Origin of the sequence: Sinorhizobium meliloti (assembly GCF_017876815.1) — a bacterium.
Lineage (GTDB): Bacteria > Pseudomonadota > Alphaproteobacteria > Rhizobiales > Rhizobiaceae > Sinorhizobium > Sinorhizobium meliloti.
On the sequence record NZ_JAGIOS010000002.1, the window covers coordinates 908,266 to 1,358,841 of the forward strand.

Here is a 450,576-nt window from a genome sequence, read left to right on the forward strand (position 1 = left end):
TTTGCCTATCTGAACTCCGAGACGACCCGCATGCGCATCGATGCGCAGATCCCGCCGCTCGATGATGTCCGCATCCGCAAGGCGCTCAACATGGCTATCGACTGGGACGGCATGGGCGAAGCGCTGTTCGGCAAGGACGTCCTGCGGGCCTCGCAAATGGTCGTTCCGGGCGTGCGCGGCCACAATCCCGATATCAAGCCATGGACCTACAATCCCGAAGAGGCGATGAAGCTGGTCGAGAAAGCCAAGGCCGCAGGCGCTCCGGTCGACAAGGAGATCGTGCTGATCGGGCGCAACGGCTTCTTCCCGAACTCGGCCGAAAGCCTCGAAGCGATGCGATCCATGTGGCAGGAGATCGGGCTCAACGTCTCGATACGCCAGCTCGAAGCGGCCGACTGGGTGCGCTATCTCGACAAGCCCTTCCCGGAGGGACGCGGGCCGACGCTTTTCCAGCAGCAGCACGACAACAATACGGGCGACGCCGGGTTTACCGCTCCGGTCATGTATCTGAGCGAGGGACAATATTCGACGATCGCCGATCCCGACCTCGACGTCGTGTTGAAGAAAGCCATGGCCGCGACCGGCGACGAGCGTGAAAAGCTGTTTCAGGAGGTCTTCGCGAAGGTGCACGACGAAATCGTCGCAGACGTGCCGATGTACCACATGATCGGCTATGTCCGCGTCGGCTCGCGCCTCGACTGGAAGCCGGATCTCAAGACGAACAGCGAGATCGCGCTCTCCGAGATCCATTTCAAGGACTGACGAACCCGACCTGCCGCCGCGGCGTGTCTCACGTCGCGGCGCCCTCCTTGATTACGGTGGAAAGGAAACGCCGTGTTCGCTTTCATTCTCAGACGCGCCGGCCAGAGCCTGATCGCGGTGATCGGACTTCTGGTGCTCGTCTTCTTCCTCTCGAGGCTTACCGGCGATCCGGCCTATCTCTATCTGCCGCTCGATTCTTCCGAAGCGCAGCGTCAGGCCTTCTCGGAGACGCACGGCTTCAACGATCCTCTTGTCGTGCAATTCGGCCGTTACCTTGTCGATCTCGCCCGATTCGATTTCGGGGACGCGCTGAGCCGCAACCGGCCGGCCATGGAAGTCGCGCTCGAGGCCTTTCCGCAAACGCTGAAGCTCGCCGTGATCGCGATCGTTCTTTCTCTCTGTTTCGCCGTCGTCGTCGGGTCGCTTGCCGCGGCACGCCCGAACAGCCTGTTCGACAAGATCGCGAGCACCGCGTCGCTTGCGGGCGCCAGCGCCCCGGATTTCTGGGTTGCGATCGTGGCGATCCTTGTCTTCTCCGTCGGACTGGGCCTGCTTCCGACCTCCGGGACGGGAACGGCGCTGCATTGGATCATGCCGATCTTCGTTCTGACCCTCAGACCCTTCGGCCTGCTGGTCCAGGTCGTTCGCGGCACGATGATGGGTGCGCTTGCCTCGCCCTATGTGAAGACGGCGCGGGCCAAGGGCGTGAACCGGTCCCGGATCGTCTTCCGCCACGCCCTGCGCAACTCGCTGCTCCCGGTCATCACCGTCGCCGGCGACCTTGCCGCCAGCCTCGTCAACGGCGCCGTCGTCGTGGAAACCATCTTCGGCTGGCCGGGGATCGGCAAGCTCATGATCGACGCGATCGTGCGGCGCGACTTCGCGCTCATCCAGGCGACGGTGCTGGTGACGGCGATTGCCATTTTCGTTCTGAACATCGCGATAGACCTCGTCTATGCGCGGCTCGATCCACGCATAAGGTTTGAAACGAGATGAGCGCGACGGCCATGACGACTTCCGCCGATACCCCCGAGACGAAAGTCTCGCGTTTTCAGATACTGCGCCTCATCAGCCGGGACTGGCTGGCGCTCGCCGCGGTGATCTTCCTGCTGCTCGTGGTCGCATGCGCCGTCTTCGGTCCGTGGCTGATGGGCGACCTCATCGACAAACCCAATTTCCGCGCCCGAAACATGGCGCCGTTCAGCCTGTCCCAGGGTTGGACTTACGTGCTCGGCGCCGACACGCTCGGCCGCAGCCTGCTCGCGCGGCTCGTGGTGGGTGCGCAGAACACGATCGGCATCGCGTTCTTTGCGGTGTTCTGCTCGGTCGTGATCGGCGGCATGCTCGGCTTGATTGCCGGCTATTCGCGAGGCGCCGCCGGCACGATGATCATGCGCGGTGCTGACATCGTGATGAGCTTTCCTTCGCTGCTTTTGGCGCTGATCGTCCTCTTCAGCCTTGGCCCTTCCGTCACCAATCTCATACTGGTGCTCGCGATCACCCGCGTGCCGATCTATCTGCGCACAACGCGTGCGGAAGTGCTCGAGGTGAGAGAGCGGATGTTCGTCAGCGCCGCCGTCGCGCTCGGCGCCAACCACACGCGCATCCTTTTCCGTCACATCGCGCCGATCGTGCTGCCGACGCTGGTCACGATCGGCGCCATCGACTTCGCAACCGTTGTTCTTGCCGAGTCGTCGCTGAGCTTCCTCGGCCTCGGCATACAGGCGCCTGAGTTCACCTGGGGCGCCATGGTCGCCACCGGCCGCGGCTATCTCTCGACCGCCTGGTGGATCGCCTTCTGGCCCGGACTCGCGATCCTCTTGACCACGCTTTCGCTCAATATCCTGTCGAGCTGGTGGCGCACCTATGCCGATCCGCAGCAGCGCTGGCGGATCGAACTCGCCCGCTCCAAGAAGGGCATTCCGGAGAAACGCAAATGACCGGCCCACACCTCCTCGAGGTCAAGGATCTGACCGTGGATTTCCTGTCGCTCGGCGGTGCCTTCCGTGCGACGAGCGGGCTCAGCTTTCATGTCGACGCCGGCGAGACGCTCGTGATCCTGGGCGAGTCCGGCTCCGGCAAGTCGGTCAGCGCCAGTGCGATCATGGGGCTCATCGACACGCCTCCGGGCGATATCTGCGCCGGGTCGGTCGCCTATCGCGGACGCGATCTCTCCTCGCTTTCCGAGGGGGAGCGGCGGGACCTCAACGGCCGCAGGATCGCGATGATCTTCCAGGACCCGCTGTCGCATCTGAACCCCGTCTATACGATCGGCTGGCAGCTGGAGGAGGTCTTCACTGTCCACGGAGTGGCGAGCGGTGCCGAGGCTCGGCAGAGGGCGATCGAGATATTGGGGCGCGTGGGCATCCCGGAGCCGGAGAAGCGCATCGATCAGTATCCGCACCAGTTTTCCGGCGGCCAGCGCCAGCGCATCATGATCGGCATGGCGATCGCGCTCAGGCCGGAAATCCTGATTGCCGACGAGCCGACGACGGCGCTCGACGTGAGCGTGCAAGCGCAGATCCTCGAGCTTTTGAAGAAGCTGCAGGCCGAAGACGGCCTTGCCATCATCATGATCACCCATGACCTCGAGGTGGCCGCGAACATGGCCGACCGGGTGATCGTCATGAAGTCCGGCCGCATCGTGGAGGAGGGCGAAGCCCGCGCCGTCTTCGAAAATCCCGCCCACAGCTATACGCGGACGTTGATCAACGCCCTCCCGCATGCCGATGATAGAGCGCCGCCGAGGCCGGCGAGGCCGGCCGGGAAACCGATCCTGGAAGTGAAGAACATCGACAAGTTCTATACGCTCTCGTCCGGGTTTTTTGCGAAGCCGGCGCGATTGCATGCGGTCAAGAACCTGAGCTTCGACGTCGCAGCCGGCGAGACGATCGGGATCGTTGGCGAGAGCGGCTCCGGCAAGTCGACCGTCGCACGCGTGCTTCTGGGCCTGAACGAGGCTTCCGGCGGCGAGGCGCTGTTTCACGGACGCGACGTCCTGAAGATGGACCGCAAGCAACTGCTGGCCTTCCGCCGGAAGGTGCAGATGGTGTTTCAGGACCCCTATAGTTCGATGAACCCGCGCATGACGGTGTTCGACATCGTCTCGGAGCCGTGGCGCATCCACAAGGACATTCTGGAGAAGACGCGCTGGCGCGACCGTGTCACCGAATTGCTGGGGCTCGTCGGCCTGAACCCCGAGCACGCCAAACGCTATCCGCACCAGTTCTCAGGGGGCCAGCGGCAGCGCATCGCCATTGCCCGGGCGCTTGCCTGCGATCCGGAGCTCGTCGTCTGCGACGAGGCCGTCTCGGCGCTCGACGTCTCGGTGCAGGTGCAGGTCATCGACCTTCTGGCGGAATTGCGTGACCGGCTGGGCCTCGCCTACATCTTCATAACCCATGATCTGCCGATCGTTCGTCACTTTGCCGATCGCATCATCGTCATGAAGAGCGGCGAGATCGTCGAGCATGCGACGACGGAAGAGATCTTCCGCAATCCGCAACATGCCTATACGCGCCAGCTCATCAATGCGACTCCGAAGCCGAAGTGGCAGACAGCCGCCGACGCGGCATGAAGAAGATCGCCCTGCCTGCGGTGGTCGCAGGAGCCCTGTTGATGGGGGCAAATTCCCTGGTCGCGGCGATGGACGGCGTCATCGTGCGCTTCGTGGCCGGGGAGGTCCACCCGATCGGCATCGTCTTCTTCCGTAACCTTGCCAGCCTGATCGCGCTCTATCTGCTGCTGTGCCGCCGCGGCTTTCCGCTCGGCTTCGCGCAATCCAGCGGTCGGGCGATGCATTTCTCCGTCCATGCGATCAGGGCCGTCATCAAGCTTCTTGCGCTCGTCGCGGCCTTCATTGCCGTCACCGAGATACCTTTGGCCTCCGCGACCGCGATCGCCTTCACCATGCCTCTCTTCGTCGCGCTCGGGTCGGTACTTTTCCTCGGTGAGCGGTTCTCGGCCGCCCGGGTCTTCGGCCTCGTTGCCGGCTTCGCCGGTATTCTGATCGTCGTCAGGCCGGGCGGCGCAACCTTCCAGTCAGGCGCGGCCTGGGCGCTGGCGTCAGCGGTCGGCCTCGCCATCGTCGCGCTGTTGATGAAGGTTTCGGCCGAACGTGAGGACCCGCTCAGCATCGCCTGGCTTAACCTGCTCGTGACGGTCCCCGTGGCTTTCGTCATGGCTCTGCCTTTCTGGCAGACGCCTTCGCTGTTCAGCCTCGCGCTGATGACGCTGCAGGGCATCGGCGGCCTTTTCGCCCAGCTATCCTTCGCGAGGGCAATGAAGCTCGCCGACGCTTCGCTGCTGGTTATCGTGGATTTCATCCGGCTGCCGATCGCCCTCATCCTTGGCCTCGTGCTCTTCGGCGAGCCGATCCGGCTGGAGGTCGTGATCGGCGGAGCGATCATCCTCGGGGCGATCGCGTTGCTCTTTCACCGCGAGGGGAGGAGGCGAGGATAGGGGCGGGTCCGCGAGCGCGCAACGCAAGGAACGAATGCCCCTCCCCAACCCCTCCCCACAGGCCCCCACAGGTGGGAGGGGCTAACCGGCCGTGGCCTCGTCGCCTCTCTGACCGTCGCGACAGTCTCAAGGTTCTGGGGAATGGCAATCGGGTGCAACGGGCGCCAGAGCCCCTCCCACCTGTGGGGAGGGGTTGGGGAGGGGTTTTTGCGAACGATCACGCGCTTCGGCTCTCGAAATGTTCCACCAATGCGGCAACCATGCTGTCGCCCATCTGTTGCCGCGTCTCGCGCGTACCGCTGCCCATGTGCGGCGACAGGACGACGCGCGGATCGGTGCGGAGCGCTTCCGGGACGAAAGGCTCCTTCTCGAAGACGTCGAGGGCCGCGCCGGCGATCCCGTTTCCGGCCAGCGCCGTGATGAGCGCCTGTTCGTCGACGATCGTGCCGCGCGAGACGTTCACCAGATAGCCTTCCGGGCCAAGGCTCGCGAGCACGGCGGCATTGACGAGGCCGATCGTCTCGGGACTCGCAGGACAGGTGACGATCAGGAGATCGGCCCAGGCCGCGAGCGCCTCGATGCCGTCGAAATACGGAAGGTCGACAGGCTTGCGTCTCGGGCCGTAATAGGCGGTCGGCGCTCCCATCACGCTCAGCCGGACGGCGACCGCCGAGCCGATATGTCCAAGCCCGACGATCCCCGTCTTCATCGATCTCAGCGAGCGGCCGAGCGGGAAGGCGCTCCCGCCCCACTTGCCCTCGCGCACGAAATCGTGGCCGCGCATGAGGCCGCGCGTGGCCGAAATGCTCAGTGCAAGCGCAAGATCGGCGACATCCTCGGCAAGGATCTTCGACGTGTTGCGGACGACGACGTCACGGGCATGCGCGGTCTCGACATCGATGCCGTCGAGACCGGCGCTGTAGCTGGAGATGATCTCCAGCGCCGGCAGGCGGTCGAGCATGGCCGCATCGATATGGGCGTGCCTGACGGCGATGCCACGAATACGCGCTCCGTACTCGGAAAGAAACGGCCCGATCGCCGAGGCATCCTTCGGCAGCCGGACGGTATTGAAGGTTTCCTTCAGTTCCAGATCGGTCTTTTCCGGCAGTTCGGCGGCCTGAAGGATGGTTATGTCCCGGAGCATCGTCATGCCTAGCGTCCCTTGGTCCGGCGCCAGGCTGCGAATTCCGTCTTCGTCTCATCCTTGGTGGCGGGATAGAGGCCGATGATGGAGCGTCCCTTCAGGACTTCCTCGGTGACGAAGTCTTCGAAGGCCGTCATCTCGACGGCTTCGGCGGCGATCTCGTCGGCAAGATGCGCGGGCACGACGACCACGCCTTCGCGATCCCCGACGACGACGTCTCCCGGCCAGACGGCGACGTCGCCGCAGCCGATCGGAACGTTGATGTCGAGCGCCTGGTGCAGCGTCAGGTTCGTCGGCGCGGAAGGACGGCTGTGATAGGCGGGGATGTCGAGCTCCCCGATTTCCGGGCTGTCCCGGAAACCGCCGTCGGTGACGACGCCGGCGACGCCGCGCACCATCAGCCGCGAAACCAGGATCGAACCCGCGGAAGCCGCCCGCGGATCCTTCCGGCTATCCATCACCATGACGAAACCGGGTGGGCACTTCTCCACGGCCGCGCGCTGCGGGTGTTCGGGATTTTGAAAGGCGGAAAGCTGGTTCAGGTCTTCTCGCGCCGGGATGTATCGAAGGGTAAAGGCCTGGCCGACCATGTTCTTCGCTTTCGGCGCGACCGGACGAACGTCCTGGATGAACTGGTTGCGAAGGCCGCGCTTGAAGAGGGCGGTGCACAAGGTGGCGCAGCTTACGCCTTCGAATTTCCTGCGTGTCTCGTCGGACAGAACATAGGTGGTCATGTTTCCTCCCTGGGAAGTTCGTGAAATCAGAAAATGTCGGGCTCGCCCACGGCTGTTCCGAAGGCGGTTTCGAGAAAGTCGAAGTCGCAGCCTTCATTGGCCTGCTTGATGTGCTTCGAGAACATCCAGCCATAGCCTCGTTCGTATTTGTCGGCGGGGCGCGTCCATGCGGCCCGCCGCATCGCCAATATCTCCTCGTCGACCAGCATGTCGATCGTCCGGTTCGGCACGTCGACGCGGATGATGTCTCCGGTCCTGACGAGCGAAAGGGGCCCGCCGACATGGGACTCCGGCGCCACGTGCAGAATGCAGGCGCCGTAGCTCGTCCCGCTCATGCGGGCGTCGGAGATGCGCAGCATATCGCGATAGCCCTGCTTCAGGATCTTTTTCGGGATCGGCAGCATACCCCATTCCGGCATGCCGGGCCCGCCCTTGGGCCCCGCATTTCTGAGGATGAGCACGTGGTCGGGCGTGACGTCGAGATCCTCGTCGTCGATGGCGGCCTTCATCTCCGGATAGCTGTCGAAGACGAGCGCCGGCCCCTCATGGACCCGCAGCCGCTCCTCGCAGGCGGACGGCTTCACGACGCAGCCATCCGGCGCCAGATTGCCCTTGAGGACGGCCAGCGAGCCTTCATGATAGATCGGGTTGGAAAGCGGCCGGATGACGTCGGAATTGTGCACCTCCGCCCCTTCGAGCGTCGCCCCCAACGGAAATCCGCTCACCGTCATCGCGTCGAGATGCAACAGCTCCTTCATCTCCGCCATCAGCGCGCGCAGGCCGCCGGCATAATAGAAATCCTCCATGAGGTACTGCTTGCCGGAAGGCCTGATATTGGCGATGACGGGCGTCGTGCGGCTGATCCCGTCGAGATCTTCGAGCGTCAGCGGCACCCCGGCCCGTCGCGCCATGGCGATGAGATGCACCACGGCATTGGTCGAACAGCCGGTCGCCATTGCTACGGCACTCGCATTTGCGACCGACTTCTCGGTGATGATCTTCTCAGGTCCCAGCTTCTCGTGAACCATCTCGACGATCCGCCTGCCGCATCGCGTGCTCATACGGATGTGGTTGGCGTCGGCTGCGGGGATCGAGCTGGCGCCGGGAAGCGTCAAACCGAGCGACTCGGCGATCGCCGTCATCGTGCTTGCCGTTCCGAAGGTCATGCAATGGCCGTAGGAGCGGGCGATCCCCTCCTCCACGCCGATCCATTGCTCATCCGTTATCGTTCCCGCGCGGCGCTCGTCCCAATACTTCCATGCATCCGAGCCGGAGCCGAGATGCTCGCCCTTGTAGTGCCCGCGCAGCATCGGGCCGGCCGGCAGGAAGATCATCGGGAGGCCGGCGCTGATCGCACCCATGACGAGGGCAGGCGTGGTCTTGTCGCACCCGCCCATCAGTACGGCCCCGTCGATCGGGTGGCCGCGCAGCAATTCCTCCGCCTCCATGGCCAGGAAGTTTCGATAGAGCATCGTCGTCGGCTTGAGCGAGCTTTCCGAGAGCGACTGCACCGGCAGTTCGACGGGAAACCCGCCGGCCTGCAGCACGCCGCGTTTCACGTCGTCGATCCGGTGCTTGAAATGAGCGTGGCACGGATTGAGATCCGACCATGTGTTCAGGATGGCGATGATCGGCTTCTCGCCCCAGTCCTTGGCGTCGTAGCCCATCTGCATCAGGCGGGAGCGGTGACCGGAAGAGCGCAGGTCATCGGGGGCAAACCACCGTGCGCTACGAAGTGTGGATGTCATTGGCTTGGATATTCCCGACAGGTGGATCTTCCACGCGGGTGTAGCATGGCGGGAAACGGGGCGCAATACACTAATGCATTAGTGTAGATCTGGCGGGCCGGGAGCAGCCTCCAGTGCTCCGGCCACGTTCTAACTCAATGCGTCGTCAGCACCTTCACTCCGCCCCTCCGCTCCAGGACGTCGACCACGACCTGGGATCTCGACCGTCTCAGGGCGATGTCGACCATGCCCGAACCGACCCGCAGCCGTTTCAGCACGACCTCGTCCAGGAAGGGCGGGAGCGTCGGCTCGTTCAGGGTGACATGCATCCTGCCGGCATCGAAGCCGAGTCCGATCATCGACTGGAGCAGATAGAGGGGGGCAGCCGCCGCCCAGGCCTGCGGGACGCAGGAAACCGGATAGAAGGTCGGACCGCGGGCGCGCTGGCGCGCGAAGCCGCAAAATAGCTCCGGCAGACGTCTGAGGTCGGTGTAGGTGGAGGCCGCGAACAGCCCTTCGAAGATGCTCGCCGCCTCGGCTTGAAAGCCGTAGCGCACGAAGCCTGCCGCGATCAGCGCATTGTCGTGCGGCCAGACGGAGCCGTTATGGTAGCTCATCGGATTGTAACGCGCCTCCGAGGCGGCGATCGTGCGCACGCCCCAGCCGCAGAAGGAGGATTGCGCCATCAGCGTCGACACTACCCTGCCGGCGCGCTCCGGCAGGGCGATGCCGGTGAAGAGCGCATGGCCTGCATTGGAGGAGCGGACGCGGCAGGGGTTCTTTTCCCCGTCGAGGGCCAGCGAATAGGTTCCAAGCTCATCGTCGAAAAAGGCCGTGTCGAACCGGATGCGCAGCTCTTCGGCCCGTCGTTCGAGCCTCAGCGCATCCTCGACATGGCCGAGCTTGCGCGACAGCCGCGCGGCCGCCTGCCAGGCGCCGAAGACATAGGCCTGTACCTCGGCGGTCGCGATCGGCCCCGAGGCCAGATTGCCCCCGGCATGGAAGATCGAATCGTGGCTGTCCTTCCAGCACTGGTTCACCAGGCCCTTTGCGGTGCGGCTTCCATATTCGACGAAGCCGTCGCCGTCGCGGTCGCCGAAACGGTCGATCCAGTCAAGCGCCGCCACCACGTTCGGCCAGAGGTTCCGCACGGTATCGAGATCGCCGGTGCGATCGAGATAGGCGCCGGCAAGCATGATGAAGAGAGGGGTCGAGTCGATGCTGCCGTAATAGCGCCGGAAGGGCACCTCGCCGAGTTCCGCCATTTCGCCGTAGCGCATCTCATGCAGGATCTTGCCCGGCTCCGCATCGGCGGCGGGGTCGAAATCGGTCGCCTGATTGGCGGCAAGATGCCTGAGCACGCCTTTCGCGATTTCCGGGTCCAGCCACAGTGTTTCGAGTGCGGTGATGAGCGCGTCGCGGCCGAAGACGGTGCTGAACCAGGGGATGCCGGCGTAAGGGTAGGGACCTTCGGGTGTCTCCGTAAGCAGCATGTAGAGGTCGGTGACGCTGCGCCTCACCGCCTCGTTGAACACGGCGTTGGAGGTCACGACCGCGGCGGCGCGCGAGGCGGAATAGCGCAACGCCCTCCTGGCATCGCGCAACGCCAGAAAGAAGGTGAAGGCCGGAGGGTGCGGATTGTCTTCGAGACTGTTGCAGGCGATTTCGATGAAGATCGATTGCGCCTGATGCGGTGCGAGTTCGACGACAAAGCTCGCCTCCCGTCCGGTGAGCCTCTGCGGCTCCGGATCGAAGCGGAGCGTCGTGCTGCGGGTCTGGCCGTCGAGGCCGTCATAGGCCAGGACGACCCGGGCGTTGCCGACCAGCGCGCTGTGATGGGTGCCGCGGCGTCGCCTGGGGGTGCCACGCACCTCGAAAAGGTCGGCGAAGTCGGCGGCGAAGGACAATTCGACCTGCAGCCTTCTCGGCACTTCATCGAAGTTTCGCAGGACCAGGCGTTCGTAGCAGGCCTCCTGCCAGAGGAACCGGGTACGCCGCACGTGAATGAGGTCATGCTTCAAGACCTCGCCACCGGGATCGAGCACGAGAGCCGGGTTGGTGAGATCGCAGTCGAGCGTGGCATTGTCGTCCCTGAGCGTGGAACTCAGCAACAGCGACCGGGCGCCGTTCAATGTCAGCACGAACTCCGACAGATGGCGGGTGTCGCGGTGGAAGATCCCCTCCGGATTGGAAGGAGAGGAAAACGCATCGCCGTTGTGGTCGAACACTGCGAAGGTATCGCCGTGTTTCAGCGATCTGGAGCTTCGCTCGTAACGCGAGACCGCTGCGGGTCCCAGGTCGTCCGCAGATGTCACGTCGGGGGCGGCTTCGGCCGGCCCCCCGGAGAGATTGGTTCCCATCGGATCGGTCTCCGTTGCATCGGAGCAGGGTGAGGGTGGTGCGTGCCGTGTTCCGCCCGCATCCCGCTCTCGCTCCTCGAGTAGATCACGATGCGTTCAGGTCGATCAGAACTCATCCGTGATCCGGTATCAGGCGACCCTGGCAGAGCCGGGGCCGGCACCGCTTTCGTTCGCCGCATGGATCGGCATGACCCTTTGGGCGCCGCCTGCCAGGGCGCGATAGAGATCCAGATAGTCATCTGCCATGCGTCGGGCGGTGAAGCGTCTGTCGAAGGTCGCCCGGACCGTGTGGCGATCGAGCCGGTCGAGATCGTGGACCGCCTTCACGGCCTCCTCCATGCTGTCGACGATAAAGCCCGACACGGCGTGGTCGATCACCTCCGGCACCGCGCCGCAGCGGAAGGCGACCACCGGCGTGCCGCAGGCCATCGCCTCGATCATCACCAGCCCGAATGGTTCGGGCCAATCGATCGGGAAGAGGAGGGCGCGTGCATTTCCGAGGAATTCGCCCTTCTGACATTCGTCGATTTCGCCGATGAATTCGACATTCGGATAGCGTCGGACAAGCGGCTCGATCTCGTTCAGCCAGTAGGCCTCGTCCGCTTTGTCGACCTTGGCGGCGATTTTCAGCGGCATGCCGACCCGGGCAGCGATTTCGATCGCGCGGTCGGGCCGCTTTTCGGGCGAGATGCGGCCTAGGAAGGCGAGATAATCGCCCCTCGGCTGGCCGGTGAAGGGAAGGACGTCAGGAGCCAGACCATGATGGACCGTCGCGACCCAATTGACCGGCGGCATCGGTTTTCGCTGGTCGTCGGAGATCGAAATCAGGGGAACATCCGGGAATGCGGCGTAGAAGGGCTGGAGGTCGGGCAGATCGAGGCGGCCGTGCAGCGTCGTCACCGTCTTTCCTGCGAGGCTGCGAACGAGGGGAAAATGCAGGAGATCGATGTGGAAGTGCAGGACGTCGAAGCCGTTGGCCTGCCGGCGCACTTCCTCCAGCATCAGCATGTGATAGGGGATAGGATCCTGAACCGCAGGGTTCAATCTCAGCGCCATATCCGAGCAGGGGATGAGCTTTGCCGAGGTCATCGAGTCGCCGCTCGCGAAGAGCGTGACCTCATGGCCCTGTCGGACGAGCTCTTCCGTCAGGTGGTGAACGACGCGCTCGGTTCCGCCGTAGAGCTTCGGCGGGACACGTTCGAACAGCGGTGCGATCTGGGCTATCTTCATGAACGACGCTCCTTTGGATCGGGATGTCAGAAGCGTTGTGGGCCTCCATTGTGAACCTCCGGGGGCCGGACGACATCTATGATCTAGTCGATGCGCCGTGCTCTTCAAGAGCAACGGCGAACCGACGCGACCGGATGATCACGGATCTGTTCTTTATGGAGGTGGGGGCTCAGGCCGCTCTTGCCGCCTCCACGAAAGCCGCGATCTTGTCGATATCCTTGCGAAAGCCGCCTCCGGGAAGCGGCTGGTTCGTGTGGGTGAGGGAATCGTCCGCCCAGGGGCGGACGGCTTCGATGGCCGCCTGAACGTTTTCCGGCTTGAATATGCTCTTCCTCAACGGTCAGGCCGCTGAACGGCACCTGGCAGATCGGCGCATCGGCGGACGCGCCGGAAGGCTTCGACCTCGGTTATTTCGCCTTCCCGCCTGAGAGGATGCGTTGCGGGCAGCCAAATAGCTACGGTCCTATGTGAAGAGCGGGCCGGCCAGCGATCTCATGCGGCAGCTACCACCTCGATCTCGACCAACCATTCCGGGACAAGGGTTTCGGCCACGATCGCAGTTGTCGGGATACGACGATTGCCCAAAGCCGCAATGCGGACATTCTGGTTCGCCTCGGCATAAGAGGCATCGCGCAAGTAGCTCGTCAACCGCACAATATTGTCGGTCGTCATGTTTGCTTCGGCGAGGATGCGCCGGATATTGGACCAGATCAGCAATAGCTGTTCTTCCAGGCTGTCTGGAGCCTTCCCTTCGGGATCAAGCCCCAGTGCCACTGACAAACAGAAACCGTGCCGCGCCGCTCACCTCCATCGCATGCACATAGTCGTCGGTAGCTGGATAGATGCCGTTGCGCGGGTTCCGTGGAATCATCTGCATTCGGAGTGTCCTTTCGTCTGAGTCGGCAAGCATCAAGCCTCGGCGGGCGCATCGGCTAACGCCCGACAAAGGGTCGCACGATGCACACCCAAGAGCCGAGCGACCTCGGCCACCGGCTTTTCCTCGTCTTTGATGAGCTTCCGGGCGTTTTCGATCTGCGCGGCGGACAGGGCAGGGGAGGGACCGAACCGCACGCCTCGCGCCTTCGCCGGGATCCGGCCGGCGCTGGTGCGCTCTACGATCAAGGACCGCTCGAAATCCGCGATCCCGGCGAACGCGGTCGACACCATGTGGCTACGCGCTGCCACGCTTCGAGGCTGTCGAACGCCATGAGGCTCATACCAGCTCGCCAGGGTGTTTCCCCCATGACGACGCTGGCGACACGCGGCACGGCTAGGATTCGTCGTCGTCATGCTCGATCTCCGTCAAATCCCCGTCCCGCAAAGGTGCTTCGTAGTCTTGGCCGCCGTAATAGACGCCGATGATATTCACGGTGCCGTCCGCTACCTCAAACAGAATCGTCACACGCCGGCGAAACCCAAGCGTTCGCAAGCCTGGCCGAAGATCGTCGCGGCGCGTGCCTCGGTGCGGAAAGGTTTGCAGCTTCCCGCAATAGTCCACGATGGAATCGACATAGCGCGCCGCCACGGCGGGCGACGCTGCCCCGGAAATATGGCGAGCTGGTCGCGAGCCTCCGGGGTGAAATGAACGGTGTGCGTCACGCCGGGTCAGATCGCTTACGCTTGCTGGCAAGATGCTGGCGTACCTGGTCAACGCTGAGCGCCCGGCTCGGGTTGGCCTTTAGCTTGTCGTAGGCGGCAACGCCTTCCGTGCGCAGCCAGCTTTCAAGGGCCTTGTCGCGCGCCTGCAAGGCGCGCAGCCCGTCGCGGATAACCTCGCTCTCGCTGGCATACTCGCCCGACGAAACCTTCGTCTTGACCATCTGTGCCATTTCATTCGGCAACGTGACGCTGAATTGTTGCGTGCTGCGCATGGGAATCTCCCGTTTCGGATCGTGCTAAGTAGGATTGAACACTACCACATATAGACCGATCGGGAAACGCAGCAAACGGTCGGAGCGATCCTGCCTACATGATTGCACGCAAGCATGATGGCTTGGCAACTATTCCCCGCCCTCACGAACGACCGGGAAATTGTATTTGCGAAAAGCAGGTTCAGCGCCTTGGCCACAAGCCGCTCCTGCGGAATCCGCTAACCCTTGTCGTCGCGCGTTCGAAAGCTGACTTCTTCCAGCGTTTCCCAATAGGCGGGCGGCAATTGGTGGGTTTTGGCTGTCTCGCCAGCCCGTATAACGGAATGTAGGTGCCGGCCGGCAGCGGGCTGGCAGCAGGCCGCTTCGGCTCTACCGGCGTGTCGGAAGCGGCCGGAGCTGCTGGCGCGGCCGCCGGCTGTTCGGCCGTCTTGATGGCGGTGTCGAGAATGCGCTTACGGAAGAAACGAAGGTGCTCTATGTCGAGGCGATCGCCGGAGTTGGCGCATGCGCGCAGCATCGTGGTGATCTGCGAATACCTTAGCGTCGCCGGCGGTCTGCCGCCCGCGTGATTTCGGGGTCGACGTCGTCGTCGAGATCGCGACCACGTTCATCGGCGGACAGAATGATGCCGTGGGCGGAGTCATCACCCTCAATCCGACATCCTGCCGCCGGACTGTCTCGAAGACGGGGAAGTGCCCTAAATCACGAGAGCTTGCGGCTCGCTCCCATGAGAAACTCCTTCATTTTCGCGGCCGCCGGCGAGAGCATCGGTTGGCGGTATTGCAGAATGGAGATGTTGCGGCTGATGACCGGATCGACCAGCTCGACGATCCGGACGTCCACATTGGTCGTGAGCTGGCGGGAGTTTTCCGGAAGGATCGCGATACCCAGGCCCTCCGCCACCATGCTGATCGCCGTCGTCGAGAAACGCACCTCGTATCTCGTCTTGACCTCTACACCGGAGGCGATCAGCGCGCGGTCGACGAGCCCGCGCAGGGGATTGTCCTTTGCCAGTCCGATCAGGCCCTCGCCTGCAAGGCTTGCCCAGCTCACCTGCCGCGCCTTTGCGAATCTGTGGTCGGAGCGGCAAATCAAAGTGAGCTGGTCCCGCATCAGCACGCTGGCCTGGATCTCCGGATCGTCGGCAGAAACGGTGCCGATGCCGAGGTCCGCCTCGTTCCGCTTCAATGCGGAGCGGATCTCCTCCTCCGGCATGTCCCGCACCTGCACCGATATGTCGGGATAGCGCTTGACGAAGCGCGCGATGACCGGCGGCAGCAAGGTCGCAGCAAGCACGATTGCCGCCGCGATCGTGACCCGGCCGCGCTGCAGGCTCGCCAGTTCGTGCACATTCGCAACCGCTATCTCGAGGTCCGACATGACCTTGCGGGCCTGCGGCAAAAATTCCGCTCCGGCCGTCGTCAGGCTGACCATGCGTGTGTGCCGGTCGAACAGCCGATGCTTGAGGGCAACCTCCAGATCCTTGATCAGGATGCTGATCGCCGACTGCGTAAGTCCGAGGTGATCGGCTGCCAGATGGAAACGCCCGAGTTCGGCCACGGCAATGAAGGCCTGCAACTGGCGAAGTGTCACATTCATCGGTACTTCTCTGTCTCGCGCCAGGCAGCAGCGCTGCCTGTTCCCGTTCCGCTTGAGCCAAGTTCCCCTTTTTCGGGCGCAAAAACAATGGATGTACCCGCGATCGCCTTAGACCGGTTCCTCAAGCTGCCGATAGCGGAGATTTGCCGGCCATCAGCAGCCCGATCTCTTCCAGACGGCTGCGGTCGGGCGGAATCTCGCCGACGAGGCGGCCTTCATACATGACGAGGATGCGGTCGGAGAGCGTGAACAATTCCTCGAGCTCCGTGGATATCAGCAGAATGGCCTTGCCGGCGCTGCGCTGCTCGAGAATCTTGTGCATCACCAGCTCGGTCGCTCCGATGTCGATACCGCGCGTAAGCTGATTGATCAGCAGGAAATCGAACCGGCGGTCCAACTCGCGCCCGACGACGAGCTTCTGCTGATTGCCGCCCGACAAATTCCGGATGCGGTCGCCCGGTCCCGACGCCTTGACCTTGAAGCGGCGCATGAGATCACGGGTCTGCCTCGTGATCTCGTTCAGGTCGAGCAATCCACGAGACGAGAAGGGAGGCTTATCGAACCGCTGAAGGATCACATTCTCCGTCAGTGGCAGCGGCAGCACGATGCCCATCCTGTGGCGGTCCTCGGGGATATGCGCCATAGGCAATTGATTGATCTCGTAGGACGACAGGCCCGCCAGCTGGGTCCCGTCGAGCGTGACGCTGCCGGAGGCAACCGGAAGAAGCCCCGTCAGGGCCAGCGCCAGCTCGCTCTGGCCATTGCCGGAGACGCCTGCGATCCCGACTATTTCATTGGCCCTGACCTCGAAAGATACGTCTCGCAGCGCCGGAAGCCCGGCTTCGCCGTCGCAGCTGAGATGCTCGACCGACAGCACGACACGGCCGGGCTCGAGAGGTGCCCGCGGCAAATCCATCAGAACGTCTCTGCCGACCATCATGCGCGCCAGCTCGCGCGCGGTCGTCTCGGACGTTTTCACCGTACGGACGACCTTGGCATCGCGCATGACGCTGACGCGATCACTGACGCGCATCACCTCGTCCAGTTTGTGCGAAATGAAGATGACCGTCTTTCCGTCTGCGACGAGTTGGCGAAGCAGATGCAGGAGACGGTCGGTTTCCTGAGGCGTCAGGACCGCGGTCGGCTCGTCCAGGATCAGCAGTTCGATGCCGTGGTAGAGCACCTTCAAGATCTCGACCCGCTGCCGTTCGCCAACCGACAGGCTGGAGACGAGCGCGTCGGGCGCGACGTCGAGACCGTAGCGGTCGCTGAGCTCCAGAATGCGCGCATGTACCGCCCTCATGTCGCGGATCATGCTGAAGGGCGAGCCCTGTCCTAGCACGTAGTTTTCCGCGACCGTGAGGTTGGGGACCAGCATGAAGTGCTGGTGGACCATGCCGATCCGATGTTTGATGGCTTCGCGGGGGGAGCCTAGCTTGAGTGGCCGTCCCTTGAAGACGATCTGCCCTTCATTGGGCGAGAGAACACCGCAAAGAATGCTCATCAGAACGGTCTTGCCGGCGCCGTTTTCGCCAAGCAGCGCGTGAATCTCGTTCTCCTCGACGTCGAGGGTCACGCCTGCGCTGACGATGAGCGGTCCGAATCGTTTATGGATTCCATCCATCAAAAGCAGTTGTTTGCCCGCCATTTCTCCCCCTCAGCTTTTCTTGTAGGCGACGCCGAGCATGCTCGGTGTGTCGACCCGGTTTCGGACAAGTATCAGCGCCGCGATCGTCATGACGTAGGGCAGAGCCTGGAAGAGCTGATAAGGGAGGAAGAGCACCGGCTGCGCCTGCAATTGCAGCTGCAGCGCATAGAACACCCCGAAGAGCAGCGAGACGATGAAGGCGCCGATGGGCGACCATCTCGCAAAGACGACCACGGCAAGGGCGATGAAGCCGCGGCCCGAGGAAATGCCTTCGACGAACTGGTTGGAGTGGGCGAGCGTCAGGAAGGCGCCGCCGAGCGCCGCGAGCGCCGAGCAGATAAGCACCGCGCCGTAGCGGTAGAGCGCCACGCTGCGGCCCGAAACGTCGACAGCCTTGGGATGCTCGCCGACGGCGCGAAGCGTCAGTCCGAACGACGTCCTGTAGAGCACGAAGACGGCAAGCGCGGCCACCGGTAGCGTGCTGTAGACAAAGGCGTTCTGCCGGAAGAACGCTTCGCCGAAGAACGGCAGATCGCTCAGCCACGGCAGATCGACAGGCTTGGCGATTTCGATGCCCTTGCCGGCCGAGGAAAAATAGGCGCGGAACAGAAAGGCCGTCAGGCCGAGGCCGAGCAGGTTGATGGCGGCGCCCACCACGATCTGGTCCGCCTTGATCGTGATGGTGAAGAACGCAAACAACAGGCCGACGAGAACACCTGCCGCGACCGCCGCGGCGACACCGACCAGGATGCTTCCGCTGGTGAAGGCGGCGGCGAAACCCGCAAAGGCACCCGCAAGCATCACGCCTTCGAGGCCGATATTGAGGACACCGGCGCGCTCGGAAAACACTTCGCCGATCGATGCGAACATCAGCGGCGCTGCCAGCCGCCATGAGGCTGCAATGGTCGCGGCGAGAAAGCTCAGGCTAGCTACATCTTCCATGGGTCCACCTATTCGGAAGGGCGCATCGACGGGATCCGCAACACGGCAAATCCCACGACCGAGAGAATGACGATGCCCTGAATCACGAGCACGAGAACCTGAGGCACCTGTGCCGTGATCTGCATGAGCTCGGAGCCGCTTCGCAGAATTGCAAACAAGAGGCCGGAGAAGACCGCTCCGATCGGATTGTTGTTTGCGAGAAGAGCGACCGCGATGCCTTCGAAGCCATAGCCCGGAGAGATCGACTGAAAGAGCCGCCGGGTGACGCCGGCGATCTCGAAGGCCCCTGCGAGCCCGGCCATGCTGCCGCTCAGGCAGATCGACAGCATGATGTTCCTGGGAACGCTGATCCCGGCATAGCGCGCGGCGTCCGGGCTGATGCCGACCACCCTCAGCGCATAGCCCCGGGTGCTGCGGAACAGAAAGATGTACATCACGACGGCCAGCGCCAGGGCGACGAGGATGCCGATATGGAGGCGGGTCGGCGGCAGGATGCGCGGCATCCATGCCTCCTGGACCAGCCGGGCCGACTGCGGATAGGCCGCAGCCGCATCCCGCAGCGGGCCGGTCACGAGATAGCTCGTCATGATAATGGCGATGTAATTCAGCATGATCGTCGTCACGATCTCGCTGGCCCGGAAATAGACCTTCAGAAGTCCGGCGATCGCCGCCCATGCCGCACCTGCAAGAGCGCCTGCAATCATGACCAGCGGGACGTAGATCCACGCGGTCAACCCGTCGAAGGAAACGCCGACGGCGGTTGCGGCGATGGCGCCGGCATAGAATTGCCCCTCGGCGCCGATGTTCCAGATGCTGCAGCGGAAGGCGACGCAAAGGCCGACGCCGATCAGGATCAGCGGCGTTGCTTTCAGGAGAATTTCGGCGATCGAGCGGGTGTCCTGGAAGACGCCAAGCACCATCACATCGATCACGGCGCGTGCTTCGTAACCGTTGAAGGCAAGGAGCGCCGCGCCGCATGCGAGAGCCAGAACAACAGCGGCGGCCGGCTGGATAATCGTGCGTAAAGGACCGAGCAGGCCTCGCCAAAGGGCGCCATAGGCCTGGGGGACGACCGCCAGCGGCTGTCCACTTTCACTGTTTGCCATGAGTTTGCTGCCTTCGGATTAGGAAAAGCCTGAAGCTTTCCATCGAACAATCGATCGAAGCGGTTATCGTGGCAGAATGGGGCACACGCCGAACGGCGCCGGTCCGGCCCAACCTATCGGGCAGTGCCCCATCCTTCTCGCGCCTGCGGTCGTTATTTCTGCCGGGTCTTGATTTCTCCGGCGGCGATCTTGCCCTTCACCTCATCGACGTATTTGCGCACGTCCTCCGTCACGGGATTTGCAGCCTGATCATTGTAGGTGAACTTCATGACGTCGGCATCTTTCAGGCCGAACTCGACATTGGTCGTCGGCTTTTTGCCGTTCCTGATGTCTCCGACGATGCGGATGACGCCCCGGGCATAGTCGGCGACGTAAAGCCCGAGGATGTTCTTGGGAGCGACCGAGGTGTAGTCGCTGAAGATGCTGAAGGTCTTGACGTCGGCACCGGATTCCGCGGCGGCCTGGAAACCGCCCACCGTCGCCCCTGAAGCATTCGGCAGCACGAAGTCGGCCCCTTGCGAGATCAGGCTGAGGCTCGCCTCCTTGGTCGCGGTCGCATCGGTGAAGTTGCCGATATAGACCTCGCTGACGGGGAAGTCCGGCGCGACGCTTCGCACACCGTTGGTGAAGCCCTCGAAGGCCTCCTTGATCGGCGGGATCTCCATCCCTCCGACGAGACCCGCCTTCTTGCCCGTCTTGGCCGCGATCACGCCCATCAGGTAGAAGGGCTGGCTCGTATCCGTGTTGAGGCCGATGACATTTCCCTCGAATATATAGCTCGAGGAAATGAGAAAGACCGTATCGGGATATTCCGGCGCGACCTCGAGAGCGGCATCCTGAAACTCGAAGCCGTGCCCGAGAATGACGTTGTAGCCCTGGCTGGCGAAGTCACGGAAGGCTTTCTCGAAGGATGCCGGGTTCTGCTGCAGCTCGACATAGCTGACCTCGGCACCAAGTTCCGCCTCCACGCCCTTGAGTGCGTTGAAGCCTATCCTGTTCCATCCTTCTTCCGAAACACTGCCGGGAACCAGCAGTCCCATCTTGAACGGTGAGCCCTCGGCGAAAGCCGGCCCCGCGGCAATGAGCGCGGCCATTGCAACCGCCGACCCCAAACAGCCTCTTCTGGTAATCATCATGATGCTCCTCCCTTCCTCTCCTCATCATGCCCGTCCGACGGCTTGCTGCCGTTCAGGGGACATCTTCCAATGCGCGTATGGCCTCCACGGCAGGCGATGCGGGTGCTGCGACCGGCCGGCCTTTCGCGAGCACCTGGATGCAGTCGGGACCCCCGCCGACGAGAGCGCTGACATCCTCGCAATCGGTGACGACAAGGTCCGCCCAGGTGCCCTCGCGGATGCCGTAGTCGGTCAGATTCATCATGCGTGCCGGTATTGCGGTGATCATGTCATAGGCGGTGGCGAGCTCGTCGCCCCGCAGATGCCCGGCAAGCAGCGTCCAGCGCGCGATCTCGAGCATGTCGCCCGAGCCGGTCGGCACGAACGGGTCCTGGATATTGTCGGATGCGGTCGCGATGGCCACCCCCGCGCGGATCAGTTCGGCGACACGCGTCAGACCGCGGGGCGGCAACATGTCGTGGCTGCGGCCTTGCAGGTAGAGATTGGCCGCAGGCAGTGTCACGACCGCGATGTCGAGATCGATCATCTGGTCGCGTATGCGCTCGAATTCCTTCCTCGGCAGCGCGCTCAGGACGGATGCGTGACCGAGGACGGTGCGCCCCTGCAGGCCAAATCTCCGGACCCGCTCGAACACGGCGTCGAAAAGCGGCCGTTCGGGGTTCAGGTGTTCGTCGAGATGCAGATCGATGGGTCGGCCATGCCGCTCGGCCGCGGCGAAGAGGATGTCGAGATACCGCATCGGGTCCTCGGCGACCGCCGGGGTGCCCCCGACCGCGTCGGCCTGTTCGACCGCGGCATCGATGTTCTTCTCCAGCCATTCGATATCCTGATTGGGATGCGGCGTCATGAAAGCGACGAGCTGCAGCGTCAGCCGGTCCGCCCATTCGGATCTCAGCCGGGCCAAGGCGTTGATGCCGTTGAAGCCGGCATCCTTGTCGACATTGATGTGGCTGCGTATCGCCGTGGTGCCGCGGGCAAGGCAGCGTTCCATTGTCCGCGCCGCACGTCGCGTCACGTCGTCTTCCGGCGCCTGGCGGGCATATCTGGCGAATGCCTCCCGCGCTCCCTGCAAGGTTCCCGAGGGATTGGGCGTGAATTTGAGGACACCTGTCTTGTCCAGATGCTGGTGGACGTCGACGAAGCCCGGCGAGACGAGCGCGCCGCGGAGATCGACGCCGATCACATCCGGGCCCACTTCCAGGCGATGGCCGATGCTGGCGATGCGCCCGTCTTCCCCGACGAGGATATCGCGTTCATCGGCTGCCGCGGCTTCGCCGGCAATCCGGCAGCCACGCAGGAGAAGTGCACGGCGGGCGCCGCCATGACGGGTTCCGAGAACCGTATGCATCGAGTGACTCCATTCCATTCCGTCTGACCCGTTCCGTCTGGGTCATTCCATCTGGATGGAGACTAAGAAGCGACGATTATTGAGGCAATTTCATAATAGATATATATTGTTTCGGTTTTCTCATGAATGTTCCCACGGCACCGCATCCGTCAGTGCAGTGCACGATATCAAAAGGAACGATATAATATATTATCACGCGTCAGTGTTTTTATCCGCCAAGAAAATCGTATTATCGGCTACCAAGCATGTGTTTTTGCGGAGATTCGATCCGCAGAAATTCCGGAAGTGATTTCATTTCAGCAAATTTGTGTATGGTGACGCGCCAGGAACCGCGACCAAGTCATGCAATTATCAAAGAGAATACTTTTAAGGCATACATTTACGCGTTTAGCGGCGCGATAATACATAACGTTGACATCCAGGCACTCAAGTATAGATTGTTGACAATCTAATCTGGAGTGTTTCGGATGGCCGCGTCGCCCTTTTTCAGGAGTGCAAGATACCGTCCCCCTGCCGGGGCCGCGATGAGCGGGCCGGAGGCCGAGCAACGTGTCGTCCAGGTCATCGTCGAGGCGATAATGCATCATCGGGTGGCCCCCGGCGCCAGACTGATCGAGCGCGAGCTGGCGATCGCCTCCGGCGCCAGCAGGTCGGCCATACGCAACGGGCTCATGCGGCTGGCGCATGCGGGGCTGGTGGAACTCAGCCCCAACAAGGGAGCGTCCATCGCCATGTGTTCGCCCGACGAAGCGCGGCAGATATTCGACGCGCGCATCGTGATCGAGACGGCGACGGTCGAGAAGCTCGCCGGCACGATCGGCGAGACGGAGCGTGCGCGCCTGCGGTCGTTCGTGGAGGACGAACGCAACGCCTATGAAGAGGGCCGCATGGAAGAAGCCCGGCATCTGTCCCGGCGGTTCCATCTGCTTCTGGCGGAAATGGCCGGCAACGACGTGCTGACGGGGGTGATACGCGATCTCATCAACCGCCAGCCGCTGCTCTCCTGGTCGAGGCCGGATACCGAGCCGCGATTCTGCGGCAATCACGCGCATTCCGAGATCGTCGAAGCGATAGCGAGCGGAGACGGCGAAAGGGCCGCCCGCCTCAATATGGAGCACCTTCGGGCCTTGGAACGTGAACTGGTGGCCGATCGCGCCGCGGCCATGCAGGCGTTTCGCTCCGTTCAGGCCAACGCCGCGTCCGGCGAAAGCGCACAACGGGAGGATGGTGACGCCGGTATCGATTGAATCAAGTGCGGAACGCGGCGGCGTACCGCTGTTTTTGGGAGGAGGAATGCATGAAACCGTTCGAATATTACGAGCCGGCGAGCCTGGCGGAGGCCAGCGATCTCATGAGGCGGCTCGGCAAGGATGCCAGCATCATCGCGGGCGGCACCGATCTGCTCGTCGAGATGAAGGAGGAGCTTCGCAGCCTCCTTCATCTCGTCAACATCAAGAAGATCCCGAACCTGAGGGATTTTACCTATGATCCGGCCGCCGGGCTTCGCTTTGGCGCGCTGGTGACGGTCCGGGAGATAGAGACCTCGCCGCACGTCATCGGCAACTATCCGAACCTCGCCAAGGCGGTAAGCCTCCTCGGCTCGGTACAGGTGCGCAACCGGGCAACCATTGTCGGCAACATCTGTCGCGCCTCCCCCTCGGCCGACACGATCCCGCCCCTGATCGCCGACGGCGCCAGCCTGTCCGTCTATAATGGAGGCACCGAGCGGACCATTCTGCTCGAGGACTTCTTCACCGGTCCCGGCCGGACGGTTCTTTCGCCCGGAGATATCGTAACCGGCATATCCCTGCCGGCGCCCCGCCCGACGAGCGGCCGCGCCTACATCAAGCACGGCCGCCGCAAGGCGATGGAACTTGCGACCGTCGGCGTTGCCGTCAGCATCGAGCATGTCGCCGGACAATGTTCGGACATCCGCATCGCGCTCGGCGCCGTGGCGCCGACCGTGATCCGCGCCCGCAGGACCGAGGACCTTATCAGGGGACGCAGGATCGACGCGGCACTGCTGGCCGAAGCTGCGGAAAGCGCAATGCAGGAAGCCACTCCCATCGGCAATGTGCGGGCAAGTGCGGCCTACCGCCGCGACATGGTCGGCGTGCTGACGCGCCGGGCAATCGGTTACGCCATGGGAGGTGCCCAATGAACCGGCTCGTTTCGATGGCGGTCAATGGCGAGGCCCGTGAACTCGCGGTCGTTCCCAACCGCACGCTGCTCGATGCGCTACGCAACGAAGGCAGTCTCACCGGAACCAAGAAAGGCTGCGACGTCGGCGACTGCGGTGCCTGCACGGTCATCATGGACGGAAGGCCGGTCAATGCCTGTCTGGTGCTCGCCATCGAGGCCGAAGGTGCGACGATCGAGACCATCGAAGGCCTGCAGCCGGCCTATGACAAGCCGCACCTCCTGCAACAGAAATTCATGGAGCACGGCGGTGCGCAGTGCGGCTTCTGCACGCCGGGCATCATCATGATGGCCAAGGCGCTGCTCGACGAAAACCCGGACCCGAGCGAGGACGAAATCCGCTTCGCTCTGGCCGGCAATATCTGCCGCTGCACCGGCTACACCAAGATCATCGACGCTGTTCGGGCCACGGCCGAGGAACTGAGAAAGGCGGGGACGCTATGAACACATATGAAAGGATCGATAGAGACCTGTCCGACCGGGACTTCACCGTCGTGGGCAAGAGCGTCAAGCGTTCCGATACTCTGGAGAAGGTCACGGGGACGGCCAGATATGCAGGCGACGTCGCCTTGCCCGGCATGCTCCACGCCAAGATGAAGCGCAGCAACATCGCGCATGCGCGCATCAGGAGCATCGACACGAGCAAGGCGCTGGCGCTCAAGGGCGTCAAGGCGGTGCTGACGCACGAGAACGTGCCGCGCGTTTTGCATGCGGGCTCACCGCATCCGCGCTCGGCATCCGTTACCAAGGATCAGTACATCCTGGATGACAGGGTGCGATATTGGGGCGAGGGCGTCGCCGCAGTCGCTGCCGTCAGCGAGGAAATCGCTGAGCGCGCGGTCGCGCTCATCGAGGTCGAGTACGAGCCCTTGCCCGGCCTCTTCACCATCGAAGCCGCATCGGTGCCCGGCGCTCCGCCGATCCATGAGAATGGTCTCGACCGGAACCAGGTGTTGCCGCCGGTCTTCGTCACCCGCGGCGACGTCGACAGGGGTTTCGCCGAAGCGGATCTGATCCTCGAGCGCGAATACGATCTCGGCCGCCCGACACCGGCCTATATGGAGCCCAATGTCTGTGTCAGCCAGTGGGACGGCAACGGCAAGCTCACCATGTGGACCTCGACCCAGAGCGCATTCATGGTCCGCGGCACGCTTGCCGAAGTGCTCGGCGTGCCGCTGAACAAGGTACGCGTTATCGTCGATCACATGGGCGGCGGCTTCGGCGCGAAGCAGGATCTGTTTCAGAACGAGTTCCTCTGCGCCCTGCTCGCGCGACAGACGGGGCGTCCGGTCAAGATGGAGTTCAGCCGCAAGGAAACGTTCCTCGGCGGCCGCTCGCGACACCCCGGCAAGATATGGCTGAAGCAGGGCTTCACCAAAGACGGCCGGATCGTCGCACGCGAAGCCAGGGTCACCTTCAACTCCGGCGCCTACGGCTCGCACGGTCCAGGCGTCACCAATGTCGGCACCGCAGCGCTGACCTCGCTCTACCGTTGCGAGAATGTCCGGCTGGAAGGCCGCTGCATCTATACCAATTCGCCGATCGCCGGCGCCTTTCGCGGCTATGGTGTGGTTCAGACCTACTATGCGCTCGACCTCATGATGGACGAGGCGGCCGAGAAGCTCGGCTTCGACCCGGCCGAGTTCAAGTTGATGAACGCGGTGCGCGACGGCGACATCGCACCCTCCGGGCATCCGATCGTCGGACACGGCCTCGGGGATTGCATCCGCCGCGTCATGGAGGAGACAAACTGGCACGAATTGCGCAGGCGGGAGAAGCCGGAAACCGTCAAGCGCCGCGGGATCGGGATCGGCTGCGAAATGCACGGATCCAGTGCCTATCCGGGCATCAAGGAACAGGGCAACGCAATCGTGAAGATGAACGAGGACGGAACGGTGACACTGATCACCGGCACCGCCGGCCTCGGCACCGGCGCGCATACAGCGCTTTCGCAGATCGTCGCCGAGGAACTCGGCGTGCCCTTCGAAGCCGTCTCGGTCGTTCAAGGGGACACCGATATCGTCCCCTGGGATATCGGTGCCTTCGCCAGCCACACGACCTATCTCGGCGGACGGGCGGCTCAGCTCGCGGCCGCCGACGTGCGCAGACAAGTGCTCGAACACGCCGCGCCCATGCTCAAGACCGAGCCCGAGAATCTCGCGATCCGGGACGGTTTCGTGGTCGTCACCAACGGCTCCAACCGCAGCATCCGGGTTTCCGAGGCCGTCGGGCCGCAACGGGGGATGCCGGCGGTGCAACTAGTCGGCGTAGGCACCTACATGCCGACGAAGTCCTACTCCTTCGCCGCCCATTTCGCCGAAGTCGAGGTGGACACCGAGACCGGCGAGGTGGCCGTTCTCGAGGTCGTTCCGGTACATGAGATCGGCAGGGTCATCCATCCGATCGCCGCGGCCGGACAGATCGAGGGTGGCATTCAGCAGGGCATCGGCCACACCCTCAGCGAGGATTACGTCATCGACCTTACCGACGGACGTTCCCTCAATCCGAGCTTCGTCGATTACAAGATGCCCCTGTCGATGGACATGCCGTCCATCCGCACCATCATCCTCGAGACGGCACCGGATCCCGGCGGTCCCTACGGTGCCAAGGGCGTCGGCGAGGATCCGATCATCGCGATCGGGCCCGCCATCGCCAACGCCATCTACGACGCCATCGGCGTCCGCTTCCACCACTACCCGATAACGCCCGAGCAGGTGTTGAACGCTCTCAAGTCCAAAGCCAACGAAACGAGGCAGTGATGCAGACCAACCATCTTCAGGACAGCAAAATTCCCGTGACCATCCTGACCGGCTTCCTCGGCGCCGGAAAGACAACGCTTCTCAACCACATATTGACGGAACGGCACGGTCACCGCATCGCGGTGATCGAGAACGAGTTCGGCGAGGTGGATGTGGACTCGGATCTCGTGCTCGCCTCCGAGGAAGAAATCTACCAGATGAAGAACGGCTGCATCTGCTGCTTCGTCGATGTGCGCAACGACCTGATCGAGGTTCTGCAGAAGCTGCTTGCCCGAAAGGACAAGTTCGACCACATCCTTGTCGAGACCAGCGGGCTTGCCGATCCGACCCCCGTCGCGACGGCTTTCTTCATCGATGACGAAATCGGCAAGCACGTAACGCTGGACGGCATCGTAACGCTGGTCGATGCCAAGCACATAGGCCAGCATATCGACGATCCCGTGCTCGATGGGCGCGACAACCAGGCTGTCGACCAGATCGTCGCCGCCGACCGCATCATCATCAACAAGATCGACCTCGTGTCGGAATTAGAGATCGCTCCGCTCGAGCGCGGCATGCGCAAGCTCAACCAGACGGCCGAAATCGTACGCTCGAGCTACGGCAGGGTGGATCTGTCGAGCATTCTCGGCATTTCCGGCTTCGCGCCGTCCTACGTGGCCGAGCGCGCCAAGCTGCTCGACCTCGATCATCATCACCACCACGATCATCACCACCATGACCATCACCTGCATGACGCGACGGTCAGCTCGGAATCCTTCGTCTTCGACCGGCCTTTCGACCAGGGCCGCCTGACGGACTACCTCTCGGGCCTGCTTCGGGAGGAAGGCGACGACATCTTCCGAACCAAAGGCATCATGGCGATTGCCGGCGATCCTCGTTTCTTCGTGCTCCAGGCGGTGCACAAGCTGATGGACTTCCGTCCGGACCATGTCTGGGGGAAGGACATGCCTTATACGAAGCTGGTCTTCATCGGTCGCAACCTCGACCGGGCGGCGCTGGAAAGAGGACTGGAGCGTTGCCTCGCCTCGGCGGGCGATACGGACAATTGATCCGGGGGAATGACGAGAACCCGCCGAGGCTGGGAGGCTTCGGCGGATTTGTCGTGTTTGAGCGGGATTAGCGAATCCCAGTGGACGCAGCCGGATCGAAAAAGGCGAGGAGCACCCCCTTTTGATGGACCTTGCATAAAACCGCACCGCCCCCGGCCTGGCCGGGGGCGGTGCATGTTGTGCATTCACTTCCGGCTGCGCCTAGCCGGGATGCCGCATGGCGCCCTCACCGAGCAAATCCGGCTGCACCTCCTCGCGCGGAGGAACGCCGTTGAAGAGCAGGTTGAGCAGCACCGCCGAGAAGGTTCCGACGAGAACGCCGCTGTGGAAGAACCGGTCGATGAACTCCGGCAACTGGGCGAAGATCTTGTCGGCGACCACCGGGATCATCGCGAGGCCGACGCTGACGGCGACGATGTAGAGGTTGCGGCGGTTGTCCACGAAGTTGACGCGGGCGAGGATCTTGACCCCCGTCGCCGAGACCATGCCGAACATCACGATCGCGGCGCCCCCGACGACATAGCTCGGTATCGACGCGGTAATGAATGCGATCTTCGGCAGGCAGCCCAGAAGGATCAGCACCACGCCGCCCGCGGCAACCGCCCAGCGGCTCATCACACCGGTGATCTGGAGCAGGCCCACATTCTGGGCATATGTGGTGTATGTGAAGGTGTTGAAGATTCCGCCGATAATGTTCCCGAGGCCATCCGTGCGCAGCCCGCGCGCCAGGTCGGCTTCGCTGATCGTGCGGCCTGCCATGTCGCCGACGGCCAGGATCTGACCGGTCGCTTCGATCATCATGACGATCATGACCGTGCAGAGCGCAACCGTCGCCCACAGGTCGAATATCGGCATGCCGAAGGCGAACGGCGTCACCACCGTGACCCAGCTAGCATCGGCGACCCCCTGGAAATCCACCTTTCCGAAAGCGACGGCGATCGCAAATCCGATCCCTATGCCGAACAGAACGGCGAGGTTTGCGAGAAATCCCTTGAGAAAGCGGGTCATCAGGAGAATGGAGACCAGCACGATCGCAGCGACCGCAAGAGCGAAGGGCTCACCGTAGGCCGGATTGGGAATGAGCCCGTCGGGGCCTTTTATCATGGGCTGTCCGCCCGCCGCCCAGTTTACTCCGACCCGCATCAGCGACAAGCCGATGACCAGCATCACCGTTCCGGTCACCACCGCCGGGAAGAAGCGAACCCAGCGGCTGAAATAGGGGGCGGCCAGAAGTGTGAACACGCCGGATGCGATCACCGCACCAAGGACGCCGGGCATTCCGAGGTCCGGATCCGTGCCCGTGGCGATGATCGGGGGAACCGCGGTAAAGCCGATGCCCATCATGATCGGCAGGCGCGCGCCGACGTTCCAGACGCCGAGACACTGGATGAGGGTGACGATACCGCAGCAGAAAAGATCCGCGCTGATCAGCATGGCGATCTGATCCTTGGAGAGATTCAGCGCGCTGCCGATGATCAGGGGAACCGCGATGGCACCGGCATACATCACCAGGACATGCTGCAGGCCGAGCGCCGCCAGTTTCGGCGCGGGAAACATTGCTTCGATAGCATCACACTTCGAGTCCGTATTCATTTCGCTCCTCCCATTGTTTTTCCAAGAGCCTTCCGCCGAACCCCGACCCTCCTCCGGCCGATGAACGGGCGGTATTCCTCACCTCATCTTCACCTCGACATCTTCACGTCGAGTGTCAGGGACGGCAGCGCGCCGCCCGCTCCATCGATGTGCGAGCCCGGTATCGATATCGAACAGATCGAGGACGCGGGCCACGGTATGATTGACCATCTCGTCCAGCGTCTGCGGACGGGCATAGAAGGCCGGGACGGGGGGACAGATGATCGCCCCCGCCTCCGTCGCCTGGGCCATCGAACGAATATGGCCGATATGCAATGGCGTCTCGCGCAGCATGAGAACCAGCCGGCGGCGTTCCTTCAGTGTTACATCCGCCGCCCGGGACAGTAAGCCGGAGGTTACACCGGTCGCGATTTCCGACAGGGTCTTGATCGAGCAGGGTGCAACGATCATCCCGAGCGTGCGGAAAGAACCGCTGGAGCACGAAGCGCCGATGTCCTTGTTGGAATGGACGCAGGCGGCGAGGGCTTCGACGTCGGCGACCTTGAAGTCCGTTTCCATCGCCAGCGTGATCTGGGCGGCACGGCTCATCACCAGATGCGTCTCGATGTCCAGATCGCGCAGGATCTCCAGGAGCCGGATGCCGTATATCACGCCGGAGGCGCCGCTGATGCCGACGATGATCCGCTTTCTCTGTTCCCGGTCCGCCTTCATCGCTCTCACCTCCAAGCGCCGCTATTCAGTCTAAGGACGGCCGAATTTCGCGAGAATCGCCGAAGCGCGGTCGAAGGCGGCCTCGTCGATCCTGGCGAGCACGCCGTGAAAATCAGGCCCGCGGGTCGCGTCGAGGCCCATGCGGGACGTCGTACCGATACCGGATGCCGAAGGATCGAGCGCGTTGCCGGGCAGCCCTTCGATGATGACGACATCCTTGTGCGGCTGGAAATGGGCGGACATGGCCCAAAGCACGTCGGAGTCCCGCGTGATGTCGACGTCGGCATCGACCGCGATGACCGTCTTCAGATAGGCGTCCCAGCCGAGCAGCCCGAGCATGATCTGGCGGGCCTCGCCGGGCCTCGTCTGGTTGAGGGCGACATAGGCATGAAAATGCGTGCCGGATGCCGGATAGTGCACCGCCGTCACGCTCGGGAAGCGTTGCTTCAGCTTTTCCACCATCTCCGCCTCACGCGGAATACGGCCGAGATTGAGGTGTTCGGACGAGTTGCCGCCGGCAACGCTGACCAGGATTGCGTCCTTGCGGCGCAGGAAGGTCTCGACGCGAAACAGATTGTTCGTCGACCGGTCGGACGAGTAGCCGGTGAACTCTCCGAAGGGCCCCTCGGCAACCTGCGCTTCGGGCTCGATCACCCCTTCCAGGACGATTTCGGCATAGGCCGGAACCCGGATGCCGTATTTCGGCGTCCGTACCACCTCGAGCGGCTCGCCGATGAGGCCGCCGGCGACGTCGCGCTCGTCTTCACCGAACGCCAGGCGCGCCGAGGCTGCGATCATGAAGAGGGGATGTGCGCCGATGACCATGGCGACCTTCAGTTTCTCGCCGCGGTCCTTGGCCATGTTGAGCAGCCGCCACAGATGTCCGCGCGAATGCAGGCTCGTCGCCAGCTCGTTCTTCGAATGGATCATCGCGCGGTGATAGCTGAGATTGCCGGCGCCGGTTTCGGGATGCTCGGCGATGATTATGCCGCTGGTGATGTATTTCGCCCGGTCGGTCGCGAAGTGCTTCAGCATCGGCAGGGTGCCGAGGTCGATGTCGTGCTCCTCCACGCATTCGGTGACCGGCCCGCCATCGACCAGCCGCGGCGGCAGGGCTTGCCGCGAGCGTGCCTGATAGGCTTCGTGCAGCCGGTCCTGGGAGGTCCCGAACATCCGGGCGATCCGCTCGCGCGATCCGAAGGTGTTGGCAATCACTTCGCCGCCGACGCCTTCGACGTTGCGGAAATGCAGGAGCGGCGCCCGGCCTTGCTGGTTGAGCTTCCAGATGAACGCCGACGCGTCCTGATCGTCCGTGATACAGTCTTCGATGGTGAGTACGTCTTCGGGATACGCCTTCTGGTATTCCCGGAGAAAGTAGCGGACGTCCTGGCTGCCGAACTCCATAATACTGCCCTTCGCGGTGTCGTTTACTTCACATGAGCGGGCAGCGGCCTTGGAGGGAGCCGCTGCCCTGGAGCGGGATGAGGAAAATGCGGGCGATGTTCCGCCCGAATCCCGCTCTGACTTTTGGATCGCCAGGGCCGATCAGGCGGGAGTAGGCTGGCGCTCCTCACGTCTCAGACCCGCATAGGTATCGGTCAGGCGCGCCTGAGCTTCCTCGAGATTGCGTGGCGGAGGGGTCGGGTCGATGCCGACGAGCTTGGCGATGTTGTTGCCGAGATAGCCCTCGAGATCTTCCTCGGAAAGGCCGAGGCCGTGGGGCGGTTCGTGGCACAGAACCTCGAGCTCTCGCAGCCACATGCCGGGCTCGTTCGGCGGCGAGTCCGTACCGAAGACGATCTTGTGTTTCGGCAGCTCTTTCGCGAATTCGACGATGCGGGATTGGAAGCACCAACCGGACTCGCAGTAGACGTTGGGTGTGTCCATCGCCATCCAGAAGGACTCGAACGAGTAGTTGCCCCCGGTCTGGATCCCGAAATGCCCGATGATGAAATTGACCATCGGGAACTCGCGAATGATCGGATAGAACATCGTCGGAATGGTGTAAGGCCCATCACCGGTGTGGATGAGCACGACGACGCCGAGTTCCGCGCACTTCTTCATCGCCGGGCGCAGCCAGTCGAGGGCCCGGTCGGGCCGGTAACCATGCATGTTGGCATGCAGCTTCAGCATCTTGAAGCCGTATTCCTTGACATGGAATTCGAGCTCGGCCGCGCCGTTTTCCGGCCCCCAGCGGGGATTGTAGTTGAAGTTGCCGATGAAGCGGTCCGGGTATTTCTGGCAAAGTTCGGCGATATACGCCATGTAATCGCGGATGCCTTCGCGGCCCATGCGGTTGCCGTCGCGATAGCCTGTATTGCCGGGCGGCGGCTGGATGAAGCCCATGTCGATCCGGCGAGGCTTGCCGTTGATCATATAGGGTCCGTCCATCAGCTTCAGCATGCGCTCGCCGTTGAAGGGCGTGCCGGTGTGGCGCCATGCCTCGTCGACCAGATTGGTCGGGTGGAGGTGGGTATCGATGATCATGCTATTTCTCCGATTTCATGAAACGCGCGTGCGGAAGGCTCATGCCGGCTGAAGGCTGGCATGGGTGCCGTTGAGGCGCGCCTGCGCCTCCTCCACGCTGCGTGGCGGCGGCGTCGGATCGAGACCGATCATCCGGGCGATGTTGTTGCCGAGGTAGTCCTCGAGCGTATCCTCGTCGAGGTTCAGCCCCTGGGGCGGCTCGTGGCACAGCACCTCGAGAAGGCGCAGCCACATACCCGGCTCGTTCGGGGGCGTGTCGGTGCCGAACAGGATCTTGTGCTTGGGCAGTTCCTTGGCGAATTCGACGATGCGCGACTGCAGGCACCAGCCGGATTCGACATAGATGTTCGGCGCATCCATCGCCATCTGGAACGGCTCGAAGACATAGACGCCGCCCGTCTGCACGCCGAAATGGCCGAGGACGAAATTGACCGACGGAAACTCTCGGATGATCGGATAGAATTCGGTCGGGATGCTGTACGGTCCGTCGCCGGTATGCACCTTCACGATGAGGCCGAGGTCGGCGCATTTCCGCATCGCGGGCCGCAGCCAGTCGAGCGCCCGGTCGGGACGGTAGGCATGCATGTTCGCCTGAAGCTGCACCATCTTGAAGCCGTATTCCTTGGCGTGGTGCTCGATTTCTTCGGCGCCGTTCTGCGTGCCGTAGCGGGGATTGTAGACGAAGCAGCCGAGGAAGCGGTCCGGATATTTCTGAACGAGCTCGACGGTGTAGGACATGTAGTCCCGGATCGCCGCCTTGCCGGTGAGATCGCCGTAACCGTCGGTGTAAATGGTGTTGCCCTGCGGGGGCTGGATGAAAGCTTTGTCGATGCGGCGCGGCTTCCCGTTCACATAATAAGGGCCGTCCATCATCTTGAGGAGGCGCTCACCTGTAAAAGGCTCGCCATCGTGCCGCCAGGCCAGATCCACAATCTTGGTCGGGTAGCAGCTAATGTCGATAATCATCAGTCTCTCCAGAGTTGCCGTCAATCCAATTCACGGATTGTCCATGAGCGAAGCGCCCCGGAGTTCGACGTCAACTTTGCTGAAGGCGAGGTCAGAAAGATCCGTCGGGCTGCGGTCTGCGCGATCGCATGTCAGCAATTCCCGACCGGATGTTGTATCGTGAGATACTAACGCGGCTGACCGCTTCTACTGACGTGGAGAATATTAAGACAGCTTAGAGGGAATGAAAAGTACATTTCATCAAACTGATCAATTAATAAATAATTCGAAAGAATTCATTCTGTGAGCGGTTGCTCAGCGGAGTACAGGCATTGGACGACACCGCAAAAGAAAACGCAGAGTTTCCCGCTGCAGCCGGAATCCTCCTCGGCCTCGGTCTCGGGGGCTTCTTCGACGGCATCGTTCTGCATCAGGTGCTGCAGTGGCATCACATGCTGAGCAGCGCAGGCTTTCCACCGGACAGCCTGGAAAACCTGAGACTGAATACGTTCTTTGACGGCCTCTTCCATATGGGCACATACGTTTTCGTCGTGCTGGGCCTGATCGTTCTGTGGCGCAGGGGGCGGCGGAGACCCCTGCTTTGGTCGGCAAAGCTTATTGCCGGTACCTTCCTCATCGGGTTTGGCGGCTTCAACCTGATCGAGGGCACCGTCAACCACCAGATTCTCGGCCTGCATCATGTCAACGAGACCGTGCCGCGCGATCAGTGGGTCTACTGGGACACAGGCTTTCTTCTCTGGGGAGCCTTGATGCTGATTGCCGGGTGGGTCCTGTACCGGTCCGGTAAACGAGACCTTTCGAGATGAACGGGGTGGGGAACCGCTCTCACAGCAGCCGGTGCCGCACCAGAATTTCCCGGATTTTTGCGTCCTGCTCCTCGCTCGGAAGCAGTGCCGGCTGGCGGGAGGCGCCGACGGAGGGATCCTGCAGGTAGAGCGAGCGCTTGACGAGGGCCGGCGGGAAGCCGAGGGCGTAAAGCTCGGTGCGGAAGGCGGTGTAGATTGCCTGCTGGCGTTCCGCCTCCGCAATGTTCCCGCTGTTGAACGCGCTGAGAATGCCGGCGAGCACCTCCGGCATGGCGTTGCCGAGGCCGGAAATGCAGCCGGCCGCACCGTTCTGCAGCGACCAGAGAACCAGATGGTCGGGGCCGGAATAGACTTCGAAGCCCGGCACGTCGCGCGCTACCTGCAGATAGGCGTCGAGAGTATCCTGCGCACCGCCGGAATCCTTGATCCCGGCGATATTGCCGTGCGCGGAAAGCTTCAACGCCGTCTCCGGCTCGATATGGTTCTGGGTGCGGGAGGGAATGTCATAGAGATAGACGGGGGTCTCCACGGCATCGGCGACCGTCGAGAAGTGCCGGATCAGGCCGTCCTGCGTACAGGCGATGAAGAAGGGGGTGATGACGGCAATGCCGCTGACGCCGATGCGGTCGAAGGCGCGCGCGAGCTGCAGCGTCTCGAAGGTCGCGGGCATGCCGGCATTGACGATGACATCGACGCGGCCGCCGACCTCGTCGACCACTTCCTCGGTGAGGCGGATCTTCTCCTCGTGCGTGAGCGCGGTGAAGTCGCCATTGGTGCCGGCGCACATGATATTGTTGCCGGCGGCGACCTGCCGGCGTACCTGGGCGCGGGTCGCCTCGTAATTGATGGTCTCGTCCTCGTTGAAGCAGGTGACGAGGGCGACGAAGGCTTTCTTGGACATCAGTGACTCCGCTTTGGGATAAGAATGTCGGCTGCCTCGGCCGGTACCGATGCGAGGTGGCCGGCCTTTGCATCCGGATCGGGACTGAGGCTGGCGGCGAGAAGGGCGCGGGTATAGGCCTGCCGCGGCGTATCGAAGACCTCGCGGACGGTGCCGAGCTCGACGACCTCTCCCTGCTGCATGACCATGACGTAATCGGCGAAATCGCGAACGACCGGCAGGTCATGGGCGATGAAGATGAAGGCGATCCCCATCTCGCGGCGCAGCCTGTCGAGAAGCTCGATCACCTGCGCCTGGACGGAGACGTCGAGCGCGGAAACGGCCTCGTCGCAGATGATCAGGTGCGGCTCGAGCGCAAGCGCCCGGGCAATGGCGATGCGCTGCCGCTGGCCGCCGGAAAACTGGTGCGGATAGCGGCTCATGTGCTCGGCCGAAAGACCGACCTGCACCAGGAGCTCCGCGACGCGTTCACGCCACTTTGCCTTGGGCAGGATGTCCGGATGGATGACCCATGCCTCGGAGATCAGCTGGTAGACCGTCATGCGCGGGTTGAGCGACTGGGTCGGGTCCTGGAACACCATCTGGAGGTCGCGCCTGAGCTTGTAGAGCTCTGCCGGCGAAAGCGTGAACAGGTCGCGGCCCTTCCAGAGCGCCGTGCCGCCATCCGGCTCGTCGAGACGCAAAAGGGCACGGGCAAGCGTCGATTTGCCGGAGCCGCTCTCTCCGACGACAGCCATGGTCTCGCCGGGCATCAGATCGAAGGAGATGCCCTTCAGCGCTTCGAAGGAGCCGTAGGTCTTGCGCACGTCGCGCACGCTGAGCAGGGGTTCGGCGCGCGCGCCCGGTTCGTGCATCGCGCCCTTGCCCGGGGCGGCGGCGATGAGCTTCTGCGTATAGGGATGCTGCGGGTTCTTGTAGATCTCGCGCACGGTTCCCGCTTCGACGATGGCGCCCTTTTCCATCACGACGACCCGGTCGGCGATCTCGGAGACGACGCCGAGATCGTGGGTGATGATCAGCACCGCCATGCCCGTTTCGCGCTGCAGCTCCTTCAGAAGCTTCAGCACTTCGGCCTGCACGGTCACGTCGAGCGCGGTGGTCGGTTCGTCGGCGATCAGGAGGTCCGGCCGGAGCGCCAGCGCCATGGCGATCATGACGCGCTGGCGCTGACCGCCGGAGAATTCGTGCGGATATTTGCGCATTGCCCGCTCGGGCTCGGGGATTCCGACGCGGCGAAGGAGCCGCAGCGCCTCTTCGCGCGCCTTGCTGCCGGCGAGCCCGTGAGTTGTCATGGCTTCGGAGATCTGCCAGCCGACGCTGTAGACCGGATTGAGATGGCTGAGCGGATCCTGAAAGATCATGGCGACCCGGCGGCCGTTGACCTCGCGCCGTTCCTCGGCAGGCATCGTCAGCAGGTCCCTGCCGTCGAGCAGGATTTCGCCGGCGCTGATGCGGCCCGGCGGCATGTCGATGAGGTTCATGATCGCCGAGGAGGAGACGGACTTGCCGGAACCGCTTTCGCCGAGGATCGCCAGCGTCTCGCCCTTGTCGAGGTGATAGGAGATCGACTTCACGGCATGGACCACGCCGGCCGCGGTGTGGAACTCGACGGAGAGGTTACGGACCTCGAGCAGATGTTCAGCCATTTTTGCCGCCCTTCATTTCGAGACGCCAGCGCTGTACCGGATCGAGCGCGATCCGCATCCAGTTGGACAGCAGGTTGAGCGACATGGTGGTGAGAATGATGGCAAGGCCGGGCCAGAAGGAGAGCCACCAGGCATTGGTGAGATATTGCCGGCCCTGCGAGATCATCAGGCCCCAGGTGATTTCCGGCGGCTGGATGCCGATGCCGAGGAAGGACAGCGCGCTCTCCGCCAGCATGACATAGGCGAAATCAAGCGTGGCGAGCGTCGTCAGCGTCGGCAGCACGACCGGCAGGATGTGGCGGAACAGGATTCGCTTGCTGGAGGCGCCCATGACCCGGGCAGCCTGCACGAACATGCGCTCGCGGATCTCGAGCACTTCGGCGCGCGTGGTGCGCAGATAGACCGGAATGCGGGTGATGGCGAGCACCAGCATGAGGTTGAGGATCGAGGAGCCGAGCACATAGAGTACGATCACCGCGATCAGCAGAGACGGGAAGGACATGATCACGTCGGCGAGACGCATGATGATCTGGCTCATGCGTGGCGAGGAAAAGCCGGCGATGAGGCCGAGAACCGTGCCAATCACCGAGGAGAGGATCACGGCGCCGGCGGCGACCATCAGGGTGTTCTGAGCGGCCACGATGATGCGGGCGAAAAGCGGACGGCCGAGCGCGTCGGCCCCCATCCACCAGACCCAGGTGCGGGTCCAGTCGAATGGCGGCAGGTTGCGGCCGCGCAGGTTCTGCTTCGTCGCGAGGTCGCCCAGCCAGGCCGGACCGATGATGGCTATGGTGAGAATGACGAGAAGGAAGATCGCCGCGCAGAGCGCGAACTTGTCCGCCAGCAGCATGCGCATCATGCGGACCGGGAAGGACGGCTCTGCGGCGATGACATTGTCGGTGGTTGCCAGGCTCATGGTCGTTGCCTCCTCAGTGCCGGATGCGCGGATCGAGCAGCGCATAGGCGAGGTCGATGAGCACGTTCATGAGGAAGATCGCAATGGCCGTGACGAGAATCGCCGCCAGCACCACGTTGAAATCGCGTTGCAGGATGGAATCGATCATGAGCTTGCCGACGCCGGGAAAGCCGAAGATCGTCTCGACCACGACCGCACCGTTCAGCAGGCTCGCCGCCTGGTCGCCGACCACGGTGATGACGGGCAGCATCGCATTGCGCAGCGCGTGGATGAAGATGATCGGCCCGGACTTCACGCCCTTGGCCCGCGCGGTCTTCACATAGGCCGAGGAAAGCGCGCTGACCATGGAACCGCGAACCACCTGGACGATGATGCCGAAGGGGCGGACGAAGAGAACCGCGATCGGCAGGATCCAGTGCACGACCGATCCGGTGCCGGATGTCGGCAGGATCGCGAAGTTGATCGAGAAGATGACGATGGCGACGATCGCCAGCCAGAAATCCGGGACGGACGCACCGATGAGCGAAACCATCGAGGACAGCCGGTCGAAGAAGCCGCCGGAGCGGAAGGCGCCCAGCGAGCCGACAACGATCGCCGCTCCCGTGACGAGCGTCATCGTGATGACGGCAAGCCAGAGTGTCCAGGTGAAGGCTTCGAGGACGACATCGAGTGCAGGGCGGGCCTTGCGCAGGGATTCGCCGAGGTCGCCGGTGACGACATCGCCCACATAGCGGGCGAACTGCACGAGGATCGGATCGTTCAGTCCGTGCAGCTCGCGGAACTGCTCCTTCATCTCGGCGGAGGCTTCGACGGGCAGAAACAGGGCCGCCGGGTCGCCGGTCATCCGGGACAGGAAGAATACCATGACGATCAGGCCGATGAGCGAGATCAGGCTTGCGAGCGCACGTTGGCGGATGAATCTGAGCATGGCAGCCCTCGATTTTGCATGAGGCGGCGGGGGTCCCGCCGCCGGAAGGTCTTCATTTCGAATGGCCGCTCGTCCGCGGTTCAGATCATTTGATCTTGATCTCGGAGAGCTGCAGCATGGAATTCGTCGCCATCGTGGGCTTGAAGTCCAATCGCTCGGACACCCGCGAGAAACCGACCATGTGGAACAGCAGCACGTCTGCCACCACCTCGTCATGGACGTAGGCGATGACCTCGGACCAGAGCTTGGCGCGTTCGTCTCCGACGGCAGCCGAGGCACGGGCGATCAGGTCGTCGACCTTCGGATCGGAGAAGCCCGACTGCGTGCCTTCGGAGTCGTATTTGAAGAACATCGAGAAGGAGGGATCACCCTTCGAGTTGTCGTGCATCGCGGCAACCAGCTGGGGACCGCGCCCTTCCTTGAAGGGCTTCGAGTAATAGACTTCGTGCTCGGCGACTTCTACGAATTTGAGCTCGACCTTGAGTCCGACCTCCTGCAACTGTGCCTGGATGGCCTCCATGATCTCGGTCACGTTGGGGAAGTTCGCGGTGCGCGCGATGATGGTGATCGGCGTGTCTACCTTGACGCCATCGGCCTTGGCCTCCTCGATGAGCTTCTTGGCCTGCTCGGGATCGTAGGGGAAGACCTTCACGTCGGGGTTCCAGCCGAGCGTCGGCGGCGGAACGATCGCGGTGGCGAGGACGGCACTGTCGGGCACCAGCGTACCGAGGAAGGCTTCGCGGTCGATCGCAAGGTTCAGAGCGCGACGGATGCGGACGTCGTTCAACGGCTCGATATTGTGATCGATGCGCAGATAGACGGTCTCGCTGTCGAGATAGGAGAAGTCGGTGGCCGGATTCGTCGCTTCGGTCTGCGAGATGGACGGCGACAGATCGGCTTCGCCCGTCTGGACCATGGCGGCGCGGACCGCAGGATCGGCGCGGAACAGATAGGTCGCCTCGGTGACCTCGGGCTTTTCGCCCCAGTAGTCGTCCCGGGCGGAAAGCACGATCTGCTGTCCGGGCGTCCAGTCGGTCAGCTTGTAGGGCCCGGTGCCGACGGGCTCGCGCACGAACTCCATCGACGTCTCTTCCGGCACGATGGTCAGCAACGACAGGAGCAGCGGCAGGATCGGCTGAACCGGATCGACCGTGAAATCTACGGTCGTGTCGTCGACGACGTCGATCTTAATGTTCATGCCGCCGAAATAGCGGCGCGACTCGCAGGCATTCTTGTCGCTCATCACGCGGTCGAAGCTGTACTTGACGTCCTTGGCGTTGAAGTCCGTGCCGTCGGAGAACTTCACGCCCTTGCGCAGATTGAAGCGCCAGCTGCCATCCTCCTTCTGCTTCCAGCTTTCCGCCAGACGAGGCATCAGGCCCTTGCCCTCGCGAACGTCGAGCTCGGTCAGAGTCTCGCTGACGTTTTGCATGATGATGCGGCCGATATTCGAGCGCGTGGCCATGCAGGGTTCGAGCAGGTCCGCCTCCTCCGGCAGAACGATCTTGACCGGCCCGGATGCCGCGAAGGCCGGGGCGAGCGCGGAGCCCAGCATCAGGGCTCCCATAATCAGTGTTCTTTTCATTTGCATTCTCCTCCCTCTAGGATCTCGTGTGTGGCGCGGCGACCTTCGTGCGCCTCGCTCCATGCAGGTATTAGCGGCAATCAGCCTCCTCGCCGCTAAGCGCTCTTCTGCCGCCGAATTGTCCAGACCATCCGATTTCTCAGCAAGTTTGTCAAATTGTTTTCGCCGATATTCTGGGATGAAAAATTTTGATCTCGAAACTAAGTAACAAAAACAATATGTTGGTAGCACATACGCCCGGACTTGAACGCGCTGCAGACAAATAGAAAACTTGACAACTTTCGAAATTCCGCGATTGTCCAATGCATGAGGAGGCTTTCATGACGCCTGACGAAATCGCAAACGCAATGACCGGCAAGCTCCGGGAGGCCGGGGGAGGGCGATTGGAATCGCTCCTGCCCTCGCCCATGGTGCAGAACCACGCAGCCTTTCTGCACAGGCTCGAGGACGGAAGTCTCGTCTGTGCCTGGTTCGGTGGGACGCTCGAGGGAAAATCCGACATTTCGATCTTCGCGTCGGTGCTCGCGCCAGGCGCCGCGCAATGGGGCGAGCCGCAGCGGCTGAGCTTCGATGCCGAGCACTCAGAGCAGAACCCGGTGCTGTTCACGGCGCCCGACGGGCGGCTCTGGCTTTTCCACACGTCGCAGCCTTCGGGCAACCAGGACGAATGCCGCATCCGTATGGCCGCAATCGAGAGGGATGCCGCTGATCCGACGAGGCTTGCCGCTTCCGAGGGGCGCTATCTCGACCTGCCGCGCGGCTGCTTTATCCGCGCGCCGCTGGTCATCAGAGATGACGGGGCCTGGCTTCTGCCGATCTTTCGCTGCATCCAGCGCCCCGGCCAGAAGTGGAACGGCAGCCACGACAATGCGGCCGTCGGCGTCTCGATCGATGGCGGCCGAAGCTGGCAGCTCGCCGATCTCGACGGCTCGATCGGTTGCGTGCACATGAGCCCGGTGCGCGTCGGCGACACCGGCTACGCCGCTTTCTTCCGCCGCCGCCAAGCGGACCAGGTCTATCGCGTCGAGAGCGTCGACGGCGGGCGGACGTGGAGCCTGCCGGCGCCGACCGACGTGCCGAACAACAATTCCTCCATCGCGGTCGTCAGGCTCAGGGAAGGCCGGCTGGCGATGATCTGCAATCCGGTGAATGCGGCCCTTTGGGCCGACCGGCGCGCATCGCTTTACGACGAGCTCGGAGACGACGACGGCCGGCCCGATGCCGATCCTTCAGGCGGCTGCGTGCCGATCTGGGGCGTGCCGCGGGCGCCGGTGAGCGTCTGCCTGTCGGCCGACGACGGCCGGACCTTCCCCGATCGTATCGCGATCGAGGGCGGACCGGGGACCTGCCTTTCCAACAATTCGACCGATGGACACAACAAGGAGATGTCTTATCCGTGGCTCCTGGAAGGGGACGACGGCAGCCTGCACGTCGCCTACACCTACCATCGGCGGGCAATCAAATATGTCCGTCTGCCGCCCGGGTGGGCCGACGAGGGGAGAAACTGATGAGCAAGATTATCGGCATCACCATGGGCGATCCCTGTGGCGTCGGACCGGAGATCACGGTCCGATCGCTTGCTGAGATGTCGGCTGCTGACCGGGAGGCGACCCGTATCTACGGCAACCTCGCGACGCTCGAGGCTGCAAGGGAGGCGCTTGGTCTCTCGGTCGATCTTCAGCCCTATGTCGTCGACCTTACGGTCGAGGGCGCGCCGCTCCCCTGGGGTAGCCTTTCGGCAGTGGCAGGCGACGCAGCCTTCCGGTTCATCGAGCGCGCGGTACGCGATGCCGAGGCCGGCAACATCGGCTGCATCGTCACGGCGCCGATCAACAAGGAAGCACTCAATATGGCAGGCCACCATTACGACGGCCATACCGGCATGCTGCGCAGCCTGACCGGATCGAGCGCCGCCTATATGCTGCTTGCCTCCGAGCGCCTCAAGGTCATTCACGTCTCGACCCATGTGTCGCTCAAGGAGGCGATCGGCCGCGCCACCACCGAGCGGGTCCTTGCCACGATCCGCGCCGGCAACGCGCACCTGAAGCGCATCGGCTACGAGCACCCGCGCATCGCGGTCGCCGGCATCAACCCGCATTGCGGCGAGAACGGCCTGTTCGGCACGGAAGACGATGATCAGATCGGGCCTGCGGTGGCGGCCGCGCGTGAAGAAGGCATCGACGTGCAGGGGCCGATCTCTGCCGATACCGTGTTCCATCGCGCCTATTCGGGAGGCTTCGATCTGGTCGTCGCGCAATATCACGACCAGGGTCATATCCCGATCAAGCTGGTCGCCTTCGATACGGCGGTCAACGTATCCGTAGATCTTCCGATCGACCGCACCTCCGTCGATCACGGGACTGCCTTCGATATTGCCGGAAAGGGTATCGCCAATCACGGCAACCTGAATTCCGCGATCGCCTATGCGCGCAAGCTCGTGGCCGGTCAGGCAAGCAGAAAGGCAGCGTCATGATTACGATCCATCAGCCGCGCCGGCTCGTCGTCGGCGCCGGAAGCCGCGGCGAAGTCGGCGCGTGGGCCGGTCAGGCCGGCTCCACCCTGGTCATTGCGACGCCGGTCACGTCCGGCTTTGCCGACAGCCTGAAGCTCTCGGGCAAGGTCACCTTATTCGACGCCATCCCCGGCGAACCGGATATCACGACGCTCGAGGCGGCGCTTGAAGCCGCGCGGAACGCTCGCCCGGATCTGATCGTCGGTCTTGGCGGCGGCTCGGTGATGGATGTAGCCAAGCTGGTCGCGGTACTCTGGGACTCCGGGCAATCGCTCGCCGATGTCGCCGGACCCAATCGCGTGGCCGGCCGCAACACGCGCCTTGCGCAGGTCGCGACGACCGCCGGCACGGGTTCTGAGGCCGGGATCCGTTCGCTGATCACCGACCCGAGCAAGGGCAGCAAGATCGCGGTCGAAAGCCCGCACATGATCGCCGACCTCGCCGTGCTCGATCCGGAACTCACCTACAGCGTGCCGCCTGCGGTCACCGCGGCGACCGGCGTGGATGCCATGGCCCATTGCGTCGAGGCCTTCACCAACCGCAAAGCCCATACGATGATCGACGGCTTCGCCCGCATGGGGTTCAACCTCGTCGGCAAATATCTCGCCCGTGCCGTGCGCGACGGCGAAGATACCGAGGCGCGCGAGGGCATGATGCTGGCTTCCTATTACGGCGGCATATGCCTCGGCCCCGTCAACACGGCGGCCGGGCACGCCATCTCCTATCCGCTCGGCACGCTCTTGCATCTGCCGCACGGTCTCGCCAATGCGATCATCTTTCCGCATGTGCTCGCCTTCAACCAGCCGTCCGCTGCGGCAAAGACGGCGGAAGTCGCGGATGCCCTCGGGCTCGGGCAGGGTCTCTCGCAACGTGATCTGCTGTCGGCCGCGAAAGATTTCTGTGCCGGCCTCGGCATAGAGATGTCTCTGGCCGCCAATGGCGCGACGGCGGCCGACCTGCCGCGCTTTGCCGCGGATGCGCATGCGATCCGGCGGCTGATGGACAACAATCCGGTCGACATGAGCGAGGCCGATGTGCTGGAGATCTACCGGGCAGCGTTCTAAGGCCTGTTGAGATACGGGATACCCGCCGCGGCTTGTTGATCTCCTCATCCCTGTGTTCGTCACAGGGATCCAGCCAGACCAAGTCGGGGCGGGGTCCTGCCTCTACTGCGAGGCCAGGAACAGGCGGTCGCGCGATCCGGTAAGGTGCTTCAGCATCAGCATCCGGGCCTCTTCGGCACTGCCGGCGGCGATGGCATCGGCAATCGCCTCGTGCTCGGCGAAAACCCTGGAGAGGCCGCTTGCCTCGCGCTTCACCGAGATGCCATGGAACTTCATGCCCACGGCGATGTGCTCCTTCAACGCCTCCATGGCAGTCGAGAAGTAGCTGTTCTGGGCCGCACGGGCGATCGCAAGATGGAACTGGAAGTCGGCATCCTCCCGGTGGGACTGCCGGTTGGTGGCGTCGCGCAGCAGTTCGAGTGCCCGGCGGATCGATGCGAGGCTCGTCTCGTCGTGCCGGAGGGCTGCCGCGGCTGCGGCTGCGGGTTCCAGCGTCAGGCGGAATTCATAGCAGTTCAGGAGATCGGCGACGTTTTCCAGTTGACCGAAGCCGAGCGGCTCGCGAAGGCCCACGGCTCTCACGAAACTGCCCGCGCCACGCCGGGAATAGATGAGCCCCTGGTCCCGGAGGCGCTTCAGCGCCTCCCGGACGATCGGCCGGGATACCTCGAACTCCGTCGCCAGCTCATGCTCCGTCGGCAGACGCTCGTCCGGCTTGTAGGCGCCGGACTTGATCGCGCGGTGCATCCTTTCGAACACGATGTCGGGCAGGCCCTTGCGGGGGGTCCCTTCCTGCAGTCCCATCGTCTATCTCGCCTCCCCCATTATCTGCCTTGCGATGTCGCTCAACGTGTCCGGCCCGCCGAAGCCGCCGGACTTGGTGATGATATAGCGGCCATCGGCAAAGGCCAGCGCGATCCCGGGCACGCATTCGCCGAAAAGGCGGAATCGGGAAACGCCCATCCTCTCCAGCACTGCCTCGGCTGTCGCACCACCTGTAAGAAGCAGGGTCGCGGCCCCGCCGGTGAACGCCGGAACGACGCTGTCGGCCAGGTTGGCGGAGACTTCGGCCGGGCCGAGCGGCGTTTCGCCCTCGATCGCCTGAATGATGGTCACCGTCCCGGTTGCGGGGGCGCTGGGCTGCTGCACCCTGCCTCCGGCCGCCGGGACATATTCGGTGGAATGGTTTTCCCGCAGCACGTCGACCTGCTCGACCGTGATCGGGTCGCGCGATCCGACGACGATCAGTATAGGTTGCCGGGGCAGCGGTATCGGCGGCAGCGTTTCCCTATCGGTCATCCGATGGGCAAGTGCATCGGCAAGCCCTCTAGCGCCGATCATGAGGTCGCAGCCGGCCGTCTCGGCGCTTGCCAAGGCGGCGAGCATGTCTTTGCGAGACATGGTGTCGGGGATCAATGTCCGTTCCGCATGTCTGCCGAGCCTTTCGGCGACCGGGATCGGCGCGTCCACGCCAAACCCCCGGACATGACCAGCGACCACGATGCGGCCGAAATCGGGGATAGCCGGCGCGACGAGCGCGCGGGCAAAAGGGGTGGCGTCGAGTTCAGCTTCGATATTGCCCTTCAGCCGCGAGTCGACCTTCTTGAAAATCCGCGCATTTTCCGGGACGTGCTTCAGAACGTCGGATGTCGCCTTGCGCGCCTCATCCGCGGAAACCTCGCGGGATTTCACGTTGACGACGAGAATGTCCGGTCCGTCCGCCAGTGCAGCATCCATGGAGTCCAGCGCGAGAGCGACTTCCGTGCGAAGGCCGTGGCCCGCAAACGGGGCGGCTGAATCAAGAGCACCCGTCAGATCATCGGCGAGAATCACAAGCATGGGGAGACGCTGCAAATCCGATTGTTGTTATCTTACGTGCTGAATTTTCTACATGTATTGCAAGGATTTGCAAATTTAAATTTACAAATGTGCAGGGAAAAGGCTTCGTGCACATCCGGACGGAATGCCGTCACGCGGCTGGCGCATTCACGCGTTGACGGCTATATTAGCCCGTGCGTAAACTTCATCCGAAACGGGAGAAGTCATGGAGCCGGTGACGCTCGTACTGACCGTATGCCTTGCGACGGCACCAGAAAAGTGCCGGGAGGAACCGCTGCAGTTTCAGGACCTGAGGTCGTTGAATCAATGCATGTTCCAGTCTGCGGTGTACATCGCCGAATGGTCCGAGCAGCATCCGGCGCTTCGCGTCAAGAAGTGGCGATGCAGGGTTGCGGATGCGAGCCGCCCCGTCTGAGTTCCTGGGCACGCCCGGAACGAGGCGCTTGAATCTCGTAGGCGTATCGCCGACAGTGTAGTGTCGCAAAATCTCGGAATTGCCCGGGGTGGAAAACTGTGCGACAACGATTCGCGTCGTGCTGGGGAGAGTACGACGGCCTGGGAGAGAGATATTCTCGGTGAACTCGGAGTGGCTTTGAGTCGCTCTGTTGGCTTGGAAGTATCTCGGGAGGAGAGCCATGCCGCGGACAGCCTTGCCCGTTCATTCGCTTTCGATAAAGTCGGCCCTGGTGATCGATGATCATCCGCTCTATTGCGATGCTCTGGCCGCGACGATGGAAAGCACCTTCAATACGCGCCGGATCAGAACGGCGACGTCGTTGAGCGAAGCGTTGCAGCAGCTCAGGATGCGCTTCTCGCCCGATCTGATCATGCTGGATCTGAACCTGCCCGATGCGTCCGGGTTAAGCGGTTTTCTGAAAATCAAGGAAAAGATGCCCGATATTCCGGTCATCGTGATCTCCGCCTTCACGTCGAAGGACGTGGTTCAGTCGGTCATCGCCGCCGGTGCCGCGGGGTTCATCCCCAAGGATATCGACCGTCATAATTTCCAGGAAGCGATGCAGGATATCTGGAACGGCAAGACCTATGTGCCGCCGGGCTACGCGGTACCGGCGCGCGCGACGGCCACGGACCAGTCGGTGGAGACGATCTCGCGCAAGATCGCCCATCTGTCGCAGCAGCAGACCCGCATTCTGAGCCTGATCTGCGAAGGCATGCCGAACAAGCTGATCGCCTACGAGATGCAGCTGGCCGAGGCGACCGTCAAGGCGCATATCACAGCGCTTCTGCGCCGGCTGGGCGTCCACAATCGCACCCAGGCGGCGATGCTGGTACGCGAAGTATCGATCCGCCACAGCCTGCAGTGAGGTGTGCCCGGCCTGCCGGGATGGGAGTTGGAGGGTGACGGTGCATGACGGCTGTCGACGATCTTGACCGCAAACCCGCCGAGGCGGTGCGGCTCGCGACATCACGCGCCGACGATGCGTTCACTGCCCTCGCTGAAATCAGACGGCAGCTCGCCACGGCGAGGCCGAGCTTCATCTTTCTGTTCGTGCCGAACCGGCTGCAGCCGGACGACCTTGCCGCGGCGCTCAGAAAGTCGCTGCCGAATACGGTCGTCTTCGGCTGCACGACAGCCGGCCAGATCACGCCGCGCGGCTATGAAAACGATACTCTGCTGGCGGTCGCCTTCCAGCGGCATCATTTTCGGGTGGCCTCGATTCTGTTCCAACCGATTTCCCCGGTCTCGATCGCCGACGTCGTTTCGCAGACGGAGCGGCTCGCCACGCAGTTCCGCGTGACGCCGGGCCGGAAGCGGCTGGCGCTGATCTTTGCCGACGGACTGTCCAAGCAGGAGGATATTCTGGTTGCGGCCCTGGAGGCGGGGCTGAAGGACATTCCCGTTTTTGGCGGTTCGGCCGGCGACGGGCTGCGGTTCCAGCGCACCCAGGTGCTTCGAAACGGTGAATTCCACAGCAATGCCGCGCTCCTCCTGCTGCTCGAAACCGATCTGGAGTTCAGCGGTCTCGGCTTCGACCATTTTCAGCCCACCGACAAGCGCATGGTGGTTACCCGCGCTGTCCCGGAGGAACGGCTGGTCCTGGAGATCAACGGCTCGCCGGCGGCGGAGGAATATGCCCGGCTGGTCAAGGTGCCGGTCGGCGAATTGTCGCCGATGGTCTTCGCCGAGAATCCGGTGCTGGTACGCAACGGCAATCTCTATCACGTGCGGGCGATCCAGCAGATTCAAGGCGAGCACGGGCTCACCTTCCTGTCGGCGATCGACGATGGCCTGCTGTTGCGCCTCGGCCGCGGCAAGGAGATCATTCGCACGCTCGAGACGGGGCTGGCGGTCAGCGGCCATGACGGTGAGGCCCCGGATTTCATCCTCGGTTTCGATTGCTATCTACGCAAGCTCGAGATCGAGCGCAAGGGTCTGGACAGCGAGGTTTCCGAGCAGTTGCGGCAGCGCCGCGTCGTCGGCTTCAACACCTATGGAGAACAGCATCTCGGCGTGCACGTGAACCAGACCTTTGTCGGCGTCGCCTTTTTCCGGCCGAAGGCGGGCGCGCCGCTATGATCGATCCGAACGAGCCCTACGAACTTCAGATCGCCAAGCAGGCAAGGATCATCGAGGCGCTGGTCAACCGGGCCGAGCGCGGCCACGAAGTCGGTGGCTCCGCCTATTCGCTCTTCGAATCCGCCATCGCCCTTCAGGCGGAGGTCTGGGAAAAGACCAAGGATCTCGAAAAGGCCCTCGATACGCTCGACCGGGCCTCGAGCGAGCTCGAGGTCGCCTACCAGGCGCAGGAGCGGATACAGAGAAACCTCGCCGATGCCATGGTGGCGATGGAGGACGGTTTCGCACTCTTTTCCGAAGAGCGACTGCAGGCCTGCAATGCCCAGTTCCGCAATTTGCTGCCCGATGTGGAGCCGCTGATCAAGCCCGGCCTCGGTTTCGACGACTATCTCGCGGCGGTCAACGCAAGCAAGTATCTGAACCGGGAGGAGAATGGCTTGGCGGCCCGGCCTCACCCGGTGGCGAGGGAGCAGGGATCCGGCCAGCGCTTTTCGTCCTTCGTGATGGTGCTGCGGAACGATCGCTGGTTTCAGATTTCCTACCGGCAGACCAGTTCCGGCAACATCACGGTCCTGCAGACCGAAATCACCGACATCGTGCGGGAGAACCGGCGCGAGAAGAACCGCCTGATCGACCAGCAGTCCCATCTGCTGCAGGCGGCCTTCGATCACATGTCGCTCGGCATCTGCACGTTTTCGTCAGGCGGCGAGTTGCTGGTTCGCAACGAGCGCTTCGGTGAGCTTCTCGGCGTGCCGCTTTCGCTTCTGAAAAAGGGAAGTCCCTTCCAGCGCATCGTAGAACATGTCGAGCGCCACGAGATTCTCGACCGCGAAGGGCGCCGGTCCCGGGTCGCCGGCTGGTTCAAGGCGGTGCGCCGCGGCGAGGCGGTGCAGGAGCGCTTCCGCCGGCGCGACGGAATGAGCCTCGACATCCGTATCCATTCCCTGCCCGATGACGGTTTCATCGTCTCGATCATGGACGTGACGGCAGAGACGCAGGCCTCGGCGCTTCTGGAGCAGCGGGTGCAGGAGCGCACGGCCGAATTGACCGAGGCCAATCGCCTGCTGCAGATACACGCCGACGAGCAGACCAAGATCGAGGCGGCGCTTCGGCACGCCAAGGAGGCTGCCGAGGCAGCCCACACATCCAAGACCCGCTTTCTGGCGGCGGCCAGTCATGATCTCCTTCAGCCGATCAACGCCGCGAAACTCTATCTGTCGATGCTGACGGACAAGGTGGGGCAGCCGGGCACGGAGGAAGTGGTCAGGCGCCTGAAGCGATCCTTCACCTCGATCGAATCGCTCCTGCAGGCGCTTCTCGACATTTCGCGCCTCGACAGTTCGGGAGCCGAGTTCAACGTCACCTCGTTCAATCTCGGGAACCTGCTGCAGGGCGTGGCCGAGGATCTGGCGCCCTTGGCGACGGAAAGGGGGATCGACCTTCGGATCGTGCCTTCCTCACGATGGGTCAGCAGCGATCAGCGCTACCTGATGCGCTGCGTCCAGAACCTTGTCGTGAACGCCATTCAATATACGGAGCGCGGTCGTGTGCTGGTCGGTTGCCGGCTGACGGGCGATGCCGTGCGGATAGAGGTATGGGATACCGGCGTCGGAATATCCGAGGAAGACCGGACACGAATATTCAAGGAGTTCACCCGGGCAAGTGGCGCGGCGAAAGGCCCGGGCATGGGACTTGGCCTGTCGATCGTCGAGCGGGCATGCCGGCATCTCGATCACCCCATCCGGCTGGCATCGCAGCCGGGCCGGGGCTCCGTCTTCTCGATCGAAGTGCCGCTGGCCGCGCCCGGCCATGCCAGCGTCAGCGAGGACCCGAGGATGGAGGCGATGCTCGACGGCAGCCTCGATCTGATCGTGATGATCGTCGAGAACGATGCCGACGAGCTGCACGCGATGACGCAGGTTCTGGAAAGCTGGGGAGCCAGCGTTCTGGCAGCGGACTCGACTGCGGATGCGGCGGCGCTGATGCAGGAAATCGGCACGGCCCCCGACATCTTGCTGGTCGATTATCAGCTGGATGATGAGGACAACGGCATAGAAACCATCCATACGCTGCGCGCGCTCGCAGGAGCCGAAATACCGGCGATCATCATTTCCGCCAACCGACAGCGGCAATTCCTGCAGCTCTGTAACGAAATGTCCTTCGCCGTGCTCACCAAGCCTGTGCAGCTGGTGCGGCTCAGGGCACTGATCGACTGGAAGACCCGGGCCTGCGTGGCGTGAGACAAACACAGACAAAGGTCTCCGATGACATTGCCGGGGCCGCTGCTAGGCTCGAAGCCGGTAAACGGAGCCTCGGAACGGGCCGCAATCGGACGGTGGATCTGCGATGCGTATTTTTCTCCTGATCGCTCTATTCCTGCTGGGGCCGGGGCACGGACCCGTGGCTGCTGCGGAGACCTACGAGCTCCTCTTCCATTCGGCGGCGTTGAAAGGGCTGGACGCGGCGAAGCACGGTTCCGAAGCGGAGCAGAGCTCGCTCGTCTACGACAAGGTCGTGTCGGGCGCCGATGCAGGGCAGAGAGCGGGCAGCTTCACGGTCGGTCTCAAGGTTGACGACAATGTCGCGATGACGCTCTACCAGGGCAGCCAGTCCCGGGGGCTCGGCAACTATCCAACCTCGGTCGGCAATCCGCTCATCATGTATTTTCTCGAAAGCGTGCTTTCCGATCTTGCGGCACAATCCGGCGGCAGTCCCTTCTACATGCGCAACCGCGTCAAGGAAGCCCTGCTGCGAGATGCGCAGATCGAGCCGGTATCGCTGCGCTATCACGACCGTGAAATCGCCGCGCGCGAGGTGACGATCCGGCCTTTCGAACACGACAAGGCGCGCGCGCAAATGGGGCGGATCTCGCAATTGTCGCTCGCCGTCACCGTGTCGGAAGAGATTCCCGGCTGGTACTATTCGCTGGTGGCCACCGTTCCTTCGGCGTCGGGCGGGGCCGAGGCCGGCTATTCCCACGCGATCACCTTGAAAGAAGCTGCGGAGGGCCGGCCATGATGCGCGCCGCCCTGGCAGCGCTCGCAATCGCGATGGCGGCAATCCCCGCAAGCGGGCAGAGCATGTCCGAGCGCCTCAACGATTACCCCACCGAGGCCCGGGCCGACTATGTGTTCGGCTGCATGGCCGCCAACGGCCAGAGTCGGGAAGTATTGGGCAAATGCGCCTGCTCGATCGATGTGATCGCTTCCATCCTGCCCTATGACAAATATGTCCAGGCTGAAACGGTGCTGTCTCTCCAGCAGGGGAGCGGCGAGCAGCTGGCCATGTTCAAGTCGGCGGTCGTGCCACGCACCATGGTCGCGGATATGAGACGCGCCCAGGCCGAGGCGGAGATGCTGTGTTTTTAAAAGCACTTCCAGGAAAAGTGTGTAGCGGTTCTTCGTCGGGAAGTGCGTGGCCTCAGGCTGATTCAGCTATCATTCAGGCGGGCGGCGTCTTCGGCAGGACGCGGTCGAAGACATTGCCGTCCGTGTCGACCGCATGGACCGTGAAGTCCGGGGCACCATTGTCGGTATAGCTGAAGCGGAACACGGGATTTTCACTGATCGATATCCCGCCGTCGAGCGCGAACAGAAGCTCGTCTCCCTGCTTCACGACCAATTCGGTGATGAATTTCGCACTGACGAAGAGCTGAGTGATCTGGTCCCGCTGGAGACCGGAATAGTTCGGATGGCGGATCATGATCTGCGCCTCGCGGCGGGCTTTTTGTACTTCGCCCTTGCCATCGAAGAGCTTCAGCCGCATCTCTCCCATGTCCTTCAGCGCCGCGACCGGGTCCTTTGTGGCGGGCGCCGAGCAGCCGCCGGATGCCTTGACGAAGCGGCCATTCATGAAAATGCCCCGCGGCGTTTCGGCGATCGCTCGGATGTTCGAATATTGGTTGACGCGCACGCGGGTTTCGAATTTCAGCGGTGCCATTGCGGGGCCGAAGCGGATTTCGGCGGCCACCGGCGCCGGGTTCTCGTCGATCACCAGCTTGAGGGATTCGATCGGGTCCGCCGCCGCGTCCGTCTGCTCGATCGTGACCGGCACCGTCGCGGCGTCGTTGGCGCGGTAGGGCGCGGTGACGGAGAACAGGGCGGAGCCGTCGAGAATGGCCGCCTCGCCGACGACGTCGCCCTTCAAATCGCGCCAGGTCGTGCCGTCTGCTAGCGGGTTGTTCGGCTTCTCCGGCTCGGCAAGTGCGAGGCTTGCCGTCAGCGTGACGGGAATAAGCGCGAGAATGAGCTTCATGGTTCAAAGCCCCCTTTTTGGACAGGCTGCGAGTATCTTATAGCATAGAACGAGATGCCCGGGAGCAGAAGCGAGCCTTTCGGATATGTTGTCTGGCGCGACCGGCGGCCGCAATCTTGTAGATCGCCGAGTTCGTGTATCGCCCACTTTTTCGAAAATGCCGGGGGCTCGAGGTGTTCGAAGCATTCGTGACGATGTGCATCCTTGCTGCAGCCGTTCCTGACGCGCCGCCGAGCGAGATGTGCCGGGCGGCATTGCTGCCCGGCTTTGCGGCGGAGACGAAAGCGGGGTGCGAGCATGCGTTGCACTCCGTCATACGCAAGCCGGACGACTGGACCGAGAAGCCGCCATTTTGTGCCCCGAGGCCGAAGTCGGCTCTTTCCTTCAGCGAAGCGGCCCCAGGGGTCTTCCTGCATCGCGGCCGGGTGGCGGAGCCGGATGCGGAAAACGGCGGCGACGTGTCCAACTTCGGCTTCGTCGTAGGGTCGCGCAGCATCGCCGTGATCGATTCCGGCGGCGCGCGCAAACTCGGAGAAGAGATCTATCTGGCGATCCGCGAACGAAGTCGCCTGCCGATCAGCCATCTGGTCCTGACGCATATGCATCCGGACCACGTCTTCGGCGCCGAGCCGCTCCGCGAGGCAGGCGCGGCAGTGCTCGGCCAGGCGAATTTACCGCGTGCGCTCTCCGACCGCGCCGAAGACTATCGCGCAAGCTACGCCCGTCGGATCGGCGAGGCGGCCTTCCTGGGCAGCCGCATAGTCGCGCCGGATCGGACGATAGCGCAGCAGGAGGCGATCGACCTCGGCGGCAGGGTGCTGGAGCTGCGCGCCTGGCCAACGGCGCACACCTCTACCGACCTCACTGTCTTCGACCGGACGTCCGGTATCCTTTTCGCCGGCGATCTTCTGTTCGACAGGCACACGCCGGCCCTCGACGGTTCGCTGCGCGGCTGGCTCGCCGTTCTTTCCGAAATGAAGGACCTCGGCGCGCCGAAGGTCGTGCCGGGCCATGGAGGGCCGCTGCTCGACTGGCCGCAGGCCGCCGCGCCGCTCGAACGCTACCTCCGTGTTCTGGAGTCCGACACGAAGAAAGCGCTCGACGAGGGCCTGGCGCTCGGGGAAGCAAACGAGGTCATCGGTCAAAGCGAATCGGGCCGATGGCGCCTGTTCGATCTCTTGAACCCGCAAAACGCCACGGCAGCCTATACGGAGATGGAATGGGATCCTTAGAGCCACTCCCGCGAAAGTGTGACGGTTTCCCGTGCGGGAAGTGCGTAGTTTCAAAGCGCTAGCGGGGTGACAAATGCGGAATTGATCCTCTCGGGAGGCACGATGCGCAGATCCGATGCGTTCAGGCGTCAATCAGGCACATGCTTCAGCAGCATCTGTGCGATGGCATAGGCGCGTTTTTCCAGAAGCACCGGCGTTTCGCAGACATAGGTGAGCGCCTGCGAGCGATCGCGATAAATGCGCTCGTCCCAGTCGATCTGTTCCTCCAGCTTGTCGATACGGTCGAAATCGGGGCTTTTCTCCCGCGAGAGCTTCGCCATCTCGACGCGCGCGCCTTCGATGCGCGACGAGAGCGCGATCTGGCTGCGGGAATAGCGGGCTATCCCGGCGATCAGCCGCTGTCGGGTCTCGGCGATATTGTCGAACACGCCGTAGAAAATGTTGCCGAGAAGTTGACCGTCGGCCTGCTTGTTCCGCTCCACGAAAGCCCTGACATGCGCGTCGGCCTCTTCCAGGCTGACCCGGCGAAGCGACAATGCTTCCACGAGATCGGTTGCTTCGGGCGAAAGAGGCGTGCGGGTCACCGGCGCGGGCCACATCAGGCTCGCCGACAGGTTCTCGACCTTGCGCTGGATACAGGGCCAGTCGGGATCGGAAAAATCCATTGCTCCTGCGATGCCGGGGGCTTGCGTCAGGCAAAGCGCCAGCCCTAGCGCCAGATTGAGCGGCAAACCGCGCATCCGGCGAAGCGCATGACAGGCGACTCTCATCCTTGATGTCTCCGTGTTCTCACCGGTGTCAGTATAGGGTGACCGGGGGAGAAGCCAAAGGTCGCGTTTTACACACTAAGGTCGCAATTGTCTTTGTGCTTTGGCCCGTCTGTAATCTGTGCACACGGCCTCACAAGGCCGCTTACATAAAGTAGTACCGGAGGCATCCATGCGCACTCGCGCTGCTCTGGCCGTTCAGGCCGGAAAACCCCTTGTCGTGACCGAAGTCGAGCTCGAAGGCCCGCGGGCCGGCGAGGTGCTGGTCGAGGTGAAGGCGACCGGCATCTGCCATACCGACGATTTCACGCTGTCGGGGGCCGATCCGGAGGGGCTGTTCCCGGCGATCCTCGGTCATGAGGGCGCCGGCATCGTCGTCGATGTCGGCCCCGGCGTCACCTCGGTGAAGAAGGGCGACCACGTCATCCCGCTCTATACGCCGGAATGCCGCTCCTGCCCCTCCTGCCTCAGCCGCAAGACCAATCTGTGCACCGCCATCCGCGCCACCCAGGGGCAAGGGCTGATGCCGGACGGCAGCTCGCGGTTCTCGATCAACGGCGACAAGATCCACCATTATATGGGCTGCTCGACCTTTTCGAACTTCACCGTGCTGCCGGAGATCGCGCTCGCCAAGGTCAATCCGGACGCCCCCTTCGACAAGATCTGCTATATCGGCTGCGGCGTCACCACCGGCATCGGCGCGGTGATCAACACCGCCAAGGTCGAGATCGGCGCCACCGCCATCGTCTTCGGTCTCGGCGGCATCGGCCTCAACGTCATCCAGGGGCTTCGCCTTGCCGGCGCCGACATGATCATCGGCGTCGACCTCAACAACGACAAGAAGCCCTGGGGCGAAAAGTTCGGCATGACCCACTTCGTCAATCCGAAGGAGGTTGGCGACGACATCGTCCCCTATCTCGTCAACCTGACGAAGCGCGGTGCCGACCAGATCGGCGGCGCCGACTACACCTTCGACTGCACCGGCAACACCAAGGTCATGCGCCAGGCGCTCGAAGCCTCGCATCGCGGCTGGGGCAAGTCGGTGATCATCGGCGTCGCCGGCGCCGGCCAGGAGATTTCGACCAGGCCGTTCCAGCTCGTCACCGGCCGCACCTGGATGGGCACCGCGTTTGGCGGCGCGCGCGGCCGCACCGATGTGCCGAAGATCGTCGACTGGTACATGGAGGGCAAGATCGAGATCGATCCGATGATCACCCACACCATGCCGCTCGAGGACATCAACAAGGGTTTCGAGCTCATGCATTCCGGCGAGAGCATTCGAAGCGTGGTCCTCTATTGAGCGCGAAGATGGAACTCGTAACGCAAAGCCAATGTTTCGGCGGAACCCAGTCGGTCTACCGCCACGCCTCCGAGGTTTGCGGCGTCGAGATGACATTCGGCCTCTACATGCCGCCACAGGCGCGGACGCGTTCGGTACCGCTCCTGTGGTATCTCTCGGGCCTGACATGCACGCATGAGAACGCGATGATCAAGGCGGGCCTGCAGCGGCACGCGGCCGAGCAGGGGCTGGCGCTGGTTTTCCCCGACACCTCGCCGCGCGGCGAGGGCGTGGCCGACGACGAGGCCTATGATCTCGGTCAGGGTGCGGGCTTCTATGTCAATGCGACGCAGAAGCCCTGGTCGCCGCACTATCGCATGTATGATTACATCGTCACCGAATTGCCCGCCCTTCTGCAGGAGCAGTTGCCGCTCAACGGCGTCAACGGCATTACCGGGCACTCGATGGGCGGCCACGGCGCGCTGACGATCGCCTTCCGCAATCCGGAATTGTTCCGCTCCGTTTCGGCCTTCGCGCCGATCGTGAATCCGACCCGGTCCGACTGGGGGCGTAAGCAGTTCTCGGCCTATCTCGGCGACGACGAGGCCGACTGGGGCAGCTATGACGCCTGCCTGCTTCTCGGCGAGCTCGGCTGGCATGGCGATATCCTGATCGATCAGGGCGCGGCGGACCAGTTTCTGGACGAGCTGCAGCCTGAGGCTATGGCCCGCTTGCTGGCGGAGCGGCGGCAGGCCGGCGTGGTCCGGCTGCAGGCGGGTTACGATCACAGCTATTATTTCGTGGCGAGCTTCGGCGAGGACCACGTGCGCTGGCATGCAGAGCGGCTGAATGCCGCGTAAGGGAGAGGAAAGAATGGCTTTTAGACTTGGTACCCTGTTGACCGCTTTCGTCCTGTTCGGTGGAACTCTTGGCGCTGCTGCGCCGGCTCTTGCCCTGGATCCCTCGGTCGGAGATCCCGGGGCAGGCGAGAAAGTCTTCCGCAAGTGTCAGGCCTGTCACGCCGTCGGTCCGGATGCCAAATCGAAGACCGGACCCTTGCTGAACGGGATAATCGGCCGGTCGGCCGGCAAAGCCGAAGGCTACGCCTACTCGCCGGCGATGAGCAAGGCGGCCGAGGCAGGACTTACCTGGACGCCGGAGAAGATCGCTGAGTTTCTGACGAGTCCGAAGGGCTTCCTACCCGGCACCAAGATGACCTTTGCGGGTCTGCGCAAGGATCAGGAGCGCGCCGATATAATCGCGTATCTGGCAACCTTTCCCTGATCGAAGAGGAGGAGGCGAAAACAAGGACAGAAGCAAGGTACCCCTGTAGCAGACGGAGCTTTCTCCAGCGGCAGGGGCAGAGTCGCAAGCCGATACCGGGAGATGAGGAGACCGCGAGGTTTTCCCGGAGCGAGCGGGTTCAACGGCCCTATCGGCAGCACCCAAGAGGAGGATGAAATGAAACGACTTCTTACAATGCTTGCCATTATGTCGATAGGCGGCGGTGCACAGGTCGCTTTCGCCAACGATGAGTTGCAGAAGCTCATCGATGACCCCAATCAATGGGCCATCCAGACCGGCGATTATGCCAACCTGCGCTACTCCAAGCTCGACCAGATCAACAAGGACAACGTAGGCAAACTTCAGGTTGCCTGGACCTTCTCGACCGGCGTTCTGCGTGGTCACGAAGGTTCGCCGCTCGTCATCGGCGACCTGATGTACGTCCATACGCCGTTCCCGAACACGGTCTACGCGCTGGATCTCAGCAAGGATGGCCAGATCGTCTGGAAATACGAGCCGAAGCAGGATCCGAACGTGATCCCGGTGATGTGTTGCGACACCGTTAATCGCGGCGTGGCCTATGCGGATAACAAGATCTTCCTGCATCAGGCCGATACGACGGTCGTGGCACTCGACGCCAAGACCGGCAAGGTCATCTGGAGCGTCAAGAACGGCGATGCTACCAAGGGCGAGACGAATACCGCCACCGTCATGCCGGTGAAGGATAAGATTCTCGTCGGCATATCCGGCGGCGAGTTCGGCGTCCGCGGTCACGTGACGGCCTATTCGATGGCAGACGGGAAGGTCCTGTGGCGTGGTTACTCCATGGGGCCGGACAGCGATACGCTGATCGATCCTGAAAAGACTACCCATCTGGGCAAGCCGGTCGGCAAGGACTCCGGCCTCACCACCTGGGAAGGCGATCAGTGGAAGATCGGCGGCGGCACGACCTGGGGCTGGTACTCCTACGATCCGGAAGAAAATCTGGTATATTACGGAACCGGTAACCCTTCGACCTGGAACCCGACCCAGCGGCCGGGCGACAATCGGTGGTCGATGACCATCTTCGCGCGTGATGTCGATACCGGCATGGCCAAATGGCTCTATCAGATGACGCCCCATGACGAATGGGACTATGACGGCGTCAACGAGATGATCCTGACCGAACAGCAGATCGACGGTAAGGACCGCAAGCTGCTGACCCACTTCGACCGGAACGGCTTCGGCTATACGATGGACCGCGTCACTGGCGAGCTGCTCGTGGCCGAGAAATACGATCCCACGGTCAACTGGGCGACTGAAGTGGTCATGGACCCGAAGTCCGACAAATACGGTCGGCCTCAGGTCGTGGCACAGTATTCGACCGAGCAAAACGGCGAAGACACCAACACCACCGGCGTCTGCCCGGCGGCACTCGGCACCAAGGACCAGCAGCCTGCGGCCTATTCGCCTAAGACCGAGCTGTTCTATGTGCCCACCAACCACGTCTGCATGGACTACGAGCCTTTCCGGGTAAGCTACACCGCCGGCCAACCCTATGTCGGGGCCACGCTTTCGATGTACCCGCCGAAGGACAGCCACGGCGGCATGGGCAATTTCATTGCCTGGGACAACAAGGAAGGCAAGATCAAGTGGTCTCTGCCGGAGCCTTTCTCGGTCTGGTCCGGCGCTCTGGCGACAGCCGGCGATGTGGTCTTCTACGGAACGCTCGAGGGCTATCTCAAGGCGGTCGACGCGGCAACCGGCAAGGAGCTCTATCGCTTCAAGACGCCTTCCGGGGTGATCGGCAACGTGATGACCTATGCCCGTGAAGGCAAGCAGTACGTGGCGGTGCTCTCCGGTGTCGGCGGCTGGGCCGGTATCGGTCTGGCAGCGGGCCTGACCAACCCGACTGAAGGTCTGGGAGCCGTCGGCGGCTACTCGGCCCTCAGCAACTACACCGCACTCGGCGGCACGCTCACCGTGTTCAAGCTGCCGGAGTAAGGGGCAAACTTCGCCCGGGAGTTGGCGCGGGCTCATAAAGCCCGCGCCAACTCATACCAGCCCCCAAAAGGACGCAAGATGACCAGATCAAGACCAGCCGTACCGATGATCCTCGCCTTTTTGACGTTTATGGCGAGCGCCGCAGGCGCAGAAGATGCGCCAAAGGACAACATCACCGCTGTGCGCGACGAAAACGGGCGCTACTACACCGCCGACGACGTTCCCACTTTCAAGATCGCCGAGGACGGCACGGTCGACTGGCTCACCTATTCGGGCTTTCGCCGCTACCACTCGGAATGTCACGTCTGTCATGGCCCGGAGGGCGAGGGGTCGAGCTATGCGCCGGCCTTGAAGACCTCCGCGATCAACATGGACTACTACGATTTCGTCGATGTCGTCACGAACGGGCGCAAGAAGGTGAACGCTGCCGAGAACTCGGTGATGCCTGCCTTCGGCGAGAACGTCAACGTGATGTGTTATCTCGACGACATCTACGTCTATCTGAAAGCGCGCGGAGCCGATGCGCTGCCGCGGGGACGTCCGGCCAAGAAGGAAGCGAAATCCGATGCGATCAAGGAAGCTGAAACGGCTTGTCTCGGTCACGAGTAGCCTCCTGGCAGCCGCCGGCGCTCTCATGGCGGCCGCCGGCTCTCAGCAGGCGGCGGCCCAGACATCGGATCTTGTTTCGAAGACGGCGTTTCGAGTCTGTGCCGATCCGGCCAATCTGCCGATGTCGGATCGTTCGGGTAAGGGCTACGAGAACAGGATCGCCGAACTGATGGCATCCAAGCTCGGTTTGCCGGTGGAGTACACCTGGTTTCCGATGGCGACGGGCTTCGTGCGCAAGACCCTGCAGGCCAATGCCTGCGACGTGGTCATCGGTTTTGCCCAGGGCGATGAGCTGGTCCTGAACACCAACCATTACTATACATCGTCCTATGTGCTGATCGTTGCCTCGGAAGGTCCCCTGGGCGGTGTCACGACGCTTGCCGACCCTCTTCTCAAGGACAAGCGGATCGGCATCGTTGCGGGAACGCCGCCGGCGACGCATATGGCGAGAAACGGACTGCTGCCCAAGGCCAAAGGCTATCATTTGATGGTCGACCGGCGCTACGAGGATCCGGCCGACGACATGCTCGCTGACCTGGAATCCGGCGCCCTCGACGCAGCCATCCTCTGGGGGCCGATCGGCGGTCCGCTCGTCAAGGGAAGCCACCCGAAGCTGAAGGCGACCCCGCTTCTGTCGGAGACCACGCCGCCAAAGCTCTTCTACCGCATCACGATGGGCGTGCGGCAAGGCGAGAAGGTCTGGGAGCGCAAGCTCAATTCTCTCATTCGTCGAAATCAGTCCGAGATCAACGCGATCCTCGCCGATGCCGGCGTGCCGCTCCTGAACGACATGGGAACCGGCCCGCTCGAGGCGCAGCAATGACCCGCCTGCGGCTCCATTCGCTGGTCCTGCTCCTGCTTGCCGCCTTCCCGGCGGCGGCGGCCGAGGAGCCTGCCGGCTACCGCGAGAGCGAGTACCGCGCCGAGGTGCCGGCGACGCTTTCCGGTGCGACGGTCGTGTCGACCGAAGCTGCCCATGCATTGTGGAAGACCGGTCAGGTCGCTTTCATCGACGTCCTGCCGCGGCCGCCGAAGCCGACCAATCTCCCGGAGGGGACGGTCTGGAACGAAAAGCCGCGCCTGTCCATTCCATCTGCCCTATGGCTGCCGAATGTCGGCTATGGCCAGCTGGCCGACGCCATGCACGCCTATTTTCGCGCCGGCCTGGAAAAGGCGACCGGTGGCGACAAGGACCGGCCGGTGCTTTTCTTTTGCCTCGACGGCTGCTGGATGTCCTGGAACGCCGGAAAGCGAGCTCTGGAGTATGGCTACACACGTGTCTTCTGGTATCCGCAGGGCACCGATGGCTGGACGGCCGCCGGCTACCCCACGGAGCGCATCGACCCGGAGCCCGGCGGCCGGTGAAATGAGGGGACGTGTCGGAGGCTGCAATCTCTCCGCTTCCGTGGCGCGGGAAGAGTTCTTTCAGCCCAAGGACTTGGTCTGGCTGGATCCCTGTGACGAGCACAGGCATGAGGAGATCAAACAAGCCGCGGCGGGGATCCCGAACCTCAAAAGGCCTTGATCGGGAATCCTTCAGGATTTGAAGAAGTGGTTTTTCAGGATGTAGCGGATGCCGCGCAGCCAGCTGTCGTCGGTGTTCGAGCGGATGTCGACGGCAAGGCCGCGCAGCATCTCGCCGGAGTCCACGTCGCGCAGTACGAGCTCCACCGATAGGATAAGGTTGGAGATCTTCCGCACTTCGCCGACCAACACGTAGTCGGCGCCAAGCCGCTCGCCCATAGTCAGGTCGCAGCCGTTGCAGTCGGCAGGATTGACCGTGCCGGCGAGTTCGGCCGCCACTGGCTCGTTCGTGAGAATGACGAAGCCTTCCTGAACGAAGCGGTCGCGCGCGGCGCCTTCCATGAGCTCGAGCCGCGCGGTCTCGTCGGCGCGCACTCCGTTATAGGCGCCCTCCGTCGACAGATCGATGAAGGTCATGCCGAGGAATGCTACCTTGGCGCCCGGCGTGAGCGGCTTGTCCAGCGCGGCGCGCGCGAGCGCCGGCAACAGTGCCAGGACAAGGATGGAGACAAGGACTGTCAGGATGTGCCGCATGAAATTCAGCCTAGCACACGCATGTCGCTAAACTACGCTCCTTAAGTATCGGTTTTGCGACCCATACTGCGCTGTTAGTCTCCATTTCCGAGGGAGTGTCAGGAGGATTGGGAGGTCGTTCCGGCAATGCCTAACCTAAAGCTTTTGCTTGCCGTTTTCTGGGCGACGGTGCTGCTCACGTCTCCCTTGCCGGCGGCGGAGGTGAAGACGGCTGTGCTGCGGATCGATCGTGTCGTCGGTCCGCCGATCTCGCGGCTCGATGCGCCGCCCGCCGACCTGGGCTTTGCCGGCGCCATGCTGGGCAACGAGGACAACCGGACCACCGGCGCTTTCACCGGCATGGACTACACCGTGAAAACGCAGGCGGTTGCGCCGGAAGAGGCAGTGGCGGCGCTCGATGGGCTGAAGGCGGAAGGCATCGGGCTCATCGCGGTGATCGCCGAAGGCGACATACTGAAGGCGCTCTCCGACAAGGCCGGACCGGAAGTTCTGCTTTTCAATGCGGGCGCTCGCGACGACGGGCTGCGCGATGCCGACTGCCGGGCCAATGTGCTGCACGTCTCGCCGAGCCGTTCGATGCTCAGCGACAGCATCGTTCAGTTTCTCATGTGGAAGAAATGGCAGCGTATCCTGCTGATCCACGGCTCTCATCCCGAAGACAAGCTGCTTGCCGACAGCTATCGCAAATCGGCCGCCAAGTTCGGCGCTGAGATCGTCGAGGAGCGGGAGTTCGTCGACACCGGCGGCAGCCGGCGCACGGATACCGGTCATGTCATGGTGCAAAAGCAAATTCCCGTCTTCACCCAGGAGGCCGAGGAATACGACGTCATCGTCGCGGCCGACGAGGCGGGCGTTTTCGCGCCCTATCTGCCCTATCACAGCTGGGACCCGAGGCCGGTTGCCGGCTCTGCGGGCCTGCGTCCGGTCTCCTGGCATCCTGCTCACGAGGCCTGGGGTGCGACCCAGTTCCAGCGCCGCTTCGAAAAACTCACCGGCCGCTACATGCGCGAGGAAGATTACCAGGCATGGCTTGCGATGCGGGTGATCGGGGAGGCGGTGACGCGGTCCGGCAAGGCCGATCCCGGAACCGTGCGGGCCTACGCCCTTTCCAAGGATTTCGAACTGGCTGCGTTCAAGGGCCAGAAATTGACCTTCCGCACCTGGAACGGGCAGTTGCGGCAGCCGGTTCTTTTGACCGAGGGCCGGGTGACCGTTTCCGTATCGCCGCAGGACGGCTACCTGCACCAGCATTCGCCGCTCGACACGCTGGGTATCGATGCGCCCGAGACAGCCTGTCACGCATTTGGAGGATAAGATGCTCAGACCCGCACTGGCGATTGTGTCTGCCGTTCTGCTGTCTGCCGGTTCGGCCGAGGCCAACAAAGTCTTCGTGAGCAACGAGCGCGGCAACAACATAACCGTGCTCGACAGTGAAAGCTGGGAAGTGATCGCCACGTTTCCGGCCGGAAACAGGCCGCGCGGCATCACCATCAGTCCGGACGGCAAGGAACTCTACGTCTGCGCGTCGGATGACGACACTGTTCGGGTTTTCGATCCCGAGACCTATAAGGAACTGCACACGTTGCCGTCAGGCCCGGATCCGGAGCTTTTCGCCCTCGATCCTTCGGGCAATCCGCTCTACATCGCCAATGAGGACGACAATCTCGTGACCGTCGTGGACGTCAAGACGCGCCAGGTACTGGCCGAGGTGCCCGTCGGGGTCGAGCCGGAAGGCGTCGCGGTCAGCCCGGATGCAAAGACGATCATCAATACGTCCGAAACCACCAATATGGCACATTTCATCGACGCCTCGACCTACAAAATCGTGCACAACGTGCTGGTGGACCAGCGGCCGCGCTATGCGGAATTCACGGCAGACGGCAAGAAGCTCTACGTCAGCGCCGAGATCGGCGGCACGGTTTCGGTGATCGACGTGTCGGCGGCCGAGCCGAAAATCACCAAGAAGATCACTTTCGAAGTGCCGGGCGTTCTGCCGGAATGGCTGCAGCCGGTCGGCGTCAAGGCCACCAAGGACGGCTCGCGCATCTTCGTGGCGCTTGGACCCGCAAACCGCGTCGCAATAATCGACGGGAAGACCGACGAGGTGCTCGATTACCTCCTTGTCGGACAGCGGGTCTGGCAGATGGCATTCACGCCGGGCGAGGAATTCCTGATCACCACCAACGGCAATTCCAATGATGTCAGCATCATCGACGTGAAGGCGGAAAAGGTGATCCGCTCGGTTCAGGTGGGCGAGCAGCCCTGGGGGGTCGTGGTCGCGCCGGATTGAACGGTGCAATTTGCAAATATCAACGGGGAGGAGTTCATCGTGCATAAATCGGTTCTTGCGGCGCTCGCCGCGCTCTCTCTGGCGAGCCCGGCCGTTGCCGCGCCGCTTTGCAGCGACCTCGGCTTTGCCGGCCTGCTTGCCAAATGCAACCGCGGCGAGCCGATCGAGATCACGCTCGCGTCCGGAAAGCCGCTCGGCAAGGGTGCCATTACGCTTCAGTCCGGCGCATACTACGAAATGCAGATCACGGCGGACGGATCGGCGGAGCTGGCGATTACCGGTGCGCCGTTCTTTCGTGCGATCTGGATGAACGAGATCGTTGTCAACGGCATAGAAGTTCGCCCAATGGCGATCGACAGTCTGGAATTCGACGAGGCCGGGACGGCAACCCTGTCCTTCATCGCCGTCAAGCCGGGCAGCTATGAGGTGAAGATTCCGGAAACCTCCGGCGACAGCCAGAAAGTATCGATTTCCATACAGTGAAACGGTCGCCCGAGAAGTCCGCGGGACAGGAGCGGCGGTTCCGGGGAGGAAGAAATGAAGACTTTGAGACTGATCGTGGCCGCTTGCCTGTTCGCATTCGGACCGGCAGCGGCCGCAGCCGAGGAGCTGCCGCAATTGCGGGCGGCCATGCTGGCATCGGGAACCGTCACCTGGGAAATATCCACCATCAAGACTCATGAATTCGACCGCAAGAACGGTTTTGAGCTGACGGTCCAGGACTATGCGGACAACGGCGCGACGCGCGTCGCCTTCGAGGGCGGCGAGGCCGACACCATGGTGGCCGACTGGATTTGGGTGGCCAACCAGCGTGCCTCCGGCAAGGACTATGTTTTCATCCCCTATTCGCGGGCAGTCGGCGGCCTGATGGTCAAGGACGACAGCGGCATCAAGGCGCTGCCGGATCTTGCCGGCAAGAAGATCGGCATTGCCGGAGGTCCGCTCGACAAGAGCTGGCTGATCCTGCGCGCCTATGCCAGGCAGCAGCATGACATGGACCTTGCAGCCGAAACCGAGCAGGTGTTCGGCGCTCCGCCTTTGATCTTCAAGTCGGCGCTTTCGGGCGAGACGGCGGGTACGATCAATTTCTGGCACTTTCTCGCGAAGATGAGGGCCAAGGGCATGCATGAACTGGTCTCCGTCTCGGATGCTGCGGCGGCGCTCAAGCTCGATCCCGATACGCCGCTCCTCGGTTACGTGTTGAAGGGCGAATATGCCGCGACCCATCCGGAAATCGTGAAGGGGCTTTACAAGGCCTCGCGCGCGGCCAAGGATCTGCTGAGCGAGAACGACGAGGTGTGGGAGGAATTGCGGGACAAGATGAATGCGGCCGACGACGCTGAATTCATTGCCCTGCGCGACGGCTATCGCGCCGGCATTCCGAGCGGCAAGCCGATCGACGAGGCGGCCGCCGACCGGTTTCTGCGGCTGATGGCGGAACTTGGTGGAGAAGAGCTCGTCGGCAAGGCGACAAGCCTGCCCAGTGGATTGTTCCTGCACCTTGAATAAGACGCTGCAACATCCTGCCTTGGTGCGCGCATTGTCGCTGGGGCTGCTGTTGCTCTTGTGGATAGCGGCCGCCGGCTTCACGGACGACGCGTCGGTCCTGCCGCAGCCCTGGGCGCTCTGGGAACCCTTCGTGCAAGCGGCCAGTTCCGGCGCCTTGCCCTATCACCTGGGAATGACGCTCTGGCGCGTGATCTGCGCATTCGTGCCGGCCATGGTGATCGGCGTGGCGGTCGGCTTTCTGATGGGACGCGTTGCCGCGGTCGATCGATGGCTCGACCCATGGCTCGTCGTGTTTCTGAACCTGCCGGCACTCGTGCTCATCGTGTTGTGCTACATCTGGATCGGCCTCAACGAGACGGCCGCCATTACCGCGGTGGTGCTCAACAAGATCCCGAATGTCGCAACGCTTCTGCGCGAGGGCGCGAGGGCGCTCGACCCGGACCTCGACTCCATGGCGGCGGTTTACCGCATGCGTCCGCTGGCGCGGCTGCGACACGTGATCATGCCGCAGCTTGCGCCCTTCATTGCCGCTGCCGCCCGGTCCGGCATCGCGGTGATATGGAAGATCGTGCTGGTGGTCGAGTTTCTCGGCCGCTCCAGCGGGATCGGATTCCAGATCCATTTCTATTTCCAGCTTTTCAACGTCGCCATGGTGCTTGTCTATGCGCTTTCCTTCATCGGCGTGATGCTGCTGGTGGAGGCTTTCTTCCTGCAGCCGGCCGAACGCCGGGTGCGGCGCTGGAGGACGGCGTGATCAGGATCGATGTCAGACGAAAGGCATTCGGCGAAGAGGAGGTCCTGCGCGACATCCGCTTCGAGATGGAGATCGGCGAGACGGTCGCCATTCTCGGTCCGTCGGGCGTCGGCAAGTCGACGCTGCTTCGTCTCGTCGCCGGCATCGACACCGCTTTCGAGGGCGAGATCACCCGGCCGGAAAACATTGCCATGGTTTTCCAGGAGCCTGTCCTTCTGCCGTGGAGAAGCGTCATCGAGAACCTGACATTGGTGCATCCGCAACTCGGGTCGCAAGCTGCACTCTCAGCGCTGGAGCGGACCGGCATTGCCGACAGGGCCGGGCTCTTTCCCGGCCAGCTGTCGCTCGGCCAGCAGCGGCGGCTGGCGCTGGCGCGGGCCTTTGCCGGCCGGCCGGAGCTTCTCGTCCTGGACGAACCCTATGTGTCGCTCGATCCTGCGATGGCCGAGGACATGCTGGCCCTGACCGAGGCGCTGATCGCGGAAACGGCCCCTGCCGTCATTCTCGTGACCCATTCGGAGGCCGAGGCGCGGCGGCTCGCCCGGCGCTGCCTCCGCCTTGCCGGGAAACCGGCGACGATTATAGAAGAGTTTGCGGCGGCGCCGGGAAGGGCATCATGATCGGGCTCGAGATCAGCCATGTCAGCTACAGCTACGGAAAGTCCCGGGCGCTGGACGATGTCAGCTTCTCCGTCAGGACCGGCCGCTTCTGCGCACTGCTCGGGCCGAACGGCGCCGGCAAATCGACGCTCTTCGCTCTTCTGACGCGGCTGCTCGCGACAAGGGCCGGCACGATCGGCGTGGCCGGCTTCGACATTGCGCGCGAGCCGCGTGCGGCGCTCGCACGCATCGGGGTGGTGTTCCAGCAGCCTACCCTCGATCTCGACATGTCGGTGCGCCGCAACCTGCGCTATTTCGCCGGACTTCATGGCTTGTCGGGGCGGCAGGCCGCTGTGGCGATCGAAGCGGCGCTGACGCAGCTCGGCATGGCCGAGCGGGCCGACGAGCAGGTGCGTGCGCTCAACGGCGGTCACCGGCGGCGCATGGAGATCGCGCGGGCCTTGATCCACAAGCCGCAGATATTGCTGCTCGACGAGCCGACGGTCGGACTGGACGCCGCCTCCCGGCAGGCGATCACCGACCATGTGCATCTGCTTGCCGAGAGCGGGCTTGCGGTCCTCTGGGCGACGCATCTGGTCGACGAGATCCGGCCGGAGGACCAGGTAGTCGTTCTGCATCGCGGCAAGGTGCTGAGCGACGGTACCGCCGCGGAACTCGCGGGCGGGCAGGGGCTCGCCAAGGCGTTCCTGTCGATGACGGCCGAGGGCCGGGAGGTTCCGGCATGAAGGCATGGCTGGTCGCGCTTTCCGCAATCGTCACCCGCGAAAATCTGCGCTTCGTCCGCCAGCGCGGGCGGTTTCTGGCGGCACTCGTGCGCCCGCTCGTTTGGCTGATCGTCTTTGCCGCCGGCTTCCGCGCGGCGCTCGGCGTGTCGATCATCCCGCCCTACCAGACCTATATTACATATGAAGTCTATATCCTTCCGGGGCTCTGCGGCATGATCCAGCTCTTCAACGGCATGCAATCGTCGCTGGCGCTGGTCTATGACCAGGAGATGGGATCCATGCGTCTCCTGCTGACCTCGCCCCTGCCGCGCTGGTGGCTGCTGTTCTCGAAGCTTCTCGCCGGTGTGATAGTCTCCATCCTGCAGGTGGCAGTGTTCCTGGCCATCGCTGCGCTGACCGGCATCACCGTGCCGCCCGTCGGCTATGTCGCGGTGCTGCCCGCCCTGGTCATCAGCGGATTGATGCTCGGGGCCTTCGGCCTGCTGATATCCTCGACCGTCCGGCAACTCGAGAACTTCGCCGGCGTCATGAACTTCGTGATCTTTCCGATGTTCTTCCTTTCCTCGGCACTTTATCCGCTGTGGAAGATGGCCGAGAGTTCGCCGCTTCTGCGCGACATCTGTGCTCTCAATCCGTTTACCTACGCGGTGGAACTGATACGTTTCGCGCTTTACGGCGAACTCAACCTGACGGCTCTCGCCTGGGTCGGCGCGTGCTTCGTCCTGTTCATGCTCGCTGCCCTTTGGGGCTATAATCCAGCCCGCGCCATGCTCCGGTCGAAAGGCTGAGCCCTGCCCTTATTCGGATGTTCGGCGCCGAAAACCGACACTTTCCGCTATATTGCCGCGAGCCGCATTTGCACTGATCCTGCTTGTGAACGAAGGACGTTCAAAGCCGAGGAGGAACCAATGCTCAAGCTACATCCGTCCATCGACAACGGCTTCCCGCCTGCCAGTCCGGGCTTTGCCGGCGGTACGCTGAAATGCAAATGCGCCTCAAATCCGGTGACCGTGCGGATCGGCTCGCAGACGGCGCACAACCACGCCTGCGGCTGCACCAAGTGCTGGAAACCCGAGGGTGCCATCTTCGCGCAGATCGCCGTCGTCGGCCGCGACAACGTGAACGTCACCTCAGGTGCGGAAAAACTGCAGGTCGTCGATCCGAGCGCGACGATCCAGCGTTACGCCTGCCGCGATTGCGGCACGCACATGTATGGCAGGATCGAAAACACCAAGCATCCCTTCTACGGCCTCGACTTCGTCCATACCGAACTCAGCGACGAAACGGGCTGGTCGCCGCCCGAATTCGCAGCCTTCGTTTCTTCGATCATCGAAAGCGGTGTGAACCCGGAGAGCATGCCGGAGATACGCGCAAGGCTGACCGAGCTCGGCCTGCAGCCCTATGATTGTCTGTCTCCGCCGCTGATGGACGCGATCGCCACGCATATCGCCAAACAGACCGGCGCCCTGCCGGCCTGACCCTTTGCACATTGGGGACACCGCGCCACCAGCCGACCGTCTCCTCCCTCGGACCCCGCCCGTCGCCTCTTGTTGGAGAGGCATTTCGACGGGCGGGGGCTGAGGCGTTTTTCTCGACGGGCCCCAGCCTGTGCGCTCGTCTGCCTTGGTATCCTTACATCCTCATTCCTGTGCTTTTCACAGGAATCCAGCCAGACCAAGTCCTTGGGTTGAAAAGACATTCCCGCGCCGCAGACGCGGCGCCGATGGATCCCTGTGACAAGCACAGGGATGAGGTAGAAGGAGGGAGCCTTTGCTCGGCTGTCGTGCATGGTGGCGTATCAGAAGACGCGTGGCGAGATCGTGAACGTCCATCAAACCTGAAAAGCCGAAATCTTCCATTTGATGGTACAGCCTATGGAAGGCTGCTGCTCGGCCGGTCCCTTGCCGAACAGCGCGACCATGACCATGGCCTCGTAGAGATCGCGTCTGAGATCGGCAGGACCGATCTCCTTGCGCGAGGCGTCCAGCCGTCCGCGATATTGCAGCTTCATGTCCTTGTTGAAGCCGAAGAAATCGGGCGTGCAGACGGCGCGGTAGGCCTTGGCGACGGATTGGCCCTCGTCGTGGAGATAAGGAAAGGGCAGGGCATTTTGCGAAGCGAAGCGCTTCATGTTTTCGAACGAGTCCTGCGGGTAATTGCCGGCGTCGTTGGAGTTAACAGCCACGAAGCCGATTCCATGAGCCCTGAGGTCGATCGCGTCCCGAACGATCCGGGCGATGACCGCTTTCACATAGGGGCAGTGATTGCAGATAAAGGCAACGACCAGCCCTTTCGGGCCGGCCTGGCTGAATATGGAGTGGGTGAAGCCATCGACGCCCGGAAGCCTGGCGTCGAACGCGGGCCAGCCGAAATCACAAAGGGGTGGTGTAGCGGCCATGGCTCACGCTGCCTTCCTGATCGCGCCGTCGGAGGCGGCGCGGATAGCCGCGATGTTCCTGGCGTAGTGCTCCTCGCTACCGCCCTTGAAGACCGCCGAGCCGGCAACCAGCACATCGGCCCCGGCCGCGGCAACGAGCGGCGCGGTCTCCGGCGTCACGCCGCCGTCGATTTCTATGTGGATCGGACGGCCGCCGATCATCGACCTCACCCGCCGCACCTTGTCGACCACGGCCGGGATGAAATCCTGGCCGCCGAAGCCCGGATTGACCGTCATCAGGAGGACGAGGTCCAGCCGGTCCAGCACATATTCGATGACGCTCTCCGGCGTCGAGGGGTTGAGCGATACGCCCGCCTTGCAGCCGACGTCGCGGATGGCCTGCAGCGAGCGATCGAGATGCGTGGTCGCCTCCGCATGCACGGTGATGATGTCGCAGCCGGCACAGGCGAAGGCGCCGAGGTAGGGCGTGGGTGGTTCGATCATCAGATGGCAATCGAACACCTTGTCCGTGCGGTCCCGCAACGCCTTAATGACCGGGGGGCCGAAGGTGATGTTGGGCACGAAGTGGCCGTCCATCACGTCGAGATGTATCCAGTCCGCACCGGCCCGGCACACGGCCTCGACCTCTTCGCCGAGCCGCGAGAAATCGGCCGACAGAACCGAAGGCGCAATGATGGTCTTCTCATTCATGGCGATGTCTCCGTATGACTGGGTTCGACCGTGGCGAACACGCGGCTCGCGGCAATGTCCCGCGCCGTGATGGTCGACAGTTGTTCGGCATCGACCGGTCCGGCGCTTTCCTCGAACAGGCGGTTCGCCTGCCGCAGCCGGGCCCGGTCGAGCGCGTTTCGGATGGAGCGCGCATTGGCGAAATGCGGCTGGCGCCGGCGGCGCGCGATGTAGTCGCTCATCACCGCAGACGCCTTGCTGTCGAAGCGGTACCCCTGCCGGCTGAGCATGCTCTCGGCGATCGACAGAAGCTCCCCGTTATCATAGTCGGGGAAGTCTATGTGGTGGGCGATGCGCGATCGGAAGCCGGGATTGCTCTCGAAAAACCGGTCCATGCGGTCGGCGTAGCCGGCGAGAATCACGACCAGGTCGTCGCGATTGTTCTCCATCACCTGCAGCAGGATCTCGATTGCCTCCTGGCCGTAATCGCGTTCGTTGTCGGGACGGTAGAGGTAGTAGGCCTCGTCGATGAAGAGCACGCCCCCCATCGCCTTCTTCAGGATCTCCTTGGTCTTGGGTGCGGTGTGGCCGATATATTGCCCGACCAGATCGTCGCGCGTCACCGACACCAGATGGCCCTTGCGGATATAGCCGAGCCTGTGCAGCAGGTTGGCCATGCGCAGCGCCACCGTCGTCTTGCCGGTGCCGGGGTTGCCGGTGAAGCTCATATGCAGCGACGGCGGCTCATGGCTGAGGCCCATTGCACGGCGGGCCCGCTCGACGAGAAGCAGCGCCGCCGTCTCGCGGATACGCTGCTTCACGGGTTTCAAGCCCACGAGTTCCCGGTCCAGTTCGTCGAGGATTTCGGCGACGCCGGAGGCTTGGTATTCCTCAGCGAGGTCGACCGAGGTCGGCAGGCTTTCGGTGTTCGATGGAGCATCCGGCATCAGCATTGTCGCTCCTCCTATCGCTGCGTTTCCCACATATAATGCTGGCTGCGGCCGTTGCTCTCCGTCCGGGTCATCCTGAGGCTCGGCTCGTTTTCGGGACGGTTGACTATGAACGACATCGTCACCGTCTCCAGGCCGCGGCTGGAATCGAAGGCGTTGAGGCGGATATAGTCCTGCGGATGGGCCTTGCGGCAATCCTCCACCTCCATCATCACGCCTTTGGCGTCCTTGAGGTCGAACATCGGGTTGCCCCACATTTCCCAATAGGTGTTTCTAGGATGAGGGTCGTCGGTATACTCGACGCCGATAGCCCAACCCTTTCCAAGGCAATATTCCACCTGCGCCGTGATCTGCTCGTCGGTCAGGTCGGGCAGGAACGAGAAGCATCCCTGGGTGATACGCATGTCGTCTCTCCTTCTCTTCTTGTCCGTCAGGTTCGGGTCTGTCAGGCCGCGGTAACGCTCGGCACGAAATCCGACGTATCGGTCGGGGTGTAGTTGAAGCTGATATTGCCCCAGATATCGAGGGCCGCTTCCAGCGGTTTGCACCACTTCGCCGCCGCCCGCAGGATCTCGGGACCTTCGTGGGCGATGTCGCGGCCCTCGTTGCGGGCAAGCACCATGGCTTCCAGGGCGACGCGATTGGCGGTGGCCCCTGCCTGGATGCCCATCGGATGCCCGATCGTGCCGCCGCCGAACTGCAGTACGACATCGTCGCCGAAAAGATCGAGCAGCTGGTGCATCTGACCGGCATGGATGCCGCCCGAGGCGACGGGCATGACCTTCTTGAGGTCCGCCCAGTCCTGCTCGAAGAACAGACCGCGCGGAAGGTCGACCTCGTTCTTCATTTCGCGGCAGACATTGTAGTAGCCCTGCACCGTCGGCGGGTCGCCCTCGAGCTTGCCTACGGCCGTGCCCGCATGCAGGTGGTCGACGCCGGCGAGCCGCAGCCATTTGGCGATCACGCGGAAGGAGATGCCGTGGTTCTTCTGCCGCGTATAGGTGCCGTGACCGGCCCGGTGCATGTGCAGGATCATGTCGTTCTGCCGGCACCATTCCGATATTGACTGGATAGCAGTCCAACCGACGATGAGATCGACCATGACGATGACCGAGCCGAGTTCCTTGGCGAATTCGGCGCGCCGGTACATTTCCTCCATCGTGCCGGCAGTGATGTTGAGGTAGTGCCCCTTCACCTCGCCGGTGACGGCGGAAGCGTGATTGACGGCCTCCATGCAGTAGAGGTAGCGGTCGCGCCAATGCATGAAGGGCTGCGAATTGATGTTCTCGTCGTCCTTCATGAAGTCGAGACCGCCCTTCAGCCCCTCATAGACGACGCGGCCATAGTTCTTGCCAGACAAGCCGAGCTTCGGCTTGGTCGTGGCACCCAGCAGCGGCTTGCCGAACTTGTCGAGCCGTTCGCGCTCGACGACGATGCCGGTCGGCGGACCCCTGAAGGTCTTCACGTAGGCGACGGGCAGGCGCATATCCTCGAGCCTTGCCGCCTTCAGCGGCTTGAACGAGAAGACGTTGCCGATGATCGATGCCGTCAGGTTCGCGATCGACCCTTCCTCGAAGAGGATGAGGTCGTAGGCGACATAGCAGAAGTACTGCCCCGGCGTTCCCGGCACCGGATCCACCCGGTAGGCCTTGGCGCGGTATTGATCGCAGGCCGTCAGGCGATCGGTCCAGACGACCGTCCATGTGGCCGTCGAGCTTTCGCCGGCAACGGCGGCGGCCGCTTCGATCGGATCGACGCCGTCCTGCGGCGTGATCCGGAAGAGCGCGATCAGGTCGGTGTCCTTCGGCTCGTAGTCTCCGTTCCAGTAGCCCATCTGGGCGTATTTCAGCACGCCTGCCTTGTAACGTTCGCGGCCCTTGATCTCTGTCTTTGCGTCGGCGTTCATAGTATGGGGTCCTTTCCTCTGAATGGATGCGGTCAGGCGGCTTCCGACCGCGCAGACTGGGGTTTCAGGGAGCCGCTTGCGTAGCGGCGGGCCATCTCCGGCATCGGCACGACCTTGATGCGGGATGCGTTTCCGGCGGTGCCGAAGGCCTCGAAACGGGCCTTGCAGACCGCCGACATGGCGTCCATGGCGGGTTTCAGGAATTTGCGCGGGTCGAATTCGCTGCGGCTCGTGTCGGCGACGCGGCGAAAGGCAGCGGCCGCGGCAAGGCGCAGGTCGGTGTCGATATTGACCTTGCGCACGCCGAAGCGGATGCCACGTACGATCTCCTCGACGGGGACGCCGTAGGTCTCGCGCATCTGGCCGCCATGGGCGTTGAAGACGTCCTGCCATTCCTGCGGCACGGAGGAGGAGCCGTGCATCACGATATGAGTGTCCGGCAGCCGCTCATGGATCTTCTCGATCACGTCCATGGCGAGGACTTCGCCGGTCGGCTTGCGGGTAAACTTGTATGCCCCGTGCGAGGTGCCGATGGCGACGGCCAGTGCATCGACGCCGGTCTCGGCGACGAAGCGGGCGGCTTCGTCCGGATCGGTAAGCAGTTGCGAACGGTCGAGCGCGCCTTCGAAGCCGTGGCCGTCCTCGGCCTCGCCGTGGCCGGTCTCGAGCGATCCGAGGCAGCCGAGCTCGCCTTCGACCGAGGCGCCGACCATGTGCGCGAGGCGGCTTACCTCTGCCGTGATCGAGACGTTATAGTCGTAATCGGCAGGGGTCTTGGCATCCTCCTTCAGCGAGCCGTCCATCATGACCGAGGTGAATCCGTGCTGGATCGCCGTGAGGCAGGTCGCGACATTGTTGCCGTGATCCTGGTGGATGCAGAGCGGAATGTCCGGATACATCTCTTCCAGAGCTTCCATCATCTTGGCGAGCATGACGTCGTTTGCGTAGGAGCGGGCGCCACGCGAGACCTGGAGGATCACGGGAGCATCTGAGGCTCGCGCCGCCTCCATGATCGCAAGCCCCTGTTCCATGTTGTTGATGTTGAATGCCGGCACGCCATAGCTGCGTTCGGCGGCGTGATCGAGCAATTGGCGAAGCGTGATGCGGGCCATTGTCATGCCTCCTCGGATGATCTGACGATGTGGGCGACCGGTTTGCCGGTCCGGGCACCTATGGGCGGCGTTTCCGGGCATGCCCGGCGGAGAAGCTCCAGGGCTTCTGCGACGACATGGTCGGCGGTAATGCCGAAATGGCGGTAGAGGTCTCCGGCCGGTGCCGAGGCACCGAAGCCTGTCATCCCGACGAAAGCACTGTCGGGGCCCATCCAACGGTCCCAGCCGAGGCGGCCCGCCGCCTCGATGGCGATGCGCGGTGCATCTCCGAGGACCTGCCTTTGATAGGCCGCGTCCTGAGCCTCGAACTTCTCCCAGCACGGCATGGAGACCACCGCCGCTGCTATGCGTTCTTCGGCCTGCAGGCGCTCCGCTGCGGCAACGGCGATCTCGACTTCGGATCCCGTGGCGAGAAGCGTGATATCCCGGTCGCCGCGCGCCTCCATCAGGACATAGGCCCCGAGCGCCGACAGGTTCTCGTTCCCGTCCGTCCGGCGCAGCATCGGCAGGGCCTGCCGCGAAAGGGCGAGGACGCTCGGCGTGTTCTTCTCGCCAATCGCGATCTCCCAGCATTCCGCCGTCTCGATGATGTCGGCCGGCCGGAAGACGTTGAGGTTGGGCGTGGCGCGCAGCATGGCCAGATGCTCGACCGGCTGGTGCGTCGGTCCGTCTTCGCCGAGCCCGATGGAATCATGGGTCAGCACATAGATGACCGGCAGGCCCATCAGGGCCGAAAGGCGCATCGCACCGCGGGCATAGTCGGAAAAGACCAGGAAAGTGCCCCCATAGGGGATGAAGCCGCCATGGAGCGCGATGCCGTTCATGGCGGCCGCCATGCCGTGCTCGCGGATGCCGTAATGCAGGTAGCGGCCCTTGAAATTACCCGGCGAGATGGGCTGGGTCTGCGAGGTCAGCGTCAGGTTCGAACCGGTCAGGTCGGCCGAGCCGCCGATGGTCAAAGCGGTGGCGCCGTTGATGACCTCCAGAGCCATCTGCGAGGCCTGACGCGTCGCGACCTTCGTAGCCCTTGTGCGATGCGCGCCCCGGAATCTTGCAAGCAGATCGCCGACCTCGCCGTCGAGCTGCCGCTCTACGGTCTGCTCGTAGCGCTTTTTCGAGCGCGAAGCGTCAAGGCGGATTTCCCACGCCTCGCGGGCCGTGCGGCCCCGCGTCGCCACCTTTTCCCAGGCGGCCTTGATCTCGGGCGGAACGAAGAAGGGCGGATGCGGCCAGCCGAGTTTTTCGCGTGTGGCAGCGATCTCCTTTTCGCCGAGCGCCGCGCCGTGGGTCTTGTGCGAGCCCTCCATGCTGGCGGCACCCTTGCCGATACGGGTGCGGCAGGCGATCAGCGACGGCTTTCGGGTCCGGCGCGCCCGTTCGATCGCTTTTTCCACCGCGTCGGGGTCGTGGCCGTCGACTGCTTGCGCGTCCCAGCCGGCGGCGCGGAAACGCGCAAGCTGGTTCATCGAGGTGGAGAGATCGGTCGAGCCGTCGATCGATATCCGGTTGTCGTCCCACAGCACGACGAGCTTGCGCAATTTCAAATGTCCGGCAAGGTCGATCGCCTCGTGGCTGATCCCCTCCTGCAGGCAGCCGTCTCCGGCTACCACGTAAGTGAAGTGGTTGCAGAGCGCACTGCCGAAGCGGGCGGCCATCATCTGTTCGGCGATCGCCATGCCGACAGCGGTCGAGATCCCCTGGCCGAGCGGGCCGGTGGTGGTCTCGATACCGAGGGCATGGCCATATTCGGGGTGGCCGGCCGTTTTCGAGCCAAGCTGGCGAAAGGATGAAAGCTCGGCCATCGGCATATCGGCGAAGCCGATGAGGTGATGGAGCGAATAGAGCAGCATCGAGCCATGGCCGGCCGAAAGCACAAAACGGTCGCGGTCCGGCCAGTCGGGGTGTGACGGATCGATCCTGATGAAGCGGTTGAAGAGGACCGTCACCGCGTCGGCCATGCCCATCGGCATGCCGGGGTGACCGGAATTGGCCTTCTCGACGGCATCCATGGAAAGAAACCGGATGGCATCGGCCATGCTGCGCTCCGAGGCGGCGGCGCGCGGTCCGATCTGCTGCGAAACATTCATGATGTCCTCCTCACGACATGCGGTGCTTGCGCTCGAGCAGCTTGTGGATGAGCGGGGTGAAGATCAGCTGCATGGCGAGATCGAGCTTGTCGCCCGGCACCACGATGGAATTGGCGCGCGACATGTAGCTGTTGTGCAGCATCGACAGCAGGTAGGGGAAATCGATGCTTTGTGGCTTGGCGAAGCGGATGACCAGGATGGATTCGGCCGGCGTCGGTATCCAGCGGGCGATAAAGGGATTGGATGTGTCGACGATCGGTACGCGCTGAAAATTGATGTCCGTCAGGGAGAATTGCGGGCAGATATAGTTCACGTAGTCGGGCATGCGCCGCAGGATGGTGTCGGTCACGGCCTCGGTGGAGTAGCCGCGGGTCGCCTTGTCGCGATGGATCTTCTGGATCCATTCGAGATTGATCACGGGCACGACGCCGATCTTCAGGTCGCAATGCTGGGCGAGATTGACCGTGTCGGTGACGGCGCAGCCATGCAGCCCCTCGTAGAAGAGGAGATCACTGTCGCGGAATTCTTCCCAGTCGGTGAACGTGCCGGGGTCCGAACCGAATTTCGCGGCCTCGGCCTCGTCGTGCACGTAGTGACGGGTGCGGCCGACCCCGCGCCGGCCATATTCGGCGAAGACGCTTTCAAGGATTTCCAGTTCGTTCGCCTCGGCGGAGAAATGCGTGAAGTCGACGCCTCGGGCTTTCTCCTCCGCTATCTTGCTGCGCATGGTTTCCCGGTCGAAGCGATGAAAGGCATCGCCTTCGATGAAGGACGCCGAAATGTTCTCGCGCTTGAATATCTTCTCGAAGGTGTCCTTGACGGTCGTGGTTCCGGCGCCGGACGAACCCGTGATGGAGATGATGGGGAATTTGGCCGACATATTTTTCTCCTCAGGCCCGGAACAGACCGCGCTTGCCGAAGAGCGGAGCGCGTTCGCCAATCATGTTCGGGTCGACGTGATAGCGGGTGATGCGCGCCACCTCGCGGCGCGAACCGAAAACCAGAGGCACGCGCTGGTGCAGATTTTCCGGAACGAGATCGAGAATGCGGTCGATGGACGTGGTGGCCGCGCCGCCGGCATTCTCGATGATGAAGGCGATCGGGTTGGCCTCGTAGACGAGCCGCAGCCGGCCCTGGCTATATCCCTTCCGGCCGTCGGCGGGATAGAGAAAGATCCCGCCGCGGATGAGGATGCGATAGGTTTCCGCGACGAGCGAGGCGATCCAGCGCATGTTGAAATCCCGCTCGCGCGGGCCCTCGGAGCCTGCCAGGCAGTCGTCGACATAGAGCCGGATCGCTTCTTCCCAGTGCCGGTAGTTCGACATGTTGATGGCGAATTCGTGCGAGCGCTCCGGGATGATGGCCGACTTGTAGGCCTCGACGAAACATCCGAGCCTGCTGGAGAAGATGAAGATCTCCGTCCCCTTGCCGAGCGACAGGACCAGAGCGGTCTGCGGTCCGTAGATAAAGAAGCCCGCCGCCAGTTGCCGGTTTCCAGGTTGCAGGAAGGACTGGGAGGGGTCCACGTCCGGCCCCTTGGCGGCGGGAAGCACCGAGAAGATCGTGCCGATGGAAACGTTGTTATCGATGTTCGAAGAGCCGTCGAGCGGGTCGATGGCAACTGCGAGGCGCGCCGACGGGTCGAGCAGAACCGGATTTTCCAGTTCTTCCGAGGCGTAGCATGCGACGGGGGCGCCTTGCAGACACGTCAGGAATTGGTCGTCGCACAGGATGTCGAGATCCTTCTGCAGATCGCCATCCGTGTTGCTGCCGCCGTGGGTGCCGTTGAAAGCGGTGCCGAGCGCTCCCTGGTTGACGAGCTTGCGGATGTCAAGGGCGGCCTTCGCCAGCCTCTGGATCACGGCGGCGACGTCCCCTGAAAGGTCGTCGCCGCGGGCCGTGCATGAAGCGAGGTAAGCTTCGAGAGTCGCGCCTGACATGATGTCTCCTCCACACGCTGTCGAGGGAAGGATGGCGCAAAAGGGGAGTTTGTAAAATTTATTCATTTGACTTCATAAGTTAGATTTCCTTACTTTGGCGCATGCGCAATGTGACCTTTCGCCAGCTCCGCACCGTCGAAGCCGTTTGCCGGTTGGGGAAGATCAACCTTGCCGCCGAAGCCTTGGGACTGACCGGACCGGCGCTCACCCTGCAGATCCAGCATCTGGAACGGGACGCCGGCATTGCGCTCTTCGACCGCACGCGCGGCGGCATGGTGCCCACGGCCTACGGCCTCGCCTTTCTCGAGGCTGCGCGGGCGATCGAGGACAGCCTTACCGCCCTCGAGGATTCGATCGACGCCATCAAGGGCCTCAGAACCGGGCGGTTGCGCCTCGGGGTCGTGTCGACCGGCAAATATTTCGCGCCGCAGCTGATTGCTGCCTTTCGCGATCAGGTCCCCGCCGTGGAGATAAATCTCTTCATCGGCAACCGTGCCGAAATCATCGCCAAACTGCGGGACCACGAGATCGACATCGCTCTGATGGGGCGGCCGCCGCGCGATTTCGAGGTGAGGGCGCAGGTGTTCGGCGATCATCCTCTGGTCTTCATCGCCCCGGCCGGTCACCCGCTCGCAGGCGTGCTGGAGATTTCACGGGAGCGGATCGCGCAGGAACAGTTCCTGGTGCGCGAAAAAGGATCGGGAACCCGGATATCGCTCGAAATCTTCCTGAGCGACACACCGCACGAGCTCGAGGAGCTTGGCACAGAGATCGCTTCGAACGAGACGATCAAGCAGGCCGTCATTGCCGGTCTCGGTATCGCCTTCATCTCGGCGCATACGATAGAACAGGAGGTAAAGCTCGGCAGGCTCGTGATCCTCGATGTGATCGACACGCCGATCCGCCGGCAGTGGTTCACCGTGTCGCGCCTGGACCGTGTCGCCACCCCGGCTATGCAGGCTTTCGAGCGGTTCGTGCTGGCATCCGGCGCGCGCTATCTGCCTGTGGTCAGCAAGCCTTATCCGGCCAACGCATTTGGCTAGATGCGAGCTTCATGCGGGCGGAAAGCGGCGTCGACCGACACCTAGGTCGTAATTGTGGGGCACCACATCGCTTGCTACCATGCGCCCAAGAGGAGATTTTACGATGCCTAAAGCCCGGCCACGGCGCCGCCGGGCTCTGCCGGAGCAGCGAACTGCCGCTCCGGCGCCTTGACCCGGGCAGGACTGCTACAGGTCCTGCCTGGTTTCATGCCCGCCCCGACCGCAAGGGCGCCTGCCGGAACGGGAGCGAGCACAACGACCCCACGGGCGAATGGAGGAAGTATGGCCTGGCATAAACCGAAATTCATCGAAGTCAGCTGCGCTATGGAAATCACCCGCTATGCTCCTGCGGACGGGGATGAACCGATCCTCTTCTGAAGGCCAGCTTGACGAGGATCGGTAAGGCATCAGGTATCCCGGTGAACAAAACGTCCGATCTTCGCATCATCGTCTTGGGGGCCGCCGCCGGCGGCGGTCTCCCGCAATGGAATTGCGGCTGTCGCAACTGCGCGATGGCGCGCGATCCGGCCTCCGGCCTCAGACCGCAAACCCAGTCGTCGCTTGCGGTGAGCCTCGACGGCGAGAGCTGGACCGTCTTCAACGCCTCCCCGGACATCCGCCAGCAGGTTCAAGACAATTGCCCGCTTCAGCCACGCCGGCTGCGCCACAGCCCCATCGAGAGTGTGGTGCTGACGAATGGCGACATCGACCATCTGGCAGGGCTTCTCGTTTTGCGGGAGAAGCAGGCATTCACCCTATTTTCGACCGGCGCAGTCGGCCGGATCGTCTCCGACAATCCGGTCTTCCAGGTCCTCGATCCGGAACTGGTGTCAAGAAAGACCATCGAAATCGATGAGGCTTTCTCTCCGCTGTCGGGCCTCGATGCACGGCTCTTCGCCGTTCCGGGCAAGGTGCCCCTCTTTCTCGAGGACGGCGAGCCCGATCTGGGCATCGAGGGCGAGCACACGGTCGGGCTCGAACTGGAGGCCGCCGGCAGGCGGGTCTATTATGTTCCTGGCTGCGCCATGATGACGGATAGCCTCGCCGCGCGCCTGCGCGATGCCGATGCTGTCTTCTTCGACGGCACGCTCTTTTCCGATGACGAGATGATCCTGACCGGGACCGGCCGCAAGACAGGCCGTCGCATGGGCCACATGCCGATCGACGGGGAAGGTGGCAGCCTCGACGCGCTCGATCTCTTGAACATTCGCAGAAAGATCTATGTCCATATCAACAACACCAACCCGATCTGGCGGGCCGGCAGCGAGCGAGAGCGCGTCGAGGCCCGCGGTTTCGAGATCGGCTATGACGGCATGGAGGTCCGGCTGTGACGACGGCAACTGACAGACAAGCTTTCCATGCCCGCCTGCTGGAGATCGGCAAGGAGCGCTACCATGACAAGCATCCGTTTCATGCGATGCTCCATGGCGGCGGTTGCACGACGACGCAGGTCCGCGCCTGGGTGATCAACCGCTATTATTACCAGAGCCGCATCCCCATGAAGGATGCGGCCTTTCTGTCGCGTTGCGACGACCCGGATATGCGCCGGGCCTGGCGCTCCCGCATCGAAGATCACGACGGCGGCGTCGAGGAGGGCGGCGGCATCCGGCGCTGGCTGCGTCTCGCCGAGGCCGTGGGACTAGATCCAGCCTATGTCGGCTCCGCAAGGGGCGTACTGCCGTCGACCCGGTTTGCCGTGGACGCCTATGTTTCCTTTGTGCGTGAGAAGCCGCTGCTCGAGGCGGTGGCCTCCTCGCTGACGGAGCTTTTTGCGCCGAAGATCCACTCGGAGCGCATTGCCGGGCTGCTGGAGCACTACGCCTTCGCCGATGACGCCGCACTCGCCTATTTCCGCCAGAGGCTGGCGGAGGCGCCCCGGGATGTCGAGTTCGGCCTCGCCTATGTCCTTGACCATGCCGACACGCGGGAAAAGCAGGACGCGGCCGCTCAGGCACTCACCTTCAAGACGGATGTTCTCTGGGCCCAGCTCGATGCACTTTATTCGGCCTATGTCACGCCGGGGCGCATTCCGCCGGGGGCCTGGGACGGCCGGGAGGGGGTGATCCGCGAGCCGAGAGCGCGGGAGGCCGCGGAATGACGGCCGACGCGCCCGTGATTTCAGGATCGAGCGTCGTCAAGCTGGCACGAGGGGTCCGGCTGCATGAGGATCCGGTCCGCGGCCAGACAGTGCTGCTGGCTCCGGAGCGCGCCATGGCCGTGGACGACATCGCCGTCGCCATCGTTCAGGCTCTCGATGGCGAACGGAACCTCGACCGGATCGCCGCCGACTTTGCCGAGAAGTTCGACGCCCCCGTCGAAGAGATCGCCGAGGATGTCAGGACTTTCGTCCAGGAGCTCTCCGTCCGCCGCATGCTGGAGATCGTCCAATGAGCGACACTATCGCCCGGCCAGCCGAAACTGCCCGCACCTTGCCGCGCATTCTTCCGCCGATGGCCATGCTGGCGGAACTGACGCATCGCTGCCCGCTCGCCTGCCCCTATTGCTCCAATCCGATCGCCCTGACGCAAGCCAAGGAAGAACTATCGACAGAGGAGTGGACAGGCGTCTTCGCGCAAGCCGCCGATCTCGGCGTCCTGCATCTGCACCTGTCCGGCGGGGAGCCTGCCGCGCGTCGGGACCTTGTCGAAGTGACGCAGGCGGCGAGTTCGCTCGGCCTTTACACCAACCTGATCACCTCCGGCGTGGGACTGACGGAGGCGAGGATGAACAGCCTCGCCGATGCCGGACTCGACCATATCCAACTTTCCATCCAGGGCGTTTCTCCCGAAAGCGCCGATCGGATCGGCGGGTACAAAGGCGGTTATGAACGGAAAATGGCGGTTGCAGGCTGGGCGGCCGATGCCGCTATACCGCTGACGCTGAACGCCGTCTGCCACAGGCAGAACATGGGCGAGATCGATGAGATGATTGAGCTGGCTATCCGGCTGAAGGCGCGCCGCATCGAAGTCGCCACCGTGCAGTTTCACGGTTGGGCCGAGCGCAACAAAGAGGTTCTCATGCCGACCCGCGAGCAGGTCGAATGCGCTACGCGAAGCGTCGCCGAAGCACGCGAGAAATATCAGGGCATATTGGTGATCGACTATGTGCCCGCCGATTATTATTCGAAGTATCCGAAGGCCTGCATGGGCGGCTGGGGCCGCGTCGGCTTGAACATCACGCCGTCCGGGCGGGTGCTTCCATGCCATGCCGCCGAAACCATTCCGAGCCTCTCTTTCGAGAACGTGCGCGAAAACTCGCTTTCCAGCATCTGGTACGAGAGCAATGCGTTCAATGCCTATCGCGGCGAGGACTGGATGCCGGAGCTCTGTCGGAGCTGCGAGCGCAAGAAGGTGGATTTCGGCGGCTGCCGCTGCCAGGCGATGGCGCTTGCCGGCGACGCGAGCGCAACGGACCCGGTTTGCATCCGGTCTCCGCTTCGCGATCGCCTGACGCTCGAAGTGGAACAGCTTTCGGCACCGTCGGTCGTGCCGATGAATTATCGCGGCCGGGCATAACCGTTAACGGTGTCGGCACGCTTCACCGGTTGGAAACGGTGAAGCGTGGCGGGCAGATTTTGCCGGCTTCAGGATCGGGCCGTCTCGTCGCGCTGCCGGCGGAATTGCACTGTCGGGAGGCCACCCCAGCCCCAGTTATCGAGCTCGACTTCCTCGATAACCACATAGGTGGATTCGAGCGGCTTGTTCAGGACATCAAGGAGCACTTCGCTGACGCCCTTGATGATCGCGGCCTTCTCCTCTGCGGTGACCGAGTTGCGGCCGGGTGCGCTTCCCTCGCGGGTAACCTGTACGGTGACGATAGGCATGACAGTCTCCTTTGCGGCTTTGGTTCGTGTTTCGTCGCGGGGCCGATATGCCGTTTACCAGCGTCCGGCGTTCTGACCGCCGTCGACATGGAGGATCTCGCCCGTGATGAATCCCGCATGTTCGAGGTAGAGGACGGCATCCACGACGTCGCGAATTTCGCCCATCCGGCCGACCGGGTGCAGGCCGGCGAGCGTCGAATGGGTCTCAGCCGGATGCATCGGGGTCTTGATTACCCCGGGGGAAACCGCGTTGACGCGAACGCCGCTTCTGGAAAACTCCATCGCCAGCGACCGGGTCACCGCGTTCAGGCCACCCTTGGTGAGCGACGCGAGCGCTGAGGGCATGCCCACCATCGGCTGATCGACGAGGCTGGTGGTGATGCTGACAATATGACCCGAACCCTGCTTCAGCATTTCCGCCGCGGCTCGCTGGGTGATGTGGAAGAAGCCGGCGACGTTCACCCCGAGATTGTGGTCGTAATCCTCCTGGGTCATCTCGACGAACGGCTTGGCGAGGAAAACGCCGGCATTGTTCACCAGAGAGTCGATGCGGCCGAAGCGCTCGATTCCCTCGCGCACGATCCGGTCGGCGGTCTCCGGTTTGCTGATGTCGCCGGCGACGGTATGGATATCCGGGTCGGCGCTCGGCTTGATGGACCGGGAGGTCGCGACGACGCGGTAGTTCCGGTCACGATAGGCGCGAACCAGTCCGGCGCCGATGCCTTGGGAGGCGCCGGTGATGACGACGACTTTCTGTTGGTTACGCATGATGTGATCCTTTCTCGATTGCAGCGGCCGCTTCCTGCGTCCGCCCTCCGCCCTCGGCGTTGGTGCAATCGAAATTAGATCGATGCGTCTCTTGGGAGAATTGCCGCCATTTGATCGACACTCAACCGAATATCGGCACAATCAGGTAAGCGTGCCAGCCTCCGCTGCCATGCGCGCAAATTCGGAGCGCAGACGCGGCGCCGCAAAGTCGACAAATGCGCGGACCTTGGGGACCGACATGCGGCCCTGCGGTGCGATGAGATGCGCCGGCAGGGGCGGATGCTCGGCATCGGCGAGCACGATTTCGAGGCGCCCGTCTCTTACATATTCCGCGACGTGATAGGAATAAAGCCGCGTCAGGCCGCGCCCGGCAGCCGCCGACGCGGCGGCGGCGCGCACGCTGTTGACTATGCACCTCGGCGTAAACTGGATCGTTCTGGGGATGGAAGAGCCCTTCGCCGGTGTGAAGCTCCAGGCCTCCAGACCGAAATTGGTGAAGGCCAGGATTTGGTGCTTGGCGAGATCGGCCGGTTCTCCGATGCGGGGGTGATTGGCGAGGTAGCGAGGCGAGGCGACTACGACGCGCCGCACATCGCCGCCGAGCCGGGTGGAGATGAGCGATGAATCCGCCAGTTGACCGATGCGCAGCGCAATGTCGACGCCTTCGTCCACCAGGTTGACGAAGCGATCGAGGAGAAGAAGGCGGACCGAAACGGTCGGGTAGAGATCGAGGAAATCATCCAGGATGGGGCGAAGTATCTCCTCCCCCAGGATTGGTGGCGAGGAAATCGTCAACATCCCGCGAGGGGCGGAGCGTTCCCCTCCTGCGAGCATGTCCGCTTCCTCGAGATCGGTCAGTACCCGTCGGCAGGCGGCCGCATAGCGTTGGCCTGCTTCGCTCAGTTTGAGGGTGCGGGTCGTCCGATGCAGAAGCTCGACGCCCACATGCGCTTCCAGGAAGCTCAAGGCGCGGCTCACCGCCGTCGGCGAGCGCTTCAGGCGGCGGGCCGCCCCGGCGAGGCTGCCCTCGTCGATCGCCGCGACGAAAACTTTCATTGCATCGATGCGGTCCATATTCTGCCGATCTCCGGGACAGTGACTGCTGTAGAGCGAGTATTCACCCCAAAACGGCAATACGCAATGATGGCAAAGCTGTACTGGCCGGCCATCCTGCGGGAGCCTCGCCAATATACGGTCACGGCTCGAGAATAGGCTGCGTATCCGCGCGATCCTGCGTTTGGAAACGCCTCAACGAAGGAGAATGACCATGAAGATCCTGATGGTTCTGACTTCGCATGACCGGCTCGGCAACACGGGCAAGCCGACCGGCTTCTGGCTGGAGGAGTTTGCTGCGCCCTATTACGTGTTCAAGGACGCCGGGGCAGAAGTCACGCTCGCTTCGCCCAAGGGCGGCCAGCCGCCGATCGATCCCAAGAGCGACGAGCCAGCCAGCCAGACTGCAGCGATGGGGCGGTTCAAGGACGACCCCGCCGCCAGGAAAGCATTGGCAAATACTTTGAAGCTAGGTGAAGTCAAACAGGAGGACTACGACGCGGTGTTCTATCCGGGCGGACACGGTCCGATGTGGGACCTCGTCAATGACAGGAATTCCATCGCCCTTATCGAAGGCTTCTACGACGCGGGCAAGCCGGTCGCCGCCGTCTGCCATGGCCCGGCTGTCCTGACGCAGGTCACTCATCTCGGCGAGCCCATCGTCAAGGGAAGGCGCGTCACGGGCTTCACCAATTCCGAAGAGGAGGCCGTTCAACTGACCGATGTCGTGCCCTTCCTGGTCGAAGACGAACTGAAGCGCCTCGGCGGGCGCTACGAGAAGGCCGAGGATTGGGCCGACTTCACGGTTGTGGACGGCAGGCTGGTCACCGGCCAGAACCCGTCTTCGTCCACTTCCGCCGCCAGCGAACTGCTGAAGCTTCTGCAGTAGTCTTCCTCGTCGGGTGGCATGACGCTGCAGAAGGCCCGTGCGGCCTTCTGCAATTCGATACAGATCCCCTTGTTACGAGACACAATCGGGATACCTCGCTCTGGTCCCATGCTCCGCGTGTCAAGCGCGACCGCCGCCGCAAGAGGCGCAGGTCCAATGCAGAGGGACGAAAATGATCCTTTTCACAATAGCTTATCTCGCAGGTGCGCTGACAATCCTCAGCCCCTGCATCCTCCCGGTCTTGCCTTTCGTGTTTTCGCGGGCCGGCCAGCCCTTCGCCAGGAGCGTTCTTCCGATGCTCATCGGCATGGTTCTCACATTCGCGGGCGTGGCCACACTCGCCGCGCTTGGTGGTGACTGGGCGGTACAGGCGAATGTGGCCGGGCGGTATGCGGCGATCGCAGTGCTGGCCGGTTTCGGCGTGACCCTGCTTTCGACGCGGGCCGCGGCCCTGTTCACTCGTCCGGCCGTCGCACTCGGCAGCCGGCTCTCACAAAAAATGGCCGGTCAGCCGCCGAGCGTCGGAGCGTCGCTCCTTCTCGGTGTTGCAACCGGACTTCTTTGGGCGCCCTGCGCGGGCCCAATTCTGGGCCTGGTGCTGACCGGCGCCGCCCTGCACGGTGCCAATGTCGAGACCACGCTTCTGCTGGCGGCTTATGCTGCCGGTGCGGCGACTTCGCTGGCCTTGGCCGTTCTTGCCGGAGGGAGAGTGTTTGCGGCGATGAAGCGCTCACTCGGCCTTGGCGAGCGGCTCCGGCAGGGCCTCGGCATTGCCGTGCTTGCAGGCGTTGCCGCAATCGCGCTCGGGCTCGATACGGGGCAGCTTGCGCGCCTCTCCTATGCAAGCACCGCGGCCATCGAGCAGTCGCTCCTCGACGGTGTGCGGGGCGACTCCGTCGAGGACAGGGCGTCAACTGCCGTCGGCGGCGAGGGACCGGCCTACCGCAGCGACTTGCCGGTGGAAGGCATGTTCCCGCCGCTGGACGGCGCCGTCGAGTGGGTCAACTCGAAGCCTTTGAGCGTGGAACAGCTGCGCGGCAAGGTCGTTCTCGTCGATTTCTGGACCTACTCCTGCATCAACTGCATCCGTACGATCCCCTATGTCCGCGCCTGGGCCGAGAAGTATCGGGACCAGGGGCTGGTGGTGATCGGCGTGCATGCGCCTGAATTCGCCTTCGAAAAGCGCATCGCCAACGTCAGGAGCGCAGTGACGGATTTCGATATCCGCTATCCCGTTGCGATCGACAACGATTTCGCGATCTGGCGCGCCTTCGGCAACAGCTACTGGCCCGCGCACTATTTCATCGATGCAGAAGGACGGATCAGACACCATCACTTCGGCGAGGGCGATTATGCGCGGTCGGAGCGCGTCATACAGGAGCTGCTGGCGGAAGCGGCGGGGAGCCGCCGCGGCGACAATGGTTTCGTGCAGCCGGATGCGACGGGTGCCGAAGCCGCGCCCGATCTCGCCAATCTCCAGTCCGGCGAGGATTATGTCGGCTACATGCGTGCTTCGAACTTCGTGTCGCCGGAGCGTGTCGCAGCCGATGCGGCGCACGAGTATACCGCCGGCGAGCCTCGGCTCAATCAATGGAGCCTCGCCGGCAACTGGACGGTTGGTGCAGAGCAGGCGACACTCAATCGCGCCGGGGGCGCAATCACCTACAGGTTCAGCGCGCGCGATCTGCACCTTGTCCTCGGCCCTGGGGAAAACGGCAGGAGGGTGCGCTTTCAGGTGAAGGTCGACGGTGCTGCACCGGGCCCGGATCACGGTTCGGACATTGATTCCGACGGCTATGGAACGGTGGGAGAGACGCGCCTCTATCAGCTCGTACGGCAGTCGGGGGAGGTGCGGGAACGAACGTTCGAGATCCGCTTTCTCGAACCCGGCGTCGAAGCATTCGTTTTTACGTTCGGATGAAGAAGAGGAGAGTTCATGCACATTCCTGTAACCGGCTTTACCTCGTGGTACTGGCACCTGCGCCTGGGATACGGATCCACGCGAACCGTCGAGATTGCCGCCCTCTTCGCCGCCCCAGCACCTCCAGCGGCATCCGCGCGGCGTTGACGGCGACATTCCGTCCATGCTGTACTCTATGTCCTAGATTGACGGATTTACGTCATTTGAGACATTGCGGTTTCACCCTACTATCGAGGCTCAAACCAACCGATTGGAGCCTCACATGACCCAGCATTCAAAAGGCACCGCGCTCGTTACCGGCGCTTCCTCCGGCATCGGTGCGATCTATGCCGATCGCTTGGCGCGCCGGGGATATGATCTGATCCTCGTCGCCCGAAACCAGACCCGCCTCGATGAACTGGCCAGGCGTCTTACCGACGACACCGGGCGCTCCGTCGAAGTCGTGGCAGCGGACCTTCGCAAGAGGACCGACGCCGCACGCATCGAGAAGGTGCTACGCACCGATGCCAGCATCACCATGCTGGTCAACAATGCCGGCGTCGGTGCAACCGGGCCATTGCTCGCCTCGGATGTCGACAAAATGGAGGAGATGATCGCGCTCAACGTCAACGCGCTGACGCGGCTGACCTATGCCGCCGTGCCTGGCTTCGTAGCACGCGGCTCGGGTGCGATCATAAATATTGCTTCGATCGTCGGGATCGCGCCGGAAGTGCTGAACGGCGTGTACAGAGGAAGCAAAGCGTTCGTCCTCGCCTTCACGCTGTCGCTTCAAAAGGAGCTTGAAGGCAGGAACATCCGCATACAGGCCGTTCTCCCTGGCGCGACGGCCACCGACTTCTGGGGAATTGCCGGCACACCTGTCGAGCATTTGCCGAACGAGATCGTCATGCCCGCCGAGGATATGGTCGACGCCGCGCTCGTGGGCTTCGATCTCGGTGAACCGATCACCATTCCATCGCTTCCCGACGCTGCCGATTGGGAGGCCTATGAAGCGGCGCGCCAGAAGCTCGTCCCGAACCTCTCTCTCAGTGTTCCCGCCGCGCGGTATCGGGCTGCGGCTGCATAGCGCTGCCCATACTGTGGCGGGTCGAGAAGTCCGTGTAGCGGTTTATCTCCTGCGCGAATATCGTGCGCAGGAGAATTCCAGCAAGGAAGTCGCCCATGCATAGAATCGGCTTTGTCGTTTTCCCGCGATTCCAGCTCATGGGTTTTGCGGCAGTAACCGCCTTCGAGATGGCGAACCTCGCCCTTGGCGAGACGGTCTACGAGATAGAACTGCTTTCCGAAGCCGGCGGCGAGGTCAAGTCGTCCGCCGGCTTCGGTGTCCTTACGAAGACTTTCGATCATACCGCTTACGACACTGTGATGTTCGGCGCCGGCGTGCAGATCGAGCCGATGACACCAGGTCTGGTGGAGTTCGCGCGTCGTTCCTTCGAGACCGCAAGGCGGGTGGCGGCGCCGTGCACCGGCGCCTTCGTCCTTGCCGAATCCGGACTACTGGACGGACGTCGGGCGACGACGCATTGGGCCTTTGCGCGCCAGCTGCAGGATCGCTTCCCGGCCGTTAAAGTCGAGGAAGACCGGATCTTCATCGTCGACGGAAGCGTGTGGACATCGGCCGGAATGACGGCGAGCATCGATCTCGCACTCGCGATGATCGAGAAGGACTACGGCCAGGGCGTCGCTCGCTCGGTCGCCCGCAAGCTGGTCGTCTATCACCGGCGTGCCGGCGGCCAATCGCAGTTCTCGGCATTGCTCGAGTTGGAACCGAAGTCCGACCGTATCCAAAGGTCGATCGATTACGCCAAGGCGAACCTCCGGCGGGGGTTGTCGGTGGAGGAACTGGCCGATGCGGCGGGCCTGAGCGCCCGCCAATTCAGCCGTGCCTTCCGCGCCGAAACAGGGCAGTCGCCTGCCAAGGCGGTGGAGACTCTCCGAGTCGAGGCGGCTCGGCTGATGATGGAGCAGGGCCGGCACTCGATGGACGTGATTGCGGAGGAAACCGGTTTCGCCATTGCCGATCGCATGCGCCGGGCCTTTCTCCGCACGCTCGGGCAGCCGCCTCAGACGATCCGCCGGAACGCCCGCGAGAGCGCGTCGGTGCCGTGAGGTCTGGCGCGAGTGAATTGTAGCCTACTGTATCGGCGCCCGTGAACTGTACACGGGCTTTCAATTGCAGTCGGGCGGGCTCACAATCGAGATACATGACCATCGCATTCCGCAGCTGTGGTTCACACAGGAGAAGTTCGATGACAGGGGAATTCAATCTGCGGCGGCGGCGGTTCATGGGAGTGGCGGCATTGACCGTCGCTGCGGCGCATTTCGGCGTCGGACGCGCCGCCCTCGCAAAATCAACGAGTGACGCTCGCATTCCGGCGACAACGCCGGGGACAAATACATCTTTCGCTGCGATAAAGCAGATTGACGCGGGGGTCCTCAACATAGGGTATGCGGAGGCGGGCGCGAGCGATGCGCCTGTGGTCATCCTGCTGCATGGCTGGCCCTATGACATCCACACCTATGTCGATGTGGCGCCCCTGCTCGCGAAGGCGGGCTACCGGGTCGTCGTTCCTTATCTGCGCGGCTACGGCACGACGCGTTTTCTCTCCCCCGATACACCGCGCAACGGCCAGCAGGCGGCGATCGCCGCCGATATCGTCGCCCTGATGGATGCGCTCGGCATCGAGAAGGCCGTCATCGCCGGCTGCGATTGGGGCGCGCGAACCGCCAATATCATCGCCGCACTCTGGCCGGAGCGCTGCAAGGCGTTGGTTTCGGTGAGCGGCTATCTGATCGGCAGCCGTGAAACCAATAAAAAGCCTTTGCCGCCGAAGGCGGAGCTTGCCTGGTGGTACCAGTTCTACTTCGCCACGGAACGCGGGCGCGCGGGCTATGAACAGTACCGGAAGGACTTCGCCAAACTCATCTGGCAGCTCGCATCGCCGAAATGGAATTTTGACGACGCCACCTTCGATCGAAGCGCTGCGGCCTTGGACAACCCGGATCATGTCGATATCACCGTCAACAATTACCGCTGGCGGATCAGCCTTGCCGACGGCGAGAGCAAATATGACGGGCTGGAAAACAGGCTTGCCGAACTGCCGGTGATCGGTGTTCCGACGATCACATTGGAGGGCGATGCCAACGGCGCTCCGCATCCGGAGCCAGCGGCCTATGCGAAGAAGTTCTCCGGCAAGTACGAGCACCGGCTGATCTCGGGCGGCATCGGTCACAACCTGCCGCAGGAAGCCCCACAAGCCTTTGCCCAGGCGGTCGTCGACGTCGATCGCCTCTGATCGCCTTCGCCTGCGGAGCAATGTCTTCGTATCGAACTGTATCCGCAGGCGGTCCGTGAGGCTTGGCTTACAATTTCAGCCCCTTGCGAAACATCCCGTACACGTGCGGGGCGGCATATGTCTCTCGACAGTCGGACGAGGCATGAAGCTTCCGTCCCGCATCGTCAACGGAGAAGGCACATGGCGCCTTGCGCCTCCCAAACAAGAGGAGAATGACATGACCACCGCAATCAACAGCGAAAGAGCCCGGCCGGTCGATATGAAGCTCGAAGTTATCGTCGTGCCCGTGTCGGATGTCGACCGCGCAAAGGAATTCTACGCGAGCCTCGGCTGGAGGCTCGACGCCGACTTTGCCGGTGCCGACGGCTACCGCGTGATACAATTTACCCCGCCCGGATCCGGTGCCTCGGTCATCTTCGGAAGGCATGTGACCGATGCGGAGCCCGGTTCTGCGCAGGGACTGTACCTCATCGTCTCCGACATCGAGGCCGCCCGCGAGGAGTTGCGCGGTCGCGGCGTCGACATCAGCGAGGTATTCCATGCGGGCGACGTGAATGCCGGCAGCGACGAGCCCTATCTGTTCGGGACGCATCGTGCCGGCGGCCGTGATCCCGAGCGCCGCAGCTATCGTTCCTACGCATCGTTCCGCGATCCGGACGGCAATGGCTGGCTGTTCCAGGAGGTCACCGCGCGATTGCCCGGGCGCGTCGACCCGGACGGAACGGCGTTCAGTTCGGCTGCCGATCTCGCAGCCGCGTTCCGCCGCGCCGAAGCGGCCCACGGCGAGTACGAGAAGCAGCTCGGACACAGGGACGAGGACTGGTCCATCTGGTACGCCGATTACATTGTCCGGGAGCAGACCGGCGAGGCGCAGCCAGCCTGAGACACTGCAGGCTGAAACGATGGTGCATAGCGGGGCGGCCGAGACCGCCCCGTTCGTTTTGCTAAGCCGCCGGTCTTGCGGATCCGGCCGGGGTCGATAGTTCCTCAGGCAGTACTCCGAGCACTTCCAGGTAAAGTGTGTAACGGGTTTCCGTCCGCAGGTGCGTCGTTTCAAAGGGCTAGAGAGTTCCACTGTTTCATTGAAACAGTGGAACTCTCTAGGGAGAGCTCCGCCGCAAGGCCGCCACCGTCGCGGTTGCGCAAGGTCAGGGAGCCGCCGATGACCGTCGCGAGCTGCTGGGCGATTGCGAGGCCGAGCCCGGTCCCGCCCGTATCCCGGCTGCGTGATTGCTCCAGGCGGAAGAAGGGCTGCAGAACCGCTTCGAGCTGGTCTTCCGGAATGCCGGGACCGCGATCGAGGACCTTTATGGTCACGGTGCCCTCGGGGCGGCGCTGAACCTCGATCTCGGCGCTGCCGCCGAATTTCAGCGCATTGTCGATCAGGTTGGTGAGAATCCGTCTCAAGGCGTGCGGCCGGGTCACGATTGCGCCGTCACCCAATTCGGCGACCGTGACGGCCTTGCCGGTGTCCTGATAATCATACGCCAAACTCTCGATGAACGAGGCGAGATCTATGCGAGAAGCCTTTTCGTCCTTGCCGTGGGCGCTGCGCGCATAGGCAACGCCCTCCTTGACGAGACGTTCGACCTCGTCGAGGTCCGTGATCAGCTTGTCTCTTTCGATGGACGCTTCGGCCATTTCCGCGCGGAGTTTCATCCGGGTGATCGGTGTTTGCAGGTCATGCGAGATCGCGGCCAGTATCTGCACGCGCTCCTCCAGATACTGCGCGATGCGATCCCGCATCGCGTTGAATGCCGTCGCCGCATAGGCGACTTCCCTCGGTCCGGTCTCGCTGAGGCGCGGCGTCCTGCTGTTCGGATCGAGCGTGTCGGCGGCCTTCGCCAGATCGGCGAGCGGGCGGGTGGCCTGGCGCACGGCAAACCAGCTGCACAGGACCAGAAGGGAAAGCTGAGCGACGAGGACGTAAGGCAGCCAGTCGGCAACCGGCATGACGCCCCTTGGCGTGATGTCTATCGTCAGCGGCTCGCCATCACTCAAGCGAAGGTGGGCCTGAAGACGGCGGACGCCGCCGGGAATGGATTCGACCTCGATCGGGTATTTCGCGCCGATTGCAGCCCGGACCTTGTCGGCGACCTCGACGTCGGCCTCATTGAGCACGCGACTGCCCGGAAGGCCCCGCCCCAGGACGAAGCGGTAGGACCCGCGCTCGAGCCGGCCCAGCCAGGCGGCGCGTTCGGTCGCGGGGAGCCGGTCGAGAATGGCGATCGACGTCGCGACGTCGGTTTCGAGCGTATTGAACATCACCGATCTGGCGGCGATGTAGCGTTCCGAAAACAGCGCCGCAAACGACATGGCGTGGGCGATCGTCAGGCCGGCGAGAAGGATAACGAAAAGCCGCGCCCTGAGTGTGCGCGGCCATAGGTGAATACCATGGAGAATCGACCGCGCCGCCATCAGCGGGGCTCCATGATCTCGACCGGCACCGAGAAAACATAGCCTTCGCTGCGGACGGTCTTGATATAGGTCGGTTCCCGAGCATCGTCGCCGAGGCGCTGGCGTACCCGGCTGACCAGGAGATCGATCGATCGGTCGAAGAGCTCGGCCTCGCGCCCCTGTGTGAGGTTGAGGAGCTGATCGCGGTTGAGGACGCGCTGCGGGTGGTCGACGAAGACGCGCAGCAGCCGGTATTCGGCGCCGCTGAGTGCAATCGCAGTACCATCCGCATCGATGAGATGCCTTGCCGTCGTGTCCAGCTTCCATTGGCCGAAACGCAACAGCTGACCTGCCTCCGAGACCTGCAGGTTCGCTGGCAGCATCCGCGCGCGCCGCAGGACCGCCTTGATGCGGGCGAGCAGTTCGCGCGCCGAGAAGGGTTTGGCGATATAGTCGTCGGCGCCCATTTCCAGCCCGATGATGCGGTCCATCTCGTCCGAGCGGGCGGTCAGCATGACGATGGGCGTCGCCTTGTGTCTGCCGACGCGCAGCTCGCGGCTCAAGACGAGGCCGTCGTCGCCCGGCATCATCAGATCGAGGATGATCAGATCGACTGTATTTGCCTCGAGGAAGGTCCGCATCTGCCGCCCGTCGGCAACGGCGGTCACCCGCAGACCGTTCTTCTTCAGGTAAGCGGACACAAGCTCGCGGATTTCCCGATCGTCATCGACGATCAGGATGTGATCGATGTGCTCCATGGCAAGACACCCCTTTGACCGCCATTTCTTATCAGAACGAGAATGCCGTGACAGCAGTATTCATCGGCTCGTGCCTGTGGCAATGCAGCGGTCAACGCAAGGACCGGAAAGCGGCACGCAGCTCGGCGCTGAAGAGATCCGGCTCTTCCCAGGCGGCGAAATGTCCGCCTCTGTCCACGCGGTTATAGTAGATGAGATTGCGGTACGCCCGCGCCGCCCAGCTCTTCGGCGGCCTGTAGACCTCGCCGGGGAAAACCGTCACTGCCGCCGGGATCACGATCTCGGCCAGCTTGTTGCCGACTGCATTGTTCTCCCAGTAGATCCGCCCGCTCGAGGTCGCCGTGTTCGTCAGCCAATAAAGCGTGATGTTGTCCAGAATCTCGTCGCGGCTCAATACGCGTTCCGGTTCGCCGCGGGTGAACACCCAGTCCGCGAGCTTGTCATAGAACCATGCAGCCAACCCGGCGGGCGAGTCGGCAAGACCATAGCCGACTGTTTGCGGACGCGTTCCCATGATCGCCGCATATCCGAAGCCCGTCTTGAGAAAGGCTCTGGCCTCGTCGAACACCGCCCGTTCCTCCGCGGTCAAATTCGCAGGTGCAGGATCTCCGCTTCTCAGCGCTTTGGCAATTTCCGGCGGAATGGTAGTTGAGCGCTCGACCCTGTTCACATGGATGCCGAGCAGGCCCGATGGAGCCTGGCGGCCCATCGCGTCAGAAATGATGGCACCCCAGTCTCCGCCCTGCGATACGTAGCGCGTATAGCCGAGACGCTTCATCAGGACGTCCCAGGCGCGCGCGACCCGCTCCGGGTTCCAGCCGGTGCCTTTCGGCTTTTCGGAAAAGCCGAAGCCGGGGAGGGACGGAAGCACGAGATGGAAGGCGTCGCCCGCGGTCCCTCCATGTGCCGTCGGATCGGTCAGCGGGCCGACGACCTTCAGCAACTCGAAGATCGAACCCGGCCAGCCGTGGGTCATGATGAGAGGCAATGCGTTCGCATGAGGCGAGCGGACGTGGATGAAGTGAATGTCCAGACCGTCGATATCTGTCAGGAACTGCGGCAAGGCATTGAGTTTTGCTTCGGCCTTACGCCAATCATAGGCCGTCTCCCAGTAGTCCAGCAGTGCCTGAAGCTTCGCAAGCTGCACGCCCTGGGACCGGTCTTCGACCGTTTCCGGGTCGGGCCAGCGTGTCGCGGCCAGCCGGCGGCGCAGACCGGCGAGTTCTGCCGCCGGAACGTCCACTCGAAACGGGCGGATGTCGCCATCCTTGAATGGCACCGCGGTGCCCGCTTGGGCGACTGCCGCCGAAGGGCGAAACGTCGCGAGGGCCGCCACCGTGGCTCCGTTCAGGAGCAGAGACCGGCGGGAGAGCACGGAGCCGCCGTTTGTTGTCGCGCCGCTTTCTCGGAGGTTCTCAGCATCCATGACGGACGCTCACTTGACCGGAACGACGAGCGGGGAGCCTTTTTCGACGATATATGTCGCGAGCTCCGATGCCTTGCCGTTGCCGACGTTTTTCGCGAGATGAGCCGCCCCGGCCGGAATGAACAAGGCGTCGCCGGCATGAAGCGTGACCGGCGCTCTCCCCTCGAGCTGATATTCCAGCGAGCCTTCGAGCACATAGGCCACCTCTTCGCCCGGATGGGAGTGCTTGATGGAGACTGCACCGGGATCGAAGTCGACGCGCACCTGGACTGTTTCTCGGCCCGGCTGGCCGAGATCGTGTTGCAACAGGTCGGTGCGGTGAAGTCCCGCTTGTTGAGCCTTAGCCGCTTGCAACGCCAACCCACTTCCAACGACCAGCAGCGCGGCCGCCAAGATCCGAGACGTTTTCATAGAGGTCATCCTTTCCCGCATTGGCCGAGGCCCGTCCTCGATGCCAGTGCGGCTATTTGAATGACTGCGTGTATTGACGATGTGTCGGCCGGGCGGGACTTTTGTAACGGCATGTGTCAGCGGCGAAGGCGCCAGCCGAGCAATTGCGGAGGAACGGCCTTCGCGCAGCGACGCCGACGATGGTCGCGCTATTCGCCGGCCCCGCCCGCATCAAATCCGATCGAGGCTGCGCCACGGCGCCTGGCGGTCCAGGATGGTCGATCCGGGGCACCAGATCGACGAGCGGTTCCATGGGCTCGCTTGCTGGCGCCACAGCGGACCGAACCACAGAAGCACGAGCGCCGTTCCCAGCGGGAGGGCCGGGATAGCGATGAACAATGCCGTTTGCATAAGCTTTGTCGGTCACGCGAGTGACCGCTCCTATCGGCCGTCGTGCGGCCTCTCGATTCTTACAACCGGATGGCCCCAAGAAAGTTCCTTGCAGTAGGTCGCGATCAAGGAAAGGCTGCAGTCGCTCAGCGGCGACATCCCCCATATTAAGGCCCGAGACCTCGCATCTGCGGCAATGGGAAATACCATTGGCGAGGACGCCGAGCTGCAGAGCGGAGACCGGGTGCCGCAATTCGTTAAATGAGGGTTGGTGGGCGAGCCGGTATTTCTCGTGCTGTGCGGAACGATTCACTCAGGCCGCAGGTTAGGTGGCCTTCGGAGGTATCCCCGATGAGAACCCTCAACGCCACCCTCGCCGCGATAGTGTTGTGCCTCGCGCCTTTCTTGGCCGTGTCCGCTCGGGGCGAGCCCTTGCAGCCCCAGGAATTCGCGCGGAGAATGTCGATGTCGAACCTCTTCGAGATGGAGGCGGCAAAACTCGCGCGGCAACGCGGCAAAGGGCGCGAGGTACTGGAATTCGCCGAGCGGATGCTTGCGGATCACGCGCGAGCCGGCAAGGAACTGACAGAAGCCGCACGAAAGGATGGCGTGGAATTTTCCCAGTCGCTCGACAAGGCCGGCGAGGAGAAGCTTGCCGCGCTGCGGGCGCTCAGCGGTGCCGCCTTCGACCCGGCCTACCTGTCCTCCCAGGTTACTGCGCATGAAGATGCTCTGGAGCTTCTCAAGAATTACGCGGAGCAAGGGGAGGCCGGCGCGCTGAAAGCCTTTGCCGAGTCCACTTATCCGACGGTCAGAACCCATTTGCTCCAGGTTCAGTCCATGACATCCCAGTGAGCGTTCCCGAGGGGTTCGAGGTGGGCCTGCCAGGTGGGCCTGCCATCGACCCGAACACCCGTCAGTTATGTCCCCGGGCTAAACACTCGTCACAGGGATCCAGCCAGACCAAGTCCTTGGCTGAAAGAACTCTTCCCGCGCCGCAGACGCGGCGCTGCTGGATCTCTGTGACAAGCACAGAGATGAGGAGGAGAGATTGCAGTCATCCGACACGTTCCTGGGCCGTGCAGGCGGTACACACTTTTCCTGCAAGAGCCATTTTCCCCGGATGCCTGCCTCTCAGGCGATGTTGCGGTCGGTGTTGCCGGCATTCCAGCCGGGTGATCCTCCCGATGGGCGGATGCGAAGGTTGTTCTGGACATGCTTCACGCCGGAGACGGCTTCGGCGCAGTCCTCGGCGCGGCGTTTGGCCCATTTGGAATCGACCAAACCGCTCAGCTGGACTTCGCCATTGGTGACCGAGACCGCGATATCGGAGGCGTCGAGCATTCCTTCGTCGCTGAGGCGATCGCTCACGTCTTCCTGGATGCGGGCGTCCGAACGGGTGTAGCCCTTGGGACCTTTGCCGCGATGCTGATCCAGCTCGCGTCTGCGCTCGGCGTCCTCGTCGCCCAACCAGGACGCGACTTCGTCGCTGGCGCGTTCGAGAAAGCCGCGCTCCCCGTAGCCCCTGCCGCGATCGGGATACCCCTCGCCATAGTCATCGTCGCGGTAATAGCCTCCACCGCCGAAGTAACCTGGGCCGTATGCGCGTTCCCGTTCCCAGCTGTCATCGTGCCCGCGATATGTGCCGGAACGGCCCGGCTCGGCGCCGGCAAAATACTCCGGGCTCCCGTAATCCGTAAGCCGCGGACCGGCAGTCAGGGCGCGGCGCCTCTCGTCCTCGTAGGATCTGCCGCGCCGGCGCCGGTCCGACTCGGGATAGCTCTCGTAGACGTCGCGGCTCCAGCTCCTGTTCCTGGCCATGATCTCCTCCTTGGCTTGGTTCGTCGACGTCGGTCAAACCCGCGAGCGGTCACTCGGTTCCGGCGCAATGAGAGCTCCGGCGCAGGCCGGGGCATGTCGCGGAAGCAGGACCGTCCGGAACCTTCGGCGGCCGACACGGTTGGCTGCATTTGAGGAGATACGACGATGTTGACAAACTATTTCTGGCTTTTTGTCACCGGCGGTGGCGCCTTCATACTCGGCGCTGCGGTCGCCTATGCCATCTTGAAGCAGAGGCCGCTCTCGCGTGCCGAAAAGCAGGCGCAGAAGCAGAAGGTCGAGGAACTTTACGAGCAGTCGCCGGAGAACCGGCCCCGCTGATCGCCGGGCGGCGAGACGACTGCCACGGGAGGCTTCCTGAACGAGCGAAGCACGCGAGGAAAGGGCCTGCGGCGCTTTGCAGGGAACAAGGTTCTAAATGGCTCGTTTGATTGCGTAGACGATAACGATCCCCGTTATGCATGGGAGGAGCCGACAATGACCAATGACACAAGCGGCCGAGGGTCCGGCGATCCCTTGGGCAGGCCTTTGACGGCCGCGCAAGGCATCGAGCGCGTAAGCGGCGTGCAAGCTGGTGACACGGGCGGACAGGGCGAGGCGGGTGACCGCAGCCTTGAGAACGCCGTGCGTGAAGACGTGAACGAGTTCAAAGAGTTCGCCAGTGAACACACGGAGCAGGCAAAGGCGGCGGTCGGCCGCGCCGTGGAGGATGAGAAGAACGTCGCTGCACGGCAGTTGAGCGGTGTTGCTGCGGCACTCGAGAAGGTCGGAAACGAGCTAGAACAATCGGATCAACGGGCCATCGGCCGCTATGCAAAGCAGATCGGCACGTCGCTCCAGGGCTTCGCGCGCAAGGCCGAGGGCCGCAATCTTGGTGAGATCGCCGGAATGGTCGAAGATTTCGGCAGAAAGCAGCCACTCGCCTTCCTCGGCATGGCGGCAATCGCAGGACTGGCCGCAAGTCGGTTCCTCACCGCTTCGCCTCCACGCCGGGACGGACGGGATGCTTCGGGACGGACCCGTCAATCAAGCGAGAAGGAACCCTATAATGGCTAATCATCGGGATGAGCGCCCCCTGACGGAACTGATGACCGGTCTGGTGGCGGATATATCCGGTCTTTTCCGGAAGGAAATCGACCTCGCGAAAGCCGAGGCCTCCGAGAATCTGAATCGAGCGGTCGGCAGCCTCGAGACGCTGCTCGTCGGGCTGATCTTTGCCATAGGCGCCGTAGGCGTGCTGCTCAGTGCCGTCGTCCAGGGTCTTGGCGCCTTCCTCGTGGCTCAGGGCATGACCGAAGCGAATGCCGATGCGTTGTCAGCGGCCATCGTCGGCGTGGTCGTCGCCTTGCTTGCCTGGGCGATGATTTCGCGCGGCCTCTCGGCGCTCAAGGGCAGCAGCATCCAATTCGATCGGACGGCCGCCTCCCTGCAGCGCGATGCGAACGTGGTGAAGGAGAGACTGCAATGAACGATTCCGCACACACGCACTCCGCCGCCGAACTGCAGCGCGAGATCGAGGCCGACCGCCAGCGAATTGAGGAAAAGCTCCACGAAATTCAGGAGCGCATGTCGCCGGGAGAACTGATGGACGAACTGCTCGAATATGCAAAAACGAGCGGCGGGTCCGAATATCTGAGCAATCTCGGCGTGGCGCTCAAGTCAAACCCGATCCCGGTTGCCCTGATGGGGGTGAGCCTCGCCTGGCTGATCGCCAACCCGGCCTCGCGCGCGCCGCGACAGGGGGAGGGGAATGACGGCGCGGATGACTATCCGCTTGCACCCGTAAGGGGCTCCGTCCGGCGAGTGGGTCCGGTGGAGGCGAGCTTCGGCGAGCGCTACAGTCACTTCACGGATGAAAGCGGCAGCCGCTTCCGCGCCCTTACGGACGAAGCCGGCCGGCGGGCCGGCCACTTCGTCGACCCCGCCGGAAAGGTCTATCGCGGCTTTACCGACGCGGCAGGCAAGCAGATCGAAGATATCAGGGACGAGACCGGCGCCCTGTTCGACGAGGCGTCCGGCTGGGCGTCCCGGACGTGGAGGCAGGTGAGCGCCGCGGCGGGACGGATGTCCGACTCGGTAACGGGAGCCGGCAGATCTCTCGCCGGCAGCATGCAGAATGCCGGCCGGTCGCTCGAAGAGCAGGGCGCGCATCTCAACGCGGCCATCTTGAGGCACTTCCGCGACCAGCCGCTTGTCGGCGGAGCGCTCGCCTTTGCCGTCGGTGCAGCGATAGGGGCGGCGCTGCCCCATAGCGAGGCCGAGGACGAGGCGATAGGCGAAATGGCCGAAGATGTGCGGTCCAATCTGGCGGCCAGGGCGAATGCCGGAGTGGCGCAAGCCATGGAGGCTGGGCAGGAAATCCTCGACAAGGCCGGCGATGCGGCGCTGGAAGCGCATGACGCAGCCAAGGATCGCCTGCAGCAGTCGGTCCGGGAGTAGCCCTCCCTCGCGGCCATTTCCATACGGAAATGAGTAGTTTGAAATGGCGGAGCGTTTCAGTCAAACACTGAAACGCTCCGTTGCTGCATCTTTCCTGATCAGAGCTCCCCCACCCGCGAATCTGCGCTCTTGTGGCAGCCGGCGCTTACGCCCGTCAATGCCGCAAATCGTTTTGCAAATCGTTTTGAAAAACGATTTGCAAAACGATTTATCCTCGATTATTCAATAGGCATGACAACGATTGCCAAAGTCGCCAAACGAGCGGGCGTATCTCTGACCACGGTCTCGCACGTGTTGAATCATGCAGACCGCGTTTCGGCGGAAATGCGTAGAAGGGTGGAAGTGGCGATAGCGGAGCTCGGTTACGTACCGAACCCCCAGGCACAAAGCCTGCGCACGGGGCGGACCAACCTCGTGGCGATGCTGATCCCGGATATCCGCAACCCCTTCTATCCGGAACTCGTAAAAGCGGCCCAGTCGGATCTCCAGGCGATGGGGCTGGATCTACTGATCTTCAATACCGACGTTCCCGGCGGTCACTCGCAGGAACATAGCCGGCAATATCTGAGGCACATACGAAACCGCCGGATCGACGGATTGATCGTCGGCGATTTTGCCCTGCATGACATGCACGACGCATTGATCGGCATAGACGTCCCCACCGTCTTCATCGGCGACCTGCCGAATGCAGCCGTCGACAGCGTCAAGATCGACGATTTCGGCGGCGGTTATCAGATGGGCGCCTACCTTGCGAAGAGAGGCCACAAGCGCATAGCCCATGTCACGGGCCCGTCTTTCTTTGCCGAGGCCATGGCAAGAGCGGCGGGTTTCGAACAGGGCCTGCGCGATCACGGCGTGGAGCCACTCGCCGAACTGCGGCGCGAAGGCACCTATCTTAGTCCGTCCGGCCGGGAAGCCGTGGAATGGCTGCTGGCGACCAGTGGCGATCACCTACCTTCAGTCGTCTTTTTCGGCAATTTTCTCATGGCGGCGGGGGCGATTGCCGAATTCCATGACCGCGGCGTCCGTATTCCCGACGACGTTTCGATTGCCGTTTTCGGCGACCAGCCCCAGCTCGAATATGTGCGGCCGCGGATCGCGCGTGTCGGCAACACCCCTTCGCTGCTCGCGCACCGAGCAACCGCCATGCTGCTCGAACGGTTGTCGGGCGAGTATTCAGGGTCGCCCCGCTCGGAGGTGATCCCCTGCATCCTTCACGCCTTCGATACGGCGTAGGGCGAAGCCGCCCTCCGGAGAGGAGCCGGGGGGTGTTTACCAGCAAAACGGGAGGAATTAATGAGTGACAGAGAGAAGGTTTTTCCGACACTGACCCGACGCGGCCTGCTGAAGGGCGGTGCGGCGGTCGCCGGCGGTATCGTCGGCCTCGGCGGATTTCCCTACATCAACCGCTTCGCCGTACGCGCCCAGGAAGCACCGCTGAAATTCTGGCAGTTCTACGCACCCGGCGGGCCGGTGGCGAGCCAGGTCGCATGGTTCGAGAAGACGGTCGCCGACTGGAACGACAGCCACCCGCAGAAGATCGAACTCGAGTTCATTCCGAACTCCGAATATATCAGTGGTCCGAAACTGGCGACTGCCTTCGCCTCCGGCGAGGGACCTGACATATTCATCATCTCGCCGGGCGACTTCCTGCGCTACTATAATGGCGGCGTCCTCAAGGATCTGACCCCCTTCATCGATGATAAGGCCAAGGCGGACTTTCCCGAAAGCGTCATCGCAAACCGCATGGTGGACGGCAAGATCTTCGGCATCCCGATGGAAGTCGAGCCGATGGCGATGTACTATTCGGTCAAGGCTTTCGAGGAGGCCGGCCTCAACGAGAACGATGTTCCCAAGACATGGGAGGCGCTGCTTGAGGTCGCAAAGAAGCTCACGACTCCCGAGCGCTTCGGAGTGATGTTCGAGACCCAGCCGGGATATTACCAGAACTTCACGTGGTATCCGTTCCTTTGGCAGGGCGGCGGCGAATTCCAGACGGCCGACGGCAAGAGCAGCTTCGATTCGCCGGCAACGGTGCAAGCGCTCAAATTCTGGCAGGATGCGATCAACAGTGGGGTGGCGCCCCGCCAGATCATGGGTGCGGGCGGGCACGATACCATTGCCAACCTCGCATCCGGCTATGTCGCAATGCAGAATGTCGGCATCTGGGGCATTTCACAGCTTCAGAGCAACGCCAAGGATTTCCAGTATGGCGTCTTCCGGCTGCCCACGCCGCCGAACGGCAAATATGTGACCGTCGGCGGCGGATGGGCATTCGTCGCCAATGCAAATGGCCACAACTCCGACGCGGCGGGCGAGTTCTGCGCCTGGGCCCTCGCCTCCATGGATCAGGGCTCTGTCAACCGGGTCGCCAACTGGTGCACCAAGGGCAAATCAGACATGCCGCCGCGCAACAGCGCGCTGAAGAGTGGCGGCGGGGCCTTCTCGACGGGTATGATCGGCAAATTCGCCGAGGAGATTCATCCCGGGACGCGGGCCGAGCCGCGCGTTCCGCCGGAGGTGTACAAGATCATCTCCGATGCGATCCAGCAGACGCAGCTAGGCGGCGCCGATCCGCAAGCGACGGCGACGGCCGCCTCTCAGCAGCTCGACGCGTTTCTCGCGAGCTATCAAGGCGCGCCGATCCTTTGACGGCCACACCGGCGGCCGCACCGGATGCGGCCGCCTCAGTAAGCTGGACATGATGCCATGACAACGATTGCCCAATCGGCCGCGCGGCGCAGGCACGCCGGCCGAACCCGCCTTTCCGCCAAACATCGCGAATGGATCGCGGGCTATCTCTTCGTGCTGCCGGATGCGCTGGGGCTGTTCATTTTTCTCGGCGTCCCGATGGCGCTATCCCTGGTGCTCAGCGTCTTCGAGGTCAACGGTTTCGGCGGTTACTCCTTCGTCGGCGCCAGGAATTACCTGCGCATGTGGAACGACCCGCTGTTCTGGAAGGGAGCGAGGGTCCCGCGCTCTACGCCGCCATGCTGGTCCCGCTGCTCTACGTATGCGGGCTGGGTCTTGCCCTTCTCGTGCAGCGTACCGATCGCTTCAACGCGATCATGCGCTCGATGTTCTTTGCGCCGCACATGGTCAGCCTCGTCGTCGTCGCGCTCGTCTGGCAATTCATGGTCGTCGACAAGATCGGCGTTGTCAGCAGGCTGACCGCCGCTCTCGACATCGGCGGCATCTCCCTCCTCGGCGATCCCAACTTCGCGCTGATCACCATCGTCCTAGTCAGCGTCTGGTTCCTGATGGGATTCTACATGCTGATCTTCCTGGGCGGTCTGCAGGACATTCCCCGTCAATATTACGAGGCGGCGATGATCGACGGGGCGGGTGCCATCGCCCGCTTCTGGTTCATCACGCTGCCGCTTCTCAAGCCCACGAGCTTTTTCGTGATCATGGTGTCCATGGTCGCGGCCGTCGCAGGCGCGCAGGCCTTCGACATCATCTACGTCATGACCAAGGGCGGGCCTGCGAACGCCACGTCGGTGCTGATCGTCTATATCTATCAGCAGGCTTTCGGTTTCGGCGCCTTCGGCTATGCGGCAGCCATGGCCTCCATCCTGGTCGTGGCGCTCATGATCGTGACGGCTGTTTTCTTTGCTCTGACGCGGGGAGGACGGTTCCATCATGAGCAGTAAGCGTCCCCAGCCATTTTTCTCCCGATCGCAGGTCACGCTGGTCCGTGGCCTCTGGATGGTGGTGACGGCGATCCTCGCCTTCATGACGCTCTTTCCGCTCCTCTGGATGGTATCGATCGCCTTCAAGCCGGCCGCCGAGTCGTTCTCTTCGAACCTTATCCCGCAGGCACCGACGCTCGACAACTTCATCTATGTACTGACCGGCGTTCCGTTCATCCGATACATGGTCAACAGCTTCCTCGTGTCCGCCACGGTCACGGTCGTGGCGCTGTTCTTCCACACCATGGCCGGTTATGCGCTGGCGCGGCTGAGATTTCCCGGCCGAGAGGTGATGTTTCTCTCAATCTTCTCGACGTTCCTGGTCTCGCTGCCGGTGATCATCGTGCCGCTCTTCGTCATCGTCAAAGCCATGGGCATGCTCAACTCCTACGCAGGATTGATCATCCCGGCGATCTTCAATGCCTTCGGCATCTTCCTTCTCAGGCAGTATTACCTGTCGCTGCCCAAGGAGATCGAGGAAGCCGCCCGCATCGACGGCGCGGGTTACTGGCGGATCTACTGGAGCGTCATCCTCCCGCTCAGCCGCCCAATCATGTCGGCACTGGCGATCCTGTTTTTCCTGGCCAACTGGAACTCCTTCCTGTGGCCGCTCACCATCACCTCGGACCCCGATCTCTGGGTCGTCCAACTCGGGATTGCGAATTTCAAGAGCCAGTATTCGGCGTCCTGGAACTACATGATGGCCGCTTCCACGATCGTCGCCATTCCGACCCTCATCCTCTTCGTGATCTTCCAGAGGCAGATCATGGATTCCCTCAAGACCAGCGGGCTCAAGTGAGCTGCGAGCGATTACACAGGAGCAATTCGAATGACCAATGCCGGCCTCTCGCCCCTTCGCGGTCTCGCGAAGCTGCGCAAAGCGAAAACGCGCCGCTTCTCCAGCCATGACCGCACCGGCGGCAACGACGACAGGCTGCACATCGAACCCGGCAAGACGGTGGTGATCGGTGAATACGAAGGTGCCGGCATCGTCACCCATATCTGGGCGACGCTCGCATGCGAGAGCGAGGACTTCCTGCGCAAAATCGTGCTCAGGGCCTACTGGGACGGTGAGACGGAGCCGAGCATCGAAGCGCCTGTCGGCGACTTCTTCGGCATGGGCCATGCCCGCACCGCCAATTATACAAGCCTGCCGATGCAGGCCAGCCCGGAGGATGGCAAGGCCTTCAACTGCTACTTCCCCATGCCCTTCGGCTCGCAAATGAAGTTCACCGTCACCAACGAGGCCGAACACGACGTCCTCTTCTACTACTATATCGACCTCGAGCTTCACGATGTCCTCGAGGAGGACATGGGCCGTTTCCACGCACATTACCGTCAGGCACGGCCGGCGGGTATGAGCGAAGCCGGGCTGACCAACGAACAGTTCCTTTTCGGCGGCGAGAACGTCGATGGTCGAGAGAATTACACGATCCTTGAGGCCGAAGGGCGCGGCCATTACGTCGGCGTACTCTACAGCGTATACTCGCGGCGCCGTTCCGAGGTCTGGGATTGGTATGGCGAAGGCGACGACATGATCTTCATCGATGGCGAGCAGGGACTGTCGGTACCGGATACCGTGCGCAAGCCCGATCCGCGCATCGGTCCGAAGGCGGCGTTGATCGAACCGCGGCCCGAGTCTGAACCAGGTGCCAACGACGCCTGGCCACCGACCCTGCACGGCACGGGCACGGAAGACTATTTCAACACCGCCTGGTGTCCGACCCAGGATTATAGCGCGCCCTACCACGGCATCATCGCGGCCGGCGGCCCCAACTGGACCGAACCGGTAACGCTCTACCGCTGGCACATCGAAGATCCCGCCATCTTCCACAAGGCCATTCGGGTGACGATCGAACGGGGCCATGCCAACCGCCGCGGCGACGATATCTCCTCCGTAGCCTTCTGGTACCAGGCAGAGCCGCATAAGCCCTTCGGCAAGTTCCCCGATGTTGCGGACCGGGTACCGACTTATCGCCGCCCGTTCCACAACATGGAAGCGGCAATGAAAAAGGCGAGAGGCTGAGATGGCCAGCGTTGAAATAAGGAATGTGGTCAAGCGCTTTGGTGCGCTGGAAGTCGTCCATGGTGTCTCGGCAGAGATCGCCGACGGCGAATTCGTCGCGATGGTCGGCCCGTCGGGCTGCGGCAAGTCCACCCTTCTGCGGATGATCGCGGGCCTTGAGGAAATCTCCGACGGAGCGGTCGTGATCGGAGGAGATATCGTCAATGAGGTCGCTCCGAAAGACCGCAATATTTCGATGGTCTTCCAGAACTATGCGCTCTACCCGCACATGACCGTTGCCGAGAACATGGCCTTCGCGCTTCGCTTGGCCCGCCTCCCTAAGGACGAGCAGAAGAGGAAGGTGGGCGAAGCGGCTACCATGCTCGGCCTCGACGGCCTGCTCGACCGGTATCCGGGGCAGCTCTCCGGCGGTCAGCGCCAGCGCGTCGCCATGGGGCGGGCCATCGTCCGCCGTCCTGAAGTCTTCCTGTTCGACGAACCCCTGTCAAATCTCGACGCAAAGCTCCGAGTGCAGATGCGTGCCGAGATCAAAGGTCTGCACCAGCGCCTTCGCACCACCAGCATCTACGTGACGCATGACCAGATCGAAGCCATGACGATGGCCGACCGCATTGTCGTGATGCGCGACGGCAACGTCGAGCAGATCGGGACGCCGCTGGAGATTTTCGACTATCCTCGCAATCTCTTCGTCGCGAGCTTCATCGGCAGTCCCTCGATGAACTTCATCCAAGGCGAGGTCGTTGACGGTACGTTCCGAGCGCCCGGCGGCATCACCATTCCTGCTCCCCATCTGGCCCCCAAGGGGTCGGCCGTCGCGGGAATAAGGCCGAACAAGCTGCAGATCGGCACTACCGGCCCCTTCGCCAAGGTGCTGATCGCGGAACCGACGGGCGACGAAACACACCTTTTGGTGGAGCTTGGCGGAGCGCAACTGGCCATGTTGCTTCGCGAACGCACCAGCCTCGCACCCGGTGACGAGATCGGCCTCGCCTTTGCCTCCGCTGATGTTCACTTCTTCGACGGTCAGACCACCCTGCGGCTTGGAGCGCTTCCCGGAGAAGTGCGAAACGGTTTTCCGTCCGCAAGTGCGTAGAACCAGCCGCGCGACCTCACCGCCAGTGGGCGCCGGTCAGGCCGGGCCCTGACGCTGCGGAGGAGCAGGGAACAAATACCGTGAAAGCCGGTTGAGTCGCGAAGCGGAAAGGAGCGACCATGTCCAAGCCGGCAAGCAATTCTGCGCAGGTGCGCGGCGACATCCAGCATGGAAGGACGGGTGACAAGAGGCGCGGCTTCGATCCCGCGGCGGCGCCGCTCGAGACTGACGACGAAGCAGGCGGTACGCCTCCCGGCAGTGAAGCGGTCCGAACCGCCAGGGCCGGGCAGGCGGAGGGGAGGCCGGCCGATACCTCTACCGAGTACAACGACGCGATGCGGCCGCTTGCAGCGGCGGAGACCGCCGGACCGAACAGGCAACGGCTGGGGCTGAGCCTGGCCATTGTAGCCATGGCCATCGTGATAGGCGGCTTGATCTACGCCGGCGGGCTTCTCTCGCCGTGAAAGCGGTTCTTCAAACAAGCCAATCGAAGGAGTCTCCAAATGCCTGACCGTCGACGCCCATCGAAAGATCCTCTATCGGAACTGGCCGCTCGCGAGGAAGCCATGTATTTGCGGCGCTCGTCGATGCGCTTTCTCGAATGTGCGATTCATCTCTGCGTGACGCATATGACGCTTCAGGAGGTGGCCGACCTGCTCGAGAAGGAAGCTGCGCAGCTTCGCCGCTTCGGATGAGGTCCGGCAGGGACGGGTCGTCAGCTCCTACGCGACGGTGAATTGCCCCTCTGGCCTGAAGGCCAGAGGCTCGGCTTCCCAGTCGCAGCCGTCATTCAATCCAGTCGCGCCTTGTTCCCGACATCTGCCGAACCTCCGAGGATCCTCAGGGTGGGCTCGTCCAGATACGGGCGCTCGCCGCGCCGCAGGAGATAGACTTCCCGCTCGGGATTGGCTTCGATGACGAAGCCTGCGCTTCGCAACATCGCCTCGACGCCGGCGCGGTTGGGAATGAACCAGTTGGTGGGGTCATCCGCGAAGCGGTGTTCGACGAAGAACAGCTTCGGATGGTCGGGCCGGTCGAAGATCTCCCACTCCCGGAAATCGTAATCACCCTTGAGGCTTGCAACGGAATCCGACCCGCGCTGCATGCACTGGAAGAGCATCTGGTCGCCGACGACGTGCTCGTAGAGAAGGTCGAGTGCCAGCAGCGGATGGCGTAGGTGATAGAGAACGCCCATGAAGATGACTAGGTCGAATCTCTCGCGAAGGCGTGCCGCGTCATAGACCGACATCAGCCTGTATTCGATGTCGACCCCCGCCTGCTCCGCGGCAAACTTCGCCTGCCGCAGATAGTGCGGGTCCGAGTCGATGCCGAGTACGCGTCCGGCATTGCGGCGTTTCATCTCCTGTGCGTAGAACCCCGCATTGCAGCCGATGTCGAGGACGCTCCTTCCTTCGAGGTCCTCCGGCACGACATGCCTGAAGGCCTTCCACTTCACCGCGGGATAGTCGCCGAGAAAGTGACCGGGCGCCGTCTCGATGCCCCCGATCCGCATGTTGTGGAACCAGGGACCGAGCGCCGCAATCTCTTGCGCGATGACCGTTCGGTCTTTCGTCTGTTGAACCATGATCACAGATCCTGACTGACGATGGAAAGTTGCGGCTGGCGCCGGGTGCGGCCGGACCGGCGTTCAGCGCGGCTTCCGCCAAGTGCGCTCTGGAACCAGGTGATCGTATGCGTCAGCCCGTCCTCCAGAGGAACTTTCGGCTCCCAACCGAGAAGCTTCCTGGCGCGCGCGATATCGGGACGGCGACGCTGCGGATCGTCCGCCGGCAGCGGCTCATGGACGATCGTCGAGGCCGTCTCGATCCTGGAGAGGACCAGCTCCGCCAGTTCAATGACGGTGAATTCTCCGGGATTGCCGAGGTTCACCGGTACCGCAGGGTTCTCCTTACGGTTCATCAGCCGGATCAGTCCGTCCACGAGATCGGAGACGTAGCAGAAGGAGCGCGTCTGCTCGCCACTGCCGTAAACAGTGAGCGGCTCGTTCTTCAGCGCCTGGACGATGAAGTTCGAAACGATCCGTCCGTCATTGGGGCGCATATGCGGACCGTAGGTGTTGAAGATGCGAGCGACCCGCGTGTCGACGCTTCCCGCCCTCAGACTGTCGAAGCACAGGGCTTCGGCCGCGCGTTTGCCCTCGTCGTAGCAGGCCCGCGGCCCGGTGCAATTGACGTGGCCCCAGTAGTTCTCCTGCTGCGGATGCTCCTCGGGATCGCCGTAGATCTCGCTTGTGGAGGCCTGCAGAAACGTGGCCCCGTGCCTTTCGGCGAGCCGCAGGAGATTTCCCGTCCCGGTCACGCTGGTCATCATCGTGTGGATGGGATCGGCCTGGTAGGACGGCGGCGAGGCCGGGCAGGCCAGATTGTAGATCTGGTCGACCGGTTCATCGATGTCGATTTCATCGCAGACGTCCTGTTCCACCATGGCGAAATAGGGGTTCGCCTGCAGGCCGATGAGATTGGCAGGGGAGCCGGTGAGATAGCTGTCGAGGCAGATCACCCGGTTGCCGGCGCCTAGAAGTGCTGTACAAAGGTGCGATCCGACAAAGCCGGCCCCGCCGGCAACCAGGATGATCTTTCCTCGGCTTGCTTTGTTTCTTTTAGCCATCGGCCGTTCTCCTTTCGGGTTAAACCGGAAGCCGCCGCTCGGAACGCCTGGTGGCGAGACCGGTCCTGGCGGCGACGCTTTCGATTGCCTCGACAAAGGTCCGTGCGCGCGCCGCGGAACTGTGCGCGGCGGCGACGCGTCGATAGGCGCAATCGGCAAGTGCTTTGCGTTGTTCTTCGCCGAGCCTCGTCAATGCCGTGACGACATCGGCGCTGTTCTGCGCGATGATCACGGCCTCGCCGGCCGGGAAGAAACTTTCGATCCCCTCCCACCAGTCGCTGACGAGCGGCGTGCGGCACGCGGCCGCCTCGAAGAGGCGAACGCTTGGGGACCAGCCGGCTGCCACCATGTCGGCTCGCGTGACGTTCAGGGTGAATCGCTGGCGGCTGTAGAATTCAGCATGTTTGCCGGGCGGCAGATGTTCGATGCGCTGGACGTTTGCGGGCCAGTCGATGTCATCAGGATAGCTCGGCCCGGCCACGACGAAGCGCATGTCCGGCAAGCGCCGCGCCGGCTCGATCAACAGGCGTTCGAGCGCGGGCTGCCTGTCGGGGCTGAAGGTGCCGAGATAGCCGAGGTCCCACTCCGTGGCCGCACCGGTATCGCGATAGGCGTCGAGGTCGACGGCGCAATAGAGGGGTACCGGCCGCCGCGCCGCGAACTCGTCCCGCAGCCGGTCAAGCGTTCTGCCGCCGGAGAAGGAAAAATAAATGTCGAACGCCGCAACCTGTCTTCGCGCGAGAAACTCCTCGTCGCCGCGCTCGAGCTTGGCGAGCGTCACGGGCGTGTCGATGTCGTAGAAGCACAGGCGTTTCGGTCCGAGATCCGCGACCACGTCGATGACCTCCACCCCATCAGGCACATAGGAGCCGATGACGACGGCATCCGCGCCGAAAAGCCTGTGCGCATGCTTGGAGACGAGTTCGTACGGGTCCGTGTAGAACACGAGGTCGCAGAAATCCGGCGCGGCCAGATCGCGGTTGCTCGCATACCAGGGCACGTCCCGTTCCAGGAACGTCACCTTGTGCCCGGCAGCGTCGAGCGCGCGAAGCAAAGCACGATAGGTCGTCGCATGACCGTTGCCCCACGAGGAGGACAGCGAGAGACCGAGAATGACGATGTCGAGCGGTCGCTTCATTCGGCAGCCTCCATGCGGTGCGCCCGCCGCAAGACGCGATCCACCTCCTCGGCACGATGCGCATAGGTATGCTCGGCGAGAACGCGGCGGAGCGCCCGCTCGCCGATCTCCCTGGCGCCGGCAGCCGTCAGCTTCTGCATCAGTTCGGCGACGTCCCGGCCGTCTCTGGCGACCAGCACTTCTTCTCCGGGCTTCAGGAAGAGCTCGATGCCCTCCCAGTAGTCGGTGATCAGGCAGGCGCCGGCGCCCGCGGCCTCGAAGACGCGGGTTGCCGGCGAGAAGCCGTTTTCGGCCATGCTGGCGCGTGAAATATTCAGGACGGCATTCGGCGTCGTGTTGAAGGCATTGTGGTCGGCGGTCGGGACGTGTCCGATATAGGCGACATTCGGGGACAGAGACTTGTCGTGCCACCCGGATCCGCCGAGCAGGAAACGCCGCTGCCAGAGCTTTTGCGCCGGCTCGAGGAAGAAGGCCTCCACGCGCTCCTCCCGATCTGGCAGGCGGTTGCCGAGGAAGGCGAGATCGGCGACAAAGCGCGGATCCGGCGGCACCGGATGGTGCGTCTCGGGATCGACGGCATTGTAGATCGGAACGCATTCGCGGGCACCGAGCACGCGATAGGCGTCGACCACGGGATCGCCGCCGCCATAGGTCAGCACAAGATCCAGGGAGGAAAGCGCGCGGCGAAGCGGGTGGTCGGGTGCGGCCTTGAGCTCGGCCAGAGTGGCTGGTGCATCGACATCCCAGAAGATTTTCAGCGCCGCCGAGTCTGCCGCGGCCATCACCTCGGCAAGCAGCAGCTCGTCCTCGAAGCCGACGCCGCTCGCCTTGACGACGATCTCCGCCTTGGCTGCTTCCTGCGCCACTCGCTTCAACGCCTCGACGGTCCCGTCATAGACGACGACCCTGCACCAGGAGGGCGGGTCGATATCGCGGTGCTTCTGCCGATCGTAGACATCAGGCTCGTAGAAGGTGATCTGATAACCCCGTTCGGCAAGCGCACGGAGCAGGCCGCGATAATAGGTGGCCGCGCCGTTCCAGTAGGCCGAAACGAGACTCGATCCGTAAAATGCCAGTCTCATACCTCGACCTCCTCCGAAATGATCTGTCGCGCGCCGGAGCGCGGCCTGTAGGAGGCCACGATGGCGAGCAGCTCGTCGACGCGATGGCTGCATGTGTGGCGCGCCCGGACCGTCTCCAATCCGCAGGCGGTCATCTCCGCGGCGAAGTCCGGTTCGGCGAGCAGCTGGCGCAGAAGGCGCGTCATCTCCTTGCCGTCCTTGGCAAGGCAAAAATCCTTGCCCGGCCGGAAAAGCCCTTCAGCATCGGTCCATGGCGCCGAAATCAGCGGAATGCCGCAGGCAAGCGCCTCGAAGACGCGGATTGTCGGTATTCCCGGCAGAGCCTCGACATAGGGCCGGCGCGGAATGTGCACGGTGACCCGATGCTCGGCGAAAGCCCGCGGAACGGCGGCATTGGCGAGCCAGCCGCCATAGTCGATTTTTGCGGAGCGCAAGGCCCTGAGCGCGGCCTTGGGATATCGCACGCCGCGGACGGTCGTCCTGAGCTTCAGCTTTTTCGCCGGTTCGACCAGAAAGGACATGATCTCGCTGCTGCGCTCGTCGTCGCCCCAATTGCCGATCCAGATGAGCTCGCCCCGCTTCTCCACTTCCGGCATCGGGTGGAACAGCGAGGTATCCGCAGCCTCGTGCCAGGTATGGACATGCCTTCCCCAGCCCGCCTGCAGATAGCGCTCCCGCAGCGCCTCACCGAAGGCCAGAACGAAGTCGTAACCGGAAAGGTCGAGCCGGGCGATGTCCCGCTCGGCGCTGACGGCGCGGTGATGGGTATCGTGGAAAGCGAGCGTGAAGCGGCCGCCTTTCAGGCGAATGCGGCCGAGCTCGGCGACGAGGGCGGGATCGGTCCACTCATGCACGATGACCATGTCGGCCTCGCAGGCCGCCGCTTCATGCTCGAAATCGGTTCCGTAGATCCCGACCCGCAAATCCGGGAAGGCCTTGCGGAAGGCCGCGATCGCTCCGTTACCCTGATCTACGATGAGATTGCGCCGGCTCCAGGAATCGCCGGGCTCGAGCGCTACGGCCTCGTGGCCGCGCCGGATGAGTTCGCGCATGATGCCGCGCAGAAAATGCGCATTGCCGTGGTTCCAGTCGGACACCAATGAGTGGGTGTAGAAGAGAAATCGCATCCGCTCACTCCGCTGCCGTCAATCGATCGGACCCGCTCATCACGCGCCGGTAGGCGGCGAGCACCGCGTCGCGCTGGGCCTCGACGGTGAAATCGGCCGAGCGCAGCCGCGCCCGCCGGCCAAGGTCGGCCCTGAGCTTTGCATCCTCCGTCAGCCGGTTGACGGCTTCGGCAAAGGCGGCGGGATCGCCGGGGTCGGCGAAAAGGGCGGCACCCTGCCAGAGCTCGCGATAAGTTTCGATGTCGGCGAGAACCAGTGCAGCGCCTGCGCGCGCCGCCTCCAGCGCCACCAGGCCGAAGGGTTCGTAGACCGATGGAGAGACGACGATAGCGGCCCTCGACATCAGCGTCATCGTCCGGTCGTGGCTGAGCTCGCCTTCGTGATCGGCATGCATGATCGCCAGGTGCTGCCCGTTCGGCCCTTCGCAGGCACCGGCCATCACGACCGGCCAGTCTATGTCGGCGGCCGCCCTGTCGAGCACGGCGCCATTCTTGCCTTCGTCCCACCAGCGACCGGCCGCAAAAACGAAGTTTTCCCTGGCGCTGACGAAGCATGCATTCCGGCTCGCATTATAGACGACTGCGAGATCGTGGATTTCACCGTAAGTACGCGTCAGGGCCGCGGCATGGCTTCGGCTCGGCGCGAGCACCAGGTCGGCGCGGTCGAATCCCAGCCGGTTCAATCGCTTCTGCCAGCGCCAGGCTTCCGGCAGACCGGACCCGCGCACCGCAGCGAACCAGGTGGCGACGCAGGAATGCGAGACGGTGACGACGGGGACCTCCGCCGTTATTCGCGCGGCTTGGGACGGCAGGTTGAGATGGAGGAGATCGACGGAATGCCTGAGCGCAAGTTCGGACAGGAGCTGCGGCACGCGGTCGAGCTCGCTCTCGTCTTCGACCATCCAGTCGAGCGGTGTCGAGAGCCATTCGAGCCGGCCGATGCTCTTCGCCTCGCGCCGTTGCTCCGCGGAAGGTTGAGGGCCGAGGCCGACGATCAGCGTCTCCACGCCGGAACCCCGCATGGCGGCAGCGAGATCCATAGCATAGCGCCAGACGCCGCCCACGGCATCGACCGTCATCAATACCCGCCGCGGCAGTGGGCCGGAGACGTTGTGACGGTCGTCAAATCCAGCGGCGGAAAAGGGGGGAAGGCTCACGCGGTGACCCTCCGCGGTTGGCGCCGGATCCCGCTGACCGCGCCCCGATCGTCGTGAAGCCAGGCGTAGAGGTCGCGCAAGCCCTCGCGCCAGGGCATCCCGGCCTTCCAGCCGAGCGCATCGGCGATCGCGCGCGTATCGGCGACGAAGTACAATTGGTCGCCGGCGCGCCAATCGCTTTTTGCCGTCGCGAGCTTGCGGCCGGTCAAAAGCTCGATCTCGTTCAGCACGTCGACAATGCTGACGGCATTGCCGGGTCCGCCTCCAAGATTGAAAGCGCGCCCCTTCAGGCGGTCGATCGAGTTCAGGAGCGCCCTGTAGGCCGCGACCGCATCGGTGACATGAAGAATGTCGCGGACCTGCTTGCCGTCGCCATAGATCGAAATCGGCTCGCCGGCGAGCGCGCGAATGAGGAAATGGGCGACCCAGCCCTGGTCCTCGGTGCCGAACTGCCTCGGCCCATAGACGCAGCTCATCCTGAGCACGGCGGTCGGCAAGCCAAAGGAGCGGGCATAATCTAGCACATACTGGTCGGCGACGCCCTTCGAGCAGCCGTAGGGTGTACAGAAATCGAGCGGTTGGGTCTCGCTGACGCCATGCTCGCGCGTCGCTTCGTCGGCCGGCATGTAGCGGCCCCGCATGTCCTGCATCTCGATGTGCCCGAGCGCGCCATAGACCTTGTTTGTGCTGGCGAAGATGACTGGCGCGCGGCGCCCGGCCAGGCGTGCGGCTTCGAGCACGTTGAGCGTGCCGCGGGCATTCGTCTCGAAATCGTCCGTCGGCCGCTCGAGGCTGGTGGTTACCGCCGTCTGGGCCGCAAAATGAAACACGGCCTTGGCGTCTCTGAAGGCAGCTTCGATCGCGCCGAGGTCGCGGATATCGGCGATCAAGGCCTCGACGGCGCGGCCGTGGCCGTCCACCAGCCATTCGAGGTTTCGCTCGACGCCGGGACGGCTGAGATTGTCGAGAACGATCACGTGCTCGCCGTCGCGCAGAAAGCTGTCGGCGAGATTGCAGCCGAGAAAGCCGCTGCCGCCTACAACCAGGATCGGCGCCGCCTTGCCGGAAAGAGCGGGCGCCGCCAGATGCCGGTCCGTGCCGACGGTCCGGCCGCTCATAGGACCAGCCCCCGTGCTTCCAGATGGCGTTTCATCTCGGCACCGCGGTCGATCGCGCCGGCGCTCCGGACCCATTGGGCGAAATCCGCAAGCGAATCCTCGAGCCGGTGGGCCGGTTCGAAGCCGAGAAGGTCGCGTGCCTTGGCGATATCGGCGAAGCAATTGCGGATGTCGCCGGAGCGGGCCTTGTTGATGATCTCCGGCTCGATATCGGGGACACCCATCGCTTCGGCAAGCAGCGAGGCGATGTCCGCAATGGCGTAGGCGTTGCCGCTGCCTATATTGATGACGTGGCCGGCGGCGTGCGGCTGTTCGAGCGCCAGCCGGAAGGCACGCGCCACGTCGCGGACATGCACGAAGTCGCGTTTCTGGCGGCCGTCCTCGAAGACCATCGGCGATTGCCCGTTGGCAAGCCGGGAAGCGAAGTTGGCAAGCACGCCGGTATAGGGGTTGGAAAGTGCCTGGCCGGCGCCGTAGACGTTGAATAGCCGCAGCGCCACCGCGTCCGTGCCATAGGCTTCCCCGAATATAAGGACCTGACGCTCCTGCGCATATTTGGTGAGCGCGTAGATCGAAGCGAGATCGACGGGCTTATTCTCGTCGGTGGCGATCGGCCTCAGGCGTTCGCCGTCAGGACCGGACGGGTTCCAGGCGCCGGCTTTGATCTCGGCGGGGGATCGCCGGATATGCGCACGGCGCTCGCCTGCCGTAGTCTCGTACAAGCCCTCGCCGTAAACGCTCATGGAAGAGGCGACGACGATCCGCCGGATCGGCATGCCGATCATCGCCTCGAGAAGGACGGCGGTGCCCAGGTCGTTCACGCCGACATAGCGGGAAATCTCATACATCGACTGGCCGACGCCGACTTCCGCGGCGAGATGAATGACGTGATCGACGTCCTTCAGCGCGCTTTTCACCGCGTCTGCGTCGCATATGTCGGCGCGCCGCATGTCTACTTCCGGTGGCAGCGTGACCTGCGCATCCGCATGGACCTGATCGTTCAACGCATCGAGGACGCGCAGGTCGTAGTTCCTTGAAAGAAGCTCTTCGACAACATGCCGCCCTATGAAGCCGCAGCCGCCGGTAACAAGTACTTTTGTCATAATGCACCTGATGATGACCAATCAGAGATAGAGACAAACCTCCAACAAACCTGCGTCGCAAATGTTCCTTCTTCTTTGACTTCTTCTTCTTTGATGTTCTTCTTTGATCCCCCGCGGGGCGTCGCCCGTGCCAAGGTACAAACCTCTCTTTCGCGGGAGTGTTCCACGCGAACTGCGGGCATCAGGAACAAAAGCTGCAACATCAAGTTAAGGGCGGAAGGCTCTTGAACATTGCTCAGAGCTTTCTTTGGCCGGGGCAGGGGCGGGTCCGGCGGACCTCGCGACACCCTTTTCGGGCTGCCGGACAGGTCTCCACCGAGGGAAGGAGCTGACATGAACATCAGCATATCTCAGCGGACGGACACGATGTCCGCCGCTATCGTCACCGGGCCGGGTACCGTGCGCATAGAGACGTTGCCGTTGCCGCAACCGGGTCGCGGCCAGGTGCGGATAAGGCTCGAAGGCTGCGGCGTATGCGCCTCCAATCTAGTTCCCTGGGCGGGTCCGGAATGGATGCAGTTTCCGACGGAACCCGGCGCGCTCGGACACGAGGGCTGGGGAATTATCGACGCGGTCGGCGAGGACGTGCACGGTTTCGCGCCGGGCGATCGCGTGGCGGCGCTTTCCTACCATGCCTATGCCACGCACGATATCGCCGATCAGAGCGCGATCGCGCCCTTGCCGGCGTCTCTTGCAGGTCAGCCCTTTCCCGGCGAACCGCTCGGCTGTGCCTTCAACATCTTCCGGCGCAGCGCGATCAGTCCGGGAGAGACCGTGGCGATCGTCGGCATCGGTTTTCTCGGGATTCTTCTGACCGAGCTCGCAAGCGCTGCCGGCGCGCGGGTGATAGCGATATCGCGCAGGCCGTCTTCGCTCGCCGCGGCCAAGCAGGCCGGCGCGAGCCAAGTGATTCCCATGGACGATCACTGGCGGATCATCGAAGAGGTGAAGCAACTGACCGGCGGGCGCTTCTGCGATTGCGTCATCGAGGCGGTCGGCAAGCAATGGCCGCTCGATCTTGCCGGCGAACTGACGAAGGAGCGCGGCAGGCTCGTCGTCGCAGGATATCACCAGGATGGCCCGCGGCAGGTGAACATGCAGCTCTGGAACTGGCGCGGCCTCGACGTGATCAACGCGCATGAACGCGATCCTGCCGTCTACATGCGCGGCATGAACGAGGCGATCGAAGCGACCGCAGCGGGTCGGTTCTCTCCCTCGCGGCTCTACACCCATCGGTTCCCGCTCGAAGAACTCGGCGCCGCGCTCGACATTACGCGCGACCGGCCGGAAGGTTTCATCAAAGCGCTGGTGATCTGCCATGAGTGACGCAATACAGCTTTCAACGAGCCCGAAGGCCATCATCCGCCCCCGCGTCGGCTTTCTCGGCGTTGGAAGAATCGGCTTCCACCGGATGAAGGCGGTGGTCGAAACCGGATCCGTCGAAACCGTCGCGATCTTCGATCCTTCGCCGGAAATGGCGGCGGCGGCCCGCGAGTTGACCCCCGAGGCTTCCGTCGTGAACTCACTCGAGGCACTGCTCGACCACGAGCTCGACGGCATCGTGATCGCCTCGCCGAGCGCGCTCCACGCCGCCCAATCGATCGTGGCTCTGGAGCAGGGCGTGGCGGTTTTTTGCCAAAAACCGCTCGGCCGCACGCGCGACGAGACCGCGGCGGTGGTCGAAACCGCCCGGCATGTCGACAGGCTTTTGAGCGTCGATCTCTCCTATCGCTACACCGACGGCATGCGGCAGATCCGCGACCTGATCGCGTCGGGCGAACTCGGCACCGTGTTCGCGGTGGACCTCACCTTTCACAACGCCTACGGGCCGAGCAAGCCGTGGTTCTACGACAAGGCGCTTTCCGGCGGCGGCTGCGTCATAGATCTCGGCGTGCACCTGGTCGACCTCCTCCTATGGGTCCTCGGGTTCCCGGACGTCGCTCGGGTGGAAAGCAGGCTCTTCGCCAAAGGTCTGCCCATCCGCCGCGACGGCGACGAGGTCGAGGATTACGCGGTCGCTACAGTCGAACTGGCCAACGGCGTTCTCGCCCGGATCGCATGCTCATGGCATCTGCAGGCCGGATGCGATGCGGTGATCAGCGCCGACTTCTACGGCACCGAAGGCGGCGCCAGCCTTAGAAACGTCAACGGATCGTATCTGGACTTCACGGCCGAACGCTATCGCGGCACGCAAGGCGAGGTGCTTGCGGTTCCCCCCGACGCCTGGGGTGGACGCGCGGCGGCCGGCTGGGCCGAGAGGCTGGCCGCAGGCGAGCGCTTCGATCCCGACAACGAGTATCTGGTCACGGTGGCGGATGTGCTGGACAGGATTTATGGGCGGTAGGGTGGCGTGCGGTCCGCTGCGACTCCATCCTAATCCCCGTCGATCCGGCGCCGAAGGAGCCTCGCATAGCGCGCGGCTGCGGCCTCCAGCCGGGGGACTTCCTCGGGGGCGGCCGCGGACTTTGCCGACATCCACAGTCCCAGCTGGAAAGCGAGATAGCAGATTTCCAAGAGCTCCATCAGCCCGGCATTTTGACCGCGCGACCAGCCTTCGGAGACGGCCGCACGCAGCTCCGCCCGCTCCTCCCGCGTGAGGTCGAATTCTATGCTCGCTCCCGCAATGTCCCAGCCGATGTCCTGACAGCCGATGAGGTCATGGGCACTGCTGTGGTCGAGCGCGTCGGTCTTGAGAATGTGTCGCTCTCCTTCGACCAGCCATTCCCACCGGTGAAGCCGGTTGTCCGTATCGACCGGCAGGATCGTCGAATTGTATCGCTCCGCATCGCCGAACCTGGTCTTCAACCGCGACGCTGCCGCTCTGCCCAATGCCTCTTCGGTGTTGATCATTGCCATCTCGCAAAGTTTGGCCATGGATGCCCCTTGCGCCGCTGGCGGCGGCAGGCTGCGCGCCCGGAAGGACAGATATCGGCCGAGATGCGCGATGAAGGCCGGCCGGCGGAATTCCGGCGGCGCCATCAGCCTCGCGGAAACCCATTTCTGAACCAGAAAGCCATGGCACAATCCGGCGACCGGGGGCGTGAAGCCTGCATCGGCGAGGAGGCGGGCCTTGACGAGCTTTCGCTGCCCAGCGTCGCCGAGTCCCGCAAACTTGACGAGCCACGGACCGTCGGCGGTGTGCGCCAGGAATTTCCGGCGTTCGAACCTGCCGTCCACGGGAGGCCAGCGATCGCCGGGAAGCGTCTTGCGCCATAAGCCGGCTGAGACGTCTTCGAGCGGCTTCTCGAGCGGGCCGACGAGATGGGCGATCCAATCGGCGAGGTGGCGCGCAGAGTTGGACGGCCTGATCAGGAGATCGTCGACGTCGATGACATTGCGCGGCCTCGCCGCCCAGCGCTCGCGATGACGGCCGCAGGATTGCGGTCCAAGCCCGCCCTTGTGGCCGGGGAAGAAGTGAATGCGCCTGCCGCTGACGCCGTGATCCTCCAGCCAATCCGCGACGCATCCGAACGAGCTGCCGGAAAGGCCGGGTCCTTCGTCCACGATCGCGAAATTCGCCGCCCGGTCGCGCAGCAGCCGTTCCGCAAGTTGCGGCGCGACTGCAAGCCGCCGTTGGAACGGATCGCCGATCGGCCGCAGTGTGACCGGAGGCGCGGCACCGATGGAAGCCGCGACAATCGCCGAAAGCGTGGTCCCGATGCTGCGCAGGCCGATCACCACCGTGTCGGCAGGAAGCCCGGAGCCTGCCGCGGCCTCGAGATAGCTCTCCGGGTAAAGAGCATAGAAGGCGTAGCCTTCCGGCTCGCGAATGCTGAGGGAAAGCGGTGCCTGGCTGTTCGCCAGCGACCTTGCGACACGGGCCGGCACGACCACCGGGCCGGCGAAGCCCTGGCGCCAGGACCGGGCGACGAGTCCGGCAAGGTCGAGGAGGAGGCACTCGCCCGTCTGGCGCGATGCGGAGATTTCGTCGGCTCCCATCTGCGCCAATTCCAGGTCGGCAAGCCCCTGCACCAGTTCCCCGGCCCTGAGCAGGATGGCGACGAGCTCGGTGTGGCGCTCGATGCCCGCCGGCAGGTGTTGGGCCGCCTGCAGGCGCGAGGCGATCTCTGCGCATAGCATGTCGGCGCGCTCCAGGCGCTTTGCGTCACCGTATACGAGCATGAAGTTTCGCTCACTTTCCTGTCCGCCCCTTCAACGCGCTGCGGCTGAATTCGATCCGCGATGCGCGAGAAACGGGAGAAAGAAGAAGGAACCAATCGGTTGCGCGCGGGTTTGGCAAGCATTGTAGATACTGTGCAGGAGTAGTGGTGAGATGCGATCGAACTCCATTCGGGTCGGGCTGGTCGGTGTCGGCAATTGCGCGTCCTCCCTCGTCCAAGGGCTGACATTCTATCGCGACGCGAAGGAGGACGAGCCGGTTCCGGGGCTGATGCATACCAATCTCGGCGGATATCACGTCGGCGATATCGAGGTCTCCGCGGCCTTCGACGTCGCCGCTTCGAAGGTCGGGCGCGATGTCGCCGAAGCCATCTACGCCGCTCCCAATAACACGTTCCGCTTTGCGGATGTTCCCGCCACCGGCGTAGTCGTCGAGCGCGGCAGGACGCTCGACGGCATCGGCCGCTATCTGCGCGAGGAGATCGAGGAGTCCGATGCGCCCGCCGCTGACGTTGCGGAGGTCCTGCGGCAGACCGGGACGGACGTGCTCGTCTCCTATCTTCCGGTCGGTTCCGAAGTCGCCACGCGCTGGTATGCGGAGCAGGCGCTTGCCGCCGGCTGCGGCTTCGTCAACTGCATTCCCGTTTTCATCGCCTCGGACAAGTCGTGGCAGCGCAAATTTGCCGAGCGCGGCCTGCCGCTCATCGGCGACGACATAAAGAGCCAGGTCGGCGCGACCATCGTGCACCGGTTGCTTGCCAATCTCTTTCGCGACCGGGGGGTGCGCATAGATCGGACCTATCAGCTCAATTTCGGCGGCAATACCGACTTTCTCAACATGCTCGAGCGGGAACGGCTCGAATCGAAGAAGATTTCCAAGACCCAATCGGTCGTCAGCCAGATGGATATTCCGCTCGCGGCCGGCGACATCCACGTCGGCCCGAGCGATCACGTCCCTTGGCTTGCCGACCGCAAGTTCGCCTATATTCGAGTCGAGGGCACGACATTCGGCAACGTTCCCCTCAACGTCGAAGTGAAGCTCGAAGTCTGGGACTCGCCGAATTCCGCAGGAGTCGTCATCGATGCGGTTCGCTGCGCCAAACTCGCAATCGACCGCGGCATCGCCGGTCCGCTGATCGCCCCTTCGAGCTACTTCATGAAATCGCCGCCGCAGCAGTTCACCGATGCCGAAGCGCGTAGACGCCTGGAGGAATTCATCGCCGGCGATACCGACGCACTTCTGGGGGCGGCCGAGTGACGACCACTTTCCTTCTGGTGCGCCATGCCGCCCATGACAGGGTCGGCTGCTTTCTTGCCGGGCGGACCGGCGACGTACCGCTCGGCATCGCGGGCCGCGAGCAGGCTCAGCGGCTCGCGGCCCGTCTGGCCGGCGAAGGCATAGGCTCGATCTATGCGAGCCCGCGCAAGCGCACGCAGGAAACGGCCGCGGCGATCGCCGCGGCGTCGGATGTCGCGGAGGTCGTGACCACGGAAGCGCTCGACGAGGTGGATTTCGGCGACTGGTCGGGCAAGACCTTCGACGTCCTCGATACCGACCCGCTCTGGCGGCGATGGAACGCTATGCGAAGCCTCGTGCGTGCCCCCGGCGGCGAGACGATGCTGGACGTGCAATGCCGGGCGGTGGGACTTGTCGCGGCGCTGGCGCAGCGGCACGGCCAGGAGAAGGTCGCTCTGGTCAGCCACGCGGACGTCATCAAAACCCTGGTCTGTCACATCCTCGGCCTTTCCTCCGACGCCTGGCCGCGCTTCGATATCGCGCCTGCCTCCGTCTCGGTGCTGGTGATGGGCGATTGGGGAGCGAAAATCCAGACGCTGAACGAAAACGTGTCGTAGCCGGCCGGCCCGTCCGCCGGTGCCGCAAGCGCGGGAAGCCGGCCGGCGTTTCCGGCAATTCGGAGGTACTCATGATCGAAGCCGCCATGATCTGGAACGAGCCGAACAACAAGTCGCATTGGGATCCGGAGATCGATCCGGACTGGAGCCGCTTTGCCCATATGGCAAAGCTGGCCGCGGCTGCGATCCGGGAGGTCAATCCCGGGCTCACGCGCGTGCTCGGCGGAATTTCGCCGATTGATCCGAACTTCCTCGCTCTTATGAAATCGCAAGGCGTGCTCGACCACGTCGACGCCGTTGCGGCCCATGGTTTCCCACTCGACTGGAACCTCTGGCAGATCCATGAATGGCCGCAGAAGCTTGATGAACTGAAGAGCGTCACCGAACTGCCGGTCTGGGTAAGCGAGGTCGGCGTCTCCACCTTCGGCGCCGAGGAGGTGCAGCTTTGGGGACTGAAGCGAACCGCCGAACTCCTGAAGGGCCGGGCGGATCGGATCCAATGGTACAGCCTCTACGACCTGCCGCGGGCCTGGCCCGCGACGACGCGACACCGGGAGGCCGAGGGCTCGTCCTATTACCGGCATTTCTACATGGGTCTTCTGCGCGAGGACGGCTCGCCGAAACTGGCGTTCGAGGAGTTTGCCCGCCACACGCCGGAGATCGGGCTCGTACAATGGTTCCATTTCGAGGACCCGCGCCTCGATGATGCCGTCGCCTGGATGAAGCGCCTAGGCGTCACATATCTGCGCACCGGTCTCTCCTGGGCCGACCGCTTCCGGCCGAACGCGCTCGACTGGTTCGACCGCCAGATGGAGGCACTCGAAGATTTCGACGTCACCGTCACCTTCTGCTTCACGCCCGAGCACCGGGGGCTTGCCCCGCACCACACGAGCGCGCCCCTCGTTCCGGAGGAATTCGCCGAATTCTGTGCCGAAATGACGGCGCGTTATGCGCCCGCCCCGTCGTCCTTCGAGCCCTTGCGCCCGGGCCTCGCGATGGCGTCGACGAGCCTGCCGATCGAGCCGCGTGAATAGGTCACGCCCTGGTAGAGAGCGAGCATCGCCGAAGCCCAGCGGAGATAGGCGGCCGGCATGTTCAGGGCTCTGGCAAGCCAGAAGACACGGTGGCTGTTCGCGCTGATCGCGCTACGCAGCCAGTAAACCAGCATCCGCCGTGCGGGCAAGCCGCTCCACTTCGGCGCAACGCGTTTCCTCGGCTTGATGCCGGAACGCGGCCAGGCCAGCCGGAAGGCCAGCCCCTCTCGCCTTTGCCTGAAACCGGCAGCCTGTGTCTCCACGACGAAGGCACTGTCGACCGCACTCAGTTCGAGCCTTCCCTCCTCGATCGCATCGGCCACGAGCGCCTGCAGCAAGGGTGAGCGAACGACAACCACATTCGTTCCCCGGCCGTCGGACGAATAGGGCTCGACCCAGGCGTCGCCGAAGGAAATGTCGGCGGTTTCGGCCACGACGTCGTCGCAGAAATTGCAGGCGGAATTCTGGAAGAACCCGGCTCCCCAGTCGCCGTCGACCAGATGCCACCAATCCTTGCTTCTCGTGCTTCCGTCCTTGAGCCGCAGATGGGCCGTGTACCAGTTCGCCGGTCTTGCCGTATCCTTCAGGCGGTAATCGACGCCCGCCACGGCGTTCATTTCCGTGTCCATCTGCCACGCGAAACTTTCCACGAAGCGGGTGCTCTTCATGTGTCCGCAGAAGAGGCCGAGGGTGAAGGCAAGGCGCTCCTCAAGCACCGGGTCGTTGAGGCAGAGGAGATGGATCGCTTTGATGAAGCAGGGAATCCCGACGACTGCGTAGCGGCCGGGTTGCCGCTTCATTTCGGCGATGACACGAGAGAGCTCCACCGGATAATAGCGCGACTTGGCGCCCTTGCGCAGGTCATCCGCGGTCCGCGAGACCTGATACTGGAAAAGACGTTCGCCGGCGCCTGAACAGGGAACTACATGCGCCACCGCGTCGACGAGGTTCCTCTTCAGAAGCTCCGCGGCCGTCCAACTGGCCATGCCGCCGGAACTGCCGTCCGCTCGAAAGCTGCCTTCGCTGACATGGCCGACATAGGCTGCCTCGAAGCGGCCGATCCGCGGATCGTAAAATTGCGCCGATCCGAAGCGCGCCTCGGCGATCTGGTCTTCGCTTCGGGCGTGGGGCGAAAAGGGGCACAGCTCGGCGAACCCGTCGGGGCGATGTGCAGCGGCCGGTTTTAGCTGGCCGTAGCGATCGAGACTCATCGCAGCGCTGCCGCCCGATTGCGCCATGCACGTGCCGCAACCGATGCAAAGCCCGGATTTCGCCATCTGCCCCGGCGAGAGCAAGGCGCTGGCCGAGGCGGGTGCGGGGCGCTCAGGCGAGAACATCTGTCAGATAGGTCCGTGATTGCCGGCGGAGCTCGGCGAGCCTTCGCGCGATGGCCGGGCTCGGGGCTTCTGCGAGAAGTGTCTCGTAGCCGGCTTGCGGCGTCGCCTGCGACACCACGTGCCGTTCCGCACCGGCGGTGTGTGCGAGATCGGCGATCTTGTTGGAACGATAGTCTGAAAGGACCGTGACGAATGGCTTGGCGTTGAGGAGAGAGAAAATGCAGCCGTGGAAGAAATTCGTCGCGACGGCCTCGGCACCCGCGATACAGGCGGCGAACTCGTAGGGACCGGCATCGAGCCACTGCTCGTCCGCCCATTCGTTGCGATAGCCTATGCTGACGAGAGGCAGCGAGCGCGTCGTCGCCCAATGGCGAACCGCGTGCTGAAACCAGGACGGGAACGAATGTCCGTAGACCGCTATATAGGGGCGCGAAACCAGAGTATTCGGACCGAAGGAAATCGTCTCGGGGAACTGCAGGCAAGGGTCGAGGACGAGCGTCGCCTCGCGTCCGACATCCTTTTCGATGATCGCCCTCGAATTGTCGTCGCGGACGGAAATTCCATCGAATTTCCGCAGCCTTTCAGCCCAATATGGTTCGAGGCCATTGGCCGCGGGGTGGTTTCCGAACGTCGCCGCGTAGGAAACGGTTCTCTTGGCCGAGAGGCCCTCTCCGTAGAAAAGCGAGCAACCGCCGTACCAGGGATGCCGCAAGTTCCAAACCTCGTCGCTGCCCACGACGACGATATCGCATTCTTCGGCACCATCAGGGTCGTCCAGCGCGAAGGGGGCACTCATCGGCACCGACGCCAGAGCGCTCTGAAATTTTCTGATCTTGGAAGCGTAGAGCGGAATGTCCCCGCGCGGGGTTCTCTCCGGCAGGAGCGGCTGCATAGCGCAGCGCCACTCGGCCCGGGTGACACGGGCGGAATGATGATCGAGGACAATGGGGTCGGTGCCGAGCGAACGAAGTCCGTGGACAAGAGATCGCGCCTGCCAGAACGATCCATAATTGATGCAGCGGTGGAAGGTCAAAACGCCGAGCTTCGCCAACGGCCCCTATCTCCTGATCATGGAAGCAGATCGCCGGGTCCAACCGGATTCAATCGAAGATGGTTCCTTTCGCGCCCTCATATTCGCGCGCAAGCTCCTCGATCGCCGCCGATGCCTCCTCGAACGTCCAACCGGCCGCCTCGGCCCGACGGGCGAGCGCCAGCAGATCGTCGGTCAGCTCCCCGCCCATGGCCGCCACGATGCTTTCCTGGGATGTCGCCGCCAGCTCCGAAACGGCCGGTCGCAGAGCGGCGATGCAGTCCATCTGGCGACCCGGATAGTCGGAAGCGCGTTGAGGACGGGAAATGGCTTGTGACTCCTCCATCTCGGTCTCCTTTTGCTGTCAGTCGTCAAATGACGGGCCCGGCCGATTGTTCCTGCGGCAAATCGGTGTGGTTCTAATCGCCCGATCGGACCTTCTGGTCCTCGAGCCGATTGAGGACCTCTTCGGGCGTGATCTCCTTGGTGAGTTCACGGATGTCCTCTTCACCGTCCACCTTCACGCCCAGCCGGGCGGCTATCTCACGAAGAAGCGTGAGCAGTTGCGTCGCCTCCTGCTCGGCAAGGAGCGAAATCTGCAGATTGAGGTCGGAGCGCTCGTCGTCCCTCTCGGCCATCCGGTTCTGGCTGATCAGAACGAAGGTGGAAATGAAGATCGCCTCCACCGAAGCAACCATGGCGAGGACGGCGAAGGTCGGGTCGAACACCGGTATGCCGGGAACCAGCTCGAGGTTTAGAGCGATCCAGGCGCCGAACGCCAGGACGTGCAAACCGACGAACGTCATGGAGCCTGCGAAGTTCGTGATTGCCTGGGCGACCCTGTCGTGCGCCCTCCGCCCGCGTTCGTCTTCCTCGCGCCGCTTCAGGATGGCGTTGATGTTGCGCTCGAGTCTCGGCATGGTTCGAGCGGCGGACGCTCTTTCCTCGGCGCTGTTCCTTCTCGATGCCATTCGAACACTCGCGACACATTGTGGGCCGCCTTGTTGCCGGCGGCTACCGGCAAACACGTCAGGCTCCGCAAAGTTCCGCGCGAGAAGGACGAGGCGGAAGCTCCCAGGCCAGCGGCCGGGGCCAAGGCTCATCACCCGGTACGGCCGTGCCATGGGTCGGGCCCCGGGTCGCGTCCTGCGGCGACTTCCGAAAGCCGATCGAGATAGTGGGCCCAACCTTCGGCATGGCCGGCACATTGCTCGGCATTGGGCAGGCCCGAGTGGGTCAGCCGAACCAGCGTTCCATCCGGCTGCTCGATCAGGTCGATCTCGACCAGGCTCGAGCCAGGCGGCACGACATCGCTGTCGTCCCACCCGAAGCTGTAAGCCAGGCGGTGCACCGGCACCACCTCGCGGAAGGAGCCGCGGGCGAAGCGGGCCCCGGTTACATTGACGAGATAAAGCCCCTCGGGCTTCGGCTCGACATCGGCCTCCGTTCCCATCCAGCGCAGGATCTTCTCCGGGTCGGTAAGCAGGGCGAACACTGCCGCGGGCGGTGCCGAGACATGCGTTTCGCGGCGGACGACGAGACCTTCTTGCATCGGACTCCCCTTCGGTTGCCATCGAGCGCCGGCGAGAAGGACGGCCGCGCCGGACCGGACGGAACGATCATATCCCGACGGGAGCGCCCGCGCCACTGCCCGCGGAGCCGGGGCGATTCGATCAGTACCGCGAGCCGAGATCGGTTCACACATTTCCTGCAACTGCTCTATGATCAAGGCATGGACCTGCCCGCACCCCTCGCATGGCTTCTGGACGAGGCCGGTACCTCGTCCGGCCCCGACCCGTTCCTGGCAGAGCTTGGAACCCGGCTCCTCGCCGACGGCCTTCCGCTGGCCGGCGGTGCCCTGACTCTGGCGGTGCCGCATCCGATCATCGCGCGTCGCACCTGGCTTTGGCGGGCGGAGGACGGTGCGGTCATCGAGGCGCTCGGCTTTGCCGAAGGGCCGGTCGACCACGCCGGGCGCGACTGGCTGGCAGGGTTCGGTTCGGTGCAGGAGGACGTGGTCGGCCAGACGGCAGAGAATGTGGTGCTGGGCTGGGCCGGGACGCGGCGGTTCGATCCGGCCGAGGTCGCGCGGTTGCGGCAGACCGCCCGCTTCGCAGCGGCGCCCTTGGCCGTCCTGGCCGAGCGAGCGACTCGCGCGGCGCTGCTCGAAGCCTATCTCGGCCGCCGCAGTGCTGCCCGCGTGCAGGCCGGCGCGCTGAGTCGCGGCACCGGAGAGAGCATCCGGGCGGCGCTGCTCTATGCCGACTTGCGCAACTTCACCGGCCTTTCCGAGGAACATGAGCCGGCACGCGTGATCGCGGCGCTCAACGACTGGTTCGACCGGCTTGCAGGAGCGATACACGCCTTCGGCGGCGAGGTGCTCAAATTCATCGGCGATGGCGTGCTGGCGATTTTCCCGGTCAACGATTTGCCGGCGGAGGCCTGCGACCGGGCGCTGCGCGCGGTCGTTGCCGCCCGCGCGGGCATGGCGCATCTCGAGGGTCTGCGCCATGAACAGGAACTGCCGCCGTTGCGCTTCGGCGCGGCGCTGCATCTTGGGGAGATACTGTGGGGCAATGTCGGATCGATCGATCGGCTGGACTTCACCGCCATCGGTCCGGCCGTAAACCTGGTGAGCCGGCTGGAGGGACTGTGCCGGCCGCTCGGGCGATCGGTGCTGATTTCGGGCGCGCTTGCCGCCGAGACCAGAACCCCACTGGTGCCGCTGGGCGAACACGCGCTGCGCGGCATTGCGGCGCCCTGCGCCGTCTTTACCCTGCCGGAAACCTGAAAGATTATCGGCAAAACGGCCTGAAATCCGCGAAACATGCGGAGGAGACCGTTGATCCCATCGTCGCGGAGAAGTATTTCTTTTGTCGACAAGAAGGAGACCGCATGACCAACAAGGATACGGACACCAATTCAGCTCCCGAACGCAAGCGCGGTTCCGGCGTGAAGATGGTCTATGACCTCTTGCGGGACGAAATCCTCGATCTGGTTCTGCCGCCGGGCTGTCCGATCGACGAGGTGCAGCTCGCCGAACGGTTCAAGATGTCGCGCACGCCGATCCGTGAAGCGCTGGTTCGGTTGGCGGGAGAGGGGCTGATCGCTACGCTGCCCAACAGATCGACGATGGTGTCGAATATCGATTTCCTGAACCTGCACACCTTCTTCGACGCGCTGGTGCTGATGTATCGCGTCACGACGCGCCTGGCGGCCGAACACCACCGATCGGATGATCTCGAGGTGATCCGCGCCCGCCAGGCGGAATTCGCCGCAGCGGTCCAGGCGCAGGATGCGCTGGCGATGATCGCCACCAATGCCGCCTTCCATTCGGCCATCGCCGAGGCAGGCCGAAATCCCTATTTCATAGGCCTGTTCAACAGGCTTCTCGACGAGGGGCGACGGATCCTCAGGCTCTATTATCAGTCCTATAACGACCGGCTGCCGCAGCGCTTCGTCGACGAGCACGAGGATATGATCGCCGTCATCGCCGCGCGAGACGCCGAGGCAGCCGATCGGCTGGCGCGCGCTCATGCCGAACAAATCGTCGAGCAAATTCAAAAGCTTTTTGCCCGTAATGACCGGCTCGAAATTGCTCTGTGATCTTAGGATTATTTTTGTCGACAAATAAAATACAAATGGTATTTTCATCCCGAAGCACAGACAGAGTTGCCGGCTATGGCGTCATGTCTCTGCCATCCGACAGGCCAAAAGGAGTTTGAAATGAAGGCCAAGATTTTTTCGGGCGTGATCCCAGCCCTGATGACCCCTTGCAGAAAAGACCGCACGCCCGACTTCGATGCCCTCGTCCGCAAGGGCAAGGCGTTGATTGCCGATGGCATGTCGGCAGTCGTCTATTGCGGTTCGATGGGCGACTGGCCGCTCCTGACCGACGCGCAGCGCATGGAAGGCGTGGAGCGTCTGGTAAAGGCGGGCGTCCCCGTCATCGTCGGCACCGGTGCCGTCAACACCGCCTTGGCCGCCGCGCATGCGGCGCATGCCCAGAAGGTCGGAGCACAGGGCCTGATGGTAATCCCGCGCGTCTTGTCGCGCGGTCCCTCGATCGTGGCGCAGAAGGCGCATTTCAAGGCAATACTGGCTGCCGCGCCGGATCTGCCCTCGGTGATCTACAACAGCCCCTATTACGGGTTCGCCACACGGGCCGACCTCTTCTTCGCGCTGCGTGCGGAGCATCCGAACCTCGTCGGCTTCAAAGAGTTCGGCGGCAATGCCGACATGCGCTACGCGGCCGAGCACATCACCAGCCGTGACGACGGCGTCTCGCTGATGATCGGCGTCGATACGGCCGTTTTCCACGGTTTCGTGAACTGCGGCGCGACCGGCGCCATCACGGGTATCGGCAACGTACTGCCGAAGGAAGTGATTCACCTCTGCAACCTGTCCAGGGCCGCAGCCGCCGGCGATGTCGATGCACGCCAGCGTGCGCAGGAGCTCGAGCAGGCGCTTGCCGTGCTTTCCTCCTTCGATGAAGGGCCGGACCTCGTCCTCTATTTCAAGCACATGATGGTGCTGAAGGGAGACAAGGAATACACGCTCCACTTCAACGAGACCGACGCGCTGACCGAAAGCCAGCGCGGCTATGTCGAGGCGCAGTTCAAGATCTTCAACACCTGGTATGCCGAGTGGAGCAAGCTCCCGGGCGCCGTCGAGAAGTACAAGGCCTGATCGGGCCGGAGACGGAGGAGGCTCTCCATCAGGAGGGCCTCTTCCGTTTACCGCACGGCGGCAGCGGGGCCAAGCGCCACCCACAAGAGCAGAGCTGCCAGCAGGACCCATATTGAAATGACCGCCACGAGCCCGGCCCGGCTCACCGGCCGCTCGGTGTGTTTCATTGCTGCGGCGCGCAGGTCCGCAAGGACGTCGACTGGGATGAGCTTCAGCACGACGATGATGCCGACGGGAACGATGATCAGGTCGTCGAGATAGCCGAGGACCGGGATGAAGTCGGGTATCAGGTCGATCGGCGACAATGCATAGGCCGCGACCGCGCCTGCCGCCAGCTTCGCATACCAGGGCACACGGCGGTCACGCGCCGCCAGCCACAGGACGACGACGTCTCGCCTGATGCCCCTTGCCCATCGGCGTGCCCGGTCCAGCCACTTCACGTCTGAATTCCCCGCATCCCTCCTGTGCCTTTCACAGGAGGGCGAAAGAGTGCCCGCTGGGGATCACGCCACGGCGTCGAGCCCGAGCGCAAGCAGCCGGTCGAGCTGCTCGATCTCGGCCGCGCTCAGCGTGATGCCCTCGGCCTCCGACTTCGCTCGGGCGGCAAAGCGGCGCTGCGAAGGCAGGCGGGCGCCCTGGCCGACGATCGCTTCGAACAGCAGCTCCGCCCGGTCGAAGGGGTCGCCTGGACGACCGGCGGCGAAAGCCTGCGGGGAGAAGGCGACGATGAGTTCGCCGTGGAAGGGGGCGAGCGTCGTGGTGCCTAGATAGTCGAGCACTTCGGGGCTGGTCAGGTCGCCGATCATGATGCCCGCCAGCAGCTCGATCATCGTGCCGATGGCCGAGCCCTTGTGTCCGCCGAAGGGCAGCATGGCGCCCGCGAGCGCCGCCTCCGGGTCGGTGGTCGGATTGCCTTGCGCATCGATGGCCCAGCCTTCGGGCAGCGGTTTGCCCGCCCGGCGGTGCAGCTCGATCTCGCCCCGTGCCGCCACCGATGTCGCGAAGTCGAAGACGTAGGGCGGCTTGCCCGCGCGCGGCCAGCCAAAGGCGAAGGGATTGGTGCCGAGCAACGGCTTGTTGCCGCCGGTCGGTGCGACCGTGGCATAGCTCGGGCACATGACGAGTCCGGCAAGCCCTTCTCCCGTGAGCGCCTCCGCTTCCGGCCAGAGCGCCGAAAAATGCGTGCAGTCGTTGATGGCGAGTGCGGCGATGCCGTGCTTGCGGGCACGCTCGGCAAGCACCGGCAGACCGAGTTCGAAGGCGGGATTGGCGAAACCGCCCCCGGCATTCACCTTGACGATCGCCGAGGCTTCCTGCGCGACGATTTCCGGCTCGGCGTCCGGCTTGACCTTGCCAGCCTTGACCGTGCGCAGCGCGCCCTCGATCCGGTAGATGCCGTGCGACTTGCAGGCATCGCGTTCGCCGGCAACGATCACCCGGGCGAGAGCGCCCGCCTGGACCACGTTAAGGCCGCCCTTGCGGAAGATCGCCTCGACGCGCTCCTGAAGCGCGGTGGTCGTCAGGGTGGTTGTCTCGCTCATGTCGTCTCTCTCATTCTAGGCCTGATTCAGGGGCACGCGGTTGATGTTCTGCATACATAGAGTATACAAACCCCCGGTAAGTTCAATTCGTCTGTTCGCGCAAGGTATACGGTTCCGCAACGGGCGAGGAGAGTGTATGCGAATTTCCGCCGGCAATCCCGCTTCGTTACGGGAATCGACGCGTTTTATGATCTTGTGCCGAATCGACCAGGATCATCGTGATCCAGAGAAAGGAAAGTCAGATGATTTTCACCCCCAAAGGAAAACACCTCGTCGCGGGCGAATGGCTCGATGGGGCAGGCACCTTCGCTTCGGCGCCGGCGCATGGCCCGGCGCATGATTTTGCCGTAGGCACCGTAGAGCTGGTGAACCGGGCCTGCGAGGCGGCTGAGGAAGCCTTCTGGACCTATGGCTATTCCTCGCGCAAGGAGCGCGCCGCCTTCCTGCGCGCCATCGCCGACGAGATCGAGGCCCGGGCGGAGGCGATTACCGAGATCGGCAGCCAGGAAACCGGCCTGCCCGAGGCGCGGCTCAACGGCGAACGGGGCCGCACGACCGGCCAGCTCAGGCTCTTTGCCGATCATATCGAAAAGGGTGATTATCTCGACCGGCGCGTCGATGCGGCGATGCCCGAGCGCCAGCCGGCGCCCCGTCAGGAGATACGGCTGGTCCAGCGCCCCGTCGGTCCGGTCGCCGTCTTCGGCGCCTCGAATTTCCCGCTGGCCTTTTCGACCGCCGGCGGCGATACGGCCGCGGCGCTCGCAGCCGGCTGCCCGGTCGTGGTAAAGGGTCATTCGGCGCATCCCGGCACCGGCGAGATCGTCGCCGAGGCCGTCGACGCAGCGATCCGCAAGACGGGTGTTCATCCCGGCGTATTCTCGCTGATCCAGGGCGGCAGCCGCGACGTCGGTCATGCGCTGGTGCAGCATCCCCATATCAAGGCCGTAGGCTTCACCGGTTCGCTCGCCGGCGGACGTGCCCTGTTCGATCTTTGCGCGGCGCGCCCCGAACCGATCCCGTTCTTCGGCGAACTCGGTTCGGTCAACCCGATGTTCCTGCTGCCGGAAGCGTTGAAGGCACGGGCGGAAACGCTGGGGCAGGGATGGGCCGGTTCGCTCACCATGGGCGCCGGGCAGTTCTGCACCAATCCCGGAATCGCCGTCGTCATCGAAGGTGCGGACGCCGACCGCTTCACCACCGCCGCCGTCGAGGCGCTTGCCAAGGTGGCACCGCAAACCATGCTGACGGACGGTATCGCCAAGGCCTACCGCGACGGTCAGGCGCGCTTTGCGACGCGCAACGCCGTCAAACCGCTGCTTGCGACCGAGTCGTCCGGCCGTGACGCATCGCCCAATCTCTTCGAGACGACGGGTGCCCAGTTCCTGGCCGACCATGCGCTCGGCGAAGAAGTGTTCGGCCCGCTTGGACTGGTGGTTCGGGTGGGATCGCCGGCCGAAATGGAAGAGCTCGCGCGCGGCTTCCAGGGCCAGCTGACCGCAACCATCCATATGGATGCGGGCGATCTGGAGACGGCGCGCCGTCTGCGTCCGGTGCTCGAGCGCAAGGCGGGCCGGGTGCTGGTCAACGGCTTCCCGACCGGGGTTGAAGTCGTGGATTCGATGGTGCATGGAGGCCCCTATCCAGCCTCGACCAACTTCGGCGCAACCAGCGTCGGCACCATGTCGATTCGACGTTTCCTGCGTCCCGTCGCTTACCAGAACATGCCGGAAGACCTGCTGCCCGAGGACTTCCTCGGCTGATCCAGCCTCCCGGCCGCGCAATAAAAGGGGCTTTTCCACAAGGGAAAGCCCCTTTCCATTGCGAAAAGGCGCCCTGTTATATACTTTTTGTATACTAATTGTATTTTTAAATTGATTTGTGCTCTCCGACGCGGAATAGTGCGCGCGCCGTCACACCGATCGGCCAACTCAAGGGAGAGAACAATAATGAAGACCTCGGTCCTCGCCTTCGGCCTCGTTGCCGCCACCGCTCTGACGAGCCCCGCCCATGCCGACAAGCTGGACGACATCATCGCTTCGGGAACGCTGCGCTGCGCCGTGGTGCTCGACTTCCCGCCGATGGGTTCGCGCGACGAGAACAACGAACCGATCGGCTTCGACGTGGATTACTGCAACGATCTGGCCACGGCGCTCGGCGTCACCGCGGAGATCGTGGAGACGCCGTTTCCCGAGCGCATCCCGGCGCTGATGTCCGGCCGCGTCGATGTCGGTGTCGCCTCCACCTCCGATACGCTCGAGCGTGCCAAGACCGTCGGCATGACGGTGCCTTACTTCGCCTTTGAAATGGCGGTAACCGCCAACGAGAAGTCCGGCATCAAGTCCTTCGAAGACATGAAGGGCAAGGTGGTCGGCGCCACCGCGGGCACCTATGAGGCGATCGCACTCGAAAACCAGGTCAAGGCCTGGGGCGAGGGCGAGTTCCGCCCCTATCAGACGCAGGCCGACGTTTTCCTGGCGCTGAGCCAGGGCCAGCTCGACGCCACCGTCTCTACCTCGACGGTCGCGCAGTCCAACGTCAAGGGCGGCAAGTTCCCCGGTATCTCCGTGGTCGACAAGGCGCCCTTCGACATCGACTACGTGGCCCTCTTCACTAACCGCGAGGAATACGGCTTCCTCAACTACCTCAACCTGTTCGTCAATCAGCAGGTCCGCACCGGCCGCTATGCCGAACTCTACGAGAAGTGGGTCGGTGGCGAGGCTCCGTCCCTGGCGGTGAACGGCGTTTACCGTTGATCCGAGGATCGTCTGACGGTGCGGGGCAACCCGCGCCGTCGCTGCATTCCGAGGGGTGAGACGGGAATGTTCAACTACACCTTCCACTGGAACCAGGCGCTGAGGGCGCTGCCGCAGATGCTGGACGGCGCGGTGGTCACGCTGCAGGTCGCGGTGCTGTCGATGGTCATCGGCGTCGCCTGCGCGATCGCGCTCACCGTGTTCCGCCTGTCCGGCAGCCGTATCCTTGGCGGCATCGCCACGACCTGGGTCGAGGTCGCGCGAAACACGCCGGCGCTGTTCCAGATCTACATGGCCCATTTCGGCCTCGGCAATTTCGGGATCCACCTGAGTCCCTATACGGCGCTTCTGGTCGGGATCGCCTTCAACAATGCGGGCTATCTTGCCGAGAATTTCCGCGGCGCGCTCAAGGCCATTCCGGATACGCAGGCCCGCGCTGGCCGGTCGCTCGGCATGACCTCGCTGCAGGCGTTCCGGCTGATCGTTCTGCCGCAGATGCTGCGCGTGGCCTTCCTGCCCGCGACGAACCAGATGGTCTGGGCGATCCTGATGACGTCGCTCGGCGTCACCGTCGGCATGAACACCGACCTTGCCGGCATCACGCAGGAACTGAATGCCCGCTCCTTCCGCACATTCGAATTCTTCGCGCTCGCTGCGGTGATCTACTACCTGATCGCCAAGGCGGTCACGCTTGCAGCCCGGGCCTTCGCCTGGCGCATGTTCCGCTACTGAGAGGGGTGAGAGATGTTTGATACTGCCCTCACCTGGAACGATCTCGCCTTTCTTGCGCAAGGCGCCGGAATGACGCTGGCGGTAACCGCCGTCGCCGTCACCGCCGGCACCGTTCTCGGCATCCTCTTCGGAGTGATCCGGTTCCAGATCGGACCCTATTGGTCGGCGCCGCTCACCTTGCTGCTCGACGTGTTTCGCTCGGTACCGCTCCTGATCCAGCTCGTGCTCGGCAATGCCTTCCAGTCGATCGCCAAGCTCGGCTGGGGCGCCTTCACGACCTCCGGCGTGGTGCTCTCGCTCTACACGGCGGCGTTCTGCGCGGAGATCGTGCGCGGCGGAATTTCATCGGTGCCGGTGACGACCCGCCGTGCGGCGCGCTCCCTCGGCATGACCTGGTGGCAGGACATGCGCTACATCGTGGCGCCGCTTGCCACCCGGGTTTCGCTTCCGTCGTGGATAGGCCTGACGCTCGGCGTGATGAAGGACTCCGCACTGGTGCTCTGGCTCGGCCTGGTCGAGCTCCTGCGTGCCTCGCAGATACTGGTCACGCGTCTGCAGGAGCCGCTCTTCATTCTGCTGATCTGCGGCGCCATCTACTTCCTCCTCAGCTTCCCCGTCGCCCGGCTTGGCGGGTATCTCGAAAAACGGTGGTCCCCCAATGATTGAGATCGAAAACGTCCGCAAATCCTTCAGCTCTCTGGAGGTTCTCAAGGGTATCGACCTGACCGTCGAAAAGGGGGAGGTGGTCACCATCATCGGCGGCTCCGGCTCCGGCAAGTCGACGCTGCTCACCTGCATCAACGGGCTGGAGCCGATCGACTCCGGCCGGATCGTGATCGACGGGACCGATGTCCATGCCAAGGGCACCGATCTCAACAGGCTGCGCCGAAAGGTCGGGATCGTGTTCCAGCAATGGAACGCCTTCCCGCATCTGACCGTGCTCGAAAACGTCATGCTCGCCCCGCGCAAGGTGCTTGGCCTCCCGAAGGACAAGGCCGAGGAGATCGCGGTGAAGCAGTTGACCCATGTCGGTCTCGGCGAGAAGCTCAAGGTCTATCCGAACCGCATGTCGGGCGGCCAGCAGCAGCGCATGGCGATCGCCCGGGCGCTTGCCATGTCGCCGGAATATATGCTGTTCGACGAGGTGACTTCGGCGCTCGATCCGATGCTGGTCGGCGAGGTGCTCGACACCCTCAAGATGCTGGCGGAAGAGGGAATGACGATGATCTGCGTTACCCACGAAATGACCTTTGCCCGCGACGTGTCGGATCGCGTGGCCTTCTTCCATCAGGGGATCATGGCCGAGATCGGTTCGCCCGATCAGATTTTCGCCTCGCCGCAGAACCCTGAAACGCAGAAGTTCCTGGCGAGCGTACGATAAATGGCCGCACCGGACGTCATCGTGATCGGCGCGGGGGTCGTCGGCCTCACGGCTGCAATTGCCGCCGTGGCCAGCGGCCTGTCGGTCACCGTGCTCGACCGCGAGGGGCCGGCGGCCGGCGCCTCCGCCGGCAATGCCGGGGCATTCGCCTTCACAGATATCCTTCCGCTTGCCTCGCCCGGCATCCTCAAAAAGGCGCCGAAATGGCTCCTGGATCCGCTCGGGCCGCTGACCGTGCCGCCCGCCTATGCGCTGAAGATCGCGCCATGGATGTTCCGCTTCTGGCGGGCTTGTCAGCCGGGGCGCGTGGCGCATTCGACCGCGGCCCAGACCGCGCTGATGGACCTGTCGAAAGCGGAGCTCGAGCCGTTCCTCGGTGCGACCGGCACGGCGTCCATGCTGCGCAAGGAAGGCAACCTTCAGGTCTACGAGGGAGAGGCGGAATTCAAGGCATCGCTGGCCGGCTGGAAGGCGCGCGCGGATCACGGGATCGAGTTCCGCCATCTCGATGCCGCAGGCATTGCCGAGATCCAGCCGGGCCTGGCGGCGCGCTTCACCCACGCTACCTTCACGCCCGGCTGGTACTCGATCGCCGATCCGAAGCTCTACACGCTTGCGCTTGCCGATCATTTCCGCACGATCGGCGGGGTGATCGAGCGCGCGGAGGTCACGGCGCTGAAGCCCGTCGATGGCGGGGTCGAAGTCCTGAGCGCCGACGGCAGGAGGCGGCGGGCGGCGCAGGTGGTCCTCTCGGCGGGCGCTTTCTCGCACCGGGTTGCGCGCACGCTCGGCGAAAGCATTCCGCTCGAAACCGAGCGCGGATACAATACGACGCTTCCCGCCGACGCGTTCGACCTGCGGACGCAGATCACTTTCGGCGGCCATGGCTTCGTCGTGACACGGCTGTCGACCGGTATCCGGGTCGGCGGTGCGGTCGAACTCGGCGGGCTCGATCTGCCGCCGAACTTCCGCCGCTCGGAAGCGATGCTGAAGAAGGCGCAGGCCTTCCTGCCCGGTTTGAAACCGGAAGGCGGGGTGCAGTGGATGGGCTTCCGGCCGTCGCTGCCCGACAGCCTGCCGGCCATCGGCCGCGCCCGCGCGACGCCGCGGGTGATCTTCGCCTTCGGTCACGGCCATCTCGGGCTCACCCAATCGGCGGGCACCGCAAGGATCGTCGCCGATCTCTTGACCGGCCGGACTCCGGCCATCGACATTGCACCCTTTTCGCCGCAAAGATTCTGACAGAGGTTTCGACCATGGCCACCCACACCTTCTCCTGCATCGACGGCCACACCTGCGGAAATCCCGTCCGCCTCGTTTCGGGCGGGGGCCCGCGTCTCGAAGGCGCGAACATGCTGGAAAAACGCGCGCATTTCCTGAAGGAATTCGACTGGATCCGCACCGGTCTCATGTTCGAGCCCCGCGGCCACGACATGATGTCGGGTTCGATCCTCTACCCGCCGACCCGGCCCGACTGCGACGTGGCGGTGCTCTTCATAGAGACCTCCGGCTGTCTGCCGATGTGCGGGCACGGCACCATCGGAACCATCACCATGGGCATCGAGAACGGCCTGATCACCCCGCGCGAGCCCGGCAAGCTGTCGATCGATGCTCCCGCTGGCAAGGTGGACATCACCTACCGCCAGGAGGGCCGCTTCGTTGAGGAAGTGCGCCTTACCAACGTGCCGAGCTTCCTTTATGCGGAAGGGCTGGCGGCGGAGGTCGAGGGGCTCGGCGAGATCGTGGTGGACGTCGCCTATGGCGGCAATTTCTACGCCATCGTCGAGCCGCAAAAGAACTTCCGCGACATGGCCGACCATACGGCGGGAGAACTGGTCGGCTGGAGCCCCAAGTTGAGGGCCGCGCTGAATGCCAAATACGAGTTCGTCCATCCCGAGCACCCGGAGATCCGGGGCTTGAGCCACATCCAGTGGACGGGCAAGCCGACGCAGCCGGAGGCCCATGCCCGCAACGCGGTGTTCTACGGCGAGAAGGCCATCGACCGCTCGCCCTGCGGCACCGGCACGTCGGCCCGGATCGCACAGCTTGCCGCCAAGGGCAAGCTGAAGGTCGGCGACGAATTCGTCCACGAGTCGATCATCGGATCGCTCTTCAAGGGGCGCGTCGAAGCGGCGGCGAAGGTCGCCGATCGCGACGCGATCATCCCGTCGATCGCCGGCTGGGCGCGGATGACCGGCATCAACACCATCTTCATCGATGACCGCGATCCCTTCGCCCACGGCTTCGTCGTAAGATGAGCGGCCTCGATCCTGCCCGCAGCATCCTTCAGGGGTCGGCCGAGGGCCCGGTCATAGCGACCGGGGAGGCGCTGAGTTTCTGGGGCGGGGTCGATCCCGCGACGGGCTGCGTGATCGACGTGCACCACCCGCTGCATGGCGTCCCGCTCACCGGCTCCATCCTGATGATGCCGTCGAGCCGCGGCTCCTGTACGGGCTCGGGCGTGCTGCTCGATCTGGTGCTGACCGGCCGTGGCCCTGCCGCACTCGTATTTTCCGAACCGGAAGACGTGCTGACCCTCGGTGCGCTGATCGCCTCCGAGATGTTTGGCAAGCCGCTGCCGGTGCTGCGTCTTGCGCCGGAAGCCTTCGCGGCGCTCGCCCGTGCGAAGACGGCGCGGATCGGCGACAGGGCGATTGAAGCCGAGGGGCTGACGATCCCCGTCGTTCCGCCGGCGACGGCCGCGCTCGACCTCACCGATGGCGACCGCGCCATGCTCGACGGAGCGGAAAGCGTCGCGGTTGCGCAGGCCATGCGCATCATTTCGGCCATGGCGGCGCAGCAGGGGGCATTGGGTCTCGTGGATGTGACGCAGGCTCATATCGACGGCTGCATCTATGCCAGTCCCGCGAACCTCACCTTTGCCGAGAAGATGGTGGAGATGGGCGCGAAGGTGCGGATCCCGGCGACGATGAACGCCATTTCCGTGGACCATGCCAATTGGCAGAGGCAAGGTGTGCCGCCGTCCTTCGGCGACCCTGCGGCGCGGCTCGCCGACGCCTATGTCCGCATGGGCTGCCGGCCGACCTTCACCTGTTCGCCCTATCTGCTCGACAGCGCGCCTGGAGCCGGCGAAGCCGTGGCCTGGGCGGAGTCCAATGCCGTGATCTTCGCCAACAGCGTGCTCGGTGCGCGGACGGCAAAGCACCCGGATTTCCTCGACCTTTGCATCGCGCTCACCGGACGCGCGCCGCTCTCCGGCGTCTATCTCGACGAACACCGCAAGGCACGGCGGATCATAGACGTCGAACTGCCCGCGGGCGCCGACGACGCTTTCTGGCCGTTGATCGGCTATCTCGCCGGGCGTGCGGCGCCAGATCGCATCCCGCTCATCCGCGGGCTCGCCCCGGCGGAGCCCTCGCGCGACGACTTGAAGGCGCTCTGCGCCGCCTTCGGCACCACTTCCGCCGCGCCGATGCTGCATGTGGAGGGCGTGACGCCGGAAGCCGGCGGTGCCGCGGCTGAGGACGCGGATCATGCGACCATTACCCGCGCCGAGCTGACGGCCGCTTGGTCCGCCCTGAACGAGGGTCCGGATGAAGTCGAACTCGTAGCGATCGGCAGCCCGCACGCGTCCCTTGCCGAGTGTCGGGCGCTGGCCGAGGCGCTCGGCGGCCGCAAGCGGCATCCGGATGTGGCAGTGATCGTCACGGCCGGCCATGAGGTTATTGCGGAGGCGCGCGGCGAAGGCATTCTCGCCCGGCTTCAGGAGAGCGGCGTCCAGGTGCTGCCGGACCTCTGCTGGTGTTCGATCTCCGAGCCTGTGTTCCCGACCCGTACCCGGGCGGTCATGACCAATTCCGGCAAATATGCCCATTACGGTCCCGGTCTTTCAGGCCGCACAGTACGCTTCGGCAGCCTTGCCGATTGCGTCGCCGCGGCCTTGACGGGGCGCGTCCCGCCCCAGCTGCCGGACTGGCTTTCCTGAGGCGCGGCGGACGTTCGTAACCGCGCTGGCTTTTGAAACGAGGAGTTCGCGATGCGCAGCACCAAGACCATTCATGTCATTTCAGCCCATGCCGAGGGTGAAGTGGGCGACGTGATCGTCGGCGGTGTCGCGCCTCCGCCGGGCGATACGATCTGGGAGCAGAGCCGCTGGATCGCCCGCGAACAGACCCTGCGCAACTTCGTCCTGAACGAGCCGCGCGGCGGCGTCTTCCGCCATGTCAATCTCCTGGTGCCGCCCAAGCATCCCGACGCGGATGCTGCCTTCATCATCATGGAGCCGGAAGATACGCCGCCCATGTCCGGCTCCAACTCGATCTGCGTTTCAACCGTGCTGCTCGACAGCGGCATCCTGCCGATGAAGGAGCCGGTGACGGAGATCACGCTCGAAGCGCCCGGCGGTCTCGTTCGCGTGCGCGCGGAGTGCCGTGACGGCAAGGCCGAACGCATCTTCGTCGAGAACCTGCCGAGCTTTGCCGAGCGGCTGGACGCGAAGCTGGAGGTCGAGGGGCTCGGGACACTCACAGTCGACACCGCCTATGGCGGCGACAGTTTCGTGATCGTGGATGCTGCCGCAATGGGCTTCGCCCTGAAGCCGGACGAGGCGCACGACATCGCCCGGCTCGGCGTGAGGATCACCAATGCGGCAAATGCCAAGCTCGGTTTCCATCATCCGGAAAACCCCGACTGGCGGCATTTCTCCTTCTGCCTCTTTGCCGGTCCCGTGGAGCGCACGGCGGAAGGCCTGCGGGCGGGTGCTGCAGTCGCGATCCAGCCGGGCAAGGTCGACCGTTCGCCGACCGGGACGGCACTCTCGGCACGCATGGCCGTGCTGCATGCGCGCGGCCAGATGGGGCTCTCGGACCGGCTGACGGCGGTTTCGCTGATCGGCTCCACCTTCTCCGGCCGCATCCTGGGCACCACCGAAATCGGCGGCCGGCCGGCCGTGCTGCCGGAAATCTCCGGCCGCGCCTGGATTACCGGCACCCATCAGCACATGCTCGACCCGTCGGACCCCTGGCCCGAGGGCTACCGGCTGACCGACACGTGGGGTGCGCGCTGAGTGGATTGGCGGCGGGTGGAAATCGGGCGCGTTTTGCGTCATTCGAACTATGATGAACGCATCACGACAGGAAGGAAAATCGGATGAAGGCACGTATCAAATGGGTCGAAGGCAGGACCTTCGTCGGGGAATCCGGAAGCGGCCACAAGGTCGTGCTCGGCACGGCCACCGGCCCGGATAGCCCGACACCGGGACCGAGCCCCATGGAAATGGTGCTGATCGGCACCGGCGGCTGCTCGGCTTTCGACGTCGTCCACATCCTCGAGAAGGGCCGCGAGGCGGTCGAGGATTGCGTGGTCGAGATGGATGCCGATCGGGCGGATCAGGACCCACGCGTATTCACCCGTATCCACATGCATTTCATCGTCAAGGGCCGTGGTCTGGCCGCCAAGAAGGTCGAGCGCGCGGTTGCCCTCTCCATCGAGAAATATTGCTCCGCATCCGCGATGCTCGCAAAGACGGCGACCATCACGCATGATTTCGAGGTGGTCGACACGTCGGATACGGCGGCCTGACGGGGCGCCTCCGCCCCTCATCCGCCTGCCGGCGCCTTCTCCCCGTTTCGACGCCGTTTCACGGGGAGAAGGAACAAGCGGGTCGCTCCTCGCATCTCGTCGCGCAGAATAGGTCCGGAACCTTGCCGCTTGTCCCTTCGCCCGGCTTGCTGGCAGAAGGTGCCGGCAGGCGGATGAGGGGCGTTCGAGAATTCCGCTGAGCGCCGCATGAATTCAACCGCATCAAGCGCAATGCAGCGTACAAAAATTTCCACTCCCATGTCGGCGCCTTCAGGCGCCGTTCGTCCTATTGTATGCGCGGCACAGCCGCAAACGGGAGAATGCCCTTGATTTGATCGGCAATCCTTGCGTGGACTGAAAATGAATGCCGCGCCGGATTGCCCTGAGCGGAGACACGAGAAATGATCGATGCGCATTATCGCTGGGTGATCGTTGCTGCCGGCGGCCTGCTCGGCTGCATTGCAATCGGTGCCATGTTTTCATTGCCGGTTTTCCTTGTGCCCATCTCGCGCGATACCGGATGGTCGGTGACCGGTATATCGAGTGCCATGACGGTGGGCTTCATCGCAATGGCCCTGGCAAGTATGGTCTGGGGTAGCGCTTCGGACCGCTGGGGCCCGCGCCCGGTCGTGCTGATCGGTTCCGCGCTTCTTGCGGCGAGCCTGGCGCTTTCCAGCCTCGTGACATCGCTGATCGCATTCCAGCTCGTCTTCGGGGTGGTCGTCGGGGGGGCCTGTGCGGCGATATTCGCACCGATGATGGCTTGCGTGACAGGCTGGTTCGATACGCATCGCAGCCTTGCCGTATCTCTGGTGTCGGCCGGCATGGGAATGGCACCCATGACCATGTCGCCGTTGGCCGGGTGGCTGGTTACGATCTACGACTGGCGGACATCGCTGCAGATCATAGCCGCCCTTGCCGCCGTCAAGATGATTCCGGCTGCGTTGCTGCTGCGCCGCCCGCCGGTCCTCGAAGATACAAATGCCGTCTCCGCAAGCGAAGGGCAGCCGGACATGTCCCTTGGACAGGCGCTGAGATCGCCGCAATTCGTCATATTGCTGCTGACGAACTTCTTTTGCTGCGCCACCCATTCCGGGCCGATTTTCCACACGGTGAGCTACGCCGTGAGCTGCGGGATCCCGATGATGGCCGCCGTTTCCATCTACAGCCTCGAGGGTCTGGCGGGAATGGGCGGCCGCGTCGCCTTCGGCGTCCTCGGAGACCGCTACGGCGCCAAGCGCATTCTGGTATCGGGGCTGCTGCTGCAGGCCTTCGGTGCGCTCGCCTATTTCTTCGTGCGCGATCTCGGCGCCTTCTACGCGGTGGCTGCCGTGTTCGGCTTCATCTATGCGGGCGTCATGCCGCTTTACGCCGTGATCGCCCGCGAGAATTTCCCGCTGCGCATGATGGGCACTGTCATCGGCGGCACGGCAATGGCCGGCAGCCTCGGCATGGCAATCGGCCCGGTTGCCGGGGGACTGATCTACGACGTTTTTGCCAGCTACGGCTGGCTCTATATCGGCGCCTGGGGTCTCGGCATCGGTGCTTTCCTGATCGCACTGACCTTCAAGCCCTTCCCTAGGGAACGGCCGGCACTGGCTGCCGCCCGTTCCCTAGGGAACGGCCGGCACTGGCTGCCGCCTAACGCAACCGCGAGGAAAACCGTGCCACGGTTTTCCTCGTCGCCCTTACCGAATGGGCCGATCGGCTTCAGGCCTCATTGCGTACTGGGGCGGTCAAGCTGCAGCGAAAGCTGCACGCCGCGCTTGAGGGGCGGGAGCGGTATACCGACCTGAATCCGTCCGAAGGTTTTTCTGCGCCACTCCTGTTCGCGCTCCCGCCGGCGTCTTGCCTGGGCGACGGCGGCCATGGCGCGCTCGATAACTTCCTCTGCATGGGTCATGAGAGACTCTCCAGAATGTTCATGTTATGTTCTCATTCTGATTCATGAAAGTCAAGCCTCACCGGGGGAGCACGTCGGTCCGGGGCGGGTCCTTTTCGCCGGGCGGGTTCTGCGAGTCGTCCTCGGGACCCTTGTCGGGCTGGGGCTCGTTTGGCGGCGGATCGGGAATGCCGAGTGGCGGAACCGGGTTCGGCGGAATTATTCCCGGCCCGGGGCCGGGGCCGATCGGATCGGGCGTCATTGAAGAACTCCCTCTTACCGAGGTTCCGGCGCGTCGGCGATCGGCGGTGTGTAGACGACCGTTTCGGTTTCACCTTCCAGCATGGCGCCGCCGATCGCCAGATAGGCGAAGATGGCACATATCGCGAGCAGTATGAGACCTATCGGAAATGCGGCTGTGGCGCGCCTTTCGGGCATGTTGCGATCATCATGGGTCAACATGGTGCACTCCCATACGGCTGCATGCTTCCGTATTTGGCGATTGAGGATAAGCACGCAGCACTCCAAGTGTTACAGGCACCCTTGCGCGCCGGATGAGGCGCGAGGCGCTGTCATCATGGGAGAACGAAACCGGCGTTCACCGGTTCCAAAGCCCGGCGACGGAAAGACGAGGGCGCGTCAGTCTTCCGGCATGCCCGCAGAACCGATACGGGCAAACATCTCTGCGAGCGCCGGCCCCTGGAGTAACGGAACCGACAGCGGCAGAAGCGCAGCCGTAACCGTGCGGACGAGGTCGGCGTTGGAGCCGGCGGCGGTTCCTTCCGGAAGCCAGAGATTGTTTTCGAAGCCGACGCGGACATGGCCGCCGAGGAGCGCCGCGACTGTGACGCAGGCCGCCTCGTGACGGCCGAAGGCGCAGACGCTCCAATGGGTGAAGGCGGGCATGTCCGGCGCCAGGAAAGGCAGCAGGTCACGGGGGAGGGACCTCTGGCCCGGCGTATAACGGCCGAGTACGTAAAGTACGGGAATGTCGTCGCGGGAAAGCAGACCTCGTCGCCGCATGCCGTCCAATCGCACCGCCTCCTCCGGATCGTAGAGGATGATCTGCGGCGTGACCTTCTCCCGGGCCGCCCACGACAGAAGATCCGCAAAGGCAGCCTCGTGCGTTTCGTCCGGGACCAACTCTCTGAGCGCCAGAGACACGGCCTCGGGCCGGACCGCCTTCACGACGGCGATCTGCTCGCCCGGCGAATAGATGCCCAGCGCCTCGCTGGTGATCTGAATCACCATGCGATCGCCTACGGCAGCCCGGATCGCTGCGGTCGCGGCGCGGTAGGCGTCGGCATCGAGAAGATGGCTTCCGTCCCCCTTGCGCACGTGAACGTGGATCATCGCCGCGCCGGCATCGAGGCAGTCGCGTGCGGTAAGCGCCAGTTCTTCCGGGGTCAGCGGTATGGCGGGATGGTCGGCCTTCGTCCGGCGCCCGCCATTCGGCGCGACCGCGATCGAAATCCCCTGCAAAGCATCGCCTGCGTTCATGTGGGCACCATCGAGTATGATTTTCAGAAATCATAAAGTTGCACACTGAAACATTCGTTGCAATGGTCATGAGATCGTTGTTAAATGAAGCATGGACAAGGGGCCGCTCAGCGACGCGATCATCACCGCCTTCGACGGGCTTTCGTCGCAATTGCGGACGGCGGCCCGCTATATCGTCGACCATCCCCGCGACGTCGCTCTTCTCTCCATGCGCGAGCAGGCGCGCCAGGCGGGGGTGCAGCCCGCGACGATGACCCGCCTTGCCAAGCAACTCGGTTTCGATGGTTACGATGCCATCCGCGAACGTTATGCCGAGGCGTTGCGGGAGGGTGATGCCGGATTTGCCGGAAAGGCCGGCGAGCAGGCCCGAAGCCAGAAGCTGAGGGGCGACCACGCGCTCGCAGCCGATATGTTGCGCACGATCGGGACGCAGATTTCGCGGCTCGCAGAACCGGCTGCGCTCGACCGCATCGTTGCAGCGGCCACGCGGCTTGCCCGTGCCCGGCGGGTCTACTGCCTCGGGCTGCGCTCGAGCCACGCGGTCGCCTGGCAGTTCCACTATATTCTTTCGCTGGTCGGCGAAAAATCCGTGATGCTGGACGGCATCGGCGGCACCGGCGCGGATGCCGTCGGACGTGCCACGAGCGCAGACGTGCTGCTCGTGGCCAGCGTTCTTCCCTATACACGGGCGACGATCGAAATTGCCGAATATGCTCGGGACAACGGCGTACCGGTCGTCGCGGTGACCGACAGCGAAGTGGCGCCGCTTGCGCAGATCGCCGAGGCGATCATCGTCGTGCCGACCGAAAGTCCTTCCTTCCTGCACGCCATGGCGCCCGCCTTTGCCGTCGCCGAAGTGCTCGGCGCGCTCATCGCAGGCCGGGGCGGCGAAGCGACGCTCGCGGCTCTGGAGCGCTTCGACGGGCAGCTCGCGGCGCTGAACACTCATCTCCAATCCCGCAACTCCAAGAGAGCGCCATGACCCATCTTCTCCACCGCGCCATCCACGCGAAGCTGCCGGTCGCCGTCCGCGGCGAAGGCATCAGGCTCTTCGATGCCGAGGGCAGGGCCTATATCGACGCCTCCGGGGGAGCCGCCGTCTCCTGCCTCGGTCACGCTCATCCGGATGTGCTCGCCGCGCTCCACGCGCAGCTCGACCGTATGGCCTATGCCCATACCGGCTTCTTCACCACCGAGGCGGCGGAACGGCTTGCCGACCGCCTCGTCGCCGATGCGCCCGACGGGCTCGATCACGTCTATCTGGTGAGCGGCGGATCGGAAGCGGTCGAGGCGGCGCTGAAAATGGCCCGGCAGTATTTCGTGGAGAAGGGGGAGCCGCAACGCCGCCACATCATCGCCCGGCGCCAGAGCTATCACGGCAACACGCTTGGCGCCTTGGCGGCCGGGGGCAACGAGTGGCGGCGCGCTCAATTCCGGCCGTTGCTCGTCGAAACCCACCACATCGATCCATGCTTTGCCTATCGGCTGCAGCAGGCCGGCGAGAGCGACACGGACTATGCCGCGCGTGCCGCGGGTCAGCTCGAGGCCAAGATCCTCGAATTGGGCGCCGATCAGGTGATCGCCTTCGTCGCCGAGACGGTGGTGGGCGCCACGGCCGGGGCGGTCCCGCCCGTCGCCGACTACCTGAAGCGCGTTCGGGCGATCTGCGACAAATACGGCGTGCTGCTGATCCTCGACGAGGTGATGTGCGGCATGGGCCGCACCGGGACGCTGCATGCCTGCGAACAGGACGGCGTCGTCCCGGATCTCATGACCATCGCCAAGGGGCTCGGAGGCGGCTATCAGCCGGTCGGCACGGTACTGCTGTCCTCCGCGATCTTCCAGGCCTTCTCCGAAGGGTCGGGTTCCTTCCAGCACGGCCATACCTATATGGGCCACCCGATGGCAGCGGCGGCCGGCCTTGCCGTGCAGGAAGTGATCCGCCGGGACGGGCTGCTCGAAAACGTCGTGTCGATGGGCGATTATCTCGAAAGATGCCTGGTCGAGCGGCTCGGCAATCACCACCACGTCGGCGACATTCGCGGCCGCGGCCTCTTCCGTGCCGTCGAGCTTGTCGCCGACAGGGCGACGAAGTCCCCCTTCGATCCCGGCCTGAAGCTCAATGCCCGGATCAAGAAGGAAGCCATGGCACGGGGCCTGATGGTCTATCCGATGGGCGGCACGATCGACGGGCAACGCGGCGACCACGTCCTCCTGGCGCCGCCCTTCATCCTTAACCGGGAAGATGTCGGCCAGATCGTGGAGCGCCTCGGCGATGCCGTCGATGCGGCGATTGCCTCGCTCACGAAAGCTGCGGGTTAGAGCAACGCTCAGTAACCGCATCGTGCATCAGCGCACGTCTTGCTGGTGCTGCTCTCGGGCGATGCGCTGCCGAACTTGCGGAGAGTGCCTTGTGGCCAATGCTGGCGGTCGTCTCCTCGGCAATGTGGCCAGGCAACTGAAGGCTTGATCTCACGCTTGTTTCTCGTTTCCATCCCTCACGCGGCATGCACTCAGCCCCCGACGAACCGGTTGCGGAGAGGTCGCGAGCGGGTGCCGCGAATCCCTTCGCCCCGCTTGCGGGGAGAAGGCCGCGGCAGCGGGATGAGGGGCAATCGCGTATAACAGCTTCACTCCTTCAGATGCGGTTCGCCGAGCGTGTGCATCAGGCGGTTCGCCCAGCCGAAGATCGCGATCGAATGGATCAGATCGAGGATCTCCAGGTCGTCGAGCCCGATCTCGCGCAGGTGGTAGAACTGGTAGACGCCAACATTGTCCGGGTGCGCCGTCAGATCGACGCCGAAATTGAAGAGTGCCTGCTCGAAATCCGGCAGGTCGGCGTCGAGGCCGCGCCTGTAGATTTCGTCCACCACCTCCGGCCGCTTTTCCAGCTGGATGTAGCGGTTGGCATGCACCGAGGCGCAGTAAATGCAGCGGTTGACGAAGGAAGCCGCCAGCGCGCCGATTTCGCGCCCGCCGCGCGAGAGCCCGCCTTCGCTATACATGATGTCGTTGAAGAGCGGCGTACGTTCGGCGAGCATCTCGGCTTCGTTGGCCAGAACCAGGACATAGTTCGAAACCTTGGTATTCGAGGGCGTCACTTTCAGCGCTTCGAGCTGCTCCGGCGTTGCCTCGTCGAGCTTTACGGGCTTGACATAGGGCTGCCAGTCGAGCGGCTCCAGGGTGAATTCGTGTACGGTTTCCGACATGTCAGTTGTCCCTCAGCATCTTGAGGCCGGCCACGACCAGCACCTGATAGTTCACGAAGGCGATGAGACCCGCGAGCGTTACGATATCGCGGTCGTCGAAACCGACGGAATAGAGCGCTTCGATATTCGCGCGCGTCGCTTCCTTCGGCTTGAGCGTCACCAGATCGACATGCGCAAGCATCGTTGCGAGCCGCTTGTCGCCCTCGGGCCTGAAGGCCGGATCGGCGATCGATCGGAGCTCGGGTTTCGATCCCTTCTCCTCGAGCTGCGCCTTGTAATGGGCCTGGAGCTCTGTCGCTTTCCAGAGGCCGGTGATGCGCGCCGCGAGAGCCGCCCTCATGGCGTAGGAAAAATTACCCGGCTCGGCGGGATGGAGCGCGGCGTCATGGCTGGTCTGCGTGAAATGCTTGAGCTTGGCGCGCCGCTCGCGCAATGCGAGGACGGGCGAGGACGAATCCAGCCCGAGGACGGCGTCGATCACATCGGTTTTCGGGGGAACGGTCATCGTAATCCTTCAGCTTGGGCAGGAGTTCAAATCAAGCGGTTCTGTGCGCGGGTTCCGGGGCGTCGGCGTCCGTCCACTCCGAGCCGTCGAGTTCCGGCTTTTCGTAGGCGAGCAGCGCTTCCCAGTGGTAATCGACGTCTCGGATGAAGAGCGAGGCGGCGATCCCGCGCGCAAGCCAGAGCGCGCCCTCGCTGATCGCCGGAATGTCGCCGCTCACCTTGCCGATACTGATCGAGGCGCCGTAGTTGAAGCAGTGGATGTCCTTGAGCCATGGCGCGGTGCCGGGCTCCTTCTCGGTGAAGGAGAAATCGTCATCGAGCCAGGGGAAGCGGCCGAGGCCGGCATTCTCTTCGCCGACCGGCGGCGTGTAGCGGTCGTCCCAGCAGGCGATCCTGTCCTGATAGGGCGCGAGCTCGTCGCGGCTGAGCGGATCGACCGTGAAGCCGGTTCCGAGGATGACGAAGTCGGTCCTGAAGATGCGGCCCTTCTTGGTGGTGATCACGACTTCCCCGCCTTCCTCGCGCATCGAGCCGATGGCGCAGTCGAAGTGGAAGAAGGCGTTGGGATGGCGGCTGACGCGCAGCGTCGAATTGTGCGGGGCCGGCGTCTGCTGCTTGACGGAATAGTCCATGATCCGCCAGCGCCATTCCGCGTCGATCCTGGCGAACCCGGCAGTCACCCCGTAGGAGCCGATGCCCATCAGCTTGTTGACGGTCGGCATCTCCTTGCGGCGCGCGAGCAGGCGGACCTCGCCCGCGTCGGACTCCAGCGCCTCGGCCGCATTGTCGACAGCGGATGCGCCGACGCCGATGACGACGACGCGCTTTGCCTTGAGTGCCTCGAAATCGATGTCGTCGGCGGAGTGGGCCCAGGACGTGTGGCGCTTCATGCCCTTGACGAAATCCGGAACGACCGGCTCGCCCAGGCCTTCGCGGCCGGTGGCCAGAACCAGCTTGCGCGTGACGATGGAAGACTTGCTGCCGCCGGCGATTTCCAGCTCCAGGAGGCCATCCTCGCGAGGGCGGACGCGGGTGACATGCGTGTCGTTCTCGACGGGAATGGACAGGACCTCGCGGTACCACTTCAGGTAATCCATCCACATCGGGCGGGGAATGCGGAACAGCGTTTCCCACGCCGCCTCGCCGAAGCAAGCGGTGTACCAGGCGCGGAAGGTGAGCGAGGCCATGCCCAGCGCCGGGCCCAGCAGGTTCTTCGGCGAGCGCAGGGTTTCCATGCGGGCAAAGGTGACCCAGGGACCCTCCTGCCCTTTGGGGGCACGGTCGACGATGCGCAGATTGGCGATGCCCGCCCGGGTCAGGGCAAGCCAGGCGACCATGCCGCACATGCCGCCGCCGATGATGACGACGTCGCTCACCGGCTGTCCGTCAGCCGTCGTGACCGGCTTCGACCAGTTGGCGGCCGGGTAATTGAGATAGTCCAGGTCCTGTTTGACCCTCGCATTCAGTTCCGCGAGCCGCCCATGCTGTTCATTCGTCATAATAGCGTTTGCTCCTGAAATCCGCTTTCGGGACCGCCGCTGCCGGCGGCCCCTGAAATGACCGCGCCAAATTCAGGCGCGTCAGTCGGCCAGAACGACCGCGTCGCGCTCGCGCCAGCCCACCCACACCTCGTCCCTCTCCAGGTGCGAAAGCGCTACCGGGTCGAGCTGCAAAGCCAGCTCCGCGCCATTTTCGAGTTCGATCGTGAGGGAGGTGTGCGCACCCTTGAAGACGCGCTGGACGATGCGCCCCCTCAGTGCGAACCGGTCCTTCGGCTGTTCCGCCATGCAGTAGAGCGCCTCGGGACGAAGCGCGACGGTCGCGCCGCTGCCGGCTGGCAGCTTCGTCCCGTTGAGGTCGGCGTGGATGATGCTTCCGTTCCAGTCGATGGCCGCGGTCGTTCCATCGTGGGAAAGCAGCTTGCCTTCGAGGAAGTTGCTCTGGCCGATGAAGTTGGCGACGAAGCGGCTGCGCGGGCGGGAATAGAGCTCGTTCGGGCCGCCCATCTGCTCGATCCTGCCTTTGTTCATCACCACGATGACGTCGGACATGGTCAGCGCCTCCTCCTGATCGTGGGTGACGAAGATGAAGGTCTTGCCGGTGGTCCGCTGGATGGTTTTCAGTTCGATCTGCATCTGCTGGCGCAGCTTGGCGTCGAGCGCCGAAAGGGGCTCGTCGAGCAGAAGCACGTTCGGATCGGGGGCGAGCGCGCGCATCAGCGCGACGCGCTGACGCTGGCCGCCCGAAAGCTGGTCGGGCATGCGGTCGGCGAAATCCTGGAGCTTGACGAGAGCCAGCAGTTCCATGGTCCGCTTGTGGATCGCGTCCGAAGACAGCCCTTTCAACTCCAGTCCGAAGGCGATGTTGCGGCCGACGTTGAGGTGCGGAAAGAGCGCATAGTCCTGGAAGACGATGTTGACGTTGCGTCTGTTCGGCGGCAGATGGGTGATCGGCTTGCCTTCCAGATAGATCTCCCCCGACGAGGGCTGTTCGAAGCCGCCGAGCATCCTGAGCGTCGTAGACTTGCCGCAGCCGGAGGGGCCGAGCAGCGTCACGAATTGTCCGGATTCTACGGCGAGGTCCAGGTCATCGACCGCAGGCAATCCGCCGTAATATTTGTTGACGTTTTTGAAGTGGACCACAGGCTGCATGCGTCAGTTCCTTGAACGGCGGGTGAGGTGCTCGGCGTAAACGCCGACAGCGGCTGTCACGACCAGCACGATCGTCGCCATGGCGTTGATTTCCGGCGACATGCCGCCCTGCACCTTCGCGAAGATCAGCATCGGGAGCGTGGGCTTGTAGCCGCCGAGGAAGAAGGTGCGGACGAAGTCGTCGATACTGGTGAGTACGCAGAAGATCATGCCGCCGAGGAGTGCCGGCATCAGGTACGGGATCGTGACCCTGAGGAAGGCCACGAACCGATCGGCGCCGAGATCGCGAGCCGCGTCGACCAGATTGGCCGGCATGGAGCGTAGGCGCGTGAGCACCATGATCACCACGAAGGGCACCGCATGGACTGCATGCGACAGGATGATCGCCGCCGTGCCGGTCGGGATGTCGACGGTGCGGATGAAGATCCGCATGGAGATTGCGTTGATGAGGCCCGGAACGACTGCCGGCAGGCAGGCGAGTGCGAAGATGATCGCCTTGCCCCAGATGCCTTCGGTCGAGACCAGAAGCGCAATCCAGACGCCTATGACCGTCGCCGCCGCGGTGGTCGCGAGCGCGATCCCGATCGAATAGAGCGAGGCTTCGATGAACTGCTTGTCGTTGAGCACCTGGGCATACCAGTTGAGCGTCCAGTCCGTGATCGGAAAGGCGACGAAGCTCGCATCCTTGAAGCTCATGGCCGTCATCAGCGCCAGCGGCAACAGGAGATAGACCGCAAACAGCCAGTAGGCGGCACCGAGGGCGGTTTTCGGTAGGTCGGCGAAGTATGGTCGCATCGTGGCCTCCTTACATCAGCCGGACGGAACGGCCGCCGATCACCCGCATGAACAGGCCGACGGTCGAAAGCGAAACCGCGAGCAGCAGCATGGCGAAGGCAGCACCCTCGGGCCATTTGTCGTTCGAGGAGTGGAAGAGCGTCGCGATCACTTCGGGGAAGATGACCGTATTCGGACCGCCGAGCAGGAGCGGCGCCGCGAAGACCCCGACGGAGGTGAGATATACGAGGCTGCAGCCGGAGACGATGCCGTCCTTCGACAAGGGCAGGATCACGCGGCGGAAGCGCTGGAACGGGCCGGCGCCGAGGTCGGCCGCCGCATGAATGAGCGGTGTCGGTATCTTCTCGATGGCCGAATAGAGCGGCAGCAACATGTAGAGCGCCAGCAGATAGATGACGCCGAAGCTCAGCGAGAACGACGTGTAGAGCATCGGGATCGGCCGATCGATGAAGCCGAGTTCGCGCAGCGCCACGTTGACCGCGCCGCGATTGGCGAGAAGCATGATGACCGAAAAGGTGCGGATCAGTTCTCCCGCCCAGAAGGGGATGAGCAGGAGCAGCAACGCGCGCATGCGGTTCTTCGGCTGAACGATCTTCGCAACGTAGTAGGCGACCGGATAAACGATCACCAGGGTCGAGATCGTGACGACTGCCGCGAAGATGAGGCTGCGGATGAAGGGCATGAAATAGAGCTGGTCGGAGAAGAACAGTTCGTAGTTGGCCAGCGTGTAGGGGGAGCCTCCGTCCGGTGCCTGCGGATAGTCCGCCATGAAGCTGATCCGCCCCATCTGGAAGATCGGCCCGATGTGCAGCGCCGCGATCCAGAAGAGAGGGACGCCGGCAAGCAGCGCCAGCCGGGCACGGCGGCTGTCCGCAAGGCGTCCGATGGTGTGACGATAGAGACCCGAACCGACGGCCTTGCCGATCCATCCGGCATAACGGGGCACCCGTCGAGAACCGGCGGATCGGGCTTGCATTGTGGTCGTATCTACCATTGTCGTCGTTCCAGGCTCAGGAAATGCTCTTTCTCACGGCCGGTCCCAAGGGACCGGCCGTGTCCGATGGGCCTCGGCGATCGATCAGGCGGCCTTGATCTCGGCGACTGCCTTGTCGACCATCTCGTTTTTCATGTCGCGGTTGACGGAGCTGAAGAACTGGATGCGCTCGGTCTGTTCCTGCGGCAGGGTCATTGCCGCACGCTCCTTGTCGTTCAGCACCTTGTCCACGCCGTCGAATGCGGAGGCGAAGCCCGACTGGCGGCTCATCGCAGCGCCGATTTCCGGAGACGAGAGGATAGCGTCGAGGAAGGTATAGGCCGCATCCGTATTCGGGCCATTCTTCACCACGTTGAAGGAGTAGAGGAAACCATAGGTCCCCTCCTTCGGAACCGATATTTCGATCGGATGTCCGTCCATGATCAGCTTCGCCGCGGGGCCGGACCAGCTATGGGCGACATAGATGTCCTCGTTGACGAACATCTGCTGAACCTCGGAGCCGGCGTCGTAGTATTTGCGAACCATGTCCTTGTTCTGGATCAGGTAGTCGCGCGCCTTGTTGGTTGCGGCCTGCGCCTCCTCCGGCTTGCCTTCATAGGTGACGAAGTCGCCGTCATTGCCCTGATAGCGCATGGTGATCTGGAGGAAGTCGGAAATGATGTAGGACGTCAGGCCCTTGTATTCCTGATCGAACATGATGGCCCAGCTGTCGGAGGCCTTGGTATAATCCGTGTTGCGGGCGAGGCCCTCGAAGCCCGCCAAAAGCGGCACCCCGTAGACTGAACCGTCGACGGTAAGCTGCGGCGCGCCCTTGTAAGCTGAGGCAAGCTTGTCCCAGTTCTTCAGCCTGCCGGTGTCGAGCGGCGTGAGCAGCTTGGAGCCGATGAACTGCGACAGACGATGGCCGGTGACCGTGACGATGTCCGTCGAGGGCGTCTCGCCTTCGGCGGACAGCACGTTGTACTGCTTGCCCTGGTCGTCGGTCAGGCGAATGCGCACTTCAATGCCCGTATCTTTCTGAAACTGGTCGATAAAGGACTGCGGAACGAACTTGTCATAGGTGGTGATGTTCACGACCTTGGACTGGGAAAATGCCGGGCGAATGATTGCCGGCGCTGCCAGGACGCCCGTGCCGGCGGCCAGAAATTTCAGCGTGGAGCGGCGGGTTGCGGTGAAGTCTTTCATGTCATTCTCCTCTTTTGGTTCTAAGTTTCGTTGTTATGCAGTGGACTTTCTTGGCATTTGGCAGAGCGGTTCGCGCGCTAGCGTGCGTCGGCCTGGTCTCCTCCCAAGGTCATTTCAGCGGCGCGATTGGCGTTGCGCGGGTCGTGAGCGGTAAATCCCGGGATGCAGGCGGAAGCGATCTGGATGATCGCCTGGATCAGTTCGCGTGAGCTGTCTGACAACGGACGCGCGGCGGCCGAAAAGATCGCCCACGGGAAGGGAATGTCGACGTCGAGCGGGCGAACCGCGACATTGGCCAGCTTCAAGCCGTAGGCTGTCGCAGGCTCGACGATTGCGACGCCGAGCCCCGTCGATGCGATCTGTACCGCATTGACCGAAACGCTGGTCGCGATGATCCTGGCCGGGCGGATATTCGCGGCTTCCAACGCTATGTCCACGCGGCGGCGCAGGCGGAACGGATTGGCCATCGTGATGATGTTGCGTCCGGCAAGATCGGCGATCGAAATCACTTCGCAGGCGGCAAGAGGATCATCTTCCGCCACGGCGGCAACGCAAGGTCCCTGAAACACCCCGTGCACTTCCAGTCCCGGCTGGTCGGCCGGCAGAGACGTGACGCAGAAATCTGCCGTGCGGGCCAACACCGATTGCACCGCCGCCTCTGCCGGCAGGCTGCGCAGATGGATTTTTCGCGGCAGCAGCTTTTCCGGCAACGCCGCGAGCGCCAAGGGGATGATGCCGCTGGCGAAAGCCGGGATCGCTACGATCTCGATCGGCTGGGGCTCCTTTTCCGCGATCGTCCTTGCCCGCTCCCGCAAATGGCCGATGCCGCTCAGGAACCGCTCGGCTTCCGCATGGAATGCGATCCCCTTTTCGCTCGGTGCGATCTTCGGACCGTTGCGGTCGAAGAGCGCGAAGCCGACGGAAATTTCCAGGTCCTGGATGAGGCGCGTGACCTGGGACTGGGAGCGATCGAGCAGCCGGGCGGCGGCGGTGATGCTGCCGGTGGACATCACCGCAAGAAAGGCCTCGAGTTCCCGTATCTCCATGACGATCATGCGCCCAGTGCATTATAGCTGCCTCATACTGCATAAAACGTATCTTAAGCGCCAGTGACAAAGGACAATTTTTCTTTTCGGTGCTATCCAGTGAAAAATCTGCGGTTCCCCGGCTGAATGCTTTCGCGAAGAGCGGCGTTGGGCGACCTTGCGGGCAAGGCGGCAAACACGACGCCATATGAGAAAGGAAGACAGAACCACGATGCGTATTGGTATTCTCGGCGCCGGGGCGATCGCCTTCGGCATGGCGGCTTTCCTGGCAAAAGCCGGTCATCACCCCGTTCTGTGGTCTCCTTCGGGTGCGCGCACGCGCAAACTGGCCGCGAGGGAGCCGCTGACGGCGACAGGCGCCGTCGAGTTTTCCGGCCCGGTGGCGGTTGCCCATGACGGACGCGAGGCGGTCGCCGATGTGGACGCGGTCATCGTCGCCCTGCCGGCCAATGGTCATCGCGTGGCGTTCGATGCCGCGGTGCCGCACCTGAAGTCCGGCCAGCCTGTGATCGTCAGCTCGCACAGCTCCTTCGGCGCGCTCTATCTTTCGAAGCGGCTGGCCGAACGGGGCGTTTCCCTGCCCATCATCGTCTGGGGCACGACCCTTCTGACCGGCCGCCAGCAGCCGGACGGCGCAAGCGTTTCCGTCAATACGGTCCGCCAGAAAATCGACGTCGCCACTTTGCCGAAGGCTGCCGCAGCCGAGGGGAAAGCGCTGTGCACCGAACTCTTCGGCGACCGCTTCGTCGAGCGCGACGGACTTCTGGCCATCTCGCTTTCCAACCTCAACCCGCAGAACCATTTGGGCATCGCGCTTCTCAACCTGACCCGCATGGAGAAGGGCGAGAAATGGGGACAGGGCGAGCATGTGACCCCGGCTGTCGGACAATTGATCGAAGCGCTCGACGCGGAGCGTCTGAAGATCGCCGAAAGCTTCGGTCTGTCGGTCAGAACCGTACGCGAACATTTCTCCCTATCCTTCCATGTGCCGATCGGCACGGTCTCCGACATGAACCAGCAGATGCACCTCGAAGGGCGGGGCGGTTTCGGCCCGGCGACGGCCGACAGCCGGTACATCTATGAGGACGTGCCCTTCGGTCTCGTCCCCACCAGTCTGCTTGGACGGATCGCCGGCCGGCCCGCTGTTCTGCACGAAGCCGGAACGAGCCTGTTTTCCGCTGCAATGAACCGCAACCTCGCGGCCGATAACGACCTGTTGCCGGAGCTTGCGCTCGACAGTTTCTCGCCCGCGGCCCTCAGAGAGCTTTGCGACCAGGGTTTCACGGCCTGACGGCGAGCAGGCGTGCGCCTATCTCACGATCAGAAAGGCCCCGCTGGCCAGCGCGAAGGTAAGCACGCCGAGGCGCAGGCCGCGGCCGCGAATATGGTCGTGCGTCAGCCGCGACAGAGCGCTTCCGAGGAGAACCGCCGGTGCGAGGTAGAGTGCGGCCAATAGCTGGTCCGCTCCGAGCCGTCCTGCAAAGGCGAGTATCACGAGCGACATGATTTCGCCCACGAAGAAGCACACCGCCACGGTTGCCCTGAGTATCGGCCCCTGGGCATGCTGGTAAAGGAGAGCGAGCGGCGGTCCGCCAATGCCGGTCGCCGTTTCGGTCACACCGGTGAACAATCCGACGCCGAGCGCGCTCGGGCGGCCCGGTTCGAAGGGCGGCGCGAAGAGCGCGGCGGCAGCGGCAATGACCGTGAACCAGCCGACGGCCAGGTCGAGCTGCTGGGTCGAGAGCGCGGCGAGCAGCCACACGCCGGCAAAGGTGCCAGCGAACCTGCCGAGCGTGATCCATTTCGCGCCGGACCAGTCGACCGCCGACCGTTCCCGCCAGGCGACGTGGAAGTTGAGCGGCAGCATCAAAAGAAGCAGCGTCACCGGCAGGAGATCGGGCTTCAGGATGCCGACGACGGGTGCCACGATAAGTGCGAAACCGATGCCGAGCGCACCCTGGATGAACGACGAGACGAGCGTGACGGCGCTCAGGATTGCAAAAAGGCCGAGGGTCATGCGAAATGCCCCAGCGCCCGATGCTCGGCCGATGGCTTGTGGACGCGCTGGATCGGCGCCCTTGCGATGGCATCGGCCGTGACCTCGCGCACCTCTGCAAGAAGCGCCCGTGCATCCCATCCGACGGGCCAGCCCTGCCAGAGACGGAGCTGCCCGGCGGTGAAGACCGCGTCGATCTGGTCGCGATTGCCGTAGCGCACGAGCTCCCACATGAGATCGTGGGAGGGGGTGAATTCAGGACGATCCAGGTCGACCAGAAGGAAATCGGCGGCAAGCCCCTCGCGGATCGCACCGGTCACCCCGGCGAGAGCCGCGGCGTCCGCAGCCTGAGCGGTTGCCCGCTCGACCCAGAGCCAGCCGCCGCCGCAAGAGGAGTCGCCTGTCGCAAGGCCGAAGCCGGCGCGTTGCAAGCCTTCGGCGGCATCCATCAGACGGAAGCCGTCGGCGCGCGTCCCGTCCGTTCCCAGTCCGAAGCGGATGCCGAGTGCGGCCATCTGCAGGGCGGGCGCGATGGCATTGCCCTTCCAGAGGCTCGCGACCGGATTGTAGGCGACGGCCGTGCCGCTGTCGCGCAAAAGGTTCAGCTCGTGCGGCGTCACCAGCGTCGAATGGGCGATCAACACATGCGGGCCGAGGGCGCCGAGATGGGCGAGATGCTCCAGCGGGCGGCGGCCGTTTGCGACCAGCGAGCGCTCGACGGCGACGAGGTGTTCGTTGACATGGGTCTGGAATACCGCTCCCGCCTCACGTGCCATCCGGGAAACGTCGGCCAGCATATGGTCGCTGGCCGCCTCCGGAATGGAAATGGCGAGCGAGGCATGAACGAGAGGGTCGCCCTCGAATGCGGCCAGGTGCCTGGCCGCATTTTTGAGGATCGTCGCGCGTTCGGGGACGACGGCGGCTCCGCCGAGGTCGTTGCAGATCAGGCCTATGACGCTGCGCAGGCCGGTTTGCCGCGCCGCCCGTATCAGCGCATTGATATGGCCGGCTGAACGCGTGCCCGCATCGACGGCGGCGGTAAAGCCGCCGCGCAGGCACTCGAGCGCCGCAAGCTTTGCGGAAAGATAAACCATCCGTTCGTCGAGGCTGCCTTCGAGCGGCACCCATATCCGGCGAAAGATCTCGGAAGGCTCGCCGAAGACAAGCGATTTGCCGAGCGACTGGGTCAGATGGGTGTGTGTATCGATGAAGCCAGGCATCACCAGATGATGCGGCAGCTCGATCGGTGTCAGATCCGGGTTCCGGCTGCCGACAAGCCCTGCGGCACCAATGTCCGTGAAGCGTCCGTCCCGGACCACCACCCCCATTCCGGATCGAGGCCCGTCCGGCAGGAGAACCTTGCCGGGGTGAAGCAGGAAATCACCGCTGCCGGGTAACTTGTCGCGCAATTCCGTCACTTTTGTATTCCCCTTAAATTTCGGCTTCGACGCTGGCTGCGGCCTTTTCGGCGGCGCCCGAGAGCATTCCCGCTTTGAACCGCGGAAATGCTCACCCTTTGTTTTGTCGCTATTCCGGACGAAAAACCGCTGCGCACTTTTCCTGGAATTGCTCTAGAGGCAGGTGTTGAAAAAAAGCGTTCACAATCACCGCCGTGATGGTGCCGGCGGCAAGGCCGTTCGCCAGGATCATCTGGCTCCATTGCGGAAACTGGCTGTAGACGCCCGGGACCAGGATCGGCAGTAGCCCCATGGAAAGCGCAGCTGCCAGAGTGAACATCGGGCCGTGCTCGCGCAGATCGACGCGACGCAGAAGATCGATCCCGATCACGCCGATGATCGAGAACACGATCACGGCCGTTCCACCGACGACGGGGCCGGGCAGGGCATTCGCCAAACGGCCGACCGGCGCAAACAGGGCGATGAGGACGAGGATCACGCCGGCCGTTGCGGTGACGTAGCGGGACTTGACGTTGGTTGCCCGGACGATACCCACGTTTTCACCGCTGGTGATGATAAGCGAGGTTCCGAACAGGCCGCCGACGAGCGAGGCGACGGCGTCGCCGCGGATGGTTGCGGGCACGATCGCGTGAGCGTCGCCCCGACGCCCGACGATCTCGGCCGTGGCGATGGTCTGCCCCGTCGCTTCGGCCATCGATATGATCGAAAACACGATCAGCGGAAGGGCGGCGAAAAAGTCGAACTTCGGCATTCCGAACGGAAGAAGCTGGGGCATGGCAATCACCGGTCCGTCGAAGATGCCGGAAAGGTCCATATACCCGGCTCCGATGGCGATGGCCGAACCCGCGATGAGGCCGAGCATCACCGAGATCCGCTGAAGCGTGCCCGTGAAGACTCTCGCGAAGATCACCGTCAGCGCGATCGTCGCAAGGGCAAGCCCGACATTCATCGGATCGGCGAAGCCTTCGCTCCCCTGCTTGCCGGTGATCGTGCCGCCGTAGATGCGCACGAGGTTTACCGATACGAGAAGAAGCATCGTCCCGACCACGATGGGCGGAAAATAGCGCAGCAGCCGTCGGAATACCGGCAGCGCCAGGAAGTAGAAGCCTGCCGTGAGGATCACCGCGCCGACGGCCGTCTGCACGTCGGTCTGCTGGGCGATGGCCAGAAAGATCGCGATCGGAGCGCCACCCGGCACCATGATGAACGGCAGCCGCGCGCCGAAGCCAGCCGGCCCGAAACTCTGCAGGATGGTGCCCAGTCCGCAGATCAGAAATGTCGCGCTGATCAGCGATACCGTCAGGGCGTCGGAAAACCCGAGCGCCTTGCTTACGAGAAATACGGCGGTAATCGGCGAAGCAGCCATCACCAGCACATGCTGAAGACCGAACAGAAGCAGGCTGCGCGGCGGCAGCACTTCGTCCGTCGGGTCGATAGAATCGATTTTGTTCCCGGTCATTTGATCTCCTCCACGCCAGCCTCTCTCCCGCTGGCTATGCAAATCGTTTTGCATAGCGCGTGGTAGCACATTTTTTCTCGCTAGCAAATCGATTTGTAAAAGCCGCGTCGCAATGCCATCATCCGGGCCGGTTCATGGACGGGGTGTTCGGATGACAAGATCGACGATCGTGGAATTGGCGAAGGCGGCGGGCGTATCGCCGACCACGGTTTCCCACGCCTTCAGCGGACGGCGCTATGTCGACCCCGAGACGAAAGCCAGAATCGTAGCGCTGGCCGACAAGATGGGCTACCGGGCCAATCCCCGGGCCCGCAGGCTCCGGACGGGCGGGGCGGGGATCATCGCCCTGGCATCGTCAATGCCCTTTGCGGTCGCTGCGGGCCCGGCGAGGCTGGGTTTTCTGATGGAGATCGCCGCCGCCGCGGCCGTTACGGCGCTTTCGCGGCATCTCGCCCTCTGCCTGGTGCCGCCTTTGGAGCCCGACTCCAACCTCGACGCGCTGGAAGTCGACGGCGCCATAATCGTCGAACCCATGGTCGAAGACCGCTTACTGGAATTCTTCTCTGCCCGCGGCGTACCCGTTGTCTCGATCGGACGGGCGCCGGGGAGGGAGGACATTCCGTCGGTGGATATCCAGAGCACAGCGACGGCCCGGCTGATGCTGGAGCACCTTGGCGCAAACAGCCGCCGCGTCGGCCTGATCACCGGCGAGCAGCGGCGCAATTCCTACATCGAGACCGAAGCTGCCTATGCGGCTTTCGCCGCGGAGAGAGGATATTCACCGGTTGCGTTGCGTGTCGACGAAAGCGGCGGCGAATCCGAAGCGGCCGCGGCTGCCGAAAGGCTCCTGCGAAACAATCCGGATATCGACGCGTTATGCGTGCCTGTCGACGCTTTCGCCAGGGGCGTGCTCGATGCCGCCCGGTTGCTCGACCGTCCCGTTCCGCAGGGGCTGCGACTAGCGACGCGATACGACGGGATGCGGGCAAAACTCGCGACGCCGCAATTGACGGCTGTCAACCTGCACCTGGATCAGGTCGCGGAAGCGGCGATCGACCTGCTGATCGCAGCGATGGAGGGCAAGGAGCCCCAGCCGCACGCGATCGCCCCGCCGCAACTTGTCGTGCGGGAATCCTCGGCGGCATGACTGCCGCTCATTTGCGCGCGGCCCCCGTCAGGCCGGCTTCGCTGCGATCGGCCCTTTTGCGCGCGAACTGTAAGCCGGCAATTCCCGCGGTCACAGCCAGCGCGATACCCACCGGGATGGCGCTTGACGGTTGCTCGGCTTTTCTCAGCACTGCGACGATGTCAAAGCCGACATCGAGGCCGATGCGCTTTGCATAGGAGCCGAAGTCGACATTGCTGATCATCAGACTCTCGCCCGCCGGTGTGACCGTGAGCCCGATCGATTGCAGCCGTTGAAGCGGTTCGCCGGGCTCGCCGAGCGGCACGTTGACGGTCTTGCGGACCTCGTCGCCCATCAGGTCGAAGCCCTGGACCACGAAGTTGATCCGGCTTTTCGCCGGAGCCTCCTCGACAGCTCGCAGGAATTCTGAGGCGGGCAGTTCTTCATAGGGCGGCGAGATCTGGTTGAGCCACCAATCGGGACGGAACAGCGTGAAGCAGACGAGCAGCAGCACCGCGCTCTCCCACAACCGGCTCTTTGTCACGAACCAGTTCATCGTCGCGGCCGAGAAAATGAGGATCGCAGCGAGCGATATGGCCGCCACCCAGATCGTATGCGCCCAGGTGTCGACGCCGATCAGCAGGATCGCCGGGTTGAATATGAAAACGAACGGGAGGATCGCGGTGCGCAGAGAATAGAGCGCACCCTGAAAGCCCGTGGCGATCGGGTCTTCCTTGGAAATCGCCGCCGCGGCGAAGGCAGCCAGCCCAACCGGCGGCGTGATGTCGGCCATGATTCCGAAATAGAAAACGAAGAGGTGGACTGCGATCAGCGGTATGGCGAGGCCCGCCTGCGAGCCGAGCTCGACGACGACCGGCGCCATCAGGGTGGCCACCAGGATGTAATTGGCGGTGGTCGGAATTCCCATGCCGAGCACTAGGCTGATCGCGGCGATGAGGATCAGCATCATGATGACGTTGCCGCCCGAAATGAACTCGACGAGCTCCGTCATCATCAGGCCGAGGCCCGTGAGCGTGATCGTTCCGACGACGATACCGGCGGTGGCAGTGGCGACCGCGATGCCGATCATGTTGCGGGCACCGAGCGCCAGGCCGTCGGTCAGGTCCCAGGCGGCGGCGCGGACCGAACCAGCAACATCCTCCTTCCGGAAGATCGCCATCAGCGGCTTGCGGGTGGCGACGATGGCGATGATCGTCAGCGTTGCCCAGAAGGCCGAAAGCCCGGGCGAAAGCTGCTCGACCATCAGGCACCAGAGCAGGACGACGATCGGGATGAGGAAATCCAGCCCGGTCCGCGTCACATCCCATGCCCGCGGCAGTTCCAGGATCGGCGCGTCTGGATCGTCGAGCTCCAGGTCCGGATAGCGCGACGAGTACCAGATCGTCGCGATGTAGAGCGCCACGCCGGCAATCGCGAGCAGCAGAGGCGCGCTTTCTCCGAATGCGGCCCGAATGGCGATGATTCCGTAATAGAGAAGGCAGATTGCCAGCACGCTGCCGGCAAGTCCGAGGCCCATGCGAAGCCACCGCTCGCGCATCGGAGTCGGACGCTGGGGGATCGGCTGCATGTTCAGCTTCACCGCCTCCAGATGCACCATGTAGAGAAGCGCTATGTAGGAGAAGACCGCCGGCAGCAGCGCATGCTTGACGATTTCCGAGTAGGGAATGCCGACATATTCGACCATCAGGAATGCCGCGGCTCCCATGACGGGCGGCATGATCTGGCCGTTAATCGAGGCCGAAGCCTCGATCGCGCCGGCCTTCACGCCGGAAAGCCCGGTGCGCTTCATCAGCGGAATGGTGAAGATGCCGCCCGACACGACGTTGGAGACCGACGAGCCGGAAACGACGCCGTTCAAGGCCGACGAGACGACCGCCACCTTGGCCGGGCCGCCGCGCAGATGGCCGAGCAGCGCGATGGAGATCTGCATCATCCAGTTTCCGGCACCGGCCTTCTCGAGCAGCGTTCCGAAGAGGACGAAGAGGAAAACGAAACTCGTCGACACGCCGAGCGCAATGCCGAAAACGCCCTCCGTCGTCAGCCATTGATGGTTGATGAACTTAACCAGCGAAGCGCCGCGATGCTGGATGACGTCGGGCATGTACTGGCCGGCAAAAGTGTAGAAGATGAAGACGCCGGCGACGAAGACCATCGGCAGGCCGAGCGCGCGGCGCGTGGCCTCGAGCAGGAGCAGGATGCCTGCAGTGCCGGTGACGAGATCGAGCGTCGAGGGCTGGCCGGGCCGTCCGGCAAGCTCGCCATAAAAAAGGAACAGATAGGCGCCCGCGAAGGCGCCGAGCGCCCCGAGCACCCAATCGGCGAGCGGCACCCGGTCGCGCGGCGAACTTTTCAGCGCGGGATAGGCAAGGAAGGTCAGGAACAGCGCGAAACCGAGATGGATGGCGCGAGCTTCGGTATCGTTGAGAATGCCGAAGCCGAAGACGAAGGGCAGGGGAGACGCGTACCAGAGCTGGAACAGCGACCATGCCACAGCGGTGCAGAGCAATATCTGCCCGGTCAATCCTTTGGCGTTGCGTCCGCCGGTATCCGCTTCGGCGACCAGTTGCTCGAGGTCGACATCGACCTTCCGTTCTTGAAGTTCGCTCGTGACACCCTCCCATGCCGGTATTGCCGGCGAGCCGCCTTTCGGCCCGCCGGTAGACGTCAGAATGCGAAGCTTACTTCAACCAGCCCTTTTCCTTGTAATATTTTTCCGCACCCGGATGCAGCGGTGCAGAGAGGCCGTCCTTGATCATCTTGGCGGGCTCGAGATTGGCGAAAGCCGGGTGCAGCGACTTGAACTCGTCGAAATTCTCGAAAACCGCTTTCGTCAGCGCGTAGACGCTCTCTTCCGGAACATTGGCGGAGGTGACCAGGGTCGCCAGAACGCCGAAGGTTTCCGTGTCTTCCGGATTGTTGTTGTAGAGGCCGCCCGGAATGGTCGCCTTGGCGTAATAGGGATTGTCGGCGACCAGCTTGTCGACGACTTCGCCGGTGAGCGGCACCAGCTTCGCCGCGCAGGTCGTCGTCGGATCCTGAATATTGGCGGAGGGGTGCCCCACGCCGTAGAAGAAGCCGTCGATCTTGCCGTCGCAAAGCGCCGGGCCATGCTCGTCCGCCTTGAGTTCGGATGCGAGGGAGAAGTCGGCGAGCGTCCAGCCCATTGCGCCGAGCAGGCGTTCCATGGAGGCGCGTGTTCCAGAACCCGGATTGCCGACATTGAAGCGCTTGCCCTTGAAGTCCTCGAACTTCGTCACGCCGGCATTTGGGTGCGCCAACACCGTGAACGGCTCCGGATGAATCGAGAAGACCGCCCTGAGGTCGGCATGCGCGCCGCCCTCCTTGAACGCCTCGTCGCCCTTGAAAGCGTTGTATTGCACATCGGATTGTGCCATGCCGAAGTCGAGCTCGCCCTCCTTGATCGTGTTCACGTTGAACGCCGATCCGCCGGTGGATTCGACCGAACAGCGGATGCCGTGCGACTTCCGGTCCTTGTTCAGAAGCCGGCAGATGGCGCCGCCCGCGGCATAGTAGACGCCGGTGACGCCGCCGGTGCCGATCGTCACGAATTTCTGCTGCGCCGCGGCGCCGCCCGAGAAAAACAGTGCTGCCGAAAGGGCGGCGATCTGCGCTCCGCGCAGGGTAATCCGTTCATGTTTCATCTATTTCTCCCATAATGCTTCGCGTGCCACTGAGGCCGTCCCGAGATTTATGCCTGCAGCGCCACGCGTCCAGTCGGACGCGCAAAGGTCGCAGCGGCAGTTTGTATTACACGCAGAAGGGCACGTCCGTGCATGTTACGATCGTTGCCCTTTATCAAGCAAGGGGCATACTTTGCAAATCGGTCGGTCGGAATAACCGGCGATCGGAGCGGCCGGGTGTCTCGCCACGGTGGGGCCCTTCGCGGATGCCGATTATTGGGGAACCAAGAATGGGCGCCGGATGTTTTCCTCCTTCAAACGGGAGCATCGCCATGGCGACGATACGATATGAAATTGTGGAACACGATGGGGGCTGGGCCTACAAGGTCGACGACGTCTTCTCCGAGACCTTCCCCACCCATGACGATGCACTGGCCGCAGCCGAGATCGCGGCGCGCCATCATGAGCTTCCCGGCTCTACCGAGGCCATCGAGTTCCAGGATCCCGCCGGCCGTTGGCATGAGCAGGTCGCCTCCGGCTTCGATCGCCCGCATACCAGGGTCGTCGATACGCAGGATGCACGGGACGCGGCAGAACGCCCGGACAGCCCTGAGCCTCGACGTCCTTTGCAAACCGTCCTGGTTCTTGCCGGCCTCGGGCTCGCGATCGGATATTTTCTTCGTCGACATTAAGTCCAGTTGAGCACAGAGCCTCGACATGCGCCGTCCCGACGGCGGCGGAGAGCTGCCGTTGCGCGGCGAATGCGTTCCGGGCAGCCGACGCGCTCTTGACTCTCGTGGTATAACACCTTAACAATCACACCATGAGCACACTGGCCGTTCGCAAGAAGCTTTCCGACGAAGTCCGGTTGAAACTGGAGGAGATGATCCGCGACGAGATCTATCCTCTGGGGGCGACGCTTCCTTCCGAGCGAGACCTGATGGAATTGTTCGGGGTCGGGCGGCCCTCGATCCGCGAGGCGCTTTATGCGCTGGAGCGCATGGGGCTGGTGAAGGTCAGCACGGGCGAGCGTGCCAAAGTCACGCGGCCGACGCCGGACCACTTCCTGTCTTCGCTTGCGGGCGCTGCGCGCATGCTGCTCGGCCATCCCGAGGGCGTGGCCAATTTCGAGCAGGCGCGCCTGTTCCTGGAGGAGGGATGCGCGCGCCATCTTGCTGCCCATGCGACAGCGGAGCAGATCGAAGCAATCGACGCCGCGCTGGCGCGCAATGAGGCCGCCATCGGCAAGGCTCGCGCCTTTGCTGCCACCGATGTCGCCTTCCACCGCACGCTGACCCAGATGGTCTCGAATCCCATTTTCGTCGCGGTCCACGACGCGTTCGTGGACTGGCTGATCGACCAAAGGCCTCTGCCGACCAGGCCGGAGATTTCCAACAGGGAGAGTTTCGAGGAGCACGTGGCGATCGTGGAGGCCATCCGCTCCCGCGATCCGGAGCGTGCCGGAAAGGTCATGCGCGAGCACCTGGAGAGTGCAGCGCGTAAATACAGGCAAACGAGCCCGTAGCATCGGGCCGATAATGGGAGGAGCAACAATGAAAACGGGAATGATTTCGCTCGCGCTTGCGGGGCTGCTGATGGCGTCGCAAGCCATGGCTCAAGAGGCGCGCACATTGCGCCTGGGAATGCAGGGTACGGCCGGAGACCCGCAATTCGAGGGCGTCACCGAGGCCGCGCGCATCATCAAGGAAAAATCGGGCGGCCGGCTGACGCTGGAAATCTTCCCGAATTCTCAGCTCGGTACATTCACCGAGATGATGGAGCAGGTGACGCTCGGCGAGCTCGACTTCACGCTGAACCCGTTTGGCGGGATGGACGCCTGGGTTCCCCGGGCGGTCTTGGCGAGCACCGCCTATGTCGTCGGCGACTTCGATCACCTTCAGAAGATCATCGCCTCCGACTGGGGTAAGGGGATCGTCGACGAGATGCGGACCGAGCACAAGTGGCGCATGGTCGACTCCTGGTACTTCGGGACGCGGCACACGACGGCAAAGAAACCGATCGAAAAGCCTGCCGATTTCGCGGGCATGAAGCTGCGCGTCCCGAACTCCGCGCCGCTTCTTACCTGGGCGAAGGCGATGGGCGCGAGCCCCACGCCGGTCGCATTCGCCGAGGTCTATCTTGCACTCCAGACCAATCAGGTGGACGGCCAGGAAAACCCGCTGCCCATCATCGACTCGATGAAGTTCACCGAGGTCCAGTCCCATGTCTCCCTGACTGGGCATCTGGTGCAGGACCAGGTCATCCTTATGTCGGAAGACACGTGGAATGCGCTCAAGCCCGCCGACCAGAAGGTCGTGATGGAGGCATTCGAGGCGGGCGGTGCCCTCAACGACAAGTTGGTCACCGACAAGGAAGCGAGCCTCGTCAGCGATTTTCGCGAGCGCGGCATCACCGTGGTCGAGCCCGACAAGGCGGCGTTCCAGGAAGCGATGAAGCCCGTCTATGCCGATCTCGACGCAAAATTCGGTGCCGACACGGTGAAGACGCTGCTCGATCTCCGTTAACCGCCCGCAGGCGCGGCCACAGATGGCCGCGCCCTCCATTCCGGGGAGTTCAGCAATGGCCAATCCAAGCCGCTGGCGAAGCTTTGCCCACATCGAAGAGTCACTGGCCGCGATCCTGCTGGTCTTCGCCTTCGTTGTGATCGCACTGCAGATCGTCACCCGTTTCGTCTTCCATGATCCGATGTTCTGGACAGAGGAGGCTGCGCGTTATGCCTTCGTCTGGCTGGTGGCGCTTGGCGCGGCAGAAGGCGTAACCTCACGGACGCACATCACCATGGATATCGTGCCGCGGATGCTCCCGGAGCGGGCGCAGCTCTTTCTGCGGCTCGTTCTGGATGTCCTGGTGCTCACCGCGCTGCTCGTTCTCGTTTACTACGGTTTCTTCGGGGCCATGCGCGCCCACAAGGTGATGTCGATCGCGATCGGCGTGCCGGAGTCGTGGCTTTACGGCGCCTTGCCCGTATTCGGCCTGTTGGCGGCTGTCCGGATCATGCTTGTCATGGCGCGGGATGTCCGGCTGCTTTTCGGCGCCCGCCGCCCGTCGGTCGATGCCCCTTTCGAAAGGTATCTCTAGATGGCGACGCTCTTCGGGGGATGGTTTGCCCTTCTGATCGCCGGCATGCCGGTTGGATTCACGCTGATCGTGGCTGCGCTCGCCTACATGCTCTGGCAGGGGACGGGCCTGAACTTTGCCGGCCAGCGCATGATCGCCGGCCTCAACAGCTTTCCGCTGCTTGCGGTCCCCTTTTTCATCCTCACCGCACAATTGATGAATCTCTCGGGCGTGACCGAGCGCATTTTCGACTTCGCCAAGGCGCTTGTCGGCCATATCAGGGGCGGGCTAGGCCATGTGAACATCATGGCGAGCGTGCTGTTTTCCGGCATGTCCGGCTCGGCCGTCGCCGATGCCGCCGGCCTTGGTCAGCTTGAGATAAAGGCCATGCGCGACGCCGGCTATGACGAGCAGTTTTCCGGGTCGATCACCGCCGCATCGGCCATCATAGGCCCGCTCATCCCGCCCTCCATTCCCCTCGTGGTCTACGGCGTGATCGCCAATACCTCGATCGGGGGCCTTTTTCTCGGCGGGATCGTGCCCGGCCTCCTTTGCGCGGCCTCGCTCATGATCATGGTCTACGTGATCGCCTGGCGCCGCAACTATGCGACCGCGCAGCGCGCCGGCTTTCGCCGGGTGTGGTCCACCTTCTGGCACGCGCTGCTTCCGCTCATCACGCCCTTCATCATCATCGGCGGCATCTTTGCAGGGGTGTTCTCGCCGACCGAGGCTGCCGTGGTCGCGGCCAGCTATGCGCTCTTCCTCGGTGTCGTCGTCTACCGTGAAATCACCTTCGCCAAACTTGTGACCGTACTGCGTGAGACTGTCAGCCATACGGCCGCCGTCGGCCTTCTCATCATGGGCGTGTCGCTATTCGGCTATGTGATCGCGCGGGAGCAGGTACCCCAGCACGTCGCCACGTTCTTCCTCACTTATGCGGACGATCCGCTGACATTCCTGGTCCTCGTCAATCTCATGCTGCTTGCGCTCGGGACCTTTATCGAGGCGCTGGCAATCCTGCTGCTCATCGTACCGGTGCTGGTCCCGACCGCGCTCCAATTCGGGGTGGATCCCGTCCACTTCGGTGTCATGGTCGTGTTCAACCTGATGATCGGCATTTTGACGCCGCCCATGGGTGTGGCGCTCTTCGTCGTGTCCAAGGTCGCCGACATTCCCTTCGGCGTGCTCGCACGCGGTATCCTGCCTCTTCTCATTCCGCTCATCGTCGTCCTGGTGCTGATCACCATCTTTCCGGCGCTCGTCACCTTCATCCCCGACCAGATGCTCGGAGCCGCCCGATGAACATGCAAGCCAGGCCGCCCGAAGGTGTATGGGGAGCAGTGCTCCTGCCGGTGGACCAACGAGGGGAGATCGAATGGTCCGCCTTGCAGGAGCAGCTTTCCTCTCTTCGCGAAAGCGGAGTGCACGGCATCTACACAAACGGCACTGCCGGCGAATTCCACAGCCAGACGGAGCGTGAATTCGACCGGCTGAGCCAGCTGGTCTCCGAGTTTTGCCATTCCGTCGCCCTGCCGTTCCAGATCGGCGTGTCGCATTCGAATGCGCGTGTCGCGCGCGAACGCCTGGCCCGCGTCGCCTCTCTGCGACCTGATGCCGTTCAGATCACCCTGCCGGACTGGTGGGCGCCGAGCTATGACGAGGCGGAGGTCTTCTTCGCCGGTATGGCGGCAACTGCGCCCGGCACTCCGATGATCCTCTATAACCCGCCTCATGCCAAGCGCCGGCTGAACCTTGACGAGATCGCAAGGCTAAAGGCCCGTCTCCCTATGCTCATCGGGGCCAAACTGCCGGGCGGCGACGAAGTCTGGTACGGGGAGCTTCGTCGCAAGCTGCCGGATCTCGCCGTCTTCATTCCCGGACATTTCATGGCGAGCGGCTGCCTCGGGGGCGGCCGCGGCTCCTATTCCAATGTCGCCTGCCTGAGCCCCGCCGGGGCCGTCAGGTGGTGGCATCAGCTTCGGGAGGATCCGGCAGGCGCTCTTGCCTTCGAGGCCCGCGTCGTCGGCTTCATGAACGAGCATGTCCTGCCGCTTGCTGTGCGCCATGGCCTGTCCAACGCCGCGCTCGACAAGGCGATGGCTGCAGCCGGCCGCTGGTGCCCAATCGGGCCGGGATTGCTCTGGCCCTATAGGTCCGCCCCCGGTGAAGCGGTGATCGAGCTTGGCACCGCTGCCCGCCGCCAACTGCCCGAGCTTTTTTCCACGAGCCAGTGAAAGCGATCATAAGATGAAACTCGAAGGGATCTATTCGGCCCTCCTTACTCCGTTCTCCGAAGACGAAAGCATTGACCGGCAGGCCATCGGGGCGCTCGTCGATTTCCAGGTCCGTCTCGGCATCGATGGGGTCTATGTCGGCGGCAGCTCGGGCGAAGCGATGTTGCAGTCGCTCGACGAGCGCGCGGACTACCTCTCCGACGTTGCGGCCGCCGCGTCCGGCCGCCTGACGCTGATCGCTCATGTCGGCACGATCGCGACGAGAGATGCGCTCAGGCTTTCGCAGCATGCGGCCAAATCGGGTTACCAGGCGATCTCGGCGATCCCGCCCTTCTACTACGACTTCTCCCGGCCCGAAGTCATGGCGCATTATCGGGAGCTCGCCGATGCTTCGGCCCTGCCTCTCATCGTCTATAACTTCCCCGCCCGCACCAGCGGCTTCACCTTGCCCGAACTGGTCGAGCTTCTCTCGCATCCCAACATCATCGGCATCAAGCATACGTCGAGCGACATGTTCCAGCTCGAACGCATCCGGCATGCAGTACCCGACGCCATCGTATACAACGGTTATGATGAAATGTGCCTGGCTGGTTTCGCGATGGGCGCACAGGGTGCGATAGGCACGACATATAATTTCATGGGCGATCTGTTCGTCGCGCTCAGGGACTGCGCAGCGGCCGGGCGGATCGAGGAGGCCCGGCGGCTGCAGGCCATGGCGAACCGCGTGATCCAGGTGCTGATCAAGGTCGGCGTCATGCCGGGGTCCAAGGCGCTGCTCGGCATCATGGGCCTTCCCGGAGGCCCCTCCAGACGCCCCTTCCGGAAGGTCGAAGAGGCGGATCTCGCAGCCCTTCGCGAAGCCGTGGCGCCGGTCCTCGCGTGGCGCGAGAGCACTTCCAGAAAAAGCATGTAACGGTTTTCCGTCCGGAAGTGCGCCATTTCAAGAGGTTAGAGCGTTGAGTATCTTGATGAAACACTAAAACGCTCTAACTCCGCGCGGGTACCCGACTGCAATGGAATTGTCGCCACCCAAAGGCCGCAATCATGTGCAGTGTATGAGCGACCGTTCGCGTCCTTCTTCGTAGCCATACCTCCTTACGCCAAGCACCCGGTTCCTTGTCAACGGCGAGTTGGAACGCACGCGTCGCCGCAGCATGCACTCCGCAGGCAATGCGGCGGACACGGAGTTTTGAGTGGACGGGTGGGGTTGGTCCAATAAAGATGCGCGTGAAGACTGTCGAGGCTCGTGATGGAACGTAAACTCGCAGCAATCGTCGCTGGCGACATCGTCGGCTATACCCGTCTGATGTCCGAGGATGAATCCTCGACCTATGCCGCCCTGCGGGCGACTTTCAGCGGACTGATCATACCTTCGGTCGAGAAGCACGGCGGCCGCACCTTCAAGACGACAGGGGACGGTTTTCTCGCGACGTTTCCGAGTGTCAACGAGGCGCTCGATGCCGCGATCGAAATCCAGAACGGATTTTCCGAGCAGCCCTTCGACATGCGCCTCGGCATCAACCTCGGCGACGTCATAGAAGCCGACGGCGACATGTTCGGCGACGGCGTGAACGTCGCGTCGCGGCTCGAAGCCATGGCCGAGCCGGGCGGCATTTTCGTGAGCGAGGCGGTGGTCCGCAGCGCCGACCGGAACCGCAGCAAGCTCTTCTACAGCATCGGCCGGAGGCACGCGAAGAACATTCCCGAGCCGTTCGCCGTCTACGCGGTGCGGCTCGATGCGGACGAAAAGAACCGTCGCGGCTGGCTTGGGCGGATCGCTCGTGGCCGGCGCGCGGCCTTGCCCTACGCCATCGGGGCCGCGGCACTCGTCCTCGCCGCTGCCGCAACGCAGGCGCCGGAGGTAAGAGCCGTCGGCGCCGACCTGGCCGGCAGCCTCGCGCGCCTGGCGGGCGGCGAGCTCGCCGATGCAAGGCCGACGGTTGCGGTGCTGCCCTTCGACAATATGAGCGGCGACGCCGAGCAGAGCTATTTCGCCGACGGGCTTACCGAGGATATAATCGCCAGTCTGGCGCGAAACCCCGAGCTTCAGGTGATTGCCCGCAATTCGACCTTCGCCCTGCGCGGTCAGGCAGAAGACATCCGCCTCATCGGCGAAAGGCTGGGTGCCGGCTATGTGGTCGAAGGCAGTGCCCGGCGCGCCGGGGACCAGCTTCGCGTGGTGGCGCAGCTGATCGATGCGCGCAGCGGTGCGCATCTCTGGTCGCGCAGTTACGACCGCCGGGTCGAGGACATATTTGCGGTCCAGACGGACCTCACGGCCGAAATCGTCTCGCATCTCGTTTCCTATGTGCGCGAGTCGGAAGTATCGAATGCGGCGGAACGGCCGACAGAGAACCTCCAGGCCTACGACCTCGTCCTCCAGGCCCGTGACCGCTACAAGCACGGGTCGAAAGATGCGGAGGCGCTGATCGCTGCCCGCGCGCTGCTTCATCGTGCCCTCGAGCTCGACCCCGGTTACGCCGCGGCGCGGGCGAATCTGGGGATGACCTACATCGTCGACTTCGTACAGAACCTCAGCGGCAGGGCGACGACGACCGACGCGGAAACCGGTCTCAGTGAGGCCCGCCAGGCAGTCCGCCTCGATCCAAATCTCGCTGCCGGCTACCAGGTCCTCAGCTTCGGCCTTTCGGCAACCGGCGACTATCCCGGCGCCATGCAGGCGGCACAAAGGGCCGTCGAACTCAATCCGAACGACCCGGACAGCCTGATGGCGCTGGCAAAGGCGCAGGTCCGGTTCGGCAGCTATGACGAGGCGGTGCAAAACGCCGAGCGGGCTCGCCGGCTGCATCCCATGGCGCCGGAATATTATACCTATGTCTACGGGCAGGCGCTCTATGCTGCCGGTCGTCTCGATGAGGCGGACGAGGTCTTGCGGGAATGCCTCATTCGTGCGCCGCAGGAGGCGGATTGCCTGCTGATACGGACGGCGGTTCTGAGCCAGCGGGGAGACGTTGAGGGAGCTCAGCGCACAATGGCGCGCCTGACCGAAGTGGACCCCGAATTTTCGCTCGCAAGCGAGCGCTCCATGCGCCGCTTCGGCGACTCCGCGCTGATGGAGCAATTCCTCTCCCGGCTCGCCGAAGCAAATGCCCCGGACGTAACGAGCGGTTTCCTTCACCCGCGCACGCAATCCCGGACCTAGTTGGCGGGTCTCAAGCGCAGAATCCTGCCGGATGCGGCGTCGATCAGCGCGAGCACCGAGCCATCGGAAGCCTGGAGGAGATCGCGAATCCGTGCCTCGAGCGAAAGAACTTCCTCGCCGGTCACCTTCTGGCCGTCCGTCTGCACTCTGACGATACCGCCTGCCGACAGGCCGCCGATCAGGAGGTCGCCCCGCCAGTCCGCAAACAGGTCGCCCGTATAGAACATCATTCCCGAGGGTGAGATCACGGGCGTCCAGCTATGGATGGAGCCTGCGAATTCGGGCCGGCTCGGCGGATCGGGAATTCGTTCGCCCGTATAATGTCTGCCCCAGCTCACCGCCGGCCAGCCATAGTTTTTGCCGGCCTCGGGTATGTTCAACTCGTCTCCCCCCATCGGTCCCATCTCTGCCGTCCAAAGCACGTCGGTTTCCGGATGGATGGCGGCGCTCTGCACGTTGCGTTGGCCGTAGGACCAAATCTCGTCGGCGCCCTCGCGGCCGACGAAGGGGTTGTCGTCCGGTATCGAGCCATCGGGATTGAGGCGGACGATCGTGCCGAGATGGTTGGCCGGATCCTGGGCCTCCTGCATGTCGAAGCGTTCGCCGAGCGTGATGAATAGTTTGCCGTCCGGCGCAAAGGCCAACCTCGAGCCGAAATGATTCTCGCCTGAAGCCGCCGGCTCCTGCCGGAAGATTATCTTGAAATCGGAAAGCGCGGTGGCGTCGTCGTTCAGCCGGCCACGGCCGACCGAGGTGGCCGCGCCGCCTTCGCGTTCCTCGGCAAAGGAAAGATAGACAGTCCTGTTCGTCGCGAAATCCGGATCGAGTGCAACATCGAGAAGCCCACCCTGACCCTGGGCGAAGACATCCGGGACCCCTTCGATCGGTTCGCCGACGGCTCCCTCGGCCGAAACAAGGCGCAGCCTGCCGGGACGCTCCGTCACCAGCATGTCGCCATCCGGCAGAAGGGCAGCGCCCCAGGGATGCTCGAGGCCGCCCGCGAAGACTTCGACGCTGACCGGCCCGCTTTCGGTGTCGAGCATACGCGGCGAATCCTGCGCAGTCGCGGTCTCGTGCCGCGCAACGGCCACCGCCGCCGCCAATGCCAGGAAAACAGCTGCTCGCATCATGGCCGCCTCCGTTCGTTTCACGAACCGCACTGTTCACTCGGCCCCTAATGGGGAAGCCGGGCCAAGGTTCCCGGCAGTGCTGCAGGCCGCGTTCACATGTTGCTGCCGCCGGGAGGGAACGCCTGTCACGGTCAGAACACGGCAAGATACCGCAGCAGCGACAGGATGCCGATAATGATGACGATGACCTGGACAATCTGTTTGGTGCGCCCGTCGAGGGGAAGGCGATTGACGAGATAGAGAACCAGTATGACGACGAGAAAGGTGATCAGGATGCTGATCAATACCGACATGTTATCTGCCTCGTTCGTTGAAAAGTGCTGCCTTCTATTTCAACTATGGGAGGCAAAGCAAAAGGCAAGTGGAGGGCTTTGGTGTTCGCTTAACTCTCTTCACCGAAGATTGTGGCGGGGGTCTGGATTCGAGCCGTATCCGCACCGATATTAACTCATCATCAACAAAGCCGCTTTGATTAGAGGGTCAAAGGAAATGTCGGTGCGCTTCTCGGATCTCGCCATTGACGACGACGAAATCTTGATGTTGCGACGTGTTCACGTTTATGCCTGCTCCTCCAGGGAGCTGGAGCCGGAAAGCGAACACGGTGCGGAGTTGGGCAAGATGCTGTTCCATCTTTACCGGCAGGGCGTGAGGAGTGAACTCGCGCTGATGCAGATGTTGACGGCGGGTGAGGCCCCGCCGGCGCCGGAAGCGGGTTAGAGCACTTCCCGGAAAACCGTGTAATGAAGCAGTGAGGCGCTCTAGCCCTCGCGCAGGGTTTGGGCCATGGCACGAATGATCAGGACGGCCGAGGCGGCGCCGGGATCCATGTGACCGAGCGAGCGCTCTCCGACCCGGGCCGCACGGCCTTTCGTCGCCACCATGGAACGCGTAGCGCTGGCGCCGTTCTCGGCGGCTGCGGTCACATCCGCCCAGAAGGCGGCGGTGGACTTGGCGGCTGCGACCGCCTGCGCCGCTGCGTCGGCGGCGGGAAGCCAGACATCGAGCATCGTCTTGTCGCCGCGCTGCCCTTTGCCGCGCTCGCCTATGCCGGCGGCAACCGCCTGGATGAGGAGAGAGCAAGCCTCGATGTCCAATGTGTCGCGTCCTTCCAGGGCCTGGGCCGCACGGCGGAAGGCGGTGGCGTAAAGCGGTCCTGTCGAAGCTCCGACGGCATTCAGGAAGGCGCTTGCCGCCGCGGTCATGACGCCGCTCAGCCCGGCGCTGCCTGCATCCGTCCTTGCAAGTTCGCCGGTCACGGCTGAAAAGCCGATCGCCATGGTGATCCCGTGATCGGCATCGCCGATCGCGCCGTCAAGTTCGGACAGGTGGTCTCTCTCCGCCTCGATGGCACTGGAGATCGCCTCGAACACTTCGATCAAGCGGCGCACCGCGCTTTCCGACATCATTTTCCTCCCGCGGCCTTCGGGTGGATCCGCAGCACCGGCCAGGGCTTCCGCCGATTCCAGCTGATCTCCAGGCCAGTTCTAGTTGACCTTCAGGAAGGCCGTTTCGCAAGGGTGATGAAGCAGATCGGACAGCTCCTGATCAAGATGGAGAATGGTGATCGAAGCGCCGGCCATGTCCAGTGAGGTGCAATAATGTCCGATCCAATTCGCTTCGATCAGAATGTCCTTTGCCGCCAGTCGCTGCTGGACCCGCCGGAACAGGATATAGAGTTCCATGAGGGGCGTCGCACCGAAGGAATTGACGAGAACGGCGACGCGCTCGCCGGGTGCTGTCTTCATCTCCTTGAAGATGCGGTCCATGATGCTGTCGGTAATCTCGTCCGCCGATCGGATGCGCTCGCGCGTCACCCCCGGTTCGCCGTGGATGCCCATGCCGACCTCCATGTCGTCCGGGCCGATCTCGAAATTGTGCCGGCGCGTCTGCGGCATCGATCCGGGTTCGAGCGCGACTCCCACCGTATAGGTGCGCAGGTTCGCCTTTTGCGTGACGGCTTCGCACGCTTCCAGCGACAGGCCCCGATCGCAGGCCGCGCCCGCGATCTTGAAGATGAAGAAGTTGCCGGCAACGCCGCGCCGGCCCTCGCGGTCTTCGACCGGCGAGGAGGCGACGTCGTCGGTCGTCAGGACAGTCTTTACCTTGATGCCCTTTTCTTCGGCGATTTCAGCCGCCATCTCGAAGTTCATCACGTCGCCGGCATAGTTGCCGTAGACGAAGAGCACTCCTTCGCCTCCGGACGCGGCCTCGGCGCATTGCACGATCGGATCGGGCGGCGGTGAGGAAAAGATGTTGCCGACCGCAACCGCATCGGCGAGACCCTTGCCGACATAACCGAGGAAGCACGGCTCGTGCCCCGTGCCCCCGCCGATGACTAGGCCGACTTTTCCGGGCCTGGGGCCGTTGCGCGCGACGAGCGCCCGGTGCGATCCGTTGATCGGCTGCAGGTAAATCTCATGCGCCTTGACGGCTCCATCCAGCATCTCTTCGACGACTTCGTTCGGGTTGTTGAGGAATTTCTTGACGTGGGTGCGATAGGAGCTCGGTGTCTGGACAAGCTTCGGGCGGTGCGAAAGCTTGGCGTCGAGTGCCGTGACGCCGTCGGCCCGCAAGATAGCGTGACCGGTCGCCGCGTCCGTGATGAGCACGTTGACATAGCCGCCGCGTAACGCCGCGAGCAGGGCCGGAACCTTGTCGAAGCCGCCAGCGACCGCAATGCGCGTTCCTATCTTGCGGAGCAGGTCCAGCGAGATGCCGACCGTGCGATGGTCGAGCGGGCCCGCGACCGGACGGCCGCGTTCATCGATGAAACGGCCCGCAACGACGCCGACGGCGCCGGCCGCCAGATAGTCCTGCAGCGAGACCGATTCGAAGAAACCGCTGGTATGAATGGTGGAATTCGGCCGAAGAGAGGAGATGCCGAAAAGCACCCGGTTTGCCCTCGCCAAAGTCGCGAACTGCTCCTGAACCAGAGGCTCTTCCAGAAGCATATGCAGGAGCTCGGGCGATTTGACCACCGCCGGCGCGGTGATGTTGACGCAGCGGGCCGAAATTGCACGGGCGACCGCCGAGGCACAAAGCTCCGGCGTATAGGCAAAAGAGGCCGTGGTGCCGCCGGTCGCCTGAACCACCGTCATGTCCTGAAGGGAAGCGATCCCGGCGTGTTCGCCAACAGAAAGCACGGTGCGGCCCCAGGCGACGGCGAGCGTATCGCCGGATTTCAGGAGTTTTGGAAGCGCCTGCGCCCCGGCCGCGCCGAGGCGATCGATCAATGGACGTGCATTGTCGTCGCTCGGGACCACGAGACAGTCGGTCAGGCCGAAATGCCGCTTCAATTCCTGGGCGATGGTGAGCGATGCCAGCCGCGCCGGCTCGATCGAAATGTTGACGATGCCTTTTTCGCGGGCGTCGGCGAGATAGCTGTTTACCGTCGCCCGCGACACACCCATGGCCTCGGCGATCTCGCCCTGCGTCATGCCGTCTTCGTAATAAAGCCAGCAGGCCCAGACATAGGGGTCGTCACCGTAGCGCAAGGGGATCGCGTCCGAAGCATCGATCGTACCGCTTCGATTGGCAGCGCCCTTGCGCGCAGAAGGTGTCTTGATCGTCATGCAGTCCTGTACTTCCCCTGTTTTCGGACCGCGAGGATGGAAGCAACGCCGTGCTTTTGCAATGGGGCCCGGGTGCCGCTAACCCCTTTGCACGGAATCGCGCGAAGGTGACGTCAGGCGAGCCGGGCGCGTGCCCCGTGGGACAACTCCCTGAGGATGATCGCACAGGAGGTGGCGCCGGCGTCCAACACGCCGAGCGAGCGTTCGCCGAGGCGGCTCGCCCGGCCGATCCTCGCGATGAGGTCGCGCGTCGAGTCGCGGCCGGCCTCCGCCGCCGATACAAGTGCGTCGAGCGCTTCGGCGAAGGGCCTGCCGTCGGCAGTCGCCGCATCGAAGGCGTCGACCGCAGGCACCAAGGTGTCGAGCAGCGTCTTGTCGCCCACCTTGGCGGAGCCGATCGACCGGATGCCTTCGAGCCCCGCATGAAGCATGCGGCTATAGGCGGCGGCGTCGATTGCATCAGCGCCCTCGATCTTTTGCGCGAATTCGGTGAACATCACGCCGTAGAGCGGCCCCATCGAGCCCCCGATCTCCGTCATCAGCACGGTGCCGAGCGTATCGAGCGCCTCTGCAAGCGAGGCGTCCTTGCCCTTCAGGCGTTCTGCGGCAAGGCCAAAGCCCTTGGCCATGTTCACGCCGTGATCGCCATCGCCGATCTTGCCGTCGATCTCGCTCAGATAGGCGCGGTTTTCGATGATCCGGTCGGCAAGCGTGAGGACGATGTCGCCGGCTCTTGCATTTTCAAACGTCTGCATGTCCATGTCCTCAGAGAACGGCGGTGCAGCGGACCTCGACATCGAGGAGCGCCTTGAGTTCTTCGTCGAGCGCCATGACCGTCAGCGTCGCTCCGACCATTTCGAGCGAAGTGAAGTAGTTGCCGACGAAGGTGCGGTAGATCTTGAGGCCCCGGGCGGTGATCTCGCGCTCGATCGTGTCGTTCAGGATGTAGAGTTCGTTGAGCGGCGTTGCGCCGAGGCCGGAGACGAGCACAGCCACTTCCGTGCCCTGCGGCAGGTCGTGATCGTCCAGCACGATCTTGCACATGTCGACAGCGACCTCTTCGGCGGTCTTCAGCGCTTCGACGCGCAGGCCGGGCTCACCGTGATGGCCGATACCGACTTCCATCGTGCCCGGCTCGATCCGGAAGTTTGGATGCCCGACCGCGGGGAGGGTGCAGGGGCCGAGCCCGACCCCGATCGAGCGGCAATTGTCGATCGCCTTCTGGGCAGCCGCACGGACCTCTTCGAGACTCGCGCCGGCGGCCGCCTTGGCCCCGCCGATCTTCCACATGAAGATTTCTCCGGCGACGCCGCGCCGCTTCTCGCGCTCTTCGGGCGGCGCGGAGCAGACGTCGTCATTGGCCACGACCGTCGCAACTTCGATCCCTGCCTTGGCCGCGAGCTTCACCGCCATCTTCACGTTCATGTTGTCGCCGGCATAGTTGCCGTAGAGGCAGACGACGCCCTTACCGCCGTCTGCCTCGCGCATCGCGTCGTGAAAGCTCTTGGCCGTCGGGGAGGAAAAGAGCTCGCCGACGGCGACCGCGTCCAGCATGTTGCGGCCGGTGTAGCCGATGAAGGCAGGCTCATGGCCGGAGCCGCCGCCGGTCACGACACCCACCTTGCCGGCAACCGGCGCGCCCCTTGCGACGATGACGCGCGGATTTTCGCCGAGGCGGACGATGTCGGCATGCGCCTTGACGAAACCCTTGACGGTATCCTCGACGACTTCGTCGGGATTGTTGATGAAACGCTGCATGGCAGTCCTCTTTTGTCCGTCGCTGGCGATACGGCCCAGCGCAACACTACGTTGAATCTAACATCGTCTGCCGGAGCAGACCGGGGTTTGCCGGCGCAGTTCGGGTGCCAGGCCGGCTGGAAAATATTGATCGAGAAATCCTCCCTGGCGAACAGCCGGCTCACGTCGTACTGCGAATTTCCTACATAATTCAAACATGGCTCGACAAATGTCAACATTCACGTTAGATTGCCGAAAATTCGATAAGGATGGAAGCAGATATCGTCGAGATTCCTGTTTTTTTCAAAGACTTGACGTTATCCTGCTGTCGCCGCTCCGGCGATCGGCTTGGGGCGGCGGGAAGTCGGCGGGGCGTGAGACACCCCTGAAATGCGGTGTGGGAGAGGCTGAAATGAAAAGCGTGTTTGCCGACCGGCAATTCAACTTTCTTGTGGCGACCAATGTTCTCGTGGTCGCGCTCGCCGTCGTGTTCGCCGGAGATACCTTTCTCAGCCTCTACAATTTTCAGTCGATGTCCGCTCAGGTTCCGGAGCTTGCGCTGTTGGCTCTCGGCGTGATGCTCGCCATGATCGCCGGAGGCGGCGGCATCGATCTGTCGGGCATCGCTCTCGCCAATCTTGCCGGGGTAGGTTCCTACCTGCTGGTGCGCGACTGGGTTTCAGCCGATGAAGCGCCCCTTGCTTTCTCGTGGCTGTTTGCGGCGATGGCGCTGCTGATCGGTCTCGCCGGCGGTTTGCTGAACGGTGCCTTGATTGCATTGGCCGGCCTTACGCCGATCATCGCCACGCTCGGCACGCAGCTATTTTTCACAGGTCTCGCTGTCGCTTTCACCAACGGCTCCGCGATCACCCTCGGCTACATCGAGCCCCTCGACAATTTCGGCAACACCCCGGTACTCGGTGTGCCGATGTGCTTCACGCTCTTCGTCGTCATCGCGGCCCTGATCGGCGTCGTGCTCCGCTTCACGCCTTTCGGTTTCAAACTCTACCTGATGGGCAGCAATGCCAAGGCCGCCCGTTATGCCGGCATCCCGCAGCGCCGGATGCTTCTTCTGACCTATACCGTCTGCGGAGTGCTTGCTTCGATCGCTGGAATCATCATCGCCGCCCGCACCTCCAGCGTGAAGTGGGACTATGGCAGCTCCTACGTTCTCATCGCTATTCTGATCGTCGTGATGGCGGGTGTACGGCCTGACGGTGGATATGGACGCACGGTCTGTGTCGTCCTCTCCGCGACGGCGCTTCAGATGCTGTCCAGCCTGTTCAATTTCCTCGATATCTCGAATTTCTTCCGCGACTGCGCCTGGGGACTGCTTCTGATCGTGTTCCTGGCAACGTCGCGCGTCGATCTCCGCGCATATCTTTCGCCGCGACGCTGATCCCGAGGTCCCCAAACGGCGCAATGCCCCCCGCCGTCGATTTCTGGTCGGGCAAACAACAAGTGATGAGGAGACACTCATGTCTGTCTACAAGAAGATTGCCGCCTGCACGGTCGCTTTGGGTGCGCTTTGCGCCGCCCAGCTTGCCGTCGCCCAGGACGCTCCCTCCGTCGTGATCGTCGTCAAGGTGACCGGTGAGAATTGGTTCACGCGCATGGAGGAAGGTGTCGTTGCCTATGGCAAGGACAACCCAGCTGTTTCGACGAGCCAGATCGGACCGGCCAAGGCCGACGCGGCCCAGCAGCTTCGCCTCATCGAAGACCTCGTCGCGAAGAACGTTAACGCAATCGCCGTCGTGCCGATGGACCCTTCCGCTCTCGAAGGCGTCTTCAAGCGGGCGATGAACCGCGGCATCAAGATCATCACGCACGAAGCCGACAGCCTGAAGAACACGCAGGTCGATATCGAAGCCTTCGATAACAAGGTCTTTGGCGCGCGCTTCAACGAGAAGCTCGCCGAATGCATGGGCAAATCCGGCAAGTGGACCTCATTCGTGGGATCGCTGGGCAGCCTCACGCACGTGCAGTGGGCCGGCGGGGGTGCAGAGAACGCCAAGAAATATCCGGAAATGGAACTCGTTTCGGAGAAAAACGAGTCCTTCAACGACGCCAACAAAGCCTACGAAAAGGCACGCGAAATCCTTCGCAAGTATCCCGACATCAAGGGCTTCCAGGGTGGTTCGGCCATTGACGTGATCGGGATCGGCCGCGCGGTCGAGGAAGCCGGCCTCGTCGGCAAGGTTTGCGTCGTCGGCCTCGGTCTGCCGAAGGACACGGCCAAGTATCTCGAATCGGGTGCCGTACAGAGCATCTCCTTCTGGGACCCGAAGGATGCCGGCTACGTCATGAACAAGGTTGCCCAGCTCGTGATCGAGGGCAAGGAAATCACGGACGGCATGGATCTCGGGGTGCCGGGTTACAACAAGGTATCCGTGAAGAAGGGCCCTGGCGACGGCATCATCGTTGTCGGCGAAGCCTGGGTCGACGTCGATAAGTCCAACTACAGCCAGTACCCGTTCTGATCCGCATCGAAGGATCCGCGGCTGCAGCCGCATCCGCCGGCAGGGATGGCCCTGCCGGCGAACAGACCGCAACTCCGGACCATGCCAATGCAGTCGACTATCATTGCCGAGACGAAGATGCCCTCCGCAGGGGCGCGGAGCGATACGATGCCCTTCCTGGAAGTTCGCGACCTGGAGAAGCGCTTCGGCGGCGTTCGCGCGCTCAAGGGGGTGAGCTTCACGATCGAGCGCGGCCGTACCTACCATCTGATGGGCGAGAACGGATGCGGCAAGAGCACGCTTATCAAGATCATTTCCGGCGCCCAGCCGGCAGATGGCGGTGAGCTTGCGATCAACGGCAAAAAGGTCGAGGGGCTGACGCCGATCGGCGCCCTGGCAGCCGGCATCGAGACGGTTTATCAGGACCTGTCGCTTCTTCCCAATCTGAGCGTCGAAGAGAATGTCGCGCTGACGCAGCAGCTGGTTGCCTCGAACGGGAGCCTCGCGCGGCGTCTCGACCTCAAGGGCCTGCGGGAGACGGCCGTCCGTGCATTGAAGGACGTCGGACTGCCGACGGAGCCCGCTTTTCTGTCGACCCCCGTCGAAGAACTCCCCATCGCAACGCGCCAGCTCATCGCCATTGCTCGCGCGATCGCTTCGGATGCCGGTCTGGTCATCATGGATGAGCCGACGACCGCACTGACGCGGCGCGAAGTGGACAACCTCATTCGCGTCGTACACGGCCTACACGCCAAGGGCGTGTCTGTCCTTTTCGTCACGCACAAGCTCGACGAATGCAAGGCGATCGGCGGGCAGGCGATCATCATGCGCGACGGCCTGAAGGTTGCCGAATGCGACGTCGCCACCCAGTCGAAGACCGAACTCGGCTTCTGGATGACGGGCAAGAACCTCGACGACACGCGTTATCGCGTCGATACCCATGGTGACGAGACGCTGCTCTCGGTGGAGCGGCTCGGGGGTGCCGGCTTCGACGATGTCAGCTTCACGGTTTCCAAGGGCGAGATATTCGGGATTACGGGACTTCTCGATTCCGGGCGGAACGAGCTTGCGCTTTCGCTGGCCGGCGTGGAACCGGCGCGGCGGGGCTCGGTCCTGCTCGCAGGCAGACGGGCCGATCTGTCGTCACCCGCCTCGGCGATCGAGGCCGGCATCGGCTATGTTCCGGAGGACCGTCTATCCGAAGGGCTTTTCCTTGGAAAATCCATCCGCGAGAATATCGTCATGGCGGTCCTCGACCGACTGCGGGGAGCTTTCGGCCTGCTCGACAGCCGCCGGGCGAAGGCTCTGGCACAGAAAACCGTCGACGATCTGCAGGTGGCGACTCCGGATATCGACAACCCCGTCATGTCCCTTTCAGGCGGCAACCAGCAGAGGGTCCTGATCGGCCGCTGGCTGACGATCGAGCCGAGCCTGCTCATCCTGCACGGCCCGACCGTCGGCGTCGACGTCGGATCGAAGGACACGATATTCCGCATCATTCAGCGCCTTGCAGGAGACGGCATGAGCGTCGTCATCATCAGCGACGACCTGCCCGAGCTTCTGCAGAACTGCGACCGCGTGATGGTGATGCGTAAAGGCCGGGTCGCCGATATCTTTCCGGCCGAAGGGCTCGAGGAGGACGCAATCTACAAGTCGATGATGGCCGAAGACGGCCAGGGAGTTCAATAACATGGCCGATGTCGCAGCGACCCCCGTCAGCGGGAGCGAGGAAGTGCCCGCCGCAATCCGGACCATGCGCTGGTTTATCCGCCACCCTCCGGCCGTTACCTTCCTTCTCGTCGTGATCGTCTGCATCGTCGTGGGCACGATCAATCCCGACTTCTGGCAGGTTTCGAACCTGTTCGACATGGCACGCTCCACCGTCGTGCGCGGCCTCTTTGCGCTTGGCGTTCTCGTCGTGCTGGCATCCGGCGGGCTCGACGTATCGTTCACGGCCATTGCTGCGCTGGTGATGTACGTCATCACCATGCTGGTCACGAATTATGTGCCGGATCTGTCCATCTGGCCGATCCTTGGCATCGCAGCCGCCGGCGGCGCGATCCTAGGCATTTGCAACGGCTTGCTGGTCCACGCATTGCAGGCGCCCTCACTGATCGTGACGATCGGCACGCAATACGCGATCCGCGGGTTTCTGCTGACGTTCATCGGAACGGCCCTGTTCATGAACATCCCCGAGTCCATGGACGCTTTCGGGAAGCTCGCGCTTTTCCGGTATGAGGGGGCGCATGGTGCAGTCTCGACGTTGCCCGCCTATTTCCTCGTTCTGGTCGTTGCCGCACTCGCCACCTGGTATATCCTCAAGCGGACCCTTATCGGCCGGGCTATCTATGCGGTGGGCGGAAACGCCAGCATCGCCTCGCGTCTCGGATACAACCTGCGCACCGTCCACGTGTTCGTCTTTGCCTATGCCGGTCTGCTCGCCGGGATTGCGGGTATCATGCACGTGTCGAGCAATCGGCTCGCCAACCCTTTCGATCTGGCGGGGTCGGAGCTGGACGTTATCGCTGCGGTCGTCCTCGGTGGCGCGCGCATCACCGGAGGGTCGGGTACGGTGCTCGGAACACTTCTCGGGGTATTGCTGATCACGCTCGTCAACAATGTGCTGATCCTCGTCGGCATCCCGAGCACGCTGCAACTCGCAATCATCGGGCTCTTCATTGTCGTCGCCGGTGCCATGTTCTCCATCAGGCCGAAAAGCTGAGCGCTGTCGGCTGTGAAGACGTGCTGACCGATCGTCTGTGATTCACAATGTTACCGCAGACGATCGGCGAGCCATGCCTCGACGCCACGCGCCGCACCGCGGCCCATGGCGAGGCATGCGGTGAGGAGATAGCCGCCTGTCGGCGCCTCCCAATCGAGCATTTCTCCGGCGGCGAAAAGGCCGGGGAGCGCCTTCAGCATGTAGCGGTCATCGATGGCGTCCAGGCGGATACCGCCGGCCGATGAGATCGCTTCGGCGATCGGCCGCGTTGCGAGCACCGGAACGGGCAAGGCTTTGATCTCAGCAGCGAGTTGCTCCGCAGCGGCTCTGGCCGCCTCCGGCGAGAGTTCCCGCAGCAATGCCGCCTTGACCGGGTCAAGCCCTGCACCCTTTCGCAGGCGATTGGAGAAGCTCGCCTTGCGGTCCTGCCGCGCGAGATCCCGCGCGAGCCTCCCGGCCGTGCGGCCGGGTGTGAGGTCGAGCAGGAGCGCCGCCTTGCCGTCCCGGTCCAGCCGGTCGCGCAGGCTTGCTGCATGGGCGTAGACGAGGCTGCCTTCGATGCCGTGGCGGCTCACCACGAATTCGCCGGGGACCGTACCCGCATCGGATGTTGCGGTAACGCCTTTCAGCGGTTGTCCGGCAAAACGCTCGCGGAAAATCTCGCTCCAGGCGACGTCGAAACCGCAATTGGCGGGGCGGAAATCGCTGATCGGCACGCCTCTCGCCCGCAGCAACGGCATCCAGGCGGCGTCGGAGCCGAGCCGTGGCCAGCTTGCGCCGCCAAGCGCCAGGAGAGCCGCGTCGCAACGGACGACCGTCTTCCCTTCCGGCGTATCGAATATGTAGCCGTTCTCCGCAAAGCCCGACCAGCGATGGCGGGTAAGAAGCCGGACGCCCTGGGCCTCCAGCCGGCGGAGCCAGGCGCGCAACAGCGGCGAGGCCTTCATAGCCTTAGGAAACACGCGGCCGGAAGAGCCGACGAAGGTCTCCGCGTCAAGACCGGCTGCCCAGACGCGCACGTCCCGAGGGGTAAAGGCATCGAGGCCCGGGCGCAGCCTTGCCGAAGCATCGCCGAAGCGCGTCGCGAAGTCCCGGTAGTCTTCGGAATGGGTTATGTTCAGGCCGGATTTTCCCGCGAGCAGGAATTTGCGCGCGGCTGTCGGCATAGCCTCGTAGACGGTCACCGCATGGTCCGAGCGCGACAAGACTTCCGCGGCCATCAGACCGGCGGGACCGCCGCCGATAATTGCGATTTCTTTTCTTTCCATCTGTGGACCACCCCGGAGCTCCTCAGGCTCTCTTGGCCTGCGGCGCGCCGGGGCGCAAGCAGATTGAGGCGATTTGCGGCGCCGATGTCCGCAATCCGGATGGGGAAGGCGGCGGAGACCGCGTTCCCCACCCGGGAGCGTCAGAGCGTTGCGCCGACTTTGCGAAGTTCGGCGAGAACCGGTGCCTTCGGCAGCCAGATCTTGTCGTATTCGGCGATGATCCGGCCGGCGTCGGCGACTGTGACATCCTTGATCGGAATGCCTGCGCCGGCGAACTTTTCGAGGAGGGCCGGCTCGTTGGCGACGGTTGCGTCGATCTGCTCGTCGAGCGCTGACTTGGTGAGGCGGGCGATGATCTCCCGGTCGGCCTCGGGAAGGGTCTGCCATACGCGGCCGGAGGCCAGCGCCACGCAGGGCATGAAGATGGCGTTCATCTTCAGCATGGTCTTGGAAACCTTGTCGAAGCGCTGGTTCCAGGAGAAGTCGAGGTCCGCCTCCAGACCGTCCACCTGGCCGTTCGACATGGCGTCGAAAACGGCCGGCGTCGGAATCGGCGTCGGCGCGGCGCCGAGGAGCTGGTAGAAATCGCGATAAGCGGGCGTCGTATTGATGCGCAGCTTCATGCCGTTGATGTCGTCGAGTCCGGCGATCTCCTTGGCCGAGAAGACGACGCGCATGGTGGTGATGCCCCAGGCAAGGCCGACCGTTCCGGTCTCGGCCGGAAGAACGTCGAGGAGCTTCATGGCGACCGGTTCGCGCACGAGCTTGGCGACCTTGGCGGTGGAATCGACGACCCAGGGCGCGTTGATCGCGGCAACGGCGGGAATGCGCGAGCCGAGTTCGGCGGTCATGATCCAGCCGAGATCGAGCGCGCCGCTCTGCATCTGCTGCAGCATCGCCGCCTCGTTGCCGAGCTGGCCGGCCGGAAAGACCGAGATCGACAGGCGGCCGTTCGTCTCGGCCTTGAGGGCTTCGCCCACCTTGAGTGCGGCATTGTTCCAGGGGTGTCCCGGCGGCGTGACGATGCCGAGGCGCAGGGTGCGCGTTTCCTGCGCGCGCACGAGCGATGGCGTGGCGAGCGAGAGGGCTGCGCCGGCGGCAACGCCGCCAAGGAAGGTTCTGCGGGAGAATGTCATGGAAGATCCTCTGGCTGGTTCGTTATGGTTATCGGGCGAAGAAGGTCGAGAGCGAGGGAATGAGCGACAGGAGCACGAGCATGAGGCAGGAGACGAAGAAGAACGGCAGCGTCACCAGGAACATCTTGCCGGGCTTTGCGCCGGTCACCGCGGCCGCCACGAAGAAGCAGAGCCCGACCGGCGGCGAGAGGAAGCCGAGGACGAGGTTGACGACCACGACGACGCCGAAATGGATCGGGTCGATACCGTAGACCTCGGTCGCGATCGGCAGGAGGATGGGCACCGTCATGATGAGCCCGGGCGCCCCGTCGATCACCGTGCCGATGACGAGCAGGATGACGTTGACGAGCAGCATGAAGGTGACCGGATCCGAGGCGACGGTCTGAACCCAGCCGGCAACCTGCTGCGGCACCATGCCGTAGACGAGTACCCAGGAGAAGACCGCGGCGGCCGCAACGAGGAAGAGGACCACGGCCGAATAGATGCCGGCTCTCAGCATCATTCGAGGAAGATCGGAGAATTTGAGCTCGCCGATCCAGAAGCGACCGACGAGCACCGCTGCAACGGCCCCGACTGCTGCGGCCTCCGTCGCATTGGCGAGGCCGGAGAGGATCGAGCCGACGATGACGAAGGGGATGAGAAGCGTCGGCAGCGCATCCAGCACGATACGGACGCGCTCCTGGAGCTTCATGCGCTCGCCGCGCGGATAGTTGTAGACGAAACCCATCGCCGCGATGACGAGGCAGAAGGCTACGGTCAGCAGAATTCCGGGCACGATTCCTGCGGCCAGCATATCGCTTACCGGAACCTGCGCGAGTACGCTGTAGACGACGAACATGATCGACGGAGGGATGATGGGACCGAGCATGCCCGAATAGGCGGTAAGCCCGGCGGCAAAGGTCTTGTCATAGCCCTTCTTCTCCATCTCCGGCACCATCATCTGCGCCATGACGGCAACCTGCGCCGTGGCCGAGCCGAGTATCGAGGCGACGAACATGTTGGCGAGCAGGTTGACATAGGCAAGCCCGCCGCGCATCGCGCCGACGAAAGCCATCGTCATGTCGATGATGCGCCGGGTGATGCCGCCGCCGTTCATGATCTCGCCGATTAGCACGAAGAGCGGAATGGAAATCAGCCCGTAATTGTCGACGCCGCCGAAGAGTTGCGTCGGAAAGCTCTGGAAAAGCAAGGGATTTCCGGAGGCGAAGATATAGACGATGCTGCCGAGGCAGAGGCAGACGCCGATCGGAACGCCGACGAGCATGAAGGCGAGGAAGGCGGCGGTGGTGACCATCAGTTCACTCCCTCGGCGCTCGAAAGTTCGCGCCGCTCACGCTGAGGCGACAGGCCCAGGTCTTCGACGAGATTGGCGGCGCAATGGACGGTCATGGTTACGGCGAAGAGGGGAATGACGAGGCTGATCGCCCAGATCGGCCAATTCAGCGTCTGGCTGCGCTCGGTATAGAGAAAGTTGAAGCTCTCGGCCGCGAAGGCCTTCGCGTCGAAGCCGGCGCGGATGATGCCGACGGGGTCCATCCACATCCAGCAGAATGCCGCAAGCGCCAGGGCGAACAGGAGGACGAGCAGTGTCGAGGCCGCGCGCATCCAGCGCGCCGCCGCGGGCGGCAGGTAATCCGTCAGCAGCGTCACAGCGAAGTCAAGTCTGAGACGCGTCAGCGCCGAGCCTCCGAGGAAGGCGAGCCAGACCATGGCGTATACGGCCGATTCATCGACCCAATAGAGCGGATGTCCGCTGTAGCGGGTGACGACGTTCAGGAGGATGAGCGCGAGAAGCACGCACATCAATCCGGCAACCGCGCGCTTTTCGAGGGCGAGGATGGCTTCGGAGAGAGAAACGATGGCGCGCGCATAAAGCGGCGGCGCGACTGACTGGTTCATGACTGTTCCCTGGTTTATGTATAAAGTAGATTTTATACATTCCTGGAGTCAATATCATTTTTGGCGGTATTCCTGTAGCGAGCGTCCATGGTTTCACATCTCAAACATCGCACCCTCTCCGGGGCATTAATCGAGGAAATCCGGCAGGCGATTCTCTCCGGCCGCTATCCGGCCGGCAGTCAGCTGCGCCAGGATGCGTTGGCCGAAACCTACGGTGTCAGCCGCATTCCGGTGCGCGAGGTCCTCTTTCAGCTCGAAGCCGAAGGGCTGGTCAGGATCGTGCCGCAGAAGGGGGCGATCGTCTCCGAACTGTCGCTCGCCGAGATCAACGACGTTTTCGAGCTGCGGGCGCTTCTGGAACCGCGGCTCTTCCGCAAATCTGCGCCGCTTCTCGATGGCGACGATTTCGCGCGGGTGGAGGAGGTTCAAAACCGATTCCTCAAGGCGACGGCCGCAGGGGAAATCGATTCCTACGGCCAGCTCAATGCCGAACTGCACCTGGCCCTCTACCGGCGCGCCGAGATGCCCCGGACGCAGCAGATCGTGGCGTCGCTGCTGCAGACGAGCGACCGCTACACGCGCGTCCAGCTCTCAAGCGTCGCAGCGATGACCCGAGCGATGGAAGAGCACGCCGAGCTGATCCGCCTCTGCCGCGCGGGCGTTTTCGAGGAGGCGGCCGGTTTCCTGGTCTTCCACCTCAAGGCCGTACATGAGGACCTGCTGTTCCGGTTGAAGGGACGCGAGTAGAGCCCCGACGGAGAAGGATGGTCAAGCTTCAGGCGCCGGACCGGTCGACTCGCGCAGGATAAGCTCGACCGGCCAGAGCTCGTGAATTTCCGTGGCCGGCCGTCCGGTAAGCAGTTGCAGGGTGAGGTCGGCCGAGCGCGCGCCGGCGGCGCGCAGGGACGACCGGCTCGTCGAAAGGGACGGGACCATGTTGTCGGCCGTGAGATAGGGAAAGACATCGTCATGTGCGATGACGGAGATGTCCTTTCCGACCACAAGGCCGACCGAACGCACGGCGCGATAGACGCCGAGCGCCGTCATCATCGAGCCGGCGACGAAGGCCGTCGGGCGGGGGGACTGCTCGAGGAAGGAACGGGCCGAGCGAAAACCGATCTCGTCGGTGAACTGGCCATGCGTGACGAGGCGCGGATCGAAGGGCAGCCCACGCTGTTCCAGCGCCTCGCGATAGCCCTTGTCGCGGTGGAGCGTGAAAGTGAGACCGTCGCGGCCGTTGATGAGTGCGATCCGTCTATGGCCGAGGTCTAGAAGGTGCGAGGTGGCGCGGCGGATCGCGCCTTCGTTGTCGATGTCGAGCCAGGCGTGCGGCACGTTGGTCTCGGAGCGGCCATGGACCAGAAAGGGAATGCCGAGCTTGTGGAGCAGCAGGATGCGCTCGTCGTTCGGCTTCGGTGAATGGATGATCACGGCGTCGACCCGTCCGCTCGTCGCCAGCCGGCTATAGAGCTGGAGCTCGGCTTTCATATCATGGTCGGCAACCGGGCTCACGAGAATGTCGATATCCTCGCTGTCCAGCCGTTCGGCCATGCCGCTCATGAATTCGGAGAACTGGAATTCGTTGCGACCCATAACGACGCCGATCGCGCCTGCGCGGCCCGTGACCAGGCGCACGGCGTTGATGTTCGGGCGGTAACCGAGGCGCACGGCCTCTTCGGCAACCCGCTTGCGCGTCTTCTCGCTGACCTCCGGATAGCCGCTCAGAGCACGGCTTACCGTCGTTGGAGAGAGCCCCAACTGTTTGGCGAATTCCTTGAGCTTCACTGTTCTTCCCTGCGCCCCTTCTGCGTATTGTCCTGGGATCGGCTCCGAAGCAAGTCACGCAGCAAATCGAGAAGCTGCATTCGCTCAATTTTGCGCGTCGAAGCGATGCGCAGCGCTGCAGACATTCGCGCCGGACTATACCCGGTTCGCCGGCAGTCACAATGCACGCGTTTGCGTCGCTGGCACTGCCAGGATTTGATCGAGAGGGCTATCCGGGTACGATCCAAATCGTTTTAAATTCCTGTGGATGAAGTATTCTCGCAACCAGGTTCATCGCCGGGTCAGGTTGTGGGGCCGACGCGCCGAGTTCCGACTAACATTCGGAATATACGATATAAAATCAGTAATGGCTACGGCGCTTACTTCCGGTGCAACCACGACTTGACAGCAGATTGGCCTTCTGACAGCTTCTGCTTACCCAAACCGTTTTCGAATTGCTGAGGAGCCTGCGAAACCGGGGGGAATTTTGGAGGGACCAATGAACGTGAAGCCTTTTGTAAGGACGCTGATTTCCTGCGCCGCGATCGTCGGCGCAATCGACCTTGCTGCCGCCGCCGAATTGTCTATGGCGGCCAATTCGACCGGCAAGAATCTGAGTTTTCTGCGGGACCAGATCGCCAGGTTCGAGAAGGAGACGGGTCACAAGGTCAACCTGGTGACCATGCCGGCTTCGAGCAGCGAGCAGTTCAGCCAGTATCGACTCTGGCTTGCCGCCGGGAACAAGGATGTCGATGTCTACCAGACGGACGTCATCTGGGCTCCGCAGCTCGCCGAGCAGTTCGTCGACCTGACCGAGGCGACGAAGGACGTGGTCGGCGAGCACTTCCCTTCGATCATCCAGTCGCAGACGGTCAACGGCAAGCTGGTCGCTCTGCCCTTCTACACCGACGCGCCGGCGCTTTATTACCGCAAGGACCTGCTCGACAAATACGGCAAGACGCCACCCAAGACCTGGGATGAACTGGCGGCGACGGCGAAGGAGGTTCAGGACAAGGAGCGTGCCGCCGGCAGTGCCGATATCTGGGGCTTCGTCTTTCAGGGCAATGCCTATGAGGGGCTCACCTGCAACGCGCTCGAGTGGATCAAGTCGTCCGGCGGCGGTCAGATCATCGAGCCCGACGGCACGATCTCCGTCAACAACGAAAAGGCGGCGGCGGCCGTCGAGAAAGTCAAGGAATGGATCGGCACGATCGCGCCCAAGGGCGTGCTTGCCTATCAGGAGGAGGAATCACGCGGCGTCTGGCAGACCGGCAACGCCGTTTTCATGCGTAACTGGCCCTATGCCTACGCCCTTGGCAACGGGGACGACAGCGCCGTAAAGGGCAAATTCGAAGTGGCCCCGCTTCCGGCCGCCACCGACGGCGATCAGCCGTCCTCGACACTCGGCGGATGGAACCTCGCGGTCTCGAAATATTCCGAAGAGCAGGAGGCGGCGATCGCCTTCGTCAAGTTCCTGGGCTCGGCCGAAACCCAGAAGGTGCGTGCGATCGAGCTTTCGAACCTTCCGACGATCGCGGCGCTTTACGACGATCCGGAAGTCGCGGCGGCCCAGCCGTTCATGCCGCATTGGAAGCCTATCTTCCAGAGCGCCGTGCCGCGCCCCTCGGCCGTGGCAAAGGTGAAGTACAACGAAGTGTCCTCCAAGTTCTGGAGCGCCGTGCACAACACGCTTTCGGGTAACGGAACGGCGGCGGAGAATCTCGAGCTTCTCGAAGTCGAACTGACCGAACTCAAGGGCGACGCTTGGTAAAATCGCGAGACCCGGATGGCAGCTCTGCCGTCCGGGTCAGGATCAAACGGCACGGGCGGGACCCGAGCCAACCGGTAGGCTCACGTCATGACTGATCTCTCCCTCGCGGATCGGCCGGCTGCGCTTGCGCATGGCGGCAGGATAGGCTCGGACCTGCAGGCGCAACGGGTCCGTTCGGCCTGGCTCTTTCTCGCGCCAACCTTCCTCGTCCTGGCGCTCGTCGCCGGCTGGCCGCTCATCCGAACCATCTATTTCAGTTTCACCAACGCCTCGCTGACCAATCTATCGGGCGCCGAATTCGTCGGCTTCGCCAATTATCTCTCATGGATCACCCTGAAGAGCGGGCGGACGATTTACAGGGGCCTGCTTGCGGACCCCGCCTGGTGGAATGCGGTCTGGAACACGCTCAAATTCACGGTTCTTTCGGTTAGTATCGAAACGGCGCTGGGCCTTATCGTCGCTTTGGTACTCAACGCGCAGTTTCCCGGTCGCGGACTTGTCCGTGCCGCGATCCTGATCCCCTGGGCGATCCCGACCATCGTCTCCGCGAAAATGTGGGCCTGGATGCTCAACGACCAGTTCGGCATCCTCAACGACATGCTCATCGGCCTCGGCCTGATCGGCGAGAAGATCGCCTGGACCGCCAGCCCCGACACCGCCATGATCGCCGTATTGATCGTCGACGTCTGGAAGACGACGCCCTTCATGGCGCTCCTGATCCTCGCCGGGCTGCAAATGGTGCCGGGCGATATTTACGAAGCCGCCAAAATCGACGGCGTCCATCCGGTACGTGTCTTTTGGCGGGTCACCCTGCCGCTGATCCGGCCGGCGCTGATGGTCGCGGTCATCTTCCGCATGCTCGACGCGCTGCGCATTTTCGACCTCATCTACGTTCTGACGCCCAACAACGCACAGACCAAGACGATGTCGGTCATGGCGCGCGAAAACCTTTTCGATTTCGACAAGTTCGCCTATGGCGCGGCCGCCTCCACCATGCTGTTCCTGATCATCGCGACGATCACGATCCTCTACATGTGGCTCGGTCGTCTCAACTTGAGCGGAGGAGAACGCTGATGGTCGTCGCGATCGCAAAGCGGACGGCGTTTTATGCGCTGGTTGCCGTCATCATCCTCGTCGCCGTCTTTCCCTTCTATTACGCGATCCTGACGAGCCTGAAGTCCGGCACGGCACTGTTCCGCATCGACTACTGGCCGACGGATATTTCGCTCGCCAATTATGCAGGCATCTTTTCGCACGGGACCTTCGTGCGCAATCTCGGCAATTCGCTCCTCGTCGCCACGCTCGTGGTTGCCATATCGCTGCTTCTTGCCGTAACCGCAGCCTATGCGCTTGCCCGGGTACGCTTCCGCGGTCGCGGGCTGCTTCTCCTGACGATCCTGTCGGTCTCGATGTTCCCGCAGATCGCCGTTCTTGCAGGTCTCTTCGAGCTCATCCGCTTCGTCGGGATCTTCAACACGCCGCTCGCGCTCATCTTTTCCTACATGATCTTCACGCTGCCGTTCACGGTCTGGGTGCTGACCACCTTCATGCGGGATCTGCCCATCGAGATCGAAGAGGCGGCGATCGTCGACGGCGCTTCTCCCTGGGTGGTGATCACTCGTGTCTTCATGCCGCTGATGTGGCCGGCGCTTGTGACAACCGGGCTTCTCGCCTTCATCGCGGCGTGGAACGAGTTCCTCTTCGCATTGACATTCACCTCGTCGAACACGCAGCGCACCGTGCCGGTCGCGATCGCTCTGCTTTCAGGCGGCAGCCAGTTCGAGATCCCCTGGGGCAACATCATGGCGGCATCCGTGATCGTCACCGTGCCTCTCGTGGTCCTCGTGCTCATCTTTCAGCGGCGGATCATTTCCGGTCTCACGGCCGGCGGCGTCAAAGGATAGGAGAACAAGATGGCAGAGCTTCAATTGCGCGATATCCGCAAATCCTTCGGCGCCTTCGATGTGATCAAGGGCGTCAGCATGGAAATCAAGCCGGGCGAGTTCATGGTCTTCGTCGGCCCTTCCGGCTGCGGCAAGTCGACCCTCCTGAGACTGATCGCCGGGCTCGAGGAAATCACCTCCGGAACACTTGTCTTCGACGGCCAGATCGTCAATCAGCTGACGCCTTCGCGCCGCGGCATCGCCATGGTCTTTCAGTCCTATGCGCTCTATCCGCATATGACAGTCTACGAGAACATGGCCTTCGGCATGCAGCTTGCAGGCAAGGACAAGCAGCAGTGCCGCAAGCGGGTCGAGGCGGCGGCCGAAATGCTGCAGCTCACGCCCTATCTCGAACGCCTGCCGCGCCAGCTTTCGGGCGGGCAGCGCCAGCGCGTGGCGATCGGCCGGGCGATCGTTCGCGATCCCAAGGTCTTTCTGTTCGACGAGCCGCTTTCGAACCTCGACGCGGCGCTGCGTGTGGCCACGCGCCTCGAAATCGCCAAGCTTCACCGCAGCATGCACAAGACGACGATGATTTATGTGACTCACGATCAGGTTGAGGCGATGACGCTCGCCGACAGGATATGCGTTCTGAGGGACGGTCTCGTCGAGCAGATCGGCACGCCGCTGGAGCTTTACGAGACGCCGAATTCGGTGTTCGTCGCGGGCTTCATCGGTTCGCCGAAGATGAATTTCCTTTCCGGCGCCTTCGCAGAGCCATACAAGGCGGACACGATCGGCATCCGCGCGGAACACCTGGAGATCGATGAACAGGGAGGTGAGTGGAGTGGGACCGTGATCCATTCGGAGATGCTCGGTTCCGACAGCTATATTTATCTCGACATCGGGACCGGCGAGCCGGTGATCGTCCGCGAGAGCGGCATCGCCAAGCAGCAGCCCGGGCAGACGATCAGGATCTCGCCGGCCGACGGCCAGGTTCACCGCTTCGATGCGGGTGGCCGGGCGCTCGGACGGATGCAAATGCGGGGTGCGGCCTAGAACGCAGCCACGAGATTTCGCTCGGAAGTCTCGGAAACAAGGCTGATCCGAAGGATTTCGGATCATTCCAAAGCCTCAAACGTTAGGGCAGGAAAAGGGCGGGGACCCCGCGCGGTTTTCCCGGCCCGGCCCCGCGCCCACACTTCAAGTCACGGACAGTCGGCATCCGGCAGCGGATGCCCCAAATCACGAGGAGAATGACCTTGTCTATCAATGCCATCGTGTGGGGTGAAAACATCCACGAGCAGACGAATGCGGTGGTTCGGGAGATCTACCCGGACGGCATGCACAACACGATCGCAGCCGCACTCAATTCCGACCCGGGGATCGATGCGACGACGGCGACGCTGCAGGAGCCGGAACACGGGCTGAGCGAGACACGGCTCGCCGCCGCCGACGTGCTGCTGTGGTGGGGCCACAAGGATCATGGCGCCGTCGATGACGCCATCGTAGAGCGCGTCGCCAAACGCGTTTGGGAAGGCATGGGTCTGATCGTTCTCCATTCCGGCCATTTCTCCAAGGTGTTCAAGCGGCTGATGGGCACGCCCTGCGCGCTTAAATGGCGCGAGGCGGGAGAGCGCGAACGCGTCTGGGTCGTCAATCCGCGCCACCCGATCGCCGAAGGACTCGGTGAGAACTTCGTCATCGAGAACGAGGAGATGTATGGCGAGCAATTCTCGGTGCCGGAGCCGCTCGAGACGGTATTCATCTCCTGGTTTGCCGGCGGCGAAGTCTTCCGGTCGGGCCTCACCTGGCGGCGCGGCGCGGGCAATATCTTTTACTTCCGCCCCGGGCATGAGACTTACCCGACCTATCACGACGCGACCGTACACAAGGTGCTGCGGAACGCGGTGAAATGGGCGTATAACCCGCAGGGCACCTATAAGGCCATCCACGATGCGCCGAACGTCCCGGTGGAGAAGGCGCTGGAGCCGATCGTCGAGCGCGGCCCGAGACTGCACCGAGCCGGCGAGGCCGGATATCGATGAAGGGGACCCCCATGCGTTTGCTAATTCTCGGAACCGGCGGCATGGCCAACAGCCATGCGAAAGCCTTTGCTGAGATCGAAGGCGTCGAAATGGTCGGCGCCGTCGATGTGGACCCCTCCCGTGCCAAAGCATTTGCCGTCACGCACGGCATCGAAAACACCTTCACCTCTCTCGACGAGGCGATCGCCTGGGGAGAATTCGACGCGGCCACCAACGTGACGCCCGACAAGGCGCATCACCCGACAACCTTGGCGCTCATCGCCGCCGGCAAGCATGTGCTGTGCGAAAAGCCGCTGGCCGAAAACTATGAGAAGGCCGCCGAGATGGCGGCCGCAGCCGAGCGGGCCGGCCTCGTCACCATGGTCAATCTGACCTATCGCAACGTCGCCCCGCTGCAGAAGGCGCGTGAACTCGTGGTCGCCGGTGAAATCGGACGGGTGCGGCATCTGGAGGCTTCCTATCTCCAGAGCTGGCTGGTGTCGCGTGCCTGGGGCGATTGGGCAAGCGAGTCGAAATGGCTATGGCGGCTGTCGACGAAACACGGATCGAATGGCGTGCTTGGCGACGTCGGTATCCACATTCTCGACTTCGCCGGCTACGGTGCCAACAGCTCGGTCGAGCGGGTATTCGCTCGCCTGAAAGCATTCGACAAGGCGCCCGACAACCGTATCGGCGAATACGACCTCGACGCCAATGACAGCTTCGCCATGACGGCGGAGTTCGAAAACGGCGCGATGGCCGTGATTCATGCCAGCCGCTGGGCGACAGGCCATCTCAACGAGCTGAGGCTCAGGCTGCACGGCGACAGGGGAGCCCTGGAAGTGATCCATACGCCTGATGGCTCGAGCCTGCGCGGCTGCATGGGGCCCGATGTCGAAAAGGCCGTGTGGCGCACCGTCGATGCCGGCACTGTGCCCACCAACTACCAGCGCTTCGTCGAGGCGGTGAAGGCTGGCCGCACCGTCGAGCCGGGTTTCCGCCATGCCGCGGACCTCCAGAGAGTGCTCGATCTCGCCATCGAGACGGAGCGCTCACGCCGCGAACTCGGCGTGCCCGACATCGATGCGGTGGTGCAGGAACGCGCTGTGGGGTGAAGGCCGTAGGGTCACAGGACCCCCGCGTGCCGCATTCAAACGATGCGGCGCGCTCTATTTGAATCGATCACGTTCATGACCTAGGTCGACCCGGCCTAATTCATCGCGAGCTAGAGCATTTCAATGTTTCATGGAAACACTGAAATGCTCGAACCATTTGATCCAACGCACTTCCGGATGGAAAGCCGTTACACACTTTTCCTGGAAGTGCTCTAGGCGTGCGAGTGGTGACGATAGTCCCAGACCGCCCAGGCTGCGATTGCGGCGACGAGCACGCCGAGAATGACGTGCGTCCACATCGCATTCACATTCCCCATGAAGCCGAGCAGCCAGGGAGAAACGATCAACCAAAGGCCGATTATCATATTGGCCCATTCCTCCCATTCGGCGAAGGCCGAAAGGGTTGCGACCGCAAGGGCGCCGAGCACGATGCCGGCGATCCAGGCGTTCCACGTCGGCGCGGCTTCAGCCGCAAAGCCGATGACCCAGGGAGAGAGGAACAGGCACGCTGCCAAGACCAGATTTGCCCAATCCTGGCTTCTTCTTCCTGCCATCAGAGTGTTGGGCATGAGAACCTCCACATGTGAAGTTTGGCAAAGCGTCACCACTCGCGTGCAGCTTACGTTGCAACTCCGTTCGCTTCAGATCGCACGGTTCTGTAACGCTTTGAATTGCTGCCGTAATTTTACTCGCAAACCGCGGGTGTTTCAAGGAATCCGTCAAGATTCGGAGTTTTGCCGCCCGCTACGGCTTACGGCTTCCATAGAGCATAACTAGCTCTTGCGCCTTCGTGCGTCCATTCGGATGCTGTCGAAATCAAAACGGCGGCGGAACGGCCGTCGTGTTGCCCCTAGGTCCAACTTTTCTCGCCGGATGCGTCGGCCGATAATTCTGGCGGGCTCCGAAGCGCGCGAACCCGCATGGCTTCGGACGCACAAATTTAATCGAGGAGTGAAGCATGGGCCTTCCACATGCTGAAAAGCGCAACAATGCGCAAGAATCCATCTCCATAGATCGTCGGAGCCTCCTTCTGGGAGGTACGACCCTTGCAGCGGCGGCTGCGGCGAACGGGCCCGTGGGCAGCGCGAAGGCTCAGGAGCAACCGGCGGCAGGCACCGGCAAGCCGCCGAACATCCTCGTCATCTTCGGCGACGACATCGGCATTCCGCAAAACAGCGCCTACACCATGGGCCCGATGGGTTATCGCACGCCCAACATCGATCGTATCGCCGCCGAGGGCTCGATTTTCACCGATGCCTATGGGCAGCAGAGCTGCACCGCAGGGCGCATCCTTCATTCTCGGCCAGGAACAGTTCCGCATGGGGCTGCTGACGATCGGCATGCCCGGCGACCCGCACGGCATACGGGACTGGATGCCCACCATCGCCGACGTCGTGAAGTCCAAGGGTTATGCGACCGGCCAGTTCGGCAAGAATCACCTGGGCGAGCGTGACGAGCACCTGCCGACGAACCACGGCTTCGACGAGTTCTTCGGGAACCTCTATCACCTGAATGCCGAAGAGGAGCCGGAAGGCTACTTCTATCCGAAGGACGAGGAATTCCGGAAGAACTTCGGGCCGCGCGGGAGTCATCGAATCGAGCGCGGACGGAAAGATCGAGGATACCGGAGCGCTCAACACAAAGCGCATGGAGACCGTCGACGCGAGTTCCTTGCTGCCGCGAAGGATTTCATCGAACGCCAAACGAAGGCCGACAAGCCGTTCTTCCGGCGACAAGAACTTCAAGGTCCATCTCGACGGCTACGAGCTCACAGAACTGAAGGGCGAGGCCAAGGAACCGCCCCGCGAAGCGGTCTACTATTTCGACCAGGGCGGCAATCTGAATGCGATCCGGTGGAACGACTGGAAGCTCAGCTTTGCAATCAACAGTGAAGGCAACATCGCCACGGCCACCCGCGAGACCCCGAGCTGGGCCAACATCACAAATCTGAGAATGGATCCCTATGTGCGAGGTGCGAAAGAAGGCGGAGGAGCCATGGAGTTCATTGGCCGAAACATGTGGCTCCTGGTGCCGATCCAGGGCAAGATCAAGGAGTTCTTCCAGGACTTCGACCAGTATCCCTACCAGCCTGGCAGCACTCTGAACGCCAGCGGGATCAGCTATACGTGGCTGCAACAGCAGGCCGCGCTCAAGCGGCTCGGAGAGTTGGGAGAGTTGGAAAGCCTGGCGCCGCGTTGATGCACTTCGTCAGAGCCCGCTGCTACTTCCAATAGATGGGCAATGCAAACGAGAAACGAGGATCGCATATTCCAGCCATATTGCGATCTTCGGGAAAGGCGGGGCTAAGCTCCGCCTTTCCTTTTCAGATTCCTGGCAATGTTCTATCGCTCTTCGGGCGAGGTCGCCAACAGCGAGGACTCCGGGGACCGTACGAAGCCCGTGTATCGTTCGAACTGAAACAGAACATCGTTGATGATCTGGTTGTCCGCCATTCCCATGATGTCATAGCCGCGGCTACCGTCCGAAAAGAAGGTGCGCGCCTCGTAACGGACATCTGCCACGGTTGCGTCATACGCGGTGAAGGCGGGAAGTTTGTGTTCCGACATCTGCACGCCATAGACGAAATCGCGATGGCCTTCGGCCGGAACAGTGAGGGTCAGTGCTCCCGTTTCGGCATCCCGACCGACTGAAGCCGGCCGAGACCGGCGCGTCAGTTCCCTTGCCACTGCCTCCAATGCCGGAAGAACGGAAGCCTGCAGGAATTTCTCCACCGCCCGCCTATCCGGCGTGCTCAAGGTCATCGCCAGGCGCCGCTGCCAGGGCACACCGGACGCGGGATAGGCTCTTGGACCGACCGATCCGGGTGATTGTGTGCGGGCAAGATCGGCCCGCATTCCGACGAATAGCGACCACACCAGAATGAGCATCACGAGGCTGAACGGCAGTGCCGTCGAGATCGTGGCGGATTGGAGTGCCGTCAGTCCGCCGGTGGAGAGCAGAACGGCCGCCACGATACCGCTGAGCGAACACCAGAAAATCCGCTGAAGAGCAGGTGTCGCCGTTTCTCCGCCGGATGCAATCGTGTCGATCACCAGCGAGCCGGAGTCGCTGGAGGTTACGAAGAATATGCTGACGAGCAGAACCGCGAGCGTCGAGGTTACCGCGGGCCACGGCAGATACTCGAAGAACTGGAAAAGGGCGACCGAAAGGTCCGCCTTCACGTCACGCGCCAGTTCGCCGTTGGCGATCGTCGTGTCCACGTAGATCGCCGTGTTTCCAAAAACGGTCATCCAGAGGAAAGTGAACATGGCGGGTACGAAGAGGACGGCGGTGACGAACTCTCTCACGGTACGCCCACGGGAAATGCGCGCGATGAACATGCCGACGAAGGGTGACCAGGAAATCCACCATGCCCAGTAGAACAGGGTCCAGCTGTCGATCCATGGCCGTGGCTCGTAGGCATAGATGTTGAAGGTTCGCAAAACCAGGCTATCGAGATAGAGACCGATGTTCTGGACGAAGTCGCGCATGAGCGTGCCCGTCGGCCCGACCACGAGCACGAAGAGCATCAGCAGTACTGCCAGGAACAGATTGGTCTCGCTGAGAATGCGGACACCCTTTTCGACGCCGGTGACCACCGAGACAGTCGCTATTGCCGTGACCACGGTCACGAGCAGGAGCTGGACGTAGATCGACTGGGGGACCCCCAACAGATAGTTCAGTCCGGAGTTTATCTGAAGGACGCCGAATCCGAGCGAGGTTGCGAGCCCGAACATGGTCCCGCAGATCGCGAATATATCCACGACATGTCCGATCGGCCCGTGAATGCCCTCCTTGAGGAGCGGGTAGAGGCCGGATCGGACGGTCAGGGGTAGATTGTAGCGGTAGCCGAAATAGGCGAGTGACAGCCCGACGACCGAGTATATCGCCCAGGCGTGCACCCCCCAATGGAAGAAGGTTACGCTCATTGCCTCGCGCTGGGCCGCGATGGTCAGGGGTTCGGCTTCCGGCGGCGAGGCAAAATGCGTCATCGGCTCGCCGACGGCAAAATACATGAGGCCAATGCCCATGCCGGCGGCAAACAGCATGGCGATCCAGGACAGGTACCTGAACTCGGGTTCTGAATCGTCCGGTCCGAGCTTCAACTCGCCGTAGCGGCTGAACGCCAGAAATAGCATCGAAAACAGAAAGATGGCCACCGAGAGCAGGTAGAGCCAACCGAACCCGGACAGGATCGCAGTCTGCATTCCGCTGAAAATCGATTCAGCTCTCTTTGGCGCAATCACACCTATCCCGACGAACAGAGCGATGACGGCCACCGAACCGACGAATACCGGCAAATTCACTTTGAAACGCTGCACTTGATGCAACCTCCCCACAGATTCTGCGCGCGAGAGCGGGACTAGGAAAAGGATGTGCGATCTCCCTCGAATCCCCTTCCGGCATAGTAGCACGCCTAGCCGTTGAGCCGGTGAATCGACAAGAGACGACCCGGTTTTGCATTCCTCGAGTCACGGCATGGTCGGATTGAGGGGGAGCAAGGCGGGCTCACGTCGTCCGGGCGCCTTCTCCCCTCGCGCCAACCAGATCTTTCGTGCCCTTTTCAGCCCCGGAAGGAACAGGTCTCCGCGCACCGGCCGGGAAGAAGCCTCCGCAAGGCCGTAAAGCGCCCTCTGCCGGGCGTGGTAAACCTGCTGCGTCTCGGCGTCGGTTAGGCCTGGTTGCCTGGCCGTGAGATATGGCGTTACCGGTGTGAAGACCTTCGTCGTCAATCGCAACGGCATCGTCTACGAGGCGGATCTCGGCGAGGACACCGAGAAGACTGCCGCCGCCATCCGCACGTTCAATCCGAACGACTACTGGGCGGTCGTCCAGGACTAGGAAGGGGGCATTCGAAGCAAAACGGTGCAGTACCGCGGCAACATCAGCGAATATTATGCTGCCGGCGGCCGGCTTGCCGAGCAGGTAAATGCGGACAAGACTGCCGGCCTGGTACAAGATGTCAGGGAGTGCACTGGCGTGGCGCTGCTCGGTGATGACGGCGCAGGAACTGGTTGCAGGGGAGATTGCCGATGCCTGCTTTGAACAGCGTGGTCGACCTTGAACCCGCGGCGGAGATGGTCTGGGTTCCCGGAGCGACCTTCATGATGGGGTCGAACGACCATTACCCGGAGGAAGCGCCCGTGCATCCGGTAACCGTCGACGGATTCTGGATCGATGTGACACCGGTAACGAACCGCCAGTTTCTCGAATTCGTAAATGCGACGGGGCATGTGACCTTCGCGGAAAGAAAGCCGCGCGCCGAAGACTATCCGGGCGCTCCGCCATCCAATCTGAGGGCCGGTTCGCTCGTCTTCACACCCCCGAAGCGACCGCTGCAGGGAACGGATATATCGCAGTGGTGGATATTCACGCTGGGTGCCAACTGGCGGCACCCGCTCGGGCGCAAGAGCAGCATCGGAGCGATTCTGGATCATCCGGTCGTCCATGTCGCTTACAGCGACGCAAAGGCCTATGCCGAATGGGCCGGCAAGGACCTCCCGACCGAGACCGAGTGGGAGCTGGCGGCCCGCGGCGGCCTCGATGGGGCTGAATTTTCCTGGGGCGGCGAGCTTGCGCCGGGCGGAAATCACATGGCCAATACTTGGCAGGGAAGTTTTCCGGTCGAGAATTCTATGGACGATGGTTTCGCGCGAACATCGCCGGTCAGATTCTACCCGCCGAACGGCTACGGCCTCTACGACATGATCGGCAATGTGTGGGAGTGGACCACGGATTACTGGTCCGTGCGCCACCCGGAAGCGGCCGCCAAGCCTTGCTGCATTCCGAGCAATCCCCGCAATGCCGATGCCGATGCGAGTATCGATCCGGCGGCGAGCGTGAAAGTTCCGCGCCGGGTGCTCAAGGGTGGATCGCATCTCTGCGCGCCGAACTACTGCCGGCGGTACCGCCCTGCGGCAAGGCACGCCCAGGAAATCGACACGACGACCAGCCATGTCGGTTTCCGATGTGTCAGGCGCGTTCGATAAGAGCGGGATGGATGAAGAAAGGCGTGCTAGTTTCCTCGTCCCGCTCTATCCAGAAAGGGTTACGGTTAAAGGAAACGTGCAGTAGGTTGCAGAGGGGATAGGTAGCGTTCCGGTGCGATTCGTTCGTCCTCGATTGGTCGCTTCGGGGATGGCGTCGAACGGCCGCACGCAGGCGAGCGTGGGCCGGAGTGGAGTGGGGGCGCGACGGCGTCCGAATTTTGTGAGGCGTGGTTTGAGTGACGTAAGCTCGCGCGGCGACGGGTTCCGTGTAGCCAAGGCCGGGGGATCGGCCTTATCGGCGCTTCTCGCGCTCGCTCTGTTGGCGGGTTGCGGGGGTCACCCTAAAGGCGTCATGACTCCGGTGGCTCTGGCGCAGCCGTCGAACACCTCGCAGGTCGACATGCTGGTGGCGACCACGCGCCAGCCCTCGGGCGACCCGGCGACCCTGTTTTCGGGAGAGCGCAGCCCGACGCTTTCGATGACCGATGTGGCGGTTTCGATCCCGCCGGACTCGCGCCGCGCGCCGGGCACGGTGCAGTGGCCGCGCAAGCTGCCACCCAATCCGGAAACCGATTTCGCCGTCACGCGCGTGCGCGAAATGGCATCGGAAGACGAGGCGCGCACCTGGTTCCGCGCCCATAACAAGGACGGCCATGTGCTTCTTTTCGTGCATGGCTTCAACAACCGCTATGAGGACGGCGTCTTCCGGCTGGCCCAGATTGTCCATGATTCCGGTGCGCAGGCGACACCTATGCTGTTCACCTGGCCGTCGCGTGCGCGGGTGTTCGACTATAATTACGACAAGGAGAGCACCAACTATTCGCGCACCGCGCTCGAGGATACGCTGCGCACGCTGGCAAATGCCCCGAACGTCAAGGACGTCACCATCCTTGCCCATTCTATGGGAACCTGGCTGACGATGGAGGCGCTGCGCCAGATGGGAATTCGCGACGGGAAGATCGCGCCGAAGATCGAGAACGTGATTCTCGCTTCGCCCGACATCGACCTCGACGTCTTCGCCAAGCAGTGGACCGATATGGGCGATGAACGGCCGAAATTTACGATCTTCGTCTCGCAGGACGACCGGGCGCTGGCGCTTTCGCGACTGATCTCGGGGGATGTCTCGCGGCTCGGCGCGATCGACCCCAGCGCCGAACCCTATCGCACGCAGCTAGAGACAGCCGGCATTACTGCGATCGACCTCACCAAGGTCGAGACGGATGACGGCTTGCACCACGGCAAGTTCGCTGAGAGCCCCGAGATCGTGCAACTGATCGGGCAGCGGATCATCAAGGGGCAGACGCTGACCGACTCCGAGATCACTTTGGGCGAAGGGATCACCGCCGTCGTCGCCGGCACGGCCAAGAATGTCGGCACCGTCGCGGCTGCCACGATCACCGCGCCGGTCACCATAATCGAAGGCCGCGGCACGCCGCCGAAGCAAGTCCGGCTGAACGAAACCCTCGCCAGTGACGAACGCTCTCAACGTGCAGTGCCATAGGAGCCGCAAACAAGCCTGGCTGTGCCGGCAAATATTATCGGAGGATAGCATGACGTCTTGGCTCGTTCGAAATCTGGCATTTGCCGCAAGCTGCCTGCTCGGAAGCAGCGCCTTGGCGGCGGACATATATTCGCCGATGACGCCGCAGGCGCGGGAAATCACGACGGAGAGCGGCTGGACGTTTTCCTTCGCCCCCTATTTCTGGGCCGCTGGCCTTTCGGGCGATATCGGCCAGTTCGGTCTGTCCGCCGTCGATGTGGACGCGAGTTTCAGCGACGTCTTCGACCATCTGGATTTCGCTTTGATGGCCACGGCGGAGGCACGCAACGGACCGTACAGCATCTTCGGTGACGCGATATACATCAAACTGTCGGGTCAGGGCGCGACGCCGAGGGGTTTCCTTGCGGACGATGTCGAGCTTGCGACCGAAACATTCGCGGGACTGCTTGGGGCCGGTTACGCGATTTACGATGATGGCTCCTCTCGGCTCGACATTGTCGGCGGCCTGCGCGTGTGGTCCGTCGAGAGCGAGCTCTCCATCAGCGGTGGCGCTCTCGGTACACGGTCGAGAACCGACGATGCGGCCTGGGTGGACGGGATGGCAGGTTTTCGCGGCACCTACTCGATCACTCCGGAAATCTATCTGACCGGATGGGGGCTTGTCGGGGCCGGTGGCGCGGATCTCGACTGGGACGTCGCCGCAGCGATCGGCTACCGGTTCAGCGACACGGTTTCGGCGGTCGCCGGCTACCGCGCGCTTGGCGTCGACTACAGCGATGACGGCTTTGTCTTCGACGTGGTCGAGCAGGGACCGATCCTGGGGCTGGTGGTGCGCTTCTAAACCAATATCACGGAAGGCAAGCGTCGTGAATCTTGATGCGTCACCGGTTGCGACGCATCAATCCTTCGCTGTCCTCAGGCCGTCGAGCAGGGCCCGGAAGCCTTCCACGGCCTTGTGCGAGGTTTCCTGCGGGTCGTCGGAATTGGCGATCCACAGCGCTGCGTGGCTGCTCGCGCCATTGATCAGACGGGCGGCCGCTTCAGTGTCGATATCGATGACCTCACCATCGGCCTTGAGCCGGTCCAGGCTTCCCGCCAGCGCTGCAATGCAGCCTTCGGTCATTTGCCATTGCGATATGTCCCCGAGTACGGCAGGGCCGTCACGGAACATGATGCGCTGGATCTCCGGCTCGAGTGCCATGCGGATATAGGCGACGCACTCGTCGACGAACCCTTGCCAGCGTGTCGGTGCTTCCGACGATACCTTGTTCAGGCGTGCCGTCATCTCGGCGTCGATCTCCCTGATCACTGCCTGCAGAAGCCCCTTTTTGTCGCCGAAGTGATGATAGAGCGCGCCACGGGTCAACCCGGCTTCGGCAGTGAAATCGTCCATAGACGATTCCGCAAACCCGACGGTGCCGAAGGCGCGCCGGGCGGCCGCGATCAGTTTTGCGCGGGTCTCGGCGATCATTTCGCTGCGCGGCTTGTTCATCATGTCTCCTGCTTGCATACGCCGCGTATTTTATTTGACATACGCGGCGTATGCAACTAATTAGATTCCATACGCCGCGTATGTCATTCTGCACAAGTTTTCCAAGGAGCGTCTCATGTCCAATCCATACGGAGAAATATTCAGGGCTCCAGGAGCCAAGGGCTTTTCGGCAGCCGGCTTCTTCGCACGCCTTCCGATAGCGATGGCCCCTATCGGCATCGTCGCGATGCTGTCCCAGACCCACGGCGAATACTGGCTTGCAGGTGCGGTGTCGGCGACTTTCGCTCTCACCAATGCGCTCGTTGCCCCGCAGATATCCCGTCTGGTCGATCGCGTCGGCCAGACGGCCGTGGTCGTTCCGACAACGATCATATCGGTTCTTGCGTTCCTGGTGTTGATCCTTGCAGCCAATCGGGACTGGCCGGCATGGACGCTGTTCGCCTCGGCTTTCCTCGCCGCCGCGATGCCGAGCATACCCGCCCTGGTCCGTGCCCGCTGGACCGAGATATTCCGCAACCGTCCGGAGCTGAACACCGCCTTCGCCTTCGAGTCTTCGGCAGACGAACTGGTCTATATTGCCGGCGCGTCGCTGTCGGTGGGTTTGGCGGTAGCTCTGTTTCCTGAAGCCGGCATGCTGATCAGCACGATCTTCCTTGCCCTCGGGACGGCAGCTTTTATCCTCCAGCGCTCGACGGAGCCGAAGGTGCGCCCGTTGGAGGCCGGGGTCTCGCGAGCGTCGGCGATCCGCCAACGACCGGTGCAGATTATCACGCTCGCCCTCATCTTTGTGGGCTCGATCTTCGCGACTGCGGAAGTCAGCGCCGTAGCGATCACGAAAGAGCTCGGCCAGCCGCAGGCAGCGAGCCTCGTCATCGGCGTCTATGCGGTGGGCTCGTTCCTGGTGGGCCTGGCGCTTGGGGCCCTGAACCCAACGATGCCTCTGCACAGGCAGCTTCTGATCGCCGTAAGCGTCATTGCCATCACGTCGGTGCCCCTCCTCCTCGCCGACACCGTGCCTCTCCTTGCTTTGGCGGTTTTCGTAAGCGGCATCGCCATTTCGCCGACCTTCATCACTGCTTTCGGCCTGATCGAGCGCCGCGTACCGGAGTCGATGCTTACGGAAGGTGTCACCTGGGTGATGACCGGTATCGGCATCGGCATGGCGCTCGGTGCATTCGTCTCCGGTTGGGTCGTAGACAATTTCGGTGCGCAGAACGGCTTCTGGGTATCCGTGGCGGCCGGGACAGCGACCGTTGCGACCATAGCGATGGGCCAGCGTAGCCTTGCCGGCCATAAAGGGGGGTCAGTAGCGGGAAGCATTCCGCAACCGGCCGAGTAGCGGCACCTCCGCCGACCTTCGGCGGGTCGGAACAAACAGGCGGACCGCCGGTTCATCCGTCGGCCCGTCACCACGAGAGGAGAAACCGATGGCGCGTGGATCACTCATTGCTGTAAGCGGATTATTCGCCGGTCTTGCCGCGGTGGCGGCGCTGACCGTCTCGGCCGAGCGCCGGAACGAAAGTCCCTGGCGGCCGATCAACGCGACGAGCCACTGGATACACGGCCGTCGAGCCGGTTCGCAGTCGCGTCTCGACCTCGCGCACACCGGCACCGGCTTCGTGACGCATATGCTTGCCTCACTCTGGTGGGCGCTGCCGTTCTCCGCCATGGTCGGACGAAGCGCGCGGCCTTCGCCGCAGCGGGTGATTGCCGCCGCCTTCGGCACCACCGTGCTGGCAGCCCTTGTCGACTATGGGCTGGTACCGAAGCGTCTTACGCCCGGCTGGGAACTCGCCCTGCCGAAGTCCGACCTGGCGGCGGCCTATATGGCCATGGGTATCGGCCTGGCGTTGGGCGCATCCCTGCATGGCGCAGCGGCGGCGCGCGGCCAGGAACATCCTCCGGTCTGACCGGTTAGACCGGGTGCCAGCAAGACGTCGGTATCGAAACGCGACGACACATGCGTGAGGAGATCCCCAATGAGCAGCCGACCACCGCCAATCCCTCCGGACAATCGCAGCGACAAGGGAACAGGAGAGCCTGGAACCGTGTTGGCCGAGTCGAAGAAGCCGGACGTGGCCGAGAACCCCGAGAAGAAGGGCCAGCAGGGCAACACGAAGGTCAATACGACCCATCAAGGCTACCAACAGGACAGATGAGGCAGAGCGCATGTCCACATCCAAGAAGACGCCAGCAAGCATCCGCCAGGGCGGTCCGGGAGCCTCGCACGAAAATGCAAAGGAGCCGCTGGAAATACCAAAGCCGCCAGCCGACTCCGAGCGCCGCACGCGCAGCAAGGTTTCCGGCGGCGGAGGCGAGCCTGACCGCCACCACAGTCACGACGCGAGGCGCAAGGGCGGGCATTGACCATCGCCACTGCCTCGGATGAACAATTCCTCATCGCAGGCGTTCTGCTTGACCCGCAACGGGTGGAGGAGTTCGCCATGCGACGCGGTTTGCGCCATCACCCAATGGTCGACCTGATCGTGTTCATCGCCGCCGTCGGGCTGGTTTCGGCGATCATGGTCGTGTCTCTCTTCTTCGGCTGAGCATGTCGCGACGGCAGAAGTCTGCTGCCGCTGCATGACGTCGCTGCGGAGGAGGCACTTTCCGCAGCGACGGCGGCGCCCCCGGGGAGGGGAGGAGGGAGGGACGCCGCCCGGGTCGATTCCGGCATAGCGGAGGGGACAAGAGCCGACCCGTTCTTCTGGACAAGCCGCTTTGGGTAAAGCGACGGCGCCTAACACTCTGCGCCGCGGATGGTTCCGAGAAATACATGCCAAACGGCAATTCTGTTTCTGCCCCGGTCCGCTGGGGAAGAATGCCGGCCGCCTGCAGCGCCGCGCGTCTTGTCAGACGCGCAAAGCGCTGTTTTTGCCCTTTAACCGGCCACGATTAAAGGAAACATGCAGTAGGCGGCCGGCACGCGCTCAGGCGTTGAGCGATTTCGCGAAGGGCATGACGCGGATCCGCTTGCCGAGCGCCTTGAAGGCGGCATTGGCAACCGCAGGGCCGATCGGCGGAACGCCGGGCTCGCCGATCCCCGAAGGCGGATTGGCGGAGGCGACGATATGAACCTCCACCTTCGGCATCGCATCGATCCTGAGTGGTGTGTACATGTCGAAGTTCCCCTGATCGACCTTGCCGTCGGTCAGCGTGATTTCCTCACCCAGGATGGCGCTCAGCCCGAAGCCGATACCGCCCTCGACCTGAGCGCGGACCTGATCCGGATTGATCGCGAGACCACAATCGACGGCAGCCACGACGCGCTCGACCTTGATACCGTCGCCATCGACGGAGACCTCGGCGATCTGTGCCACAACCGAACCGAAGCTCTCGGCGACGGCGACGCCCCGGAAGCGGCCTTTGGGCAACGGCTTCTGCCATTCGGCCTTCTCCGCTGCGAGCTTGAGAACGGTCGCATGGCGCGAGTCCGGCTTCAGCATCGACAGTCGGAACTCGAGCGGATCCCGTCCCGCAGCCTCGGCAACCTCGTCCAGAAAAGCTTCGGCTGCGAATGCGGTGTGTGTCGAGCCGACGGAGCGCCACCAGAGAACCGGGACGCGGACGTCGGTGGTCGTGAGGCCGACGCTCTGATTCGCAATGGCATAGGGGAGGTTGTTGGCGCCCTCCACCGAGGTCGGGTCGACCCCGTTCTGGACCATGCCGTCCCAGGCCGTTTTCGCCATGATCGACTGGCCGACGATGTGATCGCTCCAGGCGACGAGCTTCCCGGCTTCGTCGATCCCGGCCTTCAGCCGATGCACATAGGCCGGACGATACCGGCCCGCGCGGGTGTCTTCCTCCCGCGTCCACTGCACCTTGACCGGTGCACGGAAACCGAGGGCCTTCGCCACATGGACAGCCTCTACCACGACATCGCCGTCGAATACCGCACGCCGCCCGAAGCTGCCGCCGGTCTTCATGACGTTGAGCCGGACCTTTTCGACCGGCACTCCGGCAATCTCGCTGGCGAGGTTCTGGTACACGTCGGGGAGCTGGTGCCCGCCCCAGATCTCGATCGTGCCGTCGTCGTTCCTGCGCGCGACCGCGTTCAGGGGTTCCAGGGCAGCATGCGCGAGATAGGGGAACTCGAACGTCGCTTCGATGACTTTTGCCGCCGATGTGAATGCGGCGTCGGTATCCCCGTCCTTGCGCGCGAATGCGGCCGGCGTCTTGCCGGCAAGATCGCGATAGGTGGACATCAGCTCGGGCGTTCCGCGCTTTTCGGCGCCCGTCTCGTCCCACTCAACCGTGACTGCCTCGCGGCCTTTGATCGCGGCCCACATATGCTCGCCGACCACGGCGATGCCGCGGGGCGTTTCCACCACGTCGACCACGCCCTTGATCGCACGGGCGGCGGAAGCATCGAAGGACTTCGCCTTGGCGCCGAAGAGAGGCGGGTGGATCATCACCGCTGTCAGCATTCCGGGGAGCTTGACGTCGATGGTGTATTGCTCGGTTCCGTTTGCCTTGCGGGCACTGTCGAAGCGCTTCAGTTCGGCATTGCCGATAAGTTTCCAGTCTCCCGGCTCCTTGAGCTTCACGTCGGCCGGCACCGGCATGGTGGCCGCCTTGGCTGCAAACGCGCCGAAACCGCCGCTCTTGCCGGATGGATGCGAAAGAACGCCGTTCTCGACCGCGATCTCGGCCGCGTCGACGCCCCATTCCGCTGCAGCGGCAGCAACCAGCATCGCCCGGGCGGCGGCACCTGCCCTGCGATAGCGCTCCCAGGAGGTGGACATGGAGGTCGACCCTCCCGTGCCCTGCATCGTGCCGCCGAAGGCGATATTGCCGTAAGCCTTGATATTGCCGGCGGCTCCGATGACGTCGATCGCGGACCAATCCGCGTCGAGTTCCTCCGCCACCAGCGTGGCAATGCCGTTATAAGAGCCCTGGCCCATCTCGAACTGAGACGAGAGAATGGTGACCTTTCCGTCCCCGCCGATGGTCAGGTATGGGGAAAATGCGTGTGAGCCGCTCTCCGTTGCCGCCTCGCCCGCCAGTGCCGGCGACGCGGACAGGATCCGGTACCCGATTGCGACGCCGGTGCCGGCCGCAAGCGCACCGAGCAGGAATTGCCGCCGCGACGCTTCGGTCCGGGCGACGGGAAGGGTGATCGATTGCATCAGTTTCGGTATCATGTCAGGCCTCCAGACGCTTCGCGGCTTCGTGAATGCCCGCGCGGATACGATGATAGGTGGCGCACCGACAGAGATTGCCGGACATGGCGGCGTCGATGTCCGCGTCGGTTGGTTTGGGATTGTTGGCCAGAAGGTCCGTTGCGGACATGATCTGGCCGGACTGACAGTAGCCGCATTGCGGAACGTCGAGATCGGCCCAGACGGCCTGTACCGTCTCGGCAACCTTGCCCTTCAGGCCCTCGACCGTCGTCACCTCGGCGCCTTCGATGTCGCCGATGAAGGTTTGACAGGACCGAGTGGGTGAACCGTCGACATAAACCGTGCAGGCGCCGCATTGCGCCATGCCGCAGCCGAACTTCGTGCCCGTCAACCCGACAAGGTCGCGGATCGCCCAGAGAAGCGGCATATCCGCCTCGGCCTCTATCTTGTGTTCGACGCCGTTGATCTTAACAGTCACCATGGTGCTCTCCTCGCGTTTCGGCGCGTGGATGCGGGACGCCGCTGCCACATGCCGGACTGCCGATGGCGCGGATGTGGAAAGGTCTTCCGCCCACATTCCGCTCAAACTATTGGATTCGATCACGGTCATGATTCAGGGCAACCTGATCTAAGACCATGAACGAGACCTGGAGCTTAGAAGACCATTCGCCGAGCTGATAGATTCAATCCTGCCGAATTATTGCCCATTACTGCCAGGTTAACGGGATCGTGATCATCCCGCCGGGTGGGACAGCAATCAGCCTGCGGAGTTCCGCCTGGTCGAATCGTTGGAATTCAGAATCGCCCGGATGTCGCGCAGCGGCGGATGGCCGAATGCCCGGCGATACTCCCGGTTGAACTGAGTCGGGCTCTCGTAGCCGACCTGCAGCGCCGCCGTCGCCGCATCGAGCGACTTGGAAAGCATCAGTTCCCGTGCGTGATGCAGTCGCAGATGCTTCTGGAACTGCAGCGGGCTCATTGCGGTCATCGCACGGAAGTGATGGTGCAGCGTGGAGACGCCCATATTGGCGATCTCGGCGAGTTCTTCCACGCGAAGCGGTTTGGTGTAGTTTTCCTTCAACCATAGGACCGCCTTGGCGACGCGGTTGCTGTGCGTGCCCGCGAGCGCGAAGCGCCGCAGCCGCGCGCCCTGCTCGCCGGTGAGAAGCCGATAGAGGATCTCGTTCTGGATATGGCCGGCCAGGAACGGAATGTCGGCCGGCGAGCTCGCAAGCGAAATCAGCCGGAACAGGGCGTCGAAGAGCTCGCGCGTCGCGGTACCGACAGCCACACCAAGGTCGCGTTCGGGAATGTCGGTCGGGTGTATGTCGTGATCAGCAATGATGCGCCGCACTTTTTCCATGTCCAGCCGCAAGGCGGCTGCGACATAGGGCTCCCCTTCGCTCGCTGCGCAGATCTGCGCAGTTACGGGAACCCCGATGGCGGTCAGGAAGAAGCAGCCTTCATCGTATACGAGCGTCTCGTTGCCGACGCGGACATTCTTGCTGCCCTTGATGATGAAGGAGAGGCTCGGCTCGTATACGCTCGAAAAGGGGCCCGCCGGCTCGACGATGCGATAGAGCGACAGGCCTGGAACGGGATGCGCGAAGGAAAGCCCGTCCCAGGGCAATTTCGACAGCCTGTCGAGAATCTGCGCGCGCAGGGCTGCGGTCTCTTCGCGCAAGTCCTTCTGCGGGAACATGATCGTGCTCATTCTGCTCCTGCCTCTCTGTGTCCTTTTATGTAGATCGAACCCGATCACATTATCACATTATTCTGATCTCGACAGAATTGGGCAAGAGTAGCCGATCTGCGTGCTCGCGCAGAATCGGCTAATAACCGGACTCCGCTTACTCTGCCGCAAGCGGGGTCGAGTAGTGCTCCTGTTCGTCCGCATTGTCCTGCGCGGCTGCAGGCTCCGGGTCCGTTTTGCGCGATTTCGGCTCCTTGCCGAAGAAGAGCGCATAGCCGGCCGGCAGCACGAGGATCGTCAGAACGGTGGCAACCAGTATGCCGCCCATCATCGCATAGGCGAGCGGTCCCCAGAAGACGCCGCGGGAGATCGGGATCAATGCCAGCACCGCTGTGAGCGCCGTCAGTATGATCGGTCGAAAGCGGCGCACCGCCGCGCCGATGATCGCCTCGGAACGCTCCATCCCGGCCGCGATGTCCTGGTCGATCTGGTCCACCAGGATGATCGAATTGCGGATGATGATGCCGAGCAGCGCGATGACCCCCAGAATGGCGACGAAGCCGAAGGGTGCTCCGCTGATGAGCAGGGCCGCCGCCGCACCGATAATCCCGAGCGGACCGGTTGCGAGCACCAGCATCGCCTTGCCGAAATGCTGGAGTTGCACCATCAGGAGAATGACGATCACCACCAGCATGATCGGCGCCTTGGCGGCGATCGAGGCCTGGCTCTCGGCGCTGTCTTCGGCGCCGCCCTGGATCTCCACCTTGTAGCCGGGTGCAAGGCCGTCCCTCAGTCCCTTGAGCTCGTCAAAGAGCTGCATCGCCACGTCGTTCGGCTGCACGCCGTCAGGCAGCGTTCCGCGCACGGTGATCGTAGGAAGCCGGTCGCGCCGCCACTCGATACCCTGTTCCATGACGGGAACCACCTTGGCAATCTGCGAGACCGGGACGAAGCCACCGAAATCGGTGGGCACATAGACTGATTGCACGGCAGAGAGCAGGTGGCGATTGCCGCCGGGCTCCCGCGCCACGATGGAGACCGTTTCCTCGCCATCGCGGAAGCTGTCGAGCGGGACGCCGGACATTGCCGCCTGCAACATCTGGCGGATGCGCTGCGACGTGATGCCGAGGGCGCGGGCGCGGTCCTGGTCGATCACCAGCTTCATCGCCGGCACAGGTTCCAGCCAGTCGTCATGAATCGCGCCGAGCATCGGGTTTTCCTGGAATTTGGTTTTCACCTGGTCGGCGATTCGACGCACTTCCTCGCGGTCGGGTCCCATCACCCGCATCTGCACCGGCCAGCCGGTCGGTGGTCCCAGGAACAATCGGTCGACCTTGGCGCGGATCGAGGGGAAGTCCTCGGCGAGTATCATTCTCAACTTGGCGATCAGCCGCTCGCGGGCCGGCTCGTCCTTCGCCATGACGAGGAGCTGCGCGAAATTCGGATTGCGAAGCTGCTGGTCGAGCGGCAGGAAGAAGCGCGGGGCGCCTTCGCCGATATAGGTGGCGATGAAGCGCTTGTCCTCATCGTCCATCATCCGCTCCTCGAGCGCCTTCGCCTGCTTTTCGACCTCCTTGATGCTCGTTCCCTCAGGCAGCCAGAGATCGACCAGGATTTCCGGGCGCGAGGACTGCGGGAAGAAATTCTTCGGAATGAACTGGAATGCCCAAAGGCTCGTCACGAAGATGGCAAGGGTCATCAGGAGCACGACGACGCGGTGGCGCACTGCCCAGCCGACAGTCGTCCTCAGGCGGCGATAGAAGCGCGTATCGAAGACGTCGTGATGGGTGCCGGCGTGGTGGCGCTGCTTCAGGATCATGTAGCCGAGCCAGGGCGTGAAATAGACCGCCACGAACCAGGAGACCACCAGGGCGATGCCGACGACGTAGAAGAGCGAGCGGACATATTCGCCGGCGGTCGATTCCGCGAAGCCGACAGGGATGAAGCCGGCGGTGGTGATCAGAGTGCCGGTCAGCATGGGAAAAGCGGTCGAGGAATAGGCGAAGCTCGCCGCGTCAATCTTTTCCAGCCCCTCTTCGAGTTTCCGCTCCATCATCTCGACCACGATCATCGCGTCGTCGACAAGCAGGCCAAGGGCGATGATCAGCGCCCCGAGCGAGATGCGCTGGAGGTCGATGCCGAGCTCGTACATGATCGCAAAAGTGGCCGCGAGCACGAGCGGAATGGCAATCGCGATCACGAGACCGGAGCGCCAGCCGATCGACAGGAAGGAGACGATGAGGACGATGATCAGCGCTTCGATGAGCGCGTGGCTGAACTCGGTTATCGCTTCGGTCACGACCTCCGGCTGATTGGAGACCTGATCGACCGACACGCCGTAGGGGAGGGCTGACTCAAAGCGATCGTAGGTCGCCTCCACTGCCTTGCCGACGTCCGTGACGTTGAAGCCCTTTGCCATGACGACGCCGATCTGGACGCTGTCGTGGCCGTTGAATCGGAATTTCCTTGCATAGGGATCTTCCAGCCCGGAGGTAACGGTCGCGATGTCGCCAAGCCGGATGGTCCGGTCTCCCGCCCTCAGCCGCAGCTCGCGGATGTCCTCGACCTTGGTGACGTCTCCTTCGACTGAGATGCGCACCGAGCGCGTGCCGGTGTCGACAGAGCCGGCATAATCGACATTGTTCTGACCGGCGATCGCATTGCGCAGGTCGTTGAATGTCAGGCCGCGCTCTGCGAGGACCTTGGAGGAAAGGTCTATATAGATTTTCTCGGGCTGGTCCCCGAGGATCACTACCTTCTCGACGCCCGGTGTCGTCAGCAGCATGTCGCGTCCCTCGATCGCGAAGCGCTTCAGTTCCGGATAGCTGAAGCCGTCGCCGCTGATCGAATGCAGGGTGATGAAGGTGTCGCCGAACTCGTCGTTGAAATAGGGGCCGAGCACGCCTTCGGGCAGTTCGTTGGCGATGTCGCCCACCTTCTTGCGCACCTGGTAGAATGCGTCGGCGACCTCGTCTGCGTTGGTGTCGCCCTCGATCTGGACCGTGATGATGGCACTGCCGGCGCGCGTATAGGAGCGGACGAAATCGAGATGCGGCGTTTCCTGCAGCTTGCGCTCGATCTTGTTGACGACCTGGTCTTCCATTTCCTGGATGGAAGCTCCCGGCCATACGGCTTGCACCACCATGACGCGGAACGTGAATTCCGGATCCTCGCGCTGCCCCATGCGCAGGAGCCCAAGCCCACCGGTGATGATGATCAGCGCAAGCAGGAAGCGCGCGATGCTCGGATGCCCGATCGCCCAGCGCGAAAGATTGAACGGTTTCTTGTCCTCGGTGGAGGCGTGCATGGCCGTCGTCCCGTTCTATCGGTGGAGGTTAGCGGAGAATCTCGGGCTTTTCGGCCCGGGCGGACTGCTGCTCGGCGGATTGCTGTTCGCCCGCCTGCAGTCTCACCTTGAGATCCTCGGCCATGAACTGTGTGCCTGCGGCAACGACGAGGTCGCCGGCGCCGAGGCCGTCGACGACGCGCACACCGTTGTCGGCGAAATCGGCGAGCTTGATCGGGCGTGCATGGACGGTCGAGAAGTCACGATCAACGATCCAGACGATATTCTGGCCATCCTTCTTCGACAGCGCGCTCAGGGGTATCGAAACGAGCGGCGCCGAGCTTGCTGCAGCCGCCTCGACCGTCGCCGTCATGCCGAGAAGCACGCGCTCGTCGTTCGGCAGGCTGACGCGTACGGAAAAGGTGCGCGAGCGCTGGTCGGCGCTGCCGGAGACTTCGCGCACATGTCCGTCGAGCACAAGCATGTCGTTCGACCAGAAGCGCACCCCGACCGGTTTGCCGGGCTTGAATTCGGTAACATCTATTTCCGGCACTGCGATTTCGACTTCCTTCTCGCCGTCGACTGCGACAGTCACGACGGGCGTTCCGGTGCCGACGACCTGGCCGATATCGGCGTTTACGGCCGTGACGATGCCGTTCTGATCGGCCTTGAGGTCCGTATAGCTTACCTGGTTCTTCGCCTGGCTCAGCGACGAGGCCGCGGCGTCTCGCGTCGATACCGCTTGATCGTAAAGAAGCGTTGCCTGATCGAGCTGAGCCTGGGAGGAAAACGATTTGGTGAAGAGCTGTTCGGCCCGGAGTTTCGCAAGCGCCGTCGTCTGCACCTGCTTTTCGGCAGCAAGCAGGTTTGCCTCGGCGCTCGTGACCGCGAGCCGATAGTCGGTGGCGTCGATGCGGGCGAGAATGTCACCAGGCTTAACCCGGTCGCCGATATTGACGAGCCGTTCGGTTATCTTGCCGCCGACGCGGAAACCGAGGTTCATTTCCGTGCGCGCTCTAACCGAGCCGGAATAGTGAAGCTCCCGCGGCTCGCCGGCCGCGGCAATCTCCACGACCTTGACCGGGCGTATGGTCTCCTTCGTCTCGACTTTCTCCTGCGAGCAGCCGGAGAGAACGGCGCCGAGCAGGATCGCGGTGAGGAGACGGGCGACGAACGGTCGGTTGAGGGCACTTCCTGAAAACATCGCTCTTACTCTCCTTGGCCACTCTGCGGCGGCGCGGCGTTTTTGTGCATGGCTTCGCCCGAAACCCGTCCACACTTTTGGGGCAGCATGCCTTATTTTTTCAGCGCCCGGATCGCGAACTCGACCAGTTCATCGGGTGTCGCGCGGTTTTCCTTGGCAAGACACTGGGCGACGATCTGCGGATGACAAAGGGTGACGAGGCTGGCGCCGAAACATCTGGCCGCGACCGCGGGGTCCACGTCGGCGAACTCTCCGGCTTCGATCCCCTCGCGGATAATGCCTGCGAGGAGGTCGTCCAGACGGCTGATATGTTTCTCGATGACGTGCCAGTCGCGCTCGATCGCCACGACGACCATTTCATGGACCTTCTGCTCGTCGAGCATCGTCTCGACGGTGAGCTTGTGCTGCCCCAGCGCATAGCGCCTCAGCCGCTCGGAAGCACTGAGTGGCAGATGCGCGATTTCCAGCGCCTGCTGGTAGCTCGCGCCGAGCATGCGCAAGCAAAGTGTTTGGTGGATTTCCGTCTTCGACGCAAAGAAGCGATAGATGTTGGCCGGCGACATATCGAGCTCGCGCGCGATATCGGCGACGTTTGTCTTGGCATAGCCGTAATGGCGGAACAGCCGCTCGGCGGCCTCTAGAATGCGCGCCACGTTTTCCTGGCGGGCTGCGTCTATGGCGTTGTCTGCGAGATCGCTCATCCTGTCTCCTGATGATGAGTGACGAATTTTGAATTTCGTCAGTCGTAATCCGATAATCGTGACTTGTCAACCGCCGACCCTGTTTGCGGTCGCCAGCTAATCGGCGAACTGCGAGTCGGTGATATACTCATTGACTCATCATACCAGTTCCGCTATTCGGATCATCAAGATAGCTGAGGAGTTGCAAATGACATCGATTGCCCTGTTCGGCGCCGGCGGGAAGATGGGCTGCCGCCTGGCCAAGAACCTCAAAGGCTCGCGTTTCGACGTGCGCCATGTCGAAGTGAGCGAGGCGGGCAAGACGCGGCTGGCCGACGAGCTCGGGCTTCAGGCCGTTGCCGCCGATGAGGCGCTGGATGGTGCCGAGGTGGTTATTCTGGCGGTGCCGGATACGGCTATCGGCAAGGTCGCTTCCGGGATTGTGGATAGACTGAAGTCCGGCACGATGGTCATCGTCCTCGATGCGGCCGCACCCTATGCCGGTCATCTGCCGGAGCGCGGCGATCTTACCTATTTCGTCACCCATCCCTGCCATCCGCCGATCTTCAACGACGAAACGGATGCGGCAGCCAAGCGCGACTTCTTCGGCGGTGTCGCCGCCAAGCAGCACATCGTCTCCGCGCTGATGCAGGGGCCGGAAGAGGCCTATGCGCTCGGCGAGGAGATCGCCAAGATCATCTGGGCGCCGGTCATGCGCTCGCACCGGGTGACGGTCGAGCAGATTGCGCTTTTGGAGCCGGGCCTTTCGGAAACGGTCTGCGCCTCGCTGCTGGTCGTCATGCGCGAGGCCATGGAGGAATGCGTCAAGCGCGGGGTGCCGAAACAAGCAGCCCGCGACTTCCTGCTCGGCCACATGAACGTGCTCGGCGCAGTGATCTTCGAAGAGACACCCGGCGTCTTCTCCGACGCCTGCAACAAGGCCATCGAATTCGGCAAGCCGATGCTCATGCGCGAGGACTGGAAACGCGTCTTCGAGCCGCAGGAGATCGCCGACAGCATCCGCCGCATCACCTGATCGTGCGAACGGAATACCGGAGCATGTGAGGACAGCTCCGACGTTTTTCAACCTGGGAGGAAAAGCAGATGAAACTGACACGCAGAATGACCATCACCGCTTTCGCGGCGGTACTGGCGGCGAGCTCCGCCATTCCGGCCTACGCGGCCGATCTCATCGCCATTATCACGCCGTCGCACGACAATCCCTTCTTCAAGGCTGAAGCGGTGGGCGCCGAGGCCAAGGCGAAGGAGCTCGGCTACGAAACACTGGTCCTCGTGCATGACGACGATGCGAACAAGCAATCGCAGCTGATCGACACCGCGATCGGCCGCGGCGCCAAGGCGATCATTCTCGACAATGCCGGCTCTGAAGCCTCCATCGCGGCCGTCCAGAAGGCGAAGGATGCGGGCGTGCCGTCCTTCCTGATCGATCGTGAGATCAACGCGACCGGGGTCGCCGTCTCGCAGATCGTCTCCAACAACTATCAGGGCGCGCAGCTCGGCGCCGAGGAATTCGTGAAGCTGATGGGCGAATCCGGCAATTATGTCGAGCTGCTCGGCCGCGAAGCCGATCTCAATGCCGGCATCCGCTCGAAGGGCTACCACGACGTCATCGACGAATATCCGGAGATGAAGATGGTGGCGCAGCAGTCGGCGAACTGGAGCCAGACCGAGGGCTACAGCAAGATGGAGACTATCCTTCAGGCCAATCCCGACATCAAGGGCGTTATCTCCGGCAACGACACGATGGCCATGGGCGCGATCGCCGCATTGCAGGCGGCCGGCCGCAAGGACGTGATCGTCGTCGGCTTCGACGGCTCGAACGACGTTCGCGACTCCATCAAGTCCGGCGGCATCAAGGCCACCGTTCTGCAGCCGGCTTACGCTCAGGCGCAGATGGCAGTGCAACAGGCGCACGAATACATCACCACCGGCAAGGCGCCGGCGGAAGAAAAGCAGCTCATGGACTGCGTGCTGATCAACAGCGAAAACGCCGACCAGCTCGAGACCTTCGCGCTAGCCGATTGATCGGCTCCAAAGAGTTGGAGCGGGAGCGGACGAAAACCGTCCGCACCCGCTGTGCCTTTGAATCCACGCATCATGCTTTCCGAAAATCGATTTCGCTTTTCGGGCCGATGCGCTCGGCACGCGGCCGATCCGCTGCGCGCCTGTCCTGTCATGGAGTGAATTTCGATGCCGAAGTTTAAGGTCGCGGCCGCACTTGTGGTTGCGGGCGTGATGGCACTCTCGGGCTGCAAGATCATCAAGACGCCGACTGCCGAAGAGGCCGCGGAGGCTGCTTCCGGCGGCTTCAATCCCGGTCGCATGGTCGCCGAGATCTGGGACGTCAAGGTGCTTCCCTATCTCGACAGGAAGGCCGGTCCGTTCGCCGAGGTGGCGGCTCTCGCCGAGAGCGATCCTCAGGCGGCGGGTGCCAAATACGGCCACAAGGAAAAGCAGGGAAGTGCGCCCTGGACTTTTGCGGCGCGTCTTTCCGGCACCGTCGTTAAGGCCGAGACGAAGTCGCGCTCGGCCTATGTGGAGGTCGACGCCAACGGCGACGGCAAGGCGGATGCGCGCGTGCAGATTGGCCCGGCGATCCGTGGCACGGCGATCCGCGACAGCCTCGACTTCGTCAACTTCAACGAATTCAAGAACCAGATCGAATGGGCGCAGTTCGGCAAGGCCTTCAACACGCATGTCAACGGACTGGTTCTGGAAAAGCTGTCCCGCGACGGGCTTGTCGGCAAGAAACTCGACGCAGTCGGCGCCTATCCGCTGCCCGCCAAGGGTCAATTGCCGCTGTTCGTTCCGGCTCAGCTGACGGTGGGCGGATGATCATGCACCCAGCTGACGACGATGACTGCGTCCTGCGCCTCGAAGACGTGACGAAGGTCTATTCGGGTATAATTGCGGTGCGCCATGCGAACCTTTCGCTCCGGCGCGGCGCCGTGAATGTGCTCGTGGGGGAAAACGGTGCCGGCAAGTCGACCCTGATGCGGATCATCGCCGGCGTCGAGAAGCCATCACTCGGCCGCATCCTGCTCGACGGCCAGCAGGTGGAGTTCCATTCGCCGGCCGACGCGCAGCGCCACGGCATCGGAATGGTCTTCCAGGAGCTCAATCTGTTCGGCAATCTCTCGGTTGCCGAGAACATCTTCGCGACGCGGGAGCTGACCCGGGGCATTCGCGGCATCGATCATCGCGCGCAGGTCGAGAGGGCTACCGGGTTCCTCGACAGGCTCGATGCCGGGATCGATGCCGAGACGCTCGTCGAAGACCTGCCGATCGGCCAGCAGCAGCTGGTGGAGATCGCCAAGGCGATCTCGCTCGATACCCGCATCCTTATTCTGGACGAGCCGACATCGGCCCTTTCGGCGGCGGAGGTGGACGTCCTTTTCAAGGTCATCCGGGAGCTGAAGGCGCAAGGGGTGGCGATCGTCTACATTTCTCACCGGCTCGAGGAGCTGATGCGGATCGGCGACTACATCACCGTGCTCAGGGATGGACAGATCACCGGCCACGCCATGGTCAAGGACATCGATACCAAGTGGATCGTCCGGTCGATGATCGGCTCGGATGCGAAGGACTTCGCCAAATCGGTCGACCACCGCCTCGGAGAGGAGGCGTTCCGCGCCGAGGAGATCTGCCTGCCGCGCCGGACCGGCGGGCTCGCGGTCGATCATGTCTCGATCTCGGTACGTGCCGGCGAGGTGTTGGGCATCTACGGGCTGATGGGGGCCGGCCGAAGCGAATTCTTCGAATGCGTCATGGGCCAGCACCCGCATTCCTCGGGGCGGGTCTTCGTCGGCGGGACGGAGGTCGACGCCAGCGACACGTCGGGCAGGATCAGCGCAGGATTGGCGCTCATACCGGAAGATCGCCAGCGCGAGGGTCTCGTCCAGGCGCTTTCGATCGCCAGCAACCTGACGCTTGCGAGCCTCGACCGCTTCGTCCGCTTCGGCTTCCATATTGTCGGCGCGCGGGAGCAAGCCTCGATCGCGGCGGCCATCCGCGATCTTTCCATCAAGGCGCCCAACCCGGACTTCGAGGTGACCTCGATGTCCGGCGGCAACCAGCAGAAGGTCGTCATCGGCAAGGCCCTGATGACGAAACCGAAGGTGCTGCTGATGGACGAACCCAGCCGCGGAATAGATGTCGGCGCCAAGGCGGATGTCTTCCGCACCATGCGCCGGCTTGCCGGCGAGGGGCTCGCCATCCTCTTTTCCACCTCCGACCTCGAAGAGGTCATGGCGCTCTCCGACCGCATCGCCGTCATGAGCAACGGACGGCTGGTCACGGTCATCGACCGCGCGGACGCGACGGAAGAGATGATCATAAAGGCTTCGGCCGAGGGTCATAAAACGACAAGGGAACACGCCTGATGACGACGGCAACGACCACCACCAACGCAACTGACGCGACGAGCGGCTCGGTACTGCTCACCTTGATGAAGCTCAGGACGTTCATCGCCCTCTTCGCGGTTGTCGCCTTCTTCTCGATCTTCGCGCCGAACTTTCTTTCGACCGCCAATCTAATCCTGATGTCAAAGCATGTGGCGCTCAACGCCTTCCTCGCCATGGGCATGACCTTCGTGATCATCACCGGCGGCATCGACCTTTCCGTCGGTTCGATCGTCGGGCTCTGCGGCATGGTGGCCGGCGGGCTCATCCTCAACGGCATCGATCTGCAGTTCGGCTACACGGTCTATTTCAACGTCGTCGAGGTCTGCCTCATCACGCTCGCCGTCGGGATCGTCATCGGCGCGGTCAACGGGCTGCTGATTACCAAGCTCAACGTCGCACCCTTCATCGCCACGCTCGGCACGCTCTATGTCGCGCGTGGCTTTGCGCTGCTTTCATCGGGCGGCCAGACATTCCCCAACCTCGTCGGCAAGCCGGAACTCGCGACGACGGGCTTCGCCTTCCTCGGTTCGGGCCGGCTTCTCGGCCTGCCGGTTTCGATCTGGGTCCTCATCGTCGTGGCGCTCGCCGCCGCATACGTCGCCAGGTATACGCCGATCGGCCGGCACATCTTCGCCGTCGGCGGCAACGAGCGTGCCGCCCGCATGTCCGGCATCCGGGTCGACCGGGTGAAGATGTTCGTCTACATGTTCTCCGGCTTCTGCGCGGCGATCGTCGGACTGGTCATCTCGTCGGAACTGATGGCGTCGCACCCGGCGACGGGCAATTCCTTCGAACTCAATGCCATCGCCGCAGCGGTTCTCGGAGGCACGTCGATGTCCGGCGGCCGCGGGACGATCGGTGGCACCATCATCGGCGCCTTCGTCATCGGCATTCTTTCCGACGGCCTCGTGATGATGGGCATCTCGTCCTTCTGGCAGATGGTCATCAAGGGGATCGTGATCATCGTCGCCGTCGTGGTGGATCAGGCGCAACGCCGGCTGCAGCAACAGGTCACGCTGATGCAGCTTGCGAAAAAGGGGTGACGGGCATGACTGATCTCAAAGGCGCGCTGATCGGCTGCGGGTTCTTCGCAGTCAACCAGATGCATGGCTGGCGTGACGCGGAAGGGGCGCGCATCGTTGCCATCTGCGATCGCGATCCCGAGAGGCTGAAGGCCGTCGGCGACGCGTTCGGCATCCAGCGGCGCTACACCTCGGCCGAGGACCTTTTTGCCGATGGCGGCTTCGATTTCGTCGACATCGCCACGACCGTCGGAAGTCACCGGGGGCTGGTGGAGATGGCCGCACGACACGGGGTCGCGACGATCTGCCAGAAGCCGCTCGCGCCCACCATGGAGGACGCCAAGGCAATGGTCTCGGCTTGCGCGAAATCAGGCGTGGCGTTCATGGTTCACGAGAATTTCCGCTGGCAGTCGCCGATACGGGCGGTAAAGGCGGCGATCGACAGCGGCGCGATCGGCGAGGTGTTCTGGGGGCGGGTAAGCTTCCGGTCGGGCTACGACGTCTTTTCCGGCCAGCCCTATCTCGCCACGGGTAAGCGCTTCATCATCGAGGATCTCGGCATTCATGCGCTCGATGTCGCGCGCTACATCTTCGGCGATGCGACGGCGGTGACCGCGCGCACGCGCCGGATCAATCCGGCGATTGCCGGCGAAGACGTCGCAACGATGCTCCTGGACCATGACGGGGGGATCACATCGCTCGTCGACTGCAGCTACGCGACCAAGCTGCCGATCGAGCCTTTCCCCGAGACCCTCATGGAGGTGGACGGGAGCAAGGGCACCTTGCGGCTGACGCAGGGCTATCACCTTGCCGTTCACTCGAAGGGCGCTACGAAATTGACGAATGTGGAACCGCCCGCCCTTTCCTGGGCGTCGCCTCCCTGGCACAACATCCAGGAGAGCGTCGCGCTCATCCAGCAGCATTGGATCGAAGCCTTGCGTGCCGGACGCGAGCCGGATACGTCCGGCCGCGACAATCTCGAGACCTTCGCCCTGGTGGAGGCCTCCTATCTGAGCGCGGCGGAAGGACGGACCGTTTCACTCGCGGAGGTTCTCGGATGACGGTCTCCCGTGCCTTTCTCCTTTTAGGTACCGACGAGAAGGAGCCCGAGGCGCGCAGGATCGAGGCAGGCCGCTTGAGCGCCGATTTCGCGGGCGGCAATCTGCGCACGATCCGTCTTGCCGGCAAGGAGGTGCTCAGGGCCATCTCCTTTCTCGTCCGGGACCGGGATTGGGGCACCTGCGAGGCCGAAATCGGCGATCTGACGGTGGAGGAGGGCCAGACCGGGACAGTCGTTCGGTACTCCGCCAGGTTCCGGTCGCCGGACGGGGCTCTTCTCGATTGCAGCGCGACTATTGACCTGAAGCCCGACCGCCTCGTCTTCGACGCGCGTTTCACGCCGGACCGCGATTTCGAAACGGCACGCGCCGGCTTCGCAGTCCTGCATCCGATCGTCGGTGTGGCAGGGCGGCCGGTCGAGGTCGAGCATGGAGACGGCACGGTCGAACGATCGGTCTTCCCGGACCTCATCGAGCCCTGGCAGCCGTTCAAGGACATCGCGGCGATTACCCACGAAGTTTCGCCGGGCATCGAGGCCGAGTGCCGCTTCGCCGGCGACGTGTTCGAGATGGAGGACCAGCGGAACTGGACCGACGGTTCCTACAAGACCTACGTGCGCCCGCTGGAACTGCGTTGGCCCTATCTGCTGCAGGCGAGAGAGACGGTCCACCAGAGCGTGATGCTGTCGATCCGCACGTCGGGGGAGGCGCTTGCGTTGGAAGAGCGAGGGCAGGAAAATATCCGTCTCTCCCTCAGGCACAACGCAGGGAGGCTGCCTCAGATGGGCATCGGCCTGCGTCCCGACGCTGCCGCCGAGGAGCTACGCAATGCGGGGCTTCTGAAGCAGGTGGGCGCACGGCATCTCGTCTGCCATTTCGACCCGGATGCCGGTCACGGCCTGGCTGACCTTCGGCACTTCCGAGGCGTGGCCGACGCGTCGGGCTGCGCGGTGACGCTCGAATGTTTCGTTCCATGCAAGCGACCCCTCGATGAGGAACTCGGCGAGATCGCGCAGCTTGTGCGCCAGAGCGGCATCGAGCTCGCAAGCCTGGCCGTCTCTCCCTCGGTCGACCGGCAGTCGACCCCGCCCGGTAGCGTCTGGCCGGAATGCCCGCCGCTCGAAGACATCTATGCGGCCGCTCGCAAAGCGTTTCCAGGCGTACCGCTCGGCGGCGGCATGTTCAGCTATTTCACCGAGCTCAACCGTAAGCGGGTGCCCGCCGAAGGACTTTCCTACGTCACCCACTGCACCAACCCGATCGTCCATGCGGCCGACGACACGAGCGTGATGCAGACCTTCGAGGCGTTGCGGGACGTAACCCGGTCCGTGCGCGCGATCTATGGCGCGAAGCCCTATCGCATCGGTCCTTCCACGATCGCCATGCGCCAGAACCCCTATGGCAGTGCGACGAAGGACAATCCGTTCGGCAAGCGGATCGCCATGGCGGCGAGGGACCCCCGACATAACGCTCTCTTCGGCGCTGCCTGGACGCTTGCCTATGCCGCGACGGTTGCCGATGCGGAGCCCGAGCTATTGACGCTTTCGACGCTTGCCGGACCATCCGGGCTGATCGCCGGCGCCGGGGAGCCCGTCGAAGCCGGTCGGGCGAGGCCGCTGTTTCATGTTCTCAACTGGCTCGCGCAGCTGTCGGACGGGTTGCGGATCGCGGTCGAAACATCCGCGCCCGAATGCGTTGCCGGCCTTGGTGCGACGTTGAATCGAACGACCACCTTGTTGCTTGCCAATCTCACACCCGATCTGCAACGAGTGATGCTTCCCGAGGCCGGCGCGCGTAGGATCACGCTTCTCGACGAGACCTGGCTGCGCGATGGCGCGGGAGAACCGGAGGCGATAGCGCACCAAAGCGACAGTCTCGACCTGCCCGCTTATGCGGCTGCCCGCATCGACATCCTGTGATTCACGCCAGTGGAATGAAGGCTTGAGCGCGAAAGCGCGAGAGCGATGACTCCTGATGACTCCTTCCACGTGCCCTCCTGTGGTATCATCTCTGCTTGCGCTTCCTTCTGGGGGGTAAGAAAATGGAAGCTCTTGCAGCCCTGGCGCGAAACTGCATCGTCACGCTGTTGTGCGGTTGCGCGCTCTTCGCACCTTCGCTTGCTGCCGAGGAGGCCGATGATGTCGCGACCGGGACGCGGCTTGCCGAGCTGTTGCGTGCCGCTCGAAACGTCCTTTCGAATTACCAGTCGCTCATCAATGACCCGGCCCTCGGAGACAAGAAACTCGACGGTGAGCGTTTCACGGCCGAAGCGATCGCCCTTTATGGCGAGCGCACCGGCCATCCATTGATCTCGGATGATCTCGGCGATCGCGACCGCAAGCTTCTGCAGGCGCAGGTCGAGGCGATGCGGGAAGTCGTGAATGAGCAGCAGGACGACATAAACCGCCCCGGGATCGGGTTCAAAGGTTTCGTGCCGGCCATTTTCGCGCGTCTGATGAACGAGAAATTTGCCGTCAAGGCGGGCAATGAGGCGCTGGTCCGCGTTACGGCGCCGGAGGTTCTGGTGCGCAACCGCAAGTCGCTTCCCGATGCCTGGGAGGCGCGAGTCATCAACGAGGTCTTCTCGGATCCGCAGAGGCCGAAGGGTGAACTCTATACGGAAGTGACGCAGGTGAACGGCCGCCCGGCTTTCCGGATGCTGCTGCCGGAATATTACACGGAGTCCTGCCTTTCCTGTCACGGCTCGCCGAAGGGTGAAATCGACGTCACCGGCTATCCGAAGGAAGGCGGCAAGGCGGGCGATCTGGGCGGTGCCATCAGCATCGTCCTGTTCAAATGAGTGCGCTCGGGCATGAGCTCCGGTCGACAGAGGCCGCCCGGCCCGCGAAAAGGCTCGACAGCCGGATCACCGATCTGCCGATCTCTGCCCGCGTGGCCGCGCTCACAGCGGCCGGCCTGATCAGCCTTGTCCTTTCATCCCTGTTTCTCACGCAGGCGCTTTATCGCAGCGCCGAGCGCATGGCCGAAACAAGGGAGCTTTTCGACCGGGCAGCATCGGCAGCATCGGCCCATGTGGCATTCGGCGACCTCAGATACTGGTTGACCGATCTCTCCGTCAGTCTGCTGATGAACTCCCAGCGCAACGCCGATGAGGCCCGCGAACGGTTGCAGGAGCAATTGGCGGGCCTTGCAAAGCACGCGCCGGAGGCGGTGGAGGCAATTCGTACGGAAGTCGACGCCTATGTCGAAACGGCTCTGCAGGCAGCCGACAGCTACACCCAGGACAACCGCATCGTCGGTAACGCCTTGCTGGCAAAGGCGCGCACCCACAGCGGCAAGGTCGATGCGGATCTCAACAGGCTCGTGGAACAGGTAAAGGCCGAGGCGGAAGCGGCCCGCAACGAGGTTGTCGTGCAAACCGAGAAGACAGCCACGACCGCGGCCATCCTGGTGGGCGGAGTGGTGTTGATCGGTTCGCTGCTCACGCTTCTCGTCCTGCGCTCGATCGTCGGCCCGCTGCGGCGCCTCAATCGCGTCATCGGCGACCTGACGGAGGGACGTTACGACGTCGATATCCCCGAAGAGGGCGGCGATGAACTGGGAGCAATGGCAAGGACGCTTTCGCTTTTCCGGGAAAGCGCGATCGAAAAGAAAAAACTCGAAGACGAAGCGGAGCGGCAGCGCCGGACGATCGCAGCCGCGCTCGAGGTGATCTCGGATGGCTTCGTCCTCTATGATTCCGAGGACAGGATCCTGGTCGCCAACAGCAAATATTGCGAAATCTTCCCGAGCCACAAGCCGAATACGCTTCGCGGCAGGAGCTTCCGCGAAATCGTGGAGCAGAACCTGGAAATGGGTCAGGTGGATCTCGAAGGCAAGTCGCCGCAAGAGTGGGTCGACGAGCGCGTAAGGCTGCATCGGGACCCTGCCGGCCTCGTCGACGAGAAGCGGTTCGGCGACAAGTGGGTCCGCATAAGCAAACGCAAGATTCCGGACGGAGGAACGGTCGCCGTCTACACCGACATCACCGAGCTCAAGCAGCGGCAGGTCGAACTCGAGCGCGCGAAGAGCCACGCAGAGTCGGCAAACGAGGCCAAGAGCCGGTTCCTCGCCTCCATGAGCCACGAGTTGCGCACGCCCCTCAACGCGATCATCGGCTACAGCGAGATGCTGATAGAGGAGGCACGCGATCATGAAGATGAGGAGCTTGTCCCGGACCTCGACAAGATAGCGTCCGCGGGTCGCCATCTTCTTTCGCTCATCAACGACATCCTCGACCTGTCGAAGATCGAGGCGAACAAGATGGAGGTTTTCCTCGAGACCTTCAGCGTTGCCGACTTGCTCCGTGACGTAGCAGCGACAGTCGCGCCGTTGATGGCCCGGAACGGAAACGAGTTCACGCAGGATTTCGAGGCCGATCTCGGCGAGATGCATTCCGACCAGACCAAGCTGCGCCAGAACCTTTTCAACTTGCTCAGCAATGCGGCCAAGTTCACGAATGGCGGGCGGGTGACCCTGAGGGTCCGGCGGGAGCAAAGAGCGGACCGCGACTGGCTTGTGTTCCAGGTCACCGACACCGGCATAGGCATGTCACCGGAGCAGCAGGAACGGCTTTTCAATGCCTTCACCCAGGCCGATGCCTCCACCACCCGAAACTACGGCGGCACGGGCCTGGGCTTAAGCATCACGCGCAGCTTCTGCCGCATGATAGGCGGCGTCGTCACCGTCGAAAGCGAAGTCGGCAAGGGTTCCGTGTTCACCATGGAGGTGCCGGCACAGTGCGAGAGAGAGGCCGACGGATCGCCGGCCGAACCCGTGCCGCAAGTTGGGTCGGGCCGCACCGCACTCATCATCGACGATGAGCCGGCTGCCCGCGGCCTTATCGCAAAGGCGCTCGCAGAAGCGGGCCTCGCTTCGATCGAGGCGTCGAACGGACAGGAAGGATTGGCTGCCGCACGCAAGCACCGGCCAGACGCGATCATTCTCGACATCATCATGCCGCATCAGGACGGCTGGTCGGTCCTGCGCGCCCTGAAGAACGATCCCGAATTATGCACGATCCCGGTGATCTTGGCGACGATCCTGGCGGATCGCGAACTGGGTCTTTCGCTCGGCGCGGTCGAGTATCTGACGAAGCCGATCGATACCGATAAGCTGGTCCGGACGATCGAGACATTCGGGGGCGGCAAGCACGACGTTCTCGTCGTCGACGACGACCAGGCCTCCCGCGAGTTTCTCCGGCGCATTTTGGTCAAGAGAAAGTGGACAGTACACGAAGCGGGCGACGGCATCCGAGGACTGGAAATGATGAAGCGGATTCTGCCGCGTCTCGTCCTGCTCGACCTTCTGATGCCGGAAATGGATGGATTCCAGACGCTCAGCGAAATGCAGAGGATTCCGGAGCTGCAGAACATTCCGGTGGTGGTGGTCACGTCGAAGGACCTCTCCGCAAGCGAGCTGAAATGGTTGCGCGACCGGGCGGTCGCTGTCGTGAACAAGGGCGCAAACAGCCGCTCCCAGCTGGTCGCGGCACTCGAACGTCAGATCGGATCGGGCGCTTCGGTCGGCAAAGCCCTCGCGGACGGCTGAACATAGGCAGGAGGAGAGCCGCAAATGACGAAAATCCTTCTGGTGGAAGACAATGAAATGAACCGCGACATGCTTTCGCGGCGGCTGTCCCGCCGGGGCTTCGACGTGCTGATTGCTGAAAACGGAAAGGCCGGCGTCGAACTTGCCGAATCGCAAAAGCCGGACCTGATCCTCATGGATATGAGCCTGCCGGTGATGGACGGCTGGGAAGCGACACGACGGATCAAGGCCAATCCGCTGACATCCGCAATACCGGTCATCGCCCTGACGGCGCATGCAATGGCAAGCGACCGGGAGATGGCGCTTGAAGCCGGCTGCGACGATTACGACAGCAAGCCGGTCGACTTGCCCCAGCTCGTTCGCAAGATCGAGCAGCTGCTCGCGATATAGGTGGGAAGATGACCGCCGGCAACGACTTCCAGCACCAGGCGATCGCCGCTCACGTGGCCCAGAGATTGGCCGGTCCGGCGCGGGCAATCCTGGGTTTCCAGGAACTGCTGGTCGAGCAGGCGCGGGATCTCGGTTTGATCCATATAAAGGGCGATCTCGACCGGATCGGTGCTGCAGCACGGCAACTGAACGGCTTTATCGATCGCCTTCTCGAGGGCGCGGCCTGCCCTCTGGAGGAAGGAGAAGCGGAGGCTGAGGCAAGACTCCGCCACGACCTGCGCACGCCGCTCAACGCCATCATAGGCTATTCCGAAATGATCCTCGAAGAGGCAAGCGATGCGCCGGAGCATGCGCTAAAGGAAGACCTCCATGTGATACTGTCGGCGGCGGCAGAGCTCCTGACGCAGGTCGACGCCATCGCCAGTCTTTCGCGCGGGGAAACGGTCGAGATGCTTCAACCGGGGGAACGCGCCGAAATCGACGCGGCGGGGCTCGAGCGACTTCTGTTCAAGGCGCAAGAGGTTGCATGCCCGGAACAAGGGGGCAGGATCCTCGTCGTCGACGACGTGGCCAGCAATCGTGATCTTCTGTCGCGGCGGCTGCGACGCGAAGGTCACCGCGTGGTCACCGCCGAATCCGGACTGTCTGCGCTAGCCAGATTGGCCGAGGACGAGTTCGACCTCATCCTGCTGGACATTCTGATGCCGGACATGAACGGCATCGAGATGCTGTCGCGATTGAAGTCCGAGGAGCGATGGCAGCACGTCCCGGTCATCATGATATCGGGCTTGAGTGATGTCACGGCGGTAGCCCGCTGCATCGAGGCCGGCGCCGACGACTATCTGACGAAGCCTTTCAATCCGATACTTCTGCGCGCACGGATCAACTCGACGCTCGAGAAGAAGCGCTGGCTTGACCGGGAGCACCGCTACCTCCAGCAGATAAAAACGGAAAAGCTGCGGGCGGATTCCCTCATTCGCGCGATCCTGCCCGACCAGATCGTTGCACGGTTGCAGGATGGCGAAGAGATCATCGCCGACCGCTTCGACGAGGTCTCCATCCTCTTTGCGGATATCGTCGGCTTTTCGCCCATTGCAGCAAGGTTGACTGCATCCGATCTGGTCAGGCGCCTGGACAGAATGTTTAGGAGGTTCGATCTGCTGACCGAGCAGCACCGTGTCGAGAAGATCAAGACCATAGGAGACGCCTATATGGCCGCCTGCGGGATCCCGGAGCCTGCGCCGGATCATGCCGACAGGATCGTGGCTCTCGGAAAGTCCATGCTTCGATCCTTGCAGGACATGGAAGCCGGGCCTGACCGTTTTCGGGTTCGGATCGGAATCCATACGGGGCCCGTCGTAGCCGGGCTGATCGGGCGACTCCGGTTCGTCTACGACGTGTGGGGAGAAACGGTGAACATAGCGAGCAGGCTCGAATCCCAGGGGGTCGCCGACGTAATACAGATATCCGAGGCAACCAGGCGCGCGCTGCGCGGTCCGTGGACGCTCGAGCGCCGTTGCGCCCTGGAGCTGCGAGGCATCGGCGCGGTGGAGACCTATCTTGTTCGATGACGTGCCCTTGCGTCGGATCTCCTGGCGTCCCGGCTCTTCGCCGCATGGGCAGCCTTTATTCCGCCCGTTTCTTCATTCTCTGTTAAGGAATACATTCCTCTGAGGAGATGGTGCTCATGGCCCTCGGCGCATCCCAACGTTTGCATGACGGCGTTGCGGCCGTGGAAACTATGACGCGCTTTGCACTTGCGGTGCTGGCGCTTGCCTCGGGCGTCTATACCTATCTCGGCGTTCGCAGCATTCTCGACGGCTCCCCGACCTCGGTCTTCTTCGCGGCGATCATCTACTCGGCCTCGGTTTCCGTCGGCATCTACGCCTTCTGGTCCTACATGGCGCGCTTCTATCCGCATGTGACAAACCATACGGGCCGAGCCGCCATGCTGGGCGTGATGGCTTTGGGGGCGGCCATGATCATCGCCATGTCGAGCTGGCTCAATGCGGCGGCGCTCGCAGGTTCGGCCGCGCTCGAACAGCATCTTGCGGAAACGGTGGAGGATTATACCGCCGACCTGGACCAGGCGCATCAGAACGCGCTTGCGGCCCAGAGCCTGCTGCCCGATATCCAGCGCGCATCCGAACGCTTCGCCCAGCTTGCCGCCTCGGAGCGGCAATCGGGAGCGCTCACCGGCACGACGGGATCCGGAAGCGTAGTGCAGCTTCTGTCGCAAATGTCGGCACAGATGAAGGATCTGGAGAATGGCATAAACGCCTCCCGCGAACAGGTGGCGATGCTTTTCAACCAGGGACAGAAGCGGCTCGAAACGATGCGGACACTGGTCTCCGCGCCGGGTGCGGTCGCACCGCGTGCCGATCAGTTCTCCTCGGAAGTGGTGGCGCTTACGGGCGTCATAACGTCGCTCGGACAGACTTCGATCGCGCCTTCGATCCGCCGCGCCGCAGACGACCTGTCGCTCGGCTTCATCGCACCCGTGGCCGACGGCGGCGATGCCGATCTCGTCAACCGCCAGGACCGGGTGATGGAGACTGTGCGAGCCTCGGTGGCAACGCAATCCAAGGTTCTCTCCGAAGCGGCTGACGAAATACTGGCGCGTGCGCCGGTGGCGGAGCGGCGTTTCGTTCCGCTTTCATCCGCTGAGGCGGTACTGCGCTATGCGACCGATTTCATTCCCGCCTGGGCGGGCGCCATTTCCATCGACCTGCTGCCGGGCGTACTGGTCTTCATTCTGGCAGCGGTTCACAGCGCAATCCGCAAGCAGGAGGAGAAGCTGCCCTTTGCCGAGCGCATCACGGCGGCCGAGCTTCTGCAGGCCTTGGAAGTGCAGCGCGCCGTGACGGCGAACGGCGGGCAACTCGGCGATATAGTCGCTCAGGCAGAAGCGGAGGAGCCGAACAACATCACCAGCCTCGACCCGAGGACGCGTGCAAAGGATCGGACGCATGAGGATCGATGAAGCGTTCAAGGCGCTGGTCCGGATTGAGGACGGTGTGCTGATGCGCGGTGCCTTCTTCGCGATGCTGGCGGCCGCGGGTGTCTTCCTGCTGATCGACCTGCGCGAGATCTCGGCGATGAACGCCGGACTGCCCGGTTTCGATCCGATGCTCGAGGATCGGCCGGTCCTGCCTCCCGCAGTGACCGAGGCTGCGCCCGACGGCCCGCCAGTCCAACCCGGAAGCTCCGACGAAGTGCTGCGCCAGCCGATGAGGTTCGATCTCCGATCCGGCGGCGTACTGGTCGCCGAGGGCACGCTCGACCTCGGCGCCGGTTCGCGCTTCGCCGAGGAGATCGAGGCGCGCGGCGAATATGTAACGACCGTGGCTCTCAACTCGCCGGGTGGTTCGGTGGACGATGCGCTCGCGATGTCGAAACTGATCCGTGAGAAGAAGCTCAATACCAAAGTGGCATCCAAGGCGCTCTGCGCGTCTTCCTGCCCGATCGTTTTTGCCGGGGGCGTGGCGCGTGTGGCGGAAAGGGACGCGCTGATCGGCGTGCACCAGGTTTTCAGCGGCGGCGAGGAAAGGCCGACGCCGGCACAGGCCATGTCCTTCGCACAATCCACCACGGCCAGAGTCGCCCGCCATCTCGATTCGATGGGCGTCGGCCCCGGCCTCTGGATCAACGCTCTCGAAACACCGCCGGACCGGCTCTATTACCTGACTGAAAAGGAGATGGTTGATTTTCATCTGACCACGGAGCCGGTCGCTACAGCCAAGACGAAGGGCTAGGCGCAGTGGCTTTCATGCGGAGATGCGTATATTTAAAGGCCTCTCAATTTTTCATTGAAACACTGACAGCCTCACGCCTCGTACGTCTCAGTCACCCTCATCGGGTATATTGAGTAGATGACCGCACGCCTTGCAGTGGACGGCGTCGGTGTCGTGCCTCTGCAAGCCGCATTGAGGGCAGGGGAAACTGACCTTATAGGGCCTGACAACGGCCTGGGCGAGCCGTACGAACAGCGATATGCCGACGATCATCGTGATGACGGAGGTGAGCTTGCCGAGCGTGCCCGGCAGGGTGATGTCTCCGAAGCCCGTCGTGGTGATCGTAGCCACCGTGAAATAGAGTGCATCGACGAAACCTTCGCCGCCTTCCCGGTGATAGAAGAACGTCGTGTAAACAAAGCCCGTGACGACGAAGAGGAACACGAGAAAGTTCAGACAGGCACGGAAGACATCCTGCAGATGCGACCACCCCGCGCGGCGAAGACCTTCCAGCAGGAGCGGACTTTTGCCGATCGCCCAGATGCGCATCACCCTGAGGAATGCGAAGTTGAACAGCAGGTCGGGAAAGAGAAGCGTGCCGAGAATGACCACATCGATCCAGGTCATCGGCCGTCGAAGGAAACGCTCAATCGAAGGCGCGGCCAACGCTCTTGCGATGAGCTCGCAACCAATCCATGCAGCGATGATGTAGTCGATTATCAGATAGGACGGACCCGATCTCAGATAGGGGCCGAGGATGAAAAAGGCAAGGATGCTAAGGTCAATGATGGCAAGCAGCGCCTGCCAGCGCAGCGCCCACGGATCCCGCCCGCGTTCCAATCTCTGAAGCGCCAGCCTTGTCGAATTTAACTTGGAATGCGCCCGCGGCTGGTCAGTCATATCCATGGAGCTGAAATAGGGGACGCGGAATCCCGGGTCAAGGAGCCTTGGCTGTTCAGGAACGTGGCGAATTCAACGTTGCAGCCGCGGCTGTTGAGGCAGCAATCCCAAATTTCGGCGTCGGAGCGAGTGTCAGACGCCCGCAAGCTTCCTTAGGTCGGCGACTGCGCCGGGGGCGGCGGCAAGGACGATCGAGCCGCGGGTCAAACTCTCTCCCTCAGTGGGGAAGGGCAGGTACCAGCCGCCCGCTTCCTGGACGAGGCAGTAGCCGGCGAGGCAATCCCAGGCGTGCATGTAGGGTTCGTAATAGCCCACCAGACGGCCGGCGGCGACATAGGCAAGCATGAGTGCGCCGGAACCGTTGCGCATGAAGGTGCCGCCCGCCTCCAGCAGGTTCTCGACCATCCTTCCGACGAAGGCCGGCTTGACATAGTTGTTGGCGCCAAGGCCGGTCACGTGATTGCGAATGGTGCGGGAGCCGTCGAGTGCGAGCGGCTTGCCGTTGAGACGTGCGCCGAGCCCGAGCGCGGCCGCATAGAGTTCCCCGTGGCATGGGGCGGCGATGACCCCCACAACCGGTATGCCGGCATGAACGAGGGCGATGGAGACGCACCAGTTGGGCATGCCGTTGACGAATGGGCTCGTGCCGTCGATGGGATCAACCGCCCATGTGAAGCCTGAGCGGCCGGAAACGAGGCCATACTCTTCGCCGAGCACGCCATCTTCCGGGTAGGCCTCCGCGATTCGATCGCGGATGAGATTTTCGACCTCGCGGTCGGCTATGGAAACCAAGTCCTGCGGATCGCGCTTCGTTTCGATGATCAGCGTTTCGCGGCGAGCGAAAAAATCGAGCGCCATCGCGCCTGCCTCGCGCCCGATAGTTTCGGCCAATGCCAGGCGGGCTTCGAGCCCAGGGACGACGTGAGATGTCATTAGGGAATCCTTGGTTGCAAATTGCCGGGGCTAACCGTTGATGAGAGCAATGCCGCGCTCCTTGAAGGCGATTGCCACATTCGTTTGGGGCGCAAGTGCCCGCTCCACCGCCGGGTCGACCACGAAGAGCGTCCCCGTTGCCGTCTTGACCTCGTACTCGACATGGTCGCCGAGATAGGCCGTATGGGTGATCTCGCCTGAAAAACTGCCGGCAGCGGACGGCTCCAGCGTGATCGCGTTCGGGCGCACCGCGAGCTTCGCCGGTCCCGGGCGCACGCCGCGACCGCTCACGCGATGCGTCAGCCGTTCCACGCGGATCGTGGCCTCCTGACCGTCGACGTTGATCACGTCGCAGGCAACGACATTGGCTTCGCCCATGAAGTCGGCGATGAAGGCGGAGGCCGGCGTTTCGTACAGTTCGCGCGGGGCGCCCTCCTGGGCTATGTTTCCGTCCTGCATCACGATGATGCGGTCGGAGACGGCCAGGGCTTCGTCCTGATCGTGCGTGACATAGACAGCGGTGAAACCGAGCCGCTGCTGCAATTCACGGATTTCGGTCCGGACGCGGCGCCTCAGCCTTGCATCGAGATTTGAAAGCGGCTCGTCGAGGAGAAGAACCTGGGGCTCCAGCACCAGTGCACGGGCGACCGCGACGCGCTGCTGTTGCCCGCCGGAGAGCTCGGCGGGCAGGCGCTGACCCATGCCGGGCAGGCCCACGAGGGCCAGTCCTTCCTCGGCTCTTTCGCGCGCTTCCTTGCGCCTCATACCTGACGACTCCAGGCCGTAGGCCACGTTGTCGAGGGCGTTCATGTGCGGAAATAGGGCATAGGACTGGAAGACCATCGAGACGTCGCGCTCGTTCGCGGGCAGCATCGTCACGTCCTTGCCGCCGATCAGGATGCGGCCGGATGTCGGATGTTCGAGGCCGGCGAGCATCCGAAGCGTCGTCGTCTTGCCGCAGCCGGAGGGCCCGAGCAACGTGACGAGCGTGCCTGGCTCGATGGTCAGCGAAAGGTCGGGAATGGCGGTGAAGGCACCAAATTGCTTGCATATGTTCCGAAAGACGACGGAACCGGGAGCCACGACGGTCATGCGGTTTTCTCCTGGGGAAGGGGCACGGGCGCGCGGGCAACGGCCTGGACGCGGTTTTCGCGCCGAAGCCTGCGTTCGCCGACGACAAGCTGGAAGCCGGCGATGACCGCTATCATCACCACGATCAGCATGGAGGAATAGGCGATCGCCACGCCGTATTCGCCGTTCTCGACCAGCCCGACGATATAGGCCGTCGCCATGTTGTACTCGGCGCTGACCAGGAAGATGACGGCGCTGATCGAAGTGATCGCGCGCACGAAGGAATAGACGAGGGCGGCCGTGATCGCCGGCCGCAGAAGCGGCAGAATGACCTTGCGGATGGTACGGAAGCTGTCGGCCCGGAGCGTCAGAGATGCCTCGTCCAGGCTTCGGTCGAGCTGGCTCATCGCCGCCACCCCGCCGCGCACGCCGACCGGCATGTTGCGGAAGACGAAACAAGCAACGAGGATCAGCGCGCTGCCGGTGATTTCGAGCGGCGGCAGGTTGAAGGCCATGATGTAGCTGATGCCGATGACCGTCCCCGGAATGGCGAAGCTCATCATCAGGGCGAACTCGAAGAGTTCGCGGCCGGCGAACCGCTGACGGACGATCAGATAGGCTGTGAGGAGGCCGACGGCTGCCGTCAGTGGTGCCGATATGAGGGCGATCTCCATCGTCGTCCAGAAGGAGTTCCAGGCAACGCCCGTCCAGGCGATGCCGCCGTCGCGTATTTCGACGGAGAAAGCCTTGATGTAATGGGCGAGCGTCAACGAGTTGTCCAGCCCCCAGGTCCTCACGAAGCCGCCGACGAGGATCATGCCGTAAACGACGAGCGTGAAGAGCGCCCATGGGATCACCAGGGCATGGACCGCGATCGAAACCATGCGGGGCAGCGCGGCGTGGGCGCCGCTGTCGCCCTTGCCGGTGACCGTCGCAAAGTTCCTTCCCGAAAGCCAAAAGCGCTGCGCCAGAAAGGCCGTGAGCGTGAAACACAGGAGAATGATGGCGAGCACGGCGGCCCGGGAGGGGTCGTTCTGCGAGCCGACGACGGCGAAGAAGATTTCCGTCGAAAGCACGCCATGGCTGCCGCCTAGCACCAGCGGATTTCCGAAATCGGCCATGCTTTCGATGAAGCCGATGAGGAATGCATTGGCGAGACCCGGCTTCATCAGCGGCAGCGAGACGCGCCAGAAGGTGCGCCAGCGGTCTGCCCTCAGCGTCTGCGAGGCCTCCTCCATCGATGGGCTTACGCCCTCGACGACGCCGATCAGCACAAGGAAGGAGATCGGCGTAAAGGATAGGACCTGCGCAATCCAGATGCCGGTGAGGCCGTAGAGCCAGCGGCCGGGCTCGACGCCGGTCAGGGTGGACAGGGCTTCGGTGATGACGCCGGACCGACCGAAGAGCAGGGTCAGCGCCAGGCCGACCACGAAGGGAGGCGTGATGATCGGCAGCACCGTCAACAGCCTGAGGCTCCGTTTGTAACGGAAGCCTGTACGGGTCGCGACCAGTGCGAAGGCAAGGCCGAGGATGGTCGAGCCGCCGGCCGTCATCACCGCCAGCCAGAATGTCCGCCAGGCGATCCCGCAGCGCCCGACGCCGACGACGCAGTCGAGGCTCCAGATCGACGGATCGACGATATTGCGGGTGAAGCCTTCCGGATTGAAGGAGCCGTCGAAATCCTGGAAGGCGCCGACCAGCATGCTCCCGACGGGATAGAAGACGAAGACGGCGACGAGAAAGACAAGCAGCGAGATGGCCGACACGACGAAAGCGTCGCCCTTCATCACCCCGCGTTCGGCAATCCCGAAGGCGAAAATGAGGACGAAGACGAGCGCCGCGAGCACCGCTCCCGCTCCCATGGAGGGCTGGCCCTCCGCAAGCGCGCCGAACAGCGCTTCGCTGACCGTCCAGTTCCAGCCGGAAAAGCCGATGGCGAGGCCCTGAAGGGCCAGAACGACGATGCCGCCTGCGCCTGTCCAGGCAAGAAAGCTTCCTCGCCGCGCCGGATCGCCGATGAAGCGGGCAGCGGCGGCGACCATCATGGCCAGCGCCGGGAGCATCAGCCACCATTTGCCAAAGGAAGCGATCTGGACGAGACCCGGCGCGGCAACCGGTTCTTCCGGAAAGGCTGAAAGCCAGCCGAAACCGAAGAAACCGCCGTCGATCCTGTACCAGGGAAGGAGCACGAAAGCGGCAAGCCCGAGAGCCAGCGCGATATCCAGTCTGCGGTTGTGAGTTTTCATGGATAGGCTTGTCCGTGCCGCCGTGTCACGATGAATCGTTCCGAATACAAGCCAGATCGCTGCCGTTGGATAAGAGCGCGATGCGACCGGAGCAGCTCACCTCGCCGAGATTGTCGGAGTCGAGCCGGCGGTTTCCCGACGGCTCGACTCCTTTGAAAGGCGCGTTGCGCGATCAGTTCGCGGCTGCGCCGATCTCCCGGTCCCAGCGCTCCAGGAGCTCTTTGCGCTTGGCCGGATCGCCGTAAGTCTTGAAGTCGTAATCGATCAGCTTGATGTCCTCGAACTTCGGCGCCTCTTCCGGCACCTTGGCCGTCTTGTTGGAGGGAAGCTGGAACGATTTCGCCTCCTTCATACTGGACTGCACGTCGGCGGAGAGCGCCCAGTCATACCATTTCTTGGCATTGTCGAGGTTCTTTGTGCCTTTGATGATCGACATCGAGCCGATTTCGTAGCCGGTGCCTTCGCAGGGCGCCACGGACTTCACCGGGAAGCCTTCCACCGTCTGCGCGACCGCATCGTGCATGAACACGATGCCGATTGCGGTTTCCCCCCGCGCCGCGGCCTTCACCGGTGCGGAGCCGGACTTCGTGTATTGCGACACGTTTGCGTTCAGCTTCTTCAGATAGTCGAAAGCCTCGTCCTCGCCCATGATCTGAACGAGCGTTGCGAGCGCCGTATAGGCGGTGCCGGAAGAATTTGGATTGGCAATCTGAACTTCACCCTTGAAGGACGGGTCGAGCAGGTCCGCCCAGCACTTCGGCTCCTTCAGGTTCTTCTGCTTGAAGATCTCTGTGTTGTAGCCCCAGCCGAGCGCGCCGGCATAGACGCCGACCGTCCGATAGCCGGCGCTCTCGGCCTGCTTGACGGCCCATTCATGCAGCTCACCGAGCATCGGCGACTTGTATTCGAGCGTCAGTCCCTCGGAGGCGGCCTGCAGATGCGGGTCGCCGGTGCCCGCCCACCAGATGTCCGTCTTGGGGTTGCGCGCCTCGGCCCGGATCTTCGCGTAGGTTTCGCCCGAAGACAGGCGAACCATGTTGACGGAGATGTCGGTCTTCTTTTCGAAAGCGCCCTTCATCTGCTCGCAGATCACCACGTCGGCCGAGCAGATCAGATTGAGATTTCCATCGGCTCGCGCGGAAAAGGCAAAGAACGTCGCGCCCGCGGCGAGCGCTGCCGCGGCCAGTTTAACCAAACCCATCGGTTCCTCCCAGATTGTGCCGGCGCCTCCGTGCCGGACGCTTTTTGCAAGCGCGTGCAAATGCTGCACGAGGATACGGGGAGTGTCAATAAGATTGTTCGATATTGCACGATATGACTGCGTTGCACGCATTTGCAAAATAGTGCAATTCTGCGTGCAAGGTCGAGGAGAGATCGTGATGCCGCAGAAGCCGTTTGTCAGCGCCCAGGAAGTCGCAGAGCGGGCGGGAGTCTCACGTTCAGCCGTCTCCCGTACCTTTACGCCCGGCGCGAGCGTCTCGCCCGAAACACGGCGGAGGGTGGTAGAGGCGGCGGAAGCGCTCGGCTATCACGTCAACCATCTCGCGCGCGGACTGATGCGCAACGAGAGTGGCATCGTCTGCCTTATCGTATCGGAGATGAGCACGCCCTACCGTGCCAACCTGATCCGGGCGATGACGCAGCAATTGCAGAACGCCGGCAAGGTCGCCATGCTGATCAACACGGACCGCTCGGACGACAGCGTGGATCTCGCATTGCGGCAGGCGATCCGGTACCGCGCCGATGCATCGATCATCCTGTCCGGCATGCCCGACCGGTCGATTACCCAGCTCTGCCTCAAGAACGGCCAGCGCCTCGTCCTCATCAACCGCGACGACGACCAGCAGGGCCCGCTTCGCATCAATCTCGATGACGCGGAGGCGGCGGGGCGGGTGGTCACCGCTTTCGTGCGCGCCGGCTGCCGGCGTCTTGCCTTCGCGAATTCGCAAGCCGGCACCCCGAGCCTGATGGCGCGCGAACACGGCTTCGTGGCGACGGCAAGAGCAATGGGCCTCCCGGTTCTTGTCGAGCGTCACGGGCCGACAAATTACGAAAGCGGCCGCGTTCTGGCGCAGCGGCTGCTGACGCTCGGCGAGCGCCCCGATGCGGTCTTCTGTGCCACTGATCTCCTTGCCTGCGGCTTCATGGATGCCGCGCGCCACCAGTTCCGGGTCTCCATTCCCGATGTGCTCTGTGTCGCGGGTTTCGACGACATTGAACAGGCGGCCTGGTCCTCCTATGACCTGACCACTTTCGCCCAACCCGTCGATAGGATAGCCCAGGAGGCGGTGGCTTGGCTCGTCAATGAGAGGCAGGAACCGGTCGACCATTCGGTACGCTTCCAGCCTGATCTCGTTTGGCGCTCATCCATCCGGGGAGGGTAGCTACGGTTCGACTCAGCGCAGATGGTATTCGCGAGCCGATTTAATGCGAATACCCCCAATTTGTTACTGGTTATAGTAATACGTTTGTGTAATATCCCACTTGCACCGACACATCTTCTTGCATCGCTATGGCTTGTAATGGGCTGTGCTGGAGAACGTATTGCCGTGTCCGTGCTCTCTTATTGAGCTGGTGGGAACTGAATGGGGCCCTGACCGATACCGGTCGGGGCCTTTCGCTCGGGTAGGCTCGGATTTCGCCAGGCGTCGAGCTTCGAATTGCGTGCGGTGCCCCAGCCCCGGCGAGGCCAGTCGCTGAAGCGCCAGGCCTCTGACCGTCTTCCCCCGTTCGAGACGGCTGACGAAGGACTAGCACGCATAATGCTTCGGCTCCACTGACCTATCAGGGCTACCACCGGTGAATATCGGGGATATCTGAGCAATTCCAAAGAAAAGTGCGCAGCGGTTTTCCGCCCGGAGGTGTGCAGCTTCAGGGAGCTAGACGGAAGCTTCCAGAAATGCGCGCGAAAAACCCGGTTCCGTTACCTCGATCGTCCCTTCAGGGATCTTCAGCAATCTCTCGACAGCCATCCCGTAGGTGCGCATCCAGCCATCCAGCGTCCGCGCCGCGCCGTCCAGGTCCCCGGCTTCGGTCTGCTGCAGAGCCCGATGCATCGTCTTGGCGACGCCAAGCCGCAAGTACAACAGCATCGGCGCGAGGGCTTCAGGATCGGGCGCGTCGAGGCTCCCCTCCTTGTGACCGCGCCTCAGAAGTTCGGTTAGAAAGGGAAGTGTCACCGCGCTGACCGCTGCGTCGATGCGATGATAGAGGACGATGTTCTCCGGCTTGAAAAGTGCGTTGAATGTATTCTTCAACTGTGGCGCCATTTCCACTTTCAGGCGCCGCGAACCCGCGAAAAGGGCATTCAGCTGGCCGACGGCATCGAGGGAGGGATCCTCGAATACCGTTTGCAATTCCTTTAGGCTGTGGCGTGCCATGCGTGCGGCGACTGCCTCCAGCAGTGCCTCCTTCGAAACGAAGTAGTGATAGAACGCCCCCTTGGAAACATTCGCCTCCCGGATCACGTCGTTGACAGTCGTGTTTTCGTATCCCTGCTCGAAGAAGAGGCGTTCAGCGCAACCGATGAGCTCATTCGTTCTGACGTCAGGTGATTTCTTCACTCGTGGCATCGATTTGTCCTGAACCGGAGAAATACGTTCTACACGTGTTGGCAGGCTGCGCGAAGTCCTGCTCGCAATTATAGACCGACGGTCGGTCTAATGCTAACATAACAATTGATGCGGGTGAATTTCAGGAGTAGTTCGTGCGGCTGATGCAGCAGATGAGGCGCTACGCGGCAGGTATTGCGATAGCCGCCGCAGTCGGTGCGGTTGCCTTCTGGTATGCGACCCGGGCGGTGCCCGTTTCGATCGTGACGCCGAAGCGCGGCGATGCGGCGGAGATCGTCTATGCCAGCGGGGTCGTGGAGCCGCGCGTCTGGGCAAAGGTCACTTCGACAGTGCGCGAGCGGATCGTCGAGCAGTGTAACTGCGAGGGCGAACGAGTGGAAAAGGGTGCCGTGCTCGCGCGCCTGGACGATACGGAGGCGCGGGCGATTCTGAGCGAGCTGCAGGCGCGCCTGTCGCTTGCCCAGGAAGAATACCGCCGCAAGCTCGCCTTGGCAGAAAGAAACACGATAAGCGAGCAGACCGTGGACAGGGCACGCACCGACGTCGCTCAATTGGAGGCGTTGATCGCGGGACAAGAGGCGCGGCTTGCCGCCTACGTGCTGCGTGCGCCCAGTGACGGGCGGGTGCTTCGGCAAGACGGTGAGATCGGCGAGGTCGCCGAGCCTGGGACAGTTCTCTTCTGGGTCGGAGAGCCGCGACCGCTGATCGTGGAGGCCGAGGTGAACGAGGAGGACATTCCGCGGGTCGAAGTCGGCCAAAATGCCTATCTTCGGTCGGATGCCTTTCCAGAGCGCGCGCTCGAGGCGGTTGTCGACAGCATTACGCCGAAAGGCGATCCTGTTACGAAGACTTACCGCGTCCGCCTTCGCCTGCCTGAGGACACGCCGCTCAGAATCGGCATGTCGACCGACGTAAACGTGGTGGTTCGCCTGTCGCGCAATGCTCTGGTCATCCCCGCGGCAGCGGTCAGTGGGACCAGAGTCGCGGTGGTTGAAGGGGGAACGGCGAAACTGCGCGAGATCGAAACCGGCATCCGTGGCACGGACGGTGTAGAGGTCCTTTCCGGCCTTGAAGAAACCGCACGCATAATCTCGCCCTTATCCCCCGATTTTGCCGACGGGACTCGGGTGGATGTGGTGCAAACAGCGACGAATTGAACGCCATGCGCCTGATCTTCGACATCGCCTTGACGCACGTCGCCGGCCGCGGCCGCCAGACGCTCGTTGCGGTTATCGGTGTCGCTGTCGGCGTCGGCTTCTCGATCGCCATGGCGGCGCTGATGCAGGGCGGGCAGGACGATTTCGTTCGCCAGCTCGTCGACACGATGCCGCATGTCGATGTGACCGATGAGCAGCGCTCGGCGCGGCGGCAGCCGGCGGAAGACCTCTTCGAAGCCGTCGCCATATCCGGGCTGAGGCCGAGGGACGACCGGCGCGGCATCATCAATCCGACGAAAGCGGCATCCTGGCTCGAAGAATGGATGCCCGGGCGGCTGGCCGCCGTCCTGAACGTGCAGGGCGTGATCCGCTACTCCGGCCGCGAAGTCGGCGCCGTGGTGATCGGCATCGAGCCGGAGAAGGAGGTGAAGGTCTCGCCCATCGTCGAGGATTTCGAGTCCGGCAGCTTCGCCGCGCTTGCGGCCGGCGGCAACAACGTCGTCATCGGCGATACGATGGCCTCGAGGTTGGGTGCCGGTCTCGGCGACACGATTACCGCCGTGTCGTCGGAAGGCCTTGCCCGCAACTTCAAGATCGTCGGCCTGTTTCATACCGGCACCACGGCGCGCGACGAAGGCGAGGCTTATGTTCTGCTGAAGAACGCCCAGATCCTGTCCAACCGACCGAATGCAATCAACGAGATCCGCATCAAGCTCGACGATCCGAACGCCGCGCCCACCATCGCGCGCCGAGTGGAGGCCGAACTCGGCTACAAGACGGTCGCATGGCAGGAGGCGAACGAGTCCATTCTCGAAGCGCTCGTCGTGCGCAACGTCATCATGTACACGGTCGTCGCCGCGATCATGCTGGTGGCGGGTTTCGGCATTTTCAACATCGTGTCCACCATCACGCACGAGAAGGCGCGCGACATCGCCATCATGAAGTCGCTCGGCTTTTCGCAAGCCGACATGCGCCGTCTGTTCGTGATGGAGGGGCTGGCGATCGGCATCGCGGGTTCACTTCTCGGCTGGGCGCTCGGTTTTGCGATCACCTACGCGCTTTCCCGGGTGCGGTTCGAAATTGCGGCAACCGGCCAGGAAATGACCAGGCTGCCGATCGCGTGGAGCATTCTTCACTACGCCGTAGCGACAGCCTTCGCCCTGTCCTCGGCAGCGGTCGCCGGCTACCTCCCCGCCCGCCGCGCAGCACGCGTCAATCCGGTGGACATCATAAGGGGCGCGACATGAGTCCGCTGATCGAGGCTCGCGGCCTCACGCGTATATTGCATGAGACGGTTCCGGTAACGCTGGTGAAGGACATCGATCTCATCATCGAGGAAGGCGAGTTCGTGGCCGTTACCGGCCCTTCGGGGTCGGGAAAGTCGTCGCTGCTCTATCTCCTGGGGCTGCTCGACCGGCCGACGGAGGGTAGGCTGCGCGTCCGCGGCCGCGATACCGAGCCGATGAGCGAGAAGGAGCGGGCGGAGACCCGCCTCGCTACCATGGGGTTCGTCTTCCAGTTCCATTTCCTCCTGCCGGAATTTACCGCGCGCGAGAACGTCGAGATTCCCATGCGCAAGCTCGCCCGCCTCGGGCGCGACGAGATGCGGGCGCGGGCGAGGGACTTGCTGTCCTCGCTCGGCCTCGCCGATCATCTCGACAAGCGGCCGGATCAGCTCTCGGGCGGCCAGCGCCAGCGCGTGGCGGTCGCACGGGCGCTTGCCAACGATCCGCCGCTGATCCTGGCAGACGAGCCGACCGGAAGCCTCGACAGCAGGAGTTCGGAGCAGGTATTCGCAATTCTCGACGGACTTGTCCGCGAGCGCGGCAAGACGGTCGTCGCGGTGACGCACGACCTGGACATGGCTGCTCGAATGGACCGGCGAATCCACCTCGTGGACGGCGAGGTCAGCAAGGAAGAATAGATGCGCGCGTTTCGCCGAACGGCGCGGAACCGGCCGGCGGATGCTCAGCGCTGCTCGTCCATTTCGGCAAGCTTGCGCACGCGGCGCCGGAAGTCCTCGTCGGTGGAGAATTCGGCAGCGAGGTAGGCTGCAACGAGATCCCTGGCCAACCATGCGCCGACGATCTGGGCGCCGATGCACATGACGTTGACGTCGTCATGCTCCACCGACTGATGGGCGGAATGCACGTCATGGCAGACCGCTGCGCGGATACCTTTCACCTTGTTTGCCGCGATCGAGGCGCCGACGCCGGTGCCGCAGACCATCAGCCCGCGATCCGCCTTGCCCTCGATGATCGAAGAAGTGACCATCTTTGCGATGTCGGGGAAGTCTACGGGGTTCGCATCGTATGAGCCTGCGTCGTACACCTCGTGGCCGAGCGAGGTGACATGGTCGATGATCGTGGCCTTGAGGTGGAAGCCAGCATGGTCGGAACCGATGACGATACGCATATTGGTGTCTCCTGGAGAAAAGATTACTGGGCGATCAGACGGGGCAGCCACAGCGTGAAATCCTTCGCTAGGGTGAGGATGACAAGCGTGGAAACCAGCGGAATGTAGAAAGGCACAAGTGCCCGCAGCAACTGCCGGATCGAGACTTTGGCGATATCCGACACGAGGAACAGCGACAAACCCATAGGCGGCGTCAGCAGTCCGAGCATCAGGTTGAAGATCGTCACGATGCCGAGTTGAACCGGGTCGACACCGGCCATCACGAGCGGCGGGGCGATGATGGGAACGAGAAGCAGCGTTGCGGTCGTCGAGTCGAGGAACATGCCGGCGACGAAGAAGATCAGATTTGCGATGATCAGCAGCATCAGCGGGTCCTTCGACCAGCCAAGCAGCGCTGCGGCAAAGGTCTGAGGCACCTGCTCGACCGCGAGAATCCAGCCAAAAAGCGCAGCAGAGGCGACGATGATGAGGATAGCGCTGGAGCTGCGAGCCGTCAGAACCGCCGAATGCCACAGATGCGCCGGCGTCAGTTCGCGGTACAGGACGCCGCTGATGAAGATGACATAGACGGCCGTTATCGCGGCCGCCTCGGTCGGTGTGAAGGCGCCGGCCGTCATGCCGCCGACCATGAGCGCCGGAGCAAGAATGGCCGGGAGCGCCGGCACCAATGTGCCGACCAGCTCGCCTGCCGTCGGCCAGCGCTCCGCACGTGCATGGCCGTGTCGGATGGCGACGATCAGCACGGTGAGCATTAGCAGCGCGGTGCACAGCACGGCGGGCATGATGCCGGCTACGAGGAGCTGGACGATCGAGACGCTCGTGACCGAGCCGTAGACGATCAGCGGGATGGAAGGCGGGAAGATCGGCCCGAGCGTCGCGGAAGCGGCAGTTACCGCGCCGGCGAAGGATGGATCGAAGCCGCGCTTCTTCATGGCATCGATCTCTATGCGCCCCAGGCCCCCGATATCAGCCAGCGCCGCCCCGGACATTCCGGAAAAGATCAGGCTTCCGAAGACGTTGACCTGCGCCAGGCCACCCGGCATTCGCCCGACGAGCGTATAGGCGAAGCGGAAGATGCGATCGGTAATGCCGGAAAGGTTCATGAGGTTGCCGACGAAGATGAAGAGAGGCACGGCCACCAGCGGAAACGAATCCAGCGCATAGGTGATCCGCTGGGCAAGCAGCCCGAACGGCAAGCCTTCGACAAGTACGTAGAGAATTGACGGCAGCAGGATGGCGTAAACCACCGGGAAGCCAAGCATGAACAGACCGAGGAAGGCCGCAACGACCAGAAAACCCATGAAACGACCTCTCAGACTGCGACGTTCTTGTCCGCCTGCGGCGGCTTGCGCAGATGCAGAAGATGAACGAGCGCCGCACCCGCGAAACCGAAAAGCGTAGCGCCCAGAAATATCCAGAATGGGATGCCGAGGGTCGGCGTGGCGTTGGTCAGGTTCCGGGTGATATTCATGGCAGTGACCCAGCCGATGAACCCCGTGACGCCGATCGCGCAGATCGAAATCGCGACATTCACGATTGCGCGCGCCTTCCTCGACATTGCAGCCTTGAACTCGCCCATGACGATATTCTCGCCATGCCCGACCACGAGGGGATAGGCGAGGAACACCAGGCAGATGAGCAGGAAGCGCGTCAGTTCCTCCGCGCCGATGAAGGGCAGCCCGAAGACGCTGCGCATGATGACCTGAGCCGTCGGAACGATGACCAGACCCGCCATCACGGCAACCACGACAATCGTCAGGACACGTTCGGGCAGACGCATCTTCTCCCCTCCCATTCTTACTGAAAAATGCAGGCGTTGCAGGGACAAGGGACAGTGGCTTGCCCCTGCAGCTCGTCGGTTACTTCACCGCTTCGATCTGCTCGATGAGCGGTGCGAAATTCGGGAAGTCCTGCCCGATCTGGGCGCCGACCTTTTCCCTGAAGGCCGCCACGTCGAGTCCTTCGGCCTCCGTGATGACGGTCATGCCGCGGCCCTTGAGTTCCTTGACCAGATCAGCCTCGGATTCCGTCGCCATCTTCAGCGATTTCTGGGCCTCCTCGTCGAGGACTTTCGTCAAAGCCGTGCGCTGCTCTTCGCTCAATCCCTGCCAGACTTCCTCATTGATGAAGACGGCGAGCACGGCGCGCATGTGACCCGTCATCGACAGATGCGATTGCACCTCGTTGAGATTGTTGGAGGCGATCATGGTCAGTGGATTTTCCTGGCCGACCACCACGCCCGTCATCAGCGCGGTCGGGAGTTCGGCAACTTCGACCGGGGTGGGGATCGCGCCGAAGCCCTTGACCATGGAAACCCACAGTTCGAGCGGGACCGCTCGGAAAGGCTTGCCGGCAAGGTCCGCCGGTGTCTTTACCGGGAAGTTGGAGGAGATGTGGCGGTCACCCCGATAGATGCGCCCGACGATCCGCACGCCCTGTGCGATGAGCTTCTCGTTGATCGCCTGAAGGGCCGGCGACGACTGCGGGTCCGTCGCAGCGAGCGCATGGGCGCCGTCGCGATAGATGAAAGGCGCGTTGAAAACCGCGACCTCAGGCACCAATCGTGCGAGGGAAGCGAAATCATGATGGCCCATGGAGATCGAGCCCATGCGCACGCCATCCACCATTTCCGCGACCCCGCCGAGCTGGCTGGCGGGATAAACGGTGACGGTGACTTCGCCGCCGGTCGCGGCCGCAATGCCCTCCGCCGCCTGTGCCGCATAGACCGTCTGGATGTCTCCCTCTGCGCCCACATGCGCATAGCGCAGTTCGGTCGCGGAAGCGGCTCCGGCCAACAATGCGGCTCCCAGCATGGCGCCGGCCACCCGGCCATGTTTCAGAAAGTTCAGCATGCTCTCCTCCCTGGATAAAACTAGCTGTCTGCTTCTTTTTCCTCTTCCTGCGGCGCGCCCTTCCTGGTGAAGGCAGCTATGTAGCTTTTGCGCCGAAGCTCGTCGCCGATGGCGAAATGCTCGCGCAGCATCCTGTCGGCCTTGTCCGGGTCGCGCGCGAGAATGGACAGGAAGACCTCCCGATGGGCTTCCACGAGATAGTCGGTGATGCCCGGCGCGTCGCTCGTTTCGGCGCGCCTCTGGACATGGCTGCGCTTCAGAAGGTCGGATATTGAGCGGTAGACCGTGACGAGCGCGGGACTGCGGCTGGCCTCGACGATCGCCATGTGAAAGGCGAAGTCCGCAGCACCCCCGTCTTCGGCGTTGTGGAGCGTGTCCATCAGCCGGGTCAGCAGGCCGCCAATGCGTGAGAGGTCGCTATCCGTCGCGCGGATGCAGGCAAGACGGATGGCCTGGCACTCGATCGCGACACGGGCCTGCATGATGTCGTCGAGCATGTCGGGCTGCTGGGCGAGGCAGAACGTCAGGAAATCACCGAAGACGCCCACGTCGGCCTTGCGCACGAAGGCGCCCTTGCCATGGCGGATGTCGAGAAAGCCGAGATTGGCGAGCGACCGCAAAGCCTCCCTCAGCACCGGTCGCGATACGCCGAGGGCCAGGCAAAGCTCCCTCTCGCCCAACAGCCTGTCTCCCACCTTGAGCGCACCGGACAACAGCTGCTCCCGGAAGAAGGAGAGAACCTTTTCCGTTCCCGCAAGTTCGTCGGCACTGTCGGATAGCACAGGGTTCATGCAAATGGTCCCAACTGGTATTACCAGTAAGCACCACATGCGTTTGCCCGTCAAGACGCGCTGCTTGAATTATTGGAAACTTGTTGAGAATGGTCGCGCACCGAACCGGGCAGGGGCGCGGGTCACAAGAATTTCAGGTGCGGCGAGGGACCGCGCTGCAGCAGCAACGAGTGCTGCCGGCTTGGGCTATCGCTTTGAACTGCTCAATCCAGGGAGCAAACCGCAGTGGCGAGAATTTCCAGGCGGATGCCGGGTGAAAGGAGCTCCGTGACGACTGTCGCCCGCACGGGAAATGGAGGCGCGAAGAATTCGCGGTATATCTTGTTCATGCCCGGGGCATCGGCCCTGTCGATGAGATAGACCTGTATCTGCACGACAGCGGCTAGCGTGCTTCCGGCGGCTTCAAGCGCCTGTCGGAGGTTGGAGAATACCTGTCGCGCCTGGCACTCGATGTCCCCGGTGACGAGTTCGCCGGTCTCCGGGTTCTTTGCTATGTGGGCCGATCTCACGATCCGGCCCACCTTCACGGTACCGCTCAAGGGAGCGCGGGATGCAGCAATTCCGGTTTCGATTTTCTCGAACATTCGTGTTCCTCCCGCCTTGCTGAATTCGGACCGTGCGCTGCGATCAAGCACCCTCGAGCACCGCATGGGCGAGGACCTCGACGCGCAGGCCCGGGGTGATGAGCTCCTTGACGACCACGGTCGCGCGCACCGGATAGGGCTCCCTGAAGAACTCGGTATAGATCCTGTTCATGCCGGGAGCGTCGGCTCTTTCGGTGAGAAACACCTGCATTTGCACGACATTTGCGAGGGACCCGCCGGCGGCCTTGATCGCGATTTCGAGGTTCTGAAGCGTGCGGCGTGCCTGCGTCTCGATGTCGCCAAAGACCGGCTCGCCGGTGACCGGGTCCTCCGAGACGTGAACGGACCAGAAAAGACCGCCGGCGTGAACCGCTTCGCTGACCGGAACATCCGACGGATCGGCGCCGGTATCGATGACTTCAAACATGCTCTTCCTCGCTCGTTTCTGTTGTCGGATAGCTCACTGCGGGATTTGGTCGAAACGCGTGACGAACTTCGTGTTCAGATACCCGTCGAATGTCTCGGAGCCTCCCTCGCTCCCGTAGCCGCTGTCGTTGATTCCGCCGAAGGGAGTCTCCGGCAACGCCAGGCCGAAATGGTTGACGCTCACCATTCCGGCTGCAAGAGCGCGTGCGGCATTCTGTGCACGGCTGCTCGAGCCTGTGAACACATAGGACGCCAGACCGAAGGGCAGACTGTTGGCGCGCCGGATCACCTCGTCGAAATCGCCGAAGGGCGTGACGACGGCGATCGGTCCGAAGGGCTCCTCCTTCATCAGGCGCAGTTCGTCGGTGCCGGCGGCGACCACGGTTGGCGCATAGAAAAAGCCCGCGTTCCCGACGCGTTCGCCGCCGGTGACGATCTCGGCACCCTGCTCGCGCGCGTCCTGGACGAAACCTTCCATGGCAGCGACGCGTCGGCCGTGGCAGAGCGGGCCCATCTGTACGCTCTCCTGGAAACCGTTGCCGACCCTTGTCGATGCGATCTTCTCGGCAAAGCGTGCCAGGAAACGGTCGTGCCCTTTCGCCTGCACGTAAAACCGCGTCGGAGAGATGCAGACCTGGCCGGCATTACGCACCTTCTGGCCGGCAAGCGCATCGGCTGCCGCCTCGATGTCGGCGTCGTCGAAGAGGATCACCGGTGCATGCCCCCCGAGCTCCATCGTGGACCGTTTCATGTGCCTGCCTGCAAGGCTCGCGAGATGCTTCCCGACCTCGACCGAACCGGTGAAGGAGATTTTTCTGACTTCCGGCGCCGCCAGCAGCGTCTCCGACAGGTGGGCCGGGTCGCCCCAGAGGATGTTGAGACAGCCGTCCGGCAGCCCGGCCTCTTGCATCAGCCGGCCGATCGCGACCGTGGAGGAGGGGGATTCCCCCGGTCCCTTGAGGATGATGGTGCAGCCGCTCGCAAGCGCCGCCACGACCTTGCGCAGCGCCTGGCTGAAGGGGAAATTCCAAGGCGTGAAGGCGATGCAGACCCCGACCGGCTCGCGAAGGACCATCTGCTGCACGCGCGGATCGCGGGCGGGAATGACCCGCCCGTAGATGCGGCGCGCTTCCTCCGCATGCCAATCGGCATGGTCGGCGGCGAAACGGATCTCGCCGATCGCCTCGCTGAGCGGCTTGCCCTGGTCGCGCGTCATGTTACGGGCGATCTCGTCGGCATGCTTGCGCGCGAGGTCTGCGAAGCGGCGCAGGATCCGGCCCCGCTCGAGCGGCGAGCGATCCTTCCAGCTCTCGAAAGCGCGCTGCGACGAGGCCACGGCTTCGGCAATCTCGCCATCGGCCGCAAAAGGCAGCCGGGCAATCGTCTGGCCCGTCGCGGGATCCACCACCTCGGTGCTCCGCTCTGCCTCGTATATCCAGCGGCCATCGATCAGTATGCCGAGGCGCTCATAGGGGACTGCAGTGGTTTCCGGATTCATGCTCTTTCCTCAGCCGACATGTCCCTGCGCGCGTGCCCAGGCCAGCGTATCGTCAAGCGCCAGCCCCATGCGCGTCATCAGGTCGTCGACCTGCTCGTCATCGATGATCATCGCGGGGCAGAGGCTCACCATGTCGCCGAGGCCGCGTGTCAGGACGCCGCGGGCGGTCGCGAACTTGCCGGCCTGGTTTGCCACCTGCCAAGCCGGCGGGAAATTCTCCCTGGTCGCTTTATCCTTGACGAATTCGAGGCCGGCGACGAGGCCGACGCCGCGCGCTTCCCCGATCAGCGGATGCTCGCCGAGCTTACGCACGCGATCCTGGAAAGCGGGGGCGACGGAGCGTACATGGCCGACGATGTCGATCTCCTCGTAGATCGTCAGCGCTTCGAGCGCCACGGCGGCTGCAACCGGATGGCCGCCATAGGTGAAACCGTGCGAGAAAGTGCCGATCTTCCGGCTCTGGTCGACAAGTGCGTCAGCGATCTTCTCGTTGATCATTAGGGCGGAGATCGGCATGTAGGCCGCCGACAGCTGCTTGGCGCAGCTGATCATGTCCGGCTTTAACCCGTAGGTTTCTGAGCCGAACATGTTGCCTGTGCGGCCAAAACCGCAGATCACCTCGTCGGCGATGAGCAGGATATCGTATTTGCGGAGAACCGCCTGGACCTTTTCGAAATAGGTTTTCGGCGGGGTGATGACGCCGCCTGAAACCATGACGGGCTCGGCGAAAAAGGCGGCGATCGTTTCCGGACCCTCTTCGAGGATTATCGCTTCGAGATTGTTGGCCATCCGCGTGGCGAAGTCTTCCTCCGTTTCCCCGGTCTCGGCGAAGCGCCAGTAGTGCGGGCAATCGGTATGGAGAATGTTGGCGATCGGCAGATCGAAATCGCGGTGGTTGAACGGCAGGCCGGTGAGGCTCGCGGTCGCGACGGTGACGCCATGATAGGCCTTGCGGCGCGAGATGATCTTCTTCTTCTCGGGACGCCCGAGAGCGTTGTTGTAGTACCAGATGAGCTTGATCGCCGTGTCGTTCGCCTCCGACCCGGAGCCGGCGAAGAACACTTTCGACATCGGGACCGGCGCGATCGACAGGAGCTTCTCCGCAAGCCTGATGCCCGGCTCCGTCGATTTATGGGCGAAGGAATGATAGAAGGGCATCGTTTTGAGCTGACGCGTCGCGGCTTCGACGAGGCGCTGCTCGCTGAAGCCGAGACCGGCGCAGAACAGGCCTGCCAATCCCTCGATGTAGCGTTTTCCTTCGTCGTCGACGACATAGATGCCGTCGCCGCCGGTGATCACGTGCGGCCCGGTTTCCTGATGCACGGCCAGGTTCGTGTAGGGGTGGACGAGGCTCTGCTTGTCGAGAGCGTGGAGGGAATTCGGACGGTCGTTCATGTGCGGCTCCATCGGCAACCGGAGTTCGGATCAGGCGATCACGTGGACATCCTCGGCGCGCCAGGTCACGTGGCATTCGGAAATGCCTTCGAGCCTGCGCGCATCGGCGCCGGGGACCCGCATGCGGATTGGCTGCGTGCCGAGCTTTCCGATGACGAGCAGGTTGTCGCCATAGTTGATCGTGCTGTCGATCTTCAGCGGCTGGCGTCCGTCCTGTGAGGTTTCGGCGATGCGGATCATTTCAGGTCTCAGCAGCAGATCGGCCCGGCGGTTGCGGTCCGCTTGGCGGCTCCGCGCCTCGACGATCCCGACCGGCGTGTCGAACCTTCCGTTGCCCAGCGAGGAGGCCTCGATGAGGTTGCTGTCGCCGATGAAGGATGCGACGAAGCGGGTCTTCGGCGCGCGGTAGATCTCGTTCGGCGTGCCGACCTGTTCGATCCGGCCCTGATTGAAGACGGCGATCCGGTCTGACATGGTCATGGCCTCCGACTGGTCGTGGGTGACATAGACCATGGTGACGCCGAGGTCCTTGTGGATGCGCTTCAGTTCCACCTGCATGTGCTCGCGCAGCGCCTTGTCGAGGGCGCCGAGCGGCTCGTCGAGCAGAATGATGTCCGGTTCGAAGACGAGAGCACGGGCAAGCGCCACGCGCTGCTGCTGCCCGCCGGAGAGTTCGGCGGGCACGCGCCCTTCGAAACCCTGAAGCCCGACCTTGGCCAGTGCCTCGCGGCAACGGCGCTCCTTGTCTTGCTTGGCGACGCCGCGCATGCGCAGCGGAAATCCCACATTGTCGGCGACCGTCATGTGCGGGAAGAGCGCATAGTTCTGAAAGACCATGCCGATATTGCGCTTGTGCGGCGGCAGGTTGTCGATCGCGCGTTCGCCGAGGCGGATCTCGCCGCTTGTCGGGTGCTGGAAGCCGGCGATCATCATCAGCGTCGTCGTCTTGCCGGAGCCGGAGGGGCCGAGGAAGGAGACGAACTCGCCGGCCTTGATGTCGAGCGAAACGTCGTCGGCAGCCATATGCCTGCCGTCATAGGTCTTGGTGATGTTGCGAAGGGTGAGGGAACGGGCAATCATGGCTATGCTCCAAAATCAGGATGCCGCGGCGGCCGGCTCGGCTGCGCCGTTGCCGTCGGCCTGGCCCAGAGGGCGCGTGCGGCGGCGCACGAGTTGCGGCGCGAGCCAGATGCAGACGCCGGCGAGAACGAGCAGGAATAGAAAGGACGAGGCGGCGGAGATGGTCGGATCCGCCTCCTGGCGGACGGCGTTGAACATCTGGCGCGGCAAGGTCGCCTTGTCGCGGCCGGAGATGAAGAGGGCGATGACGGCCTCATCGAAGGATGCGATGAAGGCGAAGAGCCCGGCGACGGTGAAGGCCGGCCGCAGGATCGGAAAGGTGATCAGCCGGAAGGTCGCAAACGGCGAAGCTCCGAGGTTCATCGCGGCGCGCTCCACCGAGCGGTCGAAGCCCTTGAGCGCCGCGGTCAGGATCAGCGTCGACATCGGCAGGGCGATGCAGCTGTGGGCGAGAATCACGCCGAGATAGCTCTGAACCAGCCGGAGCTGCCCGAAATAGATGTAGTAGCCGAGCGCCATGACGATGGTGGGCACGATCATCGGCAGCATGATCAGAAGGTTAAAGACCGTGCGCCCGATGAACACGTGCCGCACCAGGGTGAAAGAGGCCGGAACGGCGACGAGCATCGTCACGCAGACCGTGCCGAAGCCGATCAGCAGGCTGTTGGTCAACGGCTGCGTCCAGTTCGGGTCGGAGAAGAAGTTGACGTAGTTCTGAAGCGTATAGCCGGGCGGCGGGAAGGCAAGCGACGCGGCCGAGCTGAAGGACATCGGAATGACGATGAACATCGGCGCCGCGACGAAGGCGGCGATCAGAATTGCCAGAGAACGGATCCAGACGCTCATCGGTCACCTCCTGCCCAAAGCCGGTCGAGGCCGAAGAAGCGGTTGTAGAGCGCATAGACCGCGAGCGTCAGCGCCAGAAGCACGATCGAAATCGCCGAGCCGAGGCCGAAGTCGAGGGTCTGCTCGATCTGGTCTCCTATGATGCCGGCGATCATCTGGTCGCGTGGGCTCCCGAGCAGGACGGGCATGACATAGAAGCCGAGACAGGTGATGAAGACGAGCGTGCAACCATTGACGATGCCGGGCGCGCTCAGCGGCAGATAGACGGAGACGAAGGCGCGAAACGGGTGCGCGCCGAGATTTTCCGCAGCGCGGACATAGAGCGGGTCGATCCGTTTCATCACGGCGAAGAGCGACATGGTCATGAAAGGAATAAGGGCGTGGGTCATGGCGAGGGTGGCACTGAAGGTGGTGAACAGGATCTTCGGCGTGGGGTCCCAACCGAACCAAGAGAGGAGCGCCGTCACCGGCCCCTGATTGCCGAGGATGACCATCCAGGCATAGGTGCGCACCAGATAGCTGGTCCAGAAGGAGAGCGCGACGACCGTCAGCAGGAAGGTCGCAAAGCGCTTCGAGCCGTTCGCCGCGGCATAGGCGAGCGGATAGGCGAAGAGAAGGCTCAGCAGCGTTACCAGGAGCGCCGTCTTGAACGTGTTGTAAAGGACCGAGGCGAACAGACTGGAATTCAGCAGCCGGCCGAAATTCTGCAATCCGATCACCGGCTGCGATAGGCTCATCCAGACCACGTAGCCAAGCGGAACGAGAAAGAAGAGCGCAAGGAAGATCACCGCCGGAGCCATCAGCGGCATGGGCCCTTCCACGAGGACCGGGGACGTCCGGAGTTTCATGACATTGCTCCTTTACCCTCGGATAGGGTCTCCGTCGCGGACGGCGGGTACCGGCGCAGGCATTGCCGGCACCCTATCCGATAGATTGCATTCTCCGGCCGCACTTACCGGGACCGGAGCGCGGCTTAGATGCCGACCCAGCTTTCGAAGCGGGTGGAAAGCTCGTCAAGCTGGGGCAGCAGCTTCGCCCCGTCCAGCATGACGGCCCGGGCGAGGTGCTCCGGATGGGTCGGCATTCTGGCCGCGACCTCGGCGGGAATGAAATCGAAGGATTTCGGGTTCATCGGGCCGTTCTGGTCGGCAATGCAGAACTTCGCCAGTCCCTCCGCATTCTGGCCGATATGGCTGATCAGCTTGAAGCCGTTTTCGGCACGCGGGCTGTCTTTGGCGACGATCCAGCAGGCCTTGTCGACGACGGCCTGGTCCCAGACGATCTCGATCGGATCCTTAGAAGCCTCCTTGGCGCCGAAAGCGTCGCTGTCCCAGAGCCCCGCCATGTCCACCTCGCCGTCGGTCAGAATCTGGCGCGCCTGCGGCCCTGCCGTCCACCAGACGCGGACGTGGTCCTTGATCCGGTCGAGCGAGGCGAAGGCGCGGTCGAGGTCATAGGGAAAGAGCTGGTCGGCCGGAACGCCATCGGCAAGCAGCGCGATCGCAAGGACGCGGGCGGCGTGACGCTGCAGGCTGCGGTTACCCGGAAACTTCTCGACATTGAAGAAGTCGGACCAGTTCTTGAAGCCTTCCGGGAATTTCGCGGCATTGTAGGCCATCTGTGTGGCAAAGCCATGCGTTGCCAGCCCATTTTGGTAGATGGCGCCTTCCCAAAGCTTGGAGGTGTCGACGTGACCCTCCAGCGTCTCGAGGAGGCCGGCGCCATTGGCGCGCGCGACATCGGCGACGCCGAGCGTGGTCACGTCGAATTCGTAGACGCCCGTCGTCTTCTGCGCTGCGAGCTTGGCGAAGGAAATCGGCGAGACGGTACGGATCTCTATTCCCGTATCCTTCGTGAAGGGCCCGAACAGGAACTTTTTGACGGATGCCTCCCAGTCGCCACCCCAGGTGTTGACGTAGAGGACGTTTTCCTCCGCGCTGGCGCGCCGGATGTAAGGTGAGGCCAGCATTGCGGCCCCGAAAAGCCCGGCGCCGAGAACTTTGCGCCGCGATAGCGGCGTGGCTGATGCTTTCTTGAACATTTCCATTCGTGGTTCTCCTTGATGTCGAATGGTCGTCTGTCTGCTATTCCCGTGGCCGCTCGCCTAAAGCGGCGGCTCTTCTTGTTCTTTGAATTCGGATTTTGGATCCGGTCAGTTCGGCCGGAAGACCTCCGCGTAGAGGCGGAGCCAGTTGCCCCGGAGGATCTTGTTCGCCTCCTCCTGATTGAAGCCGACGCGCAGCAGGGCCGGGGCCACGTCCTGTAGGCTTTCCGGCTTGAGCAGCCATTCCGGTTTCGCCACGGCGCCAGGCCGTTGAGGCGAGCCGGCACCGTACTGGACCGAGCGGGTCCAGCGGCCCTTGCGCATCCAGTCGTAGTCGCGCGGGGTGTGGTTGTGCGAAATGTCGGTGCCGATGCCGACATGGTCGATGCCGGCGATGTCGACGGTGCGGGCAACCATCTCACACCAGCCGTCGACGGTGGCGCAGGCAGCATCGGGCGTTATGTTGCGATAGGCGACGCAACCGATGACCCCGCCGCGCACGGCAAGGGCTTTGATCACCTTGTCGGACTTGTTACGCTTATGCGCGAAGAGCGAAGCGGCATTGGCATGGGTGATCGCAACGGGCTTTTCCGACCACTCGATGGCGTCGAGCGTGGTCCGGTCGCCGACATGGGAGAGATCGACCAGCATGCCGACGCGGTTCATTTCCCGCACGACATCGCGGCCGAAGCGGGCAAGCCCGCTGTCGTTCTCCTCGTAGCAGGAGCCGCCGAGTTCGTTCTGGTTGTTGTAGGTCAGCTGCACGACGCGCACGCCCAGTTCGGCGAAGAATTCGACGAAGGCGATGCGATCCTCGAAGAGGTTGGAATTCTGGTAGCCGAGCACGACCGCCAGCTTTCCCTCCCTTTCGGCGCGCTCGATATCGGCGGCCGTTCTGGCGATAAGGATGAGGTCCGCGTTGTCACGCTCCATGTCTCGCCAGCGGGCAAGCGAGTCGAGAGACTCCATCGTCCCTTCCCAGAAACCGAGCGTCGGCGTCACCGCGCTGTAGCCGCCCCGCCGCAGCGCCTCGAAGGACTCGCGGTTAAAATGTCCGCATTGAAGTGCATCGATGATCATCGTCGTTTCCAGCTCAGTTATTGATTACGGTCGTGCCGTGCTGTGCGGCGCCGGCGATCAGCAGTGAGAGGTCCGTCTCGTCCTCGTCCTGCCGGCCGATGACCTTGCCGTCGGCCTCGACGATGATCGGACCGGCGTGGCGGCGCGACACGTAGGAATCCGGCGCGAGCGCTTCGGCGGACCGGTGGAACAGCTGCCACCAGAGAGCCGCATCGACGGTCAGCCCGTTGCGCCGGATTCTTTCGAGAACCGTCACATCCATTCCCTTCCGGGCGGGCGAGACGACGATCTCGGCAGAGCCGGCTGTCTCGTCGATGGCGACCTCAGCTTGCAGTCGAAAACGCTGCGCAAGAGCCTCGACAACCCTCAGTTCGCCGATTTCGGTGGCGCTACGGACCTCGACCCTCCCCGAACCCTGCGTGCGCAGACGCTCCGCTGCGAGATCGAGCACCGCATCGGCGGCGATCCACGCGTGCTGCCCGCCGCAGTCGACAGTTAGGCGTTCGGCGTCCGCTGTTAGGCTCAGCGCATGCGGATTTGCCGATCGCACCGCCTCGAGGTTGTGAGCCAGGCGGCCGAAGCCGCCGAGGCCGAGCGCTGCGGAATAAAGGGCGCAATCCCTGAGCGAGGGCACGAGGCCCGCGTCGAGCCGCGTGACCTGTATCAACCGCTCGAAGACCATCCGCAGTTCGCGAAGGCTGACAGTGAGGTTCGAAGGAAGGTTGGACTGGCAGGAACTCATAGGCTCGGCTCCGAAGGGTAGAACCACAGGTCGTCGGCGCTGCCGGCGGCAATGTCTTCCGGAACAGGCGCGCCGTGGAACAGAACGCCGCGCAGGTTGCGGTCGAGGAAATCGCGGGTCTTGTCGATGCCGTGGATGCCGACATTGAGAAGGCGGGTGATATGAGCCGGGGTGAAGGCTCCGCTCATGATGTCGGCATGCGGCGAGTGGAGGCCGGTGCCGGCAAGCGCCTGCACGCGCGTGGCGATCGCCCGGTGTTGGGGATGCGCAAGCAGGAAGCGGGCCGTGCTGAGGGTCGGATCGGCGGCGGCGAGGTCGCGGTCGAGGGCAACCACGAGCCGTGGCAGGTCGAGGCCGAGATTGACGACGTTGTCGCCGACTTCCGCAGCGGGGCCGCGGCGCGGCTCCTCGGCGGACACCGATTTGTACCAGACGTATCGCATTGCGGACTCGATATCGAGGTCGAGTCCGAAAGCCCAGGCGTAGTCATTTCTCAGGATCTCGCGCAGCCGGGCGACCGGCATTTCCGGCCGGCCCGTCAGCTCTTCATCGATGACGAGGCCTTCCACGAGCTGGTCGGCCTCTTCGGCGACGAGCTCTATGAGGAGGGAATGGAGGGTTTCCATGGCTTCCGCATGGACGCGGCACTCGAGGGACGCAGCAAGCTCGGCAAAGGGCTCGCTTTCGAAACGGCTGCCGCTCTGCCAGCGGGCAAGCAAATTCGCAACGGCGTCGCGGATCACGCCGAGTTCCCGCGCCACGACATCGGAGCGCGTGACGTTCTCGTACTGCACGCGGTCCTCGGACCGGAAGGTTATCGCCTTGTCGACAAGGCTCAGCAGTTTGGCAATCTCCGAGCCCGCTTCGTCCGGTGTGAGCGCCTTGGCACGTGCGATCGCCTCCTCGCGGATGAACAGCCATCGCTCGATCAGGCGCGGGTGATTGTTGACGAAGAGCATCAGGCCAAGCGCCGAGCCGTTGCCGACCCCGAGGAAGCGGCGAAGCTCGATCGCCATCTGCGGGGCGGCAGGGGCTTCGAGCCGGACGAGATGGGCAAGGAGATCCTGGGCAAAGACGCGCATCATATAAGCGCAGAGCATCTGGGCGGCGAGCGACCAGCGCAGCGGGTGATCGCCCTCATAGGCGAGGAAGGATTTGGTCCCGAAGGTACCATTGCCGTCGAGGCCGGTATTGCGCATCAGGTAGCAGGTCTGGGCGAGCTCGGCGACGTTGGGCTGGCGGCCGGCCTGGAGCGCTGCCTTTGCGCCTTCGAAGAAGCGGCCGCTGCGGTTGGAGCGGCACCAGATCAACGTTGCGGGTGTGGCGCGGCCCTCATAGAGCTTCGGAAGCTCGGCTCGGGTCGTTTCGAAATCCCGCTCGCTCATGTCGCCTTCAACCAGAGCGCCCATCATATCCCAGGCCCGGCCGATGATGCGGCCCGTACGGCCGTGCGGCGAGGGCTCGAATGAATAGACGGGAAAGCTGAAGCGCCAGCCGCCGATGTCGATGCGGTATTCGGCGACGCCGTTGCCCTTGGCGTCGATGTCGAAGCGCTTGCATAGGATCTGCCAGCGCTGGCGAACGGCGCGGCTCATCAGCGCGCGTGAGGCGCTGATGCGTGAAGGCTGGATGGCGGCGAGCTTTTCTGGCTTCATGATGTCGGCCGGGGAACGCATCAGCCGCGCGATGCGGTGAGCCTCCGACTCCGGCGCGGGTTTCTTCAGGGCGCTCATTTCATTGTTCTCCTCGCAGGCGCGCGGCGCTTGCCGCCGCTGCTGCGACGACGATCCGGGCGCACTTGTCAGTATCGAAACCTGTGAACGGGCCGGAAAGCGCAAGCGCGCCGATGCATTCGCCCTGCGCATCGATGATCGGGGCGGCGACCGCCGATACGGTCCGTGGCCCCTCGACCTCCGAAATGGCGTAGCCGCACTTGCGCACCCCGGTGATGGTCTCGTCATCCGGCAGTTCGACGCCCTGCGCCCTCAGCCGGTCGACTATTTCCGGACGCGAGAACGATACGAGCACCCGACCGAAGGCGGTGCGATCGAGGCGGAGCTGCGTTCCGATCCGAAGGTCCGCGCGAAGGACGCCGCGCGACTCGACCCGCCGAACGATGACGGCGGATTTTCCGTCGAGAACGGCGAGCGAGGCGGTCTCACCGCTCTCCGTGACCATCTCTTCCAGGACGCCTGCAAAGCGCACGCCGAGATTGGATTGTTCGAGCGCCATGGCCGCGTGTCCGACGATGCGAAGCGTCAAACGATAGCGGCCGTCGGGCGTCTGCTCGATCCATCCGGCTTCCACCAGAGTGACGAGGCGCTGATGGGCCGCACCCCGCGCTTCGCCGAGTTGGCGCGCGATGCCGACGAGGCGCAACGGCTCCGGTGCCGCGGCGATACACTCGAACGCTGCGAGGGTCTTGAGCACCGATGATAAGGGGCGAACCGACATTTTCTCAAAAATTCCGTAAAACCTCTTGTCTTCTATTAGAAGACATCGTATGTATATGTTGGACATAGATCTGCTTTCTGTCAACATCGTTCTGCGCGAACGACGGGTATTTTTTCGCGCCGAATTGGTGCTCGCTTCATGAACAGAAAAATCGGAAGCCTTTCAGCGGCTTGAACTGTGAAGCTAGCATCGTCGCGGACGAGCCAATATCGCGCCCAGGCTCAATTGCCGGCCGCGACGCGCCAAATTTTAAGAATTGCGGGCGAGAGGCTCTCGGAGCACTTCCACTACGCGCTCAGGTTCGAGCCGAACGGTTCGGGCGTCAGCCCCGACCCGGACGCACCTCCCGGTCTCCGGGGCGGTGGTTTTCATCGGGCCCTGTCGCGACCTACTGACCGAGAGAAACGACGACGTTGCCGATGGTTTTTCCGCTTTCGACCGCCTCGTGGGCCGCGGCGATGTCGTCCAGCGCGTATGTTCCGGCGATATGATGCCTGAGAAGCCCGGATGCGAGCTGCCCTTGAAGCGCGCTGACGGTCTCGGTGCGCGCTTCCGGCGACATCTCATAGACGATGAAGAACCGCGCCGCAGCGCCGGCGAGTATCATCGGAAAGAACTCGAATGAGACTACGGGCTTACTGGAACCGTAGATCACGCAAAGACCGTCCCGCGCTATGATGCATGGCAGCATCGCGACATTCGTGGCGGCGTCCACCTCTATGACTCGGTCGACGCCGCGCCCGTGGGTAATGCCCCCTATCCGGTCGACGACCTCTTCCGTTCTGTAGTTGACCGTGTGGTCGGCTCCGAGCCTCGTGCAGATTTCGGCCTTTTCCGACGAACTGACGGTCGTGATGATACACGCCGCGCCATAAAGCCTCGCGAACTGAATGGCGTAAGCGCCGACTGCGCCCGCGCCTCCGGTCACCAGCACGGTTTTTCCGAATACGCCTCCGTCCGTGGTCACCGCGCGAAGTGCCGTCAGCGCCGGAATGCCGAGGCAGGCGCCCTCCTCGAAAGATACGTTATCGGGCAGGTGAACCGCCTGATCCTGTGGAAGGACGACATATTCGGCAGCCGTACCGTTCGAACGTCGCCAGGCGGCATTCCAGGTCCATACCCGCTCGCCGATGCGCTCGCCTGCGACGCCCGTTCCCACGGCGTCGATAATGCCTGCGCCATCACTGTGCGGGATCATTCGCGGGGCAATGAGCGGCCGTCCCGCCCGCGCCTTCACATCGGACGGATTGACGCCGGACGCATGTATGCGGACGCGGACCTCTCCTGGGCCGGGAAGCGGGTCGGGAAGCCCGCCGACCTCAAGGACATCGCGGGCGGCGCCATTCTTCTCGTACCATGCAGCTCTCATTGTCGTTGTCTCCGTAAGGCGTCGAGGATGACGAACCGGTCGCGGCCGTCACGCTTTGCCGAGTAGAGAGCCTTGTCGCAGCTGTTCAGCAGCTCCGCTCGTCGCTGCCCGTTGAGCGGGGCAAGGGCGCCGCCGATGCTGATGCGTGCAAGGACCGCCTTGCCGTCGACCTGGAAGGGTTCGCGAAAGGCCGCTACCAGCCGCTGCGAGACCGCTGCCAGGGCCGGTGCGTTGGGCGGATTTGGAATGAAAACGGCGAATTCGTCGCCGCCCATGCGGATCGCGATATCGCCTGCTCTGATGACCGAGCGAATTCGGTTGGCGGCTTCGTACAAAACCTCGTCGCCGGCGTGATGGCCAAGCTCGTCGTTGATCGCTTTGAAACCATCCATGTCGAGATAAAGAGCGCCGAAGGTCTGACCCGCGGCGATGGCGTTGTGGAGAGCCCCGTCGACGATCGACGACAGGGCCGAGCGGTTGAACAGGCCGGTCAACGGATCGGTAATGGCCGCATTCTGTAGTTGGTTATGGGCGAGCCCCATCACGAGATTTGCCTTCTGCAAGCTCAAAAGCGCACTGGCGACAGCCGCAAATCGGCGCAGGTTCTGCGCCTGCCCGTCGGAAAGATGCCTGGGCCGGACATCGAGGATGCAGAAGCTGCCGACGGGCAGGTTCTCGAGATAGACGGGCGTGCCGGCGTAAAAGCGGAAGTGCGGGCTTCCGACCACATATGGTCTCGTCTTCAGCTCACGGTCTTCCGCCAGGTCCGGGACAATGAGGAGTTCGTCTGCGAAGACGACCCGCGTGCATATGGACATCTCGCGCGAGCATTCGCCGATCCTGAAGCCCGCCTGACCGGCGATCCGCTGCCAGTCTTCGTCGATGATGTTGATGGCGGCGTAAGAAACGTCGAAGATGCCTTTGGCAAGCTCGGCCAGGGTCGCGAGTTCGGGCGTGGGAGCGCTGCCGATTGAATTGAGCGAACGGACTGCGAGCAACCTTTGACGTTCGTTCGTGGGCATTCGTACGGCTTGTCCCATTTCTATCTCCCTCGTTCGTGAAAGATGGCGATCCAGGCGACCCGTCCCTTGCCAGGGGAAAGTTCAGCGGCCTTCCGACCTATCGCAGAAAAATGTCGGCGCGCTATCCTTAAACCTTAGAGCGGGATGAGGAAAAATGTGTGCGGTTTTCCGCCCGCATCCCGCGTCTCAACTTCTTGGAATCGATCACGTTCATGCTTTCAGGTCGACCCGACCTAAGAGCATCGTGATCTAGAGTAATGCGGGGACTCTCGTTCACCCGCCGAAGTTTTGCGCAGTTCACCACCGAAACATGCAAATTTGAGGGTTGTTCAACACAGAATACCATTCAATCGTGACGAAACGCGGCGAAGCGGCTCAAGTCCGGGCGTAGCGTCGCAGAATAGTTGCGGCAGCGTATCAGCCGAACCGGCTGTCCTCAGTGAGTAATTGGACATGATCCTCAATCATCGGCTCACGCGTATTACCGTCGGCATCCTCCTCCTGGCGCTTGCAATTGCCGTCCTGCTGCCCGGATTGACTGGCTACAGCAGCCTGGATGGGACGGTAAACGCACGCCTTGCCGTCATAAATGCGCCGATCGACGGCGAGATCGAGAAACCGGCGCCTCGAATCGGAACGCCGGTGGCAGAGGGTGAAACGCTCGCGACGATCCGTAACCAGCGGGTCAACAGGGCGATCCTGGCGTCGCTGCGCACCGATCATCGAACCGCCGTCGAGCGCGTCGCGGCGCTGCGGCGGGAGCGGGATGAACTCGCGCGATTGCGGGATGATCTTGCCGGGCGGCTCGACATCTTCAGGAACGCGACCATCGCCAGCCTGGAGCGCGAGGTCCAGATCCTGCAGAAAAGGGTCGAGGTGTCGCGCGCGCAGGACGTCGTGGCAAGGGTTGACCTCGTCCGGCGGCAGGACCTGGAGTCCAAGGGGATCTTCACCCGCAAGATGGTGGAGGCGGCGCAAGCCGCCGGTGCGGCCGCCGGCGGCGAGCTCGAGATCAGCAATTTGACGGTGGAGTTGCTGCAGCAACGCCTCAACGCCGTGCGTCAGGGGATATTCCTCGTCGGCGACGGCCAGAACGACGTGCCTTACTCCCGGCAGCGCCAGGACGAGGTGATCGTTCGCATCCACGATCTCAATACGCGAATCGCGGAGAATGAGGCACGGGCAAAACAGACGGACCAGCAGATAGCCGAGGAGGAGAGGCGGGTTCTAAGTCTCGAAGCCGCGACGATCCCGTCGCCCTTCGATGGCGTCGTGTGGAGCCGTAACGTCATTAGCGGTTCCAATGTCGTTCTGAACAACGAGATGATGCGCATCCTCGATTGCCGCGAGTTGTTCGTCGATATTCTGGTCCCTGAAGTCGATTATGACGAGATCTATCCCGGCCGCGAGGCGGAGGTCCGGCTTTTCGGTCGCGGCGATGTGTTCCGGGGCCGCGTACAGGCGGTCAAGGGATCGTCCGCGGTCGTGGAAAAGGACTCGCTGGCGGCCAACGAGCCGGAGACGGAGGAGCGAAATGCCCGCATCCGCGTCACGCTCGCTCCGTCGGCACTCAACACCGATTTTGCGAATTTCTGTCAGGTTGGGCGAACGGCGCAGGTTCGTTTCTCCAAGCGCAGCCTTCACCTGGCGCAGTGGGTTCAAAGCTTGTGGTTCAGTCTCTTCTAGCGCTGGCGCCGACCTTAATCGTCATCGCCTTTTTTCTCCTCGGCCCGTTCAACTGGTCGCGCCACAGGAGCTGGTCGCGCGCCGTTACCTGCGCGTTCGTCGCTGCAATCGCGCTGCGTTACATGCTCTGGCGCTTCACAGAAACCGTGCTTCCCTATCCGAACGACGGCCCCAATTTCTATTGGGTCTGGTTCGTGTTCATCGTCGAGTTCCTCGCCTTTTCGGAGGTCGTTCTCTTCCTCATCCTGATGAGCCGCTACGTCGACCGCAGCGCCGAGGGGAATCGGCTCGAGCGGCAGTTTTTTGAGCGCGATGAACGGGAGCTCCCCACGGTCGACGTCTTCATCCCGACCTATAACGAGCCTCTCGACGTTCTCGAACGCACGATCGTCGGGGCGCTTGCGCTCGACCATCCCAAGGACAAGCTGAATGTCTATGTGCTCGACGACGGCCGGCGCGACTGGCTCAGGACCTTCTGCGAGGGGCGCGGTGCGATCCATGTGACGCGCAGCGACAACGCGCATGCCAAGGCCGGCAACATGAACAACGGTTTGCGCGTCAGTTCAGGCGATTTCATCGCCGTCTTCGATGCCGATTTCGTACCCTATCGCAGTTTCCTCCGGCGCACCTTGCCCTTCTTCATGGACGACACGATCGGCATCGTGCAGACACCGCAGCACTTCTTCAACGTCGATCCGATCCAGTCCAATCTCGGACTGGAGAACCTATGGCCCGATGAGCAGCGCCTGTTTTTCGACGAGATCGCGCCGAGCCGCGACGGCTGGGACGTGAGCTTCTGCTGCGGCTCCTGTTCGATCGCAAGGCGCAAGGCGGTAGACGCCATCGGCGGTTTTCCAACCGAGTCGATCACCGAGGATCTACTGACGACGCTGTCGATGCTCAACAGGGGGTTCAAGACGCGCTATCTCAACGAGCGGCTTTCGATGGGGCTGGCGGCCGAGAATCTCACCGGCTATTTCGTCCAGCGCGAGCGCTGGTGCCAAGGCGGTATCCAGACGCTCTACCTGCACAACGGCCCCTTGCGCGGGCCCGGCCTCTCGCTCTTTCAGCGCGTCATGTTCCTGCCGATGTCGTGGCTCGTGCAATATCTGGTCCGTTTCATCGTGCTTCTCATTCCTATCGTCTATCTGTGGTTCGGCGCCCTGCCGCTCTACTTCACGGATGTCGCCGACTACGTCTCGAACCAGGTTCCCCTGCTGGCGGCCTATTTCCTGCTGATGTTCTGGCTCACGCCGACGCGCTACCTTCCGCTGGTCTCCACCGCCGTCGGTACCTTCTCGACCTTCCGCATGCTGCCAACCGTCCTGTCGAGCCTCGTCAGGCCCTTCGGCAAGCCCTTCAAGGTGACCCCGAAGGGCAGCAGCAACGAGGCAAACGTCTTCGACGCCTATACCTTCACCTGGATCGCCGGCTTCATCGTGGTTACGGCTTTGGGACTCCTGATCAACATCGTTCCGGAGACGGCGCGGGTAGAGGGGTCGTTCTCGGCGATCGCGGCGCTTTGGTCGGGCATCAACATCGTGGTGCTGATCATCGCCTCGCTTATCTGCTTCGAGAAGCCGCGGCGCCTGCTGCAGGCGTTCAAGCTCGACGAGCCGGTGGATCTGGACGGTGTCGAAGGCCGGCTCGTGAGCCTCTCACTGGACAAGGCGGTGGTGGCGGTTTCGACGGAAACGCGGTTCAAATCGACCAAGGTGAGGCTGAACATCGAAGGCTTCGCGCCGCTCGAAGCGGATCTGAAGCAGGTGACACAGCGGCGCGGGGACATCACGCGCACCGGCGACAAGCAGCGTTACTACCTTCATCTTCACTATGACCTGCGTGGATTCGAGCGGGACAAGATGATCATCAAGCTCTACACCGGGCGCTATTCCCGGGACGTTCCCGATATCGACAAGATCGCCGTTTCCGTAAATTTGCTATTGCGCGCTTTCGGTCGCACGCGAACCGCCTGATCAGCGGTCTGCAGGTTGGGCGGGATGCCTCCGGTCTACCTGCCCTTCGGGGCATAGAGCGTGCGGGAGCGCTCGAGGTGTCTGATCATCGCCTGCTCGGCTTCGTCCGGATTGCCACTGCGGATACAATCTATGATTTCCTCGTGTTCCGTGAGGGTTACGTTCTCCCGGCCGGTCCAGATCAGCATTTCCGTATGATACTCTTTGAGCCAGCCGAGCATCGCCTCGCTGACGGCGGTGTATATCGGATTGCCGGAAATCTGCGCAATGCGGGTGTGGAACGCCATGTCCGCGGCGATGAAGGCATCGGAATCCTCGAGTGCCGCCTGCTGCCGCTTCAAGATTTCCTCCAGCGCCGCGATATCGCCGGCATCGGCTCGGCTTGCCGCCTCCCGTGCCATTCCGCGTTCGAAGAAGATGCGCGCGCTCTTCAGGTGTTCCAGCGAATCCGAGGAGGCCGCAAGCATGATCTTGGCGGCGGCATCCACCTGCCGAAGCAGCGACCGCGCCGTCGGCTGCAGCACCTTGGCACGCTCGCCATGCGAAATCTCGATCAGACCCATATTGGCAAGCGCCTGCATCGCCTCGCGAATGGCCGGGCGTCCCACCTGGAAGCGCTCCATCAGCATCCGCTCGGAAGGCATCTCGTCTCCCGGTTGCAGCTCGCCGGTTTCGATCAACGCCTTCAGCCGCGCAAATACCTCGTCGGAGAGTTTCCTGCGGATAATTGGCTCGGATTGCATGACCATGTGAACTCCAGCAGCTTGCGGCTCATTCTCTATAGGCAGGATTCTTCCGGCAGGCGAGATTTCTCTTGCCTAACTCAGATACTCATTATACCAGTTGCGCGAAAGACGCTACTGAATCCAATGTAAAGAGCGCTGCCCGTGCTACGCATCACCTACCGCATCGAGACCCCGGGAGATGTCGAATTCCTGGCGAAGAAGATCGCAAGCGACCAGTCGACCGGAACGTTCGTGCCGGTTCCGGGCGAAACCGAAGAGCTGAAGGCGCGGGTGGCCGCGCGCGTACTGGCTATCCGCCACCTCGAACCCGCCGATCGGGCCTCATGGCCGGACGAGGCGGGAAGCGCCACGCGCTTCAACCGCGCCGATGCGGAGATTGCCTTCCCGCTCGATGCGGTGGGAACGGATCTTTCCGCCTTGATGACCATTGCGATCGGCGGCGTCTATTCCATCAAGGGAATGACCGGCATCCGCATCGTGGATATGAAGCTGCCGCCGGAGTTCGCGGCTGCGCATCCGGGTCCGCAGTTCGGTGTCGTCGGCAGCCGGCGCCTGACCGGTGTCGAAGGCCGCCCGATCATCGGCACGATCGTCAAGCCGGCGCTGGGTTTGCGGCCAGAGGAAACCGCCGTACTCGTCGGCGAGCTGCTTTCCTCCGGGGTGGATTTCATCAAGGACGACGAGAAGTTGATGAGCCCGGCCTATTCGCCGCTGAGTGCGCGGATAGCAGCCATCATGCCGAGAATCCTCGACCACGAGCAGAAGACCGGCAAGAAGGTCATGTATGCCTTCGGCATATCCCATACCGATCCCGACGAGATGATGCGAAACCACGATCTGGTGGTCGCGGCCGGCGGCAATGCGGCGGTCGTCAACATCAATTCCGTCGGAATGGGCGGCGTCGCCTTCCTGCGCAAGCGCTCCGGCCTCGTGCTCCACGCCCATCGCAACGGCTGGGACATCCTCACGCGCCATGGCGGTTTGGGAATGGAGTTTTCGGTCTGGCAGCAGTTCTGGCGGCTCCTCGGGGTGGATCAGTTCCAGATCAACGGCATCCGCGTCAAATACTGGGAGCCTGACGAGAGCTTCGTGAAGTCCTTCGAGGCGGTGAGCACGCCGCTCTTTACCAAGGACGATTGTCCGCTGCCGGTCGTGGGGTCGGGCCAATGGGGCGGACAGGCGCCCGAGACCTATGCACGGACCGGGCACACGACCGATCTGCTCTATCTCTGCGGCGGCGGCATCGTCAGCCATCCGGGCGGACCCGGCGCCGGCGTCAGGGCCGTACGTCAGGCCTGGGAGGCGGCAGTCGCCGGGATCCCGCTGGCGGATTATGCCAGGGATCACCCCGAACTGGCGCAATCGCTCGAAAAATTCGCCGACGGCAAGGGCGCCTGACTTCAACGCGACCGGAGGTCCCGATGCACATTCCCCTGCTCAGCTACTACGGCGACGATCTGACCGGCTCGACCGACGTGATGGAGGCACTCTCCTCCCAGGGCGTCGAAACCGCGTTGTTTCTCAAGGTGCCCGAGCCTTCGCTCTTCGAGCGCTTCGCCCGTTGCCGCGCCTTTGGGCTCGCGGGCACCAGCCGCAGCCAGACGCCGGGCTGGATGGCGGAAAACCTTCCGCCGGCCTTTCTGTGGCTGAAGGCGCTGAAGGCGGAGATCGCCCATTACAAGGTCTGCTCGACCTTCGATTCGAGCCCCGGTGTCGGCAACATAGGCAAGGCGATCGAGATCGGACGGGATGTCTTCGGCGCCGCACCGGTACCGCTCGTCATCGGCGCACCGCAGATCCGTCGCTACACCGCCTTCGGCAATCTCTTCGCCGCCTTTCGCGGCGAAACCTATCGCATCGATCGCCATCCGGTGATGAGCAGGCATCCGGTAACCCCCATGAACGAGGCGGATATCCGCCTTCACCTTTCGCGTCAGACATCGCTCAGCGCGGCTCTTGTAGATCTCGTGCAACTCGCGTCGCCGGACGTGGACGCGTTCGCCGACAGGGCTCTCGCGGATCACCAACTCGTCCTTCTCGATGTCGCGGATGAGGGGAGCCAAGCCGTCGTCGGGCGGCAGCTCTGGCGGACGCGAACGGCCGAAGGGCAATTCGTCTGCGGCTCGTCCGGCATTGAATATGCACTCGTTCGCGAATGGCGTCGCCTTGGCCTGATCGGCGAAGCGCCGGCATTCGCGCCGCCTGGACCGGTCGACCGGATCGCGGTGGTTTCCGGCAGCGTCTCTCCGACGACGGAGCGGCAAATCCGTCATGCGATCCAGAACGGTTTCGACGGGATCGCGCTCGATGCAGTCGCACTCGCGGCGACGGATGCCGGCTCGGCACTCGAGGATGCCGTCGCGCGCGGGCTGGCCTCTCTGGAGAAGGGCCGGAGCGTTCTTCTCTACACCGCGCTCGGCCCCTCTGCCGATCGGGGCGATGCCATTCCTGTTGAGGATGGCTCGCGCCACCGGATCGGTGAACGGCTCGGATCGCTCCTGAGAGAGCTGGTGACGCGCGCCGGGCTCCGCCGCGCTGTCGTCGCCGGGGGAGATACGTCGAGCCACGCCCTTGGCCAGCTCTCTTTCGACGCGCTTACATTGCGGCTGCCGCTTCCGCAGTCGCCCGGCTCCCCCCTCTGCACCGCGCATAGCGCCGATCCCAGGGTGGACGGCATGGAGGTCGCTCTCAAGGGCGGTCAGGTCGGCCTCGACGACTATTTTTCGATGATCCGGGATGGACGGGCCTAAGGCGCTTCCGAGCAAGAGTGCGTAGCTCTGAAACCACTCTCATAGCAGCTTGTCGAGCGTTATCGGCAGATCGCGAATGCGTTTTCCAGTCGCGTGAAAGATGGCATTCGCAATTGCCGCCGCCGCGCCCGTTATGCCGATTTCACCGACCCCGTGTGCGCCGAGAGGCGTATGCTCGTCGGGAATGTCGTTGTAGATGATCTCGATATGCGGCACGTCGAGATGCACCGGGACATGATATTCGGCCAGTGACGGATTCATGATCCGCCCGCGGCGCGTGTCGAGCAGGGTTTCCTCGGCGAGAGCCATGCCGATCCCCATGACGATCCCGCCGCGAAGCTGGCTGACGGCCGTTTTCGGATTGAGGATCCGGCCGCAATCGAAGGAGCCGAGCCAGCGCGAGATCCGCACTTCGCCCGATTCATGATTGACGCGAGCTTCGCAGAATTGCGCGCCGTAGGAGGCCATGGAGTACTTCATCACCTCGAATGGCATTCCCGAAGTCTCTTCCACTTCAATGAAGTCACGGCCGGCGCGCTTCAGGATCGAGGCGTAGGTTTCGCCCCTGCTTTCCTCGCCGGACACGAAGAGCCCGCCGTCACGCGCCTCGATCTCTACGTTCGCGCCCGCCAACGGCGAGCCGTTACCCGCGAGTTTGACGAGTTCGCGATGGGCCTTTTCGACGGCCACCTGCACCGCTGCGGCAATGCTGCCGGTCTGGCTAGAGCCGCCGGCGATGATTGGCGAATCCGGCAGGTCGGAGTCTCCGTAGCGGAATGAAACCATCTCAAGTGGCAGGCCGAGACGGTCGGCTGCGTGCTGAATCTGCACCGTTGCCGTTCCCATGCCCATTTCGTTCGCCGCCGCTTGCACGACTGCACTGCCATCGGCGGAAATGCGAAGGCGAACTGCGGCGGGAAAGCGGAAGACTGGGTAATAGGCCGTCGCGACGCCTTGCCCGATCAGCCACTTTCCATCGCGCTGCGAACACGGTTCGGCCGGCCGCCCGCTCCAGCCGAACTTTTCCGCGCCGCGCCGAAAGGCCTCGACGAGATGACGGCTCGAAAATTCCGTGCCCTTCGTCGGATCTTTTTCGGGCTCGTTCAAGCGGCGAAGTTCGACCGGATCGATCTTCATCTCGTAGGCGAGTTCGTCGATGGCCGATTCCAAAGCGAAAGTGCCGATCGATTCCCCCGGCGCACGCATCCATGTGTTGGCGACGGTATCGAGATTGACGACCTTCTGACCGACGGACATTGTCCGCGAGGCGTAGAGATGCCGCGGGGTCAATGAAAATTGTTCGGGAAACTTGGCGTGGGTCGTCGTCGCGGTCACCCCGGTGTGAATGATCGCGGCGAATTTTCCATCCTCGTCGGCGCCGAGCGCAACGCGCTGTTCCGAAGGCGTGCGGCCGCCGATGAGGCGGAAAACCTCTTCGCGCGAGAGCGCCATCTTCACGGGGCGATTGGCTACTTTGGCCGCCGCCGCACAAAGCGCGGTGTGGTTCCACAAGGCGGCCTTGCCGCCGAAGCCGCCGCCGACGAAAGGCGCGATGACGCGAACGTTCTCCGCGTTGAGGCCGAATATGCCGGCGAGTGCATGCTTGCAGCCGTTTACGAATTGGGTCGAGTCGAAAACCGTCAGCCTGCCGTCTTCGTCCCAGGCGGCGATCGCCGCATGCGGCTCTATGGCGTTGTGGTTGTAGTGCGGTGTCCGATAGACGTTGTCGACCTTGAATGCCGCCGCCGCGAAAGCCTTCTCAGGGTTGCCGATCGCGAGTTCCGGATCTTCGCCCATGACGGCGGACGGCACGGTCGCTTCCGCCTTGAGATCCTCGAATGAGACGCGCGCTGTTTTCTCAACATATTCGACGCGCACGAGCGAAGCCGCATGCTCCGCCTGTTCCAGCGTTTCGGCAACGACAACCGCGACGGGCTGCCCATCCCAACTGATCTCGCCGTCCTGCAGGACAGCGAGGTCACTGGCCGCGAAGCCCTTGTCCATGTGCCTTACATCCATCAGCGGCGGCCGTTTCATCTTCGGTGCGTTTTGGGCGGTGACGGTGGCTATTACGCCTGGGCTCCTCTCGGCATCGGAGGCGTCGATCGTGGTAATCCGCCCCTTGGCGATCGTGCTGCAGACGGGAACGGCATAGGCCAGATTTTCGATCTCGAATTCCGCGGCGAAGCGCGCTTCACCTTTCACCTTCCGTTGCCCGTCGACGCGGCTGACGGGCGTGCCGAGGTAACCATGTTTGTGGAGGAGCGGGTCCGGCGCCTTGTCGGGCATGAACTGGACGACGGTTTCCATAAGCTTCTGCAGGACGCTCATCTTACCCTCCGGCCAACTCGCCCAACACGCCGACGATCGTGCGCTTCGCCAACTCGATTTTGAACTCGTTATGGGCGAGGCCTCTTGCCGGCGCGAGTTCGGCTTCCGCCGCCTGTCTGAAGCTCTCCGCGCCAGCGTTCGCTCCCGCCAGAACGCGCTCGGCTTCGGTAGCCCGCCACGGCTTGTGCGCTACGCCGCCGAGTGCCAGGCGGACGTTCCTGACCTTGCCGCTGTCGACCTCCAGAGCGGCAGCCACGCTGACCAGGGCAAAAGCATAGCTCGCGCGGTCCCGGACCTTCCTGTAGAGCGAGCGCCTGGCAAAGCCGAGCGGCGGGATCTCGATGCCGGTTATGAGTTCGCCGGGCTGCAGGTCGGTCTCCATATCGGGTGTATCCTCAGGCAAACGGTGGAACTCCTCGAAGGCAATCGTACGCGCGCCGCCGGGCCCGATGACGTTCACCTTCGCATCGAGAGCCGCCAGGGCGACGCACATATCGGACGGATGCGTGGCGATGCAGCTGTCCGAGGCTCCGAGGATCGCGTGCATGCGATTGAAGCCCCCGATCGCATCGCATCCCGCTCCCGGTGCACGCTTGTTGCAGCGCGCGGCGTGGTCGTAGAAATAGAGGCAACGCGTCCGTTGCATGAGGTTGCCCGCAACGGTCGCCATGTTGCGGATCTGGCCCGATGCCCCGAACACGATCGCCTGGGCTAGAAGCGGATAGCGGTCCCGCACCACCGGATGGCCGGCGACCGCCGTGTTCCTCACCGTAGCACCGATAACAAGGCCGCCGTCCGGCCGCTCCTCGATCCGGTCCAGGGGCAGCCCGGTCACATCGACCAGCGCGTCCGGCTGTTCGATGTTCTCGCGCATCAGATCGACGAGGTTCGTGCCGCCGCCGAGGAGCTTCGCATTCGGCGTCTTGGAGAGGAGCTTCACCGCGGCTTCCAGATCTGCTGCTCTCGCATAGGCGAAGCTCTTCATTTCGCCACCTCGCGGTCAAATGCGCTGTGGATCGCCTCGCAGATGCCGACATAAGCCCCGCAACGGCAGAGATTGCCGCTCATGCGTTCCTTGATCTCAGCGTCCGAGAACTCGATCCTGGCCGCGGCCATATCCCCGGTCACGGCGCTCGGCAAGCCGTTCTGAAACTCTTGGAACATTCCGATCGCCGAACAGATCTGCCCGGGCGTGCAATATCCGCATTGGAAACCGTCATGCTCTATGAATGCGACCTGAAGCCGGTGAAGCTCGCCGCTGGCAATGCCTTCGATCGTGGTGATCTCCCGGCCTTCGAGCTGAACCGCCAGCGACAGGCAGGACAGGACGCGCTGGCCGTCCACCAGAACCGTGCAGGCCCCGCAGGCGCCCTGGTTGCATCCCTTCTTGGGCCCGGTAAGGCTCAAATGTTCACGCAGAACGTCCAGCAGAGACGTGCGCGGGTCGATCGAAAGCGAATGGTCGACGCCGTTGATCTTCAGCAGGATCAGCGCTGAGCCGGCAGGCGGGATGGGTGCCGCCTTCGGCGTTCGGTCGGGAGATGGCATGGCGCACCCTCTCGATTTGCATCGGCCGCCGCATCTTGCGCCCGGAGCGGCGCAGGTCAGTCGCGCGCGGCGGCAGGGGTTGCCAGAACCCGGCAATCGGATGAATGTTCCGAAGATTATTCGCATGCGGCACGACCGCGGCCGGGCAGGGACAGCGATTGGCGAGATGATCTATTTCACGGGCGACACGCATTTCGGCGACCCGCGTGTGCTTCGCATCGACCGCCGTCCATTTTCCAACATGGCCGAGCATGATGCCGCCCTGATCGCCAATTGGAACGAAACCGTCTCGCCGCAGGACGAGGTCTGGCACCTTGGCGACTTCGCGGCAAAGAGAAACGGGCTTGCCGAAGATATTCTGTCCCGGCTGAACGGCCGCAAGCATCTGATCGTGGGCAACAACGATCCGAACGACACGACCGGGGCGGGCGGCTGGCACAGCGTGCAGCATTATGCGGAGCTGATGGTGGATGGGCGGCTGCTCGTCCTTTGCCATTATCCGTTCCGGACCTGGAACCAGATGGGGAAGAAGTCGATCAACCTGCACGGCCATTCCCACGGCAGGTTGAAGCCGATGCCACGGCAGTTCGATGTGGGGGTGGATGCGAGAGGCCTGCGTCCGGTCAGCCTGGTTGATATTCTCCCCCAATCCGCGCGGTAGAACATTTCTGCTTTACGCTGCGGGAACGTGCGGGCTCGATAGCTGTTCGATGTGAGGGCCTGCGTCGAATACGAGGTGCTTCAATGCAAGGAGACCTATTCGGAACCCGCCCGGCAATCTGCCTGAGGGCTTCCGCTACCAAGCGGGTATCGTTCCGCGGAAGCTCCAGGAGGCACTTCTGGAGGCACTGCCGGAACTTCCCTTCAAGCCTTTCGACTTTCACGGCTACGAGGGCAAGAGACGGGTGGTTTCATTCGGCTGGAAGTACGACTTCGACACCGAAACGGTCCGGAGGATCGATGCCATCCCCCCGCTGCTTCTGCCGCTCCGGCAACTGGCGGCCGACTTTGCCGGACTGCCGGCGGAGGGACTCCAGCAGGCACTGGTCACCGAATACGACGTCGGGGCCCCGATCGGTTGGCACAGGGACAAGGCTGTGTTCGGCGATGTCGTCGGGATATCGCTGCTCACTTCCTGCACATTCAGGCTGCGCCGAAAGCGGGCCGGCAGATGGGAGCGGACCTCGGTCATTCTCGAGCCGGGCTCGGCATATCTCCTCTCCGGCGCCGCGAGATCCGAATGGGAGCATTCCATCCCGCCCGTAGAGCGCCTGCGCTATTCGGTCACCTTCCGGGAGCTGCGTTCAGGGATTGGCGCCGGCGGCCGTGCGTGAATCTGTCGATCAGCCGGTCAACGTGCCCCAGGACGGATCCCATTCGACGTCCTCGACGAGCTCGACATAGATCGGGATCGAGCCTTCGCTGTGGCTCGCCGCCAGTCTGAAGGCCGACTCAGCCTCCATTTCTTCTCCGGGAAAGATGACGTCATCCTCGGAGGGGTCGGTGACCTTTCGCACATATCCCCGCACCGCATCGCCGGAGTGGTAGAGTTTCACGACCATGGCGCCCGGCACGGGCCTTACCGGAAGCCGCTGATAGACGGGCATCGAGACCTCCCTGGGTCGCGGCAAAGCTAATTCCGGCCATCGTTGGGCCTGGCCTTGTCGCCTTTCTTTTTCACCGTCGTCGCTATCTTGGCATCCGGCTCCTGGCCGTAATAGGTGCCCCCCAGATGGCCGCCGCCGCTCGTGTTCTCGGCCTGTTTTCGTGCGTCCTTCTGGGCCTGCTCGACATTGGTCTTGGTCATTTTCGGAACTCCTCTGATTGGCTGGCTGTGTAACCACAGGCGCGCGCATCTGTTCCGGGGTAGCGTTTACGTCGCGCAAACATCAAAGCCGCTCGGAACACATCGGCAATTGCGGCGTTTCCCGCCATCGGCGGAGATTCCCGATGCGAGCTTTGAGGGTGGCGATCGGCATCGCGGCAGTCATCCTTGTGGCTGCCGCTGCTTTCTTTTTATTCGCGTGGCGTTCGGAGATCCCCGAAGACACCACGGCCGCAGAGGCGCGCTTTGCAGCGGAGTTGGTCGCCAAGGGGGCCCAACTGGCGGCGCTCGGCAATTGCATCGCCTGCCACACCGTGCCTGGGAGACCGGCATTTGCCGGCGGCCTTGCATTGCCCACCCCCTTCGGCACGATCTACTCCACCAACATCACCCCTGATCGCGAAACAGGCATCGGCGGCTGGAGCGAGGCGGCATTCGAGCGCGCCATGAGGGAAGGTGTCGACCGGGAGGGAAGCCATCTCTATCCGGCGTTTCCCTATGAGCACTTCACGCGTGTATCGGCAGACGACAATCGCGCCCTCTACGCTTTCCTCATGACGCGTGTTGCGGTGAAAGCCGAGGCGCCGGAAAACGACCTTCCGTTTCCCCTGAAGTTCCGGCCTCTGCTTGCCGGCTGGAAGCTCCTTTTCCTCGACAGCGGCGAGCGGGAGCCGGATCCCGGCCAGAGCGATGCCTGGAACCGCGGGCGCTATCTTGCCGAGGGCCTCGGCCACTGTGGCGCGTGCCATACGCCCCGCAATCCATTCGGCGCCGAAGACCGCGACCGGCACTTCGGCGGCGGCGAAGCGGAAGGCTGGCAGGCCTATGCGATCAACACGGAGTCGAAGGCGCCGATCCCCTGGGACGAGCAGGATCTCGCCTTCTATCTTCGCAATGGCTGGCACGAATTCCACGGCGTTTCGCGCGGACCCATGGCCGAGGTGACCGGCAATCTCGCCTTCCTGCCGGACAGCGATATCGCGGCGATCGCCACCTATGTCAGATCGATCATGGGCGCCCCGACGCCGGAACGCGAGCAAAGGGCGGCGCAGTTGCGCGAGGCTTTTGAAGGGCAACGCCCGGAGCAGACGGCGGATAGCCAGCGTTCACCGGTCAGTGCGTCAGGCAGCCAGCCTGGCGAGGCGATCTATCTTGCCGCCTGCGCAAGCTGTCACGAGGGCGGGCGGCGCCAGCCCTTCGGGGGGCTGAATTTCGAACTCAGCACCGCCGTCAATGCGCCGGACCCGCAAAACATCGTCAACGTGGTGCTGTTCGGCCTTCCGCCGGCCGATGGAGAAGCGAGCGCAGTGATGCCGGCTTTCCGGCATCTGCTCAACGATCACCAGGTGGCCGATCTCCTTGCCTACATGCGCGAGCGGTTCTCTGAGGAGCCACCCTGGGCGGGGCTCGTCGAGCAGACGGCCAGAACCCGTTCCGGGACCTACAAGGTGGCAGTCCGGCCCTCTGACGGCATTGAAAGGGCGCCGCACCATGTCGGCGCCGAGGAGGATTGAAGATGATATCGCTGACGGTCAACGGCAGCCCGCATCAGATCGACGCAGACCCCACGACGCCGCTGCTTTACGTGCTGCGCGACGAGCTGGCGCTCAACGGGGCCAAATACGGCTGCGGACTTGGGCAGTGCGGCTCCTGCACCGTCGTCGTCGATGGCGAGGCGGTGCTTTCCTGCATGGTACCGATCATGCTGCTGGAAGGGCGGGAGGTCACCACCATCGAGGGCCTGGGAACGATCGACGAGCCGGGGCCGCTGCAGGAGGCGTTCATCGAGCTGCAGGCGGCGCAATGCGGCTATTGCATTCCGGGCATGATGATGAGCGCGCATGCGCTTTTGCGCCGTAACGCGCAGCCGAGCGAAGAGGAAATCCGCGAGGCGCTGGCGACCAATCTTTGTCGTTGCGGCACCCATATGCGGATTCTCGCGGCGATCCGGCGCGCCGGCGAACTGATGCAGGCCGCCTCGTTGCCTGCCACTGACCAGGGGAGGGCCGGCTGATGGGCATTCTTCAGGAAGAAATCACCCGCCGCAGCGTCATCGCAGGTGCCGGCGGGCTTGTCGTCGGTTTCTCGCTCGGCCGCTCATTTGCCCAGGAGCTTCCGCCGGCAATGCCGCCGGCTCCGCCAGTGTCCCTGCCGGGCAGCCTTGACGACGAGCGCTTCCTCGATTCATGGATCCGCATCGATCCCGACAATTCGGTCACGGTCTTCACCGGCAAGGCGGAACTCGGGCAGGGCATTCGAACGGCCCTGTTGCAGGTTGCCGCCGAGGAGCTCGAAGTCGACCCCGCGGAGATCCGGCTGATAACGGCCGACACCGGCCGAACCCCCAATGAAGGGTTCACGGCCGGCAGCCAGTCGATGCAAAACAGCGGTACCGCCATCAGGAACGCTGCAGCCCAGGTGCGGGCCCTGCTTCTCGCCGAAGCTGCCAGGCGCTTCGGCATGGCGGCGACGGAACTCAAGGCGGAAAACAAGGCGGTGCTGGCAAAAGACGGACGGCTGGCGACCTACGGCGAGCTCGTTTCCGGACAGATGCTGCACGTGGAAGCTCAACCGCAATCGGCCTTGAAGCCGCCTGGTACTTTCCGCGTGATCGGCAAAACACTGCCGCGCGTCGACATCCCGGGTAAGGTGACGGGCCAGCCGGCCTATGTTCATGATCTTCGCCTGAAAGGCATGCTGCATGCGCGCGTCGTACGCCCGCCGAGCTCCGCTGCCAGGCTTGCGGAGGTGGATGCGAGCGCCGCCGAGGCGCTGCCGGGCGTCGTCTCGGTCGTGCGCGACGGCAATTTCCTGGCGGTGGTGGCCTCGAAAGAGTTCCAGGCGGTGAACGCCATGCGGACGCTGGCGGCGGCCGCGCAGTGGCAGGAAAGCGAGACGCTCCCCGACCAGACCGACCTGCCGGCGGAACTGCAGAGGCTCGAGAGCGAGGTGGGGACGGTCGCCGAGGCCGGCATGCTTTCGTCTGATGGCAAGATATTCGAGGCGACGTTTAGATTAGCCGGCCCTATCAGATCCACGGCTCGATCGGTCCGTCCTGCGCCGTCGCGCAGATGAAGGCGGACGGGTCACTGGACGTGTGGTCGCACACGCAGGGTGTCTTTCCCGATCGGGCGGCGATCGCCGAGATGCTGGCCATGCCGGAGGACAAGGTTCACGTCATCCATATGGAAGGGTCGGGCTGTTACGGCCACAATGGAGCCGATGACGCGGCTGCGGATGCGGCCCTCATCGCCAGCAAGCTGCGGGGCAAGCCGATCCGGGTCCAGTGGATGCGGGAGCAGGAGCACAGCTGGGAGCCCTATGGTCCTGCAATGCTCATGAAGATCAGCGCCGCACTGGACGATCAGGGCAGGATCGCCAGCTGGGCCTATGACCTCTGGAGCAATACCCACTCCACCCGCCCGGGCGGCGCCGGTGCGCTCCTCGCGGCGCGCCACAAGGCCGAAGCCTTTCAGCCGAAGCCTGCCAAGCTCAATATCAGCCCGTCGGGCAACGGCGACCGAAATGCCGATCCGCTCTATGTGATCCCGAACAAGCGCGTGCTCTGGCATTTCCTGGCCGACATGCCGCTTCGCGTATCGGCGCTTCGCGCGCTTGGGGCCTATGCCAATGTCTTCGCCATCGAAAGCACGATCGATGAGCTGGCGCTGATCGCCGAAGCAGATCCGGTCGAATTCCGGCTACGCCACATGGAGGACCCGCGAGCCCGTGCCGTGATCGAGCTGGCCGCGGAGCGGTTCGGCTGGGACAAGGCGCAGATGCCCCGCAACCGCGGACGCGGCTTCGGCTTCGCCCGCTACAAGAACCTTGCCGCCTATCTGGCGGTGGCGATGGAGGTGGATGTCGAGCCCGAAACGGGCCGTGTTCATGTGATCCGCGCCGTTTCCGCCATCGACAGCGGCGAGATCGTCAACCCGGACGGTATCCGCAATCAGACCGAAGGCGGAATTTTGCAGTCGATCAGCTGGACGCTCTATGAGGCCGTGGCCTTCGACCGGACCAGGATCACCAGCACCGATTGGTCGAGCTATCCGATCCTGCGCTTCGCAAGTGTCCCGGAAAGCGTGGAGGTCCATATCGTCGAGCGTCCCGGGGAACCTTTCCTCGGCACCGGGGAAGCGGCCCAGGGCCCGGCCGCCGCAGCCGTCGCCAACGCGATCAGGGATGCGACCGGCAAGCGCCTTTACGATCTGCCTTTTACCAGGGATCGGATACGAAGCGCCGTCGGGCGCGCGTGAAGCGGCAGGTCCTCACCACGGCGAGCAGGAAAGTCACGCCCGTTCGTCACGCAGGGCGTTGACGATCTCGAGCGTCACGGGCGGTGCGTCCGGACGAGGCGACAGGAGAGGAATTCCATTACGCTCGCCGCCGCTGCGCGGCCGGCGCAGAGAACGCCTCGCCAGTTCGGAAATTACCTCGCCGACGCTCCGCTGCTGTTGGGTCGCCATTGCCTTTGCGGCGATCAGGACATCGTCGTCAATAGCCAAGGTCGTTCTCATGTTCGCCTCATCGCGCATCAATCATCACGCATCATTAAGCAAGAGGTCGGCATTCTCAAGGTGGAATAGTGAAGGATGATCCCGTCATTGACCCGCTCTTTGCCGGTCGAAATCACATTCTCCAATCGGTGGGAGAACCGCGGGGGGCTCCGATTCAAATCGGGTCAACCCGCCTTCGAGTTTACCATTCGAGTATCGGCCGCGTGATCATGAGCCAGAAGATCGCGAGGACGGCGCCGAAGGCCGGGAAGCCGAAGGCGAACCACAGGCGGAAGAGTTGATGATAACGCTTCGGCAGCGGCTCGCCGGCCTTGCTTGCCGTTTCGGCGAGCCGGCGCATTTCCATCTGCATCCACACGACCGGCAGCCAGAATGCGCCTGTGACCACGTAGAGGAGAAGCGAAAGCAGGATCCATCCTTCCGCGAGTGAATAGCCGACGTTCCATGCAAGGGCGATCCCCGTGACGGGCTGCAACACCACGGCGGTGGCGGTGAAAAGAAAATCGGCGATGACGACGATGCGGGCCACGGCCGCAACCGTTTCCGTGCGGCCGGTCCGATGCGCCAGGAGCATGAAGAATGCGATCCCGGCGCCCGTGCCGAGGAGGACGGAGGCGCCGATGATGTGCAGGAACTTCAGAACGAAGTACAGCATCAACGCTCCTCCAGGATAGCAAGGGCAGCGAGATGCAGCACCAGGATGGGCCAGATCTTCAGAAGCGGTCCAAGCGGCTCGTTCCACAATTCCGGGAGCAGGGCCGTGCCGGCGATCGCATAGAAAAGCGAGAGGCCGACCGCGCCATAAAGGCCGATGCGGCTTGTGCGGCGAACCGCGATTGCCATACCGATCAGGATGTCGGCGAGGGCTCCGGCGATGACGCTCGGCCCCGCAAGAACGCCGGCGCCTCCCCGTTCCATCAGATCAACGCCGATTTCATACCCCGATGTGAGCGAGATGACGCCCGTCGTGATCCAGAAGAGCGGGAGGACGACGAAGATGACGGGCTTGAGCAGATAGAGCTTGGCGAACCAGCGCTCCTGGACTGAAACCGGCGTTCTCGCCAGCGCGTCTGCGAGCGCCATCGGTTCTATCCCGGTTTTCTCAACCCATGCCCTGTTGTCGCCGACGGCGCCGCGCCCGATCTCTTTTTGCGCGGTGCTGCGGGTCGGCGGTCGCCAGCCCAGAGCCCCGGCGATGTCGCTGAGCTTGTAGGTGAGATTCGCGAGCGGGGTTGGCATGTTTACGACGCGAGCAGCGGGCCATCCGAACCAGCGCCTGTAGGTGCCCACCACGTCCTTGAACGACAGGGCCTCAGGTCCCGCAACCTCGAGAGTGAGCCGCGAAGGAGCATTCGGGTTGACGAACATCTCGACCGTGCGCACCACGTCCTCGAGGCGCACGACCTGAAGCAATCCGGTATTCGGCATGACCGGCAGCCAGGGCAGTGCGGCGAGGCCCCTGAAAAGCGCGCTTGCGCCGTAGGCTCCAGGGCCGAGCACGACGGAGGGGCGCAGGATGACCCAGTCGAGATCGCATGCCATTAGCGCTTCGTCGCCCTGAAGCTTGGTGCGCGAAAAGGGCGAGGGCTGGGCCCTGTCGACCCCCATTGCCGAGAAGTGGATGACGCGGCGCACGCCCGCCTGCTCGCAGGCCTTGAAGAGCGAGGCGGGACCGCGGGCATGGACTGCCGTCGTATCCTCCCCCGGACCGTCCTGGAGCGTTCCCGCGCAGTTTACTACGGCGTCGATGCCTGAGAGATGCGGCAGCCAGTCTTCAGGGCCGACGGACCGAAGGTCGAGTTCTAGGGCTTTGCCGGCCGTGTGGGAGCTTGGTGCCGAGCCGGGCCGGACCACGCGGACGATCTCGCTTCCACGGCCATGGAGCCCTGCGCACACGGCCGAGCCGATCAGGCCGGAGGCGCCGACCACAAGTACTCTCGTCATTCGTCCTCACAATCTTTCCGGACGGGCCGCCATTCGCACTCGCCCTACGTCCGACGCCAAACAACTGCGGCAAGGAAGATGTTCCTTTTGACTTGACCTCCGTTTTTTATGCGGCACTCTCCCGCTGAAAGAGTCTTAAGACCCTCTCCGCGAGGGCTCTCGACAATCGCCGGCTCTACTCTATTTGGATCGAGGCGGTGCTGGATGTGAAAAGGCGGCTATAGCACTTTGATTTGCTGCTGTTTTTGTCTTCGAATCAGTCGGGATTCAAGGAAAGACGCAGTGGAGAGGAAACGAGTCGTTTGCTTGACATCGGGAGTGTCGGCGAACGTCTCGGGTGTGGTTGAGTACAAGGGAGGAGAATATTATGCGGTTGATTTCCATTTCCACAACGATTGCATTCGGCTTCGCTTTTCAGGCGCAGGCCGCCACGGAACTGCAGTGGTGGCACGCAATGACGGGTGCCAATAACGAAATGATCGAGGAACTCACCAAGGAGTTCAACGAGAGCCAGAGCACCTACAAGGTGGTGCCTGTCTTCAAGGGCACCTATCCCGAGACACTGAATGCCGGCATCGCGGCTTTCCGGTCGAAGCAGCCGCCGGCGATCATTCAGGTGTTCGATGCCGGCAGCGGCACGATGATGGCCGCCGAGGGCGCGATCGTGCCGGCAGCGGAGATCCTCCAGAAGGGCGGCTTCACCTTCGACAAATCGCAGTATCTGCCCGGGATCGTCGCCTATTATTCGAAGCCGGACGGAACGATGCTGTCCTTTCCGTACAACTCCTCCTCGCCCATCCTTTATTACAACAAGGACGCTTTTCAGAAGGCGGGCTTGAACGTCGACAACCCGCCGAAGACCTGGCCGGAAGTCTTCGAAGCGGCGAAGAAGATCAAGACGAGCGGTGCGGCGCCTTGCGGAATGACGTCGACCTGGCTGACGTGGATCCAGACGGAGAACTTCGCCGCCTGGAACAACGTGCCCTACGGAACCAATGAAAACGGCCTCGGCGGAACCGACGTGAAGCTGCAGATCAACGCGCCGCTTTACGTGGAACATTTCCAGGCGATTGCGGATCTCGCCAAGGACGGCGCCTTCCGCTATGGCGGGCGCACCTCGGAGGCAAAGCAGCTCTTCACCTCAGGCGAATGTGCCATCCTGACCGAGTCTTCTGGCGGTCTCGGCGACATCGCCAAGAGCGGCGTGAACTACGGCATCGGCCAGTTGCCCTATTACGAGGGCCACGGCCCGCAGAACACGATCCCCGGCGGAGCGAGCCTCTGGGTATTCGCCGGCAAGTCGGACGAGGAATACAAGGGCGTAGCGGAGTTCTTCAACTTCCTTTCCCAGACCGAGATTCAAGCCAAGCTGCACCAGATCTCGGGCTATATGCCGGTCACGATGGCCGCCTACGAGGAAACGAAGAAGTCGGGCTTCTACGAGAAGAACCCCGGGCGCGAAACGCCGCTCCTGCAGATGATGGGCAAGGCGCCGACCGAAAACTCGAAGGGCGTCCGGCTGGTCAACCTGCCCCAGGTTAGGGACATCCTCAACGAGGAGTTCGAAGCGATGCTGTCAGGGCAACAGGATGCCAAGACGGCGCTCGACAAGGCGGTCGAACGCGGCGACGCCGCAATCGCAGCAGCAATCAGCAATTGATCGAGGCAGGTGTCCGGCGCCGTCGTTCGACGGCGTCGGGCTTTCTGCGGTCATGCCGCCCTGACGTGATCTCGGGCCGATCCGGCCCCGAGGTCATCGTGATCCAGGAGATTGCTCGTGCAGCGTGTCGTCTTTCCGAACAAAATCCTCCCTTACTTGCTCGTCGCTCCGCAGATCGTCTTGACGATCGTTTTCTTCTTCTGGCCGGCAAGCCAGGCGCTCTACCAATCGGTGATCCGTGAAGACCCGTTCGGCCTGAAAAGCGGCTTCGTCGGTTTTGCCAATTTCAGCGCCGTGCTTTCGGAGGCGAATTATCTCAACTCGCTGAAGGTCACGGTGATCTTCAGCGTCCTCACCGCGCTGCTCGCGATGGGCGTCGCCCTGCTTCTCGCCACGGCCGCCGACCGCGTCGTGCGCGGGAAGACCTTCTATCGCACCCTGCTGATCTGGCCCTATGCCGTCGCACCGGCCGTCGCCGGCATGCTGTGGCTCTTCATGTTCAATCCGGCGATGGGCACCTTCGCCTATATGCTGAGGCGGAACGGCTTTCACTGGGATCCGTTGCTGAACGGCAATCACGCCATGATGCTGATCGTCGTTGCAGCGGCCTGGAAACAGATCAGCTACAATTTTCTCTTCTTCGTCGCCGGGCTCCAGGCCATACCCAAGTCGCTCATCGAAGCGGCGGCGATCGATGGAGCGCGCGGCACCCGGCGTTTCTGGACGATCATCTTCCCGCTGCTGGCGCCGACGACCTTTTTCCTGCTCGTGGTCAACACCGTCTACGCCTTCTTCGATACGTTCGGCATCATCCACTCGGTCACGGGCGGAGGGCCGGCTAGGGCGACGGAAACCTTGGTCTACAAGGTCTATAACGACGGCTTCGTCAACCTGAACCTCGGCTCGTCCGCGGCCCAGTCCGTGATCCTCATGGCGATCGTCATTGGGCTTACCGCCTTTCAGTTCCGGTTCGTCGAAAGGCGTGTCCACTATGGATGAGATCGCCAATGATTGAAAAGCGCCCCATCTCCAACCTGATCGGGCACCTGATGCTGATCATCGGCATCATCATCGTGGTTTTCCCGATCTATTATACCTTCGTCGCCTCAAGCATGAGCTCGGTCGAGATCATCCGGCCGCCTATGCCGCTCGTTCCCGGCACGCGGCTTGCCGAGAATTATAGCGAAGCGCTTTCCGGTGGAGTCGAGCGTGTGGTCGGCGTCAGTCTCGAACGGTTGCTGTTCAACACATTCGTGGTGGCGATCGCGATCGCCGTCGGCAAGATCGTCATTTCCTTCCTCTCGGCCTTCGCCATCGTGTTCTTCCGTTTCCGCCTGCGCATGGCCTTCTTCTGGATGATCTTCATCACGCTGATGCTCCCGGTGGAGGTGCGGATCCTGCCGACGTATAAGGTGATCGTCGATCTCGGACTGATCGACACCTATGCGGGACTGACGCTTCCCCTGATGGCGTCGGCGACGGCGACCTTCCTGTTCCGGCAGTTCTTTCTCACCATCCCGGGCGAACTCGTGGAAGCGGCGCGCATCGACAATGCCGGGCCGTTCCGCTTCATGCGGGATATTCTGCTGCCGCTTTCAAAGACCAATATCGCGGCGCTTTTCGTGATCCTCTTCATCTACGGCTGGACCCAGTATCTCTGGCCGCTGCTGGTCACGAATGACAGCCGGATGAACACGATCATCATCGGCCTCAGGAAGATGGTCGATTTCACTGACGCATCGACCCCGTGGAACTACGTTATGGTGACCGCCATCCTCGCGATCATCCCGCCTGTCGCGGTGGTCGTCCTGATGCAGCGCTGGTTCGTCAAGGGCCTCGTCGAAACGGAGAAGTAATGGCAACGATCACTCTCAAGGATGTCCACAAGACCTATCACGGCGACATCGCCGCGATCCGCGGCGTTTCGCTTGCGATTGCCGACGGCGAGTTCATCGTGCTCGTCGGCCCTTCCGGCTGCGGAAAATCGACGCTGCTGAGGATGATCGCGGGGCTCGAGAGCATCACGTCGGGCGAGGTCTCCATCGGCGACCGCGTCGTCAACGGGCTGGAGCCTTCCGAGCGCGACATTGCTATGGTCTTTCAGAACTACGCGCTCTACCCGCATATGACGGTCCGTCAGAATCTCAGCTATGGCCTGAAGAACCGCAACACGCCGAAGGAAGAAATCGAGCGCCGCATAGCCAAGGCGGCGAAGTCCCTGGAGATTGAGCCCTTCCTGGATCGAAAGCCACGGCAGCTTTCAGGCGGGCAGCGCCAGCGTGTGGCCATGGGGCGCGCCATCGTCCGGGAGCCTGCCGCCTTCCTGTTCGACGAGCCTCTCTCGAACCTCGACGCCAAGCTCAGGGTCCAGATGCGCGTCGAGATCAAGCGCCTTCAGCGGGCGCTCGGCACGACGAGCGTCTACGTCACCCACGACCAGCTGGAAGCGATGACGCTCGCCGACCGCCTCGTGGTTCTGAACGGGGGGAGGATCGAGCAGGTCGGTACGCCGATCGAGCTGTACGAGAACCCGGCGACGGCATTCGTCGCAACCTTCATCGGCTCGCCTTCGATGAACCTTCTCGATCTCAATACCGGCAATGCTGCCTGGTCGGCCCCGGCGGCTCTCGTCGGGAAGCCGGGGCTTGCGACAATCGGAATCCGACCTGAGGACATTACCCTCGCCGGTGACACGGACGGCGGCGAGCGTTTCAGAGCCCGCGTGCGCGTCGGCGCCGTGGAACTCGTCGGCGCCGAAAGCTATGTGCACGGCACCCTGGCGAACGGCGAGCCGCTCGTCTTCAGGGTTGCCGGCCGCTCCCGCATGATGATCGACGAGGAGGTCGAGGTCGCAGCGGTGGCCGGAAGCCTGCACTGGTTCGACGCCGCCGGCCGGCGCTTGTAGCGCGAGGGTGGCAAGGCGACCCCGTTTACCAAATTTTTGCGACCCGCTGTCGGCACGGCCTTTCCTCCAACGTCCTTGCAGGTGGCCATTTGGACGATCAGGAAGATCAGGAGAACCGAAATGATGAAACTATATGGATTAGGTCCGACGCGCTCGCTTCGCGCCCGTTGGGCGCTTCAGGAGCTGGATGCGGAGTTCGAGTTCGTGCCCGTCAACATAGTGGCGGGCGAGGCCCATCACCCCGACTTCCTGCGGCTCAATCCGGCGGGCAAGCTTCCGGTGCTGGTCGATGGCGACTTCGTCCTCACGGAATCTGCCGCGATCGTCATGTATCTGGCGGAAAAATATGGCGGCAAAGGGCTTATGCCAGCGGACCTGAAGGAGCGGGCGCAGGCGTATCGCTGGTCTCTGTTCGCGGTCACCGAACTCGAACAGCCACTGTGGCGGATGGCTAAGCACACGTTTCTTTATCCCGAGGAAAAGCGGTTGCCGGAAGACATTGCGCTAGCCAAGGAAGAATTCCTGGCCATGGCAGCGGTGCTCGAACAGCACATGAAAGGGCGGGAATTTATCGTCGGCGACAGGATAAGTATCGCCGATTGCGTAACCGCCTATGTTCTGGATTGGGGCAATGAAAACGGCCTGCTCGATGACTTTCCAAATCTTAAGGCGTATCTCGAGCGGATGTATGCGCGCCCCAAGGCGCCGCAACGGATCGCGGAGGCATTTGCGAGCCTTCAGAGTTAGAACTGGATGAGGAATGATCCAGAGCAGGTTCACCCCCTCTGGCCTGCCGGCCATCTCCCCCACAAGGGGGGAGACCATTTGAGGCGCGCTCAGCGTCTCAACAAGGATTCCTGTATGCGGGGACCTGCTGTGGGGGCAAAGAGTGAAACGCTTGTATTCTCCCCCCTTGTGGGGCAGGGGAATCGCATATGCGGAACAGGCATGGAACATCGAAGGGTTTGTTCTCGATGCGATTCCGTTCTGTTCGCCATTCGATTCCTCGAAATCGGCCATATGCGAAAGCCCTACCTTGTGGGGGAGATGCCCGGCAGGGCAGTGGGGGTATATCGTCCTGCAAGCTGATCCATCCCGCTCTGCCGCCCGCGCCGTCGTACCCTTAATCAGGCACGACCACGAGCTTGCCGACGAAGTTCTTCGCCATGAAGTCCGTTTGTGCCCGATGGAACTCCGATAGCGGATAGACGCCGCCGACGAGCGGCCGGATCTTTTTCTCCTCGATATAGCGGACGAGGCGGCGGAAATCGGCGCGGCTGCCCTGGCTCGATCCGTGCAGCTCCAACTGCTTCAGATACATCGTCCTGAGATCGAGCTGCACGACCGGCCCGGCGATCGCGCCGGCGGTGGTGTAGCGGCCTTCCGGGCGCAGGATCTTCAGGAGATCGTTGAAGAGGGGACCGCCGACGAGATCGGCGACGACATCGATCGGTCGGCCGCCGCTTGCCGCCTCCACCGCCTCTGCGAGGTCGCCTTGACCGCGGGTCACGACGGCTTGCGCGCCGATGTCGAGCATCGCCGCTTCCTTGCCCGGTCCGGCTACAGCGATCGGAACGGCGCCGCGAGCGCGGGCGAGCTGGATGATCGCGGAGCCGACGCCACCCGAGGCGCCGGTCACGAGGACGGTCTCGCCGGCGGCAAGCCGCGCCCGTTCCAACATCCGCTCGCCAGTAAGATAAGCGCAGCAGAAGGTGGCAAGCTCGATATCGGTCAGGTCGGTCGCGACCACATGGGCGTTTTCGGCCGGAAGCGCCATATATTCGGCATAGCCGCCATCGCGGCCATGACCCATGTAATCGATGTCGGCAAGACTGTCGTCGTCGCGGTTGTAGATCGAGAAGTCGACCATGACGCGCTCGCCGATGCGCGCCCGGTCGACGCCCTCGCCGACGGCAACGATATGGCCGACCGTGTCGGTGCCCTGAATGCGCGGGAAGGTCAGCGTATTGCCGTGGCGGCGCCACGTCGAGACGGCGGACGGATCGTCCTCCGTCCCATAGGCGCCTTCGCGCACCCAGACGTCCGTATTGTTCATGCCGCAGGCAGTGACTCTGATCAGCACCTCGCCGGCAGCCGGAGCCGGGACGGGTACGTCCCGGCTGTAGACGAGCTTCTCCAATCCGCCGTGCCCTGTCAAAAGCACCGCGGTCATGGTCTTCGGAACGGAATGCATCATGCGCATTTTCCTCAGCGGCCGAGTACGGACTGAATGGCGTCGGCTGCCGCCTTGACGACGATGTCGGCTTCGTCGCGCGTCAGGCAGAGCGGCGGCGCGAAGCCGAGAATGTCGCCCTGCGGCATGGCCCGGCCGATGACACCACGTTCGAGGAGCGCTGCTGCGACCTGCGGTCCGACCTTGCGGCCCGGATCGAAGAAGGCGCGATCGTCGCGGTCCTCGACGAACTCGATCGCCGCCATCAGGCCGTCGCCACGCACTTCGCCGACATGGCGATGATCGCCCACGGCCTTTTGCAGTTCGGCCCGGAAATAGGCGCCCGTCGAACCGGCATTCTCGACGATGCCGAGTTCGTCGATCAGTTCCAGGTTCGCGATGCCGGCGGCGGCGCAGATCGGATGGGCCGAATAGGTCCAGCCATGGCCGATTGCGCCGAGTTCGTCCGAGCCCTTCACCAGCACCTGCCAGAGCTTGTCGGAGACGATCGTGCCGGAAAGCGGCGCATAGGCCGAGGTCAGGCCCTTGGCGATGGTGATCAGGTCCGGCTTGATGCCGTAATGGTCGGAACCGAACATGGTGCCGAGACGGCCGAAGCCGGTGACCACCTCGTCGGCGACCAGCAGGATATCGTATTTCTGGAGGACGGCTTGGATCTTCTCCCAATAGCCCTTCGGCGGCGGCACGATGCCGCCGGTGCCGAGGATCGGCTCGCCGATGAAGGCGGCAACGGTGTCGGGACCTTCGGCGAGGATCATCTCTTCCAGCTTGTCGGCACAATACTGCGAGAATTGCTCTTCGCTCATCGAGCGATCGGGACGGCGGAAGTAGTAGGGCGCTTCCGTGTGCAGGATCGGCGCCCGCGGCAGGTCGAAGGCGTTGTGGAAGAGATGAAGGCCGGTCAGCGAACCGGTCATCACGCCCGAGCCGTGATAGCCGCGCCAACGCGAGATGATCTTCTTCTTTTCCGGGCGGCCGAGAATGTTGTTGTAGTACCAGATCAGCTTGATGTTGGTTTCGTTGGCGTCGGAGCCCGAAAGCCCGAAATAGACTCGGCTCATGCCTTCCGGCGCCCGGTCGATGATCATCTTGGAAAGCCGGATCGACGCTTCAGTGCCATGGCCCACATAGGCGTGGTAGTAGGCGAGGTTCTTCGCCTGTTCGGCAATCGCGTCGGCGATCTTCTGGCGGCCGTAGCCGACATTGACGCAATAGAGGCCGGCAAAGGCATCGAGGCTGCGCTTGCCGGAAATATCGGTGATGTAGACGCCTTCGCCGCCGCCGATCACGCGGGTCGGGGTCTCGCCACGCGCATGCATCCCCATATGGGTCGAGGGATGGAAGAAGTGGTCGCGGTCCCAGGCGGTGAGTTCGTTGCTTCTTTCGAGCATGGTCTTTCCTTTCATGAAATCCGGAGCATTTCGGCCGAACCGCGAAAACGCTCTATCCTGTTGTTTTCGCACAATTCCAGACGCAAAACCGCTGCGCAGTGTTGCCGGAATCGCTCAGGTCAGGCAGCGGTGTCGATGCATAGATATTTGAGCTCGGTGAAGGCCTCCATGCCATGGCGGGAGCCTTCCCGGCCGAGGCCCGATTGTTTCCACCCGCCGAAGGGGATCGGGCCGCCGGTGATCTTCACCCGATTGACTGCCACCATGCCGTATTCGAGGGCGCGGGCGAGCCGCATCTGGCGGGCGCCGTTTTCGGTCACGACATAGGCGACGAGCCCGTATTCCGTGTCGTTCGCCCGCGCGACTACTTCCTCTTCGCTGTCGAAGGCGGTTACGGCCGCAACGGGGCCGAAGGTCTCCTCGCGCATGATCAGCGCGTCGTCGGGCACATCCGTTAGAAGGGTGGGCTGGAAGAAGAGCGGCCCGGCGGCGTGGCGCTTGCCGCCGACGGCAAGCCCGGCGCCCAGCTTCAGAGCATCCGCAACCTGTTCCTCGACCTTGGCGACGGCGCGTTCGTGCATCAGCGGACCGATATCCGTATCCGGCTCCATCCCGGAACCGACTTTCAAGCCGGCAATTCGTGCGGCAAAAGCTTCCTGGAATGCCTTGAGTACGGGCCGCTCGACGTAGATCCGATTGGCGGCAAGGCAGTCCTGTCCTGACGTCGCGAACTTCGCGGCGATCGCAATATCGGCGGCTTTCTCGACATTCGCATCCGCAAAGACGATGAGGGGGGCATGCCCGCCGAGCTCCATCACCAGCCGCTTCATCGTCGGCGCACATTGGGAGGCGATCAGCCGGCCGATCTCGGTGGAGCCGGTGAAGCTCATGGCGCGCACCCGCGCGTCCTCGCACATTCGTCCGACGATCGTTGCGGCTTTGCCGGTGACGACATTGAAGACGCCTGCGGGAAGGCCGGCGCGCTCGCCGAGTTCGGCGAGCGCGAGAGCCGAAAGAGGGGTTTCGGAGGATGGGTGCGCCACCACGGTGCAGCCTGCGGCAAGGGCGGCGGCCGCCTTCCGGGTGATCATCGCCGAAGGGAAATTCCAGGGCGTGACGATGCCTACGACGCCGAGCGCTTCGCGGCGCACGATCATTTCGGCCCCGGCAAGATGACTCGTCACGCTTTCGGCATTGAGGCGTTTGCCTTCCTCAGCATACCACTCGATGAAGGATGCCGCGTAGTCGATCTCGCCGCGCGACTCGGCAAGCGGCTTGCCCTGTTCAAGGGTCATCAACAGGGCGAGATCCTCGCGGGCTTCGAGCATCAGGTCGTGCCATTTGCGCAGGATGGCGGCGCGCGCCTGCGGCAGCATGTTGCGCCAGGACCTGAATGCCTTTTGCGCCGCGTCGATCGCCTCGGAGGTCTGGGCAGCGTCGAGCGAGGCGACGAAGGCGAGGGCAGCGCCGCTGGTCGGGTCGCTCACCTCCAGGCATGTACCGTCCCGCCCGGCAACCCATCGGCCGCCGACATAGGCCAGCTCCCGCAGCAATTGCCGGTCGTTCAGGTTTTTCAACGCGTCGTGAAAGGCTGTGCGCGCAAAGACGGCGGTCATATCGGTTCTCCTCGACTGTTGCGGAAAGAGTGCCATGGTTGTCGAGAGAGATTGTCCAATCGGCGGTGACGGCGGAGAGAGTTTGACCAAAGTGGGGGCAACAGGGAGAGAGATTGTCTATGTGGCGTGCCGATGCGAAGGGGGTGGCTACACCCTCTGCCGACTATTCCTGCCCTGCCGGCGCCTGCGGCAACAGCGAGCCGAACGGCAGCACCGTTTCTTCCTTTACCGTCTTCGTGACGATGTACGTGAAATAGCGGTCGATACCGAGTTCCCTTTCGAGCAGCCCGTCGACCAGCCGCTGGTAGGCGTCGATGTCCGCCGTCATGATCTTGAGGATATAGTCCACCCCGCCGCCGACCGACCAGCAGGCGACGATCTCGGGAATTGCGGCGATGGCGCGCTCGAACCGATCGAAATCAGCCTGGCGGTGATTGCCGAGCGTCACCTCCATCATGACGCTGGCGACCGGCGCCACGCGGCGCAGCGCAACGCGGGCGTGATAGCCGGTGACGATGCCGGCTTTCTCCAGCTTTCTGAGCCGCATCCAGCAGGGCGTCGGCGACAGGCCGGCCTTCTCGGCGAGCGCGAGCTTGGTGATACGCCCGTCGGCCTGGATCGCTTCGAGGATCCGCAGATCGATCGCATCGAGCTTCATTAAGAGGTCCTTCCGTCGGTAGTGGTCACGTCAAAGCCGGGAAATGACATTGGGTGCTCACTTTTACATTGTCAATTGAGCTGATTTTGATCACTGTTCAAATCATGACAAATTGGACGCCCGACACGACACTTCTGCGCCGCCCCGCCTATCTCTCTCTGGCGGACCAGTTCGCCCGCGCCATACAGGAGGGGAGACTCCAGAACGGCATGCGGCTGCCGACGCATCGCAAGCTCGCCGACGATCTGAAGCTCTCGGTGCAGACGGTGAGCCGCGCCTATGACGAGCTCATCCGGCGCGGCTTGATATCCGGCGAGGTCGGACGCGGCAGCTTCGTGCAGACGCGGCCGCGCGAGCCGGAGCCGCCCTATCTGCCGGAGCGCCTTGGCGAATTGATCGATCTTTCGATCCTGAAACCCGTATGCGAGCAATACCATCTGGAAAAGATGCGGCAGGGTTTTGCCTGGCTTGCGGAGAACCTGCCGCCGAGCTCGGCGCTTTCCTTCCGCCCGAACATGGTGTTCCCGCGTCACCGCAATGTCGCGGCAGAATGGCTCTTGCGCTGCGGGCTCGATGTTTCGCCGCTAAACATCAACCTGACGAACGGCGCCACCTCGGCCATGACCGTGGCGCTGATGAGTGTCGCACCGCCCGGTTCGACGGTCGCGACGGAGGCCATCAGCCATCATACGCTCGTGCCGCTTTCGACCTATCTCGGCATCCACCTTCAGGGTCTCGCGATAGACGGCGACGGCATGATCCCGGATGCGCTGGACGAAGCCTGCCGCAAGGGCGTGATCCGAGCGGTCTTCCTGCAGCCCTCGGTAATCAACCCGACCGCGACCCTGATGAGCGCCGGGCGGCGGGCAGCGCTGGCGGAGGTGGCGCGCCGGCATGACATCGCCATCATCGAAAACGACATTCTCGGTCCCCTGGTGGAGGAACGTTTGCCCCCGGTCGCCGCACTGGCGCCGGAGCGCACGCTTTATGTGACGAGCTTCACCAAGATCACCGTGCCGGGCCTCCGGATCGGCTATCTGGTGGCGCCTGACCGCTACGTGGCCGCCGTCGCCAACCGGCATCTGGTTTCGAACTGGATGGCGACCCCCGCGATTGCAGAGATCGCAACGCAATGGGTGAGCGACGGCACGGCGAGCGAACTCGTGAACTGGCAGCGCCGGGCGCTCGCCACTCGCCACGCGATCGCCAAGGAGGTTCTGGCAAGCCTTGGCCACCACACCCATCCGCAGAGCCTGCATGTCTGGCTGCCGCTACCCGAGGGACACCAGGAAGATGCCTTCGTTTCCCAGGCGCGCTTGCGCGGGGTGGCGATTGCGCCGGGTGCGTCCTTCCGGACGGCAGACAGCGGTTGGCGTCCGGCGGTCAGGATATCGCTCGGCTCGACGACCGAGCAGGAGCTGAAGTCCGGGCTCGGCATCGTCGCCTCTCTTGCGCTCGGTGAGCCTGAGGCGCTGCTGCTCGTCATTTGAGGCGAATGCTCAGCTTTTGAGCACCTTTCGAATAATTGTCATGATATTATTATTCACATTGACATGATTTGGGAACCGGATCATCGTTAGGACATTAACGCATGGCGCCCAGAAGTGTGCAGCGATTTGGAGCGACGCCATGCGCTTTAGTCTCAAAGGGAGAGGCGTGAATGTCCCAGCCGATCATTCGCATCGACAACATCGTCAAGCGATACGGTCCCCTGACCGTGCTCGACGGCCTGTCGATGGAGGTGATGCCGGGCGAGAAGCTGGCTCTCATCGGGCCGTCCGGTTCGGGTAAGACGACCATCCTTCGCATTCTGATGACGCTCGAGACCATCAGCGACGGCTTCATCCAGGTCGACGGCGAGCAGCTCTATCACATGAAGAAGGCGGGCAACCTCGTCCCTGCCGACGAGCGGCATCTCCATAAAATGCGCGAGAAGATCGGCATGGTCTTCCAGCATTTCAACCTGTTTCCTCATAAATGCGTTCTCGACAACGTCACGCTGGCGCCGATGCTGACCAAGGGCATGGCGCGCGCTCAGGCGGAAAAGCGCGCGATGGAGCTGCTCGACATGGTGGGCCTGGCCGACAAGGCCAAGAGCATGCCGGCACAGCTTTCCGGCGGGCAGAAGCAGCGCGTTGCGATCGCCCGGGCGCTGGCGCTCTCACCCAAGATCATGCTTTTCGACGAGGTCACCTCCGCGCTCGATCCCGAGCTTGTCGAGGAGGTCCTGAACGTCATGCGCAAGCTCGCGTCCGAGACGGACATGACCATGCTGCTCGTCACCCACGAGATGGGCTTTGCCCATGATTTCGCGGACCGGGTGCTTTTCTTCGACCGCGGCAAGATCGTGGAGGAAGGAAAACCCGAGGACATTTTCCGGCATCCCAAGCAGGAGCGCACACAGACTTTCCTGCGCAAGATCATAGCGGCAGGGCACCGCGTCTAAGCCTCACGGCCGACATTGCCTCAAGGAAAACATCGAGAGAACAGAGGAGTTGGGAACGATGAAACTGAGAGATTTTCTGGCAATGGCGGCAGGCGCCACCGCATTGATGGCAGTTGCTGCGGCCACGCCAGCCGCCGCGGACGAGAACAAGCTCGAGGAGCTGAAAGAGCAGGGCTTCGCGCGCATCGCCATCGCCAACGAGCCGCCCTTTACCGCCGTCGGAGCCGACGGCAAAGTCTCCGGTGCAGCACCGGATGTCGCCCGCGAGATCTTCAAGCGGCTCGGCGTTGCCGACGTCGTCGCCTCCATTTCCGAATACGGCGCGATGATCCCGGGCCTGCAGGCCGGGCGCCACGACGCGATCACCGCCGGTCTCTTCATGAAGCCGGAACGATGTGCCGCCGTCGCCTATTCGCAGCCGATCCTCTGCGACGCCGAGGCCTTCGCGCTGAAGAAAGGCAACCCGCTCGGACTCAAGAGCTACAAGGACATCGCCGATAATCCGGACGCCAAGATCGGCGCACCGGGCGGCGGTACCGAGGAGAAGCTGGCGCTCGAAGCCGGCGTGCCGCGCGACCGCGTCATTGTGGTGCCGGATGGCCAGAGCGGCCTGAAGATGCTGCAGGACGGCCGCATCGACGTCTACTCGCTGCCGGTCCTTTCCATCAACGATCTCGTCTCCAAGGCGAACGACCCGAACGTCGAGGTGCTGGCCCCCGTCGAGGGTGCGCCGGTCTATTGCGACGGCGCCGCCTTCAGGAAGGGCGACGAGGCGCTCCGCGACGCCTTCGATGTCGAGCTCGCCAAGCTGAAGGAGTCGGGCGAATTCGCGAAGATCATCGAGCCCTATGGTTTCTCGGCCAAGGCTGCGATGTCGACCACCCGCGAAAAGCTCTGCGCCGCGAAATAAGCCCTGGATGGGGCTTCCCGCCGCCTTCCATTCGCACCGCGCGGAGGAAGGCGGTATGGGCGGCTGCAACCAAGTCTAAACTCTGACTGGAACAACGAAACGATGATCGACTGGTCCGGCTATATCGGATTGATCCTGCAGGGCGCCTGGGTGACCGTGCAGCTGACCCTCATGGGTTCGGCGCTCGCAGTCGTGGTTGCCTTCGCTGCCGGCCTCGGGCGCCTCAGCCGGTTCATGGCCGTTCGCGCGCTCGCCACGACCTATATCGAGTTCTTCCGCGGCACCTCTATCTTTGTGCAGCTCTTCTGGGTCTATTTCGTATTGCCGTTCGCCGGCATAACGTTGACGCCGCTTCAGGCGGGCGTCCTCGCGCTCGGCCTCAATGTCGGCGCCTATGGAGCGGAGGTCGTGCGGGGCGCGGTAAAGGCGATCGGCCGCGAGCAGCGCGAGGCCTGCATCGCGCTCAACCTCACGCGCTTCCAGGCGATGCGCCACATCGTCCTGCCCCAGGCGCTGCCCCTGATGCTGCCCACCTTCGGCAACAACGCCATCGAGCTCCTGAAGGGAACGGCGGTCGTTTCGCTGATCTCGCTCAGCGACATGACGTTTCAGGCCCAGGTGGTCCGCGCCCAGACCGGCAGCACGCTGATTCCCTTCGCGACCATCCTGCTGCTTTACTTCGTCATGGCCTGGCTGATCTCGCTCGGCATGCGGTGGCTCGAGAGGCGCGTTTCGCGTGGCCTCGACGGTGTGAGGGTCTGACCATGGAATGGGATTGGGAATTCGTCCGCCAGATCATGCCGACCCTCATCGAGGGGCTGAAGATCACGATCCTCGCGACGGCGCTCGGCTCGGTCGTCGCAGCGGTGATCGGCCTTGTCTTCGCCATCCTGCGGATGACCGCACCGACTCCGATCGCGCGTGTCACGAGCTTTGCCGTCGAGTTCATCCGCGGCACGCCGCTGCTCGTGCAGCTCTACTTCATCTTCTATGTGCTTCCGGACATCGGAATCCGCCTGCCCGCGCTTGTCGCCGGCGTCATCGGCCTCGGCATCCACTACGGCACCTATGCCGCCGAGGTCTATCGTGCCGGCATCGAGAACGTGCCGCGCGGCCAATGGGAAGCGGCCAAGGCGACGAACCTCACGCCCCGCCAGACCTGGATACACGTGATCCTGCCTCAGGCGATCCCGCCGATGATACCGGCACTCGCCAATTACCTGATCGCCATGTTCAAGGAAACACCCCTGCTTTCGGCAATCACGGTGCTCGAACTGATGAACCAGGCGAAGAGTATCGCCAACAGTAATTATCGCTATATCGAGCCGATGACGCTGGTCGGCGTGTTCTTCCTGATTATGAGCCTGATCTCGGTCTTCTTCTTGCGCTGGCTTGAAGCGCGCTATTCCCGGGTGGAGGAGCGCTGATGAGAACCGCTGTCGCCCTCTCGCTTGCGGCGCGCAGGCCGCGTCTCGACGATCGGCCGCTCGATAAGCGGATTGGCCTCGTCATCCTCGCCACGGACCATACGACGGAAGTCGATTTCCAGCGCATGGTCGCGTCGGACCGGATCGGGGTCTATGTCACGCGCATCCCCTATGCCAATCCGGTGACGCCGGAGAATCTGCGGGCGATGCAGCCGTCGCTCACCGAAGCGGCAGCCTTGATCCTGCCGGACGAGACCATGGATGTCGTCATGTATTCCTGCACCTCCGCCTCCGTGGTCATCGGCGACAGCGAAGTGGCTGCGGCGATCAAGGCCGCAAAGCCGGAGGCGGCCGTGGTGACGCCGACGGCTGCCTCGGTCCAAGGCTTGCGTGCACTTAGCGCAAACAGGATTTCGGTGCTCACCCCTTACACGATCGAGACCAGCCGGCCCATGGCCGACTATTTCGCCGAGCGCGGCTTCGCAATCGACGGGTTTACCTGCCTGGGTCTCACCGACGACCGCGAGATGGCGCGGATCAGCCCAAAGGAGATCGTGGCCTTCGCGAAGGAAGCCGCAGCGCCGGCATCGGACGCGCTTTTCATTTCCTGCACTGCTGTTCGTGCGGCAGGCGTCATCGCCGAAATCGAGCAGGCAATCGGCAAACCGGTCGTCAGCAGCAATTACGCCACAGCCTGGACTTGCCTGCGCCTTTGCGGCGATCGGGAAGTACGCCCCCAACTCGGACGGCTGATGGAGCTGCCACTCGAGGAGGAAAGGCCGTGAGCGTTTCTCTCCCCGTGACGATCGACGACATCGAGGTGGCGGCACGGCGCATTTCCGGCCGTGTACTTACGACGCCGCTGGCAATGTCGGGCTCGTTGAGCGAGCTCTGCGGCGTGCCGGTCGGCTTAAAGCTCGAGCACCACCAGACGACCGGTAGCTTCAAGCTGCGCGGCGCGACCAATGCAGTGCTTTCGCTTTCTGCCGGCGACCGGGCGCTCGGCGTAATCGCGGCCTCGACCGGCAATCATGGCCGGGCACTTGCCCATGCGGCAAAGGCGGAAGGCTCGGTCGCTACGATCTGCATGTCGCACCTGGTGCCCGTGAACAAGGTCTCCGAAATCAGACGCCTCGGCGCCAATGTGCGGATTGTCGGCAATTCCCAGGACGAGGCGCAGGAAGAAGTCGAAAGGCTCGTTGCGGAAAATGGTCTCGTGATGGTGCCGCCCTTCGACCATCCGGCGATCGTCGCCGGGCAGGGGACGCTCGGACTCGAGGTCGTGGCGCAGATGCCGGACGTTGCCATGGTGCTTGTACCGGTGTCGGGTGGTGGACTGGCAGCCGGAGTGGCGGCAGCCGTCAAGGCGCGTAGACCGGCGACGCGTGTCATAGGCCTGACGATGGAGCGCGGTGCGGCGATGAAGGCGAGCTTCGCCGCCGGCGGACCCGTGGTCGTCGATGAACAGCCGAGCCTTGCGGATTCTCTCGGCGGCGGCATCGGCCTCGACAATCGCGTCACATTCCGCATGTGCCGGGAGCTCCTCGACGACATAATCCTCCTGACGGAAGCCGAGATCGCCGCCGGCATGCGCCACGCCTATGCCGAGGAGCGCGAGATCGTCGAAGGGGCGGGCGCCGTCGGCATTTCGGCGCTTCTCGCCGGCAAGATCAAGGACATCGACGGCCCCATCGCGGTTATTATCTCGGGGCGCAACGTCGACATGGACCTGCACCTGCGCGTGATGAACGGCGAAACGGACCCATTCCGCGAGGAGGCGGCATGACACGGATGAAGATTCTGACCGAGGCGGAATTGCGCGGCATCGTGCCGCTCGATCGCGAAGCGGTTGCCTGCGTCGAGGATGCCTTTCGCGCTCTCGCCACCAAGGCGGTGGCGATGCCGCCGATCCTGCGGCTCGATATTCCGGAGCATCGCGGCGAGGTGGACGTCAAGACGGCCTATGTTCCGGGGCTGGACGGCTTTGCGATCAAGATCAGCCCGGGCTTCTTCGACAATCCGAAAATCGGCCTGCCGAGCACCAACGGCATGATGGTGCTCCTGTCCAGCAAAACCGGGCTGGTGCAGGCACTGCTGCTCGACAACGGCTATCTGACCGACGTGCGGACGGCGGCGGCAGGGGCGGTCGCGGCGAGACGTCTGTCGCGGGAAGATTCCTCGGTGGCCGCGGTCTTCGGCGCCGGCATGCAGGCAAGGCTTCAGCTCGAGGCGCTCGCGCTCGTGCGCCCGATCCGGGAAGCGCGGATCTGGGCCCGCGATGCGGCCAAGGCTGAAGCGGCAGCCATTGCGCTTGGCGGGAAGCTCGGCTTTGCGGTCAAGGCCGAAACCGATCCGAGAGCGGCCATCACTGGCGCCGATATCATCGTTACCACGACGCCGTCCGGGACGCCGGTCCTCAAAGCCGAATGGCTCGAGCCGGGGCAGCACGTCACCGCCATGGGTTCGGACGCCGAACACAAGAACGAGATCGATCCGCACGCGATCGCCCGTGCGACTTACGTCGCCGACAGCCTCAAACAGACGCGCCGGCTCGGAGAGCTGCATCACGCGATTGCCGCTCATCTCATGTCGGCGGAGGCCGAGTTCCCCGAACTCGGCCAGGTGATCGCCGGGCTGAAACCCGGACGCACGCGCGCCGACGAGATCACCATTGCCGACCTGACCGGCACCGGCGTCCAGGACACCGCCATCGCCACGCTCGCCTTCGCGCGGGCCAACGCGGCGGACGCAGGTACGACATTCGAAAGTTGAGACCGGCTTCCCCGGAACGGGGCCGGAAGAACGAGGGAAGAGACATGACCCAACCCAACCTCAAATTCTCCCTTGGGGAATATGAAGCGCGGCTTGCGAAGACCCGAAAGGCGATGGAGGCGAAAGGCGTCGACCTCCTGATCGTGAGCGATCCGTCCAACATGGCCTGGCTCACCGGCTATGACGGCTGGTCCTTCTACGTGCATCAGGCGGTCATCGTGCCGCCTTCGGGCGAACCGATCTGGTTCGGCCGCGGCCAGGATGCGAATGGCGCGAAGCTGACTGCCTATCTCGATCACAAGAATATCGTCGGCTATCCCGACCACTACGTGCAGTCAACCGAACGCCACCCGATGGACTATCTCTCGGGCATTCTCGCCGATCGCGGCCTTGGTTCGCTCAGCATCGGTGTCGAAATGGACAACTACTGGTTCTCGGCAGCCGCCTTCGCCTCGCTGCAGAAACACCTGCCCAATGCGCGTTTCAGCGACGCGACGGCGCTGGTGAACTGGCAGCGCGCGGTCAAGAGCGAGACCGAGATCAAGTACATGCGCAACGCGGCGCGGATCGTCGAAGCGATGCATCAGCGCATCTTCGACAAGATCGAAGTGGGCATGCGCAAGTGCGACCTCGTGGCGGAAATCTACGATGCGGGCACGCGCGGCGTCGACGGCATCGGCGGCGATTATCCGGCGATCGTGCCGCTTCTTCCTTCCGGCGTCGAGGCATCCGCGCCGCATCTCACCTGGGACGACCGGCCGTTGAAACGGGGCGAGGGCACCTTTTTCGAGATCGCCGGCTGCTACAACCGCTATCACGTGCCGCTGTCGCGCACGGTGTTCCTGGGTAAGCCGACCCAGACCTTCCTCGACGCCGAGAAGGCGACAATCGAGGGTATGGAGGCGGGCCTCGCCGTCGCCAAACCCGGCAACACCTGCGAGGACATCGCGAACGCCTTCTTCGCCGTGCTGAAGAAATACGGGATCGTCAAGGACAACCGCACGGGCTACCCGATCGGTCTTTCCTATCCGCCGGATTGGGGCGAGCGCACGATGAGCCTGCGTCCGGGCGACAAGACGGAACTGAAGCCGGGGATGACATTCCACTTCATGACGGGGCTCTGGCTCGAGGACATGGGCTTCGAAACCACCGAGAGCATTCTCATCACCGAGAGCGGTGTCGAGTGCCTCGCCTCCGTGCCGCGCAAGCTGATGGTCAAGGACTGAGAGGATGAGGGAGCACCACTTGCGGCCGTCGCCGATCAGCGCGACGGTCGATTTCGAGGCCAATGGCGTCCAGCACGGCTTCCTGCGCCTTCCCTATAGCCGCGATGATTCCGCCTGGGGTTCGGTGATGATTCCGGTTACCGTGGTCAAGAACGGTGAGGGCCCGACCGCCCTCCTCACGGGCGGCAATCACGGCGACGAATACGAGGGGCCGATCGCTCTCTTCGATCTCGCGCGAAAGCTGGATGCTTCCGACGTCGAGGGAAGAGTGATCATCGTTCCGGCGATGAATTATCCTGCCTTCCAGGCGCAGACGCGGACATCACCGATCGACAAGGGCAACATGAACCGCAGTTTCCCGGGGAGGCCGGATGGAACAGTCACCGAGAAAATCGCGGATTACTTCCAGCGTGTCCTGCTGCCGCTCGCAGACATCGTGCTCGATTTTCATTCGGGCGGAAAGACGCTCGACTTCCTGCCGTTCTGCGCGGCGCACATTCTGCCCGACAAGGCCCAGGAAGCGAAAGCTTTCGACTTCGTCCGGGCGTTCGGAGCGCCCTATTCCATGAAGATGCTGGAGATCGACGCGGTCGGAATGTACGACACCGCGGCCGAGGAGATGGGCAAGATCTTCATCACGACGGAGCTCGGCGGTGGCGGTTCGGCGACTGCCAGGACCGCTTCAGTCGCAAAGCGCGGTGTCGCGAACGTGCTGAGGCATGCCGGGATACTCAAGGGCGAGATCGAGGCGGAACCCACCAAATGGCTGGATATGCCGAGCGAGGATTGTTTCGCTTTCGCGGAGGATGGCGGTCTCGTCGAGTTCCTCATCGACCTTGGCGGAGCGGTCGACCGCGGCGCAGCGATCGCGCTAATCTATCCGATCGGACGCACGGGCGTGGAACCGATCGAGGTTCGAGCCAAGATGGATGGCGTTCTGGTGGCCCGACATAACCCCGGGCTGATCAAGTCGGGCGACTGCTGCGCGGTCCTGGGTGTCGAGGTGCAGATTTAACCCGCAGTCGTAGGACTTCTTGCAAGGGACCCGCCGCCGGACTTGCTCCGTACGGCGGGTCTTTGCCTATCTGCGAAGCGCAAATGCGGCCTGCACGATAATTGGGCATGGCGTGGCGGGCGGCCCAATATTTGACCATGCCATCAAGGTGCATGAAAGCCGCGCCGAATAAACTTTTGAATTCTCTCCCGCTTTCCGGGGCTTTCGGTTTGGCACGCTGCTTGCATACATTATTTTGAGCCCGAGCAAACCACCGGTGGCGTCCAATGTCGCGCGCCATGAGCAAGGTTGCTGGAGAGGATCGATGCGCCCGTTTGGGTGAGCGCGATGCCTGCTCGCGGCTGTTCCCCATGATCAACGACGCGTATCGCGCGAGGATATCGCGCAGGGAGATATCATGTCCGCTCTTCACCAGACGCAGTCGACCTATAAGGGCGCACCAGGACGCGCTTTGTGGGTCTCAACGGGTGCATTTACGGTCTGTTTCGCCATATGGACCATTTTTTCGATCATCGGCGTGCGCATAAAGGATGAACTCGGCCTGAGCGAAGCCGAGTTCGGGCTCCTGATCGGCATGCCGATCCTGACGGGCTCGCTCGTCCGCATCGTCCTGGGCATCTGGACCAGCCGCTATGGCGGCCGCCTCGTCTACACGCTCACCATGCTGGCGGCAGCACTCGCCACCTTCCTGCTCGCTTATGCTACGACCTATCCGCAGATGCTCCTCGCAGGGCTGGGTGTCGGTCTGGCGGGAGGCTCTTTTGCCGTGGGGGTCGCCTATGTTTCGCCTTTCTTTCCGCCGGAAAAACAGGGCACCGCTCTCGGGATTTTCGGTGCCGGCAACGTCGGCGCCGCGGTCACGAAATTTCTGGCGCCATTCGTTCTCGTCGCCTTCGGCTGGCAGGCCGTCGCGGAGGTCTGGGCGGCCGCGCTTCTCGTCACGGCGGTCGTCTTCTGGTTCTCGACGGAAGACGATCCGCAATTCCGCGCCCGCCGCGATGTCGGTGCACCAAGGAAGAGCTTCCTGAGTGAATTCGAGCCACTCAAGAACATTCAGGTCTGGCGCTTCTCGCTCTACTACTTCTTTGCCTTCGGCGGCTTCGTGGCGCTCGCGCTCTGGCTGCCGCGCTATCTCGTCGGCGTCTACGGTTTCGACATCGAGACCGCCGGCATGATCGCCGCCGCCTATTCCATTCCCGGCAGTATCTTCCGCGCCTATGGCGGCGCTTTGTCCGACAAGCTCGGCGCCCGCAGGATCATGTATGCCATGTTCGCCGTGTCTGCCGTCGCAACGGCCATTCTGTCGATACCTGCAGGTGCTGCCGGCGGTGCGATGCCGATCCTGGTTACCCCGATCGTCTTCGTCGTCGTGACCTTCGTGCTCGGCTTCGTCATGAGCCTCGGCAAGGCAGCGGTCTACAAGCACATACCCGTCTATTATCCCTCCCATGTGGGCGCCGTCGGCGGCATCGTCGGCATGATGGGCGGGCTCGGCGGCTTCGTCCTGCCGATCGCCTTCGGCTTCCTCAAGGATGTGACCGGCCTTTGGTCCAGCTGCTTCATGCTGCTCTTCGTCATCGTAGCCGTCTCCATGGTCTGGATGAATGTCTCGATCCGGCAGATCAAGCGCGAGGCCGACCGAGGTGTCCCGGCCGGGGCGCTTGCACGATAGCCACTCGAATCGACGCTCCGCCGGCCGTCTTGGCCGGCAGATCGATGCGTCGCGATACCCACTTCCCTGCAGGGATAGCCAATTCCCTGCCTACTGCCCGGCCATTCAGTGCCGGGCATTTTTTGTGGAGGGCGGAACTTGTCGTGAGGCGCTGCAGCAGTCACCGTTGACTCGACCGCAAGCACGAGTAAAGTATGGGGAATTGGTATGACCACTTGGCCACTTGGCCGCAGGTCGCCTCAACGGGGATCATGATGTTCTCTGCCGTGGAATCGCGTCGCCTCTATCGCCAGGTGGCGGATCAGATGCGAGCCCTGATCGAAAGGGGCGAACTGGCGCACGGTTCGCGGCTTCCGGCGGAGCGCGAGCTGGCGCAGATGTTCGGCGTGTCGCGACCCACAATCCGAGAAGCATTGATAGTCCTCGAGGTGGAAGGCTTCATCGACATCCGCATGGGTTCGGGCATCTATGTGACGGCGCGTCCGGCGCCTGCGGCCGATGCGCCGCCCGAGGATTTCGAAGGTCCCTTCGAATTGTTGCGGGCCAGGGCAGTGGTCGAATGCGCCATCGCCGAGGAAGCGGCCCGGCTGGCACGCCCGGAGCATATCTCCGTTCTCGACGACAATCTGGCCCGGATGGCCGCCGCACTCGAGGATCGCCGCCTCGCGCTTGCGATCGATCGCGAGTTTCACGTTATCGTTTCGAGCATCATCGCCAATCAGACGCTGAACCGTTTCGTCGGCAGCATCCACGACATGCGCATGACGCCCTATTTCGAAAAGCTCGCGAGCTATTTCGAAAACACCGAGACCTGGAGGGCCGCGATGGAGGAGCATCGCGTCATTCGCGACGCGATCGCACTCGGGGATCCCGCTGCCGCGCGCGCAGCCATGCGCGCGCATCTCGATCAATCTCAGCTTCGCCTGTCCGCGAGCTTCGGAGAGGAGCCATCTGACAGCACGATACCCGCCGCGTGGAGGCGCGTCGGGCGGTAATCCACACAGCGACGACTTCACTTTGGGAGGAGGAAAAAGATGACGATCAGACTGTTGACGCTACTCGGTGCCACCGCGACGATCCTGGCATCAGCCCTATCGGCTCATGCCCAGACGGCGCTCAAATGGGCCCATGTCTACGAAACGTCGGAGCCGTTCCATACCGAGTCCGTCTGGGCGGCGGAAGAGATCGCCAAGCGCACCGAAGGGCGTTACAAGATCGACGTGTTCCCGGCGTCGCAGCTCGGCAAGGAAGCGGATATCAATCAGGGCCTGAAGCTCGGCACCGTCGATATCATCATTTCGGGCTCGAGCTTCGCCGCCCGCGATCATGCGCCGATCGGCGTCACCTATTTTCCCTATATCTTCCGCGACCCCGCCCATATGATCGCCTATACCAAGAGCGACGTATTCAAGCGCCTGGCCGCAGGATATGAGGAGGCTTCGGGCAACCACATCACGGCCGTCACCTATTACGGTACGCGCCACACCACATCGAACAGGCCGATCGCCAAATGCGCCGACATGCAGGGCCTGAAAATGCGTGTACCGGATGTTCCGGCCTACCTCGCCATGCCGCGGGCCTGCGGTGCCAACACCACGCCGATCGCCTTTGCCGAGGTCTATCTCGCGCTCCAGAACGGCACCGTCGAAGCTCAGGAAAATCCGCTGACGACGATCGAGGCGAAAAAGTTCTTCGAAGTGCAGAAGCATATCGTGCTGACGGGCCACATCGTCGATCATCTGAACACGGTCGTTTCGAAGAACCTCTGGTCGCAGCTCTCCGATGCCGACAAGCAGATCTTCACCGAGGTGATGCAGGAGGCGGCCGTGCGTGCCACCAAGATCATCGAAGAGCGCGAGAAGGAGCTCGTCGCCACCTTCAAGGAGCGCGGCATCGAGGTGACCGAGGTCGACAGGGCCGACTTCGAGAAGACCGTCAATGAAAAGGTGAAGCTCGAAGACTTCGGCTACAACAAGGAAGATTGGGAGGCTATCCGCGCCATCAAGTGAACCACTCTCGCCGGCTCGCCTTCCATGGCGGGCCGGCGTTTCGTTTTTCCAGAAGCCGGATGATGCCATGTCCCAGGAAGTCCATTTGCAAACGACGCCAGAAGAAATCGCCCATGCCTTCGACGAGGCCCCGCCGGCCGCGGATCTCTCCAACTATGCCTTCGAGGATTGGGTGACGCTCGCCGTCTTCTGGCTGATGGCCGGATGCGTGTTTCTGCAGTTCTTCACCCGTTACGTGCTCAACGATTCCTATGCCTGGACGGAGGAAATCGCCACGAACTGCCTGATCGGCGTCGTGTTTCTGGGCTCCGTCATGTGCGTGCGCCTGTCGCGCCACATCCAGGTCGACGTGCTCTATCATTATCTGCCGCTACCCGTCGCCCGAGCCCTGGCGATCTTCGTGGATCTCGTTCGCATCGTCTTCTTCGCCTATGCCTGCTGGCTGATGTGGCGCTACGTGGCTATCGTCGCCCACGAACGCATGGTCACAGTAGACCTGCCGCGCAACATCGTCTTCTATAGCGTGATGGCCGGTTTCGTGCTGATGCTGATCCGCTCCATCCAGGTCTTCGTGGCCAATCAGCGCCGCGGCTATTCGGTTCTCGAAAAGCCCGAGGAATTCCACAAGGTCGAGGACTGATCCCCATGCTCCTGCTCGTCGGTTCCTTTCTCGTACTCATGCTGGTCGGCGTCCCCGTCGCCATCTCCATGGCCGCAGCGTCGGTGCTCTATCTGGTCTCCTACAATGTCGCCCCCGACATCATCGCGGCGCAGCGGATGATTGCCGGCGTCGAAAGCTTTCCGCTGCTCGCGGTGCCTTTTTTCATCCTCGCCGGCAATCTCATGAACTCCGCCGGCGTCACCGGCCGCATCTATTCCTTCGCGGTCGCCCTCGTCGGCTGGATGAAGGGCGGGCTGGCACAGGTCAACATCGTCGGCTCGGTGATCTTCTCCGGCATGTCGGGCACCGCGCTTGCGGACGCCGCCGGCATCGGCACAATCGAGATCAAGGCCATGAAGGATCACGGCTATCCAATCGATGCGGCGGTCGGCGTCACCGCCGCCTCGGCGACACTTGGCCCGATCTTCCCCCCGTCGCTGCCTTTCGTCATCTACGGCATGATGGCGAACGTCTCGATCGGCGCGCTGTTCATGGCCGGTGTCGTGCCGGGCGTGGTCATGACGGTGCTGATGATGCTGACGGTGGCGGTCTTCGCCTATAAGCGCGGCTGGGGCTCGGATACGCCTTTCGAAATGAAGCGGCTGCTGGCGGCCTCGCTCGAGGTCGTCGTCGTGCTTGCCGTACCGCTCTTCATCTATCTTCTGATGGCGGCCGGACTGTCGATGAACCTTGCGGTCGGCATCGCGCTCGTGGTGCTGCTTGCCCTCGACTGGTATTTCGACTTTTCCGCCGTCATGGCGCTGATGACACCCATCATTCTGATCGGCGGCATGACCATGGGGTGGTTCACGCCGACGGAAGCGGCCGTCGCCGCTGTGATCTGGTCGCTGTTCCTGGGTCTGGTACGCTACCGCACGATGACGTTGTCGACGCTCGCCCGGGCAACCTTCGACACGATCGAGACGACGGCATCAGTGCTCTTCATCGTCACGGCGGCGTCGATCTTCGCATGGCTCCTGACGGTCAGTCAGGCGGCGCAGATGCTCTCCGGGGCGATCCTGACGATCACCGACAATAAATGGGTTTTCCTTATCCTGGTGAACCTTCTGATGCTCTTCGTCGGCTGTTTTCTCGATACGATCGCAGCGATCACCATATTGGTGCCCATCCTTCTGCCATTGACCGCCCAGTTCGGAATCGATCCCGTGCATTTCGGCCTGATCATGACGCTCAACCTGATGATCGGCCTGCTTCACCCTCCGCTCGGCATGGTGCTCTTCGTGCTGTCGCGGGTGGCGAAGCTCTCGGTCGAACGGACGACGATGGCGATCCTGCCGTGGCTCGTGCCGCTGTTCATCGCTCTCATTCTGATCACCTTCGTTCCGGCTGTCGTATTGTGGCTGCCGCAGTCCGTTGGACTGATCCGCTGATGTCGGGAGCACCCATGCGCACACGCCTTGCCCGGCTTTACGGCCCACGCGATCTTCGGCTGGAGGTCGCCGACGTTCCCGCACCGGGGGATGGCGAGGTGCTGTTGAAGATGGCCGCAGGCGGCATCTGCGGCTCGGATCTTCACTATTACCAGGACGGAGGATTCGGCCCCGTCCGGGTTCGTGAGCCGATCATACCCGGCCACGAGGCCTCGGGACGCGTCGCGGCGCTCGGGGCCAGCGTCTCCGACCTTGCTATCGACAACCTTGTGGCGGTCAATCCGAGCCAGCCTTGCGGGACCTGTCGCTTTTGCGGGGAAGGACTTCCTGTCCATTGCCTCGACATGCGCTTCCTGGGCAGTGCAATGCGTCTCCCCCACACGCAGGGCATGTTCCGCGACTGGCTGGTGGTTCCGGCCGTCCAATGTTATCCCGCGGGCTCGCAGGTGAGCCCCGGCGAGGCAGCCTGCGCCGAGCCGCTGGCGGTCTGCCTTCACGCGGTCGCCCAGGCGGACGAAATCAGGGGAAAGAAGGTACTCGTCACCGGAGCGGGGCCGATCGGCGCGCTCGTGGTGGCGGCGGCGCGCCATGCGGGCGCCGATGAGATCGTCGTGACGGATCTGGCCGATGCGGCACTCGACAGGGCCAAGGCCATGGGAGCGACCCGCATCGTCAATGTCCGTCGCGATCCGGCCGGGCTTGCCGCCTACGAGGCCGACAAGGGCAAGTTCCACGTGGCCTTCGAATGCTCGGCCGCCGAGCCGGCACTACGCGGCGCGGTCGCGGCAGTTCGGCCGCGCGGCACGATCGTGCAGGTCGGCGTGACGGGCGAAATCACCCTGCCGCTCCATGCGCTGGTCGGCAAGGAGTTGCGGCTCGTCGGATCGCAGCGGTTCGACGGGGAATTCGCCCTTGCGGTCGCGCTCATCTCGGATCGCCGAATCGACGTGCGGCCGATCATTTCCCATCAGTTTCCGGTCGACGAGGCGGTTCGGGCCTTCGAGCAGGCCGGCGATCGATCCACTGCATGCAAGGTGCAGCTGACATTTCTTTCCTGAGGAGTTCACATGCGACATACATGGCGTTGGTTCGGGCCGGTGGACAGGGTGAGCGTTCAAGACGCAGCGCAGGCCGGCGCGCACGGGATCGTCAGCGCCCTGCATCACATTCCGACCGGCGACGTCTGGCCCGTCGAGGAGATCGGCAAGCGGCAGGAGGAGGTCCGCGCAGGCGGGCTGGAGTGGGAGGTGGTGGAAAGCGTCCCCGTTTCCGAGTGCATCAAGACGCAGACCGGTCCCTGGCGCGAACACGTCGCAAATTGGCAGGAAACGCTGCGCCGACTTTCAGCCGCCGGTATCCGGACGGTTTGCTACAATTTCATGCCGGTGCTCGACTGGACCCGCACCGATCTGCGCTGGACCGCGCGTCACGGCGCCAAGGCGATGCGCTTCGACCGGATCGACTTTGCAGCCTTCGACATCCATCTTCTTGAGCGGCCGGCCGCCCACGAAGACTACGACACGGCGACGCGTGAGGCAGCCGAGCGGCGGTTTCGTGAAATGACGGAGGAGCGGCGGCTCGCGCTCTCCCGCAATATCGGCGCGGGGCTCCCCGGCTCCGCCGACGGCTACAGTCTGCCGCAGCTTCGAGAACATCTGCGCACCTATGACGGCGTCAGTCGCGAAAAGTTGCAGCGTCACCTGGTGGAGTTCCTCGCGGAGGTAACGCCGGTGGCGGAACGGGCGGGCATCAACATCTGTGCCCATCCCGACGATCCGCCATGGGCGCTGCTCGGCCTGCCGCGCATTCTCTCGAACGCAGAAGATTACGCCTTCATGCTGCGGGAGGTCGACAGCCCGGCCAATGGCGTCACCCTCTGCACGGGCTCTCTCGGCGCCCTTGCCGCCAACGACCTGCCGGCCATGGCCCGCCAGTTCGCGTCCCGCATTCATTTCGTCCACCTGCGCAACGTCCTTCGCGAGGAGGTACGGACACCCTGTTCCTTCTACGAGGACGAGCATCTGGAGGGCGACACGGACATGGTGGCCGTCATTGCCGAACTGCTCAAGGAAGAGCAGCGGCGGCGCACAGCCGGACGGGTAGACCACCAGATTCCGATGCGGCCGGATCACGGGCAGGAGATTCTCGACGACCTTTCCCGTGGGGCTCAGCCCGGCTATCCGGCGATTGGTCGCCTGAAGGGGCTTGCGGAATTGCGCGGCATTGAGCGGGCGCTCTCGCACGCGACCTATGGACTGTCTGCCGCGACTCGTTGATCCTTACGTCCGCAGCGTCCGGAAATCGATCCATCGTGACAAGATGGATCGGCCGCCGCCGCGTGCCTTCAGCCGACTTCAATCGTTAGCCATCTTTCCGCCGGAATCACGCAAATTAACTCTCTGCAGTCGTGCGCCATTGACCGCGACACGTTCCGCGATAATTTTTCTGGCAATGGCAGGGTTCGGAAACGGCAATTGACATGCATCGAAGATAACGAATTGTAGCCTCAGGGGCTTGCTCGGGCGACACGGAACGGAAGGGAAAGGCGAGGATGCCGGACGGCGACACGACACTGCCTGCTTCATCTTCCATCGAGGCCCACTTTTTCGCCCATTCCGACGAACTTGTCTCGCTTTATGACGAGAGTTTTCAGCTCGTCGAGTGCACGCCGCGGCACAGACAAACCTATGCCGTCGATTCTCTCGTCGAGACGTCCCTTTGGCACATCTATCCGGAACTGCTGGCGCCCGGGCCGAAGTCCGCCATCGAATTCGTGGTCGCAAGCGGATTGCCGCGAACCGTCGAGATCGCCCACCCATCGACCGGGAGCCGACGCACGCTCGTCATTTTCCGAAGTGCGGGCGGCATCGGTGTCGTCGAAGCTGAAAGCAGTTCCACCTACCGCGAAACGCTCAGTCAGGGCGAGAGCGATCGTGCTCTTCTCCTGCATCAGGCGACCCATGACGTCCTCACCGGATTGCCCAACCGCCGGCAGTTCAGCGATCAGTTGCGGGGCGCATTGCCTGTGCCCAACGGCGCCCGATTGGCGCTCATGCAGATCGATTTGGACGACTTCAAGCCGATCAACGACACATTGGGGCACGGGGCAGGCGACGCCGTGCTCAAGATGGCGGCGGACCGGATCAGGAGCGTGCTGAGGGATCGGGAATTCGCGTACCGTCTAGCCGGGGACGAGTTCGCGGTCATTCAGTGGAGGGCCGATCAGCCGAGCGAGGCAGAACGTCTGGCCGACGCACTGATCAACGCCTTCAAGGAACCGTTCACGGTCGAGGGCATCAACGTCTTCGTCGGAGCAAGCGTCGGAATTGCCGTCGCGCCGGCGGACGGCAACGAGGTCGAGCAACTGATGAAAGCTGCCGATATCGCGCTGTATGCTGCCAAGAAGGACGGTCGCGGTCGGTCGAGTACGTTCACCCGCTCGATGCTCATCGTGCTGGAACAAAGGGAAATGTTGCGCCGAAGCCTGCGCACAGCCCTTCAGGAGGGGCAGTTCTTCCTAGAATATCAGCCATTGGTGAAGCCCTCCTCGTCGGTCGTCGGTTTCGAAGCGCTTTTGCGGTGGCGTCACCCGCTGGTCGGCATCATCCCTCCGAATGTCTTCATTCCGATGGCGGAAGCTGACGGTCTGATGAGCGACATCGGGCGATGGCTGCTGGAGCGGGCGTGCCGGGCAGCCATGGACTGGCCGTCCCATTTCACGATCGCCGTCAATTTGTCTCCCGCCGAATTCCTCCACGAGGGGCTTACGGACCGCGTGGCCCAGACGCTCGACCTGGTCGGCATGCGCGCAGACCGCCTCGAGCTCGAAATCACCGAGTCGGTGCTTCTGGAGCGTACGATCAACAATCTCGATACACTCAATACCTTGAATGTGTTGGGTGTGCAGATTTCGCTAGATGATTTCGGCACTTTCTATTCGTCGTTGAGCTACCTGAAGAATTTCCCTTTCGACACGATCAAGATCGACCAATATTTCATCAAGGACCTGGAAAGGGACGAGAAAAGCCAGACGATCGTGCGCTCCATCATCGCGCTCGCCCACGGCCTAGGCATGGATGTTACCGCCGAAGGAGTGGAGACCGCGGAGCAGGCAACCTGGCTTCAGAAAGAAGGCTGCGACCGCCTGCAGGGATATTTTTTAGGGGTGCCGATGCGTGCAGAAGCAATAGCCGACTTTCTCCGCAAAACGCCGGCCATCCCTGCGGCAGGTCTTCAGCGAACATGAAGTGGGTCAATGCCGGGAATTATTTCGTCTAGCCTTTGAACCTCGTGACGTTTTTGCGTAAGGGAGGAAGCCGCATGCACGGAGCCGAGAACCAGCCCACGGAAGCCGCTTTCGAGCCCTTGCTCCACTTCGAGATGGAGATGGGTGCCTTTCTTTCCGATTGGAATCATTGCGATCAGCTGTCGACCTTCATGGCGCGAATGATAAGTCACAATCGCACTGATCCTGTTCGCCACTCGAATTTCTTCTCGTCCGCATTGAACGAGCTCCTCGAGGTCTCGTTCCGCAGCGGCTCGCCCGACGGCCGGATCGGTTGTGCAGTTTATCGATGGGGGCCGACCGAACGGGTGGAGCTTACTTTCCCGTGTCCGCCCGGTCAGAGGCAGTTTTATAGAGAGGCGGTGTCGAAGACCCGCGACGCCGACGCCCATGCGCGCTACCTTGATTCCATCTCCACCGATCTCGCACCGAGTCGCGAGGCTGTTCTTCTGGACTTGTCGATCAATTTCGATGCCGACGTGCGGCTCGACGAAAGCGATCCGCCATCGATCAGGCTTGTCGTGGATCTGCCTCTTGAAGGAGTGGTGAGGTGAGTACGACAGCGTTTGCAGTTCCCTTCAAGGCGGAATTCGACCCGAACAGCCAGGAGTTCGCTCTTTCCGGGGTGGTGCGGCCGCGCTCGGCCGACGAGATCGCCGCAAGCATATCGATGCTCAAAGGCGCAATCGAAGAGGTGCGGGGCGTTCTCTACATCAACGTCAAGCGCCTGGTGCAGATGAACAACACGGCCTATCACGCCTTCGCGCGCGTTCTTCTCGATGCCTGTCGCACGCGGTCGGACATTCGCTTCGTCGTCGTGACCTCGAGCGTCGTGGGCTGGACCGAGCGCATGTTCGCCCATTTGAACAAGATCGAGCCGCAAGTGACCGTCGAGGTCTACGACTCGAAGTTCTATCCCGGGCAGAGCTTCGTGGAAAACACGAGCTTCATCCCGATCCTGCGCACGCAAACGAAAATGACCTGGCGCCACGAGCGCAAGATGCTCCCGCGTCACGGACTGCGCCCGGGTATGACGATGGCAGACATATGTTGTGGCATCGGCGACTTCGCCATGCTGGTGCGGAAGGAGTTCCAGCCGGCACGCATCGTCGCGCTCGACCATTCCAAGGCGAGCCTCGCCTATGCGCGCGACGTGGCGTCCGGCTTCGGCGTAACGGATATCGAATATACCTATGGCGATGCCTCCGAGATGCTGCTCGAGGACAATCAGTTCGATTTCGTCACCTGCCGCCATTCGCTGCAGATCTTCAACCAGCCGGATGTGCTCCTGAAGGAACTCTTCCGGATCTGCAAGCCCGGCGGTCGGGTCTACATAACCAACGAGAAAAATTCCCACTGTCTCGGCGAACCGCGCGCACAGAGCATTCAATGGACCTACTACGAGGTCGCGAGGCTGTTCAGCCATTTCGAAATGGATGTGGAGTTCGGACCGAAGAGCAAGCGCTATCTTGTCGACGCCGGCTTTGACGATATCAACGTTGAATCGTTCATGGTCACCAATCTCGACGGAGATCCTCAGGACTTCGCCGATATCATCGCTGCCTGGGAGAACGTCTATGCCGGTGAAATGGCCGTAAAGCGCGGCGACCCGCCCGAGTTCATCGAACGTTTCCGGCAGGGTTTCCGGGACCACATTTTTGCCGCCCTCCATCCCAAGGGTTATGCCGGCTGGCCGATCTGGGCGGCCTCAGGGCGCAAGCCGCTATGAGCTTGCCCGGGGAAAACACCGGTCGTTTGGGCCTGCGCTCCTTCCGCGCCAAGTTCGTGCTGGTCGTCGGAAGCGCGGTGCTCTTTGATCTGCTCGTCACCGGCGGTCTTGCGCTCTGGAACGTGCAGAGACTTTCCCGCGACGCGGCGGCGGAAGTCGGCCGCGGCCTGGAGGAGGCCAACCAGGACTATATCCGCTCCTATGCGGCAACCACGGCTGCCCGGGTCAACCTGCTGCTCAACCAGGTCCACTCCGATGTGGGCACATTGGCGGGCGTTCTCCAGGAGCAAATCGATCGGCCCGTGAGAAAATCGCAAATCGGGGAGGCGATGGCGCGCGGCGCGCCGGGAACCGTGACGGTCGCGTACGATCAGAAAGGCGGATGGGCTCAGAACCTGCCCGGTTCTCCATCGGTCGTCAGCGTCTGGGGCTATCTTCTTGACCAGAACCACCTTCCGCTTCCCGACGTGCAGACGGACATCGAGAACAGCGCGGTTCTAGACCTTGTCGCGCCGAGCCTGCTCGCAAACGGTCAGTCGAAACTGCAGATGTATTATATCGGCCCGAAAGAGCGGCCGATATTCCGGACGGCGCCCTATACGGACCAGGCGCAGACCTTCGATAAGCTCTACCCGGGACACAATTCGGCGGAGTTCTGGTCTTTCTTTTTTCCCGGACTCTACGAATCTTGGGAACAATGGGCGCATGATCCGAAGTCACGTCCGGTGAATGGCGACATCACTCAGACGGCGCCCTATACCGACGCGATAACCGGCAAGCTCATCGTGAGTTTCTTCCAGCCGCTGTGGTCGCGCGACCGCAGCCGTGTGCTGGGCGCTGCCGGCACGGATATCACGCTCGACCAGCTGGCCGAGATCGTCGAGAACGTTAAGGTTGCCGAAACCGGTTTCGGCTTTCTGACGATGTCGGACGGCAACGTCGTTGCCATCAATCCGGTTGGAGAAAAGGTCATCGGCCTTCGCGCGTCGAACGCGGCCGCCGGCGGAGGTGTGACGGGTCTCGACCGCTCTCTCCGTCGCAGCGTCCAGCCGGAGATTGCGAAATTGCCCTTGGGCGAGGATGGACTGCTCAAGCATATTCTCCTCGAGGAGAACGGCGAGAGGGTGCCCTATCTGGTCGTCCTGAAACAGTTGCAGCCGACCAACCTCTGGGCATCCGGCCCAGTCCGCCGTGAAGCGATGCTGCTCGGCATCGCCGTGCCCGAGCGGGAAATCTACGCTTCGCTGTTTGCCGCCCAAGCCGGGATCTCGGAGGCGACCAACAGGATCTTGATCTATCAGGTCCTGGCGCTCCTCGTATCCCTGTTCTTTGTCATTGCCGCCGTATTCGCCATATCCAAGCGGATCACCGGCGGCATAAGCGCGCTTGCCAATGCCGCCAAGCGCATAGAGGCGAAGGACTATTCGGTGCGGGTCGACATTCCGACGCGTGACGAGGTCGGCGACGCCGGTGCCGCCTTCAATCGTATGGCGGAAGAGATCAGCTTCCACACCGAGAACCTCGAGCGGCTGGTCGAGGATCGGACGAAGGAGATCGAGGAGGCGAACCTCCAGATATCAGCGCTGAACCAGCAGTTGCGCAGCGAGAACCTGCGTCTCGGTGCGGAACTCGCCGTTGCCCGCCGTATCCAGATGATGGTGCTGCCGAAGGCCGGCGAGCTCGAGGAAATCGCCGAACTGGAGATCGCCGCCTATATGCGGCCCGCCGACGAGGTGGGCGGCGACTATTACGACGTGCTGCAGGATGGGAAGCGGCTGAAGATCGGCATCGGCGACGTGACGGGGCATGGTCTCGAGAGCGGCGTGCTGATGCTGATGGTCCAATCCGTAGCCCGCGCCTTGCAGGAAATGGGCGAGATGGAGCCGGCGCAATTCCTCAATTGTGTGAACCGGGCGATCTACAAGAACCTCGTCAGGACCAGGACCAACAAGCATCTCTCCTTGGCATTCCTCGACTATGACGGCGCAAGGCTGACGCTCTCCGGGCAGCACGAGGAGTTGATCGTCATCAGAGATCTGGAAAGGGTGGAGCGGATCGACACTCTGGATCTCGGCCTGCCGATCGGGTTGGAGCCGGATATTTCCGCCTTTGTCGCAACGCGCGAAATTTCCTTCGGTCGCGGCGACATGATCATCCTCCATACCGATGGCGTGACGGAGGCGGAGAGCGGAACCGGCGAGCTCTTCGGCATCGAAAGGCTCTGCGAAAGCGCGCGATGCCGCTACGGCAGCACCGCCGAGGACGTCAAGTCCGGCATCATCGAGGATTTGATGGCACATATCGGTACCCAGAAAATTCATGACGATATCACTCTCGTGGTGATGAGGCACAGGTGAGCGGATGACGACCTTATATGGACTGGAGGATCTTGCCGTCGGGACGGGCGAGAATTCGACGAAACTCCGCCTCTTCGACGGCCCGCTCGATCTCGGCTGGAAGCATTGCGCGATGACGTCCGATTTTGTCGCCGAGTTCGCGGCTCTGCGCTACAAAACGTCGCGCGGCCTCTATAAGGAAGTCCGGCACAATGTCGGCTATCTGACCAACGAGCTGATAGAGAACGCCGTGAAATTCCGTGCAGGCGGCGAAATCGTCGTCGAGGCGTCGATCGCCTCCAACACGTTCCGAACCAAGGTTTCCAATCTCGTCGACAAGGGCACGGCCGAGAAGTTCCGCCATCTGCTTTCTGAAATAACGATAGGAGATCCGTCCGATCTTCTGATTGAGCGGATAGAGGCGAACGCAACAGGCTCGGGATCCGGCTCCGGTTCCGGCCTTGGACTTTTGACGCTCATGAGCGATTATGGTGCGCACTTCGCCTGGATTTTCGGATCTGGCGAAGCGGATGGCAAGATCCCGCTGGAAACCTATGCTTCTATCGCCATCCCCGACCTCTCGAATTGACGGACAACGAAACATGGAAATCAAGGAAGACGAATATCGCGTTTGGTCGGAAGACAAGGACATCTATTTCGACGGGACGATGCGCTTGCCGAGCACCGAAGCCTACGCCCCGATTTTCTCCCTCGTGATGAATATGCTCGAAGCCGAGCCGGAGCGCATGACCGTGGATCTTACGGGGCTTCAGTTCCTCAATTCCTCCGGAATCAACCTGCTTGCGAAGCTCACCATCGAAGCGCGCAAGCGGCCGAACATTCAGTTTACCGTTCGCGGAAGCTCCGAGTTTCCCTGGCAGACGAAGTCCCTGCCGAACCTCAAGAAGCTCCACCCTGGCGTCGATCTGAGGCTAAGCTGAAGGGTGCTCCCGAGTTCGAAGGCATATTGACGGCATCACGGATATTGCACGCCGTTGGTTGCCGTGTAGATGGAATAGAGCGACTGGGTGGCCGTGATGAAGAGGCGGTTCTTCTTGGGGCCGCCGAAGGTGAGGTTCGACACCGTCTGCGGCACGAGGATCTTGCCGAGCAGGGTGCCGTCGGTGTCGAAGCAATGCACTCCGTCGGCAGCACTGCACCAAAGATTTCCCGCTACGTCGAAACGAAAGCCGTCCGGATTGCCGTTGTCGATGGAACAGAAATAGCGGCCGTTTGCGAGGACGCCGTCAGCGGCAACGTCGAAAACGCGGATATGCCTCGGAACCTCGTGCTTTGCAGATCCCGAGTCGGCAATATAAAGCCGCGCCTCGTCCGGCGAGAAGGCGAGCCCGTTCGGCTGGATGAAATCGCGGACGACGGCCTTGATTGCGCCGGATAGAGGGTCGATCCGATAGACATTGCGTGTCGGCTGTTCCGGTTCCGCTTTGTGGCCTTCATAGTCCGACAGGATGCCGTAGGTTGGATCGGTAAACCAGATCGAGCCGTCGGAGTGCACCACGGCGTCGTTCGGCGAGTTGAGCCGCTTTCCTTCATAACTGTCGGCAAGCACGGTGATGCGGCCGTCATGTTCCGTGCGCGTCACGCGCCGGCCGCCGTGCTCGCAGGAGATCAGGCGGCCCTGGCGGTCGCGCGTGTTGCCGTTCACGTAATTCGAGGGCGAGCGGAAGACGGAAGCGCCGTCAGGCGTCCAGCGCATCATGCGTTGGTTTGGAATATCGCTCCAGATCAGGCAGTCGAGGTCGGAAAACCAGACCGGCCCTTCCGCCCAGCGGCAGCCGCGATAAAGTTCTTCGAGCGCTGCGCTGCCAACGATCAGGGAACGGAAACGTTCATCGCGAATGTCGTAGTGCGGGCTGTCTGCCAACGCTCTTCCTCCATATCCTGCGAGCCGTCGGCGTGAGGACGCGCGAGTTTCGCCGGCTGTTCTTCTGGCGGCCGCAGGGGGTCCACTTATAGTTCGAGTCCGGCTGATGGAACAGGCGATACATCCATCGCCTGCATCGATTTCCTCCCGCAGGGCGATTTGAAGGCTACTTCGCCAGCTCGCTGCGTGACGCGTTCTGTCAAGCCGCGGAACAACTTCTCAACCCAACGGGTTGTTTGGCGGAAGGGACGTATTTTGCATAACGGGAGAATGCCTGATGAAAGATCTGATCGTCAAAGGTGCCATTGTTCTGGGTCTCGGGCTCGGCTGCTTTGCTATTCCAGCAGCGGCACAGAGCACGACCAAGAACAGCACCGTGACCGGCGCAGCCGGCGGAGCTGCTGCAGGTGCAGTCATAGGCGGTCCTGTCGGAGCTGCCGTTGGTGGGGTCGCCGGAGCGGTCGCAGGTGCGGCGCTCGACCCGCCGCCGCCGAAGGTAATCGAGTATGTCGAGGCGCAGCCGCTTCCGGCAGAGCCGGTCGTCGTTCAACAGGAGATCGTAGTCGGAAAGCCGCTGCCTGAGACGGTGGTGGTCACGCCGATCCCCGACGATACGCGCTATGCCTATGCCGTAGTCAACGAGAAGCGCGTCATCGTAGAGCCGAAGAGCCGCACGGTGGTGCAGGTCGTTCAGTAAATGACGCGCCTGAAATGCGGCGTTCGAGCGGGAGAAGCCGCGTAGGCTTTCCTCTCCCGCTCTGAACCTCAAGCTTGCCCGGCGAGTTTCCTAAGCCCGCCGGGCAGCTATAACGCCGCGTTTTTCGTCAACACGCCCCAGGCGGCCATTGCGCCGTTTGCGACGTTTTTCAGCGCTTCATAGCTGCCGCCATCGCGCGCGAGGATCGACATTCCATGTTGTACCGTCGCATAAAAGGTCGCGATGGCCCCGGCATCCACCCCACCGGGCAACTCGCCTGCAGCAATTGCAGCTTCTAGCCGATGGCGTAGCTTATCCATGTTTTCCGTGCGGTGGCGGGTCAACGCTTCGCAGACCGCTTCGGGAATTGCTGCCTGGTGAAGTCCTCCGAGCGCTATCAGGCAGCCGTGCGGGGTATCCGGCTGAGAATAGGCTTCGGCTGTCGCGAGCAGGAATCCATTGACCGCTTCCCTTGCCGTCGGCGCTGTCTCCAGTGGCGCCCAGATTTCAGTGCCGACCGTTTGCACGTAGAGCTCCATTGCCTCAAGGTAGAGCGCTTCCTTGCAGCCGAATGCGGCATAGAGGCTGGGCGGATTAATGCCCATGGCAGCGGTCAGCGCTGTCAGCGACGCGCCCTCGTATCCTTTCTCCCAAAACACCTGCATCGCGCGCATGAGTGCATCGGCACGATCGAAGCTGCGGGGGCGGCCTTTGTCGGACATAGGATCAACTCTTTTCTGTAGCGATCGATAAATATATCGCTTGACAGCTATTGGCAAGCTCGTGCAACGATTTATGTATCGATCATTACACAATGGAGCTTCCCTATGACATCGACAAGTTTGGCCGGAAAGACCGCTTTCGTTACCGGCGGCAGCAGGGGTATCGGCGCGGCGATTGCCAAGAGACTTGCCCTGGAAGGGGCGGCGGTGGCGCTTACTTATGTGAACGCAGCTGACCGGGCGCAGGCCGTCGTCTCTGAGATCAAACAGACGGGCGGTCGCGCGGTTGCGATCCGTGCCGACAATCGCGACGCCGAAGCCATCGAACAGGCGGTTCGCCAGACTGTCGATACCTTGGGCGGGCTGGACATACTGGTCAACAGCGCAGGTATCTGGCACTCGGCTCCTTTGGAGGAGACGACTGTCGCCGATTTCGACGAAGTGATGGCGGTCAACTTCCGCGCCCCATTCGTGGCTATCCGTTCGGCGTCCCGGCATCTCGGTGACGGCGGCAGGGTAATTACGATCGGCAGCAATCTGGCCGAACTGGTTCCCTGGCCGGGGATCAGTCTCTATTCGGCCAGCAAGGCCGCTCTGATCGGTCTGACGAAAGGCTTGGCTCGTGACCTCGGGCCGCGGGGGATCACCGTCAACATCGTTCATCCAGGCTCGACCGACACCGATATGAACCCGGCCGGTGGGGACCATGCCGAAGCGCAACGGGAACGCATCGCCACCGGCAGCTACGGTGAACCGCAAGACATCGCCGGCCTCGTCGCCTGGCTGGCGGGGCCGCAAGGCAAATTCGTCACCGGCGCTTCGCTGACCATCGACGGCGGTGCCAACGCTTAATCCCCGATAGCCGCGGCCATGGCCACAGTGTCAATAATGCATGAGGCCGGACCATGTGCCGCGGCTCAATCTTCATCCTTGAACCGACTTGAGCCAGTCGCCGATCGTAGCCCCACGGTCCCGCTCCGGCGGCGCAACGGGCGTGGCGAGGCGTTCGGCGGCCGCGGCCTTGCGGATTTCGCGCGGATTCGCTCCGAATTCGTGGCTAAAGGCACGGGTGAAATTCGCGGCAAGGTCGAAGCCGGCCGCTTCCGCGATCTCCGCGATGGGCCTGTTGTTCGTCGGATCGCTGAGCTCCGCGTAGGCCTGCAGGAGCCGGCGTCTTCGAATATAGTTCAGCACGCCGCCGCTCGGCTCGAAAAGCTGATAGAGGCGGGTTCTGGAAATGCCGAGCTCCCGGCATATGGCTTCGGGCGTCAGGTCGCCCGAGTTAAGGTTGAGATGGATATATCGGTGCGCCCGCTCCATCACTCCCATTTTCGCCTGGGAACCTCCCGCATCCGGTCTCACCGCCGCCACGCAGGCAACGACCATGTCGCGTATCGTGCGAACGATACGTGGCACTTCTTCCACGGTGATGTTGCCGAGGTTTTCTTCCATGCCGTTGATATAGTTGGCGAGCAGGCCGGCGAGGCTGCCGAACAAGACCGAATTGTTAGCGCCTTCGAGCTTGCCCGCATCGTCCGCAAGCAGTTCATAGGGCATGAAGAGAAGGATCGATGCGGCATCCGTCATCCGCCCACGATAGGGATAGCCGAGCGACCGGAAGAAAAACTCTCCCGGTCCCGTCTCGGTGACGCGGCGGTCGGCTTCGGTCCATGACCGGCCGCTGCGAAAGAGGCCGACGTTCCAATGGTCGATCGGGCTCGAGCGCAACATCGTCTGGGAGCGCTCGTAACTATGTGCCGGCGTCACCTGTTGAACGATCAGCAAATCGCCGAGATGCCATCCGGTCAGCTCCGCCGGGAAGCCGTCCTCTTCGGACACCCCGTCGGGCAAGCGCACCTCCACGAGCGGCGCCATATGCGCACGCCAGGATCTGAATTGCTCTTGCGGCGGCAGATCACGCGTCGAGAATCGCGAAGGTACGAGCGCCGGTGACCTTTCGGATAAACGGTCCTTTCGAGCTGTTGGATCGCGCGGCCAACGGCGCCGCTCCATATGGGCAGGCCAAGCCGGAATTTCGACGGGGTCATCTCCTGATCCGGAGTCCTTCGTCATGCAACTCTCCCGCGAAATGGATTGCCCGTTTGGGTGAGCCCAAACGAGCGATTATCCGGGCGTCGAATCTGTCCCACTCTGGCGTAACTCGCCTCGGGGTGGAATCGAATCGGCGAGGCACACCTTCCAGTTTCCAGTTTATACCCCTTTATATGTAGAAATGCACGGCGGGATAACAATCGGGATTGGGTGATAATGACAATTCCCATCCGCTGGTTGTATTAAATACCTACAGTTATTCCAAGCATTGCCGAAAATTAAATAAGGTAGTTTCGAACGGTAAAATTTCGATCACCAATTTATTGTGCCTGCTGTGGATGAATTTTAGAAGTTAGCAGATAGTGTGAGGAATATTCCGTGAACTATTTCAGAAATGACTTCAGGGGAACTCTCTTCGGCGCGGATTACGCTACAGATTCATTGCGGCGTCGGAGCAATCAAAAGAGAATACTTGTTACCGGCGGTGCCGGATTCCTGGGCTCGCATCTTTGCGAGTTGCTTCTCGGCGCCGGGCACGAGGTCATCTGCCTCGACAATTTCTCCACAGGCCTGAGGCGCAATATCGCGCCGCTCACGCGCTTCGATACCTTCCGCGTCGTAGCCCACGACGTCGTGGAGCCGATCGACCTCGAGGTTGACGAAATCTATAACCTCGCCTGCCCGGCATCGCCGCCGCATTACCAGGCAGACCCGATCCAGACGACGAAAACCTGCGTGATCGGCTCGCTCAACCTCCTCGATCTGGCCGCGCGTCGTGGCGCACGAATCTTCCAGGCGTCCACATCGGAAATCTACGGCGACCCGCACGTCCACCCGCAGGTGGAGAGCTATTGGGGTAACGTCAATCCCTTTGGCCCGCGCTCCTGCTATGACGAGGGCAAGCGTTGCGCAGAGACCCTGTTCTTCGACTTCCACAAGTCCCATGGGGTCGCAATCAAGATCGTTCGTATCTTCAACACCTACGGTCCGCGGATGCGCCCGGATGACGGCCGTGTCGTTTCCAACTTCATCGTCCAGGCCCTGAAAGGTGAGGACATCACGATCTACGGCGACGGCTCGCAGACTCGTTCCTTCTGTTTCGTCGACGACCTGATCGACGGCTTCATCCGCCTGATGGCGTCGCCGCCGTCGCTTACCGGCCCGGTCAATCTCGGCAATCCGGCAGAGTTCACGATCGGCGAACTCGCCGAAGAGGTGATCCGGTTGACCGGCTCGCGCTCGAAGATCGTCCGGCGGCCCCTGCCTGTCGACGATCCCCGCCAGCGCCGCCCCGACATCTCGCTCGCGACGGAAGAGCTCGGTTGGCGTCCGAAGGTCAATTTGGCCGAGGGCCTTGCGCACACGATCCGTTATTTCGACGACCTTCTCTCCCGGTCGATACGGCAAAACGCGGAGCTGGTCTGATGGTTGCGCCACGTATCCTCGTCACCGGTGGCGCCGGCTATATCGGCAGTCACACCGCGAAGCTTCTGCGTTTGGAGGGCATCGAGCCCGTCGTTTTCGACAATCTGACGACTGGAAACCGTTCCGCCGTGCGCTGGGGACCATTCGTTCAGGGAGATATCGTGGACGGGCGGCACCTGATCGAGGTCATCGAGGCCTATCAGCCGGACGCCGTCATCCACTTCGCCGCATCCGCCTATGTCGGCGAATCCGTCGCCGATCCCGCGAAATACTACAACAACAACGTCCGCGGCACGCTGTCGCTCCTCGATGCATGTCGCCAGACGGGTGTCGACAAGGTGATCTTCTCATCGAGCTGCGCCACCTATGGCGTACCGGCGGTACTGCCCATCGACGAAGCGACGCCGCAGGCACCGATCAACCCCTATGGTAAGACGAAACTGGTGGCCGAGCACATGCTCGCCGACTATGCGGCCGCCTTTGCGCTGAATTATGTTTCGCTGCGCTATTTCAACGCATGTGGCGCTGATCCTGAGGGTGACCTCGGCGAATGGCACGACCCGGAAACGCACCTCATTCCGCGGGCGCTCATGGCCGCGGCAGGCAGGATTCCGCATCTGGAGATTTTCGGCGAGGACTACGATACCCCGGACGGAACCTGCGTACGCGACTATATCCACGTTGCCGATCTTGCGAGCGCTCATGTGCTGGCATACCGGCATCTCGCCAAGGGCGGCGGGAACGTCGCGCTCAACCTCGGTACCGGGCGCGGATTCTCAATAAAGGAAGTCCTGCGAACGATCGGCGAAATCACCGGGCATGACGTCCCGGTCGTGTTTCGCCGCCGTCGTGCCGGAGATCCGCCGGCTCTCTATGCGGATGCCGGGCTTGCTTGCCGGACGCTCGGCTTCCTGCCGCGATATTCCGATCTCGAGACGATCGTGCGAACGGCGGCCCCATTCTTCGGGCTGGAGGTGCGGTCATGACCGTCCTTTCCACCAATGGACCGACGCGCATTTCCGAGGACGGTGAGCCGCGGCTCGTACCTGTGCTCACGCGCGAACGCCGGATGGAATTTTTGCTCGGCGCAGGGCTCTGGGTAGCAGCGCTCGTCCATTTTTGGGCCTGGTGGCTGGAGCCGCGCCATCACGTGGACGCCTTGGGCAGTACCATCGTGACCGCGGTCCTTGCCTGGGTCACGCTGCTGCCGGCCTATTTCATCGCCGTCTTTTATGGCGCGCGGAAACCAAACGGACCGTTGCGGCTCCCGGCCGGCAGTCGCATCGCCATGGTCGTCACCAAGGCCCCGTCGGAACCGTTTTCGGTCGTGGCTGAGACATTGGAGGCGATGCTTGCGCAGGACGTGCCGCACGACACCTGGCTTGCCGACGAGGATCCGTCTGAGGCGACGCTCGACTGGTGCCGCAGCCATGGCGTCCTCGTCTCCACCCGCAAAGGCCGGGCAGACTATCACCGGACCACTTGGCCACGGCGCACGCGCTGCAAGGAGGGCAATCTCGCCTTCTTCTATGATCACTACGGTTATGACCGGTACGACTTCGTGGCTCAGCTCGACGCCGACCATGTCCCCGCACCCGGTTACCTCTTCGAAATGCTACGCCCCTTTGCCGACCCGGCAGTAGGTTACGTTTCCGCGCCCAGCATCTGCAACCGCAACGCTTCCGCGAGTTGGTCGGCGCGCGGGCGCCTCGACGCGGAGGCGAGCATGCACGGCGCTCTTCAGGCCGGCTATAATGGCGGGCTCGCACCGCTTTGCATCGGCTCACACTATGCGGTGCGCACGGCCGCACTCAAGGAGATCGGCGGTCTCGGCCCGGAGCTTGCCGAAGACCATTCGACGACATTGATGATGAATGCGGGAGGCTGGCGCGGCATTCACGCACTCGACGCGATCGCCCATGGCGACGGACCGCGCACCTTTGCCGACCTGGTGACCCAGGAGTTCCAGTGGTCGCGTAGTCTCGTCATGCTCCTGCTGCAGTATTCGCCGCGTCTCGTTGGCCGGCTGCCGCTGCGACTGAAGTTCCAGTTCCTCTTCTCGCAGCTCTGGTATCCGCTCTTCGCGTGCTTCATGGCGCTGATGTTTGCAATGCCGATCGTCGCCCTTGCACGCGGCGAGACCTTTGTCGCTGTGACCTATCCGGAGTTTCTGGCCTATTTCGCGCCGCTTTCGATCATCCTCGTCCTGCTAGCCTATCGCTGGCGGGCAACCGGCGCCTTTCGGCCTTACGACGCAAAGATCCTGAGCTGGGAGTGCATGCTCTTCCTCTTTGCGCGCTGGCCGTGGGCACTTGCCGGTACGCTGGCCGCCTTGCGCGACTGGATCACCGGGTCCTTCGTGGATTTCCGTGTCACGCCAAAGGGATCATCCGAGGTCGACCCGCTGCCCCTGCGCGTGCTCGCGCCCTACTTCTTCCTGGCGGTTGCCGCTGTCCTGCCTGTCCTTTTCGTCGACGATGCCGCGAACGCCAAGGGGTTCTACCTCTTTGCGATTCTCAATGCGGCAATTTACTGCCTCCTTCTGCTGGTCATCGTCCTGCGGCATTCGAGGGAGAACGCCGTTGGCACCACCTCCCGTTTCTATCGCCCCGCAATAGGGGCCGGGCTCCTGGCGATCGTCGCACTGCCCGGCATCGCGACGGCCGAACACGGGAAGGAGGGGCTCGAGGCACTCGCATGGGGCAGTGGGCACCTGCGCCTCTTCGAAGAGCGCTATGCGGTGGCCGGAGCCGGCCAGGGCGGTACGGCATTGCGAAAGATCGTCTTCCGTCCACGCTGGATTTCCGCCCCGGCGGAACAGCGGGACGGCAATTTAGAGAGGGGATAGGAACATGAGAGTGAAAGTCCCATTCTTCGGGAGAGAGGTCCGCGGCACCCGACATGCGCTGCTCGGCAGGCACTTCGTCCTTGGCGTCTTGCCGGTCGCCCTATTCCTCTGGAATTCACCGGCGTCCGCGGAAGTTGCCGTTCCTGACAACGCCCGCACCATGACGGGCGTGGAGCTCTACATGATTTTCCAGGGCAAGACCTGGACATGGGAGAGCGGCGCCGGCCGGATGGAGAGTGAAGACCGTGCGTTCTGGGCCTGGGCGCAATCGTCAACGGGAGAGAGCTGGGCCGAAGGCCGCTGGAGCGTGAATGACCGCGGCCAACTCTGCCTGATGGCCGTGTGGCACAGCCAGAGTGCTGCCGCCCCCGACAAGACCTGCTTCAGCCACCGCACGCTCGACGGAACCATTTACCAGAAAAGAGAGCCGTCGGGCGAGTGGTACGTCTTTAGACATGCCAAGGCGCAGGCAGGCGACGAGTTCAACCGTCTTGTCTCGGAAGATCTGGTCGCTTCCAAGCTCGCAGCCGTCAAGGAGCGTCTCGAGCGCCAAGTGAAAGAAACAAAGAATAGCGTTCGCCGGCACGCCGGCACGAACGCGGTTGGAGGTATGCAATGAACAGGAAATCAAAGGCCATTGCCTTCGCATCTTTCGGGCTATTGCTGTCCGGTACGGTGCTCGCGGCCAACATCCCGCGGGGTATTCCCGATCCGAACTCGGCGACGATGGCAACGCCATCGGACAAGCGGCCCGTACTAACGGAGAACTCGGTCGATTTCGGCGCTTACGATCCTCACGGCGACTTCGGCACGCCGGGCAGCTCAAAGATCGAGCATCTCTTCCTGCCGTGGGAAGACGTCGACCTGTCGACGCTGACGCTTGCCGACGACTACGCCCAAGCGCGCGGCCGCTCGCTCATGATCACCGTGGAACCGTGGTCGTGGTCGCCCGAGTGGCGCGTGACCGAAGGGGAACTCCTGCGTTCGATCCTGAGCGGCGAACGCGACGAGAACATGGCTCGGGTCTGTTCGGCCGCCGCCGCCCTCAAGAGTCCCGTCATCATCCGCTGGGGTCAGGAAATGGACGAAACCGATAACCAGTTCTCCTGGTCGCATTGGCGGGGCGAGGACTTCAAGGCAGCCTATCGCCGCGTGGTGAATGTCTGCCGCAGCCACCTGAAGAACGCGAAGTTCATGTGGTCTCCCAAAGGCAACGAGGGGCTGGAAGCCTTCTATCCAGGTGACGACGTCGTCGATATCGTCGGGCTCTCGGTATTCGGTTACCAGCCTTACGACCAGGGCACGACCGGCCGCGATCAGACATTTGCGGAGCGGCTAGCGCCCGGATACGGCCGGGTGATGAACTACGGCAAGCCGATCATGGTCGCCGAGCTCGGCTACGAGGGCGGTGGTTCATACGTCGCAAGCTGGGCGGCAACGGTCGCCGAGCGCCACGCCGAATTCCCCCAACTGACAGCCGTGGTCTACTTCAACGATCGCGAGATTTATGACTGGCCGCAGGGCTACGGCCGGCCCGATTGGCGGGTCGTCCGCAATACCATTAGCGGGCAAGTGCCCGATGGAGGCATGTGATGAAATCGATATATCGAGGAATACCTTTGGCCATCGCGCTGGCCGCCAGCATAGCCGGTGCTTCACTCGCCGAAGCCGCCGCTGGGCGTGCCGAGAGGAAGACCACTCCCCTGACGCACGCAGAACTGTACCAACTCTACGGCCAGAAATCCTGGATATGGAAAGAGGGCGCAGGCTATTTCTCGGTGCAGGCGCGCCGGTTCATCGCCTGGTCCAAGGAGAACGGAAAACCGTCCTATGGGGTAGGCCGCTGGTTCATCACCGGTCCTGGGAAACTATGCTTCCGTGCCGAATGGCATGCCAGGGATGGCTCGTCGCCAGCGACGACCTGCTTCAGCCACGCCAAGCGGGGTGGCGTGATCTATCAGAGGCGGGAGCCGGATGGCGCCTGGTACGTCTTCAAGAACGCACGGGTGAGGCCAGATGACGAGTTCGCCAAGCTTCGGCGCGGCAATTACGTGGGCGCAAGCCTGAACCGCATCGAGGCGAGACTCGGCCGGGTCGAGTAACCCCCGGCCGGGAAGGGGTTGCGCGGTCGGCCGGTGTCAGCAGTGCAAATTGGCTCCGCAGATGAGCCCGGCATCGAACGGCCCGCAACCCCGCCCTTAGGTAGGTTGCACTGAAACAGTGAAACGACCTCGTTTTTTGAAACTGCGCATTCCGAACGGAAAACGACAGACACCTGTCCGGCACTGCTTCTAACGAAGGAAGCAGCGCGAGGTGCTTCCGAAGCCGCTGGGCGTGCAGATATAGGGAGCCCGCCCGAGATAGGCCGAGCGCACCAGTTTTGGCGTTTTTTGCGTGACCGCTTGCTTGCCCAGCGCGGGCTTCCTTTCAGGCGAGGGGTAGCCGACTTCCCGCGTGATCGAAGCGGTCGTTTCCTGGCTGACCGTCGAGGAGCAGCCCCAGGCAGCGGCGGCGAGCATCACCGCAAGAGTGCTGCGGGCGACGGTTTTGCGGGCTTCGAACAGTCCGGACAATGCTTTCGTCTTTACCTTCACAATTGCAACTCCCCGTTTTTTGGTTGTGAAGGAAGGTTAGCCGAAAGGATTTAATTCACGGTCGAGGAAAAGCCGACAATTCGCCGGGATTGCGCATCAGGCCCTTAACCATTCGGCCTGTCGCGCCTGATTTGGAGTTGCTGCCGAACCGGCCCAGCAGCCGTCAATTTTCGACCTTGTTGCTGAAATGCGCGTTGCCGAGGCCAGTCCCGATCGTCAGGATCCCCCAACTCGATGCATTCTGCACGAAGGGTATCTGCGACAGACCTTGCACGACGGCGTCGTTGTGCATGATCACGAAGGTCTCGTGATCGCCGATTTGCGGAATGGCGTCCTTAAGGGCGGCGGGCAGGTTGAAATGCTCGCTTTCCCAGTTGCCGCCCGGCAGGTTCTGGCCGCCGCGAAGGATCGAGCCATCCTCGTTGATCACACCGGGGCAGGCCACGCCGATGACCGGCGCCGGCGCGAGGTCTGCCTTGTCCGCCTTGGCTATAAGCTTCTCGATCATGCCGATGAGCCCCTCGATGGTCGTGCTTCTGTTGGGCTTGTCATCCGCATGGCGCCAGATATCCGATTTCCAGACCTTGGCCTTGGAGAGATCGGTTTCATCCTTCAGGTGCAGCTCGACTATGCCCACGCGGATATTGGTGCCGCCGATGTCGATGGCGAGGATCGCCTTGTGTCCCTTCAGCATCCAGGCGGGCATGAGATGCGCGGCACCGATAAGTCCCGCATCATCCGGATGGTGAACGATAGGGGAGAGTTCGATCTTGATGCCTTCAGCCTTCAGTAGCACCATTGCCCGGGCAATGGCCAATTCACCTACTGCGCTTCCCCGGAAGCCTCCGCCGATTACCACGCGTTCCGTATTCTTCCAGTTCTTTTGTTGCAGAAACCGTTCGAGAACGCTGGCGAGTTCGCCGGCGAAATCGTCGACCGCACCCATGATCAGGGCGGCCGCCTCCTTGTCGTCGCCGCGCAGAAGGGCATCGACTTGCTTTTTGGACAGATCCTGGGTCAAAGCCTGCCCCAGCGGATCGTCGCCGCCTTTGCGCACGCGTTTGCGCCACGCGTCGAGCTTCTCCTGGAAGGCAAATTTGTTGGCCCTGTCGCCAAGGAAGCCGTCGCCGTCACGCAGCTCCAGATTATAATCGTCAACCGTCACCGACGGCAGATCGCTGGCCCCATGAATGAGCGGGACGCCATTTCGTTTTTCGTTCGCGGATCTGCCCACGCAACCTCCCGAGCTTCGCCTCGCTGGACTTGCCGAATAGCTGAGTACCTTACAACGTAGCGGGCGGTGCGATGTTCCCGTCCGCGACTTTCGATACGCGCGTGACGATCTGCGGGAGCCCGTCGCTTCGGTAACATTGTTGACGCGGGCATCCATGCTTGCGACAACGCATTCATGCAGACACCGATCAATATCGACCCGGAATATCTCACCAGCCGGCTGAAAGCTCTGCTCGACATTGCGAGCCCCACCGGCTTCACCGATGAGGCGGTGCGCTACACGGCGCGTGAGCTCGAGCGCCTCGGCCTTGAAGTCAAGCTGACCCGCCGGGGTGCGATCCGCGCTCTTCGGCCGGGGGCTGCCGAGCGGCCGGCCCGCGGGATCGTCTCGCACTTGGACACCCTCGGCGCGCAGGTGAAGGCGCTGAAGGAAAACGGCCGCCTCGAACTGGTATCGATCGGGCACTGGTCGGCACGGTTCGCGGAGGGGGCTCGCGCCTCGATCTTTTCCGGCAAGGGCACCTATCGCGGCTCAATTCTCCCTCTGAAAGCTTCCGGTCACACCTTCAACGAGGAGGTCGACACGCAACTGACAGGCTGGCGCCATATCGAGCTGCGCGTCGATGCGCTCGCCCGCGACCGCAACGACCTGGTGCAGCTCGGAATAGACGTCGGCGACATCGTCGCCATCGATCCGCAGCCGGAATTCCTCGAGAACGGGTTCATCGTTTCGCGGCATCTCGACGACAAGGCGGGGGTCGCCATCATGCTTGCGGCGCTTGAGGCCATGCAGCGTGAGAAGGTGGACACGCCGGTCGACACCTATTGGCTCTTCACCATCGGCGAGGAAGTAGGTGTAGGCGCGTCAGCGGCAATCGTCCCGGAAATCGCCTCGCTGGTGGCGATAGACAACGGCACGACCGCGCCGGGCCAGAATTCGGACGAGTTCGGCGTGACTCTCGCAATGGCGGACCAGACGGGACCTTTCGACTATCACCTCTCAAAAAAGCTTTACGAGCTTTGCGGCGAGCATGGCATCCGCGTCCAGAAGGACGTCTTCCGCTACTACCGTTCCGATGCCGCTTCCGCGGTCGAGGCGGGGCACGACGTCCGCACGGCCCTTCTCACTTTCGGTGTCGACGCGTCGCACGGCTATGAGCGTATTCACCTCCATGCCCTGATGTCCGTTGCGAAGCTCGCGGTGTATCACACGGCAAGCGAGGTCCAGATCGAGCGCGACGCCGAGGAGGTCTCCGGCCTTCGGGGCTTTACCCGGCAGAAGGTACGACAGGCCGAGCAGGATTTGAAGGCGGACGAGCCGGACGTATCCTGATGCGCCTTGCTTTCAATCGGACTCACTACCGCATCCGACTTGCCTTCATCCGCCTGCCGGTCCGACCGGCAGGCCGAATGCCCCGAGCGCCATCCACACTGCCATGGCAACCATCATCAGGTTCTCGATCAGCGAGACGAATCCGAGAGGAACGTTGCTCGATCCACCGTGGCTGCGAGGCCTACCGGGTAGCGCGGCAATCGAAAGCAGCTGTCGATTGCCGGATTATTTTGCCTCTGTGACCGGCATAACTTATCGCAAGTCAACAGTTCCAATTCGCCGTGGAACAGTAGTCTTGACCATTTTGCAACGGTCTTTGTCCCGACCGAAAAGGGCGGAAACAGACGAGATGTTTCGCCTCGCACCATACTCCGTTAGACGGCTGCCTGCTTGTCTCCCGCGAGAGTGTACGCCACGAGCGCATTTGCATGGCCGTGGCCCATTCCGTGTTCGCTCTTCAGCAGATCGACGAGTTCCATGTGCTTTGCTGGATAGTGCTTTCGCACGAGCGCCTGCCAATCACTGATCGGACGGCCGTATTTCTTCTCGATCGATGGAAAATAGGAAGCAGGCCCTTTGATCTTCTCGGTGGTCATAGCGTGTCACCTCCTTTTCGTGCCGCATCGATCGCAGCTACGTCGATTTTCCTCATCGACATCATCGCGTCGAATGCGCGTTTTGCTTGTTCGCCACCTGCTGCAAGCGCGTCCATTAGAGTGCGAGGTGTGATCTGCCACGATACGCCCCACTTATCCTTGCACCAGCCGCATTCGCTTTCCTGACCGCCATTGCCGACGATGGCGTTCCAATAGCGATCTGTTTCTTCCTGATCCTCGGTGCTGATCTGGAATGAGAAAGCTTCGCTGTGCTTGAATGTGGGGCCGCCGTTCAATCCGATGCAAGCGACACCTGCCACCGTGAACTCCACGACCAGCACGTCTCCCTCCTCTCCGTCGGGGTATTTGCCGGGCGCGCGAATGACGGCTCCGATCTTGCTGTCTGGGAAGGTGTCCGCATAGAAGCGGGCGGCTTCCTCAGCGTCCTTGTCGTACCATAGACAAATGGTGTTCTTAGACATCGCGTCGTCCTCCTGGTCGTTGTCCTTCAGATCGAGAGCCCGACCTGATGATACGATGACGCACCAGCCGCAACCGATCCGACATCGTCATCATCAAAAATCGGTGCTCTCTTTCGATCCATCTCGTTTTGTGGACCGAACGCCTCGGGCCGAGGCAACGTCGATCGCCTTTGCGCCATTTAGAGGGTCACCATGGGCGGGGCTTCGTCGAGGGGCATCCTCTCTATGTCGCGCTCGATGGAGGGTCTGTAATTCAATCATGATAAATCATTGCAAGGCGAATATTTATCGTTATAAATAGCCCCTCGCGAACTGAAGCCAAATCGAAAGGATCTTCCCCATGAAGAGGCTGTTTCGGAGCGCCATCGCCTTGGCCGCTCTTGCTTTTGCAGGGGCCGCCGCAGCGCAGACTCCGCCCGATGTTCTCGTCGTTGGCCAGATTGCCGAGCCGCAGTCTCTGGACCCGCATACGGTGACCGCAACCAATGACTTCCGCATTCTGGTCAACGTCTATGATGGCCTGGTCCGTTTCAAGGACGGTACATTGGAGGTCGAGCCGGCGCTTGCGGAAAGCTGGAAAATCTCGGACGATGGCAAGACTTATACGTTCACGCTAAGGCAGGGGGTGAAGTTCCACGACGGTTCGAATTTCGATGCCGAGGCGGTGAAGTTCAACTTCTACCGCATGCTGAAGAAGGACCATCCGTTCTACGACACCGGGCCATTCCCGCTTTCCTTCAACTTCGCCTCCGTCGAAGCGGTTAACGTGCTGGATGAGCATACGGTCGAGTTCAAGCTCAGCGAAGCCTTTGCGCCGTTCCTTTCAAATCTAGCCTATCCCACGGGTCTGATCGTTTCGCCGGTCGCCGTGGAAAGACATGGCAAGGAATATGGCCGCAGCCCGTCGGGGACCGGCCCGTTCAAATTCGTCGAGTGGCTGTCGAACCAGCGTGTCGTCGTGGAGCGCAATCCGGACTACTGGGATGGCGCCGCGAAGCTTCAGGCCGTCGTCTTCCGCCCCATCACCGACGCCAACACCCGCGTCGCCGAGATGATGGCTGGCGGTATCGACGTGATGGTCGAGGTGCCGCCGGACAATCTCGCGACCTTTGAGCAGGATGCCAATTTTGCCGTGGCCGAGCAGGCGGGGCCACATGTCTGGTTCACCATCCTGAACACCAAGCAGGGCCCCTTTGCCGACAAGCGCGTGCGCCAGGCGGCCAATTATGCGGTGAACAAGCAAACGCTGGTCGACGACGTGCTGCGGGGAACGGCGACGGTCGCGGCCGGCCCGATACCGCCCGCCTTCAACTGGGTGGAAAGCTCGGTGGAGCCCTATGCCCATGATCCCGAAAAGGCCAGGGCACTGCTCGCGGAAGCCGGCGTCGAAAATCCGCAGGTGACGTTCTACGTCACCGAAGGCGGCTCGGGCATGCTCGATCCGATCACCATGGGTGCGGCGATCCAGGCGGATCTCCAGGCTGTCGGCTTCAAGGTCAAGATCGAAACCTACGAGTGGAACACCTTCCTTGGCCGCGTAAATCCGGGCCTCGAGGGCAAGGCGGACATGGCCGAGATGGCCTGGATGACAAACGATCCGGATACCGTCCCCTATCTGACGTTGCGCACCGATGCCATGCCCGACAAGGGAGGCTTCAACTCCGGCTACTATTCCAATCCGCAGCTGGACGAGCTTCTGGAAAAGGCGCGCAGGTCCACCGACCAGGCCGAACGCGGCAAGCTCTATGGCGAGGTCCAGTCGATCGTGCATGACGACGCGCCGTGGCTCTTCGTCGCCAACTGGAAGCAGAACGCGGTGACGACCGCCGCCGTCAAGGGTTTCAAGCTGCAGCCCTCCTTCCTCCTCGATCTCCATGGCGTGACGAAAGAGTAGCTCGTGCACCGGAAATCGCCGCCGGCATGTTCGTTCTGCCGGTGGCGACCAACACGGACCTCCCCGGAGGGTTATCCATGCAGGCCTATGTCCTGAAGCGGCTTGTTGCCGTGGTGCCCGTCCTGTTCGGGCTTTCCATCATCGTCTTTCTCGTCATGGCTCTCATTCCTGGCGACACGGCGACGGCCATTCTCGGCTCCTATGCGACGCCGGAAAACGTCGAGCGCATCAATCGTGACCTCGGACTCGACAAGCCGCTGGTGCAGCAATACGCGATCTGGATCGGCAACGTGCTGCAGGGCGATTTCGGCCGGTCCTTCGCGCTGAACCGGCCCGTGCTCGACGAGGTGCTGGAACGGTTTCAGGCAACGCTGGTGCTGGCCGGCGTATCGCTGGTCCTGTGCTCGGTGATCGGGCTTCTCGCAGGTGTGGTCTCCGCCGTGCGCCAGTTCGGCTGGGCCGACCGCGTCATCACCTTCTTCGTGCTGGCCGGCATCTCCACGCCTTCGTTCTGGCTCGGGCTCCTGCTCATCTACCTCTTCGCCGTTCATTGGCGCATCCTGCCGGCCTCCGGCATGTACGCCGTCTACGGCGGCGGTGACCTCAAGGATCTTCTGCTCCATCTGATCCTGCCGGCCGCCACGCTCGCCGTCGTTGCCGCCGGCGTCATAGCGAGGCTGACGCGCGGAGCGATGCTGGAGGTCCTGAGGCAGGACTATGTGCGCACGGCCCGCGCCAAGGGGCTGCCCGAGCGGCGTGTGATCTACGCCCATGCCTTCCGCGCGGCGCTGGTCAGCGTCGTTCCCGCGATAGGCATCCAGGCGGGCTTCGTGCTCGGCGGCGCCGTCTATGTCGAGACGGTGTTCCAGTGGCCCGGCATCGGCGCGATGCTCGTGAAGGCGATTTCTACGCGCGATATCCTGCTGGTACAGGGCGGCGTGCTCGTCGTGGCGGCGAGCTACGTCCTGTTCAACCTTCTCGCCGACGTCGTGCAGTCGATGCTCGATCCGAGGATTCGCACATGAGCGCGCTCGCAGCATCGCCGGCTCCGCGGAGGGGATCGGGACGGATCACGTCCTGGCACCTGCTGCTCAACAACCGGCTCGCCACGGGAGGGCTCATGCTGCTCGGACTGATCCTGTTGCTGATTGTTCTGGTCCCGATCCTGCCGCTGCCCGATCCGGATGCCACGGCACCCGTCGACCGGTTGCAGCCGGTGCTGACCGCCGGACATCTTCTCGGCACGGATCAGCTCGGGCGGGACATACTGAGCCGCCTGCTTTGGGGCACGCGGGTCTCGATCGCGGTCGGTTTCGCCGCGACCCTCATTGCGGCCGGGATCGGATCGGCGATCGGCATCATCGCCGGTTACGCCGGCGGGCGCACCGATAACGCCATGATGCGCGGCATCGACATGCTGATGGCCTTTCCCTACATCCTGCTGGCGCTCGCGATCGTCGCCGCCCTCGGGCCCGGACTGATGAATGCTCTCTATGCGATCGCCCTCGTAAATATTCCGTTCTTCGCCCGGAATGTGCGCGGCGTGACGCTCGGCTACGCCCATAGCGAATTCGTCGACGCGGCGCGGCTCTCCGGTAAGGGACATCTGTCTGTTATTCTCACCGAAGTTCTGCCGAACGTGATGCCGGTCATCGTCATCACCATGTCGACGACGGCAGGCTGGATGATCCTCGAGACGGCCGGGCTCAGCTTCCTCGGCCTCGGCGCGCAGCCGCCCCAGGCCGACCTCGGCTCCATGCTGGGCGAGGGGCGAGCGCAGCTCTTCACGGCCCCGCATGTCTCGGTCGTGCCGGGCGCGATGATCTTCCTGATCGTCATCAGCCTGAACGTTCTCGGCGACGGAATCCGCGACGTGCTGGACCCGCGGCTTCGCTCGGGCGCTCTCGCGCGGCCGGGGCCGGTCACCGAAGTCGCCCCCGACCGCACCGCGCCGGCAAACACGGCTGAAGGTGCTTGCCTGGCGATCGAGAAGCTGGAAACCGGCTTCCGGAGGGGAAAGGAGATCGTGCCGGCGGTTCGGGACGTCTCGCTGCATGTGGAGCCGGGCGAATGCCTTGGGCTTATCGGCGAGAGCGGCTCGGGCAAGAGCGTCACCGCCCTGTCCGTCATGGGCCTCGTCGCCTCGCCGCCGGGTGTGATCCGCAACGGTGCGGTCTATCTCGGAAACGACGATGTACTTTCCATGCCTGAAACCAGGCTGATCGCGAAACGCGGCAGCCGCGTCGCCTATGTGTTCCAGGACCCGCTCACGACGCTGCATCCAATGTATCCCGTCGGGCGGCAGGTGGAGGAGGCGATCGCAGCGCATCAGCCGGTCAGGGCGGCCGAACGGCGGGAAAAAGCCGTCGCGCTTCTGGAAAAGGTGGGTATCCCGGACGCCCGCGAGCGGTCGGTGCATTATCCCCACCAGCTTTCCGGCGGTCAGCGCCAGCGTGTCGGCATCGCGATGGCGCTCGCCAACGATCCGGAGATCATCATTGCGGACGAGCCGACGACCGCGCTGGACGTGACGGTTCAGGCCCGCATCCTGGAGCTCCTGCGCGATCTTCAGCGCGAGCAGGGCATGGCGCTGCTCTTCATCACCCACGACTTCGGCATCGTTTCGGAATTCTGCGACCGCGTGGCCGTGATGAAGGATGGCGAGATCGTCGAAACCGGTAAAACCCGGGAGGTACTCGCCAATCCGCAGCATCCCTATACGAAGCGGCTGATCGCCTGCGTGCCCGAGCTCGGAACGGGCGAGCGCTTCCTGGATCGTGTTGCCGGGCTTTTTGCCGGCGGCAAGGCGGAGGTGGCGCAATGACGGGTGCTGCCATTCAGGTTCGGGACCTTTCGAAGACCTTCGGCGGAGGCCGCAGCTTTTTCGGAAAGGCGAAGCATGAGATAAGGGCCGTGAAAGCGGTGTCGCTGGATGTCGCGCGGGGCGAGACCCTCGCTGTCGTCGGCGAAAGCGGGTCCGGCAAGAGCACGCTTGCACGCATGCTCGCCGGCCTAGAGGAACCGACATCCGGCAGCATGCTGATCGCAGGCAGGGATGCGGCGGCACTGCGGCGATCCGGCCCGAGGGCCTTCGGCAAGACGATCCAGTATGTCTTCCAGGATCCGGTCGCTTCGCTGAACCCGCGCAAGACGATCCAGGAAATCCTGGAGACGCCACTGAAGCTTTTGTGCGGCTACGAAGCCCCGCGCCGTCGCGCCCGGATGCAGGAGCTGCTGCACGCGGTGCAGATGCCGGAGGATACGCTCTTGCGCTACCCGCACGAGTTTTCCGGCGGGCAGGCGCAGCGGATCGCGATCGCCCGGGCGCTCGCGACGGAGGCCGAGATCATCGTGCTCGACGAGCCGGTGAGCGCGCTCGACGTGTCCATCCAGGCGCAGGTCCTGCTTCTGCTGCGCGATCTGAAGCAGCGCTTCGGCCTCTCCTATCTCTTCATCAGCCACGATCTGGCGGTGGTCGAGGCGATCTCGGATCGGGTGGCGGTGATGTATTTCGGCGAGGTGGTCGAGACTGCACCGGCCGCCCGCCTTTTTACCGACCCTGAGCACGCCTATACACGACAGCTTGTCGCAAGCGGCCCCCGCATCAGGAAAGAGTGACGGTTCATGCCAGTGGTCATCGAAAAGAAAAAGGAAACCGGTGGAGATGGCCAGCGTCTCTTCGTCCCGGCCGAGCGTACGAAACGCAGACCTGAGGCGATCGCCGATCGCATCAAGGATTACATCCGCTCGGAAGGATTGGGGCCGGGCGACCGTCTTCCGCAGGAGCGCGACCTGATCGACACGTTCAAGGCGGCCAAGGGGACCGTACGCGAGGCGATGAAAGCGCTGGAGACGCAGGGCCTCGTCTTCACGCGCAGCGGCCCGGGAGGCGGCGCCTTCGTCGCCAAGCCCTCGGCGCGGCACGCCATGGAGCTTCTGTCGACCCACTTCTTCTTCGATCAGCCGAGCATTTCCGACATATACGCCATGCGCAAGGTGCTGGAGCCGGAGGTAGCGGCGCTCCTGGCCGGCAGGGTGACGCGGGAGGAACTCATCGCCCTCGAAAACACGATCCGCATCTACGATCATCCCCCCGCCGATCTGGACGAGCAGTATCGCCAGCGCGTCGCCGAGCTCGACTTTCATTCGATGCTGGCGCAACTCTGCCCGAATCCGCTTCTCGGCTTCGTCTGCGGGCTCATGCACAATCTGCTGCGCGAACTCCCGGCCGCACGAGCGATCTATGCCGACCCGACGTCGCTTTCGCGAGAAACGGGCTTGTCGTTCCAGTACCGGCTCATGGCCGCGCTCAAGGACGGGCGGTCGGAGGATGCGCGCGTGATCGCCGCCGAGCATATGGCTTTCGCCGAAAGCTACATGCTCGAACGTGCAGCCGCGACCAAGTGACGCCCATGGCGGAACTGTCGGCCCGGTGGGGCATTGAGTTTTCATAGCGCCGTCAGGGCCGCGGATCGATCCGCGGCCCTGACGGCGCGTCTCGTACCAACAATGGAGGTTTCGACCCGGTTCATGTGTGGAATTTGTGGAGAAGTCAGGTTCGATGGCGGTTCGCCGTCGGTTACGGCAGTCTCGATCATGGCGGACGTCCTTGCCCCTCGCGGGCCGGATGCGTCAGGCGTGGTGGTGCGCGGGAATGTCGGACTGGGGCACCGGCGATTGCGTATTCTCGACCTCTCCGACAAGTCGCAGCAGCCGATGGTCGATTCCGACCTCGGCCTATCGCTCGTCTTCAACGGCTGCATCTACAATTTTCGCGAACTGAGGTTGGAGCTTGAAGAGAAGGGTTACAGATTCTTCTCGTCCGGCGATACCGAGGTCATCCTGAAGGCGTGGCATGCCTGGGGCGAGGAATGCGTCTCGCGTTTCCATGGCATGTTCGCATTCGTCATTCACGAGCGCGACAGCGGACGCGTCGTCATGGCGCGCGACCGTTTCGGGATCAAGCCGCTCTATATCGCCGAAGTACAGGGCGCCTTGCGCTTCGCTTCCGCCTTGCCCGCGCTCGTCAAGGCGGGCGGCGTCGACACCTCGATCGACGTGGCCGCGCTCCACAACTACATGACCTTCCACGCGGTCGTGCCGCCGCCGCGCACGATCCTGAACGGCGTTCGCAAGCTGCCGCCTGCGACCCTTCGCGTTTATGAACGTGACGGCAGCTTCGAGGACCGGCGCTACTGGGATCCGCCCTATCGCCGCCAGGCAGGTGACTCAGCCATAAGCCGCGAGGAATGGCAGGAACAGCTCCTCGACGCGCTGCGCATTGCCGTGAAGCGTCGCATGGTCGCCGACGTGCCGGTCGGCGTGCTTCTTTCCGGCGGCGTCGATTCCAGCCTGATCGTCGGGCTTCTCGCGGAAGCGGGCCAGCGCGGTCTCATGAGCTTCTCCGTCGGCTTCGAGGAGGCAAACGGCGAAAAGGGCGACGAATTCGTCTATTCGGACCTGATCGCCGGTCACTTCGGTACGGATCATCGCAAGATATTCGTCCCCTCCGCCGATCTGATGGGGGCCTTGCCCGGGACCATCGCCGCAATGTCCGAGCCGATGGTCTCCTATGACAATGTCGGCTTCTATCTGCTCTCGAAGGAGGTTTCGAAGCACGTCAAGGTCGTACAGTCGGGGCAGGGTGCGGACGAGGTCTTCGGAGGTTACCACTGGTACCCGCCGCTGATGAACTCCAACGACGTCGTTGCGGATTACGGCAAGGCCTTCCGCGACCGTTCCCACGCGGTCTTGACCACCCAGTTGTCGGATGCCTGGATTGCCGACCATGACGTGAGTAGCGACTTGCTGAACGAGCACCTCCTGCGCGAGGGTGCCGATACGCCCGTCGATCAGGCGCTCCGCCTCGACAGCAACGTTATGCTCGTCGACGACCCCGTGAAGCGGGTCGACAATATGACCATGGCCTGGGGCCTCGAAGCGCGCGTGCCTTTCCTCGACCACGAGCTGGTGGAACTTGCCGCGCGCATGCCCCCGGAGGAGAAGCTGCGCGACGGCGGCAAGGGCATTCTGAAGGACGTGGCGCGCCGGGTCATTCCGAGCGAGGTCATCGACCGCAAGAAAGGCTATTTCCCGGTGCCGCAGCTCAAATATATCGCCGGTCCGTATCTCGATCTGATCCGCGATACCTTGCGCTCGCAGAAGGCGCGCGAGCGGGGCCTCTTCCAAGATGCTTATCTTGACCGCCTGTTCCAGGAGCCGTCGGATCACATCACGCCGCTGCGCGGCTCCGAACTGTGGCAGGTCGGACTTCTTGAAATGTGGCTTGAAGCGCAGGGGGTATAGCATGAAGAAGTCGCGCGAGATCGCATTGCCGCGTCAACGCAGCAAGGGCACCAAGGCGGTCACGCACCGGCTGAACCGGTTGCGGACGCATACTCAGCCAGGGCGCGATGCCGAGGGGTCGAGAACCGCCGGAGGGGCGAAGCGGGACGTCGTGCTCGACTGCGGTTGGGGCAGGCTCCTGTTCGCGCAGACGTTTTCCGACGACGAGAAACTCTTGTCCGAATTGCGCGAGGAAGCCCCCTCGAGCCGGGACATTGCCTTCTACGTACGGGACCCGCATGTGCTTCTGTCACGGGCGCCACAGGAGATTTTCCTCGACCCCTCCCACACCTACCGGCTCGACCTGTGGACCTACCGTGCAAACACCCGCCGCACGCGAGGCATCACGATCCGCAGGCTCGCGTCGGAAGCCGATGGAGACGGCATCAACCGGGTCTATGCCGCTTGCGGCATGGTCCAGATCCGATCCGATTTCTTCTCGTCCGAGCGGGACGACCGGTCGCTGACCTATTTCGTGGCGCAGGACGACGCCACGGGCGAGATCGTCGGCACGGTCACCGGCATCGACCACCAGAGACTGTTCGACGATCCGGACCGCGGCGCTTCGCTGTGGTGTCTCGCGGTGCATCCGCAGGCGCGCCAGCCGGGCATCGGCGAACATCTGGTCCGCAAGCTTGCCGAGCATTTCCAGGCACGCGGCCTTTCCTATGTCGACCTGTCGGTGATGCACGACAATACGTTGGCGATCGGGCTCTATGAGAAGCTGAATTTCCGGCGCATGCCGCTTTTCGCCATCAAGCGGAAGAATGCGATCAATGAGAAGTTTTTCGCGATGCCACATCAATCCTACGATGCGCTCAATCCCTATGCGCGGCTGATCGTGGATGAGGCGACGCGGCGCGGGATCCATGTCGAAATCACCGATGCGGAAGGCGGGTTTTTCCGCCTGTCCCATGGCGGACGCTCGATTCATTGCCGCGAGAGCCTATCGGAACTGACTTCCGGCGTCGCGATGTCGATCTGTGACGACAAGGCGATTACCCGCCGCATGGTCTCCGCGGCAGGGCTGGTCGTCCCGGACCAGATCGAAGTGGATGAAAACGGCAAGGCCATTCAGGACTTCCTAAAGAAGCACGGCAAGCTGGTGGTCAAGCCGGCACGCGGCGAGCAGGGCCGGGGCATCTCGGTCGGCATCACGACGATGGAAGCGCTGGAGGAGGCAATCGCCTCGGCCCGTCAGGTCTGCGACCGGGTATTGCTGGAAGCCTTTTTCGAGGGAGAGGACCTCCGCCTCGTGATCATCGACTATACGCTTGTTGCCGCCGCGGTTCGCTTGCCGCCGCGGGTCATTGGCGACGGCCGCAGCAAGATCGCTTCCCTCATCGGGAAACAGTCGCGCCGCCGCGAGGCCGCTACGGGCGGCGAAAGCCGGATTCCGCTCGATGCGGAGACGGATCGCTGCCTTGGGGAGCAGGGTCTCGATCTCGAAACGATACTGGAAGAGGGACGGGAGATTACGGTTCGCAAGGCCGCCAATCTCCATGCGGGCGGTTCGATCCACGACGTGACGGAGATCGTGCACCCCGATCTTGTCGAGGCCGCCTGCCGCGCGGCGCGGGCAATCAACATCCCGGTGGTCGGCATCGACCTCATGGTCCGCGATCCGGCGGAACCGGACTACGTCTTCATCGAGGCCAACGAGCGCCCCGGCCTGGCAAATCACGAACCACAGCCGACGGCGGCGAGCTTCATAGAGCTGCTTTTCCCCGGCAGCCGCACGGCAGTGTAGCGGCCCGTCATTCCCGCGGCATCTCGCTGTCCATCAGCGCATCGAGCGGACCGGTCAGCGCCGTTCTCGGCGGCACGAGCTGCGGCTCGATCATGTGTATCTGCAAGGATGCTCTCGGTTCCTCGATCACTTCGAAGGCCTTGGCTATCATTCCCTCGATATTCTGCCGGATCATGATGACGGGGAAGGGGAGGAAGGAGGCGAACGGGTCGTAATCGTAGCAGCCGACGACGAGATCCGTGAAATTTTCGAGCGGATGCTCGGCCATGAAACGCAGCAATCCCTCGAAATTGATCGATGAGTTGACGAAGAAGCCGCGCGGCAGTTTTCCATGCTGTTCGTAGAAGGCTTCGAACGCCTTTCGCGCGTTGTCGGCGGCATAGCCGGTCGGCCATATGCACTCGTCCGGATCGCTTCCCAGCAGCTCCTGCTTCACCGCCCGAAATCCGCGGATGCGCTCGCGCGTGGCGTGATCATCGCGCCCGCCGAACAGGTAGAGATCGTCGGGCTCGAGCGGCCGCTCGGCGGGGAAGTGGCGGATGATCGCCTCGGTCAGGAGGCGGCCGCCTTCGAAATTGTCGCTGATGACCGACGGCACTTTCGTACCGGGGAGATCGATGTTGATATGCCTTAGGCCGGCCGCTTCGCAGACCTCGTGCACGCCATCGGGATCCGTCGCGCCGCAGATAAACAATTCGTCGATGGAATAGGAGATCAGCGTTTCGGCCGTCCTGCGCTCCTCCTCCGGGTCCCGGCTCGCACTGACAACGATCGGACATTGGCCCTTGCTACGCACATGCGCCTCGAAGGTCTGGGCAAGCGAAGAAAAGTAGCGGTTGTCGTGTACGGGCAGGAGCAGACCGACGAGGCCGGAACGGGAACTGCGTAGGCCCCGCGCTTGCCGGTTTGCAGTGTACTGGTGGGTTTCGGCGAGGCTTCGGATGAGCTCCGCGGTGCTTTCCTTGATCCGTCGCTTGCGCCACGTGCCGTTTAGCACCGCACTGACGGTAGAGGGCGAACTTCCCGACAGCACCGAGAGATCATAGATCGTCGCTTTTTTCCTGCCGCCGTTCGTCATCTGACCTCCTCCAAACCCCGGAAAACCGATGCGCACGTTTCCTGGAATTGCTCTAGTGCCGATTTCGGCTTGACGAAAAATTAAGTCTGAATGATAGTCATTGCACCATCGATTGTGCAAAAAAGAAATATCGATTGTGCAAGTTGTTGGTGCCGTCTGAGGAGGCGGCCGTCAGCGGCGGGATATCCCCTTCCGTGCAAAAGAATTAAGCTGGAGGCCGGCGCGTGAAGCGCCCGGGAGCGTTCCCCTCGGGGAAACATGTGGAGGAGAAACATGATCAAGAAAATTCTTGCCGCCGCTCTGGCGGCGTCGCTTTCGCTTGCGGGTGCCTATACCGCCGCGGCGCAGGATACGGGCAAGGTCGGTGTCGTCGTCAAGATCGGCGGCATACCGTGGTTCAACGCCATGGAGGCGGGTATCAAGGAGCGCGGCGAAAAGCTTGGCGTCGACGCTTTCATGGTCGGGCCGACCAGTGCCGACCCGGCACTGCAGGTTCGCGCGATCGAAGACCTGATCGCCCAGAACGTCAAGGTGATCGGCGTCGTACCCAACGACGCCAAGGTGCTGGAGCCGGTGCTCACCAAGGCCAGGGAAAAGGGCATCATCGTCATTACGCATGAATCCCCCAGCCAGAAGGGCGCGGATTGGGATTTCGAGCTCGCGTCCGCCACCGGCTTCGGTGAGGCGCATGCAAAGCTGCTTGCGGAGAAAATGGGCGGCAAGGGCGAATATGCCGTCTTCGTAGGCTCGCTGACCGTGCCGCTGCACAATGCCTGGGCCGACGCAGCAATTGAATACATCAAGAAGAACCATCCCGAGATGACGCTTGTCGGCGATCGTTATGGCGTCGCAGAGGATGTGGACAAGAGCCGTTCGACGGCGCTCGATCTGATCTCCGCTCATCCGGATCTCAAAGGCTTCCTTGCCTTCGGAAGTCAGGGCCCAATTGGTGCCGGGCGCGCTATCGAGGAGCGCCGCAAGGTCGGCGAAATCTTCGTTCTCGGGCCTTTCTCGCCCGGCCAGGGCCAGAAGCTCATCAAGTCCGATGCCATTTCCGGCGGCTTCATGTGGAATCCCAAGCAGGCCGGCGAAGTCTTCGTGACGCTCGCCGCCAAGCTCATGAAGGGCGAGGAAATCAAGGACGGCGAGGAAATCGAAGGTCTCGGCGTGATCCACCCCGACTTCGAAAATCGAAACATCATCGTCGACCAGCTCGTGCCGATCAACAAGGAGACGGTCGCCGACCTCGCCGCGATGGGTCTCTGAACGGACAGAAGTTGGGCGGGAGCCAAGCGCATCCCGCCCCACCAACGGGTTCTCCCGGCTGCTGGGCCGGCTCCGGCCGGCTTGGCAGATCCTCTGGAAACACCATCGATGGGCCTCGACAGCATGCACCAGTCGGCAAGCGCGGCGAGCACGGACAAGCCGCTTCTGTCTCTTCGCAACATCAACATGACCTTTGGCGGCGTCAAAGCACTGAAGAATGTGAGCTTCGAGGTGCGCCCGGGCGAGGTCCATTGCCTCGCCGGAGAGAATGGCTGCGGCAAGAGCACGCTCATCAAGGTGATCACGGGTGTCTATCGCCCCGCGGAGGGGGCGGTGATCGAATATGACGGCGAAACCTATCCGCATATGTCGCCGGTTACGGCACAGGACCGCGGCATTCAGGTCATCTGGCAGGATCTTGCGCTTTTCCCGGAAATGACCGTCGCGGAAAACATCGCCTTCCACGAGGTGCTCGGCGGCCGGCCGCGGCTGGTGGATTACGGCCGCATGCGTAGGATCGCGGTGGATGCGCTGGGCCGCCTCGGCATCACGCTCGACGTCGACCTACCGCTCAAGGAATATGCGATCGCCCAGCGTCAGATCGTGGCGATTGCCCGGGCGCTCGTCGGTGAGGCGAAGCTGGTCTTCATGGACGAGCCGACCGCATCGCTGACGCAGTCGGAGACGGACCATCTGCTCGAAATCGTCCGTAGCCTGTCCGCCTCGGGCGTCGCGGTCGTCTTCGTCAGCCATCGGCTTGCCGAGGTGCTGGAGATTTCAAGCCGGATCACGGTCTTGCGCGACGGCGCGCTGGTCGGGGTCTATCCCGCAGCCGGCATGACGCAGTCGAAAATCACCGAACTCATGACCGGCAAGACCTTCGATCAGCACGTCCGCGCGCGCCCGAAGACGGACCAGCCGGCCGTTCTCGAGGTTCGCGGCCTGACGAGGCCGGGCGACTTCGAAGACATTTCGCTGACCGTTCGCCGCGGCGAAACGGTCGGCATAACCGGCCTGCTCGGGGCAGGGCGGACCGAGCTGGCGCTCGCCCTCTTCGGCATGCTCAAGCCCGCAACCGGGACGATCAGTATCGATGGCCGGGAGGTCCGCTTCGGCTCGAACCGCGAGGCGATCAGGGCCGGCGTCGCATATCTGTCGGAGGACCGGTTGTCACTCGGACTCATCCAGCCGCAGCCGATCGCCGACAATCTCGTTATCGCCTCGCTGCGCAAGATTCTCTCAGGGGGTCTTCTTTCCGAAGACCGCAAACGAAGTCTCGTCTCCCGGTGGATCGCCGATCTCGGCGTCAAGATCGGCCATCAGGCCGACGCGATATCGACGCTTTCCGGCGGCAACCAGCAGCGCGTGGCGATCGCCAAATGGCTTGCCACCGATCCCAAACTGTTGATCCTCGATTCACCTACAGTCGGCGTCGACGTCGGGGCACGGGCCGGGATCTTCGACATCGTCGCCAAGCTCGCCGAGAGCGGGCTTGCGATTATCCTGATCTCGGACGAGGTGCCGGAAGTCTATTTCAACGCCGACCGTGTCCTGCACATGGCGCAGGGCCGCATCGTCGGAACTTATGATCCGCGCCAGTCGCGGCTGGAAGAGATCGAGGCGGCCGTCTATGCGTAGCTTGATCCGCACTCACGCGACGGAATTTTCGCTGCTGGCGGTGATCGTCATCATCAGCGCCGTGCTCTCCTTCGCGACGGCGAATTTCTTCTCGCTCGGCAACGCCTTCGATCTTCTGAACATCAGCGCCGTCAACATCATCTTCGCTGTCGGCCTCCTGGTGGTGCTGATCGCCGGCGGCATCGATATCTCCTTCGCCGTGGCCGCTTCCGTCGTCCAATACGGCACGGCGATCGCGCTCGGCTGGATCGGCGGCGGCGGTTGGATCTCCGGGCTTCTCATCGCGGGCTCCTTGGGCGTGCTGCTCGGCTGCTTCAACGCCTTTCTGATCCACCGCTTCCGGATCATTTCGATCGTCGCCACGATCTCCACCTTCAATATCTATTTCGGATTGCTGATGTTCTTCACCCGGGGCGTATCGATCTACGACCTGCCCGACTGGCTGACGGACCGCGTGATCCTCTTCGAGCGTGAAATGCCCGACGGTACCTGGATCGAGATCACGCTTCCGGTTCTCGTCATGATCGTCTGCGTCATTGCCACATGGACGCTGATCACGCGGACCACGACCGGCCGCCAGCTTTACGCCTTCGGCGACAATCCGGAAGGCGCCCGGCGCTTCGGCATCAATATCGGTGCCATGCAATTCATTGCCTTCGGCTGGCTTGGCCTGATGGCCGGCATCGGCGGTCTCATCCAGGCGCATTATGCTCAGGAAGTCGTGCCGAATGCGCTTTATGGCCGCGAACTCGACGTGCTCGCCGCGGTCGTGCTCGGCGGCGCGCGCCTCGGCGGCGGCAAGGGCACCGTGCTCGGCTGCGTGCTCGGCGTGCTTCTGATCTCGATCACCCAGAACGGTTTGAATCTGATGGGCGTGTCGCCCTTCGCCTTCAAGATGATCATCGGCGCCATCATCCTGATCGCCATCACCCTTTCCAACACGCGGATCGAGCGCCTGCTGCCTTTTGTCGGTCAGAAGGGAACGGGACGATGACCACAGTCTTCGAAAGGATCAAGGCCGCCATAGGGCCGGAAATGGCCGGTCCGGGGCTCGCCTTCGTGGCTGTCGTGCTCGTTTTCGGGATCGCCTCACCGCAATTCCTGAGCGCCGCGACCTTCGGCTCCGTCGCCTTCCAGCTGCCGGAACTCGGACTCCTGACGCTTGCCATGCTGCTGCCGATCCTGACGGGCGGCCTCAATCTCGCAATCACCTTCACCGCCAATCTTGCCGGACTGACCCTTGCCTGGGTCCTCAAGGCGAACGGAGGGGCCGACGCGGGCTTCGGCATCTTCCTCGTCGGTTCCCTCCTTGCCGTGATGGTCGGTGCGGCAAGCGGAGTCGTCATGGGCCTGGTGATCGCGTTCACACGCGCCCATCCGATCCTCGTCTCCCTGTCGATGATGATCTTCCTGCGCGGCCTCGGCGAGTTTCTGACGCGCGGGGGCGACATCTCCGGCTTCCCGCCCTTCGTCGGCGTGATCGGCCATGGCTCCGTCGCCGGCATTCCCGTGCCGCTGATCGTCTTCGTCGTCTGCGTGCTCGCCTGGCATCTGCTTCTCGGCCGCACAAAGCTCGGCTTCAACACCTATATGATCGGCTCGAATCTCGAGGCGACGCGCTATTCAGGCATCAACACGCGCAAGGCGATCGTGCTCGTCTACACGCTTTCCGGGGTCATGTGCGCGATAGCCGGCATCATCATGCTGGCACGCTTCAATTCGGTGCGCATCGGCCATGGCGAGTCCTACCTGCTGATCACGGTGCTCGCGTGCTTCCTCGGCGGCGTCAATCCGTTCGGGGGCTTCGGCCGGGTGATCCCCGTCTTCGTCGCGTTGGTGGTGCTGCAGCTTCTCTCGTCCGGGCTCAATCTCATCGGAGCCAACCAGCATCTCGCGACCGCCGTCTGGGGCATCCTTCTCGTCGGCGTGATGATCCTGCGTTGGGCCGTTTCCAGGATCAAGATTTCAATTGTCAGAAGAGGATCATGACGATGCAGGGTTTTGGCGTTCATACGAGCATGTGGACAATGAATTGGGACCGTCCCGGCGCCGAACGGGCGGTAGCCGCAGCGGTCAAATACAAGGTCGATTTCATCGAGATCCCGATGCTCAATCCGCCTGCCGTCGACACGGAGCACACCCGTGCCCTCCTCGAGAAGAACCGTCTGCGCGCGGTCTGCTCGCTCGGCCTGCCGGAGCGGGCCTGGGCCTCGGTTCGGCCCGAGGCGGCGATCGACCATCTGAAGATCGCGATCGACAAGACTGCCGATCTCGGCGGCGAGGCGCTGTCGGGCGTCATCTATGGCGGCATCGGCGAGCGCACCGGCGTGCCGCCGACCGTCGAGGAGTATGACAATATCGCCCGCGTGCTGCAGGCCGCGGCCAAGCACGCCAAGTCGCGCGGCATTGAGCTTGGCGTCGAAGCCGTCAACCGCTACGAGAACCACCTGATCAATACCGGCTGGCAGGCGGTCAAGATGATCGAGCGGGTCGGAGCCGACAACGTCTTCGTGCACCTCGATACCTATCACATGAACATCGAGGAAAAGGGTGTCGGCAAAGGTATCCTCGATGCCCGCGAGCACCTGAAATACATCCATCTTTCCGAAAGCGACCGCGGCACGCCGGGCTACGGCACCTGCGGCTGGGACGAGATTTTCTCGACGCTTGCGGCGATCGGCTTCAGGGGCGGCCTTGCGATGGAAAGCTTCATCAACATGCCGCCGGAAGTGGCCTATGGCCTCGCCGTCTGGCGCCCGGTCGCAAAGGACGAGGAAGAGGTGATGGGCAACGGCCTGCCGTTCCTGCGCAACAAGGCCACGCAGTACGGCCTGATCTGAAGGAGTGCAACGAAGGCGGTCGGGGAGAAGAGACGGTGGATGCGATGAACGATCGAGACAGCGGGGCGGCTCCGGTAGGGGTCCTCGATGTTGGCAAGACCAATGTCAAGCTGAGCGCGGTTGCAGCCGACGGGACGCTGGTCGAAACGATCAGCGTCCCAAATCCCGTCCTCCCCGGACCGCCCTGGCGCCACCACGACCTCACGAGGCTGGGCGAATGGGTTTTCGAGGCGCTGGCGGCTCTGTCGCGGCGCCACGGTCTTGCTGCCGTCGTAGCGGCGGGGCACGGCTCGGGCGGCGTTTTGACGGGTGCGGATCCGGACGTCGGCGATGGCGCCGCCCTCCCGATGATCGATTACGAACAGCCATTGCCACCGGATATCCGCGACGGCTATAGCCCGTTGGCCGGTACGTTTCTCGACCGCGGCAGCGCAACCATGCATGGCGCGACCCATCAGGCCCGCCAGCTCTACTGGATGGAGGAGCGCGAACCGGATGCTTTTGGGAAATCCCGCTGGTATCTCGGCCTGCCGCAATATTGGGCTTGGCGCCTTTCCGGTGTCGCCGCTTCGGAAGCGAGCTTTCTCGGGGCACAGTCGCATCTCTGGAATGTCGCCGAAAGGCGCTTCTCACCCATCGTTAGTGCCCGCGGTTGGGAGCGGCTGATGCCGCCCTTTGCGAAAGCCTGGGAGACGCTTGGTCCGATCCGGCCCGAACTCGTCCGAAGGTTCGGACTGCCGGCAGAAATGCGCGTGCTGACGGGCGGCCACGACAGCAGCCTAAATCATTATCGGTATCACGCCGCGGGACTGCGGGATTTCACGGTGATCTCGACGGGCACCTGGATCGTCGGCTTTTCACGCTCGACACCAATCGAGCGTCTCGACGAGCACCGTGGCATGACGCTCAACAGCGACGTTTTCGGAAACCGCCTCGGCGGGATACTGACCATGGGCGGACGGGAATTCTCCCATATCGCCGGTTCCAATCCGCCGACGGACGACGCACCCATCGAGGTCCTCGGGCGTCTGGTTGCGCAGCGGACCATCGCGGCGCCCTCCTTCGGCGACGACGATGGTCTTTTCCCCGGCAGCGCCGGAAGCGGGCGCATCCTTGGATCTGCTGCCGAGACGGCAATGGAGCGCAAGGCCCTGGCGCTCCTCTATTGTGCGCTGCTGACGGTGGAATGCATCGAGGCGCTTTCCGCGGATCGCCTTGTCGTGCTCGACGGCAGCTTCCTGCGCGATCCTCTTTATGCGGGCGTCGTTGCGGCATTGCTTCCCGAGCGTCAGGTGCGCTTCAATCTCGACGCCTATGGTGTTGCCGCCGGCGCGGCGCTGCTGGCCGGTCACGAGACGCGCGAGAAGCCGGCGCCGCTTGCCCTCAGCGAGCCCATCGATCTTGCGCGGCTCAATCCCGACCTTTCCCGCTATGCCGCCGATTGGCGCGCGGTTGCCCGAGCAATGCGGGGCAACAGAGATAAATTCGAGAACACGGAAGGAAATCTTCATGGCTGAGACTGAGACGGACAAGCTGGCACTCCGGCGGGAAATGGTGGACATCTGCCGGCGGATGAATTCGAGCGGCATCAACCAGGGCACGGCCGGCAATCTTTCCGTCCGCACCGATGACGGCTTCCTCATCACGCCATCCTCCATGCCCTATGACACGATGCAGCCGGACGACCTGGTGGAAATGGGCTTCGATGGCACCTATGTGGGCCATCGACCCTCATCGGAGTGGCGCTTCCATCGCGACATTCTGCGCGCGCGCACGGATATCGACGTGGTCCTGCATTGCCACTCGATCTACGCGACGACACTTGCCTGCCATCACAAGACCATTCCGAGCTTTCACTACATGACGGGGATTGCCGGCGGCACGACGATCCGCTGCGCCGAATATGCGACCTTCGGCACGCAGGCCCTGTCGGACAACGCGCTCGTCGCGCTTAAAGACCGCCTTGCATGCCTGCTCGGGCAGCACGGCCAGATATCGCTCGGCAAAACGCTGGAACAGGCATTGTGGCTTGCGATCGAGGTAGAGACGCTGTCGCGGATCTATGTCCAGGCCCTGACGCTCGGCGAGCCGCCCATACTGCCGGACGACGAAATGGAGCGGGTGATCGCCCAGATGCGGCGCATGAGCTACGGCCAGGCGCCGGACCCGGAGGGAGTGAACGACGTGGCGCGCCCGCGCGTGTCGTGAGGGCGGGCAGGGGGCTGGCCACTCCGCGTGGGTGATCCGCGGGGTGGGTGGGAGGCACTCTAAACCTTTGTTTTCCCGTAATTCCGGACGGAAAACCGCTACGCACTTTTCCTGGAATTGCTCTAGCCTTGGTATTCGAACTGTTCGTCGGTACTCGGCCGCCCTCCCGGAGTGAGGTCCAAGAGGGTCCACATCGGCTCAACAGTGCCCAAATGTCGTGGATCTTGCCCCGGATCGGCCGGCAAGAACAACAGTTCAGAAGCCCAGCTCAACCTAATTAGCCCGTCCGCGCCTTTGTGAAACACGGTGAGGACCGGCAATTGTTGGCCTTCCGCGTCCTCGCCGTGGTAGTCGCGTTTGAAGCTATTGTTCGCCGCAGAAAGAAGGTTCAGATTGCGCCAGCCCCGATGAGCCGCAAAGGCCGCAACCTGCTCTATCGGCGCCTTTGCAACAGCCGCGATGTTTGCTCCCAGACCCTCTACGTGCGGCACCGCTCCCTCCCAGTTGTCGAGGAGGGCAGTACAAGAGGGGCACGGCCCGTCTTCAATCGGCAGCTCTGCCATCGGCCCGCTGCTCGGTTTGGGCCGCTTATCGCCGCGATGGCGTGGGAACATATAGTGGTAGAGGATCAAGACATCGGTACCGGGCCGAAACAGTTCGGAGAGTCGCACCTTCGCCGGTCTCCCTTTTCCGTCGATGTGGTCGAATTCATAGTCCTCGGGAACGACCCCGCCCGGGGGGAGTGCTCGAATCTCTGCGGCCACAGCTTCCATTTCGCGCCTGAGTGCTGCTTCTCGCTGCAGCAGCTTGTCGCGAGCAGTGCGATAGTTCGAACTTTCGTTCGGAAACGTTATGCCCATGGGACCACTCCATTGAAGCGATGAACCGGAGTGTAACACAGCTTGAGGAGACCCGCTCAGCCGGCTGATCGGCTCGCCGGACGGCCGTCGTGCCGCAACACTGCCGTCAATACCGTTCAGCATCTCCGGCGCACAGTTTGCTTAGGTTCCGGTGAGACATAGACAGAATCGGCACGACGAATGTCGGTCTCGTCCGAGGACCTTCGCAACAGCCAACCTCGCTCGCATCGAAAATGCGCTACGGACCGCAAGCAGCAAGACTATCGCCACCCGGCTCGTCCTTGAACACCGCGCTGCTCGTTTCGCGCAGGCTTTAAAATGACGACAACCATTCCTCGGTGTTCATAACCTTCACTTGAACTGAGAAGCGCTTGCTGAGAAGTTCCAGCGATGCATCGTGCGTTTGATCGGTCGCACTGCATACCGCGTCCTTCAGCAGGATAACCTTGTAGCCGAGATCGATAGCCCCAAGCGTCGCGGCCAGCACGCAGATGTCCGTCTCGCCTCCTGTTACGACCAGTGTGCCGATATCCTGATGAAGTAAGGCGCTATGCAGGCGACCATTCGTCCAGGGCGAGTAGGTCCTTTTGTCAAAAATGCGCGCTGGCGGAACCAGTCTTTTCAGGTCCGGAACCAGATCCACCAAAACCGGATCAAGTTGGGTGGTCGTCATCATCGGCCATTTCTCGTAGTACGCCCGCCACATGCCTGGCAGTTCCTCAGGAGCGGACGGCGGCACAAAACGCGTGAATATCGTGCGCTCCGGAAACCGGGTTGCAATTTCAACAACCTGGTCGAATACCTTCGGCATCCATGTAACTTGCCAAGGAGTATCCTCGGCGAACATGCGCTGCATATCTACACACAGATGCGTCCACCTTTCTGGATTCATTTCGTACGCCGCGTCCTTATTCTGAGTGCGAGCCTGAGAGCGAACATGACGGTAAGAACTCCAAGAAAGGAGTGGAGTTCCAGCTCTCACGGTCTAGCGAGGTGTGCGAAACGTGCGCGGATTGCCCTGCGGCTGCGTTGGTATGGAAGCTGCTAGCCCCGAGGAATTGCCCAGCAGGATCTCGGTCCGCAACCGCTATCGAACAGGTGGCCAAATGAGACCGCCGCCTATCCGTTCTTTGACCCCGGCTCAGGATCGCTCCAGCTTCCCGTGTGCTGACGTCAGTCAGGCCGTCGTTCTGAGCCCGGTTGCGGCCAGTTTCAAGCAAGGGCCCTGGGTTTTAGTAGATCGGAGAGGCCGACCCGGTGGAGCATCTCAGCGCGAAGCCGGTCCAGAACGCTGAATCCCACATCGGCGCCGTCTTCGGCCGGGTCGACGTGCACCCTGAACGGACGCTTGCCGGACGCGGTGCCCACAACCCGAACAATGGCATCGGCAACCAGTGACACATCGGCGTCCGGCGGTACGATCGCGGCGAAAGCCTTCTTGATCTCTTCGCCGAGACCGGCATTCGGGCCGGCTTCATACTCGGCCTGGCGCGCGTGGTCGTCCGGTACGCCGGAATGGGCGAAGTGATTGGTGCCGCTCGTGAAGGCACCGGGCACGATGATCGACGTCTCGATGCCCCAACGCGACAGCTCACGTGCGTACTGCACAGCGATGGCATCCATGGCCGCCTTGGCGGCGAAGTAAGGGGCAAGATAAGGCGGCGTGCCGCCTGCCGAGCTTGAACTTGAGATCCAGATGAGAAGCCCATGCTTTTGCCGGCGCATGTGCGGCAGCGCCGCCCGGTTGACGCGTTGGGTGCTCAGTACATTGATATCGTAAAGCTCGGCGAACTGCTCTGGCGTGAATGCTTCGGCGGGTCCGAACACCATGTGGCCGGCATTGTGTATCAGAACGTCGATGCGTCCGTCTTCGCCAATGATCTGATCGATGGCCCTGTCTACCGAAACCTGCGACTGGACGTCGAGCTCCAGGGTGCGCAGGTCAACGTCATTGTCCCTGGCAAAGCCGGCTATAGCTTCAACATTGGACGCGTTGCGGCCGACAATGTCTCGCATCGAGGCGTATACCCGGTGGCCGGCTCCAGCGAGGGCCTCGGCAGTCAGGCGCCCGAAGCCGCTCGATGCCCCGGTGATCAGAATGATTTTCTTCGACATGGTGCGTTCCTCACTTGATGTGCGTTTGTTGATGCCTTGGGAGTCGTATCCTGGACCCCAGCGTGCCCAGTCGCGGGCGGATCGCGCCAGCACGCCTTGGAGTTTGAGGACGCGTCAGATGATGCCGCCATTGGCGCGCAGCACCTGGCCGTTGACCCAGGCACCGTCCGGTCCTGCGAGGAAGGCGACGGTACCCGCTATGTCCTGCGGAGTGCCGAGCCGCTCGAGCGGGGCGAGCTTCGCAAAGCGGTCCCTGACCTCGTCCGACTTGCCCTCGAGAAACAGGTCAGTAGCAGTCGGTCCGGGCGCTACGGCGTTGACTGTGATGTCGCGGCCGCGCAATTCCTTCGACAGCACGTGCGTCATAGCCTCGACGCCGGCCTTCGCGGCGGCGTAGATGCCGTAGCTCGGGTGCAGCAACCCAACCTGGCTGGTCGACATATTGATGATGCGACCTCCTACGCGCAGGCGTTGCGCCGCCTCCCGCAGGGTGTTGAACGTGCCTTTCAGGTTTACAGCGATGACTCGGTCGAAGACCGCATCACCGGTTTCCGCAATAGTGGTGAGAGGCATGATGCCGGCATTGTTGACCAAGACATGGACTCCGCCGAAAGCTTCCTCCGCCGTGGCAAACAGGCGCCTGACGGCCGCCGGATCGCTCACATCGGCTTGCGCCGTTAGCGCCTTGCCGCCAGCCGCCTCAATTTTTCCGGCAACTTCTTCAGCGGCAGCGGCTTTGCCGGCGTAGTTGATGACGACCGTGAAGCCGTCACTCGCTAGACGCGCCGCAATTGCCGCGCCGATGCCTCGCGACGCGCCGGTGACGATCGCTACTTTGTTCGTTTCCATATGCTTCTTCCTTCGTGTGGTGCGCCGAAGCGGGTAGGTGACGACGGAAATATGACACTTCTCGCAACGCGGATAATGGTGCATAGTCCGGCATCACTATCCGGAAGAGTCGAATAATAGCCATGGACCGTTTCGATGCTATGCGAGTCTTTGCCCGCGTCGCCGAAAGGCGCAGCTTCACGCTGGCGGCGGAGGACCTTGGACTGCCCCGTTCGACAATTACCGATGCCGTCAAACAGCTGGAGGGGCGTCTGGGCGTGCGCCTGCTGCAGCGTACCACGCGCGTCGTCCGGACCACCTTGGATGGAGAAGCTTACTATCACCGCTGCGTCAGACTCATCGCCGATCTGGAAGACGCCGAGGCCGGCTTCAGCGGCGCTAGTCCGTCGGGTCTGTTGCGTGTTGATGTTCACGGTACGCAGGCGCGCCATTTCCTGCTGCCTGGCCTACAGGTTTTTCTCGATCGTTATCCCGATATCCGATTGCACATCAGCGAAACCCACCAGCCGGTGGACATCGTGCGCGAGGGGTATGATTGCATCGTGCGCGCGGGCCATCTCGCAGACTCCCCGCTGATCGGCCGGAAATTGGCCGAGCTGAAGCGCGGCACCTTCGCGAGCCCTGAGTACCTCGCTCGCTTCGGCACGCCCCACGTCCCCGAGGACCTATTTGACGGTCACCAAATGGTGGGGCTCCTCTCCTCCGATACGCCCTCGGTTGCGCCCTTTGCATTCGTCGTCGCGGGCAAGGCGCGCGAGCTGACGCTGCCAACTGTCGTCACGGTGACTGGCCCCGAGACGAACGTCGCATCGGCCTGTGCCGGTCTGGGACTCATTCAAGTCCCGCGCTATCGGGTTGCTTCCGAGCTTGCGAGCGGCGCGCTCGTAGAAGTGTTAACGGATTTTCCGCCATCGCCACTGCCAGTGCACGTCCTTTATTCGCACACGCGTCAGCTTTCGCCCCGCTTGCGCGTGTTCATCGATTGGATCACTGAGCGATACCGGCTCCGCGAGAGTTGATCTGAACCGAGGAAAGGCCAACGGTCTCCCGCGATCGGCGCCCTGACGTCATGCCTCGGGTTTGAGCGCACGGGGCTCACCGTCAGCCGATCCTGTAGAAATCTGGTGAATCAACAAGTCCATCGATGCGAACTGTTTGTGCGACTTTTACTTAGATCTTTCTTTGATGACCAACCTTTTCCCAGAGGTAATAAGAACCTGCCGTGTTCGGATGTTACGGAAGTACATCGGTGCAGATGCTCTCCGTGCGTGGAGGACAGGCCAAAGACTTACAGCTCCGGCGCGAAACGTCGCGTCGACCGGGCGTGAGCACCCAGTGGTGCGCGGTTGCCTGGGCTGAGGCGACGCCAAGGTTGGTCCCTGTTACTTCCGGAACTGCCGCAGTGGCTTACTCCGGGTATTCAGTAACAACGGGATTGCGCGTGCGGGCGGAACGAGGACGGCGCGCGCGGGACGAGCCTTTGCTGCCACATCCCGAACAACGAGGCGGTGACTCTGTCGCAGCCGCCGCATTGGCGAGTGTCCACCGAAAGGCCGGCACTCAGACCAAGAGGGAAGCACCATGTCTAAGACGTCCTTCAACATCAATCCGTCGGCCATTCTGACCACGGCGCTAGGCACAGCCTTCTTGAGCTGCGCGGCACAGGTGGCCGGGGCAATCCACCGGCGCCGGCAAAGCGGTCGTGCACGCGGGTGCACTCTGCAGGAAATGCCGGATTACATCCTCAAGGACATCGGCGTGACGCGCTTCGAAATTGAATACCTCGTCAAATCTGGACGAGCCTGCAGATGGCGCCAGAGCGAGTGAAGCGGCCGAATGCCACCGTCTCTGTCAGATCGAACCATTGAGAATGACAATGGGAGTGACCATGAAAATGCACCTTCTCTCCAGCGCTCTGTCCGTAGCGATCCTCTTCGCCGCCGCTCCGGCCCTTGCCCATGACGCGAAGTACCACCTGGCGAAGAACACTGAGCTGAAACAGTTCAGCGGCAACCAGCTTCCGACGCCAGGTACCCAGGGCGCACAGGTGCCTCTGTGGCCAAATCTAACCAGTCATCGCTCCGCCGCCTCTACCGCCAGCAAAGATGCGCAGGCTTACGTCGACCAGGCGATGATGCTGAGCTTCGGTTTCAACCATGCCGAGGCTGCGCGGAGCTTCAAGCAAGCTCAGAAGCTTGACCCATCTTGCGCGATTTGTTTTTGGGGCGAAGCGCTCGTGCTCGGCCCGAACATCAACGCACCGATGGATCCCGACGCAAATGCTGTGGCATTGGCCGCGGTGGCGAAAGCCGTGGCCTTGGCGCCCAACGCATCTCCGCGTGAGCAAGCGTTGATCGCCGCCCTGACCCGCCGCTATGCTCCAGACACCGAACGTACAGTTCTTGACCAGGCCTATGCAGAGGCCATGGCTGAAGTCGCAGACAAGTTTCCGAAAGACGACGATATCGCCGTTCTCTATGCAGAGGCGTTGATGGACCTGAACCCTTGGGATTACTGGACCGACGCCGGCGCAAAACCGAAGGGAAAGACTGCGGCGATTATCTCGACGCTTGAGCGGGTGCTAGCGCGCAACCCGGACCATGTTGGCGCGATCCATCTTTACATCCATGTAGTCGAGGCCTCGACTACGCCCGAGCGGGCGGAGCGGCACGCCGATCGCCTGGCGAAGATGGATATCGGAGCCGGTCATCTGGTTCACATGCCCTCTCACATTTACTATCGGGTCGGACGTTATGCGGATTCGCTTGCGGTAAATCGCCGTGCGGTTGCAACGGATGAGTCTTTCTTTCAAGCGGTGGCACCTGAGGGGCTCTATGCCGGCGGCTACTATCCACACAACATCCACTTCCTGCTGGTTTCGGCACAAATGGCCGGTGACGGGCCGACTGCCATCGAGGCGGCGCAGAAGCTCTCAGGGGTAATTTCGGACGAGCTCGCGCGCGCTGCACCTGCGTTCGTTCAGCCGATCAAGGCCGCGCCCCTATTCGCGCATGCCCAGTTCAGCGATCCGGAAACGATCCTCGCGGTTGCGCGTCCGACAGGCGACTTCCCATTCGTCGATGCCGCCTGGCATTATATGCGCGGGGTTGCTCAAGCTCGGCGCGGTGAGCTTGATGCTGCTCGATCCGAGGGAGCGGCGATTGCCGAAATCGCCCGTTCAGCTGACTTGAATGCGCTAGAGGACGGCGGAATGCCCGCTGCTGACGTACTGGCAATAGCCGGGCACGTCCTTACCGCGCGGATTGCACAGGCGGCTGACGATTGGCCGGCTGCCGCTCGCGCCTTCGCGGATGCAAAGAAAGTGGAGGATCGCCTTTCATATATGGAGCCGCGCCACTGGTACTACCCGATCGGTCAGTCGCTCGGAGCGGCTCTGTTGCGCGTCGGCGATCTCGATGGGGCGGAAAATGCCTTTCTCGAGAGCCTCGTCCTTGCTCCGAACAATGGCTGGGCCCTGTTCGGCCTAAGCGAGGTCTATCGCGCACGCGGCGACGAGGTCTTGGCTGAAAAAACGTCGCGCCGATGGCGTGATGCATGGGTAGGCAGCACGTCGATGCTGCGCCTCGACCGGCTTTGACAGTCTCGGGGCGAGGAACGCGCGCCTTTGGCCGCCCCGGTCGGCCAAAGGCAAAGACGCCAGGTGCTGATCAGCATTGGGCCGGGGTGCAACCCATGTTTACGAGAAGCAGCCAGTCGGCCAGCTGAAACTCAGGGTGCACACGTCAAATAGAAAGCCAGCTTCCGACGAACTGGTATCGACGCTGGCGGCGCAGTCCAGCAACCCAGCACGATGAAGATAATGCCTCGCACGAAACGATTGAAGCAGGATCTCCGGGTCCGCGCGGCCGCAGCGTCGGTCAATTCCAGCGGCTTTTGACGTTGACCGGCCGCACGTTCACGCTGCATGCGGGGACCAATTCCTGAATTGCATCATCCAAACCAGACCCATCACATGGAGCGGATGAGGACGGCGCGTGCGGTTTCGTCTGGGTTCCGAAATCGGGATCTAGCGGTGGAGGATGGCCTCCGCCGCTTTTTCCGCAATCATGATGACCGGCGAGTTCGTGTTTCCGGAGACGATGCTGGGCATGATCGAGGCGTCGACGACACGCAAGCCATCAAGACCATGAACCTTGAGGGAAGGGTCCACCACCGCCATCGGATCGCTGCCCATCTTGCAGGTGCCCACCGGGTGGAAGATCGTCGTCGCGATGTCGCCGGCGCGTCGGATGAGCTCATCCTCGCTTTGGAACTCCGAGCCCGGCAGCATTTCTGCCGGTCTAAATCTTGCGATGGCCTTCGTCGCCATGAGATTGCGAGCGTGACGGATCGCATGTGCCGCAAGCAGCCGGTCGCCGGGGGTGGACAGATAGTTCGGCCGGATGTCCGGCGCGGCGGATGATTCCGCTGTCGTGACATGCACGCTCCCCCGGCTTTCCGGTCTCAGATTGCACACCGAGACCGTGACGGCCGGGTATCTGTGAAGCGGCTCTCCCAGCCGGTCGGTGCTCAGTGGCTGGACATGGTATTCGAGATCGGCGGTCGCGACCGACGGGCTGCTCTTTGCAAATATGCCGAGCTGGCTCGGCGCCATGGAGAGCGGACCGGAACGCCTCAGCATGTATTCGGCGCCCATTCCGATGCGGGAAAAAATGCTATGATAGAGCTGGTTCAGCGTCTTCGCGCCTTCGATCCGGAAGACGGTGCGGATCTGAAGATGATCCTGCAGGTTTTCGCCAACCCCGGGGAGGTCGTGGACCACCTCTGCGCCGGCTGCGGACACGACGTCCGGTCGGCCCACCCCGGATAGTTCGAGGATTTTCGGCGAGTTGATCGCGCCTGCAGAGAGGATGACCTCGCGCGTGGCGCGCGCCACCTGGATGCGGCCGTTCAACCGGAAGCGCACGCCCTTCGTCCGGCGGCCGTCGAAGATCAGACGCTCTGTCTCGGCGCCCGTCAGCACCCGGAGATTTGGCCGCTTCATGGCGGGGCGCAGGAAGGCCTTGCTCGTGTTCCAGCGCACGCCGCCGCGCTGATTCACCTCGAAATAGCCGGATCCCTCGTTATCGCCGGTGTTGAAATCCTCGGCCTTCGGAATGCCAAGCTCTTCGGCGGCATCGCGAAAGGCGTCAAGGATCGGCCAAGACAGACGTTGCCGTTCGACCCGCCACTCTCCGCCGGCGCCATGCATCGGCGACTTGCCGCGGAAGTTGTCCTCCGATTTCAGGAAATAGGGCAGGACATCGTCCCAGCCCCAGCCGGTATTGCCGGCCTGGCGCCAGCCATCATAGTCGGCCGCTTGCCCACGCATATAGATCATGCCGTTGATCGAAGAGCAGCCGCCGAGCAGCTTTCCGCGAGGATAGGGGAGGCTGCGGCCGTTGAGGCCGGGCTCTGCGGCCGTCCTCATCATCCAGTCTGTGCGCGGATTGCCCATGCAGTAGAGATAGCCGATCGGCACATGCACCCAGTGATAGCGGTCGCTGCCGCCGGCTTCGAGCAACAGGACCCGGTTTTTCGGGTCGGCGGAAAGCCGGTTGGCAAGCACGCAGCCCGCGGAACCGGCGCCGATGACGATGAAATCGTAACTGCCCGCGTCGGCGATCGTCTCGTTCATGTGTGCGTTCACGCCGCAACTCCCGCCGTGATGGCCTGCATTGCCGAAAGCCGTCGCCAGAGCGGCGTCATGACGTCCGCGATGTCCTTGTAAAGTGCGTATCTACGGGCATAATGCGCCTCCAGAGCTCTGTTCGGAAGGTAGTGCCGCTCGGTTTTCACCATCGCGGCCGCACCCTCGGCGAAGTCGGAGAAAATGCCGACGCCGGTCGCGGCGGCGATTGCCGCCCCCAGGGCGCCCGTCTCACGCGAGCCGGCGACGGAGACCGGCACGCCGATGACGTCGGCGAAGATCTGCGGCCATATGAGGCTGCGTGAGCCGCCGCCGGAAAGTACCGCCTCGTCGAAGGCCGCACCTGCTTTCCGCATCGTCTCGATGTGCTGGCGGTGTCCGAAGGCCACACCTTCGAGAACCGCGCGGACGAGGTGGCCTTTCGTGTGCCAGCCGGCGATCCCATAGAACCCGGCGCGAGCGCTGCCATCCTGCTGGGCGCCGTAGAGATAGGGGTGATAGATGGGGTCGTCGGAGGCCGGATCGCTTGAGGAGGCGAGCTCGCAGCAGAGGTCGAAGGGCGAGCGCCCATCGGACCGCACCTCGGAAAAGAACTCTCGCACCAGCCATTCGAGGTTCGCGGCGGAGGTCGCGCTGGACTCGATCGCCATGTAGCGGTCGCGGTCGAAGGTCGATGACATGAACACCGGTCCCTGGAGCTCCGGGCGTTCGATGATCACCTGATTGATGCTCCAGGTTCCGGCAATGATCGAAGCCGCCCCCGTGCGGGTGACCCCGGAGCCGATCGCCGAGGCGACCACGTCGAAGAGACCGCCGACCACCGGCGTTCCGGCGGCAAGACCCGTCCCGGCCGCGGCCGCTTCGGTGATGCGGCCGGCGATTTCGGCGCTTTCCACCAGCGGCGGCAGGAGGTCCATGGATTCGCAGAGCCCGTAAGCTGCCATGAGTTCCCGGTCGTAGTGCCGGCCGGCGACGTTGAGCAAACCGCAGCCGGTCATGTCCGAGACGTCGCTGACGCGGGCGCCTGTCAGCCGGTTGACGATGAAATCCTTGCAGAGAAAAATCGTGCCGATACTGGCGAAAACCTCCGGTCGGTATCGTTTCATCCAGGCGAGCAGGGTGGGGGTCTGCGAAGGCCAGGGCCGTTGCTGGCCGATCGGATAGGTTCGGTCGCCGACACCTTGCGACGTCCACTCTTCGACAAGCGCCGCCGCCCGGGTGTCGAGCGATTGGATGCCAAGAAGCGGACGCCCCTCATGGTCGAGCGCGTACAGCCCATTGCCATGGCCGGCGCAGCCGATCGCCGCGAGTTCGCCGGCGTCAATCCCCGCCTCATCGATACATCTGCGGATGACCCGGCGGGCATTCTCCCAAAGTTCGTCCAGGTCGCGCTCGACATGCCCGGGGTACGGCATCCGGCTGTGCCCTTCCGCCGCGGCCGAAGCGATCTCCTTGCCCTTTCGGTCGAAGATCACCGCCTTGATGACGGTGTTGCCGGCGTCGAGGCCCAATAGATAATCTCCCATGCTGAACCCCTCCCAAGGTCCGTTATCCGATCAACTTTGACGATACAGTGCAAAAGCCTCTTCGCCGCTCGCATTGTCGTGCACGATCGCCATCAATGCGCGCACCACGGCTTTCGGATTGGAGTGCTGATAGATGTTGCGTCCATAGACCATGCCCATCGCACCTTGCTTCATCAAGGCCGCCGACTTGTCGAGGACGGATCTCAGATCCTCCTTGCCGCCGCCGCGGACGAGAACCGGGCAACGCGCCGCTTCGACCACCCGGTGGAATTCGTCCGCATCGTTGGTCGGGTCCGCCTTGACGATGTCGGCGCCCATCTCCCGGGCAAGCCGTGTCAGCGTGACGATCTTGTCGGCATCGCCATCGACCATGTACCCGCCATGCTCGGTCACCGGTTGCATGACGAGCGGCTCTATCATCAGCGGCATGCGGTATTTGTCGCAATCGGCCCGGACGCGGGCGATGTTCTGCACGCATTGGCGGAAAAGATCCGGTTCGTCCGGAAGCATGAACAGGTTGACGACGACGCAGGCCGCATCCATCGCCAGCGCCCCGATCAGCGGCTCGGCTTCGTTCTGCAGCACCGCCCACATGTCGCGGTGGCGGATGCGGTTATAGGGATTGCCCATGTCGATGCGCATGACGAGCGCCGGCTTGTCCTTGCCGGGAAGATTTTGCAGCAGATCGGCCTGGCCGTAGTTCATCTGGATCGCGTCGGGCGCAGCCGCGGTGAGTGCCTTCACCACGGTCTCCATGTTTTCGAGTCCGCTCAAGAAAGACGGTTCGTTGCAGACACCGTGATCGATCGCGACGTCGAGGCAGCGTCCGCGGTTGAACAGGCGGTTCATCCGCACCTTGCTATTGGTTCTCATGCTAGTTCTCCTTCGTCGTAGGTTGCGCGGCAGCCTGGACTGAGGCCACGGCAAAAGATTGCGGTATCACCCCGCCGCGACGGCCTTAGCCAATGGGGGTGGCATTCGGGCTGCAAGGGCTTTCTCGTCGACCCCGTGCCGGTCTCGCAGGAGCGCAAGGCACCGGTTCCGCTCACTCAAGCTGCGCGCCTCGGACCAGCCCTTCTCCCCCGTCAGCAGTTCAAGCGCAGCGTCGAGAATGGCCAGCGAGAGCGTGCCCGAGATGGCGAGCGTCGTGCGGCGCAAGAGCAGATCGTCCAGATGCTCGACCGCCTCGTTGCGGATCAGGAACAGAAGTTCCCGCATCGTATGACCGGCGCCAGGGATCGCGGCATCGCTTCCCTGGCCTATGAAAGCCGCCAGCGCCTCCGCTTCCGTTCCGTAGCGGGAGAACAATTCGGCGACGTGCGGTGGCGGCAGGCCGCAGCGAGCAGCCAACGCGGCAATCCAGCTTTCGCGGTCGGCCGGAAATCGCCGCCCCCCGCCGATGGCGCGGTCGGCCGTCGAGACGCGGCGTGAAAGGCCGAGGCGTTCCAGCGCCGTGTCGGCGGCAAGTTCGCCGAAGGAGCGAAAGGTCGTCCACTTGCCGCCGATCATGCATAGTACCGGCGTGCCGGCGCTCTCGATCGTGGTGCAGAAATGGTCACGCGGGATGCGGCCAGTGAAACTGTCGCTGCTGGCGGGCAGCGGTCGCACGCCGGAGAACTGGTAGACGATTTCCTCCGGCCCGATCTCGATGCCGGGCAAGACGAAGGCCAGCGACTGCAGGATGTAGTCGCGTTCTTCTTTCTCGCACCTGACCGTCCCGGGATCGTCGACCCGGATGTCGGTCGAACCGACCAGCACCTTGCCGAAATAGGGAAAAAGGATGCAGATGCGGCCGTCCTCGTTCTCGTAATAGATCATGTGATCGCCGAGCGCGTCGCGCAGATGCACATTGTCGATGATGAGATGCGATCCCTTCGTGCCGCCCATCAGCGGAGCGGAGCGGTGGTCGGGCGGCAGCAGAGCGCCATTGGTGATGTCGATCCAGCCACCGGTCGCGTTCACGATCAGACTGGGCTCGATCTCCACGCTGACCCCCTCGACGTCGTCGGCAATGATGTATGTGCCGGCCTCGTTTCTGCGAAGCTCGGCATAGTTCAGCGCCGCCGCCTCGGTCGAGGCGGACAGTCCGTCCTGCAGGAGCTCCATGCCGATCCGCTCGGGGTGGCTCACCCAGGCATCGTAATAGGTGGCGGAACTGCGTATCTTCGGGTTGAGCGCCGGCCATTTCGCCAGCGTCGCGCGACGGCCGCGGAACCGGTGGCGCGGCATCAGTGCCCGCTTGCGCGTCAGCAAGTCGTAGATCGAAAGCCCGGCCTTGATCGCGATGGCCCCGCGGCGGCTCGGCCGGCGGCTCAAGCCGAGAAAGCGGACGATGCCATTGGCAAGGCCGGAGAATATGTCAAAGACGGGAACCGTCGTCGCAAGAGGCGACACGAGGTGCGGCGCGTTCCTGAGCAGCCTGTCGCGCTCCACGAGCGACTCCTTCACCAGCGCAAACTCGCCGTTTTCGAGATAGCGCAGGCCGCCATGCACCATGCGCGACAGCGCGGCACTCGCGCCCGAGCAGTAATCGTGCTTCTCGACGAGCAGGACGCGCACCCCCTGCAGCGCGAGCTCGCGAAAGACGCTGAGCCCATTGATGCCGCCGCCGAGGACGCAGACGTCCACCTTCGGGCTCTGGCGGAGCCCGTCCAAAATCTCTGTCCTTGTCATGGGGCGGTCCGTTACCTGTCCATGTTTGCCAGCTCGGCCGCTATCGCAGCATCGATCGCCGAGAGGGCCTCCGCGCTGAGCCGGATCGTGCCGGCTCCTGCATTGTCGAGCGCCTGGGCGGGATTACGCGCGCCGCAAAGCGCGAAGGTGATGCCAGGCTGCGCCAGGGTCCAGGCGATGACGATCTGGGCGATCGATCCCTCGTATTCTTGCGCGATCGGCCTTATCGCTTCGGCGAAGCGCGTGACCTTCTCCCGGTTTGCGACGGAGAAACGCGGATTGTTCCTGCGCTGGTCGTCGCCGGAAAAGACGCGTTCGGGCCCGATCGAGCCGGAGAGAAGGCCCAGAGCGAGCGACGAATAGCTGAGCGTCGCCACTCCGTTTGCCATCGTGACCGGCAGGAGTTGCGCTTCGATCTCCCGGTCGAGCATGCTGAACCGTTCCTGGATCGCATCGAGACCGCCGATCTGCACATAGATCTGGAGTTCTTCCAGGTTCACATTGCTGGCGCCGATCGCCCGGATCTTGCCGGCGGCGCGCAGGTCCTCGAGCGCCCGCATGGTTTCCTCGATCGGTGTCGTCGGGTCTTGCCAATGGGTGATGTAGAGGTCGATATAGTCGGTGCCGAGCCGTCTGAGGCTCTGTTCCACCTCGTGGAAGATCGACTCCCGGCCGAGATGGCGGTGGACCGGCCTGCCGTCCTGGTCGAAGAAGTGATTGCCCTGCTGTGTGTGCCAGACGAGGCCGCACTTCGTTGCGATAACCGCCTTGTCGCGGCGCCCGGACAGCGCCTTGCCGACGATCTCTTCCGCCCGCCCGAGCCCATAGGCGGGTGCCGTGTCGATCAGCGTCACGCCTGCATCCAGAGAGGCCTGGATGGCGGCGACCGATTCCCGCTCGTCCGTGCCGCCCCACATCCAGCCGCCGATTGCCCAGGTGCCGAGGCCGACCGCAGAGGCCGCGACCCCGGAGCGGCCGATCTCCCGCATGATTTGTTGTCCATTCATGAACGCTCTCCGCCTTCCTTGGCCAGTTCGAGAATGCGCGCTCCCGTCGCCTGATCCGTGACGAGCGTGTCCAGATGATTGCCGCGCATGACGCTTAAGATCGGCCCCGCCTTGCTGGGCCCGCTTGCGACACCGATCTTCGTCGGGATCGAAGCGAATTCGGAGAGCGTCAGCGAAACCAGACGCCGATTGAGTCCGTAGCCGCAGACGCGCCCGTGATCATCGAGCAGATGCGCCAGCAGTTCGCAGGAGGCTCCGGATTGCTCGATCGCCTCGCGATCGGTGCTGGATGAGGGGTGCAGGTCGTAATAGCTGGAGTCGTCCGAGAGGATCGAGCCGATGCCCACCACGGCGATCTTCGCGTCGCGCGCCCGCTTGAAGACGTCGGCAACCGAGCGCATGCCGAGCAGCATTTTCCGTTCCGCTTCGCTATCGGCAAAGAGCGGCGCGTGTATCTGGAAAGAATGCCCGCCGAGCCGGTCCGCCATCAGGGTGGAGACGTGGTTGACGTCGGTATAGTGCTTGCCCTGGACGCAGCCGGTCGCGGGGATAACCTCGATATCAAAGCGGCGCGAGGGTTGCAGGCCGGCAACGACGGCGCTTACCCCCTTGCCGCCGGTGATGCAGATCGTATCTCCGTCGGCGATCTGTTCGAGCATAAGCCGTGCCGCGGCTTCGCCGACCGACTGGAGCGCGATCTGAGGGTTGTCGGAGACCGTCGGCACGACGACCGCGCGGCGGATACCTCCGAGCGCCAGCAATTGTTCTTCGATTTCCACCAGTGGCTCGACCGGCGACTTGATCTTGATCTCGACGAGACCAAGCTGGCGGCCGCGCTTGATGAGGCGGTTGACGGTCGCATGCGAGATTCCGAGCTGGTCGGCGATCTGCGCCTGCGTCATGCCCTCCAGGAAGTGCAGCACCAGGGCTTGATGCATCTGCCTGGCGATGACCATTTCTTCGCGCGGGGCGGACATGGATTTCGGTTTGGCGTTCGGCATGTCAGAGAGCCTTCCGCTTGTGCAGCAAGTGATCGATGGAAACCGCGGCGAGCAGTATGCAGCCCTTGATCATATCCTGCCAGTACACCGAAACGTCGAGCAGGATCAGCGAGCTGGTGACGACGGAGAGCAGGGCGATGCCGAGGATGGCGCCGAGGATCGTGCCCGAGCCGCCGTTCAGGGAGGCGCCGCCGATCACCGCCGCGGCGATGATGTTGAGTTCCATGCCGACGCCGAAGGTCGGCGTCGCGGCGCCGAAGCGCGACATGTAGATCGTCCCCGCGACGCCGGAGAGTGTCGCACACAGCACCGTCACCCAGAACTTGACGTCCTTCGTCTTGATGCCGGAATAGAGCGCGGCCTTCTCGTTGCTGCCGGTATAGAAGACCTTGCGGAAGGCGGTCGCCCGGCGCAGAAGGAAATCAAAGGCGCCGACGACAGCGATGAAGATCAGGATCACATAGGGAACCCCGAAGAAAGTACCCTGACCGACCGCCTTGAATGCCGGCGGCAAGGTGAAGAGCGAAAGCGGTGTGCCCTTGGTGATGACGAGGCAGAGACCGCGCACGATCACCATGGCCGCAAGCGACGTAATGAAGTGGTTGAGCCCGACCACGGTGACGAAGAAGCCCATGATGCAGCCGATGGCGGCACTGGCAGCAATCCCGACGAGCGACGCCGTCCAGGGATCGACTCCCATCAGAAAGAGCGAGCCCGAGAGCACCATCGAGAAGCAGACGACGGAGCCGACCGAAAGATCGATGCCGCCGACGATCAGCAGGATCGTCATGCCGACGACGACGATGCCCTCGACCGAGAAGGACATGAGCATCGCCCGGAAATTGCCGAGAGTCAGGAAGTGCGGCGAGGCGAAGCTCATGATCACTGAAAGCGAAAGGATGATCGCAATCAGTCCAGCCTCGCGCATCGTGCCGATCCGCTTCCATGTCGGCCTGCGCGTTTTTTGCGCAACCGCCAATGTATCCACTGCCATAGCCCTGTCTCCCGCTTCTTCAGGCAGCATGCCCGGATGCCTTCAAGTTCGTTTCGGTTGCCGGGCCGATGCCGGATGCAAGCCGCATGATCGCCTCCTCGGTCATTTCGTTGCCCGATACCTCGCCTGCGATCCGGCCCTCGCGCACCACCAGGACGCGGTCGCAGAGGCCGATCAGCTCCGGCAGTTCGGACGAGATCACCAGAATGCCGATGCCGGCACGGGCAAGCTCGCGCAGCAGGCGGTGGATTTCCGATTTGGCGCCGACATCGATGCCCCGCGTCGGCTCGTCCATCAGGATCACCTTTGGATCGACCGCCAATTGCTTGGCGATCGCCACCTTCTGCTGATTGCCGCCCGACAGCGAGGAGACCGGCATATCGACGCCGCCCATCCGCACGCCAAGCCTGCGGGTCAGGTCTTCGGCGAGCGCTCTTTCCTCGCGGGAGTTGAGCAGGCCAAGAGAGGTCAATGCCTTCAGATCGAGTGCGGCAATGTTCTGGGCGATCGAGAGATCGAGGAAAACGCCGGATCCTTTCCGGTCCTCCGAAAGATAGACGACGCCGGCCTTGGCCGCGTCGGAATAGCGCCGTAGACGAAGCACCTTGTCATGCAGCCGGATTTCGCCTTGCGTCACCGGTCGCAGCGCGCAGATACCCTCGGCAATTTCCGTCCGTCCGGAGCCGATCAGGCCACCGACGCCGAGAATCTCGCCGTGGCGGAGCTCGAAGCTGACGTCGCGGAAGCGTTCGCCGGCGCCGAGATCGCGGACCGAAAGAATCGGCTCGCCTAGGCGTTCGGAGGAAGGCTGCTTGTCGGGATAAAGCTGGCTGATCTCGCGGCCGACCATCAGCCGGACCACATCGTCAGGAGTGACGTCCGAGACCATTTCCGTCGCGACATAGCGCCCGTCGCGGAAGACGGTCACCCGGTCGCAGAGGCTGAACACCTCTGCCATGCGGTGGCTAATATAGATGATCGAGATGCCGCGCGCCTTGAGATCGCGGATGATGCCGAAGAGCACCTGCGCTTCGGTCTCTGTCAGCGCCGCCGTCGGCTCGTCGAAGATTAGCACTCGGCAATCGAGCGTCAGTGCCTTGGCGATCTCGACGAGCTGCTGACTGGAGATCGGCAGGTCGCCGACCTTCTGGCTGACGTCGATCGGGGCCAGACGATTCATCACGGCCTGCGCGTCGCGCTCCAGCTGGGCGTAGTTCATCAGAGCCGAGCGACGGCGGTTCGTCGCCGCCATGAACATGTTTTCCGCGATCGTCGCGTCAGGGCAGAGTGCGATCTCCTGATGCACGAGGCCGATGCCGAGCGACTGTGCGACCGCGGGCGAGGCGATCTTTACGGGGGCGCCTTCGATGAGGACTTCCCCTTCCGACGGCTGCAGCACGCCGGCAATGACGTTCATCAGTGTCGACTTGCCGGCGCCGTTCTCGCCGCAAAGCGCGTGAACTTCGCCCCGTGCGAGCCGAAAGTCTACGGCTGTCAACGCCTTGACGGCGCCGAAATGCTTGCTGACATTGCGGATCTCCAGCACGGTCTCTGACGTCATCGCGTTTTCCCCTCCCGCTTCGTCGGCCGCCCGGAGCAAAGATCCAGGCGGCCGCCCATGCGATCTTATTCCTCGATGCCCTTGGTACCGCGGCGTTTCAGGTACTTGTCCCAGTAGAAATCGTCGGCGTTATCGGCCGTGACAATCGACAGCCCGTTGTCGACGACGGGGATGCTCATCGGATTGAAGCCGGAGCGCTTGGCATCGTTCATTGGGTCGATGAGTTCGGGGTGCTTGGCGAGCCAGAGCAGCAGGAAGCCCATATAGCCCTGCATGCCCTGGTTAGGATTGATCGAGCCGAAGACCTCGCCCGCCTTGATCATGTCGAGTATATTGGCGTTGACGTCGGCGCACATGACGAGCACTTTGCCGCCCGTTTCCTTGTTAGCCTGCGCCGCACCGATCGCGGAATTGGCCTCAGGCATGAAGACCGCGCCGAGATTCGGGTTGGCCTGGATGAGGCTCGTGAGCCCCTGATAGGCCTTGTTCGGGTCCTGGTTGGAAGCGGCCCGGCCGACGAGCTTCATGTCGGGCCATTTCTCCTCCATGCGGGCGATGAAGGCCGCGATGCGCTTGTCGTGATTGTCCTGGCCGGGATTTTCGAGGACCGCATACTCGCCCTTGCCGCCGAGCTTCTCGGCGATCTTGTCGGCGGCATAGATACCTTCGCGGGTATTGTCCGAGGTGATGTAGGATACGCGCTTCGACAGGGGCGAATCCGCGGCGAAGGTCACGACCGCCGTGCCCTGGTCGGTCGCCCGGTTGATAGGCTCGATGAACGGATCCGAGTTCATGGGGTGAACCAAAATGCCGGCCGGGTTCTGCGCCAAGGCTTGATCGAAGCTGGCGATCTGCTTGTTGACGTCATATTCCGGCGTTCCGGTGTATTCCGTCTCGCAGCCGAATTGCTGGCCTGCCTGCTTGAACATTTCGTAGACCGGGAACCAGTATTCGACGCCCGATACCATCACGTTCATGACGTATTTTTCGCCCGGCTTGCAGCGGAACGGGTTTTCTGTCGCGGCGGTGGCCGTACCGGCAAGAAGCGTGGTTGCGAGGACCGCCATGGCGGTCGTGCTGAGAAAATTGCGCAAGAATCCTCCTCGAGGCCGAAGCCCCTCCCAAAAAGCGCATCGGCGCGCAAAAGCGGCCGCTGTGTTCGTGAAGTCCGTTCTTCCTCCTCGAAGTCCGGTAGAGGCAGGTAACTCTAGGAGAGGATGCGTGTCAATATATTTCGCATACTGAAATATATTTCACTGCAGCAGCTTCACTTGAGCCGATATGCCGGGCTTGAAAGCGCCTGGCCTAAAAGAGCCGGTCATTGCTATTCTGCTGCGATGACCGAGGACGCCGAAATCCCGCTGACCGGCGGAGAGAGAACCGCTGTCACACGCCGCGGCTCTGTCGTCCTGCGGGAGGCGGGCCCCTGGACCCGGTCGGTTCATGCGCTGCTAAGGCATTTGCGTGAGGTCGGCTTCGAAGGCGCGCCTTGCGTCGTCGGTGATGGCTTTGACGAGCACGGCCGTGAGGTCCTGACGTATATCGACGGGAAGGTCATCAATCCGACGCCCTGGTCGGACGAGGCGATTTGGGGATTAGGCGATCTCATTCGCCGGTTACATGAGGCGGCTGCAACCTTCCGGCCACCACCCGACGCCGTCTGGCGTGGCTGGTTCGGTCGCAGCATCGGCAAAGCGGACATTATCGGCCACTGTGACGCAGCGCCCTGGAATGTGATTTCCCGCCACGGCAATCCCGTTGCGCTAATCGACTGGGAGGCGGCCGGTCCGGTCGACAGGCTGACCGAATTGGCCATGATCGCCTGGAACAACGCGCAGCTCTACGATGACGACGTTGCCGAGAGAAACCGTCTGCCCGATACCGAAAGCCGGATGCGACAAGTGCGCCTATTCGCCGATGGATACTGCCTCGCGGCGCCGGAACGGCATCGGCTCGGATACAGGATCATTGAGTTCGCCGCCGAGAGCGCAGCGAACGAGGCCATAGAACAGGGGATCACACCTAAGACCGAGCATGTTCCGCGCGTCTGGGGGATCGCTTGGCAAACGCGCAGCGTCGCATGGTTGCTGCGAAATCGCAGCGCTCTCGAGCGCGCACTTGTATAAGGATGGCGAGCGCCTGTCGACGCAGTACCTCCGGCATTGCCGCTCAGGCTCGCGGCCTGCCAGCGACAGAGCGCATATTGTCGAGGAGGACCGCAATCAGCAGGATGAGGCCACGCACCACGTACTGATAGAAGGCCTGGATGTTGAGCAGGTTCATGACATTCTCGGCAATTCCCATGATCAGAACGCCTACGACGACGCCGGTCATGGTCGCCCTGCCGCCGGCAAGCGAAACACCGCCGAGAACGCAGGCGGAAATCACCGAGAGTTCGAGACCGGTGGCCGCATTCGGCTGACCCGAGGTGATGCGCGAGGCGAGCAGCACCCCTGCCACCGCGCATACCAGCCCCTGGAGGGCGAAAATCCAGATGCGCATCCGCGCGACGTCCACGCCGGCAAGCCGGGAGGCTTCCGGGTTGCCGCCGATCGCAAGCGTGTTCTTGCCGAAGACGGTACGGTTGAGCAGGAAGCCAAACACGATGAAGAAGAGAGCCATCACCCAGATCGGCGTGGGCACGGTCAGGAACTTCGACAGGGAGAGCTGATAAAATACCGGATCGTTGATTCCGACCGCGCGGCCGTCCGACGCGATCAAGGCGAAGCCGCGTACGATCTGCATCGTCGCCAGCGTCGTTATGAGCGCATTGATGCGGAAACGGGCGATCACGATGCCGTTCGCGAGGCCGACGATCCCACCGCAGGCAAGAGCCGCCAGAAGACCGAGCACTATCGAGCCCGTCGCGTTCGACGCCATGACGGCAACCATTCCCGAGAAGGCTACGGTGGAGCCGACTGAAAGATCGAAGTCGCGCGACGCCAGGCAGAACATCATGGTGCAGGCGACGACGCCGATGGTCACCACTGACTGCAGCAGGCCGAGCATGTTGCGTTCGGTGAGGAAATTCGGAACCGTCAGCGCCACCACCACGAAGGCGGCGGCAAAGATCACCAGCAGGCCCTGTTCGCCGAGAAGAAGTTTTTTCAAGGAAGTCGTCATGGTCAGCTTACCTGTTCGGGAAGGGTGGCCGTCGTGGCTGAGGCATCCGGAAGTGCTGCTGCGAGAATCCGGTGTTCGTCAAAGTCGCTCCGGTCGATTTCGGCCGCGATCCGGCCCTCGCACATCACGAGAATGCGGTCCGCAATCCCCATAACCTCCGGCAATTCGCTAGAGATAACGACGATCGCCATGCCTTGAGCCGCAAGCTCGTAAAGAATTTCGTAGATTTCCGATTTCGCGCCGACGTCGATGCCGCGGGTCGGCTCGTCGATCAGAAGCACCTTGACGCCCTCTTCCGACAGCCAGCGTCCAAGGATCACCTTCTGCTGGTTTCCGCCGGAAAGATTGACGATGTCCTGGTGACGCGAGGGCGTGCGCACCCGCAGCTTCGCGATGAAACGCTCGGCAAGCTCCGCCTCCTTACCCTTGTCGACAACCCCGAATGGCGAGAAATGACGGCGGGAGGAGATCGCCATGTTCTCCTCGATGGAGCGCCCTTGGACGATGCCATCGAACTTCCTGTCTTCCGGGCACAGAACGACGCCGGCACGGATCGACAGCCGCGGGCTGTCCGCCGGCACGGCAAGGCCGTCCACCAGAACCTTGCCCTGCCGGCGGCGATCGGCACCATAGACCAAACGGGCCATTTCGCTGCGGCCCGCGCCGATGAGGCCAAAGAAGCCGAGGATCTCGCCGGCGCGGACGGTAAAGCTGATCGGCTGGGGCAGGTTGGCGCCGGAAACGCGTTCGACCGTAAGCCTCGCGGCTCCGAGCGTCCGGGCGCGCCAACCCCAGATATTCGAAATTTCGCGCCCGACCATTTCAGCGATAATCTGCTCGCGGCGGACTTTTGAGATGTCCGGATGATGGGCTGCAAGCCGGCCGTCTCTCAGCACAGTCAGGCTGTTGCACAGACGGAAGATCTCGTCCAGCCGATGCGAGACATAGAGGATGACCGTACCATTCGACCGCAATCTGTCGATCAGGGCGAAGAGGATTTCGCTTTCTCGCGCTGAGAGCGAAGAGGTCGGCTCGTCCAAGGCAATCACGCGAGCGTCGGTCATCACCGCTTTGGCGATCTCGACCATCTGCCGCTCGCCGATCGACAGGGACGCAACCTTCGCCTCAGGATCGACGTCGATACCGATTTCGGAGAGTCTGTCGGAGACGACGCGGATCAATTGTCGACGGTCGATGACGCCGGCCTTGCCGGGGAAACGGCCGAGCCAGAGGTTTTCGGCCACCGTCAGCTCCGGTACGAGCTGCAGTTCCTGATGGATGACGATGACGCCTGCGTTGAAGGCATCGCGTACGGAACGATAGTGCTGCGGCTCGCCGTTTATGCGGATCTCGCCGGTGTCGGCCGCCTGGTCTCCGGAGAGCACCCGTATCAGGGTGGACTTTCCCGCTCCGTTTTCGCCCATCAGCCCGTGAACGGCGCCCTTTCGGACAGAGAAGGAGACCTCCGACAGCGCCTGGACGCCGGGATAGCCCTTTGAAATCGATTGGAATTCGAGAAAGTCCTGCATTGCAGCGCTCCGAGAAGGACGCCCGGCGGCTTGGCAACGCCGGGCTCGTTTCAGTCGGCAGGGCCTACTCGATCCCGAGTTCCTTGCGGACGGCCTCATAGTTGTCGCGCAATGCAAGCTGGCCCGCGGTCAGGATCAGCTTTTCCGGTTCCTTGCCGTTGGCGATCCACTCATACATGTTGAGGGCCGTCTCGTAGCCGTGGCGCTTTGGCGAGATGATGACGGTGCCGAAGAAGCCCGTCGCGGAAGGCTTCTTGAACTCGTTGATCGCGGAGTCCGCGCCGCCGATGCCGATGCCGATCATGCTGTCCGCGGGGATGCCGACCGTCTCGGTGGCACGCACTGCACCGAGCACGGCTTCGTCGTTGAGACCGACGGCGACCCACTTCTTGATGCCGGCATTCTTGTTGAGAACGACTGTTGCGGCATTGAGAGCGGCTTCGGTGTCGGTCTTTGCCTGCGGCGCGTCGAAGACATTGGCTTCGGGGAAGCCGTTCGCCTTAAGAACGGAGAGCGCGCCTTCAACCCGGTCCACGGCGGTTGGGAGCTGGTCGTAGGAAACGCGGATCGCGCCGACTTCCTTCATGTCCCAGCCGCGCTTCTTGATCTCCGCGACGATCGCCTCGCCCACCGCCTCGCCGATCTTGGTGGCGGAGATGCCCATATGCGGCACGTCCTCGATGGGGCTGCCGTCGGCATTGACCAGCCGATCGTCGACCGTCATCAGCTTCAGATCGTTGGCTGCCGCCTTGGCGACGATGCCGGGGCCGAGCTTCACGTCGGGGGTGCAGATGATGAACCCCTGCGCACCTTGGGCGCCGAGATTGTCGATGGCCGACTGTACCTTTTCGCCATCCTGGGCTCCGATCTTGACGAGCGTGAAGCCCTTTTCCTTGGCCGCCTCGTCGGCGAATTTCCATTCGTCCTGGAACCACGGCTCCTCAGGCTGCTTGACGATGAAACCGATCTTTACGTCGGCGGCGAAGGCGGATGTTGCAGCAAAAATCGCGACGGTGCCGGCCAAAGCGACGGCCTTGATAAAGCGCATGATTTCTCTCCCTATTCGAACTGCTCCCAGCAGCCGCATTTGTGTATGATGGAAAGATCATACTTGTCAATTGCTCTGGTATGATGAATGATAAGCGCCTGTCTGATAAAGCGGCCGAACGAAGGGTCGTCACCTCGGCTCAATTGCGATAAGCATCGCCTCAAGTCCGAAGAAAATAACCGCCGCGCATGGAGATTTCGGTGCAAGGACAACAGGATCAATCGACGGAGCCGAGCGGCGCGCCTTCTCGCCGGCCCCGTGTCCAGAAGGATGTGACGCGGGCGATCGCCGCCGAGATCTGCGGTGACGACTATCCGGCAGGCAGCTTTCTGCCGCGGGAGAACGACCTGTGTGAGCGCTACGGCGTCAGCCGCACGGTGATACGGGAATCGCTGAAGATCCTCGAATCGAAGGGCCTGGTGCGCGGTCGCTCGCGCGTTGGTACCGTCGTCTGCAGCAAGGACGAGTGGAACATACTCGACCAGCAGGTCCTGGAGTGGATCGGTGACCGAATTTTTCAGTTCGATCTTCTGAACTGTATTCTGGAAGCGCGTCGTGCGATCGAACCGATTGCTGCGGAACTGGCTGCTGCGCGTGCGACGGTGCAGGAAATCGCCGCCATTGAGCGCGCCTGGCAGCAGATGAGAGACGCCGAAGGCGACATCGTGAAGTTCACGGCGGCGGACGTCGCCTTCCACGAATCGCTCTTGAAGGCGAGCCACAATCAGGTGTTCCAGCAGCTGGCGAGCATCATCCAGGCCGGCCTCAAATTCTCATTGCAAGCCTCGAACGAGGCGGCGGACACATGTGGCGATGCCGTGGAAATCCACAGGCAATTGGTCGAAGCGCTGCGGATGCGCGACACGGCAGCAGCACGCGCCTGTTCGTGCCAGCTGCTGGACCTCGCCGCCCGCGATCTCGCCGTCGCCGTAAAGCGGCACTCGCCGCCCGCCTGACCGCGCAAACGATTAGCTGCACTCTCTGACAAACTGGACGCATTTCATGAAAATCACAAAGCTGACGACCTATATCGTTCCGCCGCGCTGGCTGTTTCTCAAGATCGAGACCGATGAGGGCGTCGTGGGGTGGGGGGAGCCCGTGGTCGAGGGGCGCGCGCTCACGGTCGAAGCTGCCGTTCACGAGCTTTCGGACTATCTCGTTGGCAAGGACCCATTCCTGATCGAGGACCATTGGAATGTCCTTTATCGAGGCGGCTTCTACCGCGGCGGCGCCATCCATATGAGTGCGCTCGCCGGCATCGATCAGGCGCTTTGGGACATCAAGGGCAAGGCCCTCGGTCAGCCCGTCCACTCTCTGCTTGGCGGCCAGTGCCGTGACAGGATCAAGGTCTATTCTTGGATCGGCGGCGACCGCCCGAGCGATGTCGCGAACAATGCGCGCGAGGTGGTCGCCCGTGGCTTCAAGGCGATCAAGCTTAACGGCTGTGAGGAGATGCAGATCGTCGACACCAACGAGAAGATCGACAAGGCGGTAGAGACGATAGGGCTCATCCGCGATGCGATCGGCCCTCATGTCGGCATCGGCGTCGATTTCCACGGGCGGGTCCATCGCCCGATGGCGAAGGTTCTCGCCAAGGAGCTTGAGCAGTTCAAGCTCATGTTCATCGAGGAGCCCGTCCTTTCGGAGAACCGCGAAGCCCTGAGGGAAATCGCCAATCATTGCTCGACGCCGATCGCACTCGGCGAAAGGCTCTATTCGCGCTGGGACTTCAAATCGGTTCTCTCCGACGGCTTTGTCGATATCATCCAGCCGGACCTTTCTCATGCCGGCGGGATCACCGAATGCCGCAAGATCGCCGCTATGGCCGAGGCCTACGACGTGGCGCTGGCGCCGCACTGCCCCCTCGGGCCGATTGCCCTTGCCGCCTGCCTGCAGGTCGACGCGGTCAGCTATAACGCCTTCATCCAGGAACAGAGCCTCGGCATCCACTACAACGAGGCGAACGACATCCTCGACTACATCTCCAACAAAGAGGTCTTCGCTTACGAAGACGGCTTCGTTTCCATTCCGCAGGGTCCCGGTCTCGGCATCGAGGTCGACGAGGCCTATGTGATGGAACGCGCGAAGGAGGGGCATCGCTGGCGCAATCCGGTCTGGCGCCATTCGGACGGCAGTGTGGCCGAGTGGTGAGAACTAGGCGCCGATCGAAGGGGGGCAGGGATGAGTGACCGGCTTAAGGGTAAGCGGATCATGGTGACCGGTGCTGCGCAGGGTATCGGCCTTGCGATTGCCGAAGCGTTCCTGTCGGAGCGGGCGGCACTCTTCCTCCTCGACCGCGACGGTCCCCTGCTTGAAAAGGAGGCGAAGCGCCTGCAGCGGCAGGGGCAGTCGCTCGCCTACGCCGAGGCCGATATTACGGATGCGGAGGCGATCGAATCAACGCTGTCGGCAGCCGCTTCGTCGATCGGTCCAATCAACGCGCTCGTCAACAATGCCGGGGTCAACGTCTTCTCGGAGCCGCTGGAGATGAGCAATGCCGATTGGCAGCGCTGTTTCGACATCAACCTCCGTGGCGCCTGGAATTGCTGCAAGGCGGTTCTCCCCAGCCTTATCGAGCAGGGCGGCGGGGCGATCCTCAACATCGCCTCGACGCATGCATTCACCATCATTCCGCACACATTCCCCTATCCAGTCGCAAAGCACGCGCTAATCGGTATGACGAAGGCGCTCGGCATCGAATATGCGTCGAAGGGGGTTCGCGTGAATGCGCTGGCACCGGGTTATGTCTTGACCCAAAAGGCGTACGACTACTGGAACAGCTTTCCTGACCCGGCGGCAGCCGAGGCGGCAACCCTGAAGCTTCACCCGGGCGGCCGCATTGCGACGGCAGAAGAGATCGCCCGCGCCGCCGTCTTCATGATTTCGGACGAGTGCCCTTTCATGAACGCGACGTGCTTGACGGTGGATGGCGGGCTCAGCGTCCTGCATCATCCGGCTTGAAGCCGGCGCCGCCACGGCAGGCGCCCACAGCCGTGGCTGGCGACCCGCTCGCCCATTGCCCGAGTAATAACGCTGAAGCACGTGGCGGACTGATTCCGATCGATGGCCGAGTATGTCGACGGCGACGTGTCGATGGTATCGGAATTCCTTGACCTCGTGTCGCTTGGAACCGCCTTTCCCTTTCAGGAAATGTCGGCAAACGATCGTTGTGAACGTCGCTAGAACGAGTCCGCTGGCGGTGAAGGATTCCGTGGCTTTGACAGGTGAGCGCTCCTGTAATTATCGCTACTGGGCCCAGCGGTAGTAAGTGCCGGTGAAACCAGACCTCTGGACGACGGAAAATAGATGCTTTGGTTCCGTTTGTGAAAGTCTCAGCTGTTGAGCTCTGCCACGTGCTCAAAAAAACTGGTCGTTGACAATTTTGATGAAAATGCCCCTCTTGCATTGCCTCGGAACCAGATTTGAGAGGCAAGTTCATGCAGCATTTTCCGTATATAGGCTCCGGTCCATATTGCTACGCGAACGCCTTCGCGATGATGTTTGGCAAACACGCTCCATCCACCGCAAGCATCGAGTTCGCCACAGGTAGCCCTTTCGGGATGCAGCTCGTCGGCGGGTCTCTGCCCTTCTTCGATCCCTTCGGCTGGACGCCTGAGGCTGGCTTCAATGCCGCTCTCGATGCCATGGGCTGGACGTCGTCCGTCATGAGTGCCGGGAATGCCGGAGATGCACTCGAGCGACTCCGATCTCAACTCGTCCACGGTCCAGTCTGGGTCGGTCCGGTAGAGATGGGCTGGCTTCGGTACCAACCGGGCAAGGACGGCCCAATCGGCGCAGATCACTTCGTCGTCGTCATCGGCATCGCGAATGATAGGGTGCAGTTGCATGATCCGCAGGGATACCCATTCGCAACATTGCCGATCGGCGATTTCCTGACCGCATGGCAGGCGGAAACCATCGACTATGGAACGCCCTTCACCATGCGTTTCGGTTTCCGACAAGTACGCGTTGTTGATGAAGACGATGTGATCAGAGCGTCGCTGCCTGCCGCGATCAGGTGGTTGTCCATGCAAAGGCCGCCACACCTCCCCGAAGGCACCATCGGTAATGGCGAGGCGGCCGAGGCATTGGCGAGCATAATCGACGCGAGGTGCGACGAAGACTTGCGTGCACACCTGATCCACTTTGCAATCCGCGTTGGCACTAGACGGCTCGCCGATGCCGCCACTTGCCTTTCCCGGATTGGCTATACAGACGCTGCTCATATTGCTTCGGAGCAAGCGGCCATGATAGGGGCATTGCAGTATCCCATTGTCACCGGCAAAGACGCGGAAGCGGCAGATCTGCTTAGGCGGCTGGCACCGACATACCAGCTTCTTCTGGAGGCTTTGCGGTCGCGCTGACCTCAGTCGCGTGGCCGTTTTCCAAGTTGCGAGCCGAAAGGCAGCTGGCCCGAAAGACTATAACCCCCCCTTTGGGCGTGCACCGTGGCACGAGCAGGCTCGGGTAACTGCAATGGGCAGAGAGCAGCCGCACCCTTGAGAGTCTTTGGCGCAGCGGATCTGACAGATTTCCCCCCGCTACGGAAATGGCTGTCGTTTACATCAGCGGGGACAGCGCGGCCGAGTGGGCGATCAACGGCGTCCCGAACGACATAATGCTTGAGAAGCCGTTCGCGATGGCGGAGATGATAACTGCTGTTGACCAGCTTCTGAACGACCGTTCGACCGGCCCTGCAAGCGCCTGAATTCCGCCCCGCGATGTATTGCTGGTGGCGGCTGTCGAAGGAAGCTGCTGATCAAGATGATTCCGGGTCGGTTGGATCCGGATGCTTGGCGACGGCGAGACTGGCATCCTCCAATTTGCCTGCAGTTGCTTCCGGTGCGCTGCCAATGATGGCGCGGCGTAGTGTTTCCGCATACTCCCGTCCTTCATTGGCCCGCCTTCTGTTTGCGGCGGCGGCGGCGGCGAACCCGCTACGATGCGCATCTTGCGCCATTTTTTCGCTGAGAGTCACCCTTTCCTCGATGATCCGAAGGGCAACTCTCAGAGTCTCGTCGACGGCGCCTTCCGACTCCGCAGCCAAAGCCTCGGACGTATAGGCATGCCCGACTTGACAACGAAATCGCAGCGGCGGCCAACTCTTGATCTGCGAGAGTACGCCGCCGCAGGCCGGACACGAGATCGGGACCGGGTTCGCAATGGTTAGCATTGTCTCGGAACCGATCTGTCGGCCGAATGCGATATCGACCTCAAGTCTGATTTCGGCGGGGACGGGAATTGGCGGACCGGCCTCTTCGCCGGTGAGCTCAACGAGGAGTGCAGCGAGACCGTCGAGAGGAGCGCGGTAATCGACGTCGCTTGCCCTTAGGGCGCCCATTGGCATGTCCGGCGCAACTGCGTCGCTTGGATTCTGGACGACTGTCACCCCACCGCACCGCTTGAAATCGGCAAGGCCAGCGGCCCCGTCGTTCAACAGCCCCGTGAGTACGACCGCGACTGACCGCGGTCCGTATTTCAAACCGATTGATCGAAAGAGAGGGTCAACCGCCGGTCGGGCCAGGTTCTCGCGGGGCCCGCGGCCAAGCCGGATGACGCCGTCAATGACGAGGAGGTGGTGGTCTGCCGGCGCAACATAGACGTGCCGGCGCTCTACAGCCTCCCCGTCAACTGCAGTCGTTACAGGAATTCCGGAATGCGCGTTGAATATCTCGGCGAGTAGATCTTTTCCGCGTGCGCCGACATGTACGACGACGAATACAGCGGCGGCGAAGTCGCCCGGAAGTTTGCCAAGCAAGTGCTTCAGGGCTGCCACCGCGCCAAGCGAACCTCCTATGGCTATGACGTCTCGGCGGCCCATCGTATGCTCCATCGGGCAAAAACGTTCGACGAGCGGATAAGTTCGATCGCGGTGAGAATCTTAGTCGGGGAAGGGAAGATTTTCCCAGCCGATACTATCGGCGCCGATATGTCAGCTGATATAAGAGGATCGTGCCGGATGCGTATAATGGTGGCCACCTCCGGCCTCGAAGGTTGCCGATATTCCCCGCAGAGGAAGCATAGCCGGGCAGGCGGCTCGTTCCTGTGCGGTGCCGGGAGGATGAGCATGGGTCGAGAATTGGATCCTCCGATTGTCGCAATCGGAGCCTCTGCGGGTGGCATTCAGGCTCTTCAGACCTTCTTTGATCTTATACCGAATGACACGGGCGCCACCTTCGTCGTCATTGTCCATCTCGATCCGCACGCCAGAAGCGAGCTTGCGAACATTTTGGCGGCACGGACGCGCATGTCGGTTACACAGGTCGAGGACCAAGCGCGCCTTGAAGGCAACCACGTATACGTCATTGCGCCGAACCGTCAGCTTAAGATTGCCGACGGTACGATAACCGCGCTCCCCTTCGAAGAGCCGCATGCCCTCCGGGCGCCTATTGATCTTTTCTTTCGGTCGCTCGCCGAGGAGCATGGGAGCGAACTTGCGGTCATTCTCACTGGTGCCGGGGCGGACGGTGCGATTGGGGTGAAGGCTGTCAAGGAGGCGGGCGGAATCGTGCTCGTCCAGGATCCTGAAGAGGCAGAATATGCCTCCATGCCGCGCAATGCCATCGACACTGAGGTTGCAGACTTCGTGCTGCCTATCCGGGAGCTTCCTCATCGGGTGGCTGAGTTGCTCGCCGATCGTGATCAACTTCCGTCCGAGCCGTTCCACGCAGACGATGACGATATGATCGGGCGAATTCTCGCCCATGTGCGCGGCCGAACCGGACACGATTTCTCCCAATACAAGCGGGCTACGATTTTGCGGCGTATCGGACGGCGAGCGCAAATTGCCAGGCGGGAGACCTTTGCGGACTACTACAACTACCTGCGTGAGAATCCCGAAGAAGCCCAGGCGCTGTTCAGCGACTTTTTGATTTCGGTTACGACGTTCTTTCGCGATCCCTCGGCTTTCGAGGCTCTTGCCGAACGAGTCATCCCGCAATTGTTTGACGGAAAAGAAGTCGCCGACGCGATCAGGGTCTGGGTTCCGGGCTGCGCCACCGGTGAGGAAACCTATACGATGGGCATGCTTCTGCTTGAGGAGGCGGCACGCCGCGACCTTTCGCCGGAAATCCAGGTCTTCGGCTCAGACCTCGACGCACAGGCACTGCGCATCGCGCGCGAAGGACGATACCCATCGACTATCGAAAGCGATCTCTCGGAGGAACGACTGCGCCGGTTCTTTCAGCGTGAGGGAGATCACTATCGAGTGCGCCGCGAGTTGCGCGATGTGGTTCTCTTTGCCAGCCACAGCTTGCTCAGAGACCCGCCGTTCTCCCATCTCGATATGATTTCCTGCCGAAACCTGCTGATCTATCTCGATCGGCAGCTGCAGCAGCAGGTGTGCAATACGTTTCATTACGCGCTCAACGCAGGTGGCTTTCTCTTTCTCGGATCGTCGGAAAGTGCCGACCACCCCGGGCTCTTCCTCACTGTGGATCGCGAGGCACGTATCTACAGGGCTGTCGCAGGCGGCGGTGCTCGACGACCCATGGTGCTGCCGGCGCTGCTTGGTCCACATAAGCCGGAAATTAAATCGACCATCATTCGGATGCCGGCGGCAGGGCACGTCAGCGACGCAGCGGTACACCGCCAGATGCTCGAGAAAATCGCTCCTCCAAGCATGCTGGTCGATGAAAGTCACCACGCGATTCATCTTTCGGAAAACGCCGGACGCTTTCTCCAACCCTCAGGTGGCCCCGTCAGTACCGACGCGACGGATCTCGTGCGCGAGGAATTTCGCTTCGATCTAAGAGCGGCGCTGCACCGGGCCTTCGAGCGGAATGAGCCCACGTTGAGCATGCCCATCCTTGCTGACCTGGACGGGCAACCGCACCGCGTCTACCTGCAAGTGAAGCCGGTGGTCCAAGGGACGGAACGCACCCGGCATGCCCTTGTGCTTTTTATCGAAGGCGAGGCAATCGACAAAACCCAGGAGGTCGTGCTCGATACGCTTGATGGGCGCCCGACGATCGACGAGGCGATCCGCCGCTTGCAGGAGGAGCTGCAGCTCGCGCAAAACCGGCTTCGCCTGACCAGCGAGGAGTCGGCCACCGCCACCGAAGAACTGCGGGCTGCCAACGAAGAACTGCAGTCAATGAACGAGGAATACCGTTCGACGGCCGAGGAACTGGAAACGAGCAAGGAAGAGCTCCAATCGATCAATGAGGAGCTGCAAACCGTCAACAGTGAGCTCAAACTGAAGCTGGAAAGCATATCGCGGGCTCACAGCGACTTGCAGAACTTGATGGCCGCGACCGACATCGCGACGCTTTTCCTCGACCCGTCCCTTCGTATCAAGCGTTTTACCCCGCGGCTGACGGAGATATTCAACGTCACGCCGAGCGACGAAGGCCGGCCGATCACTGATTTCACGCATCATCTTAAATATAAGAGACTTTCTGATGACGCACGCGCGGTGCTCGAGACGCTCACGCCAGTCGAGCACGAGGTGAAGAGCCGCGATGACGGCTGGTATCTGGTGCGGATGCGCCCCTACCGCACGATGGAAGACAAGATAGACGGCGTTGTGGTGACCTTCGTCGACATCAGCGAGCGGCGCCATGCCGAAGAGGCGGCGAAGGAGAGCGGGCAACGCCTTGAGCAGGAAATGCGGCTCGTCGAGCTTTCCCGCTCACCGATATTCGTGTGGGACTTTGACGATGGCATAATGCAGTGGAACCGCGGCAGCGAGGAACTCTATGGCTATTCGCGTGAGGAGGCGCTTGGAAGGCGCAAGGAAGAACTGCTAAAGACGGCCGTTCCCGGCTCGTCCTTTGACAAGCTCAGGCGAACACTCAGCCAAAAGGGCCGTTGGAGCGGCGAACTGAACCATACCACGAAGGACGGTCGAGTGCTGACGGTAGAGAGCCAGATCGAGCTCGTGCCGTTTGGCGAGCGCCGGCTTGTGCTGGAAAGCACCCGCGACATTTCCGACCGCAAACGCTGGGAGCGGCGCGGGCAGCTCTTGCTGAACGAGCTAAGCCATCGGGTGAAGAACACGCTCGCTGTCGTCCAGTCGCTGGCGCGCCAGACGCTCCGCACAACCCGATCGAGCGAGGACTTCGTCGAGCGCTTTGAAGGGCGCCTCGCAGCACTTGCGAGTGCCCATAAGCTGCTTGTCGATTCTGAATGGCGCGGCGCCGAGCTTGACGCACTGGCGCGAGGGCAACTCGATGCCTACGCCGGCAGCGATCGGCGCCGACTGCAGATCGAGGGCGAGCCAGTGACGCTGCCGCCGGACCTCGCTACACCGTTCGGTCTCGTGCTCCACGAGCTCGCGACCAATGCCGCGAAATACGGCGCGTTTTCTACTGGAATCGGACAGGTCAGGCTCAGTTGGAAACTCGGGAACAACGGCCGGAACCTTGGGGTTATCTGGCAAGAACGCGGTGGCCCGCCGGTTGAGCCTCCGAGCGAGCAGGGTTTCGGCGGCGTTCTGATCGAGAAGAGCTTGCCAGGATCTACGGTTCATCGCGATTTCCAACCGGATGGCGTCGTCTGCACGATCGACATCGAGCTTCCGGAGATCCCGCCAGATGGCGCGGAAAAGTGAAGACGGCAGGCTTCTTGAGGGCGCCAGGGTCCTGGTGGTCGAGGACGAGATTTGGATCGCTCTCGACTTGGAAGCAGCATTTCTCGATGTTGGAGCTCAGGTGGTGGGACCCTGCGCGACCCTTGAGGCCGCATTGGTGGCGGCGAAAAATGAAGCGCTGGCGCTCGCGGTGCTCGACATTCGCTTGGGTACGACAACCACCGAGAGGGTCATCGATCTCCTCAACGAGAGGGGCATTCCATTCTTCTTCTATAGTGGCCAAACGCTACCCGACGACATGCGAAAGAAAAGCAACGGCGCCATCGTCATCGCAAAGCCCGCCACGCAGCAGGATATTGTTGGGACGGCCGCAGGAGTGCTTATAGCCTCGAACCTGCCGCCTTCGCCCTTGTAAGCTCCCGATGGTTGCAGCCAATCACAGCGGCGCTGATGATCGGTGGCGATTGTGATTCATATAGGAGGGTAGGCAGCTTCGAACAGTCTCCGCGCGGAGTACACCGTTTACAGGTCGGAGCACCCGAAATTGCCCGACATTTGGCGGGCGACGACGGAGTCGAAAGAGGCAGGAGCCCTGACCGTCTCCGGTCAGGGCTTTCTGTACCAATTGGATTTCCGCAATATAGAGCAAGGACACGGAAATACGGTCCACCGCAAAGCCCACTACAAGCAATGGCTAGGCTAGAAGATGTGTCGTTGCATGCTTGATCTTATACGAAAGTATTAGCCATTCCAGTAACAATTTAGGGGTTTTCGGTAACCCTATTTTACTGTCAGTCCTCCGAGGTGAACCAAGGGCCAAATGGGACGTCGGGAGGCCAGCCCTGCAAGCGTGGTTCCGCGAACTGACGAGCTTAATCTCTGCCGGGTCCACAACGGAAAAATGCGCCGATAAGGAGGTGCGCCTTGTCGACGCCCCGTGAGAATGGGAAAACGCTGCGCAATCGAATGGAACCCAGGTTTTTCAGGCGATCGCGAGGACAGATATCCGATTGTTGTTCGAACCCTTCGAAGTGATCACCGAAAACCTTCTCGACTTTATCGAGGAGGTCTACAACAAACGACGGCTCCATTCAGCGCGGCTACTTAGGCCCCAAAAGCCAAGGATCAACATCTTCGGCAGACTGGCAATCAATAGCCTGCTCTATGTCCAAGGGGCGCACTCCAATAAGGGGCAATATTCAATTCCCTTCAACAAATCCCATTCCTGGGATCAGCGTTTTAACCGTTGGGGAGGAAGATTGTTTCGCTGCTGCGCCACTGGAAAGACCGGCTGAAATCCCGTCTGTCGGAGAGTGTGCGCGACCGACCATCGGTGGGCGACAGCGGGGCCGATTGTAAGCTTCAACTTCTGTGTTCGGCTGCCTCAGCGCGAACGCGCCTGAGCTTGATGCGTCGACTTCGGCAATCGCTCTCGGGGTCACGGAAAATCGGCGCCCGGAACAAACGCCTTCCTGCTCGATTACAGGCAGACCTGCCACTTTACGGTCGTGGGATGATGGTAAAAAACTCTCGGATAACGCTTTCATCGGCGCTGCTGGAGCCGCGAAAGGGAACGCCAAGTCCGCGGTTGGAGGAAGCCGAGTTTCGCCGTCGCTTCCTCAACCGGTTTCAGGATCCTGCCTTCGACAGTCTTCGGTCGGAACTGGATAAGGTAGCCTCGGCGGCTTGGGATGCCTATGAGCATCAGCGAAAAGCGCCTCGCACCCAAAAGGCCGGCGGCCCCATTCAAGGATCCGGAGTACGAGCTTTCCATCGACTGGCTTGCAGCGCGTGATGCGGTTCACGCCGCGCAATTGCGTCACCTGGATGCCAGGGGTCCAGCGCGCATCCATTGATCAGCGGGTCGTCCCGTAGCGAGCACACTTGTCCCGGCGAAATGTCGAAATCCTATCGGCTGATGCGGATCGCACAAGAAGCGATCGATCAGGCGGCCGGGGTCAAGACGACAGTCCTCGAACTACATCGCCTTGCCGCCGAATACGGGCGAATGATCCACCCCTGCAAGGTGCAAATTCCGAGGCAATCCGCCCCCTGATTCCGAAATGATCTCGCCCCCCAATTCCGAGAAATAGTCGCCCCCTGATTCCGAGATGATGCCGCCCCCATCGGAAAGCATCTGGCGTGGGTGTTCTGCTGGTGTGAAGTTTCTTCCTTCGACGTGACGAGGAAGGAACGGGATGCCTGCGGAGAGACTGGAGATGCGGCGTGTCCGCGAGATATTGAGATATCGCTTCGAACAAGGACTTGGCCACAAGTCGATCGCGGTTCGGGTTGGAGCTGCGCCATCGACGGTGCGCGAGACGCTTCGGCGTGCGGCCATTGCGGAGCTATCGTGGCCGTTGGGTGACGACGTCAGCGATGCAGTCCTGGAAGCGGCGCTTTACAAGGCAGCCGGGACGAAGACGGGTCATCGTCGGAGCCCTGAGCCGGACTGGGCGCAGGTCCACCGCGAGCTGAAGCGCAAGCATATGACGCTGCAGATCCTTTGGGACGAATACATCAGCCGTTATCCGGAGGGCTATCGCTACAGTCGCTTCTGTGACCTCTACCGCGGCTGGGCGATGAAGTTGCCTGTGACGATGCGGCAGGATCACGCGGCCGGCGACAAGCTGTTCGTCGACTACGCCGGCGACACGGTCACGGTTGTCGTTGATCGGCTGTCCGGCAAGACACGGCAGGCGCACCTGTTCGTGGCGGTTCTGGGAGCATCCAGCCTTTCATATGCGCAGGCACGTTGGAGCGAGGCGCTTCCCGACTGGATTGAATGCCATATCCTGGCGCTGGAGTACTTTGGCGGTGCGCCAGCCTTGCTGGTTCCCGACAATGCCAAGGTAGCGATCATCAAGGCCTGCCACTTCGATCCCCAGGTCAACCGGACGTATTGCGGGATGGCGGCCCATTATGGCAGCGCCGTCTTGCCGACGCGGCCGCGACGCCCGCGGGACAAGGCGAAAGTGGAAGCTGCGGTTCGTATCGTCGAACGCTGGCTATTGGGCCGGCTGCGCCATCGCATCTTCTATAGTTTGGCCGAGGTCAATGCGGCGATTGGCCAATTGCTCCATGATCTCAATGATAAGCGCGTTCTGCGCCGTGTCGGCGCCACGCGCCGCCAATTGTTCGAGGAGCTTGATCGTCCGGCTTTGCGACCGCTGCCTGTCGAACGTTATGTCTTTGCCGAATGGCGTATCCGGCGCGCCGGGCTGGATTATCACGTCGAGATCGAGCGGCACTATTATTCCGTTCCCTATCGCTTTGCCCGCGAGCAGGTCGAGGCTCGTATCACCGCCAATACGATCGAGATCTTCCACAAGGGCGAGCGAATTGCCGCTCACCGGCGCTCCAGCGGCAACGGCAAGCACACGACGATCCCCGATCATATGCCCTCTGCGCATCGCCGCTTTGCCGACTGGACGATTGAACGGATTCAACGCGAAGCCTCTGCGATGGGGCCGGATGTTGCGCTGTTGTGCGAGCGCATTCTTGCCGACAGGCCTCATCCCGAGCAGGGCTTTCGAGCTTGCCTCGGCATCATCCGCCTCAACAAGAGCTTCGGCCGCGACAGGGTCAATGCCGCTTGCGGCCGTGCGTTGGAGATTGGCGCACGAACCTATGGCTCGGTGCGATCCATCCTCGACAATCACCTTGACCGGACGGCTGCCTCAAATGGAGCGGCGCCGCATGAACCGATCCATCACGCCAACATCCGCGGACCTCGCTATTACCACTAAGGAGAACGAAAGATGCTTGCCCATCCAACACTGGATAAATTGAATGCCATGGGCCTGGCCGGCATGGCAAAGGCCTTTGGCGAACTTGTTGCCAACGGCGAAGCCGAACATCTCTCGCACGCCGAATGGCTCGGACTGCTGCTCGAACGGGAGTGGAGCTCCCGTTACGATCGGAAGCTTGCGGCACGCCTCAGGTTTGCCAAGCTTCGCCACCAGGCCACCCCAGAAGATGTCGACTATCGCGCCGACCGCGGCCTCGACCGTGCTCTCTTCATGAAGCTGCTCGGTGGCGACTGGATCAACGCCCATGACAATCTGGCCATTTGCGGACCCTCGGGTGTCGGAAAGAGTTGGTTGGCTTGCGCTCTCGGCCACAAGGCTTGCCGAGACGATCGCTCAGTTCTCTATCAGCGTGTCCCAAGGCTGTTTGCCCAGCTTGCGCTCGCGCGTGGTGATGGCCGCTACGCCCGCCTGCAACGGACCTTAGGCCATGTTCAGCTCCTGATACTGGATGATTGGGGGCTCGAGCCGCTCAACGAACAGGCCCGCCACGACCTGCTGGAAATCCTCGAAGATCGCTATGGACGCAAATCAACGATCATTACCAGCCAACTTCCCGTGTCCGCATGGCACGGCGTCATTGGCGACCCAACCTACGCCGATGCCATACTCGACAGGTTGGTCCACAATGCCCACCGCATCGAATTGAGCGGCGATAGTCTGCGCCGAAATCTACCGCGCAAAGCTTGACACCTCGCCTGAATGAACTGACAACAATCATCGCCTGCAGACCCCACTAAACAGGGGGCGAGATCATCCCGGAAACCGGGGGCGCAATCATCTCGGAACAAAGGGGCGGCTTCATCGGAATCGGCATGCAAGGCTTGCTTTTCCACTTCGCCGGCGCTCTGTCACTGGCCATGCTCTTGCTATCCCAACTATTCGCTTGGACAGGTCGACGACTGGATGAACGAGATCTATCCGATGTGGGTCGAGGCCCACGGCATCATGATTGTCACCCCGGTCAATTGGTACCAGGTCTCGTCCCCGATAAAACTGATGATGGACCGGTTGGTTTGCGCTGACGGCGGCAACCCGGATCCGACCGCAACGCAGGGTAAAGATGCGAAGCTTGCCAAGGCGCTCGAGCTCGAAGGCTGGAACTACCCTCGGCATCTCGCAGGACGGCTCTTTTCAGTTATCGTTCATGGTGACGTGGAGGGAGCGGAGAACGTTCGGCGCAGCCTGTCAGACTGGCTTTGCTACATGCATCTGGAACCCGCCGGTCCATTGGCGGAGTTGGATCGGTATATCGGCTATTGGAAACCCTACGCATTGAGCCATGAAGAATTGGATGCCGACGAGGCGGTGCAGGAAGAGGTACGCAACGCAGCGCGAACATTGGTTGAGGCGGTTAGCGCCAAGCGAGCCGGAAAGCTGGTTTCGGCAGGAAGACAGCTTTCGGCGCCACGGCAAAAGTAGTCGAAGGTTTGAGGTTATTTACGCCTTTGCAGGAGATTACCCCGGCAGAAAGGCATCCGGTCGTCCGCAAGCCGAATAGACCATCGGCGGAGCTCCGGACCCCCAATGCTCTGCCCTCGAATCAGAGTGCAGCGCTCAGCCCGCAAAGATTGCTCTATCCGACCGCCTCGCCAATGATTCTGGCCCCCCCGACGGTCCATGTCTCAGTGAGGATGCATCGATCGAAGGAACAAGTTGCCTGACGCCCCGTTAGGCACCTGCTCTGTTACGCCAGCCTTAAGGAGGAACGAAGATGGTGAACCCGGATCTACACGAATCACACGATCTTATCGCCAGCGATAAGGTGGTAGGCACCGCCGTCTATGACATGAATGGGGAAAACGTCGGCTCTATCGAGCGGATCATCCTGGAAAAGCGCGGCGGCCGCGTCGCATATGCTGTGATGAGTTTCGGCGGCATACTCGGTATTGGACATGAGCATTACCCGCTTCCATGGGAAATGCTTGATTACAATACGGACCTTAGTGGGTTCCAAGTGAACATCACCAAGGAGCAGGTCGAGGGTGCTCCGAGATATCCTGCGGGCCAGGATTACGATTGGAGTCCCGAGAGCGGCCGCCGCGTCTACGACTACTACGGAATCGCACCGTATTGGGTATGAGCCACCGTTGGTCCGAGCCGACCGCCGCCTCTTCACTGTTGAACGCTGTCGCGGCGGAGTCTGTGGTCCGCCGTTTCTGTCCAACGAAAGAGCGGGCGACGAAGGACGTCGAGGTGCTGGGTACGGCCAGATAGCAACGAGGCGCTTGCTTTGGGCAGTTTCGCGGATGGGAGCTCAAGGTCTATCGGCGCTCGGATGACATGGGGAAAGTCGTGATGCGTATGACGCGCGTACCGCGGCCGACCCCTTCGTCTTGCAAAGGGTCGTGACAGCCGAAACTTCCGAAATTGATCCGAAGCGCACGGCTCCCGTCCTCGACTTCTTGAAGTCGGCAGCATGAGCGGACCGTTTCCGGCCTGAACGGTCGCTGACGAAGTCTATTCGGTTAAAGCAGTGTCGAAGGAACTGCGCACGAGCTGACCGTCGATCCACTCGGAACCGATGATGCGCATGCTGATTATCGGCTGCAGCATGGATGTCCGGTCGAGGCGCCCGCTCTCTAAGGTAGCCCTTGTTGCATCAGACAGGATACGCTCCTTGCCGCGTCCAGCAGCTCGGCTTCGGATTATGCTCCGGCCGCTTATCTTGCTGACCCACCCGGTGACACCAGCCAGTGGTCGAGCGACAGCCTCCCCGCGCCCCAGGTAATCAAACCAAGCGCCATCGCCGCCCAAGTCAGATGAATGGGCCAGCCATCCGGAACGGTGAGCTGGATGACGATGGCCATTGCGAGGAGGCCAAGCGCGGCAAGGCGTGTCGCCAAGCCCAAGGCCAAAAAGATTGGCAGCATAACTTCGGCGGAGGCAACCACACAGGCAGTCGCCGCCGGTGCCGGGAAAGGATAGGGGCCTCCCGGCAGGTGAAGCTGGAATTCCGACGTGAACAGAAGAACGGCAACGTCGTTGAGCTCAAGAAAGCCATCCCATTTGCCCAGGCCGGAGCGCCAGAAGGGCACGGCAAGCGCCAATCGCAAGGCGAGTTGGGCGAGTGATGCCGGGGCGATGGCGGCGATCATGCCATCGATCTTGGCCGCCCAACGTCTCACTTTCCGGTTTCTGTGTCTGGCGAGGAAGGTTCGTACCGAGGTCACCTTTTCACCCTCCATGGCGGATAGCCGCAAAAGCGCCGGCCTCCAGCATCACCCTGATGGCGGTCGCGAGATCGAAATTCCGGCAGCAAGCGTGCCCCGCAACCGCAGCACGTCCGAATGGTTCGCCTTCAAGGAGACTGCCGACGAAGATGTCGACCCCCCGCGAAAGAGCGCGGACCTCCACCTCGAGCGACGGCCGCGTAATCAACGCGGTTTCCGGCACACTAGCCTCGATGCGCCCGACTGGACCATCCCCGCGATTTGCCAAGAACACCGTCACTGCTGGATAGGCGGAGCGGACGACGCCGGTCGCCGGGTGCGGTTCGAAGACCAGGTTGGCGAGTTCAGTGGGCTTTGCCGTCGCCAACACGTGCGGCAGCAGGGCGGCTGCGTCTGCCGCATGATAGGCGTCGAGCCAGGCCCGCTCGATCCGTGCGATGTCGGCTAGCCACGGCATCGGCCTGGCATAGGCGTAGCGTTCTATGAAATCGGGAAAATCCTGGCCGTATTCGAAGAGGAGCGGCGATTTCGGTGGCATCTCGCGGATATGGAACCGGGCCATGGCCCGGAAGAATGCGTCGCCGGTGATGCGCCTCGTCGCTGGGAACGTGGCAGCGAGCGCCTCGATGAGGCTTACCGTCACATTGTTGCGGTAGACATTGAAGCGCCTGTCGGCTGCCTTGCTGTGAGGGCCCGTAAGGAGCGTCGGTGTTGGGCAAGCGGGATCGAGTAGCCCGGCGACGAACGGGGCAGGATAGTCGAGGTCGTCGGCCGCCTCTAGGAAACAGTCCCTAACCTCGCACATGCAATGTCTCCTGTCGGAGGCCAGCAGCATGGCGGTTCATGAGCATTTGGGCGGCCTGCGCCTCACGTTTCAATATTGGCCAGTCCGGTATCGCGCTATCCCATTCGACTAACGTCGGAATCGGGCCACATAGGGCGATCACCACGTCGAAGAGCTTCCACACCGCGTCGGCTACCGGCTTGTCGTGGCTGTCGATCAGCAGGAGATCGCCTTCGTCATCCTGCTGCTCCGTATGACCGGCCAGGTGAATCTCGCCGACATGGGCCATCGGGAAGTCGGACAGATAGTCTAGGGCGGAAAAGCCATGATTGGCGGCCGAAACGAAGACATTGTTGATGTCAAGCAACAGACCGCATCCTGTGCGTCTCACCAGTGCCCGGATGAACGCCGTTTCGCTCATCGTCGATTCCTTGAAGAGCAGGTAGCTCGAGGGATTTTCCAGTAAGAGCGGCCGTCCGATCACCTCCTGTACCTCGTTGATGTGCTCTGCGACCCGCTGCAAGCTTGCCTCGGTATAAGGTAAGGGCAAGAGATCGTTGTAGTAGGTCGTGTCGTGCGTCGACCACGCCAGATGTTCCGAGACGAGCGCCGGCTCGTATCGCTTGACGAGGGCAGCGAAGCGGGCGAGATGACCTTTGTCCAATGACTGCGGCCCACCGATAGACATGCACACGCCGTGAAGCGAGACTGGATAGTCCTCGCGTATTTTCGTCAGTGCGGCATGCGGCGGGCCGCCTGCTCCCATGTAGTTTTCCGCATGAACTTCGAAAAAGCCGCCAGTCCACTCGTCGTCAGCGAGAATGGCCGGCAGATGCTGGTGCTTAAAGCTGGTGCCAGCCAGCCCATCGACCGGATGCGCCGGAAAGAGAGGAATTCCCAGCTGAGCGCGATCCGCGTGAATAGTCAGTTCCGTCACTGTCGCCTCCACTTTCCGGCTCATCGTTGCGATTAAGACGGCACGTCGCGTGTCAGCGGTTCAGGCGAGCCATTGCGATCACCCGGCAGTTCCATTGTCGTGCAGGTGCCGCCGTCGACGAATTTCCAGGCATTGCCCTGGTAGTCGACAGTCGACGTGGCCTGGCAGGTCGTGCCCGGGCCGGCAGCGCAATCATTCTGACCCTTGAGCGCGACGCCGTAGCACTTCTCCTTTCCTGCATCCATCGCAGCCTTGACCTCGGCCTGCGAAAGCGGCGCGGCGCTTGCGAGCGACGACAGCGCGGTCGCCACAGCGCCGGCAAGCATGGCGGTATTGATCGAACTTCTGGTAGACATGATCCTTCTCTCCATCGTTGCTGCATGCACCTTCGCTTCGGCGCACAGTCCGTCATTCGCAGCCACCGGGAGCGATGTTACATTCTGCGGTTACACGCTTTCGTGAGTGCCGCCCCATTTGAATTTGCGGCGAATTTGGGAAGACTAAGAAGACAGATGTTTCTGCTCCCACGGCCCACCTGCGGCAAAACATTTGCCGCGCTGACATGTAACAAGTAGCGAAACTCGGCGAATTGGGAGGAAGTGCAGGTGAACGGCGCGGACGACGGCGATCTCGCCGGGCTCCTTCGCACGGCGCTCGGTGGCAACGAGAAGGCCTACAGCGAGTTCCTCCAAAGTGCGGCTGCCCTTGTTCGCATCTGGGCGCGCCGGAGAGTGGCGTCTGTCGGTCTCGATCCCGAGGACATCGTCCAGGAGACACTGCTGGCGGTCCATTTAAAGCGCCATACTTGGCGGACCGACGGACCGGTGAAGCCTTGGCTCTTTGCAATCGCGAGGCACAAGCTCGTCGACGCCTTACGACGACATGGCCGTCATTCTCGCGTGCAACTCAGTGAGGTTGAAGGCAATCTCGCGACGGAAGAGGCGGAAACCACCCGGGACTGGGAGATTGGCCGCGCGCTCGAGGTGCTGACGCCCGGCCAACGCTCGGTGGTGACTGCTATATCGGTCGAGGGACGTACGATCGCCGAGGCTGCAAGAAGCCTCGACATGAATGAAACCGCAGTTCGCGTCGCGCTCCACCGCGGTCTTGCTGCCATCGCCAGGCGATTTGGACGGAAGTGATATGGAAACGCAGGAACTCATCAAGGCCTTGGCTGCGGACAACCAGCGAAGCGGGATGCCGATGACTCTCGTCTGGACGGGTGCCGCTGTCATCGCCATCGCCCTCGCTGCTTGCGTCTTCTTCGTACTTCTCGGGCCCAGGCCGGATATTACAAGCGCAATGCAGACGCTGCGCTTCCCGTTCAAGATTGTGGTGGCGATCGCGCTTGCCGCGAGCTCCCTCAGTGCACTGCGTGCGCTGTCGCGGCCGGAAACCGAGCCAAGCGACTTGCTGCCCCCTCTGATCGTCGCTCCGGCGCTGATCGCGATAGCGGTCCTCGCCGAGCTCATCGCCATGCCGGCGAGCACATGGTCCGCGAGGCTCGTCGGAACGAACAGCCTCGTGTGCCTGAGCTTCATCCCGCTGATCGGCATCGGGCCCCTCGCTCTGCTGCTCCTTGCGCTGCGTTATGGGGCTTCTTCTCATCCCGCGGTTTCAGGCGCAGCTGCCGGATTGGCTGCCGGCGGCATTGCGGCGGCCTTCTATGCCTCGCATTGCACGGACGACTCTCCGCTTTTCGTCGCAACCTGGTACACGATGGCGGTGGCAATTTTGGCCATTGCAGGGGCATTTGCCGCTCGCCGCGTAATTCACTGGTGAGTAGCGGGCCAGCGCCGGCGCAATAATTTCAAAATCGCTACTGCGATCGGAGTTGCTGCGGCGCCGCTTGCGAAGCTCAGAGCTGGATGAGGAAAAGTGAGTGCGGTTTTCCGCCCGCGTCCCGCGTCTCAACTTATTAGAAGCGATTTCCTTCATGATTTTAGATCGCCCGATCTAAAATCATCGCGATCCAGAGCAGGCTTCAATCCCGATTGTATGTTCACGGCAAAAGCAATCCGTCCAGACAGGGCCGGAGAGGGCCACCCCTTTGCGGTTGCGCGCGAGTAGCGGGAAAACGTTGAGCGGATCGGGCCATTTTATTGGCTTGTTGGAGTTTGCCGCCGATCCATGCGCAGGGCTATACGAGACAACAAGCGGGCTGGAATCCAGATTGGCCCTGGGTCGGACCGCGTTAGCTGCGACCATACTCAGCTTTTTACATTCGAATTGCCGCGCGCGGCACCACGATCGTACTCCGCTAGGCTGCGTATTCATGAAGGGTCACGCTTTGTTTCAGCCACCGAGCGGATAGGTCCTGCGCGGCCGGCCATGTCTCAGCGGTCGAAGCGGCGAATGATGGTGTGCCGCTTACCGCCTTGCAAGCATTGGCAAAATCAAGCCCCACTGCGTCTCTAGAGGTGCTCCGAACGGTTCAAAACCCAGTTTCTTGTAGACAGCGATCGCCCGTTCATTGGCCGGGTGCGGATCGGTCGCGATAACGGGTACACCCGCATCGAAGAGAGCCCTCATTCTCGCTCCGATAAATGCTGATCCGTGCCCAAGACCGATCATTTCGGGGTCTCCTATGTATTGATCGATTCCCCGCGATCCCCTGGGAAGCTTAGCAAAATGGTGATCTTCCCAGCCGTGGACGGTATAGTCCTGCATGAACGCAAAGGGGCGTTCGGCGGTTGAAACAATCCAACGCGCCACCCGAGGATCAGCCAAGTCTGCTGCATCGTACGACTCATCTGAGCCCCACCATGCGCGGACATGCGGGTTCGATTGCCATGCTGTAAGCAACGGCAGATCATCCACCGTCGCTTTGCGAAAACTGTATCGGTTGGCCGCCGTCATTTAACAAGCCTAGCACGTCGCTGGTCGGTAGAAATAGGCTCTTTTGGGACGGTCAAGCTGCGGCGCACGAAGTCTGGTCGCGGAGGCGAACCAGACATTGAACAAGGGCCTGACGCTTCCGCGATGATGCAGCCGATGCCCACGCCGCGCATTCCCTCGGCGTAGAAGAGGCGGGCAGCGGTATCGAGCAGGCGCCGCCGCGGTAAACATTATGTGTGTCCGGTACGGAAAGATCGTTGAAGGCCTCGGGCACGTGAAGGGGTAGGCTGGGACTTCGTCGCTTCAAGCGTTTCGCCGTCTTTACAGACGGTGGCCGGTAAAGCAGTCAATTTCCGTCTGCAATGGCAGAGGCGCCTGGCGGAAACTCGGCCTTTAGGATTTTTCTCAGCGTCGCCGCATCCGCCAGAAATGCCGCCGGATCGTCTCCCGCCACGAATTCAAGCATGGCAAATCGCCGGCCGGTCCAGCGCGATTGCGGCATGGTGGCCAAAGCCGTTTGCCAGTAGCCTTCGGCGGATGCCAGGGGAAAGCGCTTGCGTTCGTGGTCCCAGGCGAAGACATGGACATGGGAGACATGCGCGCCGATGCTGGCGATCTCCGTGAGTGCCTCGACGAGTGGGAGCCCGGGCCTCGGCTGCCAGTAGAGATACACATTCGGATGCGCGACCGCCTCGATAAGTCGGAGTGCCGAGCTCGTCTCGTCCGTCAGGGTCTGTGGGTGATATTCGAGCGAAACCGTGATGCCATGCCGAGCGGCTTCCGCGCCCATGTCGCGAATCGCATCCGCTGCATCGCGCCGTTCATCGGCGCTGTAACCCCTCGAAGCGCGCTGGCGCGTGCCGGGCCAGATGCGGATGTTGGAGGCGCCAAGCGCGACCGCGGTTGCCAGTGCGGGCGCGAGGGCGGAAAGATCGTCGGTCGGCGGCGCGACATAGGAGCCATAGGAGGTCTTGAGACCCGCGCTTTCGCACAGGTGTCCGACCGTGCGGGCGGTGGACGTGTCGCCCGGAGGAACATGGGCGTCTCCCGCCCACTCGATCGCGGCGAGCCTCGCCTTCGCTGCTAGCGCGACAATTTCGTCGGCGGGCAGCTTGCGGAAGGTTACCGTGCAGAGAGCCGGTTCGAAAGCGTTCATGCCATGCGCCCCAGATCAGGCTTGTGGACCTCGAACAGGAGCGGCCTGCCTTCGAGGAACCGCGCCACTTCATCAACCGCCATTTCACCGAGGCGCATGCGCTCCAGACCGATGGCGCCTGCGATATGCGGCGTCAGAAATACGTTCGGCAGGTCGTAAAGTGGTGAATTTTCGTCCGGAATTTCGGGGTCAGTAACGTCGATCACGGCATTGATCGCGCCCGACTGCAGTTTTTCGATGAGTGCCGCCTCATCCACCAACGCGCCGCGCGCCGTGTTGATCAGCGTCGCGCCGTCCTTCATAAGGGCGAGCTGGCGGTTATCGATCATGTGTCGGGTCTCGGGTAGCAGCGGCGCATGCAGCGACACGATATCGGAGCGGGCCATCAACGTATCAAGGTCGACCTTCTCTACCTCGAGGGCCATGGCTTCGGCGTCTTTGACTAGCGGATCATAAAGCAGCAATCGATAGTCGAGGAGACGCAGCAGTTCGATCACGCGGCGTCCGATCCGCGATGCGCCGACAATCCCGACCGTGCGGCGATGGTTTCCTACCGCTTCGCCCTGCAGGATCTGGGTGCGCTCGCGTCCACGGTCGGCCGCATAGACATCGCGGAAGCGGAACACCTGCTTGCCCGCAAAAATAACGGCTGCGAGGGTAAACTCGGCGACCGGTACGGCATTGGCCTCCGCCGCGTGGCTGACCTGGATCCCCGCATCGAAAACGCTCTCGTCGACCAGCCCCTTGATCGTGCCGGCGGCATGGACGATGAGGCGAAGGCGCGGCGTCCGGGCGAGGACGGCCGCATCGATGAACGGCGCGCCCCAGCCGGTCACCAAAATTTGTGCCTCGGCCAACAAACGCTGCGACCGCTCATCGGCGAACTCCGTCATCGGCCGCTGATCCAGGATTCGGGCGAAGGCATCTAGCCGCGCGAGAAGCTCCGGCGTCAGAACATAACGCGTCCTTTCCGGCTGCATCGCAAAGGCGACGGTCGGGAGGGTCATGGCGCTGATCCGGGCGCTTGCATTGCGCTGACGGTCAAGCCTTCCGCCCGAAGCGCGTCGAGCACCGCCATGTCCGGCATCGCCGGCGGATTGGACCAGTCTTCGGCGACGGCGGAAGTGTTGCGGGCCGCAAGCACAGCGCAGGCGAGGATGGTTTCCCCAGAAGGGATTTTGGCCCGCAACTGCGGCACCAGGGTTTTTGCGGCAATCAGATTGGTGTTGGGCGGCGCCTTTTGGATCCGGCCTTCGCGCGGGACGGTCGAACCGAGATCGCGGATCCCGCTGAAATCTTCCGCGCCGATTGCGTGGGCCGTCCCTTCCGCGGCGGTGAGCGCGTCGGCCTCGAAATCCCGTCGGGGAATGGCGAAGCCGCCTTCGGCCGTCTCCAAAGGCCGCGGCGTCGCAATCCGGTGCACGCGCACATGCCAGGGCGAAGCCGGAACAAGCCACGTCTCGACAACGACGTCCGGCCAGGGAGACCATTTGGAGAACAGCACATTGTGCGCAAGCCGCACCTCCTTATTGGCCTCGCGCACCCGATAATGAACGCCGTCGTCGCTGAATGCCAGCATCGAATCGAAGGCACCGCCGGCAAATGCCCGTTCGTCGCTCTCGACGCTGAAGGCGTATCGCGCCGAATAGGCGAATTTCGCATATTTTTCAGAGCCGAAGCGCATCTGGCGGTTTTCCTGGCCGGAGGAGAGCGCCACCACGTCCCCTTTGACGGGTATCATGACCATGCCCGGGTGGCGAAGGACTACCGGTTCGGCCAGCCGCCGGAGCGGGACTTCCGAGCTCGTCCAGAATGGATGGTTTTCGCTGACGGCTAGCGGCAGGAAAGCCTTGAAGGCCCAAAAGGGCGAGCCGGCCGAATTGTAGTTTTCCGACATAAGGAGGTTCGGATAGCCGTAGCCGATAGAAAGAACGCCGTCCCGATCCGCTATCGGTTTGTCTGCCCACCATCTGAGGTGGCGGAGGCAGAGCCCCTTGATCTCGCCCCAGGGTAGAGCCTCGAGGTCGGCAAAGGCCAGTGCTGCCCAGAAGCCGGCGCAGGCGAAGCGGTAGGTGAGACTGCGGCCGAAGGGGAGGGTCGCTCCGTCTTCGGCAAACCAGTGGCGAAAATCCTGGGCGAAGGCCACCGCCCGCTCGCGATACCGTTTCGCATGGTCGTCTTCGACAAGGCGCGCATAGATCAGCCCGTAGAAGTGCATTGCAAAGGCGATGTAGTGGTCGACGCGCCGCACATTGCCGTCGCGATACCAGCCGCCACCGATATAGAAGCCGTCAAGTTCGGTGAGATAGGCCTTCGTCAGGCTGCGATCGTGCTCGATGCCGAGGCGATCGAGAGCGATGTCGACGAAAACGCGAAAGAACTTCCAGTTATTGTCGGCATAGTCGAACTTGCGGGCATGGAGGAGATAAGAGACGAGATTGTCTCTTTCACGCCCGTTTAAGGGTTCCCACAGCTTCTCCGGCGCCAGCACCAGCGCGAAGCCGAGGGCCGCCAGCTCGACCATGCGCTGGTCCCGGCCGTTCACTTGTCCCCAATATTCGGGATGTCCAGGGTCGGTGCCGTTGGCGATCCCTTCCGCGTAGCGGTCCCAATGCGCGAAATTTCCGCCGCCTGCAGCAAAGGGAGCAAGACCCCAGAGAGGCCTCGCAAAACCCTCCAGATCGGCAGCGGCCCGGTCGAAATGAGCCGCTGCGGCGTCGAGACGGACTCGCGCATTTCCTTCAGAGAAATAGGGGAGCAGCGGATCGAAGAGATCGAGCAGCGCGCGCTGCATGTCGCTGCGTGTCTCAAGCGGATTTCCGGCAAGCGGGTTGGCGCTGGCGGGATCATAGGTCATGGATTGTCTTTCGTGGCAATTGTGCCGCCGGGCACCGGGACGACGGCGTGAGTGACATGCCGGGCGGGCACGCCCGGATGGCGGAAGCGAAACTGCATCATGGCGACCGCTTCGCAGCCGAGCGCTGCGCGGTCGACACGCATCGTCGACAGGCGCGGATTGGCCATGTCGGCGCAGGGCAGGTCGTCGAAACCGATGATCGCGAAATCGTCCGGTACGCGCCGGCCGAGTTCGGTCACCGCCTCTAGAACGCCCACGGCGATGAAGTCGTTCATGCAGAAGGCCGCGGTGAAACCCTCGTCCTCGGCAAGAGCCGCGAGCGTTGCCGCATGGGCTTCGGCGCTGGAGTTGTTCGCGAACGGCAGGCGGATGACACGCGCATGGCCGCCATCCACGGAAGCGACCGCCGCTTCGAAGCCGCGCACGCGCTCGCGGATCGTATGCCGATGCGATCCGGTCAGGTGGAGGATACGCCGGTGGCCGGCGTCCAGCAGCATCCGCGTCGCCGCGAAGGCGCCGAAGAAGTTCGGCGGCGAGACACCGTCGAAGCGTAATTGCGGATCGACGCCATTGACAAGGACGACGGGGGTGTGGCTTTCCACGAGCCATTCCGCAAGCGCCTGACAGGGATCTATGCCGACCAGGAAAAGCCCTTGCGCACCAACCGATTGCATATGTTCGCCAACGGCTTGCGGCGTAGCCTTCGCCTCGTTCACGAGGCGAATGTCGAAAGACATGCCCTGCTCGGTCGCCTCGGAGCGCAGGCCATCGACAATGCCCTGGTAAAATGCGCTCAGACTGCCCGTGACGCCGTTGCTCGCGATCAGTGCCAGCGCGCGAGGTGCTGCCGCAGCATCTGCTTTGAGGGGGTAGCCGAGGTCATTTGCGACCTTGAGAATCTGTACCCGGACATCCTCGCTGATGCCGGGCTCATTCGCGAGGGCGCGTGAGACGGTAGATACTGAAACTCCTGCTTGTGCGGCAATGTCAGCTTGGCGGAGTCTTCTGGAGGGTCTTTCTATCATGGCGCAAACATTGCGCAATCAATGCAAATTTGCAAGATCGAAAAGAAATATTGCGCAATGAAGATTTTTGCATAAGCTCTTGCGTTAATTGAGACCTGCAGGTGCTGGAGGAGAGTGCCGCGCAGGGCAGCACAGGGGAGGACTAGAATGCTACTCAACAGACGCAGATTCATGATCGGCGCGGCTGGCGCAGCGACGGGTATCGCCCTTGGTTCCCAGTCAGGCCTTGCGGCCGAGACCGTGCAGTTGCGCGCGATGTGGTGGGGATCCAACGACCGCTCGAAGCGGACCTTGGCGGTCGCCAAGCTTTTCGAGGAGAAGAACCCGGATATCAGGATAGTCGGCGAGAGCTTGAGCGGCGACGGGTACTGGACGAAACTCGCCACTCAGATGGCCGGTCGCGCCATTGCCGATATCTTCCAGCTCGAGCCCAGTACGATTTCGGACTATTCCAAGCGCGGCGCCTGCATGGCGCTCGATCCCTTCATCTCTTCGGCGCTCCACGTCGACGCCTTCGGCAAGGACGTGCTGAATTTGACGACGGTGGACGGAAAGCTCTGGGGTGTCGGCCTCGGTCTCAATTCCTTCGCGCTGTTCTACGACGCCGATGCCTTCGCCAAAGCCGGGATCACGCCGCCAGGGGTCGACACCACCTGGGAGGAATATGCCGACATCGCCATCGAGATGACCAAGGCGGCCGGCAAGAAGAATGTCTGGGGCGGACCCTATGGAGCACGCTATGCCTATGTCTTCGATGCCTGGCTCCGCCAGCGTGGCAGCAGTCTCTACACCGACACGGGTCTCGGCTTCAGGGTCGAGGAGGCGAAGGAGTGGTACGCCTATTGGGAGGAGTTGCGCAAGCGCGGCGGCACCGTCGGCGCAGACATTCAGACGCTCGATCAGAACACCATCGACACCAACTGCCTGGCGCTCGGCTACTCGGCGATGGGCATGGCCTATTCGAACCAGATGGTCGGCTACCAACTCATCATGAAAAGCAAGCTCGGCATCGGCATGCTACCGCGCGCCGAGAAAGGCGGCCCCTCCGGCCATTACTATCGCCCGGCGCTGATCTGGAGCATCGGTGCATCGACTGAACACGGCGAAGCGGCCGCCAAGTTCATCAACTTCTTCGTCAACGATGTCGAGGCCGGCAAGATCCTCGGCGTCGAGCGCGGCGTACCCATGTCGCCGACGGTTCGCGAAGCCATCCTGCCGTCGCTCAACCCGACGGAGACGGAAACGGTGAAATACATCAACGCCCTCAAGGATCAGGTGGGCGGCTATCCGTCGCCGGCGCCGCTCGGATCGACCGAGTTCGACCAGCGCGTGCTGCGCCCTATCGCCGATGAACTTGCCTTTGAGCGCATTTCGATCGACGAGGCCGCCACGCGTCTGGTCGACGAAGGCAAGGCCACGGTCCGCGCCGGCTGAACCGGCCGGTGCCAGCGGATTTCCGATTAGATCGTTTCTCTGTGCCATCGAAACGGAGAAACGATCTACCTCTTTGAAGCTAAAGGACGAAAGCCGCCAAAACTTTTCTTCCGAAGCGCTTTACGTTGCCCCAGGCTAGGCTCCGTGGCCTTGCTCCTGTGTCGCATAGGGGAGAGGGATGGACGTCGAAGTTCAGCGGGCCTCGGGGTTGCCGTCTTCATCGTCGCTATGTCGATCCTGGTCGCAGATGAAGTCGCTGGCTCGCCAAACCTCACAGCGGTGGAGATAGGCTTTGCCCCAAGCCGCAATTGGAGCACGTAACTGAATGGGCGACGGCTCTGGTCACTTTCCATTCGGGGCCGGCCGTGAGGCGATGAAGGTGCCGCAGGCGACCGTGATCGCCGCAACCGCGAACAGGTCGATAAACGGAGAGCAACCGACGAGATGCTCAAGGTCACATGCACCAGCGTGGCTGTTTAGGACGTCACAGCCGGATTAGCCGCCATAGACGCGTGGCCGGAGGCTGCAAATCCGCATATCACCAGGAGAATGATCATTCCGTCGATGTATTGGGCCTACCCCAAATGGCGAGCCGAACAAATACGACGGAGCGCCGCTCTCATCGTCCAAGAAGGTTTGTTCCCTAGGCGTGGTTAGGCGCAGCCCATTGGAGCTGGAACAGGATGCTGTCATCGCGTGAAGGGAACCAGCAGTGGGCGTCGAGACCGGCTGTTTCCGCTTCGCTGCTTGGATCCTTGAGAACATAGCACCCCGCATAGGTCTTTACGGATTTGCAAAGCCTCTCCAAATCAGAGTGATGGACATTTCTGACGAGAACCGGCTCGAACTCTTCCATTGGCCGCTCCCTGCGATCCTGTTGGCAAGAGTATTATCGAAAGCTAATCATGGAAAGATCAAGGCAGAGGTTCAGATTTTCTGAACCGAAATACCTTCTTCGCCGTTCTCGATCTTGACTCCGAGTCCCTGCGTGTTTCTGGAGTCGAGGGAAGCGCAAGTTTGGCCGTTTTGGCCACACCAGCCAGAGACATTCACTAGGCGCTGGAGTATTATTGGGTTGGCCTGGGACATGGCACCCCGAGCGTGGCAGTACACGAAAACTGGGTGGTCACATGGACGATCCGACCATGCACAGACGTCTGACGGCCATCCTTGCCGCAGACGTAGTGACCTATAGCCGCCTCATGGCCCGGGATGAGGCGGGTACTCATGCGGCATGGAAATCGCACCGAAAGGACCTGATCGACCCCAAGATCGTCGAATATGAGGGGCGCATCGTGAAGCTCACCGGCGATGGATTTCTGGCGGAGTTTCCAAGCGTCGTGAATGCGGTCACCTGCGCTGCGACGGTCCAGCGGGGAATGCTAGAGCGCAATGTGGATGTGCCGCGGCCAAGCCGGATCGAGCTTCGCATGGGCATCAACCTTGGAGACGTGATCGTTGAAAGCGACGACATCTTCGGGGACGGCGTCAACGTTGCTGTGCGACTTGAAAAAATAGCGGCGCCTGGCGGTATCGCGGTATCTGCGGCCGTCCGCGATAACGTCGGCAACAGGCTGGATCTTCGATTTGAGGACATGGGCGAGCAGGCGCTCAAGAACATCGACCGGCCGGTGCGAGCCTACAGCATTTCTCTGGATTTTCCGGCGGCTCAAAGAACGGTCGGCTCGGATGCAGGCACCCGAGAGCCCTGGGAGATTGAGAAGCCGTCCATCGCGGTCCTGCCCTTCAACAATATAAGCGGCGACCCTGAGCAAGAGTATTTCAGCGACGGGATCACCGAGGACATCATTACCGACCTGTCGAAAATCTCCGGCCTGTTCGTTGTCGCGCGCAATACGGCATATACCTACAAGAATAAGCCGGTGAAGGTGCAGGAGGTGAGCCGGGATCTCAGGGTTGGCTATATCCTAGAAGGAAGCGTCCGTAGGGTCGGCTCACGTGTGCGCGTCACCGCGCAACTTGTTGAGGGTAAGGGCGGTGGTCACCTGTGGGCCGATCGCTACGATTGGGATCTCACCGAGATCTTCGCCCTTCAAGACGAGATCACCCATACCATTGTCGACCACTTGAAGGTCAAGCTGCTCCCAGAGGAGAAGAAGGACATCGGTCGAGTGCCGACCGGGAACTTCGAGGCCTATGCCTATTACCTGAGAGGACGCCAATTCCTGCATTGGCACTCAAAGTCGCATTACGTTCTGGCGAAGCGTATGTTCGCCATGGCGGTCAAACTTGACCCACTTTATGCGCGGGCCTACGCGGGAATTGCTGATTGCGATTCCTTCCTCTTCCTTCACTACAACGCTGACGTGTCGATCGACGGCATTTTGGCAACCAGCGCAAAGGCGCTGGATCTTGAGAGCGGTCTCGCAGAAGCGCACGCTTCACTCGGCCTGGCTCTGTCGCTTCGTGAGCGACATTCGGAAGCGATGGCGGAGTTCGATCAGGCGATTGCCCTCGATCCCGACCTGTTTGAAGCCCATTATTTCTATGCCCGAGCCTGCTTCACCCAGGGTAAGCTGGACGAAGCAGCCCGGCTTTTCCAGCGCGCCGCAGACATCAAACCTGACGATTACCAATCCTTGCTTGTGCTCATTAACGTTCTCCGGTCGCTCGGGCGCGAGCAAGAAATGAACGCCGCGGCGCGGGAAGGAGTGGCGCGAGCCGAGCGTGAGCTCATGATGCGTCCGGAAAATCCAAGACCCGCCTATTTGGGGGCTGTAGGGCTTGCGGCACTTGGTGAGCTTGATCGGGCTAAGGAATGGGCGGTACGCGCTTTGGCGATTGATCCCGACGATCGCCTTGCCAAATATAACGTGGCTTGTTTTTATTCGCTCCAGGGCGAACCTGATCGAGCCATCGACTTGCTAATCGAGCTTCTCCCGGGGGCCACCCATGAGACGAAGAGGTGGGTAAAATACGACTCGGACCTCGACCCGCTCCGTAACCATCCCCGGTTCCCGATGGTCCTTGAACTCCTCGGGTGAGAGAGACTGCGGCGGAGACTATCGGCAACTTAGGCAGGCCAATGAGATCCGGGGCGATGGCTTGAGACGTCCAAGCGCTACGCTCAAGCCGCGCATCGGGAACATCTTGACTCACCGTGCTAATGAACTGGCAGCAGTCAATGCGAGCAGACCCGATCCCCAGGGCGAGATCATACCGGAATCCGGGGCCTAATCATCTGTGAACAAAGGCGCGGCTTCATCGGGATCGGCACACGGGATGCCTCGACCCATCTGACGGACCGCTACAGCGAGCGGAAGGAACAGGCGGCCGAACTTGAGAGGTTGGTGTCGCTCAGGTCGAGCTAGTCACTCGCTAGACGCAGCCATGCGATCAATGCAGCCATGCCGATCGTACCAAGCAGGGCATTGACGAACAGCGCCGAGGCGATTCCCGAGGTTTTCCATCGCGGCGGACAACACGAAGGGAGCGGCGGCACCAACTGCGAGCCTTGTCGCTGCCATCTTGCCCGTGCTCGCGCCGTAGCCAGCGGACCCGAAGAGATAGAGCGGCGATCCTGTCGATCCCGGACCGTAGTCCAAAGCAGATCGCAGAGGCCAGCGCGCTATTGAGAGCAATGGATACGGTTCCAAGCGATTACGGTCCGATCGACGCTCCTAAACGAAGACTGAGACTGCAGCGAAGAAGGCAACAGATCTGTTGCGGAAATTTCACCAATTTTGCGGAGCGGGCGCGCAGGTCTTTATCGCCATGAGGCCGAGACGGTCGCTCGAACTTATAGATGGAAGAGGGCGTCCAACAATCCTTCATGCGGAGCGTTTCAATTTCAGCGCGCACCGAAGGAGGAGCGCGACGCGTCCTGCCGAGCGCGTCAAAATTAATAGAATGGACTACAGCTCTCGCCGTAGTCGCCTTGCGCCATTGATCATCACGACATTGACTTGAACGTTCAAACAATGCCCGAGAATTTCTGATGCTCGCGCACGTAGGCTTTTGCAGCCGCCTCGAGGCTCTTGCACTTCTTCTCGGACTTAAGCAGAGCGTGATCATCTTTCTCGGGCGAGCATCGAAGAACGTCACGCCGCAAACAGGCGCCCTCGTAGACCAAGCATAACTTCAAGAACACCAAATCCAGGGACATCCATGCCTTGCCGCGCAACTCAGGTGCGGCCAAAAGCAAACGGGCCATTCCTGCCTTCTGCGCATCCATGGCGGTGTTCACTTTCGTTGAAGAGCCAATTCGTCTCAACGGGTGCTGCTAGGAAAAAGTTCCGCCTCTCCGGCTGCTGTTGTGTTGCGTGCACGGGCTAGGACGGCGCCTCACACATCCACCCTTCCATAATCCCAACCCGGCCAATCAGCGCCATAACCGCTCAGCCAGGTCCGCGCTGCCGCAAAGTGCAGGATGAACGAGAGAACGTGCGTCACAGCTTGTGGCGCTAGACAAGTACGGCGACCGATCCGGAGGAACGGAGATTAGACCGGGCAGAAAAGCGTTGGCCTGAAGACCGCCACCCGTGCTCTAAGCGCCCACGCTCTGAGACCAAGCCTGAAAACAACCTCCGCGACATAGCCATCCTCATGCCTTCGTTTCCCTTTACAAGGGGAGGGTAGCGGCGTGATCTCAACGCAGGGTTTTAATCTTCGCCTCTTCGACCGCCGCGAGGAAAGCGTCTCGTGCAGGCGCCGCCGAGGCGGCGCCGAGCATCGCATCCGTGCAGGCGTTCAGCGCCGCGGAATAGCTTCGGCCGTTCGTATCCGGCCAGTTTTCGCTAAGCAATTGAGCCGCATAAGCGGGCGACCACACGATTTGAATGCCTTCGAGATTGGGCAGATCGATGATTACGCATTCGTCCCAGTTCTCAGCCATGTTCATTTTTACCTGCTGTTTCTCACGGTCTAACCGACTTCCCTCTCAATCGTTCCAGAGTAACTACCGTGGCTTGCAAGGGGAGGGCAGCATGATCTCGCTCCACCTCCCATATCTGCCGTCCGGCTGGGACCTCCTACAACGACTGGGGCAAGACCGCCGCCCGTCCCCATCCTGTAAGAAGTGGCGGAACGACGCCGGCTACTCATCAAGGCCTGAAGCAGGCGATTGCCAGCCGTCGCTCTGCTTTCGGCGCCAAAACATGCGGCAGCATTTGACAAACGCTCAAAAAGGATTCTCGACTGCCTTCAGCACTACGGCTTCATCAAGAACGACAATCTCTGCGGACGCCTGATCCTGGGACGGCGGTCTGCGGGCCGAGTGCGAGGGCATCATCCAAGTACGCGAAAAAGGGATTGCGGCGTGAGCGTGATTGCCGCCGCCCTGAAGCTCATGCGTGCCGATGGCATGGACTCCGACGCGATCGTTGCCGCTGTCGCGGAGATGGAGCGTGAGATGACGTCGGGCGTCGACCGTGCTGCCGAGAAGCGGCGCGAGTGGGATCGCTAAGGGATGCGGAAACGGCGGAATTTGTCCGGTGGAAACAGGTGGAATCGGGTGGCCGCTGAGCCCTTTCCTCCCCGGAGATCGCCGCGACGCTCACCAACCGCCCGCCAGAGATCGATCGGTCTCCTGAGGTTATGGCCCGCGTCCGCGCACGGCTGTTCTAGTTCCGGCAGGAAAATGCAGCGTCGAAGGCAGCGACCGGAGCCGTGATAGCTCCTGAGCCCATTGGTCCAATCCGGCCGCCGAGCTCGCACGGATGCTGGCATTGGCGGACGCACGCCTGGTCAGCGCCGCGCAGACGGCCTACCGACGAAATATCGAGATGGACATCGAGCCGGTCGAAGAGGAGCGAGCGGCATAACTATCCAGCACCGCACCGCCGACATCGAGGCTGCTTCTAAGCTCGCAAGGACGATCTGTCGGCTTCACAGATTGCAAGGCGCTTCGGTGTGTCTCCCAACGTCATCGCTGGGATCGCATTTCGAAATCGCGCGTTGTTCTCATCGAAGCCGCGAGCTCGCAATTGCCGACCGCACGAGAGCAAGAGAGCTCCGCGGAAGGACAAGACTGCAATGCGCGACCGCAAGCCCGATACCATAATCATCCCTCCCCACAAATATGACCTGGAGCGACTGCCGTTCGCCAAACGCCTCTTAGAATTGAGGCCCGGCGAGTGCATTTGGCCCATCAACGACGGCAGCCCTTTCCTGTTCTGTGCAGTCAAGACTGCCGGGAAATACTGCCAGCACCATCAATCCAGAGCGGTTGCAGTCCATCGCATTGCGAAGAGGGAAAAATGAAGAGATCACGTTGGTACGCAATCCATGTTGCCCCGGGCTATCGGCGCATGGCGGCCGTCGACGAGCGCCTGCCGGAAAGTCGGCCCACGGAATCGATCATCGAGCGGAACTGCCGCAAGGACGGCTTCGACATCTTCATGCCGTCCTTCTACACCGAGTTGAGGCATCACCTGACGAAACAGATCCTACAGAAACGGTTCCCGGTCGGCTATGCTTCGTCAACCTGCCGAGGCTGAATTTCGAGGAGCTCCGCCGGGTCGACGGCGTCGTGTGCTTCCTGCGCGGTGCCAACTACGGGCCGCTCGAGTTCCCCGACGGTACCATCGAGGCCCTGTACTTCGCCGAGCACGAACGCCGGCAGGCCTTCCTCTACGAGCAGCACTGCCGGAAGGAGAACGAGCGCCCCGGGCAAATCCAGCACCTGCGCGGCCAGCTCCGCAAGATCCTGCCTAAGGGGAGGAAGGCGCGCGTCTCCATGGTCAATCAGACCGCGAGCGCTATAGATTCTCTAAGCCCGCAGATCAAAGAGCGCGTGCAGAAAATTATAAGCGAATTGAGGGAGTAACCGCCGACGCAGAGGTTAAAAATTTGCGCAAAGGCGTATAGGGTTCCTCAAGCAATTTGTTGTGTCTGTTCAGTTGCGGACCTCTGTTGAGGGACGATTCGCCGGGCAACCGCCGAGATAGACGGTAGAAGAAATGCGCCCGAAATCCAGGCAGCGCATACTCCGAATGGACAACTTGTTCAGAAAACCCCCGCCCCCTATAAAGTTTGCACAAGCGCATTTGTCGGCGGGGGGATACGTTGGCAATCGCGCATTGCTTTCGACTTGTGACCACGGATGTACTGGCACGAGTTTTGAGAGCGAAAAGACAGAAGGCCGGGGCCAACGTGCCTCGGCCTTTTTGTTGCCTTCGCCCGGTAGTGCTGTTGGAAAATGCAGAAAGACCCCGACTGGGCAAGCGCGACCACCCGATGACCGCCGTCTATGCGGTAGGGGGATCGCCTTTCCTTTCACGAGCCCGCCTCGCTTTAGGCAGATGCCACTGAATGACCGACGTTGTGTGCCGACGGCCGGCTCATCCGGGGCTCACCGGGCAGTTATTGCTCAGTATGCACCGTGAACTTCGGAGCGTCTTCGCCGGCCCCTTCTGCAAGGAACTCGAGCAGCACCGAAATTAAGAACTCCGCGGCCTCTTTGTTCACCAAAAGGTCGATGGTGCCCAAGTCGGTCTCGAGATTGAGGCGCCCAATCAATGGCTCTGACGAAATTGTCTGGAATTCACTGTCTAACAAGCGGTTTTCTTCCAGCTCTGACATTTTCCCCTCCTACTTAGAACGACACGATGCGCAGGAGTTCTGTGGATTGGCAACCAATCTAGTTTTCCGATGACCGCAAGGACCCAAGCATCTGTTCAGGCCGGGGCCGCAGACCGAGGCAACCGAGGACCAACCTATCCCGCTGAAAGCTCCCCGGCAACGACCGCAGATCGGCTCAACCAGTTTCGAGGCAATGCCTCAACAAGATCGGGAAGGCGGACAGTAGTTCGTGCAGATCGGGGTTCGTGCCTGGTCGTCCCTTCCCGAGCAGAATCGGGAAGAGGTGACATCTATCCGCCTACTGCGCAGCTTCCCGAGCCGTAACAAGGCCTGCGCCGCCTCTCGTAGAAGCGCACCGTTGCGGGCTATGGGCGGATGCCAGAGGGGCATTGCCTGAAGGCCTGGATAGCAACCGGCTCAACACGGATTGGGCCCTGATACCACGTGCCCTTCTGCCTCATCTCGGCGGAAGTTTGGCATGGACGACGGCCCGGAGCCTGAGGAGAAGTCATCATGTCAGTCGTCAAACTGAAGCATGCAGTGAAGCAGCTGCGGACGAAGGCAGGTGCGGCATGACCGATCCCGCCGAAATGATCGCATGGCTCGATCGGCCGCCGTTCAAAAAAGCCTCGTCCTGAAATGGAGATCGAGACCAAGGAAAACGACATCGCCCGATTCGAAGAGATCCGCGGCGCGCATCTGAAGGCGCTCGATCCCAGAGATCAGGCCGGGAGCGCGCCATGACCTCAGTTCCTCATTCTCTGCGGGATCTCTTCGCCGGGCAACGGACTGATGTCGGGTGCCTCGTCCGGGCCTACGTTCGGCTCTGGCTCTTCGATCGGTGGCTCGGGCAGATCTGGCGGCACATCCGGCGGCATATCTGGCGGGAATTCAGGGTCATTGGGCTTCGGGATCGGCGTCGTAGGCATTCAGACCTCCTCTTTGATGGCGCAACCGATGCTGGGCTGTGTTTGTTCCACGGGCCGGGAGGTGTGGCGTGACCGATTGGTTCCTTGACCCGCTTCCCTCCACTACGAGATGATCGTCATCGAAATTCCGTGGCCGTTCGACCTTTACAGCGATGCGGGCGCTAAGAAGTCGGCATCGACACACTACGACGTCATGAGCGCCGAGCAGATCCGTGCGCTTCCCGTTGGTCAACTCGCCAGCATGCATTGCCCTGATCTATTCGGGGGCGACGGCTCCGCATCTCCCTTTCGCGGTTGAATGCCTGAAGGCGTGGGGCTTCGAGTACAAGAGCTTCATGGCTTGGCGGAAGACGACTGCCGCCGGCAAGGTCCGCATGGGCACCGGTTACCGTGTCCGCCCCGGCGAGATTGTGCTCGTTGGCACCCTCGGCAATCCGAAGCAGTCCCATGTTCCGCCGACCATCTTCGATGGCATCGCTCGCGAGCACAGCCGCAAGTCCAGACGAGTTCTATGCCCTTTGTGACCGTGTGATGCCGCACGCGCGGCGCGCCGACGTGTTCGCTCGAGAACAGCGCCAGGGTTGGCACGCCTTCGGCAATGAGGTCACCAAGTTCAAACCGGAGGTGGCGGCATGATTTCAAGCGAGCAAATCAATCTTCGCCTCGCTGATCGCTGCCATGAAGGCGATCCTCGCACGTTCCCCCGTATATGCCCACCACGGCGTCCGCGCACGCGTTGACGGCCGTGCCGTAAGCACGTCTATGATCCACGGGCCAACTGTCGATGAGCAAGCGTACAGCGTAAGCGGGGTGCCACACGATCTGTACGCCGTCCAGATCAGGCAGATCAAGGATGACGCACTCGCCCCAAACGGTACCCATTACAAAATTCCTTCGGGTGAGGGCGTCGGCATGATCAAGCTCCACCTCCCATACCCGCCGGGCCGGGAACAGAGAGGCCGCGATCGCAGCCTCTCCCCCTCAAGTGGTGCCTCAGGCAGAAACGCGTCCGCTGCCGGAACTTGGGCTGATCATCCACGGGAGAACTGCGGGTGCTTTGACCAGGATCCCCTTCTTCTTTCCGAAGGCCCGGATCGCATCCCGCGCAACCTGAATGGGCTTATGGCCGTCATGCGCCATGTACAAAGTCTTCAGGGTGGCGCCGTGCACTACGTCGCGGTCGCGCTCCGGCCACCCCTCAAGAAAATCGATGGCATCGTACAGGTCCGTAATCTCTCTGATCAGGTCCTTCTTCTCCTTTAGGTAAACCGGTCGAGCAAACATCTTCGAGTTCATTTCAGCCTCACTGAATACGACGGTGTTCAACAAGGAAAGCGCTGCGGCCCAGCGCCCGGTGTTGATTTGTTGTCTCTTTTCAGCGGTTTCAAGAGGTCGGTGTGTCTTCGTCGCTACTCGCCGGAGGTGCGTAATGACCCTCCTGGAAGCCTACGCCAAGTTCGGGCCCGACACGGTGGCGATCGCCGAGGCCTTGGACATTAGGAACACGAGGCCGACTCCCTCATCAACATCAAGATGAATCGCGATCGGTTTAGGCCCGACGGTATGCCAGGTGGCGGCTTTGAACACTCCCCGGCGAGCGATACGAGATTGTGAACAGCTTGCGACTTGTGCGCCTCGCGTAGCGCCATCGTGCCTGTTCACCGAGAGCCCGCCGGCTCACCGCCGAGTTACGCGGTAGGAGAAATGCACCCAATTCATTGCGACTGGCGTGCGCCCTTGTTTCGAACACATTGGTCCCCTATATACCACGCATCGGCATTGCTTATGAGCGCTGATAACTCGCCGCTCGCAATTGCTGCATCGTTTTCGACTTTTGACCACGGATGTACTGGCACTGGTTTGGTAAGCGATGATGAGGAAGGTCGGTGCGGTTTCGCCCCGGCCTTTTTTGTTGTCTGGTGATAAGCACCTGTCCTGCGTCTATGCGGTAGGGTGGCCCCCTTTCATGTCCGCAGGCGGGGCAACGGGTAAGCCGCCTGGCTCATAACCACGAAGACCGGTTCGATTTCCCGGGCCCGCAGCGAATCGAAGGCCGCGGCGCAAATTCAGACTGATGCTATTGATTGACCAGCTCTGGCTGATTGGGTGATTGTGGAGCGGCGGGAAGCATTGTCCGCAACCAGACCATGTGCCAACCTGTCCTCTGAACGTTTCAGAGGAGGTGGTGTAATGTTGCGTAGAATTTTACCTTTGGCTGCAATAGCTGCGCTCGGCTTGTTCGATCCTGAGGCCGCAAATGCAGAGCAGGTAGCACTCACTTCGACTGTGAGCGTTAAGAATGAGCTCAAGTATCTTTTGTACACGCCGGATGGATACGCGACGTCAACGGAGACTTATCCTCTCGTTATATGGCTACATGGAGGAGATCAGGGCGGAAGTGATATCGACAAAGTCAAATCGAGCGGCATTCCAAAACTGATCGAAGACGGGAAGAAATTTCCATTTCTCGTCTTTTCTCCCCAAAACCCGAGCGAAGAACTGCTGTATCCGATTGAGAAAGTGGACGCTGCACTTGAGGAAGTAGCTTCAACATATCGGGTTGACCGTTCACGGATCTATGTGATCGGATTTAGCCGGGGCGGCTTCGGTGCTTGGGCCTTGGCCGAACAGTTTCCAGATAAGTTCGCCGCTATCGTCCCAATCGCCGGCGGTGGCAATCGGCACTATCTCAATAGAACGAACGAGAAAGCTGCATTCTGGGTCTTTCATGGCTCAAACGATGGTGTAATTCCGTTATCGGATTCCGTTGTGCTTTATGAACGCCTTAAAGCTCTGGATCGCAATGCTCGACTGACCGTATTGGAAGGTGTCGATCATTCCGGCGTCGAGTGGGCGACCTTGAATGATGCTGAACTCTGGGATTGGCTGCTGAAGCAGCGTCTTGAGGGCGCGCCTCAATAGCATGATGATCGCGCTTACCGATGCGGAGGGAGGTCGGTGTGGTTTCGCGCCGGCCTTCATTGTTTTTCCGAGAAATTGATCTTCTTGCGATGTGGCAGATACGGCCGCAACTCGGGCGGCTGCTCGGTATTGAGTTCGTGCGCTTCCGCGACCTCCTCATCGAGGACGTGCGCATAGCGGTGGTCTCGACATCGGCGTGGCTGATGCCTACTGACGGTTTTCAGATTCCTGGTCTTTCGCAGGAGCCTCGTCGCCAGACCATGGCGGAAGTCGCGGAATCGGAAATTCTCGACCTTGGCCTTCGCTCTGATGCGCTCCACCGCGTCTCGAGGGAGCTATAATGATGCCTTCTTCGATCCTTCCCATCTCCCTTGTATGACTCTTACCCGATCGGGGCCGGGCCGCCTGGTATGTGATATGTGAAGACGAATTCCCGATGGTGCCCGCACAGGGGCAGCAGAATATCGCGCAGTGCCGGTGATGGCCGTCTTGACCACGCGGCCGCCTTCCCCCGGCGCCGCGGCGGACATCCGGGCGCGAGGTTTTCCCAGCGGTAGTTGAGGGGGAGGTGGTCATCGCGCGAAATATTCCTTCGGTTGCGTGGACGCAGCCACATAGAGCGGGTGTACGGGATGACCGTCTGCCGTCAGTTTGAGAGCCGCTGGGTTGAAGAACGCAAGCCTCTCCGCGACTTCGCGTCCACGATCATGAAGTGTGCCATGTGTTCCCCACGCGCATATGATCTTACGTGCGCTATGCGCGATCGAGAGCAAGTGCTTGTCGTTATCTGGGCCGATCGGGTCAGGGTGGTCGTAAAGGGCTTTCGGATCGGTGGAGCGAAGTGCAAAGAGGTTACCAACAATCAAGCCGCCATGGCCCCAAGCCCGCGCGAAGCCGACGCACCGGCGAATCGTCGGGTCATCTTGGCAGGCGTCCGCTATGGACGGGTTCAGCATGAGGAAGGCGACCTTGGCCTTCTCCGAATCCCATTGCCGCTCGAGACGGTAACGGTAGGCACCGCATCTTGAGATAGTAGCCGAAGACTTCACCTCGGTTGGAAATACATCGAGCGTGTCGCCCATCACTCAGCCTCTTCCGCCCCGGACAGCAGCCTCTGCCGAGGCCATGCGCTCGTGAACGATCTCGCCGGTCGGATGCAGGATCTGGCCCAACAACGCCGCATGGAAAGATAGAATATCAGTCTCGACAGCCGTCACCGGCCTTTGCGCCGTTCGCGGAGGATCAGCCAGACGGCGTTTGCCCTTTTTCAAGGGAAGCCGCTCGTGTTCGACCCTGGTCTTTCGCATCTTGTTTGAAGATGGTTCTCGCGCAACCAGGCGACAATACTCCGGGGCGTTGGCCTCTGGTTCGGCCGCGGTATTCGAGTTGGGTGATGACCTTGCCCTCGGCAAATCTTCCATCGGCGCGAACTTCGAGCAGCCGAAGGCCTGAATGGTCTTGTGGATAGAACATTTTCCGTTGTTTTTTGGCCAGCGTGAGCATACCAGTTCATGTGATGGTTCCGCCCGACTGAAGAACGGCGGATGAAAAGGGAACACGGTGAGGACGACCCATCAGGGGCTAAAACCGTGGCTGCCCCCGCAACTGTGAGCGGCGAGCAAAGTCCAAGGATGCCATTGGCCGTGAATCGGCTGATAAGGCGGACAAAGCTACGACCCGCAAGCCAGGAGACCTGCCATCACCTTGGGCGACACGCCTCAACAACTGCCACGCCGCACGGTGGGTGCGGAAAGGAGAGCACATGCATATCGAACCAGGCGTCGTCGATGGCGCAAAGATTATATTGAGTTATGCCACTGCCGCAGGGGCTCTCGGGCTCACCGCCAAGTTGGCGGCTGACAGTATTCGCAACAACGGTGGTGCCGGTGCGCTCGTGTTACGCAGTGTGGTGACAACGGCTTTGGTCTTCTGCTTTTTCGAAGTTCTGCCGCACCATCCTGCTGGTGTCTCGGAAGTCCATCTTATCCTGGGTTCAACCCTTCTTCTCTTGTTCGGAGCAGGCGCCGCTGCGGTTGGCCTTGCGGCTGGTCTGCTTCTTCAAGGGCTTTTCTTTGCGCCGTTCGATTTGCCACAATATGGGATGAACGTAACTACGTTGCTGGTGCCCCTTTGGGCAACCAGTCTGCTCGCGGCGCGGATTATTCCGTCTCGGACCGCATACGTGGAATTGAAATATAGGGAAACTTTGGCGCTCTCCACGACCTATCAGGGCGGTATTGTTGCATGGGTTGCCTTCTGGGCACTATATGGCCACGGCTTCAGCGTCGAAAATCTCGCGGCCGTGGGTTCGTTCGGCGCTGCCTACATGAGCGTCATTCTGCTGGAGCCCCTGATCGACTTGGGTGTTCTCGCCGGTGCAAAGGCGCTTGATCGCTACAGTCGTGGTCCCATGTTCAATATCAGACTGCATCGGGCGGCGTGATTATGAACACGCCCAGTGCATGGGTATGGGGGCGATAATCTGAGGCGTAAGCGGGATTGATCTCGCTTTCGCTGCTTCCCAATTCTCCAGCAGTAAGCGGCGTTCGAAGCGGATCGGAAGAGGGCGAGAGCCCAGCGGGACGAAGAATATGTCGCGTCGGAGCTGCAGCGGATCAGCCTTCAACGCCACCGCAGCTCTGTTTGTGTCAGGCTGTCTCGCTGTCCGAGGCACGGGGTTCCGCCGTCGCATCTTCACCATCATTGTCGTCCGGCCACCAGCCGTGCCAATCGTCCCCCACGCCCTCTTCGCCTGACCACCGTCGAGCCGGGAGGTTAGCATCTGGAGCGGCTCGTCCTCCGCAATTCCGCATTTGCGGCGTCACATACGCGGCGATGTCCTTCTGGCAGTCCCAGATCAGCCTCTTCATCTTCTGTTTGTCGGCATGGGTGGGATTCGTCGGCGGGTCAACACATGACCGCTCGCGACGTTCCAATGCTGCCGCGACGAGCGACTTGTTCCAAAATACCTTGCCGCAATGGTGCTGCATCGCCCGTCACTTTGAGGGTCAGGAATCGTTTCAGGAAGTTATTATGGGATTCTGGGCGCCGTAGCATTTCGTTCGATGTGCGCCCATCCGCGCTTGGGTTGCCGCGAAAAATGCGAGGGAGCGCAGTTTCTGGCTCTCGTCGTGACATTCGCAATCGAACAGGCGTGTGCCGCTAACGGCAGGCGCTGGAAATTCCCCAAAATACCTAGGGTTGCCGCGGCGCCTCCGAAACGCATTTATGCCTCGGGCGTATACCAGGAGGTAATAATGGACGTCGAATTGCTGACCCGTCTAGGTGTTGCGGCCTTCATCCTCGCCATATCAGTGTTAGTCGGGCAGGAAGTTGGACTTCCAACGAACGTCCTTGAAACGCAGGCGACTGTAACCTCGAATCATTGAGAGCCATCCCTCAGATAGCGCTACGGCACTCGCACCTATTGCGCATGCATTGCCGGCAAGGGGACGTGTCGAAACAAGGAGCGGCGCGCGTGCTGCTTTTCTCATGGTTTGTTTGGCGGTTCTGGACGGGACACGATGAAGGCACCGCAGGTGAACATGATACCCGTAACCACGAGCAAAGCGATTGCCGGTGGTTCGAACGCAACCCACAAATAGATGAGTGCCAAACTCATCAGCAAAACTGCAGATATTTTGGCACGACGTGAGATTGCTCCTTCTTCCCGCCAGTCACGTAATGGCGGCCCGAACAATGGATGGTCCATCAGCCATTTCGCGAGGCGCGGCGAGGAGCGCGAAAACAACCATACCGCCAGGAGGAGGAAAGGCGTCGTGGGTAGCAGCGGGAGAAAGATTCCGACAATGGCGAGCCCGACCATCAGCCAGGCGAGGCTGAGAAGTGCAAGGCGCATAGAAAGGTTCATCTGCCTTCTCTCCGGTCAGCTGCCAAATGCCGGCGACGCGTGTTCCTGCCGAGACGAAATAAAGCTCCGAATTGGAGAGATACAAGGTGCTTCATTCTTCAACATACAGGAGTGGCGGGGAAAAAGCGCCTCGCTGCTCTAAGCCCCGCCAAGCGTCGCCGTTTCGTCGATTGCGGTGTCTTTGCCGAGTTCTGATTCATCCTCGGTTAAAGCGAGATAACCGTGTCTGCCTAACCAGTCTCGAACGATGAGACGAAGGGCTTCTTCCCGGTTGACTGCACATTCAGCCATGAAGAGCTGAATTCCGCGTTCTGAATCTTCTTCAAGGTAAGTCATCGAGCTGCCCCTGTGTTGCCGGTGTCGATCAAACCGAAATTCCAATCACATGACAAGGCTCCCGTTGTGGGGCCCTTTTCTTCCAAGCGCTCGTCATTCCATGCAATTATCCAGGGCACTCTGACGGAAGTTTTTTCGACCAGAGGAATGGCGAACGTTCAAGGTTGCCAACCTTGCGGCATGTTGAAGCGATCTCCTCCAAGTCTGCCAACCTGTCGCTCTCGCACAGTCGAGGCGTTTCGCGCGCGGACCGGGCGTGCTTTGCATTCAGTCACTGCTGCATGTCGAACCCACGGCTGTTGAGTCGCTGCCGACGCCCGGCTCCTGAAAGTTCCATCTCCGATCCTAGCCACGGCGACGTGAAATCTCGCGGTACAGTGCTTCCGGAGAAACTGCGATTTCTTCGCAAGTCTTCGCCATTCACCCTTCGCGGGAAGATCGCCGTCGCTCCATGTTAGCCAGGCGTCCAGCCGGGCTGCGACTGTCCGCAAGGCAAGGATTTCGGCGCGCTTCCTGGTATGTTGCAGTTCGTTCGAGAGGTGGCGTGACCATTCCAAGGCGAAGACATGGTCCTCGTTTAGCAGCCGCTGGATGTCGCCGATTGGGATCAAAACCACTTCCGTCGCCATCGCGGCGACGCGTCGCAGTGGTATTGATCCGAAAACACAGAGGCTTCGGCTAACACCGTTCCTCGCCTGGCACGCTGCAAAACCACAGGGCGGCCGTCCTCCTGATAGCGCACGAGGTTTGCACATCCATCGGTTATCAGGAACATGGGCCGCACCGGATCGCCTCTGTGAAAGAGGTGATCGCCCTTCACAAAGGATCTACGCGCGACGGCCCTCGGCCGAAGAACGGCAAGAATTTCATCCGACATGATAACTATCATGTTCACGGTGGCGATCGGTTGGCAAGCTGAACACCCTCCCTCGTTAGTTCCAACTGGTGTCCCCATGAGAATCCTGTTCCTTACGCTTATTGCCGTTACTCTGCCGCTTCCCGCAGCGGCCGAGGGAGAACACGTCCACCATTCGCCCTACGCTGGCCAAGAGCTCCGCGAAATGAAAAGCCTGTCGGCGGATGATCTTGCAGAACTTGAAAGTGGCGGAGGGTGGGGCTTGGCGAAAGCCGCCGAGCTTAACGGCATCCCAGGACCTTCTCATGTGCTGAAAATGAAGGCCGACCTCGCCTTAAGCGTCGACCAGGAAACATCGACGCAGCGCATCTTCGAGAAGATGCGAGAAGACGCGGTGAGCGAAGGAAAGAGACTGATCGCGGGCGAATTGGCGCTTGAGATTGCGTTCCGTGAGGGCTCGATCAACGAGGCCAATCTTCGTGCGCAACTTCGCGCGGTGGAAACAATCAGAGCAAACCTGCGCTACATTCATCTAACAGCCCATCTTGAGATGATGCGCGTGCTAACCGAAGCTCAGGTCAAGCAGTACAGCGAGCTGCGGGGATACGCTCGCTGATCTGCGGGTTCAAGAAACCATTCCCAACCTGCTTTGGTTTTGCCGGAACGGCTCGTTAAGTTTCTATTGTTTGCCAATCACGCGCGCCCCCGGCGCGGCGCGTGTGATTGTTCGGTAACCTGGGGGATCAGTCGACGTGGCTGCAGCAGGACTTTTTGAAGGACGCCCGGTAACCAGCGTCTTCAATCGCAGCGATGAATACATCGGGTCCAATCTCGGATTCGATCGAGGCGGATTTCGCCTCGAGATTGACGGCAACCTTGGCCTTCGGGTCAGCGGCTTTGACGGCCTTCTCGACCGTGGCGGCGCAGTGTCCGCAGGTCACGTCTTCTACGTCGAGGTGATACATCGAGAGTCTCCTTTGATCTGACTTGAGCGAATGTGGAGCTTCCAACGATGGCAAGGTCAAGGGTGTGCTCTACAATTCCGACTGTGCGCCCCTTGATGATGGTGGCCAGACCAGAACAGGCGACGCAAAGATAGCAAAATTGGCGCGGGCTTGCCGGTGAACTCGACGGAGCTGAGATCGGCACTCCAGCGTCCATTTCCAGCCACAAACTGGACAGTATCATTTGCTGCAACTCGTGCGTTGACGGCGAGAACTCATTTGAGTTGCCGCACCGCCTTGGCGAAGGCGCGGCTTGCAAGTAATAGGGTCTTGTGATGCACGCGCTTATTCAGTCTTTGTGCCCATGTCGGCACGCCTGCTAGCGGATTTGGGATCGACGGCTGCAGGAAGTGTGCAGCAACTGGGAACGGAGCAAATGACCACAAGCGTTTTGGCAGCAAGCGGCGGCGTGAAGCAAGTCATCTGCATCAATTGGGGCACAAAATATGGAGCCCCCTTTATTAACCGGCTCTACGCGATGGTTGCTCGCAACATCACGCCGCCTTTCACCTTCACCTGTTTTACCGATTGTCGCGCAGGCCTGAACCCCGCGATACTTTGCGAAGACTTGCCTCCACTCAACGTGGAGACCATGCCGACCAACACGAGAGGCATATGGCCCAAGGCGCGGCTCTGGGGGCCGTCCTTGGGAAATCTAAAGGGCCCGGTGCTTTTTCTCGATCTGGATCTCGTGATCGTGTCATCGCTGGATGTTTTCTTCGAGATAGGGAAGGCGGATGACATAATACTGGCGAGAAACCAAACGACACCCTTTGAGCGCCTCGGGCAAACGTCCCTCTTCCGCTTTCCGGTTGGGAAACTCGTGCCGCTGCAGGACAAGTTCCGATCCGATCCACAGGGTGTGGCCGACGAGTATCGGTACGAGCAGCGCTTCGTAAGCCGCAAGGCGCCTGGGGGGATAAAGTTCTTTCCACGGAAATGGGTTCTTCATTTTCGCCAGGACTGCCGCTGGCCATTTCCGCTCAATTACTTCTTTGCGCCACGTCTGCCGCATGATGCACGTGTCGTGATTTTTCCGCGCGGTCTGCATCCACAGCACGCGGTAGAGGGCCGATACGGAACCAAGGGTCCCCGCAAGACGGCGTTCAAACACATAGCGGGAGTCTTCGATGCGAAGCAAAGGAAGAACAAGGGACCGCTACAATACTTGCGACATTATATCCGTCCGACGCCTTGGGTGGCGGAGCACTGGCGCGAATAATCGTGGGACCGCACTTAGGGCCTTACGGACGGTCGAGCTTGGAACGAATTACCGAGGCGATGCGGCGCGTTTCATCGAGTGGTTCGTAGCTGTAGGGTTCGATCTTTCCCTCAAACGGCCGGGTCAGTTGCAAAGTTTCATGCAGATCCCGGTGATAGCGCTCGAACTTGTCCAGTCGCGGACCCGCGACGTGGGTTAACTCGAGTGTAAAGACAGGCTTGCCCGTCGCCAGGGCTTCGCAGGGCATCGTGATCGAGTCCTTTGCGATGACGAACGCGTCAGCGGCCGCCATGTAGTCGAGGTAGGGGTTCTCGCTTCGCCTGTCCCAAACAGCGATCCTTTCGCTATTGAGTGTCGACAGGGCCCGCTGAGTGTGGTCTTCAGATCTACGTGAGGCCGATACAACGATGCGCCAGCCCTCTTTCTCCAATTGCTCGATTGCGCCCTTTATGTTTTGGTGGGTTCTGTCGTCGTAAACATATGCTCCATTCGAGCCGCCTACGAAGACGGCGACTATTGGGCGCCCGTCCGGTGACAATCGTCTGAGGGCAGCATCCCTAAGAGGCGCGAGCCGCGCCCAGGTAATCTGATGCGGTACTCCGACCATCGAATGATAGTTCGGCCGCCGGTTCAATTCCTCGACCCAATCGTGACGAGAGACGAAAACGAGATCATACCCTTCGATGCGCGGACGTTGGAGGTGCACGGTTAAGGGCTTGCCTCCATAGGCCGCTTTTATGTCGAGGACTGCCGGTTCAGCGCGGAAACCGCAGGAGATTACGAGCTCGGGGCGCTGTTCCCTTTTGCGAAACAATCTGGGTTCGAACAGCTTTCTCAAGCCGCGAGTCCGACTGATTAACTTGACCACTGGCTCACGATGGAATTGTTTACCCACGCCAAGGCACTGCGTAAGCGTTCCCGCCTTGCTTTCTGCCACAGCCCACACGCAGCTCGTGTTGGACGTTTTCACCGTTTCGTCGTGGTTATCTTGCAAACTTTAGCTCCGATATGACACTTGCTTTCTTCCGCCCGTTCCTCGCCTTCGCTTAGAATCACTGGCTGAGATCGATCCCATTCTTGTCGACAAAATCGATCATGCTACGGTCTTCGATGGCGTTCGCCTCGATATACCTGATAGTGGAAGTAACTTTATTCCGGTATTTCTCCGCAGAACCGTCGAAAGACCAACCTCTGTCTGTCTTTTCCTTCAGCTCCTCGATCGATTTCGCGTAATAGTGATTGAGCTGCAGGAACTCTGCGGAGTAAAAATCGGCAGCCTTCCGCTTTTTCTTTGGCACCACCATCCCCGCATCGTTTGCGGTTTCGTCGCCGTAGGAACGTGTTTGGAAGTGATGCACGCCCACTTTCGTGACTTCGACCGGATCGACAATGCATTTGAAATTGCTTGCGTCGAGGTTCTGCCGCATGGGATCGGAGACCCGCATTTTATAATTAAGGCATACAGGCCCTGCTGGTCGCGAGACATGACCGCTATGGCCGAACATATGCCAGGGCAAAGAGATGTTAGGAAATCCGCCGGCTCCTCGTAATGCCTCCTCTAACGTTCGACCTTTCTTGGGCAATAAGAATTCATCAACGTCGATGAAAGCCATACGCTCATATTTACCGCCGAAGTTTAAGATCGCATGGGCGAAAGCAATCGTCTGCCCGTTCAAGAATTCACCACTTTGTTCATCCCGCATGCGCATTTTCCAAGGGACGACGGTCAGTTCTTGGCCAGTCAGCGACCGCTGAAGCAGTTCGACCGTTCCATCAGTCGAGCCGTCATCGTAGAGATGGAAATGTCGAACACCAACAGCTTGGTGAAAGCGCACCCACTCCGCAATGTAACTCGCTTCGTTTTTCACGCAGGCGACAATCGCAATGCCGCGTCGGTTCAACTCCCCTTGCGGAGGTGTGATAGCAAGTTCTCTCGTAAGATGCCGTTTAGCCTTCAGTCCAAACATCTACGCCCCTTGGTCCCTAAACATCGAACGGCTCTCCTTCGTGCCCTTCACCTCAGTCGGCGCAGAAGGGACTTTCCAAGCCTTTAACCATGCACCTTCCGAACTAGCATGCCGGCTTTGATTTGGAATACATCACCTTTATAGAGGGAGAGAGCCGAACTTGGAATCCAAGCCTCGGTAGCATGGAGAAGTCGCGCGCCGAAAGCACGCTAAAGTTGGGATGAGTGACCATGGACTTTCCCGCCTCCGGAACGACGGAGAATTTGACGACGGCGGAGCAATGGCGTGCTCTGTTTTCGAGGTATTCACACGTTATCCTCGTAGCTAACAGCGATCAGGTTAACGTTAAGGAACTTCAGGCCGAATACCCGCGGACGGCCCTCTTTGTATTCTTCAACAAGGTCTACAAGGTTCTTGATGAACAATTTTCCGGCCACGCCTTGCTGATTTCGCGCGCTCAACCGAAAGGCGCCAACATTGTCTACCGACAAGAGGTCGCTGACGTCGTCAAACTATTCGCACCGCAGGACTTCCTGGGCATCATGAACATCCGCTTGGCGGCGAGCGAGAGATTGAACACAAGCTCCGATTACTTGGGAACGCCCACGGGGCATCTGGATTTGATCGGCTTCTGCGCTGACTTTTACCCGCAGGCCAAAGTCCCCACGAGCGGTTTCGCCATCGCCTTATGGCTGGTCGACCAAGCGCTTCCGGCCAAGATTATCCTGGCGGGATTCTCGGCAAAGCGCAGCGAACAGTGGCGGGTGGTCGCTGTCCACGATTGGACTTTCGAGCAGGTCTTCTTGCGCCTTTTCGAAAGAGTGGGCAAGTTGACGATGCATGGTGGTATCGCCACAAACAGTTACGCATCGCTTGCTTCAAGGTTCCCGGAGTTGCCCGCTGCGGAAATATCTTCGACGATCGCAGAAGTCTTGTCATCGCGTCTGAACCAGACCGATGCACAAGTGGACAAGTTGATATCTCTCACAAACGTGTTGCGGTCCATCGACGAATTTTTACGTCGGCTGAAGCCGAAGTTTCTGAAGAAAACGAAGCCATAAACAGCATCGAATTGACGAGTACCGATTTTCTGGTGAGGACAAATGGGATCATGGATCTCCGACGCACGTAAGCGCATATACCGGAATCTGAAGTACCGCATCATGCGGCCGGATCCGCCGGCCGCGCCCTTTCGATTCAACAGCCCTGTCGTGGTTGTAGGATCCGCGCCTGTCTCCAATAGGCCGGCCGGATTGGACGAGAGCTTCAGGATCATTACCGTGAACGGCTCGCAATCGGTCATCGCCAAGTGGGGCGTTGATGCGCCGGATATTACCATGATGATGTTCAACCAGGTCGAAGGAACCACTGCGAACGCGATCGAGGTCAGGCGTGTGCTGAAAGGGCAGCGTACAGGGACGCTCTACGTATTTCTCTGGCGCAAGGACGATCGCGCGCGCCTCGAGGAAGGTTTGCGAGCGTTCGACTATAAATACGATCGACTGGAAATCGTCGATCGATATGAGCGGATGGCGTTGCTGGATCGTGTGGCTGACTTGCGCTCCCTCGAGATGGACGCCGATTCCAAGTGCTCGAACGGTATGAACGCGGTCCTTTTTGCCCTCTACAACGGAGCACCCGCCGTCATCGTCACGGGAATCAATCCGAACTCAAGCGGTCACGTCTACAATTCAACGGGTTTGACGCGTCTTCATGTTCAAATGGACAAAGTCCTCGTTTCCAAGCTGATTAGTGAGGGCCGCCCCATTTTCACGGCGGATCCGCCGGTTTCGGAAGAATTAGGCATTCCGTTGTGGAGCGGTAAAAACCGCTAGTCCTTTGCATATTTGCCCTGTGTCGTCGTTTTGCTCGCTCAACGCCTGCGTTAGAGAAATCAATGGTTTTAAATCGTCCATTTTCACGTTCCTGCATCAAGATCGCCGTTCGCCTCCTACTGGGTCGTTCCAGGGCCCATGTTCAGGATTGGTTTCCCGGACTGAAGCTCGAACTTGCAACCGCTGATCGAGACGGCACGATCCAGTATCGAGGCGAGTTGGTAGGACGTCTAACGAGCCCGTTGCGCGCCCTGGAAGAAAAGCCGGGGAATGTGCTTATCGTCGGCTCCGGCCCCTCGGTGGCACGATGCGATCTGACCCGCGCAGACGGGTCTTCCTGCCTTCTCTTGAACGGCGCGCTACACCTTTTTCCCAGCGTAATCGCAAAGCCTCTGGCGATAGCAATTGAAGACGAACGGTTCGTATGGAGACACTTCGATCTCGTGAAGCGGATTCCTGCCGGATGCGTCTGTCTGCTGTCTGTGAGCGTGATAAGGGCGATCTGCGAGCTGGATCGCACATGGCTGCGAGACAGGCCGATCGTATTGATCGATAACGTGCGAAAGCCGTACGGGGTGGCACGTCGGGACACCGCGGAACTGCGTAAGCTGGCGTATGTGAGGCTGAGCGAGGACGGCGACGTCGGCTTTTCCGAAGACCCCTTTGCCGGCATTTTCCAGGCAGGCTCGGTCGCGGTTTCAGCCGCACAGTTTGCCGTCGCCTGGAGGCCCCGCTCGATCGGCTTCGTCGGGATCGATCTCAGTAATGCCGATGAACCGAGGTACTACGAAACAACTGATAAAGCCTATTCGGGAATCGTCGCGGCCCAAAAGCGGATCGTCGACCATCTGGTGATGACACGGAGTATAGCCGCCGAAAGCGGTATCGAGGTCGTAAACCACTCGCCTATCTCGGCCCTTGTCGGGATGGGGTTTGGCTACGACGCCACCTTTGCCAAAGCTGAGTGACGCTTTAGCTGGGATTGCGTTAGCTGACGTTAAAGCACTGAAGCTGTATCGCAGCACCACATCGGGGCGTGAGGCGGTTAGTTGCTCGCCGCCGCCCCGATGAAATTGGCTTATGAGTGTCGCGCCATTAAGCCGAGCGCTGCGTTACATGAAGAACACGATCACGTGTAGCGAACCATTCCTCGGCGTAATCATCGTTCTTATACTCATCGAAGTAAGGCCCTCCATCTGTGAAATGGACAAGCTTTGCATCCGGCGAATATTCGTACTCGTTTACGAGCCAGTTCCAACTTGCGGGCAGTTCGCCGATCAGGTCGTCGGACTCTAGCCATTTGAACTGATGCAACTCCAGCCCAGACGCAGTATTGACGTAATCCAAATCGAGCTTTCGGCACTTGGCGTTATTGAACAGGATCACGCTCGACCAGTTCTTCTTTTCGTACTTGGTTTGGACCTGGCCCAGGAACTTCGTTTCGACTTTCGGAACGTAGTCGTGTTTTACGCACATCGCTGCATAGCGATCGTCTCTCAACTCCCACAACTGGGCGATGTCAGTCCGCATGAGCATGTCGCAGTCGGCGAAAAGCGACCAGCCCTCATAACGGCTTAGATAAGGCACCAGGAATCGCGAAAAGGAAAACTCGGTAGATTGGAGAGGATTCCGCTCGCGCGTAAAAATATTTTCGACATTGTTCAAGGATATCGGCGTGAACGTAACCGGGATGGAGCTCTTTTCCAGAATACTTTGGCAAAGAACATGATAGGCGACGACTTCCTTGCTGTCGAAGCCGATGTAAATATGAGCACCTTGCGTCATTTCACCTCCGATTATGGGTAGGCTTCAAAACGTCGTTGGTCTGGCTTGATCCTCTAAGCGGCGAAACGATTTCAACTGACGTTTGATTTGCGTCTCAACCCAGGTGTAACCAAAAAAGGCCGCGGCGTGAAGCCTGCGGCAGCGGAACGATGTGGTTGGTTGTCCGTCGTCCACAGGAGGGCGTCTGGCAATTTCCGCGAACTTCGCCTAGTAGCTTTGTCGCTGGCCCGCGATAGTGCCACCAATGCGGGCGAGGGCAATGGGGGAAGAATGCGCAGTCTCCTGGTTCGAAGACCGGATCTCTTATACGTTCTGATCGCCGGCTATTGCCTGCTGAGCATCATCCTGAAAGTTCTTCGACCGGACTCGCTTGAGATAGACGAATCCGAGCAAGCACTGCTGTCACAATATCTGCTGCTCGGATACGGAGCCCAGCCACCCTTCTACAATTGGCTTCAATATGGAGTCGTGGCGCTATTTGGTATCTCTGTTGCGTCGCTCGCCATTGTAAAAAACGGTCTTCTGTTCCTCTTCCTTCTATTCTACGGGCTCACGGCGCGCCTTCTCTCCAGCAGTCGGCTCGTTCCGGCGGTGGCGGTGCTGGGCGTCCTCACGCTCCCACCGGTTTTCCTGCTGTCACAGCGCGACTTATCGCACACCGTCGCCGCGTTATTTGCGGTGTCGCTGTTCCTCTACGGCTTCTTCCGTGCGCTAAAGAGCCCACCAAAGGTTGGCCATTATTTGCTTGTCGGCGTTGCCGTGGGGCTCGGGGCGATTACCAAGTACAATTTCGTTATCTTGCCGGTGGCGGCACTGCTCGCCATTCTGCCAGAGGCAAAGCTGCGCAAATATCTGTTCGACTGGCGTGTGCTCGCATCAGTTGCGGTTTGCGCCATGATCGTGGCACCCCATGCCTACTGGATCGTCAATAATCTTGGACATGCCACCGGTGTCACTGTCGCTGAGATGAAGGAGGGGGCAGATAGCGCGCGGCTTCCGCACGCGATCCAAGGCCTTGTTTCCCTCGCGGTTGCGGCCCTAAAGGGCGTCGCACTGACCCTTGCCGTCTTCGGATTGCTCTTCTACGCGGATGTCGGGAAAATCCTGCGCGCCGAGAGCCTAGGGACGAGGGTCATCGGCAGGATGATTGTCGCCTGCTTCCTCATAATAGCGTTTATCGTGGTAGCAATGGATGCGACCCACATCCGTGCGAAATGGTTGGCGCTTTTTACTGCGCTCCTCCCACTTTATCTGACGCTGAAAATCGATGCCGCCGGCCTGGATCCTGCCCGGCGCCTGCCCGCACTTTTTTCGATTTCGGGCATCCTCTCCGTCGGCGTCATCGTGATGCTGTGGGCAAGGGTCTTTGTAGGACCAATGATTGGCGATTATTCCTTCGCGCACACGCCTTACAACGGTTTTGCCAGCACGGTGCGCGCTGATCCGGGTCCGCCCCCGGTGGCCATCGTGGTCGACGACAGGATCGTGGCGGGTAATCTTAGGATTCAGTTTCCCGATACCCCGATCATCCTAACCGGATTTTCTCAGGAGGCGGAGAGACACCTTCCCCCAGGTCGAATCTTGGCGGCCTGGTCGGCAGAAGGTAAGGGGCGAGAGGCGATTCCTCCTCGCATTACGGCCCTACTGAAACTCATGCCCGCCAGGATTGCCGACGCAACGCCGACGATCGTCTCAGTTCCTTACAACGCCGGGCGCCCGGGCGACACATACACTTTCGCCTATATTTGGGCGGACTTCCACTGAGCCGGGTTGGCGCCGATCGCGCCGCCCATGTTGCGAATGATGTCTTCTCTGTCGCGAATGAAAGGGAGGCCGATATGCTCAGAGAGTTCCAGCTCCGTCGTGAAGACATTTCCTCGATCACTCAAACGCCTCAGAACGAAGGTGTCTTCAGCAATCTGCCGGCGAATTCTGCCCTTATCGTCGTAAGAATGGCCCATCTTGGTAACTGAGAACCCGGCAAGCGTCACGGACGGCACTCCCATGAAAAGTGCATAGCACAGGGCGGCAACTCCGTTCGTCACCTTGCCGACTTCTCCAATATCGGAGGGAAGCCCGCCACTGACGGCGTTGACGATCGCTTCGCGCTCAGCTTTGGTGGCGCGCATCAGGCTCTTGTAGCGAACATGCGGCATTGCCAGAAGTTTCAGGTACATCACCCAGATAGACTTCGTATGAAGCCATAGAAGGCCCCTCGTCCTTACATAGGGATGCTCTTCCCACGATTTCTTGCGCTTTCGAAACGTCAAATCGGCGGGTGGGAGACCCAGTGCATTGGCCGTCTTGCCAGCGTTATTGACGTCGACGCGTGCGCAATGTCCAATCAGGTCCGGCGGAATCGTGGGGGAGGGCGCGGAACCGAGAATCAGCCACGGCTTGTCGACAATGCCGAGTCGCGAGAGCCAGCGGCGGTGCTTTTCTCGCAGTTTTTCAAGCGCTTCAGGTTCAATCGTCATCGCGAATTCCATTGACGAGGTGGGCAGCCGAGATTCACTTAAGGGACTGACATTTATGTCTCGCACAAGCCACGCTACGTGTCCATTCGCCGCCGGATCTTCGACTAGAAGGGGTGAGCCGGTACTGCAATTTCTCAATACTCTGTCGCCACGCTTCAGAAAGCGTGGAAATACCCGTGAATCGCACAATTTAGCCATCTTGATTTGATTTCGAAGACTTCAACGGTAAGAGACGCCTTTAAAAGGGTCGTCAACAATTTCGGACAGTCAAGAAATGAACGTAGTTGTAAGTGACCCAATACTGGCGTCGATCAGTCGTACGATCGCGACTGCCGCCGACGGCATCAATGCGCTGGCGGGCTGTCTGGAGGATGATGCGGCCTTCCGCCGTAGTTTTGTCGATGCCATCGAACTCGTCGCCTCCAAGCGTGGCCGGGTCGTTGTGGCGGGTGTTGGCAAGAGCGGGCACATCGGACGCAAGATCGCCGCGACGCTAGCTTCCACCGGTACGTCCGCCTATTTCGTGCATCCGACGGAAGCAAGTCACGGCGATCTCGGCATGATCACCGCCGAAGATTTGCTCATCCTGCTTTCATGGTCCGGTGAGACGGTCGAACTCGGGAACGTACTCACTTACGCCAAGCGCTTCAATGTCCCGGTCATTTCCGTCACGTCGAATGCCGATAGCACAATCGCTCGCAACTCCACGATCCCCGTGGTTCTGCCGAAAGTGCCGGAGGCATGCCCACATGGTCTAGCCCCGACCACGTCTGCAATGCTGCAGTTGGCGGTGGGGGATGCTTTTGCAATAGCCTTGCTTGAGCGGAGGGGTTTTTCGGCCGAGGACTTCAAGACGTTTCATCCGGGCGGTAAGCTCGGTTCGCAGTTGCTGCTCGCCCATGAGCTGGCCCATTCGGGCGAGGCTGTGCCACTTTTGCCGATCGGCAGTCCGATGAGCGAAGCGGTCATCCAGATGTCTTCGAAGGGTTTCGGGGTCGTCGGCGTCGTTGGTGGCGACGGTGAGCTTGTCGGTGTCATTACCGACGGCGATTTGCGGCGACACATGTCACAAAATCTATTGCTCCTCACCGTCGAGACCGTGATGTCGCACATGCCTCGCGTGATTACGCCTGGAATGCTGGCCAGTGCGGCCATGGAAATGATGCAATCGCAAAAGATCACGGTGCTGTTTCTGGTCGATGATTTTGGCCGGCCGTCGGGCATCTTGCACGTCCACGATCTTCTGCGTGCCGGCGTTGCCTAAGGACAAATAGTGCCCGCCCGGAGATGGTTAACGAGCCAGCCTCCGAGGGAGCACATCGTACGATCTAAGTTGGACTTAAAACACGCGTTGGCTTTGGCAGTCCATCACGGAAATGGGAACGCGCTTGGCAGTAATCCACCGAGACTTCGAGTATCGCCCGGACCTGGATGGTTTGCGAGCCGTGGCGATCTTACCTGTGCTCCTCTTTCACGCAGGCTTCAGTTCGTTCTCAGGCGGATTCGTCGGGGTCGATGTATTTTTTGTCTTGTCCGGGTTTTTTATGGCGAGGATCATCCTCACCGACCTCGAGCGCGGCAGCTTCAGCTTTTGGTCGTTCTATCTTCGGCGGATGAGGCGCATCTTCCCGGCATTGTTCTCGATGATCGCCGTTTCGGCCGTTGCGGGATGGTTTTTGCTCATGCCGCAGGAGTTTCGGTATTTCGGCGATAGCATACAATCTGCTGCCTTATTTACTTCGAACATCCTGTTTCGTAGCGAGAGCGGCTATTTCGATCTCTCCTCAGAAATGAAGCCATTGCTTCATACCTGGTCTCTGTCGGTGGAAGAGCAGTTTTACCTGATTTTTCCCGTCGCGGTTTTCCTTGCCTTCAAATTCGCACATAGGCACATTCGTGCAATCGTGTTGGCAGTTGCGCTCTTGTCCTTCGGGGCAAGCACTTGGGGGATTGTTCACTCGCCCGAAAAAGCATTCTACTTGCTGCATTTTCGCGTTTGGGAGTTGCTGATCGGAGTCCTTGTTGCCATTGCTCCTGCCTCAACTTATGGGGCCCGCGGCTCGCAGGCATTGGCGGCACTCGGACTGCTGGCAGTTCTCCTGGCCGTTTTCGTCTATTCTCCTGATACGCCCTTTCCCGGTATTTATGCCGCAGTGCCCTGCCTCGGTACGGCCCTTGTGATCCACGCACACTGTCGAGGCGGAGCGATAGGGCGCTTACTGGGTAATCCCGTTTCGGTCTTCATCGGACGCATCTCATACTCCCTCTACCTCTGGCATTGGCCCATCATCGTGTTCCTTCGCTATGGCCTTGGCCACGAACTGACAACCGGATGGGCGCTGACCGCCGTGGCGATGTCCTTCGCGCTCGCATACATTTCATGGAGGTTTGTCGAGCAGCCCGCGCGGTATGGCGTGCTGGCCTCCTCGCGCGTCGCGATCATCGGCGTGAGTAGCGCCGCTATTTCTTCGGCGGTCGCCTTCGGCTTCATTGTCAATGACCTGGAAGGTATTCCCCAAAGGTTGCCCGAAAAGGCCCGAACGCTTTACCAAGCCACCTATGATGAGAGCCCATTCTCCTCGAGCCGGTGTTTCACCGATTCAAATGGGGAAGGTCTGACACCGGTTCAGATAAGGAGAGGGGAGATCTGCCGGGTCGGAGTCGAGACTGCGGGCGAGCCGCGGTTCCTCGTGTGGGGAGATTCTCATGCCGCTGCGATCGCTCCTGCTATTGACCTTGCCGCTCGCCAAATGAGTATATCGGGCATGTTCGTCGGGCGCGGATCGTGCCCGCCCTTGCCCAATACGGATTTCGGTCCTCCGGGGGCGGTCAAGAGATGCATCGAACACAATTCTGCAGTGATGTCGCTAATCGAGAAGAGAAAGTTCGCCTTTGTTTTCATGGTGGGCTATTGGCCTAAGTACGTCCACCGAGAAGAGCTGCCGGGTCAGGGCATCTTCTTTGACCCTGGCGTCGCACCTCCCCGGACCGATTGGTCTATTCCGGTCAGGAAGGGACTTGATGCGACTTTGACCAAGCTCGCTCGGCAGGGATCGAAGGCGATTCTTGTGATGGATGTACCGGAGATGGGATTCGACGTTCCCGAGGCTCTCGCACGAGCGGCTGCGTCTGGACGCTCGCTCGATATAGCTCCTTCTGTTGAATACACCAACAGGCGCCAAGCCTTGGCCCGGCGGGTCTTGGCGGATGCGGCCAAGTCGAGCGGAGCCTTGGTTGTCGATCCGATGAGCGAAATCTGCGACGCCTCCAGGTGTCATGTTATGCGAGAAGGCACCGTTCTCTATAAGGACGGAGATCACCTGTCGGCGAAAGGTGCGGAAAGTCTCTCAGCACTCTTCCGACCCGTGCTGAGCATGATGCGAGAGAGCGTCCAGGCTGCGAATCGCTGAGCGGGCGGCGGCCGGTACTCGTCCACACTTGAGACAGTTCTCCGTCCAAGAAACTTTGAATATTGCCCCGCGTTCATTCTTATACTTCGTGTATTGTAAATCCGAATTGCCACTGACAAGCGCTGCTGTTAATCTCCGATCAAGGTGCAATCACCGGGGGGCGGAAGTTTGCATTTCGAAGATGACGGATTGCGGGTCGCGACCCTTGAGTTTCTGGTGAAAGTCCTTGCAACCAAAAGGCTCAGGGACGATCCCGATGCCGACCTCAAGCAGGACGTACTCAGCGCACTTGAACGTATACCGCTGCAATTCGTCTCCAGTGAAGTGGAACGGGCCGAGATCAGAGCAAAGATGCATGCCGAGGCAAATGCAATTCTGAACTGGGCGGTGGAGGGGCGGACGACCACAATCTCGCCGATTGCGGGTAGGCCAATATCTGCCTCGCATTACCGCCAATGGCGATAGTTCGGAACGCGCGCGCCGCTGTCATTGGCCGCTCGCCGCAGTAGCGTCTGGTCGAATACGGACCGACTATAGCGGTTGCTCAGCCACTGCGCGTTTCAGGAAATGAACGTATTTCTCCGCGGTCGTTGATGCCTGATGTCCCTGCGATACGCCACCGCTAAGCACCGCGGCTGCCGCGGCGTCGAGATCCGTGTGCGGATGCACAAGCGTTATCAGAGGAGAGTATCGTTCAAGCCATTGATTCTTGTGGGTCTTGACGTCGAACAGGAGAGAAGGAACGTTACAGAGGAGACTGAAGATCGCCATATGATATCGCCCGCCGATGTGAAGTCGGCAAGTTGAAATTGTCTCGGCAGCACGTTCAATGCTTGCTGTCTCAGCAAAAATGCCGCCACGGGCAATGATCTCTGCCTCATATGGAGAGAATCGTTCAACTGCGTGCGTAAGAACAACAGGCCGAAGCTTCCACGCCTCGCAAATCTTCAGTGCAGCTTTTAGAATTTCAACGTCTTCTTCGGCATTGTTTCTGGCGCCGGTGGTTATCAGGCAACCATCGCGATCCGCGACGGGCGCTGGCGATATCCGAAGAAATGCAGCATCCGCCAGAAATTCGATCCCGTAATACTCCGCTGAGATTTCGTCGCGTGCGGCCACATGGCCGAGTTCGCGAAAGAGCCCTTTGAGATAATCCGATCGTTCGCCCTCGTAGATAGGTATCGTTCCGTTCAATACAGCAAATGGCTTCCCTAGCTTCCTGGCGGTGAGAATAGGAGTGAAGAAGGTTGCAAGCCCTTCTGCCGTTGTCCTGTGGTCCAACGATCCCTCTGGCTGAAGGATCACGAAATCGGCGGCCGCTATATGGTCAACAGCGTCTTCGCCATATGCAGTGGAAAGTCGGGCCTCAATGTCCGAGAGTTCATATCCTCCAGCGGATGTGGACTTCGGGAATTCCTTCCTGAAGGCTGCGAAGTTGAAACCGATGGACGTAATCTCGGCCGCGGGGAACGCATCTAGAATTTGTTGCTTGAGACCCTGGCTCGTCAGTCGGCATCCGATATTGACCCTGAAGTCTGTATCGTTGAACAGGGCAATCTTGATTTTTGAGCCAGACACTTCTTTCTGTCGGCAGGAGCTTGCGAGCTCGTCAACGAAGCTCTCGTAATGCCGCCAAAAGCCGGATGGATCCCCTGTCGACATATGCTCCCGGCAAATCGTGCGGGCGTCCGAGTACCTTTTGTCTGCCACGAGAAATCCCACAGCGCGCCTCGCTCTGGAAACGTCTGCCCCGCGTCCTGTAGCTGCCAGAACTAAATGCCTTGCAGCTCTGTCAGGATTCGAATTCCTCAGTTTTTTGGCGAACCGCCAATGTATGGCGGACTTTATCCCCTCGAACAAATTCTCGTGCTTTCGATCAGGTTCAGGATAATGACTCCTGTATAAGTGCACAAATTTCAGTCCGACATCAAGAAATTGCGAAGGGCCTCCGAAGCCTCGCTCACGCGGAGCCGAAGCCCCGCTCGCACGGAAAACATTGAAAAGGAAGTGATGGCAGAGCGGGTGGCTCACGACCTCGTTCGCACTGAAAGCCTGTGAAGTTGCAGAAAGGAGGCGGCTGGAAGGCTGAGCCGTTGGGCTCCGCCACAAGAAGGTGCCCATGACTGGTCAAAGCGGTCACAAGGCACTATAGAGACCCGGGGACGGCGCCGGTACACGGGCACGCATGCGTGATTGCGGGGACGGGACTATTTGAACGTCAAGGATCGAAAAGAGCGCGAAGTCGATACTGAAACGATCGCTGGGATCCTAAGGCGCGTCATTGCCGAAAACGGCCGCGACCATATCCGCGGATATGCCTTTGCCATTGCCTGCCTGATGGTCGTGGCTGCAACGACGGCTTTCACGGCGTGGATCAGTGAAACTGTGATCAACGAAGCTTTCGCCAACAAGCGCGGCGACGTCGTTCTATTCGTCTGCTTCTCGATATTTGCTGCCTTTGTGCTGAGAGGCCTGGCGACTTATGGACAAGCCGTCGCTTTATCGAAAATTGGCAACAGTATTGTCGCAAGCTATAAGCGCCGGCTTTATACGCATCTGATGGCGTTGAGCGTTGGCTTTTTCCAGGAAAAGCGCTCCGCGCACCTCACCGCCAAGATCAACCAGAACATCTCCGGCATCCGCGACGTGCTCAACATGACCGTCACGTCGGTCGCCCGCGATGTCCTGACTCTGGTCGGTCTTGTCGGCGTGATGATAAGCAAGGACTGGTTGCTCTCGCTCATCACCTTTTTTGGGGCCCCTCCGTTGCTCCTCGGGCTCCGCTACATTTCCAGGCGGCTGCGTCTGGCGACGCGCGAGGCGGTCGAGGCCAACAGCCGCGTGCTAGGCGCGATGCAGGAAACCATCCAGGGCATTTCCATCGTCAAAGCCTTCACGATGGAGGACGAGTTGGGCCGCAAGGTCGAGGGCATAATCAAGGGCGCGGAGAACCGCGCCAACCGCATCGCGCGCTTGAGCGAACGGACGGCGCCGTTGACGGAGACCTTTGCAGGCCTGGCAATTTCGGGCGTGCTTGCCTATGCGGCCTTCCGCACCATCTACAGCAACGTGGCCCCGGGTGCCTTGTTCGCCTTTGTAACGGCGCTTCTCTTGGCATACGACCCGGTGCGACGCCTGGCTCGCCTGCAGCTGTCGCTGGAGCGCGCTGCCGTCAACGCCCGCATGCTTTACGAAATTTTGGACACGGTTCCGCATCAACGGGACCTGCCCGGGGCGAGTCAACTGGCCTTCAGCGAAGCGACCGTCGAGCTTCGAGACGTGCGGTTCTCCTATGGCAATGGTGAGGAGGTCCTAAAGGGAGTCAGTTTCCTGGCTGAAGGTGGCAAGACTACCGCGCTCGTTGGCCCGTCCGGAGCCGGCAAATCGACGATCATCAGCCTCATTCCACGCTTCTACGATCCACAATCGGGCGCGATCCTGATCGACGGGCAAGACATAGCCGCTGTTACCAAGCAGTCTCTGCGCAACGGGCTCGCCTATGTCTCACAACAAGCTTACCTTTTTGAAGGTTCAATCCGCGATAACATCCGCTACGGCCGGCCCGAAGCGACGGACGCGGAAGTAGAGGAAGCGGCCCGGCTTGCCTATGCGCATGATTTCATACTCGCGCAGCCACAGGGGTACGATACACCTGTGGGCGAGCAAGGAATGACGCTGTCCGGCGGCCAGCGCCAGCGTCTTTCGATTGCCCGCGCGCTCGTCCGCAACGCGCCCATTCTGCTTCTGGACGAGGCTACCTCGGCTCTTGATACGGAGTCGGAAGCAGCTGTCCAGAAGGCACTCGATCAGGCGATGAGCGGCCGCACCGTCATTGTGATCGCTCACCGACTTTCCACCGTCGTTAATGCTGACAAGATCGTCGTGATGAAGGAGGGGCTGGTCGTCGAGGAAGGAACGCACGAGGAACTCGCGCGTCGTTCGGACGGCGTTTACGCTCGTCTCCACAACATCCAAGGTGGCTTTTTGGAATTGACTGTCGGAGCTGATGCCACTTAGCTGGTGGCTCGAGGCCTTACAGGCGAGGAAGGTGGACGAGCCGCTGACACGGCAATCTCCCTGGGTCAGCCCGCTTCCTCATTGCGCATCGCCCTTAGGAATTAGCTTGATCGTCGAGTGTTGAACTTGAATTGGGTCGGGCCGACACACGGGAGTGAAAGGCAGTTTCAATTCCAACTGCAGCGCGGAAAACCTTCGAGCCCAGCCGCCGGGACTAGTTGGAGCCGAGGCTATGCATAGGACGCAATTGCGAGGGGCATCGGCCCGAGTTTGCTGCAGTTTTCGCTTTCGATGAGGGGCGGGTTCGACGTTTCCGGCTAAGGAGTGGCCAGGCAGTGATTATATCCCATCGCCACAAGTTCATTTTCATCCACGTACCGAAAACCGCCGGCAGCACGGTTTCTGCCTTTCTCGCTCGCGAATTCGGACCATGGGATCTGCAACTTGGGTCCTGGAAGGATGCACTCGGAAATGGAGCCAAAGCCAATCGGCTGGCGCTGATTGCTATGTTCTGCCATCTGTCTCCACTTAAGATCGCCCAAACCCTCATCCGCAACCACAGTGTCGATTCATTGGCCGGTGTCGCTCTCAGCCGGCGTTTTGCAGGCAGACTCGCGGATCATTCGAGCGCAAGCGAAATCGAGGCCTTCGATCCCTCTGCCTGGAAACAGTATTTCAAATTCTGTTTCGTGCGAAACCCGTTCGAGAGGGCTGTTTCTCTTTACAATTGGCACTACAGGAAGGCCGATACCCGGCCGAGCTTCTCGCAAATGCTCTGCTTGATCGAAGCAGGTGCAGCTGAGAAAGAGCGTATTAATTGGAAATCGTGGCAGCTCTACACCAAGAACGACGAAGTTGTTGTTGATTTCGTAGGTCGGCAGGAGCGCCTCTCGGAAGATCTACGCAACGTATGCGACAGACTCGGGCTGCCTTTCGATGAACGATTCCTGACCAGAGCGAAGGCGAACCCAAGGAGGCCGGATATTCGCAATTATTATAAACCCGGCGACCGGGAACGCGTCGAACGGCTGTTCGGCGCCGAGATCGAACATTTCAAGTATCGTTTCCCCGAGTAGAAGCATTTCCGCTTTTCGCCGAAGCGCGGAAGGGGCAACAACCTGTCGATCGCCGCCATTCCGGACGGAAAACCGCTGCGCACTTTTCCGGGAATTGCTCTAACCTTCGGCGCCGCGGCCTGCGGCTCGATTCTGTTTGCCTTGAAGACCTCCATCTCCGGAATCTCGGTCGCACCTTCTCACCTATATGGCGGGCTTCAAACATCTCGAGGGCGCATTGAAGGCCGAGTTCGACGTCACCGGTGCCGGCGGCACAACCAGGGACCATATCCAATCGCTGCAGAGAACCGCCAATGTAGGATTTTCCGGATGGATCTCCGCCAAGGTGTTGTACTAGTGGGTTGCCGGTGAAGTCCGGCCGACATGCGTGTTCCCGACTGTTCACGAAATCCTTTGCCGTTGGCACACCGAGGTGTCCCGAATCGCAGAAATCGGCCGCGTCCGTAGTGCTCGTTGGGGCTTTTCGGTCTTCTCCGCCTCGGCGGCTCCCATCCGGTCTTGCCATCGCCAAGATCGAGTGCGGGGATGGCCAATCCACAGGGGCTCAGTTCTCGCGCATCCCGAGGCGGAACGCGTCCGCGAGAGGTTGAGTCAGGTAGGACAGAACGCTCCTCTCACCGGTAGCGACGATCACCTCCGCCGGCATGCCCGGCCTCAGCTTCGCTCGAACCTGGTCGGGAAACTTCGAGACCTGCACGGAAACTTTCAGCTCGTAGTAAGGCTGACGCGTCACCTCGTCATGAAGCGCATCGGCAGCAACGCTCTGCACCTCTCCGATTGCGATTGGTGTTGATCGAGCCTTGAACGAAGGCAGTCGGATCTCGGCAGGAAGACCCTCTCCAACATTGTTGATGTCGACCGGCGACATCTTCGCCGAGACGATGAGAGTGTCGTCATCAGGGACGATCTCCATCAAAGTCTCGCCGGGGCGAACCACAGCTCCTATCGTGTGAACCTTAAAGCCGATGACGCGGCCGGAACGCGGTGCGCGTATTTCGGTGCGGTTGAGCACGTCATCAGCCACGCGCAGCTTTTCGCCAGCGTCGGCGAGCTTGGCGCTGGTCTCGGCGAGCTGTGCCGAAACCTCCTCGAAGACCTTGCGCCCTACTTGTTCGATCTGGAGCCGCGCCTCACTGATAGTGTGGCGCTCGCCCGCAATATCGGCAACGAACGCACCAAGCTGACCTTGGAGATCGGCTCGCTGGCGTTTGAGCTCCGTCAGCCGAGTGGCCGTAATGATACCCTTATCGGCGAGGGGCGCCAACTTGTCGTACTCTTCCGTGATGCTCTCGATCTGCACACGGACAGCCTCCCTTTGGGACTGCACGGCCTCAATCTTCTGCTCGGATTGGGCAATGCGCTCGTTCAAAATGGAAACGTCGTTGGTGCGGGCCGAGCGGCGCTTGAGGAACAGTCGCATCTGGTCTTCCATTGCGCGCTTGGCCAGAGGGCCGCTCGAAGCGCGCGTGAGCTCGCGCGGGAATGTGACCATTTCGGCTCCGTTCATTTCCGCCTGCAGCCGTGCCTGCTCAGCAATCAGCGAGAAGGTGGCGGACCTCGCGATTTCGCCCTGCGCCTGCGCCTCTGTGGAGTCAAGGCGCACGAGCACTTGGCCCTCGGTCACATGTGCATTGGGCTTCACGAGAACGTCGCGCACTATACCACCCGCCAGGTGCTGAACCTCCTTGCGGTCGGTTTCGACCACAATTGTACCCTGAGCCACCACAGCGCTGTCGATGCTGGCCAGAGAGGCCCACCCCCCGAAGATGCCGAACGTCAGCACGACGATGCCAAAGCCCATCCGAGCGGGCTTGCGCCAGTTGCCGGAGAGATTGGCTTGTGCCGGTTTATGGCTTGGGCCGGCAATATCTGACGGCGCGAATATCTCTGGTAGGGGAGCTCGAGTTGCCCGTCTTGCTCGCAAGAGTACGGCGGACGTCGGCGCCAACGCGTTGGTACGAGCAAGGATCGAGCTGACGGTACGTGCCACGAGCTCTCCACCGGCTGGGGTCCTTTTGGGGGTATCAGGTGTCATCGGTGGCCTCGGTGAACTATGCATCGACGGGCGGTCGAATAAGAGGAGTCGAGGCGGAAGCCGGCGGCCCGACGCGCCCTTCGTCTCGGATAGGCCGCCGCGGTGCCGGCGCCACATTCGCGCCAACGAGCGACGGCAGCAATTCGTCGCGACTGCCCATCTGCGCTATCCGTCCTTCTTGCATGATGATCACTCGATCCACCACGGACAGGAGGTTCGGCCTGTGGGTCACGATCACAACGGTTCGCCGGGCTCTCCGCAGCCCTTCGATGGCACGGATCAGTGCCCGATTGCCATCGCTGTCCAAATTGGCATCAGGTTCATCGAGTACGACGACGGCGGGCTTGCCGAATAGCGCCCGCGCGAGGCCGACCTGCTGCCGCTGCCCACCCGATAGTCCGACGCCATCCTCCCCGATCTCGGTCAAATAGCCGTTGGGGAGGCGTTGGATCATCTCGTGTGCAGAGGCGTGAGTTGCAGCCTCGATCACTTCAGCATCGGCTGCATCCGCTCGGAAACGCGCAATGTTGTCTCGCACAGAACCGGTAAACAGCTCGATACCTTGGGGCAGATAGCCGAGCGCAGTGCCGAGTTGGTCCGGATCGTAATGGCGCAAATCGTTGCCATCGAGCCGCACGCATCCCCGCGCCGACGGCCACGCACCTACAAGGGCACGCGCGAGCGAGGATTTACCCGAGCCCGATGGCCCGACAAGCGCAACGATCTCTCCAGCATCTAAAGTGAAGGTCGCGCCCATGACGACCGGCGTGTTCGCGCCGGGGGGAAGGACGACAAGGTTCTCGACGGAAACCGTACCCTTGGCGTCAGGCAGACGTATCCGTCCGACAACCGCGGGATTTTCCTCAAAAAGCCGGTTGAGACGCGCATAGGCGCTGCGCGCGGACACAACGCTTTTCCATTGCGCCACCATGATTTCGATCGGGGCAAGCGCGCGACCCATGATGAGTGACGCCGCGAACAAGACGCCTGCGGAGATTTCCTGGTTGATTGCCAGGTAAGCGCCGACGCCGATCATAGCCACCTGAATGGCCATGCGCAGGAACTTCGACACTGCCAGGAGGGTACCTCCGCGCTCGCCCGCGCTGACGGAGTGACCGAGCGCTTCCTCACGGATGCCGGTGCACTGTGACTGGATAGCACGCCCCATGCCGAGCGCCTGAATTGCCTCTGCATTGCGCAGCGACGAGCCCAGCCTTTCGATCGCGCGAATGTTCGTGCGCGAGGCTCGCGAGTGCAAGCCCTTCGTCGCTCGCTCATTTACGAGCGCGATTGTCACGACTGCCAACGCGCCGACGAGAGCCACAAGGCCGATCAATGGGTGAAGCAGGAAACAGATTACAAGGTAGATCGGAGCCCAGGGCACATCCATCAGCGCCATGGTGACACCGCCAGAAAGAACATCGCGCATGAGATCGAGATCGCGCAAGCTCTGTGCATGGTTCGATCCACGTACCCGCAGGGCCGAGGAAAGCGCCGCCTCGAATGCGGGGCCGGACAAGAGCCGGTCCAGCCGCACGCCAGCCTGCACGAGAATACGCGCCCGATAATGTTCGAGGGCCGCATAGGTCATCAGCAGAATAGCCACGATCACCGAGATCATGACGAGCGTGACGGCATTACGGCTCGTCAGCACGCGATCATAAATCTGCATCGTGTACAGCGGAGACACGAACATCAGAAGATTGACGAAGAGTGAGAGCCCGCCGGCCGCTACGAGGCCCGGACGGATCTCGCGCAAGGCTCCCGCGAGCGGCGATGGCACCTGCAAGGAGGGATTTGTCATCTCTTATAATCCAATGAAAGCCGTCGCGCGCGTTCGACTACAACGTCGCGCAACCTAATAAGCCCAAACGCCCCGATGGCCCCTTGAATGGCTGGGTGTCTTTCAACAGGAAGGAGGTTGAAGGCAGAGCCGGAACTGCTCGAGTGGGTCCAAGCGCAGGGCCATACTCATCCGCCGCAGGGAATGGCTGCCCCCAACCCTCAGGCTGTGTCGTTCCAAGTCGATGTGTGCCATTGGGGTGGCGGTGGGGCAACTCAAGTTCTTCAGCCTAAGTGCGGCGTCCGAAAATAACTCCATTTCTGAATACTTCCAGCTCATATAATCTCCATTTGGAATGCTTTCAATTCAGAGCAACCGTTGGTTGAAATAGATGCATCGACCATTAAGGGAGCTTATTGACTTGCCGAAAACTCTAACCGAACGGCGAAATAATTCGGGTGAGGGGCAAAATACTAACGTTGATGTCCAAAATGCGGCGCGGAAAAGGCTATACTGTGAGGCTCCACGGTAGGCGTCGCAGAAAAAAGCTTGCGCTTACGTCGGGTTGCAGACGTTAACTTGCGTTACTACTTTGGCGCCGTGGATTTTGCCACTTGTGCGAGGACCGCTGTCAGTCACCCGGGCTCCACGCGAGCTCTGCACCGGTACCGCAGACGCCATGCCGGCCGTGCCGTTGAAGCTGACGGCGGTGACGGTCTTTGTGTCGCCGGCATCCGGATCGGTGTTCTCTGGTGAGCACGTTCCCAGTGGCCGGCGCGCCGCCGGAGCCGTTGAGAACGCCGACCTTCTCGGTGGCGTCGCCCGTATCGGCAACCGCCGTCGGCGCGCCGTTCGGCGTCGTCGAAACCGATGTTCAAGGTTGCGCTGGCGGCAACACTGCCGAGATCGTTGGCGGTGCCCCGGACGGAGATCGTACCGACATTGGTGGATGTCGGCGTGCCGCTGAAGGTCCGGGTCGAAGGGTTAAAGGAGAGCCAAGAGGGTAAGGCAGAACCACTGGCGGTGATCGCCGCCAGGTGCGCATACGCTGTTATAACCGCCCGATTCCTACGAGGGGGACCCCGAACAGAGTCAAGCAGGTCCTGATCTCGACGACACATATTTAACGCGTGGGCGACGAGGTGCCTATTAGCCTCTCGAACAACTTTGTCCCAAGAATGCTGACCGGTTCTGATCCCGTTCGGCAATACCACCAAGACCGAAAGGCCGGACGCCGAATCTGCCAAGCTCAAAGGATCCCTTCCGGGAAGGACTACATCCGGTTCCAGCGTTCGCTCAATCGAGCCGGGTTCGCACCAAAGGCGAGAGCCAGCATAAGCCCGGACCTATAGAGGCGAATTAAAACAACGCCAAAGAATGCAAGCCCCCGGGCGCGCCAGCCCTCCAGCCGATTCGAGAGGCCGATTCGAGCCACCTCGGCGACCGGCGAAAGTGCGACGGCCACGCTGCGCATGATCCAGCGCAGCCGCCAGCCGCGTTTCGACTGCATGCGCACAAAATCGTGTGCTGTATGCCGCTCCCATTTGCGGGCGAGCTCTGCAAGGTTCCTGCGAGCCGGGTGATAGACAATCATGGTCGAACAATATTGTGTGCGGTAACCGAGCCACAATGCTCGCTGCCCCCAATCGCGATCTTCCGCAATCTCAATTCCGCCAAACGGCCCGACCTCAGCGAAGATATCAGCTCGCACCGCCAAATTACCGGTGCCCGTAAATCCCTGCCTCGCGATGTATTCGTTCATGCGATACGCGAACACGCTCTCATACGCTTCTAGCAGCGTCGGGCGGCGCGGATCTTGACACGCAATTCGCACATCGCCGCCCAGGATGGCAATCTCGGCGTTTTCCGAAAAGCACTGCTCGATCTGGGACAGCCAACCTCCGTCGGCAAGGCAGTCCGCGTCGATAAATGCAAGAATATCGCCACTGGCGCGCGAGGCGCCCAGATTCCGCGCTGGCCCAGGACCCGGTGTTAGCTCCGACAAAACGATGACCCCCGGGAACGCAGAAGAAACGTCGTCCGGCATTATTTTCGAGCCGTTATCGACAACGATGAACTCGACCGGCTCTCTAGGCCGTCTTTGAACGAAAAGCGATGCAAGGCACTGCTTCAGAGCGTCCGGCTGATCAAGATGCGGGATAATGACGCTGATCATTTACGTTCAATCCGGACAGGAGCAGGTTTCGGTACACCTCAAGATACCGCCGGGCTTCGGCGGGCCACCGAAATTCGCGCTCGGCAATGGCACGGCCCGACAACGCCATACGCCTGCGCCGTTCAGGGTCATCGATAAGCGCAAGTATGCCGTCAGTGAGCGCGCGGGGGGAGTGCTCCCGCACAACCAAGGCGGCGTCGCCAGCTTCGCGTGTCGCTTGGCGCAAATTGAACTGAACGAAGGGCAAGCCCAGCATCATGTATTCAAACACCTTGTTCATGGATAGCTTGTCATTAAATTCGTTGGGCGGATCTGGTATGACGCCAATGCTTAGTGCCGACAGATGCGCGATGAGCGAAGGGCCGCTGAGATATCCGGTAAAACGCACCGAGCTGCCCAAATCCAGTTCGGCGGCGATGTCCTTCAGCCGGTTGAGTTCCGGTCCGTCGCCGATAATAACGCAATTGATGTCGTCACGCTTTCGAACATGCAGAACCTCCGCTATGGCTCGGAGCAATGTTTCCACACCGTCCTGGGCGCCCATGATGCCTAAATAGCCTACGAGATGCTTTCCGGGGACAAAGAGCGAACGGTCTGGAGCCGCGCGCTTGAACTTGGCGGCCTCTGGATAGCTCTTCACGACAACGACCCTGTCGGGATTCATACTGCCGCGTGCCACGGCGATGTCGCGAAAGGTTTCATTGGTGGCGATGCTTGCATCGGCGATGCGAAAGGTTTGCCTCTCTAGGAAGCACATCAGCCAATAGAGGAAATCCTTTCGGCCAAATTTGCTCAGATAGAGCTCCGGACCCAAGTCATGGTGATCGAACACGAAAAATGTGCCAAAGAGAACCTTATGAATGAGAGCCACGAGAAACATTAAATCCGGAGGATTGCATGCCTGTATGACGTCAATCCGCCTACGCCATCTTATCCGAAATGAAAGGTAAACCTGATGGCAAAGAGCGGTGAAATACTCTTGCATGTAGCCAATAGTGGAGTCCGCCTCCCGTAGGCGATGACGATATATATGAATACCCCCCATCACCTCGTAGGCGTTATCGTAGCCTTTTCCCTTGGGGCAAATGACCGATACCTCATAGCCGGCCGCACATAAGGCTTGAGCTTCTTGCCAGACTCGCCGATCGAACGGGACGGGCAGGTTCTCAACCAAGATCAGAATATGGTGACGAATGGGCATGGCTGCCTCCCACGTGTCCGCAGATCACGTCCAGGCAAGACCATACGTTTCGCTATCAATAGCCTCCAGTTGCCAAATCGGATAGGGACTTGCACCTTTTGTCGAAGTACCTTTGCTCGTGAAGCAGCGATATATCAAGTATCGCAATCCGTGCACGTTCTTGGGGCGGGTAGCTGGGGAGGTGGAGTGTGTCACACTCTGACTTGAAGAGGGTCGATTGGAGCATCGAGACATGCCCGATTACTTTTGCGGATGTGGCCCGGGTTGCCCAATTCCTCCACGATGAGTTGAACAGTCGGATCACACCGGAAACATGGGCTGCCGCCATCCAGCCGTCATGGCAGGTAGCATCGCCCAACCACGGCTTCATGCTTGTTTGTGGAGATCGCGTGCTCGGCGTTTATCTTGCGTTTTACTCGCAACGGCTCGTTGAAGGTCGGTTGGAGAGGTTCTGCAACTTAGCCGCATGGTGCGTAACCAAGGAATATCGGTCGCATGGGCTGAAGCTTCTGAGAGCGGTGCTTGCT

At 62.3% G+C, this 450,576-nt stretch carries 421 protein-coding genes, 13 pseudogenes and 1 riboswitch (2 of these 435 cut by a window edge); of the genes and pseudogenes, 236 read left to right on the plus strand and 198 right to left on the minus strand.

What is annotated here, in order from left to right:
• The 5 genes from JOH52_RS23140 to JOH52_RS23160 form a co-directional block, all read left to right on the plus strand.
• Nucleotides 1–762, plus strand: the 3' portion of a protein-coding gene (locus JOH52_RS23140) for an ABC transporter substrate-binding protein (protein WP_014530847.1). The gene continues 747 nt to the left of window position 1, outside the view; only the last 762 of its 1,509 coding nucleotides appear in the window; its start codon lies off the left edge, out of view; its stop codon occupies nt 760–762.
• Nucleotides 763–834: 72 nt separating this feature from the next.
• Nucleotides 835–1,758: an ABC transporter permease gene (locus JOH52_RS23145; protein WP_010975029.1), complete on the plus strand. Its 924-nt coding sequence runs from the start codon at nt 835–837 to the stop codon at nt 1,756–1,758.
• Nucleotides 1,759–1,769: 11 nt separating this feature from the next.
• Nucleotides 1,770–2,702, plus strand: a complete 933-nt coding sequence (locus JOH52_RS23150; RefSeq protein ID WP_014527622.1) for an ABC transporter permease — start codon at nt 1,770–1,772, stop codon at nt 2,700–2,702.
• A complete protein-coding gene (locus tag JOH52_RS23155; protein ID WP_014530845.1) occupies nt 2,699–4,339 on the plus strand; it encodes an ABC transporter ATP-binding protein in 1,641 nt (546 codons plus the stop codon). The genes JOH52_RS23150 and JOH52_RS23155 overlap by 4 nt, the downstream gene beginning before the upstream one ends.
• Entirely contained in the window at nt 4,336–5,223 is an 888-nt protein-coding gene (locus JOH52_RS23160; protein ID WP_017275032.1) for a DMT family transporter, read from the plus strand. The genes JOH52_RS23155 and JOH52_RS23160 overlap by 4 nt, the downstream gene beginning before the upstream one ends.
• Nucleotides 5,224–5,440: 217 nt before the next feature.
• On the opposite strand, the gene JOH52_RS23165 is transcribed toward JOH52_RS23160, so the two are convergent.
• The 17 genes and pseudogenes from JOH52_RS23165 to JOH52_RS23245 all read right to left on the minus strand — a co-directional run bounded on the left by JOH52_RS23165 (nt 5,441) and on the right by JOH52_RS23245 (nt 22,068).
• A complete protein-coding gene (locus JOH52_RS23165; RefSeq protein WP_014530843.1) occupies nt 5,441–6,373 on the minus strand; it encodes a 2-hydroxyacid dehydrogenase in 933 nt (310 codons plus the stop codon).
• Nucleotides 6,374–6,375: 2 nt separating this feature from the next.
• Nucleotides 6,376–7,101, minus strand: a complete 726-nt coding sequence (locus JOH52_RS23170) for a ribonuclease activity regulator RraA (protein ID WP_010975034.1) — start codon at nt 7,099–7,101, stop codon at nt 6,376–6,378.
• Nucleotides 7,102–7,127: 26 nt separating this feature from the next.
• Nucleotides 7,128–8,849, minus strand: a complete 1,722-nt coding sequence (gene araD, locus JOH52_RS23175; protein ID WP_014527618.1) for an L-arabinonate dehydratase — start codon at nt 8,847–8,849, stop codon at nt 7,128–7,130.
• Nucleotides 8,850–8,983: 134 nt separating this feature from the next.
• Nucleotides 8,984–11,188: an amylo-alpha-1,6-glucosidase gene (locus JOH52_RS23180; protein WP_010975036.1), complete on the minus strand. Its 2,205-nt coding sequence runs from the start codon at nt 11,186–11,188 to the stop codon at nt 8,984–8,986.
• A gap of 129 nt (nt 11,189–11,317) precedes the next feature.
• A complete protein-coding gene (locus JOH52_RS23185) occupies nt 11,318–12,418 on the minus strand; it encodes a glycosyltransferase family 4 protein (protein WP_010975037.1) in 1,101 nt (366 codons plus the stop codon).
• Between the two features lie 169 nt (nt 12,419–12,587).
• Entirely contained in the window at nt 12,588–12,755 is a 168-nt protein-coding gene (locus JOH52_RS23190) for an N-(5'-phosphoribosyl)anthranilate isomerase (protein ID WP_014530842.1), read from the minus strand.
• Nucleotides 12,756–12,910: 155 nt separating this feature from the next.
• Nucleotides 12,911–13,295 (minus strand): annotated as a pseudogene (locus JOH52_RS23195) (RidA family protein).
• Nucleotides 13,296–13,327: 32 nt separating this feature from the next.
• On the minus strand, nt 13,328–13,540 hold the full coding sequence (locus tag JOH52_RS36530; RefSeq protein ID WP_234833892.1) for a helix-turn-helix domain-containing protein: 213 nt from the start codon (nt 13,538–13,540) through the stop codon (nt 13,328–13,330).
• A complete protein-coding gene (locus JOH52_RS36535) occupies nt 13,537–13,662 on the minus strand; it encodes a hypothetical protein (protein ID WP_231198600.1) in 126 nt (41 codons plus the stop codon). The genes JOH52_RS36530 and JOH52_RS36535 overlap by 4 nt, the downstream gene beginning before the upstream one ends.
• A gap of 26 nt (nt 13,663–13,688) precedes the next feature.
• Nucleotides 13,689–13,943 (minus strand): type II toxin-antitoxin system RelE/ParE family toxin, encoded by a 255-nt coding sequence (locus tag JOH52_RS23205; protein WP_017265847.1) that lies wholly within the window; start codon nt 13,941–13,943, stop codon nt 13,689–13,691.
• Nucleotides 13,944–14,013: 70 nt separating this feature from the next.
• Nucleotides 14,014–14,289 carry a type II toxin-antitoxin system ParD family antitoxin gene (locus tag JOH52_RS23210; RefSeq protein ID WP_003536795.1) on the minus strand — a complete coding sequence of 92 codons (276 nt, stop codon included), beginning with the start codon at nt 14,287–14,289 and terminating at the stop codon, nt 14,014–14,016.
• Between the two features lie 702 nt (nt 14,290–14,991).
• Nucleotides 14,992–15,888, minus strand: a complete 897-nt coding sequence (locus JOH52_RS23220) for a LysR family transcriptional regulator (protein WP_013850166.1) — start codon at nt 15,886–15,888, stop codon at nt 14,992–14,994.
• Between the two features lie 121 nt (nt 15,889–16,009).
• On the minus strand, nt 16,010–17,536 hold the full coding sequence (locus JOH52_RS23225) for an ABC transporter ATP-binding protein (protein WP_013850165.1): 1,527 nt from the start codon (nt 17,534–17,536) through the stop codon (nt 16,010–16,012).
• Between the two features lie 9 nt (nt 17,537–17,545).
• Nucleotides 17,546–18,478, minus strand: coding sequence for an ABC transporter permease (locus JOH52_RS23230; RefSeq protein WP_014530837.1), 933 nt, complete (start codon nt 18,476–18,478; stop codon nt 17,546–17,548).
• An 8-nt stretch (nt 18,479–18,486) separates the two neighbouring features.
• A complete protein-coding gene (locus tag JOH52_RS23235) occupies nt 18,487–19,584 on the minus strand; it encodes an ABC transporter permease (RefSeq protein WP_013850163.1) in 1,098 nt (365 codons plus the stop codon).
• Between the two features lie 152 nt (nt 19,585–19,736).
• Entirely contained in the window at nt 19,737–20,720 is a 984-nt protein-coding gene (locus tag JOH52_RS23240; protein WP_013850162.1) for a BMP family protein, read from the minus strand.
• A 52-nt stretch (nt 20,721–20,772) separates the two neighbouring features.
• Nucleotides 20,773–22,068, minus strand: a complete 1,296-nt coding sequence (locus tag JOH52_RS23245; protein WP_041862732.1) for an amidohydrolase family protein — start codon at nt 22,066–22,068, stop codon at nt 20,773–20,775.
• A 467-nt stretch (nt 22,069–22,535) separates the two neighbouring features.
• Between JOH52_RS23245 and JOH52_RS23250 the strand changes: the two genes are divergently transcribed.
• Genes JOH52_RS23250 through JOH52_RS23270 form a run of 5 tightly spaced genes read left to right on the plus strand, consistent with a single transcriptional unit; the run spans nt 22,536 to nt 28,075 of the window.
• The gene (locus JOH52_RS23250; RefSeq protein ID WP_010975048.1) at nt 22,536–23,315 is read left to right on the plus strand and encodes a GntR family transcriptional regulator; all 780 of its coding nucleotides are present in this window, start codon (nt 22,536–22,538) and stop codon (nt 23,313–23,315) included.
• Between the two features lie 50 nt (nt 23,316–23,365).
• The gene (locus JOH52_RS23255) at nt 23,366–24,229 is read left to right on the plus strand and encodes an FAD binding domain-containing protein (protein ID WP_014530835.1); all 864 of its coding nucleotides are present in this window, start codon (nt 23,366–23,368) and stop codon (nt 24,227–24,229) included.
• A complete protein-coding gene (locus JOH52_RS23260) occupies nt 24,226–24,711 on the plus strand; it encodes a (2Fe-2S)-binding protein (RefSeq protein ID WP_017273134.1) in 486 nt (161 codons plus the stop codon). Before JOH52_RS23255 ends, JOH52_RS23260 begins: the two co-directional genes overlap by 4 nt.
• The gene (locus tag JOH52_RS23265; protein WP_014530833.1) at nt 24,708–27,026 is read left to right on the plus strand and encodes a xanthine dehydrogenase family protein molybdopterin-binding subunit; all 2,319 of its coding nucleotides are present in this window, start codon (nt 24,708–24,710) and stop codon (nt 27,024–27,026) included. The genes JOH52_RS23260 and JOH52_RS23265 overlap by 4 nt, the downstream gene beginning before the upstream one ends.
• A complete protein-coding gene (locus tag JOH52_RS23270) occupies nt 27,026–28,075 on the plus strand; it encodes a CobW family GTP-binding protein (RefSeq protein WP_014530832.1) in 1,050 nt (349 codons plus the stop codon). Before JOH52_RS23265 ends, JOH52_RS23270 begins: the two co-directional genes overlap by 1 nt.
• Nucleotides 28,076–28,276: 201 nt before the next feature.
• On the opposite strand, the gene JOH52_RS23275 is transcribed toward JOH52_RS23270, so the two are convergent.
• The 5 genes from JOH52_RS23275 to JOH52_RS23295 form a co-directional block, all read right to left on the minus strand.
• Complete coding sequence (locus JOH52_RS23275) at nt 28,277–29,668, minus strand: nucleobase:cation symporter-2 family protein (protein WP_010975052.1); 1,392 nt, start codon at nt 29,666–29,668, stop codon at nt 28,277–28,279.
• A 78-nt stretch (nt 29,669–29,746) separates the two neighbouring features.
• A complete protein-coding gene (locus JOH52_RS23280; RefSeq protein ID WP_003532046.1) occupies nt 29,747–30,379 on the minus strand; it encodes a UbiX family flavin prenyltransferase in 633 nt (210 codons plus the stop codon).
• Nucleotides 30,380–30,409: 30 nt separating this feature from the next.
• Nucleotides 30,410–31,783, minus strand: coding sequence for a UbiD family decarboxylase (locus JOH52_RS23285; protein ID WP_014530831.1), 1,374 nt, complete (start codon nt 31,781–31,783; stop codon nt 30,410–30,412).
• 141 nt (nt 31,784–31,924) lie between these two features.
• The gene (locus JOH52_RS23290; RefSeq protein ID WP_010975055.1) at nt 31,925–32,866 is read right to left on the minus strand and encodes an amidohydrolase family protein; all 942 of its coding nucleotides are present in this window, start codon (nt 32,864–32,866) and stop codon (nt 31,925–31,927) included.
• Between the two features lie 39 nt (nt 32,867–32,905).
• A complete protein-coding gene (locus tag JOH52_RS23295; RefSeq protein ID WP_003532049.1) occupies nt 32,906–33,832 on the minus strand; it encodes an amidohydrolase family protein in 927 nt (308 codons plus the stop codon).
• Between the two features lie 311 nt (nt 33,833–34,143).
• Between JOH52_RS23295 and JOH52_RS23300 the strand changes: the two genes are divergently transcribed.
• Entirely contained in the window at nt 34,144–34,638 is a 495-nt protein-coding gene (locus JOH52_RS23300) for a DUF2243 domain-containing protein (RefSeq protein WP_014530829.1), read from the plus strand.
• Between the two features lie 19 nt (nt 34,639–34,657).
• Here the strand turns inward: JOH52_RS23300 and JOH52_RS23305 are convergent, their stop codons facing one another.
• From JOH52_RS23305 to JOH52_RS23325, 5 genes are all read right to left on the minus strand, one after another.
• Nucleotides 34,658–35,539 carry a dihydrodipicolinate synthase family protein gene (locus JOH52_RS23305; protein WP_014530828.1) on the minus strand — a complete coding sequence of 294 codons (882 nt, stop codon included), beginning with the start codon at nt 35,537–35,539 and terminating at the stop codon, nt 34,658–34,660.
• On the minus strand, nt 35,539–37,185 hold the full coding sequence (locus JOH52_RS23310) for an ABC transporter ATP-binding protein (RefSeq protein WP_014530827.1): 1,647 nt from the start codon (nt 37,183–37,185) through the stop codon (nt 35,539–35,541). The genes JOH52_RS23305 and JOH52_RS23310 overlap by 1 nt, the downstream gene beginning before the upstream one ends.
• On the minus strand, nt 37,178–38,101 hold the full coding sequence (locus JOH52_RS23315; protein ID WP_014527603.1) for an ABC transporter permease: 924 nt from the start codon (nt 38,099–38,101) through the stop codon (nt 37,178–37,180). Before JOH52_RS23315 ends, JOH52_RS23310 begins: the two co-directional genes overlap by 8 nt.
• 13 nt (nt 38,102–38,114) lie before the next feature.
• Nucleotides 38,115–39,029: an ABC transporter permease gene (locus tag JOH52_RS23320; protein WP_003532054.1), complete on the minus strand. Its 915-nt coding sequence runs from the start codon at nt 39,027–39,029 to the stop codon at nt 38,115–38,117.
• An 85-nt stretch (nt 39,030–39,114) separates the two neighbouring features.
• Nucleotides 39,115–40,614: an ABC transporter substrate-binding protein gene (locus tag JOH52_RS23325; RefSeq protein ID WP_165803137.1), complete on the minus strand. Its 1,500-nt coding sequence runs from the start codon at nt 40,612–40,614 to the stop codon at nt 39,115–39,117.
• Between the two features lie 320 nt (nt 40,615–40,934).
• Here JOH52_RS23325 and JOH52_RS23330 point away from each other — a divergent pair, with 320 nt between their 5' ends.
• Genes JOH52_RS23330 through JOH52_RS23340 form a run of 3 tightly spaced genes read left to right on the plus strand, consistent with a single transcriptional unit; the run spans nt 40,935 to nt 44,190 of the window.
• Nucleotides 40,935–42,122 (plus strand): sialidase family protein, encoded by a 1,188-nt coding sequence (locus JOH52_RS23330; protein WP_107010486.1) that lies wholly within the window; start codon nt 40,935–40,937, stop codon nt 42,120–42,122.
• Nucleotides 42,122–43,087, plus strand: a complete 966-nt coding sequence (pdxA, locus tag JOH52_RS23335; protein ID WP_003532057.1) for a 4-hydroxythreonine-4-phosphate dehydrogenase PdxA — start codon at nt 42,122–42,124, stop codon at nt 43,085–43,087. The genes JOH52_RS23330 and pdxA overlap by 1 nt, the downstream gene beginning before the upstream one ends.
• Nucleotides 43,084–44,190 carry an iron-containing alcohol dehydrogenase family protein gene (locus JOH52_RS23340; protein WP_014530824.1) on the plus strand — a complete coding sequence of 369 codons (1,107 nt, stop codon included), beginning with the start codon at nt 43,084–43,086 and terminating at the stop codon, nt 44,188–44,190. The genes pdxA and JOH52_RS23340 overlap by 4 nt, the downstream gene beginning before the upstream one ends.
• A 102-nt stretch (nt 44,191–44,292) precedes the next feature.
• On the opposite strand, the gene JOH52_RS23345 is transcribed toward JOH52_RS23340, so the two are convergent.
• Both JOH52_RS23345 and JOH52_RS23350 read right to left on the minus strand, forming a co-directional pair.
• A complete protein-coding gene (locus tag JOH52_RS23345) occupies nt 44,293–44,994 on the minus strand; it encodes a FadR/GntR family transcriptional regulator (RefSeq protein ID WP_003532059.1) in 702 nt (233 codons plus the stop codon).
• Nucleotides 44,995–44,997: 3 nt separating this feature from the next.
• Nucleotides 44,998–46,029 (minus strand): four-carbon acid sugar kinase family protein, encoded by a 1,032-nt coding sequence (locus JOH52_RS23350; protein ID WP_107010480.1) that lies wholly within the window; start codon nt 46,027–46,029, stop codon nt 44,998–45,000.
• A 205-nt stretch (nt 46,030–46,234) separates the two neighbouring features.
• Here JOH52_RS23350 and JOH52_RS23355 point away from each other — a divergent pair, with 205 nt between their 5' ends.
• The 6 genes from JOH52_RS23355 (at nt 46,235) to JOH52_RS23380 (ending at nt 51,936) form a co-directional block, all read left to right on the plus strand.
• Nucleotides 46,235–46,444: a hypothetical protein gene (locus JOH52_RS23355; RefSeq protein WP_014530822.1), complete on the plus strand. Its 210-nt coding sequence runs from the start codon at nt 46,235–46,237 to the stop codon at nt 46,442–46,444.
• 220 nt (nt 46,445–46,664) lie between these two features.
• Entirely contained in the window at nt 46,665–47,354 is a 690-nt protein-coding gene (locus tag JOH52_RS23360; RefSeq protein ID WP_003532082.1) for a response regulator, read from the plus strand.
• Between the two features lie 44 nt (nt 47,355–47,398).
• Nucleotides 47,399–48,568: an FIST signal transduction protein gene (locus JOH52_RS23365; protein ID WP_010975074.1), complete on the plus strand. Its 1,170-nt coding sequence runs from the start codon at nt 47,399–47,401 to the stop codon at nt 48,566–48,568.
• Nucleotides 48,565–50,808, plus strand: coding sequence for a PAS domain-containing hybrid sensor histidine kinase/response regulator (locus tag JOH52_RS23370; RefSeq protein ID WP_014530821.1), 2,244 nt, complete (start codon nt 48,565–48,567; stop codon nt 50,806–50,808). Before JOH52_RS23365 ends, JOH52_RS23370 begins: the two co-directional genes overlap by 4 nt.
• 106 nt (nt 50,809–50,914) lie before the next feature.
• Entirely contained in the window at nt 50,915–51,586 is a 672-nt protein-coding gene (locus JOH52_RS23375) for a hypothetical protein (RefSeq protein WP_014530820.1), read from the plus strand.
• Complete coding sequence (locus tag JOH52_RS23380; protein WP_014530819.1) at nt 51,583–51,936, plus strand: hypothetical protein; 354 nt, start codon at nt 51,583–51,585, stop codon at nt 51,934–51,936. The genes JOH52_RS23375 and JOH52_RS23380 overlap by 4 nt, the downstream gene beginning before the upstream one ends.
• A gap of 73 nt (nt 51,937–52,009) precedes the next feature.
• Here the strand turns inward: JOH52_RS23380 and JOH52_RS23385 are convergent, their stop codons facing one another.
• Nucleotides 52,010–52,822 (minus strand): quinoprotein dehydrogenase-associated SoxYZ-like carrier, encoded by an 813-nt coding sequence (locus tag JOH52_RS23385; protein ID WP_014530818.1) that lies wholly within the window; start codon nt 52,820–52,822, stop codon nt 52,010–52,012.
• 173 nt (nt 52,823–52,995) lie between these two features.
• Here JOH52_RS23385 and JOH52_RS23390 point away from each other — a divergent pair, with 173 nt between their 5' ends.
• A complete protein-coding gene (locus JOH52_RS23390) occupies nt 52,996–54,054 on the plus strand; it encodes a quinoprotein relay system zinc metallohydrolase 2 (protein WP_014530817.1) in 1,059 nt (352 codons plus the stop codon).
• 128 nt (nt 54,055–54,182) lie between these two features.
• Here the strand turns inward: JOH52_RS23390 and JOH52_RS23395 are convergent, their stop codons facing one another.
• Nucleotides 54,183–54,824 (minus strand): hypothetical protein, encoded by a 642-nt coding sequence (locus JOH52_RS23395; RefSeq protein WP_010975080.1) that lies wholly within the window; start codon nt 54,822–54,824, stop codon nt 54,183–54,185.
• Nucleotides 54,825–54,993: 169 nt separating this feature from the next.
• Here JOH52_RS23395 and JOH52_RS23400 point away from each other — a divergent pair, with 169 nt between their 5' ends.
• From JOH52_RS23400 to JOH52_RS23430, 7 genes are all read left to right on the plus strand, one after another.
• Complete coding sequence (locus tag JOH52_RS23400) at nt 54,994–56,121, plus strand: S-(hydroxymethyl)glutathione dehydrogenase/class III alcohol dehydrogenase (RefSeq protein ID WP_010975081.1); 1,128 nt, start codon at nt 54,994–54,996, stop codon at nt 56,119–56,121.
• An 8-nt stretch (nt 56,122–56,129) separates the two neighbouring features.
• A complete protein-coding gene (gene fghA, locus JOH52_RS23405; protein ID WP_013850139.1) occupies nt 56,130–56,960 on the plus strand; it encodes an S-formylglutathione hydrolase in 831 nt (276 codons plus the stop codon).
• A 13-nt stretch (nt 56,961–56,973) separates the two neighbouring features.
• Nucleotides 56,974–57,384: a c-type cytochrome gene (locus tag JOH52_RS23410; protein ID WP_010975083.1), complete on the plus strand. Its 411-nt coding sequence runs from the start codon at nt 56,974–56,976 to the stop codon at nt 57,382–57,384.
• A gap of 177 nt (nt 57,385–57,561) precedes the next feature.
• The gene (gene xoxF5 / locus JOH52_RS23415) at nt 57,562–59,367 is read left to right on the plus strand and encodes a lanthanide-dependent methanol dehydrogenase XoxF5 (RefSeq protein ID WP_010975084.1); all 1,806 of its coding nucleotides are present in this window, start codon (nt 57,562–57,564) and stop codon (nt 59,365–59,367) included.
• A gap of 78 nt (nt 59,368–59,445) precedes the next feature.
• Entirely contained in the window at nt 59,446–59,976 is a 531-nt protein-coding gene (locus JOH52_RS23420; RefSeq protein ID WP_010975085.1) for a c-type cytochrome, methanol metabolism-related, read from the plus strand.
• Nucleotides 59,933–60,799: a substrate-binding domain-containing protein gene (locus JOH52_RS23425; protein ID WP_014530816.1), complete on the plus strand. Its 867-nt coding sequence runs from the start codon at nt 59,933–59,935 to the stop codon at nt 60,797–60,799. Before JOH52_RS23420 ends, JOH52_RS23425 begins: the two co-directional genes overlap by 44 nt.
• Nucleotides 60,796–61,341 carry a PQQ-dependent catabolism-associated CXXCW motif protein gene (locus JOH52_RS23430; protein WP_003528756.1) on the plus strand — a complete coding sequence of 182 codons (546 nt, stop codon included), beginning with the start codon at nt 60,796–60,798 and terminating at the stop codon, nt 61,339–61,341. Before JOH52_RS23425 ends, JOH52_RS23430 begins: the two co-directional genes overlap by 4 nt.
• Nucleotides 61,342–61,512: 171 nt before the next feature.
• Here JOH52_RS23430 and JOH52_RS23435 read toward each other — a convergent pair whose 3' ends face one another.
• Nucleotides 61,513–62,034 carry a DUF3280 domain-containing protein gene (locus JOH52_RS23435; RefSeq protein WP_014530815.1) on the minus strand — a complete coding sequence of 174 codons (522 nt, stop codon included), beginning with the start codon at nt 62,032–62,034 and terminating at the stop codon, nt 61,513–61,515.
• A 126-nt stretch (nt 62,035–62,160) separates the two neighbouring features.
• Here JOH52_RS23435 and JOH52_RS23440 point away from each other — a divergent pair, with 126 nt between their 5' ends.
• The 9 genes from JOH52_RS23440 (at nt 62,161) to gfa (ending at nt 69,410) form a co-directional block, all read left to right on the plus strand.
• Nucleotides 62,161–63,348 (plus strand): ABC transporter substrate-binding protein, encoded by a 1,188-nt coding sequence (locus JOH52_RS23440; protein WP_014530814.1) that lies wholly within the window; start codon nt 62,161–62,163, stop codon nt 63,346–63,348.
• A 1-nt stretch (nt 63,349) separates the two neighbouring features.
• Nucleotides 63,350–64,324: a YVTN family beta-propeller repeat protein gene (locus JOH52_RS23445; protein ID WP_041862729.1), complete on the plus strand. Its 975-nt coding sequence runs from the start codon at nt 63,350–63,352 to the stop codon at nt 64,322–64,324.
• A gap of 39 nt (nt 64,325–64,363) precedes the next feature.
• A complete protein-coding gene (locus tag JOH52_RS23450) occupies nt 64,364–64,807 on the plus strand; it encodes a cupredoxin domain-containing protein (RefSeq protein WP_014527586.1) in 444 nt (147 codons plus the stop codon).
• Nucleotides 64,808–64,861: 54 nt separating this feature from the next.
• On the plus strand, nt 64,862–65,833 hold the full coding sequence (locus JOH52_RS23455) for an ABC transporter substrate-binding protein (protein WP_014530812.1): 972 nt from the start codon (nt 64,862–64,864) through the stop codon (nt 65,831–65,833).
• Entirely contained in the window at nt 65,826–66,587 is a 762-nt protein-coding gene (locus JOH52_RS23460; protein ID WP_017274873.1) for an ABC transporter permease, read from the plus strand. Before JOH52_RS23455 ends, JOH52_RS23460 begins: the two co-directional genes overlap by 8 nt.
• A complete protein-coding gene (locus JOH52_RS23465; protein ID WP_013850129.1) occupies nt 66,584–67,207 on the plus strand; it encodes an ABC transporter ATP-binding protein in 624 nt (207 codons plus the stop codon). Before JOH52_RS23460 ends, JOH52_RS23465 begins: the two co-directional genes overlap by 4 nt.
• Nucleotides 67,204–67,932: an ABC transporter ATP-binding protein gene (locus tag JOH52_RS23470; RefSeq protein ID WP_003528736.1), complete on the plus strand. Its 729-nt coding sequence runs from the start codon at nt 67,204–67,206 to the stop codon at nt 67,930–67,932. The genes JOH52_RS23465 and JOH52_RS23470 overlap by 4 nt, the downstream gene beginning before the upstream one ends.
• Nucleotides 67,929–68,720, plus strand: a complete 792-nt coding sequence (locus tag JOH52_RS23475; RefSeq protein ID WP_003528734.1) for an ABC transporter permease — start codon at nt 67,929–67,931, stop codon at nt 68,718–68,720. The genes JOH52_RS23470 and JOH52_RS23475 overlap by 4 nt, the downstream gene beginning before the upstream one ends.
• Before the next feature lie 120 nt (nt 68,721–68,840).
• Nucleotides 68,841–69,410, plus strand: coding sequence for an S-(hydroxymethyl)glutathione synthase (gene gfa, locus JOH52_RS23480; protein WP_010975095.1), 570 nt, complete (start codon nt 68,841–68,843; stop codon nt 69,408–69,410).
• Nucleotides 69,411–69,763: 353 nt separating this feature from the next.
• Here gfa and JOH52_RS23485 read toward each other — a convergent pair whose 3' ends face one another.
• From JOH52_RS23485 to JOH52_RS23525, 9 genes are read right to left on the minus strand one after another with little or no spacing between them, the layout of a single operon-like run.
• Nucleotides 69,764–70,330, minus strand: coding sequence for a thioredoxin family protein (locus JOH52_RS23485; protein ID WP_014530810.1), 567 nt, complete (start codon nt 70,328–70,330; stop codon nt 69,764–69,766).
• Between the two features lie 3 nt (nt 70,331–70,333).
• Nucleotides 70,334–71,020 carry a ribulose-phosphate 3-epimerase gene (gene rpe, locus JOH52_RS23490; protein WP_010975097.1) on the minus strand — a complete coding sequence of 229 codons (687 nt, stop codon included), beginning with the start codon at nt 71,018–71,020 and terminating at the stop codon, nt 70,334–70,336.
• Nucleotides 71,017–71,952 carry a CbbX protein gene (gene cbbX, locus JOH52_RS23495; RefSeq protein WP_014530809.1) on the minus strand — a complete coding sequence of 312 codons (936 nt, stop codon included), beginning with the start codon at nt 71,950–71,952 and terminating at the stop codon, nt 71,017–71,019. Before cbbX ends, rpe begins: the two co-directional genes overlap by 4 nt.
• A gap of 11 nt (nt 71,953–71,963) precedes the next feature.
• Nucleotides 71,964–72,353 carry a ribulose bisphosphate carboxylase small subunit gene (locus JOH52_RS23500; RefSeq protein WP_014530808.1) on the minus strand — a complete coding sequence of 130 codons (390 nt, stop codon included), beginning with the start codon at nt 72,351–72,353 and terminating at the stop codon, nt 71,964–71,966.
• A gap of 41 nt (nt 72,354–72,394) precedes the next feature.
• Nucleotides 72,395–73,855 (minus strand): form I ribulose bisphosphate carboxylase large subunit, encoded by a 1,461-nt coding sequence (locus JOH52_RS23505; protein WP_010975100.1) that lies wholly within the window; start codon nt 73,853–73,855, stop codon nt 72,395–72,397.
• 32 nt (nt 73,856–73,887) lie between these two features.
• A complete protein-coding gene (fba, locus tag JOH52_RS23510; protein WP_010975101.1) occupies nt 73,888–74,967 on the minus strand; it encodes a class II fructose-bisphosphate aldolase in 1,080 nt (359 codons plus the stop codon).
• A 2-nt stretch (nt 74,968–74,969) separates the two neighbouring features.
• The gene (gene tkt / locus JOH52_RS23515) at nt 74,970–77,054 is read right to left on the minus strand and encodes a transketolase (RefSeq protein ID WP_014527578.1); all 2,085 of its coding nucleotides are present in this window, start codon (nt 77,052–77,054) and stop codon (nt 74,970–74,972) included.
• 10 nt (nt 77,055–77,064) lie between these two features.
• Nucleotides 77,065–77,934, minus strand: a complete 870-nt coding sequence (locus JOH52_RS23520) for a phosphoribulokinase (protein WP_003528721.1) — start codon at nt 77,932–77,934, stop codon at nt 77,065–77,067.
• A gap of 10 nt (nt 77,935–77,944) precedes the next feature.
• Entirely contained in the window at nt 77,945–78,994 is a 1,050-nt protein-coding gene (locus tag JOH52_RS23525; RefSeq protein WP_014527577.1) for a class 1 fructose-bisphosphatase, read from the minus strand.
• A gap of 101 nt (nt 78,995–79,095) precedes the next feature.
• Between JOH52_RS23525 and JOH52_RS23530 the strand changes: the two genes are divergently transcribed.
• The 6 genes from JOH52_RS23530 (at nt 79,096) to pqqE (ending at nt 83,552) form a co-directional block, all read left to right on the plus strand.
• Nucleotides 79,096–80,037 (plus strand): LysR family transcriptional regulator, encoded by a 942-nt coding sequence (locus tag JOH52_RS23530; protein WP_014527576.1) that lies wholly within the window; start codon nt 79,096–79,098, stop codon nt 80,035–80,037.
• Nucleotides 80,038–80,319: 282 nt separating this feature from the next.
• Nucleotides 80,320–80,415 (plus strand): pyrroloquinoline quinone precursor peptide PqqA, encoded by a 96-nt coding sequence (gene pqqA / locus JOH52_RS23535; RefSeq protein WP_003528714.1) that lies wholly within the window; start codon nt 80,320–80,322, stop codon nt 80,413–80,415.
• Between the two features lie 41 nt (nt 80,416–80,456).
• Nucleotides 80,457–81,368, plus strand: a complete 912-nt coding sequence (gene pqqB, locus JOH52_RS23540) for a pyrroloquinoline quinone biosynthesis protein PqqB (RefSeq protein WP_003528712.1) — start codon at nt 80,457–80,459, stop codon at nt 81,366–81,368.
• Entirely contained in the window at nt 81,365–82,135 is a 771-nt protein-coding gene (gene pqqC, locus JOH52_RS23545) for a pyrroloquinoline-quinone synthase PqqC (RefSeq protein WP_003528710.1), read from the plus strand. The genes pqqB and pqqC overlap by 4 nt, the downstream gene beginning before the upstream one ends.
• Nucleotides 82,132–82,428, plus strand: a complete 297-nt coding sequence (gene pqqD / locus JOH52_RS23550) for a pyrroloquinoline quinone biosynthesis peptide chaperone PqqD (RefSeq protein ID WP_003528708.1) — start codon at nt 82,132–82,134, stop codon at nt 82,426–82,428. Before pqqC ends, pqqD begins: the two co-directional genes overlap by 4 nt.
• On the plus strand, nt 82,425–83,552 hold the full coding sequence (gene pqqE, locus JOH52_RS23555) for a pyrroloquinoline quinone biosynthesis protein PqqE (RefSeq protein WP_014530806.1): 1,128 nt from the start codon (nt 82,425–82,427) through the stop codon (nt 83,550–83,552). Before pqqD ends, pqqE begins: the two co-directional genes overlap by 4 nt.
• 68 nt (nt 83,553–83,620) lie before the next feature.
• Here pqqE and JOH52_RS23560 read toward each other — a convergent pair whose 3' ends face one another.
• The 3 genes from JOH52_RS23560 to JOH52_RS23570 form a co-directional block, all read right to left on the minus strand.
• Nucleotides 83,621–83,860: a tautomerase family protein gene (locus JOH52_RS23560; RefSeq protein ID WP_014527574.1), complete on the minus strand. Its 240-nt coding sequence runs from the start codon at nt 83,858–83,860 to the stop codon at nt 83,621–83,623.
• A gap of 54 nt (nt 83,861–83,914) precedes the next feature.
• Nucleotides 83,915–84,628 carry an SDR family NAD(P)-dependent oxidoreductase gene (locus JOH52_RS23565; protein WP_010975106.1) on the minus strand — a complete coding sequence of 238 codons (714 nt, stop codon included), beginning with the start codon at nt 84,626–84,628 and terminating at the stop codon, nt 83,915–83,917.
• 141 nt (nt 84,629–84,769) lie between these two features.
• Nucleotides 84,770–85,702, minus strand: coding sequence for a LysR family transcriptional regulator (locus tag JOH52_RS23570; RefSeq protein WP_014527573.1), 933 nt, complete (start codon nt 85,700–85,702; stop codon nt 84,770–84,772).
• 193 nt (nt 85,703–85,895) lie between these two features.
• Here JOH52_RS23570 and JOH52_RS23575 point away from each other — a divergent pair, with 193 nt between their 5' ends.
• The 6 genes from JOH52_RS23575 (at nt 85,896) to JOH52_RS23600 (ending at nt 92,670) form a co-directional block, all read left to right on the plus strand.
• Nucleotides 85,896–86,570: a type 1 glutamine amidotransferase domain-containing protein gene (locus tag JOH52_RS23575; protein ID WP_014527572.1), complete on the plus strand. Its 675-nt coding sequence runs from the start codon at nt 85,896–85,898 to the stop codon at nt 86,568–86,570.
• 172 nt (nt 86,571–86,742) lie between these two features.
• Entirely contained in the window at nt 86,743–88,491 is a 1,749-nt protein-coding gene (locus tag JOH52_RS23580) for a cytochrome c biogenesis protein DipZ (RefSeq protein ID WP_014527571.1), read from the plus strand.
• A gap of 262 nt (nt 88,492–88,753) precedes the next feature.
• A complete protein-coding gene (locus JOH52_RS23585; protein WP_141333339.1) occupies nt 88,754–89,557 on the plus strand; it encodes an SDR family NAD(P)-dependent oxidoreductase in 804 nt (267 codons plus the stop codon).
• Between the two features lie 95 nt (nt 89,558–89,652).
• Complete coding sequence (locus JOH52_RS23590) at nt 89,653–90,600, plus strand: GlxA family transcriptional regulator (RefSeq protein ID WP_003528692.1); 948 nt, start codon at nt 89,653–89,655, stop codon at nt 90,598–90,600.
• A gap of 140 nt (nt 90,601–90,740) precedes the next feature.
• Nucleotides 90,741–91,787, plus strand: a complete 1,047-nt coding sequence (locus tag JOH52_RS23595) for an alpha/beta fold hydrolase (RefSeq protein WP_013850114.1) — start codon at nt 90,741–90,743, stop codon at nt 91,785–91,787.
• Between the two features lie 142 nt (nt 91,788–91,929).
• Nucleotides 91,930–92,670 carry a VOC family protein gene (locus JOH52_RS23600; protein ID WP_017265862.1) on the plus strand — a complete coding sequence of 247 codons (741 nt, stop codon included), beginning with the start codon at nt 91,930–91,932 and terminating at the stop codon, nt 92,668–92,670.
• A gap of 170 nt (nt 92,671–92,840) precedes the next feature.
• On the opposite strand, the gene JOH52_RS23605 is transcribed toward JOH52_RS23600, so the two are convergent.
• The 5 genes from JOH52_RS23605 to JOH52_RS23625 form a co-directional block, all read right to left on the minus strand.
• Entirely contained in the window at nt 92,841–94,205 is a 1,365-nt protein-coding gene (locus tag JOH52_RS23605; protein ID WP_013850113.1) for an ATP-binding protein, read from the minus strand.
• Nucleotides 94,205–94,942, minus strand: a complete 738-nt coding sequence (locus JOH52_RS23610; protein WP_013850112.1) for a response regulator — start codon at nt 94,940–94,942, stop codon at nt 94,205–94,207. Before JOH52_RS23610 ends, JOH52_RS23605 begins: the two co-directional genes overlap by 1 nt.
• 91 nt (nt 94,943–95,033) lie before the next feature.
• Nucleotides 95,034–96,368 (minus strand): epoxide hydrolase family protein, encoded by a 1,335-nt coding sequence (locus tag JOH52_RS23615; RefSeq protein WP_013850111.1) that lies wholly within the window; start codon nt 96,366–96,368, stop codon nt 95,034–95,036.
• A 9-nt stretch (nt 96,369–96,377) separates the two neighbouring features.
• A complete protein-coding gene (locus JOH52_RS23620; RefSeq protein WP_003528667.1) occupies nt 96,378–96,779 on the minus strand; it encodes a cupin domain-containing protein in 402 nt (133 codons plus the stop codon).
• Nucleotides 96,780–96,989: 210 nt separating this feature from the next.
• Nucleotides 96,990–97,169, minus strand: coding sequence for a hypothetical protein (locus JOH52_RS23625; protein ID WP_014530801.1), 180 nt, complete (start codon nt 97,167–97,169; stop codon nt 96,990–96,992).
• 330 nt (nt 97,170–97,499) lie between these two features.
• Between JOH52_RS23625 and JOH52_RS23630 the strand changes: the two genes are divergently transcribed.
• On the plus strand, nt 97,500–98,003 hold the full coding sequence (locus tag JOH52_RS23630; RefSeq protein ID WP_010975118.1) for a DUF4142 domain-containing protein: 504 nt from the start codon (nt 97,500–97,502) through the stop codon (nt 98,001–98,003).
• Nucleotides 98,004–98,282: 279 nt separating this feature from the next.
• Here the strand turns inward: JOH52_RS23630 and JOH52_RS23635 are convergent, their stop codons facing one another.
• Nucleotides 98,283–98,969 carry a BON domain-containing protein gene (locus tag JOH52_RS23635; protein WP_010975119.1) on the minus strand — a complete coding sequence of 229 codons (687 nt, stop codon included), beginning with the start codon at nt 98,967–98,969 and terminating at the stop codon, nt 98,283–98,285.
• Nucleotides 98,970–99,134: 165 nt separating this feature from the next.
• On the opposite strand from JOH52_RS23635, the gene JOH52_RS23640 reads away from it, so the two are divergent.
• The 12 genes from JOH52_RS23640 (at nt 99,135) to JOH52_RS23695 (ending at nt 108,932) form a co-directional block, all read left to right on the plus strand.
• Nucleotides 99,135–99,308, plus strand: a complete 174-nt coding sequence (locus JOH52_RS23640; RefSeq protein ID WP_010975120.1) for a hypothetical protein — start codon at nt 99,135–99,137, stop codon at nt 99,306–99,308.
• Nucleotides 99,309–99,464: 156 nt separating this feature from the next.
• Nucleotides 99,465–100,043 (plus strand): hypothetical protein, encoded by a 579-nt coding sequence (locus JOH52_RS23645; RefSeq protein ID WP_013850108.1) that lies wholly within the window; start codon nt 99,465–99,467, stop codon nt 100,041–100,043.
• On the plus strand, nt 100,036–100,455 hold the full coding sequence (locus JOH52_RS23650; protein ID WP_003528659.1) for a phage holin family protein: 420 nt from the start codon (nt 100,036–100,038) through the stop codon (nt 100,453–100,455). The genes JOH52_RS23645 and JOH52_RS23650 overlap by 8 nt, the downstream gene beginning before the upstream one ends.
• A complete protein-coding gene (locus tag JOH52_RS23655; protein WP_010975122.1) occupies nt 100,452–101,426 on the plus strand; it encodes a DUF3618 domain-containing protein in 975 nt (324 codons plus the stop codon). Before JOH52_RS23650 ends, JOH52_RS23655 begins: the two co-directional genes overlap by 4 nt.
• Before the next feature lie 231 nt (nt 101,427–101,657).
• Nucleotides 101,658–102,662, plus strand: a complete 1,005-nt coding sequence (locus JOH52_RS23660) for a LacI family DNA-binding transcriptional regulator (protein WP_010975123.1) — start codon at nt 101,658–101,660, stop codon at nt 102,660–102,662.
• Nucleotides 102,663–102,722: 60 nt separating this feature from the next.
• Entirely contained in the window at nt 102,723–104,078 is a 1,356-nt protein-coding gene (locus tag JOH52_RS23665) for an ABC transporter substrate-binding protein (protein ID WP_014527567.1), read from the plus strand.
• A 284-nt stretch (nt 104,079–104,362) separates the two neighbouring features.
• On the plus strand, nt 104,363–105,079 hold the full coding sequence (locus tag JOH52_RS35230) for a carbohydrate ABC transporter permease (RefSeq protein ID WP_237225234.1): 717 nt from the start codon (nt 104,363–104,365) through the stop codon (nt 105,077–105,079).
• The gene (locus tag JOH52_RS23675; RefSeq protein WP_013850105.1) at nt 105,069–105,917 is read left to right on the plus strand and encodes a carbohydrate ABC transporter permease; all 849 of its coding nucleotides are present in this window, start codon (nt 105,069–105,071) and stop codon (nt 105,915–105,917) included. The genes JOH52_RS35230 and JOH52_RS23675 overlap by 11 nt, the downstream gene beginning before the upstream one ends.
• A gap of 30 nt (nt 105,918–105,947) precedes the next feature.
• On the plus strand, nt 105,948–107,144 hold the full coding sequence (locus tag JOH52_RS23680) for a glycoside hydrolase family 172 protein (protein ID WP_013850104.1): 1,197 nt from the start codon (nt 105,948–105,950) through the stop codon (nt 107,142–107,144).
• Between the two features lies 1 nt (nt 107,145).
• Nucleotides 107,146–108,237 (plus strand): ABC transporter ATP-binding protein, encoded by a 1,092-nt coding sequence (locus tag JOH52_RS23685; RefSeq protein ID WP_141333337.1) that lies wholly within the window; start codon nt 107,146–107,148, stop codon nt 108,235–108,237.
• Nucleotides 108,238–108,356: 119 nt separating this feature from the next.
• Nucleotides 108,357–108,701: a hypothetical protein gene (locus tag JOH52_RS23690; RefSeq protein WP_013850102.1), complete on the plus strand. Its 345-nt coding sequence runs from the start codon at nt 108,357–108,359 to the stop codon at nt 108,699–108,701.
• Nucleotides 108,702–108,740: 39 nt separating this feature from the next.
• Nucleotides 108,741–108,932: a hypothetical protein gene (locus tag JOH52_RS23695; RefSeq protein WP_013850101.1), complete on the plus strand. Its 192-nt coding sequence runs from the start codon at nt 108,741–108,743 to the stop codon at nt 108,930–108,932.
• Nucleotides 108,933–109,027: 95 nt separating this feature from the next.
• Here JOH52_RS23695 and JOH52_RS23700 read toward each other — a convergent pair whose 3' ends face one another.
• From JOH52_RS23700 to JOH52_RS23740, 9 genes are read right to left on the minus strand one after another with little or no spacing between them, the layout of a single operon-like run.
• Nucleotides 109,028–109,822 (minus strand): TIGR04290 family methyltransferase, encoded by a 795-nt coding sequence (locus JOH52_RS23700; RefSeq protein WP_127657740.1) that lies wholly within the window; start codon nt 109,820–109,822, stop codon nt 109,028–109,030.
• A gap of 2 nt (nt 109,823–109,824) precedes the next feature.
• Nucleotides 109,825–110,865 (minus strand): UDP-glucuronic acid decarboxylase family protein, encoded by a 1,041-nt coding sequence (locus JOH52_RS23705; protein WP_014527566.1) that lies wholly within the window; start codon nt 110,863–110,865, stop codon nt 109,825–109,827.
• A 19-nt stretch (nt 110,866–110,884) separates the two neighbouring features.
• Nucleotides 110,885–112,003 (minus strand): CgeB family protein, encoded by a 1,119-nt coding sequence (locus tag JOH52_RS23710; RefSeq protein WP_010975132.1) that lies wholly within the window; start codon nt 112,001–112,003, stop codon nt 110,885–110,887.
• Nucleotides 112,000–113,085, minus strand: a complete 1,086-nt coding sequence (locus JOH52_RS23715; protein WP_014527565.1) for a CgeB family protein — start codon at nt 113,083–113,085, stop codon at nt 112,000–112,002. Before JOH52_RS23715 ends, JOH52_RS23710 begins: the two co-directional genes overlap by 4 nt.
• A complete protein-coding gene (locus tag JOH52_RS23720) occupies nt 113,082–114,212 on the minus strand; it encodes a CgeB family protein (protein ID WP_010975134.1) in 1,131 nt (376 codons plus the stop codon). The genes JOH52_RS23715 and JOH52_RS23720 overlap by 4 nt, the downstream gene beginning before the upstream one ends.
• 4 nt (nt 114,213–114,216) lie before the next feature.
• A complete protein-coding gene (locus tag JOH52_RS23725; RefSeq protein ID WP_014527564.1) occupies nt 114,217–115,368 on the minus strand; it encodes a glycosyltransferase family 4 protein in 1,152 nt (383 codons plus the stop codon).
• Nucleotides 115,365–116,486, minus strand: coding sequence for an NAD-dependent epimerase/dehydratase family protein (locus JOH52_RS23730; RefSeq protein WP_010975136.1), 1,122 nt, complete (start codon nt 116,484–116,486; stop codon nt 115,365–115,367). The genes JOH52_RS23725 and JOH52_RS23730 overlap by 4 nt, the downstream gene beginning before the upstream one ends.
• On the minus strand, nt 116,483–117,589 hold the full coding sequence (locus JOH52_RS23735; RefSeq protein WP_010975137.1) for an NAD-dependent epimerase/dehydratase family protein: 1,107 nt from the start codon (nt 117,587–117,589) through the stop codon (nt 116,483–116,485). Before JOH52_RS23735 ends, JOH52_RS23730 begins: the two co-directional genes overlap by 4 nt.
• Entirely contained in the window at nt 117,586–117,930 is a 345-nt protein-coding gene (locus JOH52_RS23740) for a hypothetical protein (RefSeq protein WP_127514007.1), read from the minus strand. Before JOH52_RS23740 ends, JOH52_RS23735 begins: the two co-directional genes overlap by 4 nt.
• On the opposite strand from JOH52_RS23740, the gene JOH52_RS23745 reads away from it, so the two are divergent.
• Both JOH52_RS23745 and JOH52_RS23750 read left to right on the plus strand, forming a co-directional pair.
• Entirely contained in the window at nt 117,923–118,915 is a 993-nt protein-coding gene (locus tag JOH52_RS23745; RefSeq protein WP_010975138.1) for an MDR/zinc-dependent alcohol dehydrogenase-like family protein, read from the plus strand. The two genes, JOH52_RS23740 and JOH52_RS23745, sit on opposite strands and share 8 nt — an antisense overlap.
• On the plus strand, nt 118,908–119,933 hold the full coding sequence (locus JOH52_RS23750) for a Gfo/Idh/MocA family protein (RefSeq protein WP_014527563.1): 1,026 nt from the start codon (nt 118,908–118,910) through the stop codon (nt 119,931–119,933). Before JOH52_RS23745 ends, JOH52_RS23750 begins: the two co-directional genes overlap by 8 nt.
• A gap of 29 nt (nt 119,934–119,962) precedes the next feature.
• Here JOH52_RS23750 and JOH52_RS23755 read toward each other — a convergent pair whose 3' ends face one another.
• Nucleotides 119,963–121,711 (minus strand): hypothetical protein, encoded by a 1,749-nt coding sequence (locus JOH52_RS23755; protein ID WP_014527562.1) that lies wholly within the window; start codon nt 121,709–121,711, stop codon nt 119,963–119,965.
• Between the two features lie 151 nt (nt 121,712–121,862).
• Here JOH52_RS23755 and JOH52_RS23760 point away from each other — a divergent pair, with 151 nt between their 5' ends.
• From JOH52_RS23760 to JOH52_RS23770, 3 genes are all read left to right on the plus strand, one after another.
• On the plus strand, nt 121,863–122,966 hold the full coding sequence (locus JOH52_RS23760) for an inositol-3-phosphate synthase (RefSeq protein ID WP_014527561.1): 1,104 nt from the start codon (nt 121,863–121,865) through the stop codon (nt 122,964–122,966).
• Nucleotides 122,963–123,562 (plus strand): histidine phosphatase family protein, encoded by a 600-nt coding sequence (locus JOH52_RS23765; RefSeq protein WP_010975142.1) that lies wholly within the window; start codon nt 122,963–122,965, stop codon nt 123,560–123,562. The genes JOH52_RS23760 and JOH52_RS23765 overlap by 4 nt, the downstream gene beginning before the upstream one ends.
• Before the next feature lie 71 nt (nt 123,563–123,633).
• Nucleotides 123,634–124,596 carry a glycoside hydrolase 5 family protein gene (locus JOH52_RS23770; RefSeq protein WP_010975143.1) on the plus strand — a complete coding sequence of 321 codons (963 nt, stop codon included), beginning with the start codon at nt 123,634–123,636 and terminating at the stop codon, nt 124,594–124,596.
• On the opposite strand, the gene JOH52_RS23775 is transcribed toward JOH52_RS23770, so the two are convergent.
• From JOH52_RS23775 to JOH52_RS23795, 5 genes are all read right to left on the minus strand, one after another.
• Nucleotides 124,509–125,933, minus strand: a complete 1,425-nt coding sequence (locus JOH52_RS23775; RefSeq protein WP_013850092.1) for a Coenzyme F420 hydrogenase/dehydrogenase, beta subunit C-terminal domain — start codon at nt 125,931–125,933, stop codon at nt 124,509–124,511. The two genes, JOH52_RS23770 and JOH52_RS23775, sit on opposite strands and share 88 nt — an antisense overlap.
• Complete coding sequence (locus JOH52_RS23780; RefSeq protein ID WP_013850091.1) at nt 125,920–126,984, minus strand: polysaccharide pyruvyl transferase family protein; 1,065 nt, start codon at nt 126,982–126,984, stop codon at nt 125,920–125,922. The genes JOH52_RS23775 and JOH52_RS23780 overlap by 14 nt, the downstream gene beginning before the upstream one ends.
• Before the next feature lie 49 nt (nt 126,985–127,033).
• Nucleotides 127,034–127,309, minus strand: coding sequence for a hypothetical protein (locus JOH52_RS23785; protein WP_010975146.1), 276 nt, complete (start codon nt 127,307–127,309; stop codon nt 127,034–127,036).
• A 73-nt stretch (nt 127,310–127,382) separates the two neighbouring features.
• Nucleotides 127,383–127,934 (minus strand): DUF1003 domain-containing protein, encoded by a 552-nt coding sequence (locus JOH52_RS23790; RefSeq protein ID WP_010975147.1) that lies wholly within the window; start codon nt 127,932–127,934, stop codon nt 127,383–127,385.
• Between the two features lie 131 nt (nt 127,935–128,065).
• Nucleotides 128,066–128,515, minus strand: coding sequence for an SRPBCC family protein (locus JOH52_RS23795; RefSeq protein WP_010975148.1), 450 nt, complete (start codon nt 128,513–128,515; stop codon nt 128,066–128,068).
• 180 nt (nt 128,516–128,695) lie between these two features.
• On the opposite strand from JOH52_RS23795, the gene JOH52_RS23800 reads away from it, so the two are divergent.
• The 3 genes from JOH52_RS23800 to JOH52_RS23810 all read left to right on the plus strand — a co-directional run bounded on the left by JOH52_RS23800 (nt 128,696) and on the right by JOH52_RS23810 (nt 131,652).
• Nucleotides 128,696–129,754, plus strand: a complete 1,059-nt coding sequence (locus JOH52_RS23800; protein WP_014527560.1) for an adenylate/guanylate cyclase domain-containing protein — start codon at nt 128,696–128,698, stop codon at nt 129,752–129,754.
• Nucleotides 129,755–129,858: 104 nt separating this feature from the next.
• Entirely contained in the window at nt 129,859–130,569 is a 711-nt protein-coding gene (locus JOH52_RS23805) for a GntR family transcriptional regulator (protein WP_003528604.1), read from the plus strand.
• Between the two features lie 120 nt (nt 130,570–130,689).
• Nucleotides 130,690–131,652: a dihydrodipicolinate synthase family protein gene (locus tag JOH52_RS23810; protein ID WP_014530796.1), complete on the plus strand. Its 963-nt coding sequence runs from the start codon at nt 130,690–130,692 to the stop codon at nt 131,650–131,652.
• A gap of 47 nt (nt 131,653–131,699) precedes the next feature.
• On the opposite strand, the gene JOH52_RS23815 is transcribed toward JOH52_RS23810, so the two are convergent.
• Nucleotides 131,700–132,092 carry a YkvA family protein gene (locus JOH52_RS23815; RefSeq protein WP_010975151.1) on the minus strand — a complete coding sequence of 131 codons (393 nt, stop codon included), beginning with the start codon at nt 132,090–132,092 and terminating at the stop codon, nt 131,700–131,702.
• Between the two features lie 63 nt (nt 132,093–132,155).
• On the minus strand, nt 132,156–133,193 hold the full coding sequence (locus tag JOH52_RS23820) for an Ldh family oxidoreductase (RefSeq protein WP_014527558.1): 1,038 nt from the start codon (nt 133,191–133,193) through the stop codon (nt 132,156–132,158).
• A 242-nt stretch (nt 133,194–133,435) separates the two neighbouring features.
• Here JOH52_RS23820 and JOH52_RS23825 point away from each other — a divergent pair, with 242 nt between their 5' ends.
• The 11 genes and pseudogenes from JOH52_RS23825 to JOH52_RS23875 all read left to right on the plus strand — a co-directional run.
• On the plus strand, nt 133,436–134,953 hold the full coding sequence (locus tag JOH52_RS23825) for an aldehyde dehydrogenase (NADP(+)) (protein ID WP_010975153.1): 1,518 nt from the start codon (nt 133,436–133,438) through the stop codon (nt 134,951–134,953).
• Nucleotides 134,954–135,139: 186 nt separating this feature from the next.
• On the plus strand, nt 135,140–135,946 hold the full coding sequence (locus JOH52_RS23830) for an ABC transporter substrate-binding protein (RefSeq protein ID WP_010975154.1): 807 nt from the start codon (nt 135,140–135,142) through the stop codon (nt 135,944–135,946).
• 66 nt (nt 135,947–136,012) lie between these two features.
• Complete coding sequence (locus tag JOH52_RS23835; RefSeq protein WP_010975155.1) at nt 136,013–136,678, plus strand: amino acid ABC transporter permease; 666 nt, start codon at nt 136,013–136,015, stop codon at nt 136,676–136,678.
• Nucleotides 136,679–136,690: 12 nt separating this feature from the next.
• On the plus strand, nt 136,691–137,344 hold the full coding sequence (locus tag JOH52_RS23840; RefSeq protein WP_003528591.1) for an amino acid ABC transporter permease: 654 nt from the start codon (nt 136,691–136,693) through the stop codon (nt 137,342–137,344).
• A complete protein-coding gene (locus JOH52_RS23845) occupies nt 137,337–138,059 on the plus strand; it encodes an amino acid ABC transporter ATP-binding protein (RefSeq protein WP_010975156.1) in 723 nt (240 codons plus the stop codon). The genes JOH52_RS23840 and JOH52_RS23845 overlap by 8 nt, the downstream gene beginning before the upstream one ends.
• On the plus strand, nt 138,060–139,301 hold the full coding sequence (locus JOH52_RS23850) for an NAD(P)/FAD-dependent oxidoreductase (RefSeq protein WP_010975157.1): 1,242 nt from the start codon (nt 138,060–138,062) through the stop codon (nt 139,299–139,301).
• A 14-nt stretch (nt 139,302–139,315) separates the two neighbouring features.
• Nucleotides 139,316–140,317 carry a 4-hydroxyproline epimerase gene (locus JOH52_RS23855; protein ID WP_010975158.1) on the plus strand — a complete coding sequence of 334 codons (1,002 nt, stop codon included), beginning with the start codon at nt 139,316–139,318 and terminating at the stop codon, nt 140,315–140,317.
• Nucleotides 140,314–142,005 carry a cis-3-hydroxy-L-proline dehydratase gene (gene lhpI / locus JOH52_RS23860; RefSeq protein WP_014527556.1) on the plus strand — a complete coding sequence of 564 codons (1,692 nt, stop codon included), beginning with the start codon at nt 140,314–140,316 and terminating at the stop codon, nt 142,003–142,005. Before JOH52_RS23855 ends, lhpI begins: the two co-directional genes overlap by 4 nt.
• Before the next feature lie 51 nt (nt 142,006–142,056).
• Complete coding sequence (locus JOH52_RS23865) at nt 142,057–143,085, plus strand: trans-3-hydroxy-L-proline dehydratase (RefSeq protein WP_013850084.1); 1,029 nt, start codon at nt 142,057–142,059, stop codon at nt 143,083–143,085.
• Nucleotides 143,086–143,168: 83 nt separating this feature from the next.
• Nucleotides 143,169–143,600 carry an OsmC family protein gene (locus JOH52_RS23870; protein ID WP_013850083.1) on the plus strand — a complete coding sequence of 144 codons (432 nt, stop codon included), beginning with the start codon at nt 143,169–143,171 and terminating at the stop codon, nt 143,598–143,600.
• Between the two features lie 401 nt (nt 143,601–144,001).
• Nucleotides 144,002–145,207: pseudogene (locus tag JOH52_RS23875) on the plus strand (MFS transporter); the annotation flags it as partial.
• A 110-nt stretch (nt 145,208–145,317) separates the two neighbouring features.
• Here JOH52_RS23875 and JOH52_RS35235 read toward each other — a convergent pair.
• From JOH52_RS35235 to JOH52_RS23885, 4 genes are all read right to left on the minus strand, one after another.
• Nucleotides 145,318–145,503 carry a hypothetical protein gene (locus JOH52_RS35235; RefSeq protein WP_003525670.1) on the minus strand — a complete coding sequence of 62 codons (186 nt, stop codon included), beginning with the start codon at nt 145,501–145,503 and terminating at the stop codon, nt 145,318–145,320.
• 58 nt (nt 145,504–145,561) lie between these two features.
• Entirely contained in the window at nt 145,562–145,744 is a 183-nt protein-coding gene (locus tag JOH52_RS36190; protein ID WP_003525672.1) for a hypothetical protein, read from the minus strand.
• A 14-nt stretch (nt 145,745–145,758) separates the two neighbouring features.
• Nucleotides 145,759–145,944 (minus strand): membrane protein, encoded by a 186-nt coding sequence (locus tag JOH52_RS23880; RefSeq protein ID WP_003525673.1) that lies wholly within the window; start codon nt 145,942–145,944, stop codon nt 145,759–145,761.
• Between the two features lie 177 nt (nt 145,945–146,121).
• Nucleotides 146,122–146,982, minus strand: coding sequence for a beta-keto acid cleavage family enzyme (locus tag JOH52_RS23885; RefSeq protein WP_010975163.1), 861 nt, complete (start codon nt 146,980–146,982; stop codon nt 146,122–146,124).
• Between the two features lie 91 nt (nt 146,983–147,073).
• Between JOH52_RS23885 and JOH52_RS23890 the strand changes: the two genes are divergently transcribed.
• On the plus strand, nt 147,074–147,964 hold the full coding sequence (locus JOH52_RS23890) for a MurR/RpiR family transcriptional regulator (protein ID WP_010975164.1): 891 nt from the start codon (nt 147,074–147,076) through the stop codon (nt 147,962–147,964).
• Nucleotides 147,961–149,304, plus strand: a complete 1,344-nt coding sequence (locus tag JOH52_RS23895) for an aspartate aminotransferase family protein (protein WP_127657738.1) — start codon at nt 147,961–147,963, stop codon at nt 149,302–149,304. The genes JOH52_RS23890 and JOH52_RS23895 overlap by 4 nt, the downstream gene beginning before the upstream one ends.
• Before the next feature lie 308 nt (nt 149,305–149,612).
• Here the strand turns inward: JOH52_RS23895 and JOH52_RS23900 are convergent, their stop codons facing one another.
• The 8 genes from JOH52_RS23900 to JOH52_RS23935 all read right to left on the minus strand — a co-directional run bounded on the left by JOH52_RS23900 (nt 149,613) and on the right by JOH52_RS23935 (nt 157,375).
• Nucleotides 149,613–150,191, minus strand: a complete 579-nt coding sequence (locus JOH52_RS23900; protein WP_010975166.1) for a peroxidase-related enzyme — start codon at nt 150,189–150,191, stop codon at nt 149,613–149,615.
• Nucleotide 150,192: 1 nt separating this feature from the next.
• Nucleotides 150,193–150,696: a CMD domain protein gene (locus JOH52_RS23905; protein WP_013850078.1), complete on the minus strand. Its 504-nt coding sequence runs from the start codon at nt 150,694–150,696 to the stop codon at nt 150,193–150,195.
• Between the two features lie 31 nt (nt 150,697–150,727).
• Nucleotides 150,728–152,194 carry an NAD(P)-binding domain-containing protein gene (locus JOH52_RS23910; protein ID WP_010975168.1) on the minus strand — a complete coding sequence of 489 codons (1,467 nt, stop codon included), beginning with the start codon at nt 152,192–152,194 and terminating at the stop codon, nt 150,728–150,730.
• 81 nt (nt 152,195–152,275) lie between these two features.
• The gene (locus JOH52_RS23915) at nt 152,276–153,346 is read right to left on the minus strand and encodes an ABC transporter ATP-binding protein (RefSeq protein ID WP_010975169.1); all 1,071 of its coding nucleotides are present in this window, start codon (nt 153,344–153,346) and stop codon (nt 152,276–152,278) included.
• 3 nt (nt 153,347–153,349) lie between these two features.
• The gene (locus tag JOH52_RS23920) at nt 153,350–154,141 is read right to left on the minus strand and encodes an ABC transporter permease (protein ID WP_010975170.1); all 792 of its coding nucleotides are present in this window, start codon (nt 154,139–154,141) and stop codon (nt 153,350–153,352) included.
• A 10-nt stretch (nt 154,142–154,151) separates the two neighbouring features.
• Complete coding sequence (locus JOH52_RS23925) at nt 154,152–155,135, minus strand: ABC transporter permease (RefSeq protein WP_010975171.1); 984 nt, start codon at nt 155,133–155,135, stop codon at nt 154,152–154,154.
• Nucleotides 155,136–155,219: 84 nt separating this feature from the next.
• Nucleotides 155,220–156,320: an extracellular solute-binding protein gene (locus JOH52_RS23930; protein WP_003525692.1), complete on the minus strand. Its 1,101-nt coding sequence runs from the start codon at nt 156,318–156,320 to the stop codon at nt 155,220–155,222.
• 77 nt (nt 156,321–156,397) lie between these two features.
• Nucleotides 156,398–157,375: a LysR family transcriptional regulator gene (locus JOH52_RS23935; protein WP_014530792.1), complete on the minus strand. Its 978-nt coding sequence runs from the start codon at nt 157,373–157,375 to the stop codon at nt 156,398–156,400.
• Between the two features lie 202 nt (nt 157,376–157,577).
• On the opposite strand from JOH52_RS23935, the gene JOH52_RS23940 reads away from it, so the two are divergent.
• Nucleotides 157,578–158,657, plus strand: coding sequence for an NAD/NADP-dependent octopine/nopaline dehydrogenase family protein (locus tag JOH52_RS23940; RefSeq protein ID WP_013850074.1), 1,080 nt, complete (start codon nt 157,578–157,580; stop codon nt 158,655–158,657).
• Nucleotides 158,658–158,675: 18 nt separating this feature from the next.
• On the opposite strand, the gene JOH52_RS23945 is transcribed toward JOH52_RS23940, so the two are convergent.
• The 3 genes from JOH52_RS23945 to JOH52_RS23955 all read right to left on the minus strand — a co-directional run bounded on the left by JOH52_RS23945 (nt 158,676) and on the right by JOH52_RS23955 (nt 162,239).
• Nucleotides 158,676–159,383 carry a sulfite exporter TauE/SafE family protein gene (locus JOH52_RS23945; protein ID WP_013850073.1) on the minus strand — a complete coding sequence of 236 codons (708 nt, stop codon included), beginning with the start codon at nt 159,381–159,383 and terminating at the stop codon, nt 158,676–158,678.
• Nucleotides 159,380–160,780, minus strand: coding sequence for an amidohydrolase (locus tag JOH52_RS23950; RefSeq protein ID WP_010975176.1), 1,401 nt, complete (start codon nt 160,778–160,780; stop codon nt 159,380–159,382). Before JOH52_RS23950 ends, JOH52_RS23945 begins: the two co-directional genes overlap by 4 nt.
• A 109-nt stretch (nt 160,781–160,889) precedes the next feature.
• Nucleotides 160,890–162,239, minus strand: a complete 1,350-nt coding sequence (locus JOH52_RS23955) for a uracil-xanthine permease family protein (protein WP_014530789.1) — start codon at nt 162,237–162,239, stop codon at nt 160,890–160,892.
• Nucleotides 162,240–162,390: 151 nt separating this feature from the next.
• On the opposite strand from JOH52_RS23955, the gene JOH52_RS23960 reads away from it, so the two are divergent.
• The gene (locus JOH52_RS23960) at nt 162,391–163,386 is read left to right on the plus strand and encodes a substrate-binding domain-containing protein (protein WP_010975178.1); all 996 of its coding nucleotides are present in this window, start codon (nt 162,391–162,393) and stop codon (nt 163,384–163,386) included.
• 7 nt (nt 163,387–163,393) lie between these two features.
• On the opposite strand, the gene JOH52_RS23965 is transcribed toward JOH52_RS23960, so the two are convergent.
• Both JOH52_RS23965 and JOH52_RS23970 read right to left on the minus strand, forming a co-directional pair.
• Entirely contained in the window at nt 163,394–165,907 is a 2,514-nt protein-coding gene (locus JOH52_RS23965; protein ID WP_014530788.1) for a TRAP transporter permease, read from the minus strand.
• A 157-nt stretch (nt 165,908–166,064) separates the two neighbouring features.
• Entirely contained in the window at nt 166,065–167,048 is a 984-nt protein-coding gene (locus JOH52_RS23970; protein ID WP_013850070.1) for a TAXI family TRAP transporter solute-binding subunit, read from the minus strand.
• Between the two features lie 311 nt (nt 167,049–167,359).
• On the opposite strand from JOH52_RS23970, the gene JOH52_RS23975 reads away from it, so the two are divergent.
• From JOH52_RS23975 to JOH52_RS24010, 8 genes are all read left to right on the plus strand, one after another.
• Entirely contained in the window at nt 167,360–167,719 is a 360-nt protein-coding gene (locus JOH52_RS23975) for a DUF2188 domain-containing protein (RefSeq protein WP_003525701.1), read from the plus strand.
• Between the two features lie 131 nt (nt 167,720–167,850).
• Complete coding sequence (locus JOH52_RS23980; RefSeq protein ID WP_014530786.1) at nt 167,851–168,552, plus strand: transcriptional regulator NanR; 702 nt, start codon at nt 167,851–167,853, stop codon at nt 168,550–168,552.
• A gap of 28 nt (nt 168,553–168,580) precedes the next feature.
• Nucleotides 168,581–169,552 (plus strand): sialic acid TRAP transporter substrate-binding protein SiaP, encoded by a 972-nt coding sequence (locus JOH52_RS23985; protein WP_014530785.1) that lies wholly within the window; start codon nt 168,581–168,583, stop codon nt 169,550–169,552.
• Nucleotides 169,553–169,607: 55 nt separating this feature from the next.
• A complete protein-coding gene (locus JOH52_RS23990) occupies nt 169,608–170,126 on the plus strand; it encodes a TRAP transporter small permease (RefSeq protein ID WP_014530784.1) in 519 nt (172 codons plus the stop codon).
• Nucleotides 170,127–171,407, plus strand: a complete 1,281-nt coding sequence (locus JOH52_RS23995; RefSeq protein ID WP_013850066.1) for a TRAP transporter large permease — start codon at nt 170,127–170,129, stop codon at nt 171,405–171,407.
• Nucleotides 171,404–172,339: a dihydrodipicolinate synthase family protein gene (locus JOH52_RS24000; RefSeq protein ID WP_014527542.1), complete on the plus strand. Its 936-nt coding sequence runs from the start codon at nt 171,404–171,406 to the stop codon at nt 172,337–172,339. Before JOH52_RS23995 ends, JOH52_RS24000 begins: the two co-directional genes overlap by 4 nt.
• 13 nt (nt 172,340–172,352) lie before the next feature.
• Nucleotides 172,353–173,252: an N-acetylneuraminate lyase gene (locus tag JOH52_RS24005; RefSeq protein WP_003525712.1), complete on the plus strand. Its 900-nt coding sequence runs from the start codon at nt 172,353–172,355 to the stop codon at nt 173,250–173,252.
• 336 nt (nt 173,253–173,588) lie between these two features.
• Nucleotides 173,589–175,502 carry an adenylate/guanylate cyclase domain-containing protein gene (locus JOH52_RS24010; protein ID WP_014527541.1) on the plus strand — a complete coding sequence of 638 codons (1,914 nt, stop codon included), beginning with the start codon at nt 173,589–173,591 and terminating at the stop codon, nt 175,500–175,502.
• Here JOH52_RS24010 and JOH52_RS24015 read toward each other — a convergent pair.
• The gene (locus JOH52_RS24015) at nt 175,499–176,632 is read right to left on the minus strand and encodes a PQQ-dependent sugar dehydrogenase (protein WP_164855797.1); all 1,134 of its coding nucleotides are present in this window, start codon (nt 176,630–176,632) and stop codon (nt 175,499–175,501) included. The genes JOH52_RS24010 and JOH52_RS24015 overlap by 4 nt on opposite strands.
• A gap of 131 nt (nt 176,633–176,763) precedes the next feature.
• Nucleotides 176,764–176,925 carry a Thivi_2564 family membrane protein gene (locus JOH52_RS24020; RefSeq protein ID WP_010975189.1) on the minus strand — a complete coding sequence of 54 codons (162 nt, stop codon included), beginning with the start codon at nt 176,923–176,925 and terminating at the stop codon, nt 176,764–176,766.
• A gap of 196 nt (nt 176,926–177,121) precedes the next feature.
• Here JOH52_RS24020 and JOH52_RS24025 point away from each other — a divergent pair, with 196 nt between their 5' ends.
• Nucleotides 177,122–177,349 carry a hypothetical protein gene (locus tag JOH52_RS24025; RefSeq protein WP_010975190.1) on the plus strand — a complete coding sequence of 76 codons (228 nt, stop codon included), beginning with the start codon at nt 177,122–177,124 and terminating at the stop codon, nt 177,347–177,349.
• A 41-nt stretch (nt 177,350–177,390) separates the two neighbouring features.
• Here the strand turns inward: JOH52_RS24025 and dhaL (JOH52_RS24030) are convergent, their stop codons facing one another.
• From dhaL (JOH52_RS24030) to JOH52_RS24045, 4 genes are all read right to left on the minus strand, one after another.
• Nucleotides 177,391–178,035, minus strand: coding sequence for a dihydroxyacetone kinase subunit DhaL (gene dhaL / locus JOH52_RS24030; protein ID WP_014527540.1), 645 nt, complete (start codon nt 178,033–178,035; stop codon nt 177,391–177,393).
• 81 nt (nt 178,036–178,116) lie between these two features.
• The gene (locus JOH52_RS24035; RefSeq protein WP_014530783.1) at nt 178,117–180,204 is read right to left on the minus strand and encodes a bifunctional sugar-binding transcriptional regulator/dihydroxyacetone kinase subunit DhaK; all 2,088 of its coding nucleotides are present in this window, start codon (nt 180,202–180,204) and stop codon (nt 178,117–178,119) included.
• Between the two features lie 113 nt (nt 180,205–180,317).
• Entirely contained in the window at nt 180,318–180,959 is a 642-nt protein-coding gene (gene dhaL / locus JOH52_RS24040) for a dihydroxyacetone kinase subunit DhaL (RefSeq protein WP_013850059.1), read from the minus strand.
• A gap of 10 nt (nt 180,960–180,969) precedes the next feature.
• Nucleotides 180,970–181,962, minus strand: a complete 993-nt coding sequence (locus tag JOH52_RS24045; RefSeq protein ID WP_014527538.1) for a dihydroxyacetone kinase subunit DhaK — start codon at nt 181,960–181,962, stop codon at nt 180,970–180,972.
• A 391-nt stretch (nt 181,963–182,353) separates the two neighbouring features.
• Between JOH52_RS24045 and JOH52_RS24050 the strand changes: the two genes are divergently transcribed.
• From JOH52_RS24050 to JOH52_RS24065, 4 genes are all read left to right on the plus strand, one after another.
• Nucleotides 182,354–183,340, plus strand: a complete 987-nt coding sequence (locus tag JOH52_RS24050) for an ABC transporter permease (RefSeq protein ID WP_014527537.1) — start codon at nt 182,354–182,356, stop codon at nt 183,338–183,340.
• A 79-nt stretch (nt 183,341–183,419) separates the two neighbouring features.
• Nucleotides 183,420–184,421 (plus strand): substrate-binding domain-containing protein, encoded by a 1,002-nt coding sequence (locus JOH52_RS24055; protein WP_153530166.1) that lies wholly within the window; start codon nt 183,420–183,422, stop codon nt 184,419–184,421.
• Between the two features lie 87 nt (nt 184,422–184,508).
• Complete coding sequence (locus JOH52_RS24060) at nt 184,509–186,089, plus strand: sugar ABC transporter ATP-binding protein (protein ID WP_014527536.1); 1,581 nt, start codon at nt 184,509–184,511, stop codon at nt 186,087–186,089.
• 1 nt (nt 186,090) lies between these two features.
• Nucleotides 186,091–187,122, plus strand: coding sequence for an ABC transporter permease (locus JOH52_RS24065; RefSeq protein ID WP_013850055.1), 1,032 nt, complete (start codon nt 186,091–186,093; stop codon nt 187,120–187,122).
• 50 nt (nt 187,123–187,172) lie between these two features.
• On the opposite strand, the gene JOH52_RS24070 is transcribed toward JOH52_RS24065, so the two are convergent.
• The 4 genes from JOH52_RS24070 to JOH52_RS24085 all read right to left on the minus strand — a co-directional run bounded on the left by JOH52_RS24070 (nt 187,173) and on the right by JOH52_RS24085 (nt 191,425).
• On the minus strand, nt 187,173–188,390 hold the full coding sequence (locus tag JOH52_RS24070; RefSeq protein WP_014530781.1) for a TIGR03862 family flavoprotein: 1,218 nt from the start codon (nt 188,388–188,390) through the stop codon (nt 187,173–187,175).
• Nucleotides 188,391–188,530: 140 nt separating this feature from the next.
• Nucleotides 188,531–189,526, minus strand: coding sequence for a TRAP transporter substrate-binding protein (locus JOH52_RS24075; RefSeq protein WP_010975202.1), 996 nt, complete (start codon nt 189,524–189,526; stop codon nt 188,531–188,533).
• A 28-nt stretch (nt 189,527–189,554) separates the two neighbouring features.
• Nucleotides 189,555–190,820, minus strand: a complete 1,266-nt coding sequence (locus JOH52_RS24080) for a TRAP transporter large permease (RefSeq protein WP_014527533.1) — start codon at nt 190,818–190,820, stop codon at nt 189,555–189,557.
• Nucleotides 190,820–191,425 (minus strand): TRAP transporter small permease, encoded by a 606-nt coding sequence (locus JOH52_RS24085; RefSeq protein ID WP_014530779.1) that lies wholly within the window; start codon nt 191,423–191,425, stop codon nt 190,820–190,822. The genes JOH52_RS24080 and JOH52_RS24085 overlap by 1 nt, the downstream gene beginning before the upstream one ends.
• 87 nt (nt 191,426–191,512) lie before the next feature.
• Between JOH52_RS24085 and JOH52_RS24090 the strand changes: the two genes are divergently transcribed.
• Complete coding sequence (locus tag JOH52_RS24090) at nt 191,513–192,172, plus strand: GntR family transcriptional regulator (protein ID WP_014527531.1); 660 nt, start codon at nt 191,513–191,515, stop codon at nt 192,170–192,172.
• 21 nt (nt 192,173–192,193) lie between these two features.
• Here the strand turns inward: JOH52_RS24090 and JOH52_RS24095 are convergent, their stop codons facing one another.
• Complete coding sequence (locus JOH52_RS24095; protein ID WP_010975206.1) at nt 192,194–193,210, minus strand: substrate-binding domain-containing protein; 1,017 nt, start codon at nt 193,208–193,210, stop codon at nt 192,194–192,196.
• Nucleotides 193,211–193,688: 478 nt separating this feature from the next.
• Between JOH52_RS24095 and JOH52_RS24100 the strand changes: the two genes are divergently transcribed.
• From JOH52_RS24100 to JOH52_RS24125, 6 genes are all read left to right on the plus strand, one after another.
• The gene (locus tag JOH52_RS24100) at nt 193,689–194,960 is read left to right on the plus strand and encodes an ABC transporter substrate-binding protein (protein ID WP_013850049.1); all 1,272 of its coding nucleotides are present in this window, start codon (nt 193,689–193,691) and stop codon (nt 194,958–194,960) included.
• An 87-nt stretch (nt 194,961–195,047) separates the two neighbouring features.
• Nucleotides 195,048–196,034 carry a carbohydrate ABC transporter permease gene (locus JOH52_RS24105; RefSeq protein ID WP_014527530.1) on the plus strand — a complete coding sequence of 329 codons (987 nt, stop codon included), beginning with the start codon at nt 195,048–195,050 and terminating at the stop codon, nt 196,032–196,034.
• Nucleotides 196,034–196,864, plus strand: coding sequence for a carbohydrate ABC transporter permease (locus tag JOH52_RS24110; protein ID WP_010975209.1), 831 nt, complete (start codon nt 196,034–196,036; stop codon nt 196,862–196,864). Before JOH52_RS24105 ends, JOH52_RS24110 begins: the two co-directional genes overlap by 1 nt.
• A gap of 9 nt (nt 196,865–196,873) precedes the next feature.
• The gene (locus tag JOH52_RS24115) at nt 196,874–197,902 is read left to right on the plus strand and encodes an ABC transporter ATP-binding protein (RefSeq protein ID WP_014530778.1); all 1,029 of its coding nucleotides are present in this window, start codon (nt 196,874–196,876) and stop codon (nt 197,900–197,902) included.
• A gap of 203 nt (nt 197,903–198,105) precedes the next feature.
• Complete coding sequence (locus JOH52_RS24120; RefSeq protein ID WP_014527529.1) at nt 198,106–198,891, plus strand: ThuA domain-containing protein; 786 nt, start codon at nt 198,106–198,108, stop codon at nt 198,889–198,891.
• Nucleotides 198,892–198,902: 11 nt separating this feature from the next.
• On the plus strand, nt 198,903–199,985 hold the full coding sequence (locus JOH52_RS24125) for a Gfo/Idh/MocA family protein (RefSeq protein WP_014530777.1): 1,083 nt from the start codon (nt 198,903–198,905) through the stop codon (nt 199,983–199,985).
• A gap of 212 nt (nt 199,986–200,197) precedes the next feature.
• Here JOH52_RS24125 and JOH52_RS24130 read toward each other — a convergent pair whose 3' ends face one another.
• Complete coding sequence (locus JOH52_RS24130; RefSeq protein ID WP_003525746.1) at nt 200,198–200,554, minus strand: SPW repeat protein; 357 nt, start codon at nt 200,552–200,554, stop codon at nt 200,198–200,200.
• A gap of 389 nt (nt 200,555–200,943) precedes the next feature.
• Between JOH52_RS24130 and JOH52_RS36540 the strand changes: the two genes are divergently transcribed.
• From JOH52_RS36540 to JOH52_RS36550, 3 genes and pseudogenes are all read left to right on the plus strand, one after another.
• Nucleotides 200,944–201,438, plus strand: coding sequence for a sulfatase-like hydrolase/transferase (locus JOH52_RS36540; RefSeq protein WP_411755797.1), 495 nt, complete (start codon nt 200,944–200,946; stop codon nt 201,436–201,438).
• Nucleotides 201,326–201,652 (plus strand): annotated as a pseudogene (locus tag JOH52_RS36545) (sulfatase-like hydrolase/transferase); the annotation flags it as partial. The gene JOH52_RS36540 and the pseudogene JOH52_RS36545, both read left to right, overlap by 113 nt.
• Nucleotides 201,633–202,184: an alkaline phosphatase family protein gene (locus JOH52_RS36550; protein ID WP_017271598.1), complete on the plus strand. Its 552-nt coding sequence runs from the start codon at nt 201,633–201,635 to the stop codon at nt 202,182–202,184. The pseudogene JOH52_RS36545 and the gene JOH52_RS36550, both read left to right, overlap by 20 nt.
• A 143-nt stretch (nt 202,185–202,327) precedes the next feature.
• Here JOH52_RS36550 and JOH52_RS24140 read toward each other — a convergent pair whose 3' ends face one another.
• A complete protein-coding gene (locus JOH52_RS24140) occupies nt 202,328–204,307 on the minus strand; it encodes a BCCT family transporter (RefSeq protein ID WP_014530775.1) in 1,980 nt (659 codons plus the stop codon).
• A 370-nt stretch (nt 204,308–204,677) separates the two neighbouring features.
• On the opposite strand from JOH52_RS24140, the gene JOH52_RS24145 reads away from it, so the two are divergent.
• From JOH52_RS24145 to JOH52_RS24160, 4 genes are all read left to right on the plus strand, one after another.
• Entirely contained in the window at nt 204,678–204,827 is a 150-nt protein-coding gene (locus JOH52_RS24145; RefSeq protein ID WP_014530774.1) for a DUF2950 family protein, read from the plus strand.
• Nucleotides 204,828–205,018: 191 nt separating this feature from the next.
• The gene (locus tag JOH52_RS24150) at nt 205,019–205,975 is read left to right on the plus strand and encodes a formylglycine-generating enzyme family protein (RefSeq protein ID WP_014530773.1); all 957 of its coding nucleotides are present in this window, start codon (nt 205,019–205,021) and stop codon (nt 205,973–205,975) included.
• A gap of 232 nt (nt 205,976–206,207) precedes the next feature.
• Entirely contained in the window at nt 206,208–207,476 is a 1,269-nt protein-coding gene (locus JOH52_RS24155) for an alpha/beta hydrolase (protein ID WP_014527525.1), read from the plus strand.
• A 49-nt stretch (nt 207,477–207,525) separates the two neighbouring features.
• Nucleotides 207,526–208,317, plus strand: coding sequence for a hypothetical protein (locus JOH52_RS24160; protein ID WP_010975217.1), 792 nt, complete (start codon nt 207,526–207,528; stop codon nt 208,315–208,317).
• Nucleotides 208,318–208,374: 57 nt separating this feature from the next.
• On the opposite strand, the gene JOH52_RS24165 is transcribed toward JOH52_RS24160, so the two are convergent.
• Nucleotides 208,375–208,968, minus strand: a complete 594-nt coding sequence (locus JOH52_RS24165) for a TetR/AcrR family transcriptional regulator (protein ID WP_014527524.1) — start codon at nt 208,966–208,968, stop codon at nt 208,375–208,377.
• A gap of 115 nt (nt 208,969–209,083) precedes the next feature.
• On the opposite strand from JOH52_RS24165, the gene JOH52_RS24170 reads away from it, so the two are divergent.
• From JOH52_RS24170 to JOH52_RS24190, 5 genes are all read left to right on the plus strand, one after another.
• Nucleotides 209,084–210,307: an MFS transporter gene (locus JOH52_RS24170; protein ID WP_127657736.1), complete on the plus strand. Its 1,224-nt coding sequence runs from the start codon at nt 209,084–209,086 to the stop codon at nt 210,305–210,307.
• Between the two features lie 88 nt (nt 210,308–210,395).
• A complete protein-coding gene (locus JOH52_RS24175) occupies nt 210,396–210,878 on the plus strand; it encodes a hypothetical protein (RefSeq protein WP_010975220.1) in 483 nt (160 codons plus the stop codon).
• 69 nt (nt 210,879–210,947) lie between these two features.
• On the plus strand, nt 210,948–211,127 hold the full coding sequence (locus tag JOH52_RS24180; protein WP_014527522.1) for a hypothetical protein: 180 nt from the start codon (nt 210,948–210,950) through the stop codon (nt 211,125–211,127).
• A 10-nt stretch (nt 211,128–211,137) separates the two neighbouring features.
• Nucleotides 211,138–211,335 carry a hypothetical protein gene (locus JOH52_RS24185; protein ID WP_013850036.1) on the plus strand — a complete coding sequence of 66 codons (198 nt, stop codon included), beginning with the start codon at nt 211,138–211,140 and terminating at the stop codon, nt 211,333–211,335.
• Complete coding sequence (locus JOH52_RS24190; protein ID WP_003525766.1) at nt 211,332–211,517, plus strand: hypothetical protein; 186 nt, start codon at nt 211,332–211,334, stop codon at nt 211,515–211,517. The genes JOH52_RS24185 and JOH52_RS24190 overlap by 4 nt, the downstream gene beginning before the upstream one ends.
• 381 nt (nt 211,518–211,898) lie before the next feature.
• Here JOH52_RS24190 and JOH52_RS24195 read toward each other — a convergent pair whose 3' ends face one another.
• From JOH52_RS24195 to JOH52_RS24220, 6 genes are all read right to left on the minus strand, one after another.
• Nucleotides 211,899–214,112 (minus strand): xanthine dehydrogenase family protein molybdopterin-binding subunit, encoded by a 2,214-nt coding sequence (locus tag JOH52_RS24195; RefSeq protein ID WP_014530770.1) that lies wholly within the window; start codon nt 214,110–214,112, stop codon nt 211,899–211,901.
• A 1-nt stretch (nt 214,113) separates the two neighbouring features.
• Nucleotides 214,114–214,572, minus strand: a complete 459-nt coding sequence (locus JOH52_RS24200; RefSeq protein WP_003525768.1) for a (2Fe-2S)-binding protein — start codon at nt 214,570–214,572, stop codon at nt 214,114–214,116.
• Between the two features lie 276 nt (nt 214,573–214,848).
• Nucleotides 214,849–215,805 carry an AraC family transcriptional regulator gene (locus JOH52_RS24205; protein WP_014530768.1) on the minus strand — a complete coding sequence of 319 codons (957 nt, stop codon included), beginning with the start codon at nt 215,803–215,805 and terminating at the stop codon, nt 214,849–214,851.
• Between the two features lie 136 nt (nt 215,806–215,941).
• Nucleotides 215,942–219,091: an efflux RND transporter permease subunit gene (locus JOH52_RS24210; protein WP_014530767.1), complete on the minus strand. Its 3,150-nt coding sequence runs from the start codon at nt 219,089–219,091 to the stop codon at nt 215,942–215,944.
• Between the two features lie 28 nt (nt 219,092–219,119).
• The gene (locus JOH52_RS24215; RefSeq protein ID WP_014530766.1) at nt 219,120–220,274 is read right to left on the minus strand and encodes an efflux RND transporter periplasmic adaptor subunit; all 1,155 of its coding nucleotides are present in this window, start codon (nt 220,272–220,274) and stop codon (nt 219,120–219,122) included.
• Between the two features lie 92 nt (nt 220,275–220,366).
• Entirely contained in the window at nt 220,367–220,975 is a 609-nt protein-coding gene (locus tag JOH52_RS24220) for a TetR/AcrR family transcriptional regulator (RefSeq protein ID WP_010975226.1), read from the minus strand.
• 187 nt (nt 220,976–221,162) lie between these two features.
• Here JOH52_RS24220 and JOH52_RS24225 point away from each other — a divergent pair, with 187 nt between their 5' ends.
• The 13 genes from JOH52_RS24225 to JOH52_RS24285 all read left to right on the plus strand — a co-directional run bounded on the left by JOH52_RS24225 (nt 221,163) and on the right by JOH52_RS24285 (nt 237,153).
• Complete coding sequence (locus JOH52_RS24225) at nt 221,163–221,990, plus strand: phosphogluconate dehydrogenase C-terminal domain-containing protein (RefSeq protein WP_010975227.1); 828 nt, start codon at nt 221,163–221,165, stop codon at nt 221,988–221,990.
• A gap of 68 nt (nt 221,991–222,058) precedes the next feature.
• Entirely contained in the window at nt 222,059–223,000 is a 942-nt protein-coding gene (locus JOH52_RS24230) for a D-ribose ABC transporter substrate-binding protein (RefSeq protein ID WP_014530764.1), read from the plus strand.
• A gap of 165 nt (nt 223,001–223,165) precedes the next feature.
• Nucleotides 223,166–223,810 carry a DUF2291 family protein gene (locus JOH52_RS24235; RefSeq protein ID WP_010975229.1) on the plus strand — a complete coding sequence of 215 codons (645 nt, stop codon included), beginning with the start codon at nt 223,166–223,168 and terminating at the stop codon, nt 223,808–223,810.
• Complete coding sequence (locus JOH52_RS24240; RefSeq protein WP_010975230.1) at nt 223,807–225,357, plus strand: sugar ABC transporter ATP-binding protein; 1,551 nt, start codon at nt 223,807–223,809, stop codon at nt 225,355–225,357. The genes JOH52_RS24235 and JOH52_RS24240 overlap by 4 nt, the downstream gene beginning before the upstream one ends.
• Entirely contained in the window at nt 225,357–226,421 is a 1,065-nt protein-coding gene (locus JOH52_RS24245) for an ABC transporter permease (RefSeq protein WP_003525781.1), read from the plus strand. Before JOH52_RS24240 ends, JOH52_RS24245 begins: the two co-directional genes overlap by 1 nt.
• A 5-nt stretch (nt 226,422–226,426) precedes the next feature.
• Nucleotides 226,427–227,461 (plus strand): Gfo/Idh/MocA family protein, encoded by a 1,035-nt coding sequence (locus JOH52_RS24250; RefSeq protein WP_014530762.1) that lies wholly within the window; start codon nt 226,427–226,429, stop codon nt 227,459–227,461.
• A complete protein-coding gene (gene apnL / locus JOH52_RS24255; RefSeq protein WP_014530761.1) occupies nt 227,458–229,377 on the plus strand; it encodes a D-apionate lactonase in 1,920 nt (639 codons plus the stop codon). The genes JOH52_RS24250 and apnL overlap by 4 nt, the downstream gene beginning before the upstream one ends.
• A gap of 122 nt (nt 229,378–229,499) precedes the next feature.
• Nucleotides 229,500–230,258, plus strand: a complete 759-nt coding sequence (locus JOH52_RS24260; RefSeq protein ID WP_003525786.1) for a Tll0287-like domain-containing protein — start codon at nt 229,500–229,502, stop codon at nt 230,256–230,258.
• Complete coding sequence (locus JOH52_RS24265) at nt 230,255–233,008, plus strand: ATP-binding response regulator (protein WP_014530760.1); 2,754 nt, start codon at nt 230,255–230,257, stop codon at nt 233,006–233,008. The genes JOH52_RS24260 and JOH52_RS24265 overlap by 4 nt, the downstream gene beginning before the upstream one ends.
• Nucleotides 233,009–233,032: 24 nt before the next feature.
• The gene (locus JOH52_RS24270; RefSeq protein WP_014530759.1) at nt 233,033–233,398 is read left to right on the plus strand and encodes a response regulator; all 366 of its coding nucleotides are present in this window, start codon (nt 233,033–233,035) and stop codon (nt 233,396–233,398) included.
• Nucleotides 233,399–233,406: 8 nt separating this feature from the next.
• The gene (locus tag JOH52_RS24275; RefSeq protein ID WP_013850023.1) at nt 233,407–234,969 is read left to right on the plus strand and encodes an adenylate/guanylate cyclase domain-containing protein; all 1,563 of its coding nucleotides are present in this window, start codon (nt 233,407–233,409) and stop codon (nt 234,967–234,969) included.
• Between the two features lie 116 nt (nt 234,970–235,085).
• The gene (locus JOH52_RS24280; protein WP_010975237.1) at nt 235,086–236,381 is read left to right on the plus strand and encodes a hypothetical protein; all 1,296 of its coding nucleotides are present in this window, start codon (nt 235,086–235,088) and stop codon (nt 236,379–236,381) included.
• Complete coding sequence (locus tag JOH52_RS24285; RefSeq protein ID WP_014530758.1) at nt 236,368–237,153, plus strand: COG3904 family protein; 786 nt, start codon at nt 236,368–236,370, stop codon at nt 237,151–237,153. Before JOH52_RS24280 ends, JOH52_RS24285 begins: the two co-directional genes overlap by 14 nt.
• A gap of 87 nt (nt 237,154–237,240) precedes the next feature.
• On the opposite strand, the gene JOH52_RS24290 is transcribed toward JOH52_RS24285, so the two are convergent.
• The 5 genes from JOH52_RS24290 to JOH52_RS24310 all read right to left on the minus strand — a co-directional run bounded on the left by JOH52_RS24290 (nt 237,241) and on the right by JOH52_RS24310 (nt 243,483).
• Nucleotides 237,241–238,038 (minus strand): potassium channel family protein, encoded by a 798-nt coding sequence (locus JOH52_RS24290; protein ID WP_014527515.1) that lies wholly within the window; start codon nt 238,036–238,038, stop codon nt 237,241–237,243.
• Nucleotides 238,039–238,164: 126 nt separating this feature from the next.
• The gene (locus tag JOH52_RS24295; RefSeq protein WP_014530757.1) at nt 238,165–238,965 is read right to left on the minus strand and encodes an inositol monophosphatase family protein; all 801 of its coding nucleotides are present in this window, start codon (nt 238,963–238,965) and stop codon (nt 238,165–238,167) included.
• 30 nt (nt 238,966–238,995) lie between these two features.
• A complete protein-coding gene (locus JOH52_RS24300) occupies nt 238,996–240,057 on the minus strand; it encodes an ABC transporter ATP-binding protein (protein ID WP_014530756.1) in 1,062 nt (353 codons plus the stop codon).
• Complete coding sequence (locus tag JOH52_RS24305) at nt 240,054–242,282, minus strand: ABC transporter permease (RefSeq protein WP_014530755.1); 2,229 nt, start codon at nt 242,280–242,282, stop codon at nt 240,054–240,056. Before JOH52_RS24305 ends, JOH52_RS24300 begins: the two co-directional genes overlap by 4 nt.
• A gap of 172 nt (nt 242,283–242,454) precedes the next feature.
• Nucleotides 242,455–243,483, minus strand: coding sequence for an ABC transporter substrate-binding protein (locus JOH52_RS24310; RefSeq protein WP_014527511.1), 1,029 nt, complete (start codon nt 243,481–243,483; stop codon nt 242,455–242,457).
• Nucleotides 243,484–243,661: 178 nt separating this feature from the next.
• Here JOH52_RS24310 and JOH52_RS24315 point away from each other — a divergent pair, with 178 nt between their 5' ends.
• The gene (locus JOH52_RS24315; protein ID WP_017271740.1) at nt 243,662–244,666 is read left to right on the plus strand and encodes a LacI family DNA-binding transcriptional regulator; all 1,005 of its coding nucleotides are present in this window, start codon (nt 243,662–243,664) and stop codon (nt 244,664–244,666) included.
• Nucleotides 244,667–245,161: 495 nt separating this feature from the next.
• Here the strand turns inward: JOH52_RS24315 and JOH52_RS24320 are convergent, their stop codons facing one another.
• The gene (locus JOH52_RS24320; RefSeq protein WP_014527510.1) at nt 245,162–245,854 is read right to left on the minus strand and encodes a TetR/AcrR family transcriptional regulator; all 693 of its coding nucleotides are present in this window, start codon (nt 245,852–245,854) and stop codon (nt 245,162–245,164) included.
• 134 nt (nt 245,855–245,988) lie between these two features.
• On the opposite strand from JOH52_RS24320, the gene JOH52_RS24325 reads away from it, so the two are divergent.
• Genes JOH52_RS24325 through JOH52_RS24335 form a run of 3 tightly spaced genes read left to right on the plus strand, consistent with a single transcriptional unit; the run spans nt 245,989 to nt 248,935 of the window.
• Nucleotides 245,989–247,011, plus strand: a complete 1,023-nt coding sequence (locus JOH52_RS24325) for an efflux RND transporter periplasmic adaptor subunit (RefSeq protein ID WP_013850014.1) — start codon at nt 245,989–245,991, stop codon at nt 247,009–247,011.
• Between the two features lie 5 nt (nt 247,012–247,016).
• A complete protein-coding gene (locus tag JOH52_RS24330) occupies nt 247,017–248,258 on the plus strand; it encodes an ABC transporter permease (RefSeq protein ID WP_014527509.1) in 1,242 nt (413 codons plus the stop codon).
• Nucleotides 248,255–248,935 (plus strand): ABC transporter ATP-binding protein, encoded by a 681-nt coding sequence (locus tag JOH52_RS24335; protein WP_014530753.1) that lies wholly within the window; start codon nt 248,255–248,257, stop codon nt 248,933–248,935. Before JOH52_RS24330 ends, JOH52_RS24335 begins: the two co-directional genes overlap by 4 nt.
• A gap of 44 nt (nt 248,936–248,979) precedes the next feature.
• On the opposite strand, the gene rpiB is transcribed toward JOH52_RS24335, so the two are convergent.
• From rpiB to JOH52_RS24430, 19 genes are all read right to left on the minus strand, one after another.
• Nucleotides 248,980–249,426 carry a ribose 5-phosphate isomerase B gene (gene rpiB / locus JOH52_RS24340; RefSeq protein WP_003525805.1) on the minus strand — a complete coding sequence of 149 codons (447 nt, stop codon included), beginning with the start codon at nt 249,424–249,426 and terminating at the stop codon, nt 248,980–248,982.
• 23 nt (nt 249,427–249,449) lie between these two features.
• On the minus strand, nt 249,450–250,727 hold the full coding sequence (locus JOH52_RS24345) for a TRAP transporter large permease (protein ID WP_010975249.1): 1,278 nt from the start codon (nt 250,725–250,727) through the stop codon (nt 249,450–249,452).
• A gap of 11 nt (nt 250,728–250,738) precedes the next feature.
• Complete coding sequence (locus JOH52_RS24350) at nt 250,739–251,206, minus strand: TRAP transporter small permease (RefSeq protein ID WP_003525807.1); 468 nt, start codon at nt 251,204–251,206, stop codon at nt 250,739–250,741.
• Nucleotides 251,207–251,285: 79 nt separating this feature from the next.
• The gene (locus tag JOH52_RS24355; protein ID WP_014527507.1) at nt 251,286–252,278 is read right to left on the minus strand and encodes a TRAP transporter substrate-binding protein; all 993 of its coding nucleotides are present in this window, start codon (nt 252,276–252,278) and stop codon (nt 251,286–251,288) included.
• A 20-nt stretch (nt 252,279–252,298) separates the two neighbouring features.
• Complete coding sequence (locus tag JOH52_RS24360) at nt 252,299–253,069, minus strand: FadR/GntR family transcriptional regulator (protein ID WP_003525813.1); 771 nt, start codon at nt 253,067–253,069, stop codon at nt 252,299–252,301.
• Between the two features lie 203 nt (nt 253,070–253,272).
• Nucleotides 253,273–253,653, minus strand: coding sequence for a RidA family protein (locus tag JOH52_RS24365; RefSeq protein WP_013850010.1), 381 nt, complete (start codon nt 253,651–253,653; stop codon nt 253,273–253,275).
• A gap of 43 nt (nt 253,654–253,696) precedes the next feature.
• A complete protein-coding gene (locus JOH52_RS24370) occupies nt 253,697–254,080 on the minus strand; it encodes a RidA family protein (RefSeq protein ID WP_014530751.1) in 384 nt (127 codons plus the stop codon).
• Between the two features lie 33 nt (nt 254,081–254,113).
• Complete coding sequence (locus JOH52_RS24375; RefSeq protein ID WP_014527506.1) at nt 254,114–255,577, minus strand: NAD-dependent succinate-semialdehyde dehydrogenase; 1,464 nt, start codon at nt 255,575–255,577, stop codon at nt 254,114–254,116.
• Between the two features lie 9 nt (nt 255,578–255,586).
• On the minus strand, nt 255,587–256,972 hold the full coding sequence (locus tag JOH52_RS24380; protein ID WP_013850008.1) for an aspartate aminotransferase family protein: 1,386 nt from the start codon (nt 256,970–256,972) through the stop codon (nt 255,587–255,589).
• 30 nt (nt 256,973–257,002) lie between these two features.
• Complete coding sequence (locus tag JOH52_RS24385) at nt 257,003–258,052, minus strand: ABC transporter ATP-binding protein (RefSeq protein ID WP_014530750.1); 1,050 nt, start codon at nt 258,050–258,052, stop codon at nt 257,003–257,005.
• Between the two features lie 15 nt (nt 258,053–258,067).
• Nucleotides 258,068–258,898, minus strand: a complete 831-nt coding sequence (locus JOH52_RS24390; RefSeq protein ID WP_014530749.1) for an ABC transporter permease — start codon at nt 258,896–258,898, stop codon at nt 258,068–258,070.
• Nucleotides 258,895–259,746: an ABC transporter permease gene (locus tag JOH52_RS24395; RefSeq protein WP_014527504.1), complete on the minus strand. Its 852-nt coding sequence runs from the start codon at nt 259,744–259,746 to the stop codon at nt 258,895–258,897. Before JOH52_RS24395 ends, JOH52_RS24390 begins: the two co-directional genes overlap by 4 nt.
• A 125-nt stretch (nt 259,747–259,871) precedes the next feature.
• Complete coding sequence (locus tag JOH52_RS24400) at nt 259,872–260,945, minus strand: extracellular solute-binding protein (protein ID WP_014530747.1); 1,074 nt, start codon at nt 260,943–260,945, stop codon at nt 259,872–259,874.
• Between the two features lie 105 nt (nt 260,946–261,050).
• A complete protein-coding gene (locus JOH52_RS24405) occupies nt 261,051–262,022 on the minus strand; it encodes a membrane dipeptidase (RefSeq protein ID WP_014530746.1) in 972 nt (323 codons plus the stop codon).
• 13 nt (nt 262,023–262,035) lie between these two features.
• Complete coding sequence (locus JOH52_RS24410) at nt 262,036–262,764, minus strand: hypothetical protein (protein ID WP_014530745.1); 729 nt, start codon at nt 262,762–262,764, stop codon at nt 262,036–262,038.
• Nucleotides 262,761–264,497, minus strand: coding sequence for a hypothetical protein (locus JOH52_RS24415; RefSeq protein WP_014530744.1), 1,737 nt, complete (start codon nt 264,495–264,497; stop codon nt 262,761–262,763). Before JOH52_RS24415 ends, JOH52_RS24410 begins: the two co-directional genes overlap by 4 nt.
• A 1-nt stretch (nt 264,498) precedes the next feature.
• Nucleotides 264,499–265,218 carry an IclR family transcriptional regulator gene (locus tag JOH52_RS24420; protein ID WP_014527501.1) on the minus strand — a complete coding sequence of 240 codons (720 nt, stop codon included), beginning with the start codon at nt 265,216–265,218 and terminating at the stop codon, nt 264,499–264,501.
• A gap of 388 nt (nt 265,219–265,606) precedes the next feature.
• The gene (locus tag JOH52_RS24425; protein WP_014530742.1) at nt 265,607–266,587 is read right to left on the minus strand and encodes an NADPH:quinone reductase; all 981 of its coding nucleotides are present in this window, start codon (nt 266,585–266,587) and stop codon (nt 265,607–265,609) included.
• Nucleotides 266,584–267,627: a sensor domain-containing diguanylate cyclase gene (locus JOH52_RS24430; protein WP_014527499.1), complete on the minus strand. Its 1,044-nt coding sequence runs from the start codon at nt 267,625–267,627 to the stop codon at nt 266,584–266,586. The genes JOH52_RS24425 and JOH52_RS24430 overlap by 4 nt, the downstream gene beginning before the upstream one ends.
• Nucleotides 267,628–268,062: 435 nt before the next feature.
• On the opposite strand from JOH52_RS24430, the gene JOH52_RS24435 reads away from it, so the two are divergent.
• Nucleotides 268,063–269,295 (plus strand): HlyD family secretion protein, encoded by a 1,233-nt coding sequence (locus tag JOH52_RS24435; protein WP_010975264.1) that lies wholly within the window; start codon nt 268,063–268,065, stop codon nt 269,293–269,295.
• Nucleotides 269,277–271,271: a glycosyltransferase gene (locus tag JOH52_RS24440; protein WP_014527497.1), complete on the plus strand. Its 1,995-nt coding sequence runs from the start codon at nt 269,277–269,279 to the stop codon at nt 271,269–271,271. The genes JOH52_RS24435 and JOH52_RS24440 overlap by 19 nt, the downstream gene beginning before the upstream one ends.
• Before the next feature lie 35 nt (nt 271,272–271,306).
• Here JOH52_RS24440 and JOH52_RS24445 read toward each other — a convergent pair whose 3' ends face one another.
• Nucleotides 271,307–272,020: a transcriptional regulator NanR gene (locus JOH52_RS24445; protein ID WP_014527496.1), complete on the minus strand. Its 714-nt coding sequence runs from the start codon at nt 272,018–272,020 to the stop codon at nt 271,307–271,309.
• A gap of 138 nt (nt 272,021–272,158) precedes the next feature.
• Here JOH52_RS24445 and oiaX point away from each other — a divergent pair, with 138 nt between their 5' ends.
• Nucleotides 272,159–273,415, plus strand: coding sequence for a 3-oxo-isoapionate-4-phosphate decarboxylase OiaX (oiaX, locus tag JOH52_RS24450; protein ID WP_010975267.1), 1,257 nt, complete (start codon nt 272,159–272,161; stop codon nt 273,413–273,415).
• A gap of 23 nt (nt 273,416–273,438) precedes the next feature.
• Nucleotides 273,439–274,767, plus strand: a complete 1,329-nt coding sequence (locus JOH52_RS24455; protein ID WP_014530741.1) for a four-carbon acid sugar kinase family protein — start codon at nt 273,439–273,441, stop codon at nt 274,765–274,767.
• Nucleotides 274,768–274,806: 39 nt separating this feature from the next.
• On the opposite strand, the gene JOH52_RS24460 is transcribed toward JOH52_RS24455, so the two are convergent.
• Genes JOH52_RS24460 through JOH52_RS24470 form a run of 3 tightly spaced genes read right to left on the minus strand, consistent with a single transcriptional unit; the run spans nt 274,807 to nt 278,646 of the window.
• Nucleotides 274,807–277,098 (minus strand): xanthine dehydrogenase family protein molybdopterin-binding subunit, encoded by a 2,292-nt coding sequence (locus tag JOH52_RS24460; RefSeq protein ID WP_014530740.1) that lies wholly within the window; start codon nt 277,096–277,098, stop codon nt 274,807–274,809.
• Nucleotide 277,099: 1 nt separating this feature from the next.
• Complete coding sequence (locus JOH52_RS24465) at nt 277,100–278,083, minus strand: FAD binding domain-containing protein (protein ID WP_014530739.1); 984 nt, start codon at nt 278,081–278,083, stop codon at nt 277,100–277,102.
• A complete protein-coding gene (locus tag JOH52_RS24470) occupies nt 278,080–278,646 on the minus strand; it encodes a (2Fe-2S)-binding protein (protein ID WP_014527493.1) in 567 nt (188 codons plus the stop codon). Before JOH52_RS24470 ends, JOH52_RS24465 begins: the two co-directional genes overlap by 4 nt.
• On the opposite strand from JOH52_RS24470, the gene JOH52_RS24475 reads away from it, so the two are divergent.
• Entirely contained in the window at nt 278,645–279,307 is a 663-nt protein-coding gene (locus JOH52_RS24475) for a metallophosphoesterase family protein (protein WP_014530738.1), read from the plus strand. The two genes, JOH52_RS24470 and JOH52_RS24475, sit on opposite strands and share 2 nt — an antisense overlap.
• 83 nt (nt 279,308–279,390) lie before the next feature.
• Nucleotides 279,391–279,980: pseudogene (locus tag JOH52_RS24480) on the plus strand (alpha-ketoglutarate-dependent dioxygenase AlkB).
• Between the two features lie 9 nt (nt 279,981–279,989).
• Here the strand turns inward: JOH52_RS24480 and JOH52_RS24485 are convergent.
• Together JOH52_RS24485 and JOH52_RS24490 are read right to left on the minus strand one after the other, a co-directional pair.
• A complete protein-coding gene (locus JOH52_RS24485; protein WP_010975274.1) occupies nt 279,990–280,253 on the minus strand; it encodes a hypothetical protein in 264 nt (87 codons plus the stop codon).
• A gap of 26 nt (nt 280,254–280,279) precedes the next feature.
• On the minus strand, nt 280,280–280,453 hold the full coding sequence (locus JOH52_RS24490) for a hypothetical protein (protein WP_014530736.1): 174 nt from the start codon (nt 280,451–280,453) through the stop codon (nt 280,280–280,282).
• Nucleotides 280,454–280,596: 143 nt separating this feature from the next.
• Here JOH52_RS24490 and JOH52_RS24495 point away from each other — a divergent pair, with 143 nt between their 5' ends.
• From JOH52_RS24495 to JOH52_RS24505, 3 genes and pseudogenes are all read left to right on the plus strand, one after another.
• Entirely contained in the window at nt 280,597–281,985 is a 1,389-nt protein-coding gene (locus JOH52_RS24495; protein WP_014530735.1) for a c-type cytochrome, read from the plus strand.
• A 2-nt stretch (nt 281,986–281,987) separates the two neighbouring features.
• The gene (locus JOH52_RS24500) at nt 281,988–282,485 is read left to right on the plus strand and encodes a (2Fe-2S)-binding protein (RefSeq protein WP_014530734.1); all 498 of its coding nucleotides are present in this window, start codon (nt 281,988–281,990) and stop codon (nt 282,483–282,485) included.
• Nucleotides 282,485–284,730: pseudogene (locus JOH52_RS24505) on the plus strand (xanthine dehydrogenase family protein molybdopterin-binding subunit). Before JOH52_RS24500 ends, JOH52_RS24505 begins: the two are co-directional and overlap by 1 nt.
• A 33-nt stretch (nt 284,731–284,763) precedes the next feature.
• Here the strand turns inward: JOH52_RS24505 and JOH52_RS24510 are convergent.
• The 3 genes from JOH52_RS24510 to JOH52_RS24520 all read right to left on the minus strand — a co-directional run bounded on the left by JOH52_RS24510 (nt 284,764) and on the right by JOH52_RS24520 (nt 286,935).
• The gene (locus JOH52_RS24510; RefSeq protein ID WP_014530732.1) at nt 284,764–284,991 is read right to left on the minus strand and encodes a hypothetical protein; all 228 of its coding nucleotides are present in this window, start codon (nt 284,989–284,991) and stop codon (nt 284,764–284,766) included.
• A gap of 181 nt (nt 284,992–285,172) precedes the next feature.
• Complete coding sequence (locus JOH52_RS24515) at nt 285,173–285,646, minus strand: DUF2269 family protein (protein ID WP_015008545.1); 474 nt, start codon at nt 285,644–285,646, stop codon at nt 285,173–285,175.
• A complete protein-coding gene (locus JOH52_RS24520; protein ID WP_014530730.1) occupies nt 285,646–286,935 on the minus strand; it encodes an SDR family oxidoreductase in 1,290 nt (429 codons plus the stop codon). Before JOH52_RS24520 ends, JOH52_RS24515 begins: the two co-directional genes overlap by 1 nt.
• Before the next feature lie 367 nt (nt 286,936–287,302).
• On the opposite strand from JOH52_RS24520, the gene ugpB reads away from it, so the two are divergent.
• The 5 genes from ugpB to JOH52_RS24545 all read left to right on the plus strand — a co-directional run bounded on the left by ugpB (nt 287,303) and on the right by JOH52_RS24545 (nt 292,247).
• Nucleotides 287,303–288,595, plus strand: coding sequence for a sn-glycerol-3-phosphate ABC transporter substrate-binding protein UgpB (gene ugpB, locus JOH52_RS24525; RefSeq protein ID WP_014530729.1), 1,293 nt, complete (start codon nt 287,303–287,305; stop codon nt 288,593–288,595).
• A gap of 117 nt (nt 288,596–288,712) precedes the next feature.
• Nucleotides 288,713–289,594 (plus strand): sn-glycerol-3-phosphate ABC transporter permease UgpA, encoded by an 882-nt coding sequence (gene ugpA, locus JOH52_RS24530; RefSeq protein ID WP_014530728.1) that lies wholly within the window; start codon nt 288,713–288,715, stop codon nt 289,592–289,594.
• Nucleotides 289,595–289,602: 8 nt separating this feature from the next.
• Complete coding sequence (ugpE, locus tag JOH52_RS24535) at nt 289,603–290,451, plus strand: sn-glycerol-3-phosphate ABC transporter permease UgpE (protein WP_015008542.1); 849 nt, start codon at nt 289,603–289,605, stop codon at nt 290,449–290,451.
• Nucleotides 290,451–291,500, plus strand: a complete 1,050-nt coding sequence (locus JOH52_RS24540; RefSeq protein ID WP_014530726.1) for a sn-glycerol-3-phosphate import ATP-binding protein UgpC — start codon at nt 290,451–290,453, stop codon at nt 291,498–291,500. Before ugpE ends, JOH52_RS24540 begins: the two co-directional genes overlap by 1 nt.
• A 120-nt stretch (nt 291,501–291,620) precedes the next feature.
• On the plus strand, nt 291,621–292,247 hold the full coding sequence (locus JOH52_RS24545; protein WP_013849973.1) for a glutathione S-transferase family protein: 627 nt from the start codon (nt 291,621–291,623) through the stop codon (nt 292,245–292,247).
• A gap of 376 nt (nt 292,248–292,623) precedes the next feature.
• Here JOH52_RS24545 and JOH52_RS24550 read toward each other — a convergent pair whose 3' ends face one another.
• The 4 genes from JOH52_RS24550 to JOH52_RS24565 form a co-directional block, all read right to left on the minus strand.
• Nucleotides 292,624–293,697, minus strand: coding sequence for an alcohol dehydrogenase family protein (locus tag JOH52_RS24550; protein WP_014527483.1), 1,074 nt, complete (start codon nt 293,695–293,697; stop codon nt 292,624–292,626).
• An 11-nt stretch (nt 293,698–293,708) separates the two neighbouring features.
• Nucleotides 293,709–295,085: an aspartate aminotransferase family protein gene (locus JOH52_RS24555; protein ID WP_003525879.1), complete on the minus strand. Its 1,377-nt coding sequence runs from the start codon at nt 295,083–295,085 to the stop codon at nt 293,709–293,711.
• 119 nt (nt 295,086–295,204) lie between these two features.
• The gene (locus JOH52_RS24560) at nt 295,205–296,701 is read right to left on the minus strand and encodes an NAD-dependent succinate-semialdehyde dehydrogenase (RefSeq protein ID WP_014530725.1); all 1,497 of its coding nucleotides are present in this window, start codon (nt 296,699–296,701) and stop codon (nt 295,205–295,207) included.
• 163 nt (nt 296,702–296,864) lie between these two features.
• The gene (locus JOH52_RS24565; RefSeq protein WP_003525883.1) at nt 296,865–297,359 is read right to left on the minus strand and encodes an Lrp/AsnC family transcriptional regulator; all 495 of its coding nucleotides are present in this window, start codon (nt 297,357–297,359) and stop codon (nt 296,865–296,867) included.
• A 104-nt stretch (nt 297,360–297,463) separates the two neighbouring features.
• On the opposite strand from JOH52_RS24565, the gene ehuR reads away from it, so the two are divergent.
• The 23 genes from ehuR to JOH52_RS24680 all read left to right on the plus strand — a co-directional run bounded on the left by ehuR (nt 297,464) and on the right by JOH52_RS24680 (nt 322,179).
• Nucleotides 297,464–298,849 (plus strand): MocR-like ectoine utilization transcription factor EhuR, encoded by a 1,386-nt coding sequence (gene ehuR / locus JOH52_RS24570; protein ID WP_020479480.1) that lies wholly within the window; start codon nt 297,464–297,466, stop codon nt 298,847–298,849.
• A 170-nt stretch (nt 298,850–299,019) separates the two neighbouring features.
• Complete coding sequence (gene ehuA, locus JOH52_RS24575) at nt 299,020–299,805, plus strand: ectoine/hydroxyectoine ABC transporter ATP-binding protein EhuA (protein WP_013849969.1); 786 nt, start codon at nt 299,020–299,022, stop codon at nt 299,803–299,805.
• A 58-nt stretch (nt 299,806–299,863) separates the two neighbouring features.
• Nucleotides 299,864–300,715 (plus strand): ectoine/hydroxyectoine ABC transporter substrate-binding protein EhuB, encoded by an 852-nt coding sequence (ehuB, locus tag JOH52_RS24580; RefSeq protein WP_014530723.1) that lies wholly within the window; start codon nt 299,864–299,866, stop codon nt 300,713–300,715.
• 102 nt (nt 300,716–300,817) lie between these two features.
• Nucleotides 300,818–301,477, plus strand: coding sequence for an ectoine/hydroxyectoine ABC transporter permease subunit EhuC (gene ehuC / locus JOH52_RS24585; RefSeq protein WP_003525889.1), 660 nt, complete (start codon nt 300,818–300,820; stop codon nt 301,475–301,477).
• Between the two features lie 2 nt (nt 301,478–301,479).
• Nucleotides 301,480–302,142: an ectoine/hydroxyectoine ABC transporter permease subunit EhuD gene (ehuD, locus tag JOH52_RS24590; protein ID WP_014530722.1), complete on the plus strand. Its 663-nt coding sequence runs from the start codon at nt 301,480–301,482 to the stop codon at nt 302,140–302,142.
• Nucleotides 302,142–302,927: an ectoine utilization protein EutA gene (eutA, locus tag JOH52_RS24595; RefSeq protein WP_014530721.1), complete on the plus strand. Its 786-nt coding sequence runs from the start codon at nt 302,142–302,144 to the stop codon at nt 302,925–302,927. The genes ehuD and eutA overlap by 1 nt, the downstream gene beginning before the upstream one ends.
• Entirely contained in the window at nt 302,924–303,928 is a 1,005-nt protein-coding gene (gene eutB, locus JOH52_RS24600) for a hydroxyectoine utilization dehydratase EutB (RefSeq protein ID WP_014530720.1), read from the plus strand. Before eutA ends, eutB begins: the two co-directional genes overlap by 4 nt.
• Nucleotides 303,925–304,914, plus strand: coding sequence for an ectoine utilization protein EutC (gene eutC, locus JOH52_RS24605; protein WP_014530719.1), 990 nt, complete (start codon nt 303,925–303,927; stop codon nt 304,912–304,914). Before eutB ends, eutC begins: the two co-directional genes overlap by 4 nt.
• Nucleotides 304,915–304,958: 44 nt before the next feature.
• The gene (gene doeA / locus JOH52_RS24610; protein ID WP_014530718.1) at nt 304,959–306,140 is read left to right on the plus strand and encodes an ectoine hydrolase DoeA; all 1,182 of its coding nucleotides are present in this window, start codon (nt 304,959–304,961) and stop codon (nt 306,138–306,140) included.
• A gap of 4 nt (nt 306,141–306,144) precedes the next feature.
• The gene (gene doeB, locus JOH52_RS24615) at nt 306,145–307,155 is read left to right on the plus strand and encodes a N(2)-acetyl-L-2,4-diaminobutanoate deacetylase DoeB (protein ID WP_014530717.1); all 1,011 of its coding nucleotides are present in this window, start codon (nt 306,145–306,147) and stop codon (nt 307,153–307,155) included.
• 397 nt (nt 307,156–307,552) lie between these two features.
• Nucleotides 307,553–308,827 (plus strand): MFS transporter, encoded by a 1,275-nt coding sequence (locus JOH52_RS24620; protein ID WP_003525898.1) that lies wholly within the window; start codon nt 307,553–307,555, stop codon nt 308,825–308,827.
• A gap of 194 nt (nt 308,828–309,021) precedes the next feature.
• Nucleotides 309,022–309,822 (plus strand): FadR/GntR family transcriptional regulator, encoded by an 801-nt coding sequence (locus JOH52_RS24625; protein WP_013849962.1) that lies wholly within the window; start codon nt 309,022–309,024, stop codon nt 309,820–309,822.
• A gap of 39 nt (nt 309,823–309,861) precedes the next feature.
• Nucleotides 309,862–310,836 (plus strand): sialic acid TRAP transporter substrate-binding protein SiaP, encoded by a 975-nt coding sequence (locus tag JOH52_RS24630; protein ID WP_003525901.1) that lies wholly within the window; start codon nt 309,862–309,864, stop codon nt 310,834–310,836.
• A 67-nt stretch (nt 310,837–310,903) separates the two neighbouring features.
• Nucleotides 310,904–311,476 carry a TRAP transporter small permease gene (locus JOH52_RS24635; RefSeq protein WP_003525902.1) on the plus strand — a complete coding sequence of 191 codons (573 nt, stop codon included), beginning with the start codon at nt 310,904–310,906 and terminating at the stop codon, nt 311,474–311,476.
• A 5-nt stretch (nt 311,477–311,481) separates the two neighbouring features.
• Nucleotides 311,482–312,888: a TRAP transporter large permease gene (locus JOH52_RS24640; RefSeq protein ID WP_003525903.1), complete on the plus strand. Its 1,407-nt coding sequence runs from the start codon at nt 311,482–311,484 to the stop codon at nt 312,886–312,888.
• 14 nt (nt 312,889–312,902) lie between these two features.
• A complete protein-coding gene (locus tag JOH52_RS24645; RefSeq protein ID WP_014530716.1) occupies nt 312,903–313,946 on the plus strand; it encodes an L-idonate 5-dehydrogenase in 1,044 nt (347 codons plus the stop codon).
• Between the two features lie 9 nt (nt 313,947–313,955).
• Complete coding sequence (gene uxuA, locus JOH52_RS24650) at nt 313,956–315,164, plus strand: mannonate dehydratase (RefSeq protein ID WP_014530715.1); 1,209 nt, start codon at nt 313,956–313,958, stop codon at nt 315,162–315,164.
• 275 nt (nt 315,165–315,439) lie between these two features.
• Nucleotides 315,440–317,134 carry a putative bifunctional diguanylate cyclase/phosphodiesterase gene (locus tag JOH52_RS24655; protein ID WP_014530714.1) on the plus strand — a complete coding sequence of 565 codons (1,695 nt, stop codon included), beginning with the start codon at nt 315,440–315,442 and terminating at the stop codon, nt 317,132–317,134.
• A gap of 74 nt (nt 317,135–317,208) precedes the next feature.
• On the plus strand, nt 317,209–317,727 hold the full coding sequence (locus tag JOH52_RS24660; protein WP_003525909.1) for a hypothetical protein: 519 nt from the start codon (nt 317,209–317,211) through the stop codon (nt 317,725–317,727).
• The gene (locus tag JOH52_RS24665; RefSeq protein WP_013849957.1) at nt 317,724–318,902 is read left to right on the plus strand and encodes a class I SAM-dependent methyltransferase; all 1,179 of its coding nucleotides are present in this window, start codon (nt 317,724–317,726) and stop codon (nt 318,900–318,902) included. Before JOH52_RS24660 ends, JOH52_RS24665 begins: the two co-directional genes overlap by 4 nt.
• Nucleotides 318,899–321,259 (plus strand): SpoIIE family protein phosphatase, encoded by a 2,361-nt coding sequence (locus JOH52_RS24670; RefSeq protein ID WP_013849956.1) that lies wholly within the window; start codon nt 318,899–318,901, stop codon nt 321,257–321,259. The genes JOH52_RS24665 and JOH52_RS24670 overlap by 4 nt, the downstream gene beginning before the upstream one ends.
• Nucleotides 321,260–321,263: 4 nt before the next feature.
• Nucleotides 321,264–321,827 (plus strand): slr1658 superfamily regulator, encoded by a 564-nt coding sequence (locus JOH52_RS24675; RefSeq protein ID WP_013849955.1) that lies wholly within the window; start codon nt 321,264–321,266, stop codon nt 321,825–321,827.
• 13 nt (nt 321,828–321,840) lie between these two features.
• A complete protein-coding gene (locus JOH52_RS24680; RefSeq protein WP_013849954.1) occupies nt 321,841–322,179 on the plus strand; it encodes a slr1659 superfamily regulator in 339 nt (112 codons plus the stop codon).
• 35 nt (nt 322,180–322,214) lie between these two features.
• On the opposite strand, the gene JOH52_RS24685 is transcribed toward JOH52_RS24680, so the two are convergent.
• Complete coding sequence (locus tag JOH52_RS24685) at nt 322,215–323,123, minus strand: SMP-30/gluconolactonase/LRE family protein (protein ID WP_014530712.1); 909 nt, start codon at nt 323,121–323,123, stop codon at nt 322,215–322,217.
• A gap of 277 nt (nt 323,124–323,400) precedes the next feature.
• Between JOH52_RS24685 and JOH52_RS24690 the strand changes: the two genes are divergently transcribed.
• A complete protein-coding gene (locus JOH52_RS24690; protein WP_003526438.1) occupies nt 323,401–323,820 on the plus strand; it encodes a DUF1236 domain-containing protein in 420 nt (139 codons plus the stop codon).
• A 107-nt stretch (nt 323,821–323,927) separates the two neighbouring features.
• Here the strand turns inward: JOH52_RS24690 and JOH52_RS24695 are convergent, their stop codons facing one another.
• Complete coding sequence (locus JOH52_RS24695) at nt 323,928–324,542, minus strand: TetR/AcrR family transcriptional regulator (protein ID WP_015008534.1); 615 nt, start codon at nt 324,540–324,542, stop codon at nt 323,928–323,930.
• A 105-nt stretch (nt 324,543–324,647) separates the two neighbouring features.
• Here JOH52_RS24695 and JOH52_RS24700 point away from each other — a divergent pair, with 105 nt between their 5' ends.
• Nucleotides 324,648–325,394: an SDR family NAD(P)-dependent oxidoreductase gene (locus JOH52_RS24700; RefSeq protein WP_013849951.1), complete on the plus strand. Its 747-nt coding sequence runs from the start codon at nt 324,648–324,650 to the stop codon at nt 325,392–325,394.
• A gap of 72 nt (nt 325,395–325,466) precedes the next feature.
• On the opposite strand, the gene JOH52_RS24705 is transcribed toward JOH52_RS24700, so the two are convergent.
• Nucleotides 325,467–326,615 carry an AraC family transcriptional regulator gene (locus JOH52_RS24705; protein ID WP_014530708.1) on the minus strand — a complete coding sequence of 383 codons (1,149 nt, stop codon included), beginning with the start codon at nt 326,613–326,615 and terminating at the stop codon, nt 325,467–325,469.
• A 357-nt stretch (nt 326,616–326,972) separates the two neighbouring features.
• Between JOH52_RS24705 and JOH52_RS24710 the strand changes: the two genes are divergently transcribed.
• Genes JOH52_RS24710 through JOH52_RS24735 form a run of 6 tightly spaced genes read left to right on the plus strand, consistent with a single transcriptional unit; the run spans nt 326,973 to nt 332,969 of the window.
• Nucleotides 326,973–328,019 (plus strand): UDP-glucuronic acid decarboxylase family protein, encoded by a 1,047-nt coding sequence (locus tag JOH52_RS24710; RefSeq protein ID WP_013849949.1) that lies wholly within the window; start codon nt 326,973–326,975, stop codon nt 328,017–328,019.
• Complete coding sequence (gene galE / locus JOH52_RS24715; protein ID WP_014530707.1) at nt 328,019–329,005, plus strand: UDP-glucose 4-epimerase GalE; 987 nt, start codon at nt 328,019–328,021, stop codon at nt 329,003–329,005. Before JOH52_RS24710 ends, galE begins: the two co-directional genes overlap by 1 nt.
• On the plus strand, nt 329,002–330,867 hold the full coding sequence (locus tag JOH52_RS24720; protein WP_014530706.1) for a glycosyltransferase family 2 protein: 1,866 nt from the start codon (nt 329,002–329,004) through the stop codon (nt 330,865–330,867). Before galE ends, JOH52_RS24720 begins: the two co-directional genes overlap by 4 nt.
• 4 nt (nt 330,868–330,871) lie before the next feature.
• Nucleotides 330,872–331,486 (plus strand): DUF995 domain-containing protein, encoded by a 615-nt coding sequence (locus tag JOH52_RS24725; RefSeq protein ID WP_013849946.1) that lies wholly within the window; start codon nt 330,872–330,874, stop codon nt 331,484–331,486.
• Entirely contained in the window at nt 331,483–332,460 is a 978-nt protein-coding gene (locus JOH52_RS24730) for a glycoside hydrolase family 26 protein (RefSeq protein WP_013849945.1), read from the plus strand. Before JOH52_RS24725 ends, JOH52_RS24730 begins: the two co-directional genes overlap by 4 nt.
• Nucleotides 332,460–332,969 (plus strand): DUF995 domain-containing protein, encoded by a 510-nt coding sequence (locus JOH52_RS24735; protein ID WP_013849944.1) that lies wholly within the window; start codon nt 332,460–332,462, stop codon nt 332,967–332,969. Before JOH52_RS24730 ends, JOH52_RS24735 begins: the two co-directional genes overlap by 1 nt.
• A 189-nt stretch (nt 332,970–333,158) precedes the next feature.
• Here JOH52_RS24735 and JOH52_RS24740 read toward each other — a convergent pair whose 3' ends face one another.
• Nucleotides 333,159–333,461, minus strand: a complete 303-nt coding sequence (locus JOH52_RS24740; protein ID WP_013849943.1) for a hypothetical protein — start codon at nt 333,459–333,461, stop codon at nt 333,159–333,161.
• A gap of 163 nt (nt 333,462–333,624) precedes the next feature.
• Nucleotides 333,625–334,695, minus strand: a complete 1,071-nt coding sequence (locus JOH52_RS24745; protein WP_013849942.1) for an ROK family protein — start codon at nt 334,693–334,695, stop codon at nt 333,625–333,627.
• A 174-nt stretch (nt 334,696–334,869) separates the two neighbouring features.
• Between JOH52_RS24745 and JOH52_RS24750 the strand changes: the two genes are divergently transcribed.
• A complete protein-coding gene (locus JOH52_RS24750) occupies nt 334,870–336,027 on the plus strand; it encodes an osmoprotectant NAGGN system M42 family peptidase (RefSeq protein ID WP_153530276.1) in 1,158 nt (385 codons plus the stop codon).
• A gap of 374 nt (nt 336,028–336,401) precedes the next feature.
• Here JOH52_RS24750 and JOH52_RS24755 read toward each other — a convergent pair whose 3' ends face one another.
• Together JOH52_RS24755 and JOH52_RS24760 are read right to left on the minus strand one after the other, a co-directional pair.
• Nucleotides 336,402–336,623, minus strand: coding sequence for a DUF4287 domain-containing protein (locus JOH52_RS24755; RefSeq protein ID WP_013849940.1), 222 nt, complete (start codon nt 336,621–336,623; stop codon nt 336,402–336,404).
• On the minus strand, nt 336,620–337,105 hold the full coding sequence (locus JOH52_RS24760) for a VOC family protein (protein ID WP_014527458.1): 486 nt from the start codon (nt 337,103–337,105) through the stop codon (nt 336,620–336,622). The genes JOH52_RS24755 and JOH52_RS24760 overlap by 4 nt, the downstream gene beginning before the upstream one ends.
• Before the next feature lie 340 nt (nt 337,106–337,445).
• Between JOH52_RS24760 and JOH52_RS24765 the strand changes: the two genes are divergently transcribed.
• The 7 genes from JOH52_RS24765 to ngg all read left to right on the plus strand — a co-directional run bounded on the left by JOH52_RS24765 (nt 337,446) and on the right by ngg (nt 347,094).
• Nucleotides 337,446–338,999: an ABC transporter substrate-binding protein gene (locus tag JOH52_RS24765; protein WP_017271726.1), complete on the plus strand. Its 1,554-nt coding sequence runs from the start codon at nt 337,446–337,448 to the stop codon at nt 338,997–338,999.
• A gap of 77 nt (nt 339,000–339,076) precedes the next feature.
• Nucleotides 339,077–340,024 (plus strand): ABC transporter permease, encoded by a 948-nt coding sequence (locus JOH52_RS24770; RefSeq protein ID WP_003526466.1) that lies wholly within the window; start codon nt 339,077–339,079, stop codon nt 340,022–340,024.
• Nucleotides 340,021–341,823, plus strand: coding sequence for a dipeptide/oligopeptide/nickel ABC transporter permease/ATP-binding protein (locus JOH52_RS24775; protein WP_014530703.1), 1,803 nt, complete (start codon nt 340,021–340,023; stop codon nt 341,821–341,823). Before JOH52_RS24770 ends, JOH52_RS24775 begins: the two co-directional genes overlap by 4 nt.
• Nucleotides 341,820–342,617 carry an ATP-binding cassette domain-containing protein gene (locus JOH52_RS24780; protein WP_014530702.1) on the plus strand — a complete coding sequence of 266 codons (798 nt, stop codon included), beginning with the start codon at nt 341,820–341,822 and terminating at the stop codon, nt 342,615–342,617. The genes JOH52_RS24775 and JOH52_RS24780 overlap by 4 nt, the downstream gene beginning before the upstream one ends.
• Before the next feature lie 6 nt (nt 342,618–342,623).
• Nucleotides 342,624–343,406 (plus strand): FadR/GntR family transcriptional regulator, encoded by a 783-nt coding sequence (locus JOH52_RS24785; protein WP_003526469.1) that lies wholly within the window; start codon nt 342,624–342,626, stop codon nt 343,404–343,406.
• A gap of 123 nt (nt 343,407–343,529) precedes the next feature.
• Entirely contained in the window at nt 343,530–345,305 is a 1,776-nt protein-coding gene (locus JOH52_RS24790; RefSeq protein ID WP_017271724.1) for an N-acetylglutaminylglutamine amidotransferase, read from the plus strand.
• 1 nt (nt 345,306) lies between these two features.
• Nucleotides 345,307–347,094 (plus strand): N-acetylglutaminylglutamine synthetase, encoded by a 1,788-nt coding sequence (gene ngg, locus JOH52_RS24795; protein WP_014530700.1) that lies wholly within the window; start codon nt 345,307–345,309, stop codon nt 347,092–347,094.
• A gap of 7 nt (nt 347,095–347,101) precedes the next feature.
• On the opposite strand, the gene JOH52_RS24800 is transcribed toward ngg, so the two are convergent.
• Nucleotides 347,102–348,172 carry a LacI family DNA-binding transcriptional regulator gene (locus JOH52_RS24800; protein ID WP_014527452.1) on the minus strand — a complete coding sequence of 357 codons (1,071 nt, stop codon included), beginning with the start codon at nt 348,170–348,172 and terminating at the stop codon, nt 347,102–347,104.
• A 273-nt stretch (nt 348,173–348,445) separates the two neighbouring features.
• Here JOH52_RS24800 and JOH52_RS24805 point away from each other — a divergent pair, with 273 nt between their 5' ends.
• From JOH52_RS24805 to JOH52_RS24835, 7 genes are all read left to right on the plus strand, one after another.
• Entirely contained in the window at nt 348,446–349,438 is a 993-nt protein-coding gene (locus JOH52_RS24805) for an autoinducer 2 ABC transporter substrate-binding protein (protein WP_010975344.1), read from the plus strand.
• Between the two features lie 108 nt (nt 349,439–349,546).
• Nucleotides 349,547–351,076, plus strand: a complete 1,530-nt coding sequence (locus JOH52_RS24810; RefSeq protein WP_014530699.1) for a sugar ABC transporter ATP-binding protein — start codon at nt 349,547–349,549, stop codon at nt 351,074–351,076.
• Nucleotides 351,069–352,070 (plus strand): ABC transporter permease, encoded by a 1,002-nt coding sequence (locus JOH52_RS24815; RefSeq protein WP_014530698.1) that lies wholly within the window; start codon nt 351,069–351,071, stop codon nt 352,068–352,070. Before JOH52_RS24810 ends, JOH52_RS24815 begins: the two co-directional genes overlap by 8 nt.
• Nucleotides 352,067–353,065, plus strand: a complete 999-nt coding sequence (locus JOH52_RS24820) for an ABC transporter permease (RefSeq protein ID WP_014527449.1) — start codon at nt 352,067–352,069, stop codon at nt 353,063–353,065. The genes JOH52_RS24815 and JOH52_RS24820 overlap by 4 nt, the downstream gene beginning before the upstream one ends.
• A 2-nt stretch (nt 353,066–353,067) precedes the next feature.
• The gene (locus JOH52_RS24825; RefSeq protein ID WP_014530697.1) at nt 353,068–353,916 is read left to right on the plus strand and encodes a sugar phosphate isomerase/epimerase family protein; all 849 of its coding nucleotides are present in this window, start codon (nt 353,068–353,070) and stop codon (nt 353,914–353,916) included.
• A gap of 44 nt (nt 353,917–353,960) precedes the next feature.
• Entirely contained in the window at nt 353,961–355,433 is a 1,473-nt protein-coding gene (locus JOH52_RS24830) for an FGGY-family carbohydrate kinase (protein WP_014530696.1), read from the plus strand.
• Nucleotides 355,426–356,124 (plus strand): class II aldolase/adducin family protein, encoded by a 699-nt coding sequence (locus JOH52_RS24835; protein ID WP_013849927.1) that lies wholly within the window; start codon nt 355,426–355,428, stop codon nt 356,122–356,124. Before JOH52_RS24830 ends, JOH52_RS24835 begins: the two co-directional genes overlap by 8 nt.
• A 122-nt stretch (nt 356,125–356,246) precedes the next feature.
• Here the strand turns inward: JOH52_RS24835 and JOH52_RS24840 are convergent, their stop codons facing one another.
• From JOH52_RS24840 to JOH52_RS24855, 4 genes are all read right to left on the minus strand, one after another.
• Nucleotides 356,247–356,984, minus strand: a complete 738-nt coding sequence (locus JOH52_RS24840; RefSeq protein WP_015008522.1) for a DUF899 family protein — start codon at nt 356,982–356,984, stop codon at nt 356,247–356,249.
• Nucleotides 356,985–357,297: 313 nt separating this feature from the next.
• Nucleotides 357,298–357,876: a cysteine hydrolase family protein gene (locus JOH52_RS24845; protein WP_014530694.1), complete on the minus strand. Its 579-nt coding sequence runs from the start codon at nt 357,874–357,876 to the stop codon at nt 357,298–357,300.
• Nucleotides 357,877–358,196: 320 nt separating this feature from the next.
• On the minus strand, nt 358,197–359,099 hold the full coding sequence (locus JOH52_RS24850; protein WP_010975353.1) for an SDR family oxidoreductase: 903 nt from the start codon (nt 359,097–359,099) through the stop codon (nt 358,197–358,199).
• Between the two features lie 114 nt (nt 359,100–359,213).
• Nucleotides 359,214–359,948 (minus strand): SDR family oxidoreductase, encoded by a 735-nt coding sequence (locus JOH52_RS24855; RefSeq protein WP_014527442.1) that lies wholly within the window; start codon nt 359,946–359,948, stop codon nt 359,214–359,216.
• 122 nt (nt 359,949–360,070) lie between these two features.
• On the opposite strand from JOH52_RS24855, the gene JOH52_RS24860 reads away from it, so the two are divergent.
• From JOH52_RS24860 to JOH52_RS24870, 3 genes are all read left to right on the plus strand, one after another.
• On the plus strand, nt 360,071–360,967 hold the full coding sequence (locus JOH52_RS24860; protein WP_014530692.1) for a LysR family transcriptional regulator: 897 nt from the start codon (nt 360,071–360,073) through the stop codon (nt 360,965–360,967).
• A gap of 562 nt (nt 360,968–361,529) precedes the next feature.
• On the plus strand, nt 361,530–361,775 hold the full coding sequence (locus JOH52_RS24865) for a DUF1127 domain-containing protein (protein ID WP_014527440.1): 246 nt from the start codon (nt 361,530–361,532) through the stop codon (nt 361,773–361,775).
• 49 nt (nt 361,776–361,824) lie between these two features.
• A complete protein-coding gene (locus JOH52_RS24870) occupies nt 361,825–363,546 on the plus strand; it encodes a tetratricopeptide repeat protein (RefSeq protein WP_017271721.1) in 1,722 nt (573 codons plus the stop codon).
• 429 nt (nt 363,547–363,975) lie between these two features.
• Here the strand turns inward: JOH52_RS24870 and JOH52_RS24875 are convergent, their stop codons facing one another.
• From JOH52_RS24875 to JOH52_RS24915, 9 genes are all read right to left on the minus strand, one after another.
• The gene (locus JOH52_RS24875; RefSeq protein WP_014530690.1) at nt 363,976–365,586 is read right to left on the minus strand and encodes a GMC family oxidoreductase; all 1,611 of its coding nucleotides are present in this window, start codon (nt 365,584–365,586) and stop codon (nt 363,976–363,978) included.
• A gap of 8 nt (nt 365,587–365,594) precedes the next feature.
• A complete protein-coding gene (locus JOH52_RS24880) occupies nt 365,595–367,124 on the minus strand; it encodes an FGGY-family carbohydrate kinase (RefSeq protein WP_014530689.1) in 1,530 nt (509 codons plus the stop codon).
• Between the two features lie 30 nt (nt 367,125–367,154).
• Nucleotides 367,155–367,997 carry a class I fructose-bisphosphate aldolase gene (locus JOH52_RS24885; RefSeq protein WP_014530688.1) on the minus strand — a complete coding sequence of 281 codons (843 nt, stop codon included), beginning with the start codon at nt 367,995–367,997 and terminating at the stop codon, nt 367,155–367,157.
• A gap of 66 nt (nt 367,998–368,063) precedes the next feature.
• The gene (locus tag JOH52_RS24890) at nt 368,064–369,797 is read right to left on the minus strand and encodes a glycerol-3-phosphate dehydrogenase/oxidase (RefSeq protein ID WP_127657819.1); all 1,734 of its coding nucleotides are present in this window, start codon (nt 369,795–369,797) and stop codon (nt 368,064–368,066) included.
• An 11-nt stretch (nt 369,798–369,808) separates the two neighbouring features.
• On the minus strand, nt 369,809–370,804 hold the full coding sequence (locus JOH52_RS24895) for an aldo/keto reductase (RefSeq protein WP_010975361.1): 996 nt from the start codon (nt 370,802–370,804) through the stop codon (nt 369,809–369,811).
• Nucleotides 370,801–371,805 (minus strand): sugar-binding transcriptional regulator, encoded by a 1,005-nt coding sequence (locus JOH52_RS24900; RefSeq protein ID WP_014530685.1) that lies wholly within the window; start codon nt 371,803–371,805, stop codon nt 370,801–370,803. Before JOH52_RS24900 ends, JOH52_RS24895 begins: the two co-directional genes overlap by 4 nt.
• A gap of 1 nt (nt 371,806) precedes the next feature.
• Complete coding sequence (locus tag JOH52_RS24905; RefSeq protein WP_014530684.1) at nt 371,807–372,799, minus strand: ABC transporter permease; 993 nt, start codon at nt 372,797–372,799, stop codon at nt 371,807–371,809.
• Between the two features lie 19 nt (nt 372,800–372,818).
• Nucleotides 372,819–374,360 carry a sugar ABC transporter ATP-binding protein gene (locus JOH52_RS24910; RefSeq protein ID WP_013850994.1) on the minus strand — a complete coding sequence of 514 codons (1,542 nt, stop codon included), beginning with the start codon at nt 374,358–374,360 and terminating at the stop codon, nt 372,819–372,821.
• A 65-nt stretch (nt 374,361–374,425) separates the two neighbouring features.
• Nucleotides 374,426–375,454, minus strand: a complete 1,029-nt coding sequence (locus JOH52_RS24915) for a substrate-binding domain-containing protein (protein ID WP_003526499.1) — start codon at nt 375,452–375,454, stop codon at nt 374,426–374,428.
• A 123-nt stretch (nt 375,455–375,577) separates the two neighbouring features.
• Here JOH52_RS24915 and JOH52_RS24920 point away from each other — a divergent pair, with 123 nt between their 5' ends.
• Nucleotides 375,578–376,486, plus strand: a complete 909-nt coding sequence (locus JOH52_RS24920) for a phosphotransferase (RefSeq protein WP_014530683.1) — start codon at nt 375,578–375,580, stop codon at nt 376,484–376,486.
• Between the two features lie 43 nt (nt 376,487–376,529).
• Here JOH52_RS24920 and araH read toward each other — a convergent pair whose 3' ends face one another.
• The 3 genes from araH to JOH52_RS24935 all read right to left on the minus strand — a co-directional run bounded on the left by araH (nt 376,530) and on the right by JOH52_RS24935 (nt 380,060).
• Nucleotides 376,530–377,483 carry an L-arabinose ABC transporter permease AraH gene (araH, locus tag JOH52_RS24925; RefSeq protein ID WP_010975367.1) on the minus strand — a complete coding sequence of 318 codons (954 nt, stop codon included), beginning with the start codon at nt 377,481–377,483 and terminating at the stop codon, nt 376,530–376,532.
• Nucleotides 377,484–377,485: 2 nt separating this feature from the next.
• Entirely contained in the window at nt 377,486–379,012 is a 1,527-nt protein-coding gene (araG, locus tag JOH52_RS24930; RefSeq protein ID WP_014530682.1) for an L-arabinose ABC transporter ATP-binding protein AraG, read from the minus strand.
• Nucleotides 379,013–379,076: 64 nt separating this feature from the next.
• Complete coding sequence (locus JOH52_RS24935) at nt 379,077–380,060, minus strand: arabinose ABC transporter substrate-binding protein (protein ID WP_010975369.1); 984 nt, start codon at nt 380,058–380,060, stop codon at nt 379,077–379,079.
• 188 nt (nt 380,061–380,248) lie between these two features.
• On the opposite strand from JOH52_RS24935, the gene JOH52_RS24940 reads away from it, so the two are divergent.
• From JOH52_RS24940 to JOH52_RS24960, 5 genes are all read left to right on the plus strand, one after another.
• Nucleotides 380,249–381,016: a FadR/GntR family transcriptional regulator gene (locus JOH52_RS24940; protein ID WP_010975370.1), complete on the plus strand. Its 768-nt coding sequence runs from the start codon at nt 380,249–380,251 to the stop codon at nt 381,014–381,016.
• 46 nt (nt 381,017–381,062) lie between these two features.
• The gene (gene dgoD, locus JOH52_RS24945; protein WP_014527427.1) at nt 381,063–382,211 is read left to right on the plus strand and encodes a galactonate dehydratase; all 1,149 of its coding nucleotides are present in this window, start codon (nt 381,063–381,065) and stop codon (nt 382,209–382,211) included.
• A gap of 30 nt (nt 382,212–382,241) precedes the next feature.
• Nucleotides 382,242–383,021, plus strand: coding sequence for an SDR family oxidoreductase (locus tag JOH52_RS24950; RefSeq protein WP_010975372.1), 780 nt, complete (start codon nt 382,242–382,244; stop codon nt 383,019–383,021).
• 476 nt (nt 383,022–383,497) lie between these two features.
• Nucleotides 383,498–384,424, plus strand: a complete 927-nt coding sequence (locus JOH52_RS24955) for a hypothetical protein (protein ID WP_014530680.1) — start codon at nt 383,498–383,500, stop codon at nt 384,422–384,424.
• Nucleotides 384,425–384,609: 185 nt separating this feature from the next.
• The gene (locus JOH52_RS24960; protein WP_014530679.1) at nt 384,610–384,768 is read left to right on the plus strand and encodes a hypothetical protein; all 159 of its coding nucleotides are present in this window, start codon (nt 384,610–384,612) and stop codon (nt 384,766–384,768) included.
• A 51-nt stretch (nt 384,769–384,819) separates the two neighbouring features.
• On the opposite strand, the gene JOH52_RS24965 is transcribed toward JOH52_RS24960, so the two are convergent.
• Nucleotides 384,820–385,881 (minus strand): chemotaxis protein CheB, encoded by a 1,062-nt coding sequence (locus JOH52_RS24965; protein WP_017271720.1) that lies wholly within the window; start codon nt 385,879–385,881, stop codon nt 384,820–384,822.
• Nucleotides 385,882–386,127: 246 nt separating this feature from the next.
• Here JOH52_RS24965 and JOH52_RS24970 point away from each other — a divergent pair, with 246 nt between their 5' ends.
• From JOH52_RS24970 to JOH52_RS24995, 7 genes and pseudogenes are all read left to right on the plus strand, one after another.
• Nucleotides 386,128–389,613: a chemotaxis protein CheB gene (locus JOH52_RS24970; RefSeq protein WP_014530677.1), complete on the plus strand. Its 3,486-nt coding sequence runs from the start codon at nt 386,128–386,130 to the stop codon at nt 389,611–389,613.
• Nucleotides 389,597–390,007: a response regulator gene (locus JOH52_RS24975; RefSeq protein WP_014530676.1), complete on the plus strand. Its 411-nt coding sequence runs from the start codon at nt 389,597–389,599 to the stop codon at nt 390,005–390,007. The genes JOH52_RS24970 and JOH52_RS24975 overlap by 17 nt, the downstream gene beginning before the upstream one ends.
• 1,098 nt (nt 390,008–391,105) lie before the next feature.
• A pseudogene (locus tag JOH52_RS35240) lies at nt 391,106–391,618 on the plus strand (NADPH-dependent FMN reductase); the annotation flags it as partial.
• Nucleotides 391,619–391,811: 193 nt separating this feature from the next.
• The gene (gene istA, locus JOH52_RS24980; RefSeq protein WP_209566067.1) at nt 391,812–393,341 is read left to right on the plus strand and encodes an IS21 family transposase; all 1,530 of its coding nucleotides are present in this window, start codon (nt 391,812–391,814) and stop codon (nt 393,339–393,341) included.
• Nucleotides 393,342–393,353: 12 nt separating this feature from the next.
• Complete coding sequence (gene istB / locus JOH52_RS24985) at nt 393,354–394,091, plus strand: IS21-like element helper ATPase IstB (RefSeq protein ID WP_012477343.1); 738 nt, start codon at nt 393,354–393,356, stop codon at nt 394,089–394,091.
• 126 nt (nt 394,092–394,217) lie between these two features.
• Nucleotides 394,218–394,823 (plus strand): annotated as a pseudogene (locus JOH52_RS24990) (flavodoxin family protein); the annotation flags it as partial.
• 292 nt (nt 394,824–395,115) lie between these two features.
• Nucleotides 395,116–395,484: a PRC-barrel domain-containing protein gene (locus JOH52_RS24995; protein ID WP_013850982.1), complete on the plus strand. Its 369-nt coding sequence runs from the start codon at nt 395,116–395,118 to the stop codon at nt 395,482–395,484.
• Between the two features lie 580 nt (nt 395,485–396,064).
• On the opposite strand, the gene JOH52_RS25000 is transcribed toward JOH52_RS24995, so the two are convergent.
• The 4 genes from JOH52_RS25000 to JOH52_RS25015 are packed head-to-tail and all read right to left on the minus strand — an operon-like array spanning nt 396,065 to nt 398,651.
• On the minus strand, nt 396,065–396,604 hold the full coding sequence (locus JOH52_RS25000) for a DoxX family protein (protein ID WP_017272394.1): 540 nt from the start codon (nt 396,602–396,604) through the stop codon (nt 396,065–396,067).
• Nucleotides 396,579–397,379, minus strand: a complete 801-nt coding sequence (locus JOH52_RS25005) for an HvfC/BufC N-terminal domain-containing protein (RefSeq protein WP_014530670.1) — start codon at nt 397,377–397,379, stop codon at nt 396,579–396,581. Before JOH52_RS25005 ends, JOH52_RS25000 begins: the two co-directional genes overlap by 26 nt.
• Nucleotides 397,366–398,295 carry an MNIO family bufferin maturase gene (gene bufB, locus JOH52_RS25010; RefSeq protein ID WP_014530669.1) on the minus strand — a complete coding sequence of 310 codons (930 nt, stop codon included), beginning with the start codon at nt 398,293–398,295 and terminating at the stop codon, nt 397,366–397,368. Before bufB ends, JOH52_RS25005 begins: the two co-directional genes overlap by 14 nt.
• Before the next feature lie 32 nt (nt 398,296–398,327).
• Nucleotides 398,328–398,651, minus strand: coding sequence for a BufA1 family periplasmic bufferin-type metallophore (locus JOH52_RS25015; RefSeq protein WP_013845873.1), 324 nt, complete (start codon nt 398,649–398,651; stop codon nt 398,328–398,330).
• Between the two features lie 249 nt (nt 398,652–398,900).
• On the opposite strand from JOH52_RS25015, the gene JOH52_RS25020 reads away from it, so the two are divergent.
• Together JOH52_RS25020 and JOH52_RS25025 are read left to right on the plus strand one after the other, a co-directional pair.
• Nucleotides 398,901–399,437: a sigma-70 family RNA polymerase sigma factor gene (locus JOH52_RS25020; RefSeq protein ID WP_014530667.1), complete on the plus strand. Its 537-nt coding sequence runs from the start codon at nt 398,901–398,903 to the stop codon at nt 399,435–399,437.
• Between the two features lies 1 nt (nt 399,438).
• A complete protein-coding gene (locus JOH52_RS25025; RefSeq protein WP_014530666.1) occupies nt 399,439–400,077 on the plus strand; it encodes an NrsF family protein in 639 nt (212 codons plus the stop codon).
• 588 nt (nt 400,078–400,665) lie between these two features.
• On the opposite strand, the gene JOH52_RS25030 is transcribed toward JOH52_RS25025, so the two are convergent.
• From JOH52_RS25030 to JOH52_RS25050, 5 genes are all read right to left on the minus strand, one after another.
• On the minus strand, nt 400,666–401,154 hold the full coding sequence (locus JOH52_RS25030) for a GNAT family N-acetyltransferase (protein ID WP_014530665.1): 489 nt from the start codon (nt 401,152–401,154) through the stop codon (nt 400,666–400,668).
• A 325-nt stretch (nt 401,155–401,479) separates the two neighbouring features.
• Nucleotides 401,480–402,289: a sugar phosphate isomerase/epimerase family protein gene (locus JOH52_RS25035; RefSeq protein ID WP_014530664.1), complete on the minus strand. Its 810-nt coding sequence runs from the start codon at nt 402,287–402,289 to the stop codon at nt 401,480–401,482.
• Nucleotides 402,286–403,296: a hydroxyacid dehydrogenase gene (locus JOH52_RS25040; RefSeq protein ID WP_014530663.1), complete on the minus strand. Its 1,011-nt coding sequence runs from the start codon at nt 403,294–403,296 to the stop codon at nt 402,286–402,288. Before JOH52_RS25040 ends, JOH52_RS25035 begins: the two co-directional genes overlap by 4 nt.
• Nucleotides 403,293–405,146: a DUF2264 domain-containing protein gene (locus tag JOH52_RS25045; protein ID WP_014530662.1), complete on the minus strand. Its 1,854-nt coding sequence runs from the start codon at nt 405,144–405,146 to the stop codon at nt 403,293–403,295. The genes JOH52_RS25040 and JOH52_RS25045 overlap by 4 nt, the downstream gene beginning before the upstream one ends.
• Nucleotides 405,143–406,171, minus strand: coding sequence for a LacI family DNA-binding transcriptional regulator (locus tag JOH52_RS25050; RefSeq protein WP_014530661.1), 1,029 nt, complete (start codon nt 406,169–406,171; stop codon nt 405,143–405,145). Before JOH52_RS25050 ends, JOH52_RS25045 begins: the two co-directional genes overlap by 4 nt.
• Nucleotides 406,172–406,318: 147 nt before the next feature.
• Here JOH52_RS25050 and JOH52_RS25055 point away from each other — a divergent pair, with 147 nt between their 5' ends.
• Nucleotides 406,319–407,605: an ABC transporter substrate-binding protein gene (locus JOH52_RS25055; RefSeq protein ID WP_014530659.1), complete on the plus strand. Its 1,287-nt coding sequence runs from the start codon at nt 406,319–406,321 to the stop codon at nt 407,603–407,605.
• 643 nt (nt 407,606–408,248) lie between these two features.
• On the opposite strand, the gene JOH52_RS25060 is transcribed toward JOH52_RS25055, so the two are convergent.
• On the minus strand, nt 408,249–408,461 hold the full coding sequence (locus JOH52_RS25060) for a hypothetical protein (RefSeq protein WP_014530658.1): 213 nt from the start codon (nt 408,459–408,461) through the stop codon (nt 408,249–408,251).
• Nucleotides 408,462–408,735: 274 nt separating this feature from the next.
• On the opposite strand from JOH52_RS25060, the gene JOH52_RS25065 reads away from it, so the two are divergent.
• Nucleotides 408,736–410,610, plus strand: a complete 1,875-nt coding sequence (locus tag JOH52_RS25065; protein ID WP_014530657.1) for an adenylate/guanylate cyclase domain-containing protein — start codon at nt 408,736–408,738, stop codon at nt 410,608–410,610.
• 225 nt (nt 410,611–410,835) lie between these two features.
• A pseudogene (locus JOH52_RS36555) lies at nt 410,836–410,937 on the plus strand (arsenical resistance protein ArsH); the annotation flags it as partial.
• Between the two features lie 602 nt (nt 410,938–411,539).
• Here the strand turns inward: JOH52_RS36555 and JOH52_RS25070 are convergent.
• On the minus strand, nt 411,540–411,800 hold the full coding sequence (locus tag JOH52_RS25070; protein WP_014527405.1) for a hypothetical protein: 261 nt from the start codon (nt 411,798–411,800) through the stop codon (nt 411,540–411,542).
• Between the two features lie 414 nt (nt 411,801–412,214).
• Nucleotides 412,215–412,466 (minus strand): DUF982 domain-containing protein, encoded by a 252-nt coding sequence (locus JOH52_RS25075; protein ID WP_014530654.1) that lies wholly within the window; start codon nt 412,464–412,466, stop codon nt 412,215–412,217.
• Between the two features lie 417 nt (nt 412,467–412,883).
• On the opposite strand from JOH52_RS25075, the gene JOH52_RS35250 reads away from it, so the two are divergent.
• The 3 genes and pseudogenes from JOH52_RS35250 (at nt 412,884) to nusG (ending at nt 414,433) form a co-directional block, all read left to right on the plus strand.
• Complete coding sequence (locus tag JOH52_RS35250) at nt 412,884–413,030, plus strand: hypothetical protein (RefSeq protein ID WP_017272396.1); 147 nt, start codon at nt 412,884–412,886, stop codon at nt 413,028–413,030.
• A gap of 446 nt (nt 413,031–413,476) precedes the next feature.
• The gene (locus tag JOH52_RS25090) at nt 413,477–413,827 is read left to right on the plus strand and encodes a GcrA cell cycle regulator (protein WP_234827150.1); all 351 of its coding nucleotides are present in this window, start codon (nt 413,477–413,479) and stop codon (nt 413,825–413,827) included.
• A pseudogene (gene nusG, locus JOH52_RS25095) lies at nt 413,824–414,433 on the plus strand (transcription termination/antitermination protein NusG). Before JOH52_RS25090 ends, nusG begins: the two are co-directional and overlap by 4 nt.
• 495 nt (nt 414,434–414,928) lie before the next feature.
• Here the strand turns inward: nusG and JOH52_RS25100 are convergent.
• On the minus strand, nt 414,929–415,147 hold the full coding sequence (locus JOH52_RS25100; RefSeq protein ID WP_012061769.1) for a hypothetical protein: 219 nt from the start codon (nt 415,145–415,147) through the stop codon (nt 414,929–414,931).
• A 746-nt stretch (nt 415,148–415,893) separates the two neighbouring features.
• Entirely contained in the window at nt 415,894–416,076 is a 183-nt protein-coding gene (locus tag JOH52_RS25105; RefSeq protein WP_014530649.1) for a hypothetical protein, read from the minus strand.
• A 212-nt stretch (nt 416,077–416,288) separates the two neighbouring features.
• Between JOH52_RS25105 and JOH52_RS25110 the strand changes: the two genes are divergently transcribed.
• A complete protein-coding gene (locus JOH52_RS25110; protein WP_014530648.1) occupies nt 416,289–416,600 on the plus strand; it encodes an MT-A70 family methyltransferase in 312 nt (103 codons plus the stop codon).
• A 114-nt stretch (nt 416,601–416,714) separates the two neighbouring features.
• Here the strand turns inward: JOH52_RS25110 and JOH52_RS25120 are convergent.
• Together JOH52_RS25120 and JOH52_RS25125 are read right to left on the minus strand one after the other, a co-directional pair.
• Nucleotides 416,715–416,958, minus strand: a pseudogene (locus tag JOH52_RS25120) (DUF982 domain-containing protein).
• A 111-nt stretch (nt 416,959–417,069) separates the two neighbouring features.
• Nucleotides 417,070–417,372 carry a DUF982 domain-containing protein gene (locus tag JOH52_RS25125; RefSeq protein ID WP_014530646.1) on the minus strand — a complete coding sequence of 101 codons (303 nt, stop codon included), beginning with the start codon at nt 417,370–417,372 and terminating at the stop codon, nt 417,070–417,072.
• An 894-nt stretch (nt 417,373–418,266) separates the two neighbouring features.
• Between JOH52_RS25125 and JOH52_RS25130 the strand changes: the two genes are divergently transcribed.
• Together JOH52_RS25130 and JOH52_RS25135 are read left to right on the plus strand one after the other, a co-directional pair.
• Nucleotides 418,267–418,998: a carboxylesterase family protein gene (locus tag JOH52_RS25130; RefSeq protein ID WP_014530645.1), complete on the plus strand. Its 732-nt coding sequence runs from the start codon at nt 418,267–418,269 to the stop codon at nt 418,996–418,998.
• Nucleotides 418,999–419,087: 89 nt separating this feature from the next.
• Complete coding sequence (locus JOH52_RS25135; RefSeq protein ID WP_017272400.1) at nt 419,088–419,339, plus strand: hypothetical protein; 252 nt, start codon at nt 419,088–419,090, stop codon at nt 419,337–419,339.
• 231 nt (nt 419,340–419,570) lie between these two features.
• On the opposite strand, the gene JOH52_RS25140 is transcribed toward JOH52_RS25135, so the two are convergent.
• Complete coding sequence (locus JOH52_RS25140) at nt 419,571–420,080, minus strand: DUF1643 domain-containing protein (RefSeq protein ID WP_014530643.1); 510 nt, start codon at nt 420,078–420,080, stop codon at nt 419,571–419,573.
• A 418-nt stretch (nt 420,081–420,498) separates the two neighbouring features.
• Nucleotides 420,499–420,713: riboswitch (cobalamin riboswitch) on the plus strand.
• A 47-nt stretch (nt 420,714–420,760) separates the two neighbouring features.
• On the opposite strand from JOH52_RS25140, the gene JOH52_RS25145 reads away from it, so the two are divergent.
• The gene (locus JOH52_RS25145) at nt 420,761–421,441 is read left to right on the plus strand and encodes an energy-coupling factor ABC transporter permease (protein WP_014530641.1); all 681 of its coding nucleotides are present in this window, start codon (nt 420,761–420,763) and stop codon (nt 421,439–421,441) included.
• Between the two features lie 814 nt (nt 421,442–422,255).
• Complete coding sequence (locus tag JOH52_RS35965; RefSeq protein ID WP_020479551.1) at nt 422,256–422,387, plus strand: hypothetical protein; 132 nt, start codon at nt 422,256–422,258, stop codon at nt 422,385–422,387.
• Nucleotides 422,388–422,488: 101 nt separating this feature from the next.
• On the opposite strand, the gene JOH52_RS25150 is transcribed toward JOH52_RS35965, so the two are convergent.
• The 3 genes and pseudogenes from JOH52_RS25150 to JOH52_RS25160 form a co-directional block, all read right to left on the minus strand.
• Nucleotides 422,489–422,869, minus strand: coding sequence for a YbaN family protein (locus JOH52_RS25150; protein WP_014530639.1), 381 nt, complete (start codon nt 422,867–422,869; stop codon nt 422,489–422,491).
• Nucleotides 422,870–423,007: 138 nt separating this feature from the next.
• Entirely contained in the window at nt 423,008–423,205 is a 198-nt protein-coding gene (locus tag JOH52_RS25155) for a hypothetical protein (RefSeq protein WP_017272401.1), read from the minus strand.
• Between the two features lie 345 nt (nt 423,206–423,550).
• Nucleotides 423,551–424,082: pseudogene (locus JOH52_RS25160) on the minus strand (Crp/Fnr family transcriptional regulator).
• Here JOH52_RS25160 and JOH52_RS25165 point away from each other — a divergent pair.
• Complete coding sequence (locus JOH52_RS25165) at nt 424,081–424,677, plus strand: Spy/CpxP family protein refolding chaperone (protein WP_017272402.1); 597 nt, start codon at nt 424,081–424,083, stop codon at nt 424,675–424,677. The pseudogene JOH52_RS25160 and the gene JOH52_RS25165 sit on opposite strands and share 2 nt — an antisense overlap.
• Before the next feature lie 127 nt (nt 424,678–424,804).
• Here the strand turns inward: JOH52_RS25165 and JOH52_RS25170 are convergent, their stop codons facing one another.
• Complete coding sequence (locus JOH52_RS25170) at nt 424,805–425,026, minus strand: heavy-metal-associated domain-containing protein (RefSeq protein ID WP_014530636.1); 222 nt, start codon at nt 425,024–425,026, stop codon at nt 424,805–424,807.
• A gap of 415 nt (nt 425,027–425,441) precedes the next feature.
• On the opposite strand from JOH52_RS25170, the gene JOH52_RS25175 reads away from it, so the two are divergent.
• Nucleotides 425,442–426,287, plus strand: coding sequence for a hypothetical protein (locus JOH52_RS25175; RefSeq protein ID WP_014530635.1), 846 nt, complete (start codon nt 425,442–425,444; stop codon nt 426,285–426,287).
• A 22-nt stretch (nt 426,288–426,309) separates the two neighbouring features.
• Here the strand turns inward: JOH52_RS25175 and JOH52_RS25180 are convergent, their stop codons facing one another.
• The gene (locus tag JOH52_RS25180; protein ID WP_014530634.1) at nt 426,310–427,281 is read right to left on the minus strand and encodes a mitochondrial fission ELM1 family protein; all 972 of its coding nucleotides are present in this window, start codon (nt 427,279–427,281) and stop codon (nt 426,310–426,312) included.
• 58 nt (nt 427,282–427,339) lie between these two features.
• The gene (locus JOH52_RS25185; protein WP_014530633.1) at nt 427,340–428,254 is read right to left on the minus strand and encodes a glycosyltransferase family 92 protein; all 915 of its coding nucleotides are present in this window, start codon (nt 428,252–428,254) and stop codon (nt 427,340–427,342) included.
• Between the two features lie 230 nt (nt 428,255–428,484).
• Here JOH52_RS25185 and JOH52_RS25190 point away from each other — a divergent pair, with 230 nt between their 5' ends.
• The 3 genes from JOH52_RS25190 (at nt 428,485) to JOH52_RS25200 (ending at nt 431,057) form a co-directional block, all read left to right on the plus strand.
• On the plus strand, nt 428,485–429,315 hold the full coding sequence (locus tag JOH52_RS25190; protein ID WP_014530632.1) for a hypothetical protein: 831 nt from the start codon (nt 428,485–428,487) through the stop codon (nt 429,313–429,315).
• A gap of 42 nt (nt 429,316–429,357) precedes the next feature.
• On the plus strand, nt 429,358–430,089 hold the full coding sequence (locus JOH52_RS25195; protein WP_013850948.1) for a hypothetical protein: 732 nt from the start codon (nt 429,358–429,360) through the stop codon (nt 430,087–430,089).
• A gap of 62 nt (nt 430,090–430,151) precedes the next feature.
• Complete coding sequence (locus JOH52_RS25200; RefSeq protein ID WP_014530631.1) at nt 430,152–431,057, plus strand: glycosyl transferase; 906 nt, start codon at nt 430,152–430,154, stop codon at nt 431,055–431,057.
• A 127-nt stretch (nt 431,058–431,184) separates the two neighbouring features.
• On the opposite strand, the gene JOH52_RS25205 is transcribed toward JOH52_RS25200, so the two are convergent.
• Nucleotides 431,185–431,874, minus strand: coding sequence for a glycosyltransferase family protein (locus JOH52_RS25205; RefSeq protein WP_010975426.1), 690 nt, complete (start codon nt 431,872–431,874; stop codon nt 431,185–431,187).
• A 126-nt stretch (nt 431,875–432,000) separates the two neighbouring features.
• Between JOH52_RS25205 and JOH52_RS25210 the strand changes: the two genes are divergently transcribed.
• Complete coding sequence (locus tag JOH52_RS25210; RefSeq protein WP_017272404.1) at nt 432,001–433,638, plus strand: ArnT family glycosyltransferase; 1,638 nt, start codon at nt 432,001–432,003, stop codon at nt 433,636–433,638.
• On the opposite strand, the gene JOH52_RS25215 is transcribed toward JOH52_RS25210, so the two are convergent.
• Nucleotides 433,614–434,351, minus strand: a complete 738-nt coding sequence (locus JOH52_RS25215; protein WP_013850945.1) for a hypothetical protein — start codon at nt 434,349–434,351, stop codon at nt 433,614–433,616. The genes JOH52_RS25210 and JOH52_RS25215 overlap by 25 nt on opposite strands.
• A gap of 274 nt (nt 434,352–434,625) precedes the next feature.
• Here JOH52_RS25215 and JOH52_RS25220 point away from each other — a divergent pair, with 274 nt between their 5' ends.
• From JOH52_RS25220 to JOH52_RS25230, 3 genes are all read left to right on the plus strand, one after another.
• Nucleotides 434,626–435,615, plus strand: a complete 990-nt coding sequence (locus tag JOH52_RS25220) for a KpsF/GutQ family sugar-phosphate isomerase (protein ID WP_014530628.1) — start codon at nt 434,626–434,628, stop codon at nt 435,613–435,615.
• A gap of 112 nt (nt 435,616–435,727) precedes the next feature.
• On the plus strand, nt 435,728–437,761 hold the full coding sequence (locus tag JOH52_RS25225; RefSeq protein WP_017272405.1) for an acyltransferase family protein: 2,034 nt from the start codon (nt 435,728–435,730) through the stop codon (nt 437,759–437,761).
• A 168-nt stretch (nt 437,762–437,929) separates the two neighbouring features.
• Entirely contained in the window at nt 437,930–438,226 is a 297-nt protein-coding gene (locus JOH52_RS25230; RefSeq protein ID WP_014530626.1) for a hypothetical protein, read from the plus strand.
• Nucleotides 438,227–438,292: 66 nt separating this feature from the next.
• Here the strand turns inward: JOH52_RS25230 and JOH52_RS25235 are convergent, their stop codons facing one another.
• Entirely contained in the window at nt 438,293–439,621 is a 1,329-nt protein-coding gene (locus tag JOH52_RS25235; RefSeq protein WP_033045838.1) for a polysaccharide pyruvyl transferase family protein, read from the minus strand.
• A gap of 351 nt (nt 439,622–439,972) precedes the next feature.
• On the opposite strand from JOH52_RS25235, the gene JOH52_RS25240 reads away from it, so the two are divergent.
• The 3 genes and pseudogenes from JOH52_RS25240 to JOH52_RS36825 all read left to right on the plus strand — a co-directional run.
• Entirely contained in the window at nt 439,973–441,778 is a 1,806-nt protein-coding gene (locus JOH52_RS25240; protein WP_014530623.1) for an ABC transporter ATP-binding protein, read from the plus strand.
• Nucleotides 441,779–442,113: 335 nt separating this feature from the next.
• Nucleotides 442,114–442,854, plus strand: a complete 741-nt coding sequence (locus JOH52_RS25245; protein ID WP_014530622.1) for a sulfotransferase family 2 domain-containing protein — start codon at nt 442,114–442,116, stop codon at nt 442,852–442,854.
• A gap of 141 nt (nt 442,855–442,995) precedes the next feature.
• Nucleotides 442,996–443,161, plus strand: a pseudogene (locus JOH52_RS36825) (AsmA family protein); the annotation flags it as partial.
• 237 nt (nt 443,162–443,398) lie between these two features.
• On the opposite strand, the gene JOH52_RS25250 reads toward JOH52_RS36825, so the two are convergent.
• The 5 genes and pseudogenes from JOH52_RS25250 to JOH52_RS25270 all read right to left on the minus strand — a co-directional run bounded on the left by JOH52_RS25250 (nt 443,399) and on the right by JOH52_RS25270 (nt 450,049).
• On the minus strand, nt 443,399–444,655 hold the full coding sequence (locus tag JOH52_RS25250) for an HlyD family type I secretion periplasmic adaptor subunit (protein ID WP_017266753.1): 1,257 nt from the start codon (nt 444,653–444,655) through the stop codon (nt 443,399–443,401).
• Nucleotides 444,656–444,905: 250 nt separating this feature from the next.
• A complete protein-coding gene (locus tag JOH52_RS25255) occupies nt 444,906–446,693 on the minus strand; it encodes a type I secretion system permease/ATPase (protein ID WP_017266752.1) in 1,788 nt (595 codons plus the stop codon).
• A gap of 660 nt (nt 446,694–447,353) precedes the next feature.
• A pseudogene (locus JOH52_RS35255) lies at nt 447,354–447,706 on the minus strand (putative Ig domain-containing protein); the annotation flags it as partial.
• Between the two features lie 239 nt (nt 447,707–447,945).
• On the minus strand, nt 447,946–448,848 hold the full coding sequence (locus JOH52_RS25265) for a glycosyltransferase family 2 protein (protein WP_014530618.1): 903 nt from the start codon (nt 448,846–448,848) through the stop codon (nt 447,946–447,948).
• Nucleotides 448,820–450,049 (minus strand): glycosyltransferase family 4 protein, encoded by a 1,230-nt coding sequence (locus tag JOH52_RS25270; RefSeq protein WP_014530617.1) that lies wholly within the window; start codon nt 450,047–450,049, stop codon nt 448,820–448,822. Before JOH52_RS25270 ends, JOH52_RS25265 begins: the two co-directional genes overlap by 29 nt.
• A gap of 188 nt (nt 450,050–450,237) precedes the next feature.
• On the opposite strand from JOH52_RS25270, the gene JOH52_RS25275 reads away from it, so the two are divergent.
• Nucleotides 450,238–450,576 carry the 5' end (the start) of a hypothetical protein gene (locus JOH52_RS25275; RefSeq protein ID WP_015008469.1) on the plus strand. 549 nt of this gene lie beyond the right edge of the window, so 339 of the gene's 888 nt are visible here — the first part of the coding sequence; the start codon lies at nt 450,238–450,240; the stop codon falls past the right edge of the window.

What these genes read in the sequence shown, in the direction of transcription:
- JOH52_RS23150 (WP_014527622.1), top strand. Translation starts at nt 1,770, where the DNA reads ATGACGACTTCCGCCGATACCCCCGAGACGAAAGTCTCGCGTTTTCAG.
- JOH52_RS23155 (WP_014530845.1), top strand. Translation starts at nt 2,699, where the DNA reads ATGACCGGCCCACACCTCCTCGAGGTCAAGGATCTGACCGTGGATTTC.
- JOH52_RS23160 (WP_017275032.1), top strand. Translation starts at nt 4,336, where the DNA reads ATGAAGAAGATCGCCCTGCCTGCGGTGGTCGCAGGAGCCCTGTTGATG.
- JOH52_RS23165 (WP_014530843.1), bottom strand. Translation starts at nt 6,373, where the DNA reads ATGACGATGCTCCGGGACATAACCATCCTTCAGGCCGCCGAACTGCCG.
- JOH52_RS23170 (WP_010975034.1), bottom strand. Translation starts at nt 7,101, where the DNA reads ATGACCACCTATGTTCTGTCCGACGAGACACGCAGGAAATTCGAAGGC.
- araD (WP_014527618.1), bottom strand. Translation starts at nt 8,849, where the DNA reads ATGACATCCACACTTCGTAGCGCACGGTGGTTTGCCCCCGATGACCTG.
- JOH52_RS23180 (WP_010975036.1), bottom strand. Translation starts at nt 11,188, where the DNA reads ATGGGAACCAATCTCTCCGGGGGGCCGGCCGAAGCCGCCCCCGACGTG.
- JOH52_RS23185 (WP_010975037.1), bottom strand. Translation starts at nt 12,418, where the DNA reads ATGAAGATAGCCCAGATCGCACCGCTGTTCGAACGTGTCCCGCCGAAG.
- JOH52_RS36535 (WP_231198600.1), bottom strand. Translation starts at nt 13,662, where the DNA reads ATGGGGGAAACACCCTGGCGAGCTGGTATGAGCCTCATGGCGTTCGAC.
- JOH52_RS23210 (WP_003536795.1), bottom strand. Translation starts at nt 14,289, where the DNA reads ATGCGCAGCACGCAACAATTCAGCGTCACGTTGCCGAATGAAATGGCA.
- JOH52_RS23220 (WP_013850166.1), bottom strand. Translation starts at nt 15,888, where the DNA reads ATGAATGTGACACTTCGCCAGTTGCAGGCCTTCATTGCCGTGGCCGAA.
- JOH52_RS23225 (WP_013850165.1), bottom strand. Translation starts at nt 17,536, where the DNA reads ATGGCGGGCAAACAACTGCTTTTGATGGATGGAATCCATAAACGATTC.
- JOH52_RS23230 (WP_014530837.1), bottom strand. Translation starts at nt 18,478, where the DNA reads ATGGAAGATGTAGCTAGCCTGAGCTTTCTCGCCGCGACCATTGCAGCC.
- JOH52_RS23235 (WP_013850163.1), bottom strand. Translation starts at nt 19,584, where the DNA reads ATGGCAAACAGTGAAAGTGGACAGCCGCTGGCGGTCGTCCCCCAGGCC.
- JOH52_RS23240 (WP_013850162.1), bottom strand. Translation starts at nt 20,720, where the DNA reads ATGATGATTACCAGAAGAGGCTGTTTGGGGTCGGCGGTTGCAATGGCC.
- JOH52_RS23245 (WP_041862732.1), bottom strand. Translation starts at nt 22,068, where the DNA reads ATGCATACGGTTCTCGGAACCCGTCATGGCGGCGCCCGCCGTGCACTT.
- JOH52_RS23250 (WP_010975048.1), top strand. Translation starts at nt 22,536, where the DNA reads ATGGCCGCGTCGCCCTTTTTCAGGAGTGCAAGATACCGTCCCCCTGCC.
- JOH52_RS23255 (WP_014530835.1), top strand. Translation starts at nt 23,366, where the DNA reads ATGAAACCGTTCGAATATTACGAGCCGGCGAGCCTGGCGGAGGCCAGC.
- JOH52_RS23260 (WP_017273134.1), top strand. Translation starts at nt 24,226, where the DNA reads ATGAACCGGCTCGTTTCGATGGCGGTCAATGGCGAGGCCCGTGAACTC.
- JOH52_RS23265 (WP_014530833.1), top strand. Translation starts at nt 24,708, where the DNA reads ATGAACACATATGAAAGGATCGATAGAGACCTGTCCGACCGGGACTTC.
- JOH52_RS23270 (WP_014530832.1), top strand. Translation starts at nt 27,026, where the DNA reads ATGCAGACCAACCATCTTCAGGACAGCAAAATTCCCGTGACCATCCTG.
- JOH52_RS23275 (WP_010975052.1), bottom strand. Translation starts at nt 29,668, where the DNA reads ATGAATACGGACTCGAAGTGTGATGCTATCGAAGCAATGTTTCCCGCG.
- JOH52_RS23280 (WP_003532046.1), bottom strand. Translation starts at nt 30,379, where the DNA reads ATGAAGGCGGACCGGGAACAGAGAAAGCGGATCATCGTCGGCATCAGC.
- JOH52_RS23285 (WP_014530831.1), bottom strand. Translation starts at nt 31,783, where the DNA reads ATGGAGTTCGGCAGCCAGGACGTCCGCTACTTTCTCCGGGAATACCAG.
- JOH52_RS23290 (WP_010975055.1), bottom strand. Translation starts at nt 32,866, where the DNA reads ATGATCATCGATACCCACCTCCACCCGACCAATCTGGTCGACGAGGCA.
- JOH52_RS23295 (WP_003532049.1), bottom strand. Translation starts at nt 33,832, where the DNA reads ATGATTATCGACATTAGCTGCTACCCGACCAAGATTGTGGATCTGGCC.
- JOH52_RS23305 (WP_014530828.1), bottom strand. Translation starts at nt 35,539, where the DNA reads ATGTCCAAGAAAGCCTTCGTCGCCCTCGTCACCTGCTTCAACGAGGAC.
- JOH52_RS23310 (WP_014530827.1), bottom strand. Translation starts at nt 37,185, where the DNA reads ATGGCTGAACATCTGCTCGAGGTCCGTAACCTCTCCGTCGAGTTCCAC.
- JOH52_RS23315 (WP_014527603.1), bottom strand. Translation starts at nt 38,101, where the DNA reads ATGAGCCTGGCAACCACCGACAATGTCATCGCCGCAGAGCCGTCCTTC.
- JOH52_RS23320 (WP_003532054.1), bottom strand. Translation starts at nt 39,029, where the DNA reads ATGCTCAGATTCATCCGCCAACGTGCGCTCGCAAGCCTGATCTCGCTC.
- JOH52_RS23325 (WP_165803137.1), bottom strand. Translation starts at nt 40,614, where the DNA reads ATGAAAAGAACACTGATTATGGGAGCCCTGATGCTGGGCTCCGCGCTC.
- JOH52_RS23330 (WP_107010486.1), top strand. Translation starts at nt 40,935, where the DNA reads ATGACGCCTGACGAAATCGCAAACGCAATGACCGGCAAGCTCCGGGAG.
- pdxA (WP_003532057.1), top strand. Translation starts at nt 42,122, where the DNA reads ATGAGCAAGATTATCGGCATCACCATGGGCGATCCCTGTGGCGTCGGA.
- JOH52_RS23340 (WP_014530824.1), top strand. Translation starts at nt 43,084, where the DNA reads ATGATTACGATCCATCAGCCGCGCCGGCTCGTCGTCGGCGCCGGAAGC.
- JOH52_RS23345 (WP_003532059.1), bottom strand. Translation starts at nt 44,994, where the DNA reads ATGGGACTGCAGGAAGGGACCCCCCGCAAGGGCCTGCCCGACATCGTG.
- JOH52_RS23350 (WP_107010480.1), bottom strand. Translation starts at nt 46,029, where the DNA reads ATGCTTGTGATTCTCGCCGATGATCTGACGGGTGCTCTTGATTCAGCC.
- JOH52_RS23355 (WP_014530822.1), top strand. Translation starts at nt 46,235, where the DNA reads ATGGAGCCGGTGACGCTCGTACTGACCGTATGCCTTGCGACGGCACCA.
- JOH52_RS23360 (WP_003532082.1), top strand. Translation starts at nt 46,665, where the DNA reads ATGCCGCGGACAGCCTTGCCCGTTCATTCGCTTTCGATAAAGTCGGCC.
- JOH52_RS23365 (WP_010975074.1), top strand. Translation starts at nt 47,399, where the DNA reads ATGACGGCTGTCGACGATCTTGACCGCAAACCCGCCGAGGCGGTGCGG.
- JOH52_RS23370 (WP_014530821.1), top strand. Translation starts at nt 48,565, where the DNA reads ATGATCGATCCGAACGAGCCCTACGAACTTCAGATCGCCAAGCAGGCA.
- JOH52_RS23375 (WP_014530820.1), top strand. Translation starts at nt 50,915, where the DNA reads ATGCGTATTTTTCTCCTGATCGCTCTATTCCTGCTGGGGCCGGGGCAC.
- JOH52_RS23380 (WP_014530819.1), top strand. Translation starts at nt 51,583, where the DNA reads ATGATGCGCGCCGCCCTGGCAGCGCTCGCAATCGCGATGGCGGCAATC.
- JOH52_RS23385 (WP_014530818.1), bottom strand. Translation starts at nt 52,822, where the DNA reads ATGAAGCTCATTCTCGCGCTTATTCCCGTCACGCTGACGGCAAGCCTC.
- JOH52_RS23395 (WP_010975080.1), bottom strand. Translation starts at nt 54,824, where the DNA reads ATGAGAGTCGCCTGTCATGCGCTTCGCCGGATGCGCGGTTTGCCGCTC.
- JOH52_RS23400 (WP_010975081.1), top strand. Translation starts at nt 54,994, where the DNA reads ATGCGCACTCGCGCTGCTCTGGCCGTTCAGGCCGGAAAACCCCTTGTC.
- fghA (WP_013850139.1), top strand. Translation starts at nt 56,130, where the DNA reads ATGGAACTCGTAACGCAAAGCCAATGTTTCGGCGGAACCCAGTCGGTC.
- JOH52_RS23410 (WP_010975083.1), top strand. Translation starts at nt 56,974, where the DNA reads ATGGCTTTTAGACTTGGTACCCTGTTGACCGCTTTCGTCCTGTTCGGT.
- xoxF5 (WP_010975084.1), top strand. Translation starts at nt 57,562, where the DNA reads ATGAAACGACTTCTTACAATGCTTGCCATTATGTCGATAGGCGGCGGT.
- JOH52_RS23420 (WP_010975085.1), top strand. Translation starts at nt 59,446, where the DNA reads ATGACCAGATCAAGACCAGCCGTACCGATGATCCTCGCCTTTTTGACG.
- JOH52_RS23425 (WP_014530816.1), top strand. Translation starts at nt 59,933, where the DNA reads ATGCGATCAAGGAAGCTGAAACGGCTTGTCTCGGTCACGAGTAGCCTC.
- JOH52_RS23430 (WP_003528756.1), top strand. Translation starts at nt 60,796, where the DNA reads ATGACCCGCCTGCGGCTCCATTCGCTGGTCCTGCTCCTGCTTGCCGCC.
- JOH52_RS23435 (WP_014530815.1), bottom strand. Translation starts at nt 62,034, where the DNA reads ATGCGGCACATCCTGACAGTCCTTGTCTCCATCCTTGTCCTGGCACTG.
- JOH52_RS23440 (WP_014530814.1), top strand. Translation starts at nt 62,161, where the DNA reads ATGCCTAACCTAAAGCTTTTGCTTGCCGTTTTCTGGGCGACGGTGCTG.
- JOH52_RS23445 (WP_041862729.1), top strand. Translation starts at nt 63,350, where the DNA reads ATGCTCAGACCCGCACTGGCGATTGTGTCTGCCGTTCTGCTGTCTGCC.
- JOH52_RS23455 (WP_014530812.1), top strand. Translation starts at nt 64,862, where the DNA reads ATGAAGACTTTGAGACTGATCGTGGCCGCTTGCCTGTTCGCATTCGGA.
- JOH52_RS23470 (WP_003528736.1), top strand. Translation starts at nt 67,204, where the DNA reads ATGATCGGGCTCGAGATCAGCCATGTCAGCTACAGCTACGGAAAGTCC.
- JOH52_RS23475 (WP_003528734.1), top strand. Translation starts at nt 67,929, where the DNA reads ATGAAGGCATGGCTGGTCGCGCTTTCCGCAATCGTCACCCGCGAAAAT.
- gfa (WP_010975095.1), top strand. Translation starts at nt 68,841, where the DNA reads ATGCTCAAGCTACATCCGTCCATCGACAACGGCTTCCCGCCTGCCAGT.
- JOH52_RS23485 (WP_014530810.1), bottom strand. Translation starts at nt 70,330, where the DNA reads ATGGCCGCTACACCACCCCTTTGTGATTTCGGCTGGCCCGCGTTCGAC.
- rpe (WP_010975097.1), bottom strand. Translation starts at nt 71,020, where the DNA reads ATGAATGAGAAGACCATCATTGCGCCTTCGGTTCTGTCGGCCGATTTC.
- cbbX (WP_014530809.1), bottom strand. Translation starts at nt 71,952, where the DNA reads ATGCTGATGCCGGATGCTCCATCGAACACCGAAAGCCTGCCGACCTCG.
- JOH52_RS23500 (WP_014530808.1), bottom strand. Translation starts at nt 72,353, where the DNA reads ATGCGTATCACCCAGGGATGCTTCTCGTTCCTGCCCGACCTGACCGAC.
- JOH52_RS23505 (WP_010975100.1), bottom strand. Translation starts at nt 73,855, where the DNA reads ATGAACGCCGACGCAAAGACAGAGATCAAGGGCCGCGAACGTTACAAG.
- fba (WP_010975101.1), bottom strand. Translation starts at nt 74,967, where the DNA reads ATGGCCCGCATCACGCTTCGCCAATTGCTCGATCACGCCGCCGAACGC.
- tkt (WP_014527578.1), bottom strand. Translation starts at nt 77,054, where the DNA reads ATGAATGTTTCGCAGCAGATCGGACCGCGCGCCGCCGCCTCGGAGCGC.
- JOH52_RS23520 (WP_003528721.1), bottom strand. Translation starts at nt 77,934, where the DNA reads ATGTCGGCCAAATTCCCCATCATCTCCATCACGGGTTCGTCCGGCGCC.
- JOH52_RS23525 (WP_014527577.1), bottom strand. Translation starts at nt 78,994, where the DNA reads ATGTCAGGCGCGACTCTCGAAGCTTACCTCGCTTCATGCACGGCCCGC.
- JOH52_RS23530 (WP_014527576.1), top strand. Translation starts at nt 79,096, where the DNA reads ATGCGCAATGTGACCTTTCGCCAGCTCCGCACCGTCGAAGCCGTTTGC.
- pqqA (WP_003528714.1), top strand. Translation starts at nt 80,320, where the DNA reads ATGGCCTGGCATAAACCGAAATTCATCGAAGTCAGCTGCGCTATGGAA.
- pqqD (WP_003528708.1), top strand. Translation starts at nt 82,132, where the DNA reads ATGACGGCCGACGCGCCCGTGATTTCAGGATCGAGCGTCGTCAAGCTG.
- pqqE (WP_014530806.1), top strand. Translation starts at nt 82,425, where the DNA reads ATGAGCGACACTATCGCCCGGCCAGCCGAAACTGCCCGCACCTTGCCG.
- JOH52_RS23560 (WP_014527574.1), bottom strand. Translation starts at nt 83,860, where the DNA reads ATGCCTATCGTCACCGTACAGGTTACCCGCGAGGGAAGCGCACCCGGC.
- JOH52_RS23565 (WP_010975106.1), bottom strand. Translation starts at nt 84,628, where the DNA reads ATGCGTAACCAACAGAAAGTCGTCGTCATCACCGGCGCCTCCCAAGGC.
- JOH52_RS23570 (WP_014527573.1), bottom strand. Translation starts at nt 85,702, where the DNA reads ATGGACCGCATCGATGCAATGAAAGTTTTCGTCGCGGCGATCGACGAG.
- JOH52_RS23575 (WP_014527572.1), top strand. Translation starts at nt 85,896, where the DNA reads ATGAAGATCCTGATGGTTCTGACTTCGCATGACCGGCTCGGCAACACG.
- JOH52_RS23580 (WP_014527571.1), top strand. Translation starts at nt 86,743, where the DNA reads ATGATCCTTTTCACAATAGCTTATCTCGCAGGTGCGCTGACAATCCTC.
- JOH52_RS23585 (WP_141333339.1), top strand. Translation starts at nt 88,754, where the DNA reads ATGACCCAGCATTCAAAAGGCACCGCGCTCGTTACCGGCGCTTCCTCC.
- JOH52_RS23590 (WP_003528692.1), top strand. Translation starts at nt 89,653, where the DNA reads ATGCATAGAATCGGCTTTGTCGTTTTCCCGCGATTCCAGCTCATGGGT.
- JOH52_RS23595 (WP_013850114.1), top strand. Translation starts at nt 90,741, where the DNA reads ATGACAGGGGAATTCAATCTGCGGCGGCGGCGGTTCATGGGAGTGGCG.
- JOH52_RS23600 (WP_017265862.1), top strand. Translation starts at nt 91,930, where the DNA reads ATGAAGCTTCCGTCCCGCATCGTCAACGGAGAAGGCACATGGCGCCTT.
- JOH52_RS23605 (WP_013850113.1), bottom strand. Translation starts at nt 94,205, where the DNA reads ATGGCGGCGCGGTCGATTCTCCATGGTATTCACCTATGGCCGCGCACA.
- JOH52_RS23610 (WP_013850112.1), bottom strand. Translation starts at nt 94,942, where the DNA reads ATGGAGCACATCGATCACATCCTGATCGTCGATGACGATCGGGAAATC.
- JOH52_RS23615 (WP_013850111.1), bottom strand. Translation starts at nt 96,368, where the DNA reads ATGGATGCTGAGAACCTCCGAGAAAGCGGCGCGACAACAAACGGCGGC.
- JOH52_RS23620 (WP_003528667.1), bottom strand. Translation starts at nt 96,779, where the DNA reads ATGAAAACGTCTCGGATCTTGGCGGCCGCGCTGCTGGTCGTTGGAAGT.
- JOH52_RS23625 (WP_014530801.1), bottom strand. Translation starts at nt 97,169, where the DNA reads ATGCAAACGGCATTGTTCATCGCTATCCCGGCCCTCCCGCTGGGAACG.
- JOH52_RS23630 (WP_010975118.1), top strand. Translation starts at nt 97,500, where the DNA reads ATGAGAACCCTCAACGCCACCCTCGCCGCGATAGTGTTGTGCCTCGCG.
- JOH52_RS23635 (WP_010975119.1), bottom strand. Translation starts at nt 98,969, where the DNA reads ATGGCCAGGAACAGGAGCTGGAGCCGCGACGTCTACGAGAGCTATCCC.
- JOH52_RS23640 (WP_010975120.1), top strand. Translation starts at nt 99,135, where the DNA reads ATGTTGACAAACTATTTCTGGCTTTTTGTCACCGGCGGTGGCGCCTTC.
- JOH52_RS23645 (WP_013850108.1), top strand. Translation starts at nt 99,465, where the DNA reads ATGACCAATGACACAAGCGGCCGAGGGTCCGGCGATCCCTTGGGCAGG.
- JOH52_RS23650 (WP_003528659.1), top strand. Translation starts at nt 100,036, where the DNA reads ATGGCTAATCATCGGGATGAGCGCCCCCTGACGGAACTGATGACCGGT.
- JOH52_RS23655 (WP_010975122.1), top strand. Translation starts at nt 100,452, where the DNA reads ATGAACGATTCCGCACACACGCACTCCGCCGCCGAACTGCAGCGCGAG.
- JOH52_RS23660 (WP_010975123.1), top strand. Translation starts at nt 101,658, where the DNA reads ATGACAACGATTGCCAAAGTCGCCAAACGAGCGGGCGTATCTCTGACC.
- JOH52_RS23665 (WP_014527567.1), top strand. Translation starts at nt 102,723, where the DNA reads ATGAGTGACAGAGAGAAGGTTTTTCCGACACTGACCCGACGCGGCCTG.
- JOH52_RS23675 (WP_013850105.1), top strand. Translation starts at nt 105,069, where the DNA reads ATGAGCAGTAAGCGTCCCCAGCCATTTTTCTCCCGATCGCAGGTCACG.
- JOH52_RS23680 (WP_013850104.1), top strand. Translation starts at nt 105,948, where the DNA reads ATGACCAATGCCGGCCTCTCGCCCCTTCGCGGTCTCGCGAAGCTGCGC.
- JOH52_RS23685 (WP_141333337.1), top strand. Translation starts at nt 107,146, where the DNA reads ATGGCCAGCGTTGAAATAAGGAATGTGGTCAAGCGCTTTGGTGCGCTG.
- JOH52_RS23690 (WP_013850102.1), top strand. Translation starts at nt 108,357, where the DNA reads ATGTCCAAGCCGGCAAGCAATTCTGCGCAGGTGCGCGGCGACATCCAG.
- JOH52_RS23695 (WP_013850101.1), top strand. Translation starts at nt 108,741, where the DNA reads ATGCCTGACCGTCGACGCCCATCGAAAGATCCTCTATCGGAACTGGCC.
- JOH52_RS23700 (WP_127657740.1), bottom strand. Translation starts at nt 109,822, where the DNA reads ATGGTTCAACAGACGAAAGACCGAACGGTCATCGCGCAAGAGATTGCG.
- JOH52_RS23705 (WP_014527566.1), bottom strand. Translation starts at nt 110,865, where the DNA reads ATGGCTAAAAGAAACAAAGCAAGCCGAGGAAAGATCATCCTGGTTGCC.
- JOH52_RS23710 (WP_010975132.1), bottom strand. Translation starts at nt 112,003, where the DNA reads ATGAAGCGACCGCTCGACATCGTCATTCTCGGTCTCTCGCTGTCCTCC.
- JOH52_RS23715 (WP_014527565.1), bottom strand. Translation starts at nt 113,085, where the DNA reads ATGAGACTGGCATTTTACGGATCGAGTCTCGTTTCGGCCTACTGGAAC.
- JOH52_RS23720 (WP_010975134.1), bottom strand. Translation starts at nt 114,212, where the DNA reads ATGCGATTTCTCTTCTACACCCACTCATTGGTGTCCGACTGGAACCAC.
- JOH52_RS23730 (WP_010975136.1), bottom strand. Translation starts at nt 116,486, where the DNA reads ATGAGCGGCCGGACCGTCGGCACGGACCGGCATCTGGCGGCGCCCGCT.
- JOH52_RS23735 (WP_010975137.1), bottom strand. Translation starts at nt 117,589, where the DNA reads ATGACAAAAGTACTTGTTACCGGCGGCTGCGGCTTCATAGGGCGGCAT.
- JOH52_RS23745 (WP_010975138.1), top strand. Translation starts at nt 117,923, where the DNA reads ATGAACATCAGCATATCTCAGCGGACGGACACGATGTCCGCCGCTATC.
- JOH52_RS23740 (WP_127514007.1), bottom strand. Translation starts at nt 117,930, where the DNA reads ATGTTCATGTCAGCTCCTTCCCTCGGTGGAGACCTGTCCGGCAGCCCG.
- JOH52_RS23750 (WP_014527563.1), top strand. Translation starts at nt 118,908, where the DNA reads ATGAGTGACGCAATACAGCTTTCAACGAGCCCGAAGGCCATCATCCGC.
- JOH52_RS23755 (WP_014527562.1), bottom strand. Translation starts at nt 121,711, where the DNA reads ATGCTCGTATACGGTGACGCAAAGCGCCTGGAGCGCGCCGACATGCTA.
- JOH52_RS23760 (WP_014527561.1), top strand. Translation starts at nt 121,863, where the DNA reads ATGCGATCGAACTCCATTCGGGTCGGGCTGGTCGGTGTCGGCAATTGC.
- JOH52_RS23770 (WP_010975143.1), top strand. Translation starts at nt 123,634, where the DNA reads ATGATCGAAGCCGCCATGATCTGGAACGAGCCGAACAACAAGTCGCAT.
- JOH52_RS23775 (WP_013850092.1), bottom strand. Translation starts at nt 125,933, where the DNA reads ATGTTCTCGCCTGAGCGCCCCGCACCCGCCTCGGCCAGCGCCTTGCTC.
- JOH52_RS23785 (WP_010975146.1), bottom strand. Translation starts at nt 127,309, where the DNA reads ATGGAGGAGTCACAAGCCATTTCCCGTCCTCAACGCGCTTCCGACTAT.
- JOH52_RS23790 (WP_010975147.1), bottom strand. Translation starts at nt 127,934, where the DNA reads ATGGCATCGAGAAGGAACAGCGCCGAGGAAAGAGCGTCCGCCGCTCGA.
- JOH52_RS23795 (WP_010975148.1), bottom strand. Translation starts at nt 128,515, where the DNA reads ATGCAAGAAGGTCTCGTCGTCCGCCGCGAAACGCATGTCTCGGCACCG.
- JOH52_RS23800 (WP_014527560.1), top strand. Translation starts at nt 128,696, where the DNA reads ATGGACCTGCCCGCACCCCTCGCATGGCTTCTGGACGAGGCCGGTACC.
- JOH52_RS23805 (WP_003528604.1), top strand. Translation starts at nt 129,859, where the DNA reads ATGACCAACAAGGATACGGACACCAATTCAGCTCCCGAACGCAAGCGC.
- JOH52_RS23810 (WP_014530796.1), top strand. Translation starts at nt 130,690, where the DNA reads ATGAAGGCCAAGATTTTTTCGGGCGTGATCCCAGCCCTGATGACCCCT.
- JOH52_RS23820 (WP_014527558.1), bottom strand. Translation starts at nt 133,193, where the DNA reads ATGAGCGAGACAACCACCCTGACGACCACCGCGCTTCAGGAGCGCGTC.
- JOH52_RS23825 (WP_010975153.1), top strand. Translation starts at nt 133,436, where the DNA reads ATGATTTTCACCCCCAAAGGAAAACACCTCGTCGCGGGCGAATGGCTC.
- JOH52_RS23830 (WP_010975154.1), top strand. Translation starts at nt 135,140, where the DNA reads ATGAAGACCTCGGTCCTCGCCTTCGGCCTCGTTGCCGCCACCGCTCTG.
- JOH52_RS23835 (WP_010975155.1), top strand. Translation starts at nt 136,013, where the DNA reads ATGTTCAACTACACCTTCCACTGGAACCAGGCGCTGAGGGCGCTGCCG.
- JOH52_RS23840 (WP_003528591.1), top strand. Translation starts at nt 136,691, where the DNA reads ATGTTTGATACTGCCCTCACCTGGAACGATCTCGCCTTTCTTGCGCAA.
- JOH52_RS23845 (WP_010975156.1), top strand. Translation starts at nt 137,337, where the DNA reads ATGATTGAGATCGAAAACGTCCGCAAATCCTTCAGCTCTCTGGAGGTT.
- JOH52_RS23850 (WP_010975157.1), top strand. Translation starts at nt 138,060, where the DNA reads ATGGCCGCACCGGACGTCATCGTGATCGGCGCGGGGGTCGTCGGCCTC.
- JOH52_RS23855 (WP_010975158.1), top strand. Translation starts at nt 139,316, where the DNA reads ATGGCCACCCACACCTTCTCCTGCATCGACGGCCACACCTGCGGAAAT.
- lhpI (WP_014527556.1), top strand. Translation starts at nt 140,314, where the DNA reads ATGAGCGGCCTCGATCCTGCCCGCAGCATCCTTCAGGGGTCGGCCGAG.
- JOH52_RS23865 (WP_013850084.1), top strand. Translation starts at nt 142,057, where the DNA reads ATGCGCAGCACCAAGACCATTCATGTCATTTCAGCCCATGCCGAGGGT.
- JOH52_RS23870 (WP_013850083.1), top strand. Translation starts at nt 143,169, where the DNA reads ATGAAGGCACGTATCAAATGGGTCGAAGGCAGGACCTTCGTCGGGGAA.
- JOH52_RS35235 (WP_003525670.1), bottom strand. Translation starts at nt 145,503, where the DNA reads ATGACCCATGCAGAGGAAGTTATCGAGCGCGCCATGGCCGCCGTCGCC.
- JOH52_RS36190 (WP_003525672.1), bottom strand. Translation starts at nt 145,744, where the DNA reads ATGACGCCCGATCCGATCGGCCCCGGCCCCGGGCCGGGAATAATTCCG.
- JOH52_RS23880 (WP_003525673.1), bottom strand. Translation starts at nt 145,944, where the DNA reads ATGTTGACCCATGATGATCGCAACATGCCCGAAAGGCGCGCCACAGCC.
- JOH52_RS23885 (WP_010975163.1), bottom strand. Translation starts at nt 146,982, where the DNA reads ATGAACGCAGGCGATGCTTTGCAGGGGATTTCGATCGCGGTCGCGCCG.
- JOH52_RS23890 (WP_010975164.1), top strand. Translation starts at nt 147,074, where the DNA reads ATGGACAAGGGGCCGCTCAGCGACGCGATCATCACCGCCTTCGACGGG.
- JOH52_RS23895 (WP_127657738.1), top strand. Translation starts at nt 147,961, where the DNA reads ATGACCCATCTTCTCCACCGCGCCATCCACGCGAAGCTGCCGGTCGCC.
- JOH52_RS23900 (WP_010975166.1), bottom strand. Translation starts at nt 150,191, where the DNA reads ATGTCGGAAACCGTACACGAATTCACCCTGGAGCCGCTCGACTGGCAG.
- JOH52_RS23905 (WP_013850078.1), bottom strand. Translation starts at nt 150,696, where the DNA reads ATGACCGTTCCCCCGAAAACCGATGTGATCGACGCCGTCCTCGGGCTG.
- JOH52_RS23910 (WP_010975168.1), bottom strand. Translation starts at nt 152,194, where the DNA reads ATGACGAATGAACAGCATGGGCGGCTCGCGGAACTGAATGCGAGGGTC.
- JOH52_RS23915 (WP_010975169.1), bottom strand. Translation starts at nt 153,346, where the DNA reads ATGCAGCCTGTGGTCCACTTCAAAAACGTCAACAAATATTACGGCGGA.
- JOH52_RS23920 (WP_010975170.1), bottom strand. Translation starts at nt 154,141, where the DNA reads ATGCGACCATACTTCGCCGACCTACCGAAAACCGCCCTCGGTGCCGCC.
- JOH52_RS23925 (WP_010975171.1), bottom strand. Translation starts at nt 155,135, where the DNA reads ATGGTAGATACGACCACAATGCAAGCCCGATCCGCCGGTTCTCGACGG.
- JOH52_RS23930 (WP_003525692.1), bottom strand. Translation starts at nt 156,320, where the DNA reads ATGAAAGACTTCACCGCAACCCGCCGCTCCACGCTGAAATTTCTGGCC.
- JOH52_RS23935 (WP_014530792.1), bottom strand. Translation starts at nt 157,375, where the DNA reads ATGATCGTCATGGAGATACGGGAACTCGAGGCCTTTCTTGCGGTGATG.
- JOH52_RS23940 (WP_013850074.1), top strand. Translation starts at nt 157,578, where the DNA reads ATGCGTATTGGTATTCTCGGCGCCGGGGCGATCGCCTTCGGCATGGCG.
- JOH52_RS23945 (WP_013850073.1), bottom strand. Translation starts at nt 159,383, where the DNA reads ATGACCCTCGGCCTTTTTGCAATCCTGAGCGCCGTCACGCTCGTCTCG.
- JOH52_RS23955 (WP_014530789.1), bottom strand. Translation starts at nt 162,239, where the DNA reads ATGACCGGGAACAAAATCGATTCTATCGACCCGACGGACGAAGTGCTG.
- JOH52_RS23960 (WP_010975178.1), top strand. Translation starts at nt 162,391, where the DNA reads ATGACAAGATCGACGATCGTGGAATTGGCGAAGGCGGCGGGCGTATCG.
- JOH52_RS23970 (WP_013850070.1), bottom strand. Translation starts at nt 167,048, where the DNA reads ATGAAACATGAACGGATTACCCTGCGCGGAGCGCAGATCGCCGCCCTT.
- JOH52_RS23975 (WP_003525701.1), top strand. Translation starts at nt 167,360, where the DNA reads ATGGCGACGATACGATATGAAATTGTGGAACACGATGGGGGCTGGGCC.
- JOH52_RS23980 (WP_014530786.1), top strand. Translation starts at nt 167,851, where the DNA reads ATGAGCACACTGGCCGTTCGCAAGAAGCTTTCCGACGAAGTCCGGTTG.
- JOH52_RS23985 (WP_014530785.1), top strand. Translation starts at nt 168,581, where the DNA reads ATGAAAACGGGAATGATTTCGCTCGCGCTTGCGGGGCTGCTGATGGCG.
- JOH52_RS23990 (WP_014530784.1), top strand. Translation starts at nt 169,608, where the DNA reads ATGGCCAATCCAAGCCGCTGGCGAAGCTTTGCCCACATCGAAGAGTCA.
- JOH52_RS23995 (WP_013850066.1), top strand. Translation starts at nt 170,127, where the DNA reads ATGGCGACGCTCTTCGGGGGATGGTTTGCCCTTCTGATCGCCGGCATG.
- JOH52_RS24000 (WP_014527542.1), top strand. Translation starts at nt 171,404, where the DNA reads ATGAACATGCAAGCCAGGCCGCCCGAAGGTGTATGGGGAGCAGTGCTC.
- JOH52_RS24005 (WP_003525712.1), top strand. Translation starts at nt 172,353, where the DNA reads ATGAAACTCGAAGGGATCTATTCGGCCCTCCTTACTCCGTTCTCCGAA.
- JOH52_RS24010 (WP_014527541.1), top strand. Translation starts at nt 173,589, where the DNA reads ATGGAACGTAAACTCGCAGCAATCGTCGCTGGCGACATCGTCGGCTAT.
- JOH52_RS24015 (WP_164855797.1), bottom strand. Translation starts at nt 176,632, where the DNA reads ATGATGCGAGCAGCTGTTTTCCTGGCATTGGCGGCGGCGGTGGCCGTT.
- JOH52_RS24020 (WP_010975189.1), bottom strand. Translation starts at nt 176,925, where the DNA reads ATGTCGGTATTGATCAGCATCCTGATCACCTTTCTCGTCGTCATACTG.
- JOH52_RS24025 (WP_010975190.1), top strand. Translation starts at nt 177,122, where the DNA reads ATGTCGGTGCGCTTCTCGGATCTCGCCATTGACGACGACGAAATCTTG.
- dhaL (WP_014527540.1), bottom strand. Translation starts at nt 178,035, where the DNA reads ATGTCGGAAAGCGCGGTGCGCCGCTTGATCGAAGTGTTCGAGGCGATC.
- JOH52_RS24035 (WP_014530783.1), bottom strand. Translation starts at nt 180,204, where the DNA reads ATGACGATCAAGACACCTTCTGCGCGCAAGGGCGCTGCCAATCGAAGC.
- dhaL (WP_013850059.1), bottom strand. Translation starts at nt 180,959, where the DNA reads ATGCAGACGTTTGAAAATGCAAGAGCCGGCGACATCGTCCTCACGCTT.
- JOH52_RS24045 (WP_014527538.1), bottom strand. Translation starts at nt 181,962, where the DNA reads ATGCAGCGTTTCATCAACAATCCCGACGAAGTCGTCGAGGATACCGTC.
- JOH52_RS24050 (WP_014527537.1), top strand. Translation starts at nt 182,354, where the DNA reads ATGAAAAGCGTGTTTGCCGACCGGCAATTCAACTTTCTTGTGGCGACC.
- JOH52_RS24055 (WP_153530166.1), top strand. Translation starts at nt 183,420, where the DNA reads ATGTCTGTCTACAAGAAGATTGCCGCCTGCACGGTCGCTTTGGGTGCG.
- JOH52_RS24060 (WP_014527536.1), top strand. Translation starts at nt 184,509, where the DNA reads ATGCAGTCGACTATCATTGCCGAGACGAAGATGCCCTCCGCAGGGGCG.
- JOH52_RS24065 (WP_013850055.1), top strand. Translation starts at nt 186,091, where the DNA reads ATGGCCGATGTCGCAGCGACCCCCGTCAGCGGGAGCGAGGAAGTGCCC.
- JOH52_RS24070 (WP_014530781.1), bottom strand. Translation starts at nt 188,390, where the DNA reads ATGGAAAGAAAAGAAATCGCAATTATCGGCGGCGGTCCCGCCGGTCTG.
- JOH52_RS24075 (WP_010975202.1), bottom strand. Translation starts at nt 189,526, where the DNA reads ATGACATTCTCCCGCAGAACCTTCCTTGGCGGCGTTGCCGCCGGCGCA.
- JOH52_RS24080 (WP_014527533.1), bottom strand. Translation starts at nt 190,820, where the DNA reads ATGGTCACCACCGCCGCCTTCCTCGCCTTCATGCTCGTCGGCGTTCCG.
- JOH52_RS24085 (WP_014530779.1), bottom strand. Translation starts at nt 191,425, where the DNA reads ATGAACCAGTCAGTCGCGCCGCCGCTTTATGCGCGCGCCATCGTTTCT.
- JOH52_RS24090 (WP_014527531.1), top strand. Translation starts at nt 191,513, where the DNA reads ATGGTTTCACATCTCAAACATCGCACCCTCTCCGGGGCATTAATCGAG.
- JOH52_RS24100 (WP_013850049.1), top strand. Translation starts at nt 193,689, where the DNA reads ATGAACGTGAAGCCTTTTGTAAGGACGCTGATTTCCTGCGCCGCGATC.
- JOH52_RS24105 (WP_014527530.1), top strand. Translation starts at nt 195,048, where the DNA reads ATGACTGATCTCTCCCTCGCGGATCGGCCGGCTGCGCTTGCGCATGGC.
- JOH52_RS24110 (WP_010975209.1), top strand. Translation starts at nt 196,034, where the DNA reads ATGGTCGTCGCGATCGCAAAGCGGACGGCGTTTTATGCGCTGGTTGCC.
- JOH52_RS24115 (WP_014530778.1), top strand. Translation starts at nt 196,874, where the DNA reads ATGGCAGAGCTTCAATTGCGCGATATCCGCAAATCCTTCGGCGCCTTC.
- JOH52_RS24125 (WP_014530777.1), top strand. Translation starts at nt 198,903, where the DNA reads ATGCGTTTGCTAATTCTCGGAACCGGCGGCATGGCCAACAGCCATGCG.
- JOH52_RS24130 (WP_003525746.1), bottom strand. Translation starts at nt 200,554, where the DNA reads ATGCCCAACACTCTGATGGCAGGAAGAAGAAGCCAGGATTGGGCAAAT.
- JOH52_RS36540 (WP_411755797.1), top strand. Translation starts at nt 200,944, where the DNA reads ATGGGCCTTCCACATGCTGAAAAGCGCAACAATGCGCAAGAATCCATC.
- JOH52_RS36550 (WP_017271598.1), top strand. Translation starts at nt 201,633, where the DNA reads ATGGAGACCGTCGACGCGAGTTCCTTGCTGCCGCGAAGGATTTCATCG.
- JOH52_RS24150 (WP_014530773.1), top strand. Translation starts at nt 205,019, where the DNA reads ATGCCTGCTTTGAACAGCGTGGTCGACCTTGAACCCGCGGCGGAGATG.
- JOH52_RS24160 (WP_010975217.1), top strand. Translation starts at nt 207,526, where the DNA reads ATGACGTCTTGGCTCGTTCGAAATCTGGCATTTGCCGCAAGCTGCCTG.
- JOH52_RS24165 (WP_014527524.1), bottom strand. Translation starts at nt 208,968, where the DNA reads ATGAACAAGCCGCGCAGCGAAATGATCGCCGAGACCCGCGCAAAACTG.
- JOH52_RS24170 (WP_127657736.1), top strand. Translation starts at nt 209,084, where the DNA reads ATGTCCAATCCATACGGAGAAATATTCAGGGCTCCAGGAGCCAAGGGC.
- JOH52_RS24175 (WP_010975220.1), top strand. Translation starts at nt 210,396, where the DNA reads ATGGCGCGTGGATCACTCATTGCTGTAAGCGGATTATTCGCCGGTCTT.
- JOH52_RS24180 (WP_014527522.1), top strand. Translation starts at nt 210,948, where the DNA reads ATGAGCAGCCGACCACCGCCAATCCCTCCGGACAATCGCAGCGACAAG.
- JOH52_RS24185 (WP_013850036.1), top strand. Translation starts at nt 211,138, where the DNA reads ATGTCCACATCCAAGAAGACGCCAGCAAGCATCCGCCAGGGCGGTCCG.
- JOH52_RS24195 (WP_014530770.1), bottom strand. Translation starts at nt 214,112, where the DNA reads ATGATACCGAAACTGATGCAATCGATCACCCTTCCCGTCGCCCGGACC.
- JOH52_RS24200 (WP_003525768.1), bottom strand. Translation starts at nt 214,572, where the DNA reads ATGGTGACTGTTAAGATCAACGGCGTCGAACACAAGATAGAGGCCGAG.
- JOH52_RS24205 (WP_014530768.1), bottom strand. Translation starts at nt 215,805, where the DNA reads ATGAGCACGATCATGTTCCCGCAGAAGGACTTGCGCGAAGAGACCGCA.
- JOH52_RS24210 (WP_014530767.1), bottom strand. Translation starts at nt 219,091, where the DNA reads ATGCACGCCTCCACCGAGGACAAGAAACCGTTCAATCTTTCGCGCTGG.
- JOH52_RS24215 (WP_014530766.1), bottom strand. Translation starts at nt 220,274, where the DNA reads ATGTTTTCAGGAAGTGCCCTCAACCGACCGTTCGTCGCCCGTCTCCTC.
- JOH52_RS24220 (WP_010975226.1), bottom strand. Translation starts at nt 220,975, where the DNA reads ATGAGCGATCTCGCAGACAACGCCATAGACGCAGCCCGCCAGGAAAAC.
- JOH52_RS24225 (WP_010975227.1), top strand. Translation starts at nt 221,163, where the DNA reads ATGACATCGATTGCCCTGTTCGGCGCCGGCGGGAAGATGGGCTGCCGC.
- JOH52_RS24230 (WP_014530764.1), top strand. Translation starts at nt 222,059, where the DNA reads ATGAAACTGACACGCAGAATGACCATCACCGCTTTCGCGGCGGTACTG.
- JOH52_RS24235 (WP_010975229.1), top strand. Translation starts at nt 223,166, where the DNA reads ATGCCGAAGTTTAAGGTCGCGGCCGCACTTGTGGTTGCGGGCGTGATG.
- JOH52_RS24240 (WP_010975230.1), top strand. Translation starts at nt 223,807, where the DNA reads ATGATCATGCACCCAGCTGACGACGATGACTGCGTCCTGCGCCTCGAA.
- JOH52_RS24245 (WP_003525781.1), top strand. Translation starts at nt 225,357, where the DNA reads ATGACGACGGCAACGACCACCACCAACGCAACTGACGCGACGAGCGGC.
- JOH52_RS24250 (WP_014530762.1), top strand. Translation starts at nt 226,427, where the DNA reads ATGACTGATCTCAAAGGCGCGCTGATCGGCTGCGGGTTCTTCGCAGTC.
- apnL (WP_014530761.1), top strand. Translation starts at nt 227,458, where the DNA reads ATGACGGTCTCCCGTGCCTTTCTCCTTTTAGGTACCGACGAGAAGGAG.
- JOH52_RS24260 (WP_003525786.1), top strand. Translation starts at nt 229,500, where the DNA reads ATGGAAGCTCTTGCAGCCCTGGCGCGAAACTGCATCGTCACGCTGTTG.
- JOH52_RS24265 (WP_014530760.1), top strand. Translation starts at nt 230,255, where the DNA reads ATGAGTGCGCTCGGGCATGAGCTCCGGTCGACAGAGGCCGCCCGGCCC.
- JOH52_RS24270 (WP_014530759.1), top strand. Translation starts at nt 233,033, where the DNA reads ATGACGAAAATCCTTCTGGTGGAAGACAATGAAATGAACCGCGACATG.
- JOH52_RS24275 (WP_013850023.1), top strand. Translation starts at nt 233,407, where the DNA reads ATGACCGCCGGCAACGACTTCCAGCACCAGGCGATCGCCGCTCACGTG.
- JOH52_RS24280 (WP_010975237.1), top strand. Translation starts at nt 235,086, where the DNA reads ATGGCCCTCGGCGCATCCCAACGTTTGCATGACGGCGTTGCGGCCGTG.
- JOH52_RS24285 (WP_014530758.1), top strand. Translation starts at nt 236,368, where the DNA reads ATGAGGATCGATGAAGCGTTCAAGGCGCTGGTCCGGATTGAGGACGGT.
- JOH52_RS24290 (WP_014527515.1), bottom strand. Translation starts at nt 238,038, where the DNA reads ATGGATATGACTGACCAGCCGCGGGCGCATTCCAAGTTAAATTCGACA.
- JOH52_RS24295 (WP_014530757.1), bottom strand. Translation starts at nt 238,965, where the DNA reads ATGACATCTCACGTCGTCCCTGGGCTCGAAGCCCGCCTGGCATTGGCC.
- JOH52_RS24300 (WP_014530756.1), bottom strand. Translation starts at nt 240,057, where the DNA reads ATGACCGTCGTGGCTCCCGGTTCCGTCGTCTTTCGGAACATATGCAAG.
- JOH52_RS24305 (WP_014530755.1), bottom strand. Translation starts at nt 242,282, where the DNA reads ATGAAAACTCACAACCGCAGACTGGATATCGCGCTGGCTCTCGGGCTT.
- JOH52_RS24310 (WP_014527511.1), bottom strand. Translation starts at nt 243,483, where the DNA reads ATGGGTTTGGTTAAACTGGCCGCGGCAGCGCTCGCCGCGGGCGCGACG.
- JOH52_RS24315 (WP_017271740.1), top strand. Translation starts at nt 243,662, where the DNA reads ATGCCGCAGAAGCCGTTTGTCAGCGCCCAGGAAGTCGCAGAGCGGGCG.
- JOH52_RS24320 (WP_014527510.1), bottom strand. Translation starts at nt 245,854, where the DNA reads ATGCCACGAGTGAAGAAATCACCTGACGTCAGAACGAATGAGCTCATC.
- JOH52_RS24330 (WP_014527509.1), top strand. Translation starts at nt 247,017, where the DNA reads ATGCGCCTGATCTTCGACATCGCCTTGACGCACGTCGCCGGCCGCGGC.
- JOH52_RS24335 (WP_014530753.1), top strand. Translation starts at nt 248,255, where the DNA reads ATGAGTCCGCTGATCGAGGCTCGCGGCCTCACGCGTATATTGCATGAG.
- rpiB (WP_003525805.1), bottom strand. Translation starts at nt 249,426, where the DNA reads ATGCGTATCGTCATCGGTTCCGACCATGCTGGCTTCCACCTCAAGGCC.
- JOH52_RS24345 (WP_010975249.1), bottom strand. Translation starts at nt 250,727, where the DNA reads ATGGGTTTTCTGGTCGTTGCGGCCTTCCTCGGTCTGTTCATGCTTGGC.
- JOH52_RS24350 (WP_003525807.1), bottom strand. Translation starts at nt 251,206, where the DNA reads ATGCGTCTGCCCGAACGTGTCCTGACGATTGTCGTGGTTGCCGTGATG.
- JOH52_RS24355 (WP_014527507.1), bottom strand. Translation starts at nt 252,278, where the DNA reads ATGCTGAACTTTCTGAAACATGGCCGGGTGGCCGGCGCCATGCTGGGA.
- JOH52_RS24360 (WP_003525813.1), bottom strand. Translation starts at nt 253,069, where the DNA reads ATGAACCCTGTGCTATCCGACAGTGCCGACGAACTTGCGGGAACGGAA.
- JOH52_RS24365 (WP_013850010.1), bottom strand. Translation starts at nt 253,653, where the DNA reads ATGTTCGAGAAAATCGAAACCGGAATTGCTGCATCCCGCGCTCCCTTG.
- JOH52_RS24370 (WP_014530751.1), bottom strand. Translation starts at nt 254,080, where the DNA reads ATGTTTGAAGTCATCGATACCGGCGCCGATCCGTCGGATGTTCCGGTC.
- JOH52_RS24375 (WP_014527506.1), bottom strand. Translation starts at nt 255,577, where the DNA reads ATGAATCCGGAAACCACTGCAGTCCCCTATGAGCGCCTCGGCATACTG.
- JOH52_RS24380 (WP_013850008.1), bottom strand. Translation starts at nt 256,972, where the DNA reads ATGAACGACCGTCCGAATTCCCTCCACGCTCTCGACAAGCAGAGCCTC.
- JOH52_RS24385 (WP_014530750.1), bottom strand. Translation starts at nt 258,052, where the DNA reads ATGATTGCCCGTTCCCTCACCCTTCGCAACATCACCAAGACCTATGAC.
- JOH52_RS24390 (WP_014530749.1), bottom strand. Translation starts at nt 258,898, where the DNA reads ATGAGCGTCTGGATCCGTTCTCTGGCAATTCTGATCGCCGCCTTCGTC.
- JOH52_RS24395 (WP_014527504.1), bottom strand. Translation starts at nt 259,746, where the DNA reads ATGAAACTCCGGACGTCCCCGGTCCTCGTGGAAGGGCCCATGCCGCTG.
- JOH52_RS24400 (WP_014530747.1), bottom strand. Translation starts at nt 260,945, where the DNA reads ATGGAAATGTTCAAGAAAGCATCAGCCACGCCGCTATCGCGGCGCAAA.
- JOH52_RS24405 (WP_014530746.1), bottom strand. Translation starts at nt 262,022, where the DNA reads ATGATCATCGATGCACTTCAATGCGGACATTTTAACCGCGAGTCCTTC.
- JOH52_RS24410 (WP_014530745.1), bottom strand. Translation starts at nt 262,764, where the DNA reads ATGAGTTCCTGCCAGTCCAACCTTCCTTCGAACCTCACTGTCAGCCTT.
- JOH52_RS24415 (WP_014530744.1), bottom strand. Translation starts at nt 264,497, where the DNA reads ATGAGCGCCCTGAAGAAACCCGCGCCGGAGTCGGAGGCTCACCGCATC.
- JOH52_RS24420 (WP_014527501.1), bottom strand. Translation starts at nt 265,218, where the DNA reads ATGTCGGTTCGCCCCTTATCATCGGTGCTCAAGACCCTCGCAGCGTTC.
- JOH52_RS24425 (WP_014530742.1), bottom strand. Translation starts at nt 266,587, where the DNA reads ATGAGAGCTGCATGGTACGAGAAGAATGGCGCCGCCCGCGATGTCCTT.
- JOH52_RS24430 (WP_014527499.1), bottom strand. Translation starts at nt 267,627, where the DNA reads ATGGGACAAGCCGTACGAATGCCCACGAACGAACGTCAAAGGTTGCTC.
- JOH52_RS24435 (WP_010975264.1), top strand. Translation starts at nt 268,063, where the DNA reads ATGATCCTCAATCATCGGCTCACGCGTATTACCGTCGGCATCCTCCTC.
- JOH52_RS24445 (WP_014527496.1), bottom strand. Translation starts at nt 272,020, where the DNA reads ATGGTCATGCAATCCGAGCCAATTATCCGCAGGAAACTCTCCGACGAG.
- JOH52_RS24455 (WP_014530741.1), top strand. Translation starts at nt 273,439, where the DNA reads ATGCACATTCCCCTGCTCAGCTACTACGGCGACGATCTGACCGGCTCG.
- JOH52_RS24460 (WP_014530740.1), bottom strand. Translation starts at nt 277,098, where the DNA reads ATGAGCGTCCTGCAGAAGCTTATGGAAACCGTCGTCCAGTTCATGCCC.
- JOH52_RS24465 (WP_014530739.1), bottom strand. Translation starts at nt 278,083, where the DNA reads ATGAAGAGCTTCGCCTATGCGAGAGCAGCAGATCTGGAAGCCGCGGTG.
- JOH52_RS24475 (WP_014530738.1), top strand. Translation starts at nt 278,645, where the DNA reads ATGGCGCACCCTCTCGATTTGCATCGGCCGCCGCATCTTGCGCCCGGA.
- JOH52_RS24470 (WP_014527493.1), bottom strand. Translation starts at nt 278,646, where the DNA reads ATGCCATCTCCCGACCGAACGCCGAAGGCGGCACCCATCCCGCCTGCC.
- JOH52_RS24485 (WP_010975274.1), bottom strand. Translation starts at nt 280,253, where the DNA reads ATGCCCGTCTATCAGCGGCTTCCGGTAAGGCCCGTGCCGGGCGCCATG.
- JOH52_RS24490 (WP_014530736.1), bottom strand. Translation starts at nt 280,453, where the DNA reads ATGACCAAGACCAATGTCGAGCAGGCCCAGAAGGACGCACGAAAACAG.
- JOH52_RS24495 (WP_014530735.1), top strand. Translation starts at nt 280,597, where the DNA reads ATGCGAGCTTTGAGGGTGGCGATCGGCATCGCGGCAGTCATCCTTGTG.
- JOH52_RS24500 (WP_014530734.1), top strand. Translation starts at nt 281,988, where the DNA reads ATGATATCGCTGACGGTCAACGGCAGCCCGCATCAGATCGACGCAGAC.
- JOH52_RS24510 (WP_014530732.1), bottom strand. Translation starts at nt 284,991, where the DNA reads ATGAGAACGACCTTGGCTATTGACGACGATGTCCTGATCGCCGCAAAG.
- JOH52_RS24515 (WP_015008545.1), bottom strand. Translation starts at nt 285,646, where the DNA reads ATGCTGTACTTCGTTCTGAAGTTCCTGCACATCATCGGCGCCTCCGTC.
- JOH52_RS24520 (WP_014530730.1), bottom strand. Translation starts at nt 286,935, where the DNA reads ATGACGAGAGTACTTGTGGTCGGCGCCTCCGGCCTGATCGGCTCGGCC.
- ugpB (WP_014530729.1), top strand. Translation starts at nt 287,303, where the DNA reads ATGCGGTTGATTTCCATTTCCACAACGATTGCATTCGGCTTCGCTTTT.
- ugpE (WP_015008542.1), top strand. Translation starts at nt 289,603, where the DNA reads ATGATTGAAAAGCGCCCCATCTCCAACCTGATCGGGCACCTGATGCTG.
- JOH52_RS24540 (WP_014530726.1), top strand. Translation starts at nt 290,451, where the DNA reads ATGGCAACGATCACTCTCAAGGATGTCCACAAGACCTATCACGGCGAC.
- JOH52_RS24545 (WP_013849973.1), top strand. Translation starts at nt 291,621, where the DNA reads ATGATGAAACTATATGGATTAGGTCCGACGCGCTCGCTTCGCGCCCGT.
- JOH52_RS24550 (WP_014527483.1), bottom strand. Translation starts at nt 293,697, where the DNA reads ATGATGCATTCCGTTCCGAAGACCATGACCGCGGTGCTTTTGACAGGG.
- JOH52_RS24555 (WP_003525879.1), bottom strand. Translation starts at nt 295,085, where the DNA reads ATGCTCGAAAGAAGCAACGAACTCACCGCCTGGGACCGCGACCACTTC.
- JOH52_RS24560 (WP_014530725.1), bottom strand. Translation starts at nt 296,701, where the DNA reads ATGACCGCCGTCTTTGCGCGCACAGCCTTTCACGACGCGTTGAAAAAC.
- JOH52_RS24565 (WP_003525883.1), bottom strand. Translation starts at nt 297,359, where the DNA reads ATGAAGCTCGATGCGATCGATCTGCGGATCCTCGAAGCGATCCAGGCC.
- ehuR (WP_020479480.1), top strand. Translation starts at nt 297,464, where the DNA reads ATGACAAATTGGACGCCCGACACGACACTTCTGCGCCGCCCCGCCTAT.
- ehuA (WP_013849969.1), top strand. Translation starts at nt 299,020, where the DNA reads ATGTCCCAGCCGATCATTCGCATCGACAACATCGTCAAGCGATACGGT.
- ehuB (WP_014530723.1), top strand. Translation starts at nt 299,864, where the DNA reads ATGAAACTGAGAGATTTTCTGGCAATGGCGGCAGGCGCCACCGCATTG.
- ehuC (WP_003525889.1), top strand. Translation starts at nt 300,818, where the DNA reads ATGATCGACTGGTCCGGCTATATCGGATTGATCCTGCAGGGCGCCTGG.
- ehuD (WP_014530722.1), top strand. Translation starts at nt 301,480, where the DNA reads ATGGAATGGGATTGGGAATTCGTCCGCCAGATCATGCCGACCCTCATC.
- eutA (WP_014530721.1), top strand. Translation starts at nt 302,142, where the DNA reads ATGAGAACCGCTGTCGCCCTCTCGCTTGCGGCGCGCAGGCCGCGTCTC.
- eutC (WP_014530719.1), top strand. Translation starts at nt 303,925, where the DNA reads ATGACACGGATGAAGATTCTGACCGAGGCGGAATTGCGCGGCATCGTG.
- doeA (WP_014530718.1), top strand. Translation starts at nt 304,959, where the DNA reads ATGACCCAACCCAACCTCAAATTCTCCCTTGGGGAATATGAAGCGCGG.
- doeB (WP_014530717.1), top strand. Translation starts at nt 306,145, where the DNA reads ATGAGGGAGCACCACTTGCGGCCGTCGCCGATCAGCGCGACGGTCGAT.
- JOH52_RS24620 (WP_003525898.1), top strand. Translation starts at nt 307,553, where the DNA reads ATGTCCGCTCTTCACCAGACGCAGTCGACCTATAAGGGCGCACCAGGA.
- JOH52_RS24625 (WP_013849962.1), top strand. Translation starts at nt 309,022, where the DNA reads ATGGGGAATTGGTATGACCACTTGGCCACTTGGCCGCAGGTCGCCTCA.
- JOH52_RS24630 (WP_003525901.1), top strand. Translation starts at nt 309,862, where the DNA reads ATGACGATCAGACTGTTGACGCTACTCGGTGCCACCGCGACGATCCTG.
- JOH52_RS24635 (WP_003525902.1), top strand. Translation starts at nt 310,904, where the DNA reads ATGTCCCAGGAAGTCCATTTGCAAACGACGCCAGAAGAAATCGCCCAT.
- JOH52_RS24640 (WP_003525903.1), top strand. Translation starts at nt 311,482, where the DNA reads ATGCTCCTGCTCGTCGGTTCCTTTCTCGTACTCATGCTGGTCGGCGTC.
- JOH52_RS24645 (WP_014530716.1), top strand. Translation starts at nt 312,903, where the DNA reads ATGCGCACACGCCTTGCCCGGCTTTACGGCCCACGCGATCTTCGGCTG.
- uxuA (WP_014530715.1), top strand. Translation starts at nt 313,956, where the DNA reads ATGCGACATACATGGCGTTGGTTCGGGCCGGTGGACAGGGTGAGCGTT.
- JOH52_RS24655 (WP_014530714.1), top strand. Translation starts at nt 315,440, where the DNA reads ATGCCGGACGGCGACACGACACTGCCTGCTTCATCTTCCATCGAGGCC.
- JOH52_RS24660 (WP_003525909.1), top strand. Translation starts at nt 317,209, where the DNA reads ATGCACGGAGCCGAGAACCAGCCCACGGAAGCCGCTTTCGAGCCCTTG.
- JOH52_RS24670 (WP_013849956.1), top strand. Translation starts at nt 318,899, where the DNA reads ATGAGCTTGCCCGGGGAAAACACCGGTCGTTTGGGCCTGCGCTCCTTC.
- JOH52_RS24675 (WP_013849955.1), top strand. Translation starts at nt 321,264, where the DNA reads ATGACGACCTTATATGGACTGGAGGATCTTGCCGTCGGGACGGGCGAG.
- JOH52_RS24680 (WP_013849954.1), top strand. Translation starts at nt 321,841, where the DNA reads ATGGAAATCAAGGAAGACGAATATCGCGTTTGGTCGGAAGACAAGGAC.
- JOH52_RS24690 (WP_003526438.1), top strand. Translation starts at nt 323,401, where the DNA reads ATGAAAGATCTGATCGTCAAAGGTGCCATTGTTCTGGGTCTCGGGCTC.
- JOH52_RS24695 (WP_015008534.1), bottom strand. Translation starts at nt 324,542, where the DNA reads ATGTCCGACAAAGGCCGCCCCCGCAGCTTCGATCGTGCCGATGCACTC.
- JOH52_RS24700 (WP_013849951.1), top strand. Translation starts at nt 324,648, where the DNA reads ATGACATCGACAAGTTTGGCCGGAAAGACCGCTTTCGTTACCGGCGGC.
- JOH52_RS24705 (WP_014530708.1), bottom strand. Translation starts at nt 326,615, where the DNA reads ATGACGAAGGACTCCGGATCAGGAGATGACCCCGTCGAAATTCCGGCT.
- galE (WP_014530707.1), top strand. Translation starts at nt 328,019, where the DNA reads ATGGTTGCGCCACGTATCCTCGTCACCGGTGGCGCCGGCTATATCGGC.
- JOH52_RS24720 (WP_014530706.1), top strand. Translation starts at nt 329,002, where the DNA reads ATGACCGTCCTTTCCACCAATGGACCGACGCGCATTTCCGAGGACGGT.
- JOH52_RS24725 (WP_013849946.1), top strand. Translation starts at nt 330,872, where the DNA reads ATGAGAGTGAAAGTCCCATTCTTCGGGAGAGAGGTCCGCGGCACCCGA.
- JOH52_RS24730 (WP_013849945.1), top strand. Translation starts at nt 331,483, where the DNA reads ATGAACAGGAAATCAAAGGCCATTGCCTTCGCATCTTTCGGGCTATTG.
- JOH52_RS24735 (WP_013849944.1), top strand. Translation starts at nt 332,460, where the DNA reads ATGAAATCGATATATCGAGGAATACCTTTGGCCATCGCGCTGGCCGCC.
- JOH52_RS24750 (WP_153530276.1), top strand. Translation starts at nt 334,870, where the DNA reads ATGCAGACACCGATCAATATCGACCCGGAATATCTCACCAGCCGGCTG.
- JOH52_RS24755 (WP_013849940.1), bottom strand. Translation starts at nt 336,623, where the DNA reads ATGACCACCGAGAAGATCAAAGGGCCTGCTTCCTATTTTCCATCGATC.
- JOH52_RS24760 (WP_014527458.1), bottom strand. Translation starts at nt 337,105, where the DNA reads ATGTCTAAGAACACCATTTGTCTATGGTACGACAAGGACGCTGAGGAA.
- JOH52_RS24765 (WP_017271726.1), top strand. Translation starts at nt 337,446, where the DNA reads ATGAAGAGGCTGTTTCGGAGCGCCATCGCCTTGGCCGCTCTTGCTTTT.
- JOH52_RS24770 (WP_003526466.1), top strand. Translation starts at nt 339,077, where the DNA reads ATGCAGGCCTATGTCCTGAAGCGGCTTGTTGCCGTGGTGCCCGTCCTG.
- JOH52_RS24775 (WP_014530703.1), top strand. Translation starts at nt 340,021, where the DNA reads ATGAGCGCGCTCGCAGCATCGCCGGCTCCGCGGAGGGGATCGGGACGG.
- JOH52_RS24780 (WP_014530702.1), top strand. Translation starts at nt 341,820, where the DNA reads ATGACGGGTGCTGCCATTCAGGTTCGGGACCTTTCGAAGACCTTCGGC.
- JOH52_RS24785 (WP_003526469.1), top strand. Translation starts at nt 342,624, where the DNA reads ATGCCAGTGGTCATCGAAAAGAAAAAGGAAACCGGTGGAGATGGCCAG.
- JOH52_RS24790 (WP_017271724.1), top strand. Translation starts at nt 343,530, where the DNA reads ATGTGTGGAATTTGTGGAGAAGTCAGGTTCGATGGCGGTTCGCCGTCG.
- ngg (WP_014530700.1), top strand. Translation starts at nt 345,307, where the DNA reads ATGAAGAAGTCGCGCGAGATCGCATTGCCGCGTCAACGCAGCAAGGGC.
- JOH52_RS24800 (WP_014527452.1), bottom strand. Translation starts at nt 348,172, where the DNA reads ATGACGAACGGCGGCAGGAAAAAAGCGACGATCTATGATCTCTCGGTG.
- JOH52_RS24805 (WP_010975344.1), top strand. Translation starts at nt 348,446, where the DNA reads ATGATCAAGAAAATTCTTGCCGCCGCTCTGGCGGCGTCGCTTTCGCTT.
- JOH52_RS24810 (WP_014530699.1), top strand. Translation starts at nt 349,547, where the DNA reads ATGGGCCTCGACAGCATGCACCAGTCGGCAAGCGCGGCGAGCACGGAC.
- JOH52_RS24815 (WP_014530698.1), top strand. Translation starts at nt 351,069, where the DNA reads ATGCGTAGCTTGATCCGCACTCACGCGACGGAATTTTCGCTGCTGGCG.
- JOH52_RS24820 (WP_014527449.1), top strand. Translation starts at nt 352,067, where the DNA reads ATGACCACAGTCTTCGAAAGGATCAAGGCCGCCATAGGGCCGGAAATG.
- JOH52_RS24825 (WP_014530697.1), top strand. Translation starts at nt 353,068, where the DNA reads ATGCAGGGTTTTGGCGTTCATACGAGCATGTGGACAATGAATTGGGAC.
- JOH52_RS24830 (WP_014530696.1), top strand. Translation starts at nt 353,961, where the DNA reads ATGAACGATCGAGACAGCGGGGCGGCTCCGGTAGGGGTCCTCGATGTT.
- JOH52_RS24835 (WP_013849927.1), top strand. Translation starts at nt 355,426, where the DNA reads ATGGCTGAGACTGAGACGGACAAGCTGGCACTCCGGCGGGAAATGGTG.
- JOH52_RS24840 (WP_015008522.1), bottom strand. Translation starts at nt 356,984, where the DNA reads ATGGGCATAACGTTTCCGAACGAAAGTTCGAACTATCGCACTGCTCGC.
- JOH52_RS24845 (WP_014530694.1), bottom strand. Translation starts at nt 357,876, where the DNA reads ATGAATCCAGAAAGGTGGACGCATCTGTGTGTAGATATGCAGCGCATG.
- JOH52_RS24850 (WP_010975353.1), bottom strand. Translation starts at nt 359,099, where the DNA reads ATGTCGAAGAAAATCATTCTGATCACCGGGGCATCGAGCGGCTTCGGG.
- JOH52_RS24855 (WP_014527442.1), bottom strand. Translation starts at nt 359,948, where the DNA reads ATGGAAACGAACAAAGTAGCGATCGTCACCGGCGCGTCGCGAGGCATC.
- JOH52_RS24860 (WP_014530692.1), top strand. Translation starts at nt 360,071, where the DNA reads ATGGACCGTTTCGATGCTATGCGAGTCTTTGCCCGCGTCGCCGAAAGG.
- JOH52_RS24865 (WP_014527440.1), top strand. Translation starts at nt 361,530, where the DNA reads ATGTCTAAGACGTCCTTCAACATCAATCCGTCGGCCATTCTGACCACG.
- JOH52_RS24870 (WP_017271721.1), top strand. Translation starts at nt 361,825, where the DNA reads ATGGGAGTGACCATGAAAATGCACCTTCTCTCCAGCGCTCTGTCCGTA.
- JOH52_RS24875 (WP_014530690.1), bottom strand. Translation starts at nt 365,586, where the DNA reads ATGAACGAGACGATCGCCGACGCGGGCAGTTACGATTTCATCGTCATC.
- JOH52_RS24880 (WP_014530689.1), bottom strand. Translation starts at nt 367,124, where the DNA reads ATGGGAGATTATCTATTGGGCCTCGACGCCGGCAACACCGTCATCAAG.
- JOH52_RS24885 (WP_014530688.1), bottom strand. Translation starts at nt 367,997, where the DNA reads ATGAGAACCAATAGCAAGGTGCGGATGAACCGCCTGTTCAACCGCGGA.
- JOH52_RS24890 (WP_127657819.1), bottom strand. Translation starts at nt 369,797, where the DNA reads ATGACAAGGACAGAGATTTTGGACGGGCTCCGCCAGAGCCCGAAGGTG.
- JOH52_RS24895 (WP_010975361.1), bottom strand. Translation starts at nt 370,804, where the DNA reads ATGAATGGACAACAAATCATGCGGGAGATCGGCCGCTCCGGGGTCGCG.
- JOH52_RS24900 (WP_014530685.1), bottom strand. Translation starts at nt 371,805, where the DNA reads ATGCCGAACGCCAAACCGAAATCCATGTCCGCCCCGCGCGAAGAAATG.
- JOH52_RS24905 (WP_014530684.1), bottom strand. Translation starts at nt 372,799, where the DNA reads ATGGCAGTGGATACATTGGCGGTTGCGCAAAAAACGCGCAGGCCGACA.
- JOH52_RS24910 (WP_013850994.1), bottom strand. Translation starts at nt 374,360, where the DNA reads ATGACGTCAGAGACCGTGCTGGAGATCCGCAATGTCAGCAAGCATTTC.
- JOH52_RS24920 (WP_014530683.1), top strand. Translation starts at nt 375,578, where the DNA reads ATGCGTGTCAATATATTTCGCATACTGAAATATATTTCACTGCAGCAG.
- araH (WP_010975367.1), bottom strand. Translation starts at nt 377,483, where the DNA reads ATGACGACTTCCTTGAAAAAACTTCTTCTCGGCGAACAGGGCCTGCTG.
- araG (WP_014530682.1), bottom strand. Translation starts at nt 379,012, where the DNA reads ATGCAGGACTTTCTCGAATTCCAATCGATTTCAAAGGGCTATCCCGGC.
- JOH52_RS24935 (WP_010975369.1), bottom strand. Translation starts at nt 380,060, where the DNA reads ATGCGCTTTATCAAGGCCGTCGCTTTGGCCGGCACCGTCGCGATTTTT.
- JOH52_RS24940 (WP_010975370.1), top strand. Translation starts at nt 380,249, where the DNA reads ATGGAGATTTCGGTGCAAGGACAACAGGATCAATCGACGGAGCCGAGC.
- dgoD (WP_014527427.1), top strand. Translation starts at nt 381,063, where the DNA reads ATGAAAATCACAAAGCTGACGACCTATATCGTTCCGCCGCGCTGGCTG.
- JOH52_RS24950 (WP_010975372.1), top strand. Translation starts at nt 382,242, where the DNA reads ATGAGTGACCGGCTTAAGGGTAAGCGGATCATGGTGACCGGTGCTGCG.
- JOH52_RS24955 (WP_014530680.1), top strand. Translation starts at nt 383,498, where the DNA reads ATGCAGCATTTTCCGTATATAGGCTCCGGTCCATATTGCTACGCGAAC.
- JOH52_RS24960 (WP_014530679.1), top strand. Translation starts at nt 384,610, where the DNA reads ATGGCTGTCGTTTACATCAGCGGGGACAGCGCGGCCGAGTGGGCGATC.
- JOH52_RS24965 (WP_017271720.1), bottom strand. Translation starts at nt 385,881, where the DNA reads ATGGGCCGCCGAGACGTCATAGCCATAGGAGGTTCGCTTGGCGCGGTG.
- JOH52_RS24970 (WP_014530677.1), top strand. Translation starts at nt 386,128, where the DNA reads ATGGGTCGAGAATTGGATCCTCCGATTGTCGCAATCGGAGCCTCTGCG.
- JOH52_RS24975 (WP_014530676.1), top strand. Translation starts at nt 389,597, where the DNA reads ATGGCGCGGAAAAGTGAAGACGGCAGGCTTCTTGAGGGCGCCAGGGTC.
- istA (WP_209566067.1), top strand. Translation starts at nt 391,812, where the DNA reads ATGCGGCGTGTCCGCGAGATATTGAGATATCGCTTCGAACAAGGACTT.
- istB (WP_012477343.1), top strand. Translation starts at nt 393,354, where the DNA reads ATGCTTGCCCATCCAACACTGGATAAATTGAATGCCATGGGCCTGGCC.
- JOH52_RS24995 (WP_013850982.1), top strand. Translation starts at nt 395,116, where the DNA reads ATGGTGAACCCGGATCTACACGAATCACACGATCTTATCGCCAGCGAT.
- JOH52_RS25005 (WP_014530670.1), bottom strand. Translation starts at nt 397,379, where the DNA reads ATGTGCGAGGTTAGGGACTGTTTCCTAGAGGCGGCCGACGACCTCGAC.
- JOH52_RS25015 (WP_013845873.1), bottom strand. Translation starts at nt 398,651, where the DNA reads ATGTCTACCAGAAGTTCGATCAATACCGCCATGCTTGCCGGCGCTGTG.
- JOH52_RS25025 (WP_014530666.1), top strand. Translation starts at nt 399,439, where the DNA reads ATGGAAACGCAGGAACTCATCAAGGCCTTGGCTGCGGACAACCAGCGA.
- JOH52_RS25030 (WP_014530665.1), bottom strand. Translation starts at nt 401,154, where the DNA reads ATGACGGCGGCCAACCGATACAGTTTTCGCAAAGCGACGGTGGATGAT.
- JOH52_RS25035 (WP_014530664.1), bottom strand. Translation starts at nt 402,289, where the DNA reads ATGAACGCTTTCGAACCGGCTCTCTGCACGGTAACCTTCCGCAAGCTG.
- JOH52_RS25040 (WP_014530663.1), bottom strand. Translation starts at nt 403,296, where the DNA reads ATGACCCTCCCGACCGTCGCCTTTGCGATGCAGCCGGAAAGGACGCGT.
- JOH52_RS25045 (WP_014530662.1), bottom strand. Translation starts at nt 405,146, where the DNA reads ATGACCTATGATCCCGCCAGCGCCAACCCGCTTGCCGGAAATCCGCTT.
- JOH52_RS25050 (WP_014530661.1), bottom strand. Translation starts at nt 406,171, where the DNA reads ATGATAGAAAGACCCTCCAGAAGACTCCGCCAAGCTGACATTGCCGCA.
- JOH52_RS25055 (WP_014530659.1), top strand. Translation starts at nt 406,319, where the DNA reads ATGCTACTCAACAGACGCAGATTCATGATCGGCGCGGCTGGCGCAGCG.
- JOH52_RS25060 (WP_014530658.1), bottom strand. Translation starts at nt 408,461, where the DNA reads ATGGAAGAGTTCGAGCCGGTTCTCGTCAGAAATGTCCATCACTCTGAT.
- JOH52_RS25065 (WP_014530657.1), top strand. Translation starts at nt 408,736, where the DNA reads ATGGACGATCCGACCATGCACAGACGTCTGACGGCCATCCTTGCCGCA.
- JOH52_RS25070 (WP_014527405.1), bottom strand. Translation starts at nt 411,800, where the DNA reads ATGGATGCGCAGAAGGCAGGAATGGCCCGTTTGCTTTTGGCCGCACCT.
- JOH52_RS25075 (WP_014530654.1), bottom strand. Translation starts at nt 412,466, where the DNA reads ATGAACATGGCTGAGAACTGGGACGAATGCGTAATCATCGATCTGCCC.
- JOH52_RS25100 (WP_012061769.1), bottom strand. Translation starts at nt 415,147, where the DNA reads ATGTCAGAGCTGGAAGAAAACCGCTTGTTAGACAGTGAATTCCAGACA.
- JOH52_RS25105 (WP_014530649.1), bottom strand. Translation starts at nt 416,076, where the DNA reads ATGCCTACGACGCCGATCCCGAAGCCCAATGACCCTGAATTCCCGCCA.
- JOH52_RS25125 (WP_014530646.1), bottom strand. Translation starts at nt 417,372, where the DNA reads ATGAACTCGAAGATGTTTGCTCGACCGGTTTACCTAAAGGAGAAGAAG.
- JOH52_RS25130 (WP_014530645.1), top strand. Translation starts at nt 418,267, where the DNA reads ATGTTGCGTAGAATTTTACCTTTGGCTGCAATAGCTGCGCTCGGCTTG.
- JOH52_RS25135 (WP_017272400.1), top strand. Translation starts at nt 419,088, where the DNA reads ATGTGGCAGATACGGCCGCAACTCGGGCGGCTGCTCGGTATTGAGTTC.
- JOH52_RS25140 (WP_014530643.1), bottom strand. Translation starts at nt 420,080, where the DNA reads ATGGGCGACACGCTCGATGTATTTCCAACCGAGGTGAAGTCTTCGGCT.
- JOH52_RS25145 (WP_014530641.1), top strand. Translation starts at nt 420,761, where the DNA reads ATGCATATCGAACCAGGCGTCGTCGATGGCGCAAAGATTATATTGAGT.
- JOH52_RS35965 (WP_020479551.1), top strand. Translation starts at nt 422,256, where the DNA reads ATGGACGTCGAATTGCTGACCCGTCTAGGTGTTGCGGCCTTCATCCTC.
- JOH52_RS25150 (WP_014530639.1), bottom strand. Translation starts at nt 422,869, where the DNA reads ATGAACCTTTCTATGCGCCTTGCACTTCTCAGCCTCGCCTGGCTGATG.
- JOH52_RS25155 (WP_017272401.1), bottom strand. Translation starts at nt 423,205, where the DNA reads ATGACTTACCTTGAAGAAGATTCAGAACGCGGAATTCAGCTCTTCATG.
- JOH52_RS25165 (WP_017272402.1), top strand. Translation starts at nt 424,081, where the DNA reads ATGATAACTATCATGTTCACGGTGGCGATCGGTTGGCAAGCTGAACAC.
- JOH52_RS25170 (WP_014530636.1), bottom strand. Translation starts at nt 425,026, where the DNA reads ATGTATCACCTCGACGTAGAAGACGTGACCTGCGGACACTGCGCCGCC.
- JOH52_RS25175 (WP_014530635.1), top strand. Translation starts at nt 425,442, where the DNA reads ATGACCACAAGCGTTTTGGCAGCAAGCGGCGGCGTGAAGCAAGTCATC.
- JOH52_RS25185 (WP_014530633.1), bottom strand. Translation starts at nt 428,254, where the DNA reads ATGTTTGGACTGAAGGCTAAACGGCATCTTACGAGAGAACTTGCTATC.
- JOH52_RS25190 (WP_014530632.1), top strand. Translation starts at nt 428,485, where the DNA reads ATGGACTTTCCCGCCTCCGGAACGACGGAGAATTTGACGACGGCGGAG.
- JOH52_RS25195 (WP_013850948.1), top strand. Translation starts at nt 429,358, where the DNA reads ATGGGATCATGGATCTCCGACGCACGTAAGCGCATATACCGGAATCTG.
- JOH52_RS25200 (WP_014530631.1), top strand. Translation starts at nt 430,152, where the DNA reads ATGGTTTTAAATCGTCCATTTTCACGTTCCTGCATCAAGATCGCCGTT.
- JOH52_RS25205 (WP_010975426.1), bottom strand. Translation starts at nt 431,874, where the DNA reads ATGACGCAAGGTGCTCATATTTACATCGGCTTCGACAGCAAGGAAGTC.
- JOH52_RS25215 (WP_013850945.1), bottom strand. Translation starts at nt 434,351, where the DNA reads ATGACGATTGAACCTGAAGCGCTTGAAAAACTGCGAGAAAAGCACCGC.
- JOH52_RS25220 (WP_014530628.1), top strand. Translation starts at nt 434,626, where the DNA reads ATGAACGTAGTTGTAAGTGACCCAATACTGGCGTCGATCAGTCGTACG.
- JOH52_RS25225 (WP_017272405.1), top strand. Translation starts at nt 435,728, where the DNA reads ATGGGAACGCGCTTGGCAGTAATCCACCGAGACTTCGAGTATCGCCCG.
- JOH52_RS25250 (WP_017266753.1), bottom strand. Translation starts at nt 444,655, where the DNA reads ATGGGCTTTGGCATCGTCGTGCTGACGTTCGGCATCTTCGGGGGGTGG.
- JOH52_RS25255 (WP_017266752.1), bottom strand. Translation starts at nt 446,693, where the DNA reads ATGACAAATCCCTCCTTGCAGGTGCCATCGCCGCTCGCGGGAGCCTTG.
- JOH52_RS25265 (WP_014530618.1), bottom strand. Translation starts at nt 448,848, where the DNA reads ATGATCAGCGTCATTATCCCGCATCTTGATCAGCCGGACGCTCTGAAG.
- JOH52_RS25270 (WP_014530617.1), bottom strand. Translation starts at nt 450,049, where the DNA reads ATGCCCATTCGTCACCATATTCTGATCTTGGTTGAGAACCTGCCCGTC.